Genomic DNA, 461,373 nt, shown 5'->3' on the forward strand with positions numbered 1-461,373 from the left:
TAGCGAGGTTAACCCGTGTGGGGTAGCCGTAGCGAAAGCGAGTCCGAATAGGGCGTCTGAGTTGCATGCCCAAGACCCGAAGCGGAGTGATCTAGCCATGGGCAGGTTGAAGCGCGGGTAAGACCGTGTGGAGGACCGAACCCACCAGGGTTGAAAACCTGGGGGATGACCTGTGGTTAGGGGTGAAAGGCCAATCAAACTCCGTGATAGCTGGTTCTCCCCGAAATGCATTTAGGTGCAGCGTCACGTGTTTCTTGCCGGAGGTAGAGCACTGGATAGGCGATGGGCCTTACCGGGTTACTGACCTTAGCCAAACTCCGAATGCCGGTAAGTGAGAGCGTGGCAGTGAGACTGTGGGGGATAAGCTCCATGGTCGAGAGGGAAACAGCCCAGAACACCGACTAAGGTCCCTAAGCGTGTGCTAAGTGGGAAAGGATGTGGAGTCGCAGAGACAACCAGGAGGTTGGCTTAGAAGCAGCCACCCTTGAAAGAGTGCGTAATAGCTCACTGGTCAAGTGATTCCGCGCCGACAATGTAGCGGGGCTCAAGCACATCACCGAAGTCGTGTCATTGCAGCAATACTCCCAACGGAGGCTGTGATGGGTAGGGGAGCGTCGTGTGCCGGGTGAAGCGGCGGTGGAAACCAGTCGTGGACGGTATACGAGTGAGAATGCAGGCATGAGTAGCGATACAAGAGTGGGAAACTCTTGCGCCGATTGACCAAGGGTTCCTGGGTCAAGCTGATCTGCCCAGGGTAAGTCGGGACCTAAGGCGAGGCCGACAGGCGTAGTCGATGGACAACGGGTTGATATTCCCGTACCCGCTTTGAAGCGCCAACGCTGAACCTCTTGATGCTAAGCCCGTGAAGCCGGCCCGGAGTCTTCGGACAATGGGACGTGGTGGAGCCGGTGACCCAACGGGGTAGTAGGTGAGCGATGGGGTGACGCAGGAAGGTAGTCCAGCCCGGGCGGTGGTTGTCCCGGGGTAAGGGTGTAGGCCGTGAGGTAGGCAAATCCGCCTCACATTAAGGCTGAGACCTGATGCCGAGCCGATTGTGGTGAAGTGGATGATCCTATGCTGTCGAGAAAAGCCTCTAGCGAGTTTCATGGCGGCCCGTACCCCAAACCGACTCAGGTGGTCAGGTAGAGAATACCGAGGCGTTCGGGTGAACTATGGTTAAGGAACTCGGCAAAATGCCCCCGTAACTTCGGGAGAAGGGGGGCCATTCCTGGTGACGGGCCTTGCGCCTTGAGCTGGGGGTGGCCGCAGAGACCAGCGAGAAGCGACTGTTTACTAAAAACACAGGTCCGTGCGAAGCCGTAAGGCGATGTATACGGACTGACGCCTGCCCGGTGCTGGAACGTTAAGGGGACCGGTTAGCTTGGATTCGTCCAGGCGAAGCTGAGAACTTAAGCGCCAGTAAACGGCGGTGGTAACTATAACCATCCTAAGGTAGCGAAATTCCTTGTCGGGTAAGTTCCGACCTGCACGAATGGCGTAACGACTTCTCGACTGTCTCAACCATAGGCCCGGTGAAATTGCATTACGAGTAAAGATGCTCGTTTCGCGCAGCAGGACGGAAAGACCCCGGGACCTTTACTATAGCTTGATATTGGTGTTCGGTTCGGCTTGTGTAGGATAGGTGGGAGACTTTGAAGCGGCAACGCCAGTTGTTGTGGAGTCGTCGTTGAAATACCACTCTGGTCGTGCTGGATGTCTAACCTGGGTCCGTGATCCGGATCAGGGACAGTGTCTGGTGGGTAGTTTAACTGGGGCGGTTGCCTCCTAAAGGGTAACGGAGGCGCCCAAAGGTTCCCTCAGCCTGGTTGGCAATCAGGTGTTGAGTGTAAGTGCACAAGGGAGCTTGACTGTGAGACTGACGGGTCGAGCAGGTACGAAAGTAGGGACTAGTGATCCGGCGGTGGCTTGTGGAAGCGCCGTCGCTCAACGGATAAAAGGTACCCCGGGGATAACAGGCTGATCTTCCCCAAGAGTCCATATCGACGGGATGGTTTGGCACCTCGATGTCGGCTCGTCGCATCCTGGGGCTGGAGTAGGTCCCAAGGGTTGGGCTGTTCGCCCATTAAAGCGGTACGCGAGCTGGGTTTAGAACGTCGTGAGACAGTTCGGTCCCTATCCGCTGTGCGCGTAGGAGTGTTGAGAAGGGCTGTCCCTAGTACGAGAGGACCGGGACGGACGAACCTCTGGTGTGCCAGTTGTCCTGCCAAGGGCATGGCTGGTTGGCTACGTTCGGGAGGGATAACCGCTGAAAGCATCTAAGCGGGAAGCCTGCTTCGAGATGAGCACTCCCACCTCCTTGAGAGGGTAAGGCTCCCAGTAGACGACTGGGTTGATAGGCCGGATATGGAAGCCCTGTGAGGGGTGGAGTTGACCGGTACTAATAGGCCGAGGGCTTGTCCTCAGTTGCTCGCGTCCACTGTGTTGTTCTGAAACAACGACCGCCCTGCCGGCGGGTCGGATAGTTTCATAGTGTTTCGGTGGTCATAGCGTGAGGGAAACGCCCGGTTACATTCCGAACCCGGAAGCTAAGCCTCACAGCGCCGATGGTACTGCAGGGGGGACCCTGTGGGAGAGTAGGACGCCGCCGAACAATTATTCCAAAAGACCCCCTCCCGTCCGGGAGGGGGTCTTTTGCGTTTCCGTACCGCTTTTTCGTGCCGCGTTTCGCTACCGCGTTTCTCGCCGGCTCATTCGTCGTCGGATTGGGGTTCCTCTGTGGGCGGCTGCCCCTGGGCCCGTGCGGGCGGCTGGACCTCGGGCCGGTCCGTCGGGGCCGTTGCGGCCGACGGATCGGCCGAGGGCCTGGTCGACGGAACGGCCGACGGAACGGCCGACGGAACGGCCGACGAAGCAGCGTTCGACAGTGCGGTCGACGGCTCGGCCGTTCCCCAGGCGGGGCGGGCGAGCCACTTGTCCGCGGTGTTGGTGAGGCGGGCGACGCCGGTGCCGTCGGGCTGCATGCGGTAGAGGTCGGCGCCGGATCCGGCCGGGGCCTGGGCGAAGACGATGGACTTGCCGTCAGGTGCGTACGCGGCGGTGCCGTAGAAGACGTCGGAGGGCGCGGGGGTGAGGGCGCCGATGGCGGTGCCGTCGGGGTGGACGGTGTAGATGCCGCCGCCAGGGGCGTTGTCGGCGCCGGCGGGGTAGGTGGTGAAGAGGATCCGGGTGCCGTCGGGGGACCAGGCGGCGCGGTCGCCGGCGCGCAGTTCCCAGGGGGTGAGCTGGCGCAGGCCGGTGCCGTCCACGCCGACGATGTAGATGGCACGGCTGTTGGCGGGTTGTCCGGTGGCGCCGGTGCGGTACTCGAAGGTGAGCTGCTTGCCGTCGGGGGACCAGCTGGGGTTGCTGACCGTGCCGGAGTAAGGCTTGTCGTTGGTGAGGAAGGTGAGCCGCTGCACGTCGGTGCCGTCGGGGCTCATCAGGTAGAGGTCCGAGTACTGGGTCTGCGTGTTGCCGGCCGGGTCCAGGGGCCCCCAGGAGCGGCTGAAGGCGAGCTGTTTGCCGTCCGGGGAGAAGGCGGGGGCGCGTTCGTCCTCGTTGGCGCAGTCGGCGGTGCCGCTGTCGCAGAGCTGGCCGACCTGGTGGGCGCCTTCGCCGGAGGTGGCGACGGTCCAGAGCCGGGCGGTGCCGGTCTGCGGGTCGGTGCGGTCGAAGGCGACGGTGGCGCCGTCGGGGGACCAGTCGGGGCGGTCGTCGCGGGCGCGGGCCGGCGGCTGGGTGATCTGCTGCTGGCCGCTGCCGTCGGGGGCGAAGGTGACGATGGCGGTGGTGGTGCGGGAGGTGTCGGTGTAGGCGCGGCTGACGATCAGTCCGTTGTGCGCGGTGGCCGCGGCGGGATTGCCGGCAACCGCGCCGACCACGCCGGGGGTTGCGGCGGGCGTCGGCTCGGGGGTGGCGGAGGGGGTCTCCGGCCGGATCTCGGAGAGCGGGATCTCCCCGGGTTCGGCCCCGCAGCCGGTGAGCAGGATGCCCAGAAGCAGGAAGCCCGCACCGGCGCTTGCGCGGGTGCGGGCCCTGGTTGTGGGTGACTGCCGTGTTCCGGTGATCCTTGCCATCTCCGTCTCCGACCTTTCCGACCGCTCGACGTGTCGCCCCCGTCGTCGATTCAGGACGAAGGCCCCTGAGAGAAGCTGTCACTGTGTCAGACGGGGGAGGTCGGCGGCCGGGCGACACGCGACGGAAGGCGTTCACTCGATCGCACGGAGTAGCAGACGGGAGGGTGAGAGGGGAGAGGGAGGGTCAGCCATCAGCCCCGGGCGGCGCGACGCTCGGCCTTGGCCAGGGCCTCCGCCTCGTCCTCGGCTTCGGCGACCTCCAGGGTGGGCGCGGTGCCGCCGAGCTGGGCGGGCAGCCACCAGGTGTCGTCCGGGCCGGAGGGCTTGCCGGGGTACTCGCGCTGGGCGCGGTCGAGCATCTCGCTCATGGCGGCGCGGAGTCTTCGGGTGACCATGACCGGCTTGTCGGCCGGTCCGAGCTGAATCGGTTCGCCGATCATGATCGTCACCGGAACGTGGCGCTTGGTCAGGGTCTTCGGGCGGCCCTTGGTCCAGAGCTGCTGGGTGCCCCAGAGCACGACGGGCAGCAGCGGGGTGCCGGAGTCGGCGGCCATCCGGGCGGCGCCGGTCTTGAACTTCTTCAGCATGAACGAGCGGCTGATCGTCGCCTCGGGGAACACCCCGACGACCTCGCCGGCCTTGAGGGCGCGGACGGCGGCCTCGTACGCGGGCTGGCCGTCGGTGCGGTCCACCGGGATGTGCTTCATGCCGCGCATCAGGGGGCCGGAGATCCGGTGCTTGAAGACGTCGTCTTTGGCCATGAAGCGAGTCTTGCGCTTGCCGCCGCGGTAGGCGCCGAGACCGGCGAAGAGAAAGTCCAGGTAACTGATGTGGTTACTGACAAGTACCGCTCCCCCCCTGGCGGGGATGTGTTCGGCACCCACGATCTTGATCCGTACATCGAGTGCACGGAAGGCGGTGAGTGCGGCGCCGATCACCGGCGGATACACGAACTCTGCCACGGTCAGTCCTGACTTCCACGGGCCGGAGCCCGGTACGGCGGGTACCCGCGCCGTTGCGCGGGGCGCCGACCGGAGCACGGCACGCCGCGGCGGTCACGGGTGATTCACGGAGATGATCCCCCGAACGAGTGCCTGCTGTCACCTGAGCCGTGCGGTCAAGCCGATTTTCACGGTGTGATCTCCGTGATGAATTAGGAGGGGAACTTTCCCGCTCCCCAGCCGGCGGAAGTCAGGCGCCGGCGGTGAGGCGGCCCTGGGCGCGCCGGACGAACGGGTAGAGCTCGCAGCCCAGGCAGCAACCGAACGCGGCGTTGAGGAAGGCGGCGGCGAGGGCGACCGCGGTGGCCAGCAGGCTGAGCCAGGTCACGCCGGTGACGTGGCCGAGGGCGCCGAGGGTGGCGAAGACCGTGAGGATGCCCTGACCGAAGCGCAGGGGCCGTTCGTCCTCGGTCTCGGACGGGGGCGCGAGGCGGGGCGCGACGAGGGTCCGGAACAGCCAGTCGTACGGGGAGAGCCGTAAGCCGCCGAACGCGCCGAGTGCGAAGACGAGGGTCTGGGCGGCCAGGAGGGCGCAGCTACCGGTGAGGAGGACGGTGATCAGGACGGCCGAGGTGAGCGCGGCGGCGAAACGGGGACCGCGGGGGTCGGTCTGCACGTGGGCTCCGGGAGGGTCGCGACGGGCGGCAGCGGCGGACGGCGGCGGCGGGGGCGTCAGCGGAAGCGGAACCGGAAGTGGAACCAGGAGCGGGAGGCGGAGGCCCGGCGCCGGTCGGTGACACGGCGGCAGGTCGGCGACGGCGGTGAGGAGCGCTCGAAGTCCACCGGCCGATCGTACGTGGCCCGCCCCCGGCGGTCGACCGTGTTTCGGAGCCGCCGGGCGTCGGCGCAGACTGGAGGGATGACCGGGCAGGTGGCGTGCGTTGTCGCACTGGCGGTGGCGACCATGTTCGGGCTGCTGCGAGCCGGTCGCGACGGAAGGATGAGGGTGCGCACCGAGGACGGGACGGTACGGCTGTCGGAGGCGGAACTGGGCGGGCCGCTGGGCTCACGGGCGACGCTGGTGCAGTTCTCGACGGCTTTCTGCCAGCCCTGCCGGGCCACCCGGCGGGTGCTGTCCGAGGTGGCCGGGATGGTCGACGGGGTCGAGCACGTCGAGGTGGACGCGGAGGCGCGGCTGGAGCTGGTCCGGCGGCTGGAGATCCGGCGGACGCCGACGGTGCTGGTGCTGGACGCGGACGGCCGGATCGTGCGCCGGGCGTCGGGGCAGCCGCGCACGGTGGACGTGATCGCGGCGCTCGGCCAGGCGGTCTGAGGCGTTCCGGGCCGGGGCGGCCCCGGAGCGGTGTCCGCGGAGTGGTGGTCGCGGCGTACTGGTCGCGGGCGGGAATCCGGTCGAGGAGACCTGCCGTGTCAGGTGGAGTCCGCCCCCGGCTGGGGCAGGATGGGCGCAGGCGGAGGGTGCATCCGAACGGCATAAGCTACTGGCCAGTAGTGACCGCCGCGCTACCGGCGAGTATGCTGCCAGGAAGTTCCGGACCGGCACGGGAATTCGCTGCCCGGAGCGGGTGTGCGGTCGTGTTCGCACCCGCTTGCACCGCCGCAGCCGCCGGACGAGACCAGTACAGGAGACAGGCCGTGAGCTTGAGGATCGTTGTCTGTGTGAAGTACGTGCCGGATGCGACGGGTGACCGTCGTTTTGCGGACGACCACACCACCGACCGGGATGGCGTGGACGGCCTCCTGTCGGAGCTGGACGAGTACGGCGTGGAGCAGGCGCTGCGGATCGCGGAGGCGAACGAGGGTGCCGAGGTGACGGTGCTGACGGTCGGTCCGGACGATGCGAAGGACGCGCTGCGCAAGGCGCTGTCGATGGGTGCGGACAAGGCCGTGCACGTGAACGACGACGACATCCACGGTTCGGATGTGATCGGGACGTCGGCGGTTCTGGCGAAGGCGTTGGAGAAGACCGGGTTCGATCTGGTGATCGGTGGTATGGCGTCGACGGACGGCACGATGGGTGTGCTGCCGGCGCTGCTGGCGGAGCGTCTGGGTGTGCCGCAGGTGACGCTGCTGTCGGAGGTGTCGGTCGAGGGCGGTGTGGTGAAGGGCCGTCGTGACGGTGACGCGGCGACGGAGCTGGTGGAGGCGGCGCTGCCGGCGGTGGTGTCGGTGACGGACCAGTCGGGTGAGGCCCGGTACCCGTCGTTCAAGGGGATCATGGCGGCGAAGAAGAAGCCGGTCGAGTCGCTGGACCTGGACGATCTGGGGATCGAGGCGGACGAGGTCGGTCTGGCGGGTTCGTGGACGGCGGTGGAGTCGGTGGCGGCGCGTCCGGCGCGTACCGCGGGCACGGTCGTCAAGGACGAGGGCGAGGGCGGCAAGGCGCTCGCCGGCTTCCTCGCCGACCAGAAGTTCATCTAGTCCGAGCCCTCGAACCTGCGAACACGGAGACATTGAGCAATGGCTGAGATTCTCGTCCTGGTGGACCACGCCGACGGTGTGGTCCGCAAGCCGGCCCTGGAGCTGCTGACCCTGGCCCGCCGTATCGGCGAGCCGTCCGCGGTGGTGCTCGGCGCCGGTGCCGCGGCCGCCGACATCGCCGCCAAGGCCGGCGAGTTCGGCGCGGTGAAGGTGTACGTCGCCGACGGTGCCGAGTTCGCCGACCAGCTGGTCGTCCCCAAGGTGGACGCCCTGGCCCAGATCGCCAAGGCCAACGACGTGGCGGCCGTGCTGGTCACCTCGTCCGGCGAGGGCAAGGAGGTCGCCGCCCGCGTGGCGCTGCGCCTGGGTTCGGGCATCATCACCGACGCGGTGGACGTGGAGGCCGGTGATGGTGGTCCGGTGGCGACGCAGTCGGTGTTCGCGGCGTCGTTCCAGGTGAAGTCGAAGGTCACCAAGGGTGCGCCGGTCATCACCGTCAAGCCGAACGCGGTGGCTCCGGAGGCCGTTGCGGCGGCGGGTGCGGTGGAGAACGTGTCGGTGGCGTTCACCGGCAATGCGGCCACGGTGACCTCGCGCACGCCGCGGGTGTCGACGGGCCGTCCGGAGCTGACCGAGGCCGCGATCGTGGTCTCCGGTGGCCGTGGTGTCGGTGCCGCCGAGGGCTTCGGGGTGGTCGAGGAGCTCGCGGACGCGCTGGGCGCGGCCGTCGGTGCCTCGCGTGCCGCGGTGGACGCGGGTTGGTACCCGCACAGCAGCCAGGTCGGCCAGACCGGCAAGCAGGTCTCCCCGCAGCTGTACATCGCGGCGGGCATCTCCGGTGCCATCCAGCACCGGGCCGGCATGCAGACCTCGAAGACCATCGTGGCCGTCAACAAGGACCCCGAGGCCCCGATCTTCGAGCTGGTCGACTACGGCGTGGTCGGCGACCTCTTCCAGGTCCTGCCGCAGCTCACCGCCGAGGTGAAGGCCCGCAAGGCCTGAACCCACGGGTAGGTTCGGAGGGCGTGGCGCCGGGTGCTCGGTGCCACGCCCTCCGTCGTTCCCCGCCGCCGTTCCCTGCCGAGCACGGACGGACTGGCGGCGGCCCGTAGAGTCGGCGCGGGCGCGTGACCTCCGGGGCCCTCCGGGGCATGAGTCGGCCTCATGAGCCGGGTCATGAGCGGGGCTCATGACCCGGGCGTGTGATGTGCGGGGCATGAGTTGACCGCATGACCTGAACGCGTGACGTGCAGGGCGTGACGCATTGGCGTGGGACGAGGGCGAGGACGGTGGCATGGCACTGCTGACGGCACTTCAGGGCGGTTTCGGCGACGCGGCGGACGCGTTGCGGATCGACGGCCGGACGCTCTCCCGGGAGGAGCTGCTCGGTGCGGCGACCGTCGTCGCCGACCGGGTGGCCGGTGCCCCCGCGCTGGCGGTGCTCGCGCGGCCGACCGTGGAGACGGTGACCGCCGTGGTGGGCGGCCTGCTGGCGGGCGTTCCGGTGGTGCCGCTGCCGCCCGACTCGGGGCCCAAGGAGCGCGCGCACATCCTGGGCGACTCGGGCGCGGCGCTGCTCGCGCACGCCGTCGGGGAAACGCTGCCGGAGGGTACCGCGGTGGAGGGGCTGCCGGTCGATCCCGGGCAGCGCTCCGCTGCCACGTACGCCGAGCCGGCCGCAGAGTCGACCGGCTTCGTGCTCTACACCTCGGGCACCACCGGCGCGCCCAAGGGGGCGGTGATCCGACGCGAGGCGATCGCCGCCGACCTGGACGCGCTGGCCACGGCCTGGCAGTGGACCGCCGAGGACACCCTCGTCCACGGCTTGCCACTGTTCCACGTGCACGGACTGCTGCTCGGCGTGCTCGGCGCCCTGCGCACCGGGAGCCGGCTGGTGCACACCGGACGGCCCACCCCGGAGGCGTACGCGGCGGCCGGCGGCAGCCTCTACTTCGGGGTGCCCACCGTCTGGTCCCGGCTGGCCGCCGACCCGGAGGCGGCCGGCCGGCTGGCCTCGGCCCGGCTGCTGGTCTCCGGCAGTGCGCCCCTGCCCGTGCCGGTGTTCGAGAAACTGGCGGCGCTCACCGGGCACGCCCCGATCGAGCGGTACGGGATGACCGAGTCGCTGATCACCGTCAGCACCCGGGCGGACGGCGAGCGGCGCCCCGGAAGCGTCGGGCTGCCGGTGGACGGGGTGCGCACCCGGCTGGTCGGCGAGGACGGCGAGCCGGTGCCGCACGACGGGGAGACCGTCGGTGAGCTGCAGGTTTCCGGCCCGACGCTGTTCAGCGGGTACCTCAACCGGCCGGACGCGGACGCCGAGGCGTGGACGGCGGACGGCTGGTTCCGCACCGGGGACGTCGCGGTGATCGGGGCGGACGGCTTCCACCGGATCGTCGGCCGCGCCTCGGTGGACCTGATCAAGAGCGGCGGCTACCGGATCGGCGCGGGCGAGGTGGAGGCCGCGCTGCGGGACCACCCGGCGGTCGCCGACGCGGCGGTGGTCGGCGTGCCGGACGAGGACCTCGGCCAGGCGATCGTCGCCTACGTCATCCCGGACGGCGCCGTGACGGGGGACCAGCTGACGGCCTTTGTGGCGGAGCGGCTCTCGGTGCACAAGCGGCCGCGTCGGGTCGTCCTGGTACCCGAACTGCCCAGGAACGCCCTGGGAAAGGTGCTGAAGAAGCAGCTGCTCGCGGAGGCCGGCGGCCGGTGATGAGGAGGCGTCGGGTCGCGCCCCGGTGACGGGTTCTCACCCTGATGCGGCGTCGGTGCTCACCGCCCGTGACCCTTCCATTTGGCGCACTCCACTGCGCGCCGTGTGCGGACGCGTGCCTAACGTGACACGCAGGCAGAACTGAATCCCTGGGCGAGGCGCCGCGGTTTCCGGTCGCAAGGGCCGGAGGCCGCGGCGCGTCGGACAGGGGTCTGCCGAGCCGTACGAACCGGCGGTGCCGGGCGTACGGCGGGTTCGAAGCAGGTCCGCAGCCGCCGCTCCGGCGGCCGTCCGCATGCGATACGCAGCAGTGAAGGAAGTCAGCAGGATGACCACCGTCAATACCGGCGCGCCGGATGCCGCCGACGAACCGACCGGGCAGCAGGGTGCTGCCACCGCCTCTTCCCCCCGTCCCTCCCGGGCCGCGCGGCTCCGCCGGGGGATAGGCATGGTGGCCGTGATCGCGACCGGAGCTGGCGTGTTCGGCCTCGGTATCGGCGTGAGCCCCGCGGCCGCCGAGGCCGCGCCGGCGCACGCCGGGTGGGACGGCTCGCGGTACTGGTTCAAGAACAGCCAGGGGCAGTGGCGCTGGACCTCCCACTACAGCGTCTACCTGGCGCGGACCGGGAGCGGGACCAAGGCGTCGAGCAGCGTGAAGTCGAGCGGCGGCATCAAGCAGGGGTGGGACGGGTCGCGCTACTGGTTCCGCAACAGCAAGGGGGAGTGGCGCTGGACCTCGCACTACGAGATCTACCTGGCGCGGACCGGAGGCTCCTCCGCGGGCTCCTCGGCCTCCTCCGGCTCGTCCCACGACTCGGTCGCCGAGGACCGCGACGTCGAGACCGCCGTGCAGTACGCGCTCGCCCAGCTGGGCAAGCCCTTCATGACGGCGGGCAACGGGCCGGACGGATACGACTGCTCGGGGCTGGTCCAGCAGGCGTTCAGACGCGGCGGCATCGACCTGCCGCGGGTCGCCAACGACCAGTACGAGGCGACCACGCCGATCACGGCGAGTCAGCTGCGCCGCGGAGACCTGCTGTTCTGGTCCCCGGACGGGACCGAGCGGGGCATCCAGCACGTGGCGATCTACCTGGGCAACAACCAGTACGTCGAGGCCGCGCGGCCGGGGACCAACATCCGGATCTCGGGGATCAGCAGCGGCTACTACCCGGCGTACATGGGGCGGCCGTAGCGCTGCCGCCGGTTCGCGGGTCGGGGGCATCCGCTCCGGCGGGTGCCCCCGAGGCGTGGTGCCGCCGGCTGGCGTAGCCGTCGTGTGCGGTTGCGCGGCGCGGCGCGGCGCGGGCGGGAGTGCGCGGGCGGGGTGGGGTGGTGTCGGGGGCGCGGGCGGCGCGCCGGTGAGGCGTGCGAGCGGGGCGCACACGGGAAGTCGACCCATGGGACGTCCTGTGCGTGAGCAGTGGTGAAGGGGTGCAATTCTGATGTAGACCGGTCTGCATATTTCCGGGTGCGGGCGCCTGGCCTGGGCACATGCCGCTGTCACGGGGCAAGGCGGAGCGCGCGGACGGGCGCGGCGGGCAGGCATGGGGAGCGGCGTGGGGCGGGTACCACCACGGGTGGCGCTGGTTCGGCCGACGGGGGCGCTGCCCGGTGCGAACGGCATCGGGGGAAGTCGAGGGGCAGGGGACGTTGTGATCGTCTGGGTCAATGGCACATTCGGGGCGGGCAAGACCAGTGCCTGCCGCGAGCTGGTGGAACTGCTGCCCGGGAGCGTGCTCTTCGATCCCGAGCTGGTGGGCTTCGGCTTGCGCCGGATGCTCCCGGCCGACCGGCTGGCGACGGTGTCGGACTTCCAGGACCTGGCGGCCTGGCGCCGGCTCGTCCCCGAGACGGCGGCCGCGCTGCTCACCGAGGTCGGGGGCCCTCTGGTGGTCCCGATGGCCCTGCTCAGAGAGGACTACCGGGACGAGATCTTCGGCGACCTCGCCTCCCACGGGATCACCGTGCACCACTTCGTGCTGGATCCCGAAGAAACGATCCTGCGAGACCGCATCGCCCGTCGCGAGGAGTGCCCCGGCGACCCGGAGGCGAGCGAGCGGGTCCGCGCCTGGTGCCTCGAACACCTGCCCCGCTACCGCGCCGCCCGTCGCTGGCTGGTCGGGGACGCCAGGATGGTCGACACCAGCGAGCTCACCCCCCGGGAGACCGCCCTGCGGATCGCCGAGCTCGTCCGGGTCGGCGCCGCGCGCTGCCCGATCGTCCAGACCCCGGACCCGACCGGGGACACCGTGGCCTCCGGCGTCCTGTTCTTCGACGAACAGGACCGGGTCCTGCTCGTCGACCCGGTCTACAAGCCCGACTGGGACTTCCCGGGCGGAGTGGTCGAGCGCGGCGAGGCCCCCACCGACGCCGCCCTGCGGGAGACCGCCGAGGAACTGGGCCTGCGCCTCGACCCCACCGGGCTGCGCCTGCTCGCCGTGGACTGGGAGCCGCGCACCGGCCCGCGCCGCGGCGGCCTGCGGCTGATGTACGACGGCGGCCTGCTGGACGCCGAGGGCCGGCAGAACCTGCTGCTGCAGCCGGAGGAACTTCGCAGCTGGCGCTTCGTCACCCTGGACGAGGCCGCCGAACTGCTGCCGCCGAGCCGGTACCGGCGCCTGGCCGCGGCGCTGGACGCCCGGCGCAGTGGCGAGCTGCGGTACCTGGAGGCGGGGTGCCGGGTGGCGGTCGGGTTGGCGAGCACGGCGGACGCGGCGTAGGGCGGGGGCCGGCCCGGGCGTCCCGTCGGTACGGCCTGGCCGTGGGCTGCGGCCCACGGCCAGGCGGGTCGCCGGTGCGAGGGCCGGGCGGGTCGGCCGGGCTGGTCGGGTTGCCGGTGCGAGGGCCGGGCGGGCCGGCCGGGCCGCCCGGGCTGGTCGGGTTGCCGGTGCGGGCGGGAGGATGGGGGCATGCCGTTCACGCTGAGCCATCCCGCCGCCGTCCTGCCCCTGCTGCGCCGTGCCGGGGAGCGCGGGCCGCTGGTGGCGTCGGCGCTGGTCGCCGGGTCGATGGCGCCCGACGTGCCGTTCTTCGCCGAGTCCCTGCTGCCCGGGGTCTACGGCCACGGCGGGCTGACGCACCGCTGGTGGGCGGTGCCGACGCTGGACGTGGTGATCGCCGGCGCCCTGGTGGCGGGCTGGCACGGCCTGCTGCGGGGGCCGCTGGTGGCGCTGCTGCCGGAGCGGTGGTCGGGCGGCGCCGAGGCGCTGACGGTGCGGCGGGCCGGGAGCGGGGGCGGCACGGGGGCGGGCGTGGCGTGGTTCGCGGCGTCGGCGGCCATCGGTGCGGCCACCCACGTCGGGTGGGACGCGTTCACGCACGGCGGTCGGCTGGGCGTGCGGCTGCTGCCCGTACTGGACCGGGAGGTGGCCGGGGTACCGCTGTACGAGTCGTTGCAGTACGGGAGTTCGGCGCTCGCGCTGGCGGCGATGGGCGGCTGGGCAGCGCGTGCGGTGGGGGCCGTCGAGCCGGTGCGTCCGACCGTCCGGCTCGCGCCCCGGACGCGGCGGGCCGCCGTCGCGGTGCTGGGGGCGGCGACGGCGGCCGGGGTGCTGCACCGGCTCAGCCCGCTGAAGCGGAACCTGGTGCCGGAGGTCTGCTTCGGCGCCGGGGCCGGGCTCGCGGTGGGGGCCGTCGGTTACGCGGCGGTGGTGGCGGCCGCCCGCCGGTTGCGCGGCGGGCGGCCGGGGGCCGGCCGGGACCGGGGCGCCGGTCCCGGCCCGAGTGGCGGTCGGGCTCCGAAGGTCGGTCAGGACTCGGGTGTCGGTCGGGCTTCGAACGTCCGTCAGACGGAGCGCAGTTCGGCGTAGCGACGGAGGAACAGGGCCTCGGCGAGGGCCATCCGCTCCAGCTCCTGCGGGTCGACGCTCTCGTTGACCGCGTGGATCTGGGTCGCCGGCTCCTCGACGCCGATCAGCACGATCTCGGCCTGCGGGTAGAGCGAGCGCAGGGTGTTGCAGAGCGGGATCGAGCCGCCCTCGCCGGAGGCGACCATGTCGGTGCCGAAGGCCTCGGCCATCGCCTCGCCCATCGCCTCGTAGGCCGGGCCGGTGGTGTCGGCGCGGAACGGGGAGCCGCTGCCGCGCCGCTCGACGGTGAGCCGGGCACCGAGCGGGACCTGCTTCTCCAGGTGGGCGACCAGCGCGTCCTGGGCGGCGGAGGCGTCCGTGCCCGGCGGGACGCGCAGGCTGATCAGGGCCTTGGCGGCGGCCTGGACGGAGGAGGTCGCGCCGATCACCGGCGGCGCGTCGATGCCGAGGACGGTGACGGACGGGCGAGCCCAGAGGCGGTCGGCGATGGTGCCGGTGCCCGTCAGGGCGACGCCGTCGAGCACCTTGGCGTCGGCGCGGAACTGCTCCTCCGGGTACTGCACGCCGTCCCAGGTCTGGTCGGCGGCCAACCCGGCGACTGCGACGTCGCCGTTCGAGTCGTGCAGCGAGGCGAGGATCCGGACCAGGGACTGCAGGGCGTCCGGGGCGGCGCCGCCGAACGCGCCGGAGTGCAGGTTGCCGGCCAGGGTGGTGACCGTGGCCTCGACCACCGTCATGCCGCGCAGCGAGGCCGTCACCGTCGGCAGGCCGGCAGCGAAGTTGCCGGTGTCGCCGATGATGATGGCGTCGGCGGTGAGCAGCTCGGGGTGCGCCTCGGCGTAGCGCTCCAGGCCGCCGGTCCCCTGCTCCTCCGAGCCCTCGACGATGATCTTCAGGCCGACCGGGTAGGCGTCCCCGTACACCTGGCGCAGCGCCCGCAGGGCGGTCAGGTGCATCAGGATGTTGCCCTTGCAGTCGGCGGCGCCGCGCCCGTACCAGCGGCCGTCACGCTCGGTCAGCTCGAAGGCCGGGCTGATCCAGGCGTCCTCGTCGAGCGGGGGCTGGACGTCGTAGTGCGAGTAGAGCAGGACGGTCGGCGCGCCCTCGGGGCCGGGCAGCTCGGCGTAGACGGACTGGGTGCCGTCCGGGGTGTCGAGCAGCTGGATGTTGGTCAGGCCCTCGGCGGCGAACGCGTCGGCGACCCAGCGCGCGGCCTTCTCGCACTCCTCGACCGGGAACTGGCGCGGGTCGGCGACCGACGGGAACGCGACCAGCTCGGCGAGGTCGGTGCGGGCACGGTCCATCAGGGACCGGACGGCGTCGGCCAGGGGCTGTGACATCGGGGCTCCGAGGGGATGGGGCCGCCCGTGGGGTGATGCGGGCGGGGGCTTCGGTTGGGGTACTGCCGATCATAGGCGGAGCGGTATCGGGTGGTTCGGGGCCGGGTGGTGGCGGGTGGTGCGGGTGGGGGCGGGCGGTGTCGGCTGGTGCGTCGCCGTTCGGGTGGTGCGGCGCCCGATGGGGCGGTCGGACGCATAGGATTGGTCGACGTGACTGACTCCGGAAGCTCCGATTCCCGTAGCCCGCTCGACAGCCCGCTCGACGACTCGGCCTCGCCGCTCGACGGCGTCTGGGACGTCGTGGTGGTCGGCGCCGGACCGGCGGGCTCCTCGGCCGCGCACGCCGCCGCTGCCCAGGGCCGCCGGGTGCTGCTCCTCGACAAGGCCGAGCATCCCCGCTACAAGACCTGCGGCGGCGGCATCATCGGCCCCTCCCGCGACAGTCTGCCGCCGGACTTCCGGCTGCCGCTGCAGGACCGGGTGCACGCCGTCACCTTCGCGTACAACGGGCGGTACACCCGGACGCGGCGCTCCCAGCGGATGCTGTTCGGCCTGGTCAACCGGGACGAGTTCGACCTGCGCCTGGTGCAGGCGGCCAAGGCAGCCGGGGCGGTGCTGGTCACCGGCGTGACCGTCACCGGAGTCGAGCAGCGCGGCGGCGAGCACCGGACTGCGCTGGTGACGGCGGCCGACGGGCGCACCTTCGAGGCCCGCGCGGTGGTCGGCGCGGACGGCAGCGCGAGCCGGATCGCCCGGCACGTCGGCGTCACCTTCGACCAGATCGACCTCGGCCTGGAGGCGGAGATCCCGGTGCCGGCGCAGGTCGCCGCCGACTGGGCGGGCCGGATCCACCTCGACTGGGGCCCGCTGTCCGGCAGTTACGGCTGGGTGTTCCCGAAGACCGAGACCAGCAGCCTCACCGTCGGGGTCATCTCGGCGCGCGGCGACGGCGAGCGGACCAAGCAGTACCTCGCCGACTACATCCGGCGGTTGGGCCTTTCGGGGTTCACCCCCAGGATCGAGTCCGGGCACCTGACCCGCTGCCGGGCCGAGGACTCGCCGCTCTCCCGCGGCCGGGTGCTGGTCGCCGGGGACGCGGCCGGGCTGCTGGAGCCGTGGACCCGCGAGGGCATCTCGTACGCGCTGCGCTCGGGCCGGCTGGCCGGCGAGTGGGCGGTCAAGGTCGCCGAGGCGGGCAACGCGGCGGCGGTGCGGCGCGAGGCGCTGAACTACGCGTTCGCGGTCAAGGCCGGGCTGGGCGTGGAGATGCGTGCGGGCAAGCAGCTGCTGGGCGCCTTCGAGCGGCGGCCGTACCTCTTCCACGCGGCGGTCTGCCTGGTGCCGGCGGCGTGGCGGGCCTTCGCCCGGACCACCCAGGGACACACCACCTTCTCCCAGGTGCTGCGGCAGTACCGGGCGGCGCGGAAGCTGACGGCGATGGCGTCGCGGTAGGGCTGTTCGCGCGAGGGGCTGTTTGCTTGAGGGCCGTTCGCTTGACGGCCGTTCGATGGTGTGCGGGGCCGGTGTTCCTCCTGTGGGGAGGGGCGCCGGCCCCGCGCTCGTTCGGGGTGACGGACCGGCTCGTTCGTGTCGCGAGGGGCCGATCCGCCGGCGCGGGCGGCTAGGGCCTGTCCGGCGGATCTTGCCGGGCGCACGACGCCGGATCATCCCGCCTGGACGCACGCCCGAATCGTCCAAGTACACCCAGTACGAGGGCGATTCGGGCGCACGCCCAGACGGGCGCGAAGTGGGGGTACCTCCCGGCCGAAGGCTGGGGGAGCCGCGCGCTGATCCGACAAGATCCGCCGGACAGGCCCTAGGTGAGCCCGGTGTCGAGGGCGGTCATGAGGGTGCCGGCCGGGGTGTCGCCGGACATCTCCCAGATCATGCCGCCGAGCAGGTTCTTCGACTTGAGGTAGGCCGTCTTCTGGGCGATCGACCAGGCGTCGTCGAAGGTCCACCACTGGCCGCCGGCGCCCGTGTAGCCGTACGTCGCAACGGACTCGGGGTCGTGGTAGACGGTGAGACCGGAGACGCTCGTGATCAGGTTGTGGTACCCGCGCGTCCCGGCCTCCTCGGCGAACTGGCCCGGCGCGGCGCCGCCCGCGGACTGCCAGACACCCTTCGCGCCACCGTCCGCCACGCCCTGCCAGCCGCGCCCGTAGAACGGGAAACCGATCGTGAGCTTGCGCGGGTTGACCCCGGCGCCGAGGTAGGTCCGGACGGCCGCATCCACGCTGAAGTGGGTGTTGTAGGGGTCGTTCGGGTCCTGGTACAGGTTGGCCTGGTGGCCGGTGCGGTTGGGCTCCCAGGAGTTGTCGCTGCCCGAGCCGTGGAAGTCGTAGCCCTGGACGTTGGCGATGTCCAGTGAGGTGAAGATCCTGCCCAGGTCCCAGCCGGCGGCGACCTTCGCCGGGTCGGCCGGGGTGAAGGCCGTGAGCAGCCTGTGCGAGCCGCCCAACCCGTCGAGCTGCTTGCGGAATTCGGCCAGCAGCAGGGACAGGTTGTCCTTGTCCTTGGCGCTCCAGTGGTTGCCCGCGTGGCCGTCGCCGGAGCCGGGCCACTCCCAGTCGAGGTCGATGCCGTCGAAGATCCCGGCCGCCACGCCGTCGCCGCCGGCGCCGTTGTAGACCGGCAGGTTGCCCCTGATCCAGGTGTCGACACAGGACTTGACGAACTTCTGGCGGGAGGCGTCGGTGGCGGCGACGTCGGAGAAGTACTTGGAGTACGTCCAGCCGCCGAGCGAGACGACCACCTTCAGGTTCGGGTACTTGGCCTTGAGCTTCTTCAACTGGTTGAGGTTTCCGCGGAGTTTGCCCCAGCCGTCGTCGGCCACGCCGTCCACCGACTGGTCGGCGCTCATCGGGCGGGCGTAGTCGGCGTCGGCGTCACCGGCGCCGGTGCCCTGGTCCGGGTCCTGCGGGTTGCCGGTGGTGCCCTTGGTGACGCCCGCGAGGCAGGTCAGGTTGACCGGATCGATGTTCTCGAAGGCGTAGTTGACGACGTCGAGTTTGGCGGCGCTGCCCGAGGTGTCGAGGTTCTTGACGAAGTACTGGCGGCCGTAGATGCCCCACTGGACGAAGTAGCCGACCCGGGCGTACTTTCCGGCGCCGACCAGGTCGGAGGTGGTTGCGGTGAGTGGGGCGGAGGCGGGCGAGGCGTTGTCGGCGGCGTCGCGGGCCTTCACGGTGAACGTGTAGGTGGTGGACGGCGAGAGGCTGCCGACGGTCGCGGTCAGCGTCTTGCCGGTGACCGTCGCCGCCAGGGTGGCGCCCTGGTACACGTCGTACGCGGCGACCCGGACGTTGTCGGTCGAGGCGTTCCAGGCCAGCGTCAGATCCGTCGAACTGACCGCGGTGGTACGGAGGTCGGTCGGTGCGGTGGGTGGGACGGGGTCGGTGGACGGGTCGAAGGTGGCGGCCGCGACGGGTGTGCTGAGCGGGCCCGGGTTGCCGCGGCTGTCCTTGGCCCGGACGGTCAGGGTGTACGAGGTGGCCGGGGTGAGGCCAGTGACCAGGGTGCTGGTGGACGGGCCGGAGGCGAGCACGGTGCCGCCGTTCAGCACGTCGTACGAGGCGACCGGGAAGTCCCCGGCGGTCGCGGCCGGCCAACTCAGGGCGAGCGTGTGGGCAGTGGATTCGGTGACCGTCGGGGCGCCTGGTGCGGACGGCGGGACGTCGGGGGTTCCGTCGCACTTGTCGCCGTTGATGCGGCAGTTGAGCGGGGTGGAGACCGGGCCGGTGCCGACGAACCAGAAGCTGTACGGCTCGGTGGTGCTGTGGGCGTTGACGGTGGAGTTGTAGAACGCGGCGGCGACGGTGACCTGTCGGCCGTTGACGGTGGCGGTGCCGTTGTAGCTGTTGCCGATCGTGACGCCCGCCGGGAGGTCGAACTCCAGGCTCCAGCCGGACACGGCGGTCGCGTTGTCGTTGTGGACGATGTAGGTGCCCTGCCACCAGGAGCCGTTGTCGGCGGTGGTGAAGGTGGCGGTGAGCTTGCCGGCGGCGTTCGCCGGGGCGGCGAGCGCGGTGAGTGCGGCGAGCGGGAGGAGCAGGACGGAGAGCAGTGCCAGCAGTCTGCTGCGCACGCGCGGGCGCCCGGCCCGGGATCGAGCGGACATGGTTCTCCCTGTGACTGTGGGGGTTGAACAGGGTGATGTAGAACCGGGGGTGATCCGTGTGCGATCGGTGCCTGTGCCGTGGGGAGGCAAGGCATGGGCACTGTAGGAGGACTGGACCAATGCGTCAACAGGTCTGTACCACTGGGTGGAGGGATGGCGGTTGACGAGCGACAGCTGACAGATGACAGATTTCAACATCTGTTATCTGTCAGCTGTTATCTGTTGGTTGTCGTCTGTCGGCTGTCATCTGTTCGGGCCCGTCAGCTCGTCCCCGAGCGGGCTGCGCCGGTACAGCACCGAGCGGCCGTGGCGAGCCCGGGTGACCAGGCCGGTGGCGGCGAGGACGGACAGGTGCTGACTGACCGCGCCCGGAGTGACGCCGAGGCGGTGCGCGAGGTCGGTTGTGGAGGCAGGCTCGGCGAGCAGCGCCAGCAGCCGGGCCTTCGGTGCGCCGACCAGCGCCTCCATGGCCTGCCGCGGCACCGGTGCGGCCCGCCCGGTCATGCCTCCCTGTCCGCGCGCCGGGTAACTGATCTGCGGCGCACGGTCGTTGCTGATCATCGTGATCGCGCCACGGGCGAAGAAGGTCGGGCAGAGGACGAGGCCGCGTCCGTCCACGGGGGTCTCCACGTCCCCGTCCGTCCACTGCCGGTCGATGGACAGCACGCCGTCCTCCCAGCGGAGCCGGTGGTCGAGGTCGGCGAAGAGGGCCGTCGCGCCGTGCTGGGCGAGCAGTCGGGCCCGGTAGACCAGGTCGGCCTCCAGGGCGGCGCGGGCCTGTGGCCACCAGGACGGCGCGAGGCACTTCTCCCAGTACTCCTCCACTGCGTCGGCGATCCGCGCCAACAGCCTTTCCGGGTCGGCGAGTCCGGCGGCGAGGGTGGCGGGCAGCGGTTGGCCGTGCGGGAGGAAGGTCTGCTCCAGTTCGGCGCGCAACTGCTCCGGTGGCAGTGCGCGGACGGCGGCCAGTTCGGAGCGGAACTCGGGGGAGGGGGAGGTCGGGCGGGGGGTCAGGAAGTCCGGTACCCAGCGGTTCTCGGCGACGAGCGAGAGCAGCAGGCGCGAGTCCAGCTGTTCGAAGGCCGGCCTCAGCTGTTCGAAGGCCTGGGTCTGGAGGTGGTAGACGCCGGGGTGGGTCCACATCCGCAGACTGAGTACGGCCTCGTGGATCGGGGAGGTGGCGAACCAGGTGGTGGCGAGGTCGGCCAGGCGGAGTGTGAACCGGTGCACAGGGCGTCCTTCGGCTGGAATCCGGGGCAGGTAGGCGGGCAGAAGCGGCCAGATGCGGGCACGTGGGGCGGGCAGGCAGGCGGGACGTCCGCTTCGGATTTAGCCAGAGCCTAAAGGATTACCTGGACCACCCCATTGGGCGGTGGGATCTTCGTATGACCACCTCGACGGCGGAGTCCTCCGCACCTTCCCCTGCCATACCCGAAAGCCCTGGTGACACCGAAGTCCTCGGTGCCGTCCGACGACGCCTGCACCCCGACCCGACGGTCCGTCGGCTGGCCGGGATCACCCTGGTCAACACGGTGGGCAACGGCCTCTCCCTCTCCGTCGCGGTGCTGTTCTTCACCCGGGTGCTCGGCCTGAGCGCCGCCCAGCTGGGGCTCGGAATGACCGCGGCCGGCCTGTGCGGGGTGGTCGCCAGTGTGCCCGCCGGCCGGGCCGCCGACCGTTGGGGCGCACGGCGGGTGCTGGTGACGCTGGTCTCGGTGCAGGCGGTCGGCACGGCCGGGTACGCGCTGGTGCACAGTTATCCGGCGTTCGTCGCACTGGCCTGCCTGGTCTCCGCCGTCGACCGCGGGTCCGCCGCCGTGCGGAACGCGCTCTACGCGGAGGTGCTGCCCGCCGACCGCCGGGTGGCGGGCCGGGCCTACCTGCGGGTGGTGACCAACGTGGGCATCTGCCTGGGCACCGCTCTCGGCGCGATCGCACTTCAGGTGGACACCCGGCCGGTCTACGTGGCGGCGATCCTGGCCGATGCCGCCTCCTTCGTGGTCGCGGCGCTGCTGTTCCACCGCCTCTCCGACCTGCGGCGTTCATCGGTGGTCGAGCGGTCGGCGGGCGGGGGGTCGGCGGTCGACGGGTCCGTCGCCGACCAGGCGTCGAAGACCGGCGTCCCGAAGCCGTCGGACCCCTCGGGCAAGGGCGCCAAGCAGGGCCGGCGTCGCAATCCCGCGCTGCGGGACGGCCCGTTCCTGGCCCTGACGGTGCTGAACGCGGTGCTCTGCCTGCAGTTCGCCGTACTGGAGGTCGGTGTGCCGCTCTGGATCGTCCAGCAGACCGACGCGCCGCGGATCACCGTGGCCGGCACCCTGGTCGTCAACACCCTGCTGGTGATCACCCTCCAGATGCGGGCCACCCGAGGCATCGACGAACGGACGGCCGCCGCCCGGGCCTGTGGGCGTGCGGGGATGGTGCTCGCGGCCTCCTGCCTGGTCCTCTCACTGGCGCACGGCCTGCCCGCGGTCGCCGCGGCCGTGGTGGTGCTCGGCGGGGTCGTGCTGCAGTCCCTCGGTGAGGTCGTCGGGCAGGCGGGCGGCTGGGCGCTCAGCTACGACCTCGCGGGCGAGCGCGACCATGGCGCCTACCAGGGCGTGTTCAACGCGGGAACGGCGGCGGCGCTGATGGCCGGTCCGGCGCTGGTCAGCACGCTGGTGATCGGGTACGGGACGATCGGCTGGGTCGTCCTGGGCGCGGTGCTTGCGGCGGCCGGCCTGGCGATGCGCCCCGTCGTCCGCTGGGCCGGACGGCGGGACGCGGGGCTCGCGGCCGTCTGACGCCCCGGGCCCAGGGTGCTCAGGGCCCAGGGCGCTCAGGGCCTCGGCTGCTCCGGGCCTCGGTTACTCCGGGAGGATCGCCAGCGCCTCGATCTCGATCAGTACGTCGGGCCTGAACAGCGCCGCCACCTGCATCGCGGAGGCGGCCGGCAGGGGCAGGGTGCCCAGGTGCTCGTCGCGGGCCTCGCGGATGGCCTGGAGGTAGGCGATGTCGGTCATGAAGAAGGTGAACTTCACGACGTGCTCGAACCCGGCCCCGGCGGCGGCCAGGCAGCGGCGCAGGTTCTCGAAGACCTGCCGCGCCTGGGCCTTCGGGTCACCCGCGCCGATCAGGTTCCGCTGCTCGTCGAAGGCGACCTGGCCGGAGACCTGGACCAGCCGGCCGCTGCCGGTGACGACCTGGGTGTAGCCGGTGCCGGGCGCGACGCCGGGCGGCTCGGTGATGTGGGTGAGGTGAGAGGTGGTCATGGCGCGGATCCTGCGCCATGATCCACCGAAGCCGCAAGCCCCGACGGTCCGGAGTCGCGTGGTCTCAGCGCACCACCTCGGGCAGGTCGCGCAGGAACGGCCGGTCGGTGGTGGTGAGTTGGGCGTCCGGGCCGGACGAGCGGAGCACCGTTTCGAGCACGGCCTCCGGGGCGGCAGCGTAACCCCCGCTGGCCCAGGCGGCGTTGGCCTCCACCACGGCCCAACGGCCGTTCTCCGTACGCCCGACGTCCACCACGGCGGCGCTGGGCAGCGGGGCGTCCGACGCGGAGGCGGCCAGGACCTCACGGCCGAACGCGAGCACCTCGGCGGTCTCCCCGTCGGCTGCCCTGGCGGTCTCCCCTTCCGGTGCCCCGATGGTCTCCAGCGGTGCGACGGACAGCTCGCCGTCCACCGCGTAGCGCGAACCGGTCCGCACCGTGCCGTCCAGGACGAACAACCGGTACTCGACGGCGAACCGCGCCACCTCGCTCACCAGCACCGCCGTGTCGCCCTCCAGCACCTCGGGCCCCGGCAGCGCGCTGCCGTCGGGGTAGACGCGGGCGGCGAACAGCTTGTCCGCCGGCGGCTTGACGAAGGCCGGGCGTCGCAGCCGCCGTGCCTCGGCGAGGGTGGCGCAAGTGACCCGCCGTCCGGTCAGGGGAAGCGGCAGTCGGGTCAGCCAGTCGGCGGCGGGCTCCAGCAGGCCGAGGCCGAGCTCCCGGCCGACGGCGTCGCCGAACAGCGGCCCTCCGTACACGTGCACCGGCGCCCCGAGCAGTTCGCGCGGGGCCTGCCAGGACGTCGCGACGCACGCCCGCAGGCCCCGGCGCCCGGCGGCGGTGCGCAGCTGCAGGCCCGTCTCGTTGATGCGCGGTGCGAGGAGCAGGACGGGGACGTCGGTCGTGGTCATGGCGTTGATGCTGCCGTGCGCGCGGTGGGTCTGACCACCGGTTTCCGGCCACGGGCGGGTCTGCCGGCGCCGCTGGTGCGCTGCGTGGTTCCGGCGGCGGGGGGCCGGTTGGCTCTGGCCGAGGGGAGGGTAGGCGTGCCAGAGTCGTCCGGGCGCGGTCCGGGCACCCCCGGTCGCGCCCGCAGTCCGACCCACCCTCAGCCGGAAGGCAGACCCGCCGATGACCAGCGCAGAGCCCTTCGTCCGCGTCAGCACCGCCGACGCCGTCACCACGCTCACCCTCGACTCGCCGCACAACCGCAACGCGCTCTCCACCCGCCTGATGGCCGAGCTGCACGCCGGGCTGGCGGCGGCCGCGGCCGACCCGGAGGTCCGCGCCGTGGTGCTCGGCCACACCGGCAAGGTGTTCTGCGCGGGCGCGGACCTCTCGGAGGCGACCGGCGCGGACCCGACGGTCGGTCCGCGCGGCCTGGTCGCGTTGCAGCGGGCGATCGTGGACTGCGCCAAGCCGGTGATCGCCGTCATCGACGGGCACGTCCGGGCGGGCGGCCTCGGCCTGGTCGGCGCGGCGGACCTCGCCGTCGCCGGACCGGCCTCGACCTTCGCCTTCACCGAGGTCCGGCTCGGCCTCGCGCCCGCCGTCATCTCGCTGCCGCTGCGCCCCAAGCTGGAGCCGCGTGCGGCCTCCCGCTACTACCTCACCGGCGAGGTCTTCGACGCCGCCGAGGCCGCCCGGATCGGCCTGATCAGCAGCGCCACCGCGTCCGCCGAGGACACCGGCGTCGTGCTCAAGGGCCTGCTGGACGCGCTGCGCCAGGGCTCCCCGCAGGGGCTGGCGGAGTCGAAGCGGCTGGCCAACGCCGAGGTGGTGCGTTCCTTCGAGCGCGACGCGGACGAGCTGGTGGAGCTGTCGGCGCGGCTGTTCGGCTCGGAGGAGGCGCAGGAGGGGATGCGGGCGTTCCTGGAGAAGCGGCCCGCACGCTGGGTGCGTTGACGGCCGGGTCCTCTCGTCGGTGGTGACGGTCGGCGGCTCCCGGGTGCCCGGTGCCCGGTGGCCGCGTCGGCGTCGTCCGGCGGCTGGACGGGTGGAGCGGACGAGGCCGGTGTGATCTTGAGCCGTGTGATGTGGGATCGTGTGATCTTGGCCGCCCGGCGGCCGGGCGGTTGCTACGGGCCGGTAACGTGAGCGCATGCCGATAACCCGCTCCCTCCTCTCCGCCGTTCGGGCCGGTGGTCGCCGCGCCGCCGGACGCCTCGTCCACCGGGGTTGGCGCTGGGTGCAGCGGACCGGCGCGGTCACCAACCAGAGCCCCGGCCCCTACCGGTTCGGCGAGCTGGGGGACGGCACGACCCTCGCCTTCCCGCTCGGGGCGGTCTTCAACGAGCAGTGGATCACCATCGGGCCGTTCTCGATCATCGGCGAGCGGGTCACCATCAGCGCGGGCTTCCTGCCCGGGCTGGACCTCGGGCCGGAGCCGATCGTGCGGATCGGCGGCGGCTGCGTGATCGGCCGGGACAGCCACATCGTCGGCCACCAGTCGATCGTGCTCGGCGACGACGTCTGGACCGGGCCCGGCGTCTACATCTCTGACCAGGCGCACGAGTACCGCTCCACCGACCTGCCGATCGGCAAGCAGTGGCCGCGCAACGAGCCGGTGGAGATCGGCGCGGGCAGCTGGATCGGCACCGGAGCGGTGATCCTGCCGGGGGCGCGGATCGGCCGCAACGTGGTGGTCGCGGCGGGCGCGGTGGTGCGTGGCGAGGTGCCCGACCACAGCGTGGTCGCCGGGGCGCCCGCCAAGGTGGTCCGCCGCTGGACCGAGGAGGAGGGGTGGCAGCCGCCGCTGCGCCACGACGCACCCCAGCCGGTGCCGGACGGTGTGACGGCGGAGCAGCTGCGCGCCCTGGTCGGGTGGGACCTGCGGCTGCCGGGGGAGCAGGGCTGACGAGCGTTTCGTCGGTCCTTCGGGCGGGACCTCCGGGACCTCCGGGACCTCCGGGATCGCCGACGCGCCGTTTTCTGAGCGGAACTACCGTACGGGCGAAGCCTGTTCGGCCGTCCGCGCCGCGAGGGCGGCGGTGATCCGCAGGACGTCGGCGGGGTGCGTCGGGTCCAGGCCGGTCAGCACGGCGATGCGGCGCAGCCGGTAGTCGACGGTGTTGGGGTGCAGGTGCAGGGCGTCCGCGGTGTGCCGGCGGTTGAGGCCGCCGGCCAGGTGGGTGCGCAGGGTGGTGAGCAACTCCCCGGCGCCGGCCAGGGGTTCGAGCAGGGCGGCGAGCCGGGAGCGGGCCCGGCTGGGGCGGGTGAGCTGGTACTCCAGCAGGACGTCCTCCAGCCGGTGCAGTCCGGGTGGGCGCCCGAACGCCCGGGCTACGTCCAGGACTTCGTAGGCGAGGGCGGCCGCGTCGGGCACCTCGGCGGGTACGGCCGCGGCGGCTCCGGCGAGTACGGGCGTACCGGCCGCGCGGCCCGCTGCGGCGAGGGTGGCGGCGAGCTGCGGCCAGGGGGCCGCGGCAGTGGGGTACTCGGCTGAGGCTGAGGCTGGGGTTGGGGTTGGGGCTGGGTCTGGGGATGAGCACGAGCTCGGGGACGGGCCGAACGGGACGAGCACCAGCCCGCCCGAGGACGTCAGTGCGGTGAGCGCCGACTGCCGGGTGCGGTGGTCGAGTTCGGCGCCGAGTCGGCGGAGCTTGCGGCGGGCGGCGACGACCGGGTCGACCTCGGGGGAGTGTTCGTCGGGGTGGTCGGCGACGGACAGGCAGAGCACGGCGTAGCCGGCGGGCAGTCGGAGTCCGGCCCGGGCGGCGGCCTCGTCGGCGGGAGTGCCGGCGAGCAGTGCGGTCAGCAGGGACTGCCGGGCCGCGCAGCGGCGGTCGGCGGCCGGTCGGCGCCCGTCCAGGTAGCCCGCGCCGGCGGCGGTGGTGGCCTGCCCGAGTTGGTCGAGCAGCAGCCGGTTGAGCACCAGCAGTTCGGCGGCGTCGCCGTCCTGGGCGTGCCGGGTGACGAACTCCCAGCAGACCTCCAGCCCGAGGTGGTGGGCGAGCAGGACGGCGTCCAGCGGCAGGCCCTCCTCGGCGCGGCGGGCGGCGGCCTCCCGGACGGCGGTGAACTCCTCGGCGGGGGCGGGGAGTCCGGTGCGGACGGTGTGGGCGAGGGCGCGGATCCGGCGCTCGGTGTCCCGGGTGAGCTCGCCGGTGAGCTGTTCTCGGGGCAGGCTGCGGTAGACCGGCACGCGGTCCAGCAGGGCGGTGACGACGGCCTCGGCCAGCTCGCGGACGCCGCCGAGGAGGCGTTGGTCGGCCGGCCGTCCGCCGATCACCGGGATGCGCCAACCCGGCGCCTGGGCCGGTGAGTTCGCGGGCGTGCAGTGGGGTGCGTTGTGACCGGTCACAGAGAACACCGTCCAGGTCTGGGGAACGCCCAAGGGCCGGGCCGGAGGGGCGACCGCATGATGGAGGCACTCGGGTTACCTGTTGGTAACAAACTTCCGCTGTGGAGGCAACAGTTGAGAACCCCACTTCTCCGCTTCTCCGCAAGTCCCCTGCGCCGCGGGCTCGGCGGCGCGTTCGGCAGTGTGATCGGCAGGGCGCTCGGCGCGGCCGTGCTCGCGGGCGCGCTGCTGGCCGGTGCGACGGCGGCGCCCGCGTACGCGGCTTCGGCGGCTTCGGCGGCCCCGGCCGCTTCGGCCCCTGCCGCCGAACTGCCGCCGGACGGCGACACGGTGGCCTCACCGCCCGGCGCCAACGACTGGAACTGCCGGCCCACCGCCGCGCACCCCAACCCGGTCGTCCTGGTGCACGGCACCTTCGCCAACCGCTACGAGAACTGGTTGGCGCTCTCCCCGCTGCTGAAGGGCCTCGGGTACTGCGTCTTCGCCCTCGACTACGGGACCATCCCCGGCATCACCTCCACCGGCAGCGGCCTGCTGCTACCGATCGGGGGCCTCGGCCCGGTGGCGGACTCGGCGGCCCAACTCGCCCGCTTCGTCGACCTGGTGCGCAACGCGACCGGCGCGGCCAAGGTCGACATCGTCGGGCACTCCCAGGGCGGCATGCTGCCGAACTACTACCTGAAGTTCCTCGGCGGCGCCTCCAAGGTCGGCAAACTGGTCGGGCTGGCACCGTCCAACCACGGCACGACGCTCGACGGGATCGTCAACCTCGCACCCTACTTCCCGGGCGTCGCCGACCTGATCTACACCGTCTGCCAGGCCTGCCGGGACCAGGCGGTGGGCTCGGACTTCAACCGGACGATGGCCTCCCGGCCGGACACCGTGCCGGGGGTGAGCTACACGGTGATCTCGACCGTGTACGACGAGGTCGTCACCCCCTGGCGGACCCAGTTCCTGAACGGCCCGGACGTCGACAACGTGGTGCTGCAGGACCACTGCCCGGTCTCGCTCGTCGAGCACGTGACGATCGCGTTCTCGCCGACGGCGCTGCACCTGGTGACCAACGCGCTGGACCCGGCGCACGCCACGCCGGTGTTCTGCGGCTGAGGTGAGGACGGCGCTCCCGCTCCCGCGGTTCGGGGGTGGGAGCGCCGTCGTTCGTCGGGGTGCAGCAGTTCGGGGCGGGGCAGTTCGGGGCGGGGCAGCTCGGACGCGGCCTCGTCGGGCGGGGCCTCAGCGGGTCGGGCGGAAGGTGATGGCGGCGGTGACGCCGTCCGGGCGCAGCCGGTGCGTGCCCGGTTCGTCGAGCAGGGCGGCGTCGTAGCGGGAGAGTTCGACGCCCTCGGTGCTGCCGGTGCCATCGGTGCCGTCGCTGTCTCCGATGAGTGCCGAACCGGCGAGGCAGACGAGGAGCACGGTGCTCTCGGCCGGGACCTCGACGTCGGCGGGCGCGGAGAGCAGGTCCACGGTGGCTTCGACCCGCCCGCGACGCGTCATCACGTTGAAGTCCACCACCGGGCCGCCCAGCAGGCGGCAGTCCGTCGTGGCGTCGCCGGAGAAGGCGAACGGCCGGTACGGGGCATCGACCAGCTGCTCGACGCCGTCGACGGTGAGCGCCATGCCGGCGCCCGCTACCAGGGTGATCACCCGGTCGATGCCGGGGAACGGGGAGAACGGCCCGGCCGAGGCCACGTCGGCCAGGCTGACCCGCCAGTCGAACTTCTCCAGCCCGGCTCCGGCCGGGAACCCGGCGACCTCTCTGGTCACCCCGCCCCCGTTGAGCCACGCCGTCGCAGGGCGCTCGCTCGCCCGCAGTACCTGGAAGCGTTCGCTGGTCGTCATGGCCCCGCATCCTGCCACTGCCGGTGCACCCCCGTCACCGGGAGGGCGGGGGAGCGGATTTCAGCGAACAGATGACGGATGACAGAAGTTGAAATCTGTTATCTGTTCGCTGAAATCCGTCAGCTGTCACCTGTCACCTATTACGCCGCCCGACCGTCAGCGGCAGGAGCGCCGCCGCAGTGGCGGCGACCGCTACCGTGGTCAGCGCCATCGGCAGGCCGGCCGCGTCGGCGAGGAAGCCGATCACCACGGGGCCGATCAGCATCCCGCCGTACCCGAGCGACGAGGCCAGGGCCACGCCCTGCGGGCCGCCCGCCGCTCCGGCCCGGGCGATGGCGAGCGGGAAGAGGTTGGCCAACCCGAGGCCCACCAGGACGAACCCGCAGATCGACAGCGGCACCGCCGGTGCGAGCGCGGCGACCAGCATGCCCGCCGCGGCCGTCAGCCCGCCGAACAGCATGAGCCGGTTCTGTCCGAGCCGGATGGACAGCCAGGTGCCGCCCACCCGTCCGCCGGCCATCGCGAACGCGTACGCGCCGTAGCCGGTGGCGGCCACCGCGGCGCTCGCGTGGACATCGTCGGTGAGGTGGAGGGTGGTCCAGTCGGCGATCGCGCCCTCTCCGTACGCGGTGCACAGCGCGGTGACGCCGAGCAGCAGCACCAGGAAGCGGGTCTGGGGTCGGCCCGCACCCGCCGCTGCGGACGCCGCACCGCCGTCCCTCACGCCCTCCGCAACCGCCGTACCCGCCGTGCCCGCCGCCGCCCGGTCGGGCGCGACCAGCGGCGCCGCCGGGCTGCGGAGCAGCACGACGCCCGCGCCGACGGTGACGGCCATGCCCAGCAGCCCGCTGAGCGCGAGCGCCCACGCGGTGCTCAAGGGCCCGGCGAGCAGACCGCTGACGCCCGTGCCGAGCAGTCCGCCGAAGCTGTACCCGGCGTGGAAGCTGGGCATGACGGGCCGTCGCAGCTGCGCCACCAGGTCGACGGCGGCACTGTTCATGGCGACGTTGGCCCCGCCGTACCCGGCGCCGAAGAGCAGCAGCACGCCGCCGAGCGCGGCGATCGAGTGGGCGTGTGCCGGCAGCAGGACGGCGAGGCTGAGCAGGGCGAGCGAGCCGACCGTCACCGGCCGCGAGCCGAAGCGCAGGCAGAGTCGGCCGACCACGGGCATGGTGATGACGGCGCCGATGGACAGGCAGAGCAGGGCGAGTCCGAGCGCGCTGTGCGAGGCGCTGACCTGGCTGCGGACGTCCGGGATGCGGACGACCCAGGCCGCGAAGAGGAAGCCGTCGACGGCGAAGAACGCGGTGAGCGCGAGACGTGCGGGGCCCCAGGGGCTGTCGGCCAGTGGGGGTGTGCTGCGAGACTGGGGGGACGGGCGGTCCGGGCTGGGATGGGAACGGATTTTGTTTCGAAGCGACACAAAGTCACAATAGGGGCGTGCAGCTCTCACCATCAAGCCCGAGGCCCGGCACCGGGAACGACGCCGACGCGCAGCGCGACGGCCACCGTCGCGCGGCCCCCGACCGCGGTCGGACGCTGCTCGGCCCCGCACTCTCGCTGATCCACACCGGTCAGGCGCCGACCCGTTCGGCACTCACCCGCGCGCTGGACGTGACCAGGGCCACCGCCGGTGCGGTCACCGCCGAGCTGGAGGCGCTCGGCCTGATCACCGTCGACTCGCGCCCGGCCGGTGGCGGCCGCGGCCGCCCCTCGCACCGGCTCGCGATCGACCCGCAGGGTCCGGTCGTGGTCGCCGGGCAGATCCACGCCGACGGGCTGAGCGTCACCCTGGCCGGCCTCGGCGGGCTGCTCGACCCGCCCGTCCACCTGCCGCTGCCTGCCGCCACCGATCCGGTCCGGATGCTGCGCGCCGTCGCCGAGGCGGGCGCCGCGCTCGCCCGGGCGACCGACCGCCGCTGCCTGGGCGCCGCGCTCGCCCTGCCCAACCCGGTCACCGAGCCGGACGGCGCCGCGCTCGCCGCCCTGCACTTCGCCTGGCCCAGCGGCACCCCGGTCGCCGACCTGTACGACGTCGAGGTCGGCCGCGCCGACCACGGCCCGAACGCGCTGCGCCCCCTGCCCACCGCGATCGCCAACGACGCCAACCTCGCCGCGCTCGCCGAGTACCGGCACGGCGCCGGGCGCGGCGCCCGCCACCTGCTCTTCGTCACCTCCGGCCACCGCGGCGTCGGTGGCGCGCTGGTCATCGACGGCCACCTGCACACCGGCAGCGCGGGCCTCGCCCTGGAGGTCGGCCACCTCACCGTCGACCCGCAGGGCCGCCCCTGCATGTGCGGCAACCGCGGCTGCCTCAACTCCGAGACCGATCCTGACGCGCTGTTCGCGGCCGCAGGGCTCACCCCGGAGCCGGGGCGCCCGCTGCTCGACCAGGCGCGCGACCTCTGCCGGGCCGCCGCCACGGACGACCGCGCGCGGGCGGCGGTGGAGCACGTCATCGACCGGCTCGGGCTCGGGCTGGCCGGCGTCGCCAACATCCTCAACCCCGACCGGGTGGTCCTCAGCGGCCTGCACCTCGACCTGCTGGAGGCTGCGCCCGAGCGGCTGCGCGCGGTGGTCGCCGAACGCAGCCTGTGGGGGCGCAGCGGCCGGGTGCCGATCGTCGGCGCGGAGCTGGCGCACGGGGCGCTCGCGGGTGCGGCCGAACTGGGCTGGGGACCGTACCTGGCGGACCCGCAGTCGGTGCCCGTCTAGGAACGGCCGTTCGGGCAAAAGTTGCTCCTGGGGTCGGGGCCGGGGCCAGTGACCAGCCGGAGCCAACAGGGCCGGAGCCAATGACCGGCCTGGGCCCGATAAGTGGAACCTGGGTCTCCGGAAAATGTCACTTATCGTGACCGTCATACACTCGTAGTGAGCAGTGGGGGGTTACTACGAGGAGACAGCGACCATGAGCACCCAGTCCGGCATCGAGCGCGGCCCCCGGCCCGGCATCGAGCCGACCGTCGACGTCGACCGCTCCGACGCGGAGTACCGCACCTGGCTCAAGGAGGCGGTGCGCAAGGTCCAGGCCGACGCCAACCGCTCCGCCGACACCCACCTGCTGCGCTTCCCGCTGCCGGCCGAGTGGGGGATCGACCTGTACCTCAAGGACGAATCCACCCATCCGACCGGCTCGCTCAAGCACCGCCTCGCCCGCTCGCTCTTCCTCTACGGGCTCTGCAACGGCTGGATCCGCCCCGGCAAGCCGGTGATCGAGGCCTCCAGCGGCTCCACCGCCGTCTCGGAGGCGTACTTCGCCCAGCTCATCGGCGTGCCGTTCATCGCCGTCATGGCCAAGAGCACCAGCCAGGCCAAGATCGACCTGATCGAGTTCCACGGCGGCGAATGCCACCTGGTCGAGCGCTCGGACGAGGTGTACGAGGCCTCCGCCCGGCTCGCGGAGGAGACCGGCGGCCACTACATGGACCAGTTCACCTACGCCGAGCGGGCCACCGACTGGCGCGGCAACAACAACATCGCGGAGTCGGTCTTCGCCCAGCTGCGCCTGGAGCCGCACCCCGAGCCGGCCTGGATCGTCGCCACCGCCGGGACCGGCGGCACCTCGGCCACCATCGCCCGGTACGTGCGCTACATGCAGTTCGACACCCGGATCTGCGTCGCGGACCCGGAGAACTCCTGCTTCTTCGACGGCTGGGTGCGCCACGACCCGGACGCCGTCTGCGAGAGCGGGTCGCGGATCGAGGGCATCGGACGGCCCCGGATGGAGCCGAGCTTCGTCCCCGGCGCGATCGACCGGATGATGAAGGTGCCGGACGCCGCCTCGATCGCGGCCGTACGACTGCTGGAGCAGGTGCTCGGCAAGAAGGCAGGGGCCTCCACCGGCACCGGCCTCTGGAGTGCGCTGCAGATCGTCGCCGAGATGCGGGCGGCCGGGCGGACGGGCAGCGTGGTCGGGCTCATCTGCGACCCGGGGGACCGCTACCTCGACAAGTACTACTCGGATGACTGGCTGGCCGGTGAGCGGATCGACATCGCGCCCTACCGGGCCGCGCTGGAGTCCTTCCTCGCAGGCGGCCCCTGGACGGGCTGACACCAGGAACGCGCGGCTGACAACCGACAGCCGACAACCGACAGCCGACAGATGACAACTGACGGATGACAACTAACAGCCGACAGATTTCAGATTCTGTTATCTGTTATCTGTCGGCTGTCATCTGTCGGCGCTACGGCAGCGGCACCGTCGGCAGGTCGGCCGGAACGAGCAGCTGGAGTTCCTCGGTGGACGGGTCGGCGAGGTGGGCGACCCGTACCGCGTGCCGCTCGACCATGCTCTCGAAGACCTGCCGAGCGGTGCGCCCGTTGCCGAAGTTGGGGCCGCGCTCCAGTCCTCCGAAGTGTGCGAGCAGCGCCTGCTCGGTTCCCTCCGAGAGCGCGTACTCGTGCTCCGCGCACTGCGCCCGGGCGATCTCCAGCAGCTCGTCCGCCGTGTAGTCGGGGAAGCTGATGGTGCGTGAGAAGCGGGAGGAGACACCGGGGTTGGCGGAGAGGAAGCGCTCCATCTCGGCGGTGTAGCCGGCCACGATGACGACCACCTCGTCCCGGTGGTCCTCCATCAGTTTGACCAGGGTGTCGATCGCCTCGCGCCCGAAGTCCCGAGCGCCGTCCTCCGGGGCGAGCGCGTACGCCTCGTCGATGAAGAGCACCCCGCCGCGCGCCCGGTCGAAGGCGGCCGCGGTGCGGATCGCGGTGGAGCCGATGTGCTCGCCGACCAGGTCGACCCGGGCCACCTCGACCAGGTGGCCGCGCTGGAGCACCCCGAGCGACGCGAGGATCTCGCCGTAGAGCCGGGCGACGGTGGTCTTGCCGGTGCCGGGGGCGCCGGTGAAGACCAGGTGGCGGCGGAGCGAGGGCGCCTTGAGCCCCGCCTGGCGGCGGCGCCGCCCGACCGAGATCAGGTCGATCAGGGTGCGCACCTCCTGCTTCACCGTGGCCAGCCCGACCAGCGAGTCCAGCTCGGCGAGCGCCTCCTCGGCGGGCCGGCAGTCCGGGATCGGTCCGATCACCGCCGAGGCTGCCGCGGACGGAGCCAACGCCTGTGCGGCGGCGGTCAGTTGGGACGACCGCGGTGCCGGAACGTCCGTACCGCCGTACGAAGCCCCCGGCCCCGGACCTACCGCCGACTCGCGACCCACCCCCGGACCCAGGGCTGCCCCACCGCCGCCACCGACCCCACCGCCGCCCCCGACGCCGCCACCCGCCGGAACGGCGGACAGCGGAGGCGCCCCCACGTCATCCGCGGTGCACCCCTCCGCGATCGGCCCCGGCTCGGAGAATTCGAACCCGGCCCGCTCGTTCTGCTCTGCCCGGCACCGGGTGAGCTGCGTCCGGCAGCCGTCGATGATGTGGAAGCCGAAGCCCTTGCCGTGCGAGACCCGGCAGTTCTCGAAGGTGCCCCGCCCCTGCGCCGACACGTACACCCCGGCGTCCGTGCTGGCCCGGACGGTGCAGTCGCGCAGTACCGGATCGGCGCCCTTCGTGACGATCACCCCGGTCGCGACGTCGGAGATCTCGCAGTCGGTGAGCTGCCCGCCGCTGCCGTGGTCGCGGAACCAGAGTCCCGTCCCGGCCTCCTGCACCCGGCAGGAGGCCAGCGAGACGGTGGCCCCGCCGCTGACCGAGACCGCCGAGCTGCGGATCCGGCTGAACGAGCAGCCCTCGGCGGTGGCGGCGGAGTCCCGGTCGAGGACGAACAGGGCGTCCGGCAGGTCGTGCAGCGAGCAGTCGGTGAGGGTGAGCCGGGCGCCGTCGCTGACCCACAGCGCCGGGTACTCGCCGGTGGAGCCGTGGATCTGGCAGGCTTCCGCGACGGCCTCGGTGCCCTGGTCCCAGACCGACAGCGCCCCGCGCCCGAAGTCCCGGACGGTGGTGTGCGCGAGGCTGAGCCGGGCGCGCCCGCGCAGGTCGGCGCCGTTCTCCGGCAGGTCGTGCACCCGGCAGCCGGTGAGCACGAGTTCGGCCGCGCCGTCCAGGGTCAGGCCGTTGCCGGTGACCCGGTGGATCTCGCAGTCGACGAGCCGCCCGCCCGACTGTGACTCGGCCTGCACGCCGCTGCCGCGGATCTCGTAGATCTCACAGTCGGTCAGTTCGGCCGCGCTGCCGGGGTCGGAGAGCAGCACGCCCGCGCCGGAGGCGTGGTGGATGCGGCAGCGGTCCAGTGCGGCGGTGGCGCCGCCGAGGACGGCGAGCCCGGCCTGTCCGGCGGCGGCGACCTCGCAGTCCTCGAAGGCGGCGGCGGTGCCCTCGCCGCGCAGTCGCAGTCCGAGCCCGCCCGGGTTGGCGACCACGCAGCCGCGCAGGGTAGGCCGGGCGCCGGCCGCGACCTCGATCCCGGTGGCCGAGCGGGTCTCGATCCGGCAGCCGCTGAGCGCGGGCGTGGCCTGCTCGCCGGTGACCAGGACGGCCGGGGAGGACGTGTCGCCGCCCTCCACGACCAGGTCGCGGACGGTCGCCGCGGCGGTGACGGTGATCGCCACCCCGGACGGCGGCTCGATCCGCACGGTGCCCGGGCCCTGGGCCGGGACGATCGTCACCGGCTTGTCCAGCAGCAGGTTCTCCCGGAAGGTGCCGGGCCGGACGGTCACGGTGTCGCCCGGTTCGGCGGCCGCCAGGGCCTCCGCGAGCGTGTCGTAGTCGCCCGCCCGGCGACGCCAGCGGGATGCGCTGTCCTGGGTGACCCGGACCCTGTGCTCAGCCATGACGGTCTGTCGTCCCCACCTTCGTCGAGCCGGCGATCAACGGGCCGAACGCGCGGGGGTGCGCGGGCCGTCCGCCCACCGTAGCGCGCCCACGTGGGTGGTCCGGCCGCGCTCCGTCGCGCGGGCACCGGTAGTGCTCACTGCGGCCACAGGTTCCGACCACTTGTTTCAACGAGCACGCACAGCAGTGGTTCCGCCCGGGGACGACCGCCGGTTCTGCCCGCCGGTCCTGCCCGCCGGTCCTGCGCGCCGCGCCGCGCGCTCAGTGCCCGTCGGCCGGCCAGTGCGCCCCGTCCTCCAGCACCTCGACCTCGTCGCCCACGCGCAGCGTGCCGAGCACGTCCCCCTCGACGCCGACCGGCCGCTCGGGGATCAGGTTCTGCCCGAACGCGGCCTTGCGCAACAGCCGGTGGTGCCGGGCCAGGGTGCGCAGCGGCTCCTTGCCGCGCCGTTCGCCGGTCTCCTGATCGGTGGTGGTGACGACGCAGCGGCCGCAGGGCTTGACCACCTTGAAGGTGAGCTCGCCGATCCGGATCCGGCGCCAGCCGTCCTCGGCCCAGGGCGCGGTACCGGCAACTACCACGTTGGGGCGGAAGCGCTCCATGGGCAGGGTCTCGTGGTCCTCCGGGTGCTCGGCGGCGATCAGCTCGTTGAGCCGGTCGAGCGAGGCGCTGGTGGTGAGCAGCAGCGGGAAGCCGTCGGCCATCGAGACGGTGTCGCCGGGCCGGCCGTACTCGGGGTCGACGGGCCGGGCGAGCGGGTCGTCCAGGTGCACCAGGCGGTAGTCGCCGAGGTGTTCGGCTATCCACGCGTGTGCTTCCTTGGCGGCTTCGGCGGCGTGGAAGCGGTCGCCCCAGACCTCGACGTCGGCGAGCGGGTCGCCGGCGGCGATGGCAGGAGCGGGCACCTCGATCCGCGAGCCGTCGGGGGCGGTCAGCGTCAGCGAGCCGTCGGGCAGGAGCCCGGGCCGGATCTGTCCGAGGGCGGTGTTCTCGCGCTGGCTGACGAAGCGTCCGGTCGGGTCGGCGAGCATCCAGCGGCGGTCTCCGACCAGGCCCCAGGGGTGGACCTCGGCGGTCTCCGGGCTCAGGCGGTACATGGACTTGACGGGGTAGACGTGGAGTCCGGTGAGCTGCATCCCCCCATCCTGCCAGCAGGGTTCCGGCAGCTCGCACCGCCCCCGTATACGCACGGACCTGCGCCCCGACCGTGCCCGGATAGGCGCACGGACCGCCCGGGACGCCGTGGGGGGCGTTCCGGGCGGTCCGTGGATGACCCGTGTTCTCCATTCGCCCGGCGTTCAGGGGTCGCCGGGTGGCGCTCAGGTGGTGCGGGTGCGGGCCGCGTGGGGGGCGGCCTCGGGGAGCCGGTGGTTCAGTAACCCTGGCCCTGCGGCTGGTAGCCGCCGTTCTGGAACTGTCCGGGCTCGCCGTACGGCCCCGGACGCTGCGGCTGCATCGGGCGGACCGGCGCGACCGGCGCCATGGCCGGGCGTAGCTGGGCGCCGCCGAAGGACTGGTCGCCGCCCTGGCCCTGGAAACCGGGGCCGACGCCGTTCTGGCCGCCGAAGGACTGCGGTCCGCCGAAGCCCTGCGGCCCGCCGGGCTGGCCCTGGCCGAATCCGGCCGGGTGGCCGACCGGCTGCGCGCCGAAGTTCTGCGGGCCGGCCTGGCCGCCGATGAAGGTGTTCTGGCCGCCGAAGCTCTGGCCGCCGCTTGGCTGGTAGCCGCCGCTGGCGGTCTGGGTGAAGGCCGGGGCGCCGGCCTGCGGTCGCTGGTACGGCTGGGGGGCGCCGTAGCCGGGGACCGCCGGCTGGGGGGTGGCGTACGCCGGAGCGGGCTGCGCCGGGATGTACGCCGTGGCGGGGCCGGCGGAGGGGCCGCTGCTCGGGCCGGGGCCCAGAGCGAGGCGGGCGGGCGGCAGCGCGGGGAGGTTGCTGCCGGCGCTTTCGTACCCGTTGCCGTACCGGTTCTCGTAGGAGGGGCCGAGATTTGATCCGTAGCCGGACGACAGCGCCGGCGGCAGGGCGGCCGGCACGTTGATGGGCGCGATCTGGGGGACGCCGCGCTCAGCCACGAGGCTGTCGTAAATCGGCGTGCCGGAGGAGAAGGACGGAGAGGGGTAGCCGACTCCGTCGTAGGAGCGGGGCGAGGTCATGGGGCATACGGTAAGCCCACAATGCGGCTGCTGAGGAGAGCGGGAGGGGGAGCAGTTCGAGTGTTTACACAGTCTTCGCTCGCACAAAGGTTTCGAAAGTAGGAAGAACGGACATACCGACGTCCTCTTCCGGACAACCTTGGCGCCCCGTCAGTGATCGAACAGCGGCCGGACGGCGCGGCCGGATGGCCTTGCGGTGACCGGCCGGTGGCCGGTTGCGGGGCCGGTGGAGAAACTTTTGCGGACAGGGCGTGCGCCGGCGCATTCGAGCCCCCGCCGAGGGGCGGCGGAGGCTCGTGAATGTTTCGGGAATAAATGTCCCGTCGGCTCGCCGACCACGTGATGTGAGCACGCGACGCGGGCGCGCAGGTGCGGGCCGACCTGGGCCGACCTGGGCCGACGCTGGTCGGCGGTGCCGGCGCGGGCCGGTCAGTGTGACTGCAGCGCCTGGGTCTGGGCGGGCAGGCCCGGCTTGGCGACCTCCGAGGTGCAGAAGGAGCAGCGGGTCGCGGCGGCCGGGATCGAGCTCAGGCACTCCGGGCAGTCCACCTTCGCCACCGGCGCGGGCTTGGCTGATTCGAAGCGCGTCTGCAGCTTGCCGACCGGCAGCACCACGGCGAAGTAGATGACCGCCGCGGTGAGGACGAAGCCGATCACCGCGTTGACGAACAGGCCGTACGGGAACCGGGTGCCGGCCACCTCGAAGGTCTTCTGGGTGAAGTCGCCGACGGCGCCGGACGCGACCCCGACCAGCGGGGTGAGGAAGGCGCTGACGAATCCGGTGACGACGGCGGTGAAGGCCGCGCCGATCACGATGCCGACCGCGAGGTCCACCACGTTGCCGCGCAGCAGGAAGCTGCGGAATCCCTTGAACACCGGGCGACTCCAAATCCGTACGGGAAAGGGGGAGATGGGGCGACCCTGCGGTGCCCCGACCGGACATCCTGCCGAGCGGTCCGCGCCGAGGTCCAACCGCGTTCACCCGATCCGCGTAACCGCCTCGGCGCCTCCCGGTGCCGGGCCGGGCGGCGCCCGGGCGCTCCGCGTACGGGCCTATCGGTGGCCATTGTCCCGCCCTAACTGGCCTAGGACTCACCGGACTTGACCCGGCATTCGGCGCCCCCCGGCACCGGAGCCGGCGCCGGGCCCGGTCGAGGAGCCGGCGCCGGAGCAGAAACGAAGGCGGCGCGGAGGTGGTCCGGCGCAACGGGGGCGAGCCGGAGTGCGGCGGGGGGTGAGACGGGGCGCACGGCGGTCGCAACCGGCGCACGACGGCGGGTCTCTGGCGCACATCGGATGTACGGGCGCGGGCGGAAGGGCCACCACCAGGTTGCGCGAAGGGGCTGTACCGGGCGGGGCGCTGTGCCAAGGTCGGTCCATGCCCGACCATATGTCGGCCGATTCGGCCGGAACCCGACCGCGAGTCCTGCACCTGATCAGTGATGCACGCCGTGGGGGCGCCCAGAACTTCGCCCGTGACCTCCACCGGGAACTGGGCCGGCGGGGCCAGTCCTCCGCGCTGTGCGCCCTCGCCCCGCACCCGGCCGTCCACCACCCCCGAGTCGCCGGGGCCACCGGGGCCGCCGTAGCCCCCGAGACCGCAGGAGCCGCCGGAACGGCCGGAGCCGCCGAGGCCGAACCGGGCGACTGCGCCGACGCCCCCGCCCTGCTGCGCACCGCCGCCGTCCTCGGCCCCGGCCGCCTGCGCCCGCGCACCCTGCTGTCGCTGCGCTCCGCCGCGCGCTCCGCCGACGTGGTGCTCGCCCACGGCTCCGACACCCTGGCCGCCTGCGCGCTCGCCCTGGCCGGCACCCGCACCCCCTTCGTCTACGTCTCCGTCGGCCACCCCCGCTACTGGACCGCCACCCGGCTGCGCAGGGTGCGCGGCGGTGCGCTGATGCACCGCGCCGCCGCCGTCACCACGCTCACCGACGAGGCGCGGGCCGTCCTGGAGGAGCAGTTCGGGCTGCCTGATGGCAAGGTGCACGTGATCCCCAACTCCCGTGCGGCGGAAAGCTATCCGCCCGCCGGCGGCCGGGACGACCGGCGCGCGGCCCGGTACGCGCTGGGCCTGCCGGCGGACGTCCTGTTGGTCGCCTGGATCGGTGCGATAGCGCCCGAGAAGCGACTCGACCTCGCCCTGGACGTACTCGACCGCCTGCCCGACGTCCGGCTCGCCGTCGCCGGGGACGGCCCGCTGCGCGAGACGCTGGCCCGCCACCCGGCGGCCGCCCGCGCCCACTTCCTCGGCCCCCTGCCGGACCCGGCCCCGCTCTACCGCGCCGCCGACGCGCTGCTGCTCACCAGCGACAGCGAGGGCGTGCCCGGGGCGCTGATCGAAGCGGCGCTGGCCGGGGTGCCGGCCGTCGCCACCGACGTCGGCTGGGTGCGCGAGGTGGTCCGGGACGGCGCCACCGGCGCGCTCGTCGCCCCGGGCGACCCGTTGGCCCTCGCCGAGGCCCTGGGCAGGGTGCTGGCGATCAACCGCGCAGGCCTCGGCGCCGCCGCCCGGGCGCACGCGCTGGAGCACTTCGAACTGGGCGCCGTGGTGGACGACTGGCAGCGCCTGGTGGCCCAGGTGTGGACGGCGGGACCGGCTGGTCCGGCGGGTCCGCCCGGCCCCGGAGCCTCGACGAGCTGACACCGGACGGCACGATGCCGACCGGCAACGCGGAGGCCCTGCTACACCGTTCGGGCGAATCCGGGCCCACAGACGCCGACCGACTCGCCGGTAACCGACCGCCACCAGCACACTTCCCGGTGTGAACTCGAAGTCGCTGCTGCGGTCCACCGTCCTGCTCGCCGTCGCCGCCGGGATCGCCGCGTCCCCCGTCCAGGCCGGCGCACTGTCCCACCAACCGCCTTCCGAGGGCGCCCAGTTCGTCAAGCTCGACCATCCGCAACCGGTGCGCGAGAGCGTCCGGACCGAGGCGATCGAGTTCTTCTGGTACGACTGCGGCCACTCCCAGGCGTTCGAACAGCCCCTGCAGGCCTGGGCCGAGAAGCACCGCGCCGACGTCGAGCTGCGCCGCATCCCGGCGATCTGGCCGGGCAGCCCGGAGGAGACGGTGCAGCGCGGCCACGCACGGATGTACTTCACGCTGGAGCACCTGGGCCTGGTCGACCGCCTGCAGACCGGCGTCTTCCGCGCCATCCACAACGACCGGGTGGACCTCACCACCGAGGCCGCCTCCACCGATTGGGCCGCCCGCCACGGCGTCGACGCCCAACTCTTCCGCCAGGCCTACCGTTCCGCCGAGGTGCGCCAGTCGGTCGACGACGCCGCCGCCGCGTTCGTCCGCTACGGCATCGACGAGCTGCCGACGGTCATCGTCCAGGGCGAGTACCGGACTTCGCCGACCAAGGCGGGCGGTGTCGAGGCGATGCCCGAGGTGCTCGACCACCTGGTGCAGCAGGAGCAGCTGAAGAAGGACTGAACCATCCGCCCCTGTGGCCTTCATGGCGACGAGTCAGCTCGCTCGTGCCCGCCCTGCCCGGCCTGCCCGGCCTGCCCGGCCGCGCAGGGCAGGTGCCCTTGCCTAACCGGTTCAATGCTGTTTAATGGTTAGCATGAGCGAGCTGACGATCCCGCACGTCCACCACCGCCACGTCGACGTCGACGGTCTGCGCATCTTCTACCGCGAGAGCGGCCCGGCCGACGCCCCCGTTCTCCTGCTGCTGCACGGCTTCCCCTCGGCCTCGCACCAGTACGCCCGGCTGCTCGACGCGCTCGGCACCCGCTACCGCCTGATAGCCCCCGACTATCCGGGCTTCGGCCACAGCGACAGCCCCGCGCCCGACGCCTTCACGTACCGCTTCGACACCCTCGCCGACGTCATCGAGGGCTTCTGCCTCGCCCTCGGCCTCGACCGCTTCGCCCTCTACGTCTTCGACTTCGGCGCCCCCGTCGGCCTGCGGCTCGCCACCCGCCACCCGGAGTGGATCACCGGCCTCGTGGTCCAGAATGGCAACGCCTACCAGGAGGGACTCTCCGACCAGGCAAGGGAGTTCATCGCCAACCGGCGCGGTGTCCCGGGCGCGGAGGAGGTCGCCCGCTCGATCCTCACCCTGGACGTCACCCGCAGCCAGTACGAGGGCGGCACCGGCGACCCGAGCCTGGTCGCCCCCGACGGCTGGACGCTCGACCAGCACGTCCTCGATCTGCCCGGCCGCAAGGACATCCAGGTCGAGCTCGCCCTCGACTACTTCTCCAACGTCGAGCTCTACCCCGCCTGGCAGGCCTGGCTGCGCGCCGAGCAGCCGCCCACGCTGGTCGTCTGGGGGCGGAACGACCCCTTCTTCACCGAGGCCGGCGCCCGCGCCTACCTGCGCGACCTGCCCGAGGCCGAGCTGCACGTGTTCGACACCGGACACTTCGCGCTGGAGGAGAAGCTCCCCGAAATCGCGCCGCTGATCGACGACTTCCTCGCGCGCACGCAGAAGTGACCTGCTCCAGGCGGGAGTTCAGTCGCGTCGCAACAGATACGTGACGAAGCCGAGCGTCCCCCGGTAGCCGTGCAGCCACTCCGTGCGGTGCCGGTCCGCGGCCTCCCGGGCGGTCGCCGCGTCGGGGTGGTCGGGGTGGTCCAGCGCCCACTCGGCCAGCGCACCCGTCCAGGAGAACTCGTAGTCGTCCCACTCCTGTTCCGTGCTGACGTGCCCGTAGACCGGTGTCCAGCCGTCCGTTCGGACCCGGTCGGTGGTCTCCGCCAGGTCCGCCAGCTCGTCCCGGGTGGCACCCAGCCCCTCCAGTGCCGCCCGGGACGGCTCGCGCTGCCAGAAGCCCTCACCGACCAGCAACCGGCCACCCGGGGCGAGGAGTTCGCGGGCCGCGGCGAGCGTCGGCAGCAGCCCGCCGAAGGCGTGGGTGGAACCGACGCACAGCACCAGGTCGAACGGCTCCTTCGTGGTGAACTCCCTTACGTCCAGGTGGTGCAGGCCGATTCGGCGCTCGACCCCGAGCGCCGTCGCGCTCTCCCGGGCCCGGGTCAGCGCCGCGGCGTCCAGGTCCACCCCGACCGCCTGCCAGCGCGGGTTCGCGGCCAGCGTCCGGAGCAGCCAGGCCCCCTCGCCGCAGCCGAGGTCCAGCACCCGTCCCGGTGCAGTCCGTCCCTGCGCCGCCGGAGCCGCCGCCCCTGCCTGCGTCGCCGGGCCCGAAGCCCGGGCCGTCGCGCGGTCCAGCAGGCGGGCCACCGAGTCGTCCGCCAGCGGCGCCGCGACCGGATGGTGGGCATGGGCGAGACGGGAGATCTGCTGACGGTCCATCCGAGCAGTATGGATCGGGCCGGCCCGCCGCGCCGGGGAATTCCCGGATCGCGGGGACGCCGGGCGGGTGCGGGCGTCACGCCCCGCGCACGTGCCGGGGTCACGCCCGCGAGTAGGTCCGGCCCTTCCACGCCGCGCCCCGGCCGCGCCAGTGCTGCACCGCCGAGTCGACCGTCATCAACAGGTACATCCCCGCCGTGAACGGCAGCAGCAGCACGGCCGGAGCCGGCTGCCCGTAGTACCGGACCATCGGCAGGTACGTGCCCGCCATCAGCGCCCACGCCGCCCCGCCCGCCGCCGCCACCCAGGGTGCCCCCGCCACCAGCCCGGCCACCGTCGCCACCGGCGGCACCAGGTACACCAGCGCCAGCCCCAGCACCGTCCCGAGCAGCAGCAGCGGCGAGTGCCTGAGCTGGGCGTACGCGCTACGCGACACCATTCGCCACAACTGACCCAAGCGTGCGTACGGCCGGACGCTGTCCACCTCCTCGGCCAGACCCAGCCAGGTCCGCCCCCCGGTGGACTTCACCGCCCTGGCCAGCGACACGTCGTCGATCACCGCACCCCGGATCGCCGCCACCCCGCCCGCCCGCTCCAGCGCCTCGCGCCGCACCAGCGAGCAGCCGCCCGCCGCCGCCGCCGTCCGGGTGCCGGGGCGGTTGCTCCACCGGAAGGGGTACAGCTGGGCGAAGAAGTACACGAAGGCCGGCACGATCAGCCGCTCCCAGCCGGTCGCCACCCGCAGCCGGGCCATCTGCGACACCAGGTCCAGGCTGTTGCCCTCGGCAGCGGCCACCAGATCGGCGAGCGAGTCCGGGCCGTGCGCGATGTCCGCGTCCGTCAGCAGCAGGTACTCGACGTCCGGGCCGGCCAGCTCCACCCCGTGCCGCAGCGCCCACAGCTTGCCGGTCCAACCGGGCGGCAGGGGGGGAGGGCTGGTCACCGTCAGCTCCAGCCCGTCCATCGTCCGCAGCTCGGCCGCCAGCGCACCGGTGCCGTCCGAGCTGTGGTCGTCCACCAGGATCACCCGCGCCCGGCCCGGGTACTTCTGCGCCAGCAGCGTCGGCAGGCTCACCGGCAGCACCGCCGCCTCGTCCCGGGCCGGCACCACGATCGCCGCCTGCGGCCAGCGCACCGGCGGGCGGCGTGGCGGCAGCCGGACGTCGGTGCGCCAGAACAGACCGTGGCAGCACGCCAGCCAGAGCCACACCAGCAGGGAGAACGCGGCGATCCAGAGCAGGACGGTCACCCCGGCAGTCTGCCGCAGAACGGGGCCGCACGGGCGGATCGACTAAAGTCTTGAGCCGTGAAGATCGCACTGATGGACTCCGGAATCGGCCTGTTGGCCGCCGCCGCCGCCGTTCGGAAGCTGCGCCCGGACGCCGACCTGGTGCTGTCCTCCAACCCCGCTTCCATGCCGTGGGGACCGCGGACGCCCGAAGAGGTCACCGAGCTGGCCCTCGGTTGCTGCCGAGCCGCCGCCGCGCTCGAACCCGACGTGCTGGTGGTCGCCTGCAACACGGCCTCCGTCCACGCGCTCGCGGCCCTCCGCGCCGAGCTGGAGCCCGGGCTGCCGGTCATCGGCACCGTCCCGGCCATCAAGCCCGCCGCCGCACAGGGCGGCCGGGTCGCCATCTGGGCGACCCCGGCCACCACCGGAAGCGCCTATCAGCGCGGGCTGATCCGCGACTTCGGCGGGACGGCGGACATCACCGAGGTCGCCTGCCCTGGCCTCGCGGACGCCGTGGATCACGGCGACGAGGACGGCATCGCGGCCGCGATCGCCGACGCCGCGGCCCGTACGCCGGCCGGCACCGACGCCATCGTGCTCGGCTGCACCCACTACGAACTGGTCGCCGACCTCATCCGCGCCGCCGTCGCCCCCACCGCCTCCCCGGCGCTCACCCTGTACGGCTCCGCCGACGCCGTCGCCGCCCAGGCCCTGCGCCGCATCGGCGACCCCACCCGCACCGGGACCGGCACGCTCACCGTGCTCCACGCCGGCGCCCCCGCCGTACTCCCCCCGGCCGCCGCCCTCTACCCGCAGGGCAACGCGCTGGCCACCCTCATCGGCTGAGCCCGGGCAGTCCGGCCGACCGCACCGCATCGGATTCGGACGTCACCGTCCGGATTTTCCGGGCCCGAAGCCCATTCCGATCCGCGCGTGGGTGCCGGCTCGGCGCGGCGCGGCAAATAAACCGCGGGATCGAACAGCGCGATATTCCGTGGAATCATTCCGTGGATTCAAGGACGGCGCCACGGCCCGCCCCGGCTGCCCCTGCGACGGAGAAGTCGGCCCATCCGACTTCCTGCGCTGAGTACCGGGAGCAGGGCCGTCTACCCGCGTAGATGCCCCTGGCCTGCCTGCCGGGCGTGTACAGGAAGCCGGCTGGGTCGACTTCCTGTGCACGTTCCGGTGCACGAGAGCGGCAACTCGCCTGAGCCATTCGCGTAGATACCTCTGACCGAGGGGAAACCGCTTTCCCGCCTTGTCCGTTGCCGATCCCCGCTCCCGTGCCGTGGAGGCACGGCGAGTGTCTGCAAGGCACGCGTGGGAAGTCGGGCGGGCCGACTTCCCACGCGCGGGCGGTCATGCGACTGCTTGGCGCCGCCAGCGGCGGTAGGCGGGTTCGAGGCCGGACAGGATGGTGTCGAAGCGGCGGGTGGTAGTCGTGGAGTCGACCTGGAGGCGGCTGATCTGGAGGGGATGGGAGGGCAGGCGGGGGCCGAGGCGGTGGTCGGAGAGGAACCCGAGGCGGTAGCCGAGTTCCTGCAGGACGGCTTCGGCGCGGGCGTCGTGGCCGCCGTCCGGGTAGGCGAAGGCGATCGGGGGTTCGCCCAGCCAGCGGGTGAGGGCCTCGTGGGCGCCGGTGATCTCGGTGCGGACGGTTTCGTCGTCGCAGCGCCCGAGACACGGGTGCCCCTGGGTGTGGTTGCCGACGGCGACGCCTCCGTCCCGCAGGGACAGGAGGTCGGCGGGGGTGAGCTGCTCCTGGCTGGGTGGCCGGCGGTCGGCGCTGACCCGCAGTTCGTGCAGGCTGCGCCGGCGGTCCGGGTCGGGCATCGCCTTGAGTCGGCGGAGCAGCTGGGACGGGTGCCCGCAGTCGAGCGACCGGGCCCGGCCCCCGTGCCGGGCGAGGAAGTCGGCCTCGTGCCACCAGAACGGCCGCTCGGTGCCGATGAGCTCCGAGATGACGAAGGCGGTGGCCGGAATGCCACGGGCGTCGAGGGCGGGCAGGGCGTGGGTGAGGACGCTCCGGTCGGCGTCGTCGAAGGTGACCAGGACGCTCCTGGGCGGCAGCGGCCGTTGCTCGGTCACGGCCTGGAGGACGGCGGTGAGCGAGACCGGGGTGGCCAGCCGCTGGAGCCGGTCGAGCTGGGCGCCGAACGACCGGTGGTCGGTCACCCCGTGGTACGCGAGCACGGCGAGGCGCTGGGCGGCCCGGGCCCGGAACAGCGGCTGGACGGGGGCGAACCGCAGCCATTCGCCCCGAGCGTCCTGCTGCTCCGCCTCGCAGGGCAGACGGTGACGGCCCCCGCCGTACCGACTCCCGTCGTGCCGACCAGGCTCGTGTCGGCCGGCATCGTGCCGACCGGAGTCGTGTCGGCCGGCGTCGTGCCGGCCGTCGCGTCGGTTCCCGTTCTGACGGTCCGCCGCCCACCCGGCGGGCGATGGCAGCGCGCGCACGCCGGGAACGGGCCTGGCGCGGGCCGTGGAGATCGATGGTGCGGACTGGGACTGCGGCACGGTTCCCCCTCGTTCGCCGAGCGGCGTGGCGGTACCGCCGGAGGACGGAGCCCGGCCTCCGACTCCAGGGAGCGGCGGCTCCGTCCCTGGATTTTCCTGTTCTCGGTGGGGGATTCGCACCCGTCCCTCGAACGGCTCCTGGATCACTCAATGCCATTGAGACCGCTGCACCGCGGCGATGGTTGTACCGGGGGGACGAGGATTTTTCGTGGACTGATTGTGGAGCCGGAATGCGCATCCGGAGGTCCTCGGGTGCCTCCTGGTCGGCCTTGATCCGCCGATTGCGGAGGGTGGCCGAGCCCTCACTCCCTGCGGGCTGCCCCCCGGGTCGGCCCGGGGTACCTTGGGCTCATGGCAGATGCGGACCGTGACCCCTTTCACGTGCACGGCGCCTCCCGGATGGCGCGCGCGTGCAGTGGCGGAGCCCTGGTGACCCACCAGCTTCCGCTCGCCGTGGTGGGCGTGGCCTGCCTGGCTGCGGGCATCGTCGTCGCCGTGATCGTCCCCGACAATGACGGTCCGGCGTGGGCGATGGCGGTGGCCGGCTGCCTGGCGGCGGGCGTCCTGCTGCTCGGCCGGATCGCCGTCGGCCTCTTCCGCGATCGGCGCCGCGCCGCACTCTAGCGGCGAGTGGGCGGCGGACAGCGCGCGGTCGGGTGGGGACCGGGGGCCTCGGGCAGGCCCCTTATGTCGATCACGTTCGGCATTTCAAAACGGCAGATCGAGCGAAATTGGTCAGACCGACCGAATATCGTCCTGTCGGACAATCTCGGCCGTCCTTCTTTCGCCATTCCGGTTCGGCGGCTTCATCGCGACCCATACTGTGAATGCGTTCTTCCGACTCGAAGCGCCGTGGAGGGGGAGTGATGGGCAGTAGACCGGAATTTGCCGTGTCCGCCTCATGAAACGCGGTGGCGACCTCTCCGTCGCCGCCCTGGCCGCGATCGTCGCGCTGCCGCTGGCCCTGCTGATCGCGGCGCTGCTGCGCTGCACCACCGGCGGCCCGGTGCTGGAGCGGCAGACCCGGACCGGGCGGCACGGCCGCGTGTTCCAGCTCCTACGCTTCCGGACCGGCCCGGACGGCCGACTCGGCGCCCTCCTACGGCGCACCGGCCTGGACGAGCTGCCGAGGCTCTGGAACGTCGTCCGCGGCGAGATGGGGGTCATCGGCCCCCGGCCCGACCACCCCGACCGGGTGCTCCGCTACTCCCGCCGGGAGCGCGCCCGCCTCACCGTACGACCCGGGCTGACCGGCTGGGCCCAGCTCCACGCCCACCCGCGCCCCCACTCCGACGGCCGCCCCCGCTCCCGCGACTGCCGCCGCCCCCGCGGCTCGGCCGAACTCGACCTCTGGTACGTCGAGCACCGCTCGCTCCGGCTCGACCTGCGCATCCTCGGCCTCACCGTCCTCGCCCTGCTGCGCCCGGAGGCCCTCCGGCTACGCCCCGCCGGAGAGCAGCCGAGCTGAGCCGGCCCGTGGACACCCGGCTAAGCTGCGCGACATGGCCATTCCCCCCTTCCTCGCCGAACTCCGCTCCCTCGTGGGCAATCGCCCGCTCTGGCTGAGCGCCGTCGTCGCCGTCGTGCTGGACGACCACGACCGGGTGCTGCTCGCCCGTCGGGTCGACGACGGCCGGTGGGCACCGGTCGGCGGCATCCTCGACCCCGGCGAGCAGCCCGCCGACGGGGTGGTGCGCGAGTGCCTGGAGGAGACCGGCGTGGTGGTCGTGCCCGAGCTGCTCGCCTCGGTGACCGTCTCGCCGCAGGTGACCTACCCGAACGGCGATGTGACGCAGTACCTGGTGCTGACCTTCCGCTGCCGCGCGGTCGGCGGCGAGGCGCGCGTGAACGACGACGAGTCGCTGGAGGTCGGCTGGTTCGCGCTGGACGAACTGCCGCCGATGATCGGGACCGAGCACGAGCGGCTGCGGCACGCGATGGAGTGCGAGGGCCCGGCGGTCTTCACCTGGGAGGGCAAGGAGCGCCCCTGACCGGCCCGCGCCGGCCCCCGCGCGCGGACTCCGTTCCCGGACCTCGCCGTCCGGACTCCGCTCCCGGCCCTCGTCAGCCCTTGTGCTGCCGGTAGGCCTCCTCCGCCGCGTCCAGCACGGCGGCCAGGTCGCCGCCCGCCGTCGCGGTCGCGGCGGCCGCCACCGCGCCCTCGACGAAGGGGGCGTTGGCGAACCGGACCGGGAACGGCAGGCCGTGCTCGTCCGCGTCGGAGAGCAGGGCGCGGACGGTGGTGACGGCGCCGCCGAGGTCGGCCAGCACCACCACGCCGTGGCCCTCGTCCACCCGGCGGGTCGCGGCGGCCACCAGCACGGCGCTGATGCCGGGCCCGTTCGACGGGTCCCCGCCGGTCGCGGCGACCGGGGAGGGGGCGTCGGATCCGGTCAATGCGAGCGCCAGGGACCGTACGGCGGTGGCCAGTTCCTGGCTGTGCGAGACCAGGACGATCCCGACCCGGCCGTGCGCCGCGGGCCGGCCGGGGGTCGGCCGGGGCAGCGGGGTGGGCGAGGTGGGCGTGCGGGGCGCAGGGGGGTGGGCCGAGGGGGCGTCGGAGATGGGGATGACGTCGGCGCGGGTGCCGTCCCGGCGGCTCATCGGCTGCTCCCTTGGGCGGGTCGGTCATGGGTCCGTGTGGTGTCTGTGCGGTGAGGTCCGGTCGGGCGGGTGGGGCGCTCGGCGGTGCGGCCCGGTCCGTCCGGGGCCGCGGAGGGCTCCGTACGGACCGGGGGCGGGGCCTCGGCACGCTCCCGGGCCGGGGCGGCGCCCTGCGAGCACTCTGGCAGCTGCCCGCCGCCCCCGCCGTCGGGACACGCCTCGACCGTCCCTCCGGCGGCGCTCGTTCCCGGCCGGGGGAGTCCTCGTCAACCCGCTGACCGGGGCCGGGAGGTGTGACTAGGCTGGCCCGGGAACACCGTCGGGAGGAGATCGGTCAGTGGCAGCCAACAGCGGGACGGGTACGGAGACCGGCGTCGCACAGCGGGAGCTGGCGCCGAGCGGGAAGCCCAGGGTGGACTTCACCGGGGCGGAGTGGCTGTGCAGCAGCCAGGGGGTCGGGGACGTCCAGATCGCCTTCGTGGACGGCTACATCGGGATGCGGGACGGCCGCCAGGAGGACGGGCCGGTCCTGGTCTTCACGCCGGCGGAGTGGCGGGCCTTCGTGCTCGGCGCCCGGGACGGCGAGTTCGACCTCACCTGAGCCGGATGCTCACCTGAGCGGGACGCTCACCTGAGCCACCGCCACACGCTCGACCGAGTCGCCTGCGGAGCGGCCCCCGGAGGTACACGGGGCCGCTCCGCAGGCGATTTTCGGTCCCGAACATCACAACTGATGATCTATTGAGCGTGCCCCGTCAGAATTTCTGTTGACTGTTAGACAAACGCAGCTCAGAGTATGAGCACAGGCAGACGCCGTGCCCACCGCCCCCACGCGGCCAGACACGGCGCCTGCTGTTGCGGCCCGGCAGCGCTGCCAGGCCATCCTCCCAGTCATCCCCTGCGCACCGGGGTGCGTCGGCCGGTCCCGGCCCCGCGAGGGGCCGGCAGTCGCCGGGAGGCTGGCGCCGAACCCGAGAGCGACTCGGAGACGGCACCGACGCTCGGGACCCGCACGCCCCCACGCGGCGGCGTCCCGAGCAGATCCACGGGAGCGACGGGCCGGGGCCCCGCGGATCTGGCTTTTGGGTGGAACTGTTGGCTTCTGTGTTGTGCTGTGTGCGACGACGAAGCTGGGTGCTCGGCTGTTCGGCACGAAAAGTGCACAGTGAGGGATACGCGTGTAGGGCCGCGTTGCGACATGCCGTCCCCCCGGAGGGTGAAACCCAGAACGGCTGTCGTGCAGAACCGAACGTAGCCCGGACGGTTGCTCAGAGTCAACATTGGTCTCTGAGCGTCGATCTCCCGGCCGCCCTCCGACGGCGCCCCACCCACCTCGCGAGCGCGGTGTGCCGGGCACGTACGATGTTCCCATGTCTTTTCTCCGCCGTCGCTCCGGACAGCCCGCCGGCCCGGACTTCGACGTGCTCGCGATGGACCCGGGCGACTGGCCCGGCGACTTCGGTGCGGCCATGATGACCGGCCCGGACGGCTCCTGCCAGGGGATTTTCCTGCGCTACGACCTGTTCGGCGGCAGAGGCCCGGCGATGTTCATCGGCAACCTCCCCGAGGGTTCGCCCGCCCGGGAGACCGGCGACGACGTGCCCTTCGAGGTGCGGCAGCTGCTCGCGGCGCTGGAGAACGACGAGCCGGTCGACTTCGTCTCGGCCGAGGACTTCCCGGTCATGCTCGGGGACGACCTGCTGATCGTGAAGAAGGTCAAGGTCAGCGAGGAGCGCGTGTTCTGCGCCCAGTTCGGCCGCAGCGACGGCGTCCTGGTCACCATCGCGTCCTGGGACCGACCGATTTCGGACGACCTGTATCAGCTGCTGAAGCCGCTCCCGGCGGACATGTTCCAGCAGGGCTGACCGGCGCCCTCGCGGGGCCCTCCCGGGGGCCGGACGCTGCTTGACGGTATCGATCAACGGTTCGTACAGTCGCGAACATGCCGAGCCGTCTCCCGCTGCTGACCCGTCGTAGACACCTCGATCTGCGGCGCACCGCCAGCGCGGCGTGTCCGGGCTGCTGAGGGGGATCCGTCCCCCGGCGGCGGGCGGCCGACCTCCTGCGGTCGGCGCCGAATCCCGGGGGCGGGCCGTGAACTGACCTCCGGGGCCGCCAGCCGGTACCGCGCGCCCGTACGGCGTGCCGCCCGCATCCGTCGAGCCCACGCTGCCGCCCGGAGGCACCGCATCATGACGACCCGCGCCGCCAACCGCTCCTCCGCCGACCGTTCACCCGAGGACCGTGCGGTCGGCGACCGCACGGCCGGCGGGCGCCCGTCCTCCCGCCGGACCCGGACCGCACCGCCGCCGTCCACTTCCGGCCAGTCCGACGCGGGCCGGAGCGCGGCAGACCGACCGGATTCCGCCCGGCCCGATTCAGGCCGACTCGATTCGAGCCGACCCGGTCCGGACCATCCCGCGGCCGCAGTCGTCCCCGCAGTCCCAGCCGACGACGCCGCCGACCGCTCCGAGCGCGAGGCCGTCGGGACCGCCCTGGCCGGGTTGCCCCGGGTGGTCGACCTGCTCGCGGCCCGCGCCGAGGAGCACGACCGCGACGCGACCTTCCCGTACCAGGGCATCGAGGCGGTCCACGAGGCTGGCCTGCTCACCCTCACCGTCTCCCGCAAGTACGGCGGGCCGGGCGGAACGCTCGCCGACACCGTCCGGGTGCTGTCCCAACTCGGCCGCGGGGACGCCTCGGTGGCGGTGGTGACCGCCTTCACCCTGCTCCGGCACGCCGAGCAGGCCCGCCGCGCCGACTGGCCGACGGCCGGGTACCGGCGGCTGCTCACCGAGTCCCGGCGCGGCCCCGCGCTGGTCAACACGCTGCGAGCGGAGCCCGGTTCGCAGCCGGGCGAGCTGCCGCAGACGGTCGCCCGCCGGGACGGCGACGGCTGGCTGCTGACCGGCCGGAAGACGTACTGCACCGGCGCCGAGGCGCTGGCCTGGATGGCGGTGACCGCGCGGACCGACGAGCCGGAGCCGAGGATCGGCACCTTCCTGGTCCGCGGCGAGAGCGAGGGCCTGGAGATCGACCCGACCTGGGACCAGCTCGGCCTGCGGGCCAGCGCCAGCCACGACGTGGTGCTGGACCGGGTCCGGGTGCCCGCCGAGCTCGCGCTCGGCCTCGGCGGCCGCCAGCCGGGCAACGGGGCCGGGAACGGGATCGGGGCCGAGTCGGAGGCCGAATTCTCCCGCGCCTGGCACGATCTGGCGCTCTCCGCGGTGGCGATCGGGGTCGCCCGGGCCGCCGAGGCCTGGCTGGTCCGCTTCCTCAGCCAGCGCACTCCGGCCAATCTGACCGAGCCGCTGGGCACCCTGCCCCGCTACCGCTGCGCCCTCGGCGAGATCGAGGCCCAGCTGATCGGCGCCGAGGAACTGGTCGAGGGGCTGGCACCCCGGGTGGACCGGGGCGAGCCGGACGCCGTCGCCCGGACCGGGCCGGCCCACCTGCTGGCGACCCGGGCCGCGACGGCGGCCGTCCAGCAGGCCGTCGCCCTCACCGGCAACCCCGGTCTGAGCCGACGCCACCCGCTGGAGCGCTACCTGCGGGACGTGCTGAGCAGCCGGGTCCACCTGGCCTCGGAGGAGACGGTCCTGGAGGCCGCCGGCCGGGCCGCCCTGGAGCGGGGCGCCCGGCCGTGATCCGCTTGTGCGGACCGGGGGTTCAGCGCGTCCCGACCGCGGCCCGGACGGCGCGGCGGGCCAGCGCGGCGTCGTCGTAGAGCCGGCGGATCATGATCCGCTGCTCCTCGCCGGCGCCCGGCACGTCGTACAGCCGGATCTCCCGCATGAGCACCAGCACCAGGTTCACCAGGAACGCGTCCCGGGCCAGCGTGCCGCCGCTCTGGGCGAGTTGGCTGATCTGACGGCGCGCCGCGGTGTCCCCGGAGAGCACGCTCCAGAGCACCGCCAGGTCGTACCCAGGCAGGTACCAGCCGGCCTGCTCCCAGTCGACGAGGACCGGGCCGGACGGCGCCAGCAGCATGTTGCTGAGCAGGGCGTCGCCGTGGCAGAGCTGCATCGGGGTGTGGCCCAGGCCGTGCAGCAGGGCGCGCAGGTCGCCGGCATCCCGGTCGGTGAGCTGGCCCACCGAGTGGTAGCGGGCGATCTCCAACTGATAGTCCATGCGCGGCTGGAAGACGTCCGTCGGCGGCCGCCACAGGTTGAGCGTCCGGACGGTGTTGAGCAGCGCCCGCACCTCGCCCGGGGTGGGCGCGTTGACCGGGTGGCGCTCCCGGGCGGCCGGGCGGCCGGGGACGCGCTCCATGACCAGCACGCAGCGGTCGTGGTCGGCCGCGACCAGCCGGGGCAGCCGCACCGGCGGCCGGTGCCGGACGAACGCCCGGTAGACCGCGACCTCGTGGTGGAAGTCGGCCACCAGCTGCTCGAAGTACTCACTCCGCACCGCCTGCGGCGCCAGGCACTTGGCGACCACCGGCGCCCGCCCGATGGTGCCCGCCACCAGGATGTGGCGGCTGCCCTCGCGCAGGACCTGGCGCGGGGTGAACGCGGGACATATCCGCGCGACGCTCGCCAGCGCGGCCCGGACCGACGGGGTCTGCAGCGCGGCCGGATCGATCCGCTCGGGGCCGACGGGCTGTCCGGGCCGCCGGGCCCGCAGCACCTGGCCGTCGGCCTGGCGGGCGAGCGGGAGCCGGCCGCCGACCGGCGGGGCGGTCTCGGGTCCGCGCAGCCCCAGCGCGGTGCGGCCGGCCGGGACGACCCGGGCGTCCGTGGCCCGGCCCTCGACCCCGCGCGGAGCCACCGGCCGGCTCGCCGGGGGCGCCTGCTTGGGGCCGGGGCGGCCGGCGGCTGCGGTGGGGGGGCGCAGCGCGGGGCGGGTCGCGGTCGGCGTGGGGGTCGTCGCTGAGGAGTACATGGGCTGAGGGTGGTCCCTTCCGGTCCGTCGGCGGGTGTGGCCCCCGCGGGGGCGGGGGAGGGCCGGTGCCGGGTGCTTCCTGGGGTGACGGCGGCCCTGCGGGTGGTGCGGTGCTGCGGTGCGTACGGCAGTACTGCCGTACGAGGGTGCGGCGGGTGGTGCGCGGGCGCCGGGCACGGACGCGGGGTCAGGAACCCCTGGTCGGCGGTGCTCCGGCCGTCCGCACCCTGGGGAATGCGGTCGGCCGGACTGCCGTGGCCGTGCCCGGCGCCCCCGCGCCACCCGGCCGCGCCACCCCCTCGGGTGAGAACCGGGAGCGTCCCGTGACACCGTCGGGGGACTGCCCCGACGCCGGTGGGACGCCGCCCGACCCGGGGGCGAGGTGGCGCACCCCTACAACACACCCGTCGGGCACTGGCTTAGTAGTCTGGCGGGCCCTGGCGAACGGTGGCGAATGCTCGCCTGGCACTTGCCGGAGCCTCTAGCCTCGAAGGAGCCGAGGAACCTGGGGGCTTCATTGAGCAGGGGACCCAACACCCGACTCGCCGATCTGTTCGTCCTGACCGGATGGTCGAAGGGCGAACTCGCGCGGCTGGTCAACCGTCGGGGTGCCGCGATCGGGCAGATGCACCTGTCCACCGACACGTCGAGGGTACGGCGTTGGATCGAGCAGGGGGAGATCCCGCGCGATCCGGTGCCGAGGGTGCTGGCGGCCGTGTTCACGGAGCGGCTCGGACGTGTCGTCACCACTGAGGACCTCGGTCTGGAACGACACCGGCCCACCAGGTCCGGAGCGGAGCCGTCCGCAGCAGTGCCATGGTCGCCGGATCGAACAGCCGCGGTCCTCACCGAGTTCACGGGAATGGACCTCATGCTGAACCGACGTGGATTGGTGGGCGCCGGAGCCGCGCTCACGGCCGGGGCGGTCGTCGCCGACTCGCTGAAGGGCTGGTTGGGCGGGGACGCGGTCGCCTACGCGGCCTCCGTCCCGGGGCCGCGACAGGTGGTCGCCGGGAGCGGTGCGCGCCCGGTGCTGGACGTGTACGACGCGGGCCCGGTGGGGCTCGACGAGGTGGAGTCGCTGGAGCGCTCGGTGCAGGTCTTCCGGGCCTGGGACGCGGCCCGCGGCGGCGGACTGCAGCGCAAGGCGGTGGTCGGTCAACTCAACGAGGTCGGCGGCCTGTTGACGCATCGGCATCCTCCCGCCGTGGAGCAGCGGTTGTGGCTGGTCGCGGCCAACCTCGCGGTGCTGGCGGGCTGGATGTCGCACGACGTGGGCCTGGAGCCCACCGCCCAGCGGTACTTCATGATCGCGGCGGAGTCGGCCAAGGAGGCCGGGGACCGGCCGCGGGCCGGCGAGGCGATCTCCCGGGCCGCGCGGCAGATGGTCCACCTCGGCCGGGCCGACGACGCGCTCGACCTGATGTCGGCGGCCAAGGCGGCCGGTGGCGAGCTGATGCCCAGAACGCGCGCCATGCTGAACACGGTCGAGGCCTGGGCGCACGCCTCGATCGGGCACTCCCAGGACACCTACCGGCTGCTCGGCCAGGCCGAGGACCTGTTCGCCGAGGAGTCGCCCGAGCCGCCGCCGTCCTGGATGCAGGTCTTCGACGAGGCCGAACTGCGCGGCATGCAGGCCCTGGTGCTGCGCACGCTGGCCGAGCACGACCGGTCCGCGGCGCCGGTGGCCCGCAGGCACGCGGAGCGGGTGATCGCCCTGCGGGAGGGCACCGGGCAGCTGCGGTCGGCGCTGTTCGACCGGATCACCCTGGCCTCGGTGCACCTGATCACGGGTGAGCCGGACGCGGCGGAGCTGCAGGCCAAGATGGTGATGAACCTGATCGGCCAGAACTCCTCGCACCGGACCTGGGACCGGCTGCGCGAGATGTACCGGCTGACCGCGGCGTACCGGGGGCTGCCGGTGGTGGACGAGCTGCGCGAGGAGCTGGGGCGGGAGTTGCGGGCGGCGGACGCCAAGAACCGGCCACGGCTGACGTGAGCGGGCCCGCGCACCTGTGGGCGCGCGGGAGCGCAGTTCCGTCAGGCGGTGCCGCGGCTCAGTGCGGCGGTGCCGGGCGGAGCAGCATGCGCAGCGCGGTGACGGTGCCGTCCGCGCCGAGGACGGGCTCGCCCGCGCACTCGACGCTGTCGTGCCGGCCGCAGGCCCGGCGGATCCGCAGGGTGCCGGCGGCGACGCGGCCGTGCACCAGGGCGTCGGTCATCATCCTGCGCAGCAGCGGCCGGTCCGCCTCGGGGAGGCGGTCGGGCAGCCGGTCGAGGCTGAGCGGGCCGTGGGAGGGGTCGCACCCGAGGAGGAGGTAGGTCTCCGCGTTCCAGCGGATGCCGTCGGTCAGCAGGTCCCATTCGGCGGAGCCGAGGACCACACCGTCGTCGCTGCCGCCGCCGAGGTAGGGGCCGGACGGCTCCTGCGCCGTGCCGTCCACTCTGCCGTCCGTTCCGCTGTCGGCGTCTCCGCCGCCGGCCTCGCCGCTGCCACCGCTGCCGTCGTCGCCCTTCGGGGCCGGGGCGTGGACGTCGGAGCCGTGCGCGCCCGCCGGGGCGCCGTCCACCGTGGCGGTGCCCGGCGGGCAGGCGGCTCCTGAGGGCATGTTCATGGCGGGTCCATCGCTCGGGTGTGGCCCGCAGTGAGCGAGCCGTTTCGGGTAGTGAGAAGACTGTCGCACAGCGTCTTCACCTCTGTGGGCGATTTGGACAGATCGCAGGCAAAATTCCCCTGGCATATGCCACTGTGGCAGCGGGCTTCGTCGCCCTGTGTGCGGAAGGGTGCGCGAGGCGGTAACCTTCGGTGATTCCGGCGCCCGGGCGCCCACCGCAGTACCGACCAGAGACCCCGGCGACGGAAATCCCGTTGCCACTACGACCGCCGCAACGGATGCTGACCTCATGTTCGAGCCAGTGATAGCACCCAGTGCCAGCCTCCTAGGCCTCCTGCAGCGAGGCCGTGGTGACGGGCAGCTCCACGCGCTGGCCGCCGACCGTGCCGAGGCCATCGCCGCGCTGGAGGAGTGTGTCACCAGGGACCCGCGAGCCGACTGGCAGGTCGAAAGCCGCTCCCTCTACTACGCCCGCCTCTACATGGAGCTGGAGGCCCCCTCGACGGCATCGAGGACCACCTCCACTCCGCCGAGGACCTGGTCACCGACGACGAGAGCCGCACCGGTCTCGCCCTCTCCGTCCTGGGCCACCTCGCCGCGTACGGCCGGCGCGACGCGCTGCTGATGCTGCGCGAGTACGCCGCCACCGGCGCCAACTGGGCCTGGGCCCTCGACGAGCTCGCCCTGCGCGACGACGACCGAGGCCTGCTGCTGCTCGGCACCGCCGTGCTGGACCACTTCCCGCCCGGCCCCGAGGGCGACGCCGAGCTGCGCGAGTTCATCCGCAACGCCTACGAGCCCCGGCCGTGGCGCCTCTGGGCGGCCTACCACCCGAGAGTGGCCGCGGCCGGCGAGCAGTCGCCCTTCGACCTCTGGCAGCGCCAGGTCAACCGCAGCGGCGTCACGCCCGGTTGGTCCACCGCCGACGTGCTGGCCTGGGCCGACCAGGGCGAACTCGGCGGCGTCGGCGTCGGTGCCTTCCTCGACCGGCCCGACGTCCGCCCGGAGCCTGCGCGCGGCACCGACTCCCCGGCCGGCCCCGACGCGGTGGACCGCCGCGCCGCCGCGGCCGCCCGCTGCCTGACCGCCGTGGTCCGGCCCGAGGACCGCCCGGCGCTGCTGGAGGCGGCCCGCTGCGGCCTGCCCGGCGCCCGCCGCGCGGCCCTGCGCTACCTGGTCGAGCAACGGGACCCGGCCGCCGTCGAGCTGATCGAGGTCGCCGCCACCGACGTGGACGACCGCATCGTGCGGGCCGCCCTGGAACTGCTCGGCCGGATGCGCGGCCCCGAGGTGCTGGCGCAGGCCCGCCGCTGGGCGGACCCGGCCAGCGGCGGCGCGGACAGCGCACTCGGCGAGGCCGCCGTCCAGCTGCTCGCCGACGCCGGGGAGCCGCAGGACGCCCCGCTGGTGGTGGCCGGGCTGCGCCGCTGGGTCTCCGTACGCGGGGTGACCGGTACCGGGCTCGGGTCGCTGGTGGACGGTGCGGGGCGGCTGGCCGCCGCCGACGCCGTACCGGTCCTGCGCCACATCTACGGCGAGGCCGCCTCCTCCGAGCTGCGCGGTCGCGCCGCCAGGGCGCTCGCCGCGACCGACGTGCACTTTCCCGAGGGGCCGGCCGTCGAGTGCCTCTGGGACTGCGAGGAGTCCACGCGTGAGCTCGCCGCGCGCCATGTCGCCACCACGGGCGACGCGCGTGTGCTGGAGCGGCTGCGCAGGCTCGCCGCCGACCCGGCCGAGGAGGCCGAGGTCCACGCCGCTGTACGCGGGCGACTGACCGCCGCCCGGGAGTTCGGGCGTTAGGTCCGCGACATCGCGCCGAGTGGGCCGGGACACCGTCGGGTGTCCCGGCCCACTGCTTTCCCCGTCCGGGACGTGGCTCTTCCCCTTCCGGGCCCGGCCTTTCTGGAACCGGGTTCTACTTCACCGCGCCCGCGTCCGGGGTGAGGACGCCGCCGGCCGCCAGTCCGATGATCAGGACACCGAGTAGCACCCGGTAGACCACGAACGGCAGGAAGCTGTGGCTGGAGATGTACCTGAGGAACCAGGCGATCGCCGCGTAGCCGACCACGAAGGCGATCAGGGTCGCCAGGACGGTCGGTCCCCAGGCCGGGGCCGGGCCCTCGCCGATCTTGAACAGCTCCAGCGTCCCGGAGGCGAGCACCGCCGGGATCGCCAGCAGGAAGGAGTACCGGGCCGCCGCCTCCCGGCTGTAGCCGAGCAGCAGACCCGCGCTGATCGTGCCGCCGGAGCGGGAGACGCCCGGGATCAGCGCCAGCGCCTGGGCGAAGCCGTAGACGCCCGCGTGCGGCAGGGTGAGGTCGGTGATCGGACGGGCGTGCCGGATCGCCCGGGTGCGGTCGGCGAAGGCCAGGACCAGGCCGAAGACGATCAGCGTGGTGCCGATGATCCGCAGGTCCCGCAGGTGGGTCTCGATGGTGTCCTGGAACAGCTTGCCGAGGATGCCGATCGGCAGCGTGCCGATGATCACGAACCAGCCCATCCGGGCGTCCGGGGCGGAGCGCAGCGCCGGGCGGAACAGGGACCGCGCCCAGGTCCGCACGATCGAGGCGATGTCCCGGCGGAAGTAGATCAGCACCGCCGCCTCGGTGCCGAGCTGGGTCACGGCCGTGAAGGCGGCGCCGGGGTCGTCCCAGCCCAACAGTGCGGAGAAGACCCGCAGATGGGCGCTGGAGGAGATCGGCAGGAACTCGGTGAGCCCCTGGATCAGGCCGAGTACGGCCGCGTGGAACCAGGCGATCACCGGACACCCGCCGGGGGTATCCGTCGGGGGTGGGACAGGGGCGGCATGTGCGGGTCCTCGCGGGTCGGAAGGGCATGCGGACGACCGCGACCCGCCCGGCCCGGAGGCCGCGCACGGCCCGGCGCGCGGCCGATGGTACGGGGTGAAAGTGACGGTTCTTTGTTCACCCTTGGTACGGGCTTTGCGTTCGGGGCCCTTTCGGGGTGTCACGGCCGATGTGGCTCCTGCGGCCGGTGCGCCGGCCGTGCCCGGACCCAGGTGCGGTCCTCGGTCAGGTACCGCTCGGCCGTCAGGCCGGCGTCCGCCAGTGCCTGTTCGAACGCTTCGGTGTCGAGCGGGCGGGAGAGGAAGGTCTGCGTCCAGGTGCCGTCCGGGAAGGTGTACTCGCAGCGGACGGAGTTCACGCCGTCGCCGACCGGTGTGACGGAGACCAGTCGGGACCACGCATCGGGCCCGATCGCCGTCTCGCGCGGCACGTTCAGGTGCCAGTCCTCGCCCTCGCGCTGCACCAGCACGCAGCCGTCCTCGGCGACGTGCCGGCGGCAGGTCTCCAGCAGGCCCTGGCGGACCGCCGCGTCGCCGGCGTGCACCAGGAAGGAGGCGAGCAGCACGACGTCGAAGCGCTCGCCGAGGTCCAGCGCCTCGATGGGGCTGCGCACCGTACGGACGCCCGGGCGGATCCGGGCCAGCATCTCGGCGGACTCGTCCACGGCTGTCACGGTGAAGCCGCGGTCGGTCAGCGGGTGCGTCATCCGGCCCACGCCGCAGCCCAGTTCGAGGATGCTCGCGCCGGGCGGCACCGCGGCTTCGATCACCTCCGGGGCGTCGCCGACGGGGAGACGGCTCCACACCTCGACGGCGCATCCGTCCGGGGTGATCGCGCCCTCGCCCGTGCCGTCGTAGCCCTTGCGTCGGTCGTCCGTCGTGTCCGCCATGTCCGTCATCCGAACACGGAGGAGTGCCCGGGCGGAAGAGGGCGTCGCCGGGGCTTGGCAGATACCCTAGGGGGGTATAACTTCGATCATCGACGGAGTGAGGGAAGCGGCGCCGAACGGGCGCCGGAGCACGCGGAGGACGACATGGCACACCCCGCACAGCACGAGCATCACGGTCACCACGAGCACCACGGCCACGAGCACCAAGGCCACGGCGCTCATGGCGGGCACCACCAGGCCGCCGCCGGTGGAGCCGGGTGGCGGACGGCCGCGCAGGCGACCCTGCACTGCCTCACCGGCTGCGCCATCGGCGAGATCCTCGGCATGGTGCTCGGCACCGCCTTCGGCCTGCACAACGGCGCGACCGTGGTGCTGTCGATCCTCCTGGCCTTCGTCTTCGGCTACGCGCTGACCATGCGCGGCGTGCTGAACGCCGGTCTGGACGTGGGCGCCGCGGTGAAGGTCGCGCTGGCTGCCGACACGGTGTCGATCCTGGTGATGGAGCTGATCGACAACACCGTGATGGTCACCGTCCCCGGGGCGATGGACGCCGGCCTCGGTGACCTGCTGTTCTGGGTGTCGCTGGCGGGTTCGCTGGCCCTGGCCTTCGCGCTGACCGTCCCGGTCAACAAGTGGATGATCGGCCGGGGGCGCGGCCACGCCGTGGTCCACGCCCACCACCGGCACTGACCGCGCATCGCGCAGAGCGCACCGCGGATGGCGCAGCGCGCGGCCTCGCCGACGGCGCCGACGGCCCGCACCGACCTCGTACGGTCGGTGCGGGCCGTCGGCGCTTTCCGGCGCGGTCGGCCGCTACCGCTCCCCGTCCTCCAGCTCGGCCAAGGTCGCGTGCAGCCAGGCGAGTTCGGCCTCGGTGGTGGCGCGGGCGATCAGCAGCTGGCCGCGCCGGAAGGGGTCGTCGAACTCCTCGGCGGCACGCGGGCGGTCGCCGTCGTAGTAGAAGCTCGCCGGTTCGGAGAGGAAGGCGAGGCGGCGGCGGAGCACGGCGGCCTGGGCGGTGGGGTCGTCGAGGTGGCGCAGGAAGGCGAGCAGGGCGAACCAGCGGTTCTCGTCGCTGATGTCGAGCGGCTCGGGTTCGCGCAGCCGGCCGAGGAGTTCGGCGCGGCCGGCCTCGGTGAGGTGCAGGGTGTGCCGGGGGGCGGCGGCGCTGCCGGGCTCGGGCTTGCGGACCAGCAGGCCGGCGGCCTCCAGGCGCTTGATCGCGGGGTAGAGCGTGCCGTCGCTGATCGGCTGGACGTGCCCGGTGAGCGCGGCGAGGTGGCGGCGCAGCTCGTAGCCGTGCAGCGGCCGGTCGTACAGGAACCCGAGGATCGCCAGCTTGAACATGGCGCCACTCTCTCACACCCGTCCATCGGCCTCTAGGTATATCGAGTGCCATATACCTCGTGATCGAGGTATGGTTCGGGCGTTCCCAGGAAGAGGAGTCCTGCCATGCGCCACGCCCCCGTCACCCCGAACGGCGATCTGATCCGCTGGGTCGAGCTGCCCGGCGCCGAGCCCGCCCGGCTCTACCTGCACGGCCTGGGCGCCAGCTCGCCGGTGTACTTCGCGGCCGCCGCCGCCCACCCGCTGCTCGCCGGGCGCCGCTCGCTGCTGCTGGACCTGCTCGGCTTCGGCATCAGCGACCGGCCGACGGACTTCGGGTACACGCTGGAGGAGCACGCCGACGCGGTGGCGGCGGCGGTGCGGGCGGCCGGGCTGAGCCGGGTCGAGGTGGTCGGCCACAGCATGGGCGGCGCGGTCGCGATCGTCCTCGCGCACCGGCACCCCGCGCTGGTCTCGCGGCTGCTCCTGGTGGACGCCAACCTGGACCGGATCGACCCCGCCCGGCAGCGGCCCGGCAGCAGCGGCATCGCGAGCTACACCGAGGCGGAGTTCCTGGCCGGCGGCCGGGACGAAGTCGCCGAGCGGGTCGGGCCGTTCTGGTGGTCCACGATGCGGCTGGCCGACCCTCGGGCGCTCCACCGAAGCGCCCGCCACCTGGCCCGCGCGACCGAGCCGACCATGCGGGAGATGTTGCTCGGCCTCGACCTCCCGCGCACCTTCCTGTATCCGGCGGCGGACGGCGATCCGACCGACGGCGGGCCTGCGGACGGCGATCCGACCGACGGCGGGCCTGCGGACGGCGGGCCGGCGGACGCGGACGGGCTGCGCGCGGCGGGCGTCCGGGTGGTCGCCGTGCCGGACTGCGGGCACAACATCATGCTCGACAACCCGGACGGCTTCGCCGCAGCCGCGGCGGACGCGCTCGGCCTGGGCTGAGTGGGACCTCAACGCGCCGACGCGGAAGCGCCGTTGGGCCGCCGAGCGGCGAGACCCAGCAGGGCCAAGCCCAGCGGATGGCTTCAGCGTCCCCGCAGCGGCACGAACCGGACCGGCGTGCCCGGCCGGGCCTGCGCGGCGGCCGCGAGGTCGGCGGCCGGGACGACGCCGACCACCGGGTACCCGCCGGTGGTCGGGTGGTCGGCCAGGAAGACCACCGGCTGCCCGTCCGGCGGGATCTGCACCGCACCCAGCACCATGCCCTCGCTGGGCAGTTCGCCCTCCCGGGCGCGCGCGACCGGCGGGCCCTCGGTGCGCAGCCCGACCCGGTTGCCGGTGGCGGAGACCCGGTAACCGTCGCGGCCCAGCCGGGCCACCGCCTCCGGGGTGAACCAGTCCGCGCGCGGGCCGAGCCGTAGGCGCAGCACCAGTTCGGTCGGGGGTGCGGGCAGCGGCACCAGCTCGGGCCGGGCCCGGTAGGGCGGGGGAGTGCCGACCGGCAGGCGGTCCCCGGCGGTCAGCGGGGCCGGTCCGAGGCCGGCGAGCAGGTCGGCCGAGCAACTGCCCAGCACCGGCGGGACGGCGATCCCGCCCGCCACCGCGAGGTAGCCGCGCACCCCGTCCGTCGCCGGGCCCACCTCGACCACCGCCCCGTCCGGGACCACGACCGGCGCGCCCCAGGCGGCCGGCCGTCCGTCCACCCGGACGGGCGCGGGCGCGCCGGTGACGGCGACCAGCACCCGTCCGACGGCCCGCAGCGCGACCCCGCCGAGCGTGGTCTCCAGCCCGGCGGTCCCGGGCTCGTTGCCCACCAGCCGGTTGGCCGCCCGCAGGGCCGGCTCGTCCAGCGCCCCGGCCCTGGGCACCCCGAGGTGCGCGACGCCGTGCCGCCCCAGGTCCTGGACCGTGGTCAGCGGCCCCGGCCGCACCACCACCAGCTCGCTCATCCCCGCCTCCGTCCCCGCTTCCCTTCCCGGTTCCGTCCCCACCAGCATCGCCGCGTGCTCAGGCCCGGGCCGAGGTGAAGCGGACCCGCACGCCCGGCGCCAGCAGGGCCGGGGGATCGCGGTCGGTGTCCCAGAGGGGGAGCGCCGTACGGCCGACGAGCTGCCAGCCGCCGGGGGAGGGGTGCGGGTAGACACCGGTGTACGAGCCGGCCAGGGCGACCGAGCCGGCCGGGACGGAGCTGCGCGGGGTGGCCCGGCGCGGCACCTCGTAGCGGGCGGGCAGGCCGGTCAGGTAGCCGAAGCCCGGGGAGAAGCCGCAGAAGGCGACGGTGTACTCCGGTTCGGTGTGGATCCTGACGGCTGCCTCCTCGGACACCCCCCACAGCGCGGCGACCTCGGCCAGGTCCGCGCCGTCGTACACCGTCGGCACCTCCAGCAGTTCCCCGCGCGCCGTGCGGGCCGCCGTCGGACGGGCGGTGCGCAGCAGCCGCGCCACCGCGTCGACGTCCGCGACGCCGTCCAGCAGCACTGTGCGGGCGGCCGGGACCAGCTCCTCGACCTCGCCGAGCACGCCCGCCTCCCGCTGCTCGCGCAGCCACCCGTACAGCGCCGCGACCTCGGCCGTCCCGGCCAGTTCGACCAGCAGCGCCCGCTCGCCGGCCCGCCGTACGGCGACCGCCGGTTCGTCGGCGCCCGCCGCCGGCACCCCGTCGGCCGTCACGTGAACGCCTCCACCCGCACGCCCGCGGAGGCCAGCGCGCCGCGCACCCGCCAGGCGAGCTGGGCGGCGCCGGGGGTGTCGCCGTGGACGCAGAGCGAGCGGGCCGCGACCGGGATCCGCTCGCCGCCGACGGCCTCCAGCCCGCCGTCGCGGGCGATCGCGACGGCGCGGGTGATCACCGCCTCCGGGTCGTGCACCACCGCACCGACCTCGCGGCGCGGGACGAGCGTTCCGGCCCGGGTGTACGCGCGGTCGGCGAACGCCTCGGCGACCACCGGCAGTCCGACCCCCTCGGCGACCTCCAGCAGCCGGGAGCCGGGCAGCCCGAGGACGGGCAGCGGCCCGTCGCAGACCGCGCCGGCCCGCAGCACACCGGCCACCACGGCCTCGGCCTGCTCGGAGTCGGCGACCACGCGGTTGTAGAGGGCGCCGTGCGGCTTGACGTAGGAGACCTTGGAGCCGGCGGCGCGGGCGAAGACCTGCAGGGCGCCGATCTGGTACGCGATCTCGTCGGAGAGCTCGTCCGGGGGGACGTCCATCGCGCGGCGGCCGAAGCCGGCCAGGTCGCGGTAGGAGACCTGGGCGCCGATCCGGACACCGCGTTCGGCGGCCAGGGCGCAGACCCTGCGCATCGTCGAGGGGTCTCCGGCGTGGAAGCCGCAGGCGACGTTGGCGCTGGTCACCACGGACAGCAGCGCCTCGTCGTCGGTCAGCGTCCAGCGTCCGAATCCCTCGCCGAGGTCCGCATTGAGATCGATCACCGCATCGGCCACGCCCGTCCGCCTCCCAGCAGCTGTTGAGCCAGATGGTAGGGCCTGCGGATGAAGCCCGTTGTCCGTGACCCGGGCGGCGGCGGGCGCCACAGGGCGCCACGGCGCGCGACCTCGCCCCGTACGCCCCGGGGCGGCGCTGTCCCGGGGCGTACGGGCCGTCCTGGCTCAGCTCGCGGGCGCTGGTTCCGCGAAGGAACGTTCCAGCGGACGCAGCGCCCGCAACACGATCAGCAGCGGAATGACGCCGAAGACTCCGAACGACATGTCGATGAATCGCCACACCAGCGGGATTCCCCGCAGCGGCCCGCAGATCAGTGCCAGCGGGATGACGGCCCCGCAGGCGAGCGCCGCCCAGCGGATCACCCAGATGTTGCGGACCGGGTCCCTGAGCGGCCCCCAGAGGGCGGCGCCGATCACCAGATGGGCGAAGGCCAGCCAGTCGGTGCCGTAGGCCAGGAAGGGGTAGTGCCGGTTGGTCTCGACGATGCCCTCGTGGACCCTCAGGAACCAGGCCGTCGCCGCGGGGAAGTGGTCGGTCAGCGGGGCGGCCGGACCGGTCGCGAGGTCGACCAGCCAGCGGGTCTCGGTCTCCAGCGGGAAGGCGGTGAGGCCGCTCAGAACCAGGCAGACCAGGAAGAACCACAACCAGCGCCGGACCCTGCGGAGGACGACCGCCGGTTCGCCGTCCGTCTCGTAGACCTCGTCCACCTCGTCCACCTCGTACACCTCCGTGCCGGGCGGCACGCCGGGCTCGCCGGGCATGCCGAACTGCGGGCGGATCCTTGCCCCGCCTGCGCGGAAGCGACTCTAGACCCCTCTTTTGAACATGTTCAACTAGGGTTGGGAGTGCGGAAGCGCAGGGGCGCCGGGGTGCGGAAGCGCAGGGGCGCCGGGGCCCGGAAACGCAGCGGTGCCCGGGCGCCGAAGCGCCCGGGCACCGGGTTTCGGTCGAGAGCGCGTCAGACCGTGTAGGTGTACGTCGCCGGCGCGGTGGCGGTGCCGCCGGGCGTCACCACGGACACGGGGACGCTGCCCGAGCCGGCCGGCGTGGTCACCGTGCAGGCGGTGTCGGTGCAGCTGCCCGCCGCCGGGACGCCGCCGACCAGCACCATGCCGTGGGCGAGGTTGCTGCCGCTGACGGTCACCGCGGTGCCGCCCGCACCGGGGCCGGTGGTGGTGTCCAGCCCGGTGACGGCCGGGGCGGCCTGGACGGTCGCCGGCAGGTAGCTGCCGGTGCCGAGGTCGTAGCGGGAGATGTGGCCGGTCGGGTCGGTGTCGTTGGGGTTGCCGGCGGTCACCGTGATCACGCCGGTGATCGGCACTCCGGGCGTGGTGCGCAGGTTGAGCTTCATGAACTCGCTCTTCCCGACCGGCCGGGTGCCGGTGAGCACGGCCTCCAGGTGGCGGCCGTCGGGGGAGAGCGTCTCGGTGAAGGTGTAGTCGTACGGCGTGGAGTAGAACATCGCGCCGTCGGTGGTGACGCCCGGCGGCAGGTCGACGGTGAAGTGCGTCGAGCCGGTGAGGGCGGCGGTGCCGGCCGACACCCAGCTCGCCGACATGTTGCCGGAGGTGAAGAACCCGCCGGGGTAGTTGCCGTTCTGCGACACGGTCACGTGCTGCGCGGAGGTCGATACCGTGGCGGTGGAAGCCGCGGCGGCGGAGGCCACGGCGCCGGCGGTGAGGGTGGTCACGGACAGCGCGGCAGCGAGGCCCACTTTGGCCAGTCGGGTGATCATAGGTCGATCATCACCGAACCATTGCGCCGTCCTCACCGGTTTCTCGAAGGTCGGTTCGAGAATGGCGGAATCCCGTCGAAACCGCGTTCTGAAATCGCCCCCCGGAGGGCGGCCCACCTGCCGCTCCGTCCGCCCGCAAGGTCCGTTTCGGTCGATGTCGGTGCGAACCTCTAATCTTGTCCCCCGTGACCGCCATCGCAGACCCGCCCATCGAGCCCGGCCTCCGGCCCGCCGGCCCGGCCGCCGTGCGCCCCGCGCCCGGCCCCGCCGCCGACGAGGGCCTGGCCCGCCGGCTCAAGGCGCTGGCCTGTACCGCCCCGCTGCACGACCTGGACAACCGCAAGGTCAACCTGGCCGGCGAGTACGGCGGCTACGCGATGGCCGAGGTCGGCCTCGCCGCGATCGACCTGGTCACCCTGAACATGGACTTCGACACCGGGGCAGACCGCGAGCTGGTCCTGGCCCGCCTGCTGCCCAGGGTCGCCGCCCAGGCCGCCGGCCGCCCCGCCGTCGAGCACGAGCGGGTGGCCCGCTGGGTGCTGGAGTCGCTGATCAACGTCGGCAGCGTGGACCGCGGCTTCCGCGCCGTCTACGGCACCTTCGGCGCCGACGGCGAGTACGTGCGCCGCGACTACGACTTCAAGCTCATCGAGGAGGTCCCCGGGCCCGACGGCGGGGTCTACCTGCGCACCACGGACGAGGCGGTCAACGTCCTGGTCGGCGCGCTCGACACCGACGTCACCTCCGCCCAGATCGCCGCCGAGGTCAAACTGGAGGTGCTGATCCGCCGGGGCCGCCTGGCCGACGCCCAGCTCGCCGCCGAGCAGGCCCGCTACCGCACCGTCCAGTACGCCGAGACGCTGCGCCGCGCCCTCGACGCCACCCGCCGCAACGTCCGGGCCGTCGACTGGATGCGCGCCGTCCCGGACCTCATCGAGGAGGCGCTGGACCACATCGCGGACCGCTACCGGCACGAGAACGCGATTCTCACCAACATCCGCAAGGCCCGCGACGAGGCCGAGGACCCGGAACACAAGCGCCGCGCCGCCGAACTCGTCGACATCGTCAAGGACTGCATCCGCCGCCACACCCAGCTGCAGACCCGCCTCCTGGAGGCCGGCCCGCTGTTCCGCGCCGAGCAGGACCGGCAGGCCTTCGCCACCCCCGGCGCCCGCAGCGGCATCGACCTGTACGGGCAGCTGCTCGCCCCCGTTCTGCGGCTGCCGGTGGAGCAGGCCGTCCGCCCCACCGGCGCCTTCTTCGCCCGCGGCGTCGGGCTGCGCACCCCGGTCTCCGTCCGGGTCGCCGACCTGGTCGACCTGCTGCTCACCCCGCCGGTCGAACGCGAGCACCTCGGCGCCGAGCTGCCCGACCCGGACCTCGTCGCCACCCCGGACGACAGCCGCTTCTCCGAGGCCCAGCTGGAGTCCGCCCTGGTCCTGCTCGACCTGCCCCCGGACGCCCCCCGTCGGCTCTCCGGCCTGCTCGCCGACGCCCGCAAGCAGGACCCGGACCTGCCGTACCTGGTCGCCCTGCTCGCCGTGCACGCGGCCAGCCCGCCGGTCGGCACCGCCTACCGCCAGGGCGAGGAGCGGCTGCTGTTCGCCGTGGACGACGGCACCCCGCTGCGCGACCCGGAGTTCGGCGGCGCGGACCTGATCGTCGGCAGCGCCCTGCTCGACGCGGTCGGCATGGCCGCCGACCGCAAGGACGCTGGCTGACCGGCCATGACGCACCACCGGAACACCCGTACCACCGCCACCCCCGAGGAGCCCCGCCCGTGACGACCCACCACGACACGTCCTGGGCGGCCGAGACCGAACCCGCGGCCCCGGCGCCGATCACCCCGGCCGACGTCGCCGACGCCGCCCGGCTGGTCTCCTTCGGCCTCCAGGCCAAGCTGCTGCCCGCCCGGGACGCCGAGTACACCGAGCTGGTGCGCCGCCACCGCGAGGACCCGCCGTTCGCCCGGCTCGCCGACGCCATCGCCACCGGCATGGGCCTGGTCGTCCTGGAGGTCTCGCCGCGCGCCGGCATGGCCGTGGCCGCCGCCGAGGACTCGCTGTTCGCCGTCCGGATGGGCGACTACTCGCGCCGCGCCGCCTCCGAGTCCACCGACCGCTTCCTGCACGGCCTGGCCCACCTGGCCGTCGCCGCGATGGCCTTCCCCCGCCCCGAGGACCTCGCCGACGACACCTACCTCGGCCGGATCACCGTCAACGGCGTCGACTCCTTCGTCCGCCAGGCCTGCCGCCGCCTGGAGGAGCAGGCCGACGCCGCCGGCGCCAACACCGACCCGCAGTCCGACGCCCCCGGCCTGGAGGCCGCCTGGCGGGTCTGGGCCCGGCGCACCGCCACCGGCGCCACCAAGGACGCCCGCCGGCTCTCCGGCTCCACCATCGGCATCGTCGCCAAGGCCGTGATGTTCCTGGTCGACTCCGGCTTCCTGCAGAAGGTCTCCGACGACTCCGGCGGCACCTACCGCACCACCGCCCGCTACCAGCTCCAGGTCCGCGACCTGGCCGGCAGTGCGGCCATGGCCGAACTGCTCGACCTGGGCGTCGTCCCGGTCTCCGACGGCACCGCCAGCCTGCTGCCGCCGGACACCTCCGACGAACTGGTCGCCGACGCCGGCCTGCCGTTCCACTCGCTCTGACGCCCGAGCTCCGACGTCCGAGTCCTGACACCCGAGTCCTGACAACCCCAACCCCCGAGTCCTGACCCCCAGCCCCCGAGTTCTGACAACCCCCAGCCACGGAAGCCACGGAGAACCGCCGCACATGTACGAGCTCAACCGGGTCCGCCTCTACTCGATCGGACCGGCCGGCGCCCGCTACGCCGACACGGTGCTCGACCTGCGCGGCGTCGGCGAGCCCGTCGCCGACCCGGCCCCGCAGCAGATCGGCCTGTTCGGCGAGGACCCGGACGGCCCGGTCCGCCGACCCGCCCCGGCCGGCGTGCTCTTCCTGGAGAACGGCGGCGGCAAGTCCGTCCTGCTCAAGCTGATCTTCTCGGTCATGCTCCCCGGCCACCGCAACACCCTCGGCGGCGCCAGCTCCGGCGTGCTGCGCAAGTTCCTGCTCGCCGACGACTGCGGCCACGTCGCCCTGGAGTGGCAGCACACCGTCACCGGCGAACTGATCGTGGTCGGCAAGGTCAGCGAGTGGCGCGGCCGCCAGGTCTCCTCCGACCCGCGCAAGTTCGCCGAGACCTGGTACTCCTTCCGCCCCGGCCCCGGCCTCACCCTCGACTCCCTGCCGGTCGCCGAGCGGGTCAGCCTGGCCGGAGACCAGAAGGCCCGCGGCCGCCGCCGCACCATGAAGGGCTTCCGCGACGCCCTCACCGAGGCCGGCAAGGCCCACCCGTACCTCGACCTGGTCTTCGAGGACGGCCACGACCGCTGGACGGAACACCTCGGCGAACTCGGCCTCGACCCCGAACTCTTCCGCTACCAGCGCGAGATGAACGCCGACGAGGGCGAGGCGGCCGGCCTCTTCGCGGTCAAGCACGACAGCGACTTCACCGACCTGCTGCTGCGCGCCGTCACCGACACCCGGGACACCGACGGCCTCGCCGACCTCGTCCACGGCTTCGCCGCCAAGCTCGGACGCCGCGCCGAACTCACCGCCGAACGCGACTTCACTGCCGGCTCCCTGGACCTCCTGGAGCGCATCGCCGAGGCCACCACCGCCCGCGAGACCGTCCGCGAGGCCCACCGCACCGCCGAACGCCGCACCCGCCGCCTCGCCCACGCCCTCGCCTCCCGCACCGGCGCCGAACGCGACCGCGCCCAGGACCTCGCCATCGAGGTCGCCGCCGCCGCGAGCGCCGTCACCGCCGCCGAGGCCGACCGCACCCGGCACACCCTCATCGCCGACGAACTCACCTACCGGCACGCCACGTTGAGCCTCACCGCGGCCACCGCCGAGGCCGCCGCGCTGCGCCGCGAACTCATCGACGCCCGCACCCTGCACGCCGCCTGGCAGGCCGCCGAGGCGGTCCTGCGCCAGCGCGCCGCCGCCGACCGGGTCGCCCGGGTCGCCGCCGCCATCCGCGAGGCCGAACTGGACGCCGCCCCCGCGCTCGCCGCCCGCGCCCGCGCCGCCACCGCGCTCGCCCGCGCCCTGGAAGCCGCCGCCGCGGCCGCCGAGTCCCGCGCCGACACCGAGGAACAGCGCGCCGGCGAACTCCAGGAGGACGGCGGCAAGGCCCAGTCCGACGCCACCGAGGCCGCCACCGCCGCCCAGAAGGCCCGCAGCGAGGCCGAGCACCTGCGCCAGCGCCTCGCCGAGGTCGAGCAGGAGACCGAGGCCGCCGTCACGGCCGGCTTCATCGACGCCGACGGCGACGTGGACCCGGCCCGCGCCGCGCTGCACGCCGCCGACGTCGAGAAGGCCGCCACCGCCGCACTCGCCCAGGCCCGTACGGCCGCCGAGGCCTGCGCCACCCGGCTGCGCGAGACCGCCGCCGCCACCGCCCGCGCCGAACTCGCCGCCGAACGCGCCGGCGACGCCCGCAAGGACGCCGCCCGCGCGCTGGCCGCCGAACAGCGCACCGCCGCCCTGCTCGCCACCGAACAGCGCCTCGCCGACCTGCTCTCCCTCACCCCGGCACCCACTGATTGGAGCGAAGACGGGTCAGGCGCCGACGAGGACGCCGGCTTCCTCACCCCCGCCGTCCTCGACCGCAACGCCGAGTACCTGCGCGAACTCCTCGACGAGGCCATCGCCACCGCCGAACGCACCCTGTTCGACCTCCGTACGGCCGCCGCCGACGACGCCCGCATCCTCGCCGCCCTCGGCGACGGCGGCCTGCTGCCGCCCGGCCCCGACGTGCTGGCCACCGTCGAGTACCTCGCCGAGCACGGCATCCCGGCCCTGCCCGGCTGGCGCTACCTCGCCCAGTCCGTCGACCCGGCCGACCACGAGGCGATCCTCGCCGCCCGCCCCGAACTCGTCGACGGCGTGGTCGTCACTGACCCGTCCTCGCTGGAACGCGCCCGCGAGGCGTTGCAGGCCGCCGCCCTGCTGCCGCGCTCCACCGTCGCCGTCGGCGCCGCCGCCTCCCTGATCGCCCCGATCACCGACGAGCCCGCCTTCTTCCTCGTGCCGCCGAACCCGGCCATGCACGACGAGTCCGCCGCCGACGGCGAGCGCCGCGACCTGCGAGCCCGGGCGAGCGCCCGCGAGGAGCACATCCGCGAACTCGCCGGCCGCCTCGGCGCCGACCGCGCCCTCGCCGCCCGCCTCGCCTCCTGGCACGCCAGCTGCCCGCCCGGCACGCTCGCCGAACTCGCCGCCGCCGCCGAAGCCGCCCGCGAGCACGCCGAACAGGCCGCCGCCACCCTGGCCACCCTGCGCGCCGACCACGACGAGGCCGAGACCGACCACGCCACCGCCGCCGCTGTCCACGAGGAGCACCGCGAGGCCGCCCAGCGCGCCCGCCGCCGCGCCGACGCCCTCTCCGGCCTCGCCTTCCGCCTGCGCGAGCGCGCCAACTGGGCCCGCCGCCAACGCGAACTCGCCGAGGACGCCGCCGAGTGCGACCGCCGCCAGGCCCTGTGCGCCGAACGAGCCCGCACCTGCGACGAGGACCGCCGCGCCGCCCAGCGCGCCGCCGACGACGCCCGCCGTACGGCCCGCGCCCTGCGCGCCGAACGCGCCGAGATCCCTGCCGCCGAACAGACCGACGAGCCCGCCGACACCGCCCCCGCCGCACTGCCCGCCCTGCGCGAGGCCTACCGCGCCGCTTCCCAGCTGTACGAGAAGGTCGGCGTCGGCGCCGACCTGCGCGCCGAACAGGCCCGCGCCGAGGGCGACGAGGCCGCCGCCGCGGCCGAACTCGACCGCCTCACCAACAAGGTGCGCACCCGCGCCGAGGAACTCCTCGGCAGCCCCGACGGCGCAGACGGCCCGGCCCGCCAGGCCGCCGCCGCCCGCGCCGAGGAACTGGTCGCCACCATCGAGGCCCGCTCCGCCGCCGCCAGCGAGCAGCTCGGCCGCCTGCGCGGCGAGGCCGAGCGCTCCGCCCCCGCCGACGGCGAGGCGCACACCGAGCTGCCCGAGGACCTCGTCCCCACCGACCCCGAGCACGCCCAGGCCCTGCTGCGCACCGCCACCAGCCGGCTCGCCGAACGCCGCGAGGCCCTGGACGCCGCCCGCACCGCGCACGCCGACCTGCAGCGCACCTTCGACACCGCCCAGTCCGCCGCCGCCGACTTCGACGAGCTGGCCGGCCAGCTGCGCGACGGCCTGCGCGACCACCAGGAGGACCCGGACGACCCGGTCGAGCCGTACCTGGGCTCGCTCGGCGAGGCCCGCACCGCCGCCACCGAGGCCCGCCGCAGCCTGCGCACCGCCGCCGGCGAGCTGTCCTCCGCCGAACTCGCCGTCCGCGACACCGCCGACGCCCTCGTCCGGCACGCCAACGCCGCCCGCTACGAGGCCGTCCGCACCCCGGCCCGCCAGCAGATCCGCGAACTGCCCGCCTCCGCCCTGCCCGAGCACGCCGCCGCCTGGGCCGCCGCCTTCGCGCCCCGGCTGCGCGTGCTCACCGACGAGCTCGCCCAGCTGGAGAAGAACCGCGGCTCGATCGTGGACCGCCTGCGCGGCCTGGTCGAGTCCTCGCTCACCACCCTGCGCGCCGCCCAGCGCCTCTCCCGGCTGCCCGAGGGCCTGGGGGAGTGGTCCGGCCAGGAGTTCCTCCGGATCCGCTTCGAGGACCCGGACCACGCCACCCTGGTGGAACGCCTCGGCGAGGTCATCGACGAAGCCACCCGCGCCGCCGTCCGGAAGAACAGCGACCTGCGCCGCGACGGGATGTCCCTGCTGCTGCGCGGGGTCGCCGCGGCGATCGGCCCCAAGGGCGTCAGCGTCGAGATCCTCAAGCCCGACGCGGTGCTGCGCGCCGAGCGGGTCGGCGTCGGCCAGATGTCCGACGTCTTCTCCGGCGGCCAGCTGCTCACCGCGGCCATCGCCCTGTACTGCACGATGGCCGCGCTGCGCGCCAACGACCGCGGCCAGTCCCAGCTGCGGCACGCCGGCACGCTCTTCCTGGACAATCCGATCGGCCGCGCCAACGCCACCTACCTGCTGGAGCTCCAGCGCGCCGTGGCCGATGCGCTCGGCGTCCAACTCATCTACACCACAGGCCTGTTCGACACCACCGCGCTCGCCGAGTTCCCGCTGGTGATCCGACTGCGCAACGACGCCGACCTGCGGGCCGGCCTCAAGTACATCTCCGTCGAGGAGCACCTGCGCCCGGGCCTGCCCGCCGCACCGGACCCGGACGGCCCGGCCATCCACGGCGAGATCACCGCCACCCGAATGTTCAAGCGCCCAGCGGAGGTTCCCGCGCAGGCGTGAACTGGCTAGCGTGATCACCATGCTGACGATCGCGCACCTCAGTGACATCCATCTCGGCCAGGTCCACCGCCGGGACGGCGGCAAGCGCGCCCGGCGGCGGGCCGAGCAGGTGATGGCGTACCTCAACGCCCTGCCCGGCCCGCTGGACGCGGTGCTGGTCACCGGCGACCTCGCCGACCAAGGCCTGCCCGAGGAGTACGAGCAGGTGGCGAAGGTGCTGACCTCCCGGCACCCGGTGCTCATCTGTCCCGGCAACCACGACTCCCGGGCGCCGTACCGCGAGGTCCTGCTGGGCGAGGCGTCGGCGGAGACGTCGGCGGAGGCACCGGGGGAGGGGCCGGGGGAGGGGCCGATCAACCGGATGCACCGCCTCCCCGGCGCCGACGTGCTGATGCTCGACTCGTCCATACCCGGGCAGCACGACGGCCTGCTGGACGAACAGACGTTGGACTGGCTCGACGAGCAACTCACCACCGGACGCACCGAGTTGCCCGCCCTGGTCGCCTTCCACCACCCGCCGGTCGAGCTGCACCTGCCGTACGTCGACGAGATCCGCCAGTTCGGCGAGGAAGGCCTGGCACGGGTGTTGGGCCGCCACCCCCGGGTCGCCGCCCTGCTCTGCGGACACTCCCACACCTCCGCCGCGACCACCTTCGCCGGCCTGCCGCTGCTGGTCGCCCCCGGTGTGGTCTCCACCGTCACCCTGCCCTGCGAGGGCGGGCGCGGCATCGCCTTCGACCACCCGCCGATGCTCGCCTTCCACGTCCTGGGCGACGACCGCCGGGTCACCACCCACTACCGGGCGCTCCCGCTCTGACCTCCGCCCCCGGGCCGGCCACCCACGGACCGGCCGCCCGCGCTCAGGGCCGGGCGGTCGGCAGCCGAGGCTGCTGCGGCGGGCGCCGCTGCGGCTGAGGTGGCTGGTACGGCTGAGGCTGCTGGTACGGGTCCAGGTACACCGACGAGTTGGACCGGGGGAACGGCCGGGCGGCCAGCGGCTCCGCGGGCGCCCGCCCGCCCGCCATCGGGTGCGCGGAGCCCGGCGCCCGCATCCGCTGGGCGGCGACCTGGCGCGAGATCACGATCTCCAGCAGGCACCACATGGTGCCGAACACCCCGACCCCCATGGCCAGCAGCGCGGGTGTCAGCATCCAACTGCCCGCGTACGAGGCCAGCGTCGCGACGACCACGCCCACCAGGGTGAAGGAGAGGCACAGCACCGCCCGGACAGCGGCGGCGCGCACCTCGTCGGGCAGGCGGCGACGGCGGCGTGGCACGGACATCGAGCGACCCCCAGGCGCGGATTCGGCGACGGTCTCGGTAGCGGACACGGAACGGGCGCATACGAAAGGCGCCCCTTCGGCTCACTCTGCCCCGCAGAACCAGGACTATGCGTCCGAATCCGCCGAACTGCCGCCAAATCGTGCCATCCGGGCAGCAGCGACCGTCCGGCCGGCGGTAGCACCCGACCTGCCGGCAGTCGGCCGGGGCTCAGCCCAACTGCTGGTTGAGCTCCGCGAGCGCCCCCGTCACGATCGTCCGCATCGCCTGCTCGGCCTCGTCGGCGTGCCCCGAGCAGATCGCGTCGGCGACCTCGCGGTGCAGCCGGATCGCGTACGGCTCGGGCTGATGCGGCATCAGATGGTACTCCGTCCGCCCGGTGAGCACCGCCCCCACGGTGTCCCCGAGGTGGGCGAACATCTCGTTGCCGGAGGCGCGCAGCACCAGGGCGTGGAAGGCGATGTCGTGCCCGAGGAAGGTGGCCAGGTCCGCGTCCCGCGCGGAGACCGTCAACTCGACGGCCAGTGAGCTCAGTTGACGCCGGTCGTCATCGCTGGCGTGGACCGCGGCGAGCGCCGCCGCGGCCGGCTCGACGGCGACCCGCAGTGAGCCGAGCGAGCGCAGCTGGGCGGGCCGGTCCGCCCCGGCCAGGCGCCAGCGGATGACCATCGGGTCGAAGACGTCCCACAGCGACTTCGGCTGCACGGTGATCCCGACCCTTCGCCGGGAGGCCACCAGGCGCATCCCCTCCAGGATTCGCACCGCCTCGCGGACGACCGTCCGGGACACCCCGAACCGCTCCTCCAGCTCCTCCCCGCGCAGCACCGCACCCTCGGGAATCTCCCCCGACGCGATCGCCGGCCCGAGTTCGTCAAGCAGCCGCCCGGGCAGCCCCTGGATCTCCATCCGCCCAGCGTAGACGGCCACCCCGTGGTCGGCGGCGGCGCGCCCCCTCCGGGGCCCCCTCCGAGGCCGCGTCCTGCTCCGACCCGGCCGCCGCCCGTGCGATCGAGCCCACAGCTCAAAAGTATGACGATTTGGTTTCCGGGTCTTGAATACGTCATATCTTTGAAGCGATAGTGGCGGCCAGGCAACGAAGGAGCACCACCCCATGGCTCTCAGCGTCGAGAACCACGACCTCCCGCAGACCCCCCTCACCATCGTGGTGATGGGCGTCTCGGGCGTCGGGAAGACCACCCTGGCCCGCTTGCTGGCCGACCGCCTCGGCTTCCCCTATGCCGAGGCGGACGACTTCCACCCGGCGGCCAACATCGCCAAGATGTCGGCCGGCACCCCGCTGGACGACGAGGACCGCGCCCCCTGGCTGCGCGCCATCGGCGGCTGGCTCAAGGAGCGGACCGAGGCCGGCACCGGCGGTGTGGTCACCTGCTCGGCGCTGAAGCACCGCTACCGCGACACCCTGCGCGCGGCCTGCCCGGGTGCCTTCTTCCTGCACCTCAGCGGTGGTCACGAGCTGGTCGAGGACCGGCTCAGCCACCGCACCGGCCACTTCATGCCGACGTCGCTGCTCGACTCGCAGTACGCCGCCCTGGAACCCCTGGAGGCGGACGAGCGCGGCGCCGTCCTGGACGTGGGCCCGTCCCCCGAAGAACTCGTCGAGATGGCCGTGGCGCTGCTGCGGCCCGTCAATGGAGACCTCGCGTGAGATTTGCCCCCACCCTGCTGGCGGCCGCCCCACCGGCCCTGCCGCACACCGGCAGCGACACCAGGCTGCTGATCGCGGTGCTCCTCAGCATCGGTGCGATCGTCCTGCTGATCACCAAGCTGAAGCTCCACCCGTTCCTCGCCCTCACGCTCGGCTCCGGCCTGCTGGCCGCCGTCGCGGGCGCCCCCTTCGACAAGCTGCTGAGCAGCTTCTCCACCGGCTTCGGCTCCACCGTGGCCGGTGTCGGCCTGCTGATCGGCCTCGGCGCGATGCTCGGCAAGCTGCTCGCCGACTCCGGCGGCGCGAACATCATCGCGGACACCGTGCTCTCCCGTACGGGCAACCGGGCACTGCCCTGGGCGATGGCGCTGATCGCCGCCGTGCTCGGCCTGCCGCTGTTCTTCGAGGTCGGCGTCGTCCTGCTGATCCCGATCGTGCTGCTGGTCGCCCGCCGCGGCAACGTGCCGCTGCTGCGGGTCGGCATCCCGGCCCTGGCCGGCCTGTCCGTGCTGCACGGCCTGGTGCCCCCGCACCCGGGCCCGCTGGTCGCCGTCGACGCGCTGAAGGCCGACCTCGGTGTCACCCTGGCGCTCGGCCTGCTGATCGCCGTCCCGACCCTGATCGTCGCCGGTCCGGTGTTCGCACGGGTCGCCGAGCGCTGGGTCGGCCCGCTGGAGATCCCGGCCGCCACCGCTCCCGAGGAGTCGGCCAAGCCCGACCGCACCCCGTCCTTCGGCGCGGTGCTGGCGACCATCCTGCTGCCGGTCGTGCTGATGCTCGGCAAGGCGCTGGCCGACGTGCTGATCGACGACCCGAAGGCGATGGGCCAGCGGGTGTTCGACTTCATCGGCTCCCCACTGATCGCCCTGCTCGCCGCGACCCTGCTCGGCATGGTCACCCTCGGCGCGGCGGCCGGCTTCGACCGGGCCCGGATCTCCGACACCGTCGGCAAGTCGCTCGGCCCGATCGCGGGCATCGTCTTCATCGTCGGCGCGGGCGGCGGCTTCAAGCAGACCCTGATCGACGTGGGCGTCGGCAACGCGGTGAGCGAGTGGTCCGGCAAGTGGCACATCTCCGCGCTGCTGCTGGGCTGGCTGATCGCCGTCCTGATCCGCTTGGCCACCGGCTCGGCGACGGTCGCCACGATCACCGCGGCCGGCATCGTCTCCCCGCTCGCCGCGACCATGTCCTCGACCCACGCGGCCCTGCTGGTGCTGGCGATCGGCGCCGGCTCGCTCTTCTTCTCGCACGTCAACGACGCCGGCTTCTGGCTGGTGAAGGAGTACTTCGGGATGAGCGTCGGCCAGACGCTGAAGTCCTGGTCGGTGATGGAGACGGTGATCTCGGTCGTCGCCATCGCCCTGATCCTGCCGCTGAGCCTGATCATCTAGCCGCCGTACCCGGCGAAGGGGCGGCACCCGGGACGGTACGGGTGCCGCCCCTCGGCGTTCAAAGCAGCGGGCGGGCGCCCGGGGAAACCCCGAACGCCCGCCCGCAGCAAAGGCCCTGCTTACTTGGCCCCACGCTTCGCGAGAAAGGCCTCGACCTCGGCCCGGATCTCCGGCGTGTCCAGCCCGCGCACGGTCATCGTGGTGCGGCGGCGCAGCACGTCGTCCGCCGTGTACGCCCACTCGTTCTCGGCCGCGTAGGCGACCTGCGCCCAGACGTCCGGGCCGTCCTCGTGGATCGGCCGGCCGAGCTCCGGGTTCTCGTCGATCATGCGGGCGATCTCGAAGGAGAGCGTGCCGTAGTGGCTGGCCAGGTGCTTGGCGACCAGCGGCTCCATCCGCGAGCCCGGCTCCCGGTCGATCAGCAGGCGGTGCGCCACCGCGTTCGGCGCGCCGACGCCCGGCAGCGGGACGGTCGGGGCGATCGGGGACATGTCCTCGCCGAGGCTGGTGCCGGGCACGTGGGCCAGCTTCTCCAGCACGGTGCGGCCGATGTGCCGGTAGGTGGTCCACTTGCCGCCGGAGACCGACAGCATGCCGCCGCGGCCCTCGGTGACGACCGTCTCGCGCTTGGCGGCGGCGGTGTCGCCCGGGCCGCCGGGCAGCACCCGCAGGCCGGCGAAGGAGTAGGTGATCAGGTCGCGGTCGAGGTGCTCGTCGCGGATCGCGTGCGCGGCCTCGCCCATGATCTGGTCGATGTCCGCGTCGGTGGCCCGGACGTCCTTCGGGTCGCCGGTGTACTCCTCGTCGGTGGTGCCGAGCAGGACGTGGTCCTCCCACGGGATGGCGAAGGAGACGCGGTACTTGTCGATCGGGATGGTCAGCGCGGCGCGCCACGGCGAGCGGCGCTTGACCACGACGTGGGCGCCCTTGGAGAGGCGGATCGACGGCGCGGCGCCGGCGTCCTCCATCTTGCGCAGGTGGTCGACCCACGGGCCGGTGGCGTTGAGCACCAGGCGGGCGTTGACGCCGAACTCGCTGCCGTCCAGGCGGTCGCGCAGCTCGGCACCGGTGACCCGGCCGCCGGTGAAGCGCAGCCCGGTGACCTCGGCGTGGTTGAGCACCACGGCGCCGGCGTCGACGGCGGCGCGCACGGTCATCACGGCGACGCGGGAGTCGTTCATCTGGTGGTCGCCGTAGACGGCCACCGAGCGCAGGCCCTCGGTGCGCAGCGCGGGCACCTGCTGGGCGGCGTGCGCGGCGGTGGAGACCCGGCCCATGCCGTCGCGGAAGGCGGACAGCGCCGAGTACAGGAAGACGCCGGCGCCGAGCTTGGCGGCGCCGTGCGGGCCGCCCTTGTAGACCGGCACGAAGAAGGTCAGCGGGTTGACCAGGTGCGGGGCCACGTCGGTGGAGAGCGCGCGGCGCTCCTTGTGGTTCTCCGCGACGAGCTTGACGGCGCCGGTCTGCAGGTAGCGCAGGCCGCCGTGGACGAGCTTGGAGGAGGCGCTGGAGGTGGCACCGGCGAAGTCGCCGGCGTCGACCATGGCGACCTTCAGACCGGCCTGGGACGCGGTCCAGGCGACGGCCGTGCCGAGGATGCCGCCCCCGATCACCAGCAGGTCGTAGGTGGCCTTGCCGAGCAGTTCACGGGTCTCGGCGCGGGAGGCGGTGCGGCCGGCGGTGCGCTCGGCGCCCAGGGTCGGGATGGTTGCCATGGTGGTTGTGTACGGCGCGCGGGTCGAGCGGCGCCGTTACTCCTCTCGTGTGCGGTGCGGCCCCTCCGGGAGAGGCCGGTCGGCCCGGTGCGGCGGGCCGGTGAAACACAGTGACGCCCGTTGCCGGAACAGCGGGCAGCCGGCCGGGGCACGGGGCCCCGACCGGCTTTTCGGTCAGTTGTCCTCTTCTTCCTCCACCCAGTCCATGGTGCGCTCCACGGCCTTGAGCCACTTCTTGTACTCACGCTCCCGGGTGGCCTCGTCCATGCGCGGGGTCCACTCGGCGGCGCGGTGCCAGTTGGCCCGCAGGGTGTCGAGGTCGTTCCAGAAGCCGACGGCGAGACCCGCTGCGTAGGCGGCGCCGAGGGCGGTGGTCTCGGCCACGTACGGGCGCTCGACCGGGGCGTCCAGGACGTCGGCGATGTTCTGCATGAGCAGGTTGTTGCTGGTCATGCCGCCGTCGACCTTGAGGGCGGTGAGCTCGACCCCGGAGTCCTTCTGCATGGCGTCGACGACCTCGCGGGTCTGCCAGGCGGTGGCCTCCAGAACGGCCCGGGCCAGGTGGCCCTTGGTGACGTACCGGGTCAGGCCGGCGATCACACCGCGGGCGTCGGAGCGCCAGTACGGGGCGAACAGGCCGGAGAAGGCCGGGACGAAGTAGGCGCCGCCGTTGTCCTCGACCGTGTTGGCGAGGGTCTCGATCTCGGCGGCGGTGGAGATGATGCCGAGCTGGTCGCGCAGCCACTGGACGAGCGAGCCGGTGACGGCGATCGAGCCTTCGAGCGCGTACACCGGGGCCTGGTCGCCGATCCGGTAGCCGACGGTGGTCAGCAGGCCGTGGTACGAGTTGACGATCTTCTCGCCGGTGTTGAGCAGCAGGAAGGTGCCGGTCCCGTAGGTGGACTTGGCCTCGCCCTCGTCGAAGCAGGTCTGGCCGAACAGCGCGGCCTGCTGGTCGCCGAGCGCGGAGGCGACCGGGACGCCGGCCAGGTCACCGACGGCCTCGCCGTAGACCTCGGCGGAGGAGCGGATCTCCGGCAGGACGGCCATCGGCACGCCCATCGACTCGGCGATGCTCTCGTCCCAGGCGAGCGTCTTGAGGTTCATCAGCATGGTGCGGCTGGCGTTGGTCACGTCGGTGACGTGCTTGCCGCCGTTGACACCGCCGGTGAGGTTCCAGATCACCCAGGTGTCCATGGTGCCGAACAGGATGTCGCCGGCCTCGGCGCGCTCGCGCAGGCCCTCGACGTTGTCCAGCAGCCAGCGGATCTTCGGGCCGGCGAAGTAGCTGGCCAGCGGGAGGCCGGTCTCGCGGCGGAAGCGGTCCTGGCCGACGTTGCGGCCCAGCTCGCGGCAGAGCGCCTCGGTGCGGGTGTCCTGCCACACCAGCGCGTTGTGCACCGGCTCACCGGTGTTCTTGTCCCACAGGACGGTGGTCTCGCGCTGGTTGGTGATGCCGATCGCGCGGATGTCGTCCTTGGTCAGGCCGGCCTTCTCCAGCGCACCGCGGACGACCGACTGCACCCGGGTCCAGATCTCGGCGGCGTCGTGCTCGACGTAGCCGGGCTGCGGGAAGATCTGCCGGTGCTCCTGCTGGTCGACGGCGACGATCCGGCCGTCGGCGCCGAAGATGATGCAGCGGCTGGAGGTGGTGCCCTGGTCGATCGCGGCGATGTAGTTACCGGTGGAGGTCATGAGGGTCCTCGGCTCAAGAGTTCGGGGTACGGGGTGGGTGGGTCCGACGCGGTGGCCGGTCCCCGTGTGCTCGGCGGGTCCGACTCTGCCCTTCGGCAGGGGCCCCTTAGAAGAGGGCGTTGTAGACGCCGCCGGCCGCGAGGCCGCCGATGATCGGGCCGACGACCGGGACCCAGGCGTACGACCAGTCGGAGCCGCCCTTCTTGGGGATCGGCAGCAGGGCGTGGGCGATGCGCGGGCCGAGGTCACGGGCCGGGTTGATCGCGTAGCCGGTCGGGCCGCCCAGCGAGAGGCCGATGCCGACGACGGTGAAGGCGACCATCAGGGTGCCGGTGCCGGACTGGGAGAGGCCGGAGTTGGTCCCGATGGTGAGGATCGCGAAGCAGAGCACGAAGGTGCCGATGACCTCGGTGAGCACGTTCTGGAACGGGTTCCGGATCTCGGGCCCGGTCGAGAAGATGCCGAGGGTGGGCTCCTCGTTGGCGTTGAACTGTCCGAGGTAGGTCGCCCAGACCAGCACGGCGCCGATGATCGCGCCGAGCAGCTGCGAGCCGATGTAGAGCGGCACCTGGCTCCAGTCGCCGCTCTTGACGGCGAGCGCGATGGTGACGGCCGGGTTGAGGTGGGCGCCGGACTTCGGAGCCGACATGTAGGCGGCGATGAGGACCGCGAATCCCCAGCCGAAGGTGATCGCCAGCCAGCCGGCGTTGACGGCCTTCGACTTCTTGAGGGTCACGGCGGCGCAGACGCCACCGCCGAGGAGTATCAGCGCGGCGGTGCCGAGGGTTTCGCCGACGAAAACGTCGCCGTTGGAGAACGCGGACACAAAGACTCCCTTGTCCATATGGCCCGGAGGTGCGGGTGGGGGTGGGCGGCCGGTCGATCGCTGTGCGGGTGAGCGCACTGGGGGAGTGATCTCCCCGGCCATCGTTCGACAATGTCGACCGTCATGCGGAAGCTTCCTCCCCAGGTTGCCCCCACGTCAAGGCGGGGTTACGCAGCTGTGACCCTCGCCTCGACCCGTCCCCCGAAGTTACCGAGCGGAGCGGCCCGAAACCGGACAAAACGCCAAGGCGCGGACAGGCTCCATGCCCGTCCGCGCCTCAGCGTGACGATGTGACCGCGTTTCTCAGAACCGCCCGGCACCCAGGTCGCGGGAGATCGCCCGCGCCGCGCTGCGCACCGAGGCCACCAGCGAGGGCTTCACGAAGCCGTCCTCACAGATCCGCTCCACCGGGCCGTTGATGCACACCGCGCCCACCGGATTGCGCCGCCGGTCCTGGATCAGCGCGGCGATCGAGGCCACGCCCTCCCAGGTCTCCTCGACGGAGTCCGCCCAGCCGCGCTCGCGGATCAGCGCGCACTCGGCGTCCAGGTCGCTCGCCTCGGTCAACGTCCGCAGGGTGTACGGCTCGTACGGCCCGTCGCCCAACTCCCCGCGCGCGACCGGGTCGTAGGCCACCAGCACCTTGCCGATCGCGGTGCTGTGCAGCGGCTGCATCGAACCGACCTCCAGCACTTGCCGGGTGTCGTCGGGCCGGAACACGTGGTGCACGATCAGCACGCCCTGCTGGTGCAGCACGCCCAGGTAGACCGTCTCCCCGGCCGCCCGGGCCAGGTCGTCCGCCCACACCAGCGCCCGGGCCCGCAGCTCGTGCACGTCCAGGTAGCTCTGGCCCAGGCGCAGCAGCTCGGCGCCCAGCTGGTACTTGCCGCTCTCCGGGTCCTGCTCGACGAACCCCTCCTGCTGCAGCGTGCGCAGGATGCCGTGCGCGGTGCCCTTGGCGAGGTCCAGCGCCGTCGCGACCTCGGACAGGCCCAGGCGGCGCTCACCGCCGGCCAGCAGTCGCATGATCGCGGCGGCCCGGGAGAGCGACTGGATCGGGCCGGGCATGAGAACCTCCGCGCTGACAGGCGGTCGACATTGTCGACCGCAGTGGTGACGGGACGAGTCTGCCAGGCCGTACAGACTCCGTGCACCTTCCCCCCGGTAACCCGCCCTTCGCCGGCCGTCAACCTTCCGGATCGTTCGACCGTCCCCGGCGCACCGCCACCTCCGCCGCGAGCGCGGCGATCCCGTCCGGCCCGACCCGGCAGCAGCCGCCCACCAGCCGGGCCCCGTCCGCGAGCCAGCCGCCCACCCGGGCCGAACGGAAGGTCGGCTCCCCGCGCCAGTCCCGGCGCTCGGCGTCCCAGCGCTCCCCGCTGTTCGGGTAGACCACCACCGGCTTCCCGGTCACCTCGGCGGCCAGCGCCACCGCCCGGTCCGCATCCTGCGGCGTGCAGCAGTTGACGCCCACCGCCAGCACCTCGGCCACGTCCGCGGCCGGCGCGAACGCCTCCGCCAGCGGCTGCCCGGCCCGGGTCCGGTCGCCCGAAATGCTGTAGGAGAGCCACACCGGCACCCCCAGCCCGCGCACCAGCCCCAGCAGCGCCCGGGCCTCGTCCGCGTCCGGCACCGTCTCCAGCGCCAGCACGTCCGGCCGCGCGGCCGCCAGCACCTCCAACCGCGGCCGGTGGAAGGCCGCCAGCTCCGCCACGCTCAGCCCGTACCGGCCCCGGTACTCCGAACCGTCGGCCAGCACCGCTCCGTACGGGCCCACCGACGCCGCGACCCAGCGCCGCCGCCCGCCCGGCGCCGACCGCGCCGCCTCCCGGGCCAGCTCCACACTGCTCGCCATCAGCCGCGCCGCCTCCGCCCGGCCCACCCCGCGCCGGGCGAAGCCCTCGAAGCTCGCCTGGTAACTCGCGGTTATCGCGACGTCCGCCCCGGCCTCGAAGTACGCCCGGTGCGCCGCGACCACCGCCTCCGGCTCGTCGGCCAGCAGCCGCGCCGACCAGAGCGCGTCCGACAGGTCGTGCCCGGCGGCCGCCAACTGGTTCGACATCCCGCCGTCCAGCACCAGCGGACCGGCGGCGAGCGCCGCGGCGAAGTCCGGCGGGGGAGCAGTGGGCATGTCGGCCTCCTCGGGGAGTGTCATTCCTGGTCACAGCCTAGAAGGAGGACGCCACCGCGGACCGGGAAAACCATTTGCCGCCGGGGAACACAATCGCTACGTTGTGCTCATCCCGAGAACGACACGGGAGCGAATCCGGGAGCGACACCGAGCACGGCGAGTGCGGAGAGTGCGGAGAGGAGCCGGCCATGGCGGCGGACGAGCAGCCCCCACAGCCCCTCACCGCGACCGCGACCACCGGGCCCGAGACGGAGCAGGAGTGGCTGGCCGCGTACGACCCGCGCGCCTACACCCCGGTCGCCGTCACGGTCGACGTAGTCGCCCTGACCTTGCGCCACGGCAGCCTGCACGTCCTGCTCGTCGAGCGCGGCGCCCCGCCCTACCAGGGCTGCTGGGCGCTGCCGGGCGGCTTCCTGCGGGCCGGCGAGGAGGGCCTGGACGAGGCGGCCGCCCGCGAGCTGGCCGAGGAGACGGGCCTGCAGGGCGCCTCCGAGGTCGAGGCCACGCTCTGCCGCCTCCACCTCGAACAGCTCGGCACCTACGGCGCCCCCGGCCGGGATCCGCGGATGCACGTCGTCTCCGTCGCCTACCTCGCCTTCGCACCCGACCTGCCCGACCCCCAGGCCGGGACGGACGCCGCGGCCGCCGCCTGGCACCCCGTCGCCGACCTGGACCTCCGGCCCTGCGGCCGCCCCACAGCCGCCGGTGCGCCCGCCGACACCCACGGGGGTGGTGTCGACGGGCGCCCCGGCCCCACCGCGCTCACGCTGGCCTTCGACCACGCCCGCATCCTCGCCGACGGCCTGGACCGGGTGCGCGCCAAGCTCGAATACAGCCCGCTGGCCACCGCTTTCCTGCCCGACGACTTCACCATCCCCGACCTTCGCGCCGTCTACGAGGCGGTCTGGGCCGAGAAGCTCCACCCGGGCAACTTCCACCGCAAGGTCCTGTCCGTCCCCGGCTTCGTCGAGAGCACCGGCACCACCACCCAGCGCGGCGGAGCCCGCGGCGGCCCCCGGGCCCGCACCTACCGCGCCGGCGGCGCCGGCCTGCTACACCCCGCCCTGCTCCGCCCCACCCGCGAGGACCAACCGGCCGGGCACCCGCCGGCCGAGCACCCAGCGGGCGAGGCACCACCCACCGAGCCCCACTCCCACTGACCGCACCCGCCCGGCAGGGGAACCGCATTGACCCACCGGGCTACCATCCGGCCATGACCACTGACGAAGCGACCAGGCCCGTCCACCGGCCGTTCTCCCACTGCCACTTCTGCGGCACGCCCTACTCGCCGGGCACTGTGACGTGGCCCCGCACCTGCCCCGGCTGCGCCGAGATCAGCTACCGCAACCCCCTGCCCGTCGCGGTCACCGTCCTCCCCGTCACCCGGCCCGACGCCGACCCCGCACTGGTCGTCATCCGCCGCACCATCGAGCCCGGCTACGGCGAACTCGCCTTCCCCGGCGGCTACATGGACTTCGGCGAGAGCTGGCAGCAGGCCTGCGTCCGCGAGCTGCACGAGGAGACCGGCATCGCGGCCGACCCGGCCGACGTCACCCTGATCCACACCGCCTCCGACCCCAACGGCCGCTTCGTGATGCTCTGCGGCCTGCTCCCCGCCCGACCTCTCGCCGACCTCCCGCCCTCGCGCCCCACCGACGAGACCGACGGCTGGCTGCTCGCCACCGCCGACACCGCGCTCGTCTGGGACTTCCACAACGGCGTCCTGCGTCGCTGGTTCAGCGGCGAGTTCACCTCCCGCTGACCACCCGGCCCCGCACCGGCCGACCCTGGCGCGACGGCCGCTCACATGGCATGGTCTGCACCGACAGCCCAACCGGACGGGCCTGCCACAAGCACTCCCGTCCCCACCACCGGCCCGGGAGACCACCACCGTGAGCACCCCACCCCAGGACCAGCCGCTCTGGCGCCCCACCCCCGCTCGCGCGGCCGCCACCAGCCTGGTGGCCTTCCAGGCCTGGGCCGCCGAACACCACGGCGCCCCGGCCGCCCCGCTCGCCCCGGCCGCCGACGACCAGCAGGCCGCCGAGCGCTACGCCGACCTGCACGCCTGGTCCACCGAGGACCTCGACCGGTTCTGGACGGCCGTCACCCAGTGGTTCGACGTCCGCTTCACCCAGGCCCCCGAGGCCGTCCTCGCCGACCCGGCCATGCCCGGCGCCCGCTGGTTCCCCGGCGCCCGCCTCAACTACGCCGAGCAGGCCCTGCGCGCCGCCGAGCCCGGGCCTGACGGAGAGAAGAGCGCCAACGCCGACCGCCCGGCGATCCTCCACCTCGACGAGACCACCGAGCAGCCCGTCGTCCTCACCTGGTCCGAACTGCGCCGCCAGGTCGGCTCCCTGGCCGCCGCCCTGCGCGCCCGGGGCATCGGCCCCGGCGACCGCGTCAGCGCGTACCTGCCCAACATCCCGCAGGCCGCCGTCGCCCTCCTCGCCACCGCCGCCGTCGGCGCGATCTGGACCAGCTGCGCCCCCGACTTCGGCGCCCGCAGCGTCCTCGACCGGCTCCAGCAGATCGAGCCCGCCGTCCTCTTCGCCGTCGACGGCTACCACTACGGCGGCAAGGACCACGACCGCACCGACGTCGTCGCCGAACTGCGCCGCGAACTGCCCAGCCTGCGCACCGTCGTGCACGTCCCGCTGCTCGGCGGCCCCGCCCCCGAGGGCGCGCTGACCTGGGACGACCTGGTCGCCGACGAGGTCGAGCCGGTCTTCGAGGCCGTCCCCTTCGACCACCCGCTCTGGGTCCTCTATTCCTCCGGCACCACCGGTCTGCCCAAGGCCATCGTCCAGAGCCAGGGCGGCATCCTCCTCGAACACCTCAAGCAGGCCGGCCTCCACCTCGACCTCGGCCCCCAGGACCGCTTCCTCTGGTACACCTCCACCGGCTGGATGATGTGGAACTTCCTCCTGGCCGGCCTCCTCGTAGGGTCGACGATCGTCACCTACGACGGCAGCCCCGGCCACCCGGACACCGGCGCCTTCTGGTCCGTCGCCGCCCGCACCGGCGCCACCGTCCTCGGCACCTCCGCCGCCTACGTGATCGCCGGCCGCAAGGCCGAACTCCACCCCGGCCGGGACCTCGACCTCTCCAGCGTCCGCTGCATCGGCACCACCGGATCCCCGCTCCCGCCCGACGGTTTCCGCTGGATCTACGACGAGGTCAAGGAGGACGTCTGGCTCGCCTCCGTCAGCGGCGGCACCGACGTCTGCTCCTGCTTCGTCGGCGGCGTCCCGACCCTCCCGGTGTACCTCGGCGAGATCCAGGCCCCCTGCCTCGGTGCCGCCGTCGAGTCCTGGGACGTCCAGGGCAAGCCGCTCACCGACGCCGTCGGCGAGCTGGTCGTCACCAAGCCCATCCCCTCCATGCCCACCGGCTTCTGGAACGACCCGGAGGGCACCCGCTACCACGACAGCTACTTCGACACGTACCCCGGCGTCTGGCGCCACGGCGACTGGATCACCGTCACCTCCCGGGGCACCGTCGTCATCCACGGCCGCTCCGACTCCACCCTCAACCGCCAGGGCGTCCGGATGGGCTCCTCGGACATCTACGAGGTGGTCGAACGCCTCCCCGAGATCGCCGAGTCCCTGGTCATCGGCCTGGAGGAGCCCGACGGCGGCTACTGGATGCCGCTGTTCGTCGTCCTCGCCCCCGGCGCCGAACTGGACGACGACCTCATCGGCCGCATCCGCACCTCGCTGCGCACCGAGCTGTCCCCGCGCCACGTCCCCGACGAGGTCATCGCGGTCCGCGGCCTCCCGCACACCCTCACCGGCAAGCGGATCGAGGTCCCGGTCAAGCGCATCCTCTCCGGCACCCCGCTGGAGCAGGCCGTCAACCCCGGCTCCGTCGACAACATCGAGCACCTGCGCTTCTTCGAGCAGCTCCGCGTCGACCGCCAGGCCTGACCGGCCCGCACACCACGAAAGGGGCGTCCCCGCCGCAACGGCGGGGACGCCCCTTTCCCTGTCCCTACTTCTCCCGGCCTACTCGCCGGACAGCACCTGCTGCGCGGCGACCCGCGCCTCCTCGGCACTGTCCGCGGCCCGGGCCGCCTCGGCCGCCCGGCGGCACTGCGCCAGCGTGTACTTGGCCAGCGCGGTCCGCACGTACGGGATCGACGCGGAGCCCATCGACAGGCTGGTGACACCCAGACCGGTCAGCACCACGGCCAGCAGCGGGTCGGAGGCCGCCTCACCGCAGACGCCGCAGCTCTTGCCGCTCACCCGCGCGGCGTCGGCCGCCGCGGCGATCAGGTCCAGCAGCGCCGGCTGCCACGGATCCTGCAGCCGGGCCAGCGCCCCGACCTGCCGGTCGGCCGCGAAGGCGTACTGCGCCAGGTCGTTGGTCCCCAGCGACAGGAACTCGACCTCCTGCAGGATCGACCTGGCCCGCAGCGCGGCCGAGGGGATCTCCACCATCGCACCGAACTTGGCGTCCAGCCCGGCCTCCCGGCACGCGCTCGCGAAGTCCTTGGCGTCCTTGCGGTCGGCCACCATCGGGGCCATCACCTCAAGGTGCACCGGAAGCCCCTCGGCCGCCGTGGCCAGCGCCCGCAGCTGGGTGCGCAGCACCTCGGGGTGCTCCAGCAGCGTGCGCAGGCCGCGCACGCCCAGCGCCGGGTTCGGCTCGTCGGCCGGCGTCAGGAAGTCCAGCGGCTTGTCCGCGCCCGCGTCGAGCACCCGGACCACGACCCGCCCCTCCGGGAACGCCTCCAGCACCGTGCGGTACGCCTCGACCTGCTTCGCCTCGCTCGGGGCCTTCGCCGAGTCGTCCAGGAACAGGAACTCGGTACGGAACAGGCCGACGCCCTCGGCCCCGTTCTCCAGCGCGGCCGGCACGTCCGCCGGGCCACCCACGTTGGCCAGCAGCGGGACGCGGTGCCCGTCCGAGGTCTGCCCCGGGCCGGAGGAGGCGGCCAGCGCGGCCTTGCGCTCGGCGGCGATCGCCCGCAGCTCCTCCTGCTTCTGCGGCGAGGGCTCCAGCAGCACATCACCCGAGCTGCCGTCCACCGCGACGACGGTGCCCTCGGCGACCTCGGTCGCCCCCGGCAGCGCCACGACGGCCGGCACGCCCAACGCCCGCGCCAGGATGGCACTGTGGCTGGTCGGCCCGCCCTCCTCGGTCACGAACCCGAGCACCAGCGCCGGGTCCAGCAGCGCCGTGTCGGCCGGCGCCAGGTCCCGCGCGAACAGCACGTACGGCTCGTCGCTGTCCGGCACGCCCGGCATCGGCACCCCGAGCAGCCGCGCCACGATCCGGTTGCGCACGTCGTCCAGGTCGGCGACCCGCCCGGCGAGGTAGTCCCCGGCGGAGGCGAGCAGCGCACGGTAGGCGGCGAAGGCGTCGTACACGCCGCGCTCGGCACTGCTGCCGACCGCGATCCGGCGGGACACGTCGGCCATCAGCTCCGGGTCCTGCGCCATCAGCGCCTGGGCCTCCAGCACCGCCTGCGCCTCACCGCCGGCCAGGTTGCCGCGCGCGATGAGATCGGCGGCGACCGCCTCGACCGCGGCCTGGGCGCGCGCCTGCTCGCGCGGGGCGTCCTCGGTGGGGATCCGGGTGGCCGGGGGCTCCAGCACCGCCGTCCCCATGTGCCGCACCTGGGCGATCGCGACCCCGTGGCTGACACCCACGCCGTGCAGTGTCTTCTCCATGAACCTGTTTCTCCGCTGAGTCTGTGGGGGGATGGGGAGAGGGGGTCAGCTCCAGCTGAACAGCGGCTCGCCGGAGACGGCCTCGCCGTCCTCCCGCAGCGTGCCCAGCGAGTCGGGAGTGGCCTCCAGCGCCACGATCGGCGAGATCGGCGACTTGCCGGCGGCCTCCACGGCGGACGGGTCCCACTTGATGACGGCCTGTCCGCGGGTCACCGTGTCGCCCTTGTTGACGAGCAGCTCGAAGCCCTCGCCGTTGAGCTGGACGGTGTCGATCCCGAGGTGGGTCAGCACACCGTGGCCCTCGGCGTCCACGACGACGAAGGCGTGCGGGTGCATGGAGACCACGACGCCGTCCACCGGAGCGACCGCCTCGGTGGGCCGACGAACCGGGTCGATCGCGGTGCCGGGCCCGACCATCGCACCCGAGAACACCGGGTCGGGCACGCCCGCGAGCCCGACGACCCGGCCGGTCAGCGGCGACGTCACAGTGGTCATGGTTGTGCCTCCCAAGTGCGCAATACAGCGAGTGGCCGCGAGGAGCGGCACGACGATCAGCTGAAGCCTAAATCATGTCAACTACGGACATACATTGACATTCCCGGGCGCAACCCCGCCCCCACCCACCTACCGACCGGCGCTCGGCCGGCCCCGCGAGTGGTCTAGTCCTCTCGCCCGATGCGCCGCACTCTACAGGCATCTTGGCGAATCGGGACCATTGCTGTATATGCTCGCGAGAGCAACAAATCATGCCGCCGCCCGGGTGACCCCGCGGCGCGCCCCGATTCGCGCTCGGCCCACCGACCCGCTATGGTTGGTCGAGTCGCCGTGACTCGGCGGTTAACACCAGATTTCAGATGCGAAAAGCCCCGGTAAACGGAGCGGAAAACGTCTGATAGGCTGGAATCACGAACGAAGCCCGGAGGGTCCGCTGGAAGGCGGTCCGAAGGAAGCGTCCGTTCCTTGAGAACTCAACAGCGTGCCAAAAGTCAACGCCAGATATGTTGACATCCCCGGCCTCGGTCATTCTGATCGGGGTTGGAGATTCCTTTTGAAATAACACTAGCGAGGACGCAGTGCGCGGGATCACCCTATTCCGGTGGTTGCCGTGCCGCTCAACGCGAGTGCCGCCCGATTACGGGTAGACATTCACGGAGAGTTTGATCCTGGCTCAGGACGAACGCTGGCGGCGTGCTTAACACATGCAAGTCGAACGGTGAAGCCCTTCGGGGTGGATCAGTGGCGAACGGGTGAGTAACACGTGGGCAATCTGCCCTGCACTCTGGGACAAGCCCTGGAAACGGGGTCTAATACCGGATATGACCTTCCTCCGCATGGGGGTTGGTGGAAAGCTCCGGCGGTGCAGGATGAGCCCGCGGCCTATCAGCTTGTTGGTGGGGTAATGGCCTACCAAGGCGACGACGGGTAGCCGGCCTGAGAGGGCGACCGGCCACACTGGGACTGAGACACGGCCCAGACTCCTACGGGAGGCAGCAGTGGGGAATATTGCACAATGGGCGAAAGCCTGATGCAGCGACGCCGCGTGAGGGATGACGGCCTTCGGGTTGTAAACCTCTTTCAGCAGGGAAGAAGCGCAAGTGACGGTACCTGCAGAAGAAGCACCGGCTAACTACGTGCCAGCAGCCGCGGTAATACGTAGGGTGCGAGCGTTGTCCGGAATTATTGGGCGTAAAGAGCTCGTAGGCGGCCTGTCGCGTCGGATGTGAAAGCCCGGGGCTTAACCCCGGGTCTGCATTCGATACGGGCAGGCTAGAGTGTGGTAGGGGAGATCGGAATTCCTGGTGTAGCGGTGAAATGCGCAGATATCAGGAGGAACACCGGTGGCGAAGGCGGATCTCTGGGCCATTACTGACGCTGAGGAGCGAAAGCGTGGGGAGCGAACAGGATTAGATACCCTGGTAGTCCACGCCGTAAACGTTGGGAACTAGGTGTTGGCGACATTCCACGTCGTCGGTGCCGCAGCTAACGCATTAAGTTCCCCGCCTGGGGAGTACGGCCGCAAGGCTAAAACTCAAAGGAATTGACGGGGGCCCGCACAAGCAGCGGAGCATGTGGCTTAATTCGACGCAACGCGAAGAACCTTACCAAGGCTTGACATATATCGGAAACGGCTAGAGATAGTCGCCCCCTTGTGGTCGGTATACAGGTGGTGCATGGTTGTCGTCAGCTCGTGTCGTGAGATGTTGGGTTAAGTCCCGCAACGAGCGCAACCCTTGTTCTGTGTTGCCAGCATGCCTTTCGGGGTGATGGGGACTCACAGGAGACTGCCGGGGTCAACTCGGAGGAAGGTGGGGACGACGTCAAATCATCATGCCCCTTATGTCTTGGGCTGCACACGTGCTACAATGGTCGGTACAAAGGGCTGCGATGCCGTGAGGCGGAGCGAATCCCAAAAAGCCGGCCTCAGTTCGGATTGGGGTCTGCAACTCGACCCCATGAAGTTGGAGTTGCTAGTAATCGCAGATCAGCATGCTGCGGTGAATACGTTCCCGGGCCTTGTACACACCGCCCGTCACGTCACGAAAGTCGGTAACACCCGAAGCCGGTGGCCTAACCCGTAAGGGGAGGAGCCGTCGAAGGTGGGACCAGCGATTGGGACGAAGTCGTAACAAGGTAGCCGTACCGGAAGGTGCGGCTGGATCACCTCCTTTCTAAGGAGCACATAGCAGCTTCGGGCGAATGTCCCGGAGTGCTCGCTCATGGGTGGAACGTTGACTATTCGGCACAGGAAGAGATCGGACTGCTAGTACTGCTTCGGCGTGGAACGCTTCCGGGATTGACTGTGTCGGGCACGTTGTTGGGTCCTGAGGGAACGGGTAACCGTTGTCTCAGTGGTTGCCGGCCTCACTTGAGGCAGCCCGGTTCGGGTTGTTGAGGGTGTGTGACTGGTCGTTGTTTGAGAACTGCACAGTGGACGCGAGCATCTGTGGCCAAGTTTTTAAGGGCGCACGGTGGATGCCTTGGCACCAGGAACCGATGAAGGACGTGGGAGGCCACGATAGTCCCCGGGGAGCCGTCAACCAGGCTTTGATCCGGGGGTTTCCGAATGGGGAAACCCGGCAGTCGTCATGGGCTGTCACCCGCTGCTGAACACATAGGCAGTGTGGAGGGAACGCGGGGAAGTGAAACATCTCAGTACCCGCAGGAAGAGAAAACAACCGTGATTCCGGGAGTAGTGGCGAGCGAAACTGGATGAGGCTAAACCGTTTTGGTGTGAGACCCGGCAGGGGTTGCCATTGCGGGGTTGTGGGAATGAGCTTCAGTCGTCTGCCGGCGGCTGGGCGAGTCAGAAACCGTATGGGTAGTCGAAGGACATGCGAAAGGTCCGGCGTAGAGGGTAAGACCCCCGTAGACGAAATCTGTACGGCTTGCTTGCTCATCTCCCAAGTAGCACGGGGCCCGAGAAATCCCGTGTGAATCTGGCGGGACCACCCGCTAAGCCTAAATATTCCCTGGTGACCGATAGCGGATAGTACCGTGAGGGAATGGTGAAAAGTACCGCGGGAGCGGAGTGAAATAGTACCTGAAATCGTGTGCCTACAAGCCGTGGGAGCGTCGTTCATCAGCTTGCTGGTGGGCCGTGACTGCGTGCCTTTTGAAGAATGAGCCTGCGAGTTTGCGGTGTGTAGCGAGGTTAACCCGTGTGGGGTAGCCGTAGCGAAAGCGAGTCCGAATAGGGCGTTTGAGTTGCATGCCCAAGACCCGAAGCGGAGTGATCTAGCCATGGGCAGGTTGAAGCGCGGGTAAGACCGTGTGGAGGACCGAACCCACCAGGGTTGAAAACCTGGGGGATGACCTGTGGTTAGGGGTGAAAGGCCAATCAAACTCCGTGATAGCTGGTTCTCCCCGAAATGCATTTAGGTGCAGCGTCACGTGTTTCTTGCCGGAGGTAGAGCACTGGATAGGCGATGGGCCTTACCGGGTTACTGACCTTAGCCAAACTCCGAATGCCGGTAAGTGAGAGCGTGGCAGTGAGACTGTGGGGGATAAGCTCCATGGTCGAGAGGGAAACAGCCCAGAACACCGACTAAGGTCCCTAAGCGTGTGCTAAGTGGGAAAGGATGTGGAGTCGCAGAGACAACCAGGAGGTTGGCTTAGAAGCAGCCACCCTTGAAAGAGTGCGTAATAGCTCACTGGTCAAGTGATTCCGCGCCGACAATGTAGCGGGGCTCAAGCACATCACCGAAGTCGTGTCATTGCAGCATTGAGGGCCAACGCCTGCTGTGATGGGTAGGGGAGCGTCGTGTGCCGGGTGAAGCGGCGGTGGAAACCAGTCGTGGACGGTATACGAGTGAGAATGCAGGCATGAGTAGCGATACAAGAGTGGGAAACTCTTGCGCCGATTGACCAAGGGTTCCTGGGTCAAGCTGATCTGCCCAGGGTAAGTCGGGACCTAAGGCGAGGCCGACAGGCGTAGTCGATGGACAACGGGTTGATATTCCCGTACCCGCTTTGAAGCGCCAACGCTGAACCTCTTGATGCTAAGCCCGTGAAGCCGGCCCGGAGTCTTCGGACAATGGGACGTGGTGGAGCCGGTGACCCAACGGGGTAGTAGGTGAGCGATGGGGTGACGCAGGAAGGTAGTCCAGCCCGGGCGGTGGTTGTCCCGGGGTAAGGGTGTAGGACGAACGGTAGGCAAATCCGCCGTTCACATAGTCTGAGACCTGATGCCGAGCCGATTGTGGTGAAGTGGATGATCCTATGCTGTCGAGAAAAGCCTCTAGCGAGTTTCATGGCGGCCCGTACCCCAAACCGACTCAGGTGGTCAGGTAGAGAATACCGAGGCGTTCGGGTGAACTATGGTTAAGGAACTCGGCAAAATGCCCCCGTAACTTCGGGAGAAGGGGGGCCATTCCTGGTGACGGGCCTTGCGCCTTGAGCTGGGGGTGGCCGCAGAGACCAGCGAGAAGCGACTGTTTACTAAAAACACAGGTCCGTGCGAAGCCGTAAGGCGATGTATACGGACTGACGCCTGCCCGGTGCTGGAACGTTAAGGGGACCGGTTAGCTCCATTTCGGTGGGGCGAAGCTGAGAACTTAAGCGCCAGTAAACGGCGGTGGTAACTATAACCATCCTAAGGTAGCGAAATTCCTTGTCGGGTAAGTTCCGACCTGCACGAATGGCGTAACGACTTCTCGACTGTCTCAACCATAGGCCCGGTGAAATTGCATTACGAGTAAAGATGCTCGTTTCGCGCAGCAGGACGGAAAGACCCCGGGACCTTTACTATAGCTTGATATTGGTGTTCGGTTCGGCTTGTGTAGGATAGGTGGGAGACTTTGAAGCGGCAACGCCAGTTGTTGTGGAGTCGTCGTTGAAATACCACTCTGGTCGTGCTGGATGTCTAACCTGGGTCCGTGATCCGGATCAGGGACAGTGTCTGGTGGGTAGTTTAACTGGGGCGGTTGCCTCCTAAAGGGTAACGGAGGCGCCCAAAGGTTCCCTCAGCCTGGTTGGCAATCAGGTGTTGAGTGTAAGTGCACAAGGGAGCTTGACTGTGAGACTGACGGGTCGAGCAGGTACGAAAGTAGGGACTAGTGATCCGGCGGTGGCTTGTGGAAGCGCCGTCGCTCAACGGATAAAAGGTACCCCGGGGATAACAGGCTGATCTTCCCCAAGAGTCCATATCGACGGGATGGTTTGGCACCTCGATGTCGGCTCGTCGCATCCTGGGGCTGGAGTAGGTCCCAAGGGTTGGGCTGTTCGCCCATTAAAGCGGTACGCGAGCTGGGTTTAGAACGTCGTGAGACAGTTCGGTCCCTATCCGCTGTGCGCGTAGGAGTGTTGAGAAGGGCTGTCCCTAGTACGAGAGGACCGGGACGGACGAACCTCTGGTGTGCCAGTTGTCCTGCCAAGGGCATGGCTGGTTGGCTACGTTCGGGAGGGATAACCGCTGAAAGCATCTAAGCGGGAAGCCTGCTTCGAGATGAGCACTCCCACCTCCTTGAGAGGGTAAGGCTCCCAGTAGACGACTGGGTTGATAGGCCGGATATGGAAGCCCTGTGAGGGGTGGAGTTGACCGGTACTAATAGGCCGAGGGCTTGTCCTCAGTTGCTCGCGTCCACTGTGTTGTTCTGAAACAACGACCGCCCTGCCGGCGGGGCGAATAGTTTCATAGTGTTTCGGTGGTCATAGCGTGAGGGAAACGCCCGGTTACATTCCGAACCCGGAAGCTAAGCCTCACAGCGCCGATGGTACTGCAGGGGGGACCCTGTGGGAGAGTAGGACGCCGCCGAACAATTCTTCGAGAGAAGCCCCCGCCGGGTGAACCGGACGGGGGCTTCTCTGTTGTAAGGTCAACGTGCATTGTCGTCACACGGACAGGAGGCCCCGGGTGGAGGTCCAGGAGACGCGGGTCCAGACCGATCGCGTCCTCACCATCCCCAACCTGCTGAGCATGGGCCGGCTGGTCGGTGTACCGCTCTTCCTCTGGCTCATTCTGTGGCCGGTCTTCGGTGGACCCAACAATGACGGTTGGGCGCTGTTGATCCTGGCGCTGAGCGGCGTCAGCGACTACCTGGACGGAAAGCTCGCCAGGCGATGGGGGCAGATCAGCCGGGTGGGGCAGCTGCTGGATCCGCTGGCCGACCGGCTCTATGTGCTGTCCACGCTGGTCGGATTGACCTGGCGTGAGATTCTGCCGTGGTGGCTGACGGCGATTCTGCTGGCCCGGGAGCTGTTTATCGCGGCGCTTCTGCCCATTCTCAACCGGCACGGTTACGGGCCGCTCCAGGTGAGTTTCCTGGGGAAGGCCGCGACGTTCAATCTGATGTACGCGTTTCCGCTTCTGCTGCTCGGCAGTGTGGACAGCTGGATCGCGCGGCCGGCCGAGGTCGTGAGCTGGGCCTTCATCTGGTGGGGGACCGTCCTCTACTGGTGGGCCGCGATTCTCTACGCGGTTCAGGCGCGGCAGATCGTCAAGGCGAGTGCGGCGCGCTCCGCGTCCGCAGTCTGAGACGCGATCTGAGAGAAGCCCCACGCTCCATCGGTGCGTCGGACGATACCTTCCGGGTAGAGAACCCTCTGGAACGGTTTGATGGACCTGTTGGTCCACCACCACCGCGAAGGAGGACGCACCCGTAATGAAAGCCGTTGTAATGGCAGGGGGCGAGGGCACTCGACTCCGCCCGATGACCTCCAGCATGCCGAAGCCGCTGCTTCCGGTCGCCAATAGGCCGATCATGGAGCACGTGCTTCGGCTGCTGAAGCGGCACGGCCTCTCCGACACCGTCGTCACGGTCCAGTTCCTGGCATCGCTGGTCAAGAACTACTTCGGTGACGGCGAAGAGCTGGGCATGCATCTGACCTATGCCCACGAGGAGACGCCACTGGGCACTGCGGGGAGTGTCAAGAACGCCGAGGACGCGCTCAAGGACGACTCCTTTCTGGTGATCTCCGGTGACGCGCTGACCGACTTCGATCTCTCCGAATTGATCGACTTTCACCGCAGCAAGGACGCCCTGGTCACCGTCTGTCTCACCCGGGTACCGAATCCGCTGGAGTTCGGGATCACGATCACGGACGACGAGGGAAGGGTCGAGCGATTCCTGGAGAAGCCGACCTGGGGGCAGGTCTTCTCCGACACGGTGAACACCGGTATCTACGTGATGGAACCCGAGGTCTTCGACTACGTCGCAGCGGGTGAGTCCGTCGACTGGTCGAGCGATGTCTTCCCGCAGCTGTTGAAGGAGGGCAAGCGGGTCTACGGCTACGTCGCCGAGGGCTACTGGGAGGACGTGGGCACCCACGAGAGCTACGGGAAGGCCCAGGCGGACGTCCTGGAGGGCAAGGTCGACGTCGAGCTCGACGGGTTCGAGATCTCGCCCGGTGTCTGGGTCGCCGAGGGCGCCGAGGTGGACCCCGAGGCGGTGCTGCGCGGGCCCCTGTACATCGGGGACTACGCCAAGGTCGAGGCCGGGGTCGAGATCCGCGAGCACACCGTGCTGGGCAGCAACGTGGTCGTCAAGAGAGGCGCGTTCCTGCACAAGGCGGTGGTGCACGACAACGTGTACGTCGGGCCGCAGAGCAATCTGCGCGGCTGCGTGGTCGGGAAGAACACCGATGTGATGCGGGCCGCCCGGATCGAGGACGGGGCGGTGATCGGGGACGAGTGCCTGGTCGGCGAGGAGTCGATCATCGGGGCGAACGTCCGGGTCTACCCGTTCAAGACCATCGAGGCCGGGGCCGTCGTCAACACCTCGGTGATCTGGGAGTCGCGCGGCCAGGAGCACCTCTTCGGCCTGCGCGGGGTCTCGGGGATCCTGAACGTCGAGATCACCCCGGAGCTGGCCGTACGGCTGGCGGGCGCCTACGCGACCACCCTGAAGAAGGGGGCCACCGTCACCATTGCGCGTGACCACTCGCGTGGTGCGCGTGCGCTCAAACGGGCGATGATCTCGGCGCTGCAGACCTCCGCGATCGACGTCCGGGACCTGGAGAACGTGCCGATGCCGGTGGCGCGGCAGCACACGGCGCGGGGGAGTGCGGGCGGGATCTTCCTGCGGACCACGCCGGGGGTGCCGGACTCGCTGGACATCCTCTTCTTCGACGAGCGCGGGGCGGACCTGTCCCAGGCCGGGCAGCGCAAGCTCGACCGGGTCTACGCGCGCCAGGAGTACCGGCGGGCCTTCCCCGGTGAGATCGGGGACCTGACCTTCCCGTCCAGCGTCTTCGACTCCTACGCGGGCAACCTGCTGCGGACGGTCGACACCACCGGGGTCCGGGAGGCCGGGCTGAAGGTGGTCGTGGACACCGCGCACGGCAGCGCGGGCCTCGTTCTGCCGAGCATCCTCGGCCGGCTCGGGGTGGAGGCGCTCACGGTCTCCAGCGGGCTGGACGAGGCGCGGCCGACCGAGGACGCGGAGACGCGGCGGGCCGGGCTGGCCAGGCTCGGCGAGCTGGTGGCCTCCTCGCGGGCGGCCTTCGGAGTCCGGTTCGACCCGGTCGGCGAGCGTGTCGCGTTCGTCGACGAGCTGGGCCGGGTGATCGACGACGACCGGGCGCTGCTGGTGCTGCTGGACCTGGTCGCCGCCGAGCGGCGCAGCGGTCAGGTGGCGCTGCCGGTGACCACGACCCGGATCGCCGAGCAGGTCGCCGCGTACCACGGCACCCAGGTCATCTGGACCACGACGACGCCGGACGACCTCGCCAAGGCGGCCTCCGCCGAGGGCACGGTGTTCGGCGGTGACGGCCGCGGTGGATTCGTGGTGCCCGAGTTCAGCGGTGTGCTGGACGGGGCCGCGGCCTTCGTCCGGCTGGTCGGCCTGGTCGCGCGGACGCAGCTCACGCTCAGCCAGATCGACGCGCGGATCCCGCAGGCGCACATCCGGCACCGGGACATCGCGACGCCGTGGGCGGCCAAGGGCATGGTCATGCGCTCGGTGGTGGAGGCGGCCGGGAGCCGGCGGCTGGACACCACCGACGGTGTGCGAGTGGTCGAGGCGGACGGGCGCTGGACGCTGGTACTGCCGGACCCGGCCGAGGCGATCACCCACCTCTGGGCGGAGGGCCCGGACGACGAGGCGACCGAGGCGCTGCTGGACGAGTGGGCGGCGGTGGTCGACGGCGCCGGGCGGTGACGGCCCGCAGCTGAGAACGGAGCGGACCCGATCGGCGGGGCGCACGGTGTGGTTCGTGCGCCCCGCTGTCCGTTTTCACCTCATTCGGAATGTTCCGTCACTTTCCGTCATGTGTGCAGCGTGTGTGCAGCTCAGGGGCCGTGCACGGGCCCCTCGGCCGCCATGGGACGATGGTTTCCATGCCAGCGATGCCGACACCGAGTGCCCCGAACGGGCGGTACAACCGTCCGGACGCCTCGATGTCCCTGCTGACCAACGTGATGGACCACAGCCTGGACGAGGGCTACGCCGAGGCGGCCGCGGCCCGTGGTGGTGCCCGCGACAGTCGGATACCCGGGACGCTGCGGGGGCTGCTCACGCTGGGCGCCGGATTGGCGCTGGTCGGAGCGGTGGTGACGGTGGGCGCGGTGAACGCGCGCAAGGCCGAGCCGACGCTGGCCAAGGAACGGGACGCACTGATCCAGCGGATCAACGACAGCAACACCTCGGCCGACCACCTGCAGAAGCAGGTGCAGGACCTGCGGCGCAAGGTCGACGGCACGCAGCAGCAGGCGCTGGCCTCGGCGGGGAACGGTGACCCGGGTGCTCTGACCGGCGCGGTGGGGCTGGGCGAGGTGACCGGTCCGGGCGTGAAGCTGGTGCTGGAGGACGCCACGGGGACGGGCCTCGGGGGGAACGTCGACCCGCGGGCCGGGCAGGGCTTCTCCAACAGCGGCCGGCTGCGGGACCGCGATCTGCAACTGGTGGTGAACGGCCTCTGGGGATCCGGGGCCGAGGCCGTGGCGATCAACGGCCAGCGGCTGACGGCGCTCTCCGCGATCCGGGCCGCCGGCGAGGCCGTCCTGGTGGACAACCGGCCGCTGGTGCCGCCCTACAACATCCAGGCGATCGGGGACGGGCCGAAACTGCTGGCCGCCTTCGAGAACGCCATGGCCGGGCAGTACCTGCGGCTGCTGCAGGAGAAGTACGGCATCAAGTCGACGCTCTCCACGCAGAAGAGCATGACGCTGCCGGCGGCGGTGGGGGTGACGCTGCGGACCGCGCAGCCCGTGACGCCCGAGCCCTCGCCCACGGCGACGCCGCCCGCCGGCCAGGCGCCGAGCGGCAGCCCCTCGGCCGGCGCCGGAACCTCCCAGAGCCCGAGTGCGTCCGTCTCACCGTCGGCCTCACTGACCCCTTCAGCGTCCGCGAGTAGTAGTGGCACGGCCGCCAAGCGGCGTCCGCCCACCGGGACCGCCAAGACCACGACAGCGACAGGAGCAGCCAGACCGTGATTGCCGTACTGGGTCTTGTGATCGGGGTGGTCGTCGGCCTCTTCGTCCAACCCGAGGTGCCGGACGCCGTCGTTCCCTACCTGCCGATCGCGGTGGTCGCGGCGCTGGACGCGGTGTTCGGCGGTGTCCGGGCGATGCTCGACGGGATCTTCAACGACAAGGTGTTCATCGTCTCGTTCCTGTCGAACGTGGTGGTCGCGGCACTGATCGTCTTCCTCGGTGACCAGCTGGGCGTCGGCTCCCAGCTGTCCACCGGCGTGGTCGTCGTCCTCGGCATCCGCATCTTCTCCAACGCGGCCGCGATCCGGCGCCATGTCTTCCGTGCCTGAGCAGGGCCGCGCGGCGGCGGAGGAGGAGAAGAAGGACCAGGAGGCCGTGCCGGCCGGGAGCGTGGACGCCGAGGAAGCTGCCGCCGTGCCCGAGCCCGCGCCCGGCGAGGAGGCCGAGTCGGACGAGGCCGTGGACGCCGAGGAGGAGACCGGGGCGGCCGGTCCGGAGGCGATGGGCGCGGCTGCTGGGACGGTGGCGGAGGACCCGGGCAGGGAGAAGTCTGACGCTAAGGCTGAGCTTGAGGCCGAGGTCGGGCCCGAGCCGCTGCCGGAGCCGACGCTCCGGCTGGTGAAGCCGGTCGTGCCGGAGCAGGGGCCGAAGGAGCCGGAGCCGGAGCCCGAGCCGGAGCCCGAGCCGGAGCCCGAGCCGGAGCCGAAGGGTGAGCCGGACGCTGAGCCTGCTGCCGCGTCGACGCCCGCGCCGGAACCGGAGCCGGAGCCCGTGGCGGCGGAGATCGCCGAGGAGTCGCCGGTTGTGGACCGGGACTCCGGGCGCCGTCGGCTCAAGGGGGCGCTCTGGCCGCCGCGGCTGTCGCGCGGTCAGCTGGTGGTGGCGCTGCTGCTGTTCTCGCTCGGCCTGGGGCTCGCGATCCAGGTGCGTTCGACCAACGACCATCACAGCCAGCTGCGTGGCGCCCGCCAGGAGGACCTGGTCCGGATCCTCGACGAACTGGACAGCCGTCAGCAGCGTCTCCAGCAGGAGAAGGCGGAGCTGGAGCAGTCCCTGGCGAAGTTGGAGAACAGCTCCAACCAGGCCAAGGAGGCCCAGGAGCAGACCAGGAAGAAGGTGACGGAACTGGGTGTTCTCGCCGGTACCGTCAAGGCCACTGGTCCGGGCATCGTACTGACGGTCGATGATCCCCAAGGGCAGGTGAAGGCAGATATGCTGCTGGACACCCTGCAGGAACTTCGAGCGGCGGGGGCGGAGGCGATTCAGATCAACGATGTGCGCGTGGTGGTCAACACCTACTTCACCGACCAGTCGGGCGGTGGGGTGCAGATCGACGGGAAGAAGGTCTCGCAGCCCTATCGGTTCACCGTCGTGGGGAACCCGCAGGACCTGACGCCCGCGCTGAACATCCCGGGAGGTGTCGTCCGCACGCTGGAGAGCAACCAGGCGCGGGCGACGATCACCCAGCAGCAGAAGGTGGTCGTCGACGCCCTCGTGGATCCGAAGACGCCGCAGTACGCCAAGCCGGCTTCGAAGTGACGAGGCGCCCGGCGAACGGCCCGTCACGGGCGGGCGGCACCCGGTGCGGGGCGCCGCCGTCACGTGGGCGAGACTGGTTCGCGCCAGTACGCTCCGCAGCAACAACCGCCGTACCAACCGTCGGAGTACCACTCCAGCGGGCCCGAGCCGCAACCGGGCTCGCGGCCTGTCCGAGGTTCTCACCCTGCCCCGCGGGCGGGTCTGTCACACGCAAGGGGATTCGCCCGTGAGTTTCTTCTCGAAGTTGTTCGGTCGCAACAAGAGCCGTGACGCGGCCGCCGTCGAGGCGCCCACCGCGCGGCACCGCCGGCCGGAGGACGAGCCCGCCGTGCCGGGCATGCGACCCGCCCCCGAGGCCGCGCCGTACGCAGGACAGCAGCTGTACCGGGACGGCGGCGCCGCCCAGTACGCGGGGAATCCGGCGGGCTACGGCGCGTCGGTTGACCCCTCCGGCGACCCGCGCATAGGTTTCCCGTCAGGACCCTCAACCTCTGGTGGAGGGTTTGCTCCGGACCCGTACGCCGGGCACAACCCGTCGGGTGTGCCGCGCCAGGAGGCTGTGAACATGGCTGGCCCCACTCCGTGCCCCAGGTGCGGCAACCAGAACCCGGCCTCGGCCCGGTTCTGTTCCAACTGCGGCACGGCGCTGCGCGGCGGCCTGCTGCCGGAGGGGGCGGCGGAGACCACGTCGACCATCTCCATCTCCGGGCTGGAGTCGTACGACCCCACCACCACGACCGGCACCGGCACCACGCCGGCCCTGTCGGCCGAGGTGCTGTCCGCCATCGACGCGCTGCCGCCGGGCTCGGCCCTGCTGATCGTCCAGCGCGGCCCGAACTCGGGCAGCCGCTTCCTGCTGGACTCGGACATCACCACGGCGGGGCGTCACCCGCAGGGGGACATCTTCCTGGACGACGTCACGGTCTCGCGCCGTCACGTGGAGTTCCGCCGCACCCCGGCCGGCTTCAGCGTCGCGGACGTGGGCAGCCTCAACGGCACCTACGTGAACCGGGAGCGGATCGACGAGGTGTCGCTGACCAACGGCGACGAGGTCCAGATCGGGAAGTACCGGCTGGTGTTCTTCGCCGGCCACAACCGGGGGTACTGAAACCAACGTCGGCAGGAGCCCGAGTGAATACGAATACTTCTTCATCTTCTCTCGGGGCGGCCACCCCATCCGCGTTCGGTCCGCAGGCGGACCGCGGCGGGCGCGGGGTGGTCGCGGGCCCCAGGCAGCCGGTCCGGACGGAGCGGCCCGCCGGGCGGCGGCGCGACGCCGACGAACTGCTGAGCATCGGCGCGGTGCTGGCCTTCCTGCGCGACGACTTCCCCGAGGTCACCATCTCCAAGATCCGCTTCCTGGAGGCGGAGGGGCTGGTCGAGCCGCAGCGCACGCCCTCGGGGTACCGCAAGTTCAGCCCGGCCGACGTCGAGCGGCTGGCCTACGTCCTGCGGATGCAGCGGGACCACTACCTGCCGCTGCGGGTGATCCGCGAACACCTGGACGCCATCGAGCGCGGCGAGAGCCCACCCGCGCTGCCCTCCGCGGCCGACACCCGGCCCGGGCCGCTGGAGGAGGCGGACCGGGAGCTGGTGGCCTCCGCCGAGGTCCCGTCCGGGGTCCGGCTGGGGCGCGCCGAGCTGCTGGCCGCCGCCGAGGCCGGCGAGCAGGAACTGGCCGAGTGGGAGTCGTACGGGCTGGTCGCCCCGGGGCCGGACGGCGGGTACGACGGCGAGGCGCTGCAGGTGGCCCGGCTGGTCGCGGAACTCGGCCGGTACGGACTGGAGCCGCGGCACCTGAGAGCCATGAAGGCGGCGGCCGACCGCGAGATCGCGCTGGTGGAACAGGTGGTGGCGCCGTTGCGCCGGCACCGGAACCCGCAGACCAGGGCGCATGCCGAGGCCACCGCGCGGGAGCTGGCGACGCTGTCCGTCCGGTTGCACGCGGCCATGGTCCAGGCCGGCCTGCGGACCCGCGGGTAGCGGTCGTGGCGGCCGGCGGGCGCCCGGTGCACCGCGCTGACCAGGGGCGTCGGCTCTGCGCTTTCATATCCGGGACCGGAGCCATAGGGTTGCCTGTGTGAATGAGCTCGACGTCGTGGGTGTCCGAGTGGAGATGCCTTCCAACCAGCCGATCGTGCTGCTGCGGGAGGTCGGGGGAGATCGCTACCTGCCGATCTGGATCGGCCCCGGTGAGGCGACCGCGATCGCCTTCGCCCAGCAGGGCATGACGCCGGTGCGCCCGTTGACGCACGACCTGTTCAAGGACGTCCTGGAAGCGCTCGGCCAGCAGCTCACCGAGGTGCGGATCACCGACCTCCGGGAGGGCGTCTTCTACGCCGAGCTGGTGTTCGCCGGTGGGGTCGAGGTGAGTGCGCGGCCGTCCGACGCGATAGCGCTGGCGCTGCGGACCGGCACGCCCATCTACGGGAGCGAGGAGGTGCTCGCGGAGGCGGGCATCGCGATCCCGGACGAGCAGGAGGACGAGGTCGAGAAGTTCCGGGAGTTCCTCGACCAGGTCTCGCCCGAGGACTTCGGCGGCGGCGGTCCGCAGTAACGCGGCCCGGTGGTGCGGCCGATCGGTGTGCCGTTTTGCCAAAAACCGTCCATCTACCCACACTAGGGGCACGAAAAACCACTCTCCTGAGTGAGGTGGTTTATCTGGCCCGGCGTGGCGATCGTTGACGGGTCATAGGGGACTGCCTACCGTCAGGAGTGGCTGTCCGGGTGACCGATGCCCGCAGTCGGATCGCCCGCAGCACAAGTGGACGGAGGCAGGCATGAGCAGCACCGGCGATGACGCGGCCCCGGGAGGCCTGTGCGCCGTGCACGTGCCGCGCGCCGCCCGCACCGTCGCGGACGTTCCCCGGGTGGGCAGGTTCCCGGCCGTGCAGGCCGGCCAGCCGGCCATCGAGCGGCTGGCCCCGACCTCCGAACTGATCGGCTTCCGCGGCCCGACGGCCTGCGCGGCGGCCGGCATCACCTACCGCCAACTGGACTACTGGGCCCGCACCGGACTGCTGGAGCCCAGCGTCCGTACGGCGTACCCGGCGACCAGTCAACGGCTCTACAGCTTCCGCGACATCCTGCTGCTCAAGATCGTGAAGCGGCTGCTCGACGCGGGCGTCTCGCTGCAGAACATCCGGGTGGCCGTCGCCCATCTGCAGGCGGCCGAGCAGGCCGACCTGGCCGGGATGACGCTGATGTGCGACGGCGCGACGGTGTACGAGTGCACCACGCCCCAGCAGGTGGTGGACCTGCTGAAGGGCGGTCAGGGGGTCTTCGGTATCGCCGTGGGAGCGGTCTGGCAGGAGCTGGAGCTCACCGTCGGGCGGCTGCACGCCGAGCGCACCGACACCGGCGAGACCCTGGTCGGGAACGACCCGGCCGACGAACTCGCCCAGCGGCGCAACCGGGCGGTCTGAGCACGCATTCGACGGGGCCGCGGGCCCGGACGGGGAACCGTTCGGGCCCGCGGCCCCGTCGTGTTGCCTGGTAACGCGAACGAGGGAGGGCACGTGGGGGTCGGCACCGGGATGTCGGGCACGGGGATATCGAGGCTGCTGCGGCGCCGGGCCGGGCTGTTGGCGACACGGCTGCGCCGGCGCAGGACCCAGCGCAGGGTGTTCCAGGTGGGTACGGTGCTCTGCTCGCTGGCGCTGGCGCCCAGTGCCTGGCTGTGGGTCTCGGCGGGGGACCGGGTGGGCACGGTGGAGAGCGCGCCGTCCGCGCCGGTCGCGGTGGTCTTCGGTGCCGGGCTGGACCAGGGCAGGCCCACGCCGTACCTGGAGCACCGGCTGGTCGCCGCGGTGGACCTGTACCGCGAGGGCAAGGTGCAGGCGATCCTGGTGACCGGCGACAACGGGCGGATCGAGTACGACGAGCCCGACGCGATGTTCACCTACCTGACCGAGCACGGGGTGCCGGCCGAGCGGGTCGTCCGTGACTACGCGGGCTTCGACACCTGGAACTCCTGCACCCGGGCGCACCGGATCTTCGGGGTGGACCGGGCGGTGCTGGTCAGCCAGGACTTCCACGTCCGGCGGGCGCTGGCGCTGTGCGAGGCGGCAGGCATCCGGTCGTACGCGGTCGGGGTGCCGGAGCTGCACGACGAGACCTGGCTGTACGGCGGGCTGCGGGAGGTCGCGGGGGCGGGCAAGGCGGCGGTCAACGCCTGGTTGCGGCCGGACCCGGTGTTCCTCGGGCCCAAGGAGGAGGGCATCCCGAAGGCGCTGGCGCACGCGGCGAAGAAGTAGCGGCCGGCGCCGGGGCCTCCTCGTCGGCTGCGGGGGCCGGCCTGGTTCGTACGTACTGTCGGACCCGTGCGCGATGATCGGCGGGTGCGATCTCTGCCGAGCATCATCCACCTCGACATGGACGCCTTCTTCGCGGCGGTGGAGCAGGCGGCCAAGCCGAGCCTGCGCGGGAAACCGGTGATCGTCGGCGGGCTCGGCGGGCGCGGGGTGGTCTCCACCGCCTCGTACGAGGCGCGGAAGTTCGGGGTGCACTCGGCCATGCCGATGGCGCAGGCACGCCGGCTCTGCCCCAACGCGGCCTTCCTGGCCGGGCGGTTCGAGGCCTACCGGTACGTCAGCGACATCGTGATGGGCCTGCTGCGGGAGCTGTCGCCGCTGGTGCAGCCGCTCAGCCTGGACGAGGCCTTCGTGGACCTGGAGGCCGGTCCGTACGGCCCGGTGCTGGCAGAGGCCGACCACGAGACCGGCGAGCGGCTGGTGCTCGCGCTGGCGGAGGACCTGCGGGCGGACATCCAGCGGCTGACCGGGCTGACCGGCTCGGTCGGGGCGGCCGGGTCCAAACTGATGGCCAAGATCGCCTCCGAGCAGGCCAAGCCGGACGGCCTGGTGCTGGTCGAGCCCGGGCAGGAGCGGGCCGTCCTCGGGCCGATGCCGGTGCGGGCGCTGCCCGGGATCGGGCCGGCCACCGAGCAGGTGCTGCGGCGGGCCGGGCTCACCACGGTGGCCGACCTCGCGGACGCCGGGGAGACGGAGCTGGTCCAGCTGCTCGGGCGGGCGCACGGCGCCGGCATCCACCAGATGTCGATAGGGCTCGACGAGCGGCCGGTGGTGGCCGACCAGGACGCCAAGTCCGTCTCGGTGGAGGACACCTACGAGGTGGACCTGGCCGACCGGGAACGGGTGCTGCGCGAGGTGGAGGCGCTGGCCGCCCGGTGCGTGCGGCGGCTGCGGGCAGCCGGGCGCTCGGGGCGGACGGTCGTACTCAAGGTGCGGCGGTTCGACTTCTCGACGCTGACCCGCTCGGAAACGCTCGGCGGGCCCACGGACGACGAAGCGGTGATCACCGCGACCGCGCGCCGGCTGGCCGAGCAGGTGGACATCACCGGCGGGGTCCGGCTGCTCGGCGTGGGCGTCGCCCAACTCGCCGACTACACGCAGGAGGACCTGTTCGCGCAGGCCCTGCGGGAGGAGACGGCGGAGCATGCGGAGGAGACGGCCGAGGAGGCCGACGAGGAGCGGGAGACCGTCCTGGTGCGGCGCTGGCTGCCCGGGCAGGACGTGCGGCACGCGGAGTTCGGGCCGGGCTGGGTGCAGGGCAGCGGCGTCGGCCGGGTCACCGTACGGTTCGAGACGCCGTGGAGCGAGCCGGGGCGGGTACGGACCTTCGCGGTGGACGATCCGGCGCTGGAGGCGTCCCGGCCGCTGCCGCTGCGCCGGGGTGAGGGCGGGGAGGGCGGCGGTGCGGGCGAGGGTGAGGGCGGCGGTGCGGGCGGGGAATGAGATACGAGAACGGCCCCACCCGGTGGGGGAGTACCGGGTGGGGCCGTATCACCGTGCCGGACCCCGTGGTTTCGTGATGCCCTCGCGAACCACGGAGGCCCGGGCCCCGCGCCCTGTCCCTGAGCGCGGGGCCGGACGCCTCGTCAGGCGTCGGTCTTGACCAGCTTGTCGCCGGCGTCCTGCTGGGCCGAGCTGCCGGCGACGGCGGTGCCGGCGGGCTTGACGGTGCGGATCAGGAACGGGACCACACCGGCGATGATGCAGACCACGGCCGCGGTCCAGAACGCGTGCTTGAAGGCGTCCAGGGTGGGCAGCGAGAGCGGGATCTGCGGCGGCAGCTTCATGGTGTCGCCGGTCAGGATCGCGGCCATGACGGCGGTGCCGATCGCGCCACCGACGGTCCGCAGCACCGAGTTCATGCCGTTGGCGATGCCGCTCTGCTCGACCGGCACGGCGCCGTTGATGTAGGCCGGCATCGCGGCGAACGCGAGGCCGACGCCGAGACCGAAGATCGCCGAGGCGGTGTAGATGTCGCCCTCGTGGCTGTGTCGCAGGGCCAGGTAGGCCATTGCGACGGCGCCGAGGACACCACCGAGGACCAGCGGCAGGCGCGGGCCGCGGCGGGCGATCAGCAGGGCGCCGACCGGGGCGGCGACCATCGAGCCGATCGCGGACGGCAGCAGCATGACACCGGCGTGCAGGACGGTGGCGGTGAAGCCGTAGTGGGTCAGCTTCTCCGGGGCCTGGGCGAAGTTGCTGATGACCATGAAGGAGCCGTACATGCCGAAGCCGATGAGCAGGCCCGCCATGTTGGTGAAGGCCACCGCCGGGCGGGACATCATCTTCATGTCCACGAGGGGGTGCGCGACCTTGGTCTCGATGACGCCCCAGATCAGGGCCACGACGGCGGCGACGGCGAACAGGCCGAGGGTCTTGGTGGAGGTCCAGCCCCAGTGGTTGCCCTGGCTGACCGCGACCAGCAGTGCGGAGAGCCAGCCGGCCAGGGTGAGGGCGCCGAGCGGGTCGGCGCCGCCCTCCTTGTCGGTGACCGGGTCGGACGGGACGCGGAAGGCGACCAGGGCGACCGCGATCAGGCCGAAGACCAGGCCCATCCAGAAGATCGACTTGTAGCTCCAGTGCTCCAGGAGCAGACCGGTGGCGACCAGGCCGAGGCCGGAGCCGACGCCCATCGAGGCGCTGATGGCGGCGACGCCGCCGGTCACCTTCTGCTTGGGCAGCTCGTCGCGGACGATGCTGATCGCCAGCGGCATGACGCCACCGCCGGCGCCCTGCAGGACGCGGGCGACGACCAGCCAGGTGAAGGAGTGGGTGCTGACTGCCAGCGCCGAACCGGCGACCAGGCCCGCCAGCGAGATCAGCAGCATCGGCTTACGGCCCCGGAGGTCGCCGAAGCGGCCGAGGAGGGGAGTCAGCACGGCGGCGGACAGCAGGTTGGCGGTCATCAGCCAGGTGACGCTGGACGCGGAGACGCTCAGTTCCTTGGCCAGCGAGGGCAGGATCGGGACGACCGCGGTCTGCACCACGCTGAACGACAGCATCGCCAGGATGAGGGCCGGCAGGACCCGGGCGCTGCTCTGCTTCTCGGCCGCGGTGGTGGGCTGGGGTGCCTCACTCACGGTTGCTTCCTCCCGTACATAGTGAATGAACTGAAGTAACCATGCAGGGAGATACTTCAGAGTGTCAAATATCGAGTGGTTAAGCTTTGGCAAAGGGGGGCCGTGGGGGTGGGGGTGTGGGGCGCCTGCGGCGGGCTTGGGGGGCGGGGGCGCGGGGGTTTTGGCAACGGGGCGTGGGGCGAGGTGCGGGGCGCCTGCGGCGGGCTTGGGGGCGGGGGTGGCGCGGGGGGATGGCAAAGGGGGCCGTGGGGGTGGGGGTGCGGCGCGCTTGCGGCGGGCTTGGGGGGCGCCGGGGTGGTGCGGGGGTTTCGGGGAGGGGGCGTGGGGCGGGGCGAGTGGGCGCCTGTGGGGGGTGGGGGACTTTGGTGCATGGGTGGGGCCGGGGAAAAGGGGAGGACCCCGGCCTTGGGGGCCGGGGTCCTGGTGGGGGTGGGTCAGACGAGGGGGCGTAGGGCGGCGGGGCGGGAGGTGTTCGGGGGCGGGGTGGGGGTGTCGGTCGGCGTGGTGTCGTCGTGGACCTCGACGTGTTCGCGGCGGAGCTCCTCCCGGATCACCTCCTCGGCGGTGTAGCGCTCGACGACGAGGCGGACCCGCTCGATGGGGGCGAGGTACTTGCGGATCGCCGGGCGTTCCTCACGGAGGGTGACCTCCTCGACGGCCTCGGCGATCTCCTTCTCGGTGAGGGTGGAGCGCTCGGCGTCGCTGAGCGGCATCCGTTCGACCCGCACTCGCTCGCGGACCACCGGGACGCGGCGCTCCACCTGCTCGGTCGTCACGTACTTGCGCAGCTTCGCGGTGCCCACGGTGTGCCACTCGGTGGTCACGTCCAGCCGTTCCTCGCGGCAGGTGATCTCGACCGGGCCGCTGGGAGCGGACGAGGCGGCGCTCCCGGCGGGTGTCGGGGTGGTCGCCGCCGGGGCGGGCTGCGGCTTCGGCTCCATGACCGGGGTCGGCGCGGGAGTGCTGACGGTGCGCACGTTGACCTCCGGGGCGGGTTTGGTGCGGTTGATGACGGGTGCGGCGGCCGTGGTGGTCGGGCCCGGGCCGGGCTCGGGGGAGTGGAAGGCGAGCGGCTTGGCGGTCGTCACGGCGGCCGGGGCCGCGGCCGGGGTGGTGCCGAAGTCGAGGTCGGGCTGCGCGGCCCGTCCGCCGTCCTCGCCGGCCGGGCGGCCGTCCATCGGGGTGTCGAGGCCGTAGTAGCGGTAGAGCTGGAGCTCCTGGGCGGGGGACAGGTGCTGGCCGACGCCGAAGTCCGGCGACTCCTTCACCAGTGACTTGTCGTACGGCACCCGGAGCTCGTCGCCGGAGAACTCGCTCGTGGTGAGCGGGACGAAGGCGTCCCTGCCGAAGATGCCGGTCCGGACGGCGGCCCATTCGGGCCGGCCGGTGGCATCGTCCAGGTACACCTCGTCGACCGTGCCGATCTTGTCTCCGTTGCGGTCGACCGCCTTGTGGCCGATGAGGTCCCGGGGGTCGATGTCGGTCTGCACTTCTTCCTCCAGTGCGCTGAGCCTGCGGAACTCCCGCAGGAAGGCGGCCGGGGCACCCGTCCCGTCCGCCACTTCACACCAAATGCCATGAATCGGACGGGCGCGACCGGGGTGCGCCGGACGGGCCGCGGGCTGGGCCGTCCGGGGGACGCGCGTAGACCCGGGGTGACCGGAAGCACCCGTGATCGGAGAGCCTCCCGCTGGTACCCTGGGCGGCGACCGCAGAGCCCGCTCGGGAGAGTCTCCGATCGCGAAAAGCGCTGGTCGGAGCGCCGAAGGAGCAACTCCTCCCCGGAATCTCTCAGGCATCCGTACCGTGTGGGGTAGGTCACTCTGGAAAGCAGGGCAGGAGCGTCGGCGCAGGAGCCGACGACCACCACCCTCACCGACGGTGCAAGCCGACGGAGCGCCCACAGCGCGCCGTGCGGGCGAAGCTCTCAGGTCCCGATGACAGAGGGGGAGGCCTGACGGGTTCGTCCGCCAGGGCCGACCTGCTGTCCGCAGCGGGAAAGGCCGGCCGGCGTTCGGACCCCCGCCGGTCCGTGACCAGGAGGCCTCGACCACCATGAACGCCCAGCCGAACGCGGGACGCCCCACCGGCGCCTCGACCCTCACCGAGCTTGAGCTGGCCAGTCCCTTCGAGAACCGCCACATCGGCCCCGACGCCGCCGCGCAGGAGAAGATGCTGGCGTCCGTCGGCTACGCGTCGCTGGACGAGCTCGCCGCCACCGCCGTGCCCGAGGCGATCCGCTCCATCACCGGCCTGGACCTGCCCGCCGGCCGGACCGAGGCGCAGGTCCTCGCCGAGCTGCGCGAGCTGGCCGGCCGCAACCAGGTGCTCCAGCCGATGATCGGCCTGGGCTACTACGGCACCTTCACCCCGCCGGTGATCCTGCGCAACGTCATGGAGAACCCGGCCTGGTACACCGCCTACACCCCGTACCAGCCGGAGATCTCGCAGGGCCGCCTGGAGGCGCTGCTCAACTTCCAGACCCTGGTCTCCGACCTGACCGGCCTGCCGACCTCCGGCTCCTCGCTGCTCGACGAGGGCACCGCGGCGGCCGAGGCGATGGCGCTGGCCCGCCGCGTCACCAAGGTCAAGGGCGGCGTCTTCCTGGTCGACGCCGAGACCCTGCCGCAGACCATCGCGGTGATCAACACCCGCGCCGTGCCGACCGGCGTCGAGGTCGTCGTCGCCGACCTGTCCGAGGGCATCCCGGCCGAGATCGCCGAGCGCGGTGTCTTCGGCGTGCTGCTGCAGTACCCCGGCGCCACCGGTGTGGTCCGCGACCTCGCCCCGGTGATAGAGCAGGCGCACGGCCTGGGCGCGATCGTCGCGGTCGCCGCCGACCTGCTGGCGCTGACCCTGCTCAAGAGCCCGGGCTCGCTGGGCGCCGACATCGCCTGCGGCACCTCGCAGCGCTTCGGCGTGCCGATGGGCTTCGGCGGTCCGCACGCCGGCTACCTCTCGGTGCGCGCCGAGTACGCCCGCTCGCTGCCCGGCCGCCTGGTCGGCGTCTCCGTCGACTCCGACGGCAACCGCGCCTACCGCCTGGCGCTGCAGACCCGCGAGCAGCACATCCGCCGCGAGAAGGCCACCAGCAACATCTGCACCGCCCAGGTGCTGCTCGCCGTCATGGCCTCGATGTACGCCGTGTACCACGGCCCGGACGGCCTGGCCGACATCGCCCGCCGCACCCACCGCTACGCCGCCGCCCTCGCCGAGGGTCTGCGGGCCGGCGGTGTCGAGCTGCTGCACGGCGAGTTCTTCGACACCGTCACCGCCGTCGTCCCGGGCCGCGCCGCCGAGATCGCCGCCGCCGCCCGCGCCAACGGCATCAACCTGTACCAGGACGGCGAGGACCGGATCTCGGTCTCCACCGACGAGACCACCACCCGCGAGCACCTGGCCGGTGTCTGGGCCGCGTTCGGCGTCCCGGCCGTCGAGGTCGCCGAGGCCGCCGAGACGCTGCCGGCCGCGCTGCTGCGCGAGGACGAGTACCTGACCCACCCGGTCTTCCACAGCCACCGCTCGGAGACCGCCATGCTGCGCTACCTGCGCCGCCTGTCGGACCGGGACTACGCGCTGGACCGCGGCATGATCCCGCTGGGCTCCTGCACCATGAAGCTCAACGCGACCACCGAGATGGAGGCCGTGACCTGGCCGGAGTTCGGCCAGCTCCACCCCTTCGCGCCGATCGAGCAGGCCCAGGGCTACCTCACCCTGATCCGCCAGCTGGAGCAGCAGCTGGTCGAGGTGACCGGCTACGACGCCGTGTCGATCCAGCCGAACGCGGGCTCGCAGGGCGAGCTGGCCGGCCTGCTGGCCGTCCGCGCCTACCACCACGCCAACGGCGACACCCAGCGCGACGTCTGCCTGATCCCGTCCTCCGCGCACGGCACCAACGCGGCCTCCGCGGTGATGGCCGGCATGCGCGTGGTCGTGGTGAAGACCCTGGTCGACGGTGACGTGGACGTCGAGGACCTGAAGGCCAAGATCGAGCAGCACCGCGACACCCTGTCGGTGCTGATGGTCACCTACCCGTCGACCCACGGCGTGTACGAGACCGAGATCACCACCATCTGCGCCATGGTGCACGAGGCCGGCGGCCAGGTGTACGTGGACGGAGCCAACCTGAACGCCCTGGTCGGCCTCGCCAAGCCGGGCAAGTTCGGCGCGGACGTCTCGCACCTGAACCTGCACAAGACCTTCTGCATCCCGCACGGCGGCGGCGGCCCGGGCGTCGGCCCGGTCGCGGTGCGCGCGCACCTGGCGCCGTACCTGCCGAACCACCCGCTGCAGTCGGAGGCCGGCCCGGCCACCGGTGTCGGCCCGATCTCGGCCGCGCCGTGGGGCTCGGCGGCGATCCTGCCGATCTCCTGGGCGTACGTCCGGCTGATGGGCGGCGAGGGCCTCAAGCGCGCGACCCAGGTCGCGGTGCTGAACGCCAACTACATCGCCAAGCGCCTGGCGCCGCACTTCCCGGTGCTCTACACCGGTCCGGGCGGGCTGGTCGCGCACGAGTCGATCATCGACCTGCGCCCGCTGACCAAGGAGACGGGCGTGACGGTGGACGACATCGCCAAGCGCCTGATCGACTACGGCTTCCACGCGCCGACGATGTCCTTCCCGGTGGCCGGCACGCTGATGATCGAGCCGACCGAGTCCGAGGACCTGCACGAGATCGACCGGTTCTGCGACGCGATGATCGCGATCCGCGCCGAGATCGACAAGGTCGGCTCGGGCGAGTGGGCCGCCGACGACAACCCGCTGCGCAACGCCCCGCACACCGCCGCCGAGCTGGCCGGCGACTGGGCGCACGGCTACTCGCGGCAGGAGGCGGTCTTCCCGGCGGGCGTGAACCCGGCGGACAAGTACTGGCCGCCGGTGAGCCGGATCGACGGCGCGTACGGCGACCGCAACCTGGTCTGCTCCTGCCCGCCGCTGGACGAGTACGGCGTCTGACGGACACGCCCTCGGCCCGGTTCGAGGGCAGGACGAAAGGCTGGGCCCCGGCGGAACGTTCCGCCGGGGCCCAGCCCTTTCGTTTCCTCCGCGGCGGCTGCCCCCGCCGTACGGTCGGACCGGGTGGTCAGGCCGCGTGGGCGACGGGGCGGCGCGGGGCGATCACCCGGCCGTCGGGCAGCAGCTCTCCGGTGTCCTCGAACAGGACCACGCCGTTGCAGAGCAGGCTCCAGCCCTGCTCCGGATGGCGGGCCACCGAGACGGCCGCCTCGCGGTCCTCGGACTCGGCCGACGGGCACTCAGGACGGTGCTGGCACATACGCGTACCCTCGCTTCGCTCTGCGATCCTCCCCGTGGTGCGGCCGCCGGAGGCCGGGCCGTCCGGAGCCGCCGCGGTAGTCGGATCCTGTCCGCACGCCGACCAGGTGTTGACCGGCGCTCAAGTGGGTAGGACAGGTGGTCCTTCCACGCTGGTTCCCAGTGTCGGCATCTGCGGACGCGCCCGCAGGGATTTCGTGACATGCGCCACAACTCCCGGGTAGAGATCACCCGTTCAGGTGGGGAGGCGGGGGAATCGCGGCACAGGTGGGTCAGCCGGAGCATGGTCCGGCCGGGCCATGCCGGATGGCCCGTTCGGGTGGTGCCGTTCGGGTGATGCCGTTCGAGTGGGCGCGGCGAAGGGCCGCCGGGCGGGTGGCCCGGCGGCCCGTACGGCCTGGACGGCTCAGGCGGAGCCGAGCAGCACCGGCCCGGTGAGCGGGGCCCGGGCGAGCAGCGGCAGCAGTTCGGCGGCCGGGTGGGCGCGGTGCGCCGTGACGCCGAGCGGGGCCGGAGCGAGCGGGATCAGCAGGTCGGCGGCCGGCCCGGCGTCCGGGCTGTGCAGCCACAGGGCCGTCGCGTACTGGCCCGGGAAGGTCAGCAGGCGGGGCTGTTGGCGGATCCGGGAGCCCTGGGCGAGCTGCCAGGCCTCGCGCAGCGCCCGGACCGTCGAGTCCAGGTAGGGGCCGGCGGTGAAGTGGGAGAAGGTGTGGCCCTCGATGCCCTGCACCACCTCGGCGGCCGCGGCCACCTCGGCGCCGTCCTTGATCAGGAAGCGCCACCCGGTGCGGCGGGCGGCGGTGAGCTCGGGGCGCGGGCCGTCCAGGACGTGCACGGCGAGCGGATGTGCGGGGAGCAGTGGGCCGGCCGGATGACGCAGCGCTGCGGCGGCGGGCTGGCGCAGGGCGGTGTCCGAGTCGAGTGCGCCCAGGACGGCGCGCAGCGCGCTCGGTGGGGGCTGGGGGGTCTGCAGGGTCATGGCGGTGTCCGCCTCTCCAAGCGAGATCGGCGTGCGAGTGCGGCATACCGGCGTGGCGCGGCGCGTCAACGGTGACGGGGCCCGGCCGTGTCCGGTTGTGCAGGATCGCGGTGCCGGCGCGGTCGTCGCCGTCGACGAGGGCTCTCGATGCGGGAGCGGACCGGCCGGAGCGCTGTGCGAATTCTCATCGAACAGATGCGCAGGGTGATCTGTTTATCACAGGCGGTGGCGCCGGGCAAGTCTAGGGTTGCGCTGAATTTCCGTCAGTTGCCTTGCATTGCAAGCCATTCCAAGCGTTCGGGTATCGATCTTCGAGGTGGGCATGATGCATGCACGGTCGGTCGGCCGGGTGGGCTCGACGGGGTGGCTCAGGAGGAGGGGACCGTGGGCGAGAAGGTCGTGGCGACTCGGGCGGATCTGGCGGACCGGCAGCTGTACCGGCGCAAGCTCCAGTCCTGTCTCGACGCGCTGGGGCGGATGCTGCGGGAGGACCGCTTCGACCGGCCGCGGGCGGTGATGGGCCTGGAGATCGAGCTCAACCTGGCCGACGAGCAGGGCCTGCCGGCCATGAACAACGCGCAGGTGCTGAGCGCGATCGGCTCCAGCGACTTCCAGACCGAGCTGGGCAAGTTCAACATCGAGGTGAACATCACGCCCCACCGGCTCTGCGGGCACGTGTTCGAGGAGCTGCGCGAGGAGATCGACACCGGGCTGCGCTACGCCGACCGGCGGGCCGCCGAGGCGGGGGCGCGGATCGTCATGGTGGGCATCCTGCCGACCCTGGAGCACGCGCACACCGGGCTGGACTCGATGAGCCACAACCAGCGGTACACCCTGCTCAGCGACCAGATCCTGGCCGCCCGGGGGGAGGAGATCGCGCTGGACATCGAGGGCGTCGAGCACCTCCAGCTGGAGTCCATCACCATGGTCGCCGAGGCCGCCGCGACCTCGCTGCAGCTGCACCTCCAGGTGACGCCGGAACGGTTCTCCTCGGTGTGGAACGCCGCCCAGGCGCTCTGCGGGCCGCAGCTCGCGCTCGGCGCGAACTCCCCGTTCCTGTTCGGACGGGAGCTGTGGCGGGAGACCCGACCGGTGCTCTTCCAGCAGGCCTGCGACACCCGTTCGGCGGAGCTCAAGGCCCAGGGCGTGCGCCCGATCACCTGGTTCGGCGAGCGCTGGGTCGACTCGGCGTACGACTTGTTCGAGGAGAACCTGCGGTACTTCCCCGCGCTGCTGCCGATCTGCGACGACGAGGACCCGCTGAAGGTCCTGGCCTCCGGCGGCGCGCCCAAGCTCGCCGAGATGCGGCTGCACAACGGCACCATCTACCGCTGGAACCGGCCGATCTACGACGTCGCGGGCGGGGTCGCGCACCTGCGGGTGGAGAACCGGGCGCTGCCGGCCGGGCCGACGGTGGCCGACACGCTGGCCAACGCCGCCTTCTACTACGGCCTGGTCCGGGTGCTCGCCGAGCAGCCCCGGCCGGTCTGGACCCGGCTGCCGTTCGAGAAGGCCGACGAGAACTTCCGGCAGGGCGCCCGGTACGGCATCGACGCCGTCCTCCAGTGGCCGCGACCCGGCCGGGCCGGCCGCGGCGGCGGGCTGCAGACGGTCTCCGCCGTCGACCTGGTGCTGGGCGAGCTGCTGCCGATGGCCTACCAGGGACTCGACGAGTGGGGCGTGGAACCCGCCGACCGGGACCGCTACCTGGGCATCATCGAGCAGCGCTGCCTGCGCCGCACCAACGGCGCGGCCTGGCAGAGCGCGACCTTCCACCGGCTGCGCGAACGGTACGGGATGGACCGGCCGGCGGCGCTCGCGGCGATGACCCGGCGCTACGCCGAGCACATGCGCAGCGGGGAGCCGGTGCACACCTGGCCGGTCGGTTAGGGCCTGTCCGGCGGATCTTGCCGGGCGCACGACTCCGGATCATCCCGCCTGGACGCACGCCCGAATCGTCCAAGTACACCCAGTACGAGGGCGATTCGGGCGCACGCCCAGACGGGCGCCCGACGCCGCGCGCTGATCCGACAAGATCCGCCGGACAGGCCCTAGCCGGATGGTCCCTGTGTCAGGATGATCGCTCCGGCCGGGAGACGGCCGGAGCGACCGTCCGTCCGCTGGAGCTCCCGTGACCGCCGTGCCGACCGCGCCGCAGACCGCCCGGCCCACCCGTCGTCAGCTCGGCGTGGAGCTGCTGATCGTCCTCGGCCTCTCGCTCGGGGCCAGCGGGATCAGCGCGCTGATCAGCTTCGCGGGCTCGCTCACCGAGCCGCTCAAGCTCGGCCAGCAGGTCGCCACGCTGAACGGATCGCGGGCACCCGGGCGGCCCTGGCTGGACCTGGTGTGGCAGCTGTACTACATCGGGCGCGGGCTGATGCCGGTGGTGCTGGTCGGCTACCTGCTGGTGCGCGAGGGCGTCGCGCTGCGGGTGCTGGGCTTCGACCTCGGGCAGAAGCTGCGCGACCTGGGCCGCGGCGCCGCCGTCGCGGCCGCGATCGGCGGGGCGGGGCTGGCGCTGTACCTGGCCTCGCAGGCGGCCGGGTACAACCTGACGGTGGCGCCGTCCGGGCTGCCGGACGTCTGGTGGCGGGTGCCGGTGCTGGTGCTGTCGGCCTGGCAGAACGCCGTCCTGGAGGAGGTCGTCGTCCTCGGCTACCTGCTGCGCCGGGTGGGGCAGCTGGGGTGGTCGTGGCCGGCGGCGGTGGCGGCGAGCTCGGTGCTGCGCGGCTCGTACCACCTGTACCAGGGGGTCGGCGGGCTGGTCGGCAACATGGTGATGGGGGCGGTGTTCTGCCTGCTGTACCGGCGGTGGGGGCGGGTGATGCCGCTGGTGGTGGCGCACGCGCTGATCGACACGGTGGCCTTCGTCGGGTACGTGCTGCTCGCCGGGCACGTCAGCTGGCTGCCGACCCCCTGAGCGCCGAACCCCCGGAGGGCAGGGCCTGGCCGCGCGGCGGGCGGGCGAGCAGGCGGTCGACGTGCCGGCGTTCCAGGCCCTGGCCCGGGTCGATCGGCAGCAGCAGGCGGTCGCGCCGCCAGAGCGACCTGCGGACCAGCCGGGCCGGGATGACGTCGTCCACCCAGGCGAACGGGCGGCCCCCGGCGTAGCGCAGCAGCGGGGCCCACTTGGCGGCGGAGAACAGCTCCATCAGCGGGACGCGCGGGTCTCCGGGCTGCGGGACGTAGCCGCTGAGGCGGACCACCGGGAGCGGGTCCAGGCCGATCGCCGGGGCGATGTGGGTATTGGCGTGCTCCTCCCAGGTGGTGGCCCAGACCAGTTCGTACGTGCCGGCCAGCTCGCGCAGCCAGCGGCCGTGGCGGGGGGAGAGCAGGACGGAGTAGCCGAACAGGGTGTGGGTGTCGAACCCGGCGTCCGGATGGGGACAGACCGGGTTCAGGACCCCGTCGACGTCCAGGAACAGCAGTGGCTTCGGCACCGGTGGCCCCCAAAGGCGGTGTGGTTGCTACCTCTTCGGACGAACCACGCGTACCGGTGGTTGCTCACGGGCGGGCGCACGCGGGGCGCACAGGGCGCTCACGAGGTGGGTACGGGCTCGGCGGCGGGCACCGGTGCGTCGGCGGTGCTCCGACGGCTGAGCCGGCGCACCTGGGGGTCCAGCAGGACCGCCGCGCTGAGCAGTTGGCAGACGACCGCGCAGGTCCACAGCGCGCCGCCGAGGCCGAGTGCCACGGCGGCCGGGCCGGCCAGCGCGGTGCCGGCGGGGGCCAGCGCGTTGGAGCCGAGCAGGTCGTACGCGGAGACCCGGGAGAACATCTCCGCCGGGATCTCCTGTCGCAGCGCGACCATCCAGTTGACGCCGAAGACGGTGACGCCGACGCCGGACAGGAACATCGCGGCGGTCAGCAGAGGCAGCGGGACGGCGGCGGCGAGGGCGAGCGCCGGCATGCCGAACAGGAAGACGCCCCAGTTGCCGACCAGCAGGATCCGGCGCGGCCGCCAACGTGCCATCAGCAGCCCGGTGGCCACCAGGCCGAGGCCGAAGGCGGACATCGCCAGGCCCCAGGCGCTCGCGCCACCGAGCCGCTCCGCGGCGACCGTCGGCCCGTACACCGATTCGACCGCTTCGACGCAGGCGACCAGGACGGAGAACTGCAGCACGATCACCCAGAGCCAGCGGCGGGAGGCGAACTCCCGCCAGCCCTCGCTCAGGTCGCGCAGCATGCCGCCGCCGGAGGGCGCGGGGGCCTGCTCCGGCTCCAGGAAGAAGCGCAGGGCGGCGGCGACCAGGAAGCAGAGGGCGTCCAGGGCGAGCACCCAGCCGGGGCCGAAGGCGGCGGTGAGCGCCCCGCCGAGGGCGGCGCCGCCGATCTGGGAGGCGTTCTGGCCCATCCGGAACACCGAGAAGGCACGGGCGGCGTGCTCCTGGGGGACGGCCTGCATGATCATGCCGCTGGAGGCCGGGGCGTAGAGGGCGTGGCCGGCGCCGCCGGCGGCGGAGAGTGCCAGCAGGTGCCAGAGCCGGGCGTCCCCGGACAGGACCAGCGCGGCCAGTACGGCCTGGGAGGCGGCGTTGAAGAGGTTGGCGGCGACCATGATCCGGTGTCGCGGCAGGCGGTCGGCGAGGCCGCCGCCGAGCACCAGGAGCAGCACGGTGGGCAGCAGACGGGCGGCGGTGACGTAGCCGACCTCGGTGGTGCTGCCGCCGCTGCCGAGGACGGCGAAGGCGGTGGCGACGGGGGCGCCGGCGCTGCCCAGGCCGCTGATCACGGTGGCGGCGGTCTGGATGCGGAAGTTTCGGCTCGCCCAGGCGAGGCGGCGGGGGTGCGGGGGTGGGGTCGGCACCAGGTGACTATGGCGGGAGTTCGTACAGGTGTCATCCGGTTTTCGGGGCCGGACCGGGGCCGGATCGGAGCGGGGCCGGGGAGCAGCCGGCCGGCGCTCTCAGCCGAGGTGGCCCCGGAGGAAGGCGAGGGTGCGGCGCCAGGCGATCCGGGCCTGCAGGGGGTCGTAGGTGCCGAGCAGGTTCTCGTCGTTCATGAAGGCGTGTCCGGCCGGGTAGAAGTGGAACTCGGGGCGGACGTCGGTGGCCTCGCCGATCCGGATCGCCGCCTCGTCCACGGTGGCCATCGGCAGCGTGCCGTCCAACTCGCCGAAGTGGCCCAGGACGTGGGCGGTCAGGCCGCGGTAGTCGAAGTCGGGGTCGGGCGGCAGGCCGTAGAAGGGCACCACGGCGGCCACCCGGTCGCCGGCCCTGGCGGCCAGCAGCAGGGCGAAGCCGCCGCCCATGCAGAAGCCGACCACGCCGACGGAGTCGCCGACCACGCCGTCCAGCGCGAGCAGGTGGTCGACGGCGCCGGAGAGGTCCTCGACGGCCTGCTCGACCGGGAGTTCGCGCTTGAGCCGGGCCGCCTCGGTGCGGTCGTGCGTGGTGGCGCCGCCGAAGAGGTCGGGGGCGAGGACGGTGAAGCCCTCGGCGGCGAAGCGGTCGGCCGTGGCGGCGACGTGCGAGGTGAGCCCCCACCACTCCTGCACCACCACCAGGCCCGGCCCGACGCCCTGCGGCGGGCGGGCCAGGTACCCGTGCGCGGTACGGCCGTTGCTCGGGAAGGTGACGTTCTGCCGGGAGCCGCGCTGGTCGGGCATGGCTTCCTCTCGGTGGGTCGGGCCGCGTGTGGCGCGGGGGGTCGGTGGGGCGTACGGGTCAGCCCATCTCCTCCAGCGCGCGGCCCTTGGTCTCCTTGATGCAGAAGGCCACGAACGGGATGGAGAGCAGCGCGAAGACCGCGTAGATCACGTACGTCGCCGAGAGGTTCCAGTCGGCGAGGTCCGGGAAGCTGACGGTGATCGCCCAGTTGGCGATCCACTGGGCCGAGGCGGCGACCGACAGGGCCAGCGCACGGATCCGGTTGGGGAACATCTCGCCGAGCAGGACCCAGACCACCACGCCCCAGGAGAAGGCGAAGCAGAGCACGAAGACGTGCGCGGCGACCAGGGCGACGGTGGCGTGGGTGTTGTCGAGGGTGGCGGTGTCGCCGGTGCCGTGCCGGTAGGAGAACGCCCAGGCGGCGGTGGACAGCGCGGCCGCCATGCCGATCGAGCCGGCCAGGGCCAGCGGCTTGCGGCCGATCCGGTCCACCAGGGCCATCGCGATCACCGTGCCGATCACGTTGACGATCGAGGTGGAGAGGCTGATCAGCAGCGAGTTGGACTCGTTGATGCCCACCGACTGCCAGAGGAACGACGAGTAGTAGAAGATCACGTTGATGCCGACGAACTGCTGGAACACCGAGGCGCCGATGCCGATCCAGACGATCGGCAGCAGGCCGAAGCGGCCGCCGAGCAGGTCCTTCAGCCGGGGCTTGTGGGTGGACTCCAGCACCGCGCGGATCTCCGCCACCCGGGCGTCCAGGTCCACGCCCTCGCCCTCGACCTCGACCAGCACCGTGCGGGCCTGCGCCTCGCGGTGGTCGGCGATCAGGAAGCGGGGCGACTCCGGGATGGAGAGTGCCATCAGCCCGTACACCAGGGCCGGGATGGTCTCGACGCCGAGCATCCACTGCCAGGCCTGGATGCCGCCGAGGTGGCCGGTGGACTCCCCGCCGGCGGCCTGGTTCAGCGCGTAGTTGGCGAGCTGGGAGATGGTGATGCCGAGCACGATCGCCATCTGCTGGAAGGAGGCGAGCCGGCCGCGGTAGGCGGTCGGCGCGACCTCGGCGATGTAGGTCGGGGCGATCACCGAGGCGATGCCGATCGCGACGCCGCCGGCCACGCGCCAGGTGGCCAGGGCCTCGATGTTCGGCGGGAACATCGAGCCGATGCCGCTGGCCGCGAACAGGACGGCGGCCAGCAGCATCGTGCGCACCCGGCCGAGGTGGTCGGCGAGTCGGCCGGCGATCACCGCGCCGGCCGCCGATCCGAGCAGCGCGATGGCCACCACGAAGGCGGTGGTGCCGTGGCCCACCGCGAAGTGCTTCTGGATGCCCGTCACCGCGCCGTTGATCACCGCGCTGTCGTAGCCGAACAGGAAGCCGCCCATGGCGGCGGCCGCCGAGATGAACACCACGTGGCCGAGGTGGGCCTCGCCGGACGCCTGTCGGCGATTGACTGAGGACACGCGCGCTCCCGGGAGTGGACGGGCCCGCCCCCGACGTCGAGTGGGCAGGGCTCGTCTCACATTCGAGCAGTGCCGGGGGCGGCCTGCCCGAGATCGGGGCCGATCGGGTGACGCCGGGTCAGTCGGCGGCGCGCGGTGCGGTGGTGCGCGGTGCGGCGGTGCGCGGTGCGGTGGTGCGGGGTGCGGCGGCGCGGGGTGTGCCGGCGCGGGACGGGTCGGTGTCGGACGAGGCGGTGTCGGACGAGGCGGTGTCGGACAAGGCGGTGCGCCGGCCGTGACGGCGCAGCAGCTGGGTACGGGCGGCGGCGTACTGGTCGCGGCCGCGCCCGCGGCCTCCCGCGCGTTCGGCGAGGCGCTCGGCGATGCCGAACTGTGCCTCGGCGGGCTTCTTGTCGTCGTACTTGAACTTGGCCCGTACCTCGTTCACCGTCAGCCGGAGCCCGCGCAGGCCGGGCAGCTGCCGGGCGAGCTCGCCGCCCCCGGGCACCACCCGGACCTCCGGCGTCTCGGGCTGGAAGTGCGCCAGCTGGCGGTTGAGGATCTCCGCCTTGTCGGCGGCGGACTCCACGACCTCGGCGGTGCAGTGGAAGTGCACCGAGGTGTAGTAACTGGTGGGCGTGCCCGGGGCGCCGCGCCAGTGGCCGGGGGCGAAGGCATAGCCGTCGGTGACCGCGAGGGTGATCTGCGGGTCGGCGCGCACGGCGGCCAGCAGCGGGTTGGGCGCGGCGAGGTGCAGCAGGATCTCGCCGCGCTCGGCGTCCAGCAGGAAGTGCGTGGGGACGAGCACCGGGCCCTCGCCGGGGCCGCCGTTGGCGGCGAGCAGGCCGAAGTCGCGGCCCTCGGCCAGCCAGGCGCGCCACTCGTCCTCGTCGCCGCGGTCCCAGGACCTGATCAGCATCGGGTGCTCCTCGTCAGCGCGGGTAGCTGCGCAGGTGCGCGGGGAGCGGGACGGTGCGGTCGTCGTGCGGTACGGGGGTGCCGTGCACGGTGGTGACCGGGATCAGGCCGGACCAGTGCGGCAGGTCGGCGTCCTCGGCGTCGTCGGAGGCGTCGTCGTCGCGGGTCTTGGCCGAGACCTCGTCCAGCTCCAGCCGCAGGACGGCGGTGGCGGCGAGCTCCTTGGCGTTGGCCGGGCGGACCTCGGACGAGCGGCCGGGTATCGCGTGGTCGACCAGGGCGGCCAGCGCGACGTCCAGCTCCTGCGGGTCGGTGACCTGGTGGGCGGTGCCGTGGGCGACGACCGAGCGGAAGTTCACCGAGTGGTTGAACGCGGACTTGGTCAGCACCAGCGCGTCGACCTGGGTGACGGTGACGCAGACCGGCATGCCCTGCTCGCCGGAGGCGCTGCGCATCGGGCGGCTGCCGGTGGAGCCGTGGACGTAGAGCCGGCTGCCGACCCGGGCGTAGATCGTCGGCAGGACGACGGGGGCGCCGTCGACGACGAAGCCGAGGTGGCAGATGTAGGCGCTGTCGAGGATGGCGTGGATCGCCGCCTGCTCCCAGGTGGCCCGGTCCTTGTAGCGGGTCGGGGTCGTCCTGGGGGTGCGGGAGTAGCTGGGCGAGCCTTCCGTGGTGTCTGACATGACATCCTCTACGTACTAGTGCATAATTTGGTTTGTGCTAGGAGACTATCCGCTGAAAGGGCGACGCGCCAGCGAAATCGCGGCGCACATCGAACAGGGCGTGAGCAGTGGACTCCTCGCCCCGGGGACCGCGCTGCCCCCGCTGCGCGACCTCGCCGCCGAACTCGGCGTCAACCCCAACACCGTCGCCGCCGCCTACCGGCTTCTGCGCGACCGCGGCGTCATCGAGACCGCCGGCCGCAAGGGCAGCCGGATCCTCCCCAGGCCCGCGCTCACCCCGCGCGACCAGATCCCCATCCCCGTCCCGCCGAACGCCCGGGACCTCTCCGGCGGCAACCCCGACCCGGCGCTGCTGCCCGACCTCGGCCCGGCCCTCGCGGCCGCCGCCGAGGCCGCCCGCACCGACCCCGTCCTGTACGGGCACCCGGCGGTCGACCCCGCCCTGCTCGCGCTGGCCCGCGCCTCCTTCGAGGCCGACGGCCTGCCCGGCGGCCCGATCGTCGTCGCCTCAGGCTCGCTCGACACCATCGAGCGCATCCTCGGCGCCCGGCTGCGCCCCGGCGACGCGGTGGCCGTCGAGGACCCGGGCTGGGGCAGCCTGCTCGACCTGCTGCCCGCGATGGGCCTGCGGCAGGTGCCCGTCCGGCTGGACGACGAGGGCCCGCTGCCGGACGCCCTCGCGGCGGCCCTGGCGGAGGGCGTCCGGGCGGTGGTGGTCACCAGCCGTGCACAGAACCCGACCGGCGCCGCGCTCACCGCCCGCCGGGCCGAGGCGCTGAAGGCCGTGCTGGCCGGGCACCCCGGGGTGCTGCTGATCGAGGACGACCACGGGCACGGCATGGTCGACCAGCCGTACCGCCCGCTGGTCGGGGCCGACACCCGGCACTGGGCGGTGGTGCGCTCGGCGGCCAAGGCGTACGGGCCGGACCTGCGGGTCTCGGTGGCCGTCGGCGACGAGGAGACGATCGGACGGGTCGCCGGGCGGCTGCGGCTGGGCGCCGGCTGGGTCAGCCACCTGCTGCAGCGCACCGTCGCCGAGCTGTGGCGCAGCGACGCCGTGCCGGTCGCGCGGGTGGCGGCGGTCTACCGGGCCCGGCGGGACGCACTGTTGGGCGAGCTGGCGGCGCACGGGATCGAGGCGCACGGGCAGAGCGGGCTGAACGTCTGGGTGCCGGTGCCGGACGAGACCTCGGCGCTGGCGGCGCTGGTGCAGCGCGGCTGGGTCGCGGCGCCCGGTGCCCGGTACCGGATCCAGTCGCCGCCCGGGCTGCGGGTCACCACTGCGCAGCTGGAGGCGGCACAGGCGCGGGAGTTGGCGGAGGACCTGGCGGCGGTGCTGGGGGCCGGCCGCGGCGGGTCGCGGTTGGTCTGAACCCGTCGGTAACAAAGCGGAAACCTGCTGCAGATACCTAGCGGTAACAGGCGCGGCCATGTCATCTTCATCGCGCCACCGGCCGGCGGCCCACCCTCACCTACGCGTCTTCCCGCGCCCCACACCACGGGAAGACCGAGCCGCAGGAGTTCCGCGTGCCCGAAAACAGTTCGAGCATCACCCGCAGTGCACCGCGACTCGGCCGACGGCTGCTCACCGCAGCCTTCGCCCTCCCGCTCGCCGTCGCGGGCCTGGCCGTCGCCGCACCGGCCCACGCCGCCCCGACCGCGGTCCCCTCCGGGCCCACCGCCAGCGTCTCGCTCGGCGACAGCTACATCTCCGGCGAAGCCGGACGCTGGAAGGGCAACTCGGCCGGCACCAGCGGCAGCCGCAACGGCACCGACCGGGCCTGGACCGGCAGTTCGTACGACCCCTCGCGCGTCTACGGCACCACCGCGGCGAGCGGCTGCGACCGCTCGGACGTCGCCGAGGTGCTCAGCGCCTCCACCGGCGCCCAGAACGAGATCAACCTGGCCTGCTCGGGCGCCGTCACCGCGAACGTCTTCCGCGCCGCCAACGGCGGCCAGTCGTACAAGGGCGAGGCCCCGCAGGCCGACCAACTCGCCACCGTGGCACGGCAGAACAACGTCAAGCTGATCACCCTGTCGATCGGCGGCAACGACCTGGGCTTCGCGGACGTCATCTCCACCTGCGTGCAGGACTACCTGATCTGGTACTCCTACTGCCACGACTCCGCACAGTCCTCGATCGACGAGAAGATGCCCACCGCGATGGCCGGGGTCGGCAAGGCGATCGACGAGGTCCGCGCGGTGATGGCCGACGCGGGCTACGCGCGGACGGACTACCGGCTGGTGCTCCAGTCCTACCCGTCGCCGATCCCGCGCAGCGCCGAGATGCGCTACCCGGAGAGCGGCTGGACCCGGTCCAACACCGGCGGCTGCCCGTTCTGGGACGGTGACGCCGACTGGGCCCGCGACTCGCTGGTGCCGCAGATAACCCAGGCGCTGGCGGGTGTCGCCGCCGCCAAGGGCGCGCAGTTCCTGGACCTTTCGGACATGCTGCAGGGCCGCGAGGTCTGCTCGACGGCCACCAGGCAGCCGACCGCCACCTCCGGTCCGTCCGCGACCACCAGCGAATGGGCGCGCTTCCTCGACGGCGGGCTCAACTCCACCCAGGGCGCGCTGCAGGAGTCGATGCACCCGAACTACTACGGCCAGTCGGCGGTCGGGCGCTGCCTGACGCTCCTCTGGGCCCGCCCGGGCGGTGACTACTCCTGCCGCAACACGGCCGGGCAGGACGCGAGCGGGATGTACCTGACGGCGCGATGAGCGTGATGTGGCCGGGTGACCGCGCGATGACCGCGTGACGACCGCGTGATCCGGCGCCCCCTCGGCCGAGGCTGCGGGGGCGCCGGAACGGTGTCCCGGGCCCCCGGGTCAGCCCTTGGCGAGCAAGGACTGGGCGTGCGCCCGTACTTGATCCTTCGTCAGATAGGCGTCGGTGTACTCGAAGTCCTGCAGTCGGGCGGGCTGGCGGGCGAGGAAGCCGGTGCGGACGAAGTCGTCCCCGGCCGTCGCGTTGAGCAACCAGTTGGCGCCCACCCGGAACTTGGCCGCGTTGGTGCGCATCGCCATCAGGTGGTAGCCGCGCGCCACCAGCTGGGCGGGCACCCCGCGCAGCTCGATGCCCAGCGGCTTGGACACCGCGTCCTTGCCGCCGAGGTCCACCACCAGGCCCAAGTCCTTGTGGTAGTACGGCTCCAGGGGCTGGTTGCGGAGCGAGGAGATCACGTTGTCGGCCACCGCGCGGCCCTGCCGAGCGGAGTGCTGGGCGGTCGGCGGGCAGACCGCGCCGTCGCCCTTGGCGAGGTCCGGCACCGCGGCGGCGTCACCCAGCGCGAACACCCCCTCGAACTGCGGCACCCGCATCTCTGCCGTCACGGCGAGCCGGCCGCGGACCGTCTCCGCGTCCAGCGTGCCGATCAGCGGGCTCGCGGCCACGCCGGCCGTCCAGATCAGCGTGCGGCAGGGCAGCACCCGGCCGTCGGTGAACTTGACGGACTCGGCTCCGACTTCGGCCACCGAGACGCCCAGCGACACCTCGATCCCGCGATCGCGCAGCACCTCCAGGGCGGCCTCGCCGAGCGGGTCGCCCAGCTCCGGCATCAGCTTCGGGGCGATGTCGATCAGGTGCCACTTGATCTGCCGGGCGTCCAGACGCGGGTAGCGCAGCGCGGCGGCGGTGGTCAGCCGCTGCAGGCAGGCGGCCGTCTCGGTGCCCGCGTAACCGCCGCCGACCACCACGAACTGCAGCCGGGACTCGCGCTCCTTCTGGTCCAAGGTGGCCGAGGCGAGGTCGAGTTGGGCGATCACGTGGTCGCGGACGTAGGCCGCCTCGGCGAGCGTCTTCATGCCGCGGGCGTAGTCGGTGAGGCCGGGGATGTCGAAGGTGCGGGTCACGCTGCCCGGGGCGAGCACCAGGACGTCGTACTTCTGCGCGACCACCTCGTCGGTGATCTTGCGGACGACGAGGACCTTGGAGGCCGGATCCACACCGATGGCGCCGCCGGGGACGATGTGGGTGCGGCGCAGCGAGCGGCGCAGGGAGACGGCCACGGACTGCGGGGTGAGGACGCCGGCGGCGACGTGGGGGAGGAGGGGGAGGTAGAGCTGGTAGCTGAACGGCGTGACCAGCGTGATCTCGGCCTCCGCGGGCGAGAGCTTGTGTTCGAGGCGGCGGGCGCACTCCAGCCCGGCGAAGCCACCGCCCACGATCAGGATCCGAGGTCGTTCCATCGCTCATCCCTTTGCGGTGAAGGTCCCGATTACTGTCCGCCACACTCGCACGGAGCAGCGGGGGGTGCCACTGGGGTGGGGCGGATGAGGGAGAGGGGGACTGGGCGAAGGGGACTGGACGAAGGGGACGGAGGGGTCGTCGGCGTACGGCGGGGCTTGTGGCACCGATAGGCTGTCGGTCGTGCTACCCGAGGTGACGGCGATCCGGTACGTGACGCCACTGCGAGAAGGCGGCTCGATGCCGGGCCTGGTCGAGGCCGATGATCGGCGGCTCTACGCGCTGAAATGGGTCGGTGCGGCGCAGGGGCGCAAGGCGTTGGTGGCGGAGGTGCTGGCCGGGGAACTGGGGCGGCGGCTCGGGCTGCCGGTGCCGGCGCTGGTGACCGTGGACCTGGACCCGGTGCTCGCGCGCAGTGAGCCGGACCACCAGATCCAGGACCAGATGCGGGCCAGCGGTGGGACCAACCTCGGCATGGCCTTCGTCAGCGGTGCGCTCAACTTCGACCCGCTCTGCTTCGAGGTGGATCCCGAACTCGCGGGCCGGGTGCTCTGGTTCGACGCGCTGATCGGCAACGTGGACCGGTCCTGGCGCAACCCCAACCTGCTGGTGGCCACCGGCGGGCTGCGGCTGATCGACCACGGGGCGAGCCTGATCTTCCACCACAACTGGTCGGGTGCCGCGGCCTGGACCCGCCGACCGTACGACGCCTCCGACCACGCCCTGTTGCTCGCCCGGCCGGATCTGGCGGCGGCGGACAAGGCGTTGGCGCCGGTCGCGGAGGTGGCGATCGAGGACGCGGTGGCGCAGATCCCCGAGGTCTGGCTGATGGACGAGTTCGGCTTCGACTCGCCCGACGAGGTGCGCGCCGCGTACCGTGCCCAGCTGACCGAGCGACTGGCCGGTCCGCGTGACTGGCTGCCGGAGGTGCCCGCATGACCGAGTCGTCGACGCCCGCGCTGCCGGCCACCGTCGAGCTGCACGACTACGAGTACGCCGTGATCCGTGCGGTGCCGAGGGTCGAGCGCGGGGAGTGCGTCAACGTGGGGGTGCTGCTGTACTGCCGGCAGAGTTCGCACCTGGCGGCGCGCACCCACCTGGACCAGGCCCGGCTGTTGGCGCTGGACCCGGTGGCGGACGTGCACGGGGTGCGGCGGGCGCTGCACGGGATCGAGGCGGTCTGCCAGGGCGGCCCGCAGGCCGGGCCGGCGGCCGGGGACAGCCCCGGGCAGCGGTTCCGCTGGCTGACCGCGCCGCGCAGCGCGATCGTCCAGCCGGGGCCGGTGCACACCGGGCTGACCGCGGACCCGGAGGCGGAGCTGCGGCGGCTGTTCGACCAGCTGGTGCTCTGACCGCGGCTGCAGCTGCGGCCGGGGCCGCGCGCGGGTGCGGTGCGCGGGGGCGTCGGCCGGGAGAGGTGGGCGGGTGTGTGAGGCGGCTCGCCGACGGTTGCCCCGGTCAAAGCTTGAGTTGCTGAAGCACCTGGTCGTACTCTGACCCCATGGGTTCGACAGCGACGACGACCGTACCGACCAACGCCGAACTGATGGAGGCCTTGGCCGCCGTCGGCGCCGCGTACTTCCAGGACTTCGCGGCGGCCGCGGCCCGGCACGGGCTCTCCTCCTCGCAGGCCAAGGCGCTGGGCGCGGTGCAGGAGCCGGTGCCGATGCGTGCGCTGGCCGGGCGGCTGGGCTGCGACGCGTCGAACGTCACCGGGATCGTGGACCGGCTGGAGTCGCTGGGCCTGGCCAACCGGGCGGCGGCGGCCGGTGACCGCCGGGTGAAGATCGTGGTGATCACGACCGAGGGCCGGGAGATCCTGAACCGCATCCGGAGCGAGATGGCCCGCACCCACCAGGCCTTCGAGGCGATGACCGACGAGCAGCGGATCGCCCTGCACTCGATCTGCGGGCAGGTGCTGCCCGTCCTGGCCGGCCGGACGGTTGCGGCGCAGTAGCGCCAAGGCTCTACGGGCGTAGCGCGTTGGCGGCTGCAGGGGGCGTGACCTCGGCTGTTAGGCTTGCGAAGCGTGAGCGCGAAGCCCCAGATCCCCAATGTCCTGGCCTCCCGGTACGCTTCGGCGACCCTGGCCCAGCTCTGGTCCCCCGAGCACAAGGTGGTCCTTGAGCGCCACCTGTGGCTCGCCGTCCTGAAGGCGCAGCAGGACCTCGGCGTCGAGGTCCCGGCGACCGCCGTCGCCGACTACGAGCGGGTGATCGACCAGGTCGACCTCGGCTCGATCGCCGCCCGTGAGCGGGTCACCCGCCACGACGTGAAGGCCCGGATCGAGGAGTTCAGCGACCTCGCCGGCCACGAGCAGATCCACAAGGGGATGACCTCCCGGGACCTGACCGAGAACGTCGAGCAGCTGCAGATCCGCCAGTCGCTGGAGCACGTGCGCGACCGCACGGTGGCCGTCCTGGTGCGCCTGGCCAAGCTGTCCGCCCAGCACTCCGAGCTGGTAATGGCCGGCCGCTCGCACAACGTGGCCGCGCAGGCCACCACCCTGGGCAAGCGCTTCGCCTCGATCACCGACGAGCTGCTGGTCGCCTTCCGCCGCCTGGAGGAGCTGATCGCCCGCTACCCGCTGCGCGGGATCAAGGGCCCGGTCGGCACCGCCCAGGACATGCTGGACCTGCTCGGTGGTGACACCGACAAGCTCGCCGAGCTGGAGCGCCGGGTCGCCGCGCACCTCGGCTTCGACCATGTGCTGACCAGCGTCGGCCAGGTCTACCCGCGCTCGCTGGACTTCGAGGTGCTCACCGCCCTCGTCCAGCTGGCCGCCGCGCCGTCCAGCCTGGCCAAGACCATCCGCCTGATGGCCGGCCACGAGCTGGTCACGGAGGGCTTCAAGGAGGGCCAGGTCGGCTCCTCCGCGATGCCGCACAAGATGAACACCCGCTCCTGCGAGCGCGTCAACGGCCTGGCCGTCATCCTGCGCGGCTACGCCTCGATGACCGGCGAGCTGGCCGGCGACCAGTGGAACGAGGGCGACGTCTCCTGCTCGGTGGTGCGCCGGGTCGCGCTGCCGGACGCCTTCTTCGCCTTCGACGGCCTGCTGGAGACCTTCCTGACCGTCCTCGACGAGTTCGGCGCCTTCCCCGCCGTGATCGAGGCCGAGCTGGACCGCTACCTGCCGTTCCTCGCCACCACCAAGGTGCTGATGGGCGCGGTGCGCGCGGGCGTCGGCCGGGAGACCGGGCACGAGGTCATCAAGGAGCACGCCGTCGCCTCCGCGCTGGCGATGCGCGCGGGCGCCCGGGAGAACGAGCTGCTGGACCGCCTGGCCGCGGACGAGCGGATCCCGCTGGACCGTGCCGCGCTGGACGCGCTGCTGGCCGACAGGCTCTCCTTCACCGGCGCGGCCGGCGCCCAGGTCGCCGAGGTGGTCCGCCAGGTGGAGGCCGTCGCGGCCGCCTACCCGGAGGCTGCCAAGTACGCTCCGGGCGACATCCTCTGACGGTTCGTCAGTTCTCGGACGAGGGCCCCGCTGCCGGACCGGTGGCGGGGTCCTCGTGCGAGTGGACGTGGCCCGGGTCGAACGGCGGGGTGGTGGTCCCGCAGGGCCAGTCGCAGCTCGGCTCGGCCACCGGACGCTCCTCGGGGGCCAGGACGTTGCCGCGGACGGTGGTGAAGGCGATCAGCCCGCCGGCGGCCAGCAGGCCCGCGCAGATCAGCATCGCGGTGTGGAAGGCGGAGTCCACCGCCGACGGCACCCGGTAGGCGTTGCCGCTCAGCCCGGCCAGCGCCGGGAGGGCGGCCACCGCGAGCAGTCCGGCCGCGCGGGCGGCGGCGTTGTTGACCCCGCTGGCGATGCCCGCGTGCCGGACCTCGACGGCGGCCAGCACGGTGGCCGTCAGCGGTGCGACCAGCAGGGTCATCCCGCAGCCCATCACCGTGACGGCGGGCAGCACGTCCGCCCAGTAGGAGGAGCCCGGGCCGATGCGCAGCATCAGCAGCACTCCGGCGGCGCACAGCAGTGGGCCGATGGTGAGCGGGATCCGCGGGCCGATCCGCTTGCCGAGGCGCCCGGCGCGGGCCGACAGTGCCAGCATCAGCACCGTGATCGGCACCAGTGCGAAGCCCGAGACCAGTGGCGAGAACCCGGAGACGATCTGCAGCTGCACCACCAGCAGGAAGAAGACGCCGCTGAATGCCGCGTACACGCACAGGGTGACCAGGTTCACGGCGGTGAACAGCCGGGAGGAGAACAGCCCGAGGGGCAGCATCGGCTCGACCGCGCGCCGTTCGACGGCCAGGAACACGGCGCCGAGCAGTACGCCGATCGCCCCGGTGACCCAGACCACCGGGGACAGGCCCTCCCCGGCCGCGGTCAGCGCGTAGGTGAACGCGCCGAGCGCGAGCGCGGCGAGCACCGCGCCGAGCACGTCGAAGCGGCCGGTGGCGCTCTCGTCCCGGCTCTCCGGTACGGACCGGGTGGTGACGGCGATCACGGCGGCGGCGAGCGGCAGGTTCAGCAGGAAGATCCAGCGCCAGCCGGGGCCGTCCACCAGCCAGCCGCCGAGGAAGGGGCCGACCGCGGCCGCCACCCCGCCCAGGCCGGACCAGAGGCCGACAGCCGCCGAACGGTCGTCAGGATGGAAGACCGCCTGGAGCATGGCGAGCGAGCCCGGGGTGAGCAGCGCCCCGCCGATGCCCTGGACGGCGCGGGCGGCGATCAGCACCTGGATGTTCGGTGCGGCGGCGCAGGCCGCGGAGGCGACGGCGAACCAGACCACGCCGATCAGGAAGACCCGGCGCCGCCCGTAGCGGTCGCCGAGTGCGCCGCCGAGCAGGATCAGGCCCGCCAGGGTGAGCAGATAGGCGTTCAGCGTCCATTGCAGGGACGCGAGGGAGGCGCCGAGGTCGGCGCCGATGCGGGGCAGGGCGACGTTCACGACGGTGCCGTCGAGCATCGCCATGCTGGAACCGAGCACTGTTGCCAGGAGTACCCAGCGACCCTGTGCGGTGCCCAGGCGCAGGGTGCCGGCTTCGGAGGTGGCCACGGCCCGATCCTGCGCCCCGTGGGGCGTACGTGACAAGGCTCACCGGAGGGCGTGTCCGTCATTGACGCTCGGTGGGAAGGGGGTTGCGCAGCGTCGTGGAGTTCGGCGCAGGGTCGTGGATCAGTGGCGCGGGGTGAATGGATTGTGTACGGATCGTGCGGTGCGACGTGCGGAGGGTGACCGGGGGGTGGGGGATGGTTGCCCGTTCAAGAGATCGACATTGCTTCACCCGAACGGATGGGTTTTAGTTCAGCGACCGCCCGGCCAGCCCGGACGGATCCACCGGGTGGAACGCCGAGTCCTGCCGCTGCCCGGTGGCTCGCACTGAACTCTGTACGGCAGGAGCGGGGGACCCACAGGTAAGTCGCCGGACCGGAGTTCGCGCCTCAGGGCGCGGGCGTCCAGGGCCGGCTTGGGGTGAAGCCGCGCATGCGGCCGGGCAACTCCAGCCCGAACCCGACAGCTCACCTCGCAGGCGTCGGAGAGGAAACTTCCATGCCTGCTCAGGCTCGTCGTATCACCCTGCCCCGCGCTGCCCGCATCGGCATCGCGACCGCCGTCACCGGCGTCTCCTTCGCCCTCCCGCTCGTGACCGCGATGAACGCCCAGGCCCACACGGCCCCGGTCGCCCCGGTCGCCCCGGTCACCCAGGTCGCCGCCGGCACCGAGGCCAAGCCCGCCGCCCAGGCCGCCGCCGCGCACGAGAGCTACCGCGTCGTCAGCGGCGACACCCTGTCCAAGATCGCCGACGCCAAGCGCGTCGAGGGCGGCTGGCAGGCGCTGTACGAGCAGAACCGCTCGGTCGTCGGCGCCAACCCGAACCTGATCTTCCCGGGCCAGCAGCTCGCGATCGCCGGCCACGCCGCTGCGCCGTCCGCGGACGCCGCCCCGGCGAAGCCCGCCGCGCCGGCCACCCAGGCCGCCGCCAAGCCGCAGGCCCAGCTGCAGGTCACGACCGAGGTCGCCAAGCCGTCCGCCCCGGTGCAGACCCAGGTGCAGACCGCCGCTCCGGCCCCGGCCGTGACGGCCGCTCCGGTCGCCGCCACCTCCGGCTACGTCGCGCCGCTGGCCCACCCCGTCCTCGGCGAGGCCTACGGCGTGGCCGGCTCGATGTGGGCCTCCGGCCACCACACCGGCCAGGACTTCGTCGCCTCCACCGGCACCCCGCTGCGCGCCGTCGCCAACGGCGTCGTGGTCAAGGCCGGCAACGGCGGCGCCTACGGCAACGAGGTCGAGATCAAGCTCGCCGACGGCAAGTACGCCCAGTACGCGCACCTCTCGTCGATCGGCGTGTCGATCGGTCAGACCGTCACCGTCGGCCAGCAGATCGGCCTCTCCGGTGCCACCGGCAACGTGACCGGCCCGCACCTGCACTTCGAGATCCGTACCGGTCCGGAGTACGGCTCGGACATCGACCCGGTCGCCTACCTGCGCGCGCACGGCGTCGCGCTCTGACCTGTCGGGGTCTCAGGAACCACCGCTGCTGCGGAGCGAATCGATCCTCCGGGATGGTCATGTCGGGTGACCGCTCGACCGGGTGATCGCTGCACGGCGGACATGGGCGCGGGACACGCCCAAGGCCGGCCCGGCTCGCGGGACACAACCCCCTCGCGAGCCGGGCCGGCCGCTGCCGTTTTTCCGGGCCTTCGGTGGCTGTGGCGTTCGGCGGCTGGCGTTCGGTCAGCCGCGGTGGGCGGGCTGGCCGTACCGGGCGGCGGACAGCAGGTCGTGCATCCGGTGGCCGAAGTCCTCGGTGTCGCGGGCCGGTTCGGGGAAGGCCAGGCGGACGTCGCGGTGGCCGTCCGGGTGGTCCAGGCGCAGCACCAGGCCGTGGCGGTCCAGGGCGAGCGGGCGGACGTCCGGGGTACGGGCGAGCAGGGCCGGGTCGAGCAGGCGGGTGAGCACGTCGAGGGCGTCGGCGTGGTCGTCGGCGAGATGGGTGAGCAGTGCGGCCTCGTGCCGGGCCAGCGGGTCGGCGGTGGCGCGGGCGAGGTCGGCGGCGGTGATCGCGCCGGTGCTGTACGGGGTGGCGAGGACGGCGTGGGCGACGTCCACGTGCAGGTGGACGGTGAGGCCGTCGTCGGCGAGGTGGGCCAGGTGCAGCCGGCCGGCCAGGGTGAGGCGGGCACGGACGCGGTCGCGGACGGCGACGGGGGAGACGTCGGTGACGTCGAGGACGACGGCGAGGCCTTCGCCGGCCCGGGCGGCGGCCGCGGTGAGCGGGGCGTCCAGCGGGGCGCGCAGCCGAAGGCGGGAGCCGTGGACGGAGACCGGGGTGTCCAGGTCGTGGCGCTCGCCCAGGGCGCGGACGGTGAGCGAGGAGGTCGCGCCGAGGAGGCTGTGGATCCGTTCGGCGGTGGTGGGCTCGGGTGCCTCGGTGTCGCCGGGGGGCAGGCTCATGGACGGACCTCCAGTTGGTTAGGTGAGGCTAACCTAATGTCCGTTGAGGGGTGTGGCAAGCAGGCGTCCGCGGGGTGGTGAAGGGCCCGCCGGCCGTCGGGCCCTTCAGGGTGGTGGCACGAGTGGTGTTGCGGGGCGTCAGGAGACGACGGCCTGGGCGTCGATCTCCACCAGCATCGGCTCCTGCGGGAGTTCGACGAAGATCGTGGTGCGGCAGGGCTTCACGCCGCCCGGCCTGATGTTCTCCTCGATGAACTCGGCGTAGACCTCGTTCATCAGCGGGAAGTCGGCGCGCTTGGTGAGGTAGACGCGGAACATCACCACGTCCTCGATGGTGGCGCCGCCGGCCTCGACGATGGCCTTGACGTTCTCCAGGGTGCGCCGGGTCTGCGCCCGCACGTCGCCGGGGTGGAGGTACTCGCCGGTCGCCGGGTCCTGCGGGCCCTGGCCGGAGACCTGCAGGATCGGGCCCTTGCGGACGCCCTGGGAGAACATCCAGGCGGGGGCGGGGGCGCCGTCGGTGCGGATCTCGACCTTCTCGGCGGTCCGGGGGTGCTCGGAGCTCATGGGGTACGGGGTTTCCCTTCGGTGACTGACCGTCAGTTCTGGTCGGGGCGGCCGCAGTCGGCCGAAATCGCGCGGGCGGTGGCGAGCAGCTGGGGCAGGAGGTCCAGCACCTGCTCGTACGGCAGGACGACGTCCGGGACCGAGATCGAGGCGGCGGCGACGACCCGTCCGCTGGCGTCCCGGATCGGTGCTGCCACGCAGTTGATGAAGGACTCGTGCTCGGCGTGGTCCTGCGCCCAGCCCTGGGCGGCGACCTTCTCCAGCTCGGCGAGCAGTGCCTCGGGCGTGGTGAGGGTGCGTTCGGTGTGCGGGGTGAAGTCGATCCCGGCCACCACCCGGCGCCGCTCGGGCAGCGGGAGGTCGGCCAGCAGCACCTTGGAGACGGCGGCGCTGTGCAGCGCGGCGCGCAGGCCGATCCGGGAGTACATCCTCACCGGGTGGCGGGAGTCGAACTTGTCGATGTAGACCACCTCGCCGCCCTCGTACGCGGCCAGGTGCACCGTCTGGCCGGTGGCGGCGTTCAGCTCGGCCAGGTGCGGGCCGGCGATCCGGCGGATGCCGCGCTGCTCCAGGGCCAGGCCGGAGAGGGCGAAGAGGCCGGCGCCCAGGTGGTACCGGTAGGCGGCGTCGCGGTAGACGAATCGTTCCTCTTCGAGGCTCTGGAGGAGTCGGAGCACGGTCGTCTTGTGGACGCCGAGCACCTCGGCGAGCTGGTCGAGGGAGCGTTCGCCCTCGCCGAGTTCGGCGAGGATGCGCAGGGCGCGGGTGACGGTCTGGCTCATCGTGCTCCGCTTCGGGGGCTGGGGGGCTCGCTCATTGTGCCCGGGCCTGACGGGAGGGATGCGTACGGTCGGTGGGCAGGCAGGGCCGGTGATGCCGTCCGCGGTGATCCGGGTGGCGGCCCAGTCCGCGGGGGAGGCGTCGAGCAGTGCGGCCACGGCGGCGGCGGGCGGCAGCTCGGCCTGGTCGCCGTGGGCGGTCAGCGCGCAGGCGGCGCTCAGGTGGCCGAGCCGCAGCCGGCGGCGCTGGTCCAGGCCCCGTACGGTGCCGGCCAGGTAGCCGGCCGCGAAGGCGTCGCCCGCGCCGGTGGCCTCGACCACCTCGACGGCGAGGGCGGGCTCGGTGACCGCCGTACCGTCCCGCTCCAGGGCGGTGACCTGCCGGGCGGCGTCCTTGACCACGAGGGTGGCGGGCGAGGGGAAGAGGCGGCGCAGGGCGGCCGGGTCTCCGGTGCCGAAGGCGGCCTGCGCCTCGTCGCTGCCGAGCAGCAGCAGGTCGGCGGCGTCCAGCAGCGGTGGCAGCACTGCCGGGTCGCGCTCCCGCCAGAGCGCGGGGCGCCAGTTGAGGTCGAAGCTGACCAGCCGGCCCGGCCGGCGGTCGGCGAGCAGGGCGGAGAGCAGCTCCAGGCAGTCGTCGGAGAGCGCGGCGGTGATGCCGGACAGGTGCAGCAACCGGGCGCCGGCGAGCAGCGCGGCGGCGGCCGGCTCGGCGAGCAGGGCGGGGGAGAGCGCAGCGGCCGCCGAGCCGCGCCGGTGGTAGTGCAGCCGGCTGCGGCCGGGCCCGAGGTCGTGGTGGTGGCCGGTGCTGCCGCCGACCTCCTTGAGGTAGAGGCCGGTCGGGCGGTGCGGGTCGACGGTGACCGCCGAGACGTCCACCCCGCGGGCGGCGACCTCGGCGAGCAGCCGGCGGCCGAAGCCGTCGTCGCCGACCCGGCTGATCCAGGCGGTCGGTACGCCGAGCGCGGTCAGGGCGGCGGCCACGTTGGACTCGGCGCCGCCGACGGAGAGCCGGAAGTTCTCCACGGACTCCAGCGGGCCCGGGCGGTCCGGGAGCAGGACGGCCATCGACTCGCCCACGCACACGGCCGTCGGGGGAGGGCCGGGGCGGGTCGAGCCCTGGGTGTCGTGTCGCGGCATGTGCTGGGCTCCTCGTCTGGGGCCGTTCCGTCCGGAGCGGGCCGACCCCGTCAACCGTGAGTCGGTTCCGCCGACCATGAGTCGGTTCCGCCGATCGTGAGTCGGTTCCGTTGACCGTGATCCGGCGCCGATGCTAGAACCGTGCTGCCAGCATGTGCAACCTGCGTTGCGCATGTTGCAACATGATGGGTGGAGGGAGACCGTGGTGCAGACCTTCGCAAGCAGCGGCACCGGGCCGGGCATCGCCGCCTGCGCAGTGGCAGCGTTGGCCGACGAGCCGCTGGACTGGCGGTTCAAGGCCGCTCCACCCGAATCGTGGGGACGCACCGTACGGGAGTGGCTGGCCGACGGCCCGACCCTCTCCTCGCTCGGCACTCCGCTGCTCACCCTCGACGGCTCCGCGCTCGACCACAACGTCCGCACCATGGCCGACTGGTGCGCCGATGCCGGCGTCGCGCTCGCCCCGCACGGCAAGACCACCATGGCGCCCGCGCTCTGGCAGGCGCAGCTCGACGCCGGGAGCCACGGCATCACCCTCGCCAACCTGCCCCAGCTGCGGGTGGCCCGGGCCTTCGGCGTGCAGCGGATCCTGCTCGCCAACACCCTGCTCGACCCGGCCGGACTGGCCTGGCTCGCCGACGAGTTGACCTCCGACCCGGGCTTCGCCTTCCTCTCCTGGGTCGACTCCGCCGAGAGCGTGCGGCTGATGGACCGGGCGCTGCGCGCCGCCGGGGCCGAGCGGCCGGTCGAGGTCCTGGTCGAACTCGGCGGCCCCGGCGGGCGGACCGGCGCCCGCGGGGTGGACGCCGCCGTCGAGGTCGCCGCCGCCGTGCTGCGCGCCCCCACCCTGCGCCTCGCCGGCGTCGGCGGGTACGAGGGCGCGCTCGCCCACGACGCCACAACCGAGGCGCTGGCCGCCGTCCGCGGCTACCTGCGGGAGCTCGGCCGGCTGCACGACCGGCTCGCCGGCGCCTACCCGGACGACGCGCCACCCGTGGTCACCGCCGGCGGCAGCGCCTACTTCGACCTGGTGGTCGAGGAGTCGGCAGCACTGCCGGAGGCCCTGGTGGTGCTGCGCTCGGGTGCGTACGTCGCCCACGACGACGGCTTCTACCGGGGCATCTCGCCGCTCGCCCGGAACGGTGGCGAGGCCCCCTTCCGCGGCGCGCTGCACGGCTGGGCCCGGGTGGTCTCCCGGCCCGAGCCCCAACTTGCCCTGCTGGACGCCGGCAAGCGCGACCTGCCCTTCGACGAGGGCCTGCCCGAGCCGCAACAGGTACGCGGAGGGGCCGAGTTGACCGGCACCGCGGCCAGGATCGGCGCGCTCAACGACCAGCACGCCTTCCTCCGCGAGGCCGGCGACCTCGCGCCGATCGGCGCGGTGCTGCGCCTGGGGGTGTCGCACCCGTGCACGGCCTTCGACAAGTGGACGGCGATCCCGGTGCTGGACTCCGCGGACGCGGCCGAGCCGAAGGTCACCGGGCTGGTCAGGACGTTCTTCTGATGGCCGGGGGCACAGCGCGGGGCGCCGTACGGGACGGTGTGCGGGGCGCCGTACGGGACACCGTCTTCCGGGGCGCCGCCGTGGTGGACGGCACCGGCGCGGACCGCTTCCGGGCGGACGTACGGATCGCCGACGGCCGGATCGCCGAGATCGGCGACCGCCTCGACGCCCGGGACGTGGTGGACGCCGACGGCCTCGTCCTGACCCCCGGCTTCATCGACATGCACGCCCACTCCGACCTCGCCCTGCTGCTCGAACCCGAGCACCCGGCCAAGGTCACCCAGGGCGTCACCTGCGAGGTCCTGGGCCAGGACGGCCTCTCCTACGCCCCGGTCGACGAGCGCACCCTGCCCGCGCTGCGCCGCCAACTCGCAGGCTGGAACGGTGATCCGGCGGACCTCGACTGGGACTGGCGCGACGTCGCCGGCTACCTGGACCGGATCGACCGCACCGGCGTCGCCGTCAACACCTGCTACCTCGTGCCGCACGGAACGCTGCGCACTCTCGTCATGGGCTGGGGCAACCGACCTCCCACTCCCGCCGAACTCGACCGGATGCGGCAGGTGTTGGCGCAGAGCCTGCTGGACGGCGCGGTCGGCCTCTCCAGTGGCCTCAGCTACACCCCCGGGATGTACGCGGACACCGCCGAACTGGTCGAGCTGTGCACCGTCGTCGCAGCCTACGGCGGCTTCCACGCCCCGCACCAACGCTCTTACGGCGCAGGGGCGTTGGAGGGGTACGCGGAGATGGTGGAGATCTCCCGGCGGAGTGGCTGTGCGCTGCACCTGACCCACGCCACGATGAACTTCGACGTCAACCGGGGCCGGGCCGGCGAGCTGCTGGCGTTGGTCGACCGGGCACTCGCGGAGGGGATCGACCTCACCCTGGACAGCTACCCCTATCTGCCGGGATCCACCACCCTGGCTGCTCTGCTGCCGAGTTGGGCCACCGAGGGTGGCCCGACGGCGACGCTGGCCAGGCTCGCCGACCCGGCGCAGTGCGCCCGGATCCGGCAGGAGGTGGAGGAGAAGGGCAGCGACGGTTGCCACGGCGTGGTCACCGACTGGGCGACGATCCAGATCTCCGGTGTCCGCTCGGCGGAGCTGGCACCCGCCGTCGGCCGTACCGTCGCCGAACTCGCCGCCGGGGAACGGCGGACCGGCACGGAGGTCTTCCTCGACCTGCTGCGCCGGGACGAGTTGGCCACCACGATCCTCCAGCACGTCGGGCACGAGGAGAACATCCGGGCGATCATGCGCCACCGCGCGCACACCGTCGGCAGCGACGGGCTGCTGGTCGGCACCCGCCCGCACCCGCGCGCCTGGGGCACCTTCCCGCGCTACCTCGGCCACTACGGCCGGGAGTTGGGCGTGCTGACGCTGGAGGAGGCCGTCGCCCGGATGACCGGACGGCCCGCCGCCCGGCTGAGGCTGCACCGGCGCGGCCGGATCGCCCCCGGCCACCACGCCGACCTGGTGCTGCTCGACCCCGAACGGGTCCGGGACGCCGCCACCTTCGAGCAACCCCGGCTGCCCGCCGAAGGCATCGAGTACGTGTACGTCAACGGCACCGCCGTCGTCCGGCAGGGCCGCACCACGGGCGCCCGGCCCGGGAGCGCCCTGCGCCGCACCGACCGAGGAGCCCGAGCCGCATGAACTCCCGCCCCGCCCTCCCTGCCCTCGCCGCCCTGCAGGACGACCGGGTGATCGCGGTGGTCCGCGCGCCGCGGATCCCGGACGCCCCCGCGCTCTGTGCGGCGCTCGCCGCCGGGGGCATCCACTGGACCGAATTCACCTACACCACACCGGAGGTGACGAAGCACCTGCGACGCGCGGCGCAGTCCGGCTGGCGGGTCGGCGTCGGAACCGTGCTGACCGCGGAGCAGGCCGAGCGCGGGGCCGCGGTCGGTGCGTCCTTCCTGGTCACGCCCGGCTGTCGGCCGGAGGTCGCGGAGGCGGCACGGGCCGCGGGGGTGCCGGTGGTGCTCGGGGCGCTCACCCCGACCGAGGTGGCCGAGGCGGTCGACCTGGGCGCGGCGGCCGTCAAGATCTTCCCGGCCCGGGCGTTCGGCCCCGGCTACTTCAAGGACCTGCGCGGCCCGTACCCCGGCGTGCCGTTGGTGGCCTCCGGAGGGGTCAACGCGGGCAACGCCGCCGACTTCCTGGGGCAGGGCGCGCTCGCGGTCTGCGCGGGGACGGACGTGGTGCCGCCGGACGCCGTCGCGGCGGGGGACTGGGCGGAGATCACCCGGCGGGCCCGGGCGTTCACGGCGGCCTGCGGGGTCGGGACACCCCGTTGAGGACAGTCCGTTGAGGGCATCCCGTTGAGGGCGCCGCGCCGAGGACATCCTGCCGAGGACATCCCGCCGAGGACATCCCGCCGAGGGCAGGCTCGGTGGTGGGTCGGTGAAGCGGTGCCGTGGGCTGTCGGGACGGCCGGGATTGGACGAGAATCGGGGGCACCCGACTCGGCCCCGGCCGAGCCGGCCCGGCTCAGCCCCCGCCCGGCTCCGCCCCGCCCGTGCACCCCGGGCCGGGCGCACCCCCGGGCCCCGGACCCGGCAGGAGGACCCGCCCATGACCTCGACCCGCCCCGGCCCCGACTGGCTCGCCGACGCCGTCCTGTACCAGATCTACCCGCAGTCCTTCGCGGACTCCGACGGCGACGGCATCGGCGACTTCGCCGGCATCGCGGAGCACCTCGACCACCTGGCCTGGCTCGGCGTCGACACGGTCTGGCTCAACCCCTGCTTCGCCTCGCCGTTCCGCGACGCCGGCTACGACGTCGCCGACTACCTCACGCCCGCCCCGCGCTACGGCCGTACCGAGGACCTGGTCGCGCTGGTCGAGGCCGCCCGCCGCAAGGGGATCCGGATCCTGCTGGACCTGGTCGCCGGGCACACCTCCGACCGCCACCCCTGGTTCCTGGCCGCGGCCGAGGACCCGTCCGACCACCGCTACATCTGGTCGCCTCGCCCGGTGGACGGCTTCGTCGCCTCGCCCGGCAGCCGCCCCGGCTGGTACCGGCCGAACTTCTTCGACTGCCAGCCGGCGCTCAACTTCGGCTATGCGCGCAGCAGTTCGGAGGAGCCGTGGCGCCAGCCGGTGGACGCCGAGGGGCCGCGCGCCAACCGGGCGGCGCTGCGCGACATCGTGGCGCACTGGCTCGGCCTGGGCGTGGCCGGCTTCCGGGTGGACATGGCGTACTCGCTGGTCAAGGACGACCCGGGCAGGGTCGAGACCGCCAAGCTCTGGACCGGGCTGCGCGACTGGCTGGACCGCACCCACCCCGACGCCGCGCTGCTCGCCGAGTGGGGCGACCCGGCCGCCGCCATCGCGGCCGGCTTCCACGCGGACTTCTTCCTGCACTTCGGCGGCGAGGACGACGGCCTTCCGCTGCGCTCGCTCTGGAACAACAACGGCGGGACGGTGGAGGAGTTCTGGCAGCAGGAGGCCTGCTACTTCGAGGCTGAGGGACGGGGCACCCCGCAGACCTTCCTGGACGCCTGGCTGTCCGCCGCCGAACTCACCGAGGACAGCGGGCACATCGTGCTGCCCACCGCCAACCACGACTTCTCCCGGCTGGCCACCGGCCCGCGCACCGCCGAGCAACTCGCCCCCGCCTTCGCCTTCCTGCTCACCTGGCCCACCCTCCCGGCGGTCTACTACGGCGACGAGATCGGCATGCGCTTCCTGCCCGGTCTGCCGGACACCGAGGGCAGCGCGCTCGGCCCGCGGTTCAACCGGGCGGGTTCGCGCACCCCGATGCAGTGGACACCGGGCCCGACGGCCGGCTTCTCCAGTGCGCCGCCCGAGCGGCTGTACCTGCCGGTGGACCCGGACCCGCACCGCCCCGACGTGCTCTCCCAGCGCGCCGACCCGACCTCGCTGCTGCACACCGTCCGGCGGCTGATCGCGCTGCGCCGGGCGCACCCGGGGCTGGGCTCGGCCGGCAGCGTGGAGGTCCGCCACGCCGGGTACCCGCTGGTGTACACCCGGGCGGAGCGGTACCTGGTGGCGGTCAACCCGCGCCGGGAGCCGGCGGCCGTACGGCTGTCGGGGCCGGCGACGGGCGTCCGGCCGCTGGAGGTGCGGGGCGTGCGGGTGGCGGGCGGGGAGCTGCGGGCGGAGGGGTTCTCGTACGGAGTGTTCGAGCTGGACTGAGCGCGGGCTTCCGGATGGCGTCCGCTGGGGTTCGGCTTCCGAACGCCAGCGGATAGTTGTACACTGCATCCATAGATGGTTGTATTTACCACCTTCATTGGTTGTATTTGCCACCTTCTTTGTTTCGGGCAGGGAATGCAGACACCACCGGAGGACGGTACGAACGCCATGAGCACACCCCAGAACCCCGTCGCGGCGCCCACCCTGGGGCACTCGCTCAAGCACCTCGCCGTCCACCTGATCACCCCGCTGCTGATGTGCCTCGGCATGGCGCTCGCCTACCAGGGCGCCTTCCACCAGCCCGAGCCGAACCACCTCAAGGTCGCCGTCGTCGGCACCACGCCCCAGGCGCACGGCCTGGCGCAGGCGATCCAGCAGAAGGCCGGCGCCGCGCTCGACGTCCGCACCGTCGACGACCGCGCCGCCGCCGAGCAGCAGCTGCGCGACCGCGACCTGGTCGGCGCCTTCGTCCCGGACGCCAAGAGCCCCGAACTGATCGTCGCCAAGGGGAACTCGGACACCTCGGTGGTGGCCGCCACGGCGGTGTTCACCAACGTCACCGACAAGCAGGGTGTCCCGCTGCACGTCACCGACCTCAGCACGCTCGCCGCGGGCGACCCTACCGGCCAGGGCCTGTTCTTCCTGCTGGTCGCGCTGAGCATCGGCTCGTACGCGAGCGTGGCGGTGATCGGCGCCGCCGGGGCCGGGCTGAGCATGCGGGTCCGGGCGCTGGTCGGGATGGCGGTCTCGCTGGTGGTCAGCGTGATCGGGATCGTCACCGCCGGGCCCGTCTTCCACGTCGTCGACCACGACCAGGCCGCGGTCTGGGCGCTCGGCTGGCTCTACTCGGCGGGCATCGTGCTGATCGGCATCGGTCTGCACAGCTTCCTGAAGAAGTGGACCACGCTGACGATGATGGTCCTGTTCGTGATGCTCAACTTCACCTCCTCGGGCGGCATCTACCGCCCCGAGCTGCAGAACGGGTTCTTCGGCGCCCTGCACGGCTTCTGGACCGGCGCCGGCTTCCTGGAGGGCGCGCGCAGCCTCCTGTACTTCGACGGCGGTGCGGGCCTGGGCGGTCACGTGGTGACCCTGCTGCTCTGGCTGCTGCTGGGCGGGGCGGCCGTGGTCGCCGCGGCGTTGTACGAGGGCCGCGGGCGCCGTCCGGTGGAGACGCCGGCGGAGGCCGAGGAGGAGATGGAGGAGGCGGTCGCGGTCTGACCGCACCCGGGGGAAGGCCCGGAAGGCTTCACCCGGTGCCAGGGGCATCGGCACCGGGTGAGGATTGGCGGCCCGCGCCCGGCCCTGGACAAGCCGGACGCGGGCCGCGGCCTGTGGCGGGTGGGGCGGGTATGGCGGGTGTGACGGGGGCTTCGGATGCGACCTTCAGGTGTGAAGGTGTCAGTGGGTCCGCTTCCCCCGGGCGGGTGGCTCGGCGAAGCAGCAGTCCCCGCAGAGTCCGGTGCCCGGGCCGACCCGGTAGTAGAGGCAGCAGCTGGTCCGCCGGAACGCCGTGCCGCGCGGGCCGCTGCGCAGGGTGCCGGATCCGGCCAGCGGCGGGCGCTCCAGCAGCTCCGCGACCAACGCCCGTGCGGCGCCCGGCGCATGGGCGTCCAGCACGCGCAGCGTGCCGGCCAGTGCGGAGGCGGCGTTGCCGAGCAGCAGGCGAGGCGAGAGCGGGACCACGGCCCGCACGGCCGCCGCCAGCGGCTCCAGCTGGCCCAGCAGGACCGCCCGGTGGAGCTGGTCGGCGAGCGGACCCGGGGTCGGGTGGACGGGCTCGGGCGAATGCGGCGGAGTCAGCGGATTCGGTGCGGTCAGCGGGGGCAGCGGGGTCCAGAGGTCGAGCGGGCCCTGGTCCGGGATGCGCACCCAGGCGTGTTCCAGCGTCGGGACGCTGCCCAGCAGGACGGCCGAGCCGAGACCCACCGACCAGAAGCGGGCGGCCAGCCCCAGGTGCAGGATCGAGGCGGCGACCCGGGGTTCGGCGGTGCCGAGCCGCTGCGCCACCACCCGGAGCCGCGCGGCCAGCGGCGCGTCCGGCCCGGTGCCGTACAGCTCGGGCAGCGGGCGGAAGCCCTCGGGGGGCTCCCCGGCAGGGGAGGTGTCCAGGGCGAAGTACGGGCCGACGGCGGCGAGTCGGCCGTAGTCGGGCGGCTGCCGGTCCGGTGCGGGGTTCAACGGCCGTCCCCTGTGCGGTCGTTGAACCCCGCGCCGACCCGCGGCGGGGCGGTCTCACGGTCGAGGGACAACGGGCCTCCAGGTCGGCGGGTGCTCGGTCGGGCGGTGGTGCGCAAGCCCGGCCGAACCCGAAAGGCCCTGGCGGACCCAGTCGGCCGGGTGTCAGCCGCGTACGGAGAAGTCACCACCGGTCGTGCGGATGAACGGTACCGTGCCCTGGCAGTCCGAGATCGGCTGGCCGAACACGCCCCAGACCCAGCCCATCCGGTCCCCGTGCCGGCCGTTGTCCTCCACCGACAGCGCGACCTTCGTGCCGGCCAGCTCCGTGCCCGGGAACCACGGCGCCTCGCCCCTGGTGATCACCCCGGTGGCGATCGCCTCGCGGCCGCCGCCGGCCAGGCACGTGATGTCGCCCTCGAAGTCGGCGACCAGCCGGCCGTCGGTGTGCACGTGACGGACGTGGAAGTGGCCCGTGGTGCTGCGCGGATCGGTGTTGGTGGCTGCGCGGGCGTCCACCGAGATCTGCACCGGGTCACCCTCGAAGCCCTGGAACGCGGCGGTGAGCACGGTGCTGCCGCTGCCGCGCACGCTCACCGGCCCGAAGTCGTCCACGGCGGCGAGCTCCCCCGCGGAGGCGGGAGCGGCGGTGGCCGGCCCTGCGGTGGCGACCGTCGCCGCCAGCAGGAGGAGCGAGGCAGCGACGGTGGCGAGGCGACGGTTCATGGTGGTTCGTCCTCCTACGGGAGCGGCTGTTCCGACGGCAATGAGTCTGCTGTGGCCCGCCCGGAGAAACCTCCCGCTGCAGAGGGGAGTTCACGCCCGCCCGTTCCCTCCCGGGGAGGAGCCCCGCCTCCCCCCGGAGAGCTGTCCCCCCTAGGCTCGGCCGGGTGCGCACCGAATCCCCGACCCGCCCCGTCCGGCCGCGTTCCGTGCGGTGGCGGCGACCGCTCGCCGTCGTCGCCGCGCTGCTCCTGGTGGCGCCCGTCGTGCTCGCTCACCCGGGCGACCGCGGCCCGGCCCTGCTGCTCGCCCTGACGGCCGCGTCCGCCGCGTCGGCGGCCGTCCTGCCGTGGCCCGCCGGGCGGATCACGCTCGGGGCGGTCGCGGGGGCGGTGGCCGGGGCCTCGCTGCTGGTCGACCTGTTCTACCCGGGGCCGTACCGGCTGCTCGCGTTCTGGCTGCCCTTCGAGTGGTGCGCCCTGCTCGGGCTGCTCTTCCGGACGGCCCGCCGGCTGCCCGAGAGGTGGACCGGACCGCTGGGCGGACTGGTCGGGCTCGCGACCGTCGTGCTGCCGCTGCGGTTCGCCCTCCGCACGCCCCAGGGCGGCGCGGCCGGCCCGGTGACCGGCCTGCTGCTCTCCCTGCTGCCGGCGCTCGGCGTCGCCGGGGCGGCCCTCTACCTGCGGGTCCTGGAAGCCCGCCGGGAACGGGCGGTCGCCCGGGCCCGGCGGGAGCAGCGGCTCGACGTGGCCCGGGGCCTGCACGACTTCGTCGCCCACGAGATCACCGGCATCGTCCTGGAGGCTCAGGCCGGCCAACTCCCCGGCGGGGAACCGGAGGAGACCGCCGCGCTGCTGCGCCGGCTGGAGGAGGCCGGGCTGCGGGCGCTGGACTCGATGGACGAGATGGTCGGCGCCCTGCGCGATCCGCACGGGGCCCCGGACGGGCCGGCGGGGCGGCCCACAGGGACGACCACGCGCCGCCTGGGCCTGGCCGACCTCCCCGAACTGGTCGCCCGCTTCGGCGCGACCGGCGGCGGCCTGCGCGTCACCGCCGATCTGGTGCCCGGCACCACCGGGTTGCTGCCCGCCGAGACCCAGGCCACCGCCTACGCCGTCGTCCTGGAGGCCCTCACCAACATCCGGCGCCACGCCCCGCAGGCCACCGAGGTCGCCGTCCGGGCGGCCCCCGAGCGGGACGGTGCGGTCCGGGTCACCGTCACCGACAACGGTGGCCCGGCCCGCAAGCCGCTGCTGCGCCGTCGCCCCGGCTCCGGCGGGACCGGCCTGGCCGGACTCGCCGCCCGCACCGCCGCCCACGGCGGCTCGTTGACTGCGGGCCCGGTCGAGCCGGCGGGCTGGCAGGTCACCTGCACCCTGCCGGGGCGATAGCGCCCGGGCAGGCAGGGCTCGGCAGCACCCCGTTCCTGTCAGGCGGTTGGGCGATTCAATGACCCCGGCCGCCGCCGCGGGCGCCGCGCGGGCGGGTGAGGGTGAACCGGTCGACCGGGACGAGGTCGCCGTACGGGCCGCTGACGGCGTAGTAGGTGACGTCGATGGTGGTCTGCCCGTTGCGCTCGCCCGGGTTGACGTCGAAGGACGCGAAGCCGTACGGGTTGTCCGCGTCGCGGAAGGCGGACCAGGGAGCGTCCTCGATCACGTACAGCGGTGGCCGCTTGCCGGTGGCCGGGTCGACGGCACCGACGCCGGTGATGACCCGGGCCTTCGGGGGGTCGAAGAAGAGCTGGTTGGACGGGACGGAGGTGCCGCCGCCGCCGATCACCATGTGGACGGTGCCCTTGGTGGTGTCGATGGTCTGCGTGCCGGTGGCGACCGGGATCGGGGTGCGGGTGTCGGTCGGCTGCTGGCCGCGGATGGGGTGCGAGCGCTCGTAGTGGTGCTCGTGGCCGCAGACCACCAGGTCCACGCCGTACTTGTCGAACAGCGGCACCCAGGCCTCGCGCACCCCGAGGTCGGCGCCGTTGAACTTGTCGGCGGTGGAGATGACCACCTGGTGCATGCAGATCACGATCCAGTCGATCCCCGGGTCCGCGTCGGCGGCCGCCAACTCCCGTTCCAGCCAACGCTGCTGGGCGCCGCCGGAGTAGCCGTGGACGTAGGAGTTGCCGGCGTCCTGCAGGGCCACGTCGTCGTTGTTGAGGCTGATGACGCGCACCGAGCCGGCCGTGAACGAGTACCAGAGGCCGCGCAGTTCCTCGTCCGAGCCGGCGTGCGGCAGGTCGAAGTAGGTCTGGTAGGCGCCGTAGCCGATCGGGCCGTTGCCCTTCTCGTTCTCGTGGTTGCCGGCCGCGGGCATCCAGGGGCGGTGGCGGGCCGAGCGGCTGTTGTTCTCGAACCAGTCGGACCAGGTGCGGACCCGGTCGGTGGCGATGTTGGCGTAGCAGAGGTCGCCGTTGAGCAGGTGGAACAGCGGGGCGATCCGCTCGACCCCGGCGGTGGTGTCGCCGGCGGCGGGGCTGCCGAGGTTGTCGTTGACGTAGCCGTTGGCGGTCTTCCGGCCGAGGGTGGGGGTGCCCTGGTCGCCGAAGCTGGTGAAGGTGAAGGCGGACCGGCCGCGCGGGGCGGTGCGGACGGTGCCCAATTCGGGGGTGGCGCCGTCGTGGAGGGCGGCGTAGACGTAGTCCGTGTCGGGGTGCAGGCCGGTCAGCCGGACGTGGTGCACCTGGACCTCGGTGCCGGAGGCGGCGTCCCGGTAGGTGCGGGTCGCGGCCTGGGTGGTCCGTCCGAAGCCGCCGTTCGAAGTCCCGTACGTCACCCGGGGGTTGGCGACGGACCGGGTGGTGTGCCAGGAGACCACCACCTCGCGCGAGGCGTCCGAGCCGAACTGGAGGTGCAGGCCGGCCACCCGCGGGGCGCCGGAGCGCCCGGGCCGCTGCCACAGCAGCGGGGAGGCGGCGGGGTCCGCGGGGTCCGCGGCGGCGGGAGTGGCGGTGAGGCCGGAGAGGGACACGGCGCCGCCGAGGCCGAGGCCGGAAGCACCGGCCAACAGCCCGCGCCGGCTGACGGGGAGACGTCCACTGGATGCGTTCATGGTGGCCAGCTCACCGTACGGAGGTGAACCGGGCCGGGGCTTCGGCGTGAACTTTCCCGGGTGGCGGCGATACGGGAGACTGCCGGGCGTGACGAGTACGAACGGCGTGACGAGTACGAGCGGTGTGACGAGTACGAGCGGTGAGTCCCCGCGGGTGATCCGCACGCTGATCGCGGACGACCAGGAGGCCGTGCGGCGGAGCGTGCGGCGGATCCTCGACGCACAGCCGGACATCGAGGTGGTGGGGGAGGCCGCCGACGGACTGGCCGCGCTGGAGCTGGCGGCCGAACTGCGGCCGGACGTCGCGCTGGTGGACATCCGGATGCCGCGACTGGACGGGCTGGAGGTCACCCGGCGGCTGGCCGGCCCGGGGGTGGCGGAGCCGGTACGGGTGGTGGTGCTGACCACCTTCGACCTGGACGAGTACGTGTACCCGGCGCTGCGCCACGGGGCTTCGGGGTTCCTGCTGAAGCGATCCGGCCCGTCCCTGCTGGCCGAGGCGGTGCGGGCGGCGGCGGACGGGGAAAGCCTGATCAGCCCGTCGGTCACGGTCCGGCTGTTGAAGCACGTGACGGCGCCGCGCCGGTCCGGGCCGTCGGCGCCGGTGGTGCTGTTGACCGAGCGGGAGGTGGAGATCGCCGGGCAGGTCGCGGCGGGCCGCACCAATGCGGACATCGCGGCCGAACTGTTCATCTCGCCGGGGACGGTGAAGACCCACGTGGCCAGCATCCAGCGCAAGCTCGGGGTGGCGAACCGGGTGGGAATCGCCGTGCACGCCTGGGAGATGGGCTACGCGGTACCGAACTAGCGGAGTACTTGGACAGCGTGTCCACCGAGACGGCGTTCACGGACACGGCGTTCACGGACACGGCGTTCACGGACACGGCGTTCACGGACACGGCGTCCACGGAGACAGCGTCCATGGAGACAGCGCGTCCACGGGGCCGAGGGGATGCTCCGTGGACGCGCGGAACCTACGAGGCGGGGGTGGCCTCCGGACGTACTGCTGATGTCCTCCGGCCGGTAGTTCGATCGTCGACCGAGGTAGTCCAGCGGCAGACCCTGATCCGTCTCGATCTGTCGCCACTGCCTCCTGCGGTCGAACTCCTTCAGCTACCTCGCAGGTCCTCTCCCATCATGCGCCTCCTACGCCGCGTGCACCAGGGGTGAACGGCCCGAATTCGGGCAAATTTCGCAAGTTGTCGGGCCGAGTTGTCGGGCCGAGTAGTGGGGCCGAGTAGTGGGGCCGAGTAGTGGGGCGTCGGCCGGGCGCTACCAGCCGTCGACGAAGCTCAGCGTCCGGTGGTACGGCCCCTCGGGCCCGCTGCTGCGGTAGTCCTCGGTGCTGCTGCCGGTCCGTACGGTGCGGTCGCCGTCGTGGCGTCGGGCGGTGGGCTGCAGGGTGTGGTCGACGGTCGAGCGCTCGGTGACGTGGCCGCCGGTGGCGGTGGTGGAGACGCGGTGGTAGCCGAGGTCCATGGCGGTGTTCTGGTCGGTGTTGCCGGCCGCGTCGTGGCTCACCCGGTAGGTGACGTCCAGCGGTTCGCCCTCGTGGACGGTGGTGGTGCGGTGCGGTCCGCCGCCCCAGGTCGAGGTGGTGCGGGTGAGGTCGGTGCCGTTGTGCAGGGTCACGTCGTTGCCGCTGTCGCGCAGTTGCTGGGCGGAGCTGAAGGCGAGCTCGTCGCGGACCTCGGTGGTGATCCGGCCGTGCGAGGTCTGCACCCAGCCCCGGGCGAGGTCGTGTCGGGCGGCGGTGACCGTCCAGTCCCCGCTGCCGCCGTCGTGGTCGGCGAGTTGCGTGGTCACGTCGGCCTCGGGGGCGACCCGGTGGTCGGTGAGCTGCCCGGTGGTGTGGGCGGCGCCGTGGTCGGTCTCGGCGAAGAGGTTGAGCTGGCCGGTCCAGACGTCGTTGCTCTGGGCCTCGGCCGCGTTGACCGTCACGCCGACGGTGTGCGGGCGGCCGTCGAGCAGCAGGCCGACGTACGGGGTGAGGTCGAGCCGGTAGGCGGGCAGGTCGAAGGCGAAGATGCCGGGGACGGGCCGCCACAGCAGCGGGTCCCAGCCGCCGGTGTAGATCACCGGGTACGGCCAGACGGCCCCGGCGACCCGGCCGTCCACGGTGAGCCGCAGTTCGCGGAACGGCCCCTTGCCGCAGGCGCCGAGGCCGGGGTTGGCGGCGACGAAGGCGTCCGGCGCGGAGGCGTACGCGAACTCCTCGCAGGCGCCGCCGCCCCGGGCGTACACCTCGGCGGTGAGGCGTTCGAGGTTCTGCGGGAAGGTGAGGTCGCGAGCGGCCGTGGGTGCGGCCTGGGTGAGCGCGAACGGGCCGGTGGTGAGCAGCCGGTCGGCGCTCCGGGCGGCCGGCCAGCGGTCGTTCGCGGTGTAGAAGGTCAGGCTCGCGCTGATCGTGAAGACGCCGGTGTAGGTGGCGTCGGTGACGTTGGCGAGGTCGAAGGAGAACTCCTGCGGGCCGGCTGCGAACAGCGGGGCGTAGCGGGTGACGTCGTGCTCGACGTTCCAGGCGATGCCGTCCTTGGACGGCTCCGGGGTGGAGGAGAGCAGCACCTGGACGCCGCCTATGCGGGCGCTGAAGATCCGGTCGAACTGCCGTCCGGCGACCTGCCCGTGGAGGTCCAGGACGACCGCGGACCAGGGGCCCGCGCAGTCGGCGGGCGGGGTGAGGGTGGCGGTGTACGGGGTGTCGGGCGGGTTGCCGTAGCCGTTGCGGAACTCGCGCTGGTGCATCACCTCGACGGTGCAGGAGCGGGTGTCGGGCCGGGTGAGCGGCTTGGTGGCGGTGACCGGGTCGTGGTAGTCGGTGCCGAAGTCGGCGTGGGCGGGGCCGGCGGCGGTGAGGGTGCCGGCGAGCGAGAGGGCGGCGGCGCCGAGCAGGGCGGCGGCGCGGCGGAGCAGCGGGCGCAGGGCCAAGGCGGATCCCCGGGGTCGGGCGGCCCGTGGCGTTGCCGCGGGCCGGAGGGATGATCCGGCATCCTTCCGGCGGTGGCATGCCAGCGTCAAGGGCGGTGGCGGGGATGCCACTTCGGGTGCCGCTGTTGCTCTCAGGGCCTGGTTGCCACCGCTCTCCGCGCGCCGTCGTCACCGCTCTCCGGGCGTCGTCGTCACGGCTCTTCGAGGGCTGCCGCCTCCTGCCGGATCAGGTCGCGCAGGGTGGCCAGCCGGGGCCGGCGGTCGTCCAGCCGCCACTGCATCTCCAGCGGCAGGGTGGCCCGCCCTTCCAGCCGTACGGTGGCCACGTCCTCGGTGAGGTGGCCGGTCATCGAGCCCGGTACCAGCGAGAAGGCGCGGTTGCGGGCGAGCAGGTAGAGCCGGGAGCCGACGATCCGCGGCGGGCTGACCAGTACCGGCGGGTCGACGCCGTGGTCCGCGCAGACGCCGAGCACGTGGTCGTAGTAGCGGGGGTGCTGCTCGCGCGGCCACAACAGCAGGGGCAGGTCGCGCAGTTCGGCCAGCCGCAGGCCGACGCGGCCGGACAGCGGGTGGTCCCGGCCGAGCGCGACCAGCACCGGCTCCTCGGCGATCCGCTCCAGCCGGTAGCCGTCCACCTCGTCCAGGAAGCGGCCGAGGCCGATGTCGGCGAGTTCGGCGGTCAGGGTGGCGGAGACCTGACCGGTGTCCACGGCGAGTTCGGCGGTGTCGAGCGCGGGCAGCTCCTGTTCGGCGCGGCTGACCACGGCGGGCAGCAGCCGGTTGACCACGCTCGGTGAGGCGACGATCCGGGCCGTGCCCAGCCGGGACTCCTCGTGCAGCCGGACCCGGCTCAGCAGCGCCTCGGCCTGGCCGAGCAGCCGTGCGCTCTCGGCGGCCATCACCTCGCCGGCCTCGGTGAGCGTGACGGAGCGGCGGCTGCGGTCGAACAGCCCGACGCCGACGGTCCGCTCCAGCCGGGCGACCTCCTGGCTGACCGTCGGCTGCGAGATGTGCAGCCGCTCGGCGGCCCGCCCGAAGTGCAGCGTCCCGGCGACGGCCAGGAAGACCTCCAGCTGACGCAAGGTGAAACCCATGCCCGCCAGGGTAGGCGAAGGGTGGACGAACCAATAGGTGATGGGCTATCGGAAACCTCAGGATTGATTCTGGTTTCCGATGCGACCCGTCCATACGCTGACCCTCGCGTTGCCCCACCGCAGTGGCATCTCACAGAGAGTTCGCATCATGACCGGACTTCCCCCCAGCACCTCCGCCATCCGGGTCACCGAGGAGGTCGTGCAGGCCGTCGCCGACGGCCGGCCCGTGGTCGCCCTGGAGTCGACCATCTTCACCCACGGCCTGCCGCGGCCCCGCAACCTGGCCGTCGCGCTGGAGGCGGAGCAGCAGCTGCGGACCGCGGGCGTCGTCCCGGCGACCATCGGCGTGCACGCCGGGGTGCCCACGGTCGGTCTGAGCACCGGGCAGATCACCGAACTCGCCGCCACCGACGGCCTGGACAAGGTCAGCCTGCGCGACCTGCCGGTGGTCGCCGCGCTCGGCCGCCACGGTGGCACCACCGTCGCCGCCACCGCCTTCCTCGCCCACCGCGCGGGCATCCGGGTCTTCTCCACCGGCGGCCTCGGCGGCGTGCACTTCGGCGCCTCCGAGAGCTTCGACGAGTCGGCCGACATGACCACCCTGGCCGCCACCCCCGTCACCGTGATCAGCGCCGGGGTGAAGTCGATCCTCGACATCCGGGCCACCCTGGAGCGCTTCGAGACCTTCAACATCCCGGTCATCGGCTACCGCACCCGCAAGTACCCGGGCTTCTACGTCACCGACTCCGGCCACGAGATCAACTTCAGCGTCGAGACGCCCGAGGAGGCCGCCCGGGTCATCGACGCCCGCGACCGGCTCGACCTGCCGCAGGCCGTCCTGATCGCCAACCCGGTCGACCCGGCCAAGCAGCTGCCGCCGGAGGAGCTGGACGGCATCCTGGCGCGCGCCTGGGCCGAGGCCGAGCGGCAGGGCATCACCGGCAACGCCTCCACGCCCTTCCTGCTCGACCACATCCAGCGTGACACCGGCGGCCGCAGCCTGGAGGTCAACGTCGAGGTCTACCGGGGCAACGTCCGGCTCGGCGGCGAGATCGCGACCGCCCTGGCCGCCGGGGCTGCCGGGGTTGCCGCCGGGCCCGCTGCCGACGCCGCTGGGGCCGTCGGGCCCGCCGCCGACACCACCGGAGCCTGAGCCGTGCTGGGGGTGCTCGGGGACCTCGTCGAGGACATCGTGGTCTGGGTCGACGGCCCGCTGCGGCACGGCACCGACTCGGCCGCCCGGGTCTTCCGGCGGCGCGGCGGCAGCGCGGCCAACGTCGCCTGCTTCGCCGCCGGCCAGTACCCGGCGCGCTTCCTCGGCTGCGTCGGCGAGGACACCGCCGGGGACGGCGTGGTCGCCGAACTGCTCGGCCACGGCGTGGACGTCCGGGTCTCCCGGCGCGGCCGGACCGGCAGCGTCGTGGTGCTGATCGACCAGGACGGTGAGCGGACCATGCTGCCCGACCGGGGCGCCGCCACGCTGCTGGAGCGCGTCCCGGACGAGTGGCTGGCGGGCCTGGCCCACCTGCACGTTCCGGCCTACTCCTTCGACGGCGAGCCGGTCGGCGCCACGGCCGTGGACGCGCTCGCCCGGGTCCGGCAGGCGGGCGGCACCACCTCGGTGGACGCCTCCTCGACCGGCATGCTGGAGCAGTTCGGCCGGGAGCGCTTCCTCGCCCTGCTCGCCGATTTGGCGCCGACCTTCGTCTTCGCCAACCGCTCCGAGTCCGCCTTCCTCGGGCTGCTGGCGGACGGCCGGCCCGGGCCGGAGCGCGCCCGGCTGGCGGCCACCACGGTGGTCACCAAGTCGGGCGCCGAGGCCACCACCGTCGACGTGCCCGGCGAGGGGCCGTTCACGGTGCCGGTGCCGCCGGTGGCGCAGGTGCGCGACCTCACCGGGGCCGGTGACGCCTTCGCCGCGGGTTTCCTGGCGGGCTTCCTGGGTGGAGCGGGTCCGGACGCCGGGGACCTGCGGCGGGCGGCCGGGCTCGGGCACCGCAGCGCGGCCCGGGTGCTGGCCTCGCCGGGGGCCTCCTGCGGCGAGGGGTAGCGGTTCTGCGTGGGTGCGCTCAGCGCAGGGCGTCCTTGCGCAGGAAGCGCTTCAGCTTCTGCCACGTCCAGGTGTTGACCACGTCCTCGGCGGTGAGCCAGCCACGCTGCGCCGTGCCGATGCCGAAGCGCGGGTACGCCAGGTGCGGGGTGGCGTGGGCGTCGCTGTCGATGCTGAACCGGACGCCGTGGCGCTTGGCCCGCAGGATGTCCTCGTCGCGCAGGTCGAGCCGCTGCGGGGAGCTGTTGACCTCGATCGCGGTACCGGTGCGCGCGGCGGCCTCGAACACCGCGTCCAGGTCCACGTCGATCGGGCCTCGGCTGCCGATCCGCCGGGTGGTGAGGTGGCCGATGACGTGCACGTACGGGTTCTCGCAGGCGCGGACCAGCCGACGGGTCTGGGCGGCGCGGTCGAGGGCGAAGTGCGAGTGCACGGAGGCCACGCAGACGTCGAAGCCGGCCAGGAACTCGGGCGGCCAGTCCACCCCGCCGTCCGGGTCGATGTTCAGCTCGGTGCCGTGCAGCAGGCGCAACTTCCGGTGTCGGTCGGCGAGTTGCCGCAGCTGCTCGCGCTGGGCGAGGATCTTCTCGTCGGTCATCCGCTGCATCACCAGGTTCGGCGCGTGGTCGGTCACGGCGAAGTAGGAGTAGCCGCGGGCGGCCGCAGTGTCGATCATCTCCTCCAGGGTGGCCAGCCCGTCGGTCAGGTCGGTGTGCGTGTGCAGGTCCCCGCGCAGGTCGGACTCCTGCACCAGGTCCGGGAGTTCACCCTTCAGCGCGGCCTCGATCTCGCCCCGGTCCTCGCGCAGCGGCGGCGGGATCCACGGCAGGCCGAGCGCCGCGTAGACCTCGTCCTCGCTCTCCGAGACCACCTTCGCCCCGCCGTCGACCTCGAACAGGCCGTACTCGGAGAGCTTCAGCCCGGCCCGGACGGCCATCGTGCGCAGTTTGATGTTGTGCGCCTTCGACCCGGTGAAGTACACCAGCGCCGCGCCCCAGTCCTCCTCCGGGACGACCCGCAGGTCCACCTGGACGCCCTGGGAGGTGCGCACCGAGGTCTTGGTCGTCCCGCTCGCGATCACCTCGGCCACGTAAGGGAGTTCGGTGAGCGCGGCCATCAGCGGGGCGGAGTCCTCGGCGGTCGCGAGCACGTCGATGTCGCCCACCGTCTCGCGCATCCGGCGCAGCGAACCCGCGTACGCGCAGCGGGTGCAGCCGGGGACGGCGGAGAGCGCGGCGACCAGCTGCTCGGCGAGTTCGGTGGCGGTGTCCAGCAGGGTCCGGCCGCCGGACTGCCGCATCAGCTCGATGCCGTGCAGGATCTTCTCGCCGCTGCGCTCGCCGAAACCGGCCAGGTCGGACAGCTTTTCGGCGCGCACCGCCTCGGCGAGCTCGTCCACGGAGGCGATGCCGAGGTCGCGGTAGAGGGTCAGGGCGCGCTTGGGGCCGACGCTGGGGACGGCCATCATCTCCCGTACGCCGGCCGGGATCTCGGCGCGCAGCTCCTCCAGGGCGGTGATCGTGCCGGAGGAGAGGTACTCGGCGATCTTCTCGGCGGTGGACTTGCCGACGCCGGGGATCTTCTGCAGACCCTTGACGTCCAGGCCGGCCAGGTCCTCCGGGTGGCCGCCGACCGCGCGGGCGGCCTTCTCGTAGGCGCGAGCCCGGAAGGCGTCCCCGCCGGTGATGTTGATCAGGTCGGCGTACTCCTGGAGCAGCTCCCTGACCTGGTCGTTGAGCCGGGGCATGGGGCAAGTCTAGGTTCGGCGGGGCGGGTTCGCCGGGTGTGGGCGGGCGGGCCTTCCGAGTTCCGGGGTCCGGGGCGCGGCCTCAGTCGTAGGCGACGGTGAGCAGCAGGACCACGGTCAGGCCGCCGCCCGGGGTGGGCTCGACCGCGAGCCGGCCGCCCGCCGCCAGGACCAGGCTGTGCAGGGCCGGTCCCACCGGGCCGTCGGCCCGCACGTCGGGGAGCAGCCATTCGCGGGCCTCGGGCAGCTCGTGGTCGCCACGGTCGGATATCCGGATCTCGACCCGGCCGCGCTTCCGGGTGCCGTCGGGGCCGGTGCCACGCCCGGTGCCGAGCCCGGTCCCGAGCCCGCCGTTGCGCCCGCCGTTGCGGGTGGCGTCCAGGGCGGAATCCCGGGAGGAGTCCCGGGTGACGTCCCGGCCCCGGGGGGCCGGCCGCCCGGGGGCGCGCCGGACGCGGCGGCCACGCGCGACGTCGGCGCGGACCAGCACCCGGCCACCCGGCCGGCTGCGCCGGATCGCGTGGTCGACCAGGCCGGCTACGGCCGCCTCCAGCCGTCGGGCGTCTCCGGTCACCACCGGCAGGCCGGGCGCCACCCGGACCGTGACGGCCGCCGAGCGGTCGCCGCCGCGGATCACCCGGCGGAGCACGTCGGCCACCTGGACGTGCCGGGCCATCGGCTCGCAACCGGCCTGCCGGCCGGTCCAGCCCAGCCGCTCCAGCTCGGTGCGGGTGAGCGCCCTCGGTGCGGCCATCCCGCCCGGCTGGAACGGGCCGGTGCCGTCCTCGGCCTCGGCGGTGGCCGGCCCGCCCGCGCGGCCCGACCCGCCCCGTCGGCCGGGACCGCCTGCGGTGCCCCCGATCGTGCCGATCGCGCCGAGCACCCGGGCTCCCGACGCGACGTAGCCCCAGAGCCTCACGCGTGCCATCGTCCTGCCCCTCGTGCCTCACCGGCGGCCGTCATCGGTTCCGCGGCCGCGCGGGGAGGGCCGCTTCCCGGGCCCTCCTCACAGCCTGCGCCTCACCCGCCCGGGTGACAATCCCGCCCCGGGGTGCGATCCGGGCGCGGGCCCCCGCCGAGCGGCCGGCCGGGCACCCCCCGACCGGCGGGTCGGCCCCGCCGGCCAGGCCGGCCCGAACCGCGAAGGGTTCTTCGCAAAAAATCCTTTGCAAAGAGTTCTTTGCGGTTCTAGGCTCCTTGCCATGACCGATGAAGACCGCGGCTGGAAGCACAGCGACGACCCGCACATCGCCCTCACCGCCAAGGGCATGCGGGCGATGGCGCACCCCGTGCGCATGCAGCTGGTCGGGCTGCTGCGCAGGCACGGCCCGTCCACGGCGACGCGGCTCGCCGCGCAGCTGGGGATCAACTCCGGAGCCACCAGCTACCACCTGCGCCAGCTCGCCGCCGCGGGCTTCGTCGAGGAGGACCGGGAGCGCGGCAACGCCCGGGAGCGCTGGTGGCGTTCGGCGCACCCGCTCACCGTCTGGACGGGGGACGACATGGCGGACGAGGAGTTCGACACGGCCGTCGGCTTCCTGCGCTCCGTCCTCGCCGTGCACGCCCTGACCGCGCAGCGCACGCTGGACGCTTTCGAGACCATGCCGCGGGAGTGGCGCCGGGTGACGGACCTCAGCGACCTGATCCTGCAGCTCACACCCGCGGAGGCCGAACGGCTGGCCGGCGAGCTGTCCGAGGTCGTCGGGCGCTACCGCCGGATCGACGCCGACGGGCCGGTCCCGGAGGGCACCGAGCAGGTCTCGGTGATCGTCCACGTCCTGCCGGACCCGAGCACCACCACCGAGGGGGAGACCGCATGACCGCCACCGCCGCCACTCCTGCCACCCCCGGCGCCGCCGACCCGGCCGCCGCCGAGTCGACCGGGCGCAGCTACCGGCCGCTGGCCGGGGTGCTGGCCGCCACGGCCGTCTCCCTCACCGGGACACGCGTCTCGGCCATCGCCCTGCCCTGGTTCGTCCTGGCCACCACCGGCAGCGCCACCATGACGGGCCTGGTCGCCTTCGCCGAGATGGCGCCGTACGTGCTGGTCAAGGCGTTGACCGGGCCGGTGGTCGACCGGCTCGGGCCGCGCGTGGTGTCCTGGACGACGGACGCGGTCAGCGCCGCCGCGGCCGGGCTGGTCCCGCTGCTGCACGCGCGGGGGCTGCTGCCGTTCTGGGTGCTCCTGGTGATGGTCGGGGTGATCGGCGCGATGCGCGGCCCCGGCGATCTGGCCAAGTCGGTCATGGTCCCGGAGGCGGCCGACCGCGCCCGGGTGCCGATGGAGCGCGCCACCGGGCTGGCGGGCGTCACCGAACGGCTGGCGTCCACGATCGGCCCGGCGGTGGGCGGCGGGCTGGTCGCGCTGATGGGCCCGCTGGCCGGTCTGGCGGTCAACGCGGGCACCTTCGCGCTCGGCTCGCTGATCATCGCCCTCGCCCTCCCACGCGGCATGGGGCGCCCGGCGGCGCCCGCCGCGCCCGCCCCGACGAGCGGACCGGCGGAGGAGGGAGAGCAGCCCGTCGGCTACTGGCGGATGTTCCGCGAGGGCTTCGCCTTCCTGCGCTCCGAGCCGCTACTGCTCACCGTGATCGTGATGATCGGCATCACCAACCTGATCGACGCCGGTTTCATCACCGTCCTGGTCCCGGTCTGGGCGAGGGAGTCCGGCAACGGACCGGCCGCCATCGGTCTGACGGCCGGTGTCATGGGGGCCACCGCCGTGGTCGGCAGCCTGATAGCGGCCGCCGTCGCCTCCCGACTGCCCCGGCGCACGGTCTTCTTCGCGGGTTTCCTGCTCTGCGGCGCGCCCCGCTTCGTGGTGCTCGCCATGGGGGCGCCGATGTGGGTCGTGCTCACGGTCTTCGCGATCGGCGGTTTCGGCTCCGGCTTCCTCAACCCGATCCTCGGCGCGGTGCTCTTCGAGCGGGTGCCCCGGCGCCTGCTCGGCCGCGTCCACGCCCTCGGCGACTCCCTCGCCTGGGCCGGCATCCCGCTCGGCGGCCTGGTCGCCGGCGCGGCGGTCGCCCTGGTCGGCCTGGCGCCCAGCCTGCTGGTGGCCGGAGCTGCGTACTTCGCCACCACGACCCTGGCGGGATTCCGGCCCGAGTGGCGCGAGATGGACCGCCTGCGGGGCCACGCGGGCGGTGCGGGGGATGCGGTCGGTGCAGTCGGTGCAGTCGGTGCGGGCGTCGAGTCGGAGGCGGTGGGGGCCGCCGCGGATGCAGAAGCCAAGCCGGAACGGGCCCCGGCGCACGGGTATGAGACATGCTCATGAGATGGGAGAGTCGATGAGAGTGGTTCATGGAGCCGGATGGGTGATCCGCCGGCCGGGCTCAGCGTCGGGGGAGTGTCCCGCCCAGCGGAGGAGCAGGAGGGCGGCCAGGGCGGCAAGGGCACACCAGGTCGAGGCGAAGGCGAGCCGCCAGAGCAGTGCACAGACGACGGCCCCCGCCCCGATGACCAGGCCGAGGCGACGGAGCAGGCGGTCGCCGCTCGCGAGGAGGGAGCCGACGGTGGCGAGGAAGTAGCCGGCCGTCAGAGCGGCCGGGTGCGGGATGCCGACGGCGTAGCCCAGGGTGTGGCCGTGAACGGTGGCGGCCACCGGACGGGCGGCGACGGCCACCGCGAGAGGAACGGCGACGCCCGCGCCGAGCAGGGTGAACGCTGCGAGCAGGCGGCGGCGCGGCCCGGCGCTCGCGGACCACACCCCGGCCGGGACCAGGACGGGCAGCAGCGGCAGAGCGATCACCGCCCAGGCCGTACGGGCCGCCGCAGCCGGGGCGGCGGACAGCCCGCCGTCCGTACCGAGCCACACCAGCGCCTCGATCAGCTGGTGCAGTCCCAGCACCAGCGGGACGGCGGCGAGGAGCAGGCGCTCGGGCCGCCCGGCCCGGTGGACACGGACCAGACAGGCCACGCCGACGACCACCACCACCCCGCCGGCCACGGTGTCCGCCTGCGCCCTCCAGCACATCGGGGCGCCTCAGGGGGTGCTCTCCCGGCTGCCGTCGGGCTTCTCCTCCGGGCCGCCGTCCGACCTGCCCTCGGAGTCTTCCTCCGGCAAGGCGCCGATGCTCTCCAGGGTCTCGCGGACGGTGCCGGGCATCGCCGGGTGGCGCCCGATCACGATCACCCCGATCACGATGGCCACCAGCCCGGCGGACTGCCAGGCCAGCGCCCCCGGGGTTACTTGCAGCCGGTCGCCGAGGAAGCCGACCGCGCAGGCGATCCCGGCCAGCGGCTGGGCGGCGGTCAACGCGGGCAAGGACATCCGCAGGGGCGCGGCCTCGAAGGCGCTCTGCACCAGCAGCAGCCCGACCACACCCGCCACGACCACCGCGTACGGTTGCCAGCTCTGCAGCACGGCCGTCAGCCCCTGGTGGTCGAGGCGCTGGGTGGTGGTCCTGGTGAGCGCGTCCTGGAGGCCGTAGAGCAGCCCGGCGGCGAGCGCCAGCAAGGTCGCCTCCTCGAACAGCGGCAGCCGCCGCGCCAGCGAGACCAGCAGCACGACCAGGCCGACCACCGTGCCGACCACCAGCCAGTGCCGCAGCTCCCCGGCCGGCGCCCCGCCGCCCGTCGGCCGCCCGCCGACGATGAAGGCCGTCACCCCGAGCCCGAGCAGCAGCACCCCGATCCAGCCGGAGCGGCCCAGCGTCTGACGGGTCAGCACCCGCGCCAGCGCCATCGCGAACAACAGATTGGTGGCCAGCAGCGGCTCGACCAGGGACACCTCGCCCTGGTTGAGTGCCAGCGCCGAGAGGATCAGCCCGCTGACCATGAACCCGGTGCCGAGTAGCCACTGCGGCATCCGCATCAGGTCCAGCAGCAGCCGCCAATGCAGGATGTCGGCACGGGGGGCCCGCTGCGCCGCGTGCTGCTGGAGGACGAAGCCGAGCCCCAGACAGCAGGCTGCGCTGAGGGCGAGGAGGAAGACCGCCACGGAGGGACCACCAGGTTGTCGCTGCCCGCGCCGCGCCGACGGATCCGGGGTGGGGCGGCGGTCGCGGCCGCTTCCGTCAGCGTACCGCCGGGGCGGCGGCCGGGCCGATCGGACGGTGACCCGGTGCCGACCGCGGTGCTGCCGTCGTTACCGCGCCCCCGGAAGCGCTCCCCGGGGACGGCGCCCCCGGGGACGGCGCCCCCGGAACCGCGCCGCCCCCGCAGCCCCGGTTCGCGGCAACGCCCCCCGGCACACCGGTCGTCGGCGGCCGCGCTTGCCGCCACCGGAGGGGCAGGCGCACGCTGGTGTGAGCGGCCGCCACGGGTCACCGTCCGTGCCGGTCCGGACAGGCGCGACGGGGGCCGGCGCCAGGAGGTGTGGCATGCACAACCAGTGGGACGTGGAGCTGAGCTTCGAGGAGGACGGCGTGCACACGGCGTGCGACGCCAGGTTGACGGGCGCGCGGGCGCCGGGCCTGAGCGCGCACGGCGAGTCCGTGAAGAGCGCCGACGACCGTCCGCTCGCCAGGATCGGCGAGGAGGTCGCGGCCTCCCGCGCCCTGGAGGAACTGTCCCGCAAGCTGCGGGCCCAGGCCACCGGGGAGATCGACGACGAAGGGCACCGGCCGGGGTACCTGATCTACTGACGGCCCGACGGCCCGACGGTCCGGGGCCCGGGAAGCCGTGACCGTACGACTGCCCGGGCGCCCGACCGCCGACGGCGACGAGCAGCGTTCACCTGCTGCGCCACCAGGGGTCGCGGAGGACGTCGTCGGGGTCGACGGCGCAGTTGGTGCCGCTGACCATCTCGTGGGCGGGGACGTCCCAGCCGACGACGCCGGGGGCCTCGCGGGCCAGCTCGACCAGGCGGGCGCGCTGCGGGCCGGAGCCGGTGTTCACGTCGCACATCAGGACGCTGGTCCAGGACCGCCCGTCGAGGGCCGCGACCACGGAAACACCGGGAGCACGGCCGGCGTGAGCACCAGGGCCGCGATCCGGGCGGCCTCGGCGGCCTGCGGCCAGAAGGTCACGGCCGGCCGGCCGGTGCGGTGACCGGTGGCGGCGGAGCGATCGCCCGTACGGTACTCGGCGATCACCCCGAGTCGCAGCAGGTAGTCCAGGGCACCCGCGGTCACGCCCCACCACAGCCCGTTGAAGGGCGCCGACCACCACCCCGAGCGCCCCCGGCAGGATCGCCGCCCGGGCCACCGTCTCTGCCAACGCCCGCCCCCGGTGCCGGGCGGCACCGCCCTGGGCGGCCCGAACGGCGTACGTCACGTGGGAGGCCACCGCCGCCAGGACGACCGCCAGCACCGGCTCGGCGCAGAACATCCCGATCACGACGTCGAGCCAGTTGACCGGGCCGATGGCCAGCAGGGCGTCCCGGGCGGCGTCCCCGCCCCCGAGCGTCCAGGCCAGCTTGAGCACCGGAATCGCGAACACGACGGCCGACGCCATCACATGAGTCGCACTCACCCGCGATCCGCCGGCCTGCCCGCCCTCGGTCATCCGCCCACGCTACGGTCCCCGCCTCCCACCCACGTCCACGCTCTCGACACCCGCCCACCGTGCCCGTGCCCACCGTGCCCGCGCCCATCGTGGCCCGAGCTCAGCGCGGCGGTCCGGGCGGACCGGGGGAAAGCGTGGGAAGTCGGCCTGGTCGACTTCTGGCGCGGGTCGGCCTCGGGACGGGGGTGTGGTGGGGTGGGTGTGGGAGGGCGGCCTTGTCCGGGGTCGGGGAAACCCCGTCAGGCCCGGGCGCCGGAAAGGAACTCGACGAGGCGCTGGTTGACCTCGGGTGCGGCCGCCATCGGCAGGTTGTGGTGGGCGGTGTCCGGGACGATGGCGACCTCGGCGGCCGGGAGGGTGCGGCGGGCGGCTTCGGTGACTCGGGCCGGATCGTGGGTGCGGCTCCCGGCAGCGAGGAGGGCGAGGACCGGGCTGGTCAGGGTGCGGAGGCGGGCCGGGGTGGGGCGCGGGCCGGTGACGACGCGGGTCGCGGGGAAGTCGGCGTAGCCGAGGGCGTAGAGCTCCCGCCAGTCGGGGTCGAGGCGGGAGCCGCCGGTTTCCCAGTCGAGGTAGGAGCGGGCGCGGTCCGGGGTGCGGCCGGGGAGGAAGAGCGGGAGCGCACGCAGCAGGTAGCCGGGGCGGAAGCCGGCGAAGCACTGGGTGGGGTCGAGCAGGGCGAGCCGCCCGACCCGGGCGGGGGCGTGCAGGGCGTACTCCAGGGCGATCCAGCCGCCGTAGGAATGGCCGCAGACGTCGGTCTCGGGGACGCCGAGCCCGTCGAGGACGGCGTCCAGCCAGCCGAGTAGTCCGGGGACGCCGTCGAGCGGGACGCCGTCGTGGACGCTGCGCCCGGGGTCGCCGATGAGGTCGACGGCGAGGACGCGGTGTCCGGCTTCGGCCCAGGCGGCGGCGTTGGCGAACCACATGGCGGAGGTGGCACCGCCGCCGTGGAGGAGGACGAGGGGGCGTCCGTCACGGGGGCCGCAGGCGTTGATCCGGGTGGTGCCGTGGGCGGTGCGGACGGTGAGGGCTTCGACCGGAACGGGCCAGCGGGCGAGCAGGGCGTCGTAGGCGGCGAGGAAGGGGGCGGTGCGGGCGGACATGACGGCCTCCGCGGGTGGGGTGTGGTGTGATGGCGTGCCGAACCACTCGCCGAACAAGTATCTCGCTCGACAAGTATCTCGCTCGACAAGTATCTCGCTGAACGAGAGAATAGTCCACGAGAGCGTGCCCGAGGAAAGGACGACAGGGTGTCCGAGGTCGAGGAGCCGATGCGGCTGGTCCATCTGCTGCGCGGTCTGACGGTCGAACTGGACCTGTTCGGGGCCGAGTTCGCGGCCGGCAACGGTCTGCATCCGACCGATCTGCGGGCGCTGATCCATCTGCTGGACGCCGCCAGGGCCGGGGAGGTGGTCACCCCGGGCCGGCTCGGTGAGGCGCTGCGGCTGAACTCGGCCGGGACCACCGGCCTGGTGGACCGGTTGGAACGGCTCGGGCTGATCCGGCGCGAGCGCGACCCGCAGGACCGTCGGCGGGTGCGGCTGCTGGTGGAGGACCGGGCGATGGAGCTGGGGCAGGGGTTCTTCGGCGGGTTGATCGGCGATCTGCTCACCGCGATGCGGCAGTTCGAGCCGGCGGAGCTGGAGACGGCCGGGCGCTTCCTGGCGGCCGTGACCACCGTGGTGGCCGCCGCCAGGCGGGAGACGCAGGAGGCGCGAGGGACGCGGGTGACGCGGGAGCGGGAGGGCGGGGGCGCTACGCCGGCCCGAGGGTCCAGCTGATCACCGACAGCGTCGCCATCGACACCAGCGTCGACCAGAGCACCGCGTCCCGGGCGAGCACGGTGCCCTGCCCGTACTCGCGCGCGTAGGTGTACACGTTCTGCGCGGTGGGCAGCGCGGAGAACAGCACCACGGTGAGGAGTTGGTGCTCGGGCAGGTGGAGCAGCGGCCCGGCCACGGCGAGGGCGACCAGCGGCTGGAGCAGGGTCTTGACCGCGACGATCAGCCCGACTTCGGCGCGGCGCGAACGGCCGTCCGCCGGCGGGCGGTTGTGCAGCGACATGCCGAGGGCGATCAGGGCGGTCGGCACCCCGGCGCCGCCGAGCAGTTCGCAGGAACGGTTCAGCTCGGCGGGCAGGTGCAGCCCGGCCGCGGAGACGGCGGCGCCCACCGCGGCGGCCAGCAGGATCGGGTTGCGCACGGGGAGGGTGAGCAGCGCCCGTCGCCCGGCGGCTCCGCCGTCCAGGACGGCGAGCACGGCGGGGGTGACCAGCAGGATCTGGAACAGCACCACCGGGGCCACGAAGGAGGCGTCGCCGACGACCTGCATGGTGACCGGGATGCCGAGGTTGGCGGAGTTGACGTACCCCGAGGCCATCGCGCCGATGGCCAGTTCGCCGGGCTTGCGCCCGAAGACCAGCTTCCCGGCGAGCAGCCCGAGACCGATCGCGACGGCGGTGCCGGCGGCGAAGGCCAGCATCGACGGGTTGGCGAAACGGTCCAGCGGGGTGCGGGCGATCATCAGGAAGAGCGCGGCCGGCATCGCCACGTGGAAGACGAACCGGTTGAGCACCGTCTCGGCGTGCGGCCCGAGCAGCCGGGTACGGCCGACGACGTAGCCGACTCCGGTGATCGCCCAGATCGGCGCGAAGGCGGACAGCAGCGGGTGCAGGGATGGCATGGTTCCTCGGATCGCTCGGACGTGCCTGCCGGGTACGGCGGGGGTCTCCCGCCGGAGGCGTCGACCCGCGAGCCGGTGGACTCCTGAAGCGGTCGAACCCCCGGGGCAGTAAACCAGCGGCCGTCGAGGCGTCGATCACGGGCCTACGATGAGCCGATGGACGAGCAGACGGACGGGCCGATGGACGAGTCGACGGGCGAGCCGATGGACCAGCCGATGGACGAGTCGACGGAGCGCGAGTCGAGGGATCGCGAGTCGACGGAGCGCGGGTACCTGAGCCTGCGCGAGGTGGAGGCGATCGCGCGCGGCGCCCACCGGGGGCAGGTGGACAAGAACGGCCACCCGTACGGCGAGCACATCGCGGCGGTCGCCCGCGGGACGGCCGCCCGCGGTGGCAGCGAGGCGCAGATCGCGGCGGGCTGGCTGCACGACACCGTCGAGGACGACCGGTTGAGCCGGGAGTGGCTGGCGGCGGCCGCGCTGCCGCAGGAGACCAAGGCGATCGTCGACGCGCTCACCCGGCGCCCGGACGAGCCGGTCGAGGAGTACACCGCCCGCATCCTGGCGACGCCCGGTGCGCTGCTCGTCAAGCGGGCCGACCTGGCACACAACTCCGACCCGGGCCGGCTGGCCTCGCTGGACCGGGCGACCGCGGAGCGCCTGGTCGACAAGTACGCGCGGATGCGCGAGCTGCTGGGGCTCACGGACGAGCTGTGACGGGAGCCCCCGGAGGCCGGGGTCGGGCGCTGTGACCCGGGGCGGGGCGGCGGCGCCGGGGGAAACCACGAGAGGGCCCGGGCCCGCGGGTCGCGCGGGTCCGGGCCCTCTCGGGCACCCCGGTGGTCCCTGTCCGACCCCCGGGGTGAGGGGGAGTGGTCAGGGGACGGGTGGGAGTCGGTGAGCCGATGGGGTCGGCTTAGTACCAGTGGTGGGCCTGCCAGAAGTTCCACGCGGCGTTCGGGCTGCCGTAGCGGGAGTTCATGTAGTCCAGCGCCCACTTGATCTGGGTGGTGGGGTTGGTCTTCCAGTCCGCGCCGGCCGAGGCCATCTTGGAGCCCGGCAGCGCCTGGCCCAGGCCGTAGGCGCCCGAGCTCGGGTTGGTCGCGCTGACGTTCCAGCCGGACTCGTGGGAGATGATCTGGCTGAACGAGGCCAGCTGGTTCGCCGGGACGATCTGGGCGGCGATGGTCTTCGGGGAGGCGGTGGCGGCGTTCGCGGTGGCGGGCAGCACGCCGGCGCCCAGGGCGGTCAGGCCGGCGGCGCCGGCAAGAATCGCGGCCGAAGTACGCATACGGAGCTTGAAAGCGGGCATGTAGAACAGGACCTCAATCAGGTTGGGCCGGGTCACTCCCCGCCCGGGACCGTCGGGCCGGACAGGGGCCGTTGCGGTCGCGGGGGTGACTCGGCAGTAAGCCGTTCACCGGCGGGACAGGAGCCGGTGTGGCTGGCGACGAGAGCCATTGTTGGCAGACCGGATCGGTGGTCGCCAAGACCCCCTCGTTACGACGGGCAGTCGTACAGGGGCGGTCGCCGTGGATTCGAAGGGCCGGTCTCGGGGAGCGCGCAGACCCCTTCTGACGTGCGCGAACGAGGGGGGCGTGGGGGCGGCGCGGGCGGTGCGCGGGTGCCTACTACGGACCGTCGTGGGCGCTGATTCCGTGTGAGCGCACTCACCGTTTGAACCGTCGGGGCCGTCACCCGGGGGTCCGGGGGAAGCACTTTGGGTACAGACGATCAACCCGTCGTTGAGACCCGCGCCACATGGCGCGGGCGCCGGCCGTCAGCGCGAATCGCCCAGCCGGCGGTGGCGGGCGGCCCGGGCCGCGAGCCGGTCCGCCTCGGGGGCCGCCAGGGCGCCGAGCGTCCTGCCGATGGCCTGTCCGAGTCGTGCGCAGAAGGCCTCCGGCTCCTCGGCGGCGTCAGGCAGCTCCGGGACGACCTCGTCGACCAGCCCGACCTCCGCCAGCCGGTGCGCGCCGATGCCCTGCGCCCGGGCCAGCTCGGCGGCGTGCGCACCGTCCCGGTGGACGATCGCCGAGGCGCCCTCCGGGGGCAGTGGCGCCAGCCAGGAGTGGCCGGCGGCGATCACCCGGTCGGCCGGGAGCAGGGCGAGCGCGCCGCCGCCCGAACCCTGGCCGAGCAGCACGGCGAGGACGGGGGTGCGCAGCGCGAGCAGGGTGGTCAGGCAGTGCGCGATCTCCACCGCGATGCCCTCCCGCTCGGCCTGGGCGGACAGCTCGGCTCCGGCCGTGTCCACGACGGTGACCAGCGGCAGCCCGAGCTGTTCGGCCAGCAGTGCGGTGCGTCGGACGGCCCGCAGGTCGGCGGCGGTGAAGGGGCGCTCGTGCTCCGGGGACTGCCGCTGTTGGCCGACCACCACCACGGGACGGCCGCCGAGGACGGCCAGCGCGCGGACCAGTGCACCGCCACGGCCGCCGGGCGCGTCCAGCAGCACCAGCTCCTCGGCGGTGCGCCGCAGCAGCTCGCGGGTGCCCGGGCGGTCGGGGCGGCGGGTGCGGAGGACGGAGTCCCAGGCGTCGGGGCGGGTGTCGTCCGTCCCCTCTGTAGGGGACTCGGCGTCGTCCGGGGCCTCGGCGGGAGGTGGTGTGGTGCCGAGGACGGCGAGCGTGCGGCGGACCAGTTCGCGCAGGTCCTGCGGCGGGACGACGGCGTCCACCAGCCCGTGCTCGGCCAGCGTCTCGGCCTGCTGGACGTCGGCCGGCAGCTCCACCCCGCGCAGTTCCTCGTACACGCGCGGGCCGAGGAAGCCGAGCCGGGCACCGGGCTCGGCGAGGACCAGCTGGCCGAGCGTGCCCCAGGAGGCGAAGACACCGCCCATGGTGGGGTTGCGCAGATAAGTGAGGTAGGGGAGGCCGGCGGCGCGGTGGGTCTGGACGGCGGCGGTGATGCGCAGCATGCAGAGGAAGGCCGCCGAACCTTCCTGCATCCGCGTGCCGCCGGAGACCGGCAGCGCGAGCAGCGGCAGCCGCTCGGCGGTGGCCCGCTCGACGGCCCGGGTGATCCGCTCGGCGGTCGCGACGCCGATCGAGCCGCCGAGGAAGCCGAACTCGGAGACGACCAGGGCGACAGGCCGGCCGTCGATCAGGCCGAGTCCGGTGAGGACGGCCTCGTCCAGGCCGGTGCGCTCGCGGGCCCGGTCGAGCGAGGCGCGGTACTCGGGGTCGGCGGGCGGGCCGGGCGGCGGCTCGTCCCAGCTGTGGAAGCTGCCGGGGTCGACCAGCAGGCCGACCAGCTGGTGGGCGGTCAGTGCGGTGGGTGCCGCCAGTGCGCTCGCCGCCGTCCGCGCGGTGTTCTCGTTCGCCGCCACGTCCACCCCTTCGTCCACCGTGTGGTCCACCCCGTCGGAGATCGTTCCGGTCCGTCGTGATCCGTCACTCTATGCGGCCCGCTCCGGGGCGGCGAGGGCCCGCAGTGCGGGGCGGGCGGGCTCCGACGGTAGTTCGATGGCGGTCGACCCATATGCCGCCCGGACGGTTCGTGGACGCTGGCGCGGAGGGCCGCCGGGAGGCGGGAGTACGGGCCAAGTCGGCCCAGGTAAAGGGGAGTTACCCGCTGGTTAATACTTCGGTGGAGGGGTTCCGGTCTTGACGGTGTCTCGCCACACTGGGGGCATGACTCGCACTCTACGCGCGTGGAAGACCCGCGCTGCCGCCGTCACCGCCGTCGCCCTGATGACCCTCGCGCCGGTCGCCGTCGCCACCGAGGCGCACGCCGCCGTGAGCGGCACCGTGTGCCTCTCCGCCCTTCCGTCGGAGGCCACCGACACCCTCGACCTGATCGCCTCCGACGGGCCGTTCCCCTACTCCCAGGACGGCGTGGTCTTCCAGAACAGAGAGAACGTCCTCCCCCGCGAGAGCTACGGCTACTACCACGAGTACACCGTCATCACCCCGGGCTCGCCGACCCGCGGCGCCCGCCGGATCGTGACCGGCCAGGAGTACCAGGAGGACTACTACACCGGCGACCACTACGCCACGTTCTCCCTGATTGACCAGAGCTGCTGACCGACCCCGCATGACGGTGGCCCCGGCTCACTTCCCCGCCGGGGCCACCGGCCTGACCCCGACCAGAGCGCGGCGCCGCCGCCAGGCCCGCTTGCTAGGGTCGGGGGCATGGCACCGAGCAGCGCGAACCCCCCGGGACGGCTCCGGCGAGACGCGCAGCGCAACCGCGACCTGCTGCTCGCCGCCGCCCGCGACATGTTCTCCCGGCACGGCCTGGACGTGCCGTTCGATCAGATCGCCAAGGAGGCCGGTGTCGGCAACGCCACCCTCTACCGGCACTTCCCGACCCGCGAGGCGCTGATCGGCGAGGTGTTCGCGGACGCCGGCGCCGGGCTGGCCACCGCCGGCCGGGAGGCGCTCGCCGCCGAGGACGCCTGGACCGGCCTCGAAGAGTACGTCGGGCGGATCTTCGAACTCGTCGCCGCCGACCGGGGCATCAACGACCTGGTCACCCAGGCCATCCCGACCATCCCCGGAATGATCGAGATCAGTCGGCAGCACGCCACCACCGTCGGCGCCCTCATCGCCCGCGCCCAGGAACAGGGCACCATGCGCCGCGACGTGGTGACCATGGACCTGCTGTTCCTGCTCGGCCCGCTCTGCCGCGCCCTGCCCGCCGCCGGCGAGCTGCGCCCCGACCTCTGGCGCCGCTACCTCGCCCTGCTCCTGGACGGCTTCCGCGCGCAGGCCACCCATCCGTTGCCCGTCCCGCCGATCGGCGAGGAGCACCTGGACCGGATGTTCGCGGACCTCTGGGAGGCGCAGGTGCCCGAGAAGCCCGAAGCCTGAGCGTCCGCCGCCGGGGCGTCAGGGGCGCGTACGGAACACCGGGCACCGCGTCAGGGCGCCGTCAACGGGTCTCGGCCGTACGGTCGCCGGGCGCTTTGCTGGGGCGGGACGGCAGCGAGGAGAGGCCATGGCGGACAGCACGGACAGCACGGACAGCACGGACAGCACGGACAGCACTGACAGCACTGACGGCGCGGACAGCGGTGCGGGCGAGGGCCGGATCGTGGTCGGCGTCAGCGGCTCGCTCGGCAGCCTCGCCGCCCTCCACCGCGCCGTCGCCGAGGCCCGCCGGAGGGACGCCGACGTGCTCGCCGTGCTGTGCTGGACCCCGCCGGGCGACGAGCTCGGCTACCGTCGCAGCCCCTGCCCGCCGGTGGTCACCGCCGGCCGCGCCGCCGCCGTGGCCCGGCTGCGGCAGGCCCTCGACGAGGCGTTCGCCGGACGCTACTCGGGCGTTCGGCTGCGCTGCCAGGCCGTCCGCGGCGACACCGCCCAAACCCTGGTGCGCTGCGCCGACCGCCCGGACGACCTGCTCGTCCTCGGCGCCGGGCGTGATCGCGGCCGCCTCGCCCGGCTGGTGCACCCGTCCGTCGCCGCCTTCTGCGTCCGGCACGCGGCCTGCCCGGTGCTGACGGTGCCGCACCCGCCACTGCAGCGCGACCTCGAAGCGCTGGAGCGCGGGCGCGGGCCGCGCCCGCGTCTCGCTCGGACGTGACGGCGGCGGCCGCCTACGACAGCCCGGCCGCCTACGACAGTCCGGCCGCCTCGGCGAGGACGGCGGCGGTGCGGCGGCCGGCCGCCAGGGTGTCGGCGGCCGTGGCGGGCAGGCAGCGTCGGGCCTCGGGGCTGTAGGAAGTCATCACCACGCCCGCGTGGTCGGTGGGGAGTTCGAGATTCCGTACCGTCGACAGCTGCGTTGTCAGGGCAGCGTTCAGCTGCCGGGTGTGCCCGATGTCCACGATCTCGTCCGCCGTGCCGTGGACCAGCCAGAGCGGGACGGGCGAGGGGCCCGCGGCCAGCTGGTCGAGCGGGGCGTCGCCGGTGGTGACGGCCGGGTCGGAGTAGCGCGAGGCGATGCCGACGGCGGCGGTGGGCCGCAGTTCGGCGGCGGTGGACGGGTGGGTGGCCACGGCGACGGCCTCCCGGCCGCCCGACGACCAGCCGGCCAGCACGAAGCGCGACGGGTCCCCGCCGAACCCGGCGGCCATGCGGTGCGCCTGGGCGAGGGAGGCGAGCAGTTCGGCGCTGCCGCCGTCGGGCTGGTCGGCGTTCCAGTCCGGGACGAGCACCAGCAGGCCGAGCCCGGCGGCCTCGCGGGCCAACGGCCGCAGCACATCGCGCTCGTTCGGGCCCCGGCCGTGCCAGAGCAGCACGACGGGAGCCGGCCCGGCGGCACCGGGTGCACCGGCGGCCGGCCGGTGGACGTCCAACAGCCGTCCGTCCGCGTACGGAACGACCTCGGGTGGAGTGCTCGTCATGCGGGGTTCGCCTCCGATTCGGTGTCTGATCACTGAACTGGTACCGTACTTCCTGTCGCGAGGGAGACGATCTCTCGTCAGGCGTCAGCGGTGCTACCAGAGCACGCCCTACTTTCAGTAGGGAGAGTCCGTGCAACCCGGGCCTGGCGCTCCACTGTCGGACGGGGTCCGGTGCCTTTCACAGGCGCCGGGCCCCGTTCGCATTCGTGAGGCGGGCCAGTTCGTCCGGGCCGAGTACCAACTCTCCTGCGGCGGCGGAGTCCCGGATGGTCTCCGGGCGGCTGGCGCCCGGGATCGGGATGGTCACCGGGGAGGTGGCCAGCAGCCAGGCGAGGGCCACGCGCTGCGGGCTGACTCCGCGTTCGGCGGCGATCGCGGCGAACTCCTCGCCGGCCCCGCCGAGTTCGGCGGAGCGGCCGATGCCGCCGAGCGGGCTCCAGGGCAGGAAGGCCAGTCCCAGTTCGGTGCAGAGGTCCAGGACGGGCTGGTGCGTGCGAACGGCCGGGGAGTACTCGTTCTGCACCGAGACCAGGGCGTCGCGGAGGATCTCCCGGGCGAGACGGACCTGTGCCACGTCCGCGTTGGAGATGCCCGCGGCGCGGATCTTGCCCTCCTCGTAGAGCTCCCGGATCGCGCCGAGCGAGTCGGCGTACGGGACGTTCCGGTCCGGGTGGTGCTGCTGGTAGAGGCCGATCGCCTCGACGCGGAGGCGGCGCAGCGAGCCCTCGCAGGCGCGCTTGAGGTGGGCAGGGTCGCCGTCGACGGTCCAGGAGCCGTCACCGGGGCGGCCGCGGCCGCCCTTGGTGGCGACCAGGACGTGATCGGCGCCGGGGCCGTAGGAGGCGAGGGCGCGGGCGATCAACTCCTCGTTGTGGCCGTACTCGTCGGCGTGCCAGTGGTAGGAGTCGGCGGTGTCGATCAGGGTGATGCCCGCGTCCAGCGCGGCGTGGACGGTGGCGACGGCGCGGGCCTCGTCCGGGCGGCCCTCGACCGAGAGCGGCATCGCGCCGAGGCCGATGGCGCTGGTCCGGACGGTGCCGAGCAGGCGGGTGGTGGGCCTGGTGGTCGGGTCGGTGGTCGGGCCGGTGGTTCCGGTGGTCATGCGGGGAGCTCCTGTCCACGGGTGGCGGCGAGCAGGCCGGGCAGCCAGTCGCGGGTGTGCGTGAGGGGGTGTCCGAGCTGCTGCGCCCGGGAGTTGTCCATGCCGTAGTAGCGGTCGAAGGAGAACGGCGAGGCCTGCTGGCCGGGTTCGGGCGCGGCCGTGCGGTACGGGCGGCCGGCCGCGATCAGCTCGCAGAGGTCGGTGGCGGTGAGTTCGCCGTGCGAGGCGAGGTTGACCGGGCCGGTGAACTCCCGGCCCGCCGCCCATGCGAGGAAGGCGGCGGCCTCGGTGTCGTGGGTGTAGGAGGAGGGCAGGTCCTCCGGGTGGACCAGGACGGGCCGGCCGGCGTCGATGCGGTCGGTGTAGTGGGCCAGCCGCCCGGTGAAGTCGGCGGCGCCCAGCACGTGGCCGAGCCGCACGGACACGAACGGGAAGGCCCCGCTGCGGGTGAACACCGCCTCCGCCTGACGCTTGCCCTCGCCGTACGAGGCCTCGACGAACTCCGTCTCCTCCCAGGGGAGTTCGAGCTGAACCGGCCACCGTTCCGGGTCGACGGCGGACTCGGCCAGCGGACTGGGCGGCGGGCTGATCGGCTGCTGTGCACCGGTGTCGTAGACCTCGATGGTGGAGGTCATCAGATAGCGGCCGGTCCGGCCGGCGAAGGCGCGGACGGCGCTCGCGGCCTGCCGCGGGGTGTAGCAGACCTGGTCGATCACCGCGTCGAAGTCGCGCCCGGCCAGGGCGGCCGTCAGCGCCGCCTCGTCCGAGCGGTCGGCGATGAGCGGGGTCACGCCCGGCGGCGGTGGCGCCGAGCCGCGGTTGAGCACGCTGACCCGTACGCCGGAGTCGCGCAGCCGGGTGACCAATTGCCGTCCGAAGTACCGGTTCCCGCCGATGACGAGCACGTTTTCCATGGTCACAAGTGTTATGGTGCGGCCCGGTTCGATGAAGGGGGGATCATGGGAGTTCAGGCGCTGCGACCGAAAGACCCACGGCAGTCGGGCGGTTCGGCCGACGATTCGTCGGCGGGCCCACGGAGCGGGGCCGGCGGGGGTCTGGACGCGGTCGATCTGCGGCTGCTGGAACTGCTCCAGTCCGAGGGCCGGATCACACTCAGCGAGCTGGGCCGACGGGTGAACCTCAGCCCGGCGGCGGTCGGCGAGCGGGTGCGCCGGCTGGAGGCGGGCGGCACGATCACCGGCTACGCGGCGCAGGTCGCACCCGGGCGGCTGGGGTACGGCATCCGGGCCTTCGTCCGGGTATCGCCGCACGCCCGGATGACGGTGAAGTACCTGCGCAGCCAGGACCTGCTGCACCGGCCGGAGGTGCTGGAGGTGCACCACGTCATCGGCGAGGACTGCTGGGTGTTCAAGGTCGCGGCGCGGGACACCGCGCACCTGGAGGAGCTGATCGAGGCGATCGCGGTGCTCGGCCGTACGACGACCTCGGTGATCCTCTCCTCACCGGTGGAGCAGCGGGTGCTGCTGCCGTCGGACTGACGGAACCGGGACCCGGAGCCGGTAACGGACCGGGGAGCAGGTGTTCGGCGGCGACGCTGCGCAGGTCCAGGGTGGTCAGGTAGGACTGCCCGAGGCGCAGTGAGCCGTGGCCGAGCCGGAACCAGCCGGTCTCGCGGTCGCGGTCGAGCAGGTGCTCGTCCAGGGGCGGCCCGGCCGGCCGCAGCACGGTGCTCTTGTCGAGGCCGAGGGCGCGGCGAGTTGGGCGAGTGGGACGCCGCGCCGGTCGGCGTGGTCGCGGACGTAGCCGAGGACGGCGAGTGCGCGGCGCAGTGAGGAGGACTGGTTGCGTTCGGGCGCGGGCTTCTTGGGGCCGTCTCCGTCATGGGTCCAGAACGTACCCTTCATCGCGGTGCAGCGCAGGCTGGTGTCCGGCCTGGCTGGCGCGGTCAAGGAATGACGGCTCAGGCCGCCGCGGCGGACTCTCGGGGCGGGATGGCGACCAGGACGAACCGCGCCCCGGCGTCGTCCCGGACCAGCGCGGCGCGGCCGTACGGCGTCGGCTCCGGCCCGGACAGGACGGTGCCGCCGAGGGCGCGCAGCCGCTCGGCCGCCCGGTCGGCGTCGGCGGTCCCGAAGTGGGCCAGCCAGTGCGCGGCCGTGCCGGCCGTGGCGGTCGGGCCGATGCTGCAGGCGGGCAGGCCGGCGGCCCGGGCGAGGGTGTGGCCCGCCTTCGGCCGGTCGTAGGTGTAGCCGAAGAGGCGGCGATAGAAGGTGCGCGCGGTGTCCGGGTCGGGGGAGAGGTGTTCGTTCCAGGCCAGGGCGCCGGGCTCGTCGACCAGTCCGGCGCCGTCGATGGTGCCCGCCTGCCAGAGGCCGAAGGGCGCGCCGAGCGGGTCGACGGCGCGTGCGGCCCGGCCCTGGTCGGGCACCTCGTAGGGCTCGCGGGTGATCCGGCCGTCGGCGGCGCGGACGAGCGCGGCGGTGCGGCGCAGGTCGGCGCAGGCGAGGTGGGTGGTCCAGGCGGCGGCCCGGGTGGTGTCCGCGTCCTGTTCGACGGCCGCGACCTGTTCGACGGCCGCGACCTGGGCGCCGTACCGGGTGGCGACCGCCTCGGCGGAGCCGGTCGGGACGAACTCCCAGTCGAACAGCGCGCCGTAGAAGCGCTGCGCGCGCGGGGTGTCCGGGGTGGTCAGGACGACCCAGCACGGGACGCCCTCGTGGTATCTGCCCGCCTTCGGCATGCCGGCCTCCAGATGGGCGCCGACCCCGCCGGTGATGGGCACCGGACCCGCCGGGTGGCGCCGGCCCCCTTTCGCCAGCGTCCGCGCCCGGCCGGTGGGTGGCAAGCGGGGGCGTCAGGCGACGCCGTGCGGCCGGAACTGGATGCTGATCCGGGGGCCGACCGGGCGGGCGGTCTTGGGGATCGCGTGTTCCCAGGTGCGCTGGCAGGAGCCGCCCATCACCACCAGGTCCCCGTGGCCGAGCGGGTGGCGGACGACCGCTGCGCCGCCGTGCCGCGGCCGCAGGGCCAGGGTGCGCGGCTCGCCGACGGACAGGATCGCGACCATGGTGTCCTCGCGGGCGCCGCGGCCGATCCGGTCGCCGTGCCAGGCCACGCTGTCCCGGCCGTCCCGGTAGTAGCAGAGGCCGAGGGTGCGGAAGGGTTCGCCCAGCTCGTCCGCGTAGTGCCGGCTCAGTGCCGTCCGGGCCTGTCCGAGCACGGGGTGCGGTGGTTCGGTGTCGGCCGGGTACGAGGCGAGCAGGCGGGGGACGTCCACCATCCGCTCGTACATCTCCCGGCGCTCCGCCCGCCAGGGGACGGTCGTGGCCAGCTGTTCGAACAGCTCGTCGGCGCCGTGCAGCCACCCGGGCAGCAGGTCCAGCCAGGCGCCGTCGCCGAGCACCTGCCGTCGCAGGCCGGAGAGCGGGCCGAGGCGCAGGCCGTCGCGGTCGGCGTCGTCGAACAGCGAGGGCTGGAGCGGGAGGGTGCCGTGCATGGGGCCAGCGTACGCCTTGATTCGAACATTCGCTCGAATCGTGTCTCCCTTTTGTCGGATGCGCCCTAGCCTGCGGGTATGGCGATCAATGGCTTCGGGGTCGGCGAGTTCCAGCTGGTGCTGCTGCGGCGGATGGCCGACTTCCAGCCCGGGCTGGTCGAGGATGCGGTGCGGAGGCTGGGCGCCGACCGGGCCTCGATGCGGGCTGCGAACAAGCGCTGGCAGGCGATGGTCCGGGCGCCCCGGTTCCCGCGCGGCGGCGGCCGGTACGGCGCGGTGCTCGGGCCGGCGGAGGCGAGCGTCCCGCGCCGGATCGGGGACCTCGCCTGCACCGCGCGGCAGTGGGCGCTGCCGCTGTGGCCCTCGCTGCGCTTCGAGGTGTTGCTGGGTCCGGCGGAGATCGGTGCGCCGGTGCTGAACGAGTGGCTGGTGCGGGCGGCCGGCAGCCCCCGGCCGGAGCTGCGGACGGTCGCGGATCTGGCGCCGTGGAGCTGCGTGGTGGAGGACGTCGGCGCCGCCTTTCCGCCCGCCGTGCCGCGGGAGGGGAGTGCGCCGACCCGCTTCCGGCTGGACTTCGAGGCTCCGGACGGCGCGGGGCCGGTGCGGCCCTGGATGGCCGACTTCACCTGGGGGCTGCTCCAGGAGGTCCGGCCGGCCGGCGGCGGGAACCGTGGGCGAGCGATGCAAGGTGATATTCAGTGAATGCCTTCGATTTGCAGGCTGTGGAGCGAGTGTGGCAGCATAATCGCAGTCACTTAATCAGCTCGGCATCGGAAAGCGAAGGATCATGTCGGACGGCGCTCGCGTCATCGTCGGAGTCAGCGGCTCACTGCACAGCCTCACCGCCCTGCACCGGGCGGCGGAGGAGGCCAGGATCCGGCAGGCCGTCCTGGTCCCGGTGCTCGCCTGGACGCCGGTCGGCGGCGAGCGCAACTACCGTGCGCGACCGTGCCCGCCGCTGCTCCGCGCCTGGCAGGACCTCGCCGACGCGCGGATGGAGCGCGCGCTGGAGCAGGCCTTCGGTGGCCTGTCGGTCGGCGTGCCGGTGCGGCCGCTGGTCGTGCGCGGCGAGGCCGGCGCGGTGCTGGCCGAGCTGGCCGACCGCCCGGGCGACCTGCTGGTGGTCAGCACCGGGGCGCAGGGCGGCCTGCGCGCCCGGGTGCAGCGGCTGACGGGACGCTCGGTCACCCGCCACTGCCTCGACCGGGCGCGCTGCGGCGTGCTCGTCGTTCCGCCGTCCACCCTGCACGAGGACCTGCGTGCGCTGCACCGCGGGATCGACCTGCGGGAGCTGGTCGCCGCCTGACGTTGCGTCAGGAATGGTGCACGGTCAGGCCGTTCACGACCGTACGGGTGGGCAGCAGCTCCCGCAGTGCGTCCACCGGGCAGTCCAGCGGGTCCACCGGCCACACCGTGAGGTCGGCGAACGCCCCCGGCCGCAGGAGGCCGCGCAGCTCGCTCTCCCCGGTCAGCCGGGCCGCGTTGACGGTGTGCAGGGCGACCGCCTCGGCCCGCTCGATCGCGTGCTCCGGGCCGACCACCCCGGCCGTGGTGCCCCGGGTCGTCATGCCCCACACCGAGACCATGGCGCCGTACGGGCCGACCGGGAAGTCCGAGCCGGCGGTGAGCAGCGCACCCTCGTCCAGCCACTCGCGCAGCGGGAAGAGCGCGGCCGTGCGCTCCTCGCCCCAGGCCCGCTGCTGGGTGAGCGCGCCGTCGTGCAGCAGCGTGTGCTGGACGGTCACCGGGATGCCGAGGGCGATCGCCCGGGCCCGCTGGTCGGGCCGGGCCAGCCCGCCGTGCTCGACCACCAGCGTGCCGGGCGGCAGTCCGGGGCGGCCCTTGAGCACCTGCTCGAAGACGTCCAACAGGACCCGCAGACCGCGGTCGCCCCACGCGTGCACACCGACCCGCCAGCCGCGCCCGACCACCCGGTCCACCGCCGCGAGCAGGTCGGCCGGCTCCCAGAGCAGCCGGCCGTGGTAGCAGGGCTGCCCCTGGTAGGGCTCCTCCAGGGCGCCCGCCTCGAAGCCACCGTCGATGCCGAACTTGACGCCCCACAACCGGAGTCGGTCGTCGTCGCGGCCCTCCGCGCGCCAGGCGTCCATCCGGTCCAGCAGCGCGTCCACCTGCTCCGGCGTCCGGGCGGCGAAGCCGGAGACCAGCGCCCGGACCCGGACGGCGAGCGCGCCCTCGGCCCGGGCCGCGTCCAGCACGTCCAGGTCCTCGACCGGGACGAGGCAGTCCCGGACGGTGCCGATCCCGGTCGCGGCGAAGTCCGCGGAGGCGGCGCGCAGGCCCTCGATCCGCTCGGCCGCGGTGGGGCGCGGCAGCACCCGCTCGACCAGCTCCACCGCCCGGTTGATCAGCCGGCCGGTGAGCCGCCCCTGCCCGTCGCGCTCGATCACGCCGCCGGGTGGAGCCTCGGTCGACTCGTCGATGCCGGCCAGCCGGAGCGCGGCCGAGTTGAGCACCATGTTGTACGCGCCGCGGCGCACCAGCACCGGGTGCTCGGCGGTGGCGCCGTCCAACTCCGCGGTGGTGGGCATCCGTTGGTCGGCCAGCAGCACCTCCTGCCAGTTGACGGTGGTGTGGATCCACTCCCCGGCGGGGGTGCGGGCGGCGCGCTCGCGGATCAGGGCGAGGAACCCGGCCAGGTCGCGGGCCCGATGGACGGGCACGCCGTGGACGCTCTGCGCGGCCAGCACCAGGTGCGTGTGGGTGTCGTCGAAGGCGGGCAGCACGGTCGAGCCCGGGGCGTCCACGACCTCGGTGGCCGGCCCGATCAAGGCGTCCAGGCCGTCGGGGGCGGGGGAGAGGGCGGTGATCCGGCCGCCGGTGACGGCGACCGCGCGCTGCGGCGCCTCGCCGGGGACGAGGGTGTGCACGGCGCCGGCGCGGATCAGCAGGTCCGCCGGGGGGTGGGCGGTCATGACGGCTCCTGGGAGTGGGAGAGACCGGTGACCTTCTCGACGTGGCGCAGGCTGGGCTCGGCCAGCAGCCCGTGCACCTCGGTGAAGACCGCGCGGGCGGGGACGGCGTTCCAGTCGGCGGGCAGCAGTTCTGCGGGCAGCCCGGGGTCCAGGTAGGGCAGGCGGCGCCACTGGGTGAGCATCGGGACGTAGCTGCGGAACGCCTCGGCCGGGTCCGTCCAGGGCTGCCTGCGCAGCTCCTCGGCGACCGGGCGCCAGGCGTCGGCGAAGGCCGCGTACTGCGCCTCGATCGCCGGGAGGTCCCACCAACTCGCCACCGCCGTCCGGAGATCGGCGAAGCCGGCGTACTCGGCGGAGAGGAAGAGGTGGACGTAGGCGCTCAGTCCGAGCCGTTCCAGCAGGCGGCGGGCGTCCGGCAGTAGCCGGGCAGGCGCCAGCCAGACGCCGGGGGCGGCGTTGCCGAAGCCGAGCCAGCTCAGCCGGGACCGCAGCTGGTGGCGGTGCGCGCGTTCGGACTCGGGTACCGAGAAGACCGCCACCACCCAGCCGTCGGAGAGTTCGGCGGGCTCCAGGCTGTGGAAGATCCGGCGGTCGCCCTCCTCGAAGACCGGCTCCATCGCGGGGGCGAGCCGGTAGCCGGTGCCGGTGCGGCGCTCCTGGAGCAGGGTGCCGGCCTTCTTCAGCCGGGAGGTCGCCGAGCGGACGGCCGGGCCGTCCACGTCGAGTTCGGCCATCAGCGCGATCAGGTCGGCGATGGATATCCAGCCGCCGAGGCGGCGGACGAACTCGCCGTAGACGGTGTGGATCAGGGAACTCGGCCGGGGCGTGCTCTCCGACATGCGTGGGCGCTCCTCCCCGGTGGGCGTGGTCGGCCGGGCCGGTGTGGTCGTGCGGTCCGGTGTTGTGGTCGTCCGGTGTGGCGGTCGGCCGGCGGTGACCGGGTGGCCGGTCGTGATCATAGCGGTGGCCCTCGGACTCAGGCCTCCGCATACGCCCCGGAGAGCAGGTGCCCGGCACCGGGGGCGAAGGCCGGCAGGTCGAGGGCGCGGAGCAGCTGGTGGGCGGTGCAGATCGCGGCCGAGACCACCGGCTTGCCCAACTGCTGCTCGGCCTCCTCGACGGCGGACAGCGAGGGCATCTGCACGCAGGCGGAGAGCACCACGGCGTCCGCGTCGGCGTGCGCGAGGCCGCGGGCGATCGCAGGCAGCCGGGCCGGGTCGTGGGCGGCCACGTCGAGGTTGTCGGCGATCTCCAGGGCGGCGTGGTCGAGCACCTCGATGCCCTCCCGGGCGAGGTAGTCGACCACGGTCCGGGCCAGCGGCCGCAGGTACGGGGTGACCATCGCGACCTTCTCGGCGCCGAGCGTCCGCAGCCCGGCGACCAGGGCGCCGGCGCTGGTGACCACGGGGGCGGGCGCGCCGTTCTCGACGGTGCGCCGGTGCAGCCGCTGCTCGGCCTCGCGGTGGTAGCCGGGGCCGGTGGCCATCACCGCGACCAGGCAGGCGTAGCCGATCACGTCCACCCGGGCGTCCGAGAGTTCGGCGGCGCAGCGGTCGGACTCGCCGTCCATGGCCCGCAGTTGCTCGGGGGTGACCCTGGTCATCCGCATCCGGCTGGAGTGGAAGGTGAACCGTTCGGGGGCGACCGCCTCGCGGGCCCGCAGCAGGGCGGGGACCTCGGTCTCCATGGTGACGTTGGAGCTGGGGACGATCTGGCCGATCCGGTACGTCGGCATCGGTGGCGCTCCCTTCGGCGGGCGTCGGCGTTCTACGGGCGTCGGCGTTCTACGGGCGTGGGGCTCAGCGGGCGTCGACCACGGGGTTGGCGAGCGTGCCGATCCGCTCGATGGTGGCCTCGACCAGGTCCCCGGGCTGCAGGAACTGCGGCGGCACCATGCCCGCGCCGACGCCCGAGGGGGAGCCGGTGGCGATCACGTCGCCGGGTTCCAGGGTCATGCCGGAGGAGATGTCGGCGATCAGCCGGGCGATGCCGAACAGCATGTGGCGGGTATTGGAGTTTTGCCGCAGTCGGCCGTTGACCTTCAGCGAGAGGTCGAGCCGCTGCGGGTCGGGGATCTCGTCGGCGGTCACCACGACCGGGCCGAAGGGCGCGTAGCTGTCCTGGCCCTTGGAGAAGAACCACTGGCCGGAACGGCGTTGGTCGCGGGCGCTGATGTCGTTGACGATGCTGTAGCCGAACACGTGCCGCAGGGCGTCAGGTTCGGCGACCTGGAAGGCCGGTTCGCCGATCACCACGGCGAGTTCGCACTCCCAGTCGAGCTGCTTGGTGAGGTCGGCGTTGTGCCGGATCGGCTGGCCCGGGCCGGTGACGGCGGTGGACGGCTTGCCGAACAGGACCGGGCGGTCGGGCAGTTCGCGCTCGGTGTCCAGCGTGCGGTGCGACTCGGCCACGTGCTCCACGTAGTTCAGGCCGACGCCGACGATCTTGCCGGGGCGCAGCGGGGCGAGCAGCCGGACCTCGGCGAGCGGCCGGGTGGCCGGCGTGCCGGCGATCAGCTCGCGCGCGGTGGCCAGGGCCGGCGCCCCGGCCCGGATCAACTCCAGGAGGCTGTCCGGGAGTCGGGCCCCGGCTGCGGCGGCGAGGGCGGTGAGGTCGGCGACCCGGTCCCCGGCGAGACGTGCGCCGAGGCGCGGGGTGTCGTCGCCGTCCGTGCAGTAGGTCAGCAGGTGCATGGTGGTGGTTCTCCTGGTCGGGCGTCGGGCGTCGGGCGTCGGGCACTGGGTGTCGGGTGTCGCGCGTCGGGCGTCGGGTGTCAGCCGGTGATGGCGGGCTGGTGCCCGTCGGCGTCCGGGTGGGCCTCCTCGCGGTAGAGGCCGAGCGAGTGCATCACCGGGAAGTCGTTGAAGGAGAACAGGCAGGCGTCCTTGCTCTGGTCGAGGTTCGCGTGCTCGTGCCAGGCCCAGGACGGGACGACGAAGATGTCCCCCTGCTGCCACTCGAAGCGCTGCCCGGCGACGACCGAGACGCCGCGCCCCTTGGCCGCCGTGTAGACCACCGAGCCGGTGTGCCGGTGGGCGCGGGTGGCCTGGCCCGGGCGGAGCAGTTGGAGGTGGGCGGCCATGGTCGGCATCACCGGGCCGCCGGTGACGGGGTTGGTGTACTCCATGATGACGCCGTCGTACGGCGAGCCCTCGGTGGCGCGGGCGAGTCGGCACAGCGCGTCGTAGCTGGGCTCCCAGGGCCAGCCGAACAGCGGCGAGTAGGGCCTGGTCCACTTCTCGGAGCCGTACGGCAGCAGGTTGCCGCCGTAGCTGAGCAGTGAGGAGTTCACCACCGGGCCGGGGCGCTGGTACAGCTCCGGGTGGACCTCGTAGAAGTTGGCGTCCAGGGTGTTGACCAGCGGGATGTCCAGGCCGTCCTGCCAGATCACCGGGGCGTCGTCGGCCTCGTTGCCGTGCTCGTGCCAGGTGTTGTTGGGGGTGATGGCGAAGTCGCGCGGGCCGACCTTGAGTTTCTGGCCGTCCACGACGGTCCAGGCGCCGGTGCCCTCGTGGACGAAGCGCAGGGCGGAGGCCTGGTGGCGGTGCGCGGTCATCGCCTCGCCGGGGCCCATGATCTGCAGGCCGGTGTACAACAGGCCGACGGCGGCGCTCAGTTCGCGGCGCCCGGGGTTCACCAGCATCACCACCCGGCGGCCCGCCTCGTCGGCCTTCACCAGGGGCAGCGCCTTGCGCACCAGCGGGCGCAGGTCGGCGTAGCGCCAGAGCACGGGGACGGACTTCGGCTGCGGGTACCAGGGCTCGATCTCGTTCGCCACCGTCCACAGGGCGCCGGCCTCGTGCTTGGCCAACTCCTCGTAGTAGGCGAGCAGTTCCGGGCTGTCGGTGACGCGGGCCCGGCCGATCCGGTCGTCGTTCTGCTCGGTCATGCGCCTTCCTCCTCGTCTGCGGGGAACACCAGGGGCCGCAGCGGGCGGTCGTCCACGTGCAGCCGGAAGACGTCGAAGCGGTTGTAGTGGCCGACGATGTCGTGCATCTGCTTGGGCTGGATGCACCGGCCGAGGTCGATCTCGGCGTAGACGATGCCCTCCTCGTCCACCAGCGGCTCGGTGACGGGGCGGCCGTCCGGGCCGAAGATCCCGGACAGGGCGCTGCGCGGGCGGGCGAGCTGTTTGCGGACCTGCTGGTCCTCGCCGGCGATCAGGTCCACGATCTCGGGCGAGAGGGTGGAGCAGGAGACCACCGTGAACAGCTTGCCCTCGAAGCAGTGGGCGGCGGCGCGCAGCGCGATCGCCTCCGCCATGTCGTAGTCCTCGGGGGCGACCGGCAGGGCGATGTAGCAGGCGGCGTGGACGAGTTCGCCCTGGGCCAGCAGGGTGAAGCGGGCCAGGGTGTTGGTGTTCTCGCCGCAGGCGAGCGCGCCGAGCGGGCCGACGGGGGTGCGGTGCACCTTCAGGGTGCTGCCGTCGCCCTGGGTCCAGGTCAGCTTCTCGGCCCAGGTCGGTACCAACTTGCGGTGGACGCCGAGCAGTTCGCCGTCCGAGCCGATGACCAGCAGGGTGTTGTACAGCACGCCGAGGCTGTGTCGGCCGCGTTCGTTGACGCCGATCACCAGCACCACCCCGGCTTGCCGGGCGGCGGCGCGCAGGGTGTCGACGTACGGGCCGGGCACGTCCACGGCGGCGCGGTACAGGCGTTCGTACCAGGGCGAGCCCTGCACCGGGTTCATCGTCCAGTTCCAGTACGGGTAGCCGGGCACGAACACCTCGGGGAAGACCACCAGTTCGGCGCCGTGGCCGGCCGCCTCCCGGATCAGCTCGACGGCCTTGTCGACGGTGGCGGCCGGGTCCAGGTAGACGGGGGCGGCCTGCACGGCGGCGGCGGTGAACCTGGGCAGGTGGGGCATGGTTCCTCCTCACTCCTCGGGCCGAGCCCACCCCTTGGGCGGGGTCGGCAGCCAGCGGCGGTGGACGGGTGCGGGCGGTTCGCGCAGCAGCTGCAGGCGCGGGGCGACCCGGTCGGCGCCCGGGCCCGGCGGCTTGCGGCTGCCCGCCCGCCAGGGGCCGGGCCAGCGGGCGCCGGGCCCGGTGTAGCCCTGCTCGGCGGCGGCGTGCAGCGTCCACAGCGGGTCGTACAGCTGGGCCCGGCCGACCGCGACCAGGTCGGCGCGCCCGGCCAGCAGGACGGAGTTGGCGTCGTCGGGCCCCGAGATCGCGCCGACCGCGATCGTCGGCAGGCCGGTGGCGGTGCGGATCAGCTCGGCGAAGGGCGTCTGGTAGCCGCGCCCGTACGGCGGCCGCTGCTGTGCCACGACCTCGCCGGTGGAGACGTCCACCGCGTCGGCCCCGGTCTCGGCGAGCGCACGGCAGATCGCCACCGCCTCGGCCTCGGTGGTGCCGCCGGGTGCCCAGTCGCTCGCCGAGATCCGTACCAGCAGTGGCTGCCCGGCCGGCCAGGCGGAACGCACCGCCGCCAGGACCTCCAGCGGCAGTCGCAGCCGGTGGGCGAGCGGGCCGCCGTAGTGGTCTCTGCGGCGGTTGGTGAGCGGGGAGAGGAAGGAGGAGACGAGGTGTCCGTGGCCGAACTGGAGCTCCAGCACGTCGAATCCGGCCCGCGCGGCCCGCTCGGCGGCGGCCGCGAAGTCCGCTGTGACGGCGGCCAGTCGGACGTCGTTGGCTTCGTGCGGCACCGGGCTGTCGGTGTCCCAGGGAAGCGCCGAGGCGGCCAGCAGCGGCCAGCCCTCGGCGAGCGGGCGGCCGATGCCGTCCGGTCCGGGGACGGCGCTGGCGCCGCGGCGGCCGGCGTGGGTCAGCTGGATGCCGATCGGTGTGTCGCTCACCGACCTTACGGCTTGCAGGAGTTCGCGCCAGGCCTGCTCCTGGTGGCCGCTCCACAGGCCCGGGCAGTGGTCGGTGGCCCGGCCCTCGGGGCTGACCGCGGTCATCCCGGCGAGGACCAGCCCGGCGCCGCCGAGCGCGTGCCCGGTGAGCTGGGCCCGGTCGAAGGCGCTGGGCAGAGCGTCGGGGGAGGTGAAGGTCGCCAGCGGCGGCACCACGATGCGGTTGCGCAGCTCCAGCGCGCCGAGCTTGAGCGGCCGGAACATCGGCGGGATCCCGGGAGAGCCGCCGAAGGCGGTGTCCACGGCGTCCACGAAGGCGGCGTCGCGGGCCCGGAGGTTGTCGTAGGTCACGCGGCGGCTGCGGGTGAGCAGGTTGAAGGCGAACCGGTCGACGTCCTGCCCGGTGCGCCGCCCGACGGTCTCGAACCACTCCAGGCTGGCCAGGGCGGCGCGCTGGGTGGACTCCACCACCGGGCGCCGCTCGGCCTCGTAGGCCGCCAGGGCCCCGTCCAGGGTGGGCTGTTCGCTCAGCGCGGCGGCCAGGGCCAGGGCGTCCTCCAGCGCCAGCTTGGTGCCCGAGCCGATCGAGAAGTGCGCGGAGTGGGCGGCGTCGCCGAGCAGCACCACGTTGCGGTGGCGCCAACTCGCGTTGCGCACCGTGGTGAAGCGGATCCAGCGGGAGGCGTTGGGGATCAGCCGGTGGCCGTCCAGGTGGCCGGCCAGCAGCTCGGCGCAGCGCCGCACGCTCGCCACGTCGCTCTCGCCGCGGCCGAACTCCCGTGCGGCGAAGGCCTCGAAGCCGGACCGGTGCCAGGCGTCCTCGGCGATCTCGACGATGAAGGTGGAGCGGGTGGCGCTGTACGGATAGGCGTGCACCTGCAGCACGCCGAAGTCGAACTGCTCGACGATGAAGGTGAAGGCCTCGAAGACCTTGTCGGTGGCGAGCCAGATGTAGCGGCAGTGCCGCTCGTCCGCCTCGGTGCGGAAGGCGTCCGGGTACGCCGCCCTGGTGCCGGAGCGGATGCCGTCGGCGGCCACCACCAGGTCGTACTCGGCGGCCAGTTGCCCGACGGGCGGGGCGGGCGTGCGGTAGCGCACGTCCACCGCCAGCTCGGCGCAGCGCTGCCGCAGGACGGCGCGCAGCCGGTTGCGGTCCAGGGCGGCGAAGCCGTGGCCGCCGCTGGTGCGGACCTTGCCCGCGTACCGGATGTCGATGTCGCTCCAGCGCGCGAACTCGGCGCTGATCGCGGCGAAGACCTGCGGGTCGGCCTGGGCGATGCCGTCCAGGGTCTCGTCGGAGAAGACCACGCCGAAGCCGAACTCGTCCTCCCGGGCGTCCCGTTCGAAGACGGTGATCTCCCGGTCCGGTGCGAGCTGCTTGGCCAGGGCCGCGAAGTAGAGCCCGCCCGGGCCGGCGCCGATCACCGCGATCCGGCGCGCCGGGGTGGGTACGGCGGGGCTCGTGGCGGCGCTCATCCCAGCACCTCCGGCTGCTGCGGCCCGGCCTCGCTCAGCGCCCGGCGCACCTGCGCGGGCCACGGCTCGGCGCCCTTGGTGTGCGGCGCGGCGTGCACCACCGACATCCGCCCGCTGGCGGCCGGCCCCTGCGGGCCGTGCACCTCGAAGGAGTAGTGCAGCGAGGAGCCGCCGACCCGGACCACCCGCAGCTCGGTGCGGACCACGTCCCCGAACCAGAGCCGTTCGCGGAAGTCGGCCTCGAAGTGCACCCGGGGGATCCGCCCGAACAGTTCCGCCAGCCCGAGCCGGCGCAGCAGCGCGGCCTCCGCCGCCTCGGCCCAGCGCTGCACGGCGGAGAAGTGGTAGTGCCCCGCCGCGTCGGTGTCCGACCACTCGACCCGGCGCTCGATCGTCACGCTGGCCGGGGCCGGGGCCGGGGCCGGGGCCGGGGCCGGGGCCGGTGCCGGCGAGGCCCGTCGCCGCAGTTCGGCGCGGTGCAGCTTGCCGGTCGCGGTGCGCGGCAGCTCGGCGACGAACTCGACGATCCGCGGGTACTTGTACGGCGCGATGGTGCGCTTGACGTGGTCCTGGAGGGCGCGGACCGTGTCGGGCCCGGCCGGCACGCTCGCGCGCAGCACCACGTACGCCTTGACCACCGAGCCGCGCCGCTCGTCCGGCGCGCCGACCACCGCGCAGTCGGCCACGTCGGGGTGGGCCGCGAGCGCCTGCTCCACCTCGGGCCCGGCGATGTTGTAGCCGGACGAGACGATCATGTCGTCGTTGCGTGCCTGGTACCAGAAGTAGCCGTCCCGGTCGCGGACGTAGGTGTCCCCGGTGAGGTTCCAGCCGTCCCGGACGTAGTCGAGCTGGCGCTCGTCGCCCAGGTAGCGGCAGCCGGTCGGGCCCTTGACGGCGAGCAGTCCGGGCTCGCCGTCCGGTACCGGGCGGCCCCGGCCGTCCAGTATCGCGGCGCGGTAGCCGGGCACGGGCTTGCCGGTGGAGCCGGGGCGGATGTCCTGGTCGGCGGCCGAGATGAACACGTGCAGCAGCTCGGTGGCGCCGATGCCGTCGATCAGCCGCTGTCCGGTGGCCGCGTGGAAGGCCTGCCAGACGGCCGCGGGCAGCGGCTCGCCGGCCGAGACGCAGCGCCGCACCCCGGCCAGCCGGTCGGCCAGTCCGGCGGTCAGGATCGCCCGGTAGGCCGTCGGCGCGGTGAACAGGACGCTCACCCGGTGCCGGCGGACCTGTTCGGCCAGCTGCTCGGGCGTGGCCTGCTCCAGCAGCAGTCCGGCGGCGCCGGCCCGCAGCGGGAAGACCAGCAGGCCGCCGAGGCCGAAGGTGAAGCCGAGCGGCGGGGTGCCGGCGAAGAGGTCGTCGGGGGTGGGGCTGAGCAGGTGGCGGGAGAAGGTGTCGGCGTTGGCGAGCACGTCGCGGTGGAAGTGCAGGGTGGCCTTGGGGCGGCCGGTGGTGCCGGAGGTGAAGGCGATCAGGGCGACGTCGTCGGCGGCGGTCGGGACGGCGGTGAAGCCGGGGGCCTTGGCGGCGCAGCGGGTGGTGAGGTCGTCGGGTCCGCTGCCGCCGTACGCGAGGACGCGCAGGCCCGGGGTGGCGGCCCGGTGCAGCTCGTCCAGGTAGCGGTGGTCGCACAGGGCGAGGACGGGTTGCGCGATGCCGTGCAGCGCGGTCAGTTCGGCGGCGCGCAGCAGCGGCACGGTGGTGACGACCACCCCGCCGGCTTTCAGCACGCCGAGCCAACAGGCCGCCAGCCAGGGGGTGTTGGGGCCGCGCAGCAGGACCCGGTTGCCGGTGGCGAGGCCGAGGCCCTCGGTCAGCAGGCGGGCGATCCGGTCGGCCTGGTCGCGCAGCCGGCCGTACGACCACTGTTCGGTGGGGGTGACCAGGCAGCGGCGGTCCGGTCCGAGTCTGGCGATGGTGTCGTCGAGCAGGGCGGCGGCGCAGTTCAGGCGGTCGGGATAGGCCAACTCCGGTAGTTCGAAGAGGAGTTCTGGCCACTGCTCGAAGGGTGGGAGGTGGTCTCGGCAGAACGTGTCCACGTGCGCCGAGGGGGAGAGCTCCATGGGCGGCACCTCGTCGTGCGAGCGGGGAGTGAGGCCAGTATGGCGTGTTGGTGACGCCAGTCAAGAGAGCGATACACGCATTCGGGCGACGGCCCGACCGTCGGCACGGCCGGGGCACGGGTGCGGGGTCTGGGCCCACGGAGGGGTGGGGCGGGCCACACTTCCGCGCTGACCAGGGCCTCGGCGGGCCGCCGCTGGTGCAGAGTGGGGGCATCGGACGGAGGTCGAGGAGCGGGGATGATCAGACGATCGGCTGCCTGGGGCGTACGCGCCGGGGTGGGGTTCGTCCGGGCGAGCGCGGTGGCGGCGGTCACCCTGCTGATCCCGGCGGTGTGGGCCGGTGCCGTCGCGCTGGGGATCGACTGGGGGCCGGCCAACCCGTGGTCGTGGCTGCTGCCGGCGGTCGTGGTGGGCGCCGGCACGCTCGCCCTGGCCCGCCCGGTCTGCCGGGCCGTCCGCTTCCTGGTCGAGCGGTGGACCGGCACGGCCGTCCCGGCCGGCTACCGCGAGCCCCGGCCGCTCACCCGGATGTCCACCGGCTACTGGTGGAACGGGCACTCCTACGAGCGCACCCGCCGGGACGCCGAGCTGGACCAGGCCTGGCGGACCCGGTGGGGCGACCCGGCCACCTGGCGCGACCTGCGCTTCGCCGTGCTCGTGCCGTTCACGGCCGGCCTGGTCGCGGCCGTGCCGCCGGCCGCGCTGGCCGCGGCGGTCCTCGTACTGGCCGGGCCGGAGCCCGTCGCCCGCCTCCTCGGGGCGCTGGCCGCGATCGCGGCCGTCGCCTGCGCCCCGTACGCCTGGCGGCTGCTGGAGCCGGTGGCCGTCCGCTTCCTCGGCCCCTCGCGCGCCATGCTGCTGGCCGAGCGGGTGGACGAGCTGACCGCCCAGCGCGCGGACGTGACGGTCGCCCAGGCCGCCGAGATCCGCCGGATCGAACGCGACCTGCACGACGGCGCGCAGGCCGGCCTGGTCGCGCTCGGGCTCTCGCTGGCCACGGCGGAGAAGCTGATGGACACCGACCCGGAGCGGGCCAGGGCCCTGATGCGGGCGGCGCGGGCCGGCGCCGCCGGCTCGCTGTCCGAACTGCGGGACCTGGTACGGGGGATCAACCCGCCGGTGCTGACCGAGCGCGGATTGGTGGACGCCGTCCACGCGCTCGCCCTGAACAGCCCGCTCGACGTGACCGTCACCGCCGACCGGCAGTTCCGCCTGGAGCCGCCGATCGAGTCCGCCGTGTACTTCGGCGTCGCCGAACTGCTCGCCAACGCGACCAAGCACGCCCGGGCGACCAGCGTGCGGATCACCATCGGCCACAGCGGGACCGGCATCGTCGTGGACGTCGAGGACGACGGCCGCGGCGCGGTGGTGATCGGCAACGAGGGCGGACTCGCCGGCCTGCGCCGCCGACTCGCGGTGTTCGACGGCACCCTGGAGATCACCAGCCCGGAGGGCGGACCGACCCGAGCGACGATGATGGTGCCATGCGAATCGTCGTAGCCGAAGACCTCTACCTGCTCCGGGACGGCATGGTCCACCTGCTGGAGGCCTACGGGCACGAGGTGGTCGCCACGGCGGCCACCGGCCCCGAGACCCTGCACGCCCTGCTGACCCACCGCCCGGACGCCGCCGTCGTCGACGTCCGGATGCCGCCGACCCAGTCCGACGAGGGCCTGCAGGCCGCCCTTGCCGCCCGCCGTGAGGTGCCCGGGCTGCCGGTGCTGATCCTCTCCCAGCACGTGGAACAGCTGTACGCCCGCGAGCTGCTGGCCGACGGCGCGGGTGGCATCGGCTACTTCCTCAAGGAGAGCGTGTTCGACGGCGAGCAGTTCGTCGACGCCCTGGAGCGGGTCGCCAGGGGCGGGACGGCCATGGACCCGGCCGTCATCGCCGCACTGGTCTCCTCCGCCCCCTCGAACCGGCGGCTCGACCGGCTCACCGAGCGCGAGTCGGAGGTGCTCGCCCTGATGGCCGAGGGGCTGTCCAACCAGGCCATCGCGCAGCGGCTGTTCCTCAGCGACAGCGCGATCAGCAAGTACACCACCTCGATGTTCGGCAAGCTCGGACTCACCGAGGACGAGAACGGCAACCGGCGGGTGCTGGCGGTCCTCGCCTACCTCAACAGGCCCTGACCGTCAGGCTGTAGAGGAAGACGCGGTGGCGTCGGGGGTGCGGCCGTCCTGGGCCTGCCGGGCGCGGTCGGCGAGCAGCCGGGCGAAGGCGGTGAGCCCGGGCGCGGTGACGGCGGCGCCGAGCCCGTCGTCGTGCACCAGGAGCAGCACGCCGCCGACCCGGACCAGGGCCACCGCCGAGGAGGAACCCCGGGTGCGGACGGCGCTCTGGTCGCCGATCGAGGGCAGGGCCACGGCGCCCGAGTCCTCCCCGGCGGTGCGGTCGCGCGTGGTGTCGAAGGCCTGGGCGGCCGCGTCGGGGGAGGCGAAGGTCACCGCGGTGAACCGTACGGTCTGCACCGGGGCGGCGCCGAAGGTCACGGTGGCGTAGGCGAGTTGCCGCTCGCAGGCGTCCGGCAGCAGGCACGGCACCGAACCGGAGCTGCCCGTCCCCGACTCCGGCCCGCTCTGCACCTGCCAGCCGCCCGGCATCGCCCGCGCGTCGGGCAGCACGCCCTGCGCCACCGCGGGGTCACCGAGCGGCTGCGCGGCGTGCGCCAGACCGGGCCCGCCCGGCTTCATCAGCGGCCGCGAGCCCAGGTGGACGGCGACGGCCACCAGCGCGGCGATCAGGACCAGGACCAGCGCCACCACGATCCCGGCGCTGCCCCGCCGGGCCGCCAGCGCCCGGGCCCGGGCGTCCACCGGGCCGACCCGCAGCTGGACGGTCGTCGGGCCCGCCGGCCGCTGGGCGGACTGCGACTTCGTGGACTGCGGCTTTTCGGACGGTGTCGGCGCGGACGGCGGGCCGGTGCGCAACTGGATGGTGCTGGGCGGCTCTGCCCGCAGGTGGACCGTCGGCGGATCGGCGGGCCGCCCCAGCGCGGTGGTGGCCAGGTACTGCGCGAACGCCTCGTCGGCGGCGAGCAGTTGGGCGACGGCGGCGGTCAGCTGGGCCCGCGCCCGGACGTCCTGCGGGCCCGCCTCGGCCTGCGTCAGCGCCCGCGCCCCCTCCGGCACCATCCGCAGCCGCGCCCGCACCACGTCCGCCACCGCCCGGTGCTGCCCGCCGCCCAGCAGCGCCTCCACGACCTCGGGCACCATCCCGCGACCGTCCCCCATGGCAACTCCCCTTGCCGCACGAGTCGTTGCCTCCACGATCCCGGACGGAGGGATACTTCGTACCCCCGCCGAACCCCGCCGACACGGAACGGAGACGCAACTGAAACCTCTCCCGGACAGAGCCGGGGCCGTGGTCACCCCACGGGCATGGACATGTACACCGCGCGCCGCCCGTAGCACGCCGGCACCGCCACCTCCCGGTGCGCCCGGTAGCCCAGCAGCCGCAGCAGGATGTCCGCCCCGCGCACCGCGACCATCGAGATCCGCTCGAAGCCCTGCTCGCCCGCCTGCTCCCGGAAGTGCCGGATGAACCCCAGCGCGACCTCCCGGCCGCGCAACTCCTCGGCGATCACCAGGTCGTGCACGTGCAGGTTGGCCGACCGGTGCACCGTCTCCTCCGACCGGCCGAGGTCCGGGCAGCGCAGCGGCGGGTACGGCAGGCTCAGCAGGTAGCCGACGACGGTGCCGTGCCGCTCCAGCACGAAACAGGTGTCCGGCGAGCTGCGGGCGCGTGACTGCAGCGCCTCCCGGCCCTCGGAGAGGCCGTCGGCCGCGTAGGCGGCGTGCTCCAGGGCGACCACGGAGTCCCAGTCCTGCTCGTCCAGCAGGCGGATCCTGAGCTCCTCGCTCACGCGCCCGGCCCCTCCGCCCGGGGCTCGCTGCCCGCCGCGCGGGGGCCGATCCCCTCGGCGCGGGCGGCGGCCACCAGCGCCGCCCAGGCCTCGATCAGCACCGCCCACCGCTCGGCGTCCGCCCGCGCCTCGTCCAGGAGCTGCTGCCGCCGCCCGGCCACCACGTCGGCGAGCTCGGCGTACTTGCCGCCCAGCTTGCGGTAGCAGCGGTCCAGGACGTCCAGGCAGTGCTCGTTCCCGGACCGGTCCCGGTCGACGCTGCCGCGCACCAGGTCGAGGATCGGCTCGACCCGCAGGCCGTGCCGCTCGTCCAGCAGTGCGCGGCCGAGGTCGATCATCCCGCCGTAGACCGGGTACAGGTACAGCATCGAGAGCAGGAACTTGACGAACCGCAGCTGGTAGGAGACGAACCCGGCGCCGGTGCGACGCTCGGGCGTGTAGTAGTTGACGATGTGGCGGTTGTGGGTGACGCCGGGCAGCCGGGCGTGGACCAGGGCGTGCAGCAGGGCGTAGTCGCTGCCGATGGTCTCGGTCGAGGGCAGCAGCGGAAGCGCCTCGTAGGCCCGGTGGTCCAGGGCGGTGTTGCACATGTAGACGTCCCAGATGTCGGGCACGCCGAGGACGGAGTCGTCGGCGCCGAACGGCTCGGAGCCGGCGCCCTTGAAGGAGACGTCCACCATCGCGTCCTTCTCCTCCTCCGACCACACCGGCGGGGCCCACAGGCGCACCACCTCGCGGTAGACGGCCGGGTCCAATGCGTGGATCTCGCCGATGTCCACGCAGAGTTCGCCGATGAAGGAGCCGCTGACCAGCATCACCGGCTTGTCCGCGTCGGCCGGGTCGAGCGCGGAGCGGGACACCCCGGCCACCGCCTCGCCGGCCGGTCGGCCGATCGAGAGCAGCTCGTGGTGGATCGGGAAGACCTTCCGGCCGTCGACGACCTGGAAGTCGGCGTCGTCGTTGCGCAGGTGTGCCGAGGTGCAGCCCAGGGCGGCCGCGGCCAGGAAGAGCCGGTTGACGCAGGAGCCGTACGCGACGGCCCGCGGGAGCATCAGGTCGAGCAGCAGCTCGGGGTCGGCGGCGCCGGTGCGCTCGGCCACCCGGCGCAGGAACTTCCGCTGCTGCGCCTCGCCGAGGTGGTGGACGACCACGCCGGGGGTGGGCTCCAACGCGGCCACGGCGGCCGCGTTCTGCGCGAACTCGGCGGCGTCGGTGGTGTCGAGGACGAGGAGGTGCACCTCGACCCCGAAGGTCGCGACGGCGTAGGCCGCCTCCTCGGCGAGTTCCGCGATGGTCTCGGGGCAGGGCCGCATGGTGGGCAGGGCGAGGCAGACTCTCTGCATGGTTCCGGTTCTCCATCGGATCGTCAGATGTGGTGCCACCGTGGCGAGTTGAGCCTGATCGCAGGCGCGCCGGCACCCCTGGTGCGGGCCTCGACCGGCCCGCCGGACCACGGTGGACTAGACCACTTTTGATGTCAACGATTGACAGCGGGCCCCCGGCGGGGTGGAATGCGCCCCCTCCGCCCGCCCGGCCCAGTGCGGGCAGCCGGTTCGCACGCGAGGACGAATTCCCCTCGCAGGGTCGAACGGCCGGGCGGTTACGGGTGGTTCACCGCGGCGCGTCGCGTTCCGGGGGCGGTCCGGCAGTCAATCCGGCGCCCGGACCTGCCGATACCGGAAGTGATGCCCTCTTGCCGTTCGGAGGAGACCGCAATGCCCGAACTGTGGCTTCCCGGTGCCGAGATCCACGACCTCGGCGACCACGCGCCGACCGACCAGCAGTACCCGCCGAAGGCCATCGCGCACATCACCTGGGACCGCAACGCCACCGCCGCCGCGCCTCAGGACTGGTGCCCCTACGAGGACCTGGTGAGCTACTTCACCGGCGCCGGCGCCGGCGACGCGCCGCACCTGGTCTGGGACCCGTTCAGCGGCCGCACGGCCCAGCTGTTCCCCGCCGACTCCCGCTCGAAGAGCCTGCTCAGCCCCGCCCAGAGCCCCACCCGCACCAACCGGGCCGGCCGGGTGGTGATCCAGATCGAGGCGGTGTTCTTCCCCTACTGCCGCTACCAGGGCCGGGTCTACCCCCGGCTGGTCGACACCCCGTGCGCGGGCTGGGACCGGATCCACAGCTGGATCGCCTCCTGGGGCGTCCCCGACGTCTGGCCGATGGGCCGGCCGACGGACTTCTCCGGCCACCGCGACGAGCAGGTGTGGGAGACCCGCGGCGGCTGGTTCGCGCACGCCCACGTGCCGTACAACGACCACACCGACCCCGGCTCCTGGCCCGACCTCGCGGCCGGCCCCGGCTCCCCGGCCGACCCGCCCTCGCAGCAGCACCCGGCGCCCCCGGCCGACCCGACGCCGGCCCGCTACCAGGTCACCATCAACGGCCTGCCGTACGGCTACGGCGCCCGGGGCTACCAGGTGACGACGGTCGGGCGGGCGCTCGTCGCACGCGGCTTCGGCTCCCACTACCGTTCCGGCCCGGGCCCGGACTGGACGGACGCGGACACCGAGAACTACGCGGACTACCAGGGGAGTCTGGGCTACACCGGACAGGCGGCCGACGGCGTCCCCGGCGAGGGATCGCTGAACCGGCTGCTCGGCTACCTGCCCGGACAGCGGACCGTCTCGGTCGCCCACGTCGCGGCGGCCGCCCGCACCGACCCGGGCGCCGAGCAGGGGCACCGGACGTACGGGGCCGAGGTGGCGATCGTGGAACAGGCGCTGGTGGACGAGGGGCTGCTCGAACAGCGCTGGGCGGACGGCTCCTTCGGTAGCCGGACGGTCACCGCGTACGCGGCCTGGCAGCGGCGCTGCGGGTACGAGGCGGGGGCGGCGGACGGGATCCCCGGGCAGGCCTCGCTCCACCGGCTGGGCGCGGCCCGGGGGTTCACGGTGACCGACTGAGGCCACCGTGGGCTTCGCCCCGGGGTCCGCCCGGACCGCCTCCGGCGGCGGGCGACGATCGGCGGATCGTCGCCTGCCGCCCCGGGCGCGGGCGCCTGAGCCGTACCCGCCCCGACCGGGGAATGCCCGCGTCGAAGAGGGGCGTTGTCCTCGGACGTGACCAGCGCTACGCCCGTGACCAGGCTCTCCGTGCTCGACCACTCCCGCACCCGGCAGGGCGAGGAGCCGGCCCGGGCGCTGCGGGAGACGGTGGCCCTGGCCCGCGAGGCCGAGCGGCTCGGGTACCACCGGTTCTGGGTGTCCGAGCACCACGGGGTGCCGGGGGTCGCCGGTTCGGCACCCACCGTGCTGGCCGCGGCGGTGGCGGCGGCCACCACGCGGATCCGGGTCGGCACCGGCGGGGTGATGCTGCCCAACCACCAGCCCATGGTGGTGGCCGAACAGTTCGGAGTGCTTGCCGCACTGTTCCCCGGCCGGATCGACATGGGGCTCGGGCGCTCGGTGGGGTTCACCGACGGTGTCCGGCGGGCGCTCGGACGGGAGAAGGAGGCCGCGGACGACTTCGGCGCCCAGCTGGCCGAGCTGCTCGGCTACTTCGACGGCTCGCAGCGGGTGCACCGGGGTGTCCACGCCCGGCCGGCCGAGGGCCTGCACGTCCCGGCCTTCGTCCTGGCCACCGGCGCGGGCGCCGACCTGGCCGCCGACGCCGGGCTGCCGCTGGTGATCGCCGCCCCGCGCGGGGAGGGCCGGATGCTGGAGGCCATCGACCGCTACCGCACCCGGTTCCGCCCCTCCGCGCAGGCCGCCGAGCCGTACGTGGTGGTCTCGGGCACGGTCGCGGTCGCCGAGAGTGCCGAGCGGGCCCGCGAGCTGCTGGTCCCGGAGGCCTGGTCCGGCGCGTACTCCCGCACCCACGGCGAGTTCCCGCCGCTGGCCCCGGCCGCCCGGATCCGGGCCCTGGCGATGTCGGAACGCGAGCGGTCCGCCTACGAGCAGTCGCTCAAGGGCCACATCGCGGGCACCCCCGAGCAGGCCGCCGCCGAACTGGCCGCCTTGGTGGAGCGCACCGGCGCGGACGAGTTCCTGGTCACCACCAGCACCTACGACCGCACCGCGCTGCTCGATTCCTACCGCCTCCTCGCCGAGGCGGTCGGCCAGGCGATCAGCCAGGCCTGAGCGAGGCCTGAGCCGGGCCGAACGATTTCTGACCAGGCGCGATGAGCTGCTACTGTTCTTCCCGTCGAGAGGAAATGATCTTCCGAGCGGGGATCTCTCGAACAGGCGTCAGCGGTGCTACCAGAGCACGTCCTACTTTCAGTAGGAAGAGTCCGTGCGACCCGGGCCTGGCGCTCCACAGAAGGGGCTCGTTCCGTCCAACGGAACGGGCCCCTTCGTCATGAGCAACTCTCATGAGCAACTCTCATGAGCAACTCTCATGAGCAACTCTCATGAGCAACCCTCATGCGCTCGCCCTCGCAGCCGCCTCCCCTTATCGCACTTCCGGGCTCGAAACCCTTCGGTGCGGCCCGCTATCGGCCAAGGTCCCGTGCCAGGTGGTCGCCGAGCGCCGTTCCCGAACGATCGACCGGCCAGCGGGTTTGCCAGGCAGGCAGGCCTGACGCACCGTCATACCTTGGCTGGAACTGGTCGCTAATGATGTGAATATGCCATTGGAATGTTCGTCATACGGAATCCCGGCAGTAGCCTTCCGTGTCGAACCTGCCACTGCTGGTGGCGACCCGGCCGGTGCCGTGCAGCGCCCGGCCGGCCAGATCCCGCGAAGGAGCCGGTGTGCCGGGTATCGACGAATGCCTCTCCGGAGCGATGGCGATCGCCGGAGCCCGCTCCGCGAGCCTGGTCGACTGGAGCAGCGGGCTCGCCCTCGGCAGCCTCGGGGACAGTCCGACCGGCGAGCACGAGACCTCCGCCGCCGAAGCAACGGACCTGGTGCGGGCGGCGGTTGAGAGTCAGACCTTCACGGTCGCGGAGGACCGGCGGTCCCCGCTGGAGGACATCATCGTCACCGCCGGCCGCAGCTACCACCTGATCCGCTTCATCGACACCGTCTTCGACAACCGGCTCGTCCTCCACCTCTGGCTGGACCGTACGGCGGGCAACCTCGCCGCCGCCCGCTTCCGCCTCCAGGCGCTGGCCGAGGAGCTGGTGCTGGGGTGAACGCGACGCCCGTGACGCCCGATCCGCCCATACCGACCGTCGCATTTCAGCCGCCGGCCCACCCGACGGCCGGCCCCCCGGCCGGAGCCGGGCCTGGCCCCGCGCCCGCGGCCGTTCCCGCGGCCGTTCCCGCACCCGCAGCCGTTCCCGTGGCCGTCCCGGCAACCGCACCCGTCTCCACACGCGTCTCCGCGCCCGCCTCCCGGCGGTGGCCCGCGTGACCGTCGCCCCCAGCACCGCCCCGCCCCCGGCGGACCGGACTGCGCCCAGGACGCCGGGCGAAGCCCTCGCCCTGCTCGCCGACCGCCGAGCGACCGGCGCCCTGCACGGCCCGCTCGGCAGCCTCCACCTGCTCGACGGAGAAGTGGTCGGTGCCGAGTCACCCCGGGCGCCCGGACTGGCCGACCTGCTCGTCGGAACCGGCCGGATCACCCCCGAGAGCTGGGCGGAGCTGGTCCGCGTCCACGGTCCGCAGGGGAGCGTCGGCGACGTCCTGATCGAACGGCGCCTGCTGACCCGGGGAGAGCTCGAACTCGGTCATCTGGGAACGCTGTTCGACGCCGCCTTCTTCGTCCTCGCCGACTCCGGTGGAGGCTTCTGGCGGTTCGAACCCGAGGTCCGGCACTGGCTCGGACCGGTCGCGACGGTCGACCCGGACCGGCTCCGCCGCGAGGTCGAACGCCGACGCCGACTCCTCGACCGGATCTGGCCCTGGGCGCAGCTCGACACCGCGCCCGTCCGCCCGGTCGAGCGCAGTCGCAGGCCGTCCCACCGTCCGCCCGGCCGCCGACGCCGCGAGCTGCTCGACCAGGCCGACGGCCGAAGAACCCCGGCGGACCTGGCTCGCCTGCTGGGCCGCTCCGGCTTCGGCGTCACGGCGGACGTCCGCCGCCTGGCCGCCGCCGGGCTGCTCGACGCCCCGGGGCCGGTCGCTCCGCCGGCCGCAGTGCCGCCGCCGACCGCCCCGCCGCCGACCGCTGAGCCCGTTCCAGCCCAGCAGTCCGCGGAGCAGTCGGTGCAGTCGGAGCAACCGGTCGCGAGCCGACCGTCCGCGTCAGCCCCGCCGGTCGTCGCCGCCGCCTTCGCCGCCGGTCACGGCAGGCCGCCCGGCGGCCTGCACCGCCGGATCCCCGGCGCCACCCTGCGCAGCGCCGTAGCCGCCGACGCCGCTCCGTCGGCCACGGCGACGCCGGCCGGTGCGGGAGCCACCGCCCGCCCCGAACGCCAGCCCACCCCGGCAGCGGCCCACCCGCTGACCGTCCCCGACCCGGACATCGCGCTGCTGACCCGGGTCCGAGACCTTCTGGAGGCCCGACTTTGACCCACTCCCCGCCCGCGACCCCGCCGTCCCGGCCATGAGGCGGGCGCTCAAGCAGCGTGTCGGAAGGAGACAACTGATCGCCTTGGAGACCGAGCTGCTCGCGGAACTCCGCGCCGTCAAGCACCGCGTCCCGCACCTCGCGGGCGGCCTGGTGGCCAGCGTGGACGGCCTGCTGGTCGCGCACGACACCCACGGCACCGAACCGTCGGGACTGGCCGCGATGACGGCGGCCTCGCTCTCGCTGTCCCAGCGCCTCGCCGACACCACCGGCCAGGGCGAGTTCAGGGAGTCATTGGTGCGCGGCGAGCACGGCTACGTCGCCACCTACGCGGCCGGCGGCAGCTGCGTGCTGACCCTGTTGGCGCACCCGGACGTCAACGTCGGCCGGCTGCACCTGGAGGCCCGCCGCAGCGCCCAGCGGATCTCGGGCCTGCTCAACGACAGCCTCCTGCCCAAGGACCCGCGTGATCCGGGCTGACCGGACGGCCAGGCCACCGGACCGCCCGACCACCCGAGCCGCCCGACCACCCAACCATCGAACGGGAGTTGCTCAGTTGACATCCTCCCCCGCGAGAGATGCGGGGGATTCCCACCCTCGCGGGTCGGGCTTTCTGCTTCACGGCCGACTGCCGACCCGGGATCACCGGCGAAGGGACGGTGTGCCGCCCAGCGGTCTTGCATCAGCTCCACAGACCTGACTTCCCGCCAGCCGGCGGTAGGCCCGGCCGACTTGGTTGTCGCCGGACGGGCACCACGGAGCCTATCACTCATTCGGACGCCCCTGATTACTGTCAGTGGTGTCGGCGGTCCGCCTCGACGGCGAAATGCCGCTTCCTGACCTGCTCCGCAGGAAGTCCGATTCCTCCTCCGGCTGAAGCCGGAGGTCTCCTCGGAGGTATCAGATGACCGACGCAGCCGCCGCGCTCAAGCAGACCATGACCACCATCGAGGGCGCCATCGGCGCGGCCCTGGTCGACTACAACAGCGGGATGGCGCTCGCCACCCTGGACGGCCCCGGAGGCCTGGACCTCAACGTGGCCGCGGCCGGCAACACCGACGTGGTCCGCGCCAAGATGCGCACCATGGACATGCTCGGCCTGCAGGACGGGATCGAGGACATCCTGATCACCCTGTCCAGCCAGTACCACCTGATCCGCCCGCTCACCGGACGCACCGGCAAGGGCCTGTTCCTCTACCTCGCCCTGGACAAGTCGCGGGCCAATCTCGCGATGGCCCGCCACCAGCTCACCAGGATCGAGGCGGACCTGGAGCTCTGACGGCCGCCCGTCCGCCGATCCGGTTCCGGGCGGAACCGGATCGGCGCGGAACCGGAGGAGTCCCCGGCGGCGGCTCAGGCCCCGCCGGGCCCCCTCCCCGGCCCGGCCCCCGGTCCGCCGTCCGGCCCGCTCCCCGGCTCCTCCCACCGGACCTCGCCGCCCGGCAGCCCCGCGCACACCGCCCCCTCGGCGGTCAGCACGCTCCACGGCGCCAGCAGCGCATGCGGCGGGACGGACAGTGCGCCGCCCCCGGCGAAACCCAGCTCCAGACCGCCGGCCAGGGTGATCCGGGCGGCGTCGACACTCCGCCCGACCAGCGCCAGCAGCCCGGGGCTCGGCCGGAAGGTCAGAGCCGGGAAGAAGTGTTCGACCTCCTCGGGTGCGGTGAACGAGGGCGCCGCGAAGCGGAATTCGTGCGCCACCCGGACGGTCAGCTCGCCGTCCAGCCGTAGGTCCAGCCGTCCGCCCCCGCTGACCGACTCCACCCGACGGCCGGCCAGCACCTCCGTGATCGCGTTCTGCATACCCCCAGTCTGTCCCAACCCGGCCCACGTCCACTCGTCCCACCGGTCACCGGATCCGTCATCGGAGCCGCCACCCGAACCGTCCGGTCGGCTACCCGACAGCCAGACCGGCCACCAGCTCGACCGGCCCGCCCGTTCCCTCCCGGGCGGCCAGGGCCGCGGCCGTACGGTTCCAGGAGGGCTCGTTCAGCAGCGCCTGCGCCTCGGCCGGAGCGCAGAACCGCCACTCCACCAGTTCCTCCTCCTGCAGCACGATCGAGCCGGGCATCCCCGCCGTCACGGTGCCCCCGTCGTACACGTAGACCAGTACGGCGGTGTCCCGGCCGGTGGCCGGGTTCGCCGCGGGGTCGGCCGCCGCCCCGGGCTGCCAGTCCAGGGCCAGCAGCGGCCCGGGCTCGACCTCCCAGCCCAGCTCCTCGCGGATCTCGCGCCGGGCCGCCGCCCGGGGTGTCTCCCGGTCCGCCTCGACCCCGCCGCCCGGCAGCGTCCAGTACGGCACCTGCCCGCGCGGTCCGTCCCACGGCCGCAGCCGGACCAGCAGCACCCGCCCGTCCGTGTCGGTGAACAGCGCCCGCGCCTTCGCCCGGATCCGCGGCCGGGTGGCGTAGTAGGTGTCCCGGTCCATCGGCGGTTCCTGCGGTTCCTGCGGCCGCCGCACGCTCCCCGCGGTCGACGCCGGCGCCAGCCCCGGGGCGGCGGCCAGCCCCAGGTACTCGGGCGCCGGCCCGTCGGCGGGCAGCTCCCGCAGCGTGTGCCCGGCCGGCCGGCTGTCCTCCAGCTCCAACGGCCCGGCCGTACGCGGTGCGCGCAGACAGGCCGTCACCCGGCGCGACAGCCGGGGCGGCAGCGCATGGCCCGCCTGCTCGGTGCTCAGCCACGTCCACCCGCCGACCTCCGCCGTGTCCGGCCGGAACTCCGCGGCCTGCTCGGGCGTGAGCGGCTCGGCCCAGTACAGGTACGCGACGATCGGCGGACGGCTGCCCGAGAGCGCCCAGTCGACGCAGGCCAGCGGTCCCAGCCGGGGCGTGAACCCGAGCTCCTCGGCGATCTCCCGCAGGGCCGTCTCCCGCGGGGACCGGTCCGTGGGCTCCCACCCGCCGCCGGGGATCGCCACCGGATGCTTCCGGTCGTACGGCAGCCGCACCACCAGCACGCGCCCGTCCCGGTCCGGGAACAGCACCCCGGCCGCCGCCAGAATCCCCCGCCCGCCGCTCGCACCCGCGTTCTCCACCCCGGCTCCCTCCGTCGGACTCTCCCCGGCCAGGACTGCCCGGGCCACCCCCATGGTTCCCGGCCGGCCCCCGCACCGATCACCACCACCGGGTGACCCAGCGACGCCCCAGCCCAGCCGACGCCTCAGCCCAGCCGGGACCTCAGCCCAGCCGGGACCTCACCCCAGCGACGCCAGCGCCTGCGCCGCCGCCCGCGCCATCTGCTCGTCGTGCCGCCCGCTCGCCCCGCGCAGGCGGGCCGCGCCCTCCGCCGCCGCGAGGGCGAGGAGCCCGGGCAGCAGGTCGGTGCTGCGGGCGACGACCCAGCGGGTGCCCTTGGTGGCCATCCACCACAGGTCGGCCGCCTTGCCCGGCGGGGGCTCGGCCGGTTCGGCGGCCGGGGGCGGGCCGAGCGGGTGGCCGGCCCCGGCCAGCAGCGCGTGGTAGTGGCGGGCGATCAGGTGGTGGCCTTCGGCGCTGGGGTGCAGCCGGTCCACGCTCAGCAGCCGTCGTTCGCGCAGCCACGGCAGTTCGGCGATGTGCAGGTGCACGGCCCGGTGGCGCACGGTGAGAGCGTGGACGACGGTGTTGACGGCCCGCATCCGTCGTGCCAGCGGGCGGGCGAGTGGCGCCGGGAGGCGGAGCAAGGAGCCCGGGTCGGGCAGGCAGGCGGTCAGCAACACGGCGCCGTGGGCGGAGAGTTCACCCATCGTGGCGTCCAACTCCAACGTGCTGCGCCGGATGTCGAAGCCCGTCCGCAGGGTGTCGTTCCCGCCGACGACCACGGCCGCCAGTTGCGGTCGCAGTGCCAGCGCCGCCAGAAGCTGGCGGCTCGTCAAATCGGCTGTCTGTGCGCCACTGTACGCCAGGTTGGTGAACTCCACCGCCCGCCCTTCGGGTGCCAACGAGTGCGCGAGGAGGGCCGCCCAGCCGCGCCACCTCTCGTCGACCGGATCCCCGATTCCCTCCGTCACCGAGTCCCCGAGCGCGACGAACCGCTCCAACTCGCCCGCCGGAGAACGCTCCTGCGCCGCCCGGTCACGCCCGGTGCCGAGCACGTCCATCCCGTCCCCCGTCCGCTGTGCCGTCGTTGCGCAGCCCGTGCGCCGCCAGGAATGCGGTGACCGCCGCCGGCCACCCGTACTGCTCGGCCTGTGCCCGGGCCGCAGCCCGCCGGACCCCCTCCGGGCGTTCCAGCAACTCCCGTACCGCGTAGGCGAATCCGGCTCCCGTGTCGGCCGCCGACAGCCCTGCGAGCCCGATCAGGCCGGGCAGCGCGGAGGAGCGGCTGGCCACGACCGGCGTCCCGCAGGCCAGCGCCTCCATCGCGGCCAGCCCGAAGGTCTCCACCGGGCCGGGGGCGAGCACCACGTCCGCGCAGCCCAGCAGCCGGGCCAGCGCCCCGCGCCCGGCGAGGTGCCCGAGGAAGCGCACCGGGAGCCCCAGCCGAGCGGCCCGGGCCGCCAGCCGCTGCCGCAGCGGGCCGGTGCCGGCCACCACCAGCACGGCGGGCAGCCGCTGGGCCCGCAGTGCCGCCAGCGCCTCGATCGCCCGCTCGGGCCGTTTCTCCGCCGAGAGCCGCGAGCAGAGCACCAGCAGTGCCTCCTCCGGCGCCGCGTACCGGGCCCGTTCCACCACCCGTTCGGTGGGCGGCAGCGGCCGCATCGCGTCCAGGTCCACGCCGAGCGGGGCCCGGGCGAGGTTCGGCGTGCCGATCCGCCGGAACTCGGCAGCCGCCCAGTCGGTGGTGCACAGCACCGAGTCGTACGCCCGGGCGGTGGCCGTGTTCAGCCGGTCGGCGGCCGCGCTCGCCAGGGGCCCGGGCACACCTCGGGTGCGCAGCACCCCGGTGGCGCTCTCGTGCGACACCATGACCGAGCGCACGCCGTGCCGCCGGGCCCAGGCGCCGGTCCAGCGCAGCGTGGTGCGGTCGGACACCTCCAGCCGGTCGGGGGAGAGCCGGGTCAGCTCGGCGGCCACCGCCCGCCGGTCGGTGAGCAGCCGGTAGCCGCCGCTGGCCGGCAGGACCGGGCCGGGCAGGGTGACCACCAGACCCTGCTCGGTCTCCTCCGCCGAGCGCCGTTCCCCGGGCACGATCAGCACGGGCCGGTGCCCGGCCGCCCGGTACCCGGCGCCCAGGTGCCGCAGCGCGGTGCGCAGGCCGCCGGAGACGGGGGTGACGAAGTTGGCGAGCCGGACGATCGTCAGGGCCTCGGGGTCCGCAGCGGCGCTCATGCCGGCAGCTCCTCCGACAGCGCGCCCTCCGACAGCGCACCCTCGGCGGTCGCACCCTCCACCACCGCCCCGACCGTCCCTGCCACCGCCCCGACCGGAGCCCCCGCCCCGACCGCCCCCACCATCGCCCCGACCGCCGCCACCGGCACCCCCCGGTGCTCCGCCAGCACCTCGGCGTAGTGCCGCAACAGCAGGTCCCCGACCGCCTCCCAGGTGCGCGCGGTGACCTCCGCCCGCCCGGCCTGCCCGTACGCGGCCCGCCGCGCCGGATCGGCGGCCAGCTCGGCGACGGCCCGGGCCACCGCCGCGCCGTCCCGGGGCGGCACCAGCAGGCCGGTGCGGTGGTGCCCGACCAGATCGAGCGGGCCGCCCGCCGCCGGGCCGATCACCGGCACGCCGCTGGCCATCGCCTCCTGGATGGTCTGACAGAAGGTTTCCAGCGGACCGGTGTGCACGAACACGTCCAGCGTCGCGAAGCAGCGCGCCAGTTCGTCACCGGTCCGGCGGCCGAGGAACACCGCCCCGGGCATCGAGGCCTTCAGCCCGGGCGCGGAGGGCCCGTCCCCGACGACCACCACCCGTACGCCGGGCAGCGCCGAGGCGGCGGCCAGCAGGTCGACGCGCTTCTCCGGCGCCAGCCGCCCGACGTACCCGACGAGTACTTCCCCGCCCGGTGCCAGCGCCCGGTGCAGCGCCTCGTCCCGGTGCCGGGGGTGGAACCGCGCCGAGTCCACCCCGCGCGGCCACAGCTGCACCCGCGGCACCCCGTGTGCCGTCAGGTCCTGTGCGGCCGGGGTGGACGGCGCCAAGGTCCGGGCGGCGGCCCGGTGCACGGCCCGGATCCGCCGCCACGCGGCGGCCTCGCCCAGACCCCGCCCGGCCCGGTAGGCGTGGGCGTAGCCGGCGAGGTCGGTCTGGTAGACGGCGACGGCGGGCACCCCGAGCCGGGCGGCCACCTGCATCCCGCGCGCACCGAGCACGAACGGGCTGGCCAGGTGCACGAGGTCGGGCCGGTGCCGGGCGACGGCGGCCGCGAGCTGCCGGCTCGGCAGGGCGATCCGCACCTGCGGGTACCCGGGCAGCGGCATCGACGGGATGCGCACCACGGGGATCTCGCCCGCCCCGGGACTCCCGAAGGTCTCGGGCGGGCACTGCGCGCCCCGCGCCGGCGCGGGGGTGACGACAAGGGGCTGGTGGCCGCGGCGGACCAGATGCTCGGCCGTCCGCAGCACACTGTGGGCGACTCCGTTGACCTCGGGTGGGAAGGATTCCGTGACGATGACGACGCGCATGCCAGTGTTCTGTCCGCGTCCGGCGTGCACCCGGCCAAAGGGATCTGTCGTACAAGCGAACGCGGGTCGGCGATTTGCACCACCGACCCGCGTCCGTTCGTTCCTGTTGCCGCTCCGGCGTCACACCGACCCGGCCGCCTCCTTGAGCTCCGCGTAGGGGGCGAGCTTGCGGATCGACTCGATGCTCTTCAGGCAGTCGTCCTTGCTCTCCTCCGGGTCGCCGGTCACCACGACCGCCCCGTTGCTCGCCTTGAGCCGGAACCGGTGCATTCCGCTCTCGTCCACGTACAGCTCGAATCTGCCCGCCATGCCGGTATCAGCCTTTCCGCTGGGTTGACCCCCTGGCACCGCACCGTAGGCGGGCCCCCGCCGCGCCGCCCGTCGGCCGTGCCGTTCGAGTGGGCGCGCCGTTCGAGTGGGTGTGCCGTTCGAGTGGGCGCGCCCGGGGTCGGCCGGCGCCGGAGGGTCAGTCGCGGCGCCGGCCCGCCATCCAGACGTAGACCAGGATCCCCGCGAAGAGGAACAGGACGCCCTGGTAGACGGCGCTGTAGCCGGCGCCCGCGAGGAGCCAGAGCGAGAAGGCGAAGGCGCCGAGCCCGAGGACGGCGTCCCGGACGAACCGCCCGCGGTCCACCTTGTCGCCGGCCCCGCGGACCAGCCAGTACAACTGGGCCGCGGTGGAGAGCAGGTACGGGACGGTCGCGGTGAAGGTGGTGACCAGCACCAAAGCGTCGAACGCCCCCTTCGCCCCGCTGGCGAAGTTGAGCACCGTCAGCACCGAGGCCAGGGCGACGCTCACCACCACGCCGAAGGTCGGCACACCGCGCTGCTCCTTGCCGAAGGCCGCCGGGAAGAGGCCGTCCTTGGCGGCCGCGTACGGCGCCTGGGCGGCCAGCAGGGTCCAGCCGTTGAGCGCGCCGGTCATCGAGACCAGCGCGGCGACGGCGATCGCGGTGCCGCCCCAGGAACCCCCGAACATGGCGTCCACGGCGTCCGAGAACGGTGCGGTGGAGTGGACGAGTCGGGCATGTGCGACGGTGCCGAAGACCGCGAGCGTGCCCAGCAGGTAGACCACCGCCGCGCCGGTAGTGCCGAGCACACTGGCCCGGCCGACGTTGCGCTCCGGGTCGCGGACCCTGCCCGCGCTCATCGCGGCCGACTCGACGCCCAGGTAGCTGAAGAGCAGGATCGCCGCGGCGGCCGTCATGCCGCCCGCCCAGCCCTGGCCGTTCCCGTCGAAGGGCCCGAGGTTCTTCGGGTCGAAGAAGAACAGGCCGCCCACCGAGACCAGCAGCAGCGGGATGAACTTCAGTACGGTGGAAACGAGTTGGATCGCCCCGACGTAGCGCGTGCCGGCCAGGTTGGCCAGCGCGGGCAGCCACTGGAAGGCCAGCGCGGCGGTGATGCTGAACGCGGTGGAGTGGCCGACGGGCAACAGCACGTCGAGGTAGCCGACGGCGGCGACGGCGAGCGCGGCGTTGCTGACCCAGGTGGTGATCCAGTACGACCAGGCGGACAGGAAGCCGGCGAAGTCGCCGAAGGCCTCGCGGGCGTAGACGTACGGCCCGCCGGTGCGCGGGTTGCGGCGGGCCAGTTGCCCGAAGACCAGCGCCAGTGCGATCGCGCCCACGGTGAGCACCGCGAAGGAGACCAGGCTGACCGTCCCGTACGGGGCCACCGCGGCCGGGATCATGAAGATTCCCCCGCCGATGATGTTGCCCATCACCAGGGCGGTCGCGGTCGCCAGCCCGAAGCGGCCGTGCTTCCGTTCGGCCGGGCCGGCTGGTGCCGGGCCGGCCGGTGTCGGGTCGGCCGGCCCCGGGTTCCCGGCGTTCTCCGGATCGCTCGGCCGCGTCGCCTGCCGCGGTACGGCGGGACTGGTCTGCATGAGGGTGGTGCGCCTTTCGTGGTCCTGCTCGCGCTCGGTGGAGCGACCGTTCATGCTCGGACCAGGCGGCATCGTGCACCAAATCGGCGGGATTTGTTCAGTTCGTCCGCTGCCTCACCGCAAGACTTGCGGTGTCACGACGGCCCGACGGGCACTCGTCCGGCGGGCTCCGCCGAGCCGTCCGACCGGATCCGCGCCCGGATCGCCCCGTTCGTCCGGCCGGGGGAGTTGCCTCACCCGAATGCCCCAGCCCGGTTGCGGCGCGTGCCCGGATGTGCGCGTTCGTGTGCCAACCTTGGCGCGGCGCCTCCCCGGTGGGGCGCGGCCCAGCCCGCCGGGCGGCCGAACAGGCCGTTCGAGGGCGGGGGTTGAGGACCAGAGACGAACCAAAAGGACATCAGATGTCGCTTCGTGGGAAGATCCGCAAGCTCGCCGTGATCGTTGCCGTGGCCGGTGCCGTCGTGTCGGCCCCGACCTCGGCGATGGCGGGGGGCCACGCGCCGCAGCAGTCGTCCGCGCAGGTCCTGGAGTCCGGCTCCGCGGGCGTCGGCCTGTTCGGCCCGCACGCCAGCTGGCTCAACTTCGCCGAGCACAGCGAGAGCGACTGCGACTGCTGATCCCTCCGCACCCCGAGCCCGGAGGCCGTCCGTCGGCCTCCGGGCTCACGGCTGCCCCGGCGGCGGAGCCGAGGACGCCGAAGAGGCCGAGGACGCCGAAGGTGCGGACGCCGCCGCGGCGACCGGCACCCGGGACAGTCGCCCCGGCCACCACATGTGCCGGTCGAGGTCCATGGTGAGCGCCGTGACCAGCACCGAGCGCACCACCAGAGTGTCGAGCAGCACGCCCAGGGCCACCGCGAAGCCGATCTCGGCGAAGGCCACGGCCGGCAGGGTGCCGAGCACGGCGAAGGTGCCGGCCAGGATCAGCCCGGCCGAGGTGATCACCCCGCCGGTGGCCGACAGCCCGTTCAACGCCCCCTGCCGGGTGCCGTGCTGGGCGGACTCCTCACGGACCCGGGTCATCAGGAAGATGTTGTAGTCGATCCCCAGCGCGACCAGGAAGACGAACACGAACAGCGGAAACGCGTTGTCCTGGCCCTGGAAGTGGAAGACGTGCGCGAAGAAGAACGCGCTGATGCCGAGCGCCGCCGCGTACGACAGCACCACGGTCGCGATCAGCACCAGGGGCGCCGTGACGGCCCGCAGCAGCAGGGCCAGGATCAGCAGCACCACGCCGAGCACCAGCGGGATGATCGCCCGGTTGTCGTTCCCGGCGGCGCGCCCGGCGTCCAGCACCACGGCCGTACTGCCGCCGACCTCGGCGCCCGCGTCCGGCACGGCGTGCACGGCGGCCCGCACCCGGTCGACGGTGTCCTTGGCGGCCTGGCTGTCCGGCGGATCGGCGAGGGTGGCCCGGAACAGCGCCTGCCCGTCGTGGACGACCGCCGGGGTGGTGGCCGCGATCCCGGGCGTGGTCCCGGCGGCCGCGCGTACGGCCGGGGCGCCGGCCGCGGTGGAGACGATCGTGAGCGGCGCGCCGGTGCCGCCCGGGAAGTGCTGCTCCAGCACCTGCTGGCCGACCACCGAGTCCGGCTTGCCGGTGAAGGTCCCGGCCGTACTGAGGCCGTTGGCGTTCAGCGAGACCAGTCCGACGCAGCAGGCCGCGAGCGCCAGCGCCGTCCCCACCCACACCCTGCGCGGCCGCCGGCCGATCCAGGCCCCGACGTGCGCCCAGCGGCCGCTCCTGGTCGGCTCCGGGGTGCCGTACCCGGGCCGGACCGGCCAGAACACCCAGCGGCCGACGATCACCAGCAGCGCGGGCAGCAGGGTGAGCATGGCCAGCAGGGCGACCAGGACGCCGATCGCACAGACCGGTCCGAGGCCGCGGGTGGAGTTCATCTCGGCGATCAGCAGGCAGAGCATGGACGCGACCACCGTCGCGGAGGAGGCGAGGACGGCCGGCCCGGCCCGGTGCAGGGCGAACGCCATCGCCTCGTGCCGGTCCCGGTGGCGGCGCAGTTCCTCGCGGTAGCGGGCGGTGAGCAGCAGCGCGTAGTCCGTCCCGGCGCCGAGCACCAGCACGACGAGGATGCCGGCACTCTGGGCGTTGACGGTCAGTCCGGCGTGCTTGGCGAGCAGGTAGATGACCGCCTCGGAGACGGCCAGCGCACCGGCGGCCGAGAGCAGCGGCAGGATCCACAGCACCGGGCTGCGGTAGGTGAGCAGCAGCAGGACGATCACGACGCTGACGGTGGCGGCGAGCAGCGAGCTGTCGATGCCCGCGAAGGCCTCGGCCTGGTCGGCGCCGACCCCGGCGGGGCCGGTGACGTGGGTGGTCATGCCGTGGCTGTCGGCGGCGGCGGTCCGGCGCAGCTGCTCGACGGCGGGCTTGAGGTCGTTCCAGCCGTTGGTGCCGATGTCGATCGGCACGACGGTCTGCATCGCCTGGCCGTCGGCGGAGACCACCGGGCCGACCACCGGCCCGACCACGTGCGGCACGGCGGCGAACCCGGCGGCCTCGCGGGTCGCCTCGGCCCGGTCGTCCGCGGTGATGCCTCCGGCCCGCTGGTAGACCACGACGGCCTGGGCGGTGTCCACCGGCTGGAAGGCCCGCTGCGCGTCCAGCACCCGGGTGGACTCGGCGTTGCCGGGCAGCCAGCTGGACGCCTGGTTGTCCTCGGCGCCCATGAGCTTGCCGGCCAGCGGGCCGACGGCCAGCAGCAGCACCAGCCACGCCGCGAGCACCACCCACTTGCTGCGGCGTCCGCACGGCAGTGCGGCGAGGTTCCGGGTGGAAGACATGACGGGAAACCCCCTGGAGGGCCGGCGGCAGTGCGGTCGCTCCAGCCTCGCACCGGCCCTGCCATCCGGCAGCTTCAGCTGCGGACGCGCTCCCTCGGACGGGGGCGTCGGCCCGCTGCCGCCGCCCGCGACCTCAGTTCCTTCAGCACCGCGATGTCCATCGCGTGCCCCGTGCCGTCCCCGCCGTGCTTGCGGTCCGGGGTCTCCACCAGCAGCGGCACACCGGCCGTCTCCGGGTGTTCGAACAGCTCGCGGAACGGCTCCGCGCCGATCATCCCGGCGCCGATGTTGGCGTGCCGGTCCTTGCGGGCGCCGACCACGTCCTCCGAGTCGTTGGCGTGGATCAGCCGCAGCCGGCCGGGGCCGGCGGCGGAGGCCAGGGCGTCCAGGGCAGCCGTCACCCCGCCGGGTTCGGCCAGGTCGTGCCCGGCGGCGAAGGCGTGGCAGGTGTCCAGACAGACTCCCACCTTCGGGTGAGCGTCCAGCGCCTCCACGTACTCGGCCAACTGCTCCAGCCGCGAGCAGAGCGAGTTGCCCTGGCCGGCGGTCGGCTCCAGGAGCAGCCAGGGCGCGTCCTCGCCGAGCGCGTCCAGCTCGTCCAGCAGCGGCCGGACGTCCGCGCGGACCTGCGCCATCGCCTCGGCCCGGCGAGAGCCGCCGCCGGGCGCCGTGCCGACCGCAGAGCCGGTGTGCAGGACGACGCCGAGCGCGCCGATGGCGTGGCCGCGGCGCAGCGAGTGCCGCAGCGAGTCGGCCGAGCGCTCGCGGGTGGCGGGGTTGTCCGAGCCGAAGTTGATCAGGTAGGGCGCGTGCACCCAGGCGGGGACGCCCTGCTCGGCGCAGGCGGTGCGGAACTCCTCGTCCTGCGCCGGGTTGCCCGGGGGAGTGGCCCAGCCGCGCGGGTTGGCCACGAACACCTGCACCGTCTCGGCGCCGACCCGCCGCGCGTACGCCAGGCCCGTCCCGGCCAGCCCCCGCGCGGCCACCGGGACGTGTGCGCCGATCGGGTTGCGGAGGGCGGCGACGGGCGGTGCGGGTGCGGTGGTCATGGCCTCCAGGATGTCACGCGGTCGGCCGACACCCGTCGGGCGGGCCGGTGCCGGGGCCGACGCATTCCCCCTGGTACCCCCCGCGCCCGACCGCACCCGCGGTCGGGCGCGTCGTCATCTCCGGCCGCCGCGCGCCACGCCGGGCCGCCCCACCGTCGGCCGACGCCCCGTCAGCCCCGCAGCCCAGCCCTGGTGGCGGCACCACCCGGGCGCCCATACCGTCGACTCGGCCGTACCCACCGGCCGTCACCTCCCGCACACAGCGCGTCAGACCGCACCGCCGGACGCAACGCCACCGCCCCGACAGCGCCACCAGAACCGCGCGCGCCGAAAGACAGGTCACCACTCATGCCCACGCGACGGGTCCACCACCTTGCCGCGGCCACCGCCGCCGCCACCGCCCTGACCACCGCCTTCACCACCCTCGTCACCCTGGCCGCCGCGCCCGCGGCCCACGCCGTCGACCTCGGCCGGCTGCACGTCGTCCAGGCCGGCGAATCGATTCAGCGGGCCGTCGACGCCGCCCACCCCGGCGACACCGTCCTGCTGGCCCCCGGCACCTACCGGGGCAGCGTCCGCATCATCACCCCCGGCCTGACCCTGCGCGGCGCCGGGCCGACCAGCGTGATCACCCCCGGGGACGGTACCGAGAACGCCTGCGCCACCGCCGGGCACGGCATCTGCGTGGTCGGCACCGAGCAGAACCCGCTGCCCGACGTCACGATCGAGGCCCTCGCCGTCACCGGCTTCCGCAAGAACGGCATCGACGCCAGCGGCACCACCGGTCTGACCGTCCGCCGCACCCACGTCCACGACAACGCCCAACAGGGCATCAGCCAGGAGATGTCCACCCGGGCTGCGATCCTCGGCAACCGCTCGACGAACAACGGCCAGTCCGGCGTCTTCCTCGCCAACTACGCCTACCGCGAGGGCGGCGCGCCCGACACCAAGGGCACCGTGGTCGAGGGCAACGAACTGACCGGGAACCGGGTCGGCGTCACCGTCCGCCGCCTGCGCGGGCTGGCCGTCCAGGACAACGACATCAACGGCAACTGCGGCGGCGTCTTCGTGGTCGGCGACGAGGGCGTGCCCCGAGCCGGCGACCTCGACGTACGGCGCAACCGGGTCGTCGCCAACAACAAGTTCTGCCCGGCCAACCCGCGCCTGGGCGCCATCCAGGGCGCCGGCATCGTGCTCACCGGCACCGAGGACACCCGGGTCACCGACAACGAGGTCCGCGACAACACGGGCACCTCGGACTTCTCCGGCGGCATCGTCCTCTTCAAGAGCGTCGTCGGCGTCACCAACGCCCGCGCCACGGTCGCCGACAACCACCTGAGCGGCAACGCCCCGGCCGACCTCGCCGACCGCGACGCCGGCTCCGACACCACCTTCACCCGCAACACCTGCCGCCACTCCGAGCCGGCCGGCCACTGCTGAGCACCCCGGTACCCAGGAAGCCCCGGAAACCCCGGACCCGGGAAACTCCGGACCCCAGGACCCCAGGAACCAAGGAAGCGCCCATGACCACCGCACCCACCCACACCGGCCCGCAGGCCGCGATGCGCCTGCGCGAGCTCGTCTTCGGCGCCGCCTGCGCCGCCGCCGTCCGCGCGGCCGCCCGGCTCGGCGTCGCCGACGCGCTCGGCGACACCCCGACCACCGTCACCGACCTCGCGGCCGCCCTCGACACCGAGCCCAGCCAGCTGCGCCGGCTGCTGCGCGCGCTCACCTGCTACGGCATCTTCGCCGAGACCGGCGACGACCGCTTCGAGCACACCGAGATGTCCCGCCTGCTGCGCGAGGACGCCCCCAACTCCCTGCGCTACATCTCCCTCTGGTGCACCGAGCCGTGGACGTGGGAGGCGTGGCCGAGACTGGACGAGGCGGTCCGCTCCGGCCGCAACGTCTTCCCCGAGCTGTTCGGCAAGGAGTTCTTCGACTACCTGCACAGCGACGGCGGCGACTCGGCGAAGGTCTTCGACAAGGCGATGACCACCTCCAGCCGGCAGTCCGCCCGCGACTTCGCCGACTACCTGGACCTCACCGGCGTCGACTCGGTGGTCGACATCGGCGGCGGCCAGGGCCACGTGCTGGCCAGCCTGCTGGAGAAGCACCCGGCCCTGCACGGCACCCTGCTCGACCTGCCCAAGGTCGTCGCCGGCGCCGACCCCCGGCTGCGCGAAGGCGGCGCCTTCTCGGCCCGCGCCCGCCTGGTGCCGGGCGACTGCCGGGTGGACATCCCGGTCCGCGCCGACCTCTACATCATCAAGAACATCCTGGAGTGGGACGACGACAGCACCCGCCGCACCCTCGCCAACGTGGTGAAGGCGGCCCGGCCCGGCGCCCGCGTCGTGGTGGTGGAGAACCTGGTCGACAACAGCCCGTCGATGCGCTTCACCACCGCGATGGACCTGATGCTGATGCTCAACGTCGGCGGCGCCAAGCACTCCGAGGAAAGCATGGTCCGGCTGATGGAGGAGGCCGGCCTGACGGTCTCCGAGGTCTGCCCGGTCAACCCCTACCTGCACGCCTTCGAGGCCACCGTCCGCGGCTGACCCGCAACCCCCGCGCACCACGACCGCCGGCCCCCATTTCCGGGGGCCGGCGGTCGTCGTGCGGACGGCGGGTCAGGCCTCGGGCGGCGCGTCAGGCCTTGTGCGAGGACTCCAGGTGTGCGAAGACCACCACGTTGTCCAGGTAGTCCCGCCGCTTCTTGTCGTACGTGCCCCCGCAGGTGATCAGCCGCAGCTGGGCGTCCGGGGTCTTGCCGTACACCTTCTGGTCGGGGAAGGCGTCCTTGGCGAAGGTCTCCACCGAGTCCACCGAGAACACCGCGACGGTGCCGTCCGCGCGGCTGACCTCGACCTTGTTGCCCGGCAGCAGCAGGCTCAGCAGCAGGAACACCGCCGGGCCCTTGGTGGTGTCCACGTGCCCGGCCACGACCGCGCTGCCCCGCTCGCCCGGGGTCGCGCCGTCCCGGTACCAGCCGACCAGGTTCTTGTCGTCCGGCGGCGGCGCTTCGAGCTGGCCGGCCGGGTTGAGGCCAAGCTCGGTGAACGGCGCGTCCACGGCGATCTGCGGGATCCGCAGCCGGGTCGGCTTGGCGCGCTTGAGCGCCGGCGCCGCGGGCACACCGGGTGCCGCCGCCGCGGCGGGCGGGGAAGCGGCGGCCGCGGGCCCGGGGACGGCCGGCGCGGTGGCCGCCGGGGGAGCGGCCTGGGTGGCCGCGGTGTCCGAACTCGGCTCGGTGTCCACCGAGTTGTAGATCAGCAGCAGCCCGACCGCCGCCGCGCCCATTCCCGCGCGCAGCAGCCGGGGCATTCCAGAGGCGGCACCGCCCGTCATTCCTGTCCTCCGTTACTCCGTTGCCACCGGTTCCGCGACGGCCCGCCGCCCCCGGTGCGCCCCCACCCCGGTCGGGGAGGGGCGCCCGGAGGCGGCGGAAGCACGGCGCCTGGCGTCAGGCGACCGCGCCGGAGGTGCGGCGGCCGCGGCGCAGCGCGTAGGCGCCGGCGCCGAGGCCACCGAGCAGCAGCACCGCGCCGGAGGCGAGCCCGCCGCCGGACAGCGCCAGCCCGCCGCCACCGGTGTGCACGCCGCCGTGCGGGGTGCCGTGCTCCTCGCCCTTGGACTCGGTGCCCTTGTGCTCGCCGGAGTCCTTGTACTCGCCGGAGCCCTTGTGCTCCTCCGAGCCCTTGTGCTCCTCGGAGGCGGAGCTTCCGCCCTTCTTGTCGTCGTAGCCCTTCGAGCTGTCGGAGGCGCCCTTCTCGGGCTTGTCCTGCTTCTCCTGCCAGGTGAGGTTCTTGCCCTGGTCGGCGGAGCCGTCGGCGAAGGCCATGGGGGCACCGACGGTCAGGACGGCGGCGACGGCCGCCCCGGCGAGCAGCGTGCGTGCAGAACGCATGAGGATGATCCTTCCGGCGCGCGGACCCGCGACTGCCGGCAGGGTGCCGGACAAGGGGACTCGCGGGAGGGTGGCGCCTGATCCACCGTCAACCACCGTGGCGCCGCCTGCCACCGGAGCGTGGCAGCGCGGGTGCGGAGCGTGCGCCCTTCGGGTGGAGTCCCGGGCGTGTTCACCCGGGTGCCCCGGCGGTTCGGGTGACCGGGACGACCACGGTGACACGTGTGATCGGGGCGACGAGGGCGACCGGACTGGTCGCGGCGACCAGCCCGACCAGCCGGACCAGCCGGACCAGCCGGACCAGGGCGATCCGGGTGATTCCGCGGCCGCCCCGAGGGCGTGCACGCATGGGCCCGCCCCCGGCCGTACGGCCGGGGGCGGGCCCATGCGGTCCGCCGGAGGTCAGCGGTCCCAGCGGTAGAACTCGCGCGCCATCGCGTCCTTGGGCTCGCGCCAGGTGGCCGGGTCGTAGGCCTGGACGAAGGCGGTCAGGCGGTCGCTGACGGTCCGGAACTCCGGATGCCCGACGACCTTGGCCACGGCCGGGCCCGGCGGGCGGTCGGCCTCGATCAGGTGCAGGTAGACGTCGCCGAACTGGAAGAGGCTGCGGCCGGTCACGCCGATCAGGTGCGGCAGTTCGCCCTGGTCGGACTCGGCGAACACCTCGGCGATGTCCGGGGCCGCCTCGGGCTTCATCCGGGCGACGATCAGCGCCCGGTGCATCCCGCTCACAGCTCCGCCGCCCGCTTCTCGACCTTCTCGCGGATCAGCTGCATCTGGATCCGCGAGTTCTTGTTGATGTGGTTGACCATGCCGTTGTCGTCCACCGGGGCGGTGGGCTTCATGGCGAAGTCCTGGACCCAGCGCATCCGCGTGCCGGCCGGCACCTCCGCGTACTCCCAGCGGATCTCCATGAACTCGAACGGGCCGGGCTCGACCCGGCGGGCGTTCACCGCCAGCGAGGCCTTGTCGGTGGTGCGCTCGGAGACCCAGCTCCACACCTGGCCGTTCTCGTCCGGGTGCATGGTGAGCCGGAACTGCACCCGGTCCCCGTCGCGCTCCAGGACCTCGACCGAGGCGTACTCGCTGAACAGGTCCGGCCAGTTCTCCAGGTCGTTGGTGATCTCCCAGACCAGGTCGAGCGGCGCGGCGATGACGATCTCGTTGTCGGTGTGTCCGGCCATCTCAGGCACCCGCCTTCGCGGAGAGGGAGGCGTTGACCAGCTCCAGGAACTCGGCCGGGGACTTGGCTGACTCGGCGCCGGGGGTGACCTTGAGGCCGTGCCGGTTCTCCAGCTCGCCGACGATGCCGAGCAGTCCGAGCGAGTCGACGCCGAACTCGTCGAACTGCACGCCCGGCTGTTCCAGGGCGCTCGGCTCGACGCTGACGCCGGCCCGGGCCTGCAGCAGGGCGGCCAGTTCCGGATAGCTGAGGGTGTTGCTCACGGGGTTTCCCTTCGAAAGACGTGACGGAAGTGGTGGTGGAGGTGTGACGCAGTGGTTCACGGCTGCTCCCCGCGTCGGAGCACCAGCGCGGAGTTGGAGCCCATCAGCCCGCGGCTGAGCACCAGGGCGGTGCGCAGCTCGGCCGGCCGGGCGCGCCCGGTCACCAGGGCGAGGTCGTGGCAGACCTCGGTGACGTTGGGCGTGGGTGGTAGGACGCCGTCCTCCATGGCCAGGACGGCGGCGGTGACGTCCAGCATCGGGGCGCCGCAGTAGGCCCGCCCCGTACCGGTCTTGGGCGCGGTGACCGGGACGCGCTCGGCGGCCGGGCCGAGCGCGTCGGCCAGGGCCAGCGCCTCCGCCCGGTCGGCGGCCGGCACGCCCAGCGCGTCCGCGAAGACCACGTCGACCTCCTCGGCGGCGACCCGGGCCTCGTCCAGCGCGATCCGGATCGCGGCGGCCAGCCCCTCCCGGGACTCCTCCCAGCGGGAGGCCCCGGTGAAGGTGGCGCCGTGCCCGACCAGGTGCGCCCGGACGTCGGCGCCGCGCCGCAGGGCCGCCTGCTCGTCCTCCACCAGCAGCATCGCGCCGCCCTCGGCGGGGGCGAAGCCGCAGGCCTGCGCGGTGAACGGCAGGTAGGCCTGCTCGGCCCGTTCGGCCAGGCTGAGTTCGGGGTAGCCGAGCTGGCAGACCATCGAGTACGGCGCCAGCGGGGCCTCGGCGGCGCCGACCACCACGGCGTCGGTGCCGCGGACGATCGAGCGGGCGGCGTGCGCGAGGGCGTCCAGGCCGCCGGCCTCGTCGCTGGCGACCACCCCGCACGGGCCCTTGTAGCCGCCGCGGATCGAGATCTGGCCGGTGCTGGCCGCGTAGAACCAGGCGATGGACTGGTACGGGCCGACGAACTTGGGTCCCTGTCCCCAGAGTTGCTGGAGTTCACGCTGGCCGAACTCGCCGCCGCCGGAGCCGGCCGCGGTCACCACGCCGACCGCGAAGGGCTGGTCGGCGTCGGGCCGGAAGCCGGCGTCCGCCACCGCCAGGTCGGCGGCGGCCATCGCGTAGTGCGTGAAGCGGTCGGTCTGCACCAGGTAGCGGTTGTCGATCGCCGACTGCGGCTCGAAGTCCCGCACCTGGCCCGCGATCCTGAGCGGCAGCTCGGTGCAGCCCTCGCGGGAGATCCGGTCGAGGACGCTCACGCCCTGCCTGGTGGCCTTCCAGAAGGCGTCGGCTCCGACACCGTTCGGCGCCACCACGCCGAGGCCGGTGATCACCGCCCGGCGGCCCTGCTGACGTGACGTCATGGAACTCACCCCGTTCTGTTGAGCACGACGGCGGACTGGAATCCGCCGAATCCGCTGCCGACCGAGAGGATGTGGCTCAGCGGCAGCTCGCGCGCGGTGCGCGGCACGTAGTCGAGGTCGCACTCCGGGTCCGGAGTCTCGTAGTTGGCGGTCGGCGGAACGACGCCGTGGGCGAGCGCCAGGGTGCAGGCGACGACCTCGATGGCGCCGATGGCGCCGAGGGAGTGCCCGACCATCGACTTGATCGAGCTCATCGGGGTCTCGTAGGCGTGCCCGCCCAGCGAGCGCTTGACCGCCGCGGTCTCGTGGCGGTCGTTCTGCTTGGTGCCCGAGCCGTGCGCGTTGACGTAGTCGACGTCGGTGCGGTCGACCCGGGCGTGGGCCAGCGCGTGGTCGATCGCCCGGGACATCTCCAGCCCCTCCTTGGTGAGGCCGGTCATGTGGTAGGCGTTGCCGAAGGTCGCGAAGCCGCCGACCTCGCCGTAGATCCGGGCGCCGCGGCGGCGGGCGTGCTCCAGCTCCTCCAGCACCAGGACGGCGCCGCCCTCGCCGAGGACGAAGCCGTCGCGGCCGGCGTCGAAGGGGCGGGAGGCGTGCTCGGGGTCGTCGTTGCGCTCGCTGGTGGCCTTGATCGCGTCGAAGCAGGCGACGGTGATCGGCGAGATCGGGGAGTCGGAGGCGCCGGCGATGCAGATGTCGGCGCGGCCCTCCTCGACCGCCTGGAAGCCGTAGCCGATCGCGTCCAGGCCGGAGGTGCAGCCGGTGGAGACGGTCTGCACCGGGCCGTGGGCGCCGGCGCGCTCGGCGACCGCGGAGGCCAGCGTGCTGGGTGCGAAGGCCCGGTGCAGCTGCGGCTGCGCCTGCCGGTGGTCCACGTCCCAGCGCGCGCCGGCGGCGCTGACCAGGGCGTAGTCGTGCTCCAGCCGGGTGGTGCCGCCGACGGCGGTGCCGAGCGAGACGGCGATCCGCCACGGGTCCTCGGCGGCGAGGTCCAGGCCGGCGTCGGCGATCGCCTCGTCGGCCGCGACCATCGCGAACTGCACGTAGCGGTCGGCCCGTTGGACGTCCTCCGGGCCCAGCCCGTGGGCCGCCGGATCGAAGTCGACCTCGGCGGCGATCCGGGAGCGGAACCCGGCGGGGTCGAAGAGCGTGATGCCCCGGGTCGCGGTGCGGCCGGCCGTGAGGAGGTCCCAGAACGCCGGGACGCCGACCCCACCGGGCGCGACCACACCGATCCCGGTGACGGCCACGCGCCGGGTCACGAGGCCACCTTGGTGTGTTCCGGAGGGCCCGAGGCGGCGCTCTCCTCGGTGGTCACGTGGCCGAGGTCGGGGCGCGGGGCGAGCGGGCCGAGGTGGAAGACCATCCGGGCCTCGGTGTCGCCGACGTTGCGGAAGCGGTGGCGCATGTTGATCGGGATCATCAGGCCCTGGTCGGGCTTGAGCGGGTGGGGCTTCCCGTCCAGGTCCACCTCCAGCTCGCCGCAGACGACGAACACGAACTCCTCGGAGTACGGGTGGTAGTGCTCGCCGATCCGCTCGCCGGGCTTGACGATCGCCAGGCCCATGAAGCCGCTGGTCGCCCCGCAGCTGGTCGGGGTGAGCATGGTGCGGAGCTCGGCGCCGTGCCGGCGGTTCTCGGGCGCCTCGTCGACGTTGACGATCCGTGGGTACTGCGTGTTCATGGTGCTCTTCCTCCAAGAGTGACGGAACGTCAGTTTGCGCGGGGGTCGGCCGACTTGCGGTCGGTGACCGGGTTCATGGCGCGGGCTGCGAGGAAGGCGCTGAGGCCGGCGACGGTGCGCAGGTCGCCCTGCGGGCCGAGGTCGAGCAGCCCGGCGAGTACGGCCGCCTCCCGCTCGTCGGCCACGCCGAGGGCCGCCGCCGGGTCGGCCTCGGCCGGCACCCGCAGGTCGACCAGGCGCACCACCACGTCCTCGCGCTGGAAGACCGTGGCCGCCGCGACCGGCCCGGTCGGGTCGGCGGTGGCCAGGTTGTCGTGCTGGGCCAGCCGCTCGGCCACGGACTGGCCGTGGCCCGGGCGGACGGGGTAGAGCACGGCGTGCCGGTGCAGCCGGCCGGAGGCGGGGGAGCTGGCGATCGCCTGGTGCTTGGCGGGCAGCGCCGCCCTGGCGAAGAAGGCGCGCGCGGCCTGCGGGTCGCCCAGCTGGCGGGCCTCCTCCAGGTAGGGGTTGATCGCCTCCTCGACGGCCCGCACCTCGGGCTGCATCGCCACGTGGCGCAGCGCGTCGCCCAGGTTGCCGATCACCTCGACGGCCCGCACCACCCGGTTGCCGTGCATGAACAGCGAGGTGCGCTGCAGCCGGGTGTGCTCGTCCACCTCGGCCCGGGGGGAGGCGTAGCCGGAGAGGATCCGGGCCACCTCGGGCTCGCTGCCGGGCTTGACGGTGAAGGTCAGCGCGTGGCGGACCACGCCGTCCGGGCCCGGCGCGGCCTTCGGCGGGCCGACGTGCCCGGCGGGCGTGGTGCGCGGCAGGCCGGGCGGCACCTCCATCGGGGCGCGGGTGCCGGTGGAGCCGGCCGCCGAGGTCTCGCGCAGCACGGCGTAGCGCAGCGAGCGGAAGTTGTCGCTGACGCAGCCGTGCATCGGCTTGACCATCTCGCGGTGCGCCGGGCTGTCCACCCACTGCAGGAAGGTCTCCTGGTCCTCCCACTCGCTGGTGATCAGCCACTGGCGCGGGTCGTTGATCGACTGGCACAGCTGGTCGCTGACGTGGCCGGGGACCGAGGCCACCTGGTGCCGCAGCTGCTCGTAGACGTCGAGGAAGCGCTGCTGGGCACCGTCCTGGATCTCCAGCATCAGCACCACCCGCAACCGGGTGTCGGACTCGGCCTGCTGCTTCGGCTGGGGTTCGGACAGAGTTGTCATGATCCACTTTCTGCTCTGGGCCGCACGCTGCGGGCCGTGTCGGCCGCGCCCGGCGGGTGCTCCCCGGCCTGGGAGGCGGTGCGACGGCGGTCGGCCCGGGCAGTCGGCGCCAGGCCTGAGGTCGATCGTGGGCGGCGCAGCGGGTGCGGCGCGAGATTTGCGGGCCATCCGGGCGAAGGGGCGGCACAGGCCCCCTCCGGCGGGGGATGGAAGACCGGGGCCCCCGGCTGCGCGGGCCCATCGAGGGCGGCGCCGGGTCCAGTCGCCGGGCCGCGGAATCCCCTGACAGGGCGGAGCAATTGATGAATCCGAAGGTTGACGACCGGGTGCCGGTCCTGATCGTGGGCGGCTCGCTGGTCGGGCTGTCGGCCTCGCTCTTCCTCGGCCGGCTCGGGGTCAGACACCTGCTGGTCGAGAAGCACGCCGACACCTCGCATCACCCGCGGGGCCGGGGCAACAACATCCGCACGATGGAGCTGTACCGGGTCGCCGGGATCGAACCGGCCATCCGCGAGGCCGCCTCGGTCCTCGCCCCCAACCACGGCATCCTGCAGGCCCCCTCGCTGACCGGCGCCGAGCAGGAGTGGCTGTTCCGCGAGATCGACCCGGGCGGCCGGCTGGCCCGCTTCAGCCCCAGCTCCTGGTGCCTGTGCAGCCAGAACGACGTGGAGCCGGTGCTGCTGCGCGCGACCCGCGAGCTGGGCGGGGACGTGCGCTTCAGCACCGAGCTGGTCTCCTTCGAGCAGGACGACGAGGGCGTCACCTCGGTCCTGCGCAGCCGGGAGAACGGCGAGGAGCGGGTGGTGCGCTCGCAGTTCCTGATCGCGGCGGACGGCCCGCGCAGCCCGGTCCGCGAGCGCCTGGGCATCGGCCAGAGCGGCAAGGGCGAGCTGTTCCACAACGTCAGCATCACCTTCCGGGCGAAGCGCCTGGCAGAGGTCGTCGGCGACCGGCACTTCATCGCCTGCTACCTGACCAACCCGGAGGCCGACGGTGCGCTGCTGCCGGTGGACAACCAGGAGGAGTGGGTCTTCCACGCGCCCTGGCACCCCGAGCACGGCGAGCCGCTGGAGGCCTTCACCGACGAGCGCTGCGAGCGGCACATCCGCACCGCGGTCGGCCTGCCGGAGCTGGACGTCGAGGTGACCGGCCGGGCACCCTGGCACGCCGCCGAACGGGTGGCCGATCGGTACGGCGTCGGGCGGGTCTTCCTCGCCGGGGACTCCGCCCACGAGATGTCCCCGACCGGTGCGTTCGGCTCCAACACCGGCATCCAGGACGCCCACAACCTGGCCTGGAAGCTCGCCGCCGTGCTCTGCGGCTGGGCCGGGCCGAGGCTGCTGGAGACGTACGGGCAGGAGCGCCGCCCGGTCGCCCGGGTGACCAGTGAGCGGGCCTCGGCCCGCTCCGCCGAGCACAGCCACCCGGGCTACGCGGTGGTGCCGGGCGTCGGCCGGCAGGCCGGGGTGCTCGCGGTGGCGCTGGGCTACCGCTACCCGGTGGGTGCGGTGGTCGGGGCCGACCGGGAGGGCGCCGTCGTCCCCGAGAAGTTCGAGTCGGCGGGCGAGCCGGGCAGCCGGGCCCCGCACCAGTGGCTGCTGCGGGCGGGGGTGCGGCTGTCCACGCTGGACCTGTACGAGCAGGCGATGGTGCTGCTCACCGGACCCGAGGGCGGCGCCTGGCAGGCGGGCGCCCGGCGGGCGGCGGACCGGCTGGCCGTCCCGCTGGACGCCTACCGGATCGGTGACGGCGCCGAGGACGACCTGGCCCCGGAGCCGGGCACGGACTTCGCCGCCCTGCACGGGATCGGCCCGGAGGGAGCGGTTCTGGTCCGTCCGGACGGCTTCGTCGCCTGGCGCTCGCCCGGCCCGGTCCTGGACCCGGAGCAGGAGGTCGCCACGGTGCTGCGGACGGTGCTCGCCCTCTGAGGGCCGGTCCTCGGCATGCGGAAGGGCCCGCCGGTCGTCGTGCGACGACCGGCGGGCCCTTCGGTGCTTCGGTACTCAGGGGGTGTCAGTGACCGCCCGCGTCGACCACCTCGACGTCGGCGACCTCCCGCTCGATGGCCTCGGCGGGCAGGGCGACCCGGATCGCCCAGAAGTAGATGGCCAGCGCGAACACCGCGACCAGGGCCATGTCGTACCACATCGGGATCCGGCCGGCGCCGTCACCGAAGCCGCCCTGCCAGGAGATCAGGCCGAGGCCCAGCAGGTAGACCGGCAGCCACTGGGCGGACTTCCAGCTCAGCCGGGGCGCGTTCGGCAGGCCCTTGCGGGTGGCGTACCAGGCGTAGCTGCCGAGCAGGCCGTAGCCGAGCACGATCGCCATGCCCAGGCGGGACAGGGTGTGCCAGCCGGACCAGTAGATGATCAGGCTGGAGACCACGAACGCGGCCGGGGAGATGATCTCACCGAAGGGCAGCCGGTAGGAGCGCTCGCGGTCGGGCAGCCGGCGGCGCAGCGCGCCGAAGGCGAGCGGCGCGCCGGCGTACATCAGCACGCTGGCGGAGGTGATGAAGCCGACCAGCTCCTGCCAGCTCGGGAAGGGCAGGAAGCAGATCACGCCGGTGATGAACGACATGACCAGGCCGAACCACGGCACGCCGTTCTTGTCCAGCTTCTCGAACTGCTGCGGCGCGTAGCCGTTCTTGCTCAGGCCGTAGGAGATGCGGGAGGTGGAGGTGGTGTAGATCAGGCCGGTGCCGCCGGGGGAGACGATGGCGTCGAAGTACAGCACCCAGGAGAGCCAGCCGAGGCCGACCAGGGTGGCGAGGCCGGCGAACGGACCCTCGATGCCCGGGAAGTCGAGCTTGTCCCAGCCGTTGACGAAGGAGCTGACCGGCAGCGAGCCGATGAAGGCGACCTGCAGCAGGACGTAGATCAGGGTGCCGATGGCGACCGAGCCCAGCACGGCGCGGGGGATGTCGCGCTTGGGGTTGCGGCTCTCACCGGAGATCTGGATGGCCTGCTCGAAGCCGAGCAGGGCGAAGATGATGCCGCTGGAGCTGATCGCGGCGAGCACGCCCTTGGCACCGAACGGCGCGAAGCCGTGCGAGGTGAAGTTGGAGGCGTGGAAGTTGGTGATCGACAGCGCCAGGATCGTGAGCAGCGGGACGCCGATCTTGAGCCAGGTCGCGATCGAGTTGGTGGCCGCCAGGACCCGCACACCGAGGAAGTTGACCGCGACGAAGACACCCATCAGCAGGACCGCGACGATGAAGCCGCTGGTGGTGAGGGTGCCGTTGGCGTTCAGGAAGCTCTTGGCGAACTGCCAGTGGCCCGCGTAGCCGATCATCGCCTCGACCTCGATCGGGGCGACGGTGGCGGCCTGGAGCCAGGAGAACCAGCCGAAGGACATGCCGGCGAGGCCGCCGAAGGCGTAGTGCGGGTAGCGCGCGGTGCCACCGGCGACCGGGAACATCCCGCCGAGCTCGGCGTGCACGAAGGCGAGCAGCACGATCGCGACGGCGCCGATGCCCCAGGAGAGGAGGGCCGCCGGTCCGGCGGCGACGACGGCGTTCTTCGCGCCGAACAGCCAGCCGGAGCCGATGATCGAGCCGACCGAGGCCCACATGAGGCCGATGAGGCCCACGTGGCGCTTGAGCGACCGGTTGGTGGTGCCGGATTCGGCGCCGGTGCTCTGTCCGGGCGGCGAGATCTGGTTGAGGGAAGCCATGGGCGATCTCTCTGTGTGTGGGGGCTCCGGGGTGGGGAGCGCGGAGAGTTGCCACACAGTAGGGCTATTCATAGAGCTCTGCACAGATTTCATTACTGAATGTTTACTTTCTTTGCCTGATATCCCTGCAGGTAGGCGGCATTCTGTTCAGTTGTCTGTTACGTGACCGGCCAGTAGGTTCAGCATTTGAGCGCGAATTGAGCTTCGCCGTTCCCTCGGGCACCATTGACCACCCCGCCCGATCATAGGGATGACCGGAATCGCATAGTCATCCCGATGGATGTAAACGGCAATCGATCGAGGGGCGTCCGTGGGGCGCCGGCTCGCGATCGCCCGCGCGTAGGATCGACCCCGTGCGTCTCGTGATCCTTCCCCCGCCGGCCCGCTAGCGGGCGGCCCACTCCACCCACCCCGGCCCGGCGGACGCCGCCCACAGCCGGGGCGATGACTGCCGCCCGCGTACCCCAGCGGACCCGACCGGCATCTCATCGTGGAGTACCGACGCATGACCTCGTACGCTGCCGTGCCCTTCCGGCACGGCCTGTTGTCCATTTCCGCCGCCGCCGTCGCCTGGGGCGTGGGCGGGGCGGTGGCCGCGCTGCTGATGCGCACCAGCGGCCTCGGCCCGGTGGCCGTCTCCTGCTGGCGCTTCGGAGTCGCGGCGCTCTGCCTGGCCCTGCTGCCGACCGGCGGCGAAGCCCGGGCCGGACGGGGCGCCGTCCGGCGGGGCTCCGCCGGGTGGGGCCCCGCTCGGTGGGGCTCCGCCGTGTTGACCGGGCTGGGGCTGGCGATCAGCCAGTGCGCCTACTTCGGCTCCGTGCACTACGCGGGCCTGGGGCTGGGCACCCTGATCACCATCGGCGCCGGCCCCGTGCTCACCGGGCTCGGCGCCCACCTGCTGCTCGGCGAACGGCTGACCGGGCGTGCGCTCGGCGCGGTCGCCCTGGCGCTGGCGGGCCTCACCCTGCTGGTCGCCGCCCCGGCGGCCGGCCCGCGCCCGCTCCTGGGTGCGGCCCTGGCCGTCCTCGCGGGCGCCGGCCAGAGCGGCCTCACCCTCTGGGCCCGCGGCGGCGGCTCGGCCCGGGCCGGCACCGGCGCCTTCACCACTGGCCTGCTCTGCCTGCTCCCGCTCGCGGCCGTCCAGGGCGTCCTGCCGACGGCCGGGGAACCGGCGGTGACCGGGGCCGCGCTGCTCTTCCTGGGCACCGTGCCCACGCTGCTCGCCTACCGCTGGTACTTCACCGGGCTGACGGCCGTCCCGGGCACGACAGCCTCGGTGCTGGTGCTGCTGGAGCCGGCGACCGCGGCGGTGATCGGCGTGCTGTTCCTCGGCGAGCCGGTCACGGCCGGCCTGCTGGCCGGCTCGGCGCTGCTGCTCGCGGCGATCGCGGCGCTGGCCCGCGGCTAGGGCCCGTCCGGGCCCAAGGTCCGGCCGGGCCGCATCCGCGGGGGCGTTCCGCCTCTGCGGATGCGGCCCGCCGGGTCAGATGGTCCAGTCGATCGGGTAGTTGACGATCGGGGTGAACGTCACGCCGACCGCTTCCGCCTCCCCGCGGGCATCGACCACCATCTCCTTGAGGTGGTCCAACTGCCGCGCGTGCTCCACGGAGTCCCAGACGCTGACGTGGACGGCCGAGCCCTCCGGCGAGACGCCCGCGTAGAAGTGGATGAGCCCCGGAAGCCGCTGGATGGCCGGAATCAGGTAGGCCGAGGTCCTCGTGTTCATCGCGTGGACCTCCTCGAACCGGCTCGGGTCGAAGGTCGCGCGCGAGAGGCGGACATGGGCGGTTGTCGGCAACGGCTCGGTCATGGTGATCCCCCAGCGTCGATGAGTGACGTGCCGAGCCGGATCATAGGTGTCGAGGCGCGACGGGCGCAGGCGTCGTGGCCACCCGGGCGGGCGTCCTGTGGTCGCAGTGGGCGGGCGGCCGTGCTGGGGTGGTCGGCATGAAGCGCTCACACCTGGCCCGGGTGGCCGCCACGACCGCCTCCGTCCTCCTGTTCGCCCTCGCCGCCGGTGCCGCGGCCGCCGCCGCTGCTCCGGCGGCGGTGACCGGGCTCCGCGATGTCACCGCCGAGCAGTGCCGGGGCGCGGGCGGACACGTCGAGGGCAGCGGCTACTGCGTCGACGCGGTCGGCGAGGACGTCTGGGGCCAGCCAGTCGACGGCCAGGCGATCAACCCGGACCCGCGCCCCGGGCAGGAGTGACTTTCGGGCCCTCGGGCCGGGCACGTCTCAGGGCACCGGCCGCAGGGTCACCGGGGCCGGGGTGAGGGCGCGCAGGACCAGGTCGATGCGGACCCTGGCGGCGCCCGCACGGTGCAGGGCGGCGGCGACGGCCCGTAACTCCGGGAGGCCGGTGCAGGCGAGGCGGAGTTCCAGGTCGACCTCGCCGGCCAGCGCCAGGCCGCTCTGGACGGCCGGGAACTCGGCGGCGAGCCGGTCGAAGTCGAGCGGCACCGGGCCGTAGCTGACCCGGGCGATCGCGTGCAGGGCCCGGGCCGGCCGGGGCCGACCCTCCGGGGCCGGACCGCCCGGGAGCAGACCGCCCGGAAGGAGATGGAGCGGGGCGCTCACCGGTGCTGGAGAAGTGCGGTCGGGGCCGGGGCGAGCGGTGCGGCCGGGGCGGCGGGCGGGGCGACCAACCGGGGGTCCAGGACGAGGGAGTCGACCCCGAGCGGGGCGGTGAGCCCGCGCAGGGCGGGTTCGCCGAGTTCGGTGTACGCCTGGTCCGGTCCGAGGAGGGCGGCGAGGGCTTCGGGGCTGGAGAATCCGACCGCGCAGCGGCGGCCGTCGCGCAGGCGGAAGAGGCGGAGTGCGGTGGTGCTTCCGGTGCCGGAGGCGGTGACCGGAACGTGCCAGACGACGCGGGCCATGCGAATGCTCCCGAGTGGGGTGGTGGTGCCTGCCGGAACTGCTGTCTCGACGCTAGGGCGGCCCGCCCCTGGCGTCTGCGGTCCTGACGCAGCGTTGACCGAATGGGGTGGTGCGTTGACGCACTCCTGACGTTCGGCTCACCCGACCGGAATACACCACTTCCCGGGGGCGCTCGGTTTGCCCCGCGCTCCACCTCGGACGACCGTGGAGTTGGCCCCGCCCGCGTGCGCAGTGCGCCCCGCCCCGCGGCCGCCGGAGCGCCCCCGGCGGGACCGGCGCACGCTCCGGGGCGGGGGGAGGTGGAGCGAGGGGCCCGGGACGAGATATCTTGACGTCAAGACGTTGGAGACGTGAAGCGGAGTACCGATGACTGACTCGACCATCATCTATACGCACACCGACGAGGCTCCGGCCCTGGCGACCTACTCGTTCCTGCCGGTCGTCCAGGCCTACGCCTCGACCGCGGGTGTACGGGTGGAGACCCGCGACATCTCCCTGGCCGGGCGGATCATCGCGAGCTTCCCGGAGCGTCTGACCGAGGCCCAGCGGATCGGCGACGCCCTGTCCGAGCTGGGCGACCTGGCCAAGACCCCGAGCGCCAACATCATCAAGCTGCCGAACATCTCGGCCTCCGTGCCGCAGCTGAAGGCCGCCATCGCCGAGCTGCAGGCCCAGGGCTACGCCCTGCCGGACTACCCGGACGACCCGCAGACCGACGAGGACAAGGACGTCCGCGCCCGTTACGACAAGGTCAAGGGCAGCGCCGTCAACCCGGTCCTGCGCGAGGGCAACTCGGACCGCCGCGCCCCGCAGTCGGTCAAGAACTACGCCAAGACCCACCCGCACCGCATGGGCGCCTGGACGGCCGACTCCAAGACCAACGTCGCCACCATGGGCCGGAACGACTTCGCGAGCACCGAGAAGTCCACCGTGATCGCCGCCGACGGCGCCCTGCGCATCGAGCTGCTGGGCGAGGACGGCACCACCACCGTGCTGCGCGAGAAGGTGCCGGTGCTGGCCGGCGAGGTCGTCGACGCCTCCGTGATGCGCGCCGCCGCCCTGAACGAGTTCCTGGCCGCCCAGGTGGCCCGCGCCAAGGCCGAGGGCGTGCTGTTCTCGGTGCACCTCAAGGCCACCATGATGAAGGTCTCCGACCCGATCATCTTCGGCCACGTCGTGCGCGCCTTCTTCCCGAAGACCTTCGCGAAGTACGGCGAGGTCCTCGTCGCCGCCGGTCTGAACCCGAACAACGGCCTCGGCGGCATCCTGGCCGGCCTCGACAACGTGCCGCACCTGGGCGCCGAGATCAAGGCCTCCTTCGAGGCCGAGCTGGCCGAGGGCCCGGCCCTGGCCATGGTCGACTCCGACATGGGCATCACCAACCTGCACGTGCCGAGCGACGTCATCGTCGACGCCTCGATGCCGGCCATGATCCGCACCTCCGGCCACATGTGGGGCCCGGACGGCCAGGAGGCCGACACCCTCGCCGTGCTGCCGGACAGCAGCTACGCCGGCGTGTACCAGGCCGTCATCGACGACTGCCGCGCCAACGGCGCCCTCGACCCGGCCACCATCGGCTCGGTGCCGAACGTCGGCCTGATGGCGCAGAAGGCCGAGGAGTACGGCTCGCACGACAAGACCTTCGAGATCGCGGCCGCGGGCACCGTCCGCCTGGTCGACACCGAGGGCAACGTGGTGCTGGAGCAGGCCGTCCAGCCGGGCGACATCTTCCGCGCCTGCCAGACCAAGGACCTGCCGATCCAGGACTGGGTCAAGCTGGCCGTCACCCGCGCCCGCGCCACCGGCGACCCGGCGGTGTTCTGGCTGGACGAGAACCGCGCCCACGACGCCGTGCTGATCGAGAAGGTCAAGCGGTACCTGCCGGAGCACGACACCACCGGCCTGCAGATCGAGATCAAGTCCCCGGTCGAGGCCACCACCTTCTCGCTGGAGCGCATCCGCCGCGGCGAGAACACCATCTCGGTGACCGGTAACGTCCTGCGCGACTACCTGACCGACCTGTTCCCGATCCTGGAGCTGGGCACCAGCGCCAAGATGCTGTCGGTCGTCCCGCTGATGGCGGGCGGCGGCCTGTTCGAGACCGGCGCCGGTGGCTCCGCCCCGAAGCACGTCCAGCAGCTGGTCAAGGAGAACTACCTGCGCTGGGACAGCCTGGGCGAGTTCTTCGCGCTGGCCGCCAGCTTCGAGCACCTGGCCACCACCACCGGCAACGCCCGCGCCCAGGTGCTGGCCGACACCCTGGACCGCGCCACCGGTACCTTCCTCAACGAGGACAAGTCGCCGAGCCGCCGCCTCGGTGGCATCGACAACCGCGGCAGCCACTTCTACCTGGCCACCTACTGGGCCCAGGAGCTGGCCAAGCAGACCGCCGACGCCGAGCTGGCCCAGGCCTTCGCGGGCCTGGCCGAGGCGCTGACCTCGCAGGAGCAGGTCATCGTGGACGAGCTGATCGCCGTCCAGGGCTCGCCGGTCGACCTCGGCGGCTACTACCAGCCGGACCCGGCCAAGGCCGCCGCCGTGATGCGTCCGTCCAAGACCTTCAACGAGGCGCTCGCCAACCTCGGCTGAACCAGGCCGGGCTGAACCACCGGGAGGCCCCCGGGTCCGTCACCGCGGACCCGGGGGCCTCCTCGTGCCGGTCGGTACGACCGCAGACGGCGGAACCCCCGTTCCGTCGGCGGAACGGGGGTTCTCGGGAACGGGGGTTCCGGGTGGTCCCGGGCGCCGGGGACCGGTGCCGGGCTCAGCCCGCCTCGGCCGCGCCCGGGCGCCGGTCGCGCTTGTGCAGCGAGGCCAGGTAGGCGTTGTACGCCTCGAGCTCGGCGTCGCCGGAACGGTCCTCGGCGCGGTCGCGGCGGCGGGCCTGCCGCTGCTCGGAGCCCATCCACTGGTAGACCAGGGCGATCAGCACGATCGCGGTCGGGATCTCGCCGAACGCCCAGGTGATCCCGCCGGCCAGCTTCTGGTCCTCCAGCAGGTCCGTCCCGGGCGGCGCGCCCTCCGCGGTGAAGGTGGTGACCAGCGGGTGGGCGGCCATCATCACCGCCACGCCGAAGAACGCGTGGAACGGCATCCCCATGAACAGCTCGATGATCCGCAGCACGTGGCCGGGGCGGTGCGGGCCCGGGTCCACGCCCATGATCGGCCAGAAGAAGGCCAGGCCGGTGAGGAGGAAGTGCACCATCATGGCGATGTGCCCGAGGCGGTACTGCATCAGGAAGTCGAACAGCGGGGTGAAGTAGACCCCGTACAGGCTCGCGATGAACAGCGGGATGGTGAACGCCGGGTGCGAGACGATCCGGACGTACCGGCTGTGCAGCAGCGCCACCAGCAGCTCGCGCGGCCCGCGCGGGCGGCCCTTGCCGGCCGGGCGCAGAGCCCGCAGCGCCAGGGTGATCGGGGCGCCCAGCAGCAGCAGGATCGGCGTCAGCATGGAGAGCACCATGTGCTGGATCATGTGCGCGCTGAACAGCACCATGCCGTAGTCGTTCAGCCCGCTGCAGGTCACCAGCAGCAGGGTGGCGACGCCGGCCGCCCAGCCGACCATCCGGCCGACCGGCCAGCGGTCGCCGCGCCGGTACAGCCGGACCACGCCCGCCGCGTAGAGCCCCAGGAGGACCAGGCCGCCGATCAGGAACACCCAGTCCGGGGACCAGGTCCAGACGTTGGAGAAGGTGAACGGGCCTAGCCGGGTCATCCCGCCGTGGTGGTGCATTCCTGACATTCCGTCGCCCATCGGCGGGTCCTGCTTTCCGTCCTGGTGGTCCCCGGTGGGGTCCGGTTCGCCCGTTTTGCTTGGCATACAGCCTAGGTGGGCCTTACCTCGGGCCCTGCCCCCACCCCCTCCGTACGGGTGTCCCCTCCCGTTCTCCCCCCGTCGGCCGGTCGGTTTCCCGCTGGCTAGACTGGCCGGTTGGTCGGCAGGGAGGGCCAGTCATGGCAGCGGAACAGGGAGCTGCGGCGGGGACCACGGTCGCGCTGACCGGCGCGACCGGCTTCATCGGCTCCGAGGTGCTGGCGGCCCTCCGGGCGCGCGGCGCACGGGTACGGGCACTGGCCCGCAGGGTGCCGGAGGGCGCCCGTCCCGGCACCGTCTGGGTGCCGGGCGACCTCGCCGACGCGACGGCGCTGGCGGACCTCTGCGAGGGCGCCGGGGTGCTGGTCCACCTGGCCTCCCGGGTCGACGGCCGCACCGAGGAGTGCGAGGCGGTCAACGTGCGGGGCGCGGCCGCGGTGATGGCCGCCGCCACCCGCGCCGGGGTGCCCCGGATCGTCCACCTCTCGACCTCGGCCGTGTACGGGGAGGGCCCGCACGCGGGCATCGAGGTGGACGAGGTGCGGCCCGCCCCGCTGTCCGAGGCCAGCCGCACCCGGCTGCTCGGCGAGCGCCACGCCCTGGCGGCCGGCGCCTGCGTGCTGCGCCCCGGGCTGGTGACCGGGACGGGCGACCGCTGGGTGGTGCCCGCCCTGGCCGAGCTGGTCCGCCGGGTGCCGGGCCGCTGGGAGGGCGGCGAGGCCCGGATCTCGCTGGTGGACCGCACCGATCTGGCCCGGCTGATCACCGCGCTCGCCCTGGACGGCCGGGCCGCCCCGCCCGGCGTCCACCACGCCTCCCACCCCGAGCCGGTCCGCAGCGGCGACCTGATCGCCGCGCTGGCCGCGCTCGGGCTGCTGCCCGTGCCGGACGGCCCGGACCTGCCGTGGGAGGAGTGCCGCCGGCTGCTGGCGGCCGCCCCCGGCCAGGTGTCCGAGCGCCAGTTCGCCCTGATCGCCCGCGACCACTGGTACCGCAGCGAGGCCGTCTGGCGCCTGGCCGCCTGCCCGCCCGGCCCCGGCCCGCTCGCCCGCCTCCCGCAGGCCGCGGCCTGGTACCGCGCGGCGCTCGGCAGCTGAAGGCGCCTGGCGCACGTGCGAAGGCCCCCGGACCGTGGGGCGGGAGTCCGGGGGCCTTCGGCGGGCGGGCAGGGGCGAGAGGCGGTCAGAGGACCGTCTCGGCCTCCAGGTAGCGCTCCTGCGGGACGGTCTTCAGCTCGGCGACCGCCTCGGCCAGCGGGACCAGGTTGATGTTGGTGCCCTGCAGTGCGGTGATGTGCCCGAAGGCGCCCTTGTGGACGGCCTCGACGGCGTGCCAGCCGAAGCGGGTGGCGAGGACCCGGTCGTAGGCGGTGGGGGTACCGCCGCGCTGGGTGTGGCCGAGGATGACCGGGCGGGCCTCCTTGCCGAGGCGGTGCTCCAGTTCGCGGGAGAGCTGGGTGGCGATGCCGGTGAACCGCTCGTGGCCGTAGATGTCCTTGGTGCCCTCCTCCCAGTGCATGGTGCCGGGTTCGGGCTTGGCGCCCTCGGCGCAGACCACGATGGCGAACTTCTTCTGCCGGTCGAAGCGTTCGCGGACGACGGCGGTGAGCTTGTCGATGTGGAAGGGGCGCTCCGGGACGACGATGGCGTGCGCGCCGGCCGCCATGCCCGCGTTCAGCGCGATCCAGCCGGTGTGCCGGCCCATGACCTCGACGACCATGACCCGCTGGTGGGACTCGGCGGTGGTCTTCAGCCGGTCCAGGGCCTCGGTGGCGACCGAGACGGCGGTGTCGAAACCGAAGGTCACGTCGGTGGCGGCGATGTCGTTGTCGATGGTCTTCGGCACGCCGACGATCGGCAGGCCCGCGTCGCTCATCAGCTTGGCGGCCTTGAGGGTGCCCTCGCCGCCGATCGGGATGACCGCGTCGAGGCCGAGGTCGGAGCAGTACTTCTTGGCCCGCTCGACGCCGTCCCGCAGGTGGCTGGGCTGGACGCGGGAGGACCCGAGGATGGTGCCGCCCTGGGCCAGGATGCCGCTCACCGAATCGATGGTCAGGGGGCGGTGGTGGCCCTCCAGGAACCCGCGCCACCCGTCCTCGAACCCGATGATCTCGTCGCCGTGGTCGACCACCCCCCGGTGGACCACGGACCGGATCACCGCGTTCAGGCCGGGGCAGTCACCGCCGCTGGTCAGCACTCCGATACGCATTAGCTTTGCAACTCCCGAGCAGAACCGAGGAAACGGCCGGACTACAGGCTGGGACGACGAGCCGTCACCGCGGCGGGGCGCTCCCGCGCCGGGGTGGCGGGGAGTCGGCCGTGGGGTGAAGGACCGGTCGGTCCGGACAGAACGTCCGAAACCGACCGTGGTGTCGAGCATACGGCCCCTGGTCCGGCCGGGCAGGAGCCGACGCGGGAGCGGCGCCGTCGGCGCCCCCGCGCGGAAGTGCAGCCTGCTGCCGAGGAGGGTGTGCAGTAGGCAGCCCCATTGTCGTACGTCCGGGGCCGCCCGCGGGCCGGGTGACCGCATCGCGGGCACCCGGCCGGGGCGTACGGAGGTACTACTGGGGGCGCGTCGCGGCGGCGATGCGCTCGGCGCGCAGCGCGTCGTACCAGGTGGTGTCCGCCGGCGGCAGGGCGTTGACGTCCAGCGCCAGCTTGATCAGCATGTCGGCCACGGCGGGGTTGCGCGCCAGCACCGGGCCGTGCAGGTAGGTGCCGAAGACGGTGTCCCGCCAGGCGCCCTCGGTGCCGTCGCCGGTGCCGTTGCCCCGGCCGACGGAGACGGTGGCGAAGGGCTGGACGCCCTGGCCGAGGTGGGTGACGCCCTGGTGGTTCTCGAAGCCGGTCAGCTGCGGCAGGCCGAGCCGCGGGTCGACGTCGGCGAGCACGTCGCCGACGCAGCGGGCGCCCTCGCCGCGCTGGGTCCAGACGTCGAGCAGGCCCAGGCCCGGCTCGCGCTCGCCGAGGTCGTTGATGAACTCGTGGCCCATGATCTGGAAGCCCGCGCAGACGCCGAAGATGATCGCGCCGTTCTCGGCGGCCCGCACCAGGCCGGTGTCGGCGCGCAGCCGCTCGGCGGCCAGGCGCTGCGGGCGGTCCTCGCCGCCGCCGATCAGGTAGATGTCGCCGCTGGTGGGGATCGCCTGGTCGGAGCGGACGTCGATCCGGGTCACGTTGAGGTGGCGCTGGCGGGCCCGGCGCTCCACGACCAGGGCGTTGCCCCGGTCGCCGTAGGTGCTGAGCAGGTCCGGGTAGACCCAGACCACGCGCAGGCTGCTCTCACTCATCCTCGAAGGCCTTCCGTCACGTAAAGGTGGGAGTGCGGGCGCGGCATCAGCCGGCCACGACCTTCCGCAGCTGCTGGAAGGCGGTGTAGTTGGCGATGGCCTCGATCCGGCCGGGCGGGGCCATCCGGACGGCCTGCTCCAGGGTGTCCACCACGTGGAACTGGAGCCCGGCGACCTCCAGGCGCACGGCCAGGTCCAGCTTGCGCTGGCCCATCACGAAGACCGGGTGCCCGGCGAGGCGCTCGTAGTCGACGTCCCACAGCCAGGAGGTGTCGGTGCCGTCGGCGTCGAGGGCGTTGACGGAGAGGATCACCGGGGCGGGCGGGCCGTCGATCAGCGAGAAGGTCTCCAGCCAGCCGGCCGGGTTCTTGGCGAGCAGCAGCCGGATGTCGCGGCCCTGGTACTGCACCACGTCGTAGCGGCCGGCCACGGCGGCCACCGAGCGCATCCGCTCCAGGGCGACCTGCGGGGAGACGCCGAACACGGCGGCGACGGCGGCCGAGCTGGTGGCGTTGGCCAGGTTGGCCCGGCCGGGCAGCTGCAGCTGGATCGGCCAGGCGCCGCGCTGAGGGTCGATCACGTGGGTGCCCTGGAGGGCCCAGTGCGGGTTGGGGCGCCGGAAGCCGCAGTCCTGGCAGAACCAGTCGTCGCCGGGGCGCTGCATCACACCGCCGCAGGCGGGGCAGGACCAGGCGTCCTCCTTCCAGGCCTGTCCGGCGGCCACCCAGACCACCTTCTTGCAGGAGGAGGCGGCCCAGGTCACCAGCGGGTCGTCGGCGTTGGCGATGACCACGGCCTCGGTGTTCTGCAGGCCCTCGCGCCACTTCTCGGCCATCATCCGGGTCTCGGCGGCGCGGTCGAGCTGGTCGCGGGAGAGGTTGAGCAGGGCGATCGCCTTGGGGCGGGTGTCGCGGGCGACCATCGCCAGGTACTTCTCGTCGACCTCGATCACGCCGAAGCGGGCCTCGGTGCCGCCCGCCAGGGCGGACGTGATGCCGGCCGGCATGTTGGCGCCCAGGGCGTTGGAGACCACCGGGCCGGCGGCGCGCAGCGCCTCGGCGATCAGGCGGGTGGTGGTGGTCTTGCCGTTGGTCGCGCTGACCAGGACGACGTCGAGGTGGTCGGCGAGGGTGGCGAGCAGGTCGGGGTCGAGCTTGAGGGCGACCTTGCCGCCGATCACCGAGCCGCTCCCGCGTCCGGCCTTGCGCGACACGGCGGCGGCGACCCGGCCGGCCGTGACCGCGATCTTGGCGCGGGCCGGCAGCGAGGCGTCGCGTGCGCCTGTGGGCTCCGATTCGGTGCCTGCCATGCTCAGTGGTTCCTCCTTGCTGCGGCACCACCCGGGTCCGGACAACGGGCCGTCGGGCGGCGGGGACGGGGGTCAGCCTACCGACTCCGTCGCCCGACCGGACGAACCGGACCCCGTGCCGCCTGCCGGGACGCGGCGGTGGGGGCTTCTGACGTTCCGTCAAGGAGGGCCGTGTACGGAGGGAGCCTTCGTTCCTTGACGACGTTCCAGGAGGGCCCCGGGGTTCCGTCGCGTCCCTGGTAAGGATCTGGTGAAGAAATGATCAGCGGCCCGGGTGGTGGGCGTGGGCGACCGGGTCCGCGGCGCCCAGGGAGGCCGTGATCACCAGGGTGCCGCCCTCGGCGCTGAAGTCCAGCGGCGCGGCCAGCCGGCGCATCGCGGCGATCAGACCCGCGTTGGCGGCGTGCGTCAGCGCGTACACCGTCCCGATGCCGGCCGCCCGGGCCGTCGCCGACAGCCGGCGCAGCAGCGCCACCCCCAGGCCGCGCCGCTGCCAGCCGTCCTCGACCAGCACGGCCAGCTCGGCCTCGCCGTCGTCCCACATCAGGTGCCCCAGCGCGAGGATCCGCCCGTCCGGGGCGACCACGGCCAGGCTGCGGCCGTGCCGCGGGTCCAGCAGGTGGTCGAGGTAGCGGTCGGCGTCGCGGACCGGGCCGTGGTAGCGCAACCGCAACGCGGCGGGGGAGCAGCGGGCGTGCATCGCCAGCGCCGCCGTCTTGTCGGCGGGGCCGGCCGGACGCAGCAGCACCTCGGTCCCGTCCGGCAGGGACAGCCGGGACGGGGCCTGCGGCGCCGGGCCGGCCGGGCGCAGCGACGGCAGGTGCGGCCGGGCGGTCCGGTGCGGGCCGCCGGTGAGCGCGGGCAGCCGGGTGGCCTGGCCGTCGGGCGCCGCGCACCTGCGGTCCGACCTGCGGAAGGGCCGGTGCCAGAGCCGTTCGGGGCGAGTGCGTGATGCCGTCATGCCGCCGACGCTACCGACGCTGCGCTTCCGCTCGGTTACGTGATCGTGAACGGCCGAATGCCCGGGACACGCCCGGGACACGCCCGGGACCTGCCGGGGCCGGGCCGGGACGGGGCGCCCCCGCCCCCGGGACGCGACCGGAAGAGGTCCAGACCGGTGCCTCATGCGGGTGGGACAGCGGGCGGCCGACGGTGGATCCCGTGACCGGCGCTCCCGCTGAGCAGGACGCCGGGCTTCCCCCCGTACCACGCACCGAAGGCACTTCCCATGCGCATCGACCCGTCCGTCTCCGCCGCCACCCCCGTCGTCCCGCACGCCCGCCGCGCCCCGGTCGGCACCGCGCTCACCGGTCTGCTCGACCGGCAGGTGCGCACCCGGCCGAATTCCACGGCCGTCATCGGCGAGGAAGGGGGCCTCACCTTCCTGGAACTGTCCGAGACCGCCCGCCGGCTGGCCGCGCACCTGCGCCGACTGGGCGCCGGCCCGGACGCCTGCGTCGGCCTGTACGTCGAGCCGTCCGTGGACCTGGTCGCCGGGGCCTGGGGCGTCCTGTACGCCGGGGCCGGCTACCTGCCGCTGTCGCCCGAGTACCCCGAGGACCGGCTCCGCTACATGGTCGAGGACAGCGGCACCCGGATCGTGCTCACCCAGGCGCACCTGCGCGAGCGGCTGGCCGCGCTGGCCCCGGCCGGTACCGAGATCGTCACCTTCGAGGACGCGCCGCCGGCGCACCCGGCGGCCGAGGGCGGCGCCGAACCGGAGTCACTGGCCTACGTGATCTACACCTCCGGCAGCACCGGCCGCCCCAAGGGCGTGATGATCGAGCACCGCGCGGTCGTCTCCCAGCTGCGCTGGATGCTCGACGCCGGGCACCTCGACCCCGAGGTCACCGTGCTGCAGAAGACCCCGATGAGCTTCGACGCCGCCCAGTGGGAGATCCTCGCCCCGGCCGTCGGCGCCCGCGTGGTGGCCGGCACGCCCGGCCTCTACCGCGACCCGGAGGCGCTGGTCGCGGCCGTCCGGCGGCACGAGGTGACCGCCCTGCAGTGCGTGCCGACCCTGCTCCGGGCGCTGCTGGACACCGAGGGCTTCACCGACTGCACCAGCCTGGCCCGGGTGTTCTCCGGCGGCGAGGCGCTGTCCCGCCGGCTCGCCCGCGACCTGGGCGAGGCCCTGCCCGCGGCCTCGCTGGTCAACCTGTACGGCCCGACCGAGTGCACCATCAACGCCACCGCGCACGTGGTCGACCCGGCCGAGCCCGGCGACGGCGCCGACTCGGTGCCGATCGGCCGGCCCGTCGACAACACCCAGTGCTACATCCTGGACGAGCAGCGGACGCCGGTCGGCGCCGGCGGCGTCGGCGAGCTGTACATCGGCGGCGTTCAGCTGGCCCGCGGCTACCTGCACCGGCCGGAACTCACCGAGGAACGCTTCGTCCCCTCCCCGTTCACGCCCGGCGAGCGGCTGTACCGCACCGGCGACCTCGCGCAGTGGAACCCGGACGGCACCATCCGGTTCGCCGGCCGGGTCGACAACCAGGTCAAGCTGCGCGGCTACCGGGTCGAGCTGGACGAGATCGCCCGCGCGATCGAGGAGCACACCTGGGTGCGCCGCTCCGCCGCGATCGTCGCCGGGGACGAGCGCACCGCCCACCAGAACCTGGTCGCCTGCGTCGAGCTCAACCCGCGCGAGGCCGCTCTGATGGACCAGGGCAACCACGGCGGCCACCACCAGTCCAAGGCCAACAAACTGCAGGTCAAGGCCCAGCTGTCCGACCCCGGCCTGCGCGACCCGGCCCGGCTGGCCGGCCGCGAGCGGATCGAACTGCCCGGCCGGCGCGAGACCGAGGCCCAGCGCCGGGAGACCTTCGCCCGCAAGACCTACCGCTTCTACGACGGCGGCCCGGTCACCCGCGACGACCTCACCGCGCTGCTCGCCCCCCGCCCCGCCGGCCCCTTCGGCCGTGAGCCGGCGCTCCTCAGCTTCCCCGAACTCGGCCGTGTGCTGCGGTGGTTCGGCCAGTTCCACAGCGAGGAGCGGCTGCTGCCCAAGTACGCCTACGCCTCGCCCGGCGCGCTGTACGCCACCCAGCTCTACCTGGAGACCGGCGGCCTGGACGGGCTCGCCGCCGGGCTGTACTACTACCACCCGGTCGAGCACAGCCTGATCCGGATCGGGCCCGCCGAGCCCCGCACGGAGGCCTACCTGACGCTGCACTTCTCCGGCCGGCACGGTGCCATCGAGCCGGTGTACAAGAACAACATCCGCGAGGTGCTGGAGTTCGAGACCGGCCACATGCTGGGCGTCTTCGAGGAGGTGCTGCCCGAGTACGGGCTGGACGTGCGCCCGCTCGGCCTCGACCCGGCGGTCCGGGGCCGGCTGGACGTCGCCGAGGAGGACCACTACCTGGGCGCCTTCGCCGTCGTCCGCAACGACGGCACGGCCCGCGCCCGGAGCACCGAGCTGTACGTCCAGGCCCACGAGGGCCGGGTGGACGGTCTGCCCGGCGGCCTCTACCGGTACGCCGACGGCGAGCTGACGCACGTCGCGGACGCGGTGGTGGAGCCCCGGCACGTCATCGCGATCAACCAGTCCGTGCACGCCCGGGCCGCGTTCGGCATCACCGCCGTCAGCCGCGCCCCCGAGGAGTGGCTGGAGTACATCGCGCTCGGCACCGAACTGCACCACCTGCAGCGCAACGGCCTGGGCCTGGGCTTCATGTCCTCCGGCTACAGCTCCAAGTCCGGCCATCCGCTGCCCGCCGCGCGCCGCATCGACGAGATCCTCGCCGGGCACGGCATCGCCACCGGACCGTCGTACTTCTTCCTCGGCGGCAAGGTGAGCGAGGAGCAGATCCGCAGCGAGGGCATGCACGAGGACGCCGTCCACATGAAGGGCCCGGCCGAGATCATCAAGGACGAACTGGCCAAGCTGCTGCCCGACTACATGCTCCCCAACCGGGTGCTGGTCGTGGACGCCCTGCCGCTCACCGCGAACGGCAAGGTCGACCTCAAGGCCCTCGCCGCCTCCGACGCCGTCCGCACGGCCGACGTCCGCAGCGCCTACGTCGCGCCGCGCACCGAGCACGAGCGGTGGCTGGCCGAGGCCTGGGGGCAGGCACTGAAGTACGAGGACGTGTCGGTCGAGGACGAGTTCTTCGCCGTCGGCGGCAACTCGCTGATCGCCGTGGCACTGGTCCACCGGATCAACCGCGAGTTCGACGTCTCGCTGCCGCTGCAGGTGCTGTTCGAGTGCCCGAAACTGGGCGACCTGGCCGCCCGCATCGACCGGGCCCGCGGCGAGGACGGTGCCGGCCCCGGTGAGGGCGGCGGCGCTGCCTCCTCGCGGCTGATCCCGCTGCACCCGGGCGACTCCGGCCGGCCGGTGTTCTGCTGGCCCGGGCTGGGCGGCTACCCGATGAACCTGCGGCTGCTCGGCCGCGAGGCGAGCCGGGGGCGCCCGTTCTACGGCATCCAGGCGCACGGCATCAACGAGGGCGAGAGGCCGTACCCGACCATCCGGGAGATGGCCGCCGCCGACGTCGCCGAACTGCTCCGGGTGCAGCCCGAGGGCCCGTACACGCTGTGGGGCTTCTCCTTCGGCGCCCGCGTCGCCTTCGAGGCGGCCTGGCAGCTGGAGCAGGCCGGCCGGCAGGTGGACCGGCTGCTGCTGATCTGCCCCGGCAACCCCGAGGTGCGCCGGGACGACGGGGGCGCGTGGGGCCGGGAGGCCTCGTACGCCAACCCCGCCTACGTGACCATCCTGTTCGGGGTGTTCACCGGCCGGATCAGCGGCCCCGAGCTGGAGCGCTGCCTGGCCGAGACGGCCGACGAGGCCACCTTCGTCGCCTCCGTGCACCGGCTGCTGCCCGACCTGGACGAGGAGCTGATCCGCCGGATCACCGGAATCGTCGGTGAGACCTACGAGTTCGAGTACAGCTTCCGCGAGCTGGCCGAGCGGCGGCTGGACGCCCCGGTGACCATCTTCAAGGCCGCCGGCGACGACTACTCCTTCATCGAGGGCAGCAGCGGCTACTCCGCGGCCCCGCCCGCCGTGGTCGACCTGACCGGGGACCACTACGGGGTGCTCAAGGAGCACGGGGTCGTCGAACTCGCCGCCGCGATACGGGCGCTGGAGCGGATCACCGACGAGGAAACCGCCCCGGGCCGCTGACGCGGACACGCTCACGGATGGCCCAGAATCCGTGAGCGGGGGAGCCCCTTCGGATAGGGATGGCTCGGCTTTCCGCCGATCCCGACTCGAACCGAAGGGGCTCTCCCATGTCCGTCAAGAAGTCCGCACTGGCCGCGGCCTGTTGCGCCCTGCTGCTCGCCGCGCCGCTCGCCGCCGCCCAGTCCGCCGCTGCCGTCGCCTCCTCCACCGTCACCTCCTCCGGGAACAACGGCCCCAAGACCCCGGAGGAGGCCGCCACCTGCAAGGCCGTCACCGGCACCCTGCTCGGCGGCTTCGGCGCCATGCTCGGCAACGCCGTCTGCGTGGTGCAGCCCGCCGACAAGGGCTGAGCGGGGCGACACGCCCTGGTCGGCTGCCGGCGGCGGGTACGGTCCCCGGGCCCCCGCCGCCGGCGCGTCGGGTGCCATCGGTTGGCCGGTCAGGCGGTCCGGGACGGGCGGTCCGGGGCAGGCGATGCGGGGCAGGCCATGCGGGTCCGGTTCAGGCGATGCGGGTCGGGGTGGCTTCGACGGTGTGGCCGGTGGTGGTGAGGAGGGTGGCGAGGTCGGAGGGGGTGACGGAGTGGGGGGTGCGGAGGAAGAGCTCTTCGGGGTGCAGGGAGAGCAGGGTGATCCGGTGGTCGGCCAGGGTTGCCGGGGTGTGGGCGAGCGCCGTGGTGCGGACCCGCCAGAGGGTGGTCGGGGGCGGGGAATGGGGTGACCACCAGGCGTGGAACAGGGCAGTGGCGAGCAGGGCGAGGGCGGAGGTGGCGACGACCACCGGGCCCTCCGGGCCGTCCACGACGAGCTTGGCGATGAGGTCGGTGGCGGTGACGGAGAGGAAGACGGCGGCGAGTTCGACGGTGTCGCGGCGCCAGTGGTGGGCACGGCGGCGGGAAGGCTTCGAGTGCTCCATGACCTCCACCGTGCCCGACCGGTGTTTCCCGATCGCGAACCGACCGTGACCTGCGGGTTAAGGTCCGTTGCGGTGTGTTACGACAGCAGCTCCGCGGCGGCGGCCCTGACCTCGGCGAGGAGCAGGTGCAGGTCGTCCTCGGTCGTCGCGGCGTTGAGGAGGCAGGCGCGGAGCATCTCCTCCCCGCCGAGCCGGGCGCCGGTGACGAAGACCCGGCCGCGCCGCTGGACGGCGACGGGCAGCTCGCGATTGAGGGCGTCGCGGGCAGCCGGGGCCAGCCCGGGGGCGCGGTGGCGGAACGCCACGATGGAGGTCTGCACCTCGGCGAGCAGCTCCAACTCGGGGTCGGCGCGGACGAGTTCGCCGAGGCGGCGGGCGAGCGCGGTGCACCGGGCGATGTCCTGGACCAGGCCGGTGCGGCCCCTGTGGGCGATGGTGGCCCAGACCTTGAGGGCCCGGAACGGGCGGGTCTGCTCGGTGCCGTACTCGGAGAACCAGCCGAGCGCGCCGGCGGCCTCGTCGCGCAGGTAGGACGGGACGAGGCTGAAGGTGCCGCGCAGCTCCTCGGTGTCGCGGACCAGGGCGCAGCCGCAGTCGACCGGGACGCCGAGCCACTTGTGCGGGTCGAGGGCGAGCGAGTCGGCGCGCTCCAGGCCCGCGTAGCGGTGGGCGATGGCCGGGTCGAGCCGGCCGAAGGCGCCGTACGCGCCGTCCACGTGCAGCCAGAGGCCCTGTTCCTGGCACAGGTCGGCGATCGGGTCGAAGGCGTCGACCGCACCGGTGCCGACCGTGCCGGCGGAGGCGACGACCAGGAAGGGCAGCAGGCCGGCCGCGCGGTCGCGCTCGACGGCTGCCCGCAGCTCGGCGGGGTCCAGGCGGCCGTCGGGCCCGGTGGTGACCGTGCGCAGGTGCCGGCTGCCGAGGCCGAGGAGCTCGGCGGCCTTGCGGACGCAGGAGTGGGTCTCGCCGGTGACGTAGCCGACCAGCGGAGGCAGGCCCGCCAGGCCGTCCTCCCGGACGTCCCGGCCGGCCTGCCGGGCGGCGCGGTTGCGGGCGGCGGCGAGGCAGACGATGGTCGCCATCGAGGTGCCGGAGGTGAGCAGCCCGCCGCCGGCCGGGTGCGGGAAGCCGACGAGTTCGGCGATCCAGCGGACGACGGCGCGCTCCAGGTGGACGTCGGCGTGGTCGCCGCCGGCCGAGCTGGGGTTCATCGCGGCGGCGGCGAGGGTGGCGAGCACCCCGGCGGGGGCGGGGGCGGAGTTGACCCAGCCGAAGAAGCGCGGGTTGCCGTTGCCCATCGGGTAGGGGAGGACCTGGTGCCCGATGGCCTCGACCAGCTCGGCGAGCGGGCGGCCGTCGGCGGGGAGCGGGGCGTCCAGCAGGGCGTGGCGGGCGGTGTCGGCCACGGGCTGCCAGACCGGGCGCTCGGGCAGCTCGGCGAGGTAGTCGGAGACCAGCTCGGCGGTGGCGTGGGCGGCGGCGCGGAAGTCGTCGGCGGCGCGGTCCTCGGTGGTCATGGCGGGTGTGCTCCAGGGGCCGGGGAGGGGGCGCGGCGTCCTCGGCGCACCGTGATCAGGCGATGGTCGGGTGATCCTACGCAAAGGGCCCGCGCCGTGCGGCGCGGGCCCTCATGGTGAGACCGGGGTCGTCAGCCCGAGGAGGTACAGCCCAGGGAGGCGTCAGTTCAGGGAGGCGTCAGTCCAGGGAGGCGGACAGGCCGCTCGCCGAGCGGCAGTACCCCTGCATCTCCTTGTTGGTGATCTTGGCGCAGAGCCGCCCGGCCGCGCCGGCGTCGGTGTAGTTGACCGTGTAGTAGCTGACCAGCCCCTCCGCGCAGGCCTTGCGCTGCCAGCCGTCGGCGGCCGTGGCGCACTGCTGGGCGGCCCAGTCCTCGCGGTCGAGGTTGTACTTCATGGTCCGCGAGCCGACGCCGCGGCTGCAGTCCACCGCCCCGCCGCCGGCCTTGCCGTTGAGGCACCACTTGAGGGCGTCGGCGTAGACCTCGGGGTGGTTCGGGTAGTCGTGCGAGGAGAGGTAGAAGGTCGGCGCGTAGAAGTAGCAGGCGGACTGGAACAGCGACGGCTGGTCCTTGCACGGATAGAGCGGGTCCTGGGCGAGCTTGTCGGCGGGCAGGTTGGCCTTGGCCTGCTCGTCCTCCTCGTCCGGGCCGAAGAGCTGCATGAACAGGCCCTCGGAGCAGCGGATCCGGTTCTGGTCGGTGGTGAACTTGTTGCACAGGTCCCGCGCCTTGGCGACGTCCTGCTTGGCGACGAACATCGTGCCGTGGCCGACGCCGTGGATGCAGGGGCCGGAGTTCTTGGGCTGGCAGAGCTTGAGCAGGTCCACCTCGGGCTGGGTGGAGGCGTTGAGCATCTCCTCGACGGCGCCGTGCAGGTAGCCGGCCGCACAGGTCTCGTGCGGGAAGGAGATCACCTTCTGGAAGTCCGCGTTGAAGCGCTTGACCGCCGCGTGGCCGAGCTCGTGCGCGATCGGGTGGCAGAAGCGCACGGTGTACGGCTTCTCCTTGGTGATCTTGTCGAGGTCGGCGAGGGCGACACCGGGGTCGGTGGCGTCCATCTCGGCCATCAGCTTGTTGCGCAGCGTCGAACGGGTCCACACCGCCGGGTCGCCGGTCGGGGTGGCGCTCCCGGCGCCCGCGCCGCCCGCGGAGGCCGGCTGGGCGCCGGCGGCGGGGGCCCCGGGCGCCGAGGCGGCCGGGGTCGCGGTGGCCGCCGCGGGCCACCAGTCGGTGACGGCCACCGACCCGAGGCCCAGGACGCCCAGGAGCAGGGCGGTGAGAATCGCGAAGACTCGCGGCTGCATGACGGGATCCCCCGGCGGATCGAGGTGGACGGTTCGCTCCCATCCTGACGGCACAGGGGCGGGAATCCACGATTTCGCCCGCCATTGGGGAGGTGTCGGCGACGCTACCGCACGGTGCGACGCCCGGGCGCGCCGGGATGGTTCCCTCGGGGGCGTGATTCGGCGTTGCGTGGTTCAGAGCTCCAGGGTGACCTGGTACTCCGTCAGCCAGGCGTCCAGGTCGAGCGCGAGGTCCACGCCCAGTCGGACGGAGCGTGGATCGGTGTCCGGGGCGAGCGCGTCGGCGAGGCGCCGCCGGTCGAGCAGGCCGAGCGCCGGGGACGTCCGGGTGGTGCTGAGCCGGGCGAGCTCGGAGCGCAGCCGCGCCGGGTAGTGCGGGTCGGTGGTCACGGGGTACGGACTCTTCGGCCGGTCGGCGATCGTCGCGGGCAGCACGTTCCGGACGGCGGCGCGCAGCAGGCTCTTCTCCCGGCCGTCGAAGCTCTTCATCGCCCACGGCACGTTGAAGACGTACTGGACCAGCCGGTGGTCGCAGAACGGCACCCGCACCTCCAGCCCGTTGGCCATGCTCATCCGGTCCTTGCGGTCGAGCAGGATGCGGACGAAGCGGGTCAGGTTGAGGTACGAGATCTCGCGCATCCGCCGTTCCAGCGGGTCGGCGGCCGCCAGGTGCGGGACCTCGGCCAGGGCCTCGCGGTAGCGGGCCCTGCGGTAGTCCTCCAGGTCGAGCTTGCGGAGCAGTCCGGAGTCGAGCAGTTCCTCGCGCGGGCCGGAGCCGGCGCCGGCGATGTGGGTGAGGCCGGCCGCCCAGGGGAAGTCCTCGGTGGCGATGCTCTGCGGGTCGTGGAACCAGCGGTAGCCGCCGAAGAGTTCGTCCGCGGACTCGCCGGAGAGCGCGACGGTGGAGTGGCGGCGCACGCCCCGGAAGAGCAGCAGCAGCGAGACGTCCATGTCGCCGACGCCGTTCGGCAGGTCGCGGGCGCGCAGCGCCGCGGAACGCCGGGAGGGGTCGGTGAGCTCGGCGGCGTCCAGCTCGACCACGCTGTGGTCGGCGCCGACGTGCCCGGCGAGCAGCCGGGCGTACGGCCCGTCGGGGGTCTGCCGGACGGCGTCGGAGTGGAAGTCCTCGCCCTGCCCGGAGAAGCCGACGGAGAAGGAGCGCACCGGGCCGGCGCCGGCCGAGCGCAGCAGCCTGGCGGCGATGGCGGTGACGGCGCTGGAGTCCAGCCCGCCGGAGAGCAGCGAGCAGAGTGGGACGTCCGCGTCGAGCTGGCGGTGCACGATGTCGTCCAGCAGGGCGCGGACGGTGGCGACGGTGGCCGGCAGGCTGTCGGCGTGCTCGCGGGCCTCCAGCGCCCAGTACCGGTGCTCGGACACGCCCCCGCGGCGCACCCGTACGACGTGGCCGGGCCGGACCTCGCGGACGTCCCGGTACGGCGTGAGGCCCGGGGTGCGGGTGTGGCCGAGCAGTTCGCGCAGCCCGTCCAGGTCGACCACCGGGCGGACGGCGGGGTGGGCGAGCAGGGCCTTGACCTCGGAGCCGAAGATCACGCCGTCGGGGGTGGCGCGGTAGTGCAGCGGCTTGACGCCCATCCGGTCGCGGACCAGCAGCAGCTCCTCGCGCCGGGCGTCCCAGACGGCGAAGGCGAACATGCCGTTGAGCCGCCCTGCCAGGCCCTCGCCCCACTCCAGGTAGGCGTGCAGCACGACCTCGGTGTCGCTGCGGGTGCGGAAGCGGTGTCCGGCCGCCTCCAGTTCCGCGCGCAGCTCGCGGTGGTTGTAGACCTCGCCGCTGTAGGTGAGCGCGGCCAGCAGCCGGCCGTCCCGCTCGACCGTCATCGGCTGGGTGCCGCCCTCGATGTCGATCACCGCGAGGCGGCGGTGGCCGAGCGCGGCGTGCGGCTGGAGGAGGACCCCGCCGGCGTCCGGGCCGCGGCGCAGCTGGGTGGCCGTCATCGCGTCGAGGACGTCCGCGGCGTCCGGTTCGGCGGTGAGATCGCGTTCGAAGGCGACCCATCCGGTGATCCCGCACATCAGCAAGCCTCCGGTCTTCCGCTTCGTGTTCAGTACGTCACGCTACGTGTGGAGCTGACGCCGCTTCAAGGGTTCGGATGAAGAGGATTGATGGGAGATGAGCCGAAGGCCGCGACTTCTGCCCGATTTCGGGCAGGATCTTTGGCTTCGGCGCTCTCGGCAACCTAGGCTCCTCTCTCGTGCCGAGCTCACCCCACCCTCACGAAGACCTCCTCGCCCACCTCGCCCGGACCAGCCCGCTCGGGCCCCGGGAGGCGGCGCGGGTCGTGGCGGAGGTGCTGGCGTACTTCTCCGAGAGCACCGAGGAGTACGTGCGCCGCCGCCACGCCGAGCTGCAGGCACGCGGACTGACCAACGAGCGGATCTTCGCCCGGCTCGCCGAGGAACTCCCGCAGCGCCGTGTCGCGGCGCCGGAGCTCTCGGCCCGCCAGCTGCGGCGGATCGTCTACGGCTGAGCACGGCTCCCGGGCTCCCCGGGTCCCGGGCTCCCCGGCTCCCGGGGAGCGGACGCTCCCGGACACCTGAAGCCTGTGACGACCTGAAGCTTTGGCAGACCCGAAGCTCCCGCAGACCCGAAGCCTGCGAAGACCCGAAGCCTGCGAAGACCCGAAGTTCCGAAGACCTGAAGAGGAGACGACGCATGTGCGGAATCGTGGCCTACATCGGCCCCAAGGACGCCACCCCCTTCCTGCTGGAGGGGCTGGCCCGGCTTGAGTACCGCGGCTACGACTCGGCCGGCGTCGCCGTCACCGGCCGCGGCGGCGGCATCAAGCTCCGCAAGGTGAAGGGCCGGGTCGCCGACCTCGCCGCGGCCGTACCGGCCCGGTTCAAGGGCACCACCGGCATCGGCCACACCCGCTGGGCCACCCACGGCGTCCCCAGCGACGCCAACGCGCACCCGCACCTGGACAACGCCGAGCGCATCGCCGTCGTCCACAACGGCATCATCGAGAACGCCGACGAGCTGCGCGCCAAGCTGGCCGCCGACGGCGCCGTCTTCCGCTCCGAGACCGACACCGAGGTGCTCTCGCACCTGATCGCCGCGCACGTCGCCGAGGGTGTCGAGCTGGAGGACGCGGTGCGCGCCGCGCTCGGCCGGGTGGTCGGCACCTACGGCATCGCGGTGATCGACGGCGAGCAGCCGGACCGGATCGTGGTCGCCCGCAACGGCAGCCCGATCGTGCTGGGCATCGGCGAGAAGGAGATGTTCGCCGCCTCGGACGTCTCCGCGCTGGTCCGCTACACCCGCCAGGTCGTGCACCTGGAGGACGGCGAGCTGGCCACCGTCCGGGCCGACGGCTTCCGCACCTTCACTGCGGACGCCCGCACCACGCACCGCCAGCCGTCCACCGTCGACTGGGAGATCGACTCCTTCGACACCGGCGGCTACGAGCACTACCTGCTCAAGGAGATCCACGAGCAGCCCGGCTCGGTCGAGCGCACCCTCAGCGGCCGGCTCGACGAGCGCTTCGCCACCGCGCACCTCGGCGGCCTCAACCTGGACGCCCGGGAGCTGCGCGAGATCCGCCGGGTCAAGATCCTCGGCTGCGGATCCGCCTACTACGCGGGCGAGATGGGCGCGCAGCTGATCGAGGAGCTGTCCCGGATCCCCGCGCACAGCGAGCCTGCCTCCGAGTTCCGCTACCGCAACCCGGTGATCGAGGCGGACACCCTGTACGTCGCGGTCAGCCAGTCCGGCGAGACCTACGACACGCTGGCCGCCGTCCAGGAGATCAAGCGCAAGGGCGGCCGGGTGCTCGGCGTCGTCAACACCGTGGGCAGCGCGATCGCCCGCGAGTGCGACGGTGGCATCTACCTGCACGCCGGGCCCGAGGTCTCGGTCGCCTCCACCAAGGCTTTCACCTCCACCGTGGTCGCCTTCGCGCTGCTCGCCCTGCACTTCGGCCGCATCCACGACCTCTCGCCCGCCGACGGGCGCCGGATCGTCTCGGCCCTGCAGGCGCTGCCGGACCAGATCCGCGAGGTGCTGGACCAGAGCGAGTCCATCGCCGAACTCGCCGCCGAGTACGCCCAGTCGGCGGGCATGATGTTCATCGGCCGGGTGCGCGGCTACCCGGTGGCCCGGGAGGGCGCGCAGAAGCTCAAGGAGATCTCCTACGTGCACGCCGAGGCCTACCCGGCGAGCGAGCTCAAGCACGGCCCGCTGGCGCTGATCAGCCCCGAACTGCCCACCGTGGCCCTCGTCCCGGACGACGAGCTGCTGGACAAGAACCTGACCACGCTGGGCGAGATCAAGGCCCGGTCGGGGCGCGTCATCGCCGTCGCCCACCGCCGCCCGGAGGAGAAGCTCGCGGACCACTGCATCCTGGTCCCCAAGAGCGAGCCGGAGTTGGACCCGCTGCTGCTCAACATCCCGCTGCAGCTGCTCGCCTACCACGCCGCCGTCGCGCTGGGGCGGGACGTGGACAGGCCGCGCAACCTGGCGAAGAGCGTGACGGTGGAGTAGCCGAGCAGTTCGGTGATCGGGTAGCGGTTGCCCTTGATCCCCGGGTCCCGGTCGCTGTGCGGACGACCGGGGCCCGGCGTGCTTTCTCGTCCTTCTTCGTACGGCTTCGTACGGCTTCGTACAGCCTCGTGCGGCTTCGTACAGCCTCGTGCGGCTTCGTACGGCTTCGTACAGCCTCGTGCGGCTTCGTACGGCTTCGTACAGCCTCGTGCGGCTTCGTACGGCTTCGTACAGCCTCGTGCGGCTTCGTGCGGCTTCGTGCGGCTAGAAGACCGAGCAGCCCGAGAGGGTGGTCAGGGTGTCCAGGGCGGTGACCGCGGCGACCGAGTTGCCGGCCTGGTCGAGGCGCGGGCCCCAGGCGCAGACCGTGGCGCGGCCGGGGAGTATGGCGAGGATGCCGCCGCCGACGCCGCTCTTGCCCGGAAGGCCGACGCGGAAGGCGAACTCGCCGGCGGCGTCGTAGGTGCCGCAGGTGAGCAGTACGGCGTTGAGGCGCTTGGCCTCGCTGCGCGACATCAGGCGGGTGCCGTCGGCGCGCACGCCGTAGCGGGCCAGGAAGGAGCCGGCCAGAACCAGGTCGCGGCAGCTGGCGGTGAGCGCGCAGTGGGCGTAGTAGTGCTCCAGGACGGTCTCGACCGGGTTCTCCAGGTTGCCGTGGCTGGCGATGAAGTGGGCCAGGGCGGCGTTGCGGTGGCCGTGCTCGGCCTCGGAGGAGGCGACCACCGGGTCGGTGTCGAGGGTGGCGTTGCCGGACTCGCGGCGCAGGAACTCCCGTACCGCGCCGGAGGCGTCGCCGGTCATGCTCTGCAGCCGGTCGGTGACCACCAGGGCGCCCGCGTTGATGAACGGGTTGCGCGGGATGCCGTGCTCCGTCTCCAGCTGTACGAGGGAGTTGAACGGGTTGCCGGACGGCTCGCGGCCGACGCCCCGCCAGAGCGCGTCACCGCCGTAGGCGACCGCGAGCGCCAGCGAGAACAGCTTGGACACGCTCTGGACGGAGAACGGCCGCTCCCAGTCCCCTACGCCGTACAACTCCCCGTCGACGGTGGCGACGGCCATGCCGAAGGCCTCCGGGTCGGCGGTGGCGAGCGCCGGAATGTAGTCGGCGACCTTCCCGTGGCCCCTGGTCGCCCGGGCGGCCGCCTCGGCGGCCTCCAGCAGCACCGGCCAGTCCAGGATCTCCCCGCCGGGCACACCGTTCAACGCACTTCCTCCACCGGCACCGCGTACGGACATGATCGGGACCGGGCGCGCGGTGCGGGTGGCGTCCGGTCCGACCAGGATTATCCGTGTTCGGGAGGGGGGTTCGGTACGGGGTGTCGGTGTGCGGGTTTCGCCGGTGGGCTACGGGGCGTTGGTGGGGGCCTCGACCGGCGGGCCGGTGAGCAGGGTGCCGGTCTCCGAGTACGGCCGGCCGTTCGGGACGCAGCCGTGCAGGCCCTTGATCTGCTGCATCATCACCGGCGCCGGGGCGCCCGGGGCCGGGCAGTCGACGTGGCCGTTGCCGAGGATGTGGCCGACCTCGTGGTTGACCGCCAGCGCGTGGTACAGCTCGGGCTCGCCCCGGTAGTACTCGGACAGCTCCGTCCAGCGCTTGAGGTTGATGACCACCTGGTGGGTGACGCCGCAGTTCACCCAGCCGCCCGTGTCCAGCCCGTACTGGCCGCAGATCCGGTCGGTGGACTGCGGGGTGGCCAGGTAGACGGTGAAGTCGACCGGGTCGGCGGGCATCCGCTGGAAGGAGGCCGTACCGCCGGCGGCCCAGCCGCGCCGCACGTCGCCGAGCACCGCGTCCACCTCGGCGGCGAACTGCTCGGGGCTCTCCGCGATCCCGTTCTCCACCCGCACCTTGTAGCGGTACAGGTGCTCGCCGGTGCCGAAGCGGGCGGAGCCGCCGGGCGCGGTGGTGAACGCGAGCGGGGCCGGGCCGCGGCCCCGCTCGCTCCACGGCTGCCACCAGAGCAGGCCGGCCGTCAGCGCCGCGACCACGGCGAGGGCGAGCGCGCCGTGCCAGGGCTTGCGGGGGCGGCGCAGTCGCGGGCGCTGTCCCAGTCGCGAGCGCTGTCGCGGGCGCAGTCGCGAGCGCTGTCGCAGGGGGCGGAAGTGGGTGCGTGTCCTCAACGGCTGCTCCCTGCGGCGAGGTGGCCGTACACCCCGCGCATCCGGCGGTGATGGGCGGGCAGGGTCAGGCGGAAGGCGATGAAGCCCCGCAGCCGGCTGGTGGTGGCGCGCAGGTGGGCGAGTTGCTCCGGGCTGCCGTACGACAGCAGGACGCCCTCGACGCGGGACTGGTCGGCGGGCGGGACGCACCACCGCCTGGCCTCCTCGAACCGTTCCCAGGCGGACATCGGCAGGAGGGCGTGGATCGCGTCCAGGCAGGCCTCCTCCTTCGCGGCCAGGTATGTGCGGACGGCGGCGGCCAACTCGGTCAGGGGATCGGCCAGTTGGTCCAACGGGGCGCCGGTGGCGGCCGTACTGGTCGCGGCGGTACCGGTCGTTGCCGTACTGGTCGCGGCGGTACCGGTCGTTGCCGTACTGGTCAGGGCTGTACTGGTCAGGGCGAGCCGGACGCGGGTGACCGGGGTGGCCAGGGCTGCGCGCTGCGCCTCCAGTACGTCCAGTTCGGGCCGCAGGTAGGGCGCGGCCGCGGCGAGCATGGGCCAGAGCACGTCCTCCTCGGCCTCGTGGAGGTGGCGCAGGACGCCCAGCATCAGCGCGACGTGGTCGGTGATCCCGGCCCGCAGCGGCTCCGCGCCCGGGGCGCGGCAGGCGATCGCGAGGCGGGCGAACTCCCCGCGCAGGGCGGTGTGGGACAGCAGGAGGGCGGTGGTGTCCGGTCGGGCGTGTATCGGGGCCAGGGTGGACATGGTGGTACGGCTCCAGGGCGGGATCGGCGGTCATCGGTGGCCATCGGCGGTCGGGGCGGCCGGGGCGGCTGATGGGTGACCGGGGACCGGTGACCGGTGACCGGTGACCGGTGACCGGGGACTGGGGACCGGTGGGGCCGGTCGGGCCGAGTCCCGGTTCGGCGACGGGGTTGTACCTGGAGCTACGGGAGGGGGTGCGGCGGCGGTTCAGGGGTGTGGGGTTGGGGGGGCGGGCGTCGGGTCTCGGGTTCGGGCGCGGGGTCTCGGGTTCGGGGGTGGAGGGCTCCTGTCGGATGCGGGGCACGGCCGGTTCCCGGAACCGCTCGATGGTGTCATCCGTGCGGCGTGTCCCTGGGCCCGGCCGCCGGATTCCGGTGTTGTGGTGCGGGTCGATCCACCTCACGGAAGCGCCATCGGAGGCACCGCCATGTCCACCACTGCTGTTTTCACCGTCGACGGGATGAGCTGCGGCCACTGCGAGAGGACGGTGAGCGCCGGGCTCGCCGCGCTTCCCGGCGTCACCGACGTCGTCGCCGACGCGCCCACCGGGCGAGTCACCGTGGCCTCCGCGCAGCCGCTGGACGAGGGCGTGGTCCGCAGCGCCGTCGGCGGGGCCGGATTCACGCTGGTCGGGCGGGTCTGACGGCTGGGTCGGCCATCTACGGGTCCACGGGGTCCGTCGGCGGAGGCTGACGGACCCCGTGGCTTGCCCGGCTCGGCCGGTGCCCGCTCAGCCCATGCTCTTCGCGCCGTCCAGGGACTCGCGGATGATGTCGGCGTGGCCGGCGTGCTGGGCGGTTTCGGCCACGACGTGCAGCAGCACCCGGCGGGCCGACCATTCGGCGCCCGGCTCGAACCAGGGGGCCTTCGGCAGCGGCTGGGTGGCGTCCAGGTCGGGGAGGGCAGCCACCAGGTCGTCCGTACGGCGCGCCACCTCGGCGTACGCGTCCAGGACGCCGGCCAGCGTCTCCCCAGGCAGCATCCGGAACTCGTCCGCGCGGCGGGCGAAGTCGGCCTCGGTCCAGGTGGTGAAGTCGGGCATCGCGGACGGACCCGCCACGATGAACTCCGCCCAGAGCCGCTCGACCGCGGTCACGTGCTTGATCAGGCCGCCCAGACAGAGCTCGCTCGCGGTGGTCCGCAGACCGGCCTGCTCGTCGGTGAGGTCGCGGGTGGTGAAGCGCAGGAAGTGCCGCTGCTTCGCCAGCGCGACCAGGAGGTCGGCGCGCTCGCCCGTGACGGTCGTCGTGTCGGTCGCGGTCGTCGTGGTGTCGGTCGTGCTCGTCGTGGTCATGGTGCTGGCCTTCCGTTCGGTTCCTTGCTCCTTCGGACAAGACCAACGCTACGGACCATAGCGGCCACTTTCCGTCCTGAATCCCGGCGAGAATCGGAGGCATGGCGAACACCAGCACCCGAACGCTGCGACTGCTCTCCCTGCTCCAGACCCACCGCTACTGGCCGGGCGGGGAACTAGCCGACCGGCTCGGCGTCTCCGTGCGCACCCTGCGCCGGGACATCGATCGGCTGCGCGAGCTCGGCTACCCCGTGGAGGCGCAGCGCGGCGTCGACGGCGGCTACCAGCTGGCCGCGGGCGCGGCGCTGCCGCCGCTGGTCATCGACGACGAGGAGGCGGTGGCGCTGGCGGTCGGTCTGCAGGCGGCGGCGGAGAGCCCGGTGGAGGGCGTCGCCGAGGCCTCGGTGCGGGTACTGGCGAAGGTGGTCCAGGTGATGCCGGGACGGCTGCGGCGCCGGGTGGAGGCGCTGCGCGCGGTGACCGTCCCCGTCGACTGGGGCACCGGGGCGGGGGTGGGCGTCGACCCGGACGTCCTCACCGTGGTGGCGTTGGCCTGCCGGGACGGGGAGCGGATCCGCTTCTCGTACACCGCCGCCGACGGGCGCGGGTCGGAGCGGCAGGTCGAGCCGCACCGGCTGGTGTGCCTCAACCGCCGCTGGTACCTGGTCGCGTACGACCTCGACCGCGCCGACTGGCGCAGCTTCCGCCTCGACCGGCTGGCCGCCCCGCAGGGCGGCGGCGCGCGCTTCGCCCCGCGTGCGCTGCCGGCGGCCGACGCGGCGGAGTTCGTTCGCGCAGGCCTGCAGGGGATACCCCGTCCGCACCGGGTGGAGGCGCTGATCGAGGCACCCGCGGAGTACGTCCGCGCGCGGGTCGGGCGGTGGGGGACCGTCGAGCCCGTCGCCGACGGCGGCTGCCGGCTGCTGATGACCGCGGACTCCCTCGACTGGCCCGCCATGGCCCTGGGCTCTCTGGGCGCCGACTTCCGGGTGATCGGCCCTCCGGGCCTGCTCACGCTGCTGGAGGACTGGAGCAGCCGCTTCGGGCGTGTAGCTGCGGCGGGGGGTGGGGCTGGGGCTGAGGCTGGGGAAGCGGCGGAGTAGGAAGTCGGGCGGGCCGACTTCTGGTGCGGGGCGGGGAGGGAATATGCAGACCGGTCTACTGAATTGCCGCGGCGTGGAGGGCGTAGAAGTCGGGGTCCAGGCGGGGTGCACAGGAAGTCGGGTGGGCCGACTTCTGGTGCGGGCCGGGGTAGGGGGTGGGGCAGAGGGATATGCAGACCGGTCTACTGATTCTTGCCAAGGGAGAGCAAATATGTAGACCGGTCTACTGAATTGCCCTGGGGTGACGGGTGGGCCCCAGGCGCGGCGCACAGGAAGTCGGGCGGGCCGACTTTTGGTGCGGGCTGAGGGCGAACAGAATATGCAGACCGGTCTACATATTTTCCCCGGGTCAGGGGGCGATGGCGTCGAGGGTGGTGCGGAGGCGGGTGAGGGCGGGGTGGAGGTCGGCCAGTGGGGGTGTGGCGAGGGCGAGGCGTAGGGCGTTGGGGTGGTGGGGGGTGGTGGCGAAGGCGTCGGCGGTGGAGATCAGGATGCCCTCGGCGGCGAGGGCTGCGGCCGCGTGGTCGGGGCGCTGGTGGGGTTCGAGGGTGAGCCAGAGGACGTAGGACGCGGGGTGGCCGGTGGTGGTCAGACCGGCGAGGGCCGTGCGGGCGACGGCCTGACGGGCGGCGGCGTCCGTGCGGCGCTGCTGCTCCAGGCGGGCGACCGTGCCGTCCGCGAGCCAGCCGGTGGCGAGGGCGGTGACCAGGCCCGGTGCGCCCCAGGCCGCCGTCCGCAGACTGGTGGTCGCGGCCCGGAGCAGACGGTCGGGCAGGACGGCGAAGCCGAACCGCAGCCCGGGCGCCACGTTCTTGGACAGGCCGGCCACGTAACAGGTGTGCTCGGGTGTCAGGGCCTGCAGGGGCGGGGGCGGCGCGGCCTCCAGGAAGGCGTACGTGCCGTCCTCGATCAGCAGGAAGTCGTGGTCGGCCGCGAGGCCGGCGAGGCGTTCGCGCTGTGCCCGGTCGAGCACCCAGCCGAGCGGGTTGTGGACCGTCGGCATGGTGTACACCGCCCGCACCGGGCGGGTGCGGCAGAGCCGGTCGAGCGCGTCGAGGTCCGGGCCCGCGGCGGTGACCGGGACGGGTGCCAGGTCGAGCCGGTGGGCGGCGGCGAGCAGCTTGATGCCGGGGTAGCTGAGGGCGTCCACGGCGAGGACGTCGCCGGGGCGGGTGAAGGTGCGCAGCACGCAGTCCAGCGCCTGCTGCGCACCGCTGGTGAGCAGCACGTTCTCCGGTGCGGTGTCGATCCCGCGGTCCAGCAGGTAGGTGGCCACGGTGGCCCGGTCGTGCCGGTGGCCGCCCGGCGGGTGCTGGCGCAGCAGTGCCTCGGCGTCGCCCGAGGAGGCGAGTGCCCGCAGGGCCTGTCGGAGCAGGTCGCCCTGGTCGGGGGCGAGCGGCTGGTTGAAGGAGAGGTCCGCCACCCGGGGCACCGGGAGGGCGCGGGAGGGTTCGATGCCGTCGTAGCCGGAGCGCACCCGGACGAAGGTGCCCCGACCCCGCTCGCCCACCACCAGTCCGGCGGCGGCCAGTTCGGCGTACACCCGGGTGGCGGTGGCGAGCGCGATCCGCCGGTCGCGGGCGAGCATGCGGTGGGTCGGCAGTCGGGTGCCCGCGGGGAGCGCGCCGGAGCGGATCGCCGCCGTGTACTCGTCGACGACGGCCTTGTAGGAGGGGGGTCGCACGGTCACCTGCCGTTCCTGCTGGTCCTGCCGTTCCTGCTGGTCCTGCGGTTCCTGCGGTTCCTGCGGTTCCTGGCGCGCGGGAGTGTATCCAGGACAATAACTGGATTGTCCTGGACGGGTGTTCCTAGCCTCGATGCGTCCGGCAGTGAAGCCGGGATCAGGGCCGGGAGCAGGCCGGGAAACGGCCGGGAACGGAGCAGGCGCCCATGACCATCCGCAGCGAGCAGGACGGGCACGTCGTCACCCTCACCATCGACCGGGAGAAGAAGCTCAACGCCCTCGACTACCCGACGATCGACGCGCTGCTCGCCGAGCTCGACCGCATCGATGCCGACGACACCGTCCACGCCGTGATCCTCACCGGAGCCGGGCAGCGGGCGTTCAGTGCGGGCGCCGACATCCCGTCCCTGGCCGCCGGCATCGCCGGCGGGCCCGAGCGGGCGCTGCGCGAGTTCGTCCGGCGCGGGCACACGCTCACCCGGCGGATCGAGGAGCTCCCCAAGCCGATCATCGTGGCCGTCAACGGCCTGGCGTACGGCGGTGGTTGTGAGGTCACCGAGGCCGCGCCGCTGGCGGTGGCGGCCGAGCACGCAACCTTCGCCAAGCCGGAGATCTCGCTCGGCTTCCCGCCGCCGTTCGGCGGTTCGCAGCGGCTACCGCGCCATGTCGGCCGCAAGCGCGGGCTGGAGATGATCCTGACCGGCGACCCGATCCCGGCCGCCCGTGCGGCGGAGCTCGGCCTGGTCAACACGGTCGTCCCGGCGAGTGAACTGCTCTCGGCCGCACGGGACTTGGCTGATCGCATCACCCGGTACGCGCCCACCGCGGTGGCCGCCTGCCTGCGGGCCGTGACCCGGGGCATCAACCTGCCGATCGACGAGGGCCTTGCGGTGGAGGCGGCAGCCTTTGCGGCGACCGTGCCCACCGAGGGCGTACGGGACGGGGTGCAGCGCTTCCTGGACCGGACCTCCGCTGCGCGCTGAGACGAATGGGCGGGGCTGATCCGTTGGGGCTCAGGCGGCGATCCGGCGGCGATCCGGCGGCGATACGGCGGCGATACGGCGGCGATACGGCGGCGATACGGCGGCGATACGGCGGTGATCCTACGGGGATCGGGCGGCGATCCGACGGGGATCAGCGGGGCGGTGGGGCGGCGTGGGCGGCCACGGTGTCGGCGAAGGCGCGGGCGAGGGGGCAGAGGTTCTCCCAGTCGCGGATGGCCCAGCCGGCGGTGAGGGCGGGCAGGTCGGGCAGCGGGAGCAGCCGTAGGCCGGGGTGGCCGGGGCCCTGCCACTGGGGGAGGGCCGGGACGACGGCGTGGCCGAGGCCGAGTTCGGCGAGCAGGATCGCGGTGTCCCAGTCCGCGACGCTGGTGTCGAAGACCGGCCTGATGCCCGACTTCCCCAGCCAGGAATCGAGTTGGGAGCGGGCGACCGAGTTCTGCGGCAGCCCGATGAGCCGGGCGTCCTGCAGGTCGGCCGGCTCGATGCGGGCCCTGGCGGCGAGCGGGTCGCCCGCCGCGACGGCCAGCACCCACGGCAGGTCGACGACCGGCCGCTGGTCGATGCCGCGGACCGGGGTGCCGAGGGTGATCCAGGCGAGGTCGACCCGTCCGGCGGTCAGCGACTCCAGGCAGCTGCGGCTGGAGACCTCGGTCTGGAACTCCAGGCTGACCTGCGGGAAGCGCCGCCGGAAGGCCACCACGGCCGCGGACATGAAGTGCCGGACGCTGGTGGCGCCGGTGGTGATGCGTACGGATCCGCCCTCGCCGCGCGCGAGTTCGGCGATCCGGTGCAGCGCGTGGTCGATGCTGCCGAGGCCGGTGACGGTGGCGGCCTGAAGGACCCGGCCCGCCTTGGTGGGCACCACCCCGCGCGGGTGCCGTTCGATCAGGGAGAGGCCGAGTTCCCGCTCCAGCCGCTTCACGTGCTGGCTGACCGCGGACTGGGTGCAGCCGAGGTCGCGGGCGACGGCGCTGAGCGAGCCGGCCCGGCAGACCGCGGCGAAGACACGGAGGTCGTCAATGGTCACGATGGTCCAAGGTATCGCTTGGGTGTCCCCCAGCAAACCCGGGGATTGACTTGGGTGTTCGGCGGGATCGATCATCGATCCAGGGCCCAGGGCGGCAACCCGCCCGCTTCCTTCGCGGCGTTCCGGACGCAGCGTCGGGTGCGGCGGGCGGGTGTCGACCCGCATCGATGCAGCAGGTCAGCAGCAGGTCAGCAGCAGGACACGAGACGCAGGACGGCGTCGCGCCCGGACGGGTGTGACGTGCGAGAGGAGGGGGAACGGCCATGCGGTACGCCGACGGTCCGGGTACGCAGTGCGAGGTGTTCGTCGAGGCGCCGCTGGAGCGGGTCTGGGAGCTGGTCACGGACATCGGCCTGCCCGCCCGGCTCAGCCCGGAGCTCCACCGCGTCGCCTGGCTGGACGGCGCGGACGGCCCCGCGCCGGGCGCCCGCTTCGAGGGCCACAACCGCCGGGCGGGCATGCCGGATTGGCGGACGGTCTCCGAGGTGACCGAGCTGACCGGCGCGGACGACCGGGCCGATGCGGCCGGCGCGGCCGGCGCGGCCGATGCTGCCGGTCACCGCGTGTTTGCGTGGGCCGTCATGGACGCGGACGGCCGCTACGGCGAGCCGGTCTCCGAGCCGTCGGGCGCGCTGGCCCGGTGGCGCTTCGACCTCACCGCGGAGGACGGCGGCACTCGGCTGCGCGAGTCGGTGGTGATCGGCCCCGGCCGCAGTGGCGTCAGCCTCGCCATCGACGCCAGGCCGGAGTACGAGGAGAAGATCGTCGACTTCCGGCTGGGCGAGCTGCGCACCGGAATGACGGCCACCCTCGAAGGCGTCAAGTCGGCGGCCGAGCAGGGGGAGTAGCGGGGCCGGTGGTCCCGTCGGGCGGGGTGTCCGGCGGACCGCCGGGCACCCGTCGGCGCGGCGCCCGAGGGGTTTGCTGCTCAGCGGTCGGTGTCCGGGCCTGGGGCAGCGCGGAGGGTCTCGCCGATGGCGTGGAAGCCGCGGCGTGGTGGGCGGTCGGGACGAGGCCTGACGGGACGGTGTTTCCAGCCCCGTATCCCGGGTGCACCGTGGCGTCGGCAGGGTGGTTCGCAGTTCGGGGGCGGAACGGTCGGCGGGAGAGTGGGCCGGCGGTCACCGTGGGCCGGGGGACACGCTCACCCAGGACAGCGGGTAGCGGACCGGGTGCCCGCCGATCCGGCCGGGCAGCAGGCCGATGAGGACCAGGAGTGTGGTCGCCAGCGCGAGCAGCGGGAGGAAGGGCACGAGGTGCGGAGCCTGCAGGACCACGAGGAGGGCGCTGGCCGCGGCGGGGGAGTGCGAGGTGTGGGTGAGCAGCATCGCACCGAGCGAGAGACCGGCGGCGATGGCCGCGCCCCAGGCGGTGCTGCCGGTGACGGCGAGGGTGGCGAAGCCGATCAGGGCGGACATCAACTGACCGCCGACCACGTTGCGCGGCTGTGAGATCGGCAGGCCGGGCGCGCCGTACACCAGCGCCGCGCTGGCCGCCAACGGCGGGATCAGCAGCGGTTGGTGGAGCAGCACGCCGACTGCGGCCAGCACCAGCAGGGCGCCGATGGCGAAGACGGTGGACCCCAGGACGTGCAGCGGGTGCGGCCTGGGTGTGGCGGCGGGTGGTGGCGTGGGCATGCGTGGGTGCTCCGGATGGGGGATGGGAAACCCGGAGATGATAAGCAGACTACCGAGAGAAACGTAGGATGTTTTACCTGCCGGGAAAGGTCGTCCACGATGTGAGGCAGCCGCGCGAACCGGTGGTCCGCGCGGGCCGGGTGGTGGCGCGGGACGGCTGCTTCACGGGGTGACGGGTGATTGCTGCTCGGCGGCTGGTCGGTGGGTGCTGGTGACGGTGCGGGCCGCCCTCGGTCAGAGGGAGTCGGTGCGGTGGGTCGGCCGGCCGTCCAGGACCGTCAACAGGACGGGGAGGTCTGCCAGTTCGGTGGCCGGGGTGGTGAGCGGGTCGGCAGCCAGCACGGTGAGGTCCGCTCGGTGGCCGACCGTGATCCGGCCCGCCAGCTGCTCCTCGCCGCCCGCGTGGGCGGCGTTGGCGGTCATCGCCAACAGCGCCTCCAGGGCGGTGAGCGCCTGGCCCGGGTTGTGCGGGGGGCTGCTGAGGTCGCGGGTGGGGCGGCGGTGGCGGGCGCCCGCCATGACGCCCAGCGGCGGGTAGGGGGCGATCGGCCAGTCCGAACCGAGGACCACGGTGGCGCCCGCATCCCACAGGTCGCGGCAGCGCCAGGCGCGGTCCGCCCGCTCCTCGCCGAGGCGGCGGGACCAGTTGTCGGTGTGGTCGGCCCGGGTGAAGTCGCAGCAGTGGGTGGGCTGCATGGAGGCGATCACGCCCAGCTCGGCGAAGCGCCGGACGGCCTCGTCGGGGACGGTCTCGATGTGTTCGATCCGGTGCCGGACGGAGGTGGTGCGAGGGTGGGCGGTGGCGGTGCCCGGTCGTACGGCGGCAGTGCGCTGTCGTGCGGCGGTGGGCCCCTCGTGCGACGCCTTCTCGATCGAGTCGAGGGCGTGTCGGACGGCGGCGTCGCCGATCGCGTGGGTGGCGGTCGGCACTCCGGCCCAGTGCAACTCCTGGACGACGTGGGTGTAGTGCGCCGGATCGGGCCAGAAGGCGTGCGTGGACTCGCCGTGGCAGTCCGGCTTCTCCAGCCAGGCGGTGCCGTTGTCGATCGTGCCGTCCATGAACAGCTTGACGCCGTCCACCCGCCAGAGCCGCCCGCCCCGGCCCTGCTGCTCGATCAGCGCGCGCAGCCCGTCCCGGTCCACCCCGGGCTGGCACCAGGGGGCGACCCGCAGACGCAGCGGCAGCTCACCGGCCTCGTCCAGCTCGGCGTAGAGGTCGAGGCTGTCGCCGTTGGCGTCCATCGCGTGGCCGCCGGTGAGGCCGGCGGCGGCCATGGCGCGCAGTGCGGCGGCGAGGCGTTCGCGGCGCTCGGCGCGGGTGGGCTGCGGGGCGGCGCGCTCGACCAGCTCGCCGGCGGCGTCCTCCAGCAGGAGCCCGGTGGGGCGTCCGTCGGCGTCGCAGACCACCTCGGCGGCTTGGGCGAAGGTGCGCGGGCCGTCCACGCCGGCCAGCTCCAGGGCGCGCGGGCTGGCGAGCATCGAGTGGGCGTCGAAGAGCTGGAGCAGCGCCGGGACGCCGTCCAGGACGGGGCCCAGCGCGGCGGACTCCACCGGGCGGTCGCCGAAGACGTTCGGGTCCAGGCCCCAGGCGTGCAGCCAGGCACCGGGGGCGAGCCGGCGGACCTCGGCGGCGAGAGCGGCCCGGACGGCGGCCAGGTCGGTGCAGCCGGAGAGGTCCAGGCCGTGGGTGAGTTCGGCGCCGCTGACCGGGTGCAGGTGGCCGTCCACCAAGCCGGGGGTGACGACGGCGCCCTTGAGGTCGATCACCGTGGTGGCGGGGTCGGCGAGTTCGCGGATCGTGCGGTCGTCGCCGAGCGCGGCGATCCGGCCGTCCACGACCGCGAGGGCGGTCTGCGGCAGGAAGCCACCGGAGGCGGGGTCGAGCAGGCGGGCGGAGAGGAGGACGAGGGAGGTGCGCACTTCGGCTCCAGCACTGTTGCGGGGTGGGGGAGTTGGGGGCGTCGGCAGCGTGGGGGAGGTCGGGATCCGGTGGGGTCAGGGCCGTTCGGGGGAGGGGCCGGGGGTGGGGGCGGCAGCGTCCGGGGTGTCGGCGGGGTCGGGGGTGTCGGTGGGGCTCAGCGTGCCGTCGGCGAGGCCGAGTTCGCGTTCGGCGGTGGCGGCGGCGAGCCGGGTGACGCCGGACGGGTGGTTGCGCAGCCCGGTGTTGGCGTGGCCGGCCAGGCCGTCGATCACCACGAGGATCCGGACCGCCGTCAGCACCGGGTCCTCGGCGCGGAACTCGCCCTGCTCGACGCCGGAGGCGATGACGCCGCTGAGCCGGCCGCGCCAGTCCTTCTCCTGTTCGAGTACACGGTCGCGCAGGACGGGGCGGTAGCGGCTGAGGTGGCGGGCGTTGAGCCAGAGCCGGCTCATGTCGTCGTAGGCCGGGCCGGTGGTACGGGCGAAGAAGCGGGAGAGGTGCCGCAGTGGGGAGCCGTCCTGGGGGTCGGCGGGTAGCAGCGTCTCCAACTCCGCGGTGGCGGCGCTGCCGAAGGCCTCGGCGACGAGGTCCTCCACGGCGGGGAAGTAGTGGCTGATCAGGCCTGGTCTGACGTCGAGCTGCTCGGCGATCCGGCGCAGCGTGATGCACTCCAGACCCTCGGTGAGGGCGACCTCCGCCGCGGCCCCGACGATCTCCGCCCGCCGGTCGTCGGGGGATTTGCGAACCCTTTTGCGCTGAACGCTTGACGTCATGTGCCGGATGCTATTGAGTGTGCGACCAATAAGCAAGCAGGTGGGCACGACACCCCCCACGGAGGGCCCCAATGGCGTCCACGCTCCCGGACCACCCCCACAGATCCCCGGACCCCCACAGATCCCCGGACCCCCACAGATCCCCGGACCCCCACAGAACCCCGGGCCTCTCCCGGGACCCCGCCCCGGACCCCGCCGCACCACCCCGGCCGGAACGCGGCGGACGGGTCGAGGTCCACGGCATCGACCACATCCCCGACACCGAGCGGCGCGGCCGCACCCGCGAACTCTTCGCCGTCTGGGCGGCGGCCAGCGTCAACTACCTCAACCTGGTGGTCGGTGGCGCCCTCGTCCTGACCGGCCTCAGCCTCTGGCAGGCCTTCGCGGTCGTCGTCGTCGGCAACCTCTTCTGGCTCGGCACCGGCCTGCTCGCGGTCTCCGGACCGGCCGCCGGCGCGCCCAGCGAGGTCATCACCCGCACCATGTACGGCATCCGCGGCAACCGCGTGAACAACGCGGTCACCGGCTGGATGATCTCCGTCTGCTACTTCGCGCTGAACCTCGCCGCGGCCGCCGTCGCCGCCTTCTCACTCGTCGAACGGATCGGGATCACCCCCACCACCCCGATCAAGATCGCCATCGTGATCGCGATCGTCGTGGTCACCCTCACCATCAGCGTGTACGGCCACGCCGTGATCGTCCGGCTCTACCTGCCGATCACCCTCGTGCTCACCGCGGCCTTCGCGGTCGTCGGGTACGCCATCGTCCGACACGCCGACTTCGGCTGGACCCAGCCCGAACCGCTCACCGGCAGCGCCCTCTGGGCGGCCGTCCTCGCCGGAATCGCCCTGATCGCCTCCGGCCCGCTCTCGTACACCACCAGCGCCGACTTCTCCCGCTACCTGCCGACCAGTACCTCCCCGCGCGCGGTCCTCGGCTGGACGGCCCTCGGCGGCTTCCTGCCGAGCGTCGCGGTCGGCGGCCTCGGCGTGCTCGGCGCCACCGCCGTCGACATGACCGACGCGCAGGCCGCCCTGCAGACGATCCTGCCCGGCTGGTTCAACCCGGTCTTCCTGCTCTCGCTCGTCGTCGGCACCATCGCCGTCAACGCCCTGACCGCCTACAGCGCGGGCCTCGCCCTGCAGGCCGTCGGCATCCGCATCCGCCGCACCGTCAGCGTGCTGGTGGACGGCGCGGTCGCGGTCGCGCTGACCCTGTACGCGCTGCTGGTCTCCAACTTCCTCGACACCGTCAGCAACGTGCTCCAGCTGACCGTCGTCCTCCTCGGTCCCAGCACCGCCATCTACATCGCCGACATCCTGCTGCGCCGCAACCGGTACGACGGCCATGCCCTGGGCGACGAGACCCCCGGCAGCCCCTACTGGTACCGCGCCGGCGTCAACCCCGCGGGCGCGATCGCCCTCACCGCGGGCGTGGTGAGCGCGGCCCTGTGCGTCGACACCCTCTACACCGGCCCGGTGGCCGCCCTGGTGGGCGTGGACCTGGCGCTGCCGGTCGGGATGGTCGTCGCGGGGGCCGCCTATGCACTGCTGATGCGCCGCCGGGTGTGACGCGCCGCGGGTGACGGCGGGGTCGGGGCTTGACGGGGGGTCTGCCCGACGACCGCCGGCCTGCCGCTCGTCTGGCCGCCGCCGGTCTGCCCACCTGACCACCCGCCCACCTGCCCGTCTGCCCGCCGGGCCACCGCCGTCGTCCGGTGGTGGCCGGTGTGGCGGGGGCCGGGGCGGTGAGGGCCGGGGCGGTGAGAGCCGGAGCGGAACAAGGAAGCGGACATGGAAACGGCAGGGAGATCGCGCTCCCTGCCACTACCAAGCTATAGCCCACCCGGGGGCTTGCGGCAAGGCCCCCGTCCTCCCGCAGAATCTCTGGTCTGACGGCCATGACCTGCGGAAACGGGAGTCTCGAAATGCGTGTGTTGTTGACGACGTGGGGATCACGCGGTGATGTCGAACCGCTGGCGGGGCTGGCGGCGGCGCTGCGGGGGCTCGGTGCCGAGGTACGGGTGTGCGCGCCGCCGGACGAGGAGTTCGTGGGGCTGCTGGCGCGGGTCGGCGTGCCCTTGGTGCCGCTCGGGCCCACGGTGCACTCCGTGGTGGCCGGCCCGAGGCCGCCGACGGCGCAGGACGCGTTCCGGCTGGCCCCCGAGTTGGTCGCCGCACGCTTCGAGACGCTCACCGCGGCGGCCGAGGGCTGCGACGTGCTGCTGGCGACCGGCCTGATGCCGGCCGGTGCCCGGGACGTGGCCGAACACCTGGGTATCCCGTACGTGCTCGCGTGCTTCCACATCTTCGGACTGCCGTCGCGGCACTTCCGCCCCGGAGCGCGGCCGGGCACGCCCTCCCCGCAGGACGAGACCGACCCCCGGGTGCTCTGGGAGCAGGACGCCCAGCGGGTCAACGGGCTGTACGGCGAGGCGTTGAACCGCCACCGGGCGGCGCTCGGCCTGCCGCCGGTGGAAAACGTCCGCGACCACGTCCTGACCGACCGCCCGTGGCTGGCCGCAGACCCGCTGCTCTGCCCGTCGCAGGGCATGACGGAACTCGACCCGGTACAGACCGGGGCGTGGATCCTGCCCGACGACCGCCCGCTCCCGGCCGACCTGGAGGCCTTCCTGGACGCCGGTGAGCCGCCCGTGTACGTCGGCTTCGGCAGCATGGCCGCGCACGCCCCGCAGGGCATCGCCCGGGTGGCGACCGAGGCGGCCCGCGCACACGGCCGCCGGATCGTCCTCGCCCGTGGCTGGGCCGGCCTGACCCCGGTCGACGACCGTGACGACTGCCTGGTCGTCGGCGAGGTCAACCAGCAGGCCCTGTTCCGGCGGGTGGCCGCTGTCGTGCACCACGGCGGGGCGGGCACCACGACGGCGGCGGCCCGGGCCGGCGCGCCCCAGGTGGTCGTTCCGCGGATCGCGGACCAGCCGTACTGGGCCCGCCGCGTGGCCGAGTTGGGCATCGGCGCGGCCCACCTCGACCCAGCGCCCACGGTCGACTCCCTCTCCGCAGCGCTCGCCACGGCCCTGGCGCCCGAGACCCGGGCCCGGGCGGAGGCCGTGGCCGGCACCGTCCGTGCCGACGGGGCGACGGTGGCAGCGAAGCTGTTGTTCGAGGTGGCGGCCGGTCGGGACGGGCGGCCCGGGGTCGGGTGAACCGCCTCGCGCACCGGGGTCGGGTGAACGGCGGCGCGGACCAGGTGAGTTCGGCGGTCGGATCAGCCTCCGTTCGGTCGGTCGAGGGTGGATGCCGGCCCGCACCGGGCCGGTTCCGGCACCGAACCGGTGAGCGGGCTCCGGCCGTCGGTGGTCTCGGCTAGGGTGCCGACCGGCGCGCCTGGCCACCGCAGGCCGGCGCCAGGGGAGGGCGGCATGACGGACGGCACGTGCGAAGGAGCGGGCGAGGGCGGCGACGGCATCCGGTGGGGCGACGGCATCCAGTGGCTCGCGGAGATCGGCGGGCCGCGCACCGGCGGGTCAGCGGCGGGCCGGCCCGACGAGGACGGTGAGATCGGCGGCGTGGTGTTCGCCCGGGGGATCCCGCCCCGGGAACTCGCCCGCCGGATGGGCGCCGACCCGGCCGCCGGGACCGAGCCGATCAGCGACACCGAGGTCCGCGACCTGGACATCGAGGTCTACCGCCCGGGCGACGACGGCGACGGCGTGATCAGGGTCGGCGAGTGCGGAGGCTGGTCGTTCGCGATCGAGTACGGCGACTCCACCGGCGGCGAACTGCTCACCGAGATAGCGCGCGACGGAGTCGAGGTGGTGCACTTCCGGCCGATGCCGGAGCAGCGGCCGGCACTGCTCGACTACGCCCGCGACGGCGCCGTGCTGTGCGGCTTCGGCCTCGGCGAGGAGCGTTGGCGCTGGGGGCAGGAGCCCGACCTGCTGGTGCCGGACCTGATCGCGGCGAGCGTGCTGGAGCGGGACGGCGTCACCCCCTGCGACCCCGCGGCGGCGGGCAGTGCGGGTGCCGGCGCCGGTGCCGGCGCTGCCCACCGCCGCGCCCTCGGCGCCGTCGAGCGGCGGTTCGGGCTGAGCCTGCCCCGGGCCGCCCTCGACGGCCTGCGCCTGCCGGCGTACGCGGTGCGCGGGAAGCCGGGAATGCAGCCGCGCTGAGCCTTCGGAGGCACCAGCGGGAACGGCGGCGGAGAAGGCCACGGCGGACAGGGCAGCGGCGGACAGCGTGAGCACGAGTGACAGCACGGTCATGGGAAAGCTCCTTCCCGGGCTCCGCCGAGGAGCCCCGATGACCGTCATCCTGACGCGGCGTCGCTTTCCGCACATGTGCCGATCGGGAGGTTCCTGAGGGGAAAGGCTCCTGGAGCCCCCTGCCGATCGGCAGGGGGCTCCCTCACCCGGCCGGCAGGGGGGGGCTCCCCTCACTCGGCCGGCCGGTGGCAGACCGAGCGGCGCACGCCCTCCGTCCGGAGGTTCCCGGAGGGCATGCGCGGTCTCCGGCCCCTAGGGTCTGTGGTGCGTCGACCGCGCCGCGCGCCGGGCGTACGCCGTCCCGCCGCGCGCCGGGTACCCGGCAGACCCGAGAGGTGGACCCGCCCCATGCACACCGTCGTTCGCGGCGCAGGAGCGCTCGGCCTGACCGCGCTGCTGCTCACCGCCGCCACCGGCTGCCAGGGCGACAGCTCCTCCGCCGCCGAGCCCGCACCGACCTCCCCGGCCTCCCCGGCCTCCCCGACCTCCCCGGCCTCCGGAACGGCGGCGGGATCGGGCAGCGGGTCGGCGACCGGATCGCCCACCGGGCTGGCCGCCCAGAAGCTGGACTGGCACGCCTGCGCCGCCCCCAGCACCGCCCAGGGCGGCGGCACCGCGCCCGCCGGCGACTGGCAGTGCGCCACCCTCAAGGCCCCGCTGGACCACGCCAAGCCGGACGGCAGGACCATCGACCTGGCCCTGATCCGCAGCAGGGCCAGGGACGAACAGCAGCGGATCGGCTCGCTGCTGTTCAACTTCGGTGGCCCCGGCGCCTCCGGGGTGGCCACCCTGCCCGCCCTCGCCCAGACCTACGCCTCCCTCAACTCCCGCTACGACCTGGTCAGTTTCGACCCGCGCGGGGTCGGCGCCAGCGACGGCGTGACGTGCCTGGACGACCAGGCGATGGACGCCGGCGTCGCCGCCGACAGCACCCCCGACGACCCGGCCGGGGTGAAGGCGCTGGACGACAGCAACGCCCGGTTCGTCTCCGCCTGCGAGCACAACTCCGGCCCGGTGCTGCCGTACGTCGACACCGAGAGCGCCGCGCGGGACATGGACCTGATGCGGCAGGTGCTGGGCGACCGGAAGCTCTCCTACTTCGGCATCAGCTACGGCACCCAGCTCGGCGGTGTCTACGCGCACCTGTTCCCGCAGGAGGTCGGCCGGCTCGTGCTGGACTCGGTGATCGACCCGACCAAGGACCCGCAGCAGTCCGCGCTCGGCCAGGCCCAGGGCTTCCAACTCGCCCTCGACGACTTCATGAAGGCCTGCGCCGGCCAGGCCGGCAGCTCCTGCCCGACCGGCGCGGGCGGCGAGGAGGGCACCGCGAAGGTCACCGCGCTGGTGCGCAAGCTCCAGCAGTCGCCGCTGCCCACCCAGAGCGGGCGGCAGCTCACCGAGAACCTGGCCGTCACCGGCATCGCAGGCGCCCTGTACAGCCAGGAGACCTGGCCGGTGCTCGCCGCCGGGCTCACCGAGGCGATGGACCAGGGCACCGGCAACACGCTGCTCCAGCTCGCCGACGGGCTGAACGGGCGCGACGCGCAGGGCCACTACAGCAACCTGAGCGCCGCGAACCGGGCGATCGGTTGCGTGGACGCGCGGCAGCGCTACTCCGACCAGGACGTCCAGCAGCAACTGCCGCAGTTCCAGGCCGCCTCCCCGGTCTTCGGCGCCTTCACCGCCTGGGGCCTGACCGGCTGCACCGGCTGGCCCGTCCCCGGCAAGGGTGACCACCCGGAGGTCGCGGCCCCCGGCGCCGCCCCGATCCTGGTGGTCGGCACCACCGGTGACCCGGCCACGCCGGTCGAGGGCGCCCGGGCGATGGCGCAGCAGCTCGGCGCGGGCGTCGGCGTCACCGTCACCCTGCAGGGGGAGGGGCACGGCGGCTACAACACCGGGAACCCCTGCCTGAAGCAGACCGTGGACGCCTACCTGCTGGACGGCACGGTGCCGGCGGACGGGACGACCTGCAGCTGAGTGCCGGCGGAGGGTCGAAGCGGCGGCTCCAAGCGCCCGTCCCGCAACGGCGGCCCGGACCGCCCCGCAGCGGTGGCACGATCCGCGCCCGCAACGGCGGCTCGGACCGCCCCGCAGCGGCGGCACGATCCGCGCCCGCAACGGCGGCCCGAATCGCCCTGAAGCGACCCGAAGTGGCCCAATAAAACGCCTACTAATTGGCACTGCAGAGCGGTCCACTCGACCGCTAATCTCATCGGTATGACGAACACCCTGACGAACAGCGCGACCGACACCCCGGCCGACAACCCGACGAAGCCCACCAAGGTCGACTTCTACTTCGACCCCGTCTGCCCGTTCGCCTGGATCACCTCCCGGTGGATCCTGGAGGTCGCGCGCCACCGCGAGCTCGACCTGACCTTCCGGGTGATGAGCCTGTCCGTCCTCAACGAGGGCCGCACCGACCTGCCCGAGCGCTACCAGCGCCTGATGACCACCGGCTGGGGCCCCGTCCGGGTCTGCATCGCGGCCGCCGAGAAGCACGGCCAGCACGTGCTGCGCGACCTGTACACCGAACTCGGCACCCGCTTCCACAACCAGGACCGGCCCGCCGACGACACCGTCATCCGGGAGGCCCTGGTCGCGGCCGGCCTGCCCGAGGAGCTGGCCGACGCCGCGACCAGCACCGAGTACGACATCGCGCTGCGCAAGAGCCACCACGAGGGCATGGACCCGGTCGGCGAGGAGGTCGGCACGCCGACCATCCACGTGGACGGCGTCGCCTTCTTCGGCCCGGTGCTCAGCGCGATCCCGCGCGGCGAGGACGCCGTACGGGTCTTCGAGGGCGTCCGGCTGCTGGCCGGGTACCCGAAGTTCTTCGAGCTCAAGCGCACCCGGACGGACTCGCTCGACTTCTCCTGAGCCGCGCTCGACCATGGAGACGGAGGCCCGGAGGCCTTCGAGAGGTGGTGAGCGTGGATGATCGTACGAATCCGGCTGTACGTTGCCCGCCACCCCGCGACACCGCCGGGCTCCGGGGCGGGACCTGACCCCGGCCGAGCATCCGGCTCCGGACCTGGCCCCGGCGGCTCTGGCCCCGGCCCCGGCCCCGGCTGGGGCCAGGGCCAACGCCCCGGTCAAGGCCCCGGTCAAGGCCCCGGCCAGCGCCCGGGACAACGCCCCGGCCCCGGGGGCCCGGGCGCCAAGCCCCCGCCGCCCTCGTGGCGCCGCTGGCTGCTGCCCGTCGCCGTGCTGGTGACGCTGCTCCTGCTGGTCCTGTTCTCCAACCCCGGCAAGCCCGGCACCCGCTACGGCTACACCGACTTCGTCAACCGGGTCGACGCCGGCCAGGTGCAGACCGTGGACGTCAGCGACACCGGCGGGGTGAACGGCACGCTCAAGGACGGCACCCACTTCACCAGCCAGATCCCCACCGCCCTGGACACCGCCCAGCTCAGCAAGACGCTCACCGACCAGCACGTGACCGTCACCGGCAGCCGCTCCGGCAGCGGCAACTCGATCTGGTCCACACTGCTGCTGTTCCTGCCGCTGCTGCTGTTCGGCGGGCTGTTCCTCTGGTCGGGCCGGCTGGCCGCCCGGTCGCTGGGCGGCGGGCTGAGCGCCATCGGCCGTTCCCGGGCGAAGATCATCGAGGCCGAGCGGCCCGCCACCGGGTTCGCCGACGTCGCGGGCTACGAAGGGGTGAAGCAGGAGGTCAGCGAGGTGGTCGACTTCCTGCGCAGCCCGGAGCGGTACGCCGCCGCCGGAGCCAAGGGGCCGCGCGGAGTGATCATGGTCGGGCCGCCGGGCACCGGCAAGACCCTGCTGGCCAGGGCCGTCGCCGGAGAGGCCGAAGTGCCGTTCCTCTCGGTGACCGGCTCCGGATTCGTCGAGATGTTCGTCGGCGTCGGCGCCTCCCGGGTCCGCGACCTCTTCGACGAGGCCCGCAAACGCGCGCCGTCGATCATCTTCATCGACGAGATCGACGCCGTCGGCGGCCGCCGCGCGGGCGGCACCCGGCTCGGCGGCAACGACGAACGCGAGCAGACCCTGAACCAACTGCTCTCCGAGATGGACGGCTTCGACCAGGGCACCGGCATCGTCGTCATCGCCGCCACCAACCGGCCGGACGCCCTCGACCCCGCCCTGCTGCGCCCCGGCCGCTTCGACCGGCAGGTCACCGTCCCGCTGCCCAACCAGGCCGAGCGGGCGGCCATCCTCACCGTGCACACCCGCGGCAAGACCCTCGCCCCCGGCGCCGACCTCGACCGGATCGCCCGCGGCACCCCCGGGTTCTCCGGCGCCGACCTCGCCAACCTGGTCAACGAGGCCGCCATCAACGCCGTCCGCGCCGAACGCGCCACCATCACCGCCGACGACCTCGACGCCGCCCGCGACCGCGTCCTGCTCGGCCGCCGGGAGTCCTCCAACGCGCTGCTGCCCGAGGAGCGGCACGCCGTCGCCGTGCACGAGTCCGGGCACGCCCTGATGGCCGCGCTCTGCGAGCACGCCGACCCGGTCGCCAAGGTCACCATCCTCCCGGCCGGCGTCTCCCTCGGCTCCACCGAGCAACTGCCGGAGGCCGAGCGGCACCTGTACAGCGAGAGCTACCTGACCGACGTGCTCACCGTCCAACTCGGCGGCCGGGCCGCGGAACTGGTCGTGTTCGGCGAGGGTTCCACGGGCGCTGCCAACGACCTCGCCAACGCCACCTCGGTCGCCACCCGGATGGTCCGCGAGTTCGGCCTCTCCCCGGAGCTCGGCCCGGTCGGCTACTCCAGCGGCACCCCGCACTACCTCGGCGACAACCCCGAGGACCTGCTGCGCCGCCCGTACTCCGAGCAGACCCAGCGCGCCGTGGACGAGGCGGTCGCCGCGCTGCTGCGGCAGGCAGAGCGCCGGGCCGTCGGCCTGCTCACCGAACACCGGCACCACCTGGACGAGTTGGCGAACCTGCTGGTCGCCCAGGAAACGGTGGACGGCGGCGTGGTGCTCGACATCCTGACGCACCCGAAGGCGCCGGCCGGCCCGGTCTCGCTGACCAAGCCGGAGGGGCCCGGGGCGGCCGAAGGCTAGGGTGCGGGCGGCCGTTCGAAGAAGGTCTCCAGGACGACGGTCGCCTGTGTCCCGTTCACGCCCTGGATCGCGTAGAGCCGCCGCAGCACGTCCTGGAGCTGTTCGGTGGTCGCCGTCCGCACCTTGACCAGCACCGAGGCGCTGCCGGCGATGACGTGCGCCTCCTCGATCTCGGGGATGGCCGCGAAGGCCTGCGCCGAATCGCCCATCCAGGCCGAGGAGTCCACCATCACGAAGGACAGCACCCCGAGCCCGAGGGCCTTCGGGTCCACCTCCACCGTGGTGCGGCGGATCACTCCGCGCTCGCGCAGCTTGCGCACCCGCTCGTGCGCCGCCGCCGTGGAGAGCCCCACGGCCTTGCCCAGGGCCGCGTACGGCTGCCCGGCGTCCTGCTGGAGCAGGAGGAGCAGTGCGCGGTCGGTGTCGTCGAGGTGCTCGGTGGGGGTGGGGGCCATGGTGGGACCATACCGCGCTCTGACATACTCCGGTTCACCGGAACAGATCCGGTCAATGACTGCGCGGGGTGAATGATGTCTGGCTCCATCGAGTTCGGCCTGTATGAGATCCTGGACGACAGGTTTCGCTACTGCGTCAACGGCGACACCCGGCTGGAGAAGCTGCACGGCGACTGCCGCTGGGCCGAGGGCCCGCTCTACCTGCCCGCCTGGCGCCAGCTGATCTGGAGCGACATCCCCAACGACCGCCTGCTGCGCTGGGACGAGGCCACCGGCACGGTCGGCGTCCTCCGCTCCCCGGCCGGGCACACCAACGGCAACACCCTCGACCGCGAAGGCCGGCTGATCAGCTGCGAACAGGGCAACCGCCGGGTCACCCGCACCGAGCACGACGGCCGCACGACCGTCCTCGCCGACCGCTACCGGGGCAGGCGGCTCAACTCGCCCAACGACGCGGTGGTCCGGTCGGACGGCGCGATCTGGTTCTCCGACCCGGACTTCGGCATCACCAGCGACTACGAGGGCCACCGCGCCGAGTCCGAGATCGGCGCCTGCCACGTCTACCGGATCGACCCGCGCAGCGGCGAGGTCCAGCTGGCCGCCGACGGCTTCACCGGGCCGAACGGGCTGGTGCTCTCCGCCGACGAGCAGCGGCTCTACGTCTCCGACTCCCGGGAAGGCCACATCCGGGTCTTCGACATCCGCGCGGACGGGACCCTCGCCGACGGCGGCGTCTTCGCCAAGGGCGGCGACGGCCCCGCGGGGCGGATCCGCTTCGACAACATCCGCTTCGACTGTGACGGGCGGCTCTGGGCGGCCGCCTTCGGCGACGGCATCCACTGCTACGCCCCCGACGGCACGCTCATCGGCCGTATCCTCGTCCCCGAGCCCGTCTCCAACCTCACCTTCGGCGGCCCGAAGAACAACCGGCTGTTCATCACCGCCACCACCTCGCTGTACTCCCTGGTGACGTCGATGACGGGCACCCACCGCGTCCGCTGCCCCGAGGAGTCGGAATGACCGAGCCCCTGACCGCCGACCTCCAGCGGGAGATCGCCCGCGCCCTCGGGGTCGTGCCCGTCGCCGACCCGCTGCGGGAGGCCGAGCGGCGCGTCGCCTTCCTCGCCGAGCAGGTCCGTGCCGCCGGCGCCCGGACGCTGGTGCTCGGGATCAGCGGCGGGGTGGACTCCACCACCGCCGGGCGGCTCTGCCGGCTCGCCGTGGACCGGCTGCGCGCCGACGGGTACCCGGCGGCGTTCTGTGCGATGCGGCTGCCGTACGGGGTGCAGGCGGACGAGGAGGATGCGCAGCGGGCCGTCGCGTTCATCGAGGCGGACGAGCTGCTGACCGTCGACATCAAGCCCGCCACCGACGCCGCCCTGGACGCCCTGCTGGCCGCCGGGCTGACCTTCACCGACCACGCCCACGAGGACTTCGTCCGCGGCAACGTCAAGGCCCGCCAGCGGATGGTGGTCCAGTACGCGGCGGCCGGTGCCAACGGCGGTCTGGTCGTCGGCACCGACCACGCGGCGGAGGCGGCCGTCGGCTTCTTCACCAAGTTCGGCGACGGCGCGGCCGACGTGATGCCGCTGTCCGGTCTGACGAAGCGTCAGGTCCGTTCACTCGCCGAGGCGTTGGGTGCACCGGCCGAGCTGGTCAAGAAGACCCCGACCGCCGACCTGGAGAACCTCGCCCCCGGCCGCCCCGACGAGGACGCCCTCGGTGTCACCTACGACGCCCTGGACGACTTCCTGGAGGGCCGCCCGGTCGCCGAGGACACCGTCACCACCGTCCTCGGCCACTACCGCCGTACCGAGCACAAGCGCGGCCTCCCGATCGTCCCCGGACGCGCATGACCCCCACGCCCCGACCGTCCCGACCGCGAGGCCGGGGCGGTTGACGGGTCGGCCGGGGGTGGCGGCGGACCGGGGGCGGAGTCGGGTGTGCGGGTCGGTGTCGTGGATCCGTGAGCCGGGGCCAGTTGGTGACGGCCAGGGGCGGGTGGTGGTGGCGCCTTGCGGCGATGACCTCCTCGGGGCCGGCGGGGCCGGCGGGGACGCACCCATCCCCCCGATGCCGGCCCGCTCGCGTGCCTCGCTACCGTACGGGGGGTCGGTTCAGCACCGAAGGGGACGGCGTGATGGGGGATGACATGGCGGGGGACGGGCTCGCGGTGGTGTCAGGCGGGGGTACCGGGATCGGGCGGGCGATCGCGGCCCGGCTGGCCGGGGAGGGGCGCCGGGTGGTGATCATCGGGCGTCGGGCGGCTGTGCTGGAGCAGGCCCGGGAGGAGATCGAGCGGGAGGCGGGGCCGGGGCGGATCGTCCCGGTGGCGGCCGACCTGACCGATCCGGCGGCGGTGGCGGCGGCGGCCGACCGGATCGCCGGACTCGGCCCGGGGGACGCCCTGGTGAACAACGCGGGCGCCATCATCACCCCGCCCGAGGACGACAGCCTGGCCGCGCTGGCCCGCTCGTGGCGGCACGACCTGGACGTCAACCTGCTCACCGCCGTGCTGCTGACCACCGCCCTGCAGGGCGCGCTGCGCCGCCCCGGCGGCCGCTTGGTGGTGATCAGTTCGGCGGCGGCCCAGCGCGGCGGGGCGGGGCCGCACTCGGCCGGCTCGTACGCCGCCGCGAAGGCCGCCCTGCACGGCTGGGCCTTCGGCCTGGCCCGGCAGTTGGGGCCGGACGGGATCACGGTCAACGTCCTCGCGCCCGGCTACATCGAGGAGACCGAGATCTTCGGCGCGGGGTGGAGCGAGGAGTTCCACGCCCGGAAGGTCGCCGACACCCTGGTCGGCCGGGCCGGAACGCCCGCCGACGTGGCCGACGCGGTGGCCTACCTGGTCTCGCCGGCCTGCGGGTACGTCACCGGCCAGGTGATCGGCGTCAACGGCGGCGCGGTGCTGGGGCGCTGAGGGCCTGCAGGACCGGGGTGCCGAGGCGTTGATCGGTCGTCTGCCGGAGGTCCGTACGGTGAGCGCCGACCACGAACCGAGTGGCCCGAGCACGACCGAGGAGCCTCCGCTGTCCAGGATCATCACCACCGCCCTGCCCGCACACGGCCACACCGGCCCGCTGCTGGCCGTCTCCGCCGACCTCGCCGCCCGCGGGCACGAGGTGGTGTTCCTCGGCGGCTCGCGGTTCGCCGGCGCGGCCGAGCGGGCGGGGGTGCGGTTCGTCGCGCTGCCCGCCGAGGCGGACTTCGACGACCGCGACCTCGACGGCAGCTTCCCGGGACGGTCGAGCCTGCCGCCCGGTCCGGAGCGGCTGGCCTTCGACGCGCGGCACGTCTTCCTCGACCCGATCCCGGCCCAGTACCGGGCGCTGCTCGCGCTGCTGGCAGACTTCCCGGCGGACGCCGTGATCGCGGACGCCTTCCTGCAGGGCGCGCTGCCGCTGGCGCTGAGCCGGCCGCGGTCGCAGCGCCCGGCGCTGATCGGCATCGGGGTCACCCCGGCGATGCTGCCCAGCGTGGACACCGCGCCCTTCGGGCCGGGGCTTCCGCCGTTGCCGGGGGAGGAGGGCCGGGCCCGCAACCGGGCGCTGCAGGAGGAGGCGGACCGGCGCGCCGAGCCGCTGCGGCGGTACACCGAGAAGGTGTACGCCGGGCTGGGCGTCGAGGCGCCGCGGGGGCCGCGCGGGCTCGCCGCCGTGACGGTGCCGGACCACTTCCTGCAGCTGACCGTCCCGGGTTTCGAGTACCCGCGCAGCGACGCCCCGGCCGGCTTCCGCCTGATCGGCGCGCTGCCGGGCGCCGTCGGTGACGAGCAGCCGCTGCCCTCCTGGTGGGGCGAGCTGACGGCCGGCCGGCCGGTCGTCGTGGTGACCCAGGGGACGCTGGCCAACGACGACCTCGGCGAGCTGGTCGCCCCGACCGTCACCGCGCTGGCGGAGCGGGACCTCCTGGTGGTGGCCGCGACCGGCCGCCCGGGCGGCCCGCAGGCGCTGGCCGGGCTGCTCGGCGGGAGCCTGCCGGGGAACGTGCGGGCCGTCGACTACGTCCCGTTCGAGCGGCTGCTGCCGCACACCGACCTGCTGGTCAGCAACGGCGGCTACGGCGGGGTGCAGACGGCGCTGCGGTACGGGGTGCCGCTGGTGGTGGCCGGGGCGAGCGAGGACAAGCCGGAGGTGGCGGCCCGGGTGCAGTGGTCGGGCGTGGGGCTGGACCTGCGGACGGGCCGTCCGGCACCGGTGGAGGTCGGCGCCGCCGTCGACCGGGTGCTCGGCGAGGGCCGGTTCCGGGAGCGGGCCCGGGCGCTGGGCGCGGAGCTCGCGCAGTACCGGCCGTTCGACACGATCGCCGAGCTGGTGGAGGCGGAGGCGCACTCCGTGCCGGTCGGACGCTGACCGGACGTCCCGCCGACGGACGGTCCGCCGACGGGACGTCCGTCGGCGGGCGGCCCGTCAGTCCCCGTCGGCGTCGGCCTCGGCGGTCGGCGCGCTGCCGGAGCGGATGCCGAGCTTGACCTCGGCCGTGGTCCAGTCGGTGGCGATCGCCTGCTGTGCCGCGGCGAGGGTGACCTGGCCCTTGCAGATCGCGGTGTGCAGGTGCGTCTCCACCGAGTCCTTGGGGTTGTTCGGGCCCTTGCCCGGGACGTGGTCGGGGGAGGGCGGCTGGATCCAGAGGTTGCGGGCGTCGTTGGGGTCGCCGCCGAGCTGCAGGCTGATCAGGTGGTCGTACTCGGCGTCGCCCATCGGGCCGGTGTAGCCGTAGGACTTGGCGTTCTCGGCCTTCTCCTTGCCGGTGAGGCTCGCCGGCGGGCGGATGCCCGAGGTGTAGCCGCCCTGCTTGCAGATGGTGTCCTTGAGGTTGTCCTGGTTGACGGCCGGACTGATCGCCCCCGGGGTGCAGTTCGGGTCGGGCAGCGGCTGCTTGTCCGCGGTGTAGCGGTAGTGGCAGCTGCCCGGCGCGGGCTGCGGCTGGACCTCGTACGAGCTCTTCGGGCCGGGCCCGGTCACGATCGCGGCCGGGGCGGGCTGGGCGGCGTCGCCGGCGGCCGGGGCGGAGCTGTGGCCGGCCCCCTTGGCGGTGTGGCCACCGCCGGACGAGCAGCCTGCGGCTGCGGCGAGCAGGACGGCCGCGGCCACGGCCAGGGCGCGGCGGGCGGGTGCCGGCACGGGTTCTCCTCCATCTGGGTGTGCGTGAGCGGCGGCCACCGGGCGTGCCAGGACCGCCAGCGGACACTACCGTGTCGATGGGGCCGAACGGGTGACGGCACGTCCGGGCGGGGGAAGCCTTTACCGGGCGCGCGGAACCGTTTCCGCAGCCGGCGCGCTCCGAGGGCCGCCCCGACCCGCTGGTGCGCGGCGGTTTAGGGCCTGTCCGGCGGATCTTGTCGGATCAGCGCGCGGCTCCCCCAGCCTTCGGCCGGGAGGTACCCCCACTTCGCGCCCGTCTGGGCGTGCGCCCGAATCGCCCTCGTACTGGGTGTACTTGGACGATTCGGGCGTGCGTCCAGGCGGGATGATCCGGCGTCGTGCGCCCGGCAAGATCCGCCGGACAGGCCCTAGTTGTATTGACCACGGAGGTTGGTGACGGGGCTCACGGCGTGGTGATCTTGAAATGAGTGAGGGCCTTCTGGCTCGGTGTGGATTGCGACATCTGCACCGGCTCCCAGAAAGGCCCTCATGCCACACCGTAACGCACCGCTGACCGAGACCGGACGCCTGCGCCTGGCCCGCTGCGTCGTCGAGGACGGCTGGCCACTGCGGCGGGCGGCCGAGCGCTTCCAGGTCTCGCCGACCACCGCGAAGCGCTGGGCCGACCGCTACCGAGCGCTCGGGCAGGCGGGCATGACCGACCGCTCCAGCCGCCCGCACCGCAGCCCCCGCCGGTTGCCGTCCCGCACCGAGCGGCGGATCGTCAAGGTCCGCGTCCTGCGCCGCTGGGGACCGGCCCGCATCGCCTACCTGCTGCGGCTCAACCCGGCCACCGTGCACCGGGTCCTGACTCGCTACCGGCTCGCCCGACTCGCGCACCTCGACCGCGCCACCGCTCGCCCGGTGCGGCGCTACGAACGCGCCGCACCGGGCGAGCTGGTCCACGTCGACATCAAGAAGCTCGGCAACATCCCAGACGGCGGCGGCCACAGGTCCCTGGGCCGCCAGGCCGGCCGCAGGACTCGCTCCGGGGCCGGTTACAGCTACCTGCACAACGCCGTCGACGACCACTCCCGCCTGGCCTACAGCGAGATCCTGCCCGACGAACGCAAGGAGACCGCCGCCGCATTCTGGGCCCGGGCGAACGCCTTCTTCGCCCGGGCCGGGATCACCGTCCAGCGGGTGATGACCGACAACGGCGCCTGCTACAAGTCACACGCCTGGCGCGATGCCCTCGCCGCCGAGGGCATCACCCACAAGCGAACCCGGCCCTACCGGCCGCAGACCAACGGCAAGGTCGAACGCTTCAACCGCACCCTGCTCGACGAATGGGCCTACGCCAGGCCCTACCGCACCGAACAGGAACGCCGCGACGCCTACCTGGCCTGGCTCCACACCTACAATCACCACCGCGGACACACCGCACTCGCAGGCAAGCCACCCGCCAGCCGCATCCCCAACCTCACGGGACAGAACACCTAGTGCGCCGCGATCCAGTCCGAGACCAGCTCGTCCAGCACGCCCAGCGGCAGGCTGCCGTGCCCGATCAGCTGGTGGTGGAACTCCCGGACGTCGAAGCGGGCGCCGAGCGCGGCCTGCGCCCGCTCGCGGTGCCGGACGATCTCCCGACGGCCGATCAGGTACGCCGTGGCCTGGCCCGGCCAGGCGAGGTAGCGGTCGATCTCGTTGCGGACGTTGGCCTCCGGGGTGGCGGTGTTGTCCCGCATGAAGGCCATCGCCCGCTCCCGGGACCAGCCGTAGTGGTGCATCCCGGTGTCCACCACCAGCCGTACCGCCCGCAGGGCGTCCATCGAGAGCATGCCGAAGCGGGAGACGTCCGAGCTGTACAGCCCCATCTCGTCCGCGAGCCGTTCGGTGTAGAGGCCCCAGCCCTCGACGTGGGCGGTCAGCTGGCCGCTCGGCTTCTGCCGGAACTGCGGCAGGTGGTGCAGGGTCTGGGCGACGGCGATCTGCAGGTGGTGGCCGGGCACGCTCTCGTGGAAGGCGATCGCCTCGTACTCGTAGCTGAACCGGGTCTCCGGGCGCAGCGTGTTGATCCAGTGGGTGCCGGGCCGGCCGCCCGGGCCCGGCGGCTGGTAGTAGGCGAGCGGTGCGGTCTCCGCCTCGATCGGAGCGATCTCCCTGGTCACGCAGTCGGCGACCGGGTACGGGTGGAACCAGTCCGGGGCGGCGGCGCGGGCCCGCTCCAGGGCGCCGTCCACCAGGGCGAGCATCTCGGCGGCGGTGGTGAAGCGCAGCGAGCGGTCCTCGCGCAGGGCGGCCAGCACGCCCGCGGGGTCGGTGATGCCGAGCACCTTGCCGCCCAGTTCGGCGAACTCCTCGCGCAGCGCGGCGACCGCGTCCAGGCCGATCCGGTGCACCTCCTCCGGGGTGAGCCCGGGCCGGGTGAAGCGGCCGACGGCATCGGCGTAGCCCTCGGCCCCGCCCGGCAGGTGGCAGACCCCGGCCCGGTCGTCGGGGCGGGCGGCCGGCGCCAACTGCCCGGCCAGCCCGGCGCGGTAGCGCGCCAGCGCCGGGCGGACGGCGTCGCGCACGATCGCCAGGGCGCGCTCGTGCTCCGGGCGGTCCCGCAGCGGGCGCAGCAGGGTGTCCTCGTCGGGGGCGGTGGCGAGGTGGGAGTCCAGCTGGGTGACGGCGGCGTCGACCCCGCTGCGCAGTGGGTGGCGGCCCTCGGCGGCGGCGTCCAGGGCGAGGCGCAGGGCGGCGTCGAAGTAGCCGGGCAGGGCGGCGAGTCGTGCCAGGTAGGCGTCGGTGCCCCCGTGGTCGACGGGGGCCATCGTGAGCGAGGTGATGGCTTCGTTGTGCTTGGCGACGATGGTCGCCGAGATCGAGAAATCGTCCAGCCCGTGGGTGAGCCGGCCGATCCCGTTGTCGATCAGGCGGGCCAGGACGCGGTGGGTGGTGCGGTCCTCGCCGGTCAGTCGGTCCAGGGGGATCGCGGCGAGCCGGACTCGGAAGCCCTCCAGCGCCTCGCGGTGGTGCCGGGCGGCGGCGCGGGACGGGTCGGGCAGCAGGTGCGCGTAACCCTCGACGCCGCCGAGGGTCGCGTCGAACGGGTTGTGGGTGTTCTCGGCGTCGAAGTAGTCGTCGGCGAGTGCGGCGAGTGCGGCGGGTTCGGCGTGCTGGGACTGCTCGATCAAGGATCCCCCTGCTCCGGTGCGGTCGGTGCAGTCCGGGGTGCCCTGGGGCAGCCCGAACCGCACCGATTATTCGGAGCGACCGGCGATGCGGTCAATACACGGCGGAGGAGGGGGAGTTCCTGCCGTGGCGGTCGGTGACGCCGTCGACGGCGGTCACCCTGCAGGCGAGCGCGGGAGGATCAGCGGCCCTGGGCGGCCTTCGACTCCTTGGCGGCCTTGGCGGCGGCCTCCTTCTCGTGCTTCTCCTTGATCCGCAGGGTCTCCTTGCGGACGTCGACCTGGTTGGCGCGCTCGTGCTGCAGCCAGAGCGGGTTCTCGGCCTTGATCGCCTCGATCTGCTCGGTGGTGAGCGCCTCGGTCACGCCGCCGCGGGCCAGGCCGGCGATCGACACGCCGAGCTTGGCGGCGACCACCGGGCGCGGGTGCGGGCCGTGCTGGCGCAGCTCCTGGAGCCACTGCGGCGGCTCGGCCTGCAGTGCGTTGAGCTCCTCGCGGGAGACCACGCCCTCCTGGAAGTCGGTCGGCGCCGCGTCGAGGTAGATCCCCAGCTTCTTGGCCGCCGTGGCCGGCTTCATGGTCTGGCTGGTCTTCTGCTTGAGCGATGTCATGGTGACAAGGGTAAGGGAGCGCGCGGGCGCTCCTCGTCACGGTCGGTAGCCTTGCCCTGTGACAGACATGCAGGTGAACCCCTCCTTCCGGCTCGTGTACGTCCCGGGCGTGACCCCCGGCAAATGGGTCCGGGTCTGGGACGAGCGGCTCCCGGACGTACGGCTCGACCTCCTCGCGGTCCCGGTCGGTGACGGCGAGCGGACCCTGCGCGAGGGCGGCGCGGACGCCGGGCTGGTCCGGCTGCCGGTCGACAAGGACGTGCTGAGCGCGATCCCGCTGTACACCGAGACCACCGTCGTGGTCTTCCCCAAGGACCACTGGCTGGCCGCCGCCGAGGAGGTCACGGTCGACGACCTGGCCGAGGAGGTGGTCTTCCACCCGCTGGACGACACCCTCGGCTTCACTGCCGACACCCTGCCCGGGCGCCCCGCCATCGCCCGCCCGGACACCACGGCGGACGCGATCGAGCTGGTCGCGGCCAACGTCGGTGTGCTCCTGGTGCCGCAGTCCCTGGCTCGGCTGCACCACCGCCGGGACCTCACCTACCGGCCGGTGACGGACGCGCCGCAGTCCCAGGTGGCGCTGTCCTGGCCGCTTGAGCAGACGACCGACCTGGTGGAGGAGTTCATCGGGATCGTCCGGGGCCGTACGGTCAACAGCTCGCGCGGTCGCGGGGCCGGGCAGGCGGCGACCGAGGCGAAGCAGCAGAAGTCCTCGGGCGGCCAGAAGGCGGGCGGGCAGAAGCCGAAGGCCGCGCCCGGCGGGCGGGGCGCGGCGGCGGCCCGGCGCGGCAAGCCGAAGCGGCGCGGTTAGCGGCCGTGGCGTAGCGTCGGCCCCGTTCCGTCGAGTCGCGGTGGGAGCGGTGGGAGGAGCGGGGCCGTGTGGCATGACCTGCTGGTCGTCCAGATGCCGATCGTCGAGAAGGTCCTTCGGACCGTCGCCGTCTACGCGCTGATCGTGTTGCTGTTCCGGCTCGCCGGGAAACGCGGGCTGGCCGGGCTGAACACCTTCGACATGGTGGTCGTCTTCCTGCTCTCCAACGTGGTGCAGAACGCCGTCATCGGCAACGACAACAGCCTGGTCGGCGGCGTGATCGGGGCCGTCACCCTGGTCGCGGTGAACTCCGCCGTCACCCGCTGGCTCGCCCGGGACCCGAGGGCCGCCCGGCTCCTGGAGGGCACGGCCACCACCGTGGTCGAGGACGGCGAGCTGGACCGCGCTGCGCTGCGCGCCCTGGCACTGCGCCCGTCCGAGCTGGAGCACGCCATCCGGATGCAGAACGGCGACACGGTGACCGATGTCGCCCGGGCCCGGCTGGAGCCGGACGGGCAGCTGCTGGTCACCCTCAAGGCGGCCGAGCAGAGCGCCACGCGGGGCGATGTGGAGGAGCTGCGGCAGCGGCTGGAGACGATCGAGCGGCTGCTCACGGACCTCTCCGCGGACCGGCGGCGCCTGTCGGGCCTCCGGTGGTGGTCACGGCTGGGCGTCGGCCGTGGCCGGGGCGGCGGCCCGGCGTCGTCGTGACGACGCCACCGCCACCGCGCCGGCCACGGCGAAGCCGAGGGCGGCGGAGAGCAGGTGGCCGACGGTGGTGAAGTCCGGCAGCGGGCCGGGCCAGTCATGGCCGCCGGAGAGCGGCCAGGCGAGGACGAAGGCCGCCCAGGGGAGGCGGGCCCAGCGGGGCAGGGCGAGGGTGGCGAACGCGAGGGCGGTCTGGGCGCCGTAGCTGATGCCGTAGTCGGAGGCGTGCCGCACGCTCTCCGGGTACCAGCCGTGCCGCAGGGCGAGCAGGATGACGGCGGCGGTGACCAGGGTGGCGCCGATGTGTCCGCCGAGGAAGACGGCGGCGGCGCGGAGCCCACCGAGGCGGCGCTCCGCCCAGGCGAGGCAGCAGCAGACGCCGAGGCCGAGGGTGATCAGGGTGCCGCCGAAGCCGGTGGAGGCGATGTCGGTGAGCGTGCCGTCGTAGAGCAGGGCGCTGCCGAGGAGTGCGGTGACCGGGTGGTCGTGCAGGTTGTCGAGGTTGGTGCTGATGTACTCCCGGAGGGCGTCGGCCCGGGCGGGGGAGAGCAGGTCCTCGACCCAGACGTGGCCGAGCAGGAGCAGGCCGACGTAGCCGAGCGTCACCGGCGAGCGGCGCGGGTACGTCCGCACGGCGCGGAGCAGCCTGGCCGGCAGTCTCCGCGGCGATCGAGCGTTCATGGTCTGGTGCCGTCCCCGTCGAGCCGAATCTCCGACCGGCGCAACCCCGCCGGCTCCGCGGCGACAGTACCGTCCCGGCTTCCGGCGGCGGGTCAGCGGGGAGGGGCCGCTGCGGGTGGCGGTGGTGGAGCGGGCCGGGGCGGGTCATCGGGGGCGGCGGGTCAGGGTGGCGGCGAAGGGGCGGGGGATGAGGGAGGCGCTGCGGGTGGGGCGGACGGGGCGGCCGGGGGTGGGGGTGACGGTCCAGCGGGCGGCGATGGTGGCGATGGCGAGGACGGCTTCGGTGGTGCCGAAGGTGTCGCCGATGCAGCGGCGGGCGCCGAGGCCGAAGGGGGTGTAGGTGCCGGGGGCGGGGTGGGCGGTGGTGAGCCAGCGGTCGGGGTCGAAGCGGTCGGGGCAGGGGAAGAGGTCGGCCCGGCGGTGCAGCAGATACGGGCTGAACAGGATGGTGGCACCGGCCGGGACGCGGTGGCCGCCGAGTTCGGTGGCGGTGGTGACGGTGCGGCTGAGCAGCCAGGCCGGGGGGTGGAGCCGCAGGGTCTCGCTGACGATCCGGGCGGTGAGCGGGAGGGCGGGCAGGTCCTCGTGGCGGGCGGGGCGGCCGTCGAGCACGGTGTCGAGTTCGGCGTGCAGGCGCCTGCGGACGGCCGGGTTGGCGGCGAGCAGGGTCCAGGCCCAGGAGAGGGTGGCGGCGGTGGTCTCCGTGCCGGCGAGCAGGAAGGTGACCACCTGGTCGTGGATCTCGGCGTCGGACAGGCCCTGCCCGTCCTCGTCCTGTGCGCCGAGCAGCACGGAGAGCAGGTCCCCGTGGTCGGTGCCGGTGGCGCGGTAGTCGGCGATCAGCTGCTCGGTGGTCTCCCGCAGGGTCTGCCGGGCGCGTCGGAAGCGGCGGTTGCCGGGGGTGGGGAGCCGGTCGAGCCCGGGCAGCGGCAGCATGACGCGCCGGCCGACGCCGCGGGTGATGACGTCCGCGCTCTCGTGCAGGGGCAGCGAGCCGGCCCGGTCGTGTGCGGCGAACAGGCAGCGGGCGGTGACGGCGGTGGCGAGCCGGTACATCGCGGCGGGGAGGTCGACGGTGTCGCCGTCGCGCCAGGGGGCGGTGGTGGCGGCGATCTCCTCGGCCATCAGCGCGGCGTAGCCGGGCAGCCGGTCGCGGTGGAACGCGGGCTGCAGCAGGCGGCGTTGGCGTCGGTGGGCGGCGGCGGGGCAGGTGGCGAGGCCCTCGCCGAAGACCTCCCGGGCTTTGTCGAGGACGAGCCCGCCCTTGTCGTAGGTGCGGTCCTGGGTGAGCAGTCGGCGGACCAGTTCGGGATGGCAGGCGACGTACGCGTCGAGCGGGCCGAGCCGCAGCCGGACGAGGTCGCCGTGGGCGGGCAGGCCGGCGACGAAGGCGTGCGGACGGCGCAGGAGGGCGGGGGCGTGGCCGAGCAGGGGGAGGGCGCCGGGAGCGGTGGCGGCGGTGAACCGGGGGGTGGGGAGGACGCGGGTCGGCACGGGCATCACCTCGGGTCGGGTGGGCGGACCGGAGTGTTCGTGAACGTGATCTTTCCCGGCGGCCGCCGGCGAAACGGTCGCGGACCGGCGGGTGGGGTGAACACGGGGGCGCAGGCCGAACGCCCGTGCTCCATCGGTGCGGTGATGGGTCGTTTACCCGTGGACGGGTCGGACATTCCACTGGCTCCGCCCGGCGCATAGACTCGAACCCTTCGCGAGACTACCGGCCAGTAGAACTGGGCGGTGCTACCAACCGGTTCGACGATCGGACGGTCCACCGTCCGGCAGGGAATGGGGAGTTCGGATGACCGACGAGCGGGTCCACGCGTTCACCGACGACGCCCTCGGCTCGCACGACGCGGTGGCCCTCGCCGCCCTGGTGCGGGCCGGTGCGGTCAACCCCCGGGAGCTCGTCGGCGCGGCCGTCGCCCGTGCCGCCCGGGTGGACGGCGCCCTGCTGCCGGTCGCCCATGCTTCGTACGACAAACCGCAGATCAGCCGGGAGGGCATCGGCGGGCCGCTCTGGGGCGTACCGACCTACCTCAAGGACAACGTCGACCTGCGCGGCCTGCCGACCGCCATGGGGAGCGAGGCGTTCCGGCCCCGACCGGCCCGCCGCAACGCCAGGTTCACCGACCAGTTCCTCGCCACCGGCCTGGCCGTGCTCGGCAAGACCCGGCTGCCCGAGTTCGGCCTCAACGCCTCCACCGAGTTCGCCACTGCCCAGCCGGTGCGCAACCCCTGGAAGCCCTCGCACTCGCCCGGGGCCTCCTCCGGCGGCGCGGCGGCCCTGGTCGCCTCCGGCGTGGTGCCGATCGCGCACGCCAACGACGGCGGCGGCTCGATCCGCATCCCTGCGGCCTGCTGCGGCCTGGTCGGGCTCAAGCCCACCCGGGGCCGGCTGGTCACCAACGCGCAGAGCGGCAAACTGCCCATCGACCTGGTCACCGACGGAGTGCTGACCCGCTCGGTGCGCGACACCGCCGCCTTCTTCGCCGCCGCCGAACGGCACCGCCGCAACCCCGAACTGCCCCCGCTCGGCCTGGTCGAGGGCCCCGGGAACCAGCGGCTGCGGATCGGCCTGGTGGTCGACTCGCCGATCGCCAAGACGGACGAGGCGACCCGCCGGGTGGTCGAGGAGACCGCCGCCCGGCTGGAGGCGATGGGCCACCTGGTGGAGCCGACCGCCCTGCCCTTCGGCGAGGAGTTCTCCCGCGACTTCGTCTCCTACTGGGGCTACATCGCCTGGGCGCTCGCCTTCACCGGCCGACTGCTGATCGACCAGAGCTTCCGGGTCGGGAAGCTCGACGGGCTCACCACCGGGCTGCGCCGGCGGTTCCAGGCGGAGTTCGCGCACACCCCGGGCGTGCTGCGGCGGCTGCGCCGCGCCGAGGGCGTCTACCGGCGGGTGTTCGACCACCACGACGTGATCCTCTCCCCGGTGCTCGCCCACACCGCCCCGCCGATCGGGCACCTCAGCCCGAACGTGGCCTTCGACGAACTGATGGACCGGCTGCTGCGCTACGTGGCCTTCACCCCGGTCAACAACGTGACCGGCGGCCCGGGCATCGCCCTGCCGGCCGGCTCGACGGCGGGCGGCCTGCCGGTCGGGGTGCACCTGTCGGCGGCGCACGGGCAGGAACGGGTGCTGCTGGAACTGGCCTTCGCGCTGGAGGCGGACCGGCCCTGGCGGCGGATCCAGGACTGAGCAGATCCAGGACCGACCGGACCCAGGACTGACCGGATCCAGGACCGAGCCGGGCGGGGCGGGGCGGGGGCGGGGCCGGGGGCCGGGCCGAGTCGGGGACGGCCGGATCAGGGCGCCGGTGCGGCGGCCACCGACCGCGCCGCGTGGACCTCGTGGTGCAGCCGGGCCAGCGCGCAGTCCGGGGCGAGCACGCCCGGAGCCGTCCCGGACAGCGGCCGGCCGGTGCGCAGCGCCTCGGCGAGGTCGGCCAGCTCCCGCGTCACGGCGCCGACCTCGGCCGCGGTCGGTACGGGCGCGCCGTGCTCGATCCGTACCCGGGTGGCGGTGGTGGTGTCCACGATCCGTTCGACCGCGATCACCACCGGCCACCACGCCTCCGCCCGGGCCCCGACCGGCGGCGGCTCGGTGAGCGCCCGCTGGAACTCGCTGCGCACCGCCGAGAGATCTCGGTAGAGCCGGCGCCGGTAGCGGGCCCGGGCGGGCTCGTCCGCGCCCGGCCCGGTGGTGAAGGCGAGCGACACGTACGAGGCGGTGTCCTGGACGGCCTCGGCGAGGCGGTCGCCGATCCGGGTGTGCCAGGACTCCGGCCACAGCAGGTAGCCGGCCAGCAGCGAGATGCCGCAGCCGATCAGCGAGTCGTAGAGCCGGGGCAGCACCAGGTGGAAGCCCTGGTGGTTGAGCAGGTCGGAGAGCAGCAGGATCACCGGGGTGATGGCCGCGGTCTGGAAGGCGTAGCCCTTGGCGGACAGTGCGGGGATCAGCGTCGCCAGCACCGCCATCACCGGCACGTCCCACCAGCCGCGCGGCACCGCGGCGAGCACCGGGGTGGCGATCAGCAGCCCGACCGCGGTGCCGAGCGCGCGCAGCACCGCGCGGGAGAACACCGAGCCGAAGTCCGGCTTCATCACGAAGGTCACGGTCAGCGCCACCCAGTACGAGCGGGGCACCGCGATCACCGAGACCAGCACCTGGGCCAGGCCGATGCACAGCGCCAGCCGCAGCCCGTACCGCCAGGAGGCGCCGGACAGCAGCAGCGCCCGGGCCGCCCGGCGGGCCCGTACCTCCAGGGCGGCGGGCCGGCCGAGCCGGTCGGCGGCGGCGTACGGGTCGGGCGCCGGTTCGGCGATCACGGTGCCGGCGTGCCCGATCGCCTCGACCAGGGCGCGGGTGGACGGCCCGGCGGGCACGGGCAGTTCGGGCGTCGGGGCGGGCCCGGTGCGGCCCTGTTCGACGGCGTCGGCCAGGGCCCGGACGGCGGCCGGGTAGGCGGCGGGCAGCGGGCCGAACTGTGGCGGCCGCAGGTGCGCGGCGGCGGCCGCCTCGACCACCGGGATCGCCGCGTTGAGCTGGGCGAGCAGCCGCACCAGGGTGGGTGAGCGCCCGTGCCGTCGGGCCCGCCGGGCGAGCAGCAGGTCGTAGGAGTGGTTGAGCGACTGGGTGAGCTCGCGGCGCCGGTCGTCGTACTCGGGGGTGCCGGCGGCCTCCAGGAGGTCGGCGACCGCCCGGTAGGTGCCGGCGACCACCGCGCGTTCGGGCAGGCCGACGCGCAGCGGCCAGGCCAGCAGGGCCAGGACGAGCACCACCAGGCCGCCGAGCAGCAGCAGGCCGGGCGGCAGCCACCAGGGGGAGGGCAGCGGCAGGCCGGCCCCGACGACCGCGTTGAGCAGCAGGAGCAGCCCGGAGACGGAGGCGACCGCGCCGATCGAGGAGATCATGCCGGAGACCAGTGCGATGACGGTCAGCACGGCGACGGCCGTCCAGCCGGAGCCGTGCACCTGGGCGCCGAGCAGCACCCCGAGGGCGCCGAACAGCTGGGGGACGGCGATGTTGAAGACCCGCATCCGGTAGGCGTCGGCGGTGTCGCCGATGACCGCGGACAGCGCGCCCATCGACACCAGCGCACCGTAGCCGGGGCGGCCGGTGGCGGTGCCCACCGCGAGCGGGGCGGCGAGCGCGACGGAGGCGCGGGCCACTGCCGCCCAGGGGATCGGCGCGGCGCGGGGCCGCAGGCTCTCGGTCAGCCAGTCGGGCGGGGTGAGTCGGGCGGCTCCTGGGCGTGGCACGGTCCCAAGCTACGGCGGGCGGGGGGCGGTTGCCCGGCGTAACACGCCTCGCGCGGGCAACGCTTCGCGCGGGCAGCGGTGCGCGCGCGGTAACGGTTCGTGGGGCCGGTGGGGTTCACCTCCTCCCGGTTATGTCAATTTCCGAAACATACCCGCTCTTATGTCCGCCTGCGAAACATAAAGCGAACCGCGAGAGGCGGCGTGAGCTGCGTCGATTTTCCCAATCGGCAACCCGCGGGAAAGGGTTGACACCATTAGTTGGTCTAGTCCAATGTGTGGGAGGCGTGGTTCGGCAGGGCCTGAGACGTGGTGAGCGGCCGTGCCGGGCAGGTGAGTTGGCCAGTCGTCGGGGCGCACGGGCGTGATCGGCGGCCGAGCCGACAAGGAGCGTATGCGGACCGCCGACGGTCCGCGGGAGGAATTCCCGACCCGGCCGGAGCCCCGGCGGATTGGCTCCCGTGCCCGCGCCGCCCGCCGAATCAAGCACCGCGTCGACTACGAACCATGGAGTGACTGCCCATGCCGAGCACTGACGGACAGGCCGAGGAGTATCTCCACCGCGCCGCCTCGCAGCGCCCCTACTTCAGCGCGGACACCGAGAGCTACCTGGCCCGCACCGCCCTGCGGGAGATCCGCAAGAAGCACCCGCTGCGCGTGCTCTCCGAAGCGGACTACGCGTTCTGGCAGACCCACGGCTACGTCGTGGTGCCGCAGGCGATCCCCGCCGAGGCCGCACAGCGCCTGCTCGACTTCGCCTGGGACTTCCAGGGCCTGTCCCCCGACCGCCCCGAGGACTGGTACCGCGAGCGGGACTACCGCGACGAACTCGACCGGCACCTGCACATCTACGGCTTCGTCGAGGCCTACCACCACCAACTCCTCTGGGACAGCCGCCAGTCGCAGCGCGTCTACGACGCCTTCGTGGACGTCTGGGACTGCGAGGAGCTGTGGGTCACCCTCGACCGGCTCAACCTCAACCCGCCCAACGTCCGCAACCGCGACCGCGCGCTGATCGAACCCACCGACCGCGGCTTCGACATCGAACTGCACTGGGACGTCGACACCACCCGGGGCGTGCTGCCGCAGCGCGTCCAGGGCATCATCGCGCTCAACGACACCGCCCCCGACCACGGCGGCTTCCAGTGCAATCCCGAGCTGTTCCGCCGCTTCAACCAGTGGCAGGCCGTCCAGCCCGCCGACCGCGACCCGATCCGCCCCGACGTCGACCGGGACGAGTATCCCGTCGTACGGCCCGAGTTGAAGGCCGGCGACCTGCTGATCTGGAACGGCCTGCTCGCCCACGGCGTCGAACGCAACACCTCCGAGCGCGGCGTGCGCGCGGTGCAGTACCTGTCGATGATGCCCGCCCTGGAGGAGGCCGAACAGCTGCGGCGCTCCCGGGTCGAGTCCTGGCGCACCCTCGCCACCCCGGACTGGAACCGCACGCTCGTCGGCGATGCCACCCGGCACGAGTCGCTGCGCTACGGAACCGCCGAACTCACCGAACTCGGCGAGAAGTTGCTCGGCCTGCGGTCCTGGACCGGCCGGACCTTCGAGCAGCAGAAGGACGCCGACGGCCGGGGGAGCCGGCATGCGTGACGTCTGCCTGACCCTGCCCACCAACCGCGAGTGCGCGGACACCATCACCGCCGTCGGCGCCGAAGCCGCCTACGCCGTCGATCGGTTCGACGTCCGGGTGCACCTGCTGGTGCTGGACTCCGCCGACCCCGCCACCCGCGCCCGGCACGCCCGGGCGGTCGCCGCCCTGCCCGCCGTCGACGGCGTGCACGTCCACCACCTCGACGAGGACGCCCAACGCGCCTTCCTGCGCGAGGTGATCGACCGCTCCGGCGTCGCCGGCCCCGACAAGCTGCTGGACCTCATGCTGCCGGACGCCGTCTCCTACGGCGCCTGCACCAACCGGGCGTTCCTGATCGCCGCCGCGCTCGGCTGCGCCTCGGTGCACCGCCGCGACTCCGACAGCCGCTACCAATGGCTCCACGGCGAACCGGTGTTCCCGATCGAGCACGAGCTGGCCACCCTCGGCCGGAGAGCCGCCGACGCGGCCGCCGCCGTCGCCGAGTACACCCTCGACCCGGCGCACGCGGACAAGCCCGTCGCCCTCGTCGGCGCCTCCTTCGTCGGCGAACTCTCCGTCGACATCGGCGAGATCCTCGAACTCGACCCCGAGGTCTACCACGACGTGGTCGCCCTCTGGGCCCCCACCGGCGCGAGCGAACAGGAGAAGCGCGAACTCGTCGCCCAGTCCTTCGTCGGCGGCGGCACCGAACCGTTCACCACCGACCGCACCGTGCTCGACCGGCCCGGCATCTGGCACATCGACATGTGCAACATCGGCCTCCACCACGAGGTGTACGAGCGCGTACCGCTGCCGCCCGCCACCGAGACCATCGGCAGCGACTACTTCCTCCACCACCTGGTGTACGACGCCACCCTGCCCGGCGTCACCCACAACCGCCACATCGTCAACTACTACACCCCGGAACGGCGCACCGGCCCCGGCTTCACCGCCTACCAGCTGCGCTACGCCAAGTTCCTGCTCTCCATGCTCTACCTCCACCCCGTCTACGCCGAGATGACGGAGGCCGGCGGAGCCCTGCTGGACGAGCAGCACCGCGTCCGCCCCGAGGCGATCGCCGACTCCGCCCGCCGCAGCGCCACCACCGACCGCGCGGAGAACCACCGCCGACTGGCCGAACTGGACCGCTGCTACCGGCAACTGGGCGGGAAGTACGCCGAGTTCGCCGACCACCTGGCACCCCGGCGAGCACGCCTGCTCGACGAGGCGCAGGCCGACATCGAGGACTTCGCCCTGCTGATCGACGCCTGGGGCCCGCTGGTGCGGGCGAGCAGGACCACCCCCGCCGACCGGCTGCCGGGGCGCGTCCGCGCCGGGAGCACCACGTGATACGCCAGACAGACCGGACACCGGGCGCACCGCCCGCCCACCGCTCCCCGACCGGGAGCGCCGTCCACAGCCGCGCACCCCACCCCGACCCGCACGACCGCACCGCACTGCGCGCCGCCCTCGCGGCCGCCACCGACGACCGGATCATCTACGACCTGGACGGCATCGGCGGCCAGTACGCCGCCCTCCGCGCCGAACTGCCCGGCGTGGCCGTACGGTTCGCCATGAAGGCCTGCCCGGTCGACGAGGTGCTGGCCCACCTGGCTGCCCTCGGCTCCGGCTTCGACGCGGCCGGCCCGCAGGAGATCGCCCAGGCGCTGCGCACCGGCGTCCCGCCCGAGCTGATCCACTACGGCAACACCATCAAGTCCGACCGCAACATCGCCGAGGCCCACCGGCTGGGCGTGCGCGACTTCGCCACCGACAGCCTGGAGGACGTCGCGGCGATCGCCGAACACGCGCCCGGCTCACGGGTGTTCTGCCGGATCGCGACCACCGGCGACGGCGCCCTGTGGGGCCTGAGCCACAAGTTCGGCTGCTCGCCCGAGGACGCCCTGCGGGTGCTCGGCGAAGCCCGTACCTCCGGGCTGGTGCCCTCCGGCCTGTCGGTGCACGTCGGCTCGCAGCAGATGACCGCCGAGGCCTGGGGCGCCGCCCTGGACTCGCTGGCCGCCGTGCTGGAAGCGCTCAACTGGCGTGGCATCACCCCTGATCGGATCAACCTCGGCGGCGGACTGCCCGCCCTCGGCGTCCTCGACCGGCGCGGTCGGCCGCTCGACCCCCCGCTGGACAAGATGTTCGCGGTGATCCGCGAGGGCATGGACCGGCTGCGCGCCGTCAACGCCGGGCCGCTGGAGTTCCTGGTGGAGCCCGGCCGCCACCTGGTCGCCGACCACGGCGCCATCCGCGCGCACGTCGCCCGGCTCACCTCCCGCCACCGGCTAGACGGCGGCCGGGAGGACTGGCTCTACCTCAGCTGCGGCAAGTTCAACGGCCTGTACGAGATGGACCAGTTGCAGTACCGGCTGGAGTTCCCCACCCACCCCGGCGGCCAGTTCGTCAACGCGGTGGTGGCCGGCCCGACCTGCGACAGCGACGACGCGTACGCCCAGGACGGCGGCCTGGTGCGGGTCCCGCACGCGCTCGGCTCCGGCGACCCGGTCTGGATCCACTCCTGCGGCGCGTACGCCACCGCCTACGCGACCCGCGGGTTCAACGGCTTCGCGCCGCTGCCCTACAGCTGCATCGGCGGCACCGGACCCGGAACCGGCACCGGACCCGGCACCGGTCTCGATGGAAGCAACGGCCCCGACGGAGGCACCGCATGACCGACACCCGGATCCGACTGCTCCGGGAGGACGACTGGGACGCCGTGGTCGCGCTGGAGGAGCGCGCCTACGCCGCCAGCGGCCTGTCCGAGGGCCGCGAGGCGCTGCAGTCCCGGCACCGCGCCTCACCGGACACCTGCTTCGTCCTGGAGCACGCGGGCCGCCTCGGCGGCTACCTGCTCGCCCTGCCGTACCCGCTGTTCCGCTGCCCGGACCTCAGCCGCAGCGAGGAGCACGGGACCGGGACCGGGAAGGGGGCGGCGCCCGGCAACATGCACGCCCACGACCTGGTGATCTCCGAGGAACTGCGCGGCCGGGGCCTGTCCCACCGGATGCTGCGGCATCTGGAGGACACCGCCCGGGCGGCCGGCCACCGGACCATCTCGCTGGTCGCCGTCCGCGGTTCGAACGTGCTGTGGACCCCGCTGGGCTACCGCGCCCGGCCCGAGGTCGAACTGCCTGCGAGCTACGGCTCCCGGGCGGTCTACATGGCGATGCCGCTGGACCCCGGCCGCCCGGCCGCCGACCTGAGCATTGACCTGACCGCCGACCCGACCTCCGACTTGACCGCCGACCCGACCGCCGACCCGACCGCCGGGCCCCGATCCAGAGCCGAAGTGGGCTGATGCCGATGTCCCCCGTTCGCGACGAGTTCCGCCGGTCCCAACTGGCCATCGGCGCACTGTTCTTCGTCCTCGGGTTCCAGTACGCGACCTGGGTCTCCCGGGTGCCCGCGCTCAAGGCCCGGCTCGACCTCGGCGAGGCCCAGATCGGCCTGTTGCTGATGACCTGCGGGATCGGCGCGGCGGTGTCCTTCCCGCTGGTGGCGGTGCTGATGCGGCGGTTCGGCTCCCGCCTGCTCTCGGTGCTGTCCGCGCTCGCGCTCGGCGTCGTCCTGCTCGCGCTCTCGGTGGCGCCGAACTACCCGGTCACGCTGCTGGTGCTGTTCTGCGACGGCGTCGCGGTCGGCTGCCTCAACGTCGCCATGAACGCCCAGGGCGCGGCGCTGGAGGCCCGCTTCGAGCGGACCACCATGTCCAGGCTGCACGCCACCTTCAGCGCCGGCTCGCTGCTGGCCGCCCTGCTGGCCTCCGGCGTCAACGCCTTCACCGGGACCCTCGCGGTGCACTTCGGCCTGGCCGCCGTGCTGCTCGCCGCCCTGGTCCTCGCAGCCCGGTCGGGGCTGCTGGCCGACGACTCGCAGAAGGCCGCGGAGCCGGGGGACGAGCAGCCGGGCGAGGAGAAGCCGGGGGAGCGGAAGCAGCGCCGGGGCTTCGTGCTGCCGACCGTCGCGACGCTCTGGATGGGCCTGGCGATGGTCTTCGGCACCGTCACCGAGGGCGCCATGAACGACTGGTCGGCGCTCTACCTCAAGGACGTGGTGGACGCGGGTGCCGGGCTCGCGCCGATGGGCATCGCCGTCGTCTCGGTGATGATGGTGTGCGCCCGGATCTTCGCCGACGGCTGGCGCACCCGCTTCGGCGACGGCCGCATCGTGCGCACCGGCAGCCTGCTGGCCGGCCTCGGCCTCGCCCTCGCCCTGCTGGTCGGCGGAGTGGTGCCGACCCTGCTCGGCTTCGCCTGCGTCGGCCTCGGCGTGGCGGCGGTCACCCCGTGCGTCTACGTCGCCGCCGCCCGCCGCGGCGCCGACGCCCTCTCCCTGGTCGCCGCGATGGGCACCACCGGCCTGCTCGCTGGCCCCGCCGTGATCGGCTTCATCGCGGGCGCCACCAGCCTCGTCTGGGGCATGGCCGCCGTAGCCGCCTCCGCGGCGGTCGTCTCGCTCTGCGCCACCCGCATCAGCTGGCCCGCCACCCAGCCGGCCCCCGCCCCCGAGCCCCGCCTCGCCGCCGACCCCAGCTGACCACGGCCTGCGGTCCCCGGCCGGTAGGCCTCGCCTCCGGCCCCTCGCCTCCGGCCCCTCAGCTCTCGCCCGGTACGTCTGCACCCCCGTTGCGGATGTGCCGGGCGAGCCTGTCGCGGAGCGTGGTGAGGCGGGCGATCTCGGCGTCGAGGGTGGCGAGGCGGGCGGTGACGACCGGGGCGAAGGTGTCGGGGCCGGGGGAGGCGGAGCAGCGCTGCGGCGGGTCGTACGCCAGCATGTCGAGGCGGTGGGCGCGGCTGGCCAGGTCGTCCACCGTCAGTCCCACAGCGAGGAGTTGGCGGATCACCCGGACCCGGGCGACCTCGGCCGGGCCGTACTCGCGTTGGCCGGAGGCGGTGCGGGCGGGCGGCGGGAGCAGGCCGCGTTGCTCGTAGAAGCGCAGTGCCCTGGGGGTGGTGCCCGCCGCTGCCGCCGCCTCGCCGATCCGCATGCCTGCCCTCCGTCGTCAGAGCTCCACGATGGTGGTCCCGAAGGTGTCCCCGGTGAACAGTCCGGTCAACGCCGCGGGGGCCCGATCGATGCCCGCGATGCTGGTGCGGGGGAGGACGAGTTGCCCGGCGCGCAGCCAGGCGTCGAGGCGGTCGCGCCACTCGGCGTCGAGGTCCGGGTGGGCGAGCTGGGTGAAGCCGCGCAGGGTGAGGCCGAGGGTGATGACCCGGAAGGTGTCGATCACGGCCGGTGCGTCGCCGCCGCGCCGGTCCGGTGCGAGCTGGCCGTCGAGGGCGCCGACCAGGGCGAACCGGGCGCCGGGGCGGGCCGCGTCGACGGCGGCGGTCAGCTGCTCGCCGCCGACCAGGTCGAGGACGACGTCGAGCCCGTCCGGTGCGGCCTCGGCGAGTTGGTCGGCGAACGGCCGCTCGCCGGGCACCAGCACCGCGTCGTAGCCGAGTTCGGCGGTCAGCCGCTTCGCCTTGGCGGGCGTGCGGGTGGTGCCGATCACCCGGGCGGCGCCGAGGAGCCGGGCGAGCTGCCCGGCCGTGCTGCCGACCGCGCCCGCCGCGCCGGTCACCAGTACCACGTCGCCCGGGCGCACCCCGGCGACGCGGGTGAGCCCGCCGTAGCCGGCCGAGGAGGTCGAGATCAGGGCGAGCGGGTCCGGGAAGTCCGGGGCGACGGGGGTGAACTGCGCGGCGTCCGCGAGCGCGTGGTCCCGCCAGCCGTGCAGATGGGTCACCAGGTCGCCCGGGCGCAGCGAACCGCCCTCGGGCGCGGCCAGCACCTCGCCGAGGGCGGGCCCGAACAGGGCGTCCCCGGGGGCGATGTGCGGCAGGGGCAGGCCGCCGCCCTCGACGGCGATCAGGGTGCGCAGGCCGGGGAAGACCAGGAAGGCCCGGTTGCGGACGAGGACGTCCCCGGGGCCGGGGGCCGGCAGCGGCTCCTGGGCGACGGTGAAGTCCTCGGGGGCGGGCAGCCCGGCCGGGTCGGCGGTCAGCCGGACGACGCGGGCGGTGGTGGGCAGGGCCATGGCGGTGCTCCTCGTGAGAAAGGGGAAGCCCGTTGTGGGGCGCGCCCGGACGCTAACCCTTGACCCTTGGGTCAGGGGCAAGCGCTCCAGGCAGGAGGGTGTCTGACGAGGTGTGGGGGACGCCGGTCTTCTAGAGTCGCCTGCGGTACGACCGTACGAAGTTGTGAGCCGCACCGAGAAGGATGACCCGCATGACCGAGCAGACCCCCGCGCCCGTCGAGCCCGCGCCCTACGAGCCGGTGGACGAGGACTGGCAGACCGCGCTGGCGATCGTCGCGCACCCCGACGACATGGAGTACGGCGGCGCCGCGGCCGTCGCCCGGTGGACCTCCCAGGGCAAGAAGGTGGTCTACGCGATGGTCACCAGCGGGGAGGCCGGGATCGACTCGATGGACCCGGCGGAGTGCGGGCCACTGAGGGAGGCCGAGCAGATCGCCTCGGCCCGCGTGGTCGGTGTGGACACCGTCGAGTTCCTGGGCCACCCGGACGGTGTGGTGGAGTACGGGCTGCCGCTGCGCCGGGACATCGCCCGCGTGGTGCGCCGGCACCGCCCGGACATCGTGATCACCAGCAACTTCCGGGACACCTACGGCGGGGTGTTCCTCAATCAGGCGGACCACATCGCGGTCGGCCGGGCCACCCTGGACGGCGTCCGGGACGCCGGGAACCGCTGGGTGTTCCGCGAGCTGCTGGCGGAGGGCCACGAGCCGTGGAACGGCGTGCGGCAGATCTGGGCGGTGGCCTCGCCGGAGTCGGCGCACGCGGTGGACACCACCGAGCACTTCGACCGGGGCGTCGCCTCGCTGGAGGAGCACAAGGCGTACCTGGCCGGGCTCGGCGGGGAGATGGCGAATGCCCGGGAGTTCCTGGAGGGCTTCGGGCGGGGCGCGGGCAGCCGCCTGGGGACGCGCTTCGCGGTGCCGTTCGAGGTGTTCCCGCTGCGCTAGGGCCTGTCCGAGCCCTCGTGGGAGGCGGCGTCCGGGCCGGGTCCGGAGTCGGGCCCGGGTCCGGCGTCGGCGTCGGCGTCCGCGCGGCGCCGGCGTCGGTAGCGCAGCACCTGCCGGAGCAGGAAGGCGGCGACCAGCACCCCGAGGCCGATCGCGAACCACAGCTGGTAGCGGATCGCCGTCCGGTACACGGCGCCGATGTTGGCCCCGGCGAGGTAGCCGAAGGTGCCCCAGACGCCCGTCCACAGCGCGGCGCCGAGGAGGTTGAACGGCAGGAAGCGGCGCCAGGGCATCTCCGTCGTCCCGGCGATGATGCCGTTGGTCTGGCGCAGCCCGTCGACGAAGCGGGCGACGGTGACGACCTTGCCGCCGTGCCGGGCGAAGAAGCCGTCCGCGCGCTCCATCCGGGCCGGGGTGAGCAGTACGTAGCGGCCCCAGCGGTGGACGAAGGCGCGCCCGCCGGTGCGGCCGATCAGGTAACCGAGGCTGTTGCCGACCGCCGCGGCGACGCCCGCGATCAGCAGGACGGCGGCGAAGTCCAGGTGCCCGGCGCCGGCGTACACCGAGGCGAGCACCAGGATGGTCTGCCCCGGCACCGGGACGCCGCAGTTGTCGAGCAGCACGAGCAGCGCCACCGCCAGGTACCCGTAGTGGTCCAGCAGTGGCGCGAGCCCGGCGAGCGCCCCGGGCAGCGGGGTCGTGGGTGCGGACACCGCTCCTCACCACCGCGCGCGGTCGGGCCGCGGGGTGGCGGGGGCGTCGGTCAGCGGTCCGCCAGCCGCGGTTCGATGTTGCAGTCGGGGCCGGGGTAGATCAGGCCCTGGTGGCCGTCCTCGAAGCGGACCACGTACGGCGGCTGGCCGTCGGCGCCGCGCACTTCGACGATCTCGCCCTTCTGGTCCACCATGCCCACCGACCTGCTGTGGATGTGGAGCTGGTCACCTACCGCTGCGTGCATGGTCTGCTCCTCGGGGTCGTGTCCTCGGGTCGTGTCCTGGGTCGTCAGCTCGTGGGTCGTCGGGTCGTGGGGGCCCGCCTCGGCGACCGTTCCGCTATCCACTGTGCTTCGGGGGCGGCGGGCTCGCAAACGCCGTGGGCGAAGGTGCCTCAGCGGGCGGGCAGGTGTTGCGCGAGGTAGCCGCGGACCAACCGCTTGCACTCGGCGATCAGGGTCGGATCGCCGTTCGGGTCCCCGCGGAAGGCCAGCTTGAGTACGGCGTCGGCCGCCTCCAGGGCGACCCGCAGGGTCAGCGTGGTGGCCGCCGGGTCGTCCGCCCGGAACATGTCGCCGCCGAGTGCCTGCAGGCGCAGGGCGACGGCGGTGTTGTTGTCCACGCCGGTGTCCAGCAGGTGCCGGTCGTCCCGGACGCCGGCGGGGACGGCCGGGCCGGCCAGGCCGAAGTCGACCTGTCCGAAGCCGGGGACCGCGCGCTTCATGGCGACGAACTCCTCCACCGCGAGGTCGGTGAAGGCGGCCGGGTCGATCGGCGCGGCGGCGGCAAGCCGGGTGTCGAGGCGCCGGAGGTACTGGTCGAGGTTGCGGCCGGCGAGTGCGGCCAGCAGGTCCTCCTTGCCGGCGAAGAACTGGTAGAGGGTGCCGATCGGCACCTGGGCGCGCTGGGCGACCTGCTTGGTGGTGAGCGCGGTGGCCCCGACCTCGTCCAGCAGTCCGGCGCAGGCGTCCAGGATGCGGCCGTACCGCTCCTGGCTGCGCTGTTGGACCGGGCGTCGACGGGCCGACGGGCCCATCCGGCCGGCTGCTTCGTGACTCCGGGTGTCCGAGCTCATGGGCTCACTCTGCCGCATCCGCTGTTCCGGCGGCGAATCACCGGGGCGCAGCGCGGCCGGAGTGCTCCGTGGGGGAGGAATCGACTGGTGGCCGGAGCTGAACGGCACGGTGGCGGGAAGGTGTCCACGAGGAGGCGATGGCCTTGTCGTGGACGCGAAGACCGGTTCATACTCCTGGGGCGCACTACCTTGCGTGATCGACGCGTCTCTCTTCGTGGTGATCACGGTTCAGTCGTGGCGGCTGTGGCGACTGTGACGGACGCTCCGCCACCACCCGAGGTCTGGATGGAACCCGTGTGCCTCCTTGCTCGTGCCACGTCCCGTTGTTCGTCCCGCCGAACGGAAGGAGGGGGTCGGTTCGGTGACGTTGTCCTCCGGAGGGCGTGAGGCCCTCGACATCGAGCACCACCGCAAGTTCCTGGAGTCCGGGTACCTGGTCCTGCCCGGCCTGGTACCGGAAGCGCTGCGCGAACGGCTCGTCCCCGAGGTGGACCGCTGGGTCGACGAGGGCCTGCGGGCCCGGTCGATCGCCGCCTGCGCCGACCCCGCCCGGCACGGGCCGCCCCCGCTGCTGGAGCTGGAACTGCCGGCGCACGGCCAACTGCTCACCCACCCACCGCTGTTGTGGACCCTGACCCGCCTGCTCGGACCGTCCTTCGTCTTCCACCACCTGCACAGCGACCGCCAGGACCCGGGCATCCCCGGCAAGCCCTGGCACCACGACTGCGAGCCCAACGACCGCGCCGACCCGTCGCTGCTGATGGTCCACGCCCTGCACTACCTCGGTGGACTGGACGAGAAGGTCGGCAGCCTCGCCGTCCTGCCCGGCTCGCACCAGGGCGCCTTCGGCAAGGCCGCCTTCGCCCACCACGGCACGGCGGAACTGCCCGGCGAGGTGGTGATCGACCGGCTGCCGCCCGGGACCACCGTGCTGCTCAACTCGGCGCTGTTCCACACCCGCAGGCCCGCGCCCGACGGGCCGGGCCGGCCCCGGTACTTCATCGACGCCTCGTACTGCCAGGTGGGGGCGCGCTGGCGCCCGGTGAAGCCGTACTGGCGGCGGATGCTCGCCCGGGCCCGCGAACTCGACCTGGCCGACGGGCAGTGGCCCGAGCTGTTCGCGGAACGGCACTTCACCGAGTACACCGGAACCGCGCACACCGGCGCTGCGGGTACGGGAACGGCGCACACAGGCACCGCGCGCACCGGCACCGCGCACACCGGAACCGTCTGAGGAGCACTGCTGTGGAGATCGTCACCGCCGTCGCCTACCCCGAGGTCCACGACGCCTACCTGCGGGACCATCCGGTGGAGCGGGCCCACGAGGCGAACAGCAACATGTACGCCGAGGAGAACCTCGAACGCGCCGACCGCATCCCCGGCGGCTGGTGGCGCGTCCGGCTCTCGCGGGCGGACGTCCTCGGAGTGGTGCTGCCCTGGCACATCAGCGAGGGCGGGGCGCTCGAACTGGTACCGCGCTCCGGCCTGACCGTGAGCGAGGCGGCGGAACGGATCCGCTCCGCCGAGACCGCCTGGACGGCCGCCAACCCGGTCTGCTCGGCGAAGCTGCGGCTGCTGCGGCGGGCCCCGTTCACCCCGCTCTTCCTCAGTACCGCCCCGGTGGAGCACCCCGACTACGGGGAGCTGACGGTCCGGTCCGGGCTGATCCACCTGGACGGTCTGCACCGCATGCTGGCCTGGGAGTTGGCCGGTCGGCTGCCCGAACGGGCGGTGCTGGACGGGTACCTGGTGGGTGACCCACGGGTGGCGGCCGGCCCGGTCCGCACGGGAAGGACGGGACGGACGGGACGGACGGGGGACGAGTCGGCGTGACCTCCGCGACGCAGCACGTCCGGTCCGCACCGTCCGGCCGCTCCGGCCCCGCCCGCTCGCTGCCCGGGCTCCTCGCCCGGCTCGCCCGGGCCCACCCGGACCGGCCCGCGCTGAGCGACGGAGTCCGTACGGTCGACTACCGCACGCTGGACGCCTCGGCCGCCCGGATCGCTGCCCGGCTGGCCGCCGCCGGCACCGGGCGGGGGGACCGGGTCGCCCTGGTCGGGCCCCGGGACGCCCGGATGCTGGTGCTCCTGCACGGGGTGTTGCGCTCGGGTGCGGCGGCGGTGCTGGCCGACCCGGAGTGGTCGGCGGCCGACCTGGCCCGGCGGCTGGCGGCCGTCCGGGTGGGGCGGGTGCTCGCGACGGAGGGCGGGCTCGGCGGGGAGGTGGTGGACGTCCTGACGCCCCGGCCGCCGGCGGCGTCGCCGTCCGGCGAGGCGGAGGCGGAGGCGGAAGCGGACGAGGGCGAAGCAGAGGGGGACGTCGAGGCCGTGGACGTCGAGGACCCCGCGTACCTCTCCTTCACCTCCGGGTCGAGCGGCGAGCCCAAGGCCGTCGCCGTCACCCACGCCAACGCCGTGCACTACGCGCTGGCCCTGGCCGGACGACTCGGCCTCACCGAGGCCGACGCGCCGTGCACCGCGCACGTCACCACGCTGGCCGCCGACCTCGGCCACACCGCCTGGCTGCTCGCCCTCGCCACCGGGGGCTCGGTGCACGTCGTCCCGGACCGCGAGGTGCGCGACCCGCAGGCCTTCTGGGCCTCGCTCCGGCACGCCGGGGTGAACGTCCTGAAGACCACCCCCTCCCACCTGAGCGCCCTGCTGGAGGGCCGCCCGGCCGACACCCCACCGCTGCACACCCTGCTGCTCGGCGGCGAGGCGCTGCCGCGCCCGCTCGCCGCCGCGTTGCTCGACGGCGGCACCACCGCCCGGCTGGCCAACCACTACGGCCCGACCGAGACCACCGTCGGCGCGACCTGTCTGCTCGCCACCGACGCCCGCGAACTGCCGGCCGAGGAGCCGACCGTACCGATCGGCACCGGGATCGGCGAGGTGCTGCTCACCGTGGTGGACGGCACGGGCCGTGCGGTTCCGGACGGCACCGTGGGGGAGCTGCTGATCGGCGGCCGCGGCGTCAGCGCCGGGTACTTCGGCCGGCCGGACGAGACCGCCCGCGGCTTCGTCCGGCGCGACGGCGGCCTGGTGTACCGCACCGGTGACCTGTGTCGCCGCCGGGCGGACGGGAACCTGGTCTTCCTCGGCCGGGTGGACCGCCAGGTGAAGGTCCGCGGCTACCGGGTCGACCTCGCCGAGATCGAGCGGGCCATGGACGGCTACCCGGGCGTCGCCCGCTCGGCGGTGCTGCTGCGGGAGACCGCCGTCGGCGGCCAACTGCTCGGCGCGGTACGGCCGTCGGAGGGTTTCGGCGGCCTGGAGCTCCTGCGCGCGCACTTACGGGACCGGCTGCCGGGCTACTCCGTGCCGCAGCCGATCCTGGTGCTGCCGGAGTTCCCGGTCGGGCCGAACGGCAAGCTCGACCGGGGACGCCTCGGCGAGCTGGTGGCCGAACTGGTGGAGGCCCGCGCGGAGTCGGCGGGAGCTGCGGCGACAGGCCCGGCAGCGACCACTCTGGCGGCGGAGATCGGCCGGTTCTGGGCAGGTGCGCTCGGCCTGCCCGCCGTCGGGCCGCGCGCCGACGTGCTGGGCCTCGGCGGGGACTCCATCCTCGCCATGCGCACCATCGCCTTCCTGCGGCGCTCGGGCCTGCGCGTCGCCTACGAGGACTTCTACCGGCACCCGACGGCGGAGGGCCTGGCCGCAGCCGCAGCCGCCGCCGCCACGCCCCCGAACCCGGCCACCCCTGGTGCCCCGGCCGCCCTTGCCGCGCACGCCGGGGGCGGCGGCGGCCGACTCGCCCCGGCGCAGCGCTGGTTGTACCGGCAGCGGTCCCTCCGGGACGTACGGCACTGGAACCAGTCCGTGCTGCTGCGCTGCCGGGCGGCGGTCGACCCGGCGGCGCTCTCGGCGGCGGTCGCGGCCGTCCTGGAACGCCACCCGGCGCTGCGCCGCCCGCTCTCCCCGGACGGCTACGGCGAGCCCCGGCCGGTGGCCGAGCTCGACCCGGTCTCCTTCTCCCGGATCCCGCGCGCGGCCGGAGCGATCGCCGACACCGTCGCCGGGGTCTGCACCGAACTCCACCGCAGCATCGACCCGTTGGCCGGCCGGCTGCTGCGCGCCCACCTGTTCACCGGCCCGCCCGGCACCGACGACCGGCTCGCGCTGATCGCGCACCACCTGGTGGTCGACGGGCTGTCCTGGCGGATCCTGCTGGACGACCTGGCGCACGCGTACCGGGCGGTGCTGGACCGGAAGCCGGTCGACCTGCCGCCGACGGCGGACTTCTACGCCTGGGCGGCGGCCGCGCCGGTGGCGGAAGCCGATGAGCCCGCCGCCGACCCTGTCGCTGAGCCCGTCGCCGACCCTGTCGCCGAGCCCGTCGCCGAGCCCGTCGCGGTCAGTTGGGCGCTCGAAGCGGAGGCCACCGCCCGGCTGGTCGCGCGGCACGGTGCCGGGGTCGGGCTGGAGGCCGTCCTGCTCGCCGCCTTCGCCGACGCCGTCACCGGCTGGGACGGGCGGGCCCGGCTCGTGGTGGAGGTCGAGACCCACGGCCGGGACGTCGTCGGAGATCCGGGCGAATTCCTGGACACCGTCGGCTGGTTCACCGCCGTCAAGCACCTCGGCCTGGAGGCCGGGGCGAGTCCCGAGGCGGTGGCGCGGCGGCTTCGCGAGGCGCCCGTCCGGCCGATGGACGCGCCGGGGCGGCGGCCCGCCGTCGGCTTCAACTTCCTCGGCACCTTCCGGCTGCCGGAGGAACCCGCGCTGGACTGGACCGTCGCCGCCGAGCAGGCCGGGGTGGCGCGCTGTCCCGGGGGCGATCCGATGTACGAACTGCGGCTCACTGCACGGGTGGTGGAGCAGCGGCTGGTCGCCGACCTGGTGTCCGGGCGGCCGGGTCCTTCGGGCCCCGAGGCCGAGCGGATCACCGCCGCCTTCGCAGCAGCCGTAGCGGCGGAAGCAGCGGAGGCGGGGGCACCGGCAGCGGGGGCGCGGCCCGTCCGGGCGCCGCTGTCCACCTCCGGTCAGCTGCTGCACCCCGGCGTGGCGCCGACCGCCCGGGCGACGGTGCGCGAACCCGCCCGGGTGCTGCTCACCGGCGCCACCGGCTACCTGGGGCGGCACCTGCTGGACGCCTTCCTGCGGCGCGGCGCCGAGGTCACCTGCCTGGTGCGGGCCGCCGACGACGCGCAGGCCCTGAAACGACTGGGGGCCCGAGCGGTCCACGCCGTCGCCGGGGACATCGACCGGGACGGCCTCGGCCTCTCCCCGGCGGGGCTGGAGCGCGCCCGGGCCGCGCGGATCGTCGTGCACGCAGCGGCGGACGTCCGGCTGGTGGCCTCGCCCGACGAGCTGGAGCGCACCAACCACGCGGCGGTGCGCCGGCTGCTCGGCTGGACCGGGGAGCACACCCCGCAGGCCGCCTTCCACCACGTCTCCACGCTCGCCGTCTCGGGTGGCGTGGACGGCCCGCCGCGGCGCTTCGGCGAGGCGGACCTGTGGATCGGCCAGCACTTCCGCACCCCGTACGAGCGGACCAAGTACCGCGCCGAGCAGGCCGTCCGGGCCTGGGCCGCCGGCGGGCACGCCGCCTATCTGCACCGCAGCGGGCACATCGCGGCGCACAGCCGGACCGGCGCCTTCCAGGCGAACACCGGCGACAACCGGATCTACCAGCTGATCCGCGGCTACCTGCTGGCCGGCGCCGCCCCCAGCCGGCCGGCGACCGCCTTCGCGTTCTCGCACGTGGACACGGTGGCCGCCGGGATCGCCGCGATCGCCCTCGACCCGTACGCGGCACCCGGCGCCTACCACGTCGAATCGCCGTACGCCGTCGCCCACGACGAGCTGGTGGGGTGGCTGGCCGGGCTGGGCCACCCGGTGCGGCTCACCGACGAGGAGGCCTTCGCGGCGGCCCTCGCCGCCGCCGAGCGGCGGCACCCGACGGCCGTCCGGTTGGCCGCCGTCTGGGCGCAGCAGGAGGAGCGCAACGTCCGGGTGGACAGCGCGTACACCACCGCGGTGCTCGACCGGCTGGGCGTCCACTTCGATGCCCCGACCCCGCAGTGGTGGTCGGCGGCGCTGGCTTGGGCCGCCGAGGCCGGCTACCTGCCACCCGCCGGACCGTCCCGACGCGGCCCCGAGCCCTCCCCTTGACCTTCCTGAACTCCCCCTGACCGTCCCCGAGTTCTCTCCCGAAAGCAGGACCCAGCGTGAAGGCAGGATCCGTGACCCAGCTCTCCCCGATGCTCAAGCAGGCCACCCCGGTCGTCGCCGTGCGCGGCGAGGGCCTTCACCTCTACGACGCCGACGGCCGCCGCTACCTCGACTTCACCTCCGGCGTGGGGGTGACCAGCACCGGCCACTGCCACCCGCGGGTGGTGGAGGCCGTCCGTGAGCAGGCCGGCCGGCTGATCCACGGGCAGTACACCACCGTGCTGCACGACCCGTTGCTCACCCTCACCGGGCGGCTCGGCGAGGTGCTGCCGCCCGGCCTGGACTCGCTGTTCTACGCCACGGCCGGCACCGAGGCGGTGGAGGCGGCGCTGCGGCTCGCCCGGCACGCCACCGGGCGGCAGAACGTGATCGTCTTCGAGGGTGCCTTCCACGGCCGCACCATGGGCGCGGCCTCGCTCACCACGGCCGGCACCCGGTTCCGGGCGGGCATCGGCCCGCTGATGCCCGGGGTCGCGGTGGCGCCGTTCCCGGCCGCGTTCCGGCTGGGGCTGTCCGAGGAGGAGGCGGTCGCGTTCGCGCTGCGCGGGCTGGACGAGGTGTTGGCCACCGCCTCCGCGCCCGCCGAGACGGCGGCGATGTTCGTCGAGCCGGTGCTCGGCGAGGGCGGCTACGTGCCCGCCCCGGCCGGCTTCCTGGCCGGGCTGCGCGAGCGCGCGGACCGGCACGGGATCCTGCTGGTGGTGGACGAGGTGCAGAGCGGCTTCGGCCGCACCGGCCGGTTCTGGGCCCACCAGTACGAGGACGGCGTCCGGCCCGACGTCCTGATCACCGCGAAGGGCCTGGCCAGCGGCTTCCCGCTGTCCGCGATCGCCGCGCCGGCCGCCCTGATGGGCCGCGCCTGGCCCGGCTCGCAGGGCGGCACGTACGGCGGGAACCCGGTGGCCTGCGCCGCCGCCCTGGCCACCCTGGACGTGCTGCGCGAGGAGCGGCTGGTCGAGAACGCGGCCGAGCAGGGCGCGCGGCTGCTGGCCGGGCTGCGGGCCGTCGCCGACGGGGCGCCCGGGATCGCCGACGTCCGGGGCCTCGGGCTGATGGCCGCCAGCGAGTTCTGCCGCCCGGACGGCTCCCCGGACCCGGAGACCGCCCGGAGGGTCCAGCAGGCGGCGGCCGAGCACGGGCTGCTGCTCCTGCTCTGCGGGATCCACCTCAACGTGGTCCGGATGATCCCCGCGCTGGTGGTCACGGCCGGGCAGGTCGACGAGGCGCTGGAGCTCTGGGCGAAGGCCGTCGCGGCCGGGAGCCGCTAGGGAGACCGGCAGCGGTCGGCGAGGAGGAGGAGACATGGATGCGGTGACCGAAATCGGCTGGAGCAGCCTGGAGTTGGCGGCGCGGCGGCACTTGTGGTCGCTCCCGCTGGGGGAGGTGGAGCGCCGGCTGCTGTGGGCCGACGCGCTGGCCGGACGGTGGGGTGCGGCCGAGCCGGTGCGGGCCAGGCTGCGGGACTTCGTGCGGGACGCCGTCGCCTCGGTCGGCATCACCCACATCGGCGGGCTGGTGGACCCGGCGCACCCGGAGGAGCGGATCACCGAGGTGCTGTCCTTCCTGCTGGCGGACTACGGCCGGATCGTGCCGCAGAACGGGCGCGGCGACCTCACCTCCGTGCTGCACGACCAGGACGGCGACGGCAACACCGAGCTCGGCTTCCACTGCGACACCTGCGACCTGCTCGTCCTGCTCTGTCTGCGGCCCGCCTTCGACGGCGGCGGGTTGACCAAGCTGGCGAGCGCGCGGCACGTCCACGACCTGATCGAGCGGGAGCGGCCGGACGCCCTCGCCACCCTCTGTGAGGACTGGACCTTCGACCGGACCGGCCGGGCCGGCCCGCAGGTGGTGGTCACCCCGATCCTCTACCACCAGAAGGAGGGCACGGTCGGCTGCTACTACCAGACCCGCACCGTCCGCTCCTCCCCGGACCGCGGCGGACCGGAGTTGACGGACCGTCAATGGGAAGCGCTGGGCGTGCTGGACGAGGTGCTGTACCGGCCGGAGATCGCCTTCGGGCTGCCGATGGCCGCCGGCGACCTGCTGATCATCCGCAACAGCCGGGTACTGCACGGCCGTTCGCCGTACGTCGACGAACCCGGGCCGTACGCCCGGCGGATGCTGCGGATCTGGGTCAACGAGGGGGACACATGGGCGCGTTGAGCGAACCGCACGGACGGGTGGCGATCGTCACCGGCGGGGGCAGCGGTCTCGGCCGGGCCTCGGCACTGGCCCTGCTCGCGGCCGGCTGGACCGTCGCCGTGGCCGGGCGCCGCAAGGACGCGCTGGAGGAGACCGCCGTCCTCGCCGGCCCGGCCGGCTCCCGGGTGCTGGCCGTCCCGACCGACATCCGCAGCCCGCAGGAGGTCGCCCGGCTCTTCGACACCGTCCAGGACCGGTACGGGCGGCTGGACCTGCTGTTCAACAACGCCGGCGCGGCGGCCCCGCGCCGGCCGATCGCCGAGACCCCGTTCGAGGACTGGAACCGGGTGCTGGACACCATCGTCACCGGCGGCTTCCTCTGCGCCCGCGAAGCCTTCCGGGTGATGAGCACCCAGACCCCGCAGGGCGGGCGGATCATCAACAACGGCGCGCCGTCGGCGTACGTGCCGCGCCCCAACTCCATTGCGTACACGGCCGCCAAGCACGCCGTCCTCGGGCTCACCAAGGTGCTCGCCCTGGACGGCCGCCCGTACGGCATCTCCTGCGGGCAGATCGACGTCGGCAACGTCACCCCCGTCGACGGCTCGCCGCAGCCCGCGGCGATGCAGGCCGACGGGACGACGGCGGTGGAGGCGACCATCCCGGTGGAGCGCTTCACCGAGGCCCTGCTGCTGATGGCCGCGCAGCCGCCGGACACCACCATCCAGTCCCTGGTGGTGCTTCCGACCACCATGCCGTTCGTCGGGAGGGGTTGAGCCGTGCTGGTCAGCGCACGCTCCTTCGAGGAGTACCGGGCGATGTTCGCGCTCACCGACCGCGACCTGGCCGGCCGGCGGGTCCTGGACTGCCCCGGCGGCGCGGCGAGCTTCGTCGCCGAAGCCGGGCGCCGGGGCATCGACGCCGTCGCCGTCGACCGCCAGTACGCGTACCACCGGGGGGAGTTGGGCCTGCTGGTGGAACGCGAGACGGCGTTCAAGCGGGAGCTGCTGGTGCAGGAGACGGCCGGCTACCCGTCGAGCTGGTACGCCGACGTGGACGACCTGATCCGCCAGTGGACCGCCAACGCCCGGGACTTCCGGGCCGACATCGCCGCCCGCCCGGACCGCTACGTCGCCGGCTCGCTGCCCGAACTCCCCTTCGCCGACGACTCGTTCGACCTGGTGCTCAGCTCGCACCTGATCTTCTCCTACGGCAACCGGCTGGACGAGGAGTTCCACCGGGCGGCGCTGCTGGACCTGGCCCGGGTGGCCCGCCGGGAGGTGCGGCTGTTCCCGCTGATGGTGTACGACACCGGCGTCCGGTACCCGGGCGTGGAGCGGCTGCGCGAGGAGCTGGCGGTCCTCGGGATCCCGAGCCGGGTGCAGCGGGTGGCGTACGAGTTCCAGCCGGGGGACGACGAGATGCTGGTGCTCTCCTGCGCGGACCACCGGGCCCCGGCCCGGCCGGTGCGCAGGGCGGTCGCCGTCGAGGACCGGGTGCGCTGGCGGCACCGGGAGGGTGTGCCCTCGGGGTCCTGACCGGCCACCGCCCCGGCCGGCCGGTGCCTGCGCCAGGCACCCGCCGGCCGGGGCCGCAGGTCAGTTGACGTACACCGCCGGGCTGCCCGGCTGCGAGGTGTCCGTGACCGGGCCGTACGTCGCGGAGAAGTACCCGTCGGCGGGGCAGAGGGACGAGCCGCCGCTCTTGGCGAAGTGCTCGGTGCGGAACGCCAGGCTGTGCGCGCTGTTGTCGGCGCTGCCGGTGAACGCGCCGCTGAGCTGGTAGGAACAGGTGATGGTGCCGAACCAGCTGTTGAGGACGGCGGTGGCCTGGATCGTCCCGGCCGAGCCGCCGCCGAGGGTGACCGGCAGCCCCGGGGTGTCGGAGACGGTCAGGGCATAGGGGAGGTTGCTGACGGTCAGGCTGCGCACCGAGGTGACGCCGGTGACGTTGCTGGTGCAGGAGCCGAAGGTCAGCCCGGTCAGCGATGCGGTGGCCGAGCCCGGGGCCGCCGGGTTGGTCTGCACCGAGGCCGCGAGCGCGGAGGTGGCACAGGTGACACCGGTGGTGCTGGTCGCGGTCGAGTAGAAGGTGGCGACCGTGCCCCCGGCCAGCGGTGCGGCGAGCGCATCGCCGGGGGCGACGCCCGTGCCGCCCGCGCTGCCGGCGGTGAGTACCGGAGCGGCGGCGACGGCCCGGGGTGCCGCGGCGGCGGGCACCGCGACGACGGCGAGCGCGGTGGCGGCGGCGAGGGCAGCGACGGCGGCCGCGGGGACGGCGGAGGGGACGGCGAGGTGGCGGCTGGAACGGCTGAAACGCATGGGAAAGCCTCTTCCTCGGTGAGGGGCGAGAAGACGACCTTTCGCTGCTCCCGTGATGCGGTGGGGGGACCGGGGGAGCTGACTACGTTTTAGGACCGTGACCGTGGGTCGTCAAGGCGCTGCGCGGAACTTGCTGACAATTAGTCAACAAGACTGCCGTAGGGTACGGGCCGTGACGCCCACCACCGAGCCCACCCGCGCCGAACTCGCCGCCCTGCTCGCCGACGTGCGCGGCTCCGCCGGGCGGCTGGTCGCCGCCGTCGGCGGGCTGAACGATCGCGGCGCCCGGGAGGCGTCCGCACTGCCCGGGTGGAGCCGCGCCCACGTCCTCACCCACCTGGCGCGCAGCGCGGACGCGTACCGGTGGCTGCTGGCCCTGGCCCGGACCGGTGTCGAGCCCGGGCCCCGGGCCGATGCGGCCGCGTTGGAGCGCGCGCTGCGGGAGGGGGCCGGGCGCGGGGCTGCCGACCTGGTCGAGGACGTGCGGCGCAGCCTGGACGGTCTGCTCGACGAGGCGGCGGCGATGCCGGCCGAGCGCTGGCCCACCCTGGTATCGGCCCTCGCGGGGTGGCGGCACCCCGCCTGGTTCACGCTCCACCGGGCCCGGCGGGAGCTCGAAACCCACCACGTCGACCTGAACCTCGGCTACGGGACGGCCGATTGGTCCGCCGACTACGTCGCCTGGGCACTGGACGCGACCGTCGCTGCCCTGGCCGCGCACGGCTTTCCCGTCGGCCGGCTGGAGGCCACCGACCTCGGGCGCGCCTGGACGCTCGGAGCGAGCGGCCCCGTCGTCACCGGCCCTGGGCACCTGCTGCTCGGCTGGCTCGCCGGCCGCGGCCCGGCCCCGGAGGGCGTCGGCCCGTCGGTGCCGCCGCCGTGGCCGCTGCCGCCGGCACCCGGCTGGGGCCGGGACGGCGGCTGAGGGCGGACCGGCTCCGGGGTCACCGCCCCGACTGCCCCCGCCGGCCGCGCCAGGTCTCCTGCGCCAGGTCTCCCGCGCCAGGTCTGCCGGGCCAGGACTCCCAGGCCGGGCCGCCCGTTCTGCCGCCCGAGGGTAGGGTGGGTGACGAACCGATCAACATCCGTACGGTTCCGTCAAGTTGGCCGGATCGCGGCCCCGTCGGCGGCGTCCGGCGGGGAGCAACCGGAGGAAGCCGGGGCACGATGCGACGTCCGACACTGGTGGCCGTCAGCGGCCCGCCCGGCGCGGGCAAGACCACGCTGGCGCACGCCCTGGCCGACGCGCTCGACTGGCCGCTGGTCTGCCGGGACGAGATCAAGGAGCGCATGGTTGCCGCCACCGAGCCCGCCGCCGCCACCGAGCCCGCCGGGGACCCGGACCTGAGGACACTGCACGCCTTCTTCCGCACCATCGGTGAACTCCTCGGGGCCGGCCGGAGCCTGGTTGCCGAGGCGGCCTTCCAGGACCGCCTCTGGCGTCCGGGTCTGGAAGCGCTCACGGAGTCGGCCGAGCTGCGCGTCGTGCGCTGCGTCGTCGATCCGGACCGCGCCCGGCTGCGCATCGCCCGCCGGTCCGCGGACCTGCCCTCGCGCGCCGCACACGCGGACGCCGCACTGCTGCGGCGCATCGCGGCGGGGGAGCGGCCGATCGAGTCGTGGGTGCCGATCGCGCTCGACGCCCCCTGCCTGGTCGTGGACACCACCGAGGGGTGGGAGCCGCCCCTGGCGCGGATCGTCGGCTTCGCCGCGGGTGCGCCGTAGCGCTGCCCCGGTGCCGCCCCCGCCGCCCGCGGCCGGCGTTACCCTCGGCGGTATGGACGGGTCGGAGACCTCGGCAACCTCGGCAGTTTCGGAGCACCCGGAGACCGTCGCCCCGGAGACCGTCGCCCCGGAAGCGTCGCGGAGCCCGGCGGGCGTGGCGGAGCTCGTCGGGCTGCTGGACCGGCGCGGAGCGGTGGTGCTGAGCGGCGCGGGCCTGTCCACCGAGTCCGGCATCCCGGACTACCGCGGGGCCACCGGGCGCCGCCGCAGCGGCACCCCGATGACCTACCAGGAGTTCACCGGCAGCGAGGCCGCCCGGCGCCGCTACTGGGCCCGGAGCCACACCGGCTGGCCGCTGTTCGCCCGGGCCCGGCCCAACGCGGGCCACCACGCGGTGGAGCGGCTGCGCCGGTCGGGGTACGTCACGGGGGTCATCACCCAGAACGTCGACGGCCTCCACCGCGTGGCCGGGACCAGGGAGGCGGTGGAGCTGCACGGCGGGCTCGACCGGGTGGTCTGCCTGGACTGCCGGCGGACCAGCTCCCGGGCCGAACTCGACCAGCGCCTGGAGGAGTTGAACCGGGGGTTCCGCCGCGCCGGGGCCGTCCTGCGCCCGGACGGCGATACGCAGTTGGCGCCGGAGCTGGTGGCGGGGTTCCGGGTCGCGCCCTGCGCGGACTGCGGGGGCGTGCTCAAGCCGGACGTGGTCTTCTTCGGCGAGAACGTGCCGGTCGCCCGGGTCGACCGCTGCTACGAGCTGGTCGACGCCGCCGGGGCGCTGGTGGTCCTCGGTTCCTCGCTCACGGTCCTGTCGGGCCTGCGTTTCGTCCGCCGCGCCGCCCGCGCCCGGCTGCCGGTCGCCATCGTCAACCAGGGCCCCACCCGCGGCGACGACCTCGCGGCGCTGCGGCTCGACCTCCCGCTGGGCCCGACCATGGCCGAGGCCGCCCGGCTGCTGGGCGCGGACTGAATCCTCCGCCCTCTGCCTCTCGACCCCGCCCGCCCGTCACGGCCGCCCCGGCACCCACAGCGGTGCCGGCCCGCCCCGCGGCATGGCGCGCGCCGCGTCCTCCTCCAGCCACCCGGCGACCCGCTCCGGATCGCCCTCGCACAGCTCCACCAGCGCGGCCGCCGCGATCCGGGTGCAGCCCAGCACCAGCGCGAGGGTGTCCCGGCGGCGGTGCCGGTCCCGGACGTACGCCTCGACCCGCTCCTCGATGCGCCGGTCGTGGTCCGCCGCGGCCCCGGCGGCCGCCGCCTGGACGCCGTGCCAGACCAGGGTCAGTGCGCAGGGCTCGGCCGGGTGCGCGAGGTCGTCCCGGTGGGCCTGCTCGCGAGCCTCCGCCGACCGGCGGCCCAGCCACTCCAGCGCCGTCGGCTCGTCCCCCGCGCAGGACCGTACGACCAGGTCCGCGGCCCGGCCGACGACGGCCCGCAGCACCGCGGGCGCCGGCACCCGCAGGCCGGGCGCCGCCGGGTCGCCGAAGGCCAGCCAGGCGTCCGCGTAGGAGGCAGCCCTCAGGCCTCCCACCCAGCCCGGCGCCCCGGCGGCCGCGCCCAGCCACTCCTGTGCCCCCAGCCGGACCAGCCCGACGGCGACCAGGAGGGCCGCACCTCCGTCCAGCCCCAGCAGTCGTCCACTGCGCATCGCACACCCCCACCTGCGGTCATCACCCCGTGACCCGCACATCCCACCACACCAGGACGGGAACGAACTAGACAGGGCCACGTCACAAATCGGAGCCGATGTCGCGCGGCACGCCGCGTCCGGCCGCGCGGGAGGGGCGACCGACCGGGGGATGTTCCCGTCGGCGTGGCGGCCGGTCGGGGGCGGCGCTCCGTCAGGAGTGTTCTGCTGACGGGCAGGCGACCACCGCCGACCCCGTCGATCAAGGAGAGAGCCCATGCCCCGCCTGCTCGTCCCCGCGGCCTGCGCCGCCCTGGCCCTGCTGGCGGCGACCCCGGCCGTCGCCGTCGCCCCGCCGCTGTCCGCCCCGCGGATCATCGCCCACTTCGACCTGGCCAAGGGCCAACAGCCCGAGAACATCGCCCTCGAACCGGACGGCTCCGCCGACCTCACCCTGTCCTTCGCCCGGCAGATCGGCCGGGTCGACCCGGCCGGGCAGCTCACCGTCCTCGCCACCCTGCCCGCCCCCGCCACCCCCGCCACCCCGCTCATCGGGGCCGCGGTCGTCAGCGGCATCGTCCGCGCCCACGACGGCACCCTCTACTTCGGCTACGCCACCGGCACCGCCGACCTCCAGGGCATCTGGCGGCTCTGCCCCGGCGGCACCCCCGAGCGGATCGCCGCCCTGCCCGTCACCGGCCTGCCGAACGGCCTCGGCCTCGACGAGCGCGCGGGCCGCATCTACGTCACCGACTCCGCGCTCGGCGTGGTGCACGTGGTCCCGGTGGACGGCGGCACCGCCACGACCTGGTCCGACGACGCCCTGCTCAAGCCCGTCAGCGCGTTCGGCGCCAACGGCCTCAAGCTGCACGACTGCGCCGTCTGGGTGACGAACACCGACACCGGCAACCTGCTGCGCATCCCCATCGGCGAGGACGGCACCGCCGGGCCGGCCGAGGTCCGCGCCGGCGGCCTGCCGGGTGTGGACGACTTCGCCTTCACCGGGCACGGCGACGCCCTGATCGCCGCCCTGAACACGAGGAGCGAGGCCGTCTACGTCGAGCCGGACGGCAGCCACCACACCGTGCTCACCGCCGCCGACGGCCTGTCCAACCCGACCTCGGTCGCCGTCCGGGGCGACACCGTCTACGTGCCGAGCGCGGCCTACTTCACCCACACCGACCCCAACCTGCTGCTCGCCGACCTGCAGCGCTGACCAGCCGCGTCCATCCCCCGGCGGCCCCCGCCCGCCGCCCGCCCCGGTGCGGGCGGCGGGAGGGGGCCGACGGCGTGCCAGCCGGTACCGCGCGGGGTCCGGACCGTACGGTCGGTGCATGATCGTCGGGCTGTTGTCTGCTCTGCTGGCCGCGTTGCTCACCGGCTCGGCCACCGTCCTGCAGGCGGTCGGCGCCCGCCGCGCCGCCACCGCCGGGCCGGAAACGAGGCCCGAAGCGGGGCCGGAAGCGCGGCCGGCGCCGGAGGCGGGGGAGGCCGCGGCGTTGGCCGGGGCGCTGCGGCAGTGGCCGTTCCTGGTGGGGGTCGGGATGGACATGTGCGGCTTCGCCGCCGAACTCGTCGCCCTGGAACGCCTGCCGCTCTACGCGGTCGAGGCCGCGCTGGCCTCCGCGCTCGCCGTGACGGCCGTCGGGGCGGCCCGGGTGCTGCGGGTGCGGCTGCGCGGCAGCGAGTGGGCGGGGGTGGCGGCGGTCTGTGCGGGGCTGTGCCTGCTGGCGCTCACCGCCGGGCGGGACGGGCGCGGCACGGGTGACGACGCCCTGAGGCTGGGCGTGCTGCTGGTCGCGGTGGGGCTGCTCGGCGCGGGCTGGGCGGCGGTGCGGTACGGCCGGGCCCGCCGCGCGCCGCTGCTCGGGTTCGTGGCGGGCCTGCAGTTCGGGGTGGTCGGGGTGGCGGTGCGGGTGCTGCCCGAGCCGCGGCTGCCGGACCTGCTGGCGGAGCCCTCGGCGTACGCCGTCGCGGTGGCCGGGCTGGGCGGCTTCGCCGCACTGACCTGGGCGATGCAGCACGGTTCGGTGACCTCCGCGACGGCGGCGATGGTGCTGGGCGAGACGGTCGGCCCGGCCGTGGTCGGGGTGCTGGTGCTCGGCGACCACACCCGGCACGACCTGGCCCCGCTCGCCGTCCTCGGCTTCGTGGCCGCGGTGGCCGGAGCGCTGACCCTGGCCCGCTTCGGCGACGCCGAGCAGCCGGCCGTGACGGCCTGAGCGGCCTGAGCGGCGATGGCCTGAGCGGGACGGCCTGAGCGGGGTCGGCCTGAGCCGCGACTGCCTGAGCAGCGACGACCCGGCCCTGACGTGCCGCGCGTCGTCCGTGCCCTGACCGAGCTGTTTCACCCGTCGGTCAAGGTCATGGCTGTGCACCGGAGCATTCGAGAAGGTCGACCGGGCACGTTCATCAGCAGCAAACTCCGTCGCCCGGCGGAACGGAAGGATGGTTCGCGTGAAAAGGCTCGTCCTCGAACCCAACGAGAGCAGGCAGATCGATTGGCTGGTCGACGAGGTGCTCGACGAGTACGGCCCGTGGGATCCGGCCGAGTTCCTCCCGCACGCCCGGATGGTGGCGGAGTCGCTGCCGATCCGGGTCCGCCAGTTCTTCCGGCGGGTGCAGTCGGACGAGACGGACGTGGCGGTGGTGTCCGGGCTGCCGCTGAGCCAGGACCTGGAGCCGACGCCGACCGGCTGGGACATGGCGCTGAAGACCGGCGCCGGCCTGCGCGAGGAGGTCGTGCTCACCCTCCTCAGCGCCGGTCTCGGTGAGCCGTTCGCCTGGGGCGACCAGCAGAACGGCCGTATCGTGCACGACGTCTGCCCGGCGCCCGGCAAGGAGACCTCGGAGACCAGCGGCAGCAGCACGGCCCCGCTGTCGCTGCACACCGAGGACGCCTTCCACCAGTGCCGTTGCGACTACGTGGCGCTGTACTGCCTGCGCAACCAGGAGCAGGTCGGCACCACCGTGGTGCGCGCCGACAAGCTCGACCTGCCGGCCCGGCTGGCCGGGATCCTGTCCGAGAAGCGCTTCCACCACCGCCCCGACCAGTCGCACGTCGGCCCGCAGGGGCACTCCAGCGGCGCGGTCGACCGGGACGCGATCCTGTTCGGCCCGGCCGAGTCGCGGTACCTGCGGATCGACTTCGACGACACCTGCGCCGCGGACGAGGACGACGTCGAGGCGACGGAGGCCATCGCCGAGCTGTTCACCCACGTGACCGGCGCCCTGGAGCGGGTGGTGCTGCAGCCCGGCGACGCCATCTTCCTCGACAACTACCGCGTCATCCACGGCCGGGAGCCGTTCCAGCCGCGCTACGACGGTACGGACCGCTGGCTGAAGCGGGTCAACCTGATCCGCGACATCCGCAAGGTGTACACGGCGACCGAGTCCCGGTCCCGCGTCATCGTGTGACGTGTCCACCGGTTCCGGGGCCGTCAACCACCTTGAATCGTAGGGAAAACACCTAGCGGTGGCCTTGTGCGCCGGTGCCGGCCTGTATTGGCTTGGTACGTGGAAATCTGCACTGGTGTCACGGTTTGGTGATCTCGCAGCCGAGTGCCGACCGGCGGGCGTCCGCGAACGCGGGCCCGCCGGCCGCGGCCCCGCTGAACTGCCGGCAGGCGCTGACCCTCGGTCCGCGCCTGCTGCTCACGTCCGGCTGGCCGTGGCGGTCGCTCGGCTACCTGGCGTGCGGCGGGGCCGTCGTGTTCCTGGTCATGGCCGCGGCGATGAACGGGCTGATCTACGTCGACACCCTGCCCGACTACGCCCAGTTGATGGTGGTGGTGGTCCTCGCCGCGGCGCTCGGCATGCCGGTCGCCGCGGCGGAACGCCTGCGCCTGCGGCTCGTGGACACCGAGTGCGTCGGCAACCCGCACGTGGCGCCGGACGCGCCCGGACTGAAGGCGTGGCTGTGGCTGCGCATCGGCGAGGCCGCGACCTGGCGCGAGTTCAGCTACGCGATCGCGCTGACGGCCGTGCTGCCACTGATCGACTTCGGCGGCGTCCTGCTGGTGGGGAGCGTGGTCATCCTCATCGCCGCCCCCTTCCTGGAGCCCTTCGTCGACCTCGGCCCGCTCATCGTCTTCGGCTACTGGCACATCTCCACCCCGCTCGACCGGGTGGTGGTGGTGCTCGTCGGCCTCGTCCTGCTGCCGGCGGCGGGCTACCTGGTGACCGCGCTGGCCGCGGGCCGGGCGGCCTTCGTGCGCCTGCTGCTGGCCCCCCGCGAGTCCGAAGTCGTTGCCCGCGTCCAGGAGTTGACCCGCTCGCGGATCCGGCTGGCGGACGCCTTCGAGGCCGAGCGCAAGCGGATCGAACGCGACCTGCACGACGGTGCCCAGCAGCGCCTGGTCGGGCTGATCATGACCCTGGGCATCGTGGAGCACGGGCTGGTGGAGGAGCGCTCCGACCGTGCGGTGCTGGTGGCCAAGGCCCGCCGGGAGGCCGAGGGCGTCCTCGCCGACCTGCGGGAGCTGATCCGCGGCATCCACCCCCAACTGCTCACCGACCGCGGGGTGCCGGCCGCGGTGGCCGAGATCGCCGACCGGAGCCCGGTGCCGGTGCACGTCGACATCACCCTCGCGGAGCGGCTGGTGTCCGCCGTGGAGACGGTGGCGTACTTCGCGGTGAAGGAGGCGCTGACCAACGTGGTGAAGCACAGCGGCGCCCGTACGGCCTGGGTGACGGGCCGCCGGGAGGGGGACCGCCTGGTGCTGTGCGTCGGTGACGACGGCGTGGGCGGCGCCCGGCCCGAGGACGGCCGCGGCCTGCAGGGCCTTGCCGATCGCGTCGCCGTGGTGGGGGGCAGGCTCAAGCTGCTCAGCCCGTCCGGCGGCCCAACCGAACTAGTCGTGGAGCTGCCGTGGCGAACGCCCGATTCCGCATAGTGCTCGCCGAGGACGCGGTCCTGCTGCGAGAAGGACTCGTCGAACTGCTGGAGCGGTTCGGGCACGAGACCGTGGCCGCGGTGGGCGACAGCCGCGACCTGATCAAGGCCGTCGAGGAACACCGGCCCGACATCGTGGTGACCGACGTGCGGATGCCGCCGGACTTCAACGACGACGGGCTGCGCTCGGCGATGGACCTGCGCGGCCGCTACCCGGAGCTCGCCGTCCTGGTGCTCACGCAGTACGCCGCGACGGCGTACGCGTTCGAGCTGCTGGAGTCCGGCGAGCACTCCCGCGGCGGACTCGGCTACCTGCTCAAGGACCGGATCGGCGGGGTGGCCGAGTTCCTGGCGGCGGTCGAGTGCGTGGCCACCGGCGGCACGGTCATCGATCCCGAGGTCGTCCGGCAGCTGCTGCGGCGCGGGCAGATGAACGAGCCGCTGGGCCGGCTCTCCTCGCGCGAGCGGGAGGTGCTGGGGCTGATGGCGGAGGGGAAGACGAACGCCAACATCGCGGCGGCGCTGAGCGTCAGCCAGCCCACGGTCGCCAAGAACATCGGCAGCATCTTCCTGAAACTCGGGCTGTCCGAGGACGACGGCCACCGCCGGGTGCTGGCCGTGCTGACGTACCTGCGGTCCTGATCGCCGGGCCCGGCGACCCGGCGCTGACTGCCCAATTTCACCTGTCGGTCAAGGACGTGGCTGTGCGCCGGTGGTTCGGCGAGGCTCGACCAGACACGTTCGTCAGCAATCGACAAAGGGACCTACATGGCTAACAGCGTGGTGATCGTCGGCGGCGGTACCTCGGGCTGGATGACGGCGACCTACCTGAAGGTGGCATTCGGTGACCGGGTGGACGTCACCCTGGTGGAGTCGAAGAACGTGCCGGCGATCGGGGTGGGTGAGGCCACCTTCAGCACGATCCGGCACTTCTTCAACTACCTGGGCCTGGACGAGCGCGAGTGGATGCCCGAGTGCCACGCCACCTACAAGCTGGCGGTCCGCTTCGAGGACTGGCGCGAGCCGGGTCACGTCTTCTACCACCCCTTCGAGCGCAACCGCGTGGTGGACGGCTTCGCGCTCACCGACTGGTGGGTGCAGAAGCAGCCCACCGGGCGCTTCGACCGGGACTCCTTCCTCATCGCCAACATGTGCGACACGGAGCGCTCGCCGCGCTACTACGACGGCTCGCTCTTCGACAGCACCTTCGAGCGGGGTGAGGAGTACCGCACCACCCTCACCGAGCAGAACACCCAGTTCCCGTACGCGTACCACTTCGACGCGACGCTGCTGTCGAAGTTCCTGACCCGCTTCGGCACCGAGCGCGGCGTCAAGCACGTCCTCGACGACGTGGTGGACGTGGCGCTGAACGACCGCGGCGAGATCGACCACGTCCGCACCCGCGAGCAGGGCGACCTGCACGGCGACCTGTTCGTCGACTGCACCGGCTTCCGCAGCCTGCTGGTCGCCCAGGCGCTGAAGGAGCCGTTCATCTCCTTCCAGAACCACCTGCCCAACGACAGCGCCGTGGCGCTGCGCGTGCCGGTGGACATGGCCGAGTACGGCCTGCGCCCGGCCACCACCGCGACCGCGAAGGACGCCGGCTGGATCTGGACGATCCCGCTGTTCGAGCGGCTCGGCACCGGTTACGTGTACGCCAGCGAGTACAGCACCCCGGAGGAGGCCGAGCGCACGCTGCGCGAGTTCGTCGGCCCGGCGGCGGAGAACGCCACCGCCAACCACATCAAGATGCGCATCGGCCGCAGCGAGCGCGCCTGGGTGAAGAACTGCGTCGCCATCGGCCTCTCCAACGGCTTCGTGGAGCCGCTGGAGTCCACCGGCATCTTCATCATCCAGAACGGCATCGAGCAGCTGGTCAAGAACTTCCCGGTCGGCAACGAGGACACCGACCAGCACCTGCGCAACGCCTACAACCGCCAGGCCGCGAACATCATGGACGGTCTGCGCGAGTTCATGGTGCTGCACTGGTACGCCTCGAAGCGCACCGACAACCAGTACTGGAAGGACACCAAGACCCGGGAGATCCCGGACGGTCTGGCCGAGCGCCTGGAGCAGTGGAAGGTCAAGCTGCCCGACCAGGAGTCGATCTACCCGCACTACCACGGCTTCGAGTCGTACTCCTACCGCGCGATCATCCTCGGCCTGGGCGGGCTGCCGGTGCAGCCGCTGCCCGTGCTGAGCAAGCTCGACTCCACCGCTGCGGACCGCGAGTTCCAGCTGGTGGCCGAGCAGACGGCCGCGCTGCACGAGAAGCTGCCCAGCCAGTACGAGTACTTCGCCCACCTGCACGGCCTGCCGCCGGCGCAGCGCAAGGCCGGCTCGGCGCGATGAGGGACGGCGGCTCCGCGGGGAGTTCGGCCACGGTGACGACGGTCGCTCCCGAGCAGTTCCGTTCCCTGATGTCGACGTTCCCCAGCGGTGTGGCCGTCGTGACCACGTCGGACCTCGACGGGAAGCCGTGGGGGATGACCTGCTCCTCGGTGTGCAGCGTGGCGGTGGAACCGGCGACCCTGCTGGTGTGCCTGCGGGCGGGGAGTCCCACCCTGGCGGCCATGCTGCGCCGTTCCACCTTCGCGGTGAACCTGCTGCACACCCGGGCCAGGGGGACGGCGGACCTGTTCGCCTCCGGGACTCCGCACCGGTTCGACCTGGTGCGCTGGTCGGCCGACTCGGAGGCGGCCGGCCCCCACCTGACCGACGACGCCCACTCGGTCGCCGACTGCCGGATCAGCCGGACGGTCGACGTCGGGGACCACACCGTGGTCTTCGGCGAGGTGTTCCGGGTCGAGCACCCGGAGGCGGACGACAGCTCGCCGCTGCTCTACGGGCTCCGGAAGTACTCGTCCTGGTCGGCCGTCTGACGGTCCGACTCCTGACGGTCCGCCGCCTGACGGACAGTCGATTGACGGCTAGTCGTATGACGTAGGGTCAGCAGAACCGAATCGACCGGGAGAGCCGGTCCGTGCGGGTCATCGAAGTCGATGGCTCCGCACGGACCGGCTTTTCCGCGTGCTCCCCGTGCCGTTGGGGACCACGCGATCGGTCGGCCCGTACGGGGGAACGGGTCGACCACCGGGAGAACTTCCCGGCGTGTTGTGGTGTACGTCCAGTGAACCACCGTGGGCCGGGGGAGCGCTGTAGCTCTGGTTGTAAAAAAACGGTATTGCTAGGTATACCGAGGGTCGGGTACTGAGGCCCGTCGAGTGACCCGGTCCGCCGGTCGGGCACCCGGTCCGCCCTGTCGGGCACCCGGTCCGCCCCGTCGGGCACCCGGCCGCTGCGGGAGCAAAGAGAAATCCCCCCTCCCCGGCGCAGGGCCGGGAAGGGGGGATTGTCTCAGGCCGTCGGAGGCCCGCGCTACGACTTAACGCGCGCCCATCGCCTCCTGGAGGCTCTTGGGCCGCATGTCGGTCCAGTTCGCCTCGACGTAGTCGAGCGCCGACTGCCGGTCGGTCTCGGTCAGGGCGACCGTCCAGCCGGCCGGCGTCTCGGCGAAGGACGGCCAAAGGGAGTGCTGGCCCTCGTCGTTGACCAGCACGAGGTAGGTGCCGTCCGGGTTCTCGAACGGGTTGGTGCTCATCGTGTTCCCTCCGTGGGTGGTGGTGGGCGCGTTCCCGCGCCCTGGCCGCGTTCCTAGGTCCTGGCGGAGTGCCGCTGCCGCAGCAGTGCCACGCCGAGCGGCGTCAGCGAGTGCAGTGCGGTGTTGCGCTTGCGGGCCGTGGTGACCAGTCCCGCCTTGCGCAGCACCGTGGCGTGCTTGCTGGCGCCGGCCAGGGAGATGTTCAGCCGCTGGGAGAGTTCACCGGTGGTGCAGCTCTCCGAGAGCATCTGGAGCGCGGCGGCGCGGGTGTGTCCGACCAGGGCGCTCAGCGCCTGCTCGCTGCCCGCGTTGTGGCCCCAGAACTCGGCCTCGGTGGCCGCGTCCAGGGGTACCGAGAAGACCAGGACGGGAGCCCCGCTCTCCTGGACGTCCTCCAGGACCATGCAGGCCTTGCCGGCCAGGAAGAGTGACGGGCACAGCACCAGGCCCCGCCCGTTGAGGTAGATGTCGCGATCCGGTTCTCCGGCGACCTCCAGTACCGGAGGCTTCCAGTTGAGCTTCGGGTGGAGGTTGTCCAGGAGTGCGTGCATCCCGTTGGCGATGCCGATGCGGCCGCATGAGTCGCGCACCGAGGCCATGTGACCGCGCATCTGTCGCCAGTGCGGCAGAACGGCCGCTTGGCAGAATTCGAAAAGGGTCGCCCTGACCCGCTGTCGGGCCCGGTCGTCGACCCCGAGGTCCTGACCGCCGCCCGAGTGCAGCTTGAGCAGTGGTAACAGCTCCTGCACGTCGTACCGGTCGGCCAGCTGCTCGACCTCGGCGACCCGGGTGCCCAGCTGCTCTCGTACGCTCTTGCGCCAGCCGTGGAAGCCGGCGTTTCCCTGCCTGCCGAACTGTTTGAGCGCGAATGCGCTTTCTACGACAGGCCCTAAACTTGCAATCATACTTAATTGCGCGAGGTCGTCAACCGTGAAGTGGATTCTCAAGTCCCCGTCTCCCACACACGTCAAATCTGGAGGGTCGACGTCTCGGCTCGCCACCACGATCCCCCGAGCTACGGCACGCGCTCGACGGTAGAAGTTCGCGGGAGAACCCCGCAGAACTGTGGTCACGTTCCCAAGCCGATTCGAGTCGGCCCCCCAAGTGGCGGCCCCAGTTGACCACCACTTATCAAAACAATAAGGCGGAAGTGACGACTCCAGTACGTAACGATGATCACGCTGCCACGATCTTGACAAGCAGTCGCGGCTGTCGTAAGCGTTCCGTCCCGACTCCGTCGCTGTGCGCATCCGTCCGTCCGGTGCAGGTTACGCCCGGCACGGCTCCTTGAACGACAAGGCAACTTGCTTGAGGGCCCTCGCGGGCCGCCCCTAGCTTCGTCTCGCGGAAACGGAAAGAGCGATGTGGAGAACTGACTGATGCTGCCCAGCGCGTTGGAAAAGGCCGTCTACGGCGTGTACGCGACCACCGCCATCCATCTGGCGGACAAGCACGGCGTGTTCGGGTTCCTGGTGGACCAGGCGGCACCCACCGCCGAGATCGCCGACAAGCTCGGGCTCGACGAGGAGACCCTCGACCGGCTGCTGGTCCTCCTCGACTCCTTCGGCGTCATCGACCGGAACGAGGACGGCGCCTACCTGGTCACGCCGGAGATGGCGCCCTACCTGGACCCCCGGAGCCCGCGCTCCGTCGGCGGCTTCCTCAGCCACGTGATGGGCAGCACCATCGGCCGACTGCCGCACCTGGACGGGTACCTGACGGACGGGAAGTCGGCCGTGGACGCCGCCCTGCCGGCCCCGTTCGAGGTGATGTACAAGACTCCGAAGCTCACCGAGGAGTTCCTGGCCGCCATGTGGGAGCTCACGTACGACGTGTCCCGCGAACTGGTGCCGATGGCCGGGCTGGACCAGGTCGGGCACCTGGTGGACGTCGGCGGCGCGAGCGGCCCGTTCTGCGTGGCCGCGCTGGAGGCGACCCCCGGTCTGCGCGCCACCGTGTACGAGCTGCCCGAGGTGGAGCCCTACGTGGCCGACACCGTCGAGAAGTTCGGCCTGCAGGGCCGACTGGACTTCGCCGCGGGCGACTTCCACCGCGACGAGTTCCCCGCGACCGACTGCGTCGCGTTCGGCTACATCCTGTCCGGCTGGACGGACGAAACCGGCCTGGAACTGCTGCAGAAGGCGTACCGCGCCTGCTCCGACGGCGGGCGGGTCCTGATCATGGACCGCCTGTTCGACGACGACCGCCGCGGCCCGCTGCCCACCGCGGTGATGAACCTGTCGATGCACGTCGAGGCCAAGGGCCGGCACCGCACCTCGGCGGAGTTCATCGGCCTGCTGGAGGCCGCCGGCTTCGTCGACTGCGAGGTGCACCGGTCCACGCAGGACAAGCAACTGGTCATCGGCCACAAGAGGTGAAACCTCGTGCCACGGGTCGGCGACGACCCGAGGTCCCGACCGCAGCCCTGGAGGACAGATGGAAACCGCACCGGCGACCTTGCAATTTCCGGGACGATGCGACGAGGTCGCACAGATCCAGGAGAGGGCGGGCCGCGAGGCGCTGACCGCGGGTGAGCGCGACCTGCTGACCAAGCTCTACGAAGAGGCCTACTCCGAGCAGAGTTGCGCGAGCGAGGTGATGCGGCTGCTGACCCGCTCGTTCAGCCGGGAGCCCATCCCGCAGTACTACCGCTACGCCAACCTGCACGTCTACTCGTGGTTCCTCGACCTGCACCCGACCGAGCCGGTGGCCGGCGCGGTGCTCGCCCTGGAGGCCACCCTGGCCGACCTGGACGCGGTCGAGCGCCGCGCCGCGCCGCGGCTCACCGAGGCCGACAACACCGAGGAGCGCTTACGACGGCTGGACGTCCTGCGCGAGCAGGTCCGGCAGTTGCGGGTGGAGACCGGCGGCGACACCACGGGCGGCGAGATCATCGACCGCTCGCGCGACGACGACCTGGCGCGATGGCAGGCGTCCGTCCTGACCCGCTGCTCCGGCTTCCTCGCCTCCGGCGACCACCACGAGCACATGTTCCTGCGCGCGGTGCAGGCCTGCGAGTTGGCCTTCTACCTGATCCGCTACTTCACCGTGCGGGCGCGGATGGCGATCGGGCGCGACGACGAACTGGCGAAGGCGCTGATGGCGCAGCTCACCCAGTACGCGGAACTGCCCAACCACATCTTCCACGTGCTGAAGACGCTCACCCCCGAGCTGTTCCTGGTGTTCCGCGACGCCACGGGCGAGGCCAGCGCCGTCCAGTCGCTGAACTACCACATGATGGAACTGGTCATCTACGGCTACGACGCGCGCAAGGTCGAGGCCTACACGAAGTTCGACCACCTCTACGAGCTGACCGTGCCGCCGCTGCGCTCGGTGCGTCCGCTGCGCGACGCGGTGCTGGAGGCCGGCGTTCCGGCACTGACCGAGGGCTTCGCCGAGGTCGAGCGCACGCTGCTGACCTGGCGCGGCCGGCACTACGGGTTCGGCCGCCGCTACCTGCCCGGAATGGAGGGCTCCGGCGGCACCGAAGGCGCCGGCTACCTCCGGCGGTTCGTCCACAAGGACAACCTGGTCCCGGAGCCCATCACCACCGCACCCGGACTCGACCTGCTCGGATTCGCGTTCCGCTGATTCCGGCCGTCCCACCCGCCCCGACCCGTCCCGGCACCGACCGGGACGGGTCGGGGCGATTTGGTGTCGGAATCATTCACGGCGCAGCGCCGCACACGCCCGAATTCACAATTCCTGCAAGGAGTTTCTGAGAAATTCCCTTGATCGGAGGACAGGTGGCGGCCCGCCGCGAGATCTGGGTAGGCTCCCTGACATGTCTCGTTCTGCATCCCAAGCCACACCCACTGACTGGTCGATCCGCTTAGATTCGGTGTCCAAGGTCTACGGATCGGATAAAAGCCCGGTGCAGGCGTTGGATGCGGTGAGCATCGAACTGCACCGCGGCACCTTCACCGCCGTCATGGGACCGTCCGGTTCCGGCAAGAGCACCTTCCTCAACTGCGCGGCCGGCCTGGACCGGCCGACCTCGGGCGCGGTCTGGCTCGGCGACGTCGAGCTGTCCAAGCTCGACGAGGTCCAGCTCACCGAGGTGCGCCGGGAGCGGATCGGCTTCATCTTCCAGGCCTACAACCTGCTCGGCTCGCTGACGGTGGAGGAGAACGTCACGCTGCCGCTGCGGCTCGCGGACAAGAAGATCGACCACGCGTTCCTGCGCGAGGTCCTCACCGCCGTCGGCCTCGGCGAACACCTCAAGCGGCGGCCGGCCGAACTCTCCGGCGGACAGCAGCAGCGCGTCGCGGTCGCCCGCGCGCTGATCACCCACCCGGACGCGGTGGTCGCGGACGAGCCGACCGGAGCGCTGGACTCCCGCTCCAGCAAGCAGGTCCTGGAACTGCTGCGCCACGTCGTCGACTACATGGGGCAGACGGTGCTGATGGTCACCCACGACCCGGTGGCCGCCTCGCACGCCGACTCGGTCGTCTTCCTGGCCGACGGCAAGCTCGCGGGCGAGCTGCACCGGCCCACCCCGGAGCAGGTCGCGTCCCGCATGACGCACCTGGGCGAGTGGTGATCCGGTTCATTCGGCGACTGGTCCGCCTCGTGGTGCCGTACCGCAAGGACCTGTCGCTGGCGTGGAGCACGATCAAGGGGCGCAAGGGCGGTTTCGTCGGCTCCTTCGTCGCGATCGCCGCGGGCTCGGCGGTCATCACCGCCTGCGGGATCCTCCTGATGTCCGGGCTCAGCACCGGTGTGACGCCCGAGCGTTACTCGGGCACGACGGTGGTCCTCAGCGCCGAGCAGTCGTACTGGCTGGACGAGAGCTCCGAGGTCCGCTACAGCGAGCGCGTCACCCTGCCCGCCGACAAGGTGGCCGCCGTCGCCGCGGTGCCCGGCGTCCAGTCCGCCGTCGGCGACATCGACGTCCAGGTCAGCGTGGTCACCCAGGACGGCCACACGGTGGGCGGCCCGGACGGCTTCCCGGTGTTCGGGCACGGCTGGTCCGGCGCGGCGCTCGGGCCGTTCACGGTCGGCACGGGCAAGGCGCCCTCCGCGGCCGACGAGGTCGTGCTCGACGCCGACCTCGCCGCGCGCGCCCACCTGTCGCCCGGTGCGACGGTGCGCCTCGTGGTCGGCTCGATCGCCTCCTCCTACCGCGTGGTGGGCATCGCCGAGCCGCCCGCGGGCGGCCTGGCCCGGCAGTCCGCGGTCTTCCTCACCGACGAGCAGGCGCGCAAGCTGTCCGGGCGACCCGACCGGGTGGACGCCATCGGCGTGAGCGCCGCCTCCGGCGTCGGCGCGGGGGAGTTGGCCAAGCGGATCACGGCCGCCGTCCCGGGCCTGGTGGCCCACACCGGCGCCGAACGCGGCGACGTGGAGTTCCTGGACGTGGGCGACGCCCGCAGCCTGGTGGTCGAGTCCTCCGCCTCCTTCGGCGGCACCATGGTGCTGATCGTGGTCTTCGTGGTGGCGAGCACCCTCGCGCTCTCGGTGCAGCAGCGCCGGCGCGAACTGGCCCTGCTGCGCGCCATCGGCGCGACGCCCAAGCAGATCCACTGGATGATCGGCGCCGAGATGACCCTGGTGTCGCTGGCGGGCGCCGTGGTCGGCATGATCCCCGGCATCGTCCTCGCCTTCGGGATGCGCGAGGTGTTCATCCTCGCGGACGCGATGCCCCCGGACTTCCGGATGGAGATCGGCTGGGTGCCGTTCCTCGCCTCGCTGGTGCTCTGCATGGTCAGCGCCCGGCTCGGCGGCTGGATGGTCGCGCGCCGGGTGGCCAAGGTCAGCCCGGTCGAGGCGCTGGGCGACGCCGCCATCGAACCCAAGAAGCTCGGCTGGGTCCGGCTGGCCATCGGTGTGCTGCTCATCCCGCTCGGCCTGCTGCTGACCCTCAACAACGTGGCGGTGTCGGGCGATTCGGCCGCCGACACCGCGGCGAGCGCGGTCCTGCTGTTCGTCGTCTCGGTGGGCTGCATCGGACCGCTGCTGTTCCGCGGCGCCATCGCGGTGTTCGGCAAGCGCCTGAACCGGCAGTCCACGGCGCACGGCTTCCTCGCCCAGGCCAACGCCCGGGCCAACTCCCGGCGCCTCAGCACCGCCGCCACCCCGCTCGCCATGGGGGTGACCCTGGCCGCCGTGCAGGTCTTCGGCGCCTCCACGACGATCGCGGCCTCCCAGGAGCAGATGGAGGCCGGCCTGCGCGCCGACCACGTGCTGACCGCCTCCTCCGGCGCCGGGGTCTCCCCGGAGGTCGTGGACGCGGTGCGCGGGGTGCCCGGCGTCTCCGTGGTGACCCCGGTCGCGCGGATGCAGGTGCTGCTGACCTTCCCGTCCGAGGACAGCACCGCCACCAAGGTGTACGCCGCCCAGGGCGTCACGCCCGACCGGCTCTCGGACACCATGGACCTGCAGACGATCGACGGCGACACCGCCCAACTCCAGGGCGAGACCGTGGCGTTGAGCCGGGTCGTCGCGGAGACCGTCAAGGCGAAGATCGGGAAGACGGTCGACCTGCGGCTCGGCGACGGCACCGTGGTCAAGCCGAAGGTGGTGGCCACCTACGAGCGCGGCCTCGGCTTCGGGGACGTCACCCTGCCCAACGACCTCGTCGTCGCCCACACCACCGCCCGGGTCGACGCCGCGGTGCTGGTCAAGGCCGCGGACGGGACCGACAAGAAGGCGCTCGACGGCGCACTGCGCAGCGCGCTCGACCGCTACCCGACCGTCAAGGTCGGCGACCAGGACGCGTTCCAGAGCGCGCCCGGATCGGGCGGATCCGGCGACTGGGCGCTCAACCTGTTGTTCCAGACCGTGCTGCTGGGCTACATCGCCATCGCCGTGGTGAACACCCTGGTGATGTCGACGGCGGCGCGGGTCCGCGAGTTCGCGATGCTGCAGCTCATCGGCGCCAAGCCGGACCAGATCCGCTCGATGATGAACGGCGAGGCCAGGATCGTGACCTTCTCGGCGCTGCTGTTCGGCCTGCTGGCCACGGCCCCGCCGCTGATCGGCATGAGCGAGGGCCTGACCAAGTCGCCCGTGCCCAGCGTGTCCGTCCTCGGTCTCGTCGTGATCGTGGCGATCACCGTCGCGCTCTCCTGGGGCTCGATCGCGATGGCCACCCGGTTCGCCATGCGGCCGGCGCCGGTCGACGCGATCGGCGGACGCGAGTGAGCCGACCCGCGGGCGGCTGAGGCCGCCGACCCCGCAGGCGAGGGCGCCGCCGGAGGACCGACGGCGCCCTCGGCGTTCCCGGGCCCGGTTCCGGGCCACCTCCCACGCCGCTTCCCGGCCCGCGCCCCGGATCGCCCCCACAAGATCGGTAGCCGGCAAAACGCCTGCTGACCGCCCTTCTTCGCTCTTCCGTCAAGTGTGTGGCTGGGCCGCCTCCCCTCTGGGGAGACTGGGCGACCAGGCACGGCCTCCGCCGTGTCAGCGATGCGCAGACCGAGGGGGAGACCGCACGTGACCCACGAAGGGTTCCTGGCAGCAGGGCCGGCGTCGGACCAGGCCGTCGAGCACGCGGTGACCCGCTTCCCGGTGGACCGCCCACGGCCGGCGACGCCCGCCGAGGCCACCGCGACACACCGCTTGACGCTCGACAGCGCGCTCACGCAGGGCCTTCGGCAGCTCGCCGAGTCGGCCGGCGGCACGCTGTTCGGCGCGCTGGCCGCCGCCGGCCAGGTGCTGTCCGCCGTGTACGCGGGCGAGGACGAGGTGACCGCCGTCGTGCGCGGTCGCGCCACCGGGGACGACGGCGCGTCCGTCGTCCTGCGGACCACCGTCGACGGCGCGCTCCCGTTCGAGCGCCTCCTCGGCGAGGCCTCCGCCGCGGCGGGCGCCGCACTGCCCGGCGAGTACGCCGTCGCCGACCTGGTGCTGCGGTTCGCCGAGACCGACGGCGCACTGGAGGTGTGCGTCGACCACCACCCCGAGGTGCTGGAGCCCGCCACCGTCGAGCGGTTCGCCGAGGCCTTCCACACCCTGCTGACGGGCGTGGTGGACCGGCCGGGCCGGCCGCTGGGCGAGCTGGCGCTGGCCCCCGAGGCCGAGCTGCGCCGCCTGCTCGTCGACTGGAACGACACCACCCACGAGTTCCCCGCGCACCGCAGCCTGACGGACGTCTTCGCCGAGCGGGTGCGGCTCACCCCGGACCAGCCGGCCGTGCTCTTCGGCGACCAGCGGCTCAGCTACGCCGAGTTGAACGAGCGGGCCAACCGACTCGCCCACCGCCTGCTCGCCGAGGGCGTCACCACCGAGTCCCGGGTCGGCCTGCTGCTGGACCGCTCGGTGCACGCGGTCGTCTCCATCCTGGCCGTGCTGAAGGCCGGCGGCGTCTACGTCCCGCTGCACGCCGCCTACCCCGAGGACCGCGTCCGCTTCGTCCTGACCGACGTCGGCGCCGAACTGCTGCTGACGGACCGGGCGATGGCGGCCAGGGCCGCCGCGGCCGAGGTCCCGCTGCTCGTGGTGGACGACCCGGCCACCACCGAAGGCCGGCCCGCCCACGACCCCGAGGTGGAGCCGGACGCCCGGCAGCTCGCCTACATCATGTTCACCTCGGGCTCCACCGGCACGCCGAAGGGCGTCGCGATCACCCACTCCGACGTGGTGGCCCTGGCCTGGGACCGCCGCTGGCGCGAGGCGGCGCACCGGCGCATCGTCTTCCACTCCCCGCACGCCTTCGACGCCTCGACCTACGAGCTGTGGGTGCCGCTGCTGACCGGCGGCGAGATGGTCATCGCCACCGAGGAGCCGACCCCGGCCCTGGTCCGCGAACTGATCACCGAGCACGGGGTGACGGCGGTCTTCCTCACCTCCGCGCTGCTGCGCCTGTTCGCCGAGGAGGCCCCCGACTGCTTCGCCGGCGCGGCCACCGTGATCACCGGCGGCGAGGCGCCCTCGCCGGAGGCGCTGGAGCGGGTCATCACGCACTGCCCCGGCACCGTGGTCATCAACGCCTACGGGCCGACCGAGGCCACCACCTACACCCAGTTCCACGAGCTGTCCCTGGAGCAGGTGCGCGCCCGCGTCGTGCCGATCGGCCCGCCGCTGGACAACACCCGGCTCTACGTCCTCGACGCGTGGCTGCGCCCCGTCCCGGTCGGCGCGCCCGGCGAGCTGTACGTCGCCGGCGACGGCCTGGCGCGCGGCTACTTCGGCCGGGCGGCGCTGACCTCCGAGCGCTTCGTCGCCGACCCCTTCGGGACCGGGCAGCGGCTCTACCGCACCGGCGACGTCGTGCGCCTGCGCGCCGACGGCTCGATGGACTACCTGCGCCGGGCCGACAACCAGGTCAAGATCCGCGGCTTCCGGATCGAGATCGGCGAGATCGAGGCCGCGCTCACCTCGCTGGAGGACGTCACCGACGCCGCCGTCGTCGTGCACGAGGCGCGCGGTGCCAAGCACCTGGTCGCCTACGTGGTGGCGCAGCGCGGCCGGGAGGCCGACCCGGAGGCCTGGCGGGAGGCGCTGGCAGCGCGGCTGCCCAGCTACGAGGTGCCGTCCTGGTTCGTCACCATGGACGCGCTGCCGCTGAACAACAGCGGCAAGGTCGACCGCCGCGCGCTGCCCGAGCCGCAGATCGAGCTGCCGGCCGCCGCGGAGCACGTCGAGCCGCGCACGGACACCGAGCGGCTGCTGGTCCGGCTGTGGGCCGAGGTGTTCGGCGTCGAGCGGGTGGGCGTCACCGACAACTTCTTCGAGTTCGGCGGCGACTCCATCCTGGCCATCAAGGTCGTCTCCCGGGCCCGCGCCCACGGCATCCGGCTGACCGCCAAGGACCTGTTCCTCACCCCGACCGTCGAGGAGTTGGCCCAGGTCGCGGTCCGTACCGAGGACGCGGCCGGTGCAGCCGGCGCGGCCCCGGCGGAGCGTCCGCTGGTGCAGCTCACCGACGCCGAGACCGAGCGCCTGGCCGCCGGCGGGGCCGTCGAGGACGTCTACCCGCTGACCCCGATGCAGAGCGGGATGCTCTTCGACGCGCTGATGACCGGCGACACCGGTCTGCACCTGATCCAGTTCGACCTGGTGCTCGACCACGTCGAGGACCCGGACCTGCTCGCCCGGGCCTGGCAGCAGGCGGCCGACCGGCTGCCCATCCTGCGCACCGCCGTGGTCTGGGAGGACGTCAGCAGCCCGGTGCAGGTGGTGCGCGCCGCGGCCACCCTGCCCGTCACCGTGCACGACTGGCGGGAACTGGCGGAGGCCGACCGGCAGGAGCGCTGGGAGGCGCTGCGCGCCGCCGACCGGGCGGCCGGCGTGGACTTCGCCGCCGCGCCGCTGGCCAGGGTCGCGATCATCCGGCTCGGCGACAGCAGCGTCCGGGTGCTGTGGTCGATGCACCACATCGTGATGGACGGCTGGAGCGGCGCCGAACTGCTCACCGAGGTCGCCGCCGAGTACGCCCGGCTGCGCGACGGCGAGGGCCCGCAGCCGCAGCCCCGGGTGCCGTTCCGGGACTACCTGCACTGGCTGGACGGGCAGGACCAGGCCGCCGCGGAGGCGCACTGGCGGGGCGTGCTCGGCGGGTTCGACGCGCCGACCCGGCTGCCCTACGACCGTCCGACCGCGCCGGAGTACCGGCCGCGTGCGACCGGGATGGTCGAGGTGGACATCGCCGCCGAACTGTCCGCCCGGCTCGTGGACATGGCCAAGCGCACCAAGCTGACCCCGAGCACGCTGCTGCAGGGCGCGTGGGCGCTGCTGCTGTCGCGCTACAGCGGGAGCCAGGAGGTCTGCTTCGGCGGTACGGTCTCCGGCCGCACCCCGGACCTGGCGGGCGTCGACTCCATCGTCGGCATGCTGGTCAACACCCTGCCGGTGCTGGTGCACGTGGACCGCGACCAGGACCTGGTGGCCTGGCTGGCCGGGCTGCAGGCCGAGCAGGCCCGCGCCCGCGACTTCGAGACCGTGTCGCTGACCCAGGCGCAGTCGTGGAGCGGCCTGTCCGCCGGCGACAACCTGTTCGACAGCATCATCGTCTTCGAGAACTACCCGTTCGACGAGCGGGCGTTCAGCGCGCACGGACTGGAGCTCAGCCACTTCGACACCGAGACCGGCTCGGGCGCCGCGCTGGGCGTCGTGGTGCTCCCCGGCGACCGGATCACCGTGCGGCTGCACTTCGACCCGGCGCTGTTCGAGGCGGACACCGTGCGCCGGATGGCCGACTACCTGCGGACCCTGCTGGAGGCCTTCGCCGGCGAGCCGGGGCGCACCGTCGGCGAGCTGCCGGCGCTCTCGGCCGCCGAGCACCGGGTGCTCGTGGGCGGGGCGGCGGGCGCCGCCGAGGACCGCTCCATCGAGCACCGGATGCACGAACTGGTCGAGGCGCAGGCGCAGTTGCGCCCGGACGCGGTCGCGGTGGAACTCGACGACCAGCGGCTGACCTACGCCGACCTGGACGCCAGGGCGAACCAGCTGGCCCACTTCCTGATCGAGCGCGGCGTCGGCAGCGACGTGCTGGTGGGCATCGCGACCGAGCGCAGCCTGGACCTGTTCGTCGCCATCCTCGGCATCCTCAAGGCCGGCGGCGCGTACGTGCCGCTGGACCCGGACTACCCGGAGGAGCGGCTGGGCTTCACACTGGCCGAGACCCGCCCCCCGGTGGTGCTGGCCCACGAGCGCAGCATCAGCCGGTTCCCGCAGACCGACGCGGACCTGGTCTTCCTGGACCGCGACTGGCCGGCCATCGCCGAGTACCCGGAGACCGACCCCAAGGCGGCGGGCAGCCCCCGCGACCTCGCCTACGTCGTCTACACCTCCGGCTCCACCGGCCGGCCCAAGGGCGTGGCGGTCGAGCACCGTTCGCTCTACAACACCGTGACCGCGGTGGTCGGGCCGTACGGGCTCACCCCGGACAGCCGGGTGTTCCAGCTGTGCTCGATGAGCTTCGACACCGGCGTGCAGGACCTGTTCACCACCTGGGCCGCCGGCGGCACGATGGTGGTGCCGGCCCCGGACGTCGCGCGCAACGGCGCCTACCTGGTCGAGCACATGCTCGCGGGCAGGGTCACCACCGCGTCCATCCCGATCACCGTGCTGTCCTCCCTCGACCCGGACTCACTGCCCGGGATGGACACCGTCCGGGTCGGCGGCGACGTGGTCGTGCCCGAGGTCGCCGAGGCGTGGGCCCGCGACCACCGGGTGATCAACAACTACGGGCCGACCGAGGCCGGCGTGACGGTCAGCCTCTTCGAGGTCGAGCAGGGCGCGGGCTACCGCAACGTCCCGCTGGGCGCGCCGCTCGCCAACACCCGGGTGTACGTGCTCGACGACCGGCTCTCCCCGGTGCCGATCGGGGTGCCCGGCGAGCTGTACGTCGGCGGCGTGGGCCTGGCACGCGGGTACGTCGCCAACCCGGCCAAGACCGCCGAGCGCTTCGTCGCCGACCCGTTCGGCCCGGCCGGATCCCGGCTGTACCGCACCGGCGACGTGGTGCGCCTGCGCCCCGACGGCATGCTGGAGTTCGTCGGCCGCACCGACCACCAGGTCAAGATCCGCGGGTTCCGGGTGGAGCCCGGCGAGATCGAGAGCGTGCTGCTGCGGCACGACGCGGTGGCCGAGGCCGCGGTGACGGTCTGGCCGGACGACAAGGGCAACAAGCGGCTCGTCGCCTACTTCGTGGCCCGGCCCGGAGCGCCGGCGCCGACCGCGGAGGAGCTGCGCCGCCACCTCGGCGGCACGCTGCCCGACTACATGATCCCGGCCGCGATCGTCCTGCTGGAGCGGATGCCGCTCAACCACAACGGCAAGCTCGACCGCTCCGCGCTGCCCGCGCCGAGCCGCCAGGACGGCGCCGATGCCGCGTACGTCGCCCCGAAGGACCCGACCGAGGAGGCGCTGGTCCGGATCTGGTCCGAGGTGCTGGGCATCGAACGGGTCGGCGTCGAGGACGACTTCTTCGCCCTCGGCGGGGACTCCCTCAACAGCCTGCGCATCGTCGCCCGGATGCGCACCGCCTTCGGCGTCGAGGTCACCCCCCGGGACCTCTTCGAGGGGCTGACGGTCGCCGCCCTGGCCACCACCATCCGCGACCGGATCCTGGCCAAGGTGCTGGAGATGGCCGCAGCCCAGTCCTGAACGCGTCGGACCCGAGCTTCTGAAAGTGAGAGAAGAGAACAGCATGGAACTGCCATCCGCCGCGAAGGACCAGCTGTCGGCGCTGCCCGACCATCTGCGGGAGCTCCTCCTGCGCCAGCTCGCCGGTGAGGCCGAGTCCGTTCCCGAGGAGGACGCCTCGATCGCCCCGGTGCCCCGGGACGGCGCGCTGCCGCTGTCGGCGAGCCAGCAGGGGCTGTGGTTCCTGGCCGAGCTCAACCCGGGCAGCGTCGAGTACAACGCGCCGCGGGTGCTGCGGTTGACCGGCGACCTGGACGTCGAGGCGCTGCGCGCGGCCCTGGACGCCGTGGTCGCCCGGCACGAGGCGCTGCGCACCACCATCGGCGAGGTCGAGGGCCGCGGCACCCAGGTGGTGCACGAGCCCGGTCGGGTGCCGGTCGAGGTCGTCGACCTCGCCGGCCTGCCGGAGCCCGAGCGCGCCGCCGAACTCGCCCGCTGCCTGGAGCGCGAGGCGTCCACCCCGTTCGACCTGCGCCGCGGTCCGCTGTTCCGGGTCTCGCTGGTGCGCCTGGCCGCGGACGAGCACGTGCTGGTGCTCGGCCTGCACCACATCATCGGCGACGGCTGGTCCATCGGGCTCCTGGTGGACGACCTCAACGCCGGGTACGCGGCGCGGGTGCGCGGCGAGCAGGCCGACCTGCCGGGGCTCCCGGTGCAGTACGCCGACTACGCGGCCTGGCAGCAGGAGCGGCTGGCCGGGCCCGAGGTGGCCGGTCAACTCGACTACTGGCGCAAGCAGTTGGCCGGGCTCTCGCCGGTGGAGCTGCCCTCGGACCGGCCGCGGCCGCCGGTGCTCGGCTCGGCCGGCGCGATCCACGGGATCACCGTGCCCGCGGAGCTGACCCGGCGGCTGACCGAGCTCGCCTCGCGCAGCGGCGCCACGCTGTTCATGACCCTGGTGGCCGCGAGCCAGCTGATGTTCGCCCGCTACTCGGGGCAGCAGGACATCGCGGTGGGCTCGGTCACCGCGGGTCGCGGCCGGGTCGAACTGGAGCGCCTCATCGGCTACTTCAGCAACACCGTGGTGCTGCGCTCGCAGGTGGACGAGGCCCGCTCCTTCACCGACTTCCTCGGCGACGTCCGCTCCACCGTGCTCGACGCCTTCGCCAACGAGGAGGTGCCGTTCCAGCGGCTGGTCGACCTCCTGCGCCCCGAGCGCGACCCGAGCCGCCCGCCCCTGGTACAGGTCATGGTCAACCTGCAGAACGCGCTGGAGGCGAAGACCGAACTGCCGGGCCTGCGGGTCACCGAGGTCGACCCGCCGCTGCACGTGGCCAAGCTGGACGTCTCGCTCGACTTCTTCGAGCAGGACGGCGCGCTCACCGGCTACATCGAGTACAGCACCGACCTGTTCGACCCGGCGACGATCGAGCGGATGAGCGGCCACCTGGTGACCCTGCTCGACGCCGTCGCCGCCCGGCCGGACGTCCCGATGCGCGACCTGCAGATGCTCCCCGACGCCGAACTGCACCTGCTGAACACCGAGTGGAACGGCCCCACCGTCGAGTACGGCCCCTCCCGGTGCGTGCACGAGCTGTACGACGAGCAGGCCGCGCTCACCCCCGACGCCGTCGCGGTCAGCTGCGCCGGCCGGGAGCTGACCTTCGCCGGGCTGGCCGCCCGGGCCAACCAGCTCGCGCACCACCTGATCGGTCTGGGCGTCGGCCCGGGCACGCTGGTCGGCGTCTGCGTCGAGCGCGACGTGGACGCGATGGTCGCCCTGCTCGGCGTGATGAAGTCCGGCGCCGCGTTCGTCCCGCTCGACCCGGACTACCCGGCCCAGCGGATCAGCATGATGCTGGAGGACGCCGCCGCACAGGTGGTCGTCACCCAGACCTCGGTGGCCGACCGGGTCGCCGGGCACGAGGCGACCACGGTCCTCCTCGACCGCGACCGCGCGGTGATCGACGCCCTGCCCGACACGGCGCCCGAATCCGGCGTCGCCGTGGACGACCTGACCTACGTGATCTACACCTCGGGCACCACGGGCAAGCCCAAGGGCGTGAAGATCAACCACCGCAACGTGCACCACATCCTGCGGGCCTGGAACGCCCAGTACGGCCTGGACGAGATCCGCGGCCGCGCGCTGTGCGTCGCCAGCTTCGGCGTCGACCTGTTCCTCGGCGACTTCCTGTTCTCCGCGCTCTTCGGCGGCGAAATGGTGGTCTGCCCCGCCGAGGTGGTCACCGACCCGCCCGCGCTCGCCGACCTGATCGCCGAGATCCGGCCCGAGATCCTGGCCACCACCCCCTCGCTGGCCCGGGCCATCAGCACCGAGCTGGCCTGGCGCGGCGGTGGCGGCCTGGAGTCGGTGCGGCTGCTCTCCCTGGGCGCCGAGGGCTGGCTGGCCGGCGACGCCGCCGACCTGCTCGAACACGTCGGCCCCGACACCCTGACGGTCAACGCCTACGGCGCGACCGAGACGACCGTCGACTCCACCGTCTTCGCGCTGCGCGGGGACCCGGTCGAGCCCTCGCCGATCGTCCCGATCGGCAAGCCGATGGTCAACACCACCGTGTACGTCGTGGACGAGCTGCTGCGCCCGGTGCCGATCGGGGTGCCCGGCGAGCTCTACATCGGCGGCGGCGGCATCGCCCAGGGCTACTGGGACCGGCCCGAGTTGAGCGCCGAGCGGTTCCCGCTCGACGTCCGCGGCCCCGGCACCGGCCGGTTCTACCGCACCGGCGACGTGGTGCGCTGGCGCGGTGACGGCAACCTGGAGTACCTCGGCCGCGCCGACGACCAGGTCAAGATCCGCGGCTTCCGGGTGGAGCTCGGCGAGGTGGAGACCGCGCTGGCCCGCCACCCGGGGGTCGCCACCGCCGCGGCCGTCGCCCGGCGGGTCGAGGGCGGCCACACCCGGCTGTTCGGCTACGTGGTGCCCGCCGGCGACAGCGCGCCCGACCTCGCCGACCTGCGCGCCTTCCTGGCCGGCAACCTGCCGAGCCAGGCCGTCCCCTCGGCCATCATGGTCCTGGACGAGCTCCCGATGACCCCGAACGGCACCCTGGACCGGCGCGCCCTGCCCGAGGTGGCCGAGCCCGAGGCCGACCCCTCCCAGCGCGTCGCCCCGCGCACGCCGGTGGAGACCGTGCTGGTCGACGTCTGGGCGAAGGTCCTGGGCGTGGAGCCCGACCGGATCGGCGTCGAGGACAACTTCTTCAACCTCGGCGGCGACTCCATCCTCAGCCTCCAGGTGGTCTCGCTCGCCCGGCGCGCCAACCTGCGGCTGACCACCAAGCAGATGTTCCTGCGCCAGACCATCGCCGAACTGGCCGGCGAGGTCACCGTGCTGACCTCGCCCGACGCCGAACAGGGCCCGGTGGTCGGCCCGGTGCCGCTGACGCCCGTCCAGCACTGGTACTTCGAGGAGTTCCCCGACGCACCCGGCCACTTCAACCAGTCCCTGTTCCTCGAACTGGACCCCGAGGTCGACGCCGCCGCGCTGAGCGCCGCCTTCGGCGCCGTGCTCGACCACCACGACATCCTGCGGATCAGGGCCGAACGGGTCGGCGGGGTGTGGCGCCAGCGCAACGACGCCGCCGAGGCCACCACGGCCGACAACGCCCCGCTGGACGTCGTCGACCTGTCCGGCCTCGACGACACCGCCCGGGACGAGGCGCTGCGCGCGGCGGTCACCGCCGTGCAGACCGGCTTCGACATCCGCACCGGTCCGCTGTTCCGGGGCGTGCTCTTCACCCTCGGCGCCGGCCGGGCCCCCCGCCTGTTCATGGCCGCCCACCACTACGTCGTGGACGCCGTCTCCTGGCGGGTCATCATGGCCGACCTGGACACCGGGCACCGGCAGGCCGCCCTCGGCCGGAAGATCGACCTGGGCCCCAAGTCCACCTCCTTCCGGGACTGGTCGCAGCGCCTCACCGCCCTGGTGGCCGACGGCGGCTTCGACACCGAACTGGAGTACTGGACCGGCGTCGAGAAGGCCACCGCGACCGCGGCCGCACTGCCGGTCGACCTCCAGGGCGACAACACCGCCGGCTCCGCCCGTACCCTGACCCGGCGCCTGAGTGCCGAACGCACCGACGCCCTGCTGCGCAAGGTGCCGGAGGCGTACCGCACGCAGGTCAACGACGTGCTGCTGAGCGCCCTCGCCCGGGTGCTGCGCGACTGGGCCGGCGGCACCGTGCCGGTCGAGCTGGAGGGCCACGGACGCGAGGACCTGTTCGACGACGTCGACCTCTCGCGCACCGTCGGCTGGTTCACCACCGTGTTCCCGGTGGCGCTGGAGCTGCCCGAGGGCGACGACTGGGGCGCCACCCTGAAGTCCGTCAAGGAGCAGCTGCGCACCGTGCCCTCCCGCGGTCTGGGCTACGGCGCCCTGCGCTACCTCGGCGAGGCCGGCGCCCTGGGCCGGGGCCGGCAGTGCCAGGTCGGCTTCAACTACCACGGCCGCTTCGACGCCGGCAGCGGCGAGGAAGGCCTCGTCCGCGGCTGGTGCGAGAACCCGGGCGTGCCCGACCGCAGCCCCGAGCAGGCCCGGCAGTGCCTGATCGAGGTCACCGGCATGGTCCGCGACGGCGAGCTGGAGTTCGGCTGGGAGTACTCCGGCAACGTCCACCACGAGGAGACGGTCGCCCGGCTCGCCGAGGCCTTCCTCGCGGCGCTGGAGCAGATCGTCGAGCACTGCGCCCGGCCCGGCGCCGGCGGGTGCACCCCGTCGGACTTCCCGCTGGCCGGGCTGGACCAGGCCGCGGTGGACCGGATCGCCGGCGACGGCCGCTCGGTCGAGGACGTCTACCCGCTCACCCCGATGCAGAGCGGCATGCTGTTCCACTCGCTCGGCGGCGACGGCGACGTCTACCTCACGCACTTCGGCGCCGTGCTGGACGGCGTCGCCGACCCGCAGCGCCTCGCCGAGGCCTTCCAGCGCGTGGTCGACCGCACCCCGATCCTGCGCACCGCCGTGGTCGGGGCCGACGTGGACGTCCCGCTGCAGGTCGTCCGCCGCGACGTCCGGCTGCCCGTGACCCACCTGGACTGGAGCGGCCTGTCCGCGCAGGAGCAGCAGGCCCGCGCGCAGGAGCTGTGGGAGAGCCTGCCCGCGCTGGAGGTCGACCTCGCCGAGGCGCCGCTGATGCGGCTGACCATCGCCCGGCTGTCGGCGGACAGCGTCCAGGTCTACTGGTCCACCCACCACCTGCTGCTGGACGGCTGGAGCTTCGCCGACGCGCTGAACCAGGTGTTCGAGGAGCACGCCGCGCTCGGCGGCGCGCCCACCCCGGCGCCCAAGCCGCGCCGCCCCTACCGGGACTACGTCCAGTGGCTGGCCGAACAGGACGACGCCGCCGCCGAGGCGCACTGGCGCCGCACCATGGCGGGCTTCGCGGCGGCCACCCCGCTGCCGTACGACCGGGTGCCCTCCACCGCGCACGGCGCGCGCTCCTCGCGCGACGTCAACCTGCGGCTGCCCGCCGAACGCTCCCGCCGGCTCTACGAGTTCGCCAAGGGCGCCCGCCTGACGGTGAACAGCGTGGTGCAGGGAGCCTGGGCACTGCTGCTCGCGCGGCACAGCGGCGAGCACGACGTCTGCTTCGGCGCGACGGTCTCCGGCCGGCCCGCCGAACTCGCGGGCGCGGACGAGATCGTCGGCCTGTTCATCAACACCCTGCCGGTGCGGACCACCGTGGACAGCGGCCTCGACCTGGTGTCCTGGCTGCGGCGGATGCAGGACGAGCAGGTCGAGACCCGCCAGTTCGAGCACGTGTCGCTGGCCCAGGTGCGCGGCTGGAGCGAAGTGCCGCGCGACTCGGACCTGTTCGACAGCATCGTCATCTTCGAGAGCTTCCCGTACGACCGCGACGCGCCCGCCCGGCACGGCCTCGTGGTGCGCGAGAGCAACGGCGCGGAGGAGACCAACTACGCGCTCACCCTCACCGCCTACACCACCGACGAACTGCACCTGCGCCTCGGCTACGACCCGCGCCTGTTCGACGCGGACACCGTGGAGCGGATCGCCGACCGCCTGGCCACCCTGCTGGACGCCTTCGCCGACCACGCGGAAGCCCCGATCGCCCGGCTGCCGCTGCTGCCCGCCGCCGAGCGGACCGTCCTGCTGGACGGGTGGAACGCCACCGGCCGCGAGACCGGGCAGGCCACCACCATCGAGCTGTTCGAACAGCAGGCCGCGGCCACCCCGGAGGGCACCGCCCTCGTGCACGGGGACACCAGGCTCAGCTACGCCGAACTGGACGCCCGCGCCAACCGCCTCGCCCACCACCTGCTGGCGCACGGGCTGCGCCCCGAACAGATCGTCGCCCTGGCCTGCCCGCGCACGCCCGACCTGCTGGTGGCCATGCTGGCGGTGCTCAAGACGGGCGCGGCCTACCTGCCGCTGGACCTGGACCACCCGCGCGAACGCCTGGCCTTCATGGTGCAGGACGCGGCGCCGGTGCTGGCCCTGACCGGCGAGACGGCCGTCCTCGATCTGCCCGAGGGCACTCCCGCCCTCGCGCTCACCGACCCCGAGGTGATCGCCGCGCTGGCGGCCCGCCCGGCGACCAGGCCGGAACCGGCCGCGGCGTCGAGCCCCGACAACGCGGCCTACACGCTCTACACCTCCGGCTCCACCGGCAAGCCCAAGGGCGTCGTGGTCACCCGCGGCAACCTGCGCAACTTCGTGCTGGACATGCGGGAGCGCACCGCGATGACCCCCGCGGACCGGCTGCTGGCCGTGACGACCGTCGGGTTCGACATCGCGCACCTGGAGCTGTTCGTGCCGCTGATCAGCGGTGCGGCCGTGGTGCTGGGGGACAAGGAGCTGGTGCACGACCCGGAGGAGCTGCGCCGGGTCGTCGACGCCGAGGGCGTCACGGTCGTCCAGGCGACGCCGAGCCTGTGGCGCGGCGTGGCCGAGGGCGCCCCGGACGTGCTCGCCCGCATCCGGGTGCTCGTCGGCGGCGAGGCGCTGCCCACCGAGCTGGCCGAGGCGCTGACCGCCGGATCGCCGTCGGTGACCAACGTGTACGGGCCGACCGAGACCACGATCTGGTCGACCGCCGCCGAGCTGACCCGCGGCGCCACCGGTGCGCCGCCGATCGGCCGGCCGATCGCCAACACCCGGGTGTACGTGCTCGACGCCGGCCTCCAGCCGGTCCCGCCCGGCGTGCCGGGCGAGCTGTACATCGCCGGTGACGGCGTGGCGCGCGGCTACGCCAACCGCCCCGACCTGACCGCCGGCCGCTTCGTCGCCGACCCCTACGGGCCGGCCGGGGAGCGGATGTACCGCACCGGCGACGTGGTCCGCTGGAAGGCCGACGGTGTCCTGGAGTTCGTCGGCCGCGCCGACGACCAGGTCAAGATCCGCGGCTTCCGGATCGAGCTCGGCGAGATCGAGACGGTGCTGGACGGCCACCCCGAGGTCGGCTCGGCCGTCGTGGTGGCGCGCGAGGACCGGCCCGGCGACAGGCAGTTGGCGGCCTACTTCGTGCCGGCCGGTTCTCCCGGCGTGGCAGCCGCGGAGCTGAAGGCGCACCTGGCGCGGCAGCTGCCGGCGTACATGGTGCCCGCGTTCTTCGTGGAGCTGGACGTCTTCCCGCTGACGCCCAGCGGCAAGGTCGACCGGCGGGCGCTGCCCGCCCCGGGCACGGTGGCCGACACCGACGCGCCCCGGGTCGCCCCGCGTGACGCGACGGAGGCCGCGCTGGCCGCGATCTGGGCGGACGTGCTCGGCCGCCCGGTCGACACCATCGACGTGACCGGCGACTTCTTCGACCTCGGCGGGAACTCGGTGCTGAGCGTCCAGGTGGTCTACCGCGCCCGGCGGGCCGGCTGGCACCTGGTGCCGAAGGACCTGTTCGCGCACCCGACCATCGAGCGCCTGGCGGCGGTCGCCGAGCCGACTGCTGTCTCGCCGGCCGTCACGGAGCCCCGTGCCACGGAGCCCGTTGCCGCCGAGCAGCCCGTCGCCGGGCGGCCGGCGCGGACCGAGGCGCCCGGATACGCCGGGGCGCCTGCCCTCAGCGGCGAGTTCCTGGCCGCCCGGCTCGCCGAGCTGGCGCGTGCGCACCGGGTGCCGGGCGCGCAGCTCGCCGTGCGCCACGAGGGCCGTCTGCTCACCGTCGAGACGGGGGAGCGGGTGGCCGGGAGCGGCCTGCCCGTCACCACCGACACCGCGTTCCCCATCGCCTCCCTCACCAAGCCGGTGACCGCGCTGCTCGTGCAGCAGCTGGCGGCCGACGGGCGGCTCGACCTCGACGCCCCGATCGGCGCCTACCTGCCCGAGCTCTCCGCGGCCGGCCCGGTCGGCCGGGTGACGGCGCGCCAGGCCCTCAGCCACACCGGTGGGCTGGTCGCCGCGATCGAGGAGCGGGTGCCGAGCGCCGACCGGCGCACCTGGGTCGAGAAGCACTGCGGCGAGAGCGCCGTGCTGCACCAGCCGGGCACCGCCTTCTCGTACTCCGACCTCGGCTACGTGCTCGCGGGCCGGCTGGTCGAGGTGCTGACCGGCACGGACTGGCGGACGGCCGTGGAGTCGCTGCTGCTGAGCCCGCTCGGGATCACGGCCGCCTCCAACGGGCAGCCGGGGGAGCGGCCGGTGGCCCAGGGCCACGTGCTCCAGGGCAGCGGGGCGCAGGACGGTGCTCTCCTGACCGTGCCCGAGCAGTCCTTCACCCCGATCGACGACCCCGCCGCGGGCCTGGCGGCCAGCGCGGCCGACCTGGTGCGGCTGGCCGGCGTGCACCACCGGACCGCGTCCGGCGTGCTCGACCCGGCGGCCGCCGAGGCGATGCTCCGCGACCTGACCGGCGGGCTCGCCGTCGGGCCGTTCGGCCTCGCCGACGGCTGGGGGCTCGGCTGGGCCGTCTTCCGCGGCACCGGCGGGGACTGGCACGGGCACGACGGCAGCGGTGACGGCACCTGGTCCCACCTGCGCTTCGACCCGGCGACCGGGACGGCGGTGGCGCTCACCACCAACGCCGGCACCGGGGCCGGGCTCTGGGAGGACCTGCTCGCCGAACTCGGCGCCGCCGGGCTCCCGGTGGCCAACCACTCGCTGCGGGAGCTCACCGACCCGGGAGCGCCCGTCGCCGGCCCGGCCGAGTGCGCGGGCGGGTACGCCAACGGCGACTGGGACTGCCTGGTCGAGGCGGGCCCCGACGGGCTCACCCTGTCCGTCGGCCACGGGCCGCGCTCCACCCTGACCTGCTACGCCGACCTGCGGTTCACCACCGGAGGCGGCGGCGGGGTGCCGGGCACCGGCCGGTTCGTCCGCGACCCCGGGACGGGCCGGGTCACGGCACTCCAGCTCGCGGGCCGGCTGCTCGGGCGCACCGGGACGACGGCCGGATGACCGTCGAGCTGAACACCGGTTCCGTGACGGCGGCGGCGCTGCCGCCGCTGTCACGGAACCGGAACTACCACGTGCTGTGGGGCAGTCAGCTGGTGTCCGAACTGGTCAGCCAGCTCTGCCTGATCGCGTTCCCGCTGACGGTGCTGGCGGCGACCGGCTCCGCGGCCCGGATGGGGGCCGTCTCCGCCGTCATCGCGGCCGCGCACATGGCGGCCAACGTCCCGGCGGGCGTGCTGGTGGACCGCTTCGACCGCAAGCGGGTCATGCTGGTGTGCCAGTGCGCCCGGGCGGTGGCGATGGCGAGTCTGGCGATCGCCCTGTACGCCGGCCACTTCTCCCTGGCGCACCTGCTCGCGGTCGCGGTGGCGGAGGGGCTGCTGGGCGCGGCCTTCGACCCGGCGGAGCACGCCGCGCTGCCGCAGGTCGTCCCCGAGGAGCAGCTGTCGCAGGCGGTGGCGCGCAACACCGCGCGCCGCTACATCGCCACGCTGCTGGGCCCGGCGGGCGCGGGCTTCCTGTTCGCCGTCGACCGGATGGCGCCGTTCGCGGTCGCCGTCGGGCTGCTGGTGGCGTCCTGCGTGGTGCTCTGCTTCCTCCGCCTTCCGCGGCCGGTGCCGGCGGGGGAGTCCGAGAGCGCGGAGGAGCCCGAGAAGGCGGGCCTGCTCGCCGACGGGTTCCGGTGGGTGCTGGGGCACCCGGTGATCCGGCCGACGCTGGTCTGGCTGATGGGCTGCGAGCTGGTCATCTCCGCGCTGATCATCATCGTGCTGGCGAGGTCCGGCGAGGGCGACCTGGCCCCCGGCCAACTGGGCGTGATGATGACCGGGTTCGGCATCGGCGGCCTGCTGGGCGCCGCGGTCGCGGGCCGACTGCACGCCGCCCTGCCCGCGCCCGCCGTCATCCTGGGCTTCCCCTGGACCGCGGCGGTGCTGACGCTGCTGCTGGCCCTGGTACCGGCCGGGGTGCCGACCGGTGTGGTGCTCGGCGGGATCGCCTTCCTGATCCCCACCGCGTTCACCACGGTCATGACCTACCAGCTGACGGTCGCCCCCGACGAGCTGCGCGGCCGACTCAGCGGTGTGGTCGGGCTGTTCGCGGGCGGCGCCGGCGCGGTCGGCCCGCTCGCGGGCGGGCTGCTGATGTCGGGCGGGAGCAGCCGGCGCAGTCTGTTGATCTGCTGCGCCTGCCTGGCCGTCGTTGCGGTCGGCACCACCCTGAGCCCCAAGCTGCGGCGGTTCCCCACGTTGAAGTGAGGTACCGAGCACCCGGGCAAGACCGTGGCCCCTGTCCCTCACACCGGTGAGGGACAGGGGCCACGGTCGTGTCGGGGACAGGCCCGCTCAGTCGGTCAGCGAGCAGCCCTTCTCGCTCTTGGCGGTGATGGCCTCGGCCGTGTACGGGCAGCTGAAGCCGATCCAGGTGAGCTTGGGCCACAGCTTGGCCCAGGGCTCGCGGGGGTTGTGGCAGACCAGGAACGGGGTGTCCTTGTCCGCGACGGGCAGGTCCGTCTCGAACTTGCCGACGGAGTCGCAGCTCTCGAACAGGGCCGAGAACTGGTCGCGGTTCACGCCGACCGCGATGACCACGTTCTTGTCGTCGCCGGGGGTGCCGAAGTCGGCGTAGGAGTTGTGTCCGCTGTAGACCTGCGGCAGGCCGTTCTGCGGGCCGAACTTGTCCAGGGCGCCCGCCAGGCCGTAGTGGTTGGCGTAGACGACGGCGTGCTCGCGGTCCTGCGGGGAGAGCGAGCGGTTGACGGCGGCGACCTCCTCGGCCAGCTGCGGCCAGCGCGACTGGTCGAGCTGGAAGACCCCGAGCGACTTCAGCACCGGGTTCGACCCGTACACCGCGATGGGCAGCACCGGGAGCATCAGCACGGAGGAGAGCACCAGGTTGGCCACCAGGGCGGTGCCGGCCAGCGAGCGGCGGACCCGGGTCTTCGCCCAGTCGACCGTCGCGACGGAGCCGGCCGCCAGCAGCACCAGCGGCAGACCGCCGGTGTACTCGGGCTTGCCGCCGATGGCGAGCAGCAGCACCACCAGGAACAGGTAGCCGACGCCGACGAACCGGAAGTCCCGCCACGCCGGGCGGCGCAGCAGCGCCACCAGCCCGGCGACCCACACCGGGGTGAGGAACAGGCCGATCAGGATCACCTGGAACGGGACGAAGGCGACCCGGGAGTCGTCCCCGAGGGCGACCTTCAGCGCGTCGCTCATCTCCACCGCCGGCCAGCCGTGCGAGATCTGCCACAGCACCATCGGCACCGCGAACACCGCGGCGATCGCGGCCCCCAGCCACAGGTGCCGGCTGCGCAGGACCGCCCGCGGCCCGGCCACCAGCAGGCCCACCAGCAGGGAGAGGACCAGCAGCACCACGAGGTTCTTGGCGAGCAGGCCCACCCCGGCGACCGTGCCGATGGCCAGCCAGAGCCGGGTGTCCCGGGTGCGCTGCAGGCGGATGAACAGCCAGCCCAGGGCGACCCAGGTGAGCAGGTCGGGGATGTTGGTGGTCAGCACGTGCCCGGCGTTGAGCGTGACGACCGTCGCGCCGGACGCGGCGGCGGCGAAGAGCTGGGCGCCGCGCGCGCCGCCGAGTTCGCGGGCGGTGAGGCCGGCCACCCACACCACCAGGCAGGCCATCAGCGCCGGCACCACGCGGAACCCGACCAGGGTGTCGCCGAACAGCGTGGTCTCCAGCTTGGCGATCACGGAGACCAGCGGGGGCTGGTCGACGTACCCCAGGGCCAGGTGCCCGCCGGAGGCCCGGTTGTACAACTCGTCGACGTGGTAGCCGTTTCGCCCCGACAGGGCCATCAGCACCACGCCCAAGCCGGCGGAGACGGCGAGCAGCGGCCGCCGGTACAGCACGGGAACCGCCGTTAAGCGGTCCTGGGAAGGGGCCGGAGGAACTTCAGTCGTCGTCGCCACGTGTCCACACTCTTTCTGTCCGCGGTTTCGGCCATGCGGATCGGATTGTCTCGGCCACGTGGCCGACGGGCGACCATGTTGACTCGTAGGAAAAGCTCCCAGGCGCCGACTCGGGCTCAGGCTCGGGCTCGGGCTCGGCCGTGACGACCGGTCGGCCCCTCGCCGGACGCGCGGGGCGTCCGGCGAGGGGCCCGGTTCCTGCTCTCGCGCCCTACTTGGTGTAGTACCAGAACTCCGGCTGGTAGCCCTCGAAGGGGTCCTGGACCGGCATCCGGAGGCCGTCGGCCACCTCGTAGATGGCCACGATGTCGTCGGTGTAGATCACCGGCTGGTGGTCGTTGACGTAGTCCTCGTAGGCGTACATGTCCTGGATGTCGTTGCTGGTGATCGTCTTGGCGATCAGCTGGTCCAGGTGCGGGTCCGAGTAGCCCCAGACGTTCGCCGCGGCGCCGGTGGCGAAGAGGGAGTCACCGGTCGGGTAGAGCTGGGGCGAGTAGACCCAGCCGCCGTAGAGGGCGGCGTCCCAGGCGCAGCCGGCGGGGTTGGCCGGGGTGCACAGGGAGGCTTCGCTCTGGAGGTGGTCCACGGGCACCTCGGCCAGGTTCACGGAGATCCCCGACTGGGCGAGGTTCGTCCGGTAGGCGGCCATGATCCCCGGCAGGTCGGCGTTGCCGGCCTGGTAGTCCAGGTCGAACTCCGCCTTGTCGCCGGCGGCGATGTCGGCGCCGCACTGCCCCGGGCCGGTCCCCGGGTTGCGGCACACGGCCGGGGTGGTGCTCAGGTCCCAGCCGTTGGCGGCCATCAGGCTGCGGGCCTCGGCGAGGTCGAACTTCATCCGGTGCTGCTGGGCGTTGGGCGACAGCGGGTTGCCCTCGGGGAGGGCCGGCACGGCGCCGATCGTCGGGTGGCCCCAGCCCTTGCGGGGGCCGTCGATGACGCCCTGCTGGTCGTAGGAGTCCTGGAGCGCCTTGGTGAAGTAGGCCTGCCGGAACAGCTTTCCGTGCCGGCTGCTGCGGAAATTGAGCTGGTAGTAGCTGATCGAGTCCAGGTAGGTCCGGGGAGCGATGTGGTAGCCCTGCCCGGCCAGCGGGTTGCCGGCCTGGAGGTCGGCCGGGTCGTACCGGGCCGCGTGGGCCTTGGGCAGGATGCCGATCTGCAGGGCGTTCGGGCTCGACGCGCCGGCCTGCAGGTCCGCGTACTGGGCCTCGGCGTTCTTGTACGGGACGAAGTCGACCTCGTCCAGGTACGGCTTGTGGACGCCGGAGTAGGCCTTGTTGCGGACGATGGCGTAGGCGCCGGAGGCCGCGTCGTAGGACTTGAGCTTCCAGGGGCCGTCCGAGATCTGCCAGAGCGGGTTGGTCGCGAAGGTCTTCTTGTCGACGGAGGCGGCGCTGAGGTGGCGGAAGACCGGGTCGCAGTCGGCCTTCAGCGTCGGGGTGTCCACGGCGTCCGCCGAACATCTGCCGCGCGCGCCGTCGGGGCCGGTGACGTCCCAGGCCCGGGGCATCGGGGTGATCGTGGTCAGGACGTTCTGCAGCACCCAGGTCCGGTTGTAGGCCTGGTCGAAGGTGATCGAGATGCCGTGCTCGGCGACCGAGGTGGAGACCACGTTGTCCGGGAAGTAATTGGTCGTCGTCCCCGCGATGGTCATCGGCGGCGTGTAGTAGCCGTCGTGTTCCTTCTCGGCCTTGGCCATGTTGATCCAGAACTGGACGTCGCGGCCGGTGAGCCGTTCGCCGTTGCTCCACTTCCAGTTCTTGAGGCGGATGGTGACGGTCCGTCCGTCCTCGCTCCAGACCGGGGCCTGGGCCGGCGACAGGTCGTCGTCGATGGCGATCCTGTCGTCCCGGCCGGCGAAGTACAGCGGGCGGAAGAAGAACTGCTGGAACTCGCCGATGTTGATCGAGGTGACCTGGTTGACGTCCATGAACGGCCAGATCACGTTGGGGCTGTCGTTCGGCCGCTGGGCGATGCGGACCGTTCCGCCGTGCTTGGGCTGGGGCTTGCCGACCGACGTGACACCGGTGACGCCGGTGTCGTCGGCGGAGTTCGCGGCGGCGGCGGTCGTCGCCGCTCCGACGGTCACGAGGGCGACGGCCACCACACCCGCCTTCGCCAGGATGCTGCGGACTGTGCCGTTGTGCATGGGGACCTTCCGTTCGAAGCGGGACGCCGGGGTGGTCGTGAGCACCGCCGGGTCAGCTGGGCCCGATGTCGGCGCCTCCGCCGGAGCCTCCCGTGTACGCGGAGTGCGGTGCCGCGTCCCCGGCCCGGACGGAGATCTTCTTGACCATGCCCCTTGATGCCCTCTCGTGAGTGAAACCGTTTCCAGTGCCTGGTGCCTGGTGCCTGGTGCCTGGTGCCGTGGTGCGTGGTGCTGGTCATAGCCTCGTGCATGACAATCCCGGGCAGTTCCCGTTTCGATACCGCCCTGTGGGGATCGATACCGCTCGATGAGGGATCGAGTTCGATCGGTTCAGGGGGCTGTCGGACGCAGCCCGGACGGAGCGTCAGACCGGGATGCGCCCCGGGCTGGGCCGGTCCGCGCCGTCGAGCACGGCGGCCGCCGCCTCCATGCCCTCCAGGGCGCGGGCCGCCTCGATCCGGTACCCGATCGTGCTCGCGTGCCGGTAGGCGTAGCGGTGCGCCTTCAGCGCCCCCTCGAAGTCCCGCACGGCGAACCGCGCCCGGCCCACGATGTTCGCCACCGCCGCCTGGCGCACCGGAGTCCGGCTCGCCTCGGCCAGCCGCAGCGCGCTCTCGATCGGCTCGACGGCCCCCGCCTCGTCCCCGCTCAGCGCCGCGACCTCGGCACAGACCGCCAGCAGCAGGGCGACGTTGCCGGGGAGCTTCGACTCGTCCGACAGCGGCCTGGCCTGGTCCACGCAGGCCCGGGCCTGCGCCAGTTCACCGCAGCGCAGATGGGCGACGGCCTTGTCGGTCAGAGCCGCGACCTCGATCTCGACCGCGTGCAGCCGGCGGCTGATGTCCACCGCCGCCTGGGCCGACTCGACGGAGCGGCGGAAGTCGCCGCAGTTCTCGTGGAGCATGCTCAGCACCGTCAGCGACTCGGCGGTCTCCCGCTGCAGGCCGGCCTCGGTGCCCAGCGCGATGCTCCGCTCCAGGTGCGGCAGGGCGGCGTCGTAGGCGCCCACGGTCGTCAGCAGCATCCCGAGGGTGCCCCGGCAACGCGCCTCGGCGTGCGCGTCGTTGATGGCGATGGAGGCGGCAAGCCCCTCCTCGGCGGCCGCGACCCCCTCCGGGAGCCGGCCGACCTTCCAGCACACCGCGGCCAGGTTCGACAGGCTCAGCAGCAGCAGCGAGGAGCCGCCGAGGCGCCGGGCGCAGGCGACGGCGATCTTGGCGACCTCGTAGTAGTCCTCGAAGTAGCCGCGCAGGTTCAGGTGGTAGGCCAGGTTGCGGGCGAGGTACGCGGCGTGCAGGTCCAGCCGCTCCTGCTCGGCCCGCCGGACCACGGCGATCAGGCTGGAGTGCTCGCGGTCGAGCCATTCCAGGGCGGCGCCGTGGTCCGGGAAGCGCGGCAGGTACGGTGACTCCGGCCGGAAGGTGGTGTCCAGCCGGCGCCAGTACGGGAACACCCGGGCGCAGGCGTCGTCGGTGGTCTGGCAGTAGTGGTCGAGCAGCCGGCGCAGGGCGATGCCGGCCTCGCCGTCCGCGTCGGGCAGCCGGAGCGCGAACGCCCGCACCAGGTCGTGGAACCCGTACCGGCCGTCGTTGCGCAGCTGCAGGAACCGCACGTCCAGCAGCGACTCCAGCGCCGAGTCGGCGGCGGACAGGTCGCGGCCGAGCAGGGCCGCCGCCGAGTGGACGTCGAGCGCGCCGCCCGGGTGCTGGGCGGTGAGCCGGAACGCGGTGCGCACCGGCGCTTCCATGGCGTCGTAGGAGGACCGGAGGGTCGCCTCGACGCTGCGGTCCGTGCTGCTGAGCTCGTCCAGGCGCCGGGTCTGGTCGGCGAGCCGGCGCACCATCCGGTCCAGCGTCCAGCCCGGGCGGTTCAACAGCCGGGCCGAGGCGATCCGCAGCGCCAGCGGGAGGTGGCCGCAGAACTCGGCGAGGTCGTTGGCGCTGCGCAGGTCGGCGGCGACCAGGTCGGGGCCGAGGGTCCGGGCCAGGAACGCGGAGCTCTCCAGCGGCGAGAGCTCACCCAGCGAGACCCACCGGGCGCCGTCGAGGTCCACCAGCCGGGCCCGGCTGGTGACGATCGCGATGCTGCCCGCGGTGGCCGGCAGCAGGGGCCGGATCTGGCCGACCTCCCGCACGTTGTCGAGGACGAGCAGGTAGCGGCGGTCGGTGAGGCAGCTGCGCCACATGCCGGTCCGGCCCGCGAGGTCGTCGGGGATCTCGTCCGGGCGCTTGCCGAGGGAGCGCAGCAGGATGTCGAGCGCGGTGTGGGCGCTGATCGGCTCCTCGCCCGGGCTGTGGCTCTGCAGGTCCAGGAAGATCTGGCCGTCCGGGAAGGCCGCGGTGATGGTGTGGGCGGCCCGGATCGCGAAGGAGGTCTTGCCGCAGCCGCCGATGCCGTCGACGGCGACGATCCGCCCGCCTGCCCGTCCGGCCTCGGCGGCGGCCGCCACGACCGCCGCCAGCTCCGCGGTGCGCCCGACGAAGTCCGGCAGGTCGCTCGGGAGCAGGCGGGGAACGGTGCCGGGCTGCTGCGTGGGCTCGGCCGGCTCGGGCGCCGTCCGCGCCGCGGGGGAGGCGGCCAGGAGGTCCGGGCTGTCCTTCAGGATCGCCTCGTGCAGGCCGATCAGCTCCGGGCCCGGGTCGACGCCCAGGTCCTCGCGCAGCAGCCGCCGGACGGAGCGGAACACGTCGAGCGCGTCGGCCCGGCGCCCGGAGCGGTACAGGGCGAGCATCAGGTGGCCGTACAGTCGTTCCCGCAGCGGGTTGGCCGCGACGAGGTCGCGCAGTTCGCCGACGAGTTCGGGGCCCTCCCCGGAGTCCAGCCGCAGGGCCAGCAGCTGTTCGAGGGCGGCCATCCGGCGTTCCTCCAGGGCCGCCGACGCCGCCGAGATCACCGCGCTCCCGTGGTCGTCGAGGGAGGCGCCGCGCCACAGGTCCAGGGCGGTGCGCAGTTCCTCCGCCGCCAGGTCGCTCCGGTCCTCGCCGAGCAGGGCCTGCGCCCGCTGGACGGCCGCGGCGAACCGCATCGCGTCCAGGTGGTCGTCGTGCACGGCGATGCGGTACCCGGTGCCGACGGTCTCGATGAGCTGCTTGCCGCCGGGGAGCCGGGTGCGCAGGCTGGAGACCGCCTTGCGGACCTGGTGGGTGGCGGTCTCCGGTGCGGCCTCGCCCCAGATCCCCTCGACGATCCGGGACACGGACAGGGCCTGTCCCGGAGCCAGTAGCAGCAGGGTCAGGACCTTCTCGTTCACCCGGCCGCCGAGCGGAATCCGCCGGTCCCCCGCCCACACCTCCAAGGGCCCCAACAGCAGGAACCGCGGATCGCCCACAATGCCCCTCTCCCCGAATACGCGCACCGTCGGCACAACTGCCCGCATTCTACGGCCGGGGCTGATCCACCGGACGCGAGCTTCCTCACTTTTTCAGGGATTTGACGTGCGGCAACACCGGGGCGACCGGCCAGTGAATTGTGCGCCGGCCCCGAACGGGGCCGTAGCATTTCCGGCATACCAGCCGGAATGCCGATGATCCTGCGGTCGATAGGTCTGATTTCGGTACCTGTGGGTCACAACCTGCCGCAAAGTCAAAAGTCCGGGTTTGCAAGGCTTTTGACTCGATTCGTGCACCCGCCGACCCGTGTTACCTGGCGTTACAATTCGAGCTTTTCCAGGCCCCTTCCGGCCGTCCCTGATCGCGTCCCCGAGCGTGTCCCGGAGCGCCGCCGGGACCGCGTCCGGGAGCGGTGCGGGAACGGATCGGGAAGCGTCCCCGGCAGTCTTTTCGTCAGCGGTGCAGCGGCTGCACGCCGCCTCGAACGCATCGCACTTGCCAGCGGAGAAACGAATGACTGCCGAGATCCTGGAAACACCGACAGACGCGTCGATCCTGGACCCACTGCGGCTCCGGCTCGACGAACTCAAGGCCAACCGGCTCTACCGGGACTTCCTCCCGGTCGCCCATCAAGCGGCCCGACCCGGCCACACCTGGCACGACGACCGCCTCGTGCAGGTCTGGTGCAGCAACGACTACCTGGGCCTGAGCCAGCACCCGGACGCCATCGCCGCGCAGCAGGCCTCGGTCGCGCAGCACGGCACCGGCACCGGCGGCTCGCGCAACATCGCCGGCACCAGCGTGGCGCACGTCGAGCTGGAGCGCAGGATCGCCGAGTGGCACGACAAGGAGCGTGCGCTGGTCTTCTCCAGCGGCTACGTCGCCAACTTCGAGTCGCTCAGCACCCTGATCGCCGCCACGCCCGGCATGGTGGTGTTCTCGGACGCGCTCAACCACCGGTCGCTGATCGAGGGCATCATCCGCTCCGGCGCGCCCAAGCAGGTGTTCGCGCACAACGACGTGGCCGACCTGCGCGCCCGGCTGGAGGCGACCCCCGCCCACCTGCCGAAGCTCATCGTGTTCGAGTCCGTGTACTCGATGGACGGCGACACCTCGCCGCTGTCGGAGATCCTCGACCTCGCCGAGGAGTTCCACGCGCTGACCTGGCTGGACGAGACCCACTCGATCGGGGTGCGCGGTGCCACCGGCGCCGGCCTCAGCGAGGAGCTCGGCGACCACCGCGCCACCTTCGTGCAGGGGGTCTTCGGCAAGTCCCTCGGCACGGTGGGCGGTTACGTGGCCGGCCCGGACGTCGCCCTGGACTACGTGCGGTCGCAGGCGCCCGGGTTCATCTTCACCACGGCGCTGCCCCAGGCCTCCATGGACGCCACCCTCTGCACGCTGGACATCGTCCAGAAGGGGATCGAGCTCCGGGCCGAGCTGGACGCCAAGGTCGCCCTGCTGAAGGCCGAACTGCGCGTGCGCGGCATCGAGTTCCTCGACGCCGACAGCCACCTCGTGCCGGTGATGGTGCGCGGAGCCGAGCGCGTCCGCCAGGTGGCCTCGATGCTGCTGGAGCAGCACGACATCTACGTCCAACCGATCAACTACCCCTCGGTCGCCAAGGGCAGCGAGCGCTACCGCGTGACGGTCGCCCCGTTCCGGACCCCGGAGCAGATCGCCCGCTTCGCCGAATCGCTGCACCACTGCCTGCAGGCCTTCGACCCCTCGACCCCTTTCACGGAGGAATCGCGATGACCGCCAAGAAGCCGAGCAACCCGTACGTCGGCGTGGAGTTCACCGACGTCACCTACGAGGACCTGCAGGACCCGGCCCTGTGGGCGGACCTGGTCGACTCGCTGCACGCGCACGACGTGGTCGTGGTCCGCTCCATCGACCTGACGCCCGAGCAGCAGATCGAGCTCGCCCGCCGGCTGGGCCGCCCGGTGCCGTTCGTGATCAGCAAGTACCGGCACCCGGAGTACGAGGAGATCATGATCTCCTCCAACGAGCAGAAGGACGGCAAGCCGGTCGGCGTCGCCCGGGTCGGCAACTTCTGGCACCAGGACTCCACCTTCGTCGCCGATCCCGCGCCGTTCACCATGCTGCACGGCGTCAACGTGCCCTCGACCAGCGGCCACACCAAGTTCGCCAGCGCGGCGGACGTCTACGACCGCCTCCCCGAGGAGTGGAAGGCCCGGCTGGCCGACCGGACCGGCAACCACACCGTGAGCAAGCGGCTGCGCATCCGTCCGGAGCACGTGGGCCTGTCCGCGGCCGAGTTCCGGGCCCAGGCCGAGTTCGAGCACCCGCCGGTCCAGCACCCCGTCATCGCCAAGGACGAGCGCTCCGGCCGCTCCTACGTCTACGGCAGCCGGGAGTACATGGACGGCATCGAGGGCTTCGACCCCAACGAGAACGAGGCCTTCTTCGCGCTGCTGGACGAGCTGATCACGGACGAGAGCCACGTCTACACCCACCGCTGGACGCCGCACGACCTGGTCATCTGGAAGACCCGCACGACCTACCACATCGCGACCGAGGTCGAGCCCGGCGTCGGGCGCACCGTGCACCGCGTCAGCATCGAGTCGGCGGACAGCGACGCGAAGCCGGTCGAAGAGCGGGTGCAGTGAGCGCCATCGCCGACTTCGCGGTCCGGTACCCCGCGGGGCGGGTCGACGTGCACGACCTGCACGCCGCCTCCGGGGTGCCGTTGGCCGACATCCTCGCCGTCACCCACGCCGAGGGGTTCCCCGGGCTGGGCGAGGAGGAGGCCTCCTGGGAGCTGGCGCGGGACGCGGCCCGCGCCGTCCTGGAGCGCACCGGGATCGCCCCGGAGCGGATCGGCACCGTCCTGTACGCCGGCTCGGGGGAGTGGGACCACCCGTTTTGGTCCCCGGCCGCCAAGGTCGCGCACGCGCTGGGCATCGAGCGGGCGCACTGCTTCGAGGTCGGCAACTTCTGCAACGCGGGTGCCACCGCGCTGCAGATAGCGGGCGACCGGCTCGACGCGCAGGGACCGGACCCGGACCAGGGTTACGCCCTGGTGCTGATCGCCGACCGGCTCAGCCGCCTGGTCGACCGCTCCGACCCCGCCAGCCTGGACCTGTTCAACTTCGGCGACGCGGCGGCCGCGGTCCTGCTCACCGCCGGGCCCGGGTCCTTCACCCTCGCGCACTCCGCCATGCGCACCGACGGCAGCTGGGCCGACTACTACCGCGGGGAGCACCGCCCCGAGGGCGTGGTGATCCGTCAGGAGCCCCACCGGCGCGGTCTGGCGGACGCCTACGTGGAGAACTTCCGCACCCTGGTGAACGAGACCCTTCGGGCGCTCGGCGCCAAGATCGACGACGTCGCCCAGCTGCTGATCAACCACGGCGACCGGTGGATGCACCAGCGGCTGCTGGCCACCCTCGGCCTGCCCGAGGAGAAGTCGGTGTTCGCCTACGACCGGCAGGGCCACATGGGCGGCGCGGACACCCTCATCGCGCTGCGCGAGCTGGTGGACCAGGACCGGGTGCACGACGGCGACCTGATCCTGCTGGCCACCAGCGCGATGGGGTTCACCTGGGGGATCACGGCCCTGGAGTGCAGACTGTGAAGATCCTGGTGATGCATCAGGTCCCGTACCGCAAGATCGACTACCACCTGGGGCTCGACCACGAGGCCCACGACGTCACGTACTTCGGGACGGCCGACTCGATCGCGGAGATCCCGGAGCCGCTGCGCTGCGGGCGGGTGGTCCTCGACGGTCCGGACGGGCTCGCCGAGCAGATCATCGCCCGCACCCGCCGCGAGGACGGGTGGGAACAGGTCCTGGCCCTCTCGGAGTTCGGGATCCTGGAGGCCGCGGCGATCCGCGAGCACCTCGGCATCCCGGGCCCCGAGCGGGCCGACCTGGAACTGATCCGCGACAAGGTCGCGATGAAGCAGGCGCTGGTCGACGCCGACGTGCGGCACCCCCGGTTCGTGGCGGCACCCCCGGCCTCGGGCCGGCTGCCGTGGACCGGCCGTACGGTCGTCAAGCCGCGGCTGGGCGCCTCCAGCGACGGGGTCACCGTCCACGCCACGGCCGAGGAGGCCGTCGCCCACCACCGCGGCCTGCCCGACCGGGAGGCCTACCAGCTGGAGGAGTACGTCGAGGGCGAACTCCTGCACGCCGACGGGCTGGTGACCGACGGGCGGGTGAGCGACCTGGTGGTCAGCCGGTACGTCGGCAAGCCCGTCGACTTCGCCGCCGGCGCCCCCATCGCCACCGGACAGCTGCCGCCCGACCCGCGTCACACCGCCTTCACCGAGCAGGTGGTCGAAGCGCTCCGGATCGCAGCCGGCTGCATCCACCTGGAGTTCTTCGAGACGGCCGCCGGGGAGCTGGTCTTCCTGGAGGTCGCCAACCGGCTCGGCGGCGGTGGCATCGTCACCTCCCACCTGCGGCACACCGGGGTCCACCTGGCCCGGCACGAGATCGCGATCCGGCTCGGCCTGCCGCGCCCGGACCGCCTTGCGCCGAGCGGGCGCTACCACGGCTTCGCCATCTTCCCCGGGCACCGGCTGGACCCCTCCCGGCCCTGGCGGACCGAGGTGCCCGAGCACCTGCGCGAGCACCCGGCGCTGGACCGGCTGCACCTGCTCGAAGGCCCCGGCACCGAGCCGGAGGGCGGCTCGGCCCGGATCACCTACCAGGAGTGGCAGGTCCCCGCCTTCATCGAGGCCTCCCACCCCGACCCCGACGAACTCGCCCGTTTCCTCGCGGACTGCACCCGTTCCATCCGGGTGAGCCAGCCCGAGCCCGCCCACACCCCAGGAGGTCCCAGGCCGTGACCGCCACGACCACCCCGATCCGCTCGGCGGCCGAGGCGCGGACCGCCGACGCCGGGCCGTACCACCCGACCGATCTGCTGCTGGCCGTCGAACACGTCGAGCAGGTGCTGGCGCGCGACCCCGGCTCGCCCGCGGCCAAGGCGCTCGTCGACGCCGGCGCCGCCTTCCTGTTCCGGACGGAGGAACTGGCCGAAGGGCTGGACGAGCTCTTCGGCGGCGTCAGCCAGTACCCGTGGCGTCCGCTGCGGGACAGCGACGACGTGATCGTCTTCTCGCCGGTCGGCACGGTCGTCCTGGACGACCCGGCCGTTCCGCAGGCCCCGGCCGTCGGCTCCGCGCCGGCCTCCGCCGAGCCGGCCGTGCGCGGTCTGCTGCTGGCCTGGGCCTCCGGCGACGAGGTCATCGTCCGGACCACCCGGCCGCAGTGGTGGCGCACCGTCGAGGACCTGCTGCGCGCCCCGGGCTTCCCGCTGCCCGCCCTGCGCACCGCCGAGCCGGGCGAGCCGTTCCCGGACGCCGTCGCGGTCGAGGTCCCGCCGCTGCCGGCCGTCGCCGGCACGACCCCGGACGCCGCCGTCGAGGCCCGGCGCTTCCGGCTCGACTGCACCTCCGGCTGGGCCCAGGCGCTGTCCCGGCGCACGTACCTCCCGGGCACCACGCTGGCCCAGGCCCGGGCCGCGGCCGCCGACGGGCTGGACGGCCGGGTGGCGGCGCGCCTGCGCTACCTGGTCGAACGAGCCCGGCGCACCCCGTACTACGGGGGGCTCGACCTGCCCCGGGTGACGGCCCGCGCCGACCTCCAGCGGCTGCCGGTCCTGAACAAGTCGGACCTGGAGCAGCACTCGCTGCCGACCGCGCGCGACCTGTCCAGCGGCGACCGCCCCAGCGGCGAGGTCCTGCGCAGCGGCGCCACCGCCGGAACCCCCCGCTACATCGTCTACTCCCGTGCCGACTGGACCAACATGGTCCGCGAGGCGATCCCGGTGCTGTACGCGCTGGGCCTGCGGCCGGGCGACCGGGTGATCAACACCCTGTTCGGCGGGGAGCTCTACGGCGGGCTGGTGACCAGCCAGAACGAGCTCTCCCGGATGCCGGTGGAGACCTACACCGTCGGCGGCAGCGCGAGCGCGGACCACATCCTGATGCTGGTGCGCCACTTCGACGCCAACGTGGTGCTGGGCATGCCCGCGCTGCTGCTGCCGGTGCTGCGGGCCGCCAAGGCCGCCTTCCCGGAGCTGCGGCTGGAGAAGGTGCTGTACGGCGGCAGCCCGATGATGGAGACCGACAAGCAGTGGCTCCGCGACGAGCTGGGCGCCAAGACCGTGGCCAGCATCCTCGCCGCCAACGACGGCGCCCAACTCGGCTACCAGTGCTCCGAGATGAGCGGCACGCTGCACCACGTCTGCGACGACTACAACCTGATCGAGGTGGTCGACGAACAGGGCCGTCCGCTGCCCGACGGCGAGGTCGGCGAACTGCTGGTGACCAGCCTGCAGAAGCTCGAAGGGCCGCTCATCCGCTACCGGATCGGCGACATCGGCCGGATCTTCCCGTACAGCTGCGGCTGCGGCCTCACCGGCCGGGTGCTGGAGTACCTGGGACGCTCCGACGGGCAGATCAAGGCCCACGCCCAGACCATGCTCTACGCGGACGTCGTGGCCGAGCTGGCCGCGTTCGAGGTCTCCCAGGTGCAGGTCGAGGTGGCCTCCCTGGACGGGCACGAGTCCATCGTGATCCGCACCGAGTCCGCCCGTCCGCTGGACCCGGCGGTGGTGAAGGCGCACCTGGAGTCCAGGTTCTCGCTCCTCGGCTCCCGGCAGGAGTGGGAGACCGACGAACTGCTGCTGCACTTCGCCGTGGAATGCCTCGGGGAGGGAGAACTGCCGCGCCACCCGGTCAGCGGCAAGGTCCGCGGCGTGATCGACCGACGGGTGGAGGCGTGATGTCGGGCGGAGGCGTGCTGTCGAAGGAACCGGTGAGCGCCCTGCTCAACGCCGAACTCGCCCGCCCGGACAGCCCGTTGCGGTCGATCGACCCGCGGCGCCACCCCGTGCTCGCCGACCTGAAGCGGGCCCGGTACCTGAGCCGGCCGCTGGTCTACCCCGAGTCGGAGATGCGCGCCTTCGGCGCCGACCTGCTCGGCTCGGTCGAGCTGCTGACCTCCCTGCCGGCCCGGCTGTTCGACGGCGACGTCGAACGGACCTGCCGGGCGCTCGGCCTGGACCCGCGCAAGGCCGAACTGGTCGGGGACTTCCAGAAGCAGAGCCCGCCGCGCTTCGGCCGGATCGACGCCTATCACGACGGCGAGGCGCTGCGCGTGCTGGAGTTCAACGTCGGCGGATCCGTCGGCGGCCAGGAGTGGGTGCAGCCGCTCGCGGAGATGTTCTGGGCCGACGACGCGTTCCGCGCGTTCGGGACGGCGCACGGCCTGCACCACCTCTCCCAGACGACGCTGCTGGCCGAGGCGCTGCGCGAGGCGGCCGCCCCGGTCTGCTCGGGCCGCGACCCGGTCATCGCCATGGTCGAGGGCACCGGCGGCCTGGACCTCTACGCCGAGGGCTCCTGGTACCTGCTGCGGCGCCTGCTGGAGGCCGAAGGGCTGGACTGCCGGATCGGCGAGGTCCAGGAGCTGGAGGTGACCGCCTCCGAGGTGCGCTTCCAGGGCCGCCGGGTGGACCTGGTCTACCGGCTGTTCGACCTGGACCAGGTCGTCGACGACCCGGACGCCTGGCGCACCACGGTCCGGCTGCGGGACGCGCACCGCTCCGGGCAGGTGGCGCTCTGGGCCCCGCTGGAGTGCGACCTGACCGACAACAAGCGGTTCCTGGCGTACCTGTCGGACCCGCAGTTGCGCGGTCACATGTCGCAGCAGGAACGGGACATGGTGGACCGGGTGCTGCCCTGGACCCGCGCCCTGGTGCCCGGCGCGGCCGGGCTCGACACCGTGGTCGCGGACTGCCGCGAGCGCCGCGAGCACCTGATCCTCAAGCCCGACGGCGGCTTCGCCGGCAAGGGCATCACCTGCGGCTGGCTGGTCTCCGACGAGCAGTGGGCCGAGGCGCTGCAGAAGGGCGCGGCCGAGGGCGCGGTGGCCCAGCAGCGGGTCGTCCCCCGCGAGGAACCGGTGGTGAACGCCGAGACCGGCCTGACCGAGTCCTGGGACGCCTGCCTGGGCCTGTACTGGGTGCCGGGCGACCCGGGCGGTCTCGGCGGCCTGGGCGGCGGCGGCGGACGCCTCGTGCACTCCGGCGAGCCGGCCGACTCCACCGACCGGCGCCTGGCGCCGATCTACCTCTACCCGGACCAGGACCCGGACACGCCCCACGGCGCCGAGCTCCACTGAGCCCGCCCGTCCCCGGTTCCGACGCCCCGTCAGCGCCGTCGGCCCCGCCATCCCCCCAACCCAGGACGGAGACGATGTCTTCCACATTCCGCGCCGTGCACCAGGTGGCGCGCCCCGACGGCGCCCCAGGTGCCGAACACTTCGCCGTCGTGGAGCACCCGCTCCCCGCGGTCGAACCCGGCACCGCCCTGGCGGAGAACATCTACCTGTCCGTCGACCCGTACATGCGGGAGCTCATGGACGAGGAGTGGCCGCTCCACGAACCGCTGGGGTACGGCCGGGCCATCGGCCGCATCGTCCGCTCCGAGGACCCCGACCTGCAGGTCGGCGACCTGGTGGAGCACGGCGGAGGCTGGAGCACGCACGCCCTGATCCAGCACGGCTACGGACGCGTGATCCGGCCCGCGGCCGGCGTGGCGACGGCGACGTACCTGTCGGTGCTCGGCGCGACCGGCCTGACGGCCTACGTGGGCGTCCGGGAGATCCTCCGGGTCCAGGCGGGCGAGGCGGTCTACATCTCGGCGGCCGCCGGCGCGGTCGGCGGCGTGGCCGGCCAGATCGCGAAGCTGACCGGCGCCGCGCACGTGGTCGGCAGCGCCGGCTCCGCCGCCAAGGTGCGGCACGTCGTGGAACGGCTGGGCTTCGACGCCGCCTTCGACTACCACGACGGTCCGGTGGCCGAGCTGCTGGCGAAGGCCGCCCCGAACGGCGTCCACGCCGTGCTGGAAGGCGTCGGCGGCGACCACCTGGAGGCCGCGATCGGCTCCACCCGGGAGTTCGGCCGGATCGCCTGGGTCGGCTCGATATCCCAGTACAACCACCCCGACCGGCCGCCCGCGGCGCCCCGCAACCTCTACGCCGTGTCGGACCGCAGCATCCACCTGCGCGGCTACCAGGTACGGCACTTCATGCACCTGCGGCAGGAGGCCCAGATCTGGCTGACGCCCCACCTGCAGGCCGGCCGGATCGTCGCCGACGAGCAGATCGTCGACGGCTTCGAGAACGTGGTCGAGGCGTTCCTCGGCGTCATGCGGGGCGACAACACCGGCAAGATGCTCGTCCGCGTCGGGGAGGAGTGACCGGTGCTCAAGGCCTTCGCGTCCTACCGAGGACTCCTGGCGCTCCCCGGAGCGCGCACCGTGTTCGTCGTCGGGCTGCTCGCCCGCCTCCCGTTCACCGCGGCCTCGATGGCCCTGGCCCTGCACGTCGTCATCGACCTGGACCGCGGCTACGGTGCGGCCGGGCTCGCGGACCTGATGCTGACGGTCGGCGGGGCCGCGGGCGCGCCGCTGCTGGGCCGCTCCCTGGACCGCTTCGGCGTGCGCCCGGTGGTGCTGGTCACCGGCGCGGTCGACGCCGTGTTCTGGATCGGCGCGCCCTACCTCGACTACCCGTGGCTGCTCGCGGCCTCCGTGGTGGCCGGGTTCATGGGCCTGCCGGTGTTCACGGCCATCCGCCGGGCGATCGCCACCAACATCCCCTCCGAGCACCAGCGGCAGGCGTTCGCCCTCGACGCGATCCTGGTCGAGGTCGTCTTCATGGTCGGACCGGCCGTCGCGGTCGGTGCCATCACCGCCGTGAACGACGCGACCGCGACGATGACCGGGATCGGCGTGCTCTACCTGGGAGCCGGTCTGCTGCTCACCCGGCTCGCCCCCGCCGCGGGGTCCGGCGCGGCCGCGGCCGGCCCGAAGGACCCGGCGGAGAAGGAGCCGCGCGGGCGCAGCGTCTGGCTCCGCCCGGGCTTCCTGCTGGTCCTGGGCGTCAGCATGGCGGCGAACCTCGTCCTGGCCGGCAGCGAGATCTCGATCACCGCCGTGCTGCGCGGGGTCGGCGACACCGAGTGGGCCGGCGTCTGCGTCGCGATCTGGTGCGCGGCCTCCATGTTCGGCGGCTTCTGGCACGGCGCCACCAGCCGGCCCTGGCGGCTGCCGCGGCTGATGCTGCTGATGGGGCTCACCATCGCCCCGGTCGGGTTCGTCGGCCACGCGGGCTGGATCTGGCTCGCCCTGGCCATGCTCCCCTCGGGCTTCGTCTGCGCGCCGACCCTCGCCTCGGCCTCCGAGGAGGTCACCCGGGCGGTCCCGCAGTCGGTGGTCGGCCAGGCCGCGGGCCTGCAGGGCTCGGCGATGACCATCGGCGCGGCGATCGGCGCCCCGCTGGCCGGGGCCGTCATCGACCACTCCGCACCGGCCTGGGGCTTCGCGGTCACCGGCCTGGTCGGGGCGTCCCTGGCGGCCCTGACCCTCGCCTACCAGTACGTCGCCAAGCCGAAGCCGGCCGAGAAGTCCACCGACCAGGCCGACGCCCCGGCGACGGTCTGATCCTTCCCTCCCCCCCGCGACGGGGCCGCACCTGCCCCCGCAGGTGCGGCCCCGTCGCGCGTCACGTTCCCTGAGGCGGTCCGGTCCGCCGGTCCTCCGGTCCGCCGGTATTCCGGCGTGACGCGCAGGCGGGCCCGGAGTCCGCCCGCCGCCAGCTGGGCGCGGAGCCCTCCGACCGGTCCTGACGTCGACGCCGTCTCGTTATTCGGACAACTTGAGTGATCCGCCGTTCGGCTCCCACCCCTGCCCCTAAGCTGGCCGTGCAGCTGGTTCGCCCTGTCCGCCAGGCAGGGCGTCGCAAGAGGGAACCCGGTGACGCCTTTCAACGGCCAGTCCGGGACTGCCCCGCAGCGGTGAGTGGGAACGACCGCCGTCATACGCACTGGGCCCGGGTCGGGTCTGGGAAGCGACGGCCAGTAGGTGTCCGCCCTCGACGAGGGTGGGCGTGCCCGCGAGTCCGAAGACCTGCCACTGCCCGTGCGCGACCGTTCGCGCGCGGCCATCCGGTGACCTCGTGGGCGGGTCGGCGACCATACCCGGCAGACCGGGCCCGCACGTTCGTGGCGGCCGCTGCCCGGTTCGTCATCCCTTCGCGCCCTCCTCCCGTCCCCGGGTACCTGAGGAGACAGACTCGCGAAGGAGAGTCCCTTGACCACGAAGTCCGCAGCCGCGGCAACCCTCGCCACCGCGTACGGCTACCCCCGCCAGGGCCGTAACCGGGAGCTCAAGAAGGCGATCGAGGGTTACTGGAAGGGCACGGTCACCGCCGGGGCATTGCTCGCCACCGCGGCCGACCTGCGCCGGACGAACTGGCGGCAGCTCGCCGACTCCGGCATCGAAGAGGTCCCGACCGGTGACTTCTCGCTCTACGACCACGTGCTGGACACCACCGTGGCCGTCGGCGCGATCCCGGCCCGCCACCGGGAGGCGGTCGAGGCCGACGCGCTCGCCGGGTACTTCGCGATGGCGCGCGGCACCCAGGACGTCGCGCCACTGGAGATGACCAAGTGGTTCGACACCAACTACCACTACCTGGTGCCCGAGTTGGGACCGGACACGGTCTTCGCCGCGAACCCGGCCAAGGCCGTCGCCGAGCTCAAGGAAGCCCACGCGCTCGGCCACGACGCCCGGCCGGTGTTGGTCGGCCCGGTCACCTACCTGCTGCTGGCCAAGCCCGCCCCTGGCGTCGCCGCCGACTTCCAGCCGATCACCCTGCTGGACCGGCTGCTGCCCGTCTACGCGCAGCTGCTGGCCGACCTGAAGGCGGCCGGGGCGGAGTGGGTCCAGCTGGACGAGCCCGCCCTCGTCCAGGACCGCACCCCTGCCGAACTGAACGCCGCCGCCCGCGCCTACCGCGACCTGGGGGCCCTCACCGAGCGCCCGAAGCTGCTCGTCGCGAGCTACTTCGACCGGCTCGGGGAGGCTCTGCCGGTCCTCGCCAAGGCGCCGGTCGAGGGGCTGGCCCTGGACTTCACCGGCCCGGCCGCCGGCAACGTCGACGACCTCGCGGCCGTCGGCGGCCTGCCCGGCAAGCGGCTGGTCGCCGGCGTGATCGACGGGCGCAACGTCTGGATCAACGACCTGGAGAAGTCGCTCGCCACCCTGGCGACCCTGCTCGGCCTCGCCGACCGGGTCGACGTGGCCCCGTCCTGCTCCCTCCTGCACGTGCCCATCGACTCCGCCGTCGAACGCGACGTCGACCCGCAGATCCTGCGCTGGCTCGCCTTCGCCAAGCAGAAGGCCGTCGAGACGGCGCTGCTCGCCCGCGGCCTGCGCGAGGGCACCGGCGCGATCACCGCCCAACTCGCCGCCAACCGCGCCGACCTGGCCTCCCGCGCCAACTCCCCGATCACCCGTGACCCGGCCGTCCGCGCCCGGGTCGCCGCCGTCACCGCGGCCGACGCCCGCCGCCCCCAGCCCTACCCCGTGCGGGCCGAGGCCCAGCGCGCCCGGCTCGGCCTGCCACTGCTGCCCACCACCACCATCGGCTCCTTCCCGCAGACCACCGAACTGCGCGTCGCCCGCGCCGACCTGACGGCGGGCCGGATCGATCCGGCTGCGTACCGGGAGCGGATGGAAGCCGAGGTCCGCGAGGTCATCGCCCACCAGGAGAAGGCCGGCCTGGACGTGCTCGTGCACGGCGAGCCCGAACGCAACGACATGGTCCAGTACTTCGCCGAACAGCTCACCGGATACCTCGCCACCCGGCACGGCTGGGTCCAGTCCTACGGCACCCGCTACGTGCGACCGCCGGTCCTCGCCGGCGACATCTCCCGCCCGCACCCGATGACCGTCGACTGGTTCCGCTACGCCCAGGACCTCACCGACCGCCCGGTCAAGGGCATGCTCACCGGACCGGTCACCATGCTCGCCTGGTCCTTCGTCCGCGACGACCAGCCGCTCGCCGACACCGCCCGCCAGGTCGCCCTCGCCCTGCGCGACGAGGTCACCGACCTGGAGGCCGCGGGCGCGGCCGTCGTCCAGGTCGACGAACCCGCCCTGCGCGAGACGCTGCCGCTGCGGGCCGCCGGCCGCCCGGCCTACCTCGACTGGGCCACCGGAGCCTTCCGCCTCGCCACCTCCGGGGTCCGGGCCGACACCCAGATCCACACCCACATGTGCTACGCCGAGTTCGGCGCGATCATGACCGCGATCGACGACCTCGACGCGGACGTCATCTCCCTGGAGGCGACCCGCTCCCACATGGAGGTCGCCGGTGAACTCGCCGCAGCCGGCTATCCGCGCGAGGTCGGCCCCGGGGTCTGGGACATCCACTCCCCGCGGGTGCCGAGCACCGAGGAGGTGGTCTCGCTGCTGCGGGCCGGGCTCGCAGCCATCCCGGCCGAGCGGCTCTGGGTCAACCCCGACTGCGGACTGAAGACCCGCGGCTGGCCGGAGACCCGCGCCTCACTGGACGGCCTGGTCGCCGCCGCCCGCCGCCTGCGGGAGGAACTCGCCGGCTGACGTGCCGGATCGAGACGCCGAGGGCGGGCACGGCGGAAGGGGCCGTGCCCGCCCTGGCGGCCCGACCTTTGCCGAGGGGCGCGACGTGGACATCGGGAAACCACTGCGCCCCGCCGGTGCCGGACCCTCCGTACCCGCTCACTCGCAGGCGACTTGTCACCGGCATTGGCCCTAGGGTGCCAGGCCCATGAACTTCAGGGCCAGCAGTGCCATGCCGGGTTTGGGCAGCTCGTGGCCGTACCCCTGGAAGCTGTTGGCCTCGATCGGTGGCCTCGTGCTTGCGTTGCCGTAGCGAGTCCTTGTCCAGATCGCCTGGGGCTGGTCGGTGAAGACCGGGGTTTGGCTGACATCGTGGACGTTGGTCCACTGTTTGATCTCTTCGCCGAGGTTGTGGTGGTCGAGGGCGTCGTCCTCGGTGCCGTGCCACAGCTGGATACGCGGCCGTGGCCCGCGGTAGCCGGGGTAGGCGGCGCGGACCAGGTCACCCCACTCCTGCGGGGTCTTGGAGATCTTGCCGGTGGAGCAGTCACTGTTCCAGCCGCGGAAGGTGCCGGTGTAGAAGCAGTGGTACGGCACGCCCATGAACGCCGACCCGGCTTTGAACACGTCCGGGTAGTCGGCGAGCATGACGTTGGTCAGCATCGCGCCGGAGGAGATGCCGGTCATGTAGACCCGGTGCGGGTTGGCGCCGCGGTTCGCGATCTCCCATCGCACCATCGACATCACGCCGGCCGGGTCGCTGGAGCCGTCGTGCTTCAGTGCGGCGTCCGACGCGACGTCCCAGCACTTGATGTCACCGGTGATCGAGGGGTAGACCACGATGAATCCGTACTGGTCTGCCAGTGACGCGAATTCGGTGCCGCTGAACATGTCGGGGCCGGATCCGGTGCACCAGTGCGCGGCCACGAGCACCGCCGGATGACGGGGCAGCTTGGCCGGGACGTACTCGTACATCTCGATGTTCGTGGGGTTGTAGCCGAAGTCGTCGACCCGGGTCAACGTCGCTGCGGACGCCGGTGATGCCAACGCCGGTGATGCTGACGCCGTGCTGCCCGCTAGGACGCCCAGGGCCATGACCGCCGCTGTGGCTGCCTTCCTCATCCATCCTCCCCTCCTGCCGACGCGTGTCGCACGCTCCAGGCCGGCCGCCGCGACCGCGGATCGACGTCGTTGTCTGCCCATGCTTCCTCCAGCGTGCGGATCGGGTTACTGGCGGCACTGTCGGCCGATGCCCGCTCGGTGTGGCCGGATCGGCGTCGGATCTCGCGGCGGAGGCATTGGCCCCCTGCGGTCGGCCTTTCCTCATTGCAGCGTCGAAGCGCTTGGACCAGTTGTGAGGCTAGCGAGGCACCTTCCCGTTCGACAAATATTTCGATGAATCAAATCTTCATTAGACAGGGGCTGTTGGCGGACTCAGGGCCGTATGCCAAGCAGACCAAGCGCTTGAATGCCGGAGATGGCCGACGAGGTCGATGACGGTGTCCGCGATAACGCCCGCGGCCCGGACGGCCGGGTCGCGGGCGGCGTGCAGGCCGAGGGCAAAGCTGGCCCGGTCGGGGTCGACGCCGGTATGGCCCAGTCGCCCGAGCCACTGTCTGCACGGCGTTCTCGGCGGCCGGACGCCCTACGAACGCCTCAAGCAGAAGACCGAGGCCCAGGTGTGGCCGAGCTCCGGCAAATGCACGCCTAGGGCAAGATCCGCCGGACGGGCACTAGTTCCCGGACCGCGGCGGCCATTCGTAAGGGGGCAGCCTGCGGTGCACGGGGCGTTCGTTCACCGTTTGCGATTCCTTGTACGAGGCGTATCGAATCCGTCCGAAGGAAACCTCGCCATCCCGGTGCACGTCCACCCCCTCGTTCGGGAAGGAGATCCATCCCGCTCCCTCCTGGGGCCCTGACACCCAGGGGGTGACCACGCTGCGGACGTTGGTCTCGCCGGCGACCACGGTGCCCCGCTTCTTCTCGGGGTCGGTGATCTTCACGCCCGTTTCGGTGAAGGCGATGCGGCTCTTCTTCCCGTCCGGCCCTTCTGCCCAGTGTGTGGTCACGCTGTTCAGGTCGGCCCGGTCGGCCCAGACGGTTCCCCAGGCCTTTCCCTGACCGTGGAACACGTTCAGCCCGGACGGCGGGAACTCGATCCACCCGTCGCTGTCGCTGGGCCCCTGCACCCATGCGGTCTTCACGCCGTTGACGTCCGCCCGGTCGGCCCAGATGGTCCCCCGCCCCGGCTGCCCGTCCTTGTGTACGTCCACTCCGGACTGCGGGAAGTCGATCCAGCCGTCGGTGGAGTTGCGGCCGTGCACCGACTTGGTGTTCACGCGGTCCACCTCGGCCCTGTCGGCCGAGAGGGTGCCCAGCTGCGTCGAGCCGCCCTGATGGACGTTCAGGCCCGACCGCGGGAAGTCGATCCAGCCGTCGCCGGCGGTGCGGCCGTGCACAGCCCTGGTGTTCACGCGGTCCACGTCGACCCTGTCGGCCGTGACGGTTCCCAGCGCGCCGGCCCCGTTGTGGATCTCCATCCCGGCCGCGGAGAAGGTGGCACGGCTCTTGCCCGGCGCCTGCTCGACCCACGGAGTGCGCGTCCCGCTGTCGAACTCGGGGACGAGTGCGTGGACCGTGGTGGTGAGGAAGTACCCCTGGTACTGCTGCGTGGCGGTGGTCGTCCCGGCGATGAGCGTGTAGGTGGTGCCTCGCCTGGGCGCGGAGGGGGGTGACCAGGAGTAGGGCTGCTGGGTCACCCGCGGCCCCTGGACCGCCGACTGGACGAGCACCTCGTTCCCCTGCGGATCGCGGATCCAGTAGTCGAGGTTGTCCGGCCCCTCCCACGCCAGCACGAGGTTCTGGCCGGCGTCCACGTCCACCAGGGAGTTCTTCTCCGGGCGGAAGTTGCGGGGGATCTTCGGAGTCTGCTTCACCAGCCCGAGAGTGGTGAGGGAGTTCGCCCGCCGTACGGGGAGGTTGCTGTCGCCGCCGCCGGAGCGTTCGTAGATCTTCACGCGGACCAGCCCCGCCAGGTCGGAAACCGGTATGTTCTCCAGGCTCAGGACCAGCGACTCCTCCGGGGGCAGGGTCAGCCTGCCCCCGGAGGAGTCATGCGCCCGGAAGCGGCCGAGGACACTGTCCCAGTCGAAGATCGGCTCCGGTTCCCGGTTGACCGTGTAGTCCTTCTCGATGGTCGCGCTGATCGCGGTGGGGTTGCCCGTCAGGTCGTCGGGGCCGCTGCCGACCGGTATCTCCACGTCGATGAAATCCCACCGCACCTCGGACTGGTGGGTGTTGGAGACGATGACGTACACCGTTCCCGTGGACGGTGCCCCGGGCTGCGATGCTTGGAGCGAGGTCGGGTCGGTGAGGATGGCGTAGTTCAGCAAGGACGGCACGGTCAGGACTCCCTACGTCGGCGCTTCACGCGATGCGGGCAGAAGACGCGCAGTTGAGGCTCGGTGCTGGCAGGTGCTGGCAGGTGCTGGGTCAGTGCGGTGGCAGCGGTTCAAGCGGGCAGCCGACGGAGTCGGCGGTCGGCAAACGCCGCCGGTGACCGTCGGTACGGCTCTTTCGTCACTCGTCGCGGCTCGTCGGAGCCGGTGCAGGTGCCACAAGGGCTCGACACCGGCTCCCGCCGGCACCTCGGCAGACGCCCACGAGCTCCGCGTCGCACTGCTGCCCCTTCCGCCTGTACGAACTCCTCAAGCGGCATCTCGACCGGGCGTGTCATCTCCCGGGTCCGTGCTGCCACTCAGGGCAGCACCAACAGAATCGTCCCGGCGGGCGGTCCAGGAACCACGATTCTGCAGAACTGGCCCGAACAGGGCCCCCGGCGGCCAAAACCGAAGCCGGCCTGGAATCTCCCTGTGCCCTGGTCGGCGGCCTGGGGTCGGTGACGGTCTTCAGGGCTTCGTCGTAGGCCTCGGCGGCCAGTTTTCGGCCGAGTTACCGACGGAGAACCGGCCGCGGTCGGGCTGGGACTATTGAGAGGTCGTCCACTGCTGGTTCGTCTTGTCGGTGCCGCAGGCCCATTGCACGGCCAGGGCGCCGTCGTTGGTGGAGGCACCGGTCACATCGAGGCATTTGCCGCTGTTGACGGACACCAGCTGCACCGCGCTGGAGCCGGCCACCGGCTGGAGCAGCCACTGCTGGTTGGCCTTGTCGGTGCCGCAGGTCCACTGGAGCACCTGCGCGCCGTCGTTGGTGGAGGCACCGGTCACATCGAGGCATTTGCCGCTGTTGACGGACACCAGCTGCACCGCGCTGGAGCCGGCCACCGGCTGGAGCAGCCACTGCTGGTTGGCCTTGCCGCTGCCGCAGGTCCACTGGAGCACCTGCGCGCCGTCGGCGGTGGAGGCACCGGTCACATCGAGGCACTTGCCGCTGTTGACGTTGGTGACCGTGGTGGCGGTCGGGCCGGCGAGCGGAGTGACGGCGACGTTGGCGAAGTCGGCGTGCTGGAAGCCGCCAACGCCCAGGCCGATCTGGCCGGTCAGGTGGGTGCGGTCCATGACCGATGCGACCTGCACGTGGTCGATGGAGGCGGTGATCGAGTCGCCGGTCATCCCGAGCGTGAGGTTGTGCCAGGTCCCGGCGCCGGCACCGGGGTAGTGGCCAGTGCCAAGAACGATGTCGGTGCTGGAGCGGTCCTCGGTGAAGAGCGTCCAGGTGCCGGTGTCGTCGATCTTCAGATGGTAGGCGGACCGGTCGTGGTCGATGTGGTCGATGCGGCCGAGCAGTTCGGCGGAGCTGCCCGACTGTTCGAGGTCGACGTCCGTACTGGCCTGGTAGTTGTTCCACCTCGGGTCGCCCAGCAGGGTGGCCGGGGTGTAGTTCATGTCCGAGTGCCAGGGCAGCGGGGCCCGGGTGATGACTTGGCGCAGGCACGTCGGGGTGCCCGCCCCGGCCGGGCAGGGCGCGGCCTCGAACGCACCGGCCCAGTCGTGGAAGTACTTCGCGGTCGCGCCGCTCTGGTAGCCGCTCAGGTCGGCCTGGTAGGGCAGCGCGAAGGTCTGCCCGGCGGGCGCGGTGGCGGTGCCCTTGCCCTGGCCGGTGGTGGTGGTCAGGCTGTACAGGTGGCCCGGCTGCAGGGTCAGCGAGTACGAGCCGGCGCGCGGGGTGACGTCCTGGGTGTGGACGAACCACTGGGCCGGGTCGGTGCTGTTCATGTCGGTGGCCCAGACGTGCACCGTACCGTTCGAAAGGCCCCCGGCGACCTTGACGTTGACGGTGGTCGCGGTCGCGGCGTCGGTGGTCTCGATGACGGTGCTGTAGTCCTTACCGGACTTGAGGGTGACGTAGCTTCCGCTGTGCGGGTCGCCGTTGACGCCGGTGCCCGGCAGGTAGCCGGAGGCGCCGTCCAGGTACTTCCAGCCAGGCTTGGCGAACTGTGTGGTGTGGGCCATCACCCAGATGTCGCGGCCCACCCGGTAGTCGCCCGACCAGGGCTGGTCGGCCTGCAGCAGGCCGGCGTTCGACCACGGCACGTTCGACGGGTAGGAGGTGACCAGGTTCCACTTGAGGTCCGCGGTCACCTTTGCGTCGAGGTACTCGCGGTCGAGGTTGCGGGCCAGCGCGGACGGGTCCTGGGAACCGCTGTCGTTGTCGTCCTCGGAAACCCAGAGCGGCTTTCCCAGACCGGTCGCCGTGCTGCTTCCCGGGCAGTCGGTGTAGGCGGGGGTCGAGTGCCAGCACAGGCCGTGCACGCCGACCACGCCGACGGCTTTGGCGAACGCCGGATCGCTCGCCAGGTCGGCGGCCACCGACCAGTTGGCGTCGTCGTTGTCCGAGGCGACCAGCTTGGTGGCGGTGTGGCCGCTGCTGTCGAGGGAGCTCCGGAGCTTCTCGAACCAGGCCTTGTCGTAGCCGTTCTCGTTCCAGCCACCCAGGTAGCCGATGTTCAGCCCGTGGCTCTTCGCGCAGCCGAGCCAGGACTGGATGTAGGTGATGTTGTCCTCGGACCAGATGCCGCCGTTCAGCCAGCCCGGCGCGGCCCACTCCAGGCCGTAGAACGTGATGTCCGGGTTGCGGGCCTTGGCCTGCTCCATGATCCACCACTCGTAGCCGCGGTTGCAGTTGACCTCGGTGGGGGTGCGCATGTGGGAGGGCTCAGGGCCCTCGCTGGAGTTGGCGTCGCCGCCGATCTCCACCTTGAGCGTCTGTAGCGAGGCGCCGTAGCCGGGCTTGAACAGGTAGTCCAGTATCTGGCTGCGCTGCGGCTCGGGGTAGTCGACCAGCAGCCGCGAGGTGGCTCCGCCGCCGCTGATCGCCCCGAGGCCGTCGAAGGGCCGGCCGGTCGAGGTGCCGTCGATCGTGATGGTCTGTGCAGCCGCGAGCGCGGGCGCGGTGGCGGCGCTCGGGGCGGCCGGTGCCGGGGTGGCGGTGCTGGCGGTGGCGAGGCCCAGGGCCAGCGCCGCGAGCAGGGTTCCGGTTCGCGGTGCGATGGACGGTCTACGCACGATGGTCACTCCATGTCGGGGGTGGGGATCAGGTGTTGTGCGATGACGGCTGCGGACGGCGGGGCGGGCGGACGCGGTCGTCCGGTCCGTGACCGTCTGCTCGATGCCGAAGCGCTGTTCCTCAGCCGTTGCCGTTGCCCTTCCGAGGTCGGGCCGGGACCGACGCTGTCCGAGGTCGCGGTCGGGCGGTGCGACGCCGATGCCGCGGGCCCCGTCCTGCCGGTCGGCTGCGGCTACTCCTGCCGGTAGGCGTGGGCGGGCGGGGCAGCGGCGTCGACCGGTGCGCGGAGCACGGATCCGTCCGGGCCCCCCGGGTGGTCGAGGCCATGGCGGGCAGTGGTGATCAGCAGGTGGCCGCCGGTCGGGGTGAGGCAGACGGAAGTGGGTTGGCGGGCGGGCAGGCGCAAGGTCGTCAGGAGGGTGCCGTCGGGGTGGTAGCGGTGGACGGCGCCGTGTCCCCAGATCGCCACCCAGAGGCAGCCGTCGGTGTCCACGGTCATGCCGTCCGGGGAGCCGCCGGCCGCCGTGCGGGCGAACTCCGCGTGGTCGGTCGGGTTGCCGTCGGGGTCGAGGGCGTAGCGGTGGATGACGCCGGCCGCGCTGTCGGCGACGTAGAGGAGGTCGCCGGTGCTGTTGAAGGCGGGGCCGTTGACGATCGTCATGCCGTCGAGGACGCGGTGCACGGAGCCGTCGTGGTCGGTGCGGTAGAGCGATCCGGCACCCACGGTGCCGTCGTAGGGCATGCTGCCGGCCCAGAAGCGGCCCTGCGGGTCGCAGACGCCGTCGTTCATCCTGGTGGGGACGGGGGCGCCGTCCTCGGGGCGGGCGAGCCAGTCCGTACTGCCGTCGGGGCCGAGCAGCGCGATGCCCGTGCCGGCGGCGGCGATCCAGTGTCCGGGCCGGCCGCCGACCGGCGCGACGGCGCCGAGCGGGACGTCGAGGCGGGCGATCTCGCGCGGGGTTCGCGGCCCTGTGAGGTCGGGGACTTCGAGGAGGCGGCCGGCGAGGATGTCGACGTAGACGAGCCGTCCGTCGATCCAGCGGGCGCCTTCGGCGAGTTCGTGGGCGCCGACGGCCCAGACCTCGACCTGGCCGGGCGGGTTGCTTGAGAAGGACATCGGGACTCTCCAGGAGGGCTAGCGCAGGGTGGTGCCGGCGGGCTGGTCGAGGAGCGCGAGGTCGCGTCGGGTGGGCAGGCCCTCCCAGTCGCCGTGCGAGGTGACGGCGAAGGCGCCGGTGGTGGTGGCCCGGTGGAGGCGGCCTTCGACGTCGAGCCCGTCGAGCAGGCCGGAGAGGTAGCCAGCGACGAAGGCGTCGCCGGCGCCGACCACGTCGACGACGGGCACCCGGCGTGCGGGCATGCTGACGGCGCCCTGGGCGGTGCTGGCGCTGGCGCCGTCGCCGCCGCGGGTGATCACCACCTCTCCGCGCCCCTGGGCGAGGAGCGCGTCGATCGCGTCGCCCTCGGGCAGGTCCGGGTCCTCGGAGACCAGGTGCAGTTCGTCGGCGGAGGCGACCAGTACGTCGGCGAGCCGGGCCAGCGGGAGCAGGGCGGCGCGGGCCTCGGCCGGCGACCACAGGCGGGCGCGGTAGTTGACGTCGAGGCAGACGGTGATGCCGAGTTCGCCGGCCCTGGCAGCCGCCGCGTGGACGGCTTCGGCCGCCTCGGGGCTCAGCGCGGGGGTGATCCCGGTCAGGTGCAGGATGCGAACCCCGGGGTTCAGGGCTGGCAGGACGTCCGAGGACCGGAGGGCCGAGCCGGCCGATCCCGAGCGGTAGTAGGTGACGCTGACCAGATCGGCGATGCGGTCCTCGCGGGCCAGCAGACCCGTGGGCCGGCCTTCGGTGTCGAACCGAACGTGGCTGACGTCGACCTGCTCCGCGCGCAGTGTGCGCAGGACGAGCGCGCCGAACTCGTCGTCGCCGACCCGTCCGACCCAGCCGGTGCGGTGTCCGAGCCTGGCCAGCCCGATGGCGACGTTGGCCTCCGCACCCGCGACGGAGAGCCGCATCGGTGCGCCGAGCCTGACCGGGCCGGTGGCCCGTAGGGCGGCCATGGTCTCGCCGACGGTGACGACGTCGAGCGGTGGCGAGCTGGTCATGCCGCGATCTCCTCGGTCAGGGCGGTGCGCCAGCCAGCGGCGCGCGCACGAAGGGCGTTCAGGTCTCCGCCGCCGGCGGCGTCGCCGACCAGCGGTGAGCCGACGCCCACGGCGACCGCGCCGGCTGCGAGGTAGGTGCGCGCCAGGGCGGCGTCAACCCCGCCGACGGAGACGAACGGCACGCCGGGGAAGGGGTCGCGCAAGGCCTTCAGGTAGCCGGGGCCGCCCAGGGAAGCGGGGAAGAGCTTGACGGCGAGAGCGCCGTTCTCGGTCGCGGCGATCACCTCGCTGGGTGTCAGTGCGCCGATCAGCAAGGGCAGTTCCGAGGTCGTGCGGCGCAGGTCGTCGCCGAGGCCGGGAGTGACGAGGAAGCTCGCGCCGGCGTCGGCGGCGCGAGCGGCGTCCTCGCCGGTCAGCACGGTGCCGGCGCCGAGCGTGGCGTGCGGGCCGAGTTCGCGGCGGGCCTGCTCGATCACCCACAGGGCGTCGGGGGTGGTCAGCGACACCTCGGCGGCGGTGATGCCCTCTTCGGCGAGCACGAGCACGGTGCGCAGCGCCGCGTCGCGGTTGCTGCCGCGCACGATGGCCAGGGTCCGGTACGGCAGTTCGGTCAGGTGCATGGGGGTGGCCCTTGTCGGTCAGTCGGTGCGGGTGCCGGTCGCGGTGATGTCGAGGTGCCAGCGCAGTACCCCGCTGGGCGGCACTTGCGCGGCGTCTCCCGGGCCGGCCTCGGCGAGGTCGAAGACAGAGCCGAGCATCGGCTCGACTCCGATGCTGCGGTAGGGGGCCGACGCGGGGAAGCCGCGCAGGTTGCGCCAGAGGGCGACGGAGACCGGGACGTCGGCGTCGGCGTGCAGGGAGAAGGTGAGCGTGTCGGGGCCGTCGGTGACCGTCACGCCGGCGCAGTCGGTGAGGATCGCACCGACCGCGGTGCCGTCGTCGGGGCCGAGCCGGTCCAGGCGCAGGCCGTACGGGGCCGGCCACGGTCCGGTGACGTGGTGGGCGCCGTCCGGCCAGGGCTGGGCCAGCAGTTCGGCCGCCTCGGGGAAGAGCCGGGTCGGCGTGGCGTCGGGTGCGGCCAGCCGGGCCTCGGGGGTGACGTCGAGCAGGGCGTGTGCTGCCCACAGGAACCGGTAGCCCGGGTCGGCGTGCAGTTCGTAGCCGATGCGCAGCCCCGCCGGTCCGCTGTCGACGCGTCGGCTCAGGACGAAGTCGGGGCAGTGCAGGGTTTCTGCGTCGCCGTGGCGCTGCCAGGGCCGGGACCAGGCGTCGCCGTGGTCGGGGGTGCCGCGCACGGTCGGGATGCACTCTTCCAGGCCGCCGGCGTCGACGAAGGTGTCGCCGGGGCGGACGGTGGCGCGGGCCGGGTCGGGGCGGTGCCAGAGCCATTCGCGTTCGCCGGCTCGCAGTGAGGTCCACCGGCCGCCGTGGGTCGGGTCGGTGCGGATGGCGATGGGCAGGTCGCTCACCATTCCGCGAACGACCCGTCCGTGTGGTGCCAGACGGGGTTGCGCCAGCGGTGTCCGGTCTCGGCGGCGCGGCGCACGGCGGCCTCGTCGATCTCGATGCCCAGGCCGGGGCCCGTGGGTCGGACGGCGTGGCCGTCGGTGAAGCGGAACGGCTCGGGGTCGAGCAGGTAGTCCAGCAGGTCGTTGCCGCGGTTGTAGTGGATCCCGAGGCTCTGTTCCTGGATGAGGAAGTTCGGTATGGAGAAAGCGAGTTGGAGGCTGGCGGCGAGGGCGATCGGGCCGAGCGGGCAGTGCGGGGCCATCGTGACGTCGTGGACCTCGGCCAGGGCCGCGATGCGCCGGACCTCGGAAATGCCGCCGGCGTGCGAGGGGTCGGGCTGGGCGACGGCGATGCCGGTGGCGAGCACGTCACGGAAGTCCGAGCGGGAGTACAGCCGTTCGCCCACGGCCAGTGGAACGGATGTCGAGTCCACCAGCCGGCGCAGGTCGCGGGAGTGTTCGGGGAGGACGGGCTCCTCGACGAACAGCGGGTGCAGGGGCTCCAGCAGGGGCAGCACCCTCCGGGACATGGCGGTGGACATCCGGCCGTGGAAGTCGATCGCCACGTCGCGCTCGTCGCCGAGGACCTCGCGCACGGCGGCCACCCGGTCGATGACGGCCCGGGTCTGGGCGGGGGTGTCGATGGGGCGCAGCTGTGCGGACCCGTTCATCTTGACGGCGGTGAAGCCGGCGTCGACCTGGGCCTGGGCGAGTTCGGCGACGTGGGCCGGGCTGTCACCGCCGATCCAGGCGTACACCCGCACCCGGTCGCGGACGTGGCCGCCGAGCAGCTGGTGGACGGGGACGCCGTAGGTCTTGCCGGCGATGTCCCACAGGGCCTGGTCGATGCCGGCGACCGCGCTGGAGAGCACCGGGCCGCCCCGGTAGAAGCCGCCCTTGGTGAGGGTCTGCCAGTGGTGCTCGATGCGCAGCGGGTCCTGTCCGACGAGGTAGTCGGCGAGTTCGTGGACGGCGGCCTGGACGGTCTCGGCGCGGCCCTCCACGACGGGCTCGCCCCAGCCGGTGATCCCCTCGTCGGTGGCGATGCGCAGAAACAGCCAGCGCGGAGCGACGAGGAACGTCTCCAGTGATGTGATCTTCATCCGGTGTCTCCCCGGTCGGCGTCGACGGTCAGCTGGTGGAGGTCGGCGGCTGCCTGGGCGAGCAGTTCCTCGACGGCGCGGGCGGCTGCGTCGGCGTCCTGGGCGCGGACGGCGTCGAGGACGGCCCGGTGTGCAGGGACGGCGTCGGCGCTGTTGTCGGCGCTGTGCACGATGTGGTCGCGCACCCGCAGGCCGGCCTCGATCACGACCTCCATACGTGTGAGGAGTTCGTTGTGGGCGGCGGCCAGCAGCGCGCGGTGGAAGGCGAGGTCGGCCTCGACCGCGGCGTGGGCGTCACTGCCTGCGGCCGCCATCTGGTCGAGGGCGTCCTCCAGCGCGGCGAGGTCGGCCTCGTCGCGGCGTTCGGCGGCCAGCCGTGCCCCGGCCGGTTCGACGATGCCGCGGACCTCGCCGAGGTTGTCCAGGAAGGCCTCGTCGGGGATGCCCCGGCCCTGCCAGCGCAGGAGGTCGCTGTCCAGCAGGTTCCAGTCGGCGCGCGGTCGCACGAAGGTGCCGCGCTTCTGGCGGGAGTCGATCAGCCCCTTGGACGCCAGGACCCGTAGCGCCTCGCGCACGACGGTCTTGCTGACGCCGAGTTCCTGCTCGATGCGGTCGGGGTGGAGCGAGTCGCCCGGGGCGTAGGTGCCTCGGACGATCTGCTCGCCGATCACCTCGACGGCTTGCCTGTGCAGGCCTCGTACCGGGTTGTTCACGGCGGTCCCCCTTCCGTTGTTCTGCGCGGGCCGGTGGCCCGCGCGCCGATCGGGTGCGTGTTCAGGATGATGCCTTGACGACGGACCAGCCGCCGTCCACCACCAGGTTCGCCCCGGTGACGTAGGAGGCGTCCGAGGAGGCGAGGAAGGCCACCGCCGCCGCGACCTCGTCGGGCCGGCCGAAGCGCTTGGCCACCGTCTCGGCGACGCTGTCGGCCCGCCCGGCCTCGTCCACCCGGTCCCAGGCCGCGGTCATGATCGGCCCGGGCACCACGGTGTTGACCCGTACCTGCGGGCCGTACTCGACTGCGAGTTGACGGCCCATCGCGCACAGCGCGCCCTTGGCGGCGGCGTACGCGGGGTGGCCCGGCAGCCCGACCAGTGCGTGCACCGAGGAGGTGAGCACCACCGAGCCCTCGCTGTCCCGCAGGGTTCCGGCGAAGGCCCGCACCGCCAGCCAGGACGCCTTGAGGGTGACCGCGAGCTGGGTGTCCCACTCGATCTCGGTCAGTTCGTGAGCGGGCTTGACCACCACCGCGTAGGCGTTGCTGTGCAGCACGTCCAGCCGCCCGTAGCGGCTGCGCACGTGCCCGGCCAGCTCGTCCCACACGGCCGCCGAGGTCACGTCGCCGTGCCGGTACTCGGCCTGGCCACCCTCGGCGGTGATGGCCTCGACCACGGCGCGGCCGGCCGAATCGGCGATGTCGACGGCGATGACGGCCGCACCCTCGGCGGCCAGTCGCCGCGCGGTGGCGGCGCCGATGCCGCTGGCGGCACCGGTGATCAGGGCGACATGGCCCTGGAATCTTCGACAGGTCTGCTCAGTCACGGCGCCACCGTAGCGCTTCTGATTAATTATGCAAATATCTTGACAGCCCTGGTCAGCCGGTCCCAGGATTCGAGCCCAGGACGACAGGCACGCAGGCAGCGCGAGGCGGAAGCCGCCGCAGCTCCCGGATCACACACCCGTAACGCCGGTCGGCTTCCTGAACACCCCCACCCTGGTAGGAGCTCGAAATGATCACTGCGCGCACCCGTGGTGCGGCCGCCGTCCTGGGCGCGGCTGTCGTCCTTGGTCTGACGGCCTGTTCGACAGGTCAGACCTCGTCGGGCGGCGCCGGGCCGGCCCCGGTCGCTCCGGTCACCGGGAAGGTCTCCCTCACCTACCTGCAGAAGCAGGGCGACCAGCAGTACTTCATCGACGAGGCCAACGGTGCCAAGGCCAAGGCCGCCGAACTCGGCATCGACCTGAAGGTGGTCAACCTGGGCAACGACGCGAACAAGACGGTCAGCGAGGTCCAGTCCGCGATCGCGCAGAAGACCAACGGCCTGATCGTCGTGGTTCCCGACCCCGCGGTGGGTCCGCAGGTGGTGCAGACCGCGCGGGACGCCAAGGTGGCCCTGCTCACCTCCGACGACCAGGTCTGCACCAACAGCCCCACCCCGGCCAACTGCGACAAGGCCAACCTCGTCCCGCGGATCGGCTTCTCCGGCCGGCAGATGGGCGCCGAGGTCGGCAAGCGCGCCGCCGAGGACTTCAAGAAGGCCGGCTGGAACGCCGCCGACACCCGCGTCATCTCCGCCTCGAAGCAGGACGTCACCGTCTGCGGCGACCGCGTGAAGGCAGCCAAGGAAGCCTTCGGCAGCGGCGCCGGCGCGAGCGTGCAGACCATCGACGTGGCCACCGACAACACCCCGACCGGTGCGCAGGACAAGGTCGCGGCGACCATCACCGCCAACCCGGGCGTCAAGCACTGGGTGGTCTGGGGCTGCAACGACGAGAACGTGCAGGGCGGCGTGACGGCCCTGCAGAACGCGGGCGTCGGCCCCGACAGCATCATCGGCGTCGGCCTGGGCGCCTACCTCGCCTGCAAGGACTGGGGCCCGGGAACGCCCTCGGGCATGAAGGCCTCGCTGTTCATCAACGGCAGCGACATCGGCGCCCTCGCCGTGCAGACCATGTACGACAACCTCAAGAACGCCAAGCCGATGCCGGCCGAGGCGTTCGCCCCGACCACGATGGTCGACGCCTCCACCTGGCAGTCCGCCGGCGTGAAGTGCAGCTGAGCCGGATGAACATCCCCAGCACCGCAACGGCCGGGCCCGGGCTGGCGGCCGAATCGATCACCAAGCGGTTCGGCCCCGTCCAGGCTCTGCGAGACGTCACCCTGCACTTCCCACCCGGCCAGGTGACCGCCCTCATGGGCGAGAACGGCGCCGGGAAGTCCACCCTTCTGCGCATCCTCACCGGCGACCACCAGCCCACCGCGGGCCGGATCAGGCTGGACGGTCAGGTCCTCGACCTCGACTCGCCGACCGACGCGCGGCGCGCCGGCATCCGGATCATCCCGCAGGAACCGGAGATCATCCCGCACGTCTCCGTCGCCGAGAACGTCTACGCCGGCTCCCTGCCGCGACGCCCGGGCCGACGGCTCGACCGGGCCGAACTGCGCCGCCGGATCACCGCCGACCTCGAACGCCTCGGCTTCGACAAGGTCCTCGATCCCGACCTGCTCGGCTCCGAACTCACGGCAGCACAAAGGCAGTTGGTCGAGATCATGCGGGCCCTGACCGGCGACACCGCGCCACGGGCCATCGCCTTCGACGAGCCCACCTCCTCGCTCTCCGACCACGAGGTCGACGCCCTGTTCGCCCTCATCGGCCGACTGCGCGACGCGGGCATCGCCGTCATCTACGTCTCCCACCGCATGAAGGAGATCTTCCGGCTCGCCGACCGGATCGCCGTCCTGCGCGACGGCACCGTCGCAGGCACCGTCGACGCCAGGGCCACCAGCGAGGGCGAACTCGTGCGCCTCATGGTCGGCCGTGACCTGTCCAGCCTCTTCGCGCGCCGGCACGTGGCCGGTGACCGCGTGGTGCTGGAGGTCGACGGCCTCAGCACCGACGACGTGCACGACATCAGTCTCCAGGTCCGAGCCGGCGAGGTGGTCGCCCTGGCCGGCCTCATCGGCGCCGGCCGCTCCGAACTCGCCCTCGCCCTGGCCGGCGACACCCCCCTACGATCCGGAACCGTCCGGATCCACGGCGACCGCATCCGCCTGCGCGGCCCGGCCGACGCGATCCGCGCCGGGATCGGCCTCGCTCCGGAGGAGCGCAAGGCCCAGGCCCTGTTCCTCCAGCGCACCATCCGCGACAACACCTCGCTCGTCAGCCTCGGCAGGCTGCGCCGTTGGCGGTTCGTCAACCGGAATCAGGAGAAGGCGCTCGCCCAGGAGTACGCGGACCGCCTGCGGGTGCGTGCCCCCTCCATCGAGGCGGAGGTCCGCACCCTGTCCGGTGGCAACCAGCAGAAGGTCGTCCTGGCCCGCTGGCTCGCCCGCCGGCCCGAGCTGCTGATCCTCGACGAACCCACCCGCGGCGTGGACATCGGCGCCAAGGCCGAGATCTACCAGATCATCGCCGACCTCGCCCGCGAGGGCACCGCGATCCTGGTGATCTCCTCCGAACTCCCCGAGGTCCTCGGCCTGGCCGACCGCATCCTCGTCATGCAGAACGGCCGCATCACCGGCCGGCTCGACCACACCGAGGCCACCGAAGAGGCCATCCTCGCCCTCGCCATGGCCGACGACCTCACCCCCGACCTTCCGCACGAGACCGCCACGGCACCTCGCACCGGAACCGACCCGGCCCCCGGAGGCACCCGATGACGACTGCCCTCTCCGTCGACCGAGAGCCCGATCAGAGCGGCGGCCGGCCGGCGCCTGCCGCCGACGCCCGCAACTGGCTGGCCCGGACGGGCGGTCAGAACCTCGGCCTGATCGGCGCCATGGCCCTGGTGCTCGCCGTGTTCGGGTGGCTCAACCCCAACTACCTGAGCTGGAACAACATCCAGGTCATCGCCGAGGCCGCCACCATCTCCGGCCTGCTCGCGGTCGTCCAGACCGTCGTGATCATCTGCGGCGGCCTCGACATCTCGGTCGGCTCCCAGGCCGGCCTGGCCTCCGTCACCAGTGCCATGGTCTTCACCTCCACCGGCTCCAACTCCCTCCTCGGGATCGGCGCCGCCGTCGCCATCGGCGCCGGGATCGGCATCTTCAACGGTGTCGTCATCATCCACGGCCGGGTCAACCCGACCATCGCCACCCTCGCCGGCCTCGCCGCCTACAAGGGCGTCGCCCAGCTCATCTCCAACGGCTCCGCGCAGGGCTACGTGCTCAACGACAGCCTGTTCGTCTTCCTGAGCCGGGGCAAGATCGCGGGCCTGCCGGTCATGGTCTGGCTGCTGCTGCTCGTCGCGGCCGCCGTGCACGTCCTGCTCAGGTACACCGACATCGGCCGCAACATCTACGCCCTCGGCGGCAACGACACCGCCGCCCGCCTGGCCGGCATCAACCTCAACAAGTACCTGATCGCCGTCTATGCACTCAGCGGCATGGTCGCCGCCCTCGCCGGCGTCCTGCTCACCGCCCGCACCGGCTCCGGCCAGCCCGTCTCCGGCAGCGAAGGCCTCGAACTCCAGGCCATCACCGCCGCCGCCCTCGGCGGCTGCGCCCTCAAGGGCGGCAAGGGTGGCGTCGGCGGCACCCTGCTGGCGGTCGCCCTGCTGGGAGCCCTCCAGAACGGCCTCACCGTGCAGGGCATCAACGCCTTCTGGCAGAACGTCGCCCAGGGCGCCCTGCTGGTCGCCGCCGTCGTGATCCAGCAGCGCCGCGCCCGCGAACGCGCCGTCGGCCTGCCCGCTTAGGGCCTGTCCGCGCCCCGAGGCCCCCGAAGCGGCCCGCCCTTCGTGCGAAGGGCGGGCCCACAGCACACCGCTCACCTCCCCCCGCCCCGCGTGATCTCCCCACCTAGGAGCTCTCGATGTCCCTCCCCTCCGCACCGTCGGGCCTTCCGGACCCGACGGCGGTCGGTTCCGCGCGGTCGTCCGTTCCGTCCGCCCGCCCGCGCCGGCGGCGCCTCGCCACGGCGCTGAGTGCCACGATGATCATCGCCGGAACACTGACGGTCACGGCCGTCAGCACCCCGACCCCTGCCGAGGCGGTGGTCCCGCCCGGCGCGAACGGCGCGACGACGCCGCCGATGGGCTGGAACTCCTGGTACTTCTACAACAACGACTACTCCGCCCAGAACATCGCCGACCAGGCGGCCGGACTCGCGACGCCGAACGCGAACCTCGGGCTCAACGGCTCCGGCCGCCACAAGAGTCTCGCCGACCTCGGCTACCGCGACGTCAGCCTCGACGGCGGCTGGTGGACCCAGAACGGCACCGGGCGCGACGCCAACGGCGTCATGGTCCCCAGGCCCGGCTTCCTGACCGGCGCCCAGACCAAGGCGGTCACGCTGTCCAACGGCACCACCGTCCCCGCGCGCGCGTTGAACACCATGAAGGACCTCACCGACTACGTGCACGCCCTCGGCATGCAGGCGGGCATGTACACCGACACCGGCGCCACCGGCTGCGGCGGCCAGCACGGCAGCGGCGGCAACGAGGCCAAGGACGTGACCACGTTCGCGGACTGGGGCTTCGACTGGGTGAAGGTCGACCACTGCGGCGGCATCCCGTCCGGTTACAGCACGGTCATGGCGGACTACAAGGCCTGGGGCAGCCTGACGGCCAACGCGAAGACCTCCACCGGGGTGACGCACCCGCTGGCGCTGGAGATCTGCGAGTGGGGATCGGGCGCTCCGGACGGCCCGTGGACGTGGGGTGGCTCGGCGGCCCGCACCTGGCGCAACGGGCGCGACATCACGGGCAACGCCGGCTACGGGACGACGTCCAACGGCGGCGCGACGTGGATCAACTGGGATCAGGTCTCCGAGAGTTTCAACCTGAACGACCACCCCAGCAACGAAGCCCCCGGCCAGTACAACGACCCGGACTACCTGCTGATCGGGCCCGGCTTCGGCGACAACCCGAGCACCGGGCAGCAGCAGACCCACGGCACCTCCGGCACCCTCTGGGGTCTCACCCCGGACGAGCAGCAGTCCTACTTCGGGATGTGGGCCATCCAGGGCGCGCCGCTCGTGCTGGCCACCGATACCACCAACCTGACCGCGGCGACCGCGGCCATCGTCGGCAACGAGTCCGTGATCGCCGTCGACCAGGACAGCGCCGTCCACCAGGGGCAGAAGGTCCTGGACAACGGCAGCGTCCAGGTCTGGTCCAAGCAGTTGGCGGCCTCCGGCACCCGGGCCGTCCTGCTGGTGAACCGCAGCAGCACCCCGCAGAACCACTCGTTCACCACGCAGAACCTCGGCCTGAACGGCACCGCCTCGGTGCAGAACCTCTACACCGGCGCGAACCTGGGCACCGTCAGCTCGACCGGCGCCCAGAACTTCACCCTGGCCCCCCACCAGTCCGTGATGCTCAAGCTCACCGGCGCCACCGAGCAGCAGCCGGAGACGGTCCTCGTCCCGACCGCGTCCGGTGTGAGCCAGAAGACCTGGAACGGCAGCACCTGGTCGGCCTGGCAGACCCTGGCGCTGGGCACCGCCGGCACCACCGGCCCCGGCTCGATCAAGGGCGAACCCGCCGTCGTCTCCAGCCCGGGCGGCACCGACGTGTTCGTCCGGGGCGCGGACAACGCGCTGTGGCAGAACACCTACAAGAACGGCGCCTGGGGCAGCTGGACCAGCCTCGGCGGCACCATCACGGCCAGCCCCACCGCGGCGAGCCTCGGACGTGACCGCATCGACGTGTTCGTCCGCGGCACGGACGGCAAGGTGTACCAGAAGACCTTCCAGCAGACGCCCGGCGCGAACGACCTCCCGGCCTACTACTACGGCGTCAACTGGACGAGCAGTTGGGCGTACCTGGACGCACCCGACTCGACGACCGTCGTCGGCGCCCCCGCCGCGGTGGCCTCGCTCAACCGGATCGACGTCTTCGCCCGCGGCACCGACAACGCGCTGTGGCAGAAGAGCTACGTCAACGGTGAGTGGACGGGCTGGACCAGCCACGGCGGCACGCTCTCCTCGTCGCCGACAGCGGTCAGCGGCGGCCCCGGCCAGATCGAGGTGTTCGCCGCTCTGGCGCCCACCAACAGTGTCGGCCAGCTCAGCTGGACTGCCGCAGCCGGCTGGTCGTCCTCCTGGTACGACCTCGGCCGCGCCGTGGCCGGTGCGCCGACCGCGACGCAGGTGGGTGCCCGGGTCAACGTCTACGCCCGTGCCACCGACAACACCCTGTGGCAGTGGTACCGGATCGGTACCGGACCGTCCGGAACCTGGCAGCAACTGGACAGCACCCTGGCACTGACCGGTAGCCCCGCAGCGGCCGGCCACCTCTAGGCAGGACCGTCACCTCCTGGCATGGTCGGCTCGGTGGCCCGTCGCGCTCCTCGGAGCTCGACGGGCCACTGCTGGTGGGTCAGGGTGACGCGATCCGGTTGGTGGGCCGAGCGGCACCGCTGGCTGGAATTCCCGAAGGACCTTGACGTTTGCCTGCTCAGAGGCGGCGTGGTGACGGTCCTCTGGCGTTCTGATGCCACGTCGATAACATGAGGACTCCTCACATTCTTGTCAGGAGGCTGTCATGCCGGATCGCTTCGACCTGCCGGCGGGGTTCCGCTGGGGTGCTGCCACTGCCGCGTACCAGATCGAGGGGGCGGTGGACGAAGACGGCCGCGGCCCGTCCGTCTGGGACACCTTCTGCGCCCGGCCCGGGACCATCCGCGACGGGCACACGGGGGCGGTGGCCTGCGACCACTACCACCGGTACCCCGAGGACATCGCCCTGATGAGGGGCCTCGGGTTGGGCGGCTACCGCTTCTCCGTCTCCTGGTCCCGTGTCCTGCCCACCGGCAGCGGGCCGGTGAACACCGCCGGACTCACCTTCTACGACCGACTCGTGGACGCACTGCTGGAGGCGGGCATCACCCCGCTGCCCACCCTCTTCCACTGGGACCTCCCGCAGGCCCTGGAGGACCACGGCGGCTGGCTGAACCGCGACACCGCGTACCGCTTTGCCGAGTACGCCGCGATCGCCGCCGACCGGCTCGGCGACCGCGTTCCCGCCTGGATCACCCTCAACGAGCCCTTCGTCCACACCGTGTTCGGCTACGCCCTCGGCACCCACGCCCCCGGCCGCACCCTGATGTTCGAGGCCCTCCCGGCCGCCCACCACCAGCTCCTCGCCCACGGCCTGGCCGCCTCGGTCCTGCACGAACGCGGCTTGGAGGCGATGCTCTCCAACAACCTCACCCCGGTCGAGCCGGCCTCCGACTCCGCCGCCGATGCGGCCGCCGCCGAGGCCTACGACGCCCTGCACAACCGGCTGTTCACCGACCCCGTCCTGCTCGGCCGCTACCCCGACCTCTCCGTCCTCGGCGTCCCCGAGGACATCTACGGCGCCGTCCTCCCCGGCGACCTCGACCTCGTCCACACCCCCGGCCTCGACGGCCTCGGCGTCAACTTCTACAACCCGACCCGCGTCGCGGCCCCCACCGACCCGGGCCTGCCCTTCGACCTGGTCGACATCCCCGACGTCCCCCACACCGCCTTCGGCTGGCCCGTCGTCCCCGACGCCCTCCGCCGACTCCTCCTCGGCCTCCGCGACACCTACGGCAAAGCCCTCCCACCCGTCACCATCACCGAGAACGGCTGCTCCGTCACCGAGGAGACCGTCCCCGACCAGCCCCGCATCGACTACCTCGCCACCCACCTCGACGCCCTCGCCCACGCCTCCGCCGAAGGCGTCGACATCCGCGGCTACTACACCTGGTCCCTCCTCGACAACTTCGAATGGGCCGAGGGCTACCACCAGCGCTTCGGCCTGGTCCACGTCGACTTCGAGACGCAGAAACGCACCCCCAGGGCCTCCTACGCCTGGTACCGCGACCTGATCGCCGCCCATCGGGCGGGGAAAGCGATGTCAGGGTCGGTAACCTTCGGGCCGGGTAGCCAAGTTGGGAATGCCCGTGACTGGTAGTCACGGTCCACTACGGCTCGGGCCCGGCCGGGGAGGCGGCGGGGCGTCGGGGCGCGGGGGGCGTCGGGGCCTGCCCCGCCCGCCGGACCTCGGGTCCGGCGGGCGGCGGAGGGCTACACCGGGACGGTCACGAAGGTCTGCCCGGACTCGTTGACGACCGACACCGAGACCACGTCCTCCGGTGCGACGATCGCCGAACCGTCCAGCGTGGTACCGGACTTGGCGCCGACCGCGGAGACCAGCCAGCTGCCCGCGTCCGCCGTCGTCCCGCCCCTGGCGTTGACCACCAGGTGGCAGCGCTGGCCGGCCGGGATGCCGGTGACCGCCGCGTTCACCCGCACCCAGCCCATCGCCGGGGTCATCGTCAGCGTCATGCGGGCACCGGTGGCCGGATCCGTCACGGAGCCGGTCCTGGTCCCGGCCGGCGGCGGGGTGACGGTCGCGGTCGGCGCTGCGGTCGGGGCCGGGCCGACGGCCACCGGCGGCGCGGTGACCGTGCCGCGGCCCACCGCGATCCCGAGGACCAGCGCCGCCGCCGCCGCGACGGCCGCGACCGTGCCGATCCGGGTCCGGCGCCGGACCAGCGCCGAGCCGCGTTCCGCCCGTGCCTGCCGCAGGGTGCGCTGCAGCAGCAGATCACCGCCCGTGGGCGGGCCGTCCACCATCAGCTCGGGCGGCACCTCGCCCAGGACGGTCTCCAGCTCCCGCAACTCGGCCACCTCCTGTCGGCAAGCGGGGCAGTCGGCCAGGTGCCGTTCGACCGCCGCCGACTCGGCCGGATCCAGCACACCCAGCACGTAGGCGCCGACGAGTTCGGCGATCCGCTCGGGCGGCACCGGGCCCGTTCCGTCCGGGCCCGTACCGTCCGCGCCCGTACCGTTCGTGTTCACGTCTTCCGTGCCCATGCCGCCCGTACCCGCGTCGTCGCTGGTCACACCGACACCTCCTGCCACGTCCCCGTCCTGTCCCTGTCGGTGTACGAGCGTCTGAGCGCCCGGAGCGCGTAGTGCGCACGGGACTTGACCGTCCCGGCGGGAATGCCCAGCTGCTCCGCGGCCTCGGTGACCGACAGCCGCTGGAAGTAGATCGAGCGCAGCACGTCGCGGTGTTCGGGCGAGAGCCGCTCCAGCGCCTGCGACATCACCAGTGTCTCCACCACGCCCTCAGCGTGGTCGCGCTGGACCGGAACGGTGGCCGTCGCCTCGGAGACCTCCGCGACCTCGGGCGGCCGGGCGGCCCGGGCCCGGAACCGGTCGGTGATCAGGTTGCGTTCCACGGTCAGCAGCCAGCCGCGCACCGATCCCCGGGACTCGGTCAGCGCCTCGGGATTGCGCCAGGCCCGGATCAGCGTCTCCTGGACGGCGTCCTCGGCCGCCGCGCGATCACCGGTGAGGCGGACGGCGTAGGCGAGCAGCGCGCCGCCGTGCTGCTCGTAGAGCGTTCGGATCAGTGCCTCGTCGGCGGCGTCCTGCCGCGCGCCCGGTCGTGTCCTCGCCATCCGCCCATTCCTCCGTCGTCGGGTACCACGTCCAGCACGTACGCGGTGGCCGTGCGGTTCAACCGGATTCCCGACAGGTGCGGTTCTCGTTCAGGCAGGCCGTCACGGAGGCCATCTGCCGGTCGGTCATCAGGCCGACGTACACGGCGTGGTCGGTGAGCGGGCTGTGCCGCTGCTCGGGGAAGGCGTCCAGGGCGAAGGCCCGGGGCGGGGGCGGGCGGTAGCCGACGGTCACCCGCAGGTGCGGGATCGCGAAGGTGCCGTGCGGGCAGAGGCCGCCGGCGGACGGGAACCGCACGTGGGAGCGGTGGTCAGGGCTGTCCGTGCCGCGTCCGTCCCAGCAGCTGGGGAAGTCCAGGGTGCGGGTGAGCAGGCTGCCGGCGGGGCAGAGCGGGTAGCGGTCGGTGGTCGTGCGGTCGGCGAATTCCGTACACCCCCAGCGGGCGCCGGCCTCGGCGCCGCCGTCGGTGGCGGCGGTCGGGTCGCCTTCCAGGAGGCGGAGGAAGCGCGGCATCGGCACGACCTTCGACCACGGATTGCCGAGGTACTCGATGGAGACCCGCTCGGGAGCGAGGATCTCGCCGGGGGCGTCGTGCGGGTCGTCGGAGGCCGCCACGGCGGTGCTCGGCGCCGGGGCGACGCGGTCGGTACGGCGCAGCACCGGCCAGTAGAACGTCGAGCGGTCGCCGTCAGTGCAGGTGGTCGGGGCCGCGGCGAGGCTGCCATCGGTGGAGTCCGCGTCCGTGGAGAGGTTGCCGACGTAGTCGTGCACGTGGTGGGCGCCGCCCACCGTCCCGGGGGAGACCACCACGTTGTCCGCGTTGCGGTGGCCCTCCTGGTTGCGTCCGCAGTCCTGCGCGTACGAGCCGCCGGAGGCGTCCGGGCCGACGGCCGGCGGCGCGGGAGCGGTGGCCGCCACCGCGGTGATGTCGACGAACGCGGACGCCTGTTCCGGCCCGGCCGGCCGGAACCGGAGCGCCAACAGCGACAGCCCCAGGACGAGGCAGAGCAGGACTCCGAGCGGGAGGGCGACGCCCCCCGACCAGTGGTGATCGCGGTTCCGGTGCACCGCGACAGTCTGGGCGACGGGTCCCCGCACGGGCAAGGCGGCGCCGGGGGCCCCGCCGCCGTGCACGGCCGGTCAGTAGCCGCCGGAGTAGCCGCCGCTCTGCGCGGCGGTCGGCGACGCGGCCTGTCCGGTGGTGCCCGGCGCCTTCTTCCCCTCGGGCGTGCTCGCGAACCAGGTGCCGCCGACGCCCTGGCCGTTGGTCTGCCCCGCGGCGGTGTCCCCGGCGAAGCGGTAGAGCGGCCAGCCGTTGAGGGTGACCTGCTTCGTGCCGTCCGGCCGGGTCACGCTGCCGACCAGGGCGGAGTCGACCCCGCTGACCTGCACCGCGTCCTGGGCGGTGAGCGGCGGCCACTTCGCGGCGCAGGCGTCGGTGCAGGTGCTCGCGGACGGCTTGGCGGTGTCCTTGTCGAAGCGGTACAGGGTCCGGCCGGCGGCGTCGGTGACGACCGGCCCGAGCGTGGCCGACTTCACGGCCACGAGCCGGACCCCGCCGGTGCCGCCGGTGGCCGGCGCTGACGTCGTGGCGGCAGCGGCCGGAGGGGTGGCGGCGGACGTGGCCGCGCTCCCGCCGGACCCGCCGGCCGTGTCCGGCCCGCAGGCGGTGGCGGCGAGTGCCAGCACGGTGATCCCGGTGGCGGCGAGCATCCGGCGCGCGGTGAACCGGGGCGCGGCGAACATGGGCGTGGCGAACTCCGGCATGGTGAACTCCCCCTGGAGCGTCGGTGTTTGGCGATCCGGGCGGTGTTCGCCCGGGCACCCTCCACACGAGTCCCGCAGGGGAACGGTTCAACGTCGGCGGGAAGTTTTTTCTCCGGCTCCGTCCCGGCCTGGTCGCGGCCTGTTTCCTGGGGGACCGGACCCGCAGTGCCACGTGGTGTGGTCAGAGGCGGGCGGACATGCTCGTCAGAAGTGCGGGCTGCAGTCCCGTCGGGCCCGTGGGCGCGAACGCTTCGGTTCAACCGAGGTGACGTGATGCTCGTCCTATCCGGACCGTTGAACCGCGGAGGGCCGCGGGTCGTCATGGGGGTCGAGCGACGCGATCATCGCGTCCCGAACGAAGGAGACCTCTTATGACCGGCAGGCTCGTCACCAGGCTGTCCGTGGCCGCTGCGTCGACTTTCGCGGCTGTGGCCCTGTGGGCCACGCCCGCCCTGGCCGGCGACCTCACGACCCGGTACGCCGTGGCCGATGCCCAGCCGGCCGCCGCCGCAGGGGACGATGATCTGGCACGGCAGATCGAGCAGGCGGAGGAGCGCCTGCGGGAGGCCGATCCGGACGCCGCTGCGGACCGCGACACCGAGCGCCGGATCGCCGCGGACCAGCGAGACATCAAGGACGGCCTCGCCTCGGGGGACTCCGCGCAGGTACGCCGGGCCGTCGAGGACGAGCAGGCCATTGCCGCCGCAGAGCGGGCCGCCGAGGAGGGGGACTCTGAGGCGGCATAGCAGATCGAGCCTGAGCTCGGACGACGGCCCGTCATCGAGGAGGAAGGCCCCGGTGAAGCCGGGGAGCCGGGCCCGGGCCCGGTGACCGACGACAGGCGGGTCCGAACGCCTGCGGACGGTGGTTGCGGGACAGGCCTCAGGGCCTGTCGGGCGGAGGTGTTGCTCCAGCGGAGGTTCTGCGCCCGTCCGCAGACGGCCTGCCGCTCTCACCCTCGCCGCCGAACTGCCGCCCGGAGCCGAAGCCGACCAGCTCCGCGAGTCGGCCCGCCTGACCGTCCGTGAGCCGGGGCTGACCTGGCTGCTGCAGGCACTCTGACGGCACGGCACCTGTGACCCGGTGGTCGCGCCAGGGGGCGGCCACCGGGCGGCACGCAGTGTTGCAAGAAGGGTTGACACTGTGTGCAGGGTGCTGGAAGCTCCCATTGGCCGACGCCGGGGACATTCACCCCGGTGATTTTTTCGACGACTGATTGTTAGCGATAACAATCATGAAGCCGCACCGGAACCCGGCGTGCAGCGCTCCCTGCTCTGAGTCCCACCTCCCGCAACGGTGGGGCCGATCCAGCCCCTGGTTTGTCATGCTCACGAAAAATCACCTCCGCCATCACCCCACCCACAGGAGGCGACCACCATGCTCCCTGCGAACCTGCGCAGGACGCTTGCCTGCGTCCTCTCGGCGTTGTTCCTGTCCTTGGCGCTTCCGCTGCTCTCGCTGGCCGCGGCCCCGCCGGCTGCGGCGCTGGGCAACGGTCTGGCGCTCACGCCGCCGATGGGTTTCAACGACTGGAACGCCTACGGCTGCAACGTCTCCGAGCCGCTGATCAAGAGCACGGCGCTGGCCATGCACAACAACGGCATGCAGAGTGCCGGGTACCAGTACGTCAACATCGACGACTGCTGGATGACCCACGCCAGGGGCTCCGACGGGCGGCTGGTGCCTGATCCGAACAAGTTCCCCGACGGGATCAAGGGCACCGCCGACTACGTCCACTCGCTGGGGTTGAAGCTGGGCATCTACGAGGACGCCGGACTGCAGACCTGCGCCGGCTTCCCGGGCAGCCTGGGCCACGAGACCACGGACGCGCAGAGCTTCGCCGACTGGGGCGTGGACTACCTGAAGTACGACAACTGCTATGCGGGGCCGGGCTGCGCGCAGAACACCTGCACCAACGGCACCAAGGCACCCGCGCAGACCCGGTACGCCACGATGCGCGACGCCCTGGCCGCGACCGGTCGGCCCATCCTGTTCAGCCTGTGCAGCTGGGGCGAGGACAGCGTCTGGACCTGGGGCGCCGGCGTCGGCAACAGCTGGCGCACCACCGGTGACATCAACGCCAGCTACGGCAGCATGCTGTCGATCTTCCACAGCAACGTGAACCTGGCCGCGTACGCCGGGCCCGGCCACTGGAACGACCCGGACATGCTGGAGGTCGGCAACAGCCCGCTCACCGACACCGAGGCCCGCTCGGAGTTCAGCCTGTGGGCGGAGATGGCAGCCCCCCTGATCGCCGGCACCAACGTCGCCTCGGCCAGCCCGGCCACCCTGGCCACGCTCACCAACGCCCGGGTGATCGCGGTGGACCAGGACCCGCTCGGCAAGCAGGGCATCCTGGTGTCCTCCGCCGGCGGTCTCGACGTGCTGGCCAAGCCGCTGGCGAACGGCGACGTCTCGGTGGCGCTGTTCAACGAGACCGGATCGACCGCGACCATCAGCACCTCCGCCGCCGCGATCGGGAAGACCGGCGCCGCCGGCTACGGCCTCACCGACCTCTGGTCCGGCGCGACTTCGACCACCACCGGCACCATCAGCGCCTCGGTGCCGGCGCACGGCACCACCCTGTTCCGCGTCGCAGGCGGCAGCGGCGGCGGCACGGACCAGACCGGCCCGGTGCACGCGGTCGGTGCGGGCAAGTGCCTGGACGTGCCGAACTCGACCACCACCCCGGGCACCCAGGTACAGATCTGGGACTGCATCAACCAGCCGAACCAGACCTGGACCCGCACCGCCTCCGGCCGGCTGACGGTCACCTCGGGCGGCACCCAGATGTGCCTGGACGCGTACAACGGCCAGACCTCGCCGGGCACCAAGGTCGAGATCTGGACCTGCAACGGCCAGACCAACCAGCAGTGGAAGGTGAACACCGACGGCACCGTCACCGGCGTCCAGTCCGGACTCTGCCTGGACGTCAGCGAAGCGTCGACGGCGAACGGCGCCCTGGTCCAGCTGTGGGCCTGCAACGGGCAGAGCAACCAGCAGTGGAAGCTCGGCTGACCACCGCTCGAAGCCTCATCCGGGCCCGGCTCCGGCTCGCCCACAGGGCGGTGCCGGTGTCGGGCCCGGGTGCGTGACGGATCGGTGGCCGCCGAGGGCGTTGCGCACGAAGGGTCGGCACGAGGGGTTGGCGGGCCTCACCGTAGGCCGTATGTTGTCGCAGGCAACAAAAGGGGCCGGTCGCTTCCCGCTGCGTGCCCGTGTCCTTCCCCACCCTTCGTCAGCCGCACGTCCGGCGCTGTTCGGACACGCCTCGAAAGGACCCTGCCCATGCGCAAGGGATTCCTGTTCGCCACCGCTGCCGTGTCAGCGGCCCTGCTCTCCACGGTCACCGCCTGCAGTTCCTCGGGCTCAGGGGCCGACTCGGCGGGCGCCAAGAAGCCGAAGATCGGCGTGATCCTGCCGGACAGCAAGTCGTCCGTCCGCTGGGAGACCGCGGACCGGCCGTACCTCGCGGCGGCCTTCAAGGCCGCCGGTGTGGACTACGACATCCAGAACGCCGAGGGCGACAAGCAGGCGTTCCAGACCATCGCCGACCAGATGATCACCAGCGGCGTGAACGTGCTGGTCATCGTCAACCTGGACAGCGGCACCGGAAAGGCCGTCCTCGACAAGGCCAAGGCCCAGGGCGTGGCCACCGTCGACTACGACCGGCTCACCCTCGGTGGCTCCGCCCAGTACTACGTCAGCTTCGACAACACCCAGGTCGGCAAGCTCCAGGGTCAGGGCCTGACGAAGTGCCTGAACGAGACGGGCGCCAAGAACCCCGTCGTCGCCGAACTCAACGGCTCCCCGACGGACAACAACGCCACGCTGTTCGCAGGCGGCTACAACAGCGTGCTGGACCCGCTGTACGCCTCCGGGGAGTACACCAAGGGCCCCAACCAGTCGGTGCCCGACTGGGACAACGCCCAGGCCCAGACCATCTTCGAGCAGATGTACACCAGCCAGCCGAACATCGCCGGGGTGCTCGCGGCCAACGACGGTCTGGCGAACTCGGCCATCGCCGTGCTGCGCAAGAACCACCGCAACGGGCAGGTGCCGATCACCGGTCAGGACGCCACGGTGCAGGGCCTGCAGAACATCCTCGCAGGCGACCAGTGCATGACCGTCTACAAGGCGGTGAAGAAGGAGGCCGACGCGGCGTCGGCCCTCGCGGTGGAGCTGGCCCGCGGCAAGAAGAGCCAGACCAGCGCCACCGTCAACGACCCGACGGGCAAGCGTGACGTCCCGGCGGTGCTGCTGACCCCCGAGGCCATCACCAAGAGCAACGTCCAGGACGTCATCACCGACGGCTACGTCACCAGGGCGCAGCTGTGCACCGGGGACTACGACGCGCTGTGCACGAAGGCCGGCATCAAGTAGCGCGCCCGGCCCCACCAGTGGGCCCCGGCGGCCGGCGCCGCGGGGCCCACTCCGCCAATCCCCAGGAGCCTCACCCATGACAGAAACACCGATTCTTGAGTTGCGCGGGATCAACAAGAGCTTCGGCCCCGTCCAGGTCCTGCACGACGTCGCGCTCAGCGCCCACGCGGGAGAGGTCACAGCCCTCGTCGGCGACAACGGCGCCGGCAAGTCGACGCTCGTCAAGTGCATCGGCGGGATCCACCCCATCGACGCCGGGGACTACCTCTTCGAAGGCCGGCCGGTCCAGGTGCACAGCCCGCGCGACGCCGCCGAACTCGGCGTGGAGATCGTCTACCAGGACCTCGCGCTGTGCGACAACCTCGACATCGTCCAGAACATGTTCCTGGGGCGGGAGAAGCGCCGCGGCATGGTGCTCGACGACTCGACCATGGAGGAGATGGCCGCCGCGACGCTCAAGGGGCTCTCGGTGCGGACCGTCAAGTCCCTCCGCCAGAAGGTCTCCAGCCTCTCCGGCGGCCAGCGCCAGACCGTGGCCATCGCCAAGGCGGTGCTGTGGAACAGCAAGCTCGTGGTCCTCGACGAGCCCACCGCGGCGCTGGGCGTCGCCCAGACCGCGCAGGTCCTGGAACTCGTGCGCCGGCTGGCCGACAACGGCCTGGCCGTCGTGCTCATCTCGCACAACATGAACGACGTCTTCGCGGTCTCCGACCGGATCGCCGCGCTCTACCTGGGACGGATGGCCGCTCAGGTCAGGGCCTCCGACGTGACCCACGCTCAGGTCGTCGAACTGATCACCTCGGGCCGCAGCGGCGACCTGGGCCCCCGGACCACCCCCAACGGAGCCGCCGCATGACCTCCGCCCTCGCCCCCCAGAAGCCCGAGCCGCCGAACCGGCCCACCGACTCCGCGGAAGGCCGGCCTCCGACCGCCGGCCTGGGCGACATCGGCCGCGGCTACCTCGACCAGGTGCGCGCGGGCGAGCTCGGCGCCCTTCCCGCCGTCGCCGGGCTGGTCGTGCTGTGCGTGTTCTTCGCCCTCCTGCGCCCGGTCTTCCTGTCCAACCTGAACTTCGCCAACCTGCTCACCCAGAGCGCGGGCAGCATCGCCATCGCCATGGGGCTGGTCTTCGTCCTGCTCCTCGGCGAGATCGACCTGTCCGCCGGATACGCCAGCGGCGTCTGCGCCGCCGTCCTGGCCATCCTGCTGACCAACCACGGCTGGCCCTGGTACGCCGCAGTGGCTGCCGCCGTGCTGACCGGCGCGGTCATCGGCCTGCTCATCGGGACGCTCGTCGCCAAGGTCGGCATCCCCTCCTTCGTGGTGACGCTGGCCGCGTTCCTCGGCTTCCAGGGCATCGTCCTGATCCTGCTGAAGGAGGGCACGAACATCTCCATCAAGGACCCCACCATCCTGGCCATCGCGAACGACAACCTGAGCCCCGCCCTCGGCTGGGTCCTGCTGGCCTGCTGCGCCGCCGGGTACACGGCCCTGCAACTGCGCCGCAGCCGCGACCGGCGCGGCCGGGGCCTCGCCGGCACCCCGGCGGCACTCCTCGCCGTCCGGACCGGCACCGTCGTCGTGCTCGGCGGCGTGGCCGTGTACCTGCTCAACCAGGAGCGCAGCCGCAACATCGTCATCGGCTCCCTCACCGGCGTGCCCCTCGTCGTACCCGTGATCGGGGCCCTCGTCCTGCTGGGGACGTTCACCCTGCAGCGGACCGGCTTCGGCCTGCACATCTACGCCGTGGGCGGCAGCGCCGAAGCCGCCCGCCGGGCCGGGATCAACGTCGCCTTCATCCGCACCGCCGCGTTCGTCATCTGCTCCTGCCTGGCGGCCGTCGGTGGCATCATCGCCGCCTCCCGGGGCAACTCGGTGGACCCCAACACCGGCGGGAGCAACGTCCTGCTGCTCGCCGTCGGCAGCGCCGTCATCGGCGGCACCAGCCTGTTCGGCGGTCGCGGCCGCGTCGTCGACGCCGTGCTGGGCGGTCTGGTCGTCGCGGTGATCCAGAACGGCATGGGACTGATGGGGTACAGCTCGGGCGTCAAGTACGCTGTCACGGGATCGGTTCTGCTGGTGGCCGCCGGTGTGGATGCCATGTCCCGCCGCCGCACAGCCCGACGATGAGCCCATTCCGAAGATGAGGGTGGCCCGCGATGAAAGCCGCTCCTTCCCAGGAAGAGGTCCGCCAGCACAACCTGGGCGCGCTGCTGCGCCACGTGCATTTCGACGGGCCCACCTCGCGGGCCGTCCTGGCCGCCGAGTTGGGCCTCAACCGCAGCACCATCCTGGGCCTGGTCGGTGACCTGGCGGCCGCGGGCCTGGTCCGCGAGGAGTTGCCGCGCGAGACCGGCCGGGCCGGGAGGCCTTCGCTGGTCGTCCGGCCGGAGTCCACTCGCGTGCACGTCCTGGCGGCGGACCTGGGCGTGCAGCGCCTGGCGGCAGCCCTCATCGGACTCGGCGGCGTGTTCCTGGACCGGCGCGAGTGCCCCTGGCCCGACGGACACCCCCAGGACCCCGCGCGAGTGGCCGCCGTCCTCGCGGGATTCGCCCACGAGATGCTGGCCGGCGCACCGGCCGGCAGCTCGTGCGTCGGCGTCGCCGTGGCGGTGCGCGGCATCGTCCGCCATCCCGACGGGCTGGTCAGCCTCACCCCCAACATGGGCTGGAAGGGCGTCGACTTCGCCGGGGCGTTCGCCGACCGGCTGCGCCTGGACCTGCCGGTCCTCGTCGCGAACGAGGCCAATCTCGGTGCGCTCGCCGAGCACCGGCGCGGCATCGGCCGCGGAAGCCAGAACCTCGTCTACCTCCACGGCGAGACGGGCATCGGCGCCGGAGTGATCATCGACGGTGAACTCCTGCGCGGCCAACGCGGATACGCCGGCGAGGTCGGCCACATGACCGTCAACCCGCACCGGGGACGGCCGTGCGGCTGCGGCGCCCGCGGCTGCCTGGAGGCCGAGGCAGGTGAGCGTGCCCTGCTGGAAGCCGCCGGCCGGGACGGCCGCGTCACCGGGGCCGACGCCGTGCAGTCGGTGGTGACCGCCGCCGACCGCGGGGACGTCACCGCACGGGAGGCTCTGCACCGCGTCGGGGACTGGCTCGGCATCGGCATCGCGAACGTCGCCAACCTCTTCGATCCGGACCTGGTCATCCTCGGCGGCACCCTCCGGGAGGTCTTCCTCGGATCCGCCGCACAGGTGCGCAGCCAGATCAACACCAATGCCCTTGCCGCGGTGCGGGAGAAACTTCGGCTGCGGGTCAGCGAACTCGGCGCTGACACCGTCCTGATCGGCGCCGCGGAACTGGCGTTCGCCGAGGTGCTCACCCGACCGCTGGAGACGCTCACCCGCACCTCGAAGCAACTGACGCTCTCCGAACCGGAGTAGACCGGCGGACCGCGGGCGTCGTGAGGCGCCCGCGGTCCACTGTCGTAGGGCCGGAGCCCTAGCCGACCGCCGCCGGGGAGCGGGGTGCCTCGGCGGGGGCCTCCGGCTGGTAGAACTCCGTGTGTCCTTCGACGTGGAGGTGGGGCAGGCGGCGGTCCAGCCAGCCGGGCAGCCACCAGTTGCCGCGGCCGAGCAGGTGCATCACGGCCGGTACCAGCAGCAGGCGGACCAGCGTGGCGTCGATCAGGATGGCCGACCCCATGCCGACGCCGATGACCTTGATCGGCAGGTCGGGTGCCGGGACGAAGGCCGCGAACACGGCGACCATGATGGCCGCCGCCGCGGTGATCACCCGTGCGGTGCCCGCCAGTCCGCTGACGATGGACTCCGCGTTGTCGTCGGTGCGCAGCCAGGCCTCACGCATCCGACTCACCAGGAAGACCTCGTAGTCCATCGAAAGGCCGAACAGGACGGCGAAGGTCAGCACCGGGACGAAGGCCGGCAGCGGGGTGGGGCTGTCGATGCCGATCAACCGGCCGGCGGTGCCGCCTTCGAGGACGAGGGCGACCACGCCGTACGCGGCGCCGACGGAGAGCAGGTTCATCACAGCGGCCTTGAGGGCGACGGCGAGGCTACGGAAGGCCACCAGGAGCAGGAGCATCGACACCGTGACCACGCCGCCGACCAGCAGCGGGATGCGGCGGGCGATGTTGTCGGTGCTGTCGATCGCACTGGCGGTCGCCCCGCCGACGTGGACCCGGACGCCGGGGCCGACCGCAGCCGGGATGACGCGGTCGCGGAGGTCGCGGACCAGGGTCTTGGTGGCGCCGGACTGCGGACCGCTGTCCGGGACGACGGTGAGCAGCAGCGAGCGGCCGTCGGAGCCGGGCATCGGAGGGGTCACGGCCGTGACGCCGGGCACCGCCTTCAGTGCGGTGGGCAGCGAGGCCGTCGCGTCGGCGGGGGTGCCCGGCGCCAACTCGGCGACCAGGACCAGCGGTCCGTTGCTGCCCGGTCCGAAGCCGGCGGCCACCGTGTCGTACGCCAGCCGGTTCGAGCGCCCGGCGGGGTCGTTGCCCGCGTCGGGGAAGCCGAAGCGCACGCCGAGGAACGGCGCCGCGAGCGCCAGCAGGACGACGACCCCGGTGACGGCACCGAGGACGCGGTGACGCTCCACGAGCCTGCTCCAGCGCAGCCAGCCGGCGCCCACCGAGCGCTCGCCCTGGGCGGCGCGGCGCCGGGGCAGGGGCAGCCGGAGCCGCTCGATGTGCCGGCCGAGGTAGCCGAGCAGGGCGGGGAAGAGCGTGGCGGACGCGGCGATCACGACGAGCACGGAGAGGATCGCCGAGACCGCGGCGCCGCGCATGAACGACAGGCCCATCGCGAACAGCCCGAGCATGCTGACCACCACGGTCATTCCGGCGACCACGACCGCGCGACCCGCGGTGTCCAGCGCGGCGACGGTGGCGGCCTCGGGTTCGAGCCCCTCGGCGCGCCACTCGCGGAACCGGGTGACCAGCAGCAGCGCGTAGTCGATGCCCACCCCGATGCCCAGCATCGCGGCGAGCGAGGTCGACCAGTCCGGGACCGGCATGACCGCGGCGAGGACCGGCAGCAGGGCGCTGCTGACGGCGAGCCCGCCGAGCGCGGTGAGCATCGGCAGGCCGGCGGCCACGACCGAGCCGAAGGTGATCACCAGGATCACGGCGGCGGCCGCCAGGCCGATGCCCTCCGAGCCGATCGCGCCCTGCTCGGCCTGCTGGACCGTCATGCCGCCGAGGTGGACGCGCAGGCCGCCGTCGACGGGGCGGGCGAGGTCGAGCAGCCGCTGGGTGTCCGCCTTCGGCATGTCGGGGGCGGCGGCGACGTCCAGGTGGATCTGCCCGAGGGCGGTGCGGCCGTCGGCCGACACCTTGCCGCGCGGGCCGTACGGGTCGTCGATGCCGCTGACGTGCGCCACCTCGGCCATCCGGGCGAGCAGGTCCTTGACCCGGTCGTGGGTGGCGGCGTCGGTCACGCTGCCGTCGGAGGTCAGCACCAGGCTGATCGATTCACCGCCCAGCCCGGGGAAGTCCCGTGCCAGCAGCTGCTGGGCCTGCTTGGAATCCGAGCCGGGCGCGGAGTAGTCGGCGCTGTACTTGGCGCCGAGGCCGGCTGAGAGGCCGAAGGCCGCGCCGGCGGCGAGCAGCCAGAGCAGCACCGTGCGGCCCCGGTTCCGGAAGCTCCAACCGGCTATTCGGCCGAGCGGGCCGGGTCTGTGCGGCCTGCTCTCCCCGGCGGCTGTCCGCCGACCCTCGCGCAGTCCCTGGGACATGTGCTCCTCCGTACGTCGTCAGGGACCCCGTCCCCCGGCAAAGCGTTACGCTTCATAACGCGTCTTATGGAGCGTAACGTTTCCCTCGACGGGTACGGATTGTCAACGCGGTGACGGGCGCAGCGAGCCGATGGAGATGCGATGACGGGTGGGTCGACCGATGAGAGCGGGGGGCGGAGTCGCCGTGAGCGGCTGCGCGCCGACACCGTGGAGGAGATCAAGCACGCGGCCCTGGGCCTGATCGCCGAGCGCGGCGCCGCGAACCTCCGCTTCACCGACATCGCCCGCAGCATGGGGATGACCCCGCCCGCGCTGTACCGCTACTTCGCCGACCGGGACGAACTGCTCACCGCCCTGGTCGCCGACTCGTACCACGGCCTGTCGGACGCGTTGGCCGCGACCCGCGGGACCGTGCCGCCGGACGACCTGGACGGGCGCTTCGTGGCCACCTGCACCGGCTACCGCACCTGGGCGCAGCGGAATCCGGAGCGCTTCGCCCTCATCTTCGGCTCCCCCGTGCCCGGTTACGCGGCCCCACCGGACGGACCGACCGTGGTGGCCGGCCGGCGGGCGATGGAGCACATGGTCGAACTCGTCGCCGACACGGCCGAACGCGGCCGGCTCGGCAGTCCGCTGGTGCCGGACGCGGCGGAAGCCCTGATGCTGGCCTGGGCCACCGTGCACGGCTTCGTCACCCTTGAGGTGCACGGCCACTTCCACACGCTCGACCAGGCCGCGCGGGACCGCCTCTTCGCCGTGCAGGCGGGCGTTGCCGCGCGCACCGCGGGCCTGGCGCCGGCCGTGGACCAGCGGTGATCAAGGCCCGCGCGGCAGCCGGCCGCGGCTCGGGCGGCGAGGACGGCACCGTCCGCGACGCGGGACGAGGGTTTCCGGTCGCCACCGAAGTCGTCGGGGCGGTGCGGTCAGGCGGGAGCGAAGTCCGCCGTGTTCGAGGAAGTGGCGCTAAACTGCGCTGAATTGAATGATCGCCATGTCGTGACCGGCGGGAAGTCGTGGCGTGCGGGCGGGTCCGGGCCACAGGGGTGGGAATCGATGAGTGGACGGCAGGCTCTCGTCGTGGCGGTCGGGAGTTTCGCGGCGGCGGTCGAGGCCGGCCGTGAACTGCCGGTCGGGACGGAGCCGTGGGGGCCGCTGAGCTTCGTCTACGGCCTGGTGCCCGAGGTCAGGCAGTCGATCGAGCGGTTGGGGTACGGCGTCGTCGAGCGGGTGGACCCCGACCTGCGGGGCCTGCGCGAGGGGATTCAGACCGCTCTGGACGACGGGTACCGGATCATCCACGTCATGTCCCACGGCGACACCGGGATCGACGGCGACCCGACCAGGGTGGACGTGGTGCCGTCCTGTGCGACGACCGGCCGGCTCGGTACGAATGTCAGCGAGTGGGTCTCGGTCGCGCAGGTCTCCGGCCGGCACACGCTGTTCCTGCTGGATCTGTGCCATTCCGGCCGGGCCGCCCGGCTGCCGTACCTGCTCCAACGGGCCGGGCGTGACACCTACGCGTGGGTGATCGCGGCCTCGGACAGTTCGGAGGCGGCTTATGACGGTCGCTTCAGCGAAGCGGTCGCCCAGGTCTTCGACGAACTCGCGCAGAACCGGTTCGACGCCCATCCCGCCCAGCGCTACGTGTCGTTCTCCGTGGTCGCCCGCCGGATCGGCGAGCTGGTCGCGGCGAGGTCGGGATTGCGGCAGACGGTGTCGGCAACGCCGCTGGACGCGACCCTGAGCGAGCCCGAGCTTCCGTTCTTTCCCAATCCCCGGTTCGTCGAGGACCGGGTCATGGCGGAACGCCGGCGCATCGATCCGCCGATCCGCGCGTTCCTCGACGAGCTGGACCCGCGCGATGCCGGACACTTCGCCGACAAGGCCGGCCGCCGGTTCACGGGTCGGCGCAGCCAGCTCCGCTTGCTGGTCCGGTGGATGGCGGAGCCGGACACCGGCAGGATCTGCGTGGTGACCGGTGGGCCGGGGACGGGGAAGTCCGCCCTTCTGGGCGCCCTGGTCTGCGCGGCTCATCCCCGCCTGGTCGGCGAGGCCCAGCACATCCTCGACCGCCTCGACCCCGAGTGCCGCCCGTCCGTGGACAGCGGCCTGGTTGCCGTCCAGGCGCGCCAGCGCAGCCTGGGCGACCTGATATCCGCTCTGGCCGGGCAGCTGCACCTGCCCGGGCCGGCCACCGGCTGGACCGCGGCCGCCTTCGTCGAGGCCGTGGCTGCTCTGTCGGAGCCTCCGACAGTGGTCGTGGACGCGGTCGACGAGGCGATCGATCCCGGCGCGCTGACCGCCGACCTCCTGCTGCCGCTGGCCGACAGCCGACGTGCCGACGGGCGCCACGAGTGCCGGCTCGTGGTCGGCCTGCGTCCGTGGGAGCAGTTCGCCGCCTTGCGCCACCTCGCCGAGTACGCAGGCGTCCTGGTGGACCTCGACACCGTGGACATCGGGGAGCTGCGCACCGATCTGACCGTCTACCTCGCCGATCTGCTCGCGGAGGCCGACGACTATTCCGGGACCGCCCGCGCTGTGGTGCGTGCGCGCCTGGCGCGGGCGGTGGCCGGCCGACTGACCGACCGCGGCACCGGGTCCTCCGACTGGGGCGCGTTCCTGGTGGCCGGCGTGTTCGGCCGCTACCTCGCGGGGACCGCTCCCGCGAAGGGTCCGGACGACGCCGACCGGATCGGCGCGACGGTGCCGACCACGTTGCCCGAGGTCCTCGAACTGGATCTGCGCTCCCGCCCCGACGGGCCGGCCGTTCGAGCGCTTCTCGCCGCGTTCGCCCATGCGAAGGGCGATGGAATGCCCGCCGAGCTCGCGTACGGGCTCGCGGCGGCCATCCACCCCGCCTCGGAGCCGGACGGCTATCCGGCCCTGCTCGACGGGGCGCTCTTCTACCTCCGCATCAGCATGGACACCGACGGCACCACGCTCTACCGCCCCTTCCACCAGGGGCTCGCGGACTACCTGTGCCGGCAGCCCTTCGCTGCGTCGAGCGCTGCGGGACCACGGCATTCCGGCCTTCCCGCCGTCGGCCTCGTCCTGCGGACCCTGGTCCCGGACCGGCGTCCCGGCCCGTCGTCCGGCACCGGTTCCTGGAGCACTGCCGTTCCGTACCTCCTGCGGCACGCCAGTCAGCACGCACAGGATGCCGCAGGCCTCGACGGCCTGCTGGACGACGCGGACTTCCTCGTGCACGCCGACCCCGAGACCCTGGCCCCGGCCCTTGTCCAGGCCGAAGCCGGACCGAGTGCGCTGACGGTGGCGATCTACCGGGCGTCCTCGGGAATCCACCGCAGGTCCGACGCTGTGACGCGCCGTCAGCTCCTGGCCGTCGACGCGGCGCGCTACGGGGCGGTCGACCTGCTGCGGCGACTGAACGATCCGCTGCCGACGTGGGCCTGGCGGCCTCGTTGGGCGTCCGGCTCCCAGGTCAGCAATGCGCTGCGGGAGACCCTTCCGGCTCCGGCTCGGGTGCTCGTGACGCGTGTTGCGTGCACCATGCTGGACGGGCGGCCCGTTGCCGTCAGCGGCGGGTACCGGTGGCTGGGGTTCTGGGACCTCAAGGTCGGCCGGCTGATGGGAGGACTGCCGGCCGGTCACCTCGACCGGGTGTCCGGCGTGGCCTGGTCGAGCGTCGACGGCAGGCCGGTCGCCGTGACCTGTGGCCATGACGGTACGGTCCGTGTCTGGGACGCGACGGACCAGCGGGAACTGCGCTGCCTGTTCGACAGTGGGGCCGGAGAGCTGTGCGCGCTGGTGTGCACGGAGCTCGACGGCCTGCCGGTCGCGGTCACCGCCGGGACCGACGGAGCGCTCCGGCTGTGGGACCTGGCCGCGTCGGAGCCGCTGGGCGATCCGCTGGTCGGCCACAGCGGCCGCGTGTCCGCACTCCGTGTGACGGTGCTCGACGGTCGGCCGGTCGTGGTCTCGGGCGGTGACGACGGCACCGTCCGGCTGTGGGACCTCGGCAGCCGTGCACAGATCGGCGATCCGCTCGGCAGCGTGGACGGCCAGGTCTGGGCCGTGGACTGCGTCCTGCTCGACGGCGGGCCTGTTGCCGTCATCAGCGGGTCGGAACCTGTCCTCCGCCTCTGGGACCTGACCACCGGAAGGCAACTGGACGACCCGATCACCGACCTCGGCGACATCGTCTACGCCGTCGGGTGCACCACCTTGGCCGGCCGGCCCGTCGCCGTCACCGGCGGGAAGGACGGTGCGGTGCGACTGTGGGACCTGCGTGGCCGACGCGAGCTCGCGAGCCCGCTGACCGGGCACAGCGGCCTGGTGTGGGATGCGGACATCACGTGCCTGGACGGGCAGCCCGCCGCCGTGTCGGTCGGGTGGGACGACACCATTCGGGTCTGGGACCTGAGCGATCACCGCCGACTCGGAAGCCCGGTCGCGGGCCACACCGAACAGGTCACGAGCGTCGCGTGCACGGTGCTCTCCGATGTCCGCGTCGCCGTCACCGGAGGGTATGACGGCGCGCTGTTCGTCTGGGACCTGGACGGTGGGCGGCGACTGGGTGAGCCGATCCGCCAGGCGGCCGGCGCCTCGGTAAGGGACCTGGCCTGCACGGTCGTTGCCGGCCGTCCGGTCGTCGTGGCGGTCGACGGCGGGCCGGACGGAGCCGTGCGCGGGTGGGACCTGGAGACCCGGAGGGGACTGGGCGGCCCGTTCGCCTTCGACATCGCCCGGGTGGTGTGCACACACGTCCGGGGAAATCCCGTGGCGGTCACCGCGGGGAGGGACGGCGCGGTCCGGGTCTGGGACCTGACCACCCTGGAGCAGACCGGAGATCCTCTGGTCGGCCACATCGAGGACGTGTGGGCCCTGGACTGCGCGGTCGACGCCGGCCGACCGATCGTCGTCACCGCAGGGATGGACGGAACGGTGCGCCTGTGGGACCTGGACTCCCGGAGGCAGGTCGGCGATCCGCTGGTCGGCCCGGTCGGGGAGGTGCCGGCAAAGGTCTATGCGGTGGCATGTGCTGTGCTGAACGGGCGGCCGGTCGCCGTCACGGGGGAGATCGGCGGCACCGTTCGCCTCTGGGACCTCGTCACACGCAGACAGGTGGGCGGCCCGCTCGTCGGTCACACGGGTCGGGTGTACTCCGCGACGTTCGCGGTGGTGGACGGCCGGCCGTGCGCCGTCACGACCGCGGACGACGGCACCGTCCGGCTCTGGGAATTCGGGCGGTTGACGTCGGAGGTCCTGTCGTTCCCCTCCGAGGTTCATGCCGTGGCCGCCTCGGACGACGGCGAGCTGGTGGTCGGGAGCGGAGCCGAGGTCATCGTGATGGACCGGGGGAGTGCGAGCGGATGACGCGCATCGTCGGAGTGCACGGAGTGGGCAACTACCGGCCGGACCAGACCGTCGGGCAAGCGGCCGACACCCTTTCGGAGGTCTGGGGGGACAGGCTCGCCAGGACACTGGCCACCGTCGGGGAACCGCTCGACCGGAGCGACGTCCGGGTGGCCTACTACGCCGATCTGCTGCGGCATCCGGGGAGGCAGGGCCGCACCGGAGGATTCGACGAACTGGGCGCGTTCGAGCAGCAGTTGGTGCAGGAGTGGCTGGAGACGCTGCCGCTGCCCGGCGGCGTGTCAGCCGGCCGTCTCACGGCGCCTCTGCGGCAGGCGGTGGCCTGGATCGCGGAGACCCGGGGGCTGGGCAGGCGAGCCACGGAGTGGTTCGTGTCCGTGTTCTTCCGGGAAGTGGCGGCCTATCTCGGCGATGCTGACGGCGCGGCACGAGCGGCAGCACGAGATCGGGTGGCGAGCGCGATAGCCGACACCGGCTCACGCATCGTGATCGCCCACTCCTTGGGTTCGGTGGTGGCCTACGAGGCCCTGTGGGAACGTCCCGACCTGCGCGTTGATCTCCTGATCACGCTCGGATCCCCACTGGCCCTGCCGCACGCCGTCTTCCCGAGGCTCCAACCCCCGCCCCGGAACGACCGCGGACGTCGGCCGCCCAACGTCGGGCGCTGGGTCAACCTGGCGGATCCGGGTGACCTGGTCGCCATTCCGCCCGGTGGTGTGGAACGACGGTTCGACGGCGTGGACCTGCAGGAGTCCTCGGCCACGGCCATCCATGCCTTCGACTTCCACTTGGTCGCGAACTACCTCTCGCTTCCCGGGCTCGGATACCTGTTGCGTTCCGACAGGTCCTAGGCTTCGATGCCCGGCGGCCCGCCCACGGCGTCGGCGTCGGACGGCGCGGGACCGAAGGCGGCCCGGACCTCGGACATCGTGCGGCCGGCGTCCTGGACCGCCTTCGGGAGGTGGTGGGCCAGGGCCTCGACCAGGGCGCGGATGTGGCTCTGGTCGACGTGGCGGGTGAGGGTGAAGCGCAGGCCCGACTTGCGGAGGGGGACGACGGGGAAGGAGGTCTGGTTGACGTAGAACCCCTCGTCGAGGATGCGCCGTACCAGGCCGTAACTCACCTCGGGCCGGCCGACTCCGATGTAGTAGATCGGTGTCCGGGGGTCGGAGACGACGGGAAGGCCGCTGGCGGCGAGGAGGTCGTTGCAGTACTCCCGGCGTTGCGTCAGTTCGGCTTGCAGGGCCTGGATGCGGTCGCTCAGATGGATCCGTGCGGAGGCGATCGCCGCCCCGAGCATCGGGGGCGGCAGCGGGTGGGAGTACATCAGCGGACCCCCGTTGATCCGGACCCGCTCGAACAGCTCCTCGGTGGGGAACACGGCGATGCCGCCGATGGTCCCGAAGCCCTTGGCGAGGGTGGTGGCGAGCACGATCCGCTCGCTCAGGCGTCGGCCGAGCTTCTCGAAGACGTAGCCCGCGCCGTGTCGCCCGTACCAGCTCATGCCGTGCGCGTCGTCCGCGTAGAGGTGCAGCGCGGGGTACGCCGCCATGAGCCGGACGAGGTCGTCGATCGGCGCCACGTCGCCGAACATCGAGTACACGCCGTCGATCAGGTACCAGACCCGCTCGCCGGTGGCCTGGGCGCGCCGGAGCCGGCGTTCGAGGGCGCCCAGGTCGCCGTGTCGCACCATCGCGAGCTGGACTCCCTGTTGCCGCACGAGTTGCGCGGCGGTCTGGACACTGAAGTGGACCTGCTGGTCCAGCACGACGCTGTCGCCGGCCCGGAGCAGCGCCGGCAGCACGGAGATGTGGCACAGCGAGGTGGAGGAGTACGTGAGCACGGGGTGATCCGCGTACATCTCCCTGAGCAGTGCTTCGAGTTCGAGGTTCAGCCCGGAGGCCACGTACGACCGGGAGACCGAGAACTGGACGCCGAAGCGCTCGGTCGCGTCGACGGCGCCACGGCGGATCCGCTCGTCCTGTTCGAGGGAGAGGTAGCCGCAGGTGCCGAAGTTGACCAGGTCCCGGCCGCCGATCCGCAGGTGCGTTCCCGGCGGCGCGTCGAGCCCGGTCGCCAGGTGGCTGGTGCCCTGCCTCATCGCCTCGGCGATCAGCTCCCGGGCGGTGTCGGCGGAGCTCTGGTACGGCACAGTGGCCACGGCGTTTCCCCTCAGACCATACGTCGGTCGGACTATGGGACAAACGCCGTAGGGGCGTGGAGGTTACGCGGAGTCCAGCGGCTCGCTTGCGGCGTGGTGCCGTGAGGCGCCACGATCGGCGGATGTTCGAACTGCTGCCAGGGGTCGGGGTCCTGCTGCCGGACGGGGCGGGGACGCTCCGCTTCGGCACGGACGAGGTCGCCACGCGGGAGGCCTTGGCCGGTCTCGGCCGGGTCCGGGATCCGGGGGGCCTCGACGCGGGGTGGATGTGCACCGTCCAGTGGGGCGACTTCGAACTGACCGCCTGCGCGGGGGGCGGCCGGCGCGACCCGCAAGCCGGCGACCTGCCGATGGCGGAGGTCGTGCTGAGCCGGGCCGGGCCTCCGCGGCGCCCGCTTCCCGGCCGGGCTCCGGTGGGACGCGGTGCGCCGGGGCCCGGGTGGCGCGGCCCGGCTGCCGTGCCCGTCGTCCTGGACGGCATCGACCTGTTCGGCTACCCGGCGGCCGAGGTGCTGGAGGCACTGGGAGAGGACCGACACCCCGGGCTCCGTCCCCAGGCCGCCGTGCCGGGCGGCTATCTGCCCGGGATCTCCTTCCGGGACGAGCCGCCGCCCGAGAGCGGCGCGCCGGACCTCGCCCGCTACGAGGACATGTGGACCACCGGGCGGGACGACTGGCAACTCGAACGGACGGGCAGCGGCTACCTGGTCGTCAGGAAGGGTGACCCGCCGATGCACCTGCTGATCTGCCACGACGCGCTGGCCGATCAGGTCGTCGCCAACATGCTTGCGGCCGGTGTCGAGGTCGTGGCCGGGTGAGGCACGGCCGGCACCACGCGGGATCGGATCCTCAGGCTTTCCCGTACTCGTCGTGGCGGCGCAGCACCAGGGCGGCGCAGCCCTCGGCCGGGGGGAACGGCGCACCGCCCCCCGGCCGAGCGAACGGCGGTGTCACCCGGCGGTCCGCCGCCGGTCGATCACCGTCCGGAGCTTGCCGCTGGTGGGCGTCCGTTCGAAGGCCGCGGAGTCGACGGTCTCGACGGCTAGGTCGAGCAGCCCCTCCTCGACGGCCGAGCCCAGCTCCGCGACGGCGGTGAGGAAGGCGGCGCGGGCGGCCGTCCCGTCCTGGGCGTACTGCGCGTCGAGCCGGACGACGGCCCGCTCGCGGCGCTCACCCGTCTCCAGGACCAGCTGCACCTCTCCCCGGTAGCCGAGCTCCTGCTGCGCCACCGCGACGAAGCGCCGGACGTTGAGGAAGTACGTGCCGACCCGCACGACGTCCCCGTACCGGCCGAGCAGTTCGATGCGGGGGGTGTGGCTGCCGCAGGGACAGACGCCGTCGACCGTGCGGCCGAGGTCGCCGATCTGGTACCGCTCCAGGCGCTGCCCGGCCCGGGCGCGGCTGGTGAAGACCAGCCGGCCCGGCTGCCCGGCGGCCACCGGGCGGTCGGCCTCCGGGGCCAGGACCTCCAGGGTGTGCAGGTCGGTCAGGACGTGGTGGACCGAGCCCTCGGCGTGCGCGCACTGGTAGCCGAGCGGCCCCAGGTCGGTGCTGCCGTACGCCGCCGAGCGGATCAGCTCGACGCCGAACTCCTCGGTGAGCACCCGGCGTTGCTCCGCCGTGAAGTGCTCGCCGCCGTAGAACACCTTGCGGATCCCGCCGTAGGCGCGCAGCGCGGTGCGCTCGGCGTGGAACAGCTGCCAGAGGTAGGACGGCATGCCGAACACGGTGTCCGCCCCGTTGGTCACCAGCGCCTCGGCGGTGGCGGCGTGGTCGGGGCCGGCGGCGATCGGCAGCTGGGTGGCGTTGAGGCGCTCCAGGATCGAGAAGAAGCTGATGAAGCTGCCGTACATGCCGCCGCAGTAGAACAGGTTGGCGGCGCGGTCCCGGGCCGGGTCGAACCCCGCGGCGAGCAGGCCGTCGGCGGCGGCCCGCATCTGGGTGTCGTAGTCGGCGTTGGTGAACACCGACAGGGCGGGGGCGCCGGTGCTGCCGCCGCTGCGGAAGTACAGCTGGGCGTGGTCCGGGGCGAGGGTGCGCAGCTGCTCCTGCACCCCGGCCTTGTCCAGCAGCGGGCCGCCCGGCGCGGCGGGGACGAAGGCCGGGGCCGCCAGGTCGTCCAGGCAGGCGGTGGTGGCGAAGGCCTCGCCCGCCCGGACGCTGACGCGCCGGCTGTAGCGCTGGAGCGCGTAGACGCCGTCGTGGGGCTCGCCGTGGTAGCCGTCGAGCATCCCGCCGACCGGAGTGACCCGCAGCACGCCGGCGGCGAGCACCGCCTGCGAGAGCCGGGCGACGTCGGCGCGGCTGCCGCCGATCGCGGCGGTCTGCAGGTACCGGCGCATCGGGCGCAGCACGGCCATCACGGAGGTGCGGGGCAGCGGCTTGACCCAGACGCTGCGGTGCAGCGGCGAGGCGGCCAGGGCGGGCCGGGTGTCGGCGAGGACCCGCCAGGAGCCGTCCTCGGCGGCGAGGACCCTGGTGAGGCCGAGGTGTTCCTCCAGCCGGGCGACCAGCTCGGTGGTGGTGATCTCGGCGTGCTCGGCCGGTTCGAGTGCGGGCCGGGGCACCACGGCGGAGGCCTCGGCGAGGTGGGCCGCGAAGCGCTCGGCGAAGGCGAAGACCTCGCCGTCGTCCTCGGTGTCCAGGTAGACCACCTGGGGGCTGGAGCAGGCCTGCTGTTCGTAGCGGCAGACGTCGGCTGCGAGCGCGTCCAGCGTCGCCCGGTCCGACCAGGCGTCACGGGTCAGGTAGGCGAAGGAGATCCGGTGTCCCCACTCGATCAGCCGGCAGCCGGCGGGGACCAGTTCGGAGACCGAGCGGACGGCGTCCTCGCCGCCCCAGACCGCCACCGCGTCGGCGGCCCCGCAGATCTGCCGCAGCCAGTCGGTGCGGGCCGAGGGGAAGCGCAGCGCGACGATCCGGCGGGCCAGGGCGCCGGTCGGGTCGGCGGCGGCCAGTTCGGCGAGCAGGTGCTGGGCGAGCGGGGTGTCGGCGCTGCTGGTCTTGAGCACGTTGAGGTTCCCGGTGAGCAGGCCCTCGACGGTGCTCAGCGGTGCGACGGCGGCGGCGTTGCCGGGGGCGATGTGGACCAGCAGGCCGACCGGCGCCCAGGCCTCGAAGGTGGTCTCCCGGGCGTCGGGCCGGGCGAGGCGTTCGGGGCGCAGCGCGCCGAGTTCGCGCCGGAGCTTGCGCTCCAGCGACGGGCGGGCGATCGCGTCGGCGATCTCGGCGAGGGTCGCCGCGGCCTCCTCCGGGTCGGTGCCGCCGTCGGTCAGCACCCCGAGCAGCCGGGTGCGGACGGGGCCGGCCGGAGCGGCGAGGGCGTCGGCGAGGTGCTGGCAGGCGGTCAGCACCAGCTCGGTGGAGAGCGGTTCGGCCAGGACGCGGGCGGCGAGCTCGGGGAGCTCGGCCAGCCGCCGGGCGGCCTCCTCGTCGTCGATGAACGAGCCCTGCCAGAAGTGGGCTCCGGCCGTTGCGGGTTCGGGGTTCACGGGTGCGGTGGTCACGACAGGCCCTTCAGGAGTTCGGCGGCGGCCGCTGCGCAGTTGCGGTTCCGGCTGACCCCGGCGCGGCCGTGGACGGTGAACCACGGCGTGGGCGCCGGGCAGGGGCAGTCCTGCGCGGGGTGCAGCGAGGCGAGGTCGCCCATGACGACGCTCTGCGCCGGGACGGAGGTGATGTACGGGGACACCAGGTGGAGGAAGCCGCGTTCGCCGTACGGCAGCGGCTCCAGGGTGCGGGTGTCGCGCACGGCGGCCCGCGACCAGACCGGGACGTGCAGGCGGTGGTGCGCGCACTCGATGTACGGCACGCAGTGCTCGACCGAGCCGAAGGTGTCGCGGATGCGCTCCGAGGGGACGCCCAGCTGCTCGGTGACCTCGGCGTAGAACTGCTCCTTGCCGATCTGCCGGTCGGTGTGCCCCTTCCAGCCGCCGCCGAGCAGGACCAGGGAGCCGGCCGGCAGCCGGACCGGCGGCAGGCCGAGCGCGCGCATCCGCTCCAGGGTGAAGTGCAGGAACGCGGGGAAGCCCAGGATCCGTACCGGCAGGCCGTCCTCGGCGTAGCGGCGCAGCGCCTCGATGCAGCCGTGGACGTCGAACTCGTGGCCGCTGCCGGTGTGCCGCAGCGCGTGCGTGGTGTGGTTCGCCGGGGCGAAGTCGCAGAGGTAGTTGTCGGTGAACGAGGTGCCGAGCTTCAGCTGCGGCGCGGGCTCGTAGCTGTACAGCAGGTAGTTGACGGGCTGGTCGGGGGTGATCCAGCCGTAGTGGTCGAAGATCCGCGCCACCATGCGCTGCGCGGAGCGGATCGTCCAGGTGTCGAAGAACATCTGCGACTTCTGGCCGGTGGTGCCGGAGGAGGTGAGGTGCAGGAACACCTCCTCCCGGGGGATGGACAGCAGCTCGTGCCGCTTGAAGAAGTTGGCGTGCACGAGGGGGGTGCGGACGCCCTCGCCGACGGTCGGCGCCGGCGTCTCCGCCGGGCCGTCCAGCAGCGAGCGCAGGAACGGCGAGCGCTGCGCGTGCCACGCGTTGGTCTCGGCCATCGCGGCGGCGAACAGGGCGTCGGTCTCCGGCCCGGCCGCGTACGGGGAGGCCAGGTCGCAGAGCTGCTGGACGTGCGGGAGCGCGGCCGGGTCGGGGACCGCGACCGGTGCGAGATGGGTGCTGACGGGATCGGTGCTGACGGTGTCGGCACTGGCGGCATCGGCGCTGACGGTGTCGGCACTGGCGGGACGGACGGTCACGGGGCAACCTCGGCAAGGGGAAGGTAGGTCGACGTCCAGGCGGTCAGGTAGGCCAGCAGGTACGGCTGGAGCCGACCGCTGACGGCCGCGGCCCGGAAGTCGATCTGACGGCTGGTGCGGGACAGCACCACGTAGTCGTGGAACCGGTCGCCGATCCGGCGCATCGCCGGGTAGACGGCGCTCGGGATGAACCCGGCGGCCAGGAAGGCGCCGAGCCCGGCGGTGTCGGCCAGCGGCAGCAGGGTCTCGACGTAGTCGGCGCCCGCCCGGGTGACGGCCGCCATCAGCGGCTCCAGCGCCCCGGCGACGGCCGCCGGGGACGGGTGCACCGCGATCAGCGAGCAGCTCGCCGCGGTCCGGTCCAGGTCGGCGTACGCCTCGAACGCGCCGTCCGGCGGGGTGAGCACGGCGTTCGGGACGTGCAGCGGGAAGAAGCGCTCTCCCGGGTCGGGGAAGAGTTCGAGGAAGCGGCGGCGGACGAAGCCGGGTGCGGCGATCAGCTCCATCGGCGCCGTCACCGGCGCGGTCCGCTCGGCGGCCGGGGCGGGGGCGTCCGCCGGGGCGGGGCGGCCGTAGTCGACGCCGGTGCTCTGCCGGGCCGCGTCCAGCAGCGGGACCAGGGCCCGGGGCACCGCGCCGACCTCCTCCCGCCGGGCCAGGACGCCGTCGGCGTGCCGGGCGAACAGCGCGAGGCTTTCGCAGCCGGCCACCTCGACGGCGTTCGGCAGCAGGCCGAGGGCCTGGAAGCCGTTGCGGGCGAAGACCTGCTGGGGGCCGGGGGTGACCACCCGGACGGTCGCGTAGACCGAGTCCAGCGTGCCGGCGGCGAAGGCGTCCGTGCAGACGGAGGCGGTCAGCCGGGCGGCGAGGCCGCCGCCGCGCTGCTCCGGGTGGACGGCCAGGCCCACCAGCTTGCCGATCCGGCTGCCGGGGTCGGTCTGGACCGCCACCGACCCGGCCAGGCGGCCGGAGCCCTCGTGGCGCGCGGTCAGCCAGTGGGTGTGCGGGTCGTCGATCAGACGGCGCATCTCCGCGGGGTCGCTGCCGAGCGCGACCGGGTAGCCGTGGCCGTAGACGTCGAAGTAGAGCTGCCGCAGCTGCGCGACGTCCTGGGGGCCCGCGGGGGCGATCGTCGCGGTCATCGCTCGTCCCCGATCGGCTGGGCGGCCGGGGCCGGGGCTGGGGCTGGTTCCGGGGCGTATCGCCCGGTCCACCAGAGGGCGGCGGCGACGGGCAGGACACCGAGGGCCTGGACCAGGCAGAGCGTCCGCGGCGAGAGGTGGTCGCCGAGCAGGCCGAACACCAGCGAGGACACCGGGAAGGTCGCCCCGAGCAGGGCCTGCATGACCGCGAAGAAACCGGGCCGGTCGGTGGCCGGCACCAGCCGTTGGAACAACGCCACGAACCGTACGCCGATCACGCCCACGCACCAGCCGGCGACCGCCATCGACCCGACGGCTGTGGCCTGGCCGGCGGCCGGAGCGGGCAGTCCGGGCAGTCCGGGCAGGGCGAGCGCGGCGGCCATCAGGCCCAGGCAGCCGGCGCCGACCGCGGTCGGCGTGCCCGGGAGCCGGCCGCCCGTGAACGAGCCCACCAGCGTGCCGGCGCCGAGGGCCGCCTCCAGGGCGGCGACGGTCGAGCCGTCCGCGTGCAGCACCGTCCGGGTGTACAGCGGCATCACCACGAACACCGCGGTGGTGAACAGGTTCGCTGCGGTGAAGCAGAGCAACACGCGGCGGACGAAGGGCAGTTCGGCCAGGATGCGGCGCAGCGGCCGTCGTCCGGCGGGCGGTGCGTCGTCGGCGGGCGCGTCGCCGTCCGCGGTCGGTGCGCCCGGGGCGGTGGGGAAGCGGGTCGCGGCGATCAGGGCCGCCGCCAGCAGGTAGGCACCGGCGCACCCGGCGACGATGCCGGCCAGGCCCGCGCCGTCGACCACCAGCGGGCCCAGCAGCCCGCCGGCCAGGCCGGCCAGCGACTGGGTGGCGAGTTCGAAGCCGGTCGCGGCCTCGATGTCGGCGTCCTCGACCAGCTCGGGGACGGAGGTGGTCAGACAGGGGTCGAAGACCGCCTGGCAGCCCGCCAGCAGCAGGGCCGCACCGTAGACGACGGCCATCGGCAGTGTCGCGGCGTACGTCCAGCCCGCCGTGCCGAGGGCGACCAGACCGGCGACGGCCGCCGACGCGCCCAGCACCGTGCGGTGCGGGCGACGGGCGATGAGCGCGGCCACCAGCGGGGCCAGCGCGACCGCGGGCAGGGTGCTGACGGCGAGGAAGACGCCCGAGGCGAGACCGCGGTCCGTGCCCGCGGCGTAGCCGACCAGCCACCACACTGCGCCGACCTGGAACATCCGCCCGGCGGCCTGGGTGAGGACCTGCGCGGCCCAGACGGCGGCGAAGCGTCGGTTGCGCAGCACGAGCGGCAGACGGGTGGCGGCGGCCTCGGCCGTCCCGGCTGCCTCGGTGGCCGTCATGACTGCGTCCGTCCGTCGTGGGGCGCTTCGTCGTGCGGGCGCTCGTCGAGGACGCGGATCAGCTTGCCGGTCCGCGGGTTGACGGCAAGTTCGTGCGGACGTACCCAGGTGACGGTCAGCGGGTGGACGTACCCGGCGGTGACCGCCTCCGGGTACAGCGGCCGCGCGGTGTGGACACCGGTCGTGACGGCGGCGGCCAGCTCGGGCAGCCCGGCGGCGTCCCCGTCGTGGGCCAGCCGCATGACCAGCCCGTCCCGGCCCTCCCAGCGGCGGACCACCAGCTGCACGCCGACCACCCGGCCGGCCGGGTCGGCGGCCCGGACGAGGTCGAGCACGTCCTCGGTGTACAGCGACACCGGCCCCACCCGTACGCCCTCCTGGGCCCGGCCGAGGATGCGGAACCGTCCGGCGGCGACGTCGGTCCACTCCGCGCGGTCCCCGACGGGGTAGCGCAGCACGGGCATCAGCCGTCGCCGCAGGTCGGTCACCACGACCCGGCCCGGGACGCCCTCGGTGTCGATCGGCTCGCCGGTGTGCTCGTCCAGGATCTCCACCACCGTCTCCGGGGTGAACGCCCGGTGCACCCGGGTGTCCGGTCCCGGTACCGGCCGGCCGAGCAGCCCGGCGTCGACGGCGGCGTAACCGATCGAGGAGATCCTGGCGTTGGGGAACACCTTGTGCAGCAGCGGCTGCTGGTCCTGGTAGAGGCCTTCGCCGCCGAACAACAGCAGCTCCACGGAGGGGACTTCGCGACCGGAGGCCAGGAGGTGGTCGGCCAGTGCGCACAGCGTCGTGGGGGTTCCGGCCACCACCTCGACCTCGAACTGTTCCAGGGTCTGCGCGGTCGACTCCAGGGGTGCCGCCCCGCCGATCGGCAACCGGACGTTGGCGACGGGGGAGCGGTGCAGCGCGTCGAGGATGAAGGTGTAACTGGCGTACAGGTCACCGGCGTAGAAGAGGTCGGCGACCCGGTGCCCCGCGCGCAGTCCGGCGTCCGTCAGTCCGGCGCCGAAGGAGGCGGTGAACTCCCGCCACTCCTCCCGGCTGTAGAACGAGAACTTCGGCGAGCCGGTGGTGCCACCGCTTTTGAAGACCACCGCCTCCTCCAGCGGCCCGGTCAGCAGCCGGTTGCCGCGAGGCGTGTTGGCCTGCCAGAACTCGGCCTGCGGGACGACCGGGAGGTCGGCCAGCCGGGCGGCCGAGGCGGGCAGGCCGGCGTACAGGTCGGCGTAGAAGGGTGAGTTGAGGCGGGCGAAGCGTATGAGTTCCGCAAGGGGTTGAACGGGCATCAATTCCTGCTTTTGGGCGTGCGAGGGCCGGACGAGGTCGCGGGGTCGCACGACTTCGCCCGACGGGTCGGAGGCGATCGTGGGCCCGGTGGTCGGCGGAATTCGATTCCGCTGCGACCCGGCGGGTCACGGGATGGGAAAAACGGGCCGAGCATGCGCACCGGGGTTCGGTGATGCGCTGCACGGTTCGTCAGCTGATGCGACATCGGGGTTGGTGGGGCCACCCGCTCGCAGAAACCAAGGCTATCACCGTGTGTGCCTTTGGATTCCAAGCTGAGTCATCGTCGGAACGGTGTGGACACGACCTGAGGCCTCGTCACCGGCGCTTTTGCGGCGGAAAGCGCCCGGAGGGTGAGGTGGATCTCACGACGGCCGGATCGGCGGTAGTTCCGCGCGACGCTCGATCGCTTTCCGCCATTTCTTTGGTTGAATTCACGACATTTCATGTGCGGCTGCCCGACTGCGTCATGGACGGCTGCCGGATTGCGGCTCGATGTCGGAATTGCCACCCACCGTTCGGGGGGTGCGGCCTCCGCCTTTCGGCGGGAGTCGAGGGATCCTCCGGGGCCGGACCTTCCGGGCTCGGGCAGGTCGGGCTCAGGCGGGGCCCAGGTAACGGCGGCCCGGTATCTGCTCGAAGATCAGGTTGGTGCGGGTCTGGGCCACCGCCGGGTGGGTGGTCAGGTGGTCGACCACGAAGTCGCGCAGTGCCTCGGGGCCGGCGACGCCGACGTGCAGCAGGTAGTCGTCGGAGCCGGCCATGTGGAAGACGGCCAGCACGCCGGGAAGGTCGGGGGCGGTACTGCGGAAGCTCTCGTTCTGCTCACGGGTGTGGGCGCGCAGCCGGACCGAGATCATCGCCTGCAGCGGCAGGCCGATGGCCGCCGGATCGACGTCGGCGCGGTAGCCGCGGATGACGTCGCGCTCCTGGAGGGCGCGCACCCGGGCCAGGCAGGTCGAGGGGGCGATGCCCACCGCCTCGGCCAGCGCGTTGTTCGGCAGCCGGGCGTTGTCGGCCAGGGCGCGGATGATCGCCCGGTCCGTGTCGTCCAGGGAGGGCCGCCGGCGCTGCGGATTGTTCGGCATACCCGCCAGGATTCCAGCCGATTCCGTCGATCGGCAAACCGATTCGGGCTTCGATCGAATGTTCTTCGGCCGAGCTTCCGGGAATCGCCGGAAAGTTCCATCCTGGGGCGCGAGCGGCGAACGCGCCCTCGACCTCCCGACCACGCCCGGAGCGCCCCGCCCATGAGCCCGACCGACGTCCTCGCCATGCCCGTGACCGAGCCTGCCCTCGCGACCGCCGTCGTGACCGCCGTCGACCCGGGCCCGGAGCTGGACGGCGGCGACTTCGCGCTCCCCGCGGCCGGGCTGGACGACGACCGGCGGCTGCGCGCCCTGGACACGGTCGACGAGTACCTGACCCGCAAGCGCAAGCACCTGGTCGGCTACCAGGCCACCCAGGACATGCAGGGCACCGCGCTCGACCTGGCCCGGTTCATGCCGAACAACATCAACAACCTCGGCGACCCCTTCCAGGGCGGCGGCTACAAGCCGAACACCAAGGTCATCGAGTGCGCCGTCCTCGACTACTACGCGCGGCTGTGGCACGCACAGCGCCCGCACGACCCCGCCGACCCCGAGTCGTACTGGGGCTACATGCTGTCCATGGGCTCGACCGAGGGCAACATGTACGCGCTCTGGAACGCCCGCGACTACCTCAGCGGCAAGGCGCTGATCCACCCGCCGGCCGCCCCCCGGGACGAGCTGCGCTACGTCCAGGCCACGCCCGACCGGTACAACCCGAACGCCCACCGCCCGGTGGCGTTCTACTCCGAGGACACCCACTACTCCTTCGCCAAGGCCGTCCGGGTGCTCGCCGTCGAGACCTTCCACGCCGTCGGCCTGGAGCTGTACCCGGACGAGTGCCCGCTGGTCGACCCGGCCACCGGGCGCCGCGAGTGGCCCGCCGAGGTGCCTTCCCGCCCGGGCCCGTCCGGCTTCTCCTGGGACGGCCCGGGCGAGATAGACGTCGACGCACTCGCCGTGCTGGTCGAGTTCTTCGCCGCCAAGGGCCACCCGATCTTCGTCAACCTCAACCTCGGCAGCACCTTCAAGGGCGCCCACGACGACGTCCGGGCGGTCTGCGAGCGCCTGCTGCCGATCTTCGAGCGGTACGGCCTGGTGCGGCGCGAGGTGGCGTACGGGGCGGACCCGCGGACCGGACAGCCGCTGGTCGACGTGCGCCGCGGCTTCTGGATCCACGTCGACGGCGCACTCGGCGCGGGCTACGCCCCGTTCCTGCGGATGGCCGCCCAGGACCCGGCGTACGGCTGGACGCCGCAGACGCAGCTGTCCGAGTTCGACTTCGGCCTCGCCCTGCCCACCGCCGAGTTCGGCGAGGTCGACATGGTCTCCTCGATCGCGATGAGCGGCCACAAGTGGGCCGGCGCGCCGTGGCCCTGCGGCATCTACATGACGAAGGTCAAGTACCAGATCTCTCCGCCGTCCCAGCCGGACTACATCGGCGCGCCCGACACCACCTTCGCCGGCTCCCGCAACGGCTTCTCCCCGCTGATCCTCTGGGACCACCTGTCCCGCCACTCCTACCAGGACCAGGTCGACCGGATCCGCACGGCCCAGGAGCTCGCCGACTACCTGGAGCGCCGCCTGCTGGCCATGGAACAGGACCTCGGCGTCGAGCTCTGGCCGGCCCGCACCCCCGGCGCCGTCACCGTACGGTTCCGCAAGCCCAGCGCCGAACTCGTCGCGAAGTGGTCGCTGTCCTCCCAGGACGTCCTGCTCGTCCCCGGCGACGAGTCCACCCGTCGCAGCTACGTGCACGTCTTCGTGATGCCCTCCGTCGACCGCGAGAAGCTGGACGCCCTCCTCGCCGAACTCGCCCAGGACCCCGCCATCCTGGGCTGATCCGCCCGGCTCGGCCGCCGAAGTACCGGCCGGACCCGGAGTGCAGCCGTACAGTGCTCCGGTCGGCATGCACCGCCCCTGGTGCGGAGGCCCCGGCCGGCCGCCGGTCCCGGCGGACCGGGGCCGGTGGCCCGTGCGGCCGGGACGCCGGGCCGGGCAGCATGGACCGGGTCAGGGAGGTGGACGGAATGAGAGGGTCCGGGGCCGGCGGCGCCGGCGTTGCCACTGCCCTCGCAACCGCTTGGACCACACTGCTGTGCGCGGCGGTGTGGTCGCTGCTCGCGCTCACCCACCCCGGGCTGGGCGGTGTCAGCGAGAACCACTTCTTCGACGGCGTCTGGATCGCGGTCGGCCTGATCTTCACCCTCGCCGGCCTGTTCCTGGTGGCCAACCGGAACGGCCAGGCCCTGGGCGTGCTGCTGCTGGTCGCCGGTCTGCTGCAGTCGCTGCGCATCCTGGTGCTGCTGACGGCCGCACTCGCCGGAGCCGGGGCAGAGGTCGTCGACGTGATCGCGGCGCTGGCGCTGGCCGCCGAGATCACCAACGGCTTCGTGGTGGTGGGCTTCCCGCTCTGGCTCCCCGAGGCCCGTCTGCCCGGCGGGGTCTGGCGCTGCCTCACCGTCCCGGTGGCCGCCTGGAGCGCCGTGCTCGCCTTCGCCGACACCGCCCAGGTGCCCGAGTGGTACGGCCTGCCGAACCCGCTCCACCGCACCGCGCCGTACCTCTGGCTGGACGGGCGGCTCGGCCCGTACCTCTTCGACCTCTTCGCCGCGAGCCTCGTGCTCACCATGACGGTGGCCGTGGTCCGCTGGTGGCGCCTGCCCGGACCGCACCCGTACCTGCGTGCGGTGATCGCCGCCTACCTGGTCTGGGCTGCGCTGGCTGCCGTCCCGCACTACGTCGCCGGCTTCTCCGTGTGGCTGCCCTACACGGTCATCGTGACCGGCGAGGCCGCTTGGATGCTGCTGCCGATCGCCGCCTTCCGCCGCGACCGCCAACTCTTCCTGGACCGGGTCACCCGGCGCCACCTGGCCGCGTTCGCCTTCTGCGTGCTGCTGTTCGTCGGCCTCCTGCTCGCCGCCTACCTGATGCGGCGGCTGCTGCCCGGCACCGGGTCGGGCGCGCGCTGGTGGTGGCAGCTGGTGGGGGCCGTCCTCCTGGGCGCCCTGCTGCGCCCGGCCGCCCGGGGCGTGGGGCGCGCCGTGGACCGCTACTACTACGGCGAGCGGGCCCACCCGTACCAGCTGGTCCGGCAGCTGGCGGAGCGGATGAGCCACGCCGTCAACCCGGCGGACGCGCCGCCGCTGCTCTGCCGGACCGTCGTGCAGGCCCTCGGGCTGCCGGCCGCCGCGGTGCGGGTGCGGACCCGCGGCGGGCCGCGCGAGCTGGCCCGGCTCGGCACGCTCGACCCACCCGGCGAGCGCTTCCCGCTCACCTACGAGGGCGCCGAGATCGGCGAGCTGCTGGTGCTGCCCCGCCTCGGACAGCCCGAACTGGACCGGCAGGACCGCGCGGTGCTGAGCCTCCTCGCGGACCAGGCCTCACCCGCGATCGCCTCGCTCGGCCTGTACGAAGACCTCCAGGCCAGCCGCGAACAGCTGGTGCTGGCCCGCGAGGAGGAGCGCCGCCGCCTGCGCCACGACCTCCACGACGGCCTCGGCCCGGCCCTGTCCGGGCTGCGCCTGCGCATCGACGCGGCCGGCGCCGAGCTGCCCGAGGACTCCAAGGCCACGGCCTCGCTCACCGCGGCCTCCGCCGGCATCGGCCAGGCGATCACCGAACTCCGGCGGATCACCGACGGCCTGGCACCCGGGCCCCTCGACGGCAAGGGCCTGGCGGACGCGCTCCGCCGGCTCGCCGACACCCTCGCCAGCCGGTCGCTCAGGGTCACCCTCGACCTGCGGCCCGACCCGCTGCCCGTGCTCCCCGCCGCCGTCGAGGTCGCCGTCTACCGGATCAGCGGCGAGGCCCTGAACAACGTCGTCCGGCACTCCGGTGCCACCCGCGCCCGCCTCAGCCTCCACGCCCTTCCCGACCGGGTCACCGTCGAGGTCGCCGACAACGGCAGGGGCTTCCCCGGCCACGGATCCACGCGCGGAGTGGGCCTGCGCTCGATGGCCGAGCGCGCCGAAGAGCTCGGCGGCACCTTCACCGCCGACAACGCCCCCGTCGGCGCCGTCGGTGCCGTCGTCCGGGCCGACTTCCCGCGCAGTCGGGCCGACTGACCGGGCCCGGTGCTCAGGGGGTGCGGGCGGCCACGCCGTCGGTGACGGAGCCGAACGGTGGTCATGGGGCCGACCGCAGTGGGGGGCCACCGACATCCCCTCCGGCGCCGGGGCCGGGCGCCGCCGGTACGGTGAGGGCTCACGTCGAGGAGGGGGCGGGCGGGATGGGACAGGGGACCGGGGAGGGCGGGCGGCGAACGCCGCTCGCGGCGCTGCGGGCACGGCTGTTGGCCGAGATCAACGCGACCGTGCACGGGCAGGACCTGCACCTGGAGCGCTACGACCGCCCGGCGGGGGATCCGGGGCTGTTCGGGCCGGCCAGTGTGGTGTGGCAGGTGCACGGGCACCCGGCCGGGATGCTGGTGGGCGGCTTCGCGGCGCTGCTGCTGCAGTCCCTGCACCCGCTGGCGATGGCCGCCGTCGACGCGCACTCCGACTTCCGCACCGACCCGACCGGCCGGCTGAACCGGACCGCCCGGTTCGTCGCCACCACGACCCTCGGCTCGACGGCGGCGGCCGAACAGGCGATAGCCGGCGTGCGCAGGATCCACCCCCGGATCCGCGGCACCGCACCGGACGGTCGCCCCTACCGGGCCGACGATCCCGACCTGCTCACCTGGGTCCACACCGCCGAGGTGTCCTGCTTCCTGACCGGCTACCAGGCCTACGCCGCCCAGCCGTTGGACGCCGCCGCCCGGGACCGGTACTTCGCCGAGGCGGCGACCGTCGCCGAGCGGCTGGGCGCCGCCGACGTACCCCGCTCCGCCGCCGAGGTCGCGGCCTATCTCGCCCGGATCCGGCCGGAGTTGCACGTCACCCCGGCCGCCCTGGACGTGCTCCGGCTGCTGCGCGGCTTCGGCCGCAGCCGCCGCGAGCGCGCCGCCGTCCGGGTGTTGACGAACGCCTCGATCGACCTGCTGCCGGCCTGGGCCAGGGCCGAACTCGGCGTCCGGCGGCCCGGGTTCGTCCGCGCGGCCTGGGACCGCCCGATCGCCCGGACCGGCGGCCGGATCATGGTCTGGGCCTGCGGCCCCTCGCAGATCCGCGCCGCCGCGTACGCCCGGGCCACCGCCCGGGCCGGCGCGTAGGGCCTGTCCGGCGGCGGCGCCGAGCCCGTAGCCGTGCGCGACGGCGCCGTCACCGGGATCTGTCGGACATAACGGTTTCCCTCGGGGTCTGTCCGAAAACGGACCGGGCGCCTAGGCTGCGGCGCGTGTCGCTCCTTCGAAGATTCCTCCCCTCCGGCCCGCGTGTCCGGCCGGAGCTCGACGACGTCGAACTCGGTCGGGTACGAAGACAGTTGAGCTCCCCGACGATGCCCGGCCAGGTGGCCATCCAGGTCGACCAGGTGGAGCGGCTGCTCCACACGGCCGGCCGGGACTGGGACCGCCGCGGGCACCGCTTCGCCGTGCTCGCCGAGGCGGCGGCCCACTCCGGACTGGTCCGGTCCTGGCGGATGCGCCGTCCGCACGCGGCCGACCCGCAGGTGTTCGAGGCCTGGGCCGCGCTGTGCCGCGGCCGGCAGACCGGGCGGATGGAGGACGCGGCCGACGCCGTCGACCGGTGCCGCAGCGCGGCCGACGCCGCCCCCGACGACCCCGAACCCTGGGTGGTGCTGCTCGGGATCCTCCGCCTGGAGCGTGCCGACTCGCGCCAGGCCTTCGCCGTCTGGCACGAGGTGACCTCGCGCGACCCGTGGAACCGCGAAGCCCATCTGCAGATGCTGCGCTACCTGTCGCCGGAGGAGTGCGGTTCGCGCAGCAGCCAGCTCGACTTCGTGCAGGGCGTCCGGGGCTCGGCGCCCGCCGCCTCGCCCGTCGTGGGCGTGGAACTGACCGCGCTGGTCGACGAGCACGCCCGTACGGTCGCCCGCGGCGGCATCGACGCCCTGCTGGTCCGCCGCCAGTGGGCGACCCACCGCGCCGCCACCGCGCTCGACACCGCCCTGGCCGGCTGGCCCCGCCCCGGCCACCTGCGGCACGCGGCCGCGCTGGCCGACCTGAACCTGCTCGCCTTCGCCCTCGTCCAGGCCGGCCGGGCACGCGAGGGGGCCGACGCCTACCGCCTCATCGGCGACACCGTCACGGCCTGGCCGTGGACCTTCGACGGCGACCCGCTCGACCAGTACGGCTACTGGCGGGCGAAGGCGCTGGGCTGACCTTCCCGCTCACTCCGTGCGGAGCTGCCGGAGCTGCCTTCAGGCCTGCCCGAGCTGCCTTCAGGCGCGCCCGAGCTGCCTTCAGGCACGCCCGAGCTGCCGGAGCCGGTGGAGCTCATCGGGCGTGGGGCACCAGGTCGACTCCAGGCCGTCGACGTCCCACCCGGCCAGGCGGGCGCCCGCCTCGTAGGCGCTCTGCAGGAAGGCGAGGAGCACCGTGGCCGGCTCCGCCGAGGCGCGGACGGCCTCGTACGGCAGGACCGCCAGCAGGCCCGCGCCGGATTCGGTCCAGCTGCCGGCGGCGAGCGGCTGGTCCCGGAGCCCGGCGGGCGCCGGGGCCGTGTAGGAGTAGTAGGCGGCCTCGCCCAGCCGGTCGTCGCCGGGCCAGAAGCCGAACGAGATGACCTCGTGGGTGTACGCCTCCCGGGTGACGGGGTCGACGTCCTGCGGCGGCGCGGACCGGCCGGAGAACCTGGTGACCGCGAGGTCGAAGCTGTGCCAGAACAGGTGGACCGGGCTGGTCTTCCCGTTGAACCACCCGCTGAACTCCTCGAACACCGAGTCCGACCAGTCGAGGACCCGGCCGAAGCGCTCCACGGCGTCCCGGTCCCAGGCGGCGTGGTCGCGGTCCCGGGGGAACGGCGTCGTCATCGGGACGCCGAACGGCTGCTCCCTGATCGCGACGTCGACACCCAACCCGTCCAGGGCCCGGTGCAGCCGGGCGTCGAACTCGGCGACGGACAGCCCGTCGGCGAGCTCGAAGGAGTCCCTGCGCCCGTCGGCGGTCCGTATCAGCAGGGCGTGGTCGACGAGGTCGAGGGTGATCTCGAAGGTCGTGCCCCGGTGGTGCAGCCGCCGGGTGGTGAGGCCGCGCACGTCGACGTAGAGCGGGGCGTTCCACCAGTGGTTGCGCGGCGCAGTGGTCGCCAGCCGGATCTTCCCGAGGATCTGGCAGTACAGGTGCAGCGTGTCCTTGGTCGGGCGCCAGTCGGCGAGGGGCAGGGCCGGCAGGGTCACGGCCGGTCCGACGGCGGTGGTGCGCGTTCGCGGTGCATCCATGTCGGACGCCTTCCTGCGGCGGGGCGGTCCCCTCCAGTCTGGGCCCGCCCGCGGCGTACGACCCGCGGGGCCGTCGACCCCCGCCGGAAGGCTGTGACGCAGGTCACGCCGAATGCAGAACCTGCGCGCCGGATCGGGCGTCTGGCTGGTGTGAGATCACGGAGGAGAGCACTGGACGAGCTGGACGAGGAACGCCTCGTCCGGCTGGTGGCCAGGGGCGACCGCGGGGCGTTCGACGAGCTGTACCGGCGGACGTCGCCGTGGCTGGCGGTGCGGCTGCGCCGCCGCTGCGCGGACGAGCAGATCGTCGCCGAGGTCATGCAGGAGACCTATCTGGCGGTGTGGCGCGCGGCCGGCGCGTTCGCCGGGAGCGCGGTCGGCGGGACGGCCGTCGGATGGCTGTGGACGATCGCGGCGCGCCGTCTGGTCGACGCGTTCCGGCGCCGGGCCCACCACGCCGAGCCGCCGGTCGCCGCCGCCGAGCGGGCGGTGGTGCCCGCGGCGGAGGAGGAGGCGCTCGCCGGGACCGTCGGCGGTGACGTCGGCGACGCGCTGCGGCGGCTGGCGCCGGAACTGCGCGAGGTACTGCAGGCCACGGTGCTCGACGGGCTCTCCGTCCGGGAGACGGCGGTCCTGCTCAGACTGCCCGAGGGCACGGTCAAGACCCGCGCCCGCCGGGCCCGGATCGCAATGCGGGAGGCACTGGCATGAGGGAGCGGAACCAGCGAAACGAGCGGAACCCGCGGCGCGAGCCACCTGGGCGAAGCGGCGGCGACCACGCGTCGACGCGGTTGATCGCCGACTACGCCCGCGGCGACACGGCGCTGCCGGCGGACACGGTGTGGGCGCTTGAGGCCCATCTGGAGACCTGCGCGCCCTGCCGCGGCCGCCTGGCCGACTCCGTGGCCACCGGGGCGCCCGGCATCGCCGCCCTCGTGGACACCGTCCGGGCCGGCCTGGCACCGCAGCTGGACGCGGCCGGCCGCCCGCCCGCGCGCCGGCTCCGCCCCCGGTGGGTGTCGGCCTGGCTGACACCGGTGCTGACCCCGTGGCTGGCGACGACCGCCCTGGTGACCCTGATCGCGCTGCTGCTGGCCGCCCTCGCGCCGCCGCTGCTGTCCGGCACGGCCTCGCCCGTGCTGCCGCTCGCACCCGTACTGCCGCTGTGCGGGGTCGCCGCGGCATGGTCGCGGGCCCTCGACCCGGCGTACGAACTGACGGCCTCGACCGCCCGGGCCGGCCTGCCCCTGCTGCTCCGGCGCACCACGGCGGTGCTCCTGGTGGTCGTGCCCGCGCTGCTGGCGGGCGGCCGGCTGACCGGCACCATGACGGCCGCGCAGTGGCTGCTGCCCTCGCTGGCCTTCACCTCCACCGCCCTGGCGCTGGGCAGCGTGGTCGGCGTGACCCGCGCCGCCGTCGGGCTGGCGGCCGCCTGGGGCGCCCTCGTCGCAGCACCCGCGTGGGTCTCCGGCCGCGTCCCCGCCGCCCTCCAGCCGGAGCAACTGCCGCTGTGGGGGCTGCTGCTGGCGCTCGGCGCCGGCGCGGTGGTCGTCCGCAGGAACGCGTATCCGACGCTGTGACGCCGTCCTCGCCCCGAAGCCCCCGAAGACCCCGAAGCCCCCTAAGACCCTGAAGACCCCGAACACCCCGAAGACTCCCAAGCCCCTCGAAAGGGACCACCGCATGACAGGCACCACCGCATGACGCCCATGACGAGCACGGCCGACACCGCGCCGAAGACCTACGCCTGGGAGATCCGGGCCGACGGCCTGAAGGTCCGCGTCGGACGGCGGAAACTGGCCGTCGACGGGCTCGACCTCGCCCTGGGCACCGGCGCCCACGGCCTGCTGGGGCCCAACGGCGCCGGGAAGACCAGCCTGATCCGGGCGCTGGCCACCGTGCTGCGCCCCGCCGGGGGCGAGCTGGAACTGCTCGGCACCCCGGTGGGCCGGCCGGGCGACCACCGCGCCCTGCGCCGCCGGATCGGCTACCTCCCGCAGGACTTCGGCTACTACAAGCGCTTCACGGTGCGCGAGTTCGTCGAGTACATGGCCTGGCTGAAGGAGGTCCCGAAGGCGGACATCCCCGGGGCCGTCCAGCGGGCCGTCGAGCGGGTGGGCCTGGCGGACCGCGCCGACCACCGGATGAAGACCCTGTCCGGCGGCATGGTGCGGCGGGCCGGCATCGCCCAGGCCATCGTCAACGACCCCGCCGTACTGCTGCTGGACGAGCCGACCGCGGGCCTGGACCCGGCGCAGCGGCTGCGCTTCCGCGAACTGCTGCAGGAGCTCGGCCGCGACACCTGCGTGGTCGTCTCCACCCACCTGGTCGAGGACGTCGCCGCCGCCTGCTCCGACGTGGTGCTCTTCGCCGAGGGCCGGCTGGTCTTCCAGGGCACGCCGCAGGACCTCGCCGCGGCGGGCAGCGCCGAGCACCCGGGCGACAGCCCGCTGGAGCGCGGCTACTCGGCACTGCTGCGCACCTCCGGCCGGCCGGGGGGCACCTGGTGATCGGACGACTCCTGCGCACCGAGCTGAAGCGCTCCGCCGCCCCCTGGCCCGGCCTCGTCGTCGGGGCCGGCAGCCTGGCGGTCTTCTGCCTGATCGACGGGGTCTGGTGGCGGGGCGCCGCAGGGTGGACGGCGCAGTGGACCTCCATGGCCCTGTGGACCCGGTACCTGCTGGCCTTCTGGTGGCCGCTCGTGGTCGGCCTGGGCGCGGTGTACGGGCTTCGCGACGCCCGCTCGCGGATGGCCGAACTGCTGGTGACGACACCGCGGCCGGCCTGGCGCCGGGCAGCGCTGCCGGCCGGGGCGCTGGCGCTCGCGCTGGCCTCGGGCTTCGGCCTGGTCGTCGCGGTCGGCGGGGTCCAGGTCGCCCTCGGCGCCACCACGTTCACGCACCTCGGCTGGCTGCCGATCCCACTGGTGGCGGCGCTCGCCCTGGTCGCGGGGGCCGTGTTCGGCATGGGCGTCGCGCGGACGCTGCCGTCGGTGTTCACCCCGCCCGCCCTGGTGGTCCTCGCCCTCCTGCTGGCGGACGTCCTCGTGAACGCGAGGAGCGACGGGGCACTGCCGTCGAGCACGGCGCCGAACCGGCTCGCCCAGCTGTCACCGTCGATCGCGGAGCCGCGGCAGATGCTGCTGACGCTCGCCGGCTCCGTGCACCTGGGCCAGGCGCTCTGGCTGCTCGGCCTGCTCGCCACCGGCTTCGCGCTGCTCTCGGCGGTGACCCGCCGGGCCCGGCTGCTCGCGGTGCTCCCCGTCCTGGCCGGCGCGGCGCTGGCCCTGCCGGTGCTCCCGGGCGACCCGCGCGACACCTACGTGGTCGACCGGGCCGCCGCCGCCCAGGTCTGCGACGGACCGGTGTGCGTGACGCGGGCGAACAGCTCGCGCCTGCCCGAGCTCGCCCTGCGCGGCAGGGAGGCGCTGAGCGTGCTGCACGGCGTCCTGGGCGACGCGGCGCCGACCTCGGTGCGGGAGGACACCGCGCTGCGCGCGCTGGGCGACGCACGCGGGATCACCGGGGGCACGGTGCTCGTCGACTTCGACGACCGGCTGCTCGACGGGACGACGGGCGAGCAGCTGACCCGCCTGCTGGTCGGGTACGGCCTGGTGCCGAACTGTCGCCCGTACAACGACCGGGAGAGCGGAGACCACGCCGACATCGCGGCCCAGAGCGTCGCCGCGAGCTGGGCCCTGCACGACCCCGGGCTGCGGCCGCTGGAGCAGAAGGGCACGGAGGCGTACGCGCTCCGGACCTGGGCGGAGGCCGACGCCGCCTGGCAGGGCCTGACGGCGCTGCCACCGGACGAGCAGCGCGCGCGGATCGTCGGGCTCCGTGCCGCCGCCCTGCCCTGCCCGGGCCGGAACTGGCGTCCGGTCCTGGCGGGGGAGGAGCCGCGATGAGGTGGTCGGCCCTGTACGCGCGGTCCCGGCAGGTGCCCGCCTCGGCGGCCGTGGTCCTGCTGGTGGCGGCGGCGGTGTGGCTGTTCGACCGGGGCGGCCCGGCGGACCTGGGGACGGTGGTCCTGGCGCTCACCGCGAACGTGGTGGCGGGCTCCGTCGGGCTCGGCGGGCCGGACGTCGTGCTGGAGCGGACGGCCGCGATCCGCTGGGCGCCGCGCCGGGCGGCGCACGTGCTGCTGATCGGCGCGGCCGCCGGTGCGGCACTGCTGGCCGTCCGGGCGGCGGGAGGGCAGCTCGCCCCCGTCGAGGTCGTCGTCCGGGACAGCGCCGGCCTGGTCGGGCTGGCCGCGCTGGGGGCGGTGCTGTGCGGGGCGCAGTTCGCCTGGGCCCTGCCGACCGGCTGGCTCGGGTTCACCGTGCTCGTCCCGACCCCGGACGGCCGGGTGGGGGAGGTGGCCAAGTGGATGCTCTTCCCGCCCGGTACGGCGGCGTCCACCGCGACCGCCGCGGCCCTGCTGGTGACCGGCACCCTGCTCTACGCCGTGGCCGGCCCCAGGCAGTAGCGGATGTGCTGGTGACCCCTCCCGGAGGGGCCGGAGGAACGCTGTTCGTCCGCTACGGAACGCGGTTCGATCCTCCGGTACGCTCGGGCCATGGCATCCACCCCGCAGCAACGCCGCGCAGCGCGCCACCTCCGGCCCGACGCCGAGGCGGGCGCGCTGCCGGCGCGGGGGCGGCGGACGAGGCCGATCACGGTGGACGCCGTCGTCGACGCGGCGCTCGGCATCGTGGCGGAGGAGGGCTACGAGGCGCTGACCATGCGCCGGGTCGCCGCCGCCCTGGACACCGGCCCGGCGTCGCTCTACGCCCACGTCGTCAACAAGGAGGACCTGGGCGAACTGCTCATCGGCCGCCTCTGCGCGGAGATCGACCTGCCCGCGCCGGACCCGGCCGCCTGGCGGCAGCAGATCACCGGCGTCTGCACCCGGCTGCGCGACCAGTACCTGCGCTACCCCGGCCTGTCCCGGGCCGCGCTCGCCGCCGCCCCCACCAACGAGGACACCCTGCGGCTGGCCGAAGGGATGCTCGCCGTCCTGCTCGCCGGAGGCGTCGCCCCGCAGGCCGCCGCCTGGGGCATCGACTCTCTGCTGCTCTACGTCAACGCCTACGCCCTGGAAGCCTCCCTGCGCGGCCACTGCGCCAGTGGATGGGGCGTCGGCCGGGACGAACTGCGCAGCCGCTTCGCCGCGTTGCCGGACACCTTCCCCCAGCTCAGGCGCCATGCCGCCGAACTCACCGCCGGAGCGGGCCACGAACGCTTCGACTTCACCCTGCAGTCGATGCTCGACGGGCTCGCCCGCCACTGAGCCGGTCAGTCCGCCGCCTCGGCGGCCGGCGTGGAGAGGTCGACGTTCCAGGTGAAGTGCCCGGCCGGGCGTGCGGTGATGGGGGCGTCCTTCTCGGGGTCGGCGGGGTCGAACTCCGAGACCACGGTGTGCTGGACCTCCGGGCTGCTCCAGCACGGCGCGTTCCGGTTCCAGGTGCCCGTGTTCCGGGCGACCTTCCAGCGGAACGTGACGGTGTAGGACTTCAGCCAGTACCCGGAGGTCATCGCCGCCGTGGTGGAGAAGCCGGGGTTGTCGTTGAACTCGATCTTGTCCTGCACGTCGTTGATGACCGCGTTGGTGTAGCGCGGCCGGTAGGGGCCGTCCTGCACCCACCCGCGGTTGGACGCGTGCTCCTTGAACTCCTCGCCCGACTCGATGACCTGCACGCTGGAGTCGGAGACCTCCTGCCAGAAGTGGTAGTTGCTGGAGACCCGCTGCGGCGCGCCCGGCGGGTTCTTCAACCGCGCCACCTGCCGGAAGCCGATGCTCTGGGAGGCGCGCAGCTTCTGGGTGGACGGCCCCTCGTACTCCGACTCGAACTCCAGGACGGGCCGGTTGAGGTCCAGGTTCTCCGCACGGGCCTTGCCCCGGGTGCGCCGGCCCGTCGCGGGCGGGCTGCTCCCGCGGATGCCGGCGGTCTCCGCGTCCCGCTTGGGCGGCATCCGCTGCACCGCCTCCCCGGCCCGGGGGCCGGGGCCCGGACCGACGCCGGCGGGCGCCTCCTCGTGGACCGGCGGGGCGGACAGGGCGCGGACGGCGTTGGCCTCCGCCTCGCGTTCCTGGCGGTCGGCGGGGTCGGAGACCCGCAGGCCGTCGCCGCGGTCGGTGCCGGGGACGGGCCCCTGGCGCTGCTGGATGACGTGGGTGAGCTCGTGCGCCAGGGTGTGCCGGTCTCCGCCGCCCTCGCCGAGGACCACGTGGTTGCCGGAGGTGTAGGCGCGGGCGCCGACCTCGGCTGCGGAGGCGCGGGCCGTGCTGCCGGTGTGCAGCCGTACGTCGGAGAAGTCGGCCCCGAGGCGGGACTCCATGTCGCGGCGGGTCGTGCCGTCCAGCGGCCGTCCTGCGGTCCGCAGCACCTCGTGCACCAGGGAGCGCTGCAGGGGCAGTTCCTCCGGCCCGGCACCGGCGGCACCGGCGGATCCGTGCCGGGCCCGCTCGATCCGGCGGGCCACCGCGGCGTTCCCGATCGTCCGTTGCAGGGCCAGGGCACTGCCGGCCCCCGCGCCCGAGCGCACCGGGCGGGTGGCGGCGGGGGAGCGGTCGGCTCGCCGCTGCGGTTCGTGAGCGCGCACGTGATTCCTCCTTCTGGAGGGGTCGGTCGGTGCGCGGGCGGCTCCGTCGGCGCCTCCGGTACGGGAGCAGCACCACGCTACTGCCGAGTAGGCGGGACGTCAGCTGCGCACCGGGGCAGACTTCGCTGCCCCTCAGGGCCGTACTGATTGCCCGTCAGGGACAGGCCGGACTGTCCCGGAAGGGCAGTCCGGCCCGGCTGGTACGGGCCCGGACGGGTTGTCGCAGCCGGTCGGACCAGCGACGGTATCCGGCGGGTGTTGACATGGTCACAGGATGTGAGAGGAGATACGGGAGGGGGAGAACACGTGGACGAACGGGTCGGTCCGGGCGGACGAGGGCCTGTTGACGTATTCGCGGCATCCGGGCACCTTTCCGCCCCGGACGCCCGGAGAGGAAAGTCAGCCTGCACACCGAATCAGTTCCCCTGCCTGATGTCACTCAGCGTCCCGCTGACGTTGAGGAGTTCGTGGCACGTGGCCGCCTGCTTGCCCGAGGCCGGCGTGCCGGGTGACTCGCAGGTCACGCTCGCCGTCACTGCCTGGTCCTCGGGGACCTGGATGGGAGTCACCCAGTGGTAGTCCTGGTTGCGGAAGGTCTCCAAGGCGATGGTGGTGATCGTCTGGTTCCCGGCCGTGATCGTCACCAGCCCCTGGTCGCCCTGGAAGTTGGCGACCACGATGTCGGTGATGTCGAAGACCTTGCCGTGCGGCACCTGGTAACTGCCCGTCGCGGCGGCGCCGTTCGCGGTCTGCACGTCGATCGTGGCGGAGCCCTGCTGCCCGCTCCCGGGCACCGCCAGGCCACCCGGACCGGAGGTCCGGCCGCCGGTGCCCGGCTGCCCGGAGCCGGGCTTGGCCGGGCTGCCGGTGCTCCCGGCGGCGGGGGCCGTCGGCGCGCCGCCCTCGGGAGTGCCGGCGGGCGGCGCGGCCGGGGTGGGGCTCTGCTGGGCGACGGCGACGGCCTGCTCGGCGGCCTGCTTCGCGGAGCTGCGCACCGCCGGGCGGACCAGTGCGAACCAGGCCAGCAGCAGCGCGATCAGCAGCGCCAGGAGCGCGAGCAGCCACTTGGGGAAGACCGGCAGTTGGAGGAACTCGCCCTCCAGGACGGGCCGTTGCAGGGCCGTCGGGGCGGTGGCCGGAGCCGGAGTCGGGGTCTGGCCGTCCGAAGCGGTGCCGCTCGTGCCCTGGCCGCCCCCCTCCGTACCGCCCGGGGCCTCCTGCGGGCCCACCGTGGCCTCGAACGGCCAGGAGGCCGGCTTGCCGAACCAGATCAGCTTGCGGGCGCGCGCCTGCAGCCGCAGCTCGGCAGACTCGCCGGGTTCGAGGCGCAGCCGCTCCGGGGTGACCCGGAACCGCAGGTCCTCGCCGGCCTGACCGGGGGTCAGGGCCACCGTGCCGGGCGCGTTCCCGAGGTTGCGCACCGAGGCCCGGTAGCGTCCGCGCAGCCAGCCGCGGCGGCGGCGCGGCGCGAGCGCCGCCTGCAGCTCCTGGAACGGCGTCACGGTGACCGTGGCCTCCGGCACCGTCACCAGCTCGGGGTGCTCGGCCGGCAACACCCGGATGCCGAGCGGGAACTCCCCGGCCCGCGAACTCGGCGAACGCGGGGGCGCCAGGCGCACCGTCACCGTCTCGGAGGTCCCCGGATAGAGGGAGACCCGGGCCGGCTCGACCGTCGTCCAGGCGGCGCAGTCGCCGACCACCTCCAGCGAGTACGCCTCAACGATGTCCAGGTCGTTGCGTACCGTCAGGGTCGTGGTGGCCACGCCACCGGGCGCCACCGTCAGTGCGGGCAGGCCGAGTTCGGCGGATGTGGTCATGGTGTGACGGTAGGCATGTCGGACCGTCCGGGGAGAGGGCCGTACGGGCAAGCTGTGGGCACGCCCCTTGCCCGCGCGGACGGACCGGCCCTGCCCGGCCCCGTCGCGGCGCAGGCGGGAGCACGAAGACCCGGCCCCCGGCCGGAGCCGGTCCCGCCCGCGGCCGCCGGCCGCCACCACCCTTTGTTTCAAGTGAAGAGATGGAGTACGACGATGACTTCGACCGACACAGCCCGTGAGGAGGCCGTCACCACCCGGCGAACGGTGGTGGCACCACGCTCCGCCGGCGCCCGCCGGGCCGGGGCGGGCATCCCCGCCCAGGTGCGCGGCAAGCCCGCCCAGGTGCCCGTGGCGGTGTACGCGGAGGACATCATCCTGCAGACCGGCGTCGTCCAACAGCTGCGCCAGCGGCCCGAGGTGGAGCTGCTGAGCGAGGCCGACGCGGCGCGGGCGGAGGTCTCCCTGCTGGTGGTCGACGCGCTGACCGAGGCGGTGGCCGAGCACCTGCGCCGGCTGCGGCTCGCCACCTCGGGCCGAATAGGCCTGGTGGTCGGTCAGTTCGAGGCCGGTGGGTTGCAGACCATCGTCGAGAACGGGGTCGCCGCCGTGCTGCGCCGCTCGGAGGCGGACCAGGACCGGCTGGTGCACCTGATCACCGCCCTGGCCAACGGGGAGGGCGTGATGCCCGGGGACCTGCTCGGCGAACTGCTCGACCGGATCGGGATGCTCCAGCGCACCATGCTCGACGGGCGCGGCCTGACCCTGTCGACCCTGACGGCTCGGGAGGCGGAGATGCTCCGGCTGGTCGCCGAGGGCTTCGACACGAGCGAGATCGCCGCCAAGACCTCGTACTCCGAACGCACCGTCAAGAACGTGCTGCACGAGATCATCACGCGGCTGGGCCTGCGCAACCGGGCGCACGCCGTGGGCTACGCCATGCGGCGCGGACTCATCTGAGAGCGCGGGCGCCGGCGTCGGCCCGCAGGCGGGGTGTGAAGACAAGGCCCGGGCCGGCCCGACGGCGGCCACCGGGCCGGCCGCCCCCGGCGGGCTGCCCTCCGGGGACACCGGTCGTTACCCCCGGCTCGGGTGCCCGGGCCCTGTTCCCGGGCGCCCGGGCCGGGGAGACTGCCGGAGACCGCCCCTGTCAACCTGTGAGGTCGAGCGTGATCGGCGCCACCGGCACTCCCCGTTCCATCCGGCGGCCGGCCCGGGCCGCCGTCGCGGTGCTGCTCGCGCTGGCCGCCGCCGTGGTGACCCTGGGCAGCTCCGCCCCCGGGGGCCAGGGCGTCCCCGCGGCCCCGGCCGCCGTGGCCGACCCGGCCGCCGGGCGGATCGTCTTCGCCGGTACCAACCACCGCGGCCTCGGCCGGGTGACCGGCACGGAGTCCAGCACCCCGCTGTTCGGGCCGGGCCCGGTCCACTTCGACCAGGACCCCTCCGCCCGCGGCGACGAACTGGTCTTCACCAGCCTGCGGGACGGCCCGCTGCCCCAGGTCTACCTGCGGGACGCGGCCGGCGCGGTGCACCGGCTCACCACCGGCATGGACACCGCCCACCCGGCGCTGGCCCCGGACGGCAAGGGCGTGGTCTTCGAGTCGCGGGAGCCCCGCGACGACGGAACCCCGCAGAGCGTCCTGTGGGCGGTGAACCGGGACGGCAGCGGACTGCGAAGGATCACCGACGGCGCGGCCGACGAGACCCACCCGACCGTCTCGCCCGACGGCAAGTGGATCGCCTACTCGTGCACCGGCGAACCGTCCCACCGGCAGATCTACCTGCGGCCGTTCACCGGCGGCGCGCCCGTCAAGGTCACCGACGTGAACGTCGGGGACGCCGTCGACCCGACCTGGAACCCGGTGAACGACGACGCGCACCGCAACCAGATCGTCTACACCTGGGACAAGGGCGGCGACCAGGGCCGGACCCTGATGCTCACCTCGCCCACCGGCGGCGACAAGGCCTTCTTCCCCGGCACCGGCTCCACCTGGAAGACCGGCTCCGCCGCCTGGCTGGCCGACGGCACCGGGGTGCTCTTCCTCAGCGCCGACCTGCTCGACCCCAAGGACCCGAGCCCGCAGCCCGACCCGACCCAGCCGCCGGTGGTGAACCTGTACCGGGCACCGACCTGCGACTGCACCCCGCCCCGACTGCTCTACCGGGCCGACCGGCTGACCGCCACGCCGACCTGGCTCGGCCCCCAGAGCGGGGGCGGCCCGGTGGTGGAGCAGACCAGCGCGTCCGGCTCCAACGTCGCCGACGTCCAGGACGTCCGGCCCGACGGCGGCGACCCGCGCGACCTGGGCGTCAGCGTGCTCCGGGAGGACCCGGCCGCCGCCGCCAACACCGATCCCGACCCGGCGGCCGACCCGCTCTTCCACCCCCGCCCCGGCTTCGACCCCTGGTACGAGCGGCAGACCTACACGCCCGACGGCCGGCAGATCGTGGTGACCCGCTACGAGGACTCGCCCGCCGGGCGGATCCAACGCATCTGGCTGGCCGACGCCGACGGCGGCGACCCGCACCCGATGAACCTCGCCGGGCGCGGCCCGCTCGACCGGGACACCGACCCCTCCGTCTCGCCGGACGGCCGGCTGGTCGTGTTCAGCCGCAGCACCCCGGCCACCGGCCGGGAACCCGGGCGCCCGGGACGGATCCTGATCGCCGAGGTCTCCACGGGGACGATCGTCGGCACCGTCCAGCCACCCGCCGGGCAGCAGGGCGCCTCCGACGGCCAGCCCTTCTGGTCCCCCGACGGCAAGCTGATCGTCTTCTCCCGCACCGCGGTGGTCGACGGGAACGCCGGCAACCTGCACCTGTGGACCGTGCCCGCCGACGACCTCACCCGGCAGAGCGACCTCAGCCGGACGCTCTGCCCGGGCGCCTGCAACGTCATCGACGACAGCCCCGCGTTCTCGCCCGACGGCCGGCGCATCGCCTTCAACCGCAAGGCCGGCGACGGCGGCAACAACCGCCGGGACGGCATCCTGGTCGCCTCGCCCACCGGCGCCGACTGCACGGTGGTCCTGCCCACCGGGCTCGACGGGGACAAGGGCGCCTGCACCCGCCCGCTGCCCGAAACCACCGACGCCGGCCCCTTCCAGCCCCGCGACGTCGCCTGGACGGCGAACAGCGCCCAGCTGGTCCTCACCGCGCGCCGCGCCCTGCCGCCGAACTCGCCGGAAGGACTGGCCCTCTACGACTTCGCGTCCCGCAGCCTCACCCCGCTCGACCGGCGACTGCCGGGCCGCCAGAAGGAGCCGGCCGTCCAGCAGTCCGTCGACCTGGCGCTCAGCGCACCCGGGCGCACCCCGGTCGTCCCCGTCGACGGCGGCACGGACGTGACGATCACCGTCACCAACAAGGGCCCCGCGCCCTCGCCCGGCACCGTCCTCACGGCCTCGGTGCCCACCGGCGCCCGGCTCGGCGCGCTGACCAGCCCGGTCGGGACGTGCGACGCCGGGGCGCTGCGCTGCGAGCTCGGCACCCTGGCGCCGCACGCGGTGGTCCGGGTGACGGCCCGTCTGATCGGCACCCGCAGCGGCACCCAGCCCTTCGGCTGGACCGTCACCGGGACGGTGGCCGACCCCAACCCCGAGGACGACTCCGCCCAGACCCTGCTGCCGGTGCAGGACGCACCGACCCCCTCGCCGACCCCCACCCCGACGCCGTCACCGACCGCCTCGCAGACCCCGACACCGCCCGCCACGCCGACCCCCGCACCGCCACCGCCCCCGCCGGCCCCCGACACGGTCCCGGCACCGCAGGCCGGCCCGGAGGTGTCCGTCGACGCCCAGCCCAACCCCGGCTACGTCGGCGGCCGGGTGACCGTCAGCTACACCGTGCGCAACACCGGCCAGGCTCTCGCCACCGGGCTGCGCCTGACCCTCGGCCTGCCCGCGGGCGTGCCCACCGAGGCACTGCCGCCCGGCTGCCGGAGCACCGGCTGCACCCTGGCCGACCTGCGCCCCGGCGGCAGCCAGGTGGTCCGGGTCGTGCTCGCACCCGTGGCCGTACTGGAGACCACCATCACCGCCGAACTGACCACCACCGGCACCGACGCCACCCCCGGACCGCACCGGGCGAGCACCCCGCTGCGCATCCTCCAGCCCCGCATCGTCGCCGTCCCGCCCATCGGCAAGCCCGGCTTCGTGACCTCCGTGCGCGGCGTGGACTTCCCGCCCGGGGCACCGGTGCGGTTCACCTGGCAGCCCGGCATCACCGCCGCCGCGGCGCCCACCTTCCCCCGGGCCGACGGCACCTTCGCCGGTCAGCTGCTCATCCTCCCCAAGGACGAGACCGGCCCGCGGACCATCACCGCCGACGGCCCCGGATTCTCCCCGGTGACCACGCCCTTCCTGGTGGTCGAGGGCAACATCGGCCCGCCGGGGGAGGTGGAACGCCGGTGATCCACGAAGTCGACGAGGCGCTGCGGCTGCTGCTCGCCGAGGCCGGCCTGCCCGAGCGCGGCATCGAGGTGGCCTTCGACGCGCCCACCCGGGACTTCACCGCCCGGCGCACCGCGCCGACGGTCAGCGTCTTCCTCTACGGGATCCGCGAGGAGACCGGCCGCCGCCAGGCCGGCACCATCGCCGAGCACGACGCCGACGGCCTGGTGGTCGGCCACCGCCCCGCCCCCCGCTGGTTCGAGCTGGCCTACCTGGTCACCGTCTGGACCAACCGGCCGCAGGACGAGCACCGGCTGCTGGCCGAGGTCCTGCAGTGCCTGACCGCCGTGGACGCGCTGCCCGCCCGGGTCCTCACCGGGACGCTCGCCGAGCTCGGACTGACCGTCGGGCTCGACATCGCCGGGCGCGACACCGGCCTGCCCTCGGTGTCCGACGTCTGGTCGGGGCTCGGCGGGGAGCTGCGCCCCTCGATCGACCTCAGGCTGCTCGCCCCGCTGCCCGGCGGCCGCACCCCGGCCGGACCGCCGGTCACCGAGGGACTGGTGGTGCGCACCGAGTCCATCGGCCGGGCGGACGCGGCGGACGCGCCGGGTACGGCGGGCACCGGAGGTCCGGGCCGCCGGCTGCGCTACCACGGCGGTACGGACCCGGGAGCCGACGGCTTCGCCGCGCCCCGCGAGCGCGGGCTGCCGCCGGGCCGCCGGCCGAGGGGCGGCGGGGCACGATGAGCCCGGACCTCGGAACGGCCACCCGGCCGGCGCCGACCGGCCCCGACCACCTCTGGGAGCGGCTGCACCGGGTCGAGCAACGGGTCCGTACGGCGGTGCGCGAGCGCCGGGCCGACGACCCGGACCCGGACGACCCGTACCGGGGCCAGTACCTCGGCCCGGAGGCGGTGGAACGGATCCTGGCGGCCTCCGCCACGGTGCACGGCGGCCGTGCTGCGCCCGAGGGCGCCCACCCCCGGAACGCCGCCGCCGGGGACTCGCCCGCGCCGCCGCCCGGCTCGCGGCTCGCCCGGCTCAGCGCCGCCTTCGGGCTGCTGCCGGTGGACCTCGACCTGCTGCTGGTGGCCCTCGCCCCCGACCTCGACACCCGCTTCGAACAGCTCTACGGCTACCTCAACGACGACCTGACCCGCCGCCGGGCGACCATCGGGCTGGCCCTCGAACTGTGCGGACTGCCCGGGGCCGGCGCGGGCCGCTCCCGCTTCTCGGTCCGGGCCCCGCTGATCGCCGGCGGCCTGCTGGAGGTCGGCGAGCCGGAGCGCCCGCTGCTCTCCCGCACCCTGCGCGTGCCGGACCGGGTGACGGCCCATCTGCTCGGCGACGACGAACCGGACGGCGCGCTCGCCGGGGTGGCCCGCCGGGCCGCCCCCGAGGAGCGCCCCTGGCCCGGTGTCGACCGGCCCGCCGCCGACCGGCTGCGCGCCGTGGCGGCGTGCGGCGGGCCGGTGCACCTGCTGGACCGGGCCGGGACGGCCGGCCCGCTGGCCGTGGCGGCCCTGGCGGCCGACGGCCCGCCGCCCCTGGTCGTCGACGCCGCCGCGCTGGCCGCCCGCCCGGCCGGAGGAGTCGTCCGGGTGCTCGCCCGCGAGGCCCGGCTGGCCGGGTGCGGGGTGGTGCTCGGCCCGCTGGACCGGCTCGAACCCGAACGTCCCGAGCGCGCCGCCCTGGTGCGCGAGCTGTGCGCGGAGCTCGCAGGCGCTCCGAGCGTCCAAGAGGCGAGCGGGCGAGTAGCCGTCCCGCTGGTCGTGCACGGCCCGCAGGTGTGGGATCCGGCCTGGGCACGGGAAAGTCCCGTGGTGGTCACCGTCCCGCCGCCGAACGCGCGCGACCGCACCGAGCAGTGGGCCCGCGCCCTGGCCGGGGAGTCGGCCGACGGCGCGTTGCCGCCGGAGCTGGCCGAGGCGGTGGCCGCCTACCGGGTCGACCAGGAGCAGCTGGAGCGGGCCGCCGCGGTGGCGGCCCGGACGGCGGCCGCCGAGCGGCGTCCGGTGCGCGCCGAGGACCTGCGGACCGCCGTACGGGCGCAGAACGGCGCCGGTCTGGCCCGCCTGGCCCGCCGGATCGAGCCCGCGGTCGGCTGGGCGGACCTGGTCCTGCCCGAACCCACCGCCGGCCGGCTGCGCGAACTCGTGCTGCGGGCCCGGCACCGAGACCAGGTGCTCGGCCAGTGGCGGATGCGCCCGGGCGGCGGCCGCGGCAACGGCGTGATCGCCCTGTTCGCGGGGGAGTCGGGCACCGGCAAGACGATGTCGGCCGAGGTCGTCGCCGCGGAACTCGGCATGGAGCTGTACGTCGTGGACCTGTCCACCGTGGTCGACAAGTACATCGGCGAGACCGAGAAGAACCTGGAGCGCATCTTCACCGAGGCCTCGCAGGTCAACGGCGTCCTGCTGTTCGACGAGGCGGACGCGCTGTTCGGCAAGCGCTCGCAGGTCAAGGACGCCCACGACCGGCACGCCAACGTGGAGACGGCCTACCTCCTCCAGCGCATGGAGTCCTTCGAGGGCATCGCGCTGCTGACGTCCAATCTGCGCGCCAACCTCGACGAGGCGTTCACCCGCCGACTGGACGTCATCGCGGACTTCCCGCTGCCGGACGAGGCGCAGCGGCGGGTGCTCTGGGACCGCTGCCTGGGGCCGCGGCTGCCCCGCGGCGACGACCTCGACCTGGACTTCTGCGCCCGGAACTTCGAGCTCACCGGCGGCTCCATCCGGGCCTGCGCCGTCTCCGCCGCCTACCTGGCCGCCGGGACGGGCGCCCCGCTGGGCATGGCGCAGCTGGTCGCCGCGGTGGTCGGGGAGTACCGCAAGCTCGGGCGACTGGTGCTGGAGAGCGAGTTCGGGCCGTGGCTGGGCATCATCGGGGACGCCGGGCGGGGGTGACACGGGCTCCCGTGGGGCCCCTGCTACCTGTGGGTACCGGGGGCGGTGCCCGTCGGGGCAAACGTTCCTGCCCCCGGCGCGGGACCTGCGGACATGTCCCCGGGCGGCGCCCCGGCAGCAGACTCGGGGACGAATGACCGGCCATCCGAAGGAGCGCGAATGCCGTCGTACCTCACCCCGGGCGTGTACGTGGAGGAGGTCCAGTCCGGTGCGCGGCCGATCGAGGGCGTCGGCACGGCCGTCGCCGCCTTCGTCGGCTTCGCCGAGACCGGCCCCTTCCACGAGCCCACGCTGGTGACCAACTGGGACCAGTACGTCCAGCGGTTCGGCGGGTTCACCGAGGGCACCTACCTGGCGCACGCCGTGTACGGCTACTTCGCCAACGGCGGCGGCTCCGCCTACGTCGTACGGGTCGGCGACCCGGCCCGGCGGGCCGCCGGTGCCGCCCCCGCCCGCGCCGTGAGCGCGCCCCCGCCCGTCGCGATCGCCGGCTTCCTCTACTCCGCGCTGCCCGGCGCGGGCGGCGAGGTGTCCGTCGAGATCGCCGACGTGGAGGGCGAGAACGTCCCCGAGGACCGGTTCCGCCTGCTGGTGCGGCGCGGCGGTGAGGTCGCGGAGACGTACGACGTCTCGACCCGCAAGAGCACCAAGGGCTACGTCGTCACCCAGCTGCGCGAGTCCAAGCTGATCGCGGTCGCCGAACAGCCCGGCACCGCGCCGAGCCGCCCCGAGCGCCAGACCCAGGCCCTCGCCGCCGCGCCCGCGACCGGGCCGGTCGCGGCCCCCGCCACCCGGCTCGACCCCGCCGAGTACGTCGGCGACGCGGCCGCCCGCACCGGTTTCTCCGGCCTGGAGGCGATCGACGAGATCACCATGGTCGCGGTGCCCGACCTGATGAGCGCCTACCAGCGCGGCGACCTCGACGGCGAAGGCCTGCGGACCGTCCAGCTGGCGGTGATGTCGCACTGCGAGCAGATGGGCGACCGGATCGCCGTCCTGGACCCGCCGCCCGGCCTCGACGCCCAGCGGATGCGCACCTGGCGGCAGGACGAGGCGGGCTTCGACTCCCGCTACGCCGCCCTGTACTACCCGTGGATCAAGGTCTTCGACCCGGCGAGCGGCCGCAACGTGCTGGTCCCGCCGAGCGGGCACGTCGCCGGGGTGTGGGCGCGCAGCGACGCCGAGCGCGGGGTGCACAAGGCCCCGGCCAACGAGGTCATCCGCGGCGCGGTGGACCTGGAGATCCGCCTCAGCAAGGGCGAGCAGGACCTGCTGAACCCGATCGGCGTCAACTGCGTGCGGGCGTTCCCCGGGCGCGGCATCCGGATCTGGGGCGCGCGCACCCTCTCCTCCGACCCGGCCTGGCGCTACTTGAACGTGCGCCGGCTCTTCAACTACCTGGAGGAATCGATCCTCCTGGGCACCCAGTGGGTGGTCTTCGAACCCAATGACGACCGGCTCTGGTCCAGCATCCGCCGCAACATCACCGCGTTCCTCACCGAGGAGTGGCGGCGCGGGGCGCTGTTCGGCCAGACCGCGGCCGAGGCCTTCTACGTCAAGTGCGACCGCGACAACAACCCGCCGGAGTCCATCGACCTCGGCCAGGTGGTCTGCGAGATCGGCGTCTCCCCGGTGAAGCCCGCGGAGTTCGTGGTGTTCCGGCTGTCCCAGTTCTCCGACAGCACGAGCCTCGTCAACGAGTGACCACACCACACCACCAGCACGGTCGGCGCCCCGTCGGTGCCCCGTCCCGCACTCATCGGAAGGTGACAAGCAGCCATGGCTGAAGGCGATCCGCTCTCCACACACATCTTCGGCGTCCAACTCGGCGGCTACAACGTCGAGTCCGTCAAGGAGATCAGCAACCTGACGGTCGACCAGGAGGTCGTCGAGTACAAGCAGGTGACCCAAGAGGGCAAACTGATCGTCCGCAAGCAGCCCGGCGCCCGGCTGCCCGGCGAGGTGACCATCACCCGCGGCCTCGACAAGAGCAGCGCGTTCTCGAACTGGATCAAGGAGACCCTCAACAACGGGGCGATCAACACCGCGCGCCAGAACCTCACCATCGAGGTCAAGGACACCACCGGTGCCACCCTGCGGCGGATCCAGCTGACCAACGCCTGGGCGAGCCGCTGGGAGGGCCCCACGCTGACCGCGGGCGAATCCAGCGCCGCGACGGAGACCGTGACCATCGTCTTCGAAGAAATCAGTGTCGAGTGAGGCGAAGGATCAGCCTGGACGAACTGCTGGAACGCGGCCCGGTCCAGCAGAGCACGGCCCCGCAGAACCCGGCGCCGCCGCAGCCCGCGGGGCAGGCGGCGCCGGCGGGGCCCAGGAGGCAGGCGCCGCACACCGAGTTCGAGTTCGAGCTGCCGCTCGGCTACGTGGACGACGAGGGCACCGTGCACCGGCACGGCACCATGCGCCTGGCCACCGCCCGCGACGAACTGATGCCGCAGATCGACCTGCGGGTCAAGGAGAACCCGGCCTACCTGAGCGTGGTGCTGCTCAGCCACGTGATCACCAGGCTCGGTGACCTCACCGACGTGCACACCGGGATCGTGGAGCGGATGTACGCCACCGACGTCGCCTTCCTCCAGGACCTCTACCAGCGGATCAACAGCGAAGGCCACACGCGCGCCGCGGTGACCTGCCCGCACTGCGACGGCGCCTTCGAGGTCGACCTCGCCGGTGGGCGCCTGGGGGAATCGTGACGTACGCGCCTGCTCGGCTGTACGAGGAGGTCGCGTACATCGCCTACCACTTCCACTGGCAGCGGGAGGACATCCTCGACCTCACCCACCGCGAACGCGCGCAGTGGGTGCGGGAGATCGCGCGGCTCAACACCCGCGTCAGCGAAGGCGGGTGAGCGGGGTGGGGTTGCGGGACTGGATCGGGCGCCGGAAGGCGGGCGGTGCGGCGGACGGAGGTACGGACGTCGGTGCCGCCCGGGTCGGTGATGCCCGGGTGGGTGCTGCCCGGCCTGGTGACGGCGGCGGTCTCGGGCAGCGGCCGCCGACGGCGGCCGGGGACGGGGGTTGGCGTGCCGTACGGCCGCTGGTCCCGACCCTGGCCGGCGCCTCGCACGGGGTCAGCGACGGCCTGCGGTTCCGGTCCCGGCTCTCCGCGTGGCAGGACCCCTCGCTGTGCGGGCCGCTCGGGCACGCCGTGCTGCCCTCCGCCCCGGTGGGCATCCTGCGGGCGGTGGCGCGGCCGGTCGGGTCGGCCGCCGCCTTCGGGGGCGGGGACGAACTCGCGCTGCCGGTCGTCAGCGGAACGGTCGGGGCCGCGGAGGCGGAGCCGACGGCGGACCTCACTGACTCGGAGGAGTCGGGGGCGCCGAGGCGGGCCCGGCCCGTCCAGCGGCCGGTCCAGCGGGCCGGTGGGCTGCGGCGGCTTCCCGTCCGGTCGGCGCCGCGGACGGCGCGCTCGGGCGGGTCCGACCGGGCGGCGGTTTCGGTGGGCGCTGACGGCAGTGCGCCGATGTCCGCTGAGGACAGCACCTCCCCGAGTCGCGGCGGTGCTGCGGACCCGGCCCGCCCGGTGCGGCCCGTACGGCCGCGTCCCGTCGGCGACGCGCTGACCGTGGCGCGGCGCCCCCGGGCACTGGCCGCGCGCCCGGTGACCGTGGTCCCGGGACCGACCCGGGCGCCGCGCGCTGTCGCCGAGCCGTCGAGCCCGGCGGCGGAACCACCGGGCAGCCCGCACCCGCCCGAGGACGGCGGAGCCGTCGCGCCGACGGCGGCCGGCCCGGCCCCCATCGCCGCGCCCACCAGGAGCGGGCACGGCGGAGAGACGGTCCAGCGGGCTGCTGCCTCGCCGGACAAGGCCGCCCCGGCCCGCCCGGTCCTCGGCGCGCCCCTGACCACGCTGCCCGCGAGCGCCGCACCCGTGGCCGCCACCGGCCCCCGAGTCCCTGACGCAGCCTCGGGCGGGCCGGCCCTGCCGGTCGTCCACGCCGAGGCCCGGCCCACGGGTACCGGCACCAGTACCGGCACTGGCACCGCTACGGCCGGGCCCGAGGCCGCCGAGGGCGGGCAGCGCGCCCGGGCGACCGCCGAGCCGGCCGGCCCGGCCGCTTCCCGTCCCGTGCGCGGCGCCGACGGCGGGACTCCCGTGCAGCGCACGTCGTCGTCCGCAGCCGCCACCCCCTCGCCCGCGCCCTCGTCGCCGAGCTCGCGGACCTCGGAGACAGTGCTGACAGCGCCGACCTCGCCGACTGCCGAACGGGCCGGACACGCGCGTCCCGAGCAGACCCCGGCCCGTACGCGTGGGGGCCTCGGCGCGCCCCTGGACGCGCTGCCGCCGACGGCTGCCGCGCCGGGTCGAACGGCGCCGCTGCTCGGCGGGCGAGCGCCGGCCGGGCGGATCGCGGGCCCGACGATGGGCGATGCCACCGGCGGCGGCAGCAGCGGGAGCGTGCCGACGCAGAGCACGCCGCCCGCCGCCCTGCCACTGGCCGGGGAGCGGCCGCGGGTGCAGCGAGCCGTCCCGCGTTCCGGTGATGATTCGGCGGACCCGGCGGGTCGATCTCAGGGTGGGGACGGCTCCACCGGTGTCGGGCTGCGTGTGCAGCGTTCCGATGCCGGCTCGGGGGCTTCGGCAGGCCGGTCTCAGGGATCAAGGGTTCCCACCGCCGCTGCGCCTTCGATCGGCGAGGCGCCGCATGTGCAGCGTGCTGTGCGGCGTTCCGGCGAAGGCGGCGTGGAACCGGCGGCCCGGCCGCTTAGTGGCGATGACGGACGGGCGGATTCCGGTACGGCTTCCTCTGGCACCGGTCCGGAACGTCGGCCGGGCGCTGCGCCGCAGCCGGTCGTCCCCGCGACCCGGGCGGCCGGCTCGGCCGGCTCGGCCGGCTCGGCCGGCGCTGCCGGGGCCCCGCAGGGGGGCGGGAGCGGCCCGGTGGTTCCCGTGCGGCCGTCGGCCGGGGGCCTGCGGGTGCAGCGTGCCGCGCAACTCGGTGTCCTGAGGCGGGGGTTGATCGGGGAACGTCCGATGAAGGTCACCCTGGCGGCCTCGGCGACGCCACCCGCGACCGGGACGGCTACCGGGACCGGCGCAGGCAGGGCGGTAGCCGCCCCGCCCGTGGTGCCGGCCGTCTGGCCCAGGGCGCTCCAGTCGGGCACGGACGGCGAACCGGCCGCCGAGCCGACGGCGCCCGGCGGCCCCGGGCGTCGGCCTGCGGTTGCCGTGCAGCGCTCGGGTTCCGGTGCGCGGCAGACGCCGGGCGCCGCGGACAGTCGTAGCGCCGTCGGGCAACCGGGGCCGCAGGCAAGCCCCGTGCGATCCGGTGCTTCCGGCGCCGCAGCCGCGGCCGCAGCGGCGCCGGCTCAGGCGGGTGGCGCGGGCGGCGCGGGTGGTGCGGTGCAGCGTTCGCGCGTGCGGGGTTCGTCGGAGGGCGGGCGTGACCGGCTGGCGACGGACCGCCCGTCCGGGCTGGTGCGCAGGGCCGTGGGCGCGGTGCAGAGCGCGCGGGCGCGGCGCTCCTCGGGGCAGGCAGCCGGCCGGGGGAGCGCGGATCGGCCGTCGGACCAAGAGAGTTCGGTGCCGAGCGGTCGCAGCAGCCAGATCGGCCAGAGAACCCACGGCGGCGGTACGACCGCGGGCCGCCCGGCCGTGCAGCGTCTCGCCGCACCGGCGTCCGCCGGTCGCCCCGGCCGCGGCGGATCCGCCGCACCGGCCGCCGTGGTGACGGTGCCGCGCCCGCCCGTGGTCCGGCCCACGCCGCTGGCGGCCCCGTCGCTCCAGCGGCTTCCGGCCGCCTCCCCACCGCCCCCGCCGTCCCCGCCCTCCCCGTCTCCGCAGGCGTCCTGGACGCAGCCGGGTCCGGGTGGTGCGACGGGCCCTCGGCTCAACGCCGTGTCCTCGCCCGTCGTGTCGCGCGCCATGAGCGCTGTTCCGTCCGTACGGCCCGCCGCGCCCGCCCGGACCGGACCCGCTCACACCTGGCCCGCCCAGACCACGCCCGTGCCGCCGTCGCCCTCGCCCTCGCCGTCATTGCCCGGTACGGCGCAGGTGTTGCAGCGGGTGGCCGAGCAGGCGGGTCTGGTCGGGGTGCCGCTGACCGCGGTGCCGGCGCGCACGCCGACCACGGTGCAGGCCGCCCCGGCGCCCGGCTCGCCCGCCCGGACCACTTCCGCGCACCACGGTGACGGACGACCGCCGTCCGAGCCGGGCGGCGTCGGGCTCGGCGAGCTGGACGAGTTGGCCCGGCGGCTGGTCGAGCCGGTCGGGCGGCTGCTGCGCACCGAGCTGCGCCGGGGGAGGGAGCGCAGCGGGCGGCCGTACGACGGGCGCCGCTGAGCACAGCAGGCCGCAAGCAGGACGCACCAAGCAGGAGCAGGAAGCAGGGAACGGAACCGATGACCGACAACATCTTCGCGACCAGCGTGTTCTTCAGCCTGACCATCGGCGGCAACGACCTGGGCGAGTTCACCACCTGCTCGGGGCTCGGTGCCCAGGTCGAGATCGAGCAGTACGCGGAGGGCGGCAACAACGGCTTCGCCTGGCAGCTGCCGGGCCGGATCACCTGGACGAACATCACGCTGACCCGCGCGGTCACCGCGGACAGCGCCAAGATCACGCGCTGGCTGGGCGAGATCGTCCGGAAGGTCGAACCGAAGGACGGGGAGATCGTGGCACTGCGCCCCGACCTGAGCCGGATCATCGGCTGGCAGGTGCTCGGGATCGTCCCGGTGCGGTGGGAGGGCCCGTCCTTCGACCCGTCCGGTTCCCAGGCCGCGATCGAGACCCTGGAGATCGCCCACGCGGGCCTCCGCCCCTCCTGACGTCCACGTCCACGTCCACGTCCGCAACCCGCCCCGCCCACCGACCGTACGACCCATCGTGAGGAGCACCAGGATGTCCGCAGCGGTCCCCGCGAGCGTGACCCGGGCCCAACTGACCATCATGGAGCCCCCGTCGACGGTCGGCGCCCAGCCCGGCGGGACGCTCGCGCAGCTCCGGCTCCAGTTCAACCCGGCGACCCTGGTGCTGCGCAAGACCACCGAGTGGCGGCGCACGCCGTCCCGGATGGCGGGCCAGTCCGCGCTGCCGGAGTTCGTCGGCAGCGGTCCGCGTTCGCTCTCCCTCGACGTGTTCCTGGACTCGACCGCGACCCACGACAACTCGGTGGAGCGGGCGGTGGAGCAGCTGATGACGGCGTGCGTGCCGACCCCGACCAGCCTGGCGCGCAAGACGCCGGCCAGCCCCTGGATCCGGCTGGACTGGGGCACCCTGAAGACGACGTCGTTCAACGGCGTGCTGACCGGCCTGTCCGTCACCTACACGCTGTTCGACGTGGACGGCAATCCGCTGCGCGCGGTCTGCTCGCTCTCCATCGACGAGGCCAGCGTGGACCCGGCCGGGCAGAACCCGACCTCCGGTTCGCCCGAGGCCCGCAGCACCCACCGGGTGATCGCGGGCGACAGCCTGCCGCTGCTCGCCTGGCGCGCGTACGGGGACGCGACGGCGTGGCGGGCCATCGCGGAGGCCAACGACATCGAGGATCCGCTGGCGCTGGTCCCCGGCGCGGAGCTGATCGTGCCGGGGATCGACGAACTGACCCGGGGCGGGCGGCGATGACGACTCCCGAGGCCCGGGGCGGCCGGCCGTTCGCCGCGGATCCCGTTGTCGAGGCACCGGGCCCGCTGCCGCCGGCCTGGGCGGCGCAGTTGGTCTCCTGCGACATCGAGGAGAGCGTCGGCCTGCCCGACACGGCCGTGCTGAGCTTCCGGGACGCGGACCACACCTTCCTCGCCGCGACGGGCATCACCATCGGCACCCCGCTGCGGGTGTCCGTGGTCACCGTGCAGGGGCACACCCAGGTGCGGCTGTTCACCGGCGAGGTGACGGCCCTAGAGCTGGAGGTGGACACCACCGGCTCGTACACCGTGGTGCGGGCGTCGGCGGTCACCCACCGCCTGATGCGCGGGCGCCGGGTGAAGGCCTTCCGGAACATGACGACCGCCGACATCGTCCGCGAGGTCGCCGCGGGCGCGGGCCTGTCCTGCGGCCGGGTCGACGCGTTCCCGGTGGTCCACCAGCAGCTGTCCCAGGCGAACGTCCCGGACTGGGAGTTCCTGCAGTTCCTGGCGCAGGAGAGCGGCGCGCAGGTGCGGGTGGACGACGACGGGCGGCTGGAGTTCGTCCGGCCCGAGCCCGCGTCCGGCGCCCCGGCGCCGTCCACCCCGGCGCCGCAGAGCCCGATGGTCCTGGAGTACGGGCGCAACCTGCTGGAGCTGCGCGGGGTGCTCACCGGTGCGGCCGGCGCGGACACCGTCGAGGCGCGCGGCTGGAACGTCACCACCAAGAGCGCCCTGGTCGCCACCGAGCCCTCGGTGACCTCCCGCACGGTGCTGCCCGGGATGAGCGCCTCGGTGGCGGCCTCGGCCTTCCCCGGCCGGGCCAAGCTGACCGTCGCCGACACCCCGTACCGCACCCAGGCGGAGACGGCCGCCGTGGCCCGCTCGGTGGCCGCCTCGGTGGCCGCCGGCTTCGGCGAGCTGGAGGCGGTCGCCGAGGGCAACCCGCGGCTGCGGGCGGGCAGCGCCGTCGCCCTGGGCAACGTCGGCGCCGCCTTCTCCGGCCGCTACACCGTCACCGGGGTGCGCCACCTGATCGAACCCTTCCGCGGCTACCGCAGCACCGTGGTGGTCAGCGCCTCGCCGGACCGCTCCCTGGCCGGGCTCGTCACCGGCGGCAACGCGCCGCCGCGCGGGCCGCGGATGCCGGGCCTGGCCGTCGCCGTGGTCACCGACGTCCGGGAGCCGGGCGACGGGCAGCGCGGCTGGGTGAAGCTGAAGTTCCCCTGGCTGGACGACACGTACGTCTCCGACTGGGTGCGCACCGTGCAGTGGGGCGGCCACGGCGGCGGCGGGGTGGTCAGCCCGGAGGTCAACGACGAGGTGCTGGTCGGCTTCGAGCAGGGCGACCTGGACAGCCCCTACGTGCTGGGCGGCCTCTACAACGGCGTGGACAAGCCCTCGCCGCACGACGTGCCGCTGGTCGACGCGGCCTCCGGCAAGGTCAACCGCCGCTCGGTGGCCTCCCGTTCGGGCCACCGCCTGGAACTGCTGGACGTGCCGGGCGGCGCCTCCGGGGTCCGGCTGGCGAGCGGGGACAAGAAGCTGGAGGTCAAACTCGACCAGCAGAACGGGGAGATCGTGCTGACCGTCCACGGCGCGGGCGGCGCGGCGGGGAGCACGGTGCGCCTCTCCTCCTCCGGGATCACCCTCGACGCGGGCACCGGCGAGGTGAACGTGCGCGGCGCCTCGGTGACGATCCGCGGCACGACCGCCGTCACCGTGGACGGCGGGGCCGAGGCGATCCTCAAGGGGGCGTTCGTGCGCATCAACTGACGATGCATCAAACAGTCGCAGCTGTTCTACAGTTCACCCCACCGCACCACCGCACCATCGAAACGGAGACCGTACATGCCCCCCGCAGCCCGGACCGGCGACCTCACCGACCACGGCGGCGCCCTCACCACCCCGCCGCCGGGCGCCGTCAGGGTGGCGACCGTGCTGATCGGCGGCCGGCCCGCCGCGGTGGTCGGCAGCATCCACGCCTGCGTCCCGCACGTGGAGCTGGGCCCCGCCAACCTCGTGGAACCCGCCATGGGCGGAGTGACCGGGGGCGTGGTCCTGATCGGCGGGCTGCCCGCGGCCCGCATGGGGGACAAGACGACCTGCGGCGCCACCATCACCAGCGGCGCGTTCAACGTGCTGATCGGAGGCACCGTATGACCAGCAGTTTCATCGGCCGCGGCTGGGCCTTCCCGCTGCGGGTCAACGCCACCGGCGGCATCGGCATGGTGGAACGGGACCGGGAGATCGCCGAAGCCATCCGGCTGATCCTCGGCACCGCCCCCGGCGAACGCCCGATGCGCCCCGAATTCGGCTGCGGCATCCACGAGTACGTCTTCGCCCCCGGCGACAGCACCACCGCCGGGCGGATCGCGCGCGAGGTGCGCATCGCCCTGGAACGCTGGGAGCCGCGGATCGAGGTGGACGACGTGGTGATCGCCTTCGACCGGGTGGACGAGGGCACCCTCTACATCGACGTCCACTACACCGTGCGCGCCACCAACGACCGCCGCAACCTGGTCTTCCCCTTCTACACCATCCCGGAGCACCCCGATCCGGACCGGGAAGCGGCCATGGCGGACGGGAGCGCCGGCTGATGGCCCTGCCCTCCCCGAACCTGGACGACCGCCGCTTCCAGCAACTCGTGGACGAGGCCAAGCGCTACGTCCAGCAGCGCGCACCGGAGTGGACCGACCACAACGTCTCCGATCCGGGCGTCACCCTCATCGAGACCTTCGCCTACCTGGTCGACCAGCTCCTCTACCGGCTGAACCGGGTTCCCGAGAAGAACTACGCAGCCTTCCTCGACCTGCTCGGCATCCGGCTCTTCCCGCCCGCCGCGGCCCGGGCCGAGGTCGACTTCTGGCTCTCGGCCCCGCAGCCCGAGACGGTCCTGCTGCGGGCGGGCACCGAGGTCTCCACGCTGCGCACCGAGACCGACGACGCGGTGGTCTTCGCCACCGCCGAGGACCTGCCGATCGTTCCCAGCGAGCTGGAACGCCTGGTCACCGTCCACGCCGGCGGCGAGCAGTCCGACCGTACGGCCCGGATCGCCGACGGCGCCGACGTGCCCTGCTTCCAGCCGCGCCCGGAGGCCGGGGACGCCATGCTCTTCGCCCTGCCCGCCGTGGTGCCGCGCTGCATCCTGGTCGTCCGGCTGGACAGCCGGGTGGAGGGCGTCGGCGTCGACCCGCGCCAGCCTCCGCTGGCCTGGGAGGTGTGGGACGGCTCCCGCTGGATCGGCTGCGAGACCGGCAGCGACACCACCGGCGGCCTCAACCGGCCCGGCGAGGTGGTGGTCTTCGTGCCCGCCGGGCACACCGCGTCGGTGGTCGCCGGACGGCGGGCCGGCTGGCTGCGCTGCCGGGTCACCGAGCCGCGGCCGGGCCAGCCGTTCTACTCCGAGTCCCCGACCATCCGCCGGGCCGAGGTGTTCACGGTCGGCGGCACCGCGACCGTCGTCCACGCGCAGACCGTCACCGACGCGCCGCTCGGCTCCTCGGAGGGCGTCGCGGGCCAGCGTTTCCGGCTCGCCCGGCCGCCGGTCCTGCTCGACGGCGAACCCCCGGTGGTCGAGGTCGCGGCCGGCGAGGGCTGGCAGCCGTGGACGCTCGTGGAGCACTTCGGCGACTCCGCGCCGACCGACCGGCACGTGGTGCTCGACGCCACCACCGGCGAGTTCCAGTTCCCGCCCGCGGTCCGGGAGCCGGACGGCAGCCTGCGCGCCTTCGGGGCGGTGCCGCCCAAGGGCGCCCAGCTGCGCGTCCCGCACTACCGCACCGGCGGCGGGACGGCGGGCAACGTCGCCCGCGGCACCCTCACGGTGCTGCGCAGCTCCGTCCCGTACATCGCCCGGGTGGACAACCGGGAGGCAGCCCGCGGCGGAGTCGACGGCGAGACGGTGGAGAACGCCAAGCTGCGCGCCCCGCACCAGCTGCGGCTGCAGGAACGGGCCGTCACCGCAGGGGACTTCGAGCTGATCGCCCGGCAGGCCGCGCCCTCCGCCGCCCGGATCAGCTGCGTGCCCGCCGGCGGCGGGGAGGCGGGGGCGGTGCGGGTGCTGGTCGTCCCCGACGCCGTCGCGGACGACGGCGACCGGCTGCGGTTCGAGCAACTGATCCCCGACGAGCAGGTGCTGGCCGCCGTCGCGACCGCCCTGGACGAGCGGCGGCTGATCGGCACCCGGATCGCCGTACAGCCCCCCGCCTACCAGGGCGTGACGGTGGTCGCCCGGCTCACCACCCGCGACACCGACCCCGACCGGGTCCGTGAAGCGGTGCTCGCCGCGCTCTACCGGTACCTCAACCCGCTGCGCGGCGGCGCCGACGGCCGGGGCTGGCCGTTCGGCCGGGCGGTGCAGTACGGGGAGGTGTTCGCGGTGCTCCAGCAGGTCGCCGCCGTCGCCGGGGTCGAGGAGCTGCGGCTGTTCCCGGCGGACCCGATCACCGGGCGCAGGGGCGCCCCCGCCGAGCGGGTCGAGGTCCCGCCGGACGCCCTGGTCTTCTCCCACCAGCACCAGGTCGTGGTGACGGCGGCGGAGGAAGGCGGGTTCTCATGAGCAATCGGGCTGCCGTTCCGGGACTGCCCAGTCCGCACCCGATCGGCGCGCTGCTTCCCGCGCTGTTCGCCGAGGACGACTTCGCCCAGCGGTTCACGGCCGGCCTGGACACCGTCCTCGCCCCGGTCTTCGCCACCCTGGACAGCCTGCCCGCCTACTTCCGGCCGGGGCTGGCGCCGGCCGACTTCCTGGACTGGCTGGCCTCCTGGGTCGCGGTGGAGGTCGACCCGGCCTGGCCGCTGGAGGTCCGCCGGGCGGTGGTCGGGCGCGCGGTGGAGCTGCACCGGTGGCGCGGCACCCGGCGCGGACTCGCCGAACGGCTGCGGCTGGTGCTGGGCGCCGGTGTCGAGATCGTGGACGGCGGCGGGGTCTCCTGGTCCACCGACCCCGGGGCGGCGCTGCCGCCCGGACCGCCCGCGCCGCCTGCGTCGATCGGTGCGGGCGAGGTACTGATCCGGGTCTGGCCGCTGCACGGTCCGGTACCGGACGAGGAGCGGGTGCTGTCCGTCGTCAGGGCGGGCTGCCCGGTCCATCTGAGCTTCCGGGTGGAGATCCTGCCCGGTCCACCCGGCCGAGCGGAGGGCTGACGGATGCCGGTGTGCCCCGACTGCGGAACTGTCAACGGGGAGGGGGACGACTTCTGCGGCAACTGCGGCGCCTACCTGGGCTGGTCGCGCAGCGCCCCTGCCACGGCGGCGGCGCCACCCGCCGTGCCCGCGCCCGCCACGGAACCCGTGCCCGAACCCGCGCCCGCGCCGCCTGCACCCGCGCCGCCTGCGCCTGCACCCGCGCCGCCTGCGCCTGCACCCGCGCCGCCTGCGCCTGCACCCGCCGAATCCACCCGGCGGACCGCGTCACGCCGGACGGCACGCGGCAGGACGGAGCAACCGCCCGTCCCGCCGGCGGCGCCGGTCCCGCCCGCCGCGGAGAGCGAGCCGTCGACCAGCTCCCGGGTACGGCCGGCTCCCGCTCAGGATCCGGATCCCGTACCGACGACGCCGGCAGCGACACCGAAAGCGGCACGGACGCCGGAGCCGACGCCGGAGCCCCAGCCGCAGGCCGACCCGGTGGCCGTGCAGCCCGCCAAGCCCGTCGCCCCCCGCCCCGTCGTCCGGCAGTCCGCCGCCGACGAGACCCCGGACGGCCCGCCCTGCCCCCGCTGCGGCACCCCCAACCTGCCCGACCGCCGTTTCTGCCGCCGCTGCGCGGCACCGTTGACCGTCACCGCGACGCCGCCCGAGCTGCCCTGGTGGCGCACCCGTTGGCCGTTCCGGCGCCGGGTGCGGATCGGCGGCTCGGGCAACGCGCTGCGCCGCACCATCGCGCTGGTCGCGTTGGCCGCCGTCGTGGTGGCGGGGATCGTGCTGTACCCGGCGGGCAAGGACGCCTTCCAGGACGTGCTGGACAAGCTCGGCAGCACCGCGCCGATCACCCCCGCCTCGACCTCGGCGAGCGCCGCCGTCGAGGGCCACCCGGCGACCGCGGCCGACGACGGCCTGACCAACACCTACTGGGGGGCGCCCGCGGTCGGGGACTCCGTCACCTTCGCCTTCCGCACGCCGTTCCGGCTGGTGGACCTGATCATCCACACCGGCGGCTCCGCGGACCCGCAGCAGTTCCGCCAGCAGGCCCGTCCGCTCGTGCTGTCCCTGGAGGTCACGGACGCCGACGGCGGGCAGCACCAGAAGCGGATCACGCTCAACGACCAGCCGGGCCCGCAGACCGTGGCGACCGGTCTCAGCGACGTCGTCCAGGTGAAGCTCACCGTCCGCGAGGCCGCCGGGACCGGCCCCGACCGGGCCATCGCCCTGGCCGAGGTGGAGTTCTTCAAGCGCACGTGAGAGCAGCGCGCCTGAGCCCCGAGGACGGAAACCGGAACCGCCCGGGCTCCCCCCGCAGCACCTGCCTGCGAGGGGAGCCCGAGCGGTCACCCGAGCGCGGTCAGTGCCCGCCGTGGATCAGCTCGACGGAGAAGCCCTGGTCGGTGGGCTGGTCCGCGGTCTTGACCCGGGTCACGCCGGTCGCGGCGTCGTAGTACCAGCCCGCCGCCGCCGAGTCGAGCGCGGCGGCCGAGGCGATCCGGGGCAGCGGGCCGCCCCGGGTGACCACCTGGCGCGGGGCGGGCTGGCCGTGCACCGTGAAGCGGTACGCCCGGGAGGCCGGCTTCCCGGCGTAACTGCCCACGCTGGCACCGACCTTGACCACGGTGACCGGCCCGGCGGCGTGGACGTCCACCTGCTGGGTGGCGGAGGAGCCGGCGGTGAACTGCCGGGTGACCCCGTCGTCCTCGTACAGGGTGTAGGAGGAGTCCCCCTGGGCCTGCGGGTAGAGGTCGTAGTCGAGTTCGCCGCGGTTCCTGGTCTGCCAGGACAGTGTGCCCTCGGGCCACATCGGCACGATCGCACCACCCCTGACGAACAGCGGCAGGGTGTCGAGCGGCGCGGAGTAGCCGTCGATCGTGGTCGGGCCCTGGTAGGTGCGTCCGGTCCAGTAGTCGGTCCAGGTGCCCTCCGGCAGGTGGATGCCGTTGCGCACCGAGGTGTCGGAGTAGACCGGCGCGACCAGGAAGTCCGGCCCGGCCAGGAACTCGTACGTGGCGTTCGGCCCGAGGGCGCCCGGGTCGTTCGGGTACTCCAGGGCGAGCGGGCGCACGGCGCCGATGCCGGTCTTGGTGGCCTCGGCGGACAGGGTGTACATGTACGGCAGCAGTCGTTCCTTCAGCTGCAGGTACTTGCGGTTGATCGAGGTGTAGGGCTCGCCGTCCAGCCACGGCTGCTGGTCGCGCTGCTCCTTGCCGGACATGTCGCGGGCCCAGCCGTCCATCGTCATGATGGCCGGGAGGAAGGCCTTCCACTGCAGGTCGCGGGTGTACATCTTCGGGTCGCGGCGGAAGATGGAGCCGACGTCCCCGGTGTTGTAGGCGATGCCGGACATGGTGGCGCCGGCGTAGGTGGGGATCTGCCAGCGGATGTAGTCCCAGGACAGGCTCTGGTCGCCGCTCCACAGCACGCCGCAGCGCTGGGCACCGGCCCAGGAGACGGGCAGCCAGACGAACCCGCGGGCGTCGCTGTTGTCCTCGATGCCGGCCTTGGCCTGGTCGCAGGCGTTCAGCGCGAAGTCGTAGCCGTTGCCGACCCAGGCCACGTCGAGCTTGCGCACCCGGACCCCGGCCTTGACCTCCTCGGCCTGGTTGGGCAGCCCGTTCTGCGTCCAGAGGCCGAGCTGGGCGTGGTCCTTCCGCAGGCCCTCGCCGGTCTGCGGCAGGTTCTCGTAGCCGCAGCCGTAGCCGTCGTTGACCAGCATCCAGCCGAGCGGCATCCCGTTCTGCACGTAGCCGTCGGCGATCTTCACGGCGTCGGTGGTGTGGCGCTCGCCGCGGTTGGCGTTGTGCAGGTAGCAGTCGGAGTCGCCGGGCTCCAGGCCGTAGACCGGCGGCATGAAGGGCTTGCCGACCAGGGCGGTGTACTGCCCGATCACCGACTTCACGTCACCGGTGAAGTAGTAGGCGTCCAGGCGCCGTTCCTGCTGCCCGGTGCGGACCGGCGAGCCGAAGTCGTAGATCCCCGGGGCGAAGGTGTTGCGGAAGACGCCGTAGCCGGCGCTGGAGACGTAGAAGGGCTGGGAGTTGTTGTAGCCGCCCTCGTTCCAGTCGAAGCTGTTGGAGACGTGCACGGTCCGGTCGCGGTGCGAGAAGCTGCCGTTCTGCTCGCCGCCGCCGAAGAACTGCTCGTCGGCGCCGCGCACCAGGCTCTGCCGCAGGCCGCCGGTGCTCCAGCGCAGCGGCGCGTCCTCCTGCCAGATCACGGTGCTGTTGTCGGCCTTGTACAGGGCGAACCGCAGCGGGTGCTTGTAGACCCGCAGCACCACGTCCTGGGAGCGGATGCCGTGGTAGTCGCCGGCGTCGAAGGTGCTGGTGTCGCGCTGGAGTTCGGGCTGCTCGCGGATGATGGTGCGGCCGGCCGGGTCGGTGAACACGCCGTCCGGGGCGGCGCGCAGCCGCAGCCGGTCGTCGGCGAGGAAGTCGACCTTGGCCTTCAGCGGGCCGGCGGAGATGTCGTAGCTGCCCTGGGAGCCGGAGAAGGCGGTCAGGTCGCCCGCGTCGGTGGTCTTCGGCAGGTAGGCGCGGCCGGTGAAGGAACCGCCGTGGACGTCGTACGGGACGACCAGGACGTGGTAGGTGCCGGAGGCCTTCGGGATGACGGTCGCCTCGGGGTCGGCGGTGCCCGCGCTCTCGGCGACCTCCTTGCCGGTGGCGTCGTAGACGTAGAGGTCGAAGTCGTCGGTGGGGTTCTGCCACTGGATGGAGAGCGGGATGCCGCCCTCCGGGTTGTCGTCCCAGTAGCCGGCCGGCACGTCGACGGTCAGGTCGAAGCGGCTGCAGACGGCGCCGTCCGGGTCCTGCGCGGCGCTCGGGCAGCTGGTGGCGCCGCCGAGCGTCCCCTTGGCGTAGCCGGGGCTCTGCCAGCTGACGCTCTGGTGGCCCTGGTCGAGGACGGCGGAGGGGGTGCCCGCGGCCCGGGCCGGCAGGGTGGGGCCGGCCAGGGCGGCGAGGCTGGCCAGGGCCGCGGTGAGGGCGGCCCGGCGGAGGCGGGCTCGGGAGCGGGCTCGGGGTCGGGGTCGGTGTAAGCGCACGGGGATGCTCCTGTCGGTGGTCGACGAGGTGGGCGGTTCGGGGCGGCGGCGGTCCAGGGCGCGGCCGGTTCGGGGGTGTGCTCGCGGCGCGGGCGGCTACTTGAGCGATCCGGCGGTCAGTCCGGAGACGACGTGCCGCTCGATCAGGGCGAACAGCACCACGACCGGCACGATCGCGACGACCGATCCGGCGAACAGGTAGTTCCACTCCACGGTGTAGTTGCCGATGAAGCTGTTGATGCCGACGGTGAGCGGCTGGCTCCGTGGGTCCGTCGACAGGGTCAGGCCCATCACGAACTCGTTCCAGGCGGAGATGAAGGTGAAGATCACCGCCGTCACCACCCCGGGCATCGCCAGCGGCAGGACGACCCGGCGCAGCACCCCGAGCCGGCCGAGGCCGTCGAGCATCGCCGCCTCCTCCAGTTCCACGGGGATGGAGGAGATGTAGGCGGTGAGGATCCAGATCGCGAAGGCCAGGTTGAAGGCGGCGTTGCAGAGGATCAGCGTCCAGACCGAGTTGAGCATGTCGAGCTGGTAGAACTCGCGGTAGAGGCCCACCAGCAGCGAGGTCGGCTGGAACATCTGGGTGACCAGGACGAGCAGCAGGAAGAGCCGGCGGCCCCGGAACCTGGTGCGGGCCGTGCAGTAGGCGGCCGGCAGGGCGACCAGGAGCGCCAGTACCGTGGACCCGCCGGCGACCAGCAGGGTGACCTTCAGGTTGCCGCCGAGGGTGGACTCGCGCCAGACGTCGACGAAGGCGGACCAGGCGAAGTGCCGCGGCAGGTAGCCCGCGTCGCGCAGTTCGTCCGCCGGGCGCAGTGCGGTGACGACCATCTCCAGGTACGGGAGCAGGAAGACCGCCGCCAGCAGCCAGGCCGCCCCCGCGAGGGCCAGGGTGCGCGGGGCGATCCGGCGCCGTCCGGGGCGGGCCGGCACGGCGGCCGGGCGTGAGAGCTGATGGGTCGTCAACTCTCCTCCCCGGACCAGCGGCTGACCTTGAGGAAGCCCAGGACCATCAGTACCACCAGGGCGAAGTTGACCACCGACATCGCCGCGGACTCGCCGATGTCGGTGCTCTTCAGCTGGTACATGAACACCGTGGTGGTGGCCGTGTCGCTGCCCGGGCCGCCCCGGGTCATGCCCCAGATCACGGGGAAGGAGTTGAAGACGTTGATCAGGTTGATCACGACGGCGACCAGGAAGGCCGGGCGGAGCAGCGGCAGGGTGATCCGGCGGTAGGCCTGCCACCGCGAGGCGCCGTCCACCCTGGCCGCCTCGTACAGCTCGGCGGGGACGGTCTGGAGGCCGGCCAGCAGGGTGTAGGTGGTGAACGGCAGGGAGACGAAGACGGCGACGGCCACCATCCAGGGCCAGGCCGTGGCGGGGTCGCCGAGCCAGTCCCGGGGGCCGTCGATCAGGCCGAGGTCGGTCATGGCGGTGTTGAGCACGCCGGCGGTGCGGTCGAGCATCCAGCGGAAGCCGATGGCGGTCATCAGGACGGAGGCGGCCCAGGGCGCGAGCAGGGCCCAGCGGGCGAACCGCCGGCCGGGGAAGCGCTGGTCGAACAGCTGGGCCAGGCCGAGCGAGACCAGCATGGTCAGGCCGACGACGGCGACGGTCCAGGCCACCGTGGCGGTCAGGACGTGGCCGAGGTCGGCCTCGCCGAAGAGCTTGCGGTACTTGTCCAGCCCGGCGGAGCCGCGGACGAAGCCGCTGGTGCTGATCCGCAGGAACGAGGTGCGGAGCATCTCGTAGACCGGCCACAGCACGACGGCGAGGATCAGCAGGACGGCCGGGGCGATCCACGGCAGCGGCCCGAGCCTGCCTGTCCGGGCGCCCGCGGGGGCCGCCCGGCGGCGCGGGGCCGCGGGCGGTGCGGGGGAGCCGTCGGCGTGGGTGCCGAGGGCCGTGGGGGTACTGAGGGTCACGGGGGTGCCTTTCGCGGGGCGGCCGTGCGGGCGGGTCACTTGTTCGCGACGGCGTCCTGGGCCTTCTTCTGCAGGTCGGCGAGCACCTTGGCCGGGTCGCCCGAGACGGCAGTGCCGATGCCCTTCTTGAGCTCGGCCGAGACCACGTCCCAGGTGGTGTCGCCGAGCGGGTAGAAGACGGCGTTCGGCAGGACGGCGAAGAAGGGTTCGAGGTCCTTGTGGTTCCCGCCGGCCGTCAGCGCGCTGAGCGTGTCCTGGGTGACGGGCAGCAGGTTGTAGGTCTCGTCGAACTTCAGCATGTTGTCCTTGGCGTACGCGAAGTCGAGGAACTTCCTGACCTGGTCGCGGTGGCCGTTCTTCTTGAAGGCCATCATCCAGTCCGCGACGCCGAGGGT

General features: G+C 73.3%; 369 protein-coding genes, 5 rRNA genes, 2 pseudogenes and 3 riboswitches (2 of these 379 only partly in view). Of the genes and pseudogenes, 203 read left to right on the forward strand and 173 right to left on the reverse strand.

Annotated features, from left to right (window positions below; genetic code table 11):
- Positions 1–2,422, forward strand: a 23S ribosomal RNA gene (locus BX285_RS29185) (it extends 698 nt beyond the left edge of the window).
- A 72-nt stretch (positions 2,423–2,494) separates the two neighbouring features.
- Positions 2,495–2,611, forward strand: a 5S ribosomal RNA gene (gene rrf / locus BX285_RS29190).
- A 97-nt stretch (positions 2,612–2,708) separates the two neighbouring features.
- On the opposite strand, the gene BX285_RS29195 is transcribed toward rrf (BX285_RS29190), so the two are convergent.
- The 3 genes from BX285_RS29195 to BX285_RS29205 form a co-directional block, all read right to left on the reverse strand.
- Positions 2,709–4,076, reverse strand: coding sequence for a PD40 domain-containing protein (locus BX285_RS29195; RefSeq protein ID WP_121178731.1), 1,368 nt, complete (start codon positions 4,074–4,076; stop codon positions 2,709–2,711).
- Positions 4,077–4,267: 191 nt separating this feature from the next.
- Positions 4,268–5,038 (reverse strand): 1-acyl-sn-glycerol-3-phosphate acyltransferase, encoded by a 771-nt coding sequence (locus tag BX285_RS29200; protein ID WP_097235163.1) that lies wholly within the window; start codon positions 5,036–5,038, stop codon positions 4,268–4,270.
- Between the two features lie 229 nt (positions 5,039–5,267).
- On the reverse strand, positions 5,268–5,693 hold the full coding sequence (locus tag BX285_RS29205; RefSeq protein WP_097235162.1) for a DUF4395 domain-containing protein: 426 nt from the start codon (positions 5,691–5,693) through the stop codon (positions 5,268–5,270).
- A 243-nt stretch (positions 5,694–5,936) separates the two neighbouring features.
- On the opposite strand from BX285_RS29205, the gene BX285_RS29210 reads away from it, so the two are divergent.
- From BX285_RS29210 to BX285_RS29240, 7 genes are all read left to right on the forward strand, one after another.
- Positions 5,937–6,350 carry a thioredoxin family protein gene (locus tag BX285_RS29210; RefSeq protein WP_097235161.1) on the forward strand — a complete coding sequence of 138 codons (414 nt, stop codon included), beginning with the start codon at positions 5,937–5,939 and terminating at the stop codon, positions 6,348–6,350.
- Between the two features lie 323 nt (positions 6,351–6,673).
- Positions 6,674–7,459, forward strand: coding sequence for an electron transfer flavoprotein subunit beta/FixA family protein (locus tag BX285_RS29215; protein ID WP_097235160.1), 786 nt, complete (start codon positions 6,674–6,676; stop codon positions 7,457–7,459).
- A 39-nt stretch (positions 7,460–7,498) separates the two neighbouring features.
- On the forward strand, positions 7,499–8,461 hold the full coding sequence (locus BX285_RS29220) for an electron transfer flavoprotein subunit alpha/FixB family protein (RefSeq protein ID WP_121178732.1): 963 nt from the start codon (positions 7,499–7,501) through the stop codon (positions 8,459–8,461).
- Positions 8,462–8,753: 292 nt separating this feature from the next.
- On the forward strand, positions 8,754–10,175 hold the full coding sequence (locus BX285_RS29225) for an acyl-CoA synthetase (RefSeq protein ID WP_121178733.1): 1,422 nt from the start codon (positions 8,754–8,756) through the stop codon (positions 10,173–10,175).
- 328 nt (positions 10,176–10,503) lie between these two features.
- Entirely contained in the window at positions 10,504–11,367 is an 864-nt protein-coding gene (locus tag BX285_RS29230) for a C40 family peptidase (RefSeq protein WP_179852679.1), read from the forward strand.
- Between the two features lie 460 nt (positions 11,368–11,827).
- The gene (locus tag BX285_RS29235; protein WP_097235156.1) at positions 11,828–12,895 is read left to right on the forward strand and encodes an NUDIX hydrolase; all 1,068 of its coding nucleotides are present in this window, start codon (positions 11,828–11,830) and stop codon (positions 12,893–12,895) included.
- A gap of 189 nt (positions 12,896–13,084) precedes the next feature.
- Positions 13,085–13,984 carry a DUF4184 family protein gene (locus tag BX285_RS29240; protein ID WP_121178734.1) on the forward strand — a complete coding sequence of 300 codons (900 nt, stop codon included), beginning with the start codon at positions 13,085–13,087 and terminating at the stop codon, positions 13,982–13,984.
- On the opposite strand, the gene BX285_RS29245 is transcribed toward BX285_RS29240, so the two are convergent.
- The gene (locus tag BX285_RS29245) at positions 13,960–15,324 is read right to left on the reverse strand and encodes a dipeptidase (protein WP_097235154.1); all 1,365 of its coding nucleotides are present in this window, start codon (positions 15,322–15,324) and stop codon (positions 13,960–13,962) included. The two genes, BX285_RS29240 and BX285_RS29245, sit on opposite strands and share 25 nt — an antisense overlap.
- A 210-nt stretch (positions 15,325–15,534) precedes the next feature.
- Here BX285_RS29245 and BX285_RS29250 point away from each other — a divergent pair, with 210 nt between their 5' ends.
- The gene (locus tag BX285_RS29250; RefSeq protein ID WP_097235153.1) at positions 15,535–16,776 is read left to right on the forward strand and encodes a geranylgeranyl reductase family protein; all 1,242 of its coding nucleotides are present in this window, start codon (positions 15,535–15,537) and stop codon (positions 16,774–16,776) included.
- Positions 16,777–17,140: 364 nt separating this feature from the next.
- Here BX285_RS29250 and BX285_RS29255 read toward each other — a convergent pair whose 3' ends face one another.
- Both BX285_RS29255 and BX285_RS29260 read right to left on the reverse strand, forming a co-directional pair.
- The gene (locus BX285_RS29255) at positions 17,141–19,444 is read right to left on the reverse strand and encodes a glycosyl hydrolase family 18 protein (RefSeq protein WP_121178735.1); all 2,304 of its coding nucleotides are present in this window, start codon (positions 19,442–19,444) and stop codon (positions 17,141–17,143) included.
- 243 nt (positions 19,445–19,687) lie between these two features.
- Entirely contained in the window at positions 19,688–20,674 is a 987-nt protein-coding gene (locus tag BX285_RS29260; RefSeq protein ID WP_220783985.1) for a helix-turn-helix transcriptional regulator, read from the reverse strand.
- Positions 20,675–20,829: 155 nt separating this feature from the next.
- On the opposite strand from BX285_RS29260, the gene BX285_RS29265 reads away from it, so the two are divergent.
- A complete protein-coding gene (locus BX285_RS29265; RefSeq protein ID WP_121178736.1) occupies positions 20,830–22,227 on the forward strand; it encodes an MFS transporter in 1,398 nt (465 codons plus the stop codon).
- Between the two features lie 63 nt (positions 22,228–22,290).
- Here the strand turns inward: BX285_RS29265 and BX285_RS29270 are convergent, their stop codons facing one another.
- Together BX285_RS29270 and BX285_RS29275 are read right to left on the reverse strand one after the other, a co-directional pair.
- Entirely contained in the window at positions 22,291–22,695 is a 405-nt protein-coding gene (locus BX285_RS29270; protein ID WP_121178737.1) for a RidA family protein, read from the reverse strand.
- A 64-nt stretch (positions 22,696–22,759) separates the two neighbouring features.
- Positions 22,760–23,605, reverse strand: coding sequence for an ATP-grasp domain-containing protein (locus BX285_RS29275; RefSeq protein ID WP_121178738.1), 846 nt, complete (start codon positions 23,603–23,605; stop codon positions 22,760–22,762).
- Between the two features lie 220 nt (positions 23,606–23,825).
- Between BX285_RS29275 and BX285_RS29280 the strand changes: the two genes are divergently transcribed.
- Together BX285_RS29280 and BX285_RS29285 are read left to right on the forward strand one after the other, a co-directional pair.
- A complete protein-coding gene (locus BX285_RS29280; protein WP_121178739.1) occupies positions 23,826–24,599 on the forward strand; it encodes an enoyl-CoA hydratase family protein in 774 nt (257 codons plus the stop codon).
- Between the two features lie 196 nt (positions 24,600–24,795).
- Positions 24,796–25,551, forward strand: coding sequence for a DapH/DapD/GlmU-related protein (locus BX285_RS29285; RefSeq protein ID WP_097235147.1), 756 nt, complete (start codon positions 24,796–24,798; stop codon positions 25,549–25,551).
- Between the two features lie 84 nt (positions 25,552–25,635).
- On the opposite strand, the gene BX285_RS29290 is transcribed toward BX285_RS29285, so the two are convergent.
- On the reverse strand, positions 25,636–26,997 hold the full coding sequence (locus BX285_RS29290; RefSeq protein ID WP_121178740.1) for a CdaR family transcriptional regulator: 1,362 nt from the start codon (positions 26,995–26,997) through the stop codon (positions 25,636–25,638).
- 228 nt (positions 26,998–27,225) lie between these two features.
- On the opposite strand from BX285_RS29290, the gene BX285_RS29295 reads away from it, so the two are divergent.
- Positions 27,226–28,104, forward strand: coding sequence for an esterase/lipase family protein (locus BX285_RS29295; protein WP_398901575.1), 879 nt, complete (start codon positions 27,226–27,228; stop codon positions 28,102–28,104).
- Between the two features lie 126 nt (positions 28,105–28,230).
- Here the strand turns inward: BX285_RS29295 and BX285_RS29300 are convergent, their stop codons facing one another.
- Positions 28,231–28,839: a HutD family protein gene (locus BX285_RS29300; RefSeq protein WP_121178741.1), complete on the reverse strand. Its 609-nt coding sequence runs from the start codon at positions 28,837–28,839 to the stop codon at positions 28,231–28,233.
- Positions 28,840–28,972: 133 nt separating this feature from the next.
- Entirely contained in the window at positions 28,973–30,262 is a 1,290-nt protein-coding gene (locus tag BX285_RS29305; protein WP_398901394.1) for an MFS transporter, read from the reverse strand.
- Positions 30,263–30,378: 116 nt separating this feature from the next.
- Here BX285_RS29305 and BX285_RS29310 point away from each other — a divergent pair, with 116 nt between their 5' ends.
- Both BX285_RS29310 and BX285_RS29315 read left to right on the forward strand, forming a co-directional pair.
- Positions 30,379–31,554 (forward strand): ROK family protein, encoded by a 1,176-nt coding sequence (locus BX285_RS29310; RefSeq protein ID WP_257032992.1) that lies wholly within the window; start codon positions 30,379–30,381, stop codon positions 31,552–31,554.
- Between the two features lie 193 nt (positions 31,555–31,747).
- Positions 31,748–32,890, forward strand: a complete 1,143-nt coding sequence (locus BX285_RS29315; RefSeq protein ID WP_097235143.1) for a PLP-dependent cysteine synthase family protein — start codon at positions 31,748–31,750, stop codon at positions 32,888–32,890.
- A 133-nt stretch (positions 32,891–33,023) separates the two neighbouring features.
- Here the strand turns inward: BX285_RS29315 and BX285_RS29320 are convergent, their stop codons facing one another.
- The 4 genes from BX285_RS29320 to mscL all read right to left on the reverse strand — a co-directional run bounded on the left by BX285_RS29320 (position 33,024) and on the right by mscL (position 38,588).
- Positions 33,024–35,555 carry a right-handed parallel beta-helix repeat-containing protein gene (locus BX285_RS29320; RefSeq protein ID WP_097235142.1) on the reverse strand — a complete coding sequence of 844 codons (2,532 nt, stop codon included), beginning with the start codon at positions 35,553–35,555 and terminating at the stop codon, positions 33,024–33,026.
- Positions 35,556–35,817: 262 nt separating this feature from the next.
- Positions 35,818–36,693, reverse strand: coding sequence for an MOSC domain-containing protein (locus BX285_RS29325; protein WP_121178742.1), 876 nt, complete (start codon positions 36,691–36,693; stop codon positions 35,818–35,820).
- A gap of 236 nt (positions 36,694–36,929) precedes the next feature.
- Positions 36,930–37,712, reverse strand: coding sequence for a DUF6643 family protein (locus tag BX285_RS39575; RefSeq protein WP_121178743.1), 783 nt, complete (start codon positions 37,710–37,712; stop codon positions 36,930–36,932).
- Positions 37,713–38,141: 429 nt separating this feature from the next.
- Positions 38,142–38,588 carry a large conductance mechanosensitive channel protein MscL gene (gene mscL / locus BX285_RS29335; protein ID WP_097235140.1) on the reverse strand — a complete coding sequence of 149 codons (447 nt, stop codon included), beginning with the start codon at positions 38,586–38,588 and terminating at the stop codon, positions 38,142–38,144.
- 502 nt (positions 38,589–39,090) lie between these two features.
- Between mscL and BX285_RS29340 the strand changes: the two genes are divergently transcribed.
- From BX285_RS29340 to BX285_RS29350, 3 genes are all read left to right on the forward strand, one after another.
- Positions 39,091–40,353: a glycosyltransferase family 4 protein gene (locus BX285_RS29340; protein WP_121178744.1), complete on the forward strand. Its 1,263-nt coding sequence runs from the start codon at positions 39,091–39,093 to the stop codon at positions 40,351–40,353.
- A gap of 121 nt (positions 40,354–40,474) precedes the next feature.
- Positions 40,475–41,149 (forward strand): thiol:disulfide interchange protein DsbA/DsbL, encoded by a 675-nt coding sequence (locus tag BX285_RS29345; RefSeq protein WP_121178745.1) that lies wholly within the window; start codon positions 40,475–40,477, stop codon positions 41,147–41,149.
- Positions 41,150–41,282: 133 nt separating this feature from the next.
- On the forward strand, positions 41,283–42,158 hold the full coding sequence (locus BX285_RS29350; RefSeq protein ID WP_121178746.1) for an alpha/beta fold hydrolase: 876 nt from the start codon (positions 41,283–41,285) through the stop codon (positions 42,156–42,158).
- Between the two features lie 18 nt (positions 42,159–42,176).
- Here the strand turns inward: BX285_RS29350 and BX285_RS29355 are convergent, their stop codons facing one another.
- The gene (locus BX285_RS29355; protein WP_121178747.1) at positions 42,177–42,977 is read right to left on the reverse strand and encodes a cyclopropane-fatty-acyl-phospholipid synthase family protein; all 801 of its coding nucleotides are present in this window, start codon (positions 42,975–42,977) and stop codon (positions 42,177–42,179) included.
- Between the two features lie 100 nt (positions 42,978–43,077).
- Positions 43,078–44,226 (reverse strand): glycosyltransferase, encoded by a 1,149-nt coding sequence (locus tag BX285_RS29360; RefSeq protein WP_121178748.1) that lies wholly within the window; start codon positions 44,224–44,226, stop codon positions 43,078–43,080.
- 57 nt (positions 44,227–44,283) lie between these two features.
- Here BX285_RS29360 and BX285_RS29365 point away from each other — a divergent pair, with 57 nt between their 5' ends.
- Positions 44,284–45,054, forward strand: coding sequence for a glutamate racemase (locus tag BX285_RS29365; protein WP_097235134.1), 771 nt, complete (start codon positions 44,284–44,286; stop codon positions 45,052–45,054).
- 513 nt (positions 45,055–45,567) lie between these two features.
- Here the strand turns inward: BX285_RS29365 and BX285_RS29370 are convergent.
- Positions 45,568–46,401, reverse strand: a complete 834-nt coding sequence (locus BX285_RS29370; protein WP_257032274.1) for a polysaccharide deacetylase family protein — start codon at positions 46,399–46,401, stop codon at positions 45,568–45,570.
- A 753-nt stretch (positions 46,402–47,154) separates the two neighbouring features.
- On the opposite strand from BX285_RS29370, the gene BX285_RS29375 reads away from it, so the two are divergent.
- From BX285_RS29375 to BX285_RS29385, 3 genes are all read left to right on the forward strand, one after another.
- Positions 47,155–47,349 carry a hypothetical protein gene (locus BX285_RS29375; protein WP_097235133.1) on the forward strand — a complete coding sequence of 65 codons (195 nt, stop codon included), beginning with the start codon at positions 47,155–47,157 and terminating at the stop codon, positions 47,347–47,349.
- A gap of 277 nt (positions 47,350–47,626) precedes the next feature.
- Positions 47,627–48,193, forward strand: coding sequence for a sugar transferase (locus BX285_RS29380; RefSeq protein ID WP_121178749.1), 567 nt, complete (start codon positions 47,627–47,629; stop codon positions 48,191–48,193).
- A 34-nt stretch (positions 48,194–48,227) separates the two neighbouring features.
- Positions 48,228–48,716 (forward strand): NUDIX domain-containing protein, encoded by a 489-nt coding sequence (locus BX285_RS29385; protein ID WP_097235131.1) that lies wholly within the window; start codon positions 48,228–48,230, stop codon positions 48,714–48,716.
- A gap of 73 nt (positions 48,717–48,789) precedes the next feature.
- Here BX285_RS29385 and BX285_RS29390 read toward each other — a convergent pair whose 3' ends face one another.
- Positions 48,790–49,329 (reverse strand): PTS-dependent dihydroxyacetone kinase phosphotransferase subunit DhaM, encoded by a 540-nt coding sequence (locus BX285_RS29390; protein ID WP_097235130.1) that lies wholly within the window; start codon positions 49,327–49,329, stop codon positions 48,790–48,792.
- A 388-nt stretch (positions 49,330–49,717) separates the two neighbouring features.
- Here BX285_RS29390 and BX285_RS29395 point away from each other — a divergent pair, with 388 nt between their 5' ends.
- The 4 genes from BX285_RS29395 to BX285_RS29405 all read left to right on the forward strand — a co-directional run bounded on the left by BX285_RS29395 (position 49,718) and on the right by BX285_RS29405 (position 52,976).
- Positions 49,718–49,930 carry a DUF397 domain-containing protein gene (locus BX285_RS29395; protein WP_097239819.1) on the forward strand — a complete coding sequence of 71 codons (213 nt, stop codon included), beginning with the start codon at positions 49,718–49,720 and terminating at the stop codon, positions 49,928–49,930.
- A gap of 769 nt (positions 49,931–50,699) precedes the next feature.
- A complete protein-coding gene (locus BX285_RS29400; RefSeq protein ID WP_097235129.1) occupies positions 50,700–51,194 on the forward strand; it encodes a hypothetical protein in 495 nt (164 codons plus the stop codon).
- Positions 51,195–51,271: 77 nt separating this feature from the next.
- Positions 51,272–51,355, forward strand: coding sequence for a putative leader peptide (locus BX285_RS39580; RefSeq protein ID WP_373560544.1), 84 nt, complete (start codon positions 51,272–51,274; stop codon positions 51,353–51,355).
- Between the two features lie 487 nt (positions 51,356–51,842).
- Positions 51,843–52,976, forward strand: coding sequence for an acyl-CoA dehydrogenase family protein (locus BX285_RS29405; RefSeq protein WP_259470836.1), 1,134 nt, complete (start codon positions 51,843–51,845; stop codon positions 52,974–52,976).
- A 22-nt stretch (positions 52,977–52,998) separates the two neighbouring features.
- Here BX285_RS29405 and BX285_RS29410 read toward each other — a convergent pair whose 3' ends face one another.
- Complete coding sequence (locus BX285_RS29410; protein WP_121178751.1) at positions 52,999–54,213, reverse strand: aminoglycoside phosphotransferase family protein; 1,215 nt, start codon at positions 54,211–54,213, stop codon at positions 52,999–53,001.
- Positions 54,214–54,730: 517 nt separating this feature from the next.
- On the opposite strand from BX285_RS29410, the gene BX285_RS29415 reads away from it, so the two are divergent.
- Positions 54,731–56,212: a hypothetical protein gene (locus tag BX285_RS29415; protein ID WP_121178752.1), complete on the forward strand. Its 1,482-nt coding sequence runs from the start codon at positions 54,731–54,733 to the stop codon at positions 56,210–56,212.
- Between the two features lie 58 nt (positions 56,213–56,270).
- On the opposite strand, the gene BX285_RS29420 is transcribed toward BX285_RS29415, so the two are convergent.
- Positions 56,271–56,828 (reverse strand): hypothetical protein, encoded by a 558-nt coding sequence (locus BX285_RS29420; protein ID WP_121178753.1) that lies wholly within the window; start codon positions 56,826–56,828, stop codon positions 56,271–56,273.
- Between the two features lie 289 nt (positions 56,829–57,117).
- On the opposite strand from BX285_RS29420, the pseudogene BX285_RS29425 reads away from it, so the two are divergent.
- A pseudogene (locus tag BX285_RS29425) lies at positions 57,118–58,628 on the forward strand (HEAT repeat domain-containing protein).
- A 115-nt stretch (positions 58,629–58,743) separates the two neighbouring features.
- Here the strand turns inward: BX285_RS29425 and BX285_RS29430 are convergent.
- Both BX285_RS29430 and BX285_RS29435 read right to left on the reverse strand, forming a co-directional pair.
- Positions 58,744–59,586: an undecaprenyl-diphosphate phosphatase gene (locus tag BX285_RS29430; protein WP_183107280.1), complete on the reverse strand. Its 843-nt coding sequence runs from the start codon at positions 59,584–59,586 to the stop codon at positions 58,744–58,746.
- A 209-nt stretch (positions 59,587–59,795) separates the two neighbouring features.
- Complete coding sequence (locus tag BX285_RS29435) at positions 59,796–60,524, reverse strand: bifunctional 2-polyprenyl-6-hydroxyphenol methylase/3-demethylubiquinol 3-O-methyltransferase UbiG (RefSeq protein ID WP_121178755.1); 729 nt, start codon at positions 60,522–60,524, stop codon at positions 59,796–59,798.
- 144 nt (positions 60,525–60,668) lie between these two features.
- Here BX285_RS29435 and BX285_RS29440 point away from each other — a divergent pair, with 144 nt between their 5' ends.
- The gene (locus BX285_RS29440; protein WP_121178756.1) at positions 60,669–61,214 is read left to right on the forward strand and encodes a DUF4396 domain-containing protein; all 546 of its coding nucleotides are present in this window, start codon (positions 60,669–60,671) and stop codon (positions 61,212–61,214) included.
- Between the two features lie 123 nt (positions 61,215–61,337).
- Here BX285_RS29440 and BX285_RS29445 read toward each other — a convergent pair whose 3' ends face one another.
- Complete coding sequence (locus BX285_RS29445) at positions 61,338–61,871, reverse strand: PadR family transcriptional regulator (protein WP_121178757.1); 534 nt, start codon at positions 61,869–61,871, stop codon at positions 61,338–61,340.
- Between the two features lie 105 nt (positions 61,872–61,976).
- Between BX285_RS29445 and BX285_RS29450 the strand changes: the two genes are divergently transcribed.
- Complete coding sequence (locus BX285_RS29450) at positions 61,977–62,807, forward strand: alpha/beta fold hydrolase (protein WP_121178758.1); 831 nt, start codon at positions 61,977–61,979, stop codon at positions 62,805–62,807.
- Positions 62,808–62,890: 83 nt separating this feature from the next.
- Here the strand turns inward: BX285_RS29450 and BX285_RS29455 are convergent, their stop codons facing one another.
- From BX285_RS29455 to BX285_RS29475, 5 genes are all read right to left on the reverse strand, one after another.
- Positions 62,891–63,754, reverse strand: coding sequence for a biotin-dependent carboxyltransferase family protein (locus BX285_RS29455; protein WP_121178759.1), 864 nt, complete (start codon positions 63,752–63,754; stop codon positions 62,891–62,893).
- A gap of 58 nt (positions 63,755–63,812) precedes the next feature.
- A complete protein-coding gene (pxpB, locus tag BX285_RS29460; RefSeq protein WP_259470837.1) occupies positions 63,813–64,475 on the reverse strand; it encodes a 5-oxoprolinase subunit PxpB in 663 nt (220 codons plus the stop codon).
- Positions 64,472–65,236 (reverse strand): LamB/YcsF family protein, encoded by a 765-nt coding sequence (locus tag BX285_RS29465; protein ID WP_097239816.1) that lies wholly within the window; start codon positions 65,234–65,236, stop codon positions 64,472–64,474. The genes pxpB and BX285_RS29465 overlap by 4 nt, the downstream gene beginning before the upstream one ends.
- Before the next feature lie 177 nt (positions 65,237–65,413).
- Entirely contained in the window at positions 65,414–66,010 is a 597-nt protein-coding gene (locus BX285_RS29470) for a hypothetical protein (protein WP_259470838.1), read from the reverse strand.
- A 197-nt stretch (positions 66,011–66,207) separates the two neighbouring features.
- Complete coding sequence (locus BX285_RS29475) at positions 66,208–66,984, reverse strand: IPT/TIG domain-containing protein (RefSeq protein ID WP_121178760.1); 777 nt, start codon at positions 66,982–66,984, stop codon at positions 66,208–66,210.
- A gap of 185 nt (positions 66,985–67,169) precedes the next feature.
- On the opposite strand from BX285_RS29475, the gene BX285_RS29480 reads away from it, so the two are divergent.
- The 4 genes from BX285_RS29480 (at position 67,170) to BX285_RS29495 (ending at position 75,165) form a co-directional block, all read left to right on the forward strand.
- Positions 67,170–68,705 carry a hypothetical protein gene (locus tag BX285_RS29480; protein ID WP_373560452.1) on the forward strand — a complete coding sequence of 512 codons (1,536 nt, stop codon included), beginning with the start codon at positions 67,170–67,172 and terminating at the stop codon, positions 68,703–68,705.
- A gap of 59 nt (positions 68,706–68,764) precedes the next feature.
- The gene (locus BX285_RS29485; RefSeq protein WP_121178761.1) at positions 68,765–69,640 is read left to right on the forward strand and encodes a hypothetical protein; all 876 of its coding nucleotides are present in this window, start codon (positions 68,765–68,767) and stop codon (positions 69,638–69,640) included.
- A 124-nt stretch (positions 69,641–69,764) separates the two neighbouring features.
- Entirely contained in the window at positions 69,765–74,348 is a 4,584-nt protein-coding gene (locus BX285_RS29490; protein WP_121178762.1) for a hypothetical protein, read from the forward strand.
- Between the two features lie 19 nt (positions 74,349–74,367).
- Entirely contained in the window at positions 74,368–75,165 is a 798-nt protein-coding gene (locus BX285_RS29495) for a metallophosphoesterase (protein WP_121179073.1), read from the forward strand.
- Between the two features lie 43 nt (positions 75,166–75,208).
- On the opposite strand, the gene BX285_RS29500 is transcribed toward BX285_RS29495, so the two are convergent.
- Both BX285_RS29500 and BX285_RS29505 read right to left on the reverse strand, forming a co-directional pair.
- Positions 75,209–75,631: a hypothetical protein gene (locus tag BX285_RS29500; protein WP_121178763.1), complete on the reverse strand. Its 423-nt coding sequence runs from the start codon at positions 75,629–75,631 to the stop codon at positions 75,209–75,211.
- A 208-nt stretch (positions 75,632–75,839) separates the two neighbouring features.
- A complete protein-coding gene (locus tag BX285_RS29505; RefSeq protein WP_097239812.1) occupies positions 75,840–76,535 on the reverse strand; it encodes a FadR/GntR family transcriptional regulator in 696 nt (231 codons plus the stop codon).
- Positions 76,536–76,740: 205 nt separating this feature from the next.
- Here BX285_RS29505 and BX285_RS29510 point away from each other — a divergent pair, with 205 nt between their 5' ends.
- Positions 76,741–77,295 (forward strand): gluconokinase, encoded by a 555-nt coding sequence (locus tag BX285_RS29510; RefSeq protein WP_097235115.1) that lies wholly within the window; start codon positions 76,741–76,743, stop codon positions 77,293–77,295.
- Entirely contained in the window at positions 77,292–78,686 is a 1,395-nt protein-coding gene (locus tag BX285_RS29515) for a gluconate:H+ symporter (RefSeq protein ID WP_220783987.1), read from the forward strand. Before BX285_RS29510 ends, BX285_RS29515 begins: the two co-directional genes overlap by 4 nt.
- Before the next feature lie 119 nt (positions 78,687–78,805).
- On the opposite strand, the gene BX285_RS29520 is transcribed toward BX285_RS29515, so the two are convergent.
- From BX285_RS29520 to mmuM, 5 genes are all read right to left on the reverse strand, one after another.
- The gene (locus BX285_RS29520) at positions 78,806–80,401 is read right to left on the reverse strand and encodes a glycerol-3-phosphate dehydrogenase/oxidase (RefSeq protein WP_097235114.1); all 1,596 of its coding nucleotides are present in this window, start codon (positions 80,399–80,401) and stop codon (positions 78,806–78,808) included.
- 174 nt (positions 80,402–80,575) lie between these two features.
- Positions 80,576–82,096, reverse strand: coding sequence for a glycerol kinase GlpK (gene glpK / locus BX285_RS29525; protein ID WP_097235113.1), 1,521 nt, complete (start codon positions 82,094–82,096; stop codon positions 80,576–80,578).
- Between the two features lie 106 nt (positions 82,097–82,202).
- A complete protein-coding gene (locus BX285_RS29530; protein ID WP_097235112.1) occupies positions 82,203–82,940 on the reverse strand; it encodes an MIP/aquaporin family protein in 738 nt (245 codons plus the stop codon).
- Positions 82,941–83,225: 285 nt separating this feature from the next.
- Positions 83,226–83,990: an IclR family transcriptional regulator gene (locus tag BX285_RS29535; RefSeq protein ID WP_097235111.1), complete on the reverse strand. Its 765-nt coding sequence runs from the start codon at positions 83,988–83,990 to the stop codon at positions 83,226–83,228.
- A gap of 118 nt (positions 83,991–84,108) precedes the next feature.
- Positions 84,109–85,053, reverse strand: coding sequence for a homocysteine S-methyltransferase (gene mmuM / locus BX285_RS29540; protein ID WP_121178764.1), 945 nt, complete (start codon positions 85,051–85,053; stop codon positions 84,109–84,111).
- 188 nt (positions 85,054–85,241) lie between these two features.
- On the opposite strand from mmuM, the gene BX285_RS29545 reads away from it, so the two are divergent.
- The 3 genes from BX285_RS29545 to BX285_RS29555 all read left to right on the forward strand — a co-directional run bounded on the left by BX285_RS29545 (position 85,242) and on the right by BX285_RS29555 (position 88,982).
- A complete protein-coding gene (locus tag BX285_RS29545) occupies positions 85,242–86,213 on the forward strand; it encodes an NUDIX domain-containing protein (RefSeq protein WP_121178765.1) in 972 nt (323 codons plus the stop codon).
- Positions 86,214–86,266: 53 nt separating this feature from the next.
- The gene (locus BX285_RS29550) at positions 86,267–86,815 is read left to right on the forward strand and encodes an NUDIX domain-containing protein (RefSeq protein WP_121178766.1); all 549 of its coding nucleotides are present in this window, start codon (positions 86,267–86,269) and stop codon (positions 86,813–86,815) included.
- Positions 86,816–86,945: 130 nt separating this feature from the next.
- Positions 86,946–88,982 carry an acetoacetate--CoA ligase gene (locus BX285_RS29555; protein ID WP_121178767.1) on the forward strand — a complete coding sequence of 679 codons (2,037 nt, stop codon included), beginning with the start codon at positions 86,946–86,948 and terminating at the stop codon, positions 88,980–88,982.
- Between the two features lie 78 nt (positions 88,983–89,060).
- Here BX285_RS29555 and ptsP read toward each other — a convergent pair whose 3' ends face one another.
- On the reverse strand, positions 89,061–90,731 hold the full coding sequence (gene ptsP / locus BX285_RS29560; RefSeq protein ID WP_121178768.1) for a phosphoenolpyruvate--protein phosphotransferase: 1,671 nt from the start codon (positions 90,729–90,731) through the stop codon (positions 89,061–89,063).
- A 45-nt stretch (positions 90,732–90,776) separates the two neighbouring features.
- Positions 90,777–91,226 carry a PTS glucose transporter subunit IIA gene (locus tag BX285_RS29565; protein ID WP_097235105.1) on the reverse strand — a complete coding sequence of 150 codons (450 nt, stop codon included), beginning with the start codon at positions 91,224–91,226 and terminating at the stop codon, positions 90,777–90,779.
- A gap of 650 nt (positions 91,227–91,876) precedes the next feature.
- On the opposite strand from BX285_RS29565, the gene BX285_RS29570 reads away from it, so the two are divergent.
- The 14 genes from BX285_RS29570 (at position 91,877) to BX285_RS29635 (ending at position 108,896) form a co-directional block, all read left to right on the forward strand.
- Positions 91,877–93,400, forward strand: a 16S ribosomal RNA gene (locus BX285_RS29570).
- 277 nt (positions 93,401–93,677) lie between these two features.
- A 23S ribosomal RNA gene (locus BX285_RS29575) occupies positions 93,678–96,798 on the forward strand.
- 72 nt (positions 96,799–96,870) lie between these two features.
- Positions 96,871–96,987 (forward strand): 5S ribosomal RNA (rrf, locus tag BX285_RS29580).
- Together the 16S, 23S and 5S rRNA genes form the textbook arrangement of a ribosomal RNA operon.
- Positions 96,988–97,083: 96 nt before the next feature.
- A complete protein-coding gene (gene pgsA / locus BX285_RS29585; RefSeq protein ID WP_097235104.1) occupies positions 97,084–97,704 on the forward strand; it encodes a CDP-diacylglycerol--glycerol-3-phosphate 3-phosphatidyltransferase in 621 nt (206 codons plus the stop codon).
- Between the two features lie 127 nt (positions 97,705–97,831).
- Positions 97,832–100,327, forward strand: coding sequence for a mannose-1-phosphate guanyltransferase (locus tag BX285_RS29590; protein WP_121178769.1), 2,496 nt, complete (start codon positions 97,832–97,834; stop codon positions 100,325–100,327).
- Between the two features lie 188 nt (positions 100,328–100,515).
- Positions 100,516–101,601 carry a DUF881 domain-containing protein gene (locus tag BX285_RS29595; protein ID WP_373560451.1) on the forward strand — a complete coding sequence of 362 codons (1,086 nt, stop codon included), beginning with the start codon at positions 100,516–100,518 and terminating at the stop codon, positions 101,599–101,601.
- A complete protein-coding gene (locus tag BX285_RS29600; RefSeq protein ID WP_030062488.1) occupies positions 101,598–101,930 on the forward strand; it encodes a small basic family protein in 333 nt (110 codons plus the stop codon). Before BX285_RS29595 ends, BX285_RS29600 begins: the two co-directional genes overlap by 4 nt.
- 301 nt (positions 101,931–102,231) lie before the next feature.
- A complete protein-coding gene (locus tag BX285_RS29605) occupies positions 102,232–103,140 on the forward strand; it encodes a DUF881 domain-containing protein (RefSeq protein WP_259470901.1) in 909 nt (302 codons plus the stop codon).
- Between the two features lie 226 nt (positions 103,141–103,366).
- The gene (locus BX285_RS39585; protein ID WP_097235101.1) at positions 103,367–104,248 is read left to right on the forward strand and encodes an FHA domain-containing protein; all 882 of its coding nucleotides are present in this window, start codon (positions 103,367–103,369) and stop codon (positions 104,246–104,248) included.
- A gap of 179 nt (positions 104,249–104,427) precedes the next feature.
- Positions 104,428–105,123: a MerR family transcriptional regulator gene (locus tag BX285_RS29615; RefSeq protein ID WP_179853019.1), complete on the forward strand. Its 696-nt coding sequence runs from the start codon at positions 104,428–104,430 to the stop codon at positions 105,121–105,123.
- Positions 105,124–105,220: 97 nt separating this feature from the next.
- Positions 105,221–105,697, forward strand: coding sequence for a bifunctional nuclease family protein (locus tag BX285_RS29620; protein ID WP_030062493.1), 477 nt, complete (start codon positions 105,221–105,223; stop codon positions 105,695–105,697).
- A 223-nt stretch (positions 105,698–105,920) separates the two neighbouring features.
- Positions 105,921–106,565, forward strand: coding sequence for a MerR family transcriptional regulator (locus BX285_RS29625; RefSeq protein ID WP_097235099.1), 645 nt, complete (start codon positions 105,921–105,923; stop codon positions 106,563–106,565).
- A gap of 111 nt (positions 106,566–106,676) precedes the next feature.
- A complete protein-coding gene (locus BX285_RS29630) occupies positions 106,677–107,396 on the forward strand; it encodes a vancomycin high temperature exclusion protein (protein ID WP_097239809.1) in 720 nt (239 codons plus the stop codon).
- Between the two features lie 84 nt (positions 107,397–107,480).
- A complete protein-coding gene (locus tag BX285_RS29635; RefSeq protein WP_121178770.1) occupies positions 107,481–108,896 on the forward strand; it encodes a DNA polymerase IV in 1,416 nt (471 codons plus the stop codon).
- 143 nt (positions 108,897–109,039) lie between these two features.
- Here BX285_RS29635 and BX285_RS29640 read toward each other — a convergent pair whose 3' ends face one another.
- Together BX285_RS29640 and BX285_RS29645 are read right to left on the reverse strand one after the other, a co-directional pair.
- Positions 109,040–110,533 (reverse strand): MFS transporter, encoded by a 1,494-nt coding sequence (locus BX285_RS29640; protein WP_121178771.1) that lies wholly within the window; start codon positions 110,531–110,533, stop codon positions 109,040–109,042.
- Positions 110,534–110,967: 434 nt separating this feature from the next.
- A complete protein-coding gene (locus BX285_RS29645) occupies positions 110,968–112,095 on the reverse strand; it encodes a PRC and DUF2382 domain-containing protein (RefSeq protein WP_097235096.1) in 1,128 nt (375 codons plus the stop codon).
- A 151-nt stretch (positions 112,096–112,246) separates the two neighbouring features.
- Positions 112,247–112,350: riboswitch (glycine riboswitch) on the forward strand.
- Positions 112,351–112,588: 238 nt separating this feature from the next.
- Here BX285_RS29645 and gcvP point away from each other — a divergent pair.
- Positions 112,589–115,489 carry an aminomethyl-transferring glycine dehydrogenase gene (gcvP, locus tag BX285_RS29650; protein WP_097235095.1) on the forward strand — a complete coding sequence of 967 codons (2,901 nt, stop codon included), beginning with the start codon at positions 112,589–112,591 and terminating at the stop codon, positions 115,487–115,489.
- A 127-nt stretch (positions 115,490–115,616) separates the two neighbouring features.
- Here the strand turns inward: gcvP and BX285_RS29655 are convergent, their stop codons facing one another.
- Positions 115,617–115,808 carry a DUF5999 family protein gene (locus tag BX285_RS29655; protein WP_097235094.1) on the reverse strand — a complete coding sequence of 64 codons (192 nt, stop codon included), beginning with the start codon at positions 115,806–115,808 and terminating at the stop codon, positions 115,617–115,619.
- A 405-nt stretch (positions 115,809–116,213) separates the two neighbouring features.
- Complete coding sequence (locus tag BX285_RS29660; protein WP_097235093.1) at positions 116,214–116,786, reverse strand: hypothetical protein; 573 nt, start codon at positions 116,784–116,786, stop codon at positions 116,214–116,216.
- A 384-nt stretch (positions 116,787–117,170) separates the two neighbouring features.
- Between BX285_RS29660 and BX285_RS29665 the strand changes: the two genes are divergently transcribed.
- Positions 117,171–118,676, forward strand: coding sequence for a glutamate--cysteine ligase (locus BX285_RS29665; RefSeq protein ID WP_121178772.1), 1,506 nt, complete (start codon positions 117,171–117,173; stop codon positions 118,674–118,676).
- Positions 118,677–118,917: 241 nt separating this feature from the next.
- Positions 118,918–119,706, forward strand: a complete 789-nt coding sequence (locus BX285_RS29670) for a CPBP family intramembrane glutamic endopeptidase (RefSeq protein WP_097235091.1) — start codon at positions 118,918–118,920, stop codon at positions 119,704–119,706.
- Here the strand turns inward: BX285_RS29670 and BX285_RS29675 are convergent.
- From BX285_RS29675 to BX285_RS29700, 6 genes are all read right to left on the reverse strand, one after another.
- Positions 119,684–120,226, reverse strand: a complete 543-nt coding sequence (locus BX285_RS29675) for an HAD domain-containing protein (protein ID WP_097235090.1) — start codon at positions 120,224–120,226, stop codon at positions 119,684–119,686. The two genes, BX285_RS29670 and BX285_RS29675, sit on opposite strands and share 23 nt — an antisense overlap.
- 98 nt (positions 120,227–120,324) lie before the next feature.
- Positions 120,325–121,593, reverse strand: coding sequence for an MFS transporter (locus BX285_RS29680; protein WP_097235089.1), 1,269 nt, complete (start codon positions 121,591–121,593; stop codon positions 120,325–120,327).
- Positions 121,594–121,692: 99 nt separating this feature from the next.
- Positions 121,693–122,394 (reverse strand): dienelactone hydrolase family protein, encoded by a 702-nt coding sequence (locus tag BX285_RS29685; protein ID WP_121178773.1) that lies wholly within the window; start codon positions 122,392–122,394, stop codon positions 121,693–121,695.
- Between the two features lie 58 nt (positions 122,395–122,452).
- A complete protein-coding gene (locus tag BX285_RS29690) occupies positions 122,453–123,865 on the reverse strand; it encodes a sugar porter family MFS transporter (protein ID WP_259470840.1) in 1,413 nt (470 codons plus the stop codon).
- A gap of 118 nt (positions 123,866–123,983) precedes the next feature.
- Complete coding sequence (locus BX285_RS29695; protein WP_121178774.1) at positions 123,984–124,763, reverse strand: FMN-binding negative transcriptional regulator; 780 nt, start codon at positions 124,761–124,763, stop codon at positions 123,984–123,986.
- Between the two features lie 13 nt (positions 124,764–124,776).
- Positions 124,777–125,448 carry a pyridoxamine 5'-phosphate oxidase family protein gene (locus BX285_RS29700; RefSeq protein ID WP_121178775.1) on the reverse strand — a complete coding sequence of 224 codons (672 nt, stop codon included), beginning with the start codon at positions 125,446–125,448 and terminating at the stop codon, positions 124,777–124,779.
- 34 nt (positions 125,449–125,482) lie between these two features.
- Between BX285_RS29700 and BX285_RS29705 the strand changes: the two genes are divergently transcribed.
- Positions 125,483–126,820, forward strand: coding sequence for an aminotransferase class I/II-fold pyridoxal phosphate-dependent enzyme (locus tag BX285_RS29705; protein WP_121178776.1), 1,338 nt, complete (start codon positions 125,483–125,485; stop codon positions 126,818–126,820).
- Positions 126,821–126,975: 155 nt separating this feature from the next.
- Positions 126,976–128,169 carry a GDSL-type esterase/lipase family protein gene (locus tag BX285_RS29710; RefSeq protein ID WP_259470841.1) on the forward strand — a complete coding sequence of 398 codons (1,194 nt, stop codon included), beginning with the start codon at positions 126,976–126,978 and terminating at the stop codon, positions 128,167–128,169.
- Positions 128,170–128,277: 108 nt separating this feature from the next.
- Here BX285_RS29710 and BX285_RS29715 read toward each other — a convergent pair whose 3' ends face one another.
- The gene (locus tag BX285_RS29715; RefSeq protein ID WP_097235084.1) at positions 128,278–129,636 is read right to left on the reverse strand and encodes an NAD(P)/FAD-dependent oxidoreductase; all 1,359 of its coding nucleotides are present in this window, start codon (positions 129,634–129,636) and stop codon (positions 128,278–128,280) included.
- Between the two features lie 181 nt (positions 129,637–129,817).
- Between BX285_RS29715 and BX285_RS29720 the strand changes: the two genes are divergently transcribed.
- The 4 genes from BX285_RS29720 (at position 129,818) to purB (ending at position 133,094) form a co-directional block, all read left to right on the forward strand.
- Positions 129,818–130,573, forward strand: a complete 756-nt coding sequence (locus BX285_RS29720; protein WP_179852678.1) for a HipA family kinase — start codon at positions 129,818–129,820, stop codon at positions 130,571–130,573.
- Entirely contained in the window at positions 130,570–130,986 is a 417-nt protein-coding gene (locus BX285_RS29725) for a DUF3037 domain-containing protein (RefSeq protein ID WP_097235082.1), read from the forward strand. The genes BX285_RS29720 and BX285_RS29725 overlap by 4 nt, the downstream gene beginning before the upstream one ends.
- Positions 130,987–131,135: 149 nt before the next feature.
- The gene (locus BX285_RS29730) at positions 131,136–131,591 is read left to right on the forward strand and encodes a MarR family winged helix-turn-helix transcriptional regulator (RefSeq protein ID WP_121178777.1); all 456 of its coding nucleotides are present in this window, start codon (positions 131,136–131,138) and stop codon (positions 131,589–131,591) included.
- A gap of 72 nt (positions 131,592–131,663) precedes the next feature.
- Complete coding sequence (purB, locus tag BX285_RS29735) at positions 131,664–133,094, forward strand: adenylosuccinate lyase (protein ID WP_121178778.1); 1,431 nt, start codon at positions 131,664–131,666, stop codon at positions 133,092–133,094.
- A gap of 7 nt (positions 133,095–133,101) precedes the next feature.
- On the opposite strand, the gene BX285_RS29740 is transcribed toward purB, so the two are convergent.
- Positions 133,102–134,640 carry an MFS transporter gene (locus BX285_RS29740; protein WP_259470842.1) on the reverse strand — a complete coding sequence of 513 codons (1,539 nt, stop codon included), beginning with the start codon at positions 134,638–134,640 and terminating at the stop codon, positions 133,102–133,104.
- 312 nt (positions 134,641–134,952) lie between these two features.
- Positions 134,953–135,133: riboswitch (cyclic di-AMP (ydaO/yuaA leader) on the forward strand.
- A gap of 2 nt (positions 135,134–135,135) precedes the next feature.
- Between BX285_RS29740 and BX285_RS29745 the strand changes: the two genes are divergently transcribed.
- Positions 135,136–136,095 carry a LysM peptidoglycan-binding domain-containing M23 family metallopeptidase gene (locus BX285_RS29745; protein ID WP_121178779.1) on the forward strand — a complete coding sequence of 320 codons (960 nt, stop codon included), beginning with the start codon at positions 135,136–135,138 and terminating at the stop codon, positions 136,093–136,095.
- Positions 136,096–136,320: 225 nt separating this feature from the next.
- Here the strand turns inward: BX285_RS29745 and BX285_RS29750 are convergent, their stop codons facing one another.
- From BX285_RS29750 to BX285_RS38770, 3 genes are all read right to left on the reverse strand, one after another.
- Positions 136,321–137,040: a DUF2470 domain-containing protein gene (locus BX285_RS29750; protein WP_121178780.1), complete on the reverse strand. Its 720-nt coding sequence runs from the start codon at positions 137,038–137,040 to the stop codon at positions 136,321–136,323.
- A gap of 138 nt (positions 137,041–137,178) precedes the next feature.
- On the reverse strand, positions 137,179–137,607 hold the full coding sequence (locus tag BX285_RS29755; RefSeq protein WP_121178781.1) for a RidA family protein: 429 nt from the start codon (positions 137,605–137,607) through the stop codon (positions 137,179–137,181).
- Positions 137,608–137,639: 32 nt separating this feature from the next.
- Positions 137,640–139,523 (reverse strand): PfkB family carbohydrate kinase, encoded by a 1,884-nt coding sequence (locus BX285_RS38770; protein ID WP_259470843.1) that lies wholly within the window; start codon positions 139,521–139,523, stop codon positions 137,640–137,642.
- 205 nt (positions 139,524–139,728) lie between these two features.
- On the opposite strand from BX285_RS38770, the gene BX285_RS29770 reads away from it, so the two are divergent.
- The 5 genes from BX285_RS29770 (at position 139,729) to BX285_RS29790 (ending at position 146,411) form a co-directional block, all read left to right on the forward strand.
- Positions 139,729–141,027 (forward strand): alanine racemase, encoded by a 1,299-nt coding sequence (locus BX285_RS29770; protein WP_259470844.1) that lies wholly within the window; start codon positions 139,729–139,731, stop codon positions 141,025–141,027.
- Positions 141,027–142,682, forward strand: a complete 1,656-nt coding sequence (locus BX285_RS29775) for an amidohydrolase family protein (protein WP_121178783.1) — start codon at positions 141,027–141,029, stop codon at positions 142,680–142,682. Before BX285_RS29770 ends, BX285_RS29775 begins: the two co-directional genes overlap by 1 nt.
- A complete protein-coding gene (locus BX285_RS29780) occupies positions 142,679–143,326 on the forward strand; it encodes a bifunctional 4-hydroxy-2-oxoglutarate aldolase/2-dehydro-3-deoxy-phosphogluconate aldolase (RefSeq protein ID WP_121178784.1) in 648 nt (215 codons plus the stop codon). The genes BX285_RS29775 and BX285_RS29780 overlap by 4 nt, the downstream gene beginning before the upstream one ends.
- A 277-nt stretch (positions 143,327–143,603) precedes the next feature.
- Positions 143,604–145,190, forward strand: coding sequence for an alpha-amylase family glycosyl hydrolase (locus BX285_RS29785; protein WP_121178785.1), 1,587 nt, complete (start codon positions 143,604–143,606; stop codon positions 145,188–145,190).
- 168 nt (positions 145,191–145,358) lie between these two features.
- A complete protein-coding gene (locus tag BX285_RS29790; RefSeq protein WP_121178786.1) occupies positions 145,359–146,411 on the forward strand; it encodes a hypothetical protein in 1,053 nt (350 codons plus the stop codon).
- A 180-nt stretch (positions 146,412–146,591) separates the two neighbouring features.
- Here the strand turns inward: BX285_RS29790 and BX285_RS29795 are convergent, their stop codons facing one another.
- On the reverse strand, positions 146,592–147,371 hold the full coding sequence (locus BX285_RS29795; RefSeq protein WP_121178787.1) for a (2Fe-2S)-binding protein: 780 nt from the start codon (positions 147,369–147,371) through the stop codon (positions 146,592–146,594).
- 162 nt (positions 147,372–147,533) lie between these two features.
- The gene (locus tag BX285_RS29800) at positions 147,534–148,094 is read right to left on the reverse strand and encodes a hypothetical protein (protein ID WP_121178788.1); all 561 of its coding nucleotides are present in this window, start codon (positions 148,092–148,094) and stop codon (positions 147,534–147,536) included.
- Positions 148,095–148,258: 164 nt separating this feature from the next.
- On the opposite strand from BX285_RS29800, the gene BX285_RS29805 reads away from it, so the two are divergent.
- Positions 148,259–149,482 (forward strand): sensor histidine kinase, encoded by a 1,224-nt coding sequence (locus BX285_RS29805; protein ID WP_259470845.1) that lies wholly within the window; start codon positions 148,259–148,261, stop codon positions 149,480–149,482.
- Positions 149,483–149,537: 55 nt separating this feature from the next.
- On the opposite strand, the gene BX285_RS29810 is transcribed toward BX285_RS29805, so the two are convergent.
- Positions 149,538–151,142, reverse strand: coding sequence for a metallophosphoesterase family protein (locus tag BX285_RS29810; RefSeq protein WP_121178789.1), 1,605 nt, complete (start codon positions 151,140–151,142; stop codon positions 149,538–149,540).
- Between the two features lie 154 nt (positions 151,143–151,296).
- Between BX285_RS29810 and BX285_RS29815 the strand changes: the two genes are divergently transcribed.
- Positions 151,297–151,950, forward strand: coding sequence for a response regulator transcription factor (locus BX285_RS29815; protein ID WP_183107282.1), 654 nt, complete (start codon positions 151,297–151,299; stop codon positions 151,948–151,950).
- Positions 151,951–152,414: 464 nt separating this feature from the next.
- Here the strand turns inward: BX285_RS29815 and BX285_RS29825 are convergent, their stop codons facing one another.
- Positions 152,415–154,070: a peptide-N4-asparagine amidase gene (locus BX285_RS29825; RefSeq protein WP_121178792.1), complete on the reverse strand. Its 1,656-nt coding sequence runs from the start codon at positions 154,068–154,070 to the stop codon at positions 152,415–152,417.
- A gap of 191 nt (positions 154,071–154,261) precedes the next feature.
- Positions 154,262–155,164 carry a LysR family transcriptional regulator gene (locus tag BX285_RS29830; RefSeq protein ID WP_121178793.1) on the reverse strand — a complete coding sequence of 301 codons (903 nt, stop codon included), beginning with the start codon at positions 155,162–155,164 and terminating at the stop codon, positions 154,262–154,264.
- Positions 155,165–155,312: 148 nt separating this feature from the next.
- On the opposite strand from BX285_RS29830, the gene BX285_RS29835 reads away from it, so the two are divergent.
- Together BX285_RS29835 and BX285_RS29840 are read left to right on the forward strand one after the other, a co-directional pair.
- Positions 155,313–156,317, forward strand: coding sequence for a pseudouridine-5'-phosphate glycosidase (locus BX285_RS29835; RefSeq protein ID WP_121178794.1), 1,005 nt, complete (start codon positions 155,313–155,315; stop codon positions 156,315–156,317).
- Between the two features lie 3 nt (positions 156,318–156,320).
- Positions 156,321–157,214, forward strand: coding sequence for a carbohydrate kinase family protein (locus BX285_RS29840; protein WP_121178795.1), 894 nt, complete (start codon positions 156,321–156,323; stop codon positions 157,212–157,214).
- A 19-nt stretch (positions 157,215–157,233) separates the two neighbouring features.
- Here BX285_RS29840 and polX read toward each other — a convergent pair whose 3' ends face one another.
- Together polX and BX285_RS29850 are read right to left on the reverse strand one after the other, a co-directional pair.
- Complete coding sequence (gene polX, locus BX285_RS29845; RefSeq protein WP_121178796.1) at positions 157,234–158,961, reverse strand: DNA polymerase/3'-5' exonuclease PolX; 1,728 nt, start codon at positions 158,959–158,961, stop codon at positions 157,234–157,236.
- Positions 158,962–159,043: 82 nt separating this feature from the next.
- Positions 159,044–159,889 carry a hypothetical protein gene (locus BX285_RS29850; protein WP_121178797.1) on the reverse strand — a complete coding sequence of 282 codons (846 nt, stop codon included), beginning with the start codon at positions 159,887–159,889 and terminating at the stop codon, positions 159,044–159,046.
- Positions 159,890–160,163: 274 nt separating this feature from the next.
- On the opposite strand from BX285_RS29850, the gene BX285_RS29855 reads away from it, so the two are divergent.
- Together BX285_RS29855 and BX285_RS29860 are read left to right on the forward strand one after the other, a co-directional pair.
- A complete protein-coding gene (locus BX285_RS29855) occupies positions 160,164–160,781 on the forward strand; it encodes a transcriptional regulator (protein WP_121178798.1) in 618 nt (205 codons plus the stop codon).
- Entirely contained in the window at positions 160,778–162,238 is a 1,461-nt protein-coding gene (locus tag BX285_RS29860) for an MFS transporter (RefSeq protein WP_121178799.1), read from the forward strand. The genes BX285_RS29855 and BX285_RS29860 overlap by 4 nt, the downstream gene beginning before the upstream one ends.
- A 24-nt stretch (positions 162,239–162,262) precedes the next feature.
- Here BX285_RS29860 and BX285_RS29865 read toward each other — a convergent pair whose 3' ends face one another.
- Both BX285_RS29865 and BX285_RS29870 read right to left on the reverse strand, forming a co-directional pair.
- Positions 162,263–162,937 (reverse strand): DUF6629 family protein, encoded by a 675-nt coding sequence (locus tag BX285_RS29865; RefSeq protein WP_121178800.1) that lies wholly within the window; start codon positions 162,935–162,937, stop codon positions 162,263–162,265.
- Positions 162,938–162,946: 9 nt separating this feature from the next.
- The gene (locus BX285_RS29870) at positions 162,947–163,903 is read right to left on the reverse strand and encodes a DMT family transporter (protein WP_179852677.1); all 957 of its coding nucleotides are present in this window, start codon (positions 163,901–163,903) and stop codon (positions 162,947–162,949) included.
- Between the two features lie 382 nt (positions 163,904–164,285).
- Here BX285_RS29870 and BX285_RS29875 point away from each other — a divergent pair, with 382 nt between their 5' ends.
- Entirely contained in the window at positions 164,286–164,549 is a 264-nt protein-coding gene (locus BX285_RS29875; RefSeq protein ID WP_030061827.1) for a dsRBD fold-containing protein, read from the forward strand.
- An 88-nt stretch (positions 164,550–164,637) separates the two neighbouring features.
- On the opposite strand, the gene BX285_RS36930 is transcribed toward BX285_RS29875, so the two are convergent.
- Entirely contained in the window at positions 164,638–165,411 is a 774-nt protein-coding gene (locus BX285_RS36930) for a hypothetical protein (RefSeq protein ID WP_183107247.1), read from the reverse strand.
- 239 nt (positions 165,412–165,650) lie between these two features.
- The gene (locus BX285_RS29885) at positions 165,651–166,514 is read right to left on the reverse strand and encodes an alpha/beta fold hydrolase (protein ID WP_121178802.1); all 864 of its coding nucleotides are present in this window, start codon (positions 166,512–166,514) and stop codon (positions 165,651–165,653) included.
- A gap of 168 nt (positions 166,515–166,682) precedes the next feature.
- Between BX285_RS29885 and BX285_RS29890 the strand changes: the two genes are divergently transcribed.
- The gene (locus BX285_RS29890) at positions 166,683–167,192 is read left to right on the forward strand and encodes a MarR family transcriptional regulator (RefSeq protein ID WP_097239804.1); all 510 of its coding nucleotides are present in this window, start codon (positions 166,683–166,685) and stop codon (positions 167,190–167,192) included.
- Here the strand turns inward: BX285_RS29890 and BX285_RS29895 are convergent.
- Positions 167,167–168,093: an AEC family transporter gene (locus tag BX285_RS29895; protein ID WP_121178803.1), complete on the reverse strand. Its 927-nt coding sequence runs from the start codon at positions 168,091–168,093 to the stop codon at positions 167,167–167,169. The two genes, BX285_RS29890 and BX285_RS29895, sit on opposite strands and share 26 nt — an antisense overlap.
- A gap of 216 nt (positions 168,094–168,309) precedes the next feature.
- Here BX285_RS29895 and BX285_RS29900 point away from each other — a divergent pair, with 216 nt between their 5' ends.
- Positions 168,310–168,810, forward strand: a complete 501-nt coding sequence (locus BX285_RS29900; protein ID WP_121179081.1) for an HD domain-containing protein — start codon at positions 168,310–168,312, stop codon at positions 168,808–168,810.
- Positions 168,811–169,009: 199 nt separating this feature from the next.
- Here BX285_RS29900 and BX285_RS29905 read toward each other — a convergent pair whose 3' ends face one another.
- Together BX285_RS29905 and BX285_RS29910 are read right to left on the reverse strand one after the other, a co-directional pair.
- Positions 169,010–169,384 (reverse strand): lytic transglycosylase domain-containing protein, encoded by a 375-nt coding sequence (locus BX285_RS29905; RefSeq protein ID WP_259470846.1) that lies wholly within the window; start codon positions 169,382–169,384, stop codon positions 169,010–169,012.
- Positions 169,385–169,873: 489 nt separating this feature from the next.
- A complete protein-coding gene (locus BX285_RS29910; protein ID WP_310794254.1) occupies positions 169,874–171,451 on the reverse strand; it encodes a carboxyl transferase domain-containing protein in 1,578 nt (525 codons plus the stop codon).
- A 274-nt stretch (positions 171,452–171,725) separates the two neighbouring features.
- Between BX285_RS29910 and BX285_RS29915 the strand changes: the two genes are divergently transcribed.
- From BX285_RS29915 to BX285_RS29925, 3 genes are all read left to right on the forward strand, one after another.
- The gene (locus BX285_RS29915; protein ID WP_097235053.1) at positions 171,726–172,118 is read left to right on the forward strand and encodes a ribonuclease; all 393 of its coding nucleotides are present in this window, start codon (positions 171,726–171,728) and stop codon (positions 172,116–172,118) included.
- Between the two features lie 108 nt (positions 172,119–172,226).
- Positions 172,227–172,907 carry a TetR/AcrR family transcriptional regulator gene (locus tag BX285_RS29920; RefSeq protein ID WP_121178804.1) on the forward strand — a complete coding sequence of 227 codons (681 nt, stop codon included), beginning with the start codon at positions 172,227–172,229 and terminating at the stop codon, positions 172,905–172,907.
- A gap of 127 nt (positions 172,908–173,034) precedes the next feature.
- Positions 173,035–173,622 carry a universal stress protein gene (locus BX285_RS29925; protein ID WP_121178805.1) on the forward strand — a complete coding sequence of 196 codons (588 nt, stop codon included), beginning with the start codon at positions 173,035–173,037 and terminating at the stop codon, positions 173,620–173,622.
- Positions 173,623–173,653: 31 nt separating this feature from the next.
- Here the strand turns inward: BX285_RS29925 and BX285_RS29930 are convergent, their stop codons facing one another.
- The 3 genes from BX285_RS29930 to BX285_RS29940 all read right to left on the reverse strand — a co-directional run bounded on the left by BX285_RS29930 (position 173,654) and on the right by BX285_RS29940 (position 176,401).
- Positions 173,654–174,385 (reverse strand): alpha/beta hydrolase, encoded by a 732-nt coding sequence (locus BX285_RS29930; RefSeq protein ID WP_121178806.1) that lies wholly within the window; start codon positions 174,383–174,385, stop codon positions 173,654–173,656.
- A 178-nt stretch (positions 174,386–174,563) separates the two neighbouring features.
- Positions 174,564–175,487: an aldo/keto reductase gene (locus tag BX285_RS29935; RefSeq protein ID WP_121178807.1), complete on the reverse strand. Its 924-nt coding sequence runs from the start codon at positions 175,485–175,487 to the stop codon at positions 174,564–174,566.
- On the reverse strand, positions 175,484–176,401 hold the full coding sequence (locus BX285_RS29940) for an NAD-dependent epimerase/dehydratase family protein (protein ID WP_121178808.1): 918 nt from the start codon (positions 176,399–176,401) through the stop codon (positions 175,484–175,486). Before BX285_RS29940 ends, BX285_RS29935 begins: the two co-directional genes overlap by 4 nt.
- A 45-nt stretch (positions 176,402–176,446) precedes the next feature.
- Between BX285_RS29940 and BX285_RS29945 the strand changes: the two genes are divergently transcribed.
- The gene (locus BX285_RS29945; protein WP_097235048.1) at positions 176,447–176,986 is read left to right on the forward strand and encodes an Lrp/AsnC family transcriptional regulator; all 540 of its coding nucleotides are present in this window, start codon (positions 176,447–176,449) and stop codon (positions 176,984–176,986) included.
- Between the two features lie 422 nt (positions 176,987–177,408).
- Here the strand turns inward: BX285_RS29945 and BX285_RS29955 are convergent, their stop codons facing one another.
- Positions 177,409–178,230, reverse strand: a complete 822-nt coding sequence (locus BX285_RS29955) for a VOC family protein (protein WP_121178809.1) — start codon at positions 178,228–178,230, stop codon at positions 177,409–177,411.
- Between the two features lie 72 nt (positions 178,231–178,302).
- A complete protein-coding gene (locus tag BX285_RS29960) occupies positions 178,303–178,944 on the reverse strand; it encodes an alpha-ketoglutarate-dependent dioxygenase AlkB (protein ID WP_097235046.1) in 642 nt (213 codons plus the stop codon).
- A 78-nt stretch (positions 178,945–179,022) separates the two neighbouring features.
- On the opposite strand from BX285_RS29960, the gene BX285_RS29965 reads away from it, so the two are divergent.
- Both BX285_RS29965 and BX285_RS29970 read left to right on the forward strand, forming a co-directional pair.
- A complete protein-coding gene (locus BX285_RS29965; protein WP_121178810.1) occupies positions 179,023–179,646 on the forward strand; it encodes a hypothetical protein in 624 nt (207 codons plus the stop codon).
- Between the two features lie 85 nt (positions 179,647–179,731).
- Positions 179,732–180,250 (forward strand): universal stress protein, encoded by a 519-nt coding sequence (locus BX285_RS29970; RefSeq protein ID WP_121178811.1) that lies wholly within the window; start codon positions 179,732–179,734, stop codon positions 180,248–180,250.
- 7 nt (positions 180,251–180,257) lie between these two features.
- Here BX285_RS29970 and BX285_RS29975 read toward each other — a convergent pair whose 3' ends face one another.
- The 9 genes and pseudogenes from BX285_RS29975 to BX285_RS30010 all read right to left on the reverse strand — a co-directional run.
- On the reverse strand, positions 180,258–181,877 hold the full coding sequence (locus BX285_RS29975) for an amidohydrolase (protein WP_121178812.1): 1,620 nt from the start codon (positions 181,875–181,877) through the stop codon (positions 180,258–180,260).
- The gene (locus BX285_RS29980; protein WP_121178813.1) at positions 181,874–182,716 is read right to left on the reverse strand and encodes a PaaX family transcriptional regulator C-terminal domain-containing protein; all 843 of its coding nucleotides are present in this window, start codon (positions 182,714–182,716) and stop codon (positions 181,874–181,876) included. Before BX285_RS29980 ends, BX285_RS29975 begins: the two co-directional genes overlap by 4 nt.
- A gap of 137 nt (positions 182,717–182,853) precedes the next feature.
- A complete protein-coding gene (locus BX285_RS29985) occupies positions 182,854–183,612 on the reverse strand; it encodes an Asp/Glu racemase (RefSeq protein WP_097235042.1) in 759 nt (252 codons plus the stop codon).
- Positions 183,613–183,676: 64 nt separating this feature from the next.
- The gene (locus BX285_RS29990; protein ID WP_121178814.1) at positions 183,677–184,570 is read right to left on the reverse strand and encodes a fumarylacetoacetate hydrolase family protein; all 894 of its coding nucleotides are present in this window, start codon (positions 184,568–184,570) and stop codon (positions 183,677–183,679) included.
- A gap of 80 nt (positions 184,571–184,650) precedes the next feature.
- A complete protein-coding gene (locus tag BX285_RS29995) occupies positions 184,651–185,766 on the reverse strand; it encodes a cupin domain-containing protein (RefSeq protein ID WP_121178815.1) in 1,116 nt (371 codons plus the stop codon).
- The gene (locus BX285_RS30000; protein WP_121178816.1) at positions 185,763–186,743 is read right to left on the reverse strand and encodes a carbon-nitrogen hydrolase family protein; all 981 of its coding nucleotides are present in this window, start codon (positions 186,741–186,743) and stop codon (positions 185,763–185,765) included. The genes BX285_RS29995 and BX285_RS30000 overlap by 4 nt, the downstream gene beginning before the upstream one ends.
- A gap of 9 nt (positions 186,744–186,752) precedes the next feature.
- A complete protein-coding gene (locus tag BX285_RS30005; protein ID WP_121178817.1) occupies positions 186,753–189,152 on the reverse strand; it encodes an FAD-dependent monooxygenase in 2,400 nt (799 codons plus the stop codon).
- Positions 189,149–189,550, reverse strand: a complete 402-nt coding sequence (locus BX285_RS38780; protein WP_259470902.1) for a thioesterase family protein — start codon at positions 189,548–189,550, stop codon at positions 189,149–189,151. Before BX285_RS38780 ends, BX285_RS30005 begins: the two co-directional genes overlap by 4 nt.
- 42 nt (positions 189,551–189,592) lie before the next feature.
- Positions 189,593–191,212, reverse strand: a pseudogene (locus tag BX285_RS30010) (AMP-binding protein); the annotation flags it as partial.
- Positions 191,213–191,449: 237 nt separating this feature from the next.
- Between BX285_RS30010 and BX285_RS30015 the strand changes: the two are divergent.
- Together BX285_RS30015 and BX285_RS30020 are read left to right on the forward strand one after the other, a co-directional pair.
- Positions 191,450–192,712, forward strand: a complete 1,263-nt coding sequence (locus BX285_RS30015; RefSeq protein WP_121178819.1) for a sensor histidine kinase — start codon at positions 191,450–191,452, stop codon at positions 192,710–192,712.
- A complete protein-coding gene (locus tag BX285_RS30020; protein ID WP_097235036.1) occupies positions 192,697–193,344 on the forward strand; it encodes a response regulator transcription factor in 648 nt (215 codons plus the stop codon). Before BX285_RS30015 ends, BX285_RS30020 begins: the two co-directional genes overlap by 16 nt.
- Positions 193,345–193,347: 3 nt before the next feature.
- Here the strand turns inward: BX285_RS30020 and BX285_RS30025 are convergent, their stop codons facing one another.
- The 3 genes from BX285_RS30025 to BX285_RS30035 form a co-directional block, all read right to left on the reverse strand.
- A complete protein-coding gene (locus BX285_RS30025; protein WP_121178820.1) occupies positions 193,348–194,445 on the reverse strand; it encodes a hypothetical protein in 1,098 nt (365 codons plus the stop codon).
- Between the two features lie 134 nt (positions 194,446–194,579).
- Complete coding sequence (locus BX285_RS30030) at positions 194,580–195,077, reverse strand: GNAT family N-acetyltransferase (RefSeq protein ID WP_121178821.1); 498 nt, start codon at positions 195,075–195,077, stop codon at positions 194,580–194,582.
- Complete coding sequence (locus BX285_RS30035; RefSeq protein WP_121178822.1) at positions 195,074–196,420, reverse strand: DUF6271 family protein; 1,347 nt, start codon at positions 196,418–196,420, stop codon at positions 195,074–195,076. Before BX285_RS30035 ends, BX285_RS30030 begins: the two co-directional genes overlap by 4 nt.
- 372 nt (positions 196,421–196,792) lie before the next feature.
- Between BX285_RS30035 and BX285_RS30040 the strand changes: the two genes are divergently transcribed.
- From BX285_RS30040 to BX285_RS30065, 6 genes are all read left to right on the forward strand, one after another.
- A complete protein-coding gene (locus tag BX285_RS30040) occupies positions 196,793–197,992 on the forward strand; it encodes a peptidoglycan-binding protein (protein WP_121178823.1) in 1,200 nt (399 codons plus the stop codon).
- A gap of 156 nt (positions 197,993–198,148) precedes the next feature.
- Positions 198,149–199,168, forward strand: a complete 1,020-nt coding sequence (locus BX285_RS30045) for an MsnO8 family LLM class oxidoreductase (protein ID WP_121178824.1) — start codon at positions 198,149–198,151, stop codon at positions 199,166–199,168.
- A 615-nt stretch (positions 199,169–199,783) separates the two neighbouring features.
- On the forward strand, positions 199,784–200,167 hold the full coding sequence (locus BX285_RS30050) for a hypothetical protein (RefSeq protein WP_097235030.1): 384 nt from the start codon (positions 199,784–199,786) through the stop codon (positions 200,165–200,167).
- A 217-nt stretch (positions 200,168–200,384) separates the two neighbouring features.
- A complete protein-coding gene (locus BX285_RS30055; RefSeq protein WP_121178825.1) occupies positions 200,385–201,488 on the forward strand; it encodes a hypothetical protein in 1,104 nt (367 codons plus the stop codon).
- Between the two features lie 82 nt (positions 201,489–201,570).
- Positions 201,571–201,966: a roadblock/LC7 domain-containing protein gene (locus tag BX285_RS30060; RefSeq protein WP_310794256.1), complete on the forward strand. Its 396-nt coding sequence runs from the start codon at positions 201,571–201,573 to the stop codon at positions 201,964–201,966.
- 424 nt (positions 201,967–202,390) lie between these two features.
- Entirely contained in the window at positions 202,391–202,765 is a 375-nt protein-coding gene (locus BX285_RS30065) for a hypothetical protein (RefSeq protein ID WP_097235027.1), read from the forward strand.
- A gap of 74 nt (positions 202,766–202,839) precedes the next feature.
- Here the strand turns inward: BX285_RS30065 and BX285_RS30070 are convergent, their stop codons facing one another.
- From BX285_RS30070 to BX285_RS30100, 7 genes are all read right to left on the reverse strand, one after another.
- A complete protein-coding gene (locus BX285_RS30070) occupies positions 202,840–203,289 on the reverse strand; it encodes a DUF6188 family protein (protein WP_097235026.1) in 450 nt (149 codons plus the stop codon).
- A 91-nt stretch (positions 203,290–203,380) separates the two neighbouring features.
- On the reverse strand, positions 203,381–204,520 hold the full coding sequence (locus tag BX285_RS30075; protein ID WP_183107248.1) for an NUDIX hydrolase: 1,140 nt from the start codon (positions 204,518–204,520) through the stop codon (positions 203,381–203,383).
- A gap of 159 nt (positions 204,521–204,679) precedes the next feature.
- Positions 204,680–205,564: an SGNH/GDSL hydrolase family protein gene (locus BX285_RS30080; RefSeq protein ID WP_121178828.1), complete on the reverse strand. Its 885-nt coding sequence runs from the start codon at positions 205,562–205,564 to the stop codon at positions 204,680–204,682.
- On the reverse strand, positions 205,539–206,735 hold the full coding sequence (locus BX285_RS30085) for a glycosyltransferase (protein ID WP_121178829.1): 1,197 nt from the start codon (positions 206,733–206,735) through the stop codon (positions 205,539–205,541). Before BX285_RS30085 ends, BX285_RS30080 begins: the two co-directional genes overlap by 26 nt.
- On the reverse strand, positions 206,732–208,027 hold the full coding sequence (locus tag BX285_RS30090; protein ID WP_121178830.1) for a glycosyltransferase family 1 protein: 1,296 nt from the start codon (positions 208,025–208,027) through the stop codon (positions 206,732–206,734). Before BX285_RS30090 ends, BX285_RS30085 begins: the two co-directional genes overlap by 4 nt.
- A 120-nt stretch (positions 208,028–208,147) precedes the next feature.
- The gene (locus BX285_RS30095; RefSeq protein ID WP_097235021.1) at positions 208,148–208,336 is read right to left on the reverse strand and encodes a DUF1508 domain-containing protein; all 189 of its coding nucleotides are present in this window, start codon (positions 208,334–208,336) and stop codon (positions 208,148–208,150) included.
- A gap of 157 nt (positions 208,337–208,493) precedes the next feature.
- The gene (locus BX285_RS30100) at positions 208,494–209,915 is read right to left on the reverse strand and encodes an amino acid permease (protein ID WP_121179084.1); all 1,422 of its coding nucleotides are present in this window, start codon (positions 209,913–209,915) and stop codon (positions 208,494–208,496) included.
- A 401-nt stretch (positions 209,916–210,316) separates the two neighbouring features.
- Here BX285_RS30100 and BX285_RS30105 point away from each other — a divergent pair, with 401 nt between their 5' ends.
- Positions 210,317–210,532: a hypothetical protein gene (locus tag BX285_RS30105; RefSeq protein ID WP_097235020.1), complete on the forward strand. Its 216-nt coding sequence runs from the start codon at positions 210,317–210,319 to the stop codon at positions 210,530–210,532.
- Positions 210,533–210,577: 45 nt separating this feature from the next.
- On the opposite strand, the gene BX285_RS30110 is transcribed toward BX285_RS30105, so the two are convergent.
- Both BX285_RS30110 and BX285_RS30115 read right to left on the reverse strand, forming a co-directional pair.
- Entirely contained in the window at positions 210,578–212,716 is a 2,139-nt protein-coding gene (locus tag BX285_RS30110) for an MMPL family transporter (protein ID WP_121178831.1), read from the reverse strand.
- Positions 212,717–212,790: 74 nt separating this feature from the next.
- Positions 212,791–213,765, reverse strand: coding sequence for a deoxyribonuclease IV (locus tag BX285_RS30115; protein WP_097235018.1), 975 nt, complete (start codon positions 213,763–213,765; stop codon positions 212,791–212,793).
- 348 nt (positions 213,766–214,113) lie between these two features.
- On the opposite strand from BX285_RS30115, the gene BX285_RS30120 reads away from it, so the two are divergent.
- Entirely contained in the window at positions 214,114–215,205 is a 1,092-nt protein-coding gene (locus tag BX285_RS30120) for a nitrous oxide reductase family maturation protein NosD (protein ID WP_097235017.1), read from the forward strand.
- An 83-nt stretch (positions 215,206–215,288) separates the two neighbouring features.
- The gene (locus BX285_RS30125; RefSeq protein ID WP_097235016.1) at positions 215,289–216,323 is read left to right on the forward strand and encodes a methyltransferase; all 1,035 of its coding nucleotides are present in this window, start codon (positions 215,289–215,291) and stop codon (positions 216,321–216,323) included.
- Positions 216,324–216,414: 91 nt separating this feature from the next.
- Here BX285_RS30125 and BX285_RS30130 read toward each other — a convergent pair whose 3' ends face one another.
- The 10 genes from BX285_RS30130 to BX285_RS30170 all read right to left on the reverse strand — a co-directional run bounded on the left by BX285_RS30130 (position 216,415) and on the right by BX285_RS30170 (position 223,305).
- Positions 216,415–217,113, reverse strand: coding sequence for a class F sortase (locus tag BX285_RS30130; RefSeq protein WP_097235015.1), 699 nt, complete (start codon positions 217,111–217,113; stop codon positions 216,415–216,417).
- 115 nt (positions 217,114–217,228) lie between these two features.
- Complete coding sequence (locus BX285_RS30135) at positions 217,229–217,672, reverse strand: hypothetical protein (protein WP_097235014.1); 444 nt, start codon at positions 217,670–217,672, stop codon at positions 217,229–217,231.
- Positions 217,673–217,844: 172 nt separating this feature from the next.
- Positions 217,845–218,021 (reverse strand): hypothetical protein, encoded by a 177-nt coding sequence (locus BX285_RS37565; protein ID WP_183107249.1) that lies wholly within the window; start codon positions 218,019–218,021, stop codon positions 217,845–217,847.
- 53 nt (positions 218,022–218,074) lie between these two features.
- On the reverse strand, positions 218,075–218,395 hold the full coding sequence (locus BX285_RS30140) for a TcmI family type II polyketide cyclase (RefSeq protein WP_097235013.1): 321 nt from the start codon (positions 218,393–218,395) through the stop codon (positions 218,075–218,077).
- Positions 218,396–218,400: 5 nt separating this feature from the next.
- Positions 218,401–218,856, reverse strand: coding sequence for an SRPBCC family protein (locus BX285_RS30145; protein ID WP_097235012.1), 456 nt, complete (start codon positions 218,854–218,856; stop codon positions 218,401–218,403).
- Position 218,857: 1 nt separating this feature from the next.
- Entirely contained in the window at positions 218,858–219,118 is a 261-nt protein-coding gene (locus tag BX285_RS30150; protein ID WP_097235011.1) for an acyl carrier protein, read from the reverse strand.
- Between the two features lie 56 nt (positions 219,119–219,174).
- Positions 219,175–220,416 carry a beta-ketoacyl synthase N-terminal-like domain-containing protein gene (locus BX285_RS30155; protein ID WP_097235010.1) on the reverse strand — a complete coding sequence of 414 codons (1,242 nt, stop codon included), beginning with the start codon at positions 220,414–220,416 and terminating at the stop codon, positions 219,175–219,177.
- Positions 220,417–220,421: 5 nt separating this feature from the next.
- On the reverse strand, positions 220,422–221,678 hold the full coding sequence (locus tag BX285_RS30160) for a beta-ketoacyl synthase (RefSeq protein WP_121178832.1): 1,257 nt from the start codon (positions 221,676–221,678) through the stop codon (positions 220,422–220,424).
- Entirely contained in the window at positions 221,675–222,100 is a 426-nt protein-coding gene (locus BX285_RS30165; RefSeq protein ID WP_097235008.1) for a cupin domain-containing protein, read from the reverse strand. The genes BX285_RS30160 and BX285_RS30165 overlap by 4 nt, the downstream gene beginning before the upstream one ends.
- Positions 222,101–222,129: 29 nt before the next feature.
- Complete coding sequence (locus tag BX285_RS30170; protein ID WP_097235007.1) at positions 222,130–223,305, reverse strand: SchA/CurD-like domain-containing protein; 1,176 nt, start codon at positions 223,303–223,305, stop codon at positions 222,130–222,132.
- 302 nt (positions 223,306–223,607) lie between these two features.
- Here BX285_RS30170 and BX285_RS30175 point away from each other — a divergent pair, with 302 nt between their 5' ends.
- Positions 223,608–225,233 carry an FAD-dependent monooxygenase gene (locus BX285_RS30175; protein ID WP_097235006.1) on the forward strand — a complete coding sequence of 542 codons (1,626 nt, stop codon included), beginning with the start codon at positions 223,608–223,610 and terminating at the stop codon, positions 225,231–225,233.
- Positions 225,234–225,318: 85 nt separating this feature from the next.
- Here the strand turns inward: BX285_RS30175 and BX285_RS30180 are convergent, their stop codons facing one another.
- Complete coding sequence (locus BX285_RS30180; protein ID WP_121178833.1) at positions 225,319–226,980, reverse strand: APC family permease; 1,662 nt, start codon at positions 226,978–226,980, stop codon at positions 225,319–225,321.
- 505 nt (positions 226,981–227,485) lie between these two features.
- Between BX285_RS30180 and BX285_RS30185 the strand changes: the two genes are divergently transcribed.
- Positions 227,486–228,388: an EamA family transporter gene (locus BX285_RS30185; protein WP_097235004.1), complete on the forward strand. Its 903-nt coding sequence runs from the start codon at positions 227,486–227,488 to the stop codon at positions 228,386–228,388.
- Between the two features lie 75 nt (positions 228,389–228,463).
- Here BX285_RS30185 and BX285_RS30190 read toward each other — a convergent pair whose 3' ends face one another.
- Entirely contained in the window at positions 228,464–228,790 is a 327-nt protein-coding gene (locus BX285_RS30190) for a hypothetical protein (protein ID WP_097235003.1), read from the reverse strand.
- Between the two features lie 137 nt (positions 228,791–228,927).
- Between BX285_RS30190 and BX285_RS30195 the strand changes: the two genes are divergently transcribed.
- Positions 228,928–229,188: a hypothetical protein gene (locus tag BX285_RS30195; RefSeq protein WP_143685640.1), complete on the forward strand. Its 261-nt coding sequence runs from the start codon at positions 228,928–228,930 to the stop codon at positions 229,186–229,188.
- A 27-nt stretch (positions 229,189–229,215) separates the two neighbouring features.
- Here BX285_RS30195 and BX285_RS30200 read toward each other — a convergent pair whose 3' ends face one another.
- Together BX285_RS30200 and BX285_RS30205 are read right to left on the reverse strand one after the other, a co-directional pair.
- Complete coding sequence (locus tag BX285_RS30200; protein WP_097235001.1) at positions 229,216–229,557, reverse strand: hypothetical protein; 342 nt, start codon at positions 229,555–229,557, stop codon at positions 229,216–229,218.
- Positions 229,554–229,856: an SAV_915 family protein gene (locus tag BX285_RS30205; RefSeq protein ID WP_121178834.1), complete on the reverse strand. Its 303-nt coding sequence runs from the start codon at positions 229,854–229,856 to the stop codon at positions 229,554–229,556. Before BX285_RS30205 ends, BX285_RS30200 begins: the two co-directional genes overlap by 4 nt.
- Positions 229,857–230,223: 367 nt before the next feature.
- Here BX285_RS30205 and BX285_RS30210 point away from each other — a divergent pair, with 367 nt between their 5' ends.
- Positions 230,224–232,446 carry an NADP-dependent isocitrate dehydrogenase gene (locus BX285_RS30210; protein ID WP_121178835.1) on the forward strand — a complete coding sequence of 741 codons (2,223 nt, stop codon included), beginning with the start codon at positions 230,224–230,226 and terminating at the stop codon, positions 232,444–232,446.
- Between the two features lie 175 nt (positions 232,447–232,621).
- On the opposite strand, the gene BX285_RS30215 is transcribed toward BX285_RS30210, so the two are convergent.
- Positions 232,622–233,593 (reverse strand): cytochrome c oxidase assembly protein, encoded by a 972-nt coding sequence (locus BX285_RS30215; RefSeq protein WP_097234998.1) that lies wholly within the window; start codon positions 233,591–233,593, stop codon positions 232,622–232,624.
- 221 nt (positions 233,594–233,814) lie between these two features.
- Between BX285_RS30215 and BX285_RS30220 the strand changes: the two genes are divergently transcribed.
- On the forward strand, positions 233,815–234,771 hold the full coding sequence (locus BX285_RS30220; protein ID WP_121178836.1) for an NAD(P)-dependent oxidoreductase: 957 nt from the start codon (positions 233,815–233,817) through the stop codon (positions 234,769–234,771).
- Positions 234,772–234,856: 85 nt separating this feature from the next.
- On the opposite strand, the gene BX285_RS30225 is transcribed toward BX285_RS30220, so the two are convergent.
- From BX285_RS30225 to BX285_RS38785, 4 genes are all read right to left on the reverse strand, one after another.
- Positions 234,857–235,882 carry a 6-phosphofructokinase gene (locus tag BX285_RS30225; RefSeq protein WP_097234996.1) on the reverse strand — a complete coding sequence of 342 codons (1,026 nt, stop codon included), beginning with the start codon at positions 235,880–235,882 and terminating at the stop codon, positions 234,857–234,859.
- 352 nt (positions 235,883–236,234) lie between these two features.
- Positions 236,235–236,963, reverse strand: coding sequence for a type 1 glutamine amidotransferase (locus BX285_RS30230; protein ID WP_097234995.1), 729 nt, complete (start codon positions 236,961–236,963; stop codon positions 236,235–236,237).
- Between the two features lie 46 nt (positions 236,964–237,009).
- Positions 237,010–238,272 (reverse strand): MurT ligase domain-containing protein, encoded by a 1,263-nt coding sequence (locus tag BX285_RS30235; protein ID WP_097234994.1) that lies wholly within the window; start codon positions 238,270–238,272, stop codon positions 237,010–237,012.
- Between the two features lie 262 nt (positions 238,273–238,534).
- Positions 238,535–239,233 carry a GNAT family N-acetyltransferase gene (locus BX285_RS38785; protein WP_097234993.1) on the reverse strand — a complete coding sequence of 233 codons (699 nt, stop codon included), beginning with the start codon at positions 239,231–239,233 and terminating at the stop codon, positions 238,535–238,537.
- 267 nt (positions 239,234–239,500) lie between these two features.
- Between BX285_RS38785 and BX285_RS30245 the strand changes: the two genes are divergently transcribed.
- Positions 239,501–243,406 carry an amino acid adenylation domain-containing protein gene (locus BX285_RS30245; RefSeq protein WP_121178838.1) on the forward strand — a complete coding sequence of 1,302 codons (3,906 nt, stop codon included), beginning with the start codon at positions 239,501–239,503 and terminating at the stop codon, positions 243,404–243,406.
- Between the two features lie 107 nt (positions 243,407–243,513).
- Entirely contained in the window at positions 243,514–243,756 is a 243-nt protein-coding gene (locus tag BX285_RS30250) for a hypothetical protein (protein WP_121178839.1), read from the forward strand.
- Positions 243,757–243,907: 151 nt separating this feature from the next.
- Here the strand turns inward: BX285_RS30250 and BX285_RS30255 are convergent, their stop codons facing one another.
- From BX285_RS30255 to asnB, 4 genes are all read right to left on the reverse strand, one after another.
- Complete coding sequence (locus BX285_RS30255) at positions 243,908–244,321, reverse strand: hypothetical protein (protein WP_121178840.1); 414 nt, start codon at positions 244,319–244,321, stop codon at positions 243,908–243,910.
- Positions 244,322–244,398: 77 nt separating this feature from the next.
- On the reverse strand, positions 244,399–245,838 hold the full coding sequence (locus tag BX285_RS30260; protein WP_121178841.1) for a pyridoxal-dependent decarboxylase: 1,440 nt from the start codon (positions 245,836–245,838) through the stop codon (positions 244,399–244,401).
- A gap of 178 nt (positions 245,839–246,016) precedes the next feature.
- The gene (locus tag BX285_RS30265) at positions 246,017–247,144 is read right to left on the reverse strand and encodes a hypothetical protein (protein WP_121178842.1); all 1,128 of its coding nucleotides are present in this window, start codon (positions 247,142–247,144) and stop codon (positions 246,017–246,019) included.
- A gap of 174 nt (positions 247,145–247,318) precedes the next feature.
- Positions 247,319–249,178 carry an asparagine synthase (glutamine-hydrolyzing) gene (asnB, locus tag BX285_RS30270; RefSeq protein WP_097234986.1) on the reverse strand — a complete coding sequence of 620 codons (1,860 nt, stop codon included), beginning with the start codon at positions 249,176–249,178 and terminating at the stop codon, positions 247,319–247,321.
- 179 nt (positions 249,179–249,357) lie between these two features.
- On the opposite strand from asnB, the gene BX285_RS30275 reads away from it, so the two are divergent.
- Positions 249,358–249,633, forward strand: coding sequence for a hypothetical protein (locus BX285_RS30275; RefSeq protein ID WP_121178843.1), 276 nt, complete (start codon positions 249,358–249,360; stop codon positions 249,631–249,633).
- A 185-nt stretch (positions 249,634–249,818) separates the two neighbouring features.
- Positions 249,819–251,645 carry a glutamine--fructose-6-phosphate transaminase (isomerizing) gene (gene glmS / locus BX285_RS30280; RefSeq protein ID WP_121178844.1) on the forward strand — a complete coding sequence of 609 codons (1,827 nt, stop codon included), beginning with the start codon at positions 249,819–249,821 and terminating at the stop codon, positions 251,643–251,645.
- 264 nt (positions 251,646–251,909) lie between these two features.
- Here the strand turns inward: glmS and BX285_RS30285 are convergent, their stop codons facing one another.
- The 3 genes from BX285_RS30285 to BX285_RS30295 form a co-directional block, all read right to left on the reverse strand.
- Complete coding sequence (locus tag BX285_RS30285; protein WP_398901583.1) at positions 251,910–252,821, reverse strand: glutaminase; 912 nt, start codon at positions 252,819–252,821, stop codon at positions 251,910–251,912.
- A gap of 168 nt (positions 252,822–252,989) precedes the next feature.
- A complete protein-coding gene (locus BX285_RS30290; RefSeq protein ID WP_183107250.1) occupies positions 252,990–253,766 on the reverse strand; it encodes a DUF3152 domain-containing protein in 777 nt (258 codons plus the stop codon).
- A complete protein-coding gene (locus tag BX285_RS30295; protein ID WP_121178846.1) occupies positions 253,763–254,512 on the reverse strand; it encodes a hemerythrin domain-containing protein in 750 nt (249 codons plus the stop codon). Before BX285_RS30295 ends, BX285_RS30290 begins: the two co-directional genes overlap by 4 nt.
- Before the next feature lie 427 nt (positions 254,513–254,939).
- On the opposite strand from BX285_RS30295, the gene BX285_RS30300 reads away from it, so the two are divergent.
- On the forward strand, positions 254,940–255,155 hold the full coding sequence (locus BX285_RS30300; RefSeq protein ID WP_121178847.1) for a heavy-metal-associated domain-containing protein: 216 nt from the start codon (positions 254,940–254,942) through the stop codon (positions 255,153–255,155).
- An 87-nt stretch (positions 255,156–255,242) separates the two neighbouring features.
- Here BX285_RS30300 and BX285_RS30305 read toward each other — a convergent pair whose 3' ends face one another.
- Positions 255,243–255,806: a DinB family protein gene (locus tag BX285_RS30305; RefSeq protein ID WP_097234980.1), complete on the reverse strand. Its 564-nt coding sequence runs from the start codon at positions 255,804–255,806 to the stop codon at positions 255,243–255,245.
- A gap of 101 nt (positions 255,807–255,907) precedes the next feature.
- Here BX285_RS30305 and BX285_RS30310 point away from each other — a divergent pair, with 101 nt between their 5' ends.
- The gene (locus BX285_RS30310) at positions 255,908–256,909 is read left to right on the forward strand and encodes a YafY family protein (RefSeq protein WP_121178848.1); all 1,002 of its coding nucleotides are present in this window, start codon (positions 255,908–255,910) and stop codon (positions 256,907–256,909) included.
- A 349-nt stretch (positions 256,910–257,258) separates the two neighbouring features.
- Here BX285_RS30310 and BX285_RS30315 read toward each other — a convergent pair whose 3' ends face one another.
- Complete coding sequence (locus BX285_RS30315) at positions 257,259–258,599, reverse strand: PLP-dependent aminotransferase family protein (protein WP_259470848.1); 1,341 nt, start codon at positions 258,597–258,599, stop codon at positions 257,259–257,261.
- A gap of 200 nt (positions 258,600–258,799) precedes the next feature.
- Here BX285_RS30315 and BX285_RS30320 point away from each other — a divergent pair, with 200 nt between their 5' ends.
- Positions 258,800–259,576 carry an enoyl-CoA hydratase-related protein gene (locus BX285_RS30320; RefSeq protein ID WP_121178849.1) on the forward strand — a complete coding sequence of 259 codons (777 nt, stop codon included), beginning with the start codon at positions 258,800–258,802 and terminating at the stop codon, positions 259,574–259,576.
- 151 nt (positions 259,577–259,727) lie between these two features.
- On the opposite strand, the gene BX285_RS30325 is transcribed toward BX285_RS30320, so the two are convergent.
- Entirely contained in the window at positions 259,728–260,624 is an 897-nt protein-coding gene (locus tag BX285_RS30325; RefSeq protein ID WP_097234977.1) for a LysR family transcriptional regulator, read from the reverse strand.
- 263 nt (positions 260,625–260,887) lie between these two features.
- On the opposite strand from BX285_RS30325, the gene BX285_RS30330 reads away from it, so the two are divergent.
- Complete coding sequence (locus BX285_RS30330; RefSeq protein WP_121178850.1) at positions 260,888–261,472, forward strand: SRPBCC family protein; 585 nt, start codon at positions 260,888–260,890, stop codon at positions 261,470–261,472.
- A gap of 273 nt (positions 261,473–261,745) precedes the next feature.
- On the opposite strand, the gene BX285_RS30335 is transcribed toward BX285_RS30330, so the two are convergent.
- From BX285_RS30335 to BX285_RS30345, 3 genes are all read right to left on the reverse strand, one after another.
- Positions 261,746–262,261, reverse strand: a complete 516-nt coding sequence (locus BX285_RS30335; RefSeq protein ID WP_121178851.1) for an HPP family protein — start codon at positions 262,259–262,261, stop codon at positions 261,746–261,748.
- Between the two features lie 234 nt (positions 262,262–262,495).
- The gene (locus tag BX285_RS30340; RefSeq protein ID WP_121178852.1) at positions 262,496–264,181 is read right to left on the reverse strand and encodes an amidohydrolase; all 1,686 of its coding nucleotides are present in this window, start codon (positions 264,179–264,181) and stop codon (positions 262,496–262,498) included.
- A gap of 75 nt (positions 264,182–264,256) precedes the next feature.
- Positions 264,257–264,955 carry a TetR/AcrR family transcriptional regulator gene (locus tag BX285_RS30345; RefSeq protein ID WP_121178853.1) on the reverse strand — a complete coding sequence of 233 codons (699 nt, stop codon included), beginning with the start codon at positions 264,953–264,955 and terminating at the stop codon, positions 264,257–264,259.
- A 71-nt stretch (positions 264,956–265,026) separates the two neighbouring features.
- On the opposite strand from BX285_RS30345, the gene BX285_RS30350 reads away from it, so the two are divergent.
- The 6 genes from BX285_RS30350 to ftsH all read left to right on the forward strand — a co-directional run bounded on the left by BX285_RS30350 (position 265,027) and on the right by ftsH (position 274,214).
- Positions 265,027–266,526 (forward strand): cytosine permease, encoded by a 1,500-nt coding sequence (locus BX285_RS30350; protein WP_121178854.1) that lies wholly within the window; start codon positions 265,027–265,029, stop codon positions 266,524–266,526.
- A 356-nt stretch (positions 266,527–266,882) separates the two neighbouring features.
- Positions 266,883–268,121, forward strand: coding sequence for a glycosyltransferase (locus BX285_RS30355; protein ID WP_121178855.1), 1,239 nt, complete (start codon positions 266,883–266,885; stop codon positions 268,119–268,121).
- A 216-nt stretch (positions 268,122–268,337) separates the two neighbouring features.
- A complete protein-coding gene (locus BX285_RS30360; protein WP_220783988.1) occupies positions 268,338–269,087 on the forward strand; it encodes a DUF6461 domain-containing protein in 750 nt (249 codons plus the stop codon).
- Between the two features lie 441 nt (positions 269,088–269,528).
- The gene (locus BX285_RS30365) at positions 269,529–271,160 is read left to right on the forward strand and encodes an alpha/beta hydrolase (RefSeq protein WP_121178856.1); all 1,632 of its coding nucleotides are present in this window, start codon (positions 269,529–269,531) and stop codon (positions 271,158–271,160) included.
- A gap of 240 nt (positions 271,161–271,400) precedes the next feature.
- Complete coding sequence (locus BX285_RS30370) at positions 271,401–272,060, forward strand: disulfide bond formation protein DsbA (protein ID WP_097234970.1); 660 nt, start codon at positions 271,401–271,403, stop codon at positions 272,058–272,060.
- Between the two features lie 57 nt (positions 272,061–272,117).
- A complete protein-coding gene (gene ftsH, locus BX285_RS30375; RefSeq protein ID WP_121178857.1) occupies positions 272,118–274,214 on the forward strand; it encodes an ATP-dependent zinc metalloprotease FtsH in 2,097 nt (698 codons plus the stop codon).
- Here the strand turns inward: ftsH and BX285_RS30380 are convergent.
- A complete protein-coding gene (locus BX285_RS30380; protein ID WP_121178858.1) occupies positions 274,211–274,669 on the reverse strand; it encodes an Lrp/AsnC family transcriptional regulator in 459 nt (152 codons plus the stop codon). The genes ftsH and BX285_RS30380 overlap by 4 nt on opposite strands.
- Before the next feature lie 75 nt (positions 274,670–274,744).
- Here BX285_RS30380 and BX285_RS30385 point away from each other — a divergent pair, with 75 nt between their 5' ends.
- The 4 genes from BX285_RS30385 (at position 274,745) to BX285_RS30400 (ending at position 279,021) form a co-directional block, all read left to right on the forward strand.
- Positions 274,745–275,689, forward strand: a complete 945-nt coding sequence (locus BX285_RS30385) for an SMP-30/gluconolactonase/LRE family protein (protein ID WP_121178859.1) — start codon at positions 274,745–274,747, stop codon at positions 275,687–275,689.
- A complete protein-coding gene (nadE, locus tag BX285_RS30390; RefSeq protein ID WP_097234966.1) occupies positions 275,686–276,525 on the forward strand; it encodes an ammonia-dependent NAD(+) synthetase in 840 nt (279 codons plus the stop codon). The genes BX285_RS30385 and nadE overlap by 4 nt, the downstream gene beginning before the upstream one ends.
- A gap of 284 nt (positions 276,526–276,809) precedes the next feature.
- A complete protein-coding gene (locus BX285_RS30395; protein ID WP_259470849.1) occupies positions 276,810–277,589 on the forward strand; it encodes an SDR family NAD(P)-dependent oxidoreductase in 780 nt (259 codons plus the stop codon).
- A gap of 28 nt (positions 277,590–277,617) precedes the next feature.
- A complete protein-coding gene (locus BX285_RS30400; RefSeq protein WP_147465249.1) occupies positions 277,618–279,021 on the forward strand; it encodes a glycosyltransferase in 1,404 nt (467 codons plus the stop codon).
- A gap of 57 nt (positions 279,022–279,078) precedes the next feature.
- Here the strand turns inward: BX285_RS30400 and BX285_RS30405 are convergent, their stop codons facing one another.
- Positions 279,079–279,792: a hypothetical protein gene (locus BX285_RS30405; protein ID WP_097234963.1), complete on the reverse strand. Its 714-nt coding sequence runs from the start codon at positions 279,790–279,792 to the stop codon at positions 279,079–279,081.
- Between the two features lie 510 nt (positions 279,793–280,302).
- Here BX285_RS30405 and BX285_RS30410 point away from each other — a divergent pair.
- Entirely contained in the window at positions 280,303–281,256 is a 954-nt protein-coding gene (locus BX285_RS30410) for an IS481 family transposase (RefSeq protein WP_121174248.1), read from the forward strand.
- Here BX285_RS30410 and BX285_RS30415 read toward each other — a convergent pair.
- Positions 281,253–282,935 carry a DUF885 family protein gene (locus BX285_RS30415; protein ID WP_183107251.1) on the reverse strand — a complete coding sequence of 561 codons (1,683 nt, stop codon included), beginning with the start codon at positions 282,933–282,935 and terminating at the stop codon, positions 281,253–281,255. The two genes, BX285_RS30410 and BX285_RS30415, sit on opposite strands and share 4 nt — an antisense overlap.
- Before the next feature lie 179 nt (positions 282,936–283,114).
- On the reverse strand, positions 283,115–283,543 hold the full coding sequence (locus tag BX285_RS30420) for a DUF5997 family protein (RefSeq protein ID WP_097234961.1): 429 nt from the start codon (positions 283,541–283,543) through the stop codon (positions 283,115–283,117).
- A gap of 58 nt (positions 283,544–283,601) precedes the next feature.
- On the opposite strand from BX285_RS30420, the gene BX285_RS30425 reads away from it, so the two are divergent.
- Both BX285_RS30425 and BX285_RS30430 read left to right on the forward strand, forming a co-directional pair.
- Entirely contained in the window at positions 283,602–284,357 is a 756-nt protein-coding gene (locus BX285_RS30425) for a LysR family substrate-binding domain-containing protein (RefSeq protein WP_121178863.1), read from the forward strand.
- 66 nt (positions 284,358–284,423) lie between these two features.
- Positions 284,424–285,068 (forward strand): DUF421 domain-containing protein, encoded by a 645-nt coding sequence (locus BX285_RS30430; RefSeq protein WP_121178864.1) that lies wholly within the window; start codon positions 284,424–284,426, stop codon positions 285,066–285,068.
- Here the strand turns inward: BX285_RS30430 and BX285_RS30435 are convergent.
- Together BX285_RS30435 and BX285_RS30440 are read right to left on the reverse strand one after the other, a co-directional pair.
- Complete coding sequence (locus BX285_RS30435) at positions 285,018–285,746, reverse strand: rhomboid-like protein (protein WP_121178865.1); 729 nt, start codon at positions 285,744–285,746, stop codon at positions 285,018–285,020. The two genes, BX285_RS30430 and BX285_RS30435, sit on opposite strands and share 51 nt — an antisense overlap.
- Before the next feature lie 144 nt (positions 285,747–285,890).
- A complete protein-coding gene (locus BX285_RS30440) occupies positions 285,891–287,240 on the reverse strand; it encodes a cytochrome P450 (protein WP_259470850.1) in 1,350 nt (449 codons plus the stop codon).
- A 304-nt stretch (positions 287,241–287,544) separates the two neighbouring features.
- Here BX285_RS30440 and BX285_RS30445 point away from each other — a divergent pair, with 304 nt between their 5' ends.
- Positions 287,545–288,948, forward strand: a complete 1,404-nt coding sequence (locus BX285_RS30445) for an amidase (protein ID WP_097234956.1) — start codon at positions 287,545–287,547, stop codon at positions 288,946–288,948.
- 107 nt (positions 288,949–289,055) lie between these two features.
- Here BX285_RS30445 and BX285_RS30450 read toward each other — a convergent pair whose 3' ends face one another.
- Positions 289,056–291,011, reverse strand: coding sequence for an FUSC family protein (locus tag BX285_RS30450; protein ID WP_257032254.1), 1,956 nt, complete (start codon positions 291,009–291,011; stop codon positions 289,056–289,058).
- 519 nt (positions 291,012–291,530) lie between these two features.
- Between BX285_RS30450 and BX285_RS30455 the strand changes: the two genes are divergently transcribed.
- The 5 genes from BX285_RS30455 (at position 291,531) to BX285_RS30475 (ending at position 297,132) form a co-directional block, all read left to right on the forward strand.
- Complete coding sequence (locus BX285_RS30455; RefSeq protein WP_097234955.1) at positions 291,531–292,610, forward strand: YbiU family protein; 1,080 nt, start codon at positions 291,531–291,533, stop codon at positions 292,608–292,610.
- Complete coding sequence (locus BX285_RS30460) at positions 292,603–293,940, forward strand: DUF6271 family protein (RefSeq protein ID WP_121178867.1); 1,338 nt, start codon at positions 292,603–292,605, stop codon at positions 293,938–293,940. Before BX285_RS30455 ends, BX285_RS30460 begins: the two co-directional genes overlap by 8 nt.
- 107 nt (positions 293,941–294,047) lie before the next feature.
- Positions 294,048–295,268 carry a type III PLP-dependent enzyme gene (locus BX285_RS30465; protein WP_121179089.1) on the forward strand — a complete coding sequence of 407 codons (1,221 nt, stop codon included), beginning with the start codon at positions 294,048–294,050 and terminating at the stop codon, positions 295,266–295,268.
- A complete protein-coding gene (locus BX285_RS30470) occupies positions 295,265–295,894 on the forward strand; it encodes a GNAT family N-acetyltransferase (RefSeq protein WP_121178868.1) in 630 nt (209 codons plus the stop codon). Before BX285_RS30465 ends, BX285_RS30470 begins: the two co-directional genes overlap by 4 nt.
- Positions 295,895–295,899: 5 nt before the next feature.
- On the forward strand, positions 295,900–297,132 hold the full coding sequence (locus BX285_RS30475; protein ID WP_121179090.1) for an MFS transporter: 1,233 nt from the start codon (positions 295,900–295,902) through the stop codon (positions 297,130–297,132).
- Between the two features lie 58 nt (positions 297,133–297,190).
- Here BX285_RS30475 and BX285_RS30480 read toward each other — a convergent pair whose 3' ends face one another.
- Positions 297,191–297,583, reverse strand: coding sequence for a MerR family transcriptional regulator (locus BX285_RS30480; RefSeq protein ID WP_097234952.1), 393 nt, complete (start codon positions 297,581–297,583; stop codon positions 297,191–297,193).
- A gap of 15 nt (positions 297,584–297,598) precedes the next feature.
- The gene (locus tag BX285_RS30485) at positions 297,599–298,618 is read right to left on the reverse strand and encodes an NADP-dependent oxidoreductase (protein ID WP_121178869.1); all 1,020 of its coding nucleotides are present in this window, start codon (positions 298,616–298,618) and stop codon (positions 297,599–297,601) included.
- 191 nt (positions 298,619–298,809) lie between these two features.
- Between BX285_RS30485 and BX285_RS30490 the strand changes: the two genes are divergently transcribed.
- Complete coding sequence (locus tag BX285_RS30490) at positions 298,810–299,565, forward strand: PIG-L deacetylase family protein (protein ID WP_097234950.1); 756 nt, start codon at positions 298,810–298,812, stop codon at positions 299,563–299,565.
- Here BX285_RS30490 and BX285_RS30495 read toward each other — a convergent pair.
- From BX285_RS30495 to BX285_RS30505, 3 genes are all read right to left on the reverse strand, one after another.
- Entirely contained in the window at positions 299,562–300,278 is a 717-nt protein-coding gene (locus BX285_RS30495; RefSeq protein WP_121178870.1) for a DedA family protein, read from the reverse strand. The genes BX285_RS30490 and BX285_RS30495 overlap by 4 nt on opposite strands.
- A gap of 50 nt (positions 300,279–300,328) precedes the next feature.
- Positions 300,329–300,523, reverse strand: a complete 195-nt coding sequence (locus BX285_RS30500; protein ID WP_097234948.1) for a DUF1918 domain-containing protein — start codon at positions 300,521–300,523, stop codon at positions 300,329–300,331.
- Between the two features lie 149 nt (positions 300,524–300,672).
- Positions 300,673–301,353, reverse strand: a complete 681-nt coding sequence (locus BX285_RS30505; protein WP_257032253.1) for a TetR/AcrR family transcriptional regulator — start codon at positions 301,351–301,353, stop codon at positions 300,673–300,675.
- A 361-nt stretch (positions 301,354–301,714) separates the two neighbouring features.
- Here BX285_RS30505 and BX285_RS30510 point away from each other — a divergent pair, with 361 nt between their 5' ends.
- The 7 genes from BX285_RS30510 to BX285_RS30540 all read left to right on the forward strand — a co-directional run bounded on the left by BX285_RS30510 (position 301,715) and on the right by BX285_RS30540 (position 311,206).
- A complete protein-coding gene (locus tag BX285_RS30510) occupies positions 301,715–302,587 on the forward strand; it encodes a phytanoyl-CoA dioxygenase (RefSeq protein ID WP_257032252.1) in 873 nt (290 codons plus the stop codon).
- An 11-nt stretch (positions 302,588–302,598) separates the two neighbouring features.
- Positions 302,599–303,186: a DUF6309 family protein gene (locus BX285_RS30515; protein WP_183107252.1), complete on the forward strand. Its 588-nt coding sequence runs from the start codon at positions 302,599–302,601 to the stop codon at positions 303,184–303,186.
- On the forward strand, positions 303,183–307,463 hold the full coding sequence (locus BX285_RS30520; RefSeq protein WP_121178871.1) for a non-ribosomal peptide synthetase: 4,281 nt from the start codon (positions 303,183–303,185) through the stop codon (positions 307,461–307,463). Before BX285_RS30515 ends, BX285_RS30520 begins: the two co-directional genes overlap by 4 nt.
- A 71-nt stretch (positions 307,464–307,534) precedes the next feature.
- Positions 307,535–308,791, forward strand: a complete 1,257-nt coding sequence (locus BX285_RS30525; RefSeq protein ID WP_121178872.1) for an aspartate aminotransferase family protein — start codon at positions 307,535–307,537, stop codon at positions 308,789–308,791.
- A gap of 34 nt (positions 308,792–308,825) precedes the next feature.
- Positions 308,826–309,689 (forward strand): TauD/TfdA family dioxygenase, encoded by an 864-nt coding sequence (locus BX285_RS30530; RefSeq protein ID WP_121178873.1) that lies wholly within the window; start codon positions 308,826–308,828, stop codon positions 309,687–309,689.
- A complete protein-coding gene (locus tag BX285_RS30535; protein ID WP_121178874.1) occupies positions 309,677–310,444 on the forward strand; it encodes an SDR family oxidoreductase in 768 nt (255 codons plus the stop codon). The genes BX285_RS30530 and BX285_RS30535 overlap by 13 nt, the downstream gene beginning before the upstream one ends.
- A gap of 3 nt (positions 310,445–310,447) precedes the next feature.
- Complete coding sequence (locus BX285_RS30540; RefSeq protein WP_121178875.1) at positions 310,448–311,206, forward strand: methyltransferase domain-containing protein; 759 nt, start codon at positions 310,448–310,450, stop codon at positions 311,204–311,206.
- 60 nt (positions 311,207–311,266) lie between these two features.
- Here the strand turns inward: BX285_RS30540 and BX285_RS30545 are convergent, their stop codons facing one another.
- Entirely contained in the window at positions 311,267–311,989 is a 723-nt protein-coding gene (locus BX285_RS30545) for a Tat pathway signal sequence domain protein (protein ID WP_183107253.1), read from the reverse strand.
- A 172-nt stretch (positions 311,990–312,161) separates the two neighbouring features.
- Between BX285_RS30545 and BX285_RS30550 the strand changes: the two genes are divergently transcribed.
- The 3 genes from BX285_RS30550 to BX285_RS30560 all read left to right on the forward strand — a co-directional run bounded on the left by BX285_RS30550 (position 312,162) and on the right by BX285_RS30560 (position 314,684).
- Positions 312,162–312,914 (forward strand): maleylpyruvate isomerase family mycothiol-dependent enzyme, encoded by a 753-nt coding sequence (locus tag BX285_RS30550; RefSeq protein ID WP_121178877.1) that lies wholly within the window; start codon positions 312,162–312,164, stop codon positions 312,912–312,914.
- A gap of 242 nt (positions 312,915–313,156) precedes the next feature.
- The gene (locus tag BX285_RS30555) at positions 313,157–313,714 is read left to right on the forward strand and encodes an AAA family ATPase (protein ID WP_097234939.1); all 558 of its coding nucleotides are present in this window, start codon (positions 313,157–313,159) and stop codon (positions 313,712–313,714) included.
- 52 nt (positions 313,715–313,766) lie between these two features.
- Complete coding sequence (locus BX285_RS30560; protein WP_121178878.1) at positions 313,767–314,684, forward strand: NAD-dependent protein deacetylase; 918 nt, start codon at positions 313,767–313,769, stop codon at positions 314,682–314,684.
- A gap of 36 nt (positions 314,685–314,720) precedes the next feature.
- Here BX285_RS30560 and BX285_RS30565 read toward each other — a convergent pair whose 3' ends face one another.
- On the reverse strand, positions 314,721–315,362 hold the full coding sequence (locus tag BX285_RS30565) for a hypothetical protein (protein WP_121178879.1): 642 nt from the start codon (positions 315,360–315,362) through the stop codon (positions 314,721–314,723).
- A gap of 256 nt (positions 315,363–315,618) precedes the next feature.
- Here BX285_RS30565 and BX285_RS30570 point away from each other — a divergent pair, with 256 nt between their 5' ends.
- The 7 genes from BX285_RS30570 to BX285_RS30600 all read left to right on the forward strand — a co-directional run bounded on the left by BX285_RS30570 (position 315,619) and on the right by BX285_RS30600 (position 323,117).
- The gene (locus BX285_RS30570; protein ID WP_097234936.1) at positions 315,619–316,557 is read left to right on the forward strand and encodes a hypothetical protein; all 939 of its coding nucleotides are present in this window, start codon (positions 315,619–315,621) and stop codon (positions 316,555–316,557) included.
- Positions 316,558–316,675: 118 nt separating this feature from the next.
- The gene (locus tag BX285_RS30575) at positions 316,676–317,563 is read left to right on the forward strand and encodes a hypothetical protein (protein WP_183107254.1); all 888 of its coding nucleotides are present in this window, start codon (positions 316,676–316,678) and stop codon (positions 317,561–317,563) included.
- A gap of 235 nt (positions 317,564–317,798) precedes the next feature.
- The gene (locus BX285_RS30580; protein ID WP_101948132.1) at positions 317,799–318,758 is read left to right on the forward strand and encodes a TauD/TfdA family dioxygenase; all 960 of its coding nucleotides are present in this window, start codon (positions 317,799–317,801) and stop codon (positions 318,756–318,758) included.
- A 128-nt stretch (positions 318,759–318,886) separates the two neighbouring features.
- Complete coding sequence (locus tag BX285_RS30585; protein ID WP_257032251.1) at positions 318,887–320,236, forward strand: sensor domain-containing protein; 1,350 nt, start codon at positions 318,887–318,889, stop codon at positions 320,234–320,236.
- Complete coding sequence (locus BX285_RS30590; protein WP_257032250.1) at positions 320,212–320,877, forward strand: response regulator transcription factor; 666 nt, start codon at positions 320,212–320,214, stop codon at positions 320,875–320,877. Before BX285_RS30585 ends, BX285_RS30590 begins: the two co-directional genes overlap by 25 nt.
- 126 nt (positions 320,878–321,003) lie before the next feature.
- Entirely contained in the window at positions 321,004–322,587 is a 1,584-nt protein-coding gene (locus tag BX285_RS30595) for a tryptophan halogenase family protein (RefSeq protein WP_097234933.1), read from the forward strand.
- Between the two features lie 68 nt (positions 322,588–322,655).
- Positions 322,656–323,117 (forward strand): flavin reductase family protein, encoded by a 462-nt coding sequence (locus BX285_RS30600; protein ID WP_257032249.1) that lies wholly within the window; start codon positions 322,656–322,658, stop codon positions 323,115–323,117.
- A 503-nt stretch (positions 323,118–323,620) separates the two neighbouring features.
- On the opposite strand, the gene BX285_RS30605 is transcribed toward BX285_RS30600, so the two are convergent.
- A complete protein-coding gene (locus BX285_RS30605; RefSeq protein ID WP_097234931.1) occupies positions 323,621–323,836 on the reverse strand; it encodes an MbtH family protein in 216 nt (71 codons plus the stop codon).
- Between the two features lie 53 nt (positions 323,837–323,889).
- Positions 323,890–324,426, reverse strand: coding sequence for a helix-turn-helix transcriptional regulator (locus BX285_RS37570; protein WP_179852669.1), 537 nt, complete (start codon positions 324,424–324,426; stop codon positions 323,890–323,892).
- Positions 324,427–325,215: 789 nt separating this feature from the next.
- Here BX285_RS37570 and BX285_RS30615 point away from each other — a divergent pair.
- From BX285_RS30615 to BX285_RS30645, 7 genes are all read left to right on the forward strand, one after another.
- On the forward strand, positions 325,216–326,214 hold the full coding sequence (locus BX285_RS30615) for a methyltransferase (protein ID WP_121178880.1): 999 nt from the start codon (positions 325,216–325,218) through the stop codon (positions 326,212–326,214).
- Between the two features lie 58 nt (positions 326,215–326,272).
- Positions 326,273–327,427 (forward strand): tryptophan 2,3-dioxygenase family protein, encoded by a 1,155-nt coding sequence (locus BX285_RS30620; RefSeq protein ID WP_121178881.1) that lies wholly within the window; start codon positions 326,273–326,275, stop codon positions 327,425–327,427.
- A 193-nt stretch (positions 327,428–327,620) separates the two neighbouring features.
- Entirely contained in the window at positions 327,621–328,379 is a 759-nt protein-coding gene (locus BX285_RS30625; protein ID WP_097234927.1) for an ABC transporter ATP-binding protein, read from the forward strand.
- Complete coding sequence (locus BX285_RS30630) at positions 328,376–330,982, forward strand: ABC transporter permease (RefSeq protein ID WP_220783989.1); 2,607 nt, start codon at positions 328,376–328,378, stop codon at positions 330,980–330,982. The genes BX285_RS30625 and BX285_RS30630 overlap by 4 nt, the downstream gene beginning before the upstream one ends.
- A gap of 291 nt (positions 330,983–331,273) precedes the next feature.
- A complete protein-coding gene (locus tag BX285_RS30635; protein ID WP_121178883.1) occupies positions 331,274–336,889 on the forward strand; it encodes a non-ribosomal peptide synthetase in 5,616 nt (1,871 codons plus the stop codon).
- A gap of 43 nt (positions 336,890–336,932) precedes the next feature.
- Positions 336,933–346,235: a non-ribosomal peptide synthetase gene (locus BX285_RS30640; RefSeq protein ID WP_121178884.1), complete on the forward strand. Its 9,303-nt coding sequence runs from the start codon at positions 336,933–336,935 to the stop codon at positions 346,233–346,235.
- Complete coding sequence (locus BX285_RS30645; RefSeq protein ID WP_121178885.1) at positions 346,232–347,488, forward strand: MFS transporter; 1,257 nt, start codon at positions 346,232–346,234, stop codon at positions 347,486–347,488. The genes BX285_RS30640 and BX285_RS30645 overlap by 4 nt, the downstream gene beginning before the upstream one ends.
- Before the next feature lie 87 nt (positions 347,489–347,575).
- Here the strand turns inward: BX285_RS30645 and BX285_RS30650 are convergent, their stop codons facing one another.
- From BX285_RS30650 to BX285_RS30660, 3 genes are all read right to left on the reverse strand, one after another.
- On the reverse strand, positions 347,576–349,099 hold the full coding sequence (locus BX285_RS30650) for a glycosyltransferase family 39 protein (RefSeq protein WP_097234922.1): 1,524 nt from the start codon (positions 349,097–349,099) through the stop codon (positions 347,576–347,578).
- A gap of 271 nt (positions 349,100–349,370) precedes the next feature.
- The gene (locus BX285_RS30655) at positions 349,371–351,305 is read right to left on the reverse strand and encodes an ABC transporter substrate-binding protein (RefSeq protein WP_147465250.1); all 1,935 of its coding nucleotides are present in this window, start codon (positions 351,303–351,305) and stop codon (positions 349,371–349,373) included.
- 364 nt (positions 351,306–351,669) lie between these two features.
- Positions 351,670–354,633, reverse strand: a complete 2,964-nt coding sequence (locus BX285_RS30660; protein ID WP_183107255.1) for a BTAD domain-containing putative transcriptional regulator — start codon at positions 354,631–354,633, stop codon at positions 351,670–351,672.
- 514 nt (positions 354,634–355,147) lie between these two features.
- On the opposite strand from BX285_RS30660, the gene hemA reads away from it, so the two are divergent.
- The 9 genes from hemA (at position 355,148) to metE (ending at position 368,086) form a co-directional block, all read left to right on the forward strand.
- On the forward strand, positions 355,148–356,392 hold the full coding sequence (gene hemA, locus BX285_RS30665; RefSeq protein ID WP_121178888.1) for a 5-aminolevulinate synthase: 1,245 nt from the start codon (positions 355,148–355,150) through the stop codon (positions 356,390–356,392).
- The gene (locus tag BX285_RS30670; protein ID WP_097234918.1) at positions 356,389–357,267 is read left to right on the forward strand and encodes a TauD/TfdA family dioxygenase; all 879 of its coding nucleotides are present in this window, start codon (positions 356,389–356,391) and stop codon (positions 357,265–357,267) included. Before hemA ends, BX285_RS30670 begins: the two co-directional genes overlap by 4 nt.
- A complete protein-coding gene (locus BX285_RS30675) occupies positions 357,264–358,235 on the forward strand; it encodes a 3-oxoacyl-ACP synthase III family protein (protein ID WP_121178889.1) in 972 nt (323 codons plus the stop codon). Before BX285_RS30670 ends, BX285_RS30675 begins: the two co-directional genes overlap by 4 nt.
- Before the next feature lie 11 nt (positions 358,236–358,246).
- Positions 358,247–359,455, forward strand: a complete 1,209-nt coding sequence (locus BX285_RS30680) for an acetyl-CoA carboxylase biotin carboxylase subunit family protein (protein WP_220783990.1) — start codon at positions 358,247–358,249, stop codon at positions 359,453–359,455.
- On the forward strand, positions 359,452–361,398 hold the full coding sequence (locus BX285_RS30685; protein ID WP_259470851.1) for a phenylacetate--CoA ligase family protein: 1,947 nt from the start codon (positions 359,452–359,454) through the stop codon (positions 361,396–361,398). The genes BX285_RS30680 and BX285_RS30685 overlap by 4 nt, the downstream gene beginning before the upstream one ends.
- On the forward strand, positions 361,398–362,798 hold the full coding sequence (locus BX285_RS30690) for a hypothetical protein (RefSeq protein WP_121178891.1): 1,401 nt from the start codon (positions 361,398–361,400) through the stop codon (positions 362,796–362,798). Before BX285_RS30685 ends, BX285_RS30690 begins: the two co-directional genes overlap by 1 nt.
- Before the next feature lie 74 nt (positions 362,799–362,872).
- A complete protein-coding gene (locus tag BX285_RS30695; RefSeq protein ID WP_097234914.1) occupies positions 362,873–363,877 on the forward strand; it encodes an NADP-dependent oxidoreductase in 1,005 nt (334 codons plus the stop codon).
- 3 nt (positions 363,878–363,880) lie between these two features.
- On the forward strand, positions 363,881–365,122 hold the full coding sequence (locus BX285_RS30700) for an MFS transporter (protein WP_097234913.1): 1,242 nt from the start codon (positions 363,881–363,883) through the stop codon (positions 365,120–365,122).
- Between the two features lie 250 nt (positions 365,123–365,372).
- A riboswitch (cobalamin riboswitch) is annotated at positions 365,373–365,610 on the forward strand.
- Between the two features lie 160 nt (positions 365,611–365,770).
- Complete coding sequence (gene metE / locus BX285_RS30705; protein ID WP_121178892.1) at positions 365,771–368,086, forward strand: 5-methyltetrahydropteroyltriglutamate--homocysteine S-methyltransferase; 2,316 nt, start codon at positions 365,771–365,773, stop codon at positions 368,084–368,086.
- Between the two features lie 171 nt (positions 368,087–368,257).
- On the opposite strand, the gene BX285_RS30710 is transcribed toward metE, so the two are convergent.
- From BX285_RS30710 to BX285_RS30755, 10 genes are all read right to left on the reverse strand, one after another.
- Positions 368,258–369,085, reverse strand: coding sequence for a PHB depolymerase family esterase (locus tag BX285_RS30710; RefSeq protein ID WP_259470852.1), 828 nt, complete (start codon positions 369,083–369,085; stop codon positions 368,258–368,260).
- A gap of 713 nt (positions 369,086–369,798) precedes the next feature.
- Positions 369,799–371,466 carry a hypothetical protein gene (locus BX285_RS30715; RefSeq protein ID WP_121178894.1) on the reverse strand — a complete coding sequence of 556 codons (1,668 nt, stop codon included), beginning with the start codon at positions 371,464–371,466 and terminating at the stop codon, positions 369,799–369,801.
- Between the two features lie 585 nt (positions 371,467–372,051).
- Positions 372,052–374,529 carry an RICIN domain-containing protein gene (locus BX285_RS30720; RefSeq protein ID WP_259470853.1) on the reverse strand — a complete coding sequence of 826 codons (2,478 nt, stop codon included), beginning with the start codon at positions 374,527–374,529 and terminating at the stop codon, positions 372,052–372,054.
- A 233-nt stretch (positions 374,530–374,762) separates the two neighbouring features.
- On the reverse strand, positions 374,763–375,647 hold the full coding sequence (locus BX285_RS30725; RefSeq protein ID WP_121178895.1) for an SMP-30/gluconolactonase/LRE family protein: 885 nt from the start codon (positions 375,645–375,647) through the stop codon (positions 374,763–374,765).
- A gap of 18 nt (positions 375,648–375,665) precedes the next feature.
- Positions 375,666–376,631 (reverse strand): sugar kinase, encoded by a 966-nt coding sequence (locus BX285_RS30730; RefSeq protein WP_121178896.1) that lies wholly within the window; start codon positions 376,629–376,631, stop codon positions 375,666–375,668.
- Positions 376,628–377,251, reverse strand: a complete 624-nt coding sequence (locus BX285_RS30735) for a bifunctional 4-hydroxy-2-oxoglutarate aldolase/2-dehydro-3-deoxy-phosphogluconate aldolase (RefSeq protein WP_097234907.1) — start codon at positions 377,249–377,251, stop codon at positions 376,628–376,630. The genes BX285_RS30730 and BX285_RS30735 overlap by 4 nt, the downstream gene beginning before the upstream one ends.
- 18 nt (positions 377,252–377,269) lie before the next feature.
- On the reverse strand, positions 377,270–378,103 hold the full coding sequence (locus tag BX285_RS30740) for a hypothetical protein (protein WP_097234906.1): 834 nt from the start codon (positions 378,101–378,103) through the stop codon (positions 377,270–377,272).
- Positions 378,097–379,242 (reverse strand): galactonate dehydratase, encoded by a 1,146-nt coding sequence (gene dgoD / locus BX285_RS30745; RefSeq protein ID WP_121178897.1) that lies wholly within the window; start codon positions 379,240–379,242, stop codon positions 378,097–378,099. Before dgoD ends, BX285_RS30740 begins: the two co-directional genes overlap by 7 nt.
- On the reverse strand, positions 379,239–379,955 hold the full coding sequence (locus BX285_RS30750; RefSeq protein ID WP_097234904.1) for a FadR/GntR family transcriptional regulator: 717 nt from the start codon (positions 379,953–379,955) through the stop codon (positions 379,239–379,241). The genes dgoD and BX285_RS30750 overlap by 4 nt, the downstream gene beginning before the upstream one ends.
- Positions 379,956–380,016: 61 nt before the next feature.
- Positions 380,017–380,784: an SDR family NAD(P)-dependent oxidoreductase gene (locus BX285_RS30755; protein ID WP_121178898.1), complete on the reverse strand. Its 768-nt coding sequence runs from the start codon at positions 380,782–380,784 to the stop codon at positions 380,017–380,019.
- A gap of 188 nt (positions 380,785–380,972) precedes the next feature.
- On the opposite strand from BX285_RS30755, the gene BX285_RS30760 reads away from it, so the two are divergent.
- The 5 genes from BX285_RS30760 to BX285_RS30780 all read left to right on the forward strand — a co-directional run bounded on the left by BX285_RS30760 (position 380,973) and on the right by BX285_RS30780 (position 388,845).
- Entirely contained in the window at positions 380,973–382,022 is a 1,050-nt protein-coding gene (locus BX285_RS30760) for a substrate-binding domain-containing protein (protein ID WP_121178899.1), read from the forward strand.
- A gap of 5 nt (positions 382,023–382,027) precedes the next feature.
- Positions 382,028–383,623, forward strand: coding sequence for a sugar ABC transporter ATP-binding protein (locus tag BX285_RS30765; protein WP_121178900.1), 1,596 nt, complete (start codon positions 382,028–382,030; stop codon positions 383,621–383,623).
- Complete coding sequence (locus tag BX285_RS30770; protein ID WP_121178901.1) at positions 383,620–384,660, forward strand: ABC transporter permease; 1,041 nt, start codon at positions 383,620–383,622, stop codon at positions 384,658–384,660. Before BX285_RS30765 ends, BX285_RS30770 begins: the two co-directional genes overlap by 4 nt.
- Positions 384,661–384,776: 116 nt before the next feature.
- The gene (locus BX285_RS30775) at positions 384,777–387,206 is read left to right on the forward strand and encodes a glycoside hydrolase family 27 protein (protein WP_121178902.1); all 2,430 of its coding nucleotides are present in this window, start codon (positions 384,777–384,779) and stop codon (positions 387,204–387,206) included.
- A gap of 244 nt (positions 387,207–387,450) precedes the next feature.
- Positions 387,451–388,845, forward strand: coding sequence for a GH1 family beta-glucosidase (locus BX285_RS30780; RefSeq protein WP_121178903.1), 1,395 nt, complete (start codon positions 387,451–387,453; stop codon positions 388,843–388,845).
- 113 nt (positions 388,846–388,958) lie between these two features.
- Here BX285_RS30780 and BX285_RS30785 read toward each other — a convergent pair whose 3' ends face one another.
- The 4 genes from BX285_RS30785 to BX285_RS30800 all read right to left on the reverse strand — a co-directional run bounded on the left by BX285_RS30785 (position 388,959) and on the right by BX285_RS30800 (position 392,111).
- The gene (locus BX285_RS30785) at positions 388,959–389,780 is read right to left on the reverse strand and encodes an anti-sigma factor (RefSeq protein WP_259470854.1); all 822 of its coding nucleotides are present in this window, start codon (positions 389,778–389,780) and stop codon (positions 388,959–388,961) included.
- Positions 389,777–390,343, reverse strand: a complete 567-nt coding sequence (locus BX285_RS30790) for a sigma-70 family RNA polymerase sigma factor (RefSeq protein WP_097234897.1) — start codon at positions 390,341–390,343, stop codon at positions 389,777–389,779. Before BX285_RS30790 ends, BX285_RS30785 begins: the two co-directional genes overlap by 4 nt.
- A 58-nt stretch (positions 390,344–390,401) precedes the next feature.
- Positions 390,402–391,412, reverse strand: a complete 1,011-nt coding sequence (locus BX285_RS30795; RefSeq protein WP_121179095.1) for a DUF1996 domain-containing protein — start codon at positions 391,410–391,412, stop codon at positions 390,402–390,404.
- Positions 391,413–391,484: 72 nt separating this feature from the next.
- Positions 391,485–392,111 (reverse strand): hypothetical protein, encoded by a 627-nt coding sequence (locus tag BX285_RS30800; protein WP_259470856.1) that lies wholly within the window; start codon positions 392,109–392,111, stop codon positions 391,485–391,487.
- A gap of 371 nt (positions 392,112–392,482) precedes the next feature.
- On the opposite strand from BX285_RS30800, the gene BX285_RS30805 reads away from it, so the two are divergent.
- The 6 genes from BX285_RS30805 to BX285_RS30830 all read left to right on the forward strand — a co-directional run bounded on the left by BX285_RS30805 (position 392,483) and on the right by BX285_RS30830 (position 399,886).
- A complete protein-coding gene (locus BX285_RS30805) occupies positions 392,483–392,857 on the forward strand; it encodes a hypothetical protein (protein WP_121178904.1) in 375 nt (124 codons plus the stop codon).
- A 631-nt stretch (positions 392,858–393,488) separates the two neighbouring features.
- Positions 393,489–395,129, forward strand: coding sequence for a glycoside hydrolase family 27 protein (locus BX285_RS30810; protein WP_097234895.1), 1,641 nt, complete (start codon positions 393,489–393,491; stop codon positions 395,127–395,129).
- 270 nt (positions 395,130–395,399) lie between these two features.
- Entirely contained in the window at positions 395,400–396,494 is a 1,095-nt protein-coding gene (locus tag BX285_RS30815; protein WP_121178905.1) for a sugar ABC transporter substrate-binding protein, read from the forward strand.
- 76 nt (positions 396,495–396,570) lie between these two features.
- Positions 396,571–397,350 carry an ATP-binding cassette domain-containing protein gene (locus BX285_RS30820; RefSeq protein WP_097234893.1) on the forward strand — a complete coding sequence of 260 codons (780 nt, stop codon included), beginning with the start codon at positions 396,571–396,573 and terminating at the stop codon, positions 397,348–397,350.
- Positions 397,347–398,624, forward strand: coding sequence for a sugar ABC transporter permease (locus BX285_RS30825; protein ID WP_121178906.1), 1,278 nt, complete (start codon positions 397,347–397,349; stop codon positions 398,622–398,624). The genes BX285_RS30820 and BX285_RS30825 overlap by 4 nt, the downstream gene beginning before the upstream one ends.
- Before the next feature lie 29 nt (positions 398,625–398,653).
- On the forward strand, positions 398,654–399,886 hold the full coding sequence (locus tag BX285_RS30830; protein ID WP_097234891.1) for an ROK family transcriptional regulator: 1,233 nt from the start codon (positions 398,654–398,656) through the stop codon (positions 399,884–399,886).
- A 58-nt stretch (positions 399,887–399,944) separates the two neighbouring features.
- Here BX285_RS30830 and BX285_RS30835 read toward each other — a convergent pair whose 3' ends face one another.
- The gene (locus BX285_RS30835; protein WP_121178907.1) at positions 399,945–402,200 is read right to left on the reverse strand and encodes an MMPL family transporter; all 2,256 of its coding nucleotides are present in this window, start codon (positions 402,198–402,200) and stop codon (positions 399,945–399,947) included.
- A gap of 141 nt (positions 402,201–402,341) precedes the next feature.
- On the opposite strand from BX285_RS30835, the gene BX285_RS30840 reads away from it, so the two are divergent.
- The 3 genes from BX285_RS30840 (at position 402,342) to BX285_RS30850 (ending at position 408,388) form a co-directional block, all read left to right on the forward strand.
- Positions 402,342–403,016, forward strand: a complete 675-nt coding sequence (locus BX285_RS30840) for a TetR/AcrR family transcriptional regulator (RefSeq protein WP_097234889.1) — start codon at positions 402,342–402,344, stop codon at positions 403,014–403,016.
- Between the two features lie 129 nt (positions 403,017–403,145).
- Positions 403,146–407,537: a WD40 repeat domain-containing protein gene (locus BX285_RS30845; protein WP_147465251.1), complete on the forward strand. Its 4,392-nt coding sequence runs from the start codon at positions 403,146–403,148 to the stop codon at positions 407,535–407,537.
- On the forward strand, positions 407,534–408,388 hold the full coding sequence (locus tag BX285_RS30850) for a hypothetical protein (RefSeq protein WP_121178909.1): 855 nt from the start codon (positions 407,534–407,536) through the stop codon (positions 408,386–408,388). The genes BX285_RS30845 and BX285_RS30850 overlap by 4 nt, the downstream gene beginning before the upstream one ends.
- Here the strand turns inward: BX285_RS30850 and BX285_RS30855 are convergent.
- Complete coding sequence (locus tag BX285_RS30855) at positions 408,385–409,698, reverse strand: aminotransferase class I/II-fold pyridoxal phosphate-dependent enzyme (protein WP_147465252.1); 1,314 nt, start codon at positions 409,696–409,698, stop codon at positions 408,385–408,387. The two genes, BX285_RS30850 and BX285_RS30855, sit on opposite strands and share 4 nt — an antisense overlap.
- Positions 409,699–409,820: 122 nt before the next feature.
- On the opposite strand from BX285_RS30855, the gene BX285_RS30860 reads away from it, so the two are divergent.
- Positions 409,821–410,516 carry a hypothetical protein gene (locus tag BX285_RS30860; RefSeq protein ID WP_121178911.1) on the forward strand — a complete coding sequence of 232 codons (696 nt, stop codon included), beginning with the start codon at positions 409,821–409,823 and terminating at the stop codon, positions 410,514–410,516.
- A gap of 132 nt (positions 410,517–410,648) precedes the next feature.
- Here the strand turns inward: BX285_RS30860 and BX285_RS30865 are convergent, their stop codons facing one another.
- The 6 genes from BX285_RS30865 to BX285_RS30890 form a co-directional block, all read right to left on the reverse strand.
- Positions 410,649–413,204 (reverse strand): acyl-CoA reductase, encoded by a 2,556-nt coding sequence (locus BX285_RS30865; protein ID WP_259470858.1) that lies wholly within the window; start codon positions 413,202–413,204, stop codon positions 410,649–410,651.
- Positions 413,201–414,442 (reverse strand): acyl-protein synthase, encoded by a 1,242-nt coding sequence (locus tag BX285_RS30870; RefSeq protein WP_121178912.1) that lies wholly within the window; start codon positions 414,440–414,442, stop codon positions 413,201–413,203. The genes BX285_RS30865 and BX285_RS30870 overlap by 4 nt, the downstream gene beginning before the upstream one ends.
- Positions 414,439–415,584, reverse strand: coding sequence for a GNAT family N-acetyltransferase (locus tag BX285_RS30875; protein WP_097234883.1), 1,146 nt, complete (start codon positions 415,582–415,584; stop codon positions 414,439–414,441). The genes BX285_RS30870 and BX285_RS30875 overlap by 4 nt, the downstream gene beginning before the upstream one ends.
- Positions 415,581–416,912, reverse strand: a complete 1,332-nt coding sequence (locus tag BX285_RS30880; RefSeq protein WP_121178913.1) for an MFS transporter — start codon at positions 416,910–416,912, stop codon at positions 415,581–415,583. The genes BX285_RS30875 and BX285_RS30880 overlap by 4 nt, the downstream gene beginning before the upstream one ends.
- The gene (locus tag BX285_RS30885) at positions 416,909–418,201 is read right to left on the reverse strand and encodes a phenylacetate--CoA ligase family protein (RefSeq protein WP_121178914.1); all 1,293 of its coding nucleotides are present in this window, start codon (positions 418,199–418,201) and stop codon (positions 416,909–416,911) included. The genes BX285_RS30880 and BX285_RS30885 overlap by 4 nt, the downstream gene beginning before the upstream one ends.
- Positions 418,202–418,798: 597 nt before the next feature.
- Positions 418,799–419,287 carry an Lrp/AsnC family transcriptional regulator gene (locus tag BX285_RS30890; protein ID WP_097234880.1) on the reverse strand — a complete coding sequence of 163 codons (489 nt, stop codon included), beginning with the start codon at positions 419,285–419,287 and terminating at the stop codon, positions 418,799–418,801.
- Positions 419,288–419,449: 162 nt separating this feature from the next.
- On the opposite strand from BX285_RS30890, the gene BX285_RS30895 reads away from it, so the two are divergent.
- The 4 genes from BX285_RS30895 (at position 419,450) to BX285_RS30910 (ending at position 425,512) form a co-directional block, all read left to right on the forward strand.
- Positions 419,450–421,129: a histidine decarboxylase gene (locus tag BX285_RS30895; RefSeq protein ID WP_121178915.1), complete on the forward strand. Its 1,680-nt coding sequence runs from the start codon at positions 419,450–419,452 to the stop codon at positions 421,127–421,129.
- Positions 421,130–421,317: 188 nt separating this feature from the next.
- On the forward strand, positions 421,318–423,354 hold the full coding sequence (locus BX285_RS30900; protein WP_183107256.1) for a histidine kinase: 2,037 nt from the start codon (positions 421,318–421,320) through the stop codon (positions 423,352–423,354).
- 164 nt (positions 423,355–423,518) lie between these two features.
- Positions 423,519–424,442, forward strand: a complete 924-nt coding sequence (locus tag BX285_RS30905) for an oxygenase MpaB family protein (protein ID WP_097234877.1) — start codon at positions 423,519–423,521, stop codon at positions 424,440–424,442.
- A gap of 212 nt (positions 424,443–424,654) precedes the next feature.
- Positions 424,655–425,512, forward strand: coding sequence for a M48 family metallopeptidase (locus BX285_RS30910; RefSeq protein WP_143685628.1), 858 nt, complete (start codon positions 424,655–424,657; stop codon positions 425,510–425,512).
- 81 nt (positions 425,513–425,593) lie between these two features.
- On the opposite strand, the gene BX285_RS30915 is transcribed toward BX285_RS30910, so the two are convergent.
- Positions 425,594–426,571, reverse strand: coding sequence for a DUF5996 family protein (locus BX285_RS30915; RefSeq protein WP_218893058.1), 978 nt, complete (start codon positions 426,569–426,571; stop codon positions 425,594–425,596).
- 150 nt (positions 426,572–426,721) lie between these two features.
- Here BX285_RS30915 and BX285_RS30920 point away from each other — a divergent pair, with 150 nt between their 5' ends.
- The 6 genes from BX285_RS30920 (at position 426,722) to BX285_RS30945 (ending at position 431,845) form a co-directional block, all read left to right on the forward strand.
- Positions 426,722–427,282 (forward strand): RNA polymerase sigma factor, encoded by a 561-nt coding sequence (locus BX285_RS30920; RefSeq protein WP_179852665.1) that lies wholly within the window; start codon positions 426,722–426,724, stop codon positions 427,280–427,282.
- 80 nt (positions 427,283–427,362) lie between these two features.
- On the forward strand, positions 427,363–428,151 hold the full coding sequence (locus tag BX285_RS30925) for a zf-HC2 domain-containing protein (RefSeq protein WP_121178917.1): 789 nt from the start codon (positions 427,363–427,365) through the stop codon (positions 428,149–428,151).
- A 120-nt stretch (positions 428,152–428,271) separates the two neighbouring features.
- Positions 428,272–429,081 (forward strand): ABC transporter ATP-binding protein, encoded by an 810-nt coding sequence (locus BX285_RS30930; RefSeq protein ID WP_121178918.1) that lies wholly within the window; start codon positions 428,272–428,274, stop codon positions 429,079–429,081.
- A complete protein-coding gene (locus BX285_RS30935; protein ID WP_121178919.1) occupies positions 429,078–430,478 on the forward strand; it encodes a hypothetical protein in 1,401 nt (466 codons plus the stop codon). The genes BX285_RS30930 and BX285_RS30935 overlap by 4 nt, the downstream gene beginning before the upstream one ends.
- Positions 430,475–431,041: a hypothetical protein gene (locus BX285_RS30940; protein ID WP_121178920.1), complete on the forward strand. Its 567-nt coding sequence runs from the start codon at positions 430,475–430,477 to the stop codon at positions 431,039–431,041. The genes BX285_RS30935 and BX285_RS30940 overlap by 4 nt, the downstream gene beginning before the upstream one ends.
- Positions 431,042–431,131: 90 nt before the next feature.
- Positions 431,132–431,845 (forward strand): TetR/AcrR family transcriptional regulator, encoded by a 714-nt coding sequence (locus tag BX285_RS30945; RefSeq protein ID WP_097234872.1) that lies wholly within the window; start codon positions 431,132–431,134, stop codon positions 431,843–431,845.
- Between the two features lie 5 nt (positions 431,846–431,850).
- Here the strand turns inward: BX285_RS30945 and BX285_RS30950 are convergent, their stop codons facing one another.
- Together BX285_RS30950 and BX285_RS30955 are read right to left on the reverse strand one after the other, a co-directional pair.
- Positions 431,851–433,158, reverse strand: coding sequence for a DUF4157 domain-containing protein (locus BX285_RS30950; protein WP_121178921.1), 1,308 nt, complete (start codon positions 433,156–433,158; stop codon positions 431,851–431,853).
- Between the two features lie 416 nt (positions 433,159–433,574).
- Positions 433,575–434,975 carry a hydrolytic protein gene (locus BX285_RS30955; protein ID WP_183107258.1) on the reverse strand — a complete coding sequence of 467 codons (1,401 nt, stop codon included), beginning with the start codon at positions 434,973–434,975 and terminating at the stop codon, positions 433,575–433,577.
- A 213-nt stretch (positions 434,976–435,188) separates the two neighbouring features.
- Between BX285_RS30955 and BX285_RS30960 the strand changes: the two genes are divergently transcribed.
- From BX285_RS30960 to BX285_RS38790, 17 genes are all read left to right on the forward strand, one after another.
- The gene (locus BX285_RS30960; protein ID WP_097234870.1) at positions 435,189–435,932 is read left to right on the forward strand and encodes a LuxR C-terminal-related transcriptional regulator; all 744 of its coding nucleotides are present in this window, start codon (positions 435,189–435,191) and stop codon (positions 435,930–435,932) included.
- Between the two features lie 209 nt (positions 435,933–436,141).
- A complete protein-coding gene (locus BX285_RS30965; RefSeq protein ID WP_259470859.1) occupies positions 436,142–439,384 on the forward strand; it encodes a hypothetical protein in 3,243 nt (1,080 codons plus the stop codon).
- Positions 439,381–440,112, forward strand: a complete 732-nt coding sequence (locus BX285_RS30970) for a DUF4255 domain-containing protein (protein WP_097234869.1) — start codon at positions 439,381–439,383, stop codon at positions 440,110–440,112. The genes BX285_RS30965 and BX285_RS30970 overlap by 4 nt, the downstream gene beginning before the upstream one ends.
- On the forward strand, positions 440,109–442,274 hold the full coding sequence (locus BX285_RS30975; RefSeq protein WP_097234868.1) for an ATP-binding protein: 2,166 nt from the start codon (positions 440,109–440,111) through the stop codon (positions 442,272–442,274). Before BX285_RS30970 ends, BX285_RS30975 begins: the two co-directional genes overlap by 4 nt.
- A 159-nt stretch (positions 442,275–442,433) precedes the next feature.
- A complete protein-coding gene (locus BX285_RS30980) occupies positions 442,434–443,978 on the forward strand; it encodes a phage tail sheath family protein (protein WP_097234867.1) in 1,545 nt (514 codons plus the stop codon).
- Positions 443,979–444,053: 75 nt separating this feature from the next.
- The gene (locus BX285_RS30985; protein WP_097234866.1) at positions 444,054–444,494 is read left to right on the forward strand and encodes a phage tail protein; all 441 of its coding nucleotides are present in this window, start codon (positions 444,054–444,056) and stop codon (positions 444,492–444,494) included.
- A complete protein-coding gene (locus BX285_RS30990) occupies positions 444,491–444,988 on the forward strand; it encodes a hypothetical protein (protein WP_097234865.1) in 498 nt (165 codons plus the stop codon). Before BX285_RS30985 ends, BX285_RS30990 begins: the two co-directional genes overlap by 4 nt.
- Entirely contained in the window at positions 444,985–445,143 is a 159-nt protein-coding gene (locus tag BX285_RS37575) for a DUF6760 family protein (RefSeq protein WP_179852662.1), read from the forward strand. The genes BX285_RS30990 and BX285_RS37575 overlap by 4 nt, the downstream gene beginning before the upstream one ends.
- Before the next feature lie 3,017 nt (positions 445,144–448,160).
- Complete coding sequence (locus tag BX285_RS36935; RefSeq protein WP_143685627.1) at positions 448,161–448,577, forward strand: hypothetical protein; 417 nt, start codon at positions 448,161–448,163, stop codon at positions 448,575–448,577.
- Positions 448,578–448,636: 59 nt separating this feature from the next.
- Positions 448,637–449,062: a phage tail protein gene (locus tag BX285_RS31005; protein ID WP_097234862.1), complete on the forward strand. Its 426-nt coding sequence runs from the start codon at positions 448,637–448,639 to the stop codon at positions 449,060–449,062.
- Positions 449,063–449,135: 73 nt separating this feature from the next.
- Positions 449,136–449,858 (forward strand): LysM peptidoglycan-binding domain-containing protein, encoded by a 723-nt coding sequence (locus tag BX285_RS31010; RefSeq protein WP_097234861.1) that lies wholly within the window; start codon positions 449,136–449,138, stop codon positions 449,856–449,858.
- Positions 449,855–451,633, forward strand: coding sequence for a VgrG-related protein (locus tag BX285_RS31015; protein ID WP_121178924.1), 1,779 nt, complete (start codon positions 449,855–449,857; stop codon positions 451,631–451,633). Before BX285_RS31010 ends, BX285_RS31015 begins: the two co-directional genes overlap by 4 nt.
- 75 nt (positions 451,634–451,708) lie before the next feature.
- The gene (locus BX285_RS31020) at positions 451,709–452,020 is read left to right on the forward strand and encodes a PAAR domain-containing protein (RefSeq protein ID WP_121178925.1); all 312 of its coding nucleotides are present in this window, start codon (positions 451,709–451,711) and stop codon (positions 452,018–452,020) included.
- Complete coding sequence (locus BX285_RS31025) at positions 452,017–452,457, forward strand: GPW/gp25 family protein (RefSeq protein WP_097234858.1); 441 nt, start codon at positions 452,017–452,019, stop codon at positions 452,455–452,457. Before BX285_RS31020 ends, BX285_RS31025 begins: the two co-directional genes overlap by 4 nt.
- Positions 452,457–454,418, forward strand: coding sequence for a putative baseplate assembly protein (locus tag BX285_RS31030; protein ID WP_121178926.1), 1,962 nt, complete (start codon positions 452,457–452,459; stop codon positions 454,416–454,418). The genes BX285_RS31025 and BX285_RS31030 overlap by 1 nt, the downstream gene beginning before the upstream one ends.
- Positions 454,415–455,005, forward strand: a complete 591-nt coding sequence (locus BX285_RS31035) for a phage tail protein (protein WP_121178927.1) — start codon at positions 454,415–454,417, stop codon at positions 455,003–455,005. Before BX285_RS31030 ends, BX285_RS31035 begins: the two co-directional genes overlap by 4 nt.
- Positions 455,006–455,485: 480 nt before the next feature.
- On the forward strand, positions 455,486–456,259 hold the full coding sequence (locus BX285_RS38790; protein ID WP_259470860.1) for a zinc ribbon domain-containing protein: 774 nt from the start codon (positions 455,486–455,488) through the stop codon (positions 456,257–456,259).
- A 100-nt stretch (positions 456,260–456,359) separates the two neighbouring features.
- On the opposite strand, the gene BX285_RS31045 is transcribed toward BX285_RS38790, so the two are convergent.
- From BX285_RS31045 to BX285_RS31060, 4 genes are all read right to left on the reverse strand, one after another.
- A complete protein-coding gene (locus BX285_RS31045) occupies positions 456,360–459,050 on the reverse strand; it encodes a TIM-barrel domain-containing protein (RefSeq protein ID WP_259470861.1) in 2,691 nt (896 codons plus the stop codon).
- A gap of 96 nt (positions 459,051–459,146) precedes the next feature.
- Positions 459,147–460,019 carry a carbohydrate ABC transporter permease gene (locus BX285_RS31050; RefSeq protein WP_121178929.1) on the reverse strand — a complete coding sequence of 291 codons (873 nt, stop codon included), beginning with the start codon at positions 460,017–460,019 and terminating at the stop codon, positions 459,147–459,149.
- Positions 460,016–460,978 (reverse strand): carbohydrate ABC transporter permease, encoded by a 963-nt coding sequence (locus tag BX285_RS31055; protein WP_121179101.1) that lies wholly within the window; start codon positions 460,976–460,978, stop codon positions 460,016–460,018. Before BX285_RS31055 ends, BX285_RS31050 begins: the two co-directional genes overlap by 4 nt.
- 35 nt (positions 460,979–461,013) lie before the next feature.
- A protein-coding gene (locus BX285_RS31060; RefSeq protein WP_259470862.1) for an extracellular solute-binding protein crosses the window boundary here: on the reverse strand, positions 461,014–461,373 show its 3' portion. 918 nt of this gene lie beyond the right edge of the window; 360 of the gene's 1,278 nt are visible here — the last part of the coding sequence; its start codon lies off the right edge, out of view — the gene reads right to left on this strand; its stop codon occupies positions 461,014–461,016.

It is taken from the genome of Streptomyces sp. 1114.5 (assembly GCF_003635085.1).
Lineage (GTDB): Bacteria > Actinomycetota > Actinomycetes > Streptomycetales > Streptomycetaceae > Kitasatospora.

Coding starts and splice junctions, on each gene's coding strand:
- BX285_RS31030 (WP_121178926.1), top strand. CDS start 452,457: ATGGCCCTGCCCTCCCCGAACCTGGACGACCGCCGCTTCCAGCAACTC.
- BX285_RS29545 (WP_121178765.1), top strand. CDS start 85,242: ATGGCGGCGGACGAGCAGCCCCCACAGCCCCTCACCGCGACCGCGACC.
- BX285_RS29285 (WP_097235147.1), top strand. CDS start 24,796: ATGCCGATAACCCGCTCCCTCCTCTCCGCCGTTCGGGCCGGTGGTCGC.
- BX285_RS30470 (WP_121178868.1), top strand. CDS start 295,265: ATGACCGACACCCGGATCCGACTGCTCCGGGAGGACGACTGGGACGCC.
- BX285_RS29225 (WP_121178733.1), top strand. CDS start 8,754: ATGGCACTGCTGACGGCACTTCAGGGCGGTTTCGGCGACGCGGCGGAC.
- BX285_RS29970 (WP_121178811.1), top strand. CDS start 179,732: ATGTCGGACGGCGCTCGCGTCATCGTCGGAGTCAGCGGCTCACTGCAC.
- BX285_RS30205 (WP_121178834.1), bottom strand. CDS start 229,856: ATGGCCCGCGTCGTCTGGCACGTTCCGGTCACCGCCTCCGGCACCGGA.
- BX285_RS29390 (WP_097235130.1), bottom strand. CDS start 49,329: ATGAGCCGCCGGGACGGCACCCGCGCCGACGTCATCCCCATCTCCGAC.
- BX285_RS30655 (WP_147465250.1), bottom strand. CDS start 351,305: ATGCACAACGGCACAGTCCGCAGCATCCTGGCGAAGGCGGGTGTGGTG.
- BX285_RS30065 (WP_097235027.1), top strand. CDS start 202,391: ATGACCGACGCAGCCGCCGCGCTCAAGCAGACCATGACCACCATCGAG.
- BX285_RS29750 (WP_121178780.1), bottom strand. CDS start 137,040: ATGAGCCTGCCCCCCGGCGACACCGAGGCACCCGAGCCCACCACCGCC.
- gcvP (WP_097235095.1), top strand. CDS start 112,589: ATGAACGCCCAGCCGAACGCGGGACGCCCCACCGGCGCCTCGACCCTC.
- BX285_RS29265 (WP_121178736.1), top strand. CDS start 20,830: ATGACCACCTCGACGGCGGAGTCCTCCGCACCTTCCCCTGCCATACCC.
- BX285_RS30380 (WP_121178858.1), bottom strand. CDS start 274,669: ATGGCCCCCACCCCCACCGAGCACCTCGACGACACCGACCGCGCACTG.
- BX285_RS37565 (WP_183107249.1), bottom strand. CDS start 218,021: ATGCGTGCACGCCCTCGGGGCGGCCGCGGAATCACCCGGATCGCCCTG.
- BX285_RS30885 (WP_121178914.1), bottom strand. CDS start 418,201: ATGCCCGTTCAACCCCTTGCGGAACTCATACGCTTCGCCCGCCTCAAC.
- BX285_RS30840 (WP_097234889.1), top strand. CDS start 402,342: ATGACGGGTGGGTCGACCGATGAGAGCGGGGGGCGGAGTCGCCGTGAG.
- BX285_RS29975 (WP_121178812.1), bottom strand. CDS start 181,877: ATGACCGCCCACCCCCCGGCGGACCTGCTGATCCGCGCCGGCGCCGTG.
- BX285_RS30095 (WP_097235021.1), bottom strand. CDS start 208,336: ATGGCGGGCAGATTCGAGCTGTACGTGGACGAGAGCGGAATGCACCGG.
- BX285_RS30690 (WP_121178891.1), top strand. CDS start 361,398: ATGTCGGGCGGAGGCGTGCTGTCGAAGGAACCGGTGAGCGCCCTGCTC.
- BX285_RS29790 (WP_121178786.1), top strand. CDS start 145,359: ATGAGCACACCCCAGAACCCCGTCGCGGCGCCCACCCTGGGGCACTCG.
- BX285_RS29780 (WP_121178784.1), top strand. CDS start 142,679: ATGAACTCCCGCCCCGCCCTCCCTGCCCTCGCCGCCCTGCAGGACGAC.
- BX285_RS30135 (WP_097235014.1), bottom strand. CDS start 217,672: ATGCGTTCTGCACGCACGCTGCTCGCCGGGGCGGCCGTCGCCGCCGTC.
- BX285_RS29990 (WP_121178814.1), bottom strand. CDS start 184,570: ATGCACCTGCTGACCTACTGCACGGACGGCGACGACACCCCGCGCCTC.
- BX285_RS30155 (WP_097235010.1), bottom strand. CDS start 220,416: ATGACGTCACGTCAGCAGGGCCGCCGGGCGGTGATCACCGGCCTCGGC.
- BX285_RS30535 (WP_121178874.1), top strand. CDS start 309,677: ATGGGCGCGTTGAGCGAACCGCACGGACGGGTGGCGATCGTCACCGGC.
- BX285_RS30035 (WP_121178822.1), bottom strand. CDS start 196,420: ATGCAGAGAGTCTGCCTCGCCCTGCCCACCATGCGGCCCTGCCCCGAG.
- BX285_RS30930 (WP_121178918.1), top strand. CDS start 428,272: ATGACGCCCATGACGAGCACGGCCGACACCGCGCCGAAGACCTACGCC.
- BX285_RS29320 (WP_097235142.1), bottom strand. CDS start 35,555: ATGGCTGAGCACAGGGTCCGGGTCACCCAGGACAGCGCATCCCGCTGG.
- BX285_RS29400 (WP_097235129.1), top strand. CDS start 50,700: ATGTCTTTTCTCCGCCGTCGCTCCGGACAGCCCGCCGGCCCGGACTTC.
- BX285_RS30775 (WP_121178902.1), top strand. CDS start 384,777: ATGTCCCTCCCCTCCGCACCGTCGGGCCTTCCGGACCCGACGGCGGTC.
- BX285_RS30105 (WP_097235020.1), top strand. CDS start 210,317: ATGTCGCTTCGTGGGAAGATCCGCAAGCTCGCCGTGATCGTTGCCGTG.
- BX285_RS30940 (WP_121178920.1), top strand. CDS start 430,475: ATGAGGTGGTCGGCCCTGTACGCGCGGTCCCGGCAGGTGCCCGCCTCG.
- BX285_RS30185 (WP_097235004.1), top strand. CDS start 227,486: ATGACCTCGTACGCTGCCGTGCCCTTCCGGCACGGCCTGTTGTCCATT.
- BX285_RS29340 (WP_121178744.1), top strand. CDS start 39,091: ATGCCCGACCATATGTCGGCCGATTCGGCCGGAACCCGACCGCGAGTC.
- BX285_RS30225 (WP_097234996.1), bottom strand. CDS start 235,882: ATGCGTATCGGAGTGCTGACCAGCGGCGGTGACTGCCCCGGCCTGAAC.
- BX285_RS30350 (WP_121178854.1), top strand. CDS start 265,027: ATGGCGTCCACGCTCCCGGACCACCCCCACAGATCCCCGGACCCCCAC.
- BX285_RS39580 (WP_373560544.1), top strand. CDS start 51,272: ATGCCGAGCCGTCTCCCGCTGCTGACCCGTCGTAGACACCTCGATCTG.
- BX285_RS29245 (WP_097235154.1), bottom strand. CDS start 15,324: ATGTCACAGCCCCTGGCCGACGCCGTCCGGTCCCTGATGGACCGTGCC.
- BX285_RS29890 (WP_097239804.1), top strand. CDS start 166,683: ATGCGGCTGGTCCATCTGCTGCGCGGTCTGACGGTCGAACTGGACCTG.
- BX285_RS30080 (WP_121178828.1), bottom strand. CDS start 205,564: ATGGACGTGCTCGGCACCGGGCGTGACCGGGCGGCGCAGGAGCGTTCT.
- BX285_RS29530 (WP_097235112.1), bottom strand. CDS start 82,940: ATGGACAAGGGAGTCTTTGTGTCCGCGTTCTCCAACGGCGACGTTTTC.
- BX285_RS30040 (WP_121178823.1), top strand. CDS start 196,793: ATGCCCGAACTGTGGCTTCCCGGTGCCGAGATCCACGACCTCGGCGAC.
- BX285_RS29855 (WP_121178798.1), top strand. CDS start 160,164: ATGACCGATGAAGACCGCGGCTGGAAGCACAGCGACGACCCGCACATC.
- BX285_RS29455 (WP_121178759.1), bottom strand. CDS start 63,754: ATGAGCGAGCTGGTGGTGGTGCGGCCGGGGCCGCTGACCACGGTCCAG.
- BX285_RS30085 (WP_121178829.1), bottom strand. CDS start 206,735: ATGAGCGCCGCTGCGGACCCCGAGGCCCTGACGATCGTCCGGCTCGCC.
- BX285_RS30505 (WP_257032253.1), bottom strand. CDS start 301,353: ATGAGCTCGGACACCCGGAGTCACGAAGCAGCCGGCCGGATGGGCCCG.
- BX285_RS29445 (WP_121178757.1), bottom strand. CDS start 61,871: ATGTTCAAGCTGGCGATCCTCGGGTTCCTGTACGACCGGCCGCTGCAC.
- BX285_RS29470 (WP_259470838.1), bottom strand. CDS start 66,010: ATGCCCGGCGAGCCCGGCGTGCCGCCCGGCACGGAGGTGTACGAGGTG.
- BX285_RS30595 (WP_097234933.1), top strand. CDS start 321,004: ATGGCTAACAGCGTGGTGATCGTCGGCGGCGGTACCTCGGGCTGGATG.
- BX285_RS29930 (WP_121178806.1), bottom strand. CDS start 174,385: ATGACGAGCACTCCACCCGAGGTCGTTCCGTACGCGGACGGACGGCTG.
- BX285_RS30015 (WP_121178819.1), top strand. CDS start 191,450: ATGATCAGACGATCGGCTGCCTGGGGCGTACGCGCCGGGGTGGGGTTC.
- BX285_RS30025 (WP_121178820.1), bottom strand. CDS start 194,445: ATGGGGGACGGTCGCGGGATGGTGCCCGAGGTCGTGGAGGCGCTGCTG.
- BX285_RS30625 (WP_097234927.1), top strand. CDS start 327,621: ATGTCTCGTTCTGCATCCCAAGCCACACCCACTGACTGGTCGATCCGC.
- BX285_RS29475 (WP_121178760.1), bottom strand. CDS start 66,984: ATGATCACCCGACTGGCCAAAGTGGGCCTCGCTGCCGCGCTGTCCGTG.
- BX285_RS30475 (WP_121179090.1), top strand. CDS start 295,900: ATGTCCCCCGTTCGCGACGAGTTCCGCCGGTCCCAACTGGCCATCGGC.
- ptsP (WP_121178768.1), bottom strand. CDS start 90,731: ATGGAGAAGACACTGCACGGCGTGGGTGTCAGCCACGGGGTCGCGATC.
- BX285_RS29625 (WP_097235099.1), top strand. CDS start 105,921: ATGAGCAGCACCGGCGATGACGCGGCCCCGGGAGGCCTGTGCGCCGTG.
- BX285_RS36935 (WP_143685627.1), top strand. CDS start 448,161: ATGAGCGCTGTTCCGTCCGTACGGCCCGCCGCGCCCGCCCGGACCGGA.
- BX285_RS29800 (WP_121178788.1), bottom strand. CDS start 148,094: ATGAACCGTCGCCTCGCCACCGTCGCTGCCTCGCTCCTCCTGCTGGCG.
- BX285_RS29350 (WP_121178746.1), top strand. CDS start 41,283: ATGAGCGAGCTGACGATCCCGCACGTCCACCACCGCCACGTCGACGTC.
- BX285_RS30880 (WP_121178913.1), bottom strand. CDS start 416,912: ATGACGGCCACCGAGGCAGCCGGGACGGCCGAGGCCGCCGCCACCCGT.
- BX285_RS29830 (WP_121178793.1), bottom strand. CDS start 155,164: ATGGGTTTCACCTTGCGTCAGCTGGAGGTCTTCCTGGCCGTCGCCGGG.
- BX285_RS29630 (WP_097239809.1), top strand. CDS start 106,677: ATGTCGGGCACGGGGATATCGAGGCTGCTGCGGCGCCGGGCCGGGCTG.
- BX285_RS30460 (WP_121178867.1), top strand. CDS start 292,603: ATGCGTGACGTCTGCCTGACCCTGCCCACCAACCGCGAGTGCGCGGAC.
- BX285_RS29905 (WP_259470846.1), bottom strand. CDS start 169,384: ATGCGTACTTCGGCCGCGATTCTTGCCGGCGCCGCCGGCCTGACCGCC.
- BX285_RS30385 (WP_121178859.1), top strand. CDS start 274,745: ATGTCTGGCTCCATCGAGTTCGGCCTGTATGAGATCCTGGACGACAGG.
- BX285_RS29725 (WP_097235082.1), top strand. CDS start 130,570: ATGACCGAGTCGTCGACGCCCGCGCTGCCGGCCACCGTCGAGCTGCAC.
- BX285_RS29220 (WP_121178732.1), top strand. CDS start 7,499: ATGGCTGAGATTCTCGTCCTGGTGGACCACGCCGACGGTGTGGTCCGC.
- BX285_RS29565 (WP_097235105.1), bottom strand. CDS start 91,226: ATGACCACTGTGACGTCGCCGCTGACCGGCCGGGTCGTCGGGCTCGCG.
- BX285_RS29860 (WP_121178799.1), top strand. CDS start 160,778: ATGACCGCCACCGCCGCCACTCCTGCCACCCCCGGCGCCGCCGACCCG.
- BX285_RS38770 (WP_259470843.1), bottom strand. CDS start 139,523: ATGCCGCGACACGACACCCAGGGCTCGACCCGCCCCGGCCCTCCCCCG.
- BX285_RS29385 (WP_097235131.1), top strand. CDS start 48,228: ATGGCCATTCCCCCCTTCCTCGCCGAACTCCGCTCCCTCGTGGGCAAT.
- BX285_RS29850 (WP_121178797.1), bottom strand. CDS start 159,889: ATGGCACGCGTGAGGCTCTGGGGCTACGTCGCGTCGGGAGCCCGGGTG.
- BX285_RS30735 (WP_097234907.1), bottom strand. CDS start 377,251: ATGCACCTGACCGAACTGCCGTACCGGACCCTGGCCATCGTGCGCGGC.
- mmuM (WP_121178764.1), bottom strand. CDS start 85,053: ATGCCCACTGCTCCCCCGCCGGACTTCGCCGCGGCGCTCGCCGCCGGT.
- BX285_RS29410 (WP_121178751.1), bottom strand. CDS start 54,213: ATGTACTCCTCAGCGACGACCCCCACGCCGACCGCGACCCGCCCCGCG.
- BX285_RS30170 (WP_097235007.1), bottom strand. CDS start 223,305: ATGACAACTCTGTCCGAACCCCAGCCGAAGCAGCAGGCCGAGTCCGAC.
- BX285_RS30090 (WP_121178830.1), bottom strand. CDS start 208,027: ATGCGCGTCGTCATCGTCACGGAATCCTTCCCACCCGAGGTCAACGGA.
- BX285_RS30945 (WP_097234872.1), top strand. CDS start 431,132: ATGGCATCCACCCCGCAGCAACGCCGCGCAGCGCGCCACCTCCGGCCC.
- BX285_RS30365 (WP_121178856.1), top strand. CDS start 269,529: ATGCACACCGTCGTTCGCGGCGCAGGAGCGCTCGGCCTGACCGCGCTG.
- BX285_RS30070 (WP_097235026.1), bottom strand. CDS start 203,289: ATGCAGAACGCGATCACGGAGGTGCTGGCCGGCCGTCGGGTGGAGTCG.
- BX285_RS29355 (WP_121178747.1), bottom strand. CDS start 42,977: ATGGACCGTCAGCAGATCTCCCGTCTCGCCCATGCCCACCATCCGGTC.
- BX285_RS30640 (WP_121178884.1), top strand. CDS start 336,933: ATGGAACTGCCATCCGCCGCGAAGGACCAGCTGTCGGCGCTGCCCGAC.
- BX285_RS30955 (WP_183107258.1), bottom strand. CDS start 434,975: ATGACCACATCCGCCGAACTCGGCCTGCCCGCACTGACGGTGGCGCCC.
- BX285_RS30410 (WP_121174248.1), top strand. CDS start 280,303: ATGCCACACCGTAACGCACCGCTGACCGAGACCGGACGCCTGCGCCTG.
- BX285_RS30500 (WP_097234948.1), bottom strand. CDS start 300,523: ATGCACGCAGCGGTAGGTGACCAGCTCCACATCCACAGCAGGTCGGTG.
- BX285_RS30900 (WP_183107256.1), top strand. CDS start 421,318: ATGAGAGGGTCCGGGGCCGGCGGCGCCGGCGTTGCCACTGCCCTCGCA.
- BX285_RS30220 (WP_121178836.1), top strand. CDS start 233,815: ATGGCAGCGGAACAGGGAGCTGCGGCGGGGACCACGGTCGCGCTGACC.
- BX285_RS30005 (WP_121178817.1), bottom strand. CDS start 189,152: ATGAGCGCCGCCACGAGCCCCGCCGTACCCACCCCGGCGCGCCGGATC.
- BX285_RS30360 (WP_220783988.1), top strand. CDS start 268,338: ATGACGGACGGCACGTGCGAAGGAGCGGGCGAGGGCGGCGACGGCATC.
- BX285_RS29875 (WP_030061827.1), top strand. CDS start 164,286: ATGCACAACCAGTGGGACGTGGAGCTGAGCTTCGAGGAGGACGGCGTG.
- BX285_RS29655 (WP_097235094.1), bottom strand. CDS start 115,808: ATGTGCCAGCACCGTCCTGAGTGCCCGTCGGCCGAGTCCGAGGACCGC.
- BX285_RS30600 (WP_257032249.1), top strand. CDS start 322,656: ATGTCGACGTTCCCCAGCGGTGTGGCCGTCGTGACCACGTCGGACCTC.
- BX285_RS30255 (WP_121178840.1), bottom strand. CDS start 244,321: ATGGAGCACTCGAAGCCTTCCCGCCGCCGTGCCCACCACTGGCGCCGC.
- BX285_RS29590 (WP_121178769.1), top strand. CDS start 97,832: ATGAAAGCCGTTGTAATGGCAGGGGGCGAGGGCACTCGACTCCGCCCG.
- BX285_RS30180 (WP_121178833.1), bottom strand. CDS start 226,980: ATGGCTTCCCTCAACCAGATCTCGCCGCCCGGACAGAGCACCGGCGCC.
- BX285_RS30110 (WP_121178831.1), bottom strand. CDS start 212,716: ATGTCTTCCACCCGGAACCTCGCCGCACTGCCGTGCGGACGCCGCAGC.
- BX285_RS30320 (WP_121178849.1), top strand. CDS start 258,800: ATGACCATCCGCAGCGAGCAGGACGGGCACGTCGTCACCCTCACCATC.
- dgoD (WP_121178897.1), bottom strand. CDS start 379,242: ATGAAGATCACATCACTGGAGACGTTCCTCGTCGCTCCGCGCTGGCTG.
- BX285_RS30235 (WP_097234994.1), bottom strand. CDS start 238,272: ATGGCAGGCACCGAATCGGAGCCCACAGGCGCACGCGACGCCTCGCTG.
- BX285_RS30780 (WP_121178903.1), top strand. CDS start 387,451: ATGCCGGATCGCTTCGACCTGCCGGCGGGGTTCCGCTGGGGTGCTGCC.
- BX285_RS30770 (WP_121178901.1), top strand. CDS start 383,620: ATGACGACTGCCCTCTCCGTCGACCGAGAGCCCGATCAGAGCGGCGGC.
- BX285_RS29715 (WP_097235084.1), bottom strand. CDS start 129,636: ATGGAACGACCTCGGATCCTGATCGTGGGCGGTGGCTTCGCCGGGCTG.
- BX285_RS30310 (WP_121178848.1), top strand. CDS start 255,908: ATGGCGAACACCAGCACCCGAACGCTGCGACTGCTCTCCCTGCTCCAG.
- BX285_RS30980 (WP_097234867.1), top strand. CDS start 442,434: ATGCCGTCGTACCTCACCCCGGGCGTGTACGTGGAGGAGGTCCAGTCC.
- BX285_RS30125 (WP_097235016.1), top strand. CDS start 215,289: ATGACCACCGCACCCACCCACACCGGCCCGCAGGCCGCGATGCGCCTG.
- BX285_RS39575 (WP_121178743.1), bottom strand. CDS start 37,712: ATGACCTCGCCCCGCTCCTACGACGGAGTCGGCTACCCCTCTCCGTCC.
- BX285_RS29935 (WP_121178807.1), bottom strand. CDS start 175,487: ATGACCACCGGAACCACCGGCCCGACCACCGACCCGACCACCAGGCCC.
- BX285_RS30230 (WP_097234995.1), bottom strand. CDS start 236,963: ATGAGTGAGAGCAGCCTGCGCGTGGTCTGGGTCTACCCGGACCTGCTC.
- BX285_RS29920 (WP_121178804.1), top strand. CDS start 172,227: ATGGCACCGAGCAGCGCGAACCCCCCGGGACGGCTCCGGCGAGACGCG.
- BX285_RS30790 (WP_097234897.1), bottom strand. CDS start 390,343: ATGGCGAGGACACGACCGGGCGCGCGGCAGGACGCCGCCGACGAGGCA.
- BX285_RS29960 (WP_097235046.1), bottom strand. CDS start 178,944: ATGCACGGCACCCTCCCGCTCCAGCCCTCGCTGTTCGACGACGCCGAC.
- BX285_RS38785 (WP_097234993.1), bottom strand. CDS start 239,233: ATGACGGCATCACGCACTCGCCCCGAACGGCTCTGGCACCGGCCCTTC.
- BX285_RS29940 (WP_121178808.1), bottom strand. CDS start 176,401: ATGGAAAACGTGCTCGTCATCGGCGGGAACCGGTACTTCGGACGGCAA.
- BX285_RS30615 (WP_121178880.1), top strand. CDS start 325,216: ATGCTGCCCAGCGCGTTGGAAAAGGCCGTCTACGGCGTGTACGCGACC.
- BX285_RS29685 (WP_121178773.1), bottom strand. CDS start 122,394: ATGCCCGACCAGCGCGGCTCCCGGCAGAACGTCACCTTCCCGAGCAAC.
- BX285_RS30305 (WP_097234980.1), bottom strand. CDS start 255,806: ATGACCACGACGAGCACGACCGACACCACGACGACCGCGACCGACACG.
- BX285_RS30245 (WP_121178838.1), top strand. CDS start 239,501: ATGCGCATCGACCCGTCCGTCTCCGCCGCCACCCCCGTCGTCCCGCAC.
- BX285_RS30370 (WP_097234970.1), top strand. CDS start 271,401: ATGACGAACACCCTGACGAACAGCGCGACCGACACCCCGGCCGACAAC.
- BX285_RS30265 (WP_121178842.1), bottom strand. CDS start 247,144: ATGCAGCCGCGAGTCTTCGCGATTCTCACCGCCCTGCTCCTGGGCGTC.
- BX285_RS30530 (WP_121178873.1), top strand. CDS start 308,826: ATGGATGCGGTGACCGAAATCGGCTGGAGCAGCCTGGAGTTGGCGGCG.
- BX285_RS30395 (WP_259470849.1), top strand. CDS start 276,810: ATGGGGGATGACATGGCGGGGGACGGGCTCGCGGTGGTGTCAGGCGGG.
- BX285_RS30760 (WP_121178899.1), top strand. CDS start 380,973: ATGATCACTGCGCGCACCCGTGGTGCGGCCGCCGTCCTGGGCGCGGCT.
- BX285_RS29230 (WP_179852679.1), top strand. CDS start 10,504: ATGACCACCGTCAATACCGGCGCGCCGGATGCCGCCGACGAACCGACC.
- BX285_RS30905 (WP_097234877.1), top strand. CDS start 423,519: ATGGGACAGGGGACCGGGGAGGGCGGGCGGCGAACGCCGCTCGCGGCG.
- BX285_RS29550 (WP_121178766.1), top strand. CDS start 86,267: ATGACCACTGACGAAGCGACCAGGCCCGTCCACCGGCCGTTCTCCCAC.
- BX285_RS30335 (WP_121178851.1), bottom strand. CDS start 262,261: ATGCCCACGCCACCACCCGCCGCCACACCCAGGCCGCACCCGCTGCAC.
- BX285_RS29490 (WP_121178762.1), top strand. CDS start 69,765: ATGTACGAGCTCAACCGGGTCCGCCTCTACTCGATCGGACCGGCCGGC.
- BX285_RS29255 (WP_121178735.1), bottom strand. CDS start 19,444: ATGTCCGCTCGATCCCGGGCCGGGCGCCCGCGCGTGCGCAGCAGACTG.
- BX285_RS30215 (WP_097234998.1), bottom strand. CDS start 233,593: ATGCACCACCACGGCGGGATGACCCGGCTAGGCCCGTTCACCTTCTCC.
- BX285_RS30140 (WP_097235013.1), bottom strand. CDS start 218,395: ATGCACCGGGCGCTGATCGTCGCCCGGATGAAGCCCGAGGCGGCCCCG.
- BX285_RS30445 (WP_097234956.1), top strand. CDS start 287,545: ATGACCGACGAGCGGGTCCACGCGTTCACCGACGACGCCCTCGGCTCG.
- BX285_RS30860 (WP_121178911.1), top strand. CDS start 409,821: ATGTTCGAACTGCTGCCAGGGGTCGGGGTCCTGCTGCCGGACGGGGCG.
- BX285_RS29745 (WP_121178779.1), top strand. CDS start 135,136: ATGCCTGCTCAGGCTCGTCGTATCACCCTGCCCCGCGCTGCCCGCATC.
- BX285_RS30485 (WP_121178869.1), bottom strand. CDS start 298,618: ATGGCCCTGCCCACCACCGCCCGCGTCGTCCGGCTGACCGCCGACCCG.
- BX285_RS30420 (WP_097234961.1), bottom strand. CDS start 283,543: ATGACATCGCTCAAGCAGAAGACCAGCCAGACCATGAAGCCGGCCACG.
- BX285_RS30435 (WP_121178865.1), bottom strand. CDS start 285,746: ATGAACGCTCGATCGCCGCGGAGACTGCCGGCCAGGCTGCTCCGCGCC.
- BX285_RS30645 (WP_121178885.1), top strand. CDS start 346,232: ATGACCGTCGAGCTGAACACCGGTTCCGTGACGGCGGCGGCGCTGCCG.
- BX285_RS30725 (WP_121178895.1), bottom strand. CDS start 375,647: ATGTCCTTCTCAAGCAACCCGCCCGGCCAGGTCGAGGTCTGGGCCGTC.
- BX285_RS30545 (WP_183107253.1), bottom strand. CDS start 311,989: ATGCGTTTCAGCCGTTCCAGCCGCCACCTCGCCGTCCCCTCCGCCGTC.
- BX285_RS29435 (WP_121178755.1), bottom strand. CDS start 60,524: ATGGCGGACACGACGGACGACCGACGCAAGGGCTACGACGGCACGGGC.
- BX285_RS30805 (WP_121178904.1), top strand. CDS start 392,483: ATGACCGGCAGGCTCGTCACCAGGCTGTCCGTGGCCGCTGCGTCGACT.
- BX285_RS29505 (WP_097239812.1), bottom strand. CDS start 76,535: ATGGAGATCCAGGGGCTGCCCGGGCGGCTGCTTGACGAACTCGGGCCG.
- BX285_RS30695 (WP_097234914.1), top strand. CDS start 362,873: ATGTCTTCCACATTCCGCGCCGTGCACCAGGTGGCGCGCCCCGACGGC.
- BX285_RS29495 (WP_121179073.1), top strand. CDS start 74,368: ATGCTGACGATCGCGCACCTCAGTGACATCCATCTCGGCCAGGTCCAC.
- BX285_RS29925 (WP_121178805.1), top strand. CDS start 173,035: ATGGCGGACAGCACGGACAGCACGGACAGCACGGACAGCACGGACAGC.
- BX285_RS30730 (WP_121178896.1), bottom strand. CDS start 376,631: ATGACCAGCTCGCCACCGCTCGACGTCGTCACCGTCGGCGAGACCATG.
- BX285_RS30455 (WP_097234955.1), top strand. CDS start 291,531: ATGCCGAGCACTGACGGACAGGCCGAGGAGTATCTCCACCGCGCCGCC.
- BX285_RS29325 (WP_121178742.1), bottom strand. CDS start 36,693: ATGCAGCTCACCGGACTCCACGTCTACCCCGTCAAGTCCATGTACCGC.
- BX285_RS29300 (WP_121178741.1), bottom strand. CDS start 28,839: ATGACGACCAGCGAACGCTTCCAGGTACTGCGGGCGAGCGAGCGCCCT.
- BX285_RS30355 (WP_121178855.1), top strand. CDS start 266,883: ATGCGTGTGTTGTTGACGACGTGGGGATCACGCGGTGATGTCGAACCG.
- BX285_RS29500 (WP_121178763.1), bottom strand. CDS start 75,631: ATGTCCGTGCCACGCCGCCGTCGCCGCCTGCCCGACGAGGTGCGCGCC.
- BX285_RS30480 (WP_097234952.1), bottom strand. CDS start 297,583: ATGCGGATCGGCGAGGCGGCGGCAGCGGCGGGCACCACCCCCAGGGCA.
- BX285_RS29965 (WP_121178810.1), top strand. CDS start 179,023: ATGGCGATCAATGGCTTCGGGGTCGGCGAGTTCCAGCTGGTGCTGCTG.
- BX285_RS30975 (WP_097234868.1), top strand. CDS start 440,109: ATGAGCCCGGACCTCGGAACGGCCACCCGGCCGGCGCCGACCGGCCCC.
- polX (WP_121178796.1), bottom strand. CDS start 158,961: ATGCCCCGGCTCAACGACCAGGTCAGGGAGCTGCTCCAGGAGTACGCC.
- BX285_RS29700 (WP_121178775.1), bottom strand. CDS start 125,448: ATGTCAGACACCACGGAAGGCTCGCCCAGCTACTCCCGCACCCCCAGG.
- BX285_RS30915 (WP_218893058.1), bottom strand. CDS start 426,571: ATGGATGCACCGCGAACGCGCACCACCGCCGTCGGACCGGCCGTGACC.
- BX285_RS30825 (WP_121178906.1), top strand. CDS start 397,347: ATGACCTCCGCCCTCGCCCCCCAGAAGCCCGAGCCGCCGAACCGGCCC.
- BX285_RS30820 (WP_097234893.1), top strand. CDS start 396,571: ATGACAGAAACACCGATTCTTGAGTTGCGCGGGATCAACAAGAGCTTC.
- BX285_RS29775 (WP_121178783.1), top strand. CDS start 141,027: ATGGCCGGGGGCACAGCGCGGGGCGCCGTACGGGACGGTGTGCGGGGC.
- BX285_RS29900 (WP_121179081.1), top strand. CDS start 168,310: ATGGACGAGTCGACGGAGCGCGAGTCGAGGGATCGCGAGTCGACGGAG.
- BX285_RS29755 (WP_121178781.1), bottom strand. CDS start 137,607: ATGAGCTCCGAGCACCCCCGGACCGCCGAGAAGGTCGAGATCCGCACC.
- BX285_RS30575 (WP_183107254.1), top strand. CDS start 316,676: ATGATCGTCGGGCTGTTGTCTGCTCTGCTGGCCGCGTTGCTCACCGGC.
- BX285_RS29835 (WP_121178794.1), top strand. CDS start 155,313: ATGACCGGACTTCCCCCCAGCACCTCCGCCATCCGGGTCACCGAGGAG.
- BX285_RS30555 (WP_097234939.1), top strand. CDS start 313,157: ATGCGACGTCCGACACTGGTGGCCGTCAGCGGCCCGCCCGGCGCGGGC.
- BX285_RS29315 (WP_097235143.1), top strand. CDS start 31,748: ATGAGCACCCAGTCCGGCATCGAGCGCGGCCCCCGGCCCGGCATCGAG.
- BX285_RS30115 (WP_097235018.1), bottom strand. CDS start 213,765: ATGACCACCGCACCCGCACCGCCCGTCGCCGCCCTCCGCAACCCGATC.
- BX285_RS30175 (WP_097235006.1), top strand. CDS start 223,608: ATGAATCCGAAGGTTGACGACCGGGTGCCGGTCCTGATCGTGGGCGGC.
- BX285_RS30195 (WP_143685640.1), top strand. CDS start 228,928: ATGAAGCGCTCACACCTGGCCCGGGTGGCCGCCACGACCGCCTCCGTC.
- BX285_RS30605 (WP_097234931.1), bottom strand. CDS start 323,836: ATGAGCACCAACCCGTTCGAGAACCCGGACGGCACCTACCTCGTGCTG.
- nadE (WP_097234966.1), top strand. CDS start 275,686: ATGACCGAGCCCCTGACCGCCGACCTCCAGCGGGAGATCGCCCGCGCC.
- BX285_RS29810 (WP_121178789.1), bottom strand. CDS start 151,142: ATGAACGCATCCAGTGGACGTCTCCCCGTCAGCCGGCGCGGGCTGTTG.
- BX285_RS30895 (WP_121178915.1), top strand. CDS start 419,450: ATGAGCCCGACCGACGTCCTCGCCATGCCCGTGACCGAGCCTGCCCTC.
- BX285_RS30100 (WP_121179084.1), bottom strand. CDS start 209,915: ATGCAGACCAGTCCCGCCGTACCGCGGCAGGCGACGCGGCCGAGCGAT.
- BX285_RS31010 (WP_097234861.1), top strand. CDS start 449,136: ATGTCCGCAGCGGTCCCCGCGAGCGTGACCCGGGCCCAACTGACCATC.
- BX285_RS30815 (WP_121178905.1), top strand. CDS start 395,400: ATGCGCAAGGGATTCCTGTTCGCCACCGCTGCCGTGTCAGCGGCCCTG.
- BX285_RS30330 (WP_121178850.1), top strand. CDS start 260,888: ATGCGGTACGCCGACGGTCCGGGTACGCAGTGCGAGGTGTTCGTCGAG.
- BX285_RS31020 (WP_121178925.1), top strand. CDS start 451,709: ATGCCCCCCGCAGCCCGGACCGGCGACCTCACCGACCACGGCGGCGCC.
- BX285_RS30345 (WP_121178853.1), bottom strand. CDS start 264,955: ATGACGTCAAGCGTTCAGCGCAAAAGGGTTCGCAAATCCCCCGACGAC.
- BX285_RS30850 (WP_121178909.1), top strand. CDS start 407,534: ATGACGCGCATCGTCGGAGTGCACGGAGTGGGCAACTACCGGCCGGAC.
- BX285_RS29865 (WP_121178800.1), bottom strand. CDS start 162,937: ATGTGCTGGAGGGCGCAGGCGGACACCGTGGCCGGCGGGGTGGTGGTG.
- BX285_RS29945 (WP_097235048.1), top strand. CDS start 176,447: ATGGGAGTTCAGGCGCTGCGACCGAAAGACCCACGGCAGTCGGGCGGT.
- BX285_RS29695 (WP_121178774.1), bottom strand. CDS start 124,763: ATGCTGATCAGGTCCTGGGACCGCGGCGACGAGGACGAGTGGCGCGCC.
- BX285_RS31015 (WP_121178924.1), top strand. CDS start 449,855: ATGACGACTCCCGAGGCCCGGGGCGGCCGGCCGTTCGCCGCGGATCCC.
- BX285_RS29915 (WP_097235053.1), top strand. CDS start 171,726: ATGACTCGCACTCTACGCGCGTGGAAGACCCGCGCTGCCGCCGTCACC.
- BX285_RS30260 (WP_121178841.1), bottom strand. CDS start 245,838: ATGACCACCGAGGACCGCGCCGCCGACGACTTCCGCGCCGCCGCCCAC.
- BX285_RS29510 (WP_097235115.1), top strand. CDS start 76,741: ATGGCTCTCAGCGTCGAGAACCACGACCTCCCGCAGACCCCCCTCACC.
- glmS (WP_121178844.1), top strand. CDS start 249,819: ATGTGCGGAATCGTGGCCTACATCGGCCCCAAGGACGCCACCCCCTTC.
- BX285_RS30875 (WP_097234883.1), bottom strand. CDS start 415,584: ATGACCGCGACGATCGCCCCCGCGGGCCCCCAGGACGTCGCGCAGCTG.
- BX285_RS36930 (WP_183107247.1), bottom strand. CDS start 165,411: ATGACCGAGGGCGGGCAGGCCGGCGGATCGCGGGTGAGTGCGACTCAT.
- BX285_RS30890 (WP_097234880.1), bottom strand. CDS start 419,287: ATGCCGAACAATCCGCAGCGCCGGCGGCCCTCCCTGGACGACACGGAC.
- BX285_RS30145 (WP_097235012.1), bottom strand. CDS start 218,856: ATGGCCGGACACACCGACAACGAGATCGTCATCGCCGCGCCGCTCGAC.
- BX285_RS30765 (WP_121178900.1), top strand. CDS start 382,028: ATGAACATCCCCAGCACCGCAACGGCCGGGCCCGGGCTGGCGGCCGAA.
- BX285_RS30165 (WP_097235008.1), bottom strand. CDS start 222,100: ATGAACACGCAGTACCCACGGATCGTCAACGTCGACGAGGCGCCCGAG.
- BX285_RS30210 (WP_121178835.1), top strand. CDS start 230,224: ATGACTGACTCGACCATCATCTATACGCACACCGACGAGGCTCCGGCC.
- ftsH (WP_121178857.1), top strand. CDS start 272,118: ATGATCGTACGAATCCGGCTGTACGTTGCCCGCCACCCCGCGACACCG.
- BX285_RS30680 (WP_220783990.1), top strand. CDS start 358,247: ATGCATCAGGTCCCGTACCGCAAGATCGACTACCACCTGGGGCTCGAC.
- BX285_RS29980 (WP_121178813.1), bottom strand. CDS start 182,716: ATGTCGGAGAGCACGCCCCGGCCGAGTTCCCTGATCCACACCGTCTAC.
- BX285_RS29785 (WP_121178785.1), top strand. CDS start 143,604: ATGACCTCGACCCGCCCCGGCCCCGACTGGCTCGCCGACGCCGTCCTG.
- hemA (WP_121178888.1), top strand. CDS start 355,148: ATGACTGCCGAGATCCTGGAAACACCGACAGACGCGTCGATCCTGGAC.
- BX285_RS29520 (WP_097235114.1), bottom strand. CDS start 80,401: ATGGCAACCATCCCGACCCTGGGCGCCGAGCGCACCGCCGGCCGCACC.
- BX285_RS30020 (WP_097235036.1), top strand. CDS start 192,697: ATGCGAATCGTCGTAGCCGAAGACCTCTACCTGCTCCGGGACGGCATG.
- BX285_RS30670 (WP_097234918.1), top strand. CDS start 356,389: ATGACCGCCAAGAAGCCGAGCAACCCGTACGTCGGCGTGGAGTTCACC.
- BX285_RS30000 (WP_121178816.1), bottom strand. CDS start 186,743: ATGCCCCACCTGCCCAGGTTCACCGCCGCCGCCGTGCAGGCCGCCCCC.
- BX285_RS29885 (WP_121178802.1), bottom strand. CDS start 166,514: ATGTCCGCCCGCACCGCCCCCTTCCTCGCCGCCTACGACGCCCTGCTC.
- BX285_RS30300 (WP_121178847.1), top strand. CDS start 254,940: ATGTCCACCACTGCTGTTTTCACCGTCGACGGGATGAGCTGCGGCCAC.
- BX285_RS31025 (WP_097234858.1), top strand. CDS start 452,017: ATGACCAGCAGTTTCATCGGCCGCGGCTGGGCCTTCCCGCTGCGGGTC.
- BX285_RS30960 (WP_097234870.1), top strand. CDS start 435,189: ATGACTTCGACCGACACAGCCCGTGAGGAGGCCGTCACCACCCGGCGA.
- BX285_RS29270 (WP_121178737.1), bottom strand. CDS start 22,695: ATGACCACCTCTCACCTCACCCACATCACCGAGCCGCCCGGCGTCGCG.
- BX285_RS29275 (WP_121178738.1), bottom strand. CDS start 23,605: ATGACCACGACCGACGTCCCCGTCCTGCTCCTCGCACCGCGCATCAAC.
- BX285_RS30620 (WP_121178881.1), top strand. CDS start 326,273: ATGGAAACCGCACCGGCGACCTTGCAATTTCCGGGACGATGCGACGAG.
- glpK (WP_097235113.1), bottom strand. CDS start 82,096: ATGACCTCCACCGGTAACTACATCGCCGCGATCGACCAGGGCACCACC.
- BX285_RS29210 (WP_097235161.1), top strand. CDS start 5,937: ATGACCGGGCAGGTGGCGTGCGTTGTCGCACTGGCGGTGGCGACCATG.
- BX285_RS29450 (WP_121178758.1), top strand. CDS start 61,977: ATGCGCCACGCCCCCGTCACCCCGAACGGCGATCTGATCCGCTGGGTC.
- BX285_RS29995 (WP_121178815.1), bottom strand. CDS start 185,766: ATGACCGAGCAGAACGACGACCGGATCGGCCGGGCCCGCGTCACCGAC.
- BX285_RS30565 (WP_121178879.1), bottom strand. CDS start 315,362: ATGCGCAGTGGACGACTGCTGGGGCTGGACGGAGGTGCGGCCCTCCTG.
- BX285_RS29440 (WP_121178756.1), top strand. CDS start 60,669: ATGGCACACCCCGCACAGCACGAGCATCACGGTCACCACGAGCACCAC.
- BX285_RS29240 (WP_121178734.1), top strand. CDS start 13,085: ATGCCGTTCACGCTGAGCCATCCCGCCGCCGTCCTGCCCCTGCTGCGC.
- BX285_RS29420 (WP_121178753.1), bottom strand. CDS start 56,828: ATGAACATGCCCTCAGGAGCCGCCTGCCCGCCGGGCACCGCCACGGTG.
- BX285_RS29380 (WP_121178749.1), top strand. CDS start 47,627: ATGAAACGCGGTGGCGACCTCTCCGTCGCCGCCCTGGCCGCGATCGTC.
- BX285_RS30740 (WP_097234906.1), bottom strand. CDS start 378,103: ATGGTGAGCGACCTGCCCATCGCCATCCGCACCGACCCGACCCACGGC.
- BX285_RS29280 (WP_121178739.1), top strand. CDS start 23,826: ATGACCAGCGCAGAGCCCTTCGTCCGCGTCAGCACCGCCGACGCCGTC.
- BX285_RS30560 (WP_121178878.1), top strand. CDS start 313,767: ATGGACGGGTCGGAGACCTCGGCAACCTCGGCAGTTTCGGAGCACCCG.
- BX285_RS29195 (WP_121178731.1), bottom strand. CDS start 4,076: ATGGCAAGGATCACCGGAACACGGCAGTCACCCACAACCAGGGCCCGC.
- BX285_RS30800 (WP_259470856.1), bottom strand. CDS start 392,111: ATGCCGGAGTTCGCCACGCCCATGTTCGCCGCGCCCCGGTTCACCGCG.
- BX285_RS29595 (WP_373560451.1), top strand. CDS start 100,516: ATGCCGACACCGAGTGCCCCGAACGGGCGGTACAACCGTCCGGACGCC.
- BX285_RS29660 (WP_097235093.1), bottom strand. CDS start 116,786: ATGACCCTGCAGACCCCCCAGCCCCCACCGAGCGCGCTGCGCGCCGTC.
- BX285_RS30190 (WP_097235003.1), bottom strand. CDS start 228,790: ATGACCGAGCCGTTGCCGACAACCGCCCATGTCCGCCTCTCGCGCGCG.
- BX285_RS29895 (WP_121178803.1), bottom strand. CDS start 168,093: ATGCCATCCCTGCACCCGCTGCTGTCCGCCTTCGCGCCGATCTGGGCG.
- BX285_RS30490 (WP_097234950.1), top strand. CDS start 298,810: ATGACCGAGCAGACCCCCGCGCCCGTCGAGCCCGCGCCCTACGAGCCG.
- BX285_RS29535 (WP_097235111.1), bottom strand. CDS start 83,990: ATGCCCGGCCCGATCCAGTCGCTCTCCCGGGCCGCCGCGATCATGCGA.
- BX285_RS30120 (WP_097235017.1), top strand. CDS start 214,114: ATGCCCACGCGACGGGTCCACCACCTTGCCGCGGCCACCGCCGCCGCC.
- BX285_RS30130 (WP_097235015.1), bottom strand. CDS start 217,113: ATGACGGGCGGTGCCGCCTCTGGAATGCCCCGGCTGCTGCGCGCGGGA.
- asnB (WP_097234986.1), bottom strand. CDS start 249,178: ATGTGCGGGATCACCGGATGGGTCGCCTTCGAACGCGATCTCACCGCC.
- BX285_RS31035 (WP_121178927.1), top strand. CDS start 454,415: ATGAGCAATCGGGCTGCCGTTCCGGGACTGCCCAGTCCGCACCCGATC.
- BX285_RS30250 (WP_121178839.1), top strand. CDS start 243,514: ATGTCCGTCAAGAAGTCCGCACTGGCCGCGGCCTGTTGCGCCCTGCTG.
- BX285_RS30830 (WP_097234891.1), top strand. CDS start 398,654: ATGAAAGCCGCTCCTTCCCAGGAAGAGGTCCGCCAGCACAACCTGGGC.
- BX285_RS30570 (WP_097234936.1), top strand. CDS start 315,619: ATGCCCCGCCTGCTCGTCCCCGCGGCCTGCGCCGCCCTGGCCCTGCTG.
- BX285_RS30985 (WP_097234866.1), top strand. CDS start 444,054: ATGGCTGAAGGCGATCCGCTCTCCACACACATCTTCGGCGTCCAACTC.
- BX285_RS30810 (WP_097234895.1), top strand. CDS start 393,489: ATGCTCCCTGCGAACCTGCGCAGGACGCTTGCCTGCGTCCTCTCGGCG.
- BX285_RS29730 (WP_121178777.1), top strand. CDS start 131,136: ATGGGTTCGACAGCGACGACGACCGTACCGACCAACGCCGAACTGATG.
- BX285_RS30295 (WP_121178846.1), bottom strand. CDS start 254,512: ATGTCCACCCTGGCCCCGATACACGCCCGACCGGACACCACCGCCCTC.
- BX285_RS31005 (WP_097234862.1), top strand. CDS start 448,637: ATGACCGACAACATCTTCGCGACCAGCGTGTTCTTCAGCCTGACCATC.
- BX285_RS30835 (WP_121178907.1), bottom strand. CDS start 402,200: ATGTCCCAGGGACTGCGCGAGGGTCGGCGGACAGCCGCCGGGGAGAGC.
- BX285_RS29985 (WP_097235042.1), bottom strand. CDS start 183,612: ATGCCGACGTACCGGATCGGCCAGATCGTCCCCAGCTCCAACGTCACC.